Below are 461373 nucleotides of genomic sequence, written 5' to 3'. Positions count from 1 at the left end.
TATCTTCTATGCTTTCTAGAGTATTCTCTTTAAACTTATCACTTTTTAGTTTAAATATATATACAGAGCCTTTAGGTATAGCCCTTCTAGTATTTTTAGGCTTCCTTTCTCTAATATCAAATCCTCCTATATACTCTGGCTTTCCTACTACTCCACCTAATATGTCCATATCTTCGTTCCCTTCACATTTCAAAAGCTTTTTTGTTTCGTTATTTTCTATTATTAATGGTGTTAATAGTATCATTTTAATTTCATTACTTTTAATTTTAGTTTCATTATATTCCTCTGCAAATTTTCTTATATCATAAGGTTTTTTATTCTCTTTGCTTTCTTCTTTTCTTCCATCATAAATCACATCATAATAAGCTGTTTTCCCTTCTCCTCCTAATTTTAGGGCTCCTTTTCCATTAAAATTTATATTCTGCAATAAGTTTATCTCCAACAAAAAAGCAAATTTTCTTTTCTTAAATTCCTTAAAGTCTAATCTATACAAATAGCCGTCCTCTGCAACACCTTTATCTTTATCTATTTTTATTCCTACTTTATATGAATTACTTATAAAGTAATCTGATTTTTTTAATTCAAGATTATCCTTTTTATCAGCATAACAACCTAATATTTTTGACAACTTTATATAATAATCATCTGCTCTTTCATAGGAAAAATAATCGCTTTGTGGTGGATGTGCAATTAGTATGTTTTTACCAAGTATATTTCCTTCTTTATCATCAACTTCTAGGAATCTACTGTATTTATATGCTTTTTTTTCTTCATCAATATACAAATCTAAAGGAGCTTTTATATAGACTTCTTTTTCTTCTTCATCATATAGATATATGTTTTTTATTTCTAAAATATTTTTCTGATATTCTGCCAAATCTTTTATTTTCTCATTCCCCAATATCCTATTTTTAATGCACTGGTTTTGAAATAACAAAGATGAAAATAACGAACCATAAAATACAGAAGGGGTAGGAAATATAGCACTCTCTATCCATCCTTCATCACGCTCTTCAAAGGGTCTTCCATTATTTACAAACCAATTATCATTGGGTTTTATCTTTAAAATCATGTTTTTCTTTTCCATCGTTATCCCCCCTTTGAATTTCTCTAGATAACCTTTCTGCTATATAAAGCATATTAAAGAAATTTCGAAAATCTATCATATACGCATTGTCATTAATCTCTACAGTTTGTTTTTTCATATAGCTTTTAATAAAATCAATTATAGTTTCCTTATCTAAATCGTTATCGTTATCTGACCATTTTCTCTTATATATCCTGTCTATTTCACATTCAACCATTTCTTTAATTTTGAGCATTTCATTATATTGAAGCTCTTTATCTTCTGCAAAAGCAAATTCTTGTATTAGAGTATGAATAAAGCTTTTGGACAAATTTTTGCTAAAAGCTTTTACTAAGCATTGCAGATTTTCTAAATTATTTTCTTCTTCATTTTTAAAATACGTCGTTGTTGTACTATTACTACCTGTTATAAATGTAAATGCTGTGGCATTTTTAGTTATATAAAAATCATTCTTCTTATTTTTGTATTTATTTTTTGCTTCTTCTAGAGACGCAAATGATGTCTTTAAAACTTTATTTAAAGGTGTCTTATAATGAGCTATAACTATGCTTCTAGATAATGTAATAGTTTTATTATCTTTTATTAAACATTTATCTTTATTTAATGCATTTAGTTTATCAATTACCTTTTTTTTGAACATTGTATCAATTTTTTGTAAAACATCAAATAAATAAGCTACTGGTACAAAAAACATCACGTCATCTCCACCAGCATATACCATAATCCCTTGTTTGTTTGCGTATTTTTCTGTTTCACTTTCTTCTTTAACTGTACTTTCTCCTTTACCTATCATGTTTTCTATGCTTTTGGCAAAATCTATTAAGCATGTAGACATAGATTTCTGAAATTCACAAAGACTAGTATTTGCTTTTACTAAATACTTACCTGAAAGCCATTTACCTAAATCATCTATATCCATCTTTACTAATGCATAAAATTTGCTTAGTTTTATATCGGTACTTTTGATAAAATCACTATACCGTTTCTCAAAATCAAAAATTAATGTATCAAGTTCTTCTGTATGTTCTTCTTTTATATGTTCTTTTTTCAATCTATTTATTTCCAACGTTAAAGCATCTTTATATATATAACCTTGTTTCTTATATGAAAAATCTTCGCCATTATGTTCTTTTAAGTTAGCAACTAATTCTTCTAAATGCTTGTCTATTTTTTTTATTCTACATCTATTTGGTTCTTCAGCAAATTTTGTGCCTCTTCTCCAAGCTAAAGATGCTATTTCATTTGTAGAATATATATTATCATCATTTATAAACCTTTTTAATGCACATGAAAAACAAAGTGCTTCATTATCTTTTAATTTATTTGCATTGGATATATATATTCTTTTAGAACCTTCTAACATATCTCTTGGAAAATTGCCTTTTTTATCTTTTTTGCAAATAACAGCTTGTCTCACTCCACATATACTGCATTTTCTGTTGCCTTCTTCAAATATATGAAACATTCTATAATTTTTCAATGTTTCTAATTTATATATCAAATTTTTATATGCCTTTTCATAATCATCATTATTAAATTTTTCACTTACAACATAAATATAAAAAGTATCTCTTATATGATTTTTTAATTTTATTAAATCTATTGAAATTTCATCACTAGTTTTATTTATAAATTTTTTTATGAATTCACTTTTTAGTGCATCAAATACTTCGTCTCTCAACCCTCGAATTATATTTAACATATTTTCTTCACTAATGGTTTCACTTCTATTTACACATATAAAATGATTTGGACAATTATTAAAGTTGTCTTTAATAACATTTATACTAGGATATATAAGTTCAACATCACTATTATTATTTTTAAACTCTTTTTCTATATAACGATATGCTTTTTCAATCATAAACTGAATTATTTTACTTGCTGATACGAGATCTTCTACTTTTCTGGCTTGAATTATATATGATTGGACAGGTCCAACAGAAACCATGATAAGCCTTCCTTTATTCACAGTATCACCTCACAAAACTGCTTGTTTATTTTTCTACTTCAAAATATCCATAATCTACACTACTTTTAGCTCCAATACCCTTTATTTCTCCTATTTCTTCTAATAATTTTTTAATATCATATTGTTCTTCTTTATCATCTTTAATATCATCTTTGACAAACACCACTATCTTAAATTTAGTTCCACTTTTTACAGTTAGAAAATTAATTATGTTAGGCTTCATATCGTCAGTAGGAGCATTTTTTTTGTTTGTATCTCTATAATAATCCTTATAATGCTGATTTATAATATCTAATTCTAAGCATATTTCCCCCATGGGATACGCATCTAAAAATATAAGTTCTCCTATGTTATTTTCAGTACCAAATAATCTATCTATTCCTTTTATATTTTTCTCCGTAGCTATATCTCTCAATGCTCCTTTTAAGGTACTAGCTGGTATATATGGAACTCCATAGATATGATCTAGTTTTATTGATGTTTCCGATACAGATGGTTCTCCAAGACCTATTATCATTCTTTTATTTGTTTTAATTATGATTTCATTTGACTTGTATCCCATGCTTGTGTAATATTCTTTTGCCTTGTTAATTCTCTCTATGTTCAGATAATTGTCATAAGTTTTATAATAATCCACTTTATAATCTGAATATTGGTTTATCAAAGGTTTTTTATCTCTACCAAATATAAGATATTTATTAAGATTTAAATTTAAATTTATGCTCGGATTTAAATTTAGTTTATTGAAATTATTACTAAAAATCTTTTTAGTTGCTTTGTTTATATTCAACTTATTGATAATAGTTAGCTCATTAAGCTTAATGAGATTATTTTTTTTAATTTCCATACTTAATAATCCATAGTTTCTGTTTTCATCATTTAAGCCTTGAACTTTTTTAGACTTTATACTTAAGTTTTCTTCCTTTTTAAGTTTAACACCAATATTACTCAAAAACTCTTCTTGATCTTCAACTTGTATTATGGTATTTTTATTTCTTTCTTCAAGCGTTTTAATCTTCACTAATCTATTTACGACTTTCACCACCTTCACCACCTTCTTTACTTTGATAAGCTAAATATATACTTCTAAAACTAACAAATAAGTCATATGCTTGTTTTGATACAAAAATATATTCATCAGTATCTAAGTTATATATCTTTCTTTCATTGTAGCCTAAAGTATCTAAAAGGAATTCTTTCGATTTTCTGTAATATTCTTTATCTTTATTTAAGTATTCTAAAACATTTATAAGCCCATTAGTTCTTATTAGAAAAGGCAGTTTTTTAATCAACGCCTTTGCTTCAGTTTTTTCGTAAATATCTTTATTATTTTTTAAATGTTCATAAATAATTTCCGTAGAAAAACTTTTCACACTTTCACCTTCTTTATAAATCAACATTGATTATTTTAACTAAACCTTTACCTAGTGTCGTGTTACCCCCTAGTTGTATGTAATTTAATTTTTCTATGAATTCTTCAAATAATTCTTCCTCTTTCAAATTTTCTTCTCTAGCATTTTTAGGAATGTTATTCATTTCTGCAAAACCATAAAAAACAGTTTCAGCAGGTACATACTCTTCTGTAAATGGTCCTGCACTCACTATGCCATTCTCGAGTCTTACCCTTGTAGATATTTCCGTAGACATATTTACAAAATAATTAAATGCATCGTCTGATACTACAAATATGTCTTTTGATATTTTATCTTTTATTAATGAAGATTGTATATTTTTACTTAATTTTTTTGATATATATACTAATAAAGAATTATCTTTATTTGCATAGTTATCAACTTCAAATGTAAATTCTTCTATTACTACCTTTTTTTCAGAAGTATTATAAGGATACTTTATATTTGATTTATCTGATAAAATAGTATTCTCTATATCTACTTGTAACTTATCAATAGCTTGTGCGTCATCTTTAAAAATAATCATATCCTCTTTAAATCTATTTAGTACCATTGGGCAAGTTATCCATCCAAACACGCCTCTCAAGGTTTTAACTGGAAATAATAATATTTTGCCTTCATATAGTACTAATGAAGATGAATGCTTACTTCCGTCGTCTTCTGGCCCAAACAATATATTGATTTTATTTTCCCAGTCAGGGCCTTCCCAATCAGGGCTTCTCTTATTAAAATAATTTCTTAGTGCTCCTTTTATTCCCGAAGACTCTAGCTTAGGAAAGCCTGTATGTTTTTCTCTTGCTATAGGCATGTCCACTACACTTAAATCTATCCCAGACCCCATATGTAGTGGAGTATCTATTTTATAAAATAACATTTTCTTATTATTCACATTAACACCTCTCTAAAATATCATTAATAAATTTTATAGTGTAAGAATTTAATTTATCTTCTATATTTTTTACTTTTTCATCATTGGACTGTATTTTTGTGTTATTTAATTCAGTAATTATTAAGTATGATTTTTGCTTATATTCACATATTGAAACATAAACAGGAGAAGCAAATCTATCTTTATCTTCACTACCTCCACATCCTAACCAATCCATTAATTGATTTTTTTCTTCAACATTGCAGTCAATATATTCACCACTTTTTCTTTCATGAGTAAAATCTTTGATAATTTTAAGCTCATTGTAATAAATATCCATTTTTTCATCGCCATATTTATGCTTTTTTTCTATTTCTTTAATATGAATTTTATTTATAAAAGGATATTTATAATTTTCACTTTCATTATCATTTTCACAATTTCTTTCTATCACCCAATACTTATCTAGTTTTTTTGTATGATTTTCTTTATTCACTATACAATAAAAATCTTCATCTTTACTTTTGTTACCTATTTCCTTGTTAAGTGAATCCAATATATCTTTCAGGTATTTACCTATTCCTTTGCCCTTTATCCCATCTTGATTTAAGATATTAAAACATCCATATCCTCTTCTAGTTCTAGCCCCTATTCCACCCAATATAGATACAAGAGTTAGTAACTCTGAATATATTGTTAGATAGTCGTATTTCTCTTTATCCATACTATCATTTGGAATGTCCTTAATATTTCTCTGAATAAATTCTAGATCAATATGTTTTAAACTCTCATATTTAATCCCTTTACCAGGTATAAAAGAATATTTTTCTTCTGATATCGAATTTTCGTCTGATATTATCTTTAGCTTAATTGGTGAAGACTTTGAAATTTCTTTCCCATCTTTATTTATAGTCCCTCCAAATATTTCTGCCTCCTTATTTCTCATTTCTTCTAAACCATCAAAGCATCCTATTGCTCTAAACCAAAATCTTAAAACTCCCTTTATAGAACTAGCTCTAGGCTCTATAGTTTCACCATCTGCTCCCCTGCAAAAACATGGTGTTATAAATTGAAGTGTGTATTTATGTCTCATATTTACCTCCTTTCCCATTCAAATAAATAATTGTACAATAAATTATTACTTAAAAAATAATTTAATTTACAAATTATAAACCTTTTTTTAAACAGAATATCTAAATTTATATTTCGAGTTTTTTAACTATATTCCTTCTAATATTTACTATTTTTTGACTTGATTGCATTTTTTTGATTATATTTTACAATTATATATTTCTAAGTAATAAAAACAAAATAGGTAGGCTTACACCTAAATGTAAGTCTATCCCTTTTGTTTTGCACCATCGTCCAATTAAAACTCATCAATTTGCTTTAAAATAGCCTATCTATACTTTCCTAATTTTCTGTGCAACTTAAATTATTTTTTATATAATTTCTACTCCCTTATTTTAAAATCATTCTTTCTTTACAATATCTATATACTCATTAATCCTAAATAAACTTCTTTTTCCGAAACAAAATTATTATTTACCTCTTTAATTTTTGAAATTATGTATAAAAAAAATCCTAAAAACATATTCTCTAGGATTTTTTATACATAATTCCTCATAGGTAGAATAGTAACGCTACTTTTTTACTTTCATCGTATTTACTTTGAATAGTTTCAATTCCTCATAGGTAGAATAGTAACCTCACCTCCTTTTTTTTTGCGATAAAGAAGAAGGACTAGTTTCAATTCCTCATAGGTAGAATAGTAACTTAATTATCTCACACATTAGAAAGCAAAAAAACAGGGTTTCAATTCCTCATAGGTAGAATAGTAACTATTTAAGAGTTCCAAAATTAGCAAACAAGTATTTATGTTTCAATTCCTCATAGGTAGAATAATAACAAGTCTAAATTTAGTAGAAGAAATGCTATGATATATTAGTTTCAATTCCTCATAGGTAGAATAATAACACATCGTAATCTGCAAAACCATCACGAGGACTTAACACGTTTCAATTCCTCATAGGTAGAATAATAACAGGCTCAGTCGCAATCAGAGTTGACGTACTAGGCAAAGTTTCAATTCCTCATAGGTAGAATAATAACTGTTTCATTCCTCCCATATTTTAAATTTGAATTTCAGTTTCAATTCCTCATAGGTAGAATAATAACACCAATAATACGCTTGTTCATCTTGCCCTCTATCATCGTTTCAATTCCTCATAGGTAGAATAATAACGCTATAAAAAGTTTTATTTGTGAAAGTTATTTTGCTTGTTTCAATTCCTCATAGGTAGAATAATAACGGTATTCAATTATATTGCTAACTTGTTTTGCGTTGCTGTTTCAATTCCTCATAGGTAGAATAATAACATTGAGAATGAAAAGAAGATGGGCAAGATGGAAAAAGTGTTTCAATTCCTCATAGGTAGAATAATAACCATGGGCGTACTTGTGAAATATGCAGGGAAAGGCATGGGTTTCAATTCCTCATAGGTAGAATAATAACCTTCCCAACTTTGAGATATAAAAATAATGTCGCACTTAGTTTCAATTCCTCATAGGTAGAATAATAACTATGATGGCACTATATGGACAAGAACATATAAACAAGTGTTTCAATTCCTCATAGGTAGAATAATAACTATGATGGCACTATATGGACAAGAACATATAAACAAGTGTTTCAATTCCTCATAGGTAGAATAATAACATCAATCATTAGAATTCCCCCTTAATAGCCTTGTAAAGTTTCAATTCCTCATAGGTAGAATAATAACACAGAGAAGTGTATTAGAAGAAAATTCATTTGAATGGGTTTCAATTCCTCATAGGTAGAATAATAACTTGCGTCAATCCAGCAGCAAATTCTATTCCGTCATTTGGTTTCAATTCCTCATAGGTAGAATAATAACATTAATATGGAATGGTGGAAAGCTTTAGGAACAGTAGAGTTTCAATTCCTCATAGGTAGAATAATAACACACGTTTTTCGTTTTGCGAGTATTTGAAAGGATAGTTGTTTCAATTCCTCATAGGTAGAATAATAACATTAATATGGAATGGTGGAAAGCTTTAGGAACAGTAGAGTTTCAATTCCTCATAGGTAGAATAATAACACACGTTTTTCGTTTTGCGAGTATTTGAAAGGATAGTTGTTTCAATTCCTCATAGGTAGAATAATAACGGTAGAAGTTTGCTTACAGCCTATTCAAGAAAAGTTTAGTTTCAATTCCTCATAGGTAGAATAATAACAAAATAAGAGCTTTATTTGAATAAACAAAGCTCTTATGTTTCAATTCCTCATAGGTAGAATAATAACGAGAATATATAGAACACTTAGGTTTTTTCTTAGATTAGTTTCAATTCCTCATAGGTAGAATAATAACAATAATAAGGAGGGTTGAAAATGTATGAAGTTAGATGTTTCAATTCCTCATAGGTAGAATAATAACAATTGTTTTACATGGTTACCGAGTGAAATATATACTTGTTTCAATTCCTCATAGGTAGAATAATAACTATCATATATTACCCCCCCTATTCTTTTATTTATATGTTTCAATTCCTCATAGGTAGAATAATAACAAGAATAGGGAATATATTCCCTATTCTTTTTTATTCTGTTTCAATTCCTCATAGGTAGAATAATAACAAAGATGTTGGAATACTACAGTTTGGCAAAACATTTGTTTCAATTCCTCATAGGTAGAATAATAACCATTACATACATTGATTTTATCAAGTTTTTAATTTTTTGTCAATTTTATTTTTACCATAATTTTCTTTAGATTTTATATCTTAAAAGTAAGCGTATCCATTGTAAAAACTTAATTCTAAGACAATTTAATTCAAAATATAAAATGTCGTCGATCCCCAGGGGTTTTTACGCTATTGGAGGTCGACGACATTTATATTGTACTATGAATTTGTTAATTTTGGATTATTCGGCTCAAACCACCTTACAGGAAGTATATTTTAATTCTATTGTGGTCCAGTCCGATTAAAACTCAAGATAAACCTGAAGTTACAAAGATAAATGTAATAGAATTTCAATTCCACTGTGATCCGATTAAAACCCTCATCAAATTGCTGTAAAAATAGCCATTTGTATTTTTGAAGATTTTAGTTTCTAAAAATTACTTCTAGCACTTATCAAGGTTTGAAGGTGATTTCAGTTTGTCGACCCCCAGAGGTTTTTGCATCACCGAGGGTCGACAAACTGTTTTGATCTCATAAATTATATTTAGTAAAATATTCTACAGATAAATCAAAAATCCTTCACCAAATCAATCTACTTAAATAAAATATTTTATTTAATAGCATTATAAATATTATCTTTAAATTTATCTTTGTCACCGTCAAAAATTATCAGTTTTATATCCATTTCTTCAGCTCTACTAACTACATTTCTTTTTATTGGATAGTGTGTTGCTACTAGTATCTTGATGCAGTTATCTCCACCTACTTTTTCACTATATACTTGCAGCTCATTTAATGCTTCTTCATCATATCGTTTTGAATCTTTACATGATATACATATCAAAGATGAATCTTTTGCTGCTATTACATCTAACTCATTTTTTACATCTAAAATATCTTCATCCCACAAAAAAGATACTCCACTTTTTACATCATCTATATCTTTAATACTCTTAATAACACTATATGTAATTAGTTCTAGCCAATAACCTGATACCAATAGTATGCTCTTTCCTTGTTTTGATTTAAAGTCTATCATTATACGTTTGTGCTCACAACTATATTCTATTAAATGAGCGTCAGCTAAAAGTTTCAAAAATGATACGATATTTAAAACTTCATTTATACTTAGTGATTTGGTGTTTATAAAAATTCTATTATATATCTCTGTATGAAAGTAAACATTTCTTTTGTCTTTCATAATTTTTGTTATCTGTTTCCATTTATCATAATTATCGAAAATGTATTCTACTATTTTATCAATCCTATAATCATTATATAGTTGAGTATTGTCGTTTAATATTTTACCACCTGTGCTATTTATAAAGTCTTCTACTGTCATATCAATAAGATGAAAAGGTAGTTTAGTAATATTATCTTTAGACATTTTCAATATTTTATCGTCTTCTACGTCTATATATATACAATCAATTCCTAATTTGTTTGCTACATTATAAAAGTACAAACTCATTAGTTTTGAGCCACCGCTGATATTTATAACAATATTCTCTTTTGAATATTCATTTAAAATATCCAGTATTTGCCCTTCTATTGGTTCGTTCATTGTTTTTTCTATAACAGTTATTCCTTCAATATTTTCTTCATAAAACTTTTTTAAATCATTTAATATTTCTTTTTCTTCTTCACTTCCGTCATTAACAAGTATTATTTTTTTAGGTTTTATCATCATTGCTGCAATTACATTATAATCATTATACTCGCCTATTATATTTACTAAAACATTATAATCTATCAATTTATAATCACACATATATCATTATTCTCCTAATATTTCTTTTATTTTTGCAACCTTTTCAAACTGCTTTTTCTTTTTTTTAACTTTCCATTTATTCAAATAGATCCATGCGTCTTTAATATATTTTGCTAATTTAATTTTATCTTCTCCTTCAAATTTATCCAGTTCATTGTAATACAAATTCATTACAGCACTATCATATCTTTCAGTACCTTTTTCTTTGTCAGCAAAATAAATTAACTTATCTATTTCACTCATATTTTCAATTTCTTCTTCTTTTCTACGTTCCTGCAAACTAATTAATTGATTTTTTCCATAATCATCATAAAAATTACCATAACCTAAGTTCGTCTTTGCACCTATGCCAAAATCAATTAGTATTCTTCTAAATAGCCATAATTTTTCTTCTGAACTTAGTATCCCATCCTTTAAATTATATCTAAATTTAACTATAATATCAGGTAAAATTTTTATAAACTTAATGGGAGTAGGAGATTTCAACTTATTTTGATAATGAGGAGTTATATAATCTTCAGATAATATATTTTTCCCTTTATTCTCTTCAATATTTATTACTGCGTCAAAAAATATATCTCTATCATATGTTGGTTTTAGTTTCTTACCTTCTTCACAATAATATACTCCTTCAAATATTTCTTCACATAATTTATCTACATCTACATCATCTGACTTTTTCTCAATATTTTTTTCATCATCAATTACGTTTTTTATATATTCTTTGTAATCAAATGCACTTCTCAGCAGTCCTTTAACTGACGAACTATTAATAGCAGGTAGTCCATTAGTATAATCAAAATAAAATCCTGTTTTTATCTCATCATCGTTACCAACTCCATGCATTATACCACTACCAATTAGTATTCCAGGATAATTTACCTTAAGATAAAAATAATCTTTAGCTATTTTATCTTCATCTTCTAAAAAGTCTATTGCTTCATCATCTAATTTATATTTTAATATCATTTCATTTTTCTTATTTGCATCAAAATCAATAGTGGTTTTATTACCTTTCTTAATTATATCTATCTCATTGTTTTTTCTAAAATAATCTTTATAAAAAAGATACCCCAAATTACTGCTCATATTTATGACCCCCTCAATTAGTACTTTCATCAATTTTAAAAGATTTAAGTACTAGCTTTAATGCTATAACTGCATTAATTATTTCTTCCTTTAGTCTATCTTTGTCTTCATTTTTATATATGTACTCAAGAAGGGTCATATTATCAGCTTCTCTATCTGCTATCATCTTAAACACTGCCTTTACAATAAATGGACGGTTTTCTTTTGCACCACTATCTCCATTTTCAAAGAAAGCAACAGCAGGCATTAACCCACTTTGTATTATACTAGCACCAAATTGAGATATATATCCTTTAAATTCTCTTGGAATTGGTTTATCTTTAAATTCTTCATTTAATATATACATAGCTTTACTCATATAGCTTTCTACTTTTTTCTTATTCATTTATATCACCTACTAAATCATTTAAGTTATCTATCTTTGTAAATCCATATCCAATAGTACAATTAGCTCCTATCTGTACCATATCCATACTTAGTAGTTTTTCAAACTTGTCAACGTATTTTTCTCCTGTTATAACACCAAAATAAAATCTTGATTCTCTAGGTACTATCTCTTCATACCAAAGATTTTTACTTTCACCATTTTCAAGGTGATTTCTAGCTATTACAGGTAATTCTTTGCTTACAGCTTCGAAGATATCATCAGAAAGCAGTGCAATATTTTCTCCTAATAATCTTTCAAGAATTTCTAATTTGTCAAAGCTTTTATATATGCAATCATAAGTTTCAATGTGAATATTATCTATTTCTTCGAATATAACACATTTATCATCTTCAGCTAACTTTTTAAATTCTTTTAATACACTCCCTAACTCTGTCTGTATATCAAAATAATCTAAGTATTTACAAAACTCATCAATAATTTTTGGACATATAGCTCTAAAAAAGTATTTTTTGTTACTTCTAACAGGTATAGTTAAGATATTTCCACTAAAAAACTTATATTGTCCCATATTATTTTCATCACCAAATATATGTATAAGTTCTTCGCTTTTATCGCCTAATTTATTCTTAAAATATTCTCTTAAAGACCCTTTTAAACTTGATGAGTAAATAGCAGGAAATTCTGTAATAACATCTCTTTGAACTTCATTATCAATTATATTGTAATTAATATCTCCACTACCAACATGCATATTAGTAATCAATCGTAAAATATATATTTTTTTATTATTCATTTATATCCCTCCATTAATATAAATAAATGTTATACCCTATTTTAGTCATATTCTTATTTTCACTTAATTTATTTTTAAGCTCTAATTCCTTTTCAGGCTTTGGATAAAGCACACTTCCTCTTTCTAAAAATGTAAATTTAGTATCTATTCTATTAAAAGTATAATTATTTTTCTTACTACCAGAAATATGTTTAGTTACTCTATTTCTAAAATCTACAGTATTCAATACAGAATATCTGCAGTACTTGTTAACATCTTCTAAATATGTATCCCCTAATAATATTATTTTATCTTCCTTTTGGTCAAGTGTTATATTTTCAACAAGATTGAAATCTATTTGTTCTACTTTCATTTTAAAAGCTGATTTAAATGCACCTAAGTAAACTATACTATCCTGTAAGTCAAATGACGGGTCTTTTAAGTTTAAACTAAAGCAAAAACTTAGTTTTAATTCATCATTAAAAACAAATCTAATTTTTTTAAATAGAGAATCATCTTTTGCTTTACTATCGCTTCCCTTTTTATTCCCAACTCTCTTTTCTTCTATAAATACTTCATCATATTCTTTTACACTCTCTCCGTCGAAGCTAATAAATTGGTCAGATAATCCTTTTTTTGATTTGTAATCTTTTGGCAAAGTTACTTGTCCCATATTTGACTTGATAGTATGTTCATGAAAAGTAAATGGGATATATTTAAGCTTACTTTCTATGTTGTCTAAATTTTGGTCTTTTGGCATCTTCATAAAAAATTTATTTTCTTTGGATGAGTATAAGAATACAGGAGATATGCTTTCTATGATACCAAAATCTTGTTCTTTAGTACTTGTTATATCAAAGCTTTGTGGCCCTATCACTTTTTTCATTTCATCTAATTCATTTTTTGTATATTCCCAATTTGCTTTTAGATATCCTTTTTGTTTTAGTATCTCTTTTCTTATCATCCCTAATATAGCTGTTTGTTGAGGAAAGTCTCTAGATTTTACAATATAGTATAATCTTTCTCCTTTAGAATTTTTATTTTCAAAGGTGCGCTCACCCCCAAAGAAAAAACTCTCTATAGGCTCTAGCTTTATTAAATATCTCATTATTCGTCACCACCATTTTCATTAAAAAATCTTATAGTCAGTAGAATGGCATTTATTTTCTTTACCTTTTCAGCAAAACTAATATTTTCTTTTAAAATAACTTTTATTACTTGCTTTGTTGATTTTATAAATTCTTTTATTTCAGGTGTTTCGTGAACATCTTTAATAAACTTATTATTAAAATAATTATCTAATCTCTCATCAATATTTTTAGAATTATGTAAAGTTTTAAATAGAAGCTCATCATTATTTAAAATATGGTACATAGAAGCAATAGTCTTCTCACCATCACAGTAAGCAGCTAAAAGTTTTAAAAATTCCTCATATTCCTTACTGCTTTTTCCAAAGGTACAGCCAAACCCTTGTCCACTATGTTTTATTACTTCAAAAGCTATAGCATTCTTTTCTATTTCCTTACTATCCTCAAACTTATATTTTTTTGCTACGCCAAATAATAAGTTTCTTGTTTTTTCAAGAGACTCATATAGAGGATATTTATAATAAACTATTGATAATCCAAATGACATGGTAGGTTTTACTGGGTATTTTGAAAATATACCATCAAAGCAATTAGATATACAATTTATCAAATCAAATATATTACGTTTATCGCTAACAACTGGTGCAAAAAACAGCAAATCGTCTCCACCAGCATATATTGTCATACCATTATGTTCTTTTATAATTTCATGAGCTGATTTTGCAAATTCTAATAAATCTTTTGAAAAATCCCTTCTTTTTTTATCTGTATCAAGCGATTTAATTAACTTACCTATATTATCCCCATCAGCTTGAACAATAGCTATGTATTTATAATGTTTTTTAAAATACTCTTCTTTTCCATTTTCTTTTAATTGATTAAATATTTCATTGTATACAAATGATGAGTTTATATCTTCTCTATCTTCTTTCTTAACTATAAATTTATCCTTATTGCCAATTAACTTTAATAAATCCTCTGAAGCTATTTCTTCAATTGATCTAATATACCTTGAATTTGTATTTTCAAAAGCGTCTTTAAATAGAATACTTTTCTTAATATTGTCATTTGTTAATGCATCCATTAAATAATTACGTGTTTCCCTAGCAACATAATTTTCCATTAATTCTATTGAATCTAAATAATTATTCATTTCAATTATCGGATTGTCTATTATTTCAGCTGCAAGATAATATATTTTAAAATATTTTTCTAAATATTCTTTTATTGTACTTTTTTCAACTTTTAACAGTGATGAAAAATCATTTGCTAATTCATCTAAAATTTCATCAATTATATCTTTTAATTTCCTCATATCATTGTCTGCAGCTTCAGTTTTAAATATCATTCTGTCTGAAAACAGCCCTATTTCATTTTTACCTATAAATAGTTCTTTATCATCAACATAAGGAATAACAAATTCTCTACAGTCCTTCAATTTCTCTATTATTTTTTTCATTATATATGAAAATATATAACTACTACCCCATAATTGACCAGTGTCTTTTGCAGAACTCATAGTCTTAGCTATAGGGCCTATAGTCAGTCCTATGTATTTAGACATATTTATCATCCTTTCATGTTACTTTTTATATCTTCAAATATCTGTCTTACTTTCCCTGGATATGTTTTTTTATTTAGTACATATTTAAAAAATTCATCAAAATCAAACTCTTCTGGGGTTTTTAATCTTAAAGTTTTTTTATCATTTTTATTATTTTTATTTATTATATTTATCTCAAATTCTTCACCTAAATACTCTTCAGGTATTTTCCTAGCTTCAAAGTGTACTATAAATTTATCACCTTCATCTAATATTTTAAAGAAAATCGGCGATTGAAATCTTTCTATATTATTATTTGAATGTTTTTTTGTAATTGTTGTATTTTGCATTCTCCAATTTTCAGATACAGATAGTCCAAATAAATCTTTCATAAGTCTAGGTTCTAAATCACTATTTGTATTTTTATTTCTAGATAGCTTGTCCTTTATCTCATCTTTATCCCAGCGTATTCCTTTACTACTGCTATATTCTTTTATAAATGGGTCAATTTTGTTGCCATTTAATCCCCTTCTAAGAGAATTATAAAAAGTATCTATCTCCATAAATACTTTTTTGAAGTTTTCAAATTTGTCACTATTTCTGTTCTTTTTAACCGAAAATTGATATGTTAGTTTTTTTACTTTATCTACATCTTTAAACTTACATTGACGACCATCTAAATAATAAACATTGTTATTGCTTATAAAAAAAGAACCAAATCCTTTAGATTGTCTTGTCCCAAAATTAGTTTTCATAAAAAACTCTGGTAATACAGAAATTATCTTTTCTAGGATTTCTTCATGTTTTGATGTAAATATTAAATCCAGGTTGTCGCAATATGTAAACTTCTTATTATTATCAGTTTTGCCCATATTTCCAAAATAAAGCGGAAAATCTTTTCTATTTATATCTTTAGGGTCTATTGGTTTTTTAATATTTTGCACCCTAACCCTGTAATCAAAAGCTGTAAAATTGCTATCTTTATATTTGTCTTCTGCAGTTTTCCCATTATACCCTACTAGATATTTATAGTAATCACTGTTTCCACTTGATTGAAAACACTTTTTATAAATAAATTTATCAAGCTTTGGTTTAAGTTCTGTCATTCTTATAGTTGCATTTCCTTGTTCATGTTGAAAATGGATCATAGGTGTATGCTGCTTAATATTTACCTTAAGCCTATGTAACTTAAAATCTTTGTCGCTCATTTAAATCACCTCTGCAAAATAATATTTTATAATCCTAATATGTCAATTAATACTCTAGCTGAAACTCTGGCGTCTTCTAAAGGATTATGCTTTATTGTTTTATCATTTCCTATTATTTTACTTCTTTCTTTTAATGGGTCAATGCCTTTTGTAAACAAAACTGATGCCACATCAATGATAGGATATGGCCCTAACCATTTTCTATTATCATAATCATCTTCTACACATTGTCTTAGCAAATTATATTCAACTGGGTAAGGACAATCTGCAACTATTAAACAGTCTTCTTTGTACTTGATATAAAATTCCCAAAACTCTTGCCTTAATTCATATCTTGTGGTATATTCTTTCATATTTTTAATAAAAGGTAATACATTTTGTATTACCCACTTATCTTTTATATTTGAAATTTGGGAAAATCCATTAAAATTATCTATTTCCTTATAGCCATCAATGACTACTGCTCCTACAGCAAAAATATCACCATAAAGCCCGTCACTTTCTGCGTCAAAGCATAATATTTTCATTATATCAGCCCTTCATTGTTTATTTATGTAAATATTTAAAGGAAATAATAAAAAAAACAATTAATACAATAATAATTACTTTATCTTTTTTAGTTATATTACTTGAAATACTTTGTTTTATTTTCCCAATACTCTTCTTGATAGATAAATAGTCCTTAAAGATTAAGTAAAATATACAAACTGGGAATATAATATATATATAGAACCAGCTAGCACCTACACTACTTTTATACCAATTAATCATTTCAATAGGTTTGTTAAAAATATTAATTCCAAAAAAACCCGTAAAGAAAGATGGTATAGCAAGCAATGCTCCTAATATAGCTAATAAATTAATTTTTTCATTAGTATTTTTCTCTGATTTTAAAGTTGCATAATTGTATAATTTTTCTATTTCATCGTTTAAATCTTTTATATCTCTTTCAATGTTCATAGATTTTATTAAAATATTATACAATTCTATTCCTTGCTCTTGTGCAGTAACTTCTTTAAAATACAATCTATTTACAAATTCTATATATCTTTTGTAAAGGTCATCTATTTTTGATACTAGTTTTTCTTCACATATGTTATCTTTATCTATTTTAAGTGCTGATATACTTGCAGCTTCATCTGAAAAACTAATAATTGAGGCTCTTACAGCTAATGCTAGACTCACCATCTCATAATACATAGTCCTAAAATGGTTTCTTAAAATTTGCTCTGGAAAGATGCCATTACCAGCAACTCCTACAAAAGAATATCTCGTTATGCCATATATTGTTCCATAGTTTAGCCATCTTTTATATGTATGTTTATCAATTAACTTTTTCATCATATCATCATTTTGTATAGTCAACTCACTATTATCAACAAATATATATTTTGCCCAGTCTTTATTGTCTTGTAAATTACTTGTTATTGTTGAAGATACAATCTGATTATTAACAAAACTTATAACGAACATTCGGTCATCTATAATAGGTGTGATTAAAATTTTCCCTTCATTTTTAGTATCTGTTGTGTAAGTAAAGTTATCTTTACCTAAAAGATCCATAATAGTTTTTGATATATATACATACTCATTTGGTTTCCTACATTTTTGACATTTTTCATCTTTAGGTATATGAAATAATGATTTAAAATCTTCCTCTATTGTTCGTTCAATATTATTTTCATCATAGAGTATAATAGATAATTTATCTGCTAAGAAATTATTTTTTGCTGCATCTATAGGATAAAATTGAGGGTATATTCTTCTACCAAAATCATTTATATTAAGTACATCTTCAACTGCAGATTCATAACCATCAAATTCTCGATGATTTTCTGCTTCAAATGACAATATTCCTACTCCAGTATTAAATAATTTTAGTTTAATTGAATTAAGCTTTAATTGGTATTTTTGTCCTTTTTTTAATTCTATACAATAATATCCTTTTTTAAATTTATATTCATAATTCTTTACTACACATTCATCAAGGTCTTCTTCATTTTTTACATCGCTTAGCACAGCTCTTCTAACAAAAGGATAAAAATACATATAACACCCATAGTCAAAATTATCTTTAACAGTGTAGTCAATGCTCTCCCAATTATTAGCATTAAGCTTGTTACTAATATCTTCTATATTGATTCTGCTCTTATAAGTCTTGTCATGTTTTTGTGATTTTGTTTTATTCGTATTATCACCTTTCAACGTTAATTTTTCATATTTAAATGGAAACATGAATATATGCGTAGATAATGGTATATTTTCTTTACACATAAGTAACTCCTTTACTGATTTTTTGATATAATTCTATGTTATTTTATAATTTATACTTTAATTTTACTATATTCTACATAATAGATGAAAATCCTTTCATAATTTTAGCGCATATGGTAGTTTTGCTTAATAAAAAAGCAACTCATATATAACTTAATATTAAGTATATATGAGTTGCTTTTTACTTTGGTTCTATAATAAATGTTGGGGTAGAGAAAGATGTGCCCTAACATTTATTTTCCCAAAATATAATGCACTTGCGAAATAAACCTGCTAAAATGTTAATTGGAAAAAACAACATACAAAGGAGGTTTATTCACAAGTGCAATCTAATTTTATCACACAATTATTAAATTTAGAAGGGGTTAAAATAACTAGATACTGTCAAGTAAAAGTTGGCAAAATTATTATTTTTAAATTTAATCATCCAATTTTGCTGTTTTAATTATGTTTTTATGCCCGATAGGGCAAGAGTATTCTATTTATACTTTCTACAATTTTAAAAATAAATTTACATATACTTTACAATGATTTCAAAATTGTTATTCTATAATACTAGACTTATGATTATAGAATAACAATAAGTCTGAGAGCCCTATTTTTAGGTCTAATTCTATTTATTCATCAGTATTAATGCTCTATTATGTTGTATTTTTTTAGGCTTATATTAGAGCATAGGTATCGTATGTTAGCTTATTCTTTTAAGTTATATAATATATTAGATATTAAAAACTTAGGTTCATTTGACTTGCACATTTGCAACCTAACATGTCCTTTATGGCTTTTCTTCCGTTAGTTACTGAACATTGACTAAATGGCATGCTTGCTCTTTTGTGTTTGTATATCTTGCTTTTCTTTGGCTTTTTATTTACTTCTGCTGCTGTTAATCCTACTTTTTCTATTATTTCTTCAAGCTTTTCTTCTTTTATTTCTTTGTTCAGTAGTGATTTTATTGTTGTTGCTAATTCTTTGCTTGCTTTTTCTGCTAGTATCTTGGCTAAGTTACTGGCTCCTTGTATTGACCAACTTGTTTTATTCCCTTTCATCCTTTGTGCTAATATATCACATATGCTATGTTCCATTGTTCCTAGATTTCTATATTTAATTCCTTCTGGTGGTTGCGGCATATTTATGTCTGGGCGAAGTTTGTAGAGCACTATCCCTTCTTTGTTGTTTACTAGGTAATTATATAGTGCCTGTAATTTCTTCATTTTCTTTTGATTATCATTGTTTTCTATCATTAGTTTTGTTATCATTTCTAATCCTTCTTCTATGTTACCATTGCTTAGTTTCTTTATTATTTCTTTTGCCTTTTTCTTATCTTCTATGTTCTTAAGTACTGCTTGATTTCTATGAAATGGATCTAATTGAAAGTGTGAATTGTCTTCTTTTATAACTTCTTTTATCCAGTTTGCTCCATCTCCATTTACTATTTTTGTTTCTATTTCGTCAGTATTATATTGTTTCGCTATTTTGGCTTGTCTTAGTTTTCTAAATTCTTTACTACTTCCAAAGCTTGCATATGCTTTTTTGTTCTTTAGTACATATCTATCTTTTTTCTCATGCTTCTTCTCCCAGCCTTCATAAAAAATTCCTAATTTTAGTTCTTTTTTCTCTTTTCCCTTAGTCTTTTTATCTTTACCTTGGATATTTATCCACACTCCATCCATTTCTTCAAACAATATTTTTGTTTCTTTTTTGCCTTGTAATTTTTCTTCGTTGTTTAATTTTATTTCGTGTTTTTCTTTTTGTTTTAGTTGTTCTCCTAAGTTTTGTATTATGTTCCAAGCTGCTGAATGACTTATACTTTGGTTTGTCATTTCTGTTATTTTATTTGCTGTTTTTCTATATGATTCATCTGTTGCTAGATCTACTATTTTTTCTACTAGATTTGTAGATATATGTCCTATGGTTTCCATTTTTAAGTATTCATCTAAAAGGCATTTGTAACCTCTTTTACCCTCTTGTGTAGTATATTGATATATTCTACGTTTATATTCAATTTCGCCCATTATTGTTTTTATGGTAGTTTTCTTTAATCCTTTATTTCTATATTCTTCTTTATCTCTTTCTTTCATTAATTTATTATCTAATTTTTCTAATAGCTCTACGAGCATTTCACATGCCTGTCGGCATACAAGCTTATATATAATTTTCTCTAAGTTCTTGAAATTAATTTCTTTTTCATCTAAACTTATATTATACATGTAATCATCCCTTTTATAGTTTTCTTATTAATTACTATTATATTGGATGATTCATATATGTTAAAGGTGCTTTCGGGCATCTTTTTCATTTTTGTTGTTTTTGCCTACTAAAATTATACTCTAAGAAATAACTAAAATATCACATGGTGATTCTTTTGTTAAAATCCATATTACAACCGATCCAAAAGAACATACTTGTCCTGCTTGTGGTGCTAAAACTTCTAAAATTCACGATTATAGAGAACAAACAATTAAGGATTTGCCTTTTCAGTTTAAGCACACCTACCTTGTGCTTCGTAAAAGAAGATATGTTTGCTCTTGTGGAAAGAGATTTTATGAGTCTTATGACTTTCTGCCTCGCTATCACCGCATGACTAACCGGTTGGCATTTTTTATTTGTCAAGAGCTTACTAAGTTAACTAGCCTAACTTCTGTAGCTAAAGTTGCCAATGTTTCTGTTTCTACTGTTATTCGTATTTTTAATTATGTTAATTATGATGTTCCTACATTACCTAAGGTTCTTTGTATTGATGAATTTAAAGGTAATGCAGAGACTGGAAAATATCAATGTATTCTTGTTGATGGGGAAAAAAATAAGGTTTTAGATATTATTCCTAATAGGTATCAAAGTGCCCTTGTAAGCTATTTTAGGCGATTTTCTCGTAAGGAAAGAAATAAGGTAAAGTTCTTCGTCTGTGACATGTGGCAGCCTTACGTTGACTTAGCCAAAGTGTTTTTCCCTAAAGCTAAAATTATTATTGATAAATACCACTTTATTAGGCATGTAACTTGGGCTATTGAAAATGTGAGAAAGCGTATTCAGAAATCTATGTCTACCACCCTTAGAAAATATTATAAGCGAAGCAGAAAATTAATTCTAACTCGTTACTATAAGCTTAAGAATGAGAATAAAGAAGCTGTTGATTTAATGCTTTTATATAATGATGACTTACGTATTGCCCATAAGCTTAAAGAGTGGTTTTATGAAATCTGTCAAAGCAATAAATATTCTTATCAATGTACAGAATTTGCTCAATGGATTGAAAATGCAGAAAACTCTGGAATACCAGAGTTTGAAAAATGTGCAGCTACATATAGAAGATGGTATAAAGAGATTAAAAATGCTTTTAAATATGGTTATACTAATAGTCCAACTGAAGGTTTTAATAATAAGATTAAGGTATTGAAACGAATATCTTTTGGGCTTAAAAACTTTCATAGGTTCCGTAATAGGATTCTTCACTGTACTAGATAAATATCTAAAAAGTAAATACCTATATGAAACCTACATTTTAGCTAGGTTTATTTAAGTGCACCCAAAAATACGTATAGCTTTATCCTCCTCAACCAAATGCAAAAATTAGAGCTAAAAATAGTAATGGAGTGTGATTTAAAAAAATCCCACCCCAAATATTGACAAAGAGCCTTTACTTTTTCATTCATTTAAATAATCATAAATAAAATATAATTTTAGTTTCAATCCCTCATAGTAAAATAATAACTGGATATCCATAGCCACAATACTATAGACGCATTCTTGTTTCAATTCCTTATAGGTAGAATAGTAATACTTTACATGTATTGATATTATCAAGTTTTTAGCTTGTTGTCAATTTTATTTTACAATATTTTTCTTTAGCTTTTATATCTAATAAGTATATTCATTGAAAAAGCTTAATCTCATGGTAATTTAATTCAAAATACAAAATGTCTATGTTTATCAAGGATTAGCATTATTTCAATTCCACTGTGGTCCGATTAAAACACAAAGGTATTAAATGAGTTCTGGGATTTCTTAAAGTATTTCAATTCCACCGTGGTCCGATTAAAACGGTAGTATTTAATAGTTTTGAACCTACTAATTTAGGAAATTTCAATTCCACCGTGGTCCGATTAAAACCCCATCAATTTGCTGTAAAAATAGCCATTTATATTTTTATAGATTTTCATTTTAAAAAATTACTTCTAGTACTTATCAGGGTTTGAAGATAATTTCGATTTGTCGACCCCTAGGGGTTTTTGCATCACAGAGGGTCGACAAACTATTTTTTAGTGTCATTTCTACTCCTACTTTGAAAATATTTCTACATTTTATTTAAAAATCCTTCTTTATTTTCATTATACATTCAGCTAAGTATTATTAATAAAATATAAAATAATTATTGTTTTTCAAATATACAGTATTTTCATAGATAGCATATTAATAATTATGGATAAATAAAAATTACTTCTTATCTATATCTTTCACCCACTTTTTAAAACCACCTGTTTCTTGAACTTCTTCATATAGAAATTTAATAAAAGCAAGTATTACTAATATTATAAATATAATTACCACCGTTGTGCCAACTCCTCATTTAAATCCTCATATGTATAATAATAATTTCATTACACATATTGATTTTATTAAGTTTTTAATCTTTTGTCAATTTTACTTTTACCATATTTTTCTTAGAATTTCATATCTAAAAAACAAATATATTCCCTATAGAAGCTCAAACTTAAAGTATTTAATTAAAATACAAAATGTCGTTAGTCTTCAAAGGTTTTTACACCATTGGAAGGCGACGACTTTTTTTATATTTCACTATAAGTTTATTAATTTTGATTATAATTATTCTATTACAAGCATTAAAGAACACAGAATGTTCATAATTTCATCAAGTAGAGCTAATTTAAAGAATAAAAACACATATATATGTTTTGTATTAAGAAATGGTGTAATTGAAATGACTGCAACAAAAACAATAAGAAATCATTTATCTATTGTGTCTTCTATTCTTGAAATAAAAAATCTAGATTATTCTGTTTTCTCTACTTCAAATAAAGTATATATTAGAAAATCTATTACTATTCAAGGAATTTACCAGGTGTATCTAAAACATTAGAATAAAAAATATATCTAGTTTCAATTACCATTTAAATTCCTCATAGGTAGAATAATAACATATTATATGTAGCAAAATACATAAGAGAAAATTATTGTTTCAATTCCTCATAGGTAGAATAATAACGTTATAAGTGAAAGCACTAGATTTATGCTCTACCTGGTTTCAATTCCTCATAGGTAGAATAATAACGATATATACTACTGATAAAAATGGTTATAAAGTTAAGAGTTTCAATTCCTCATAGGTAGAATAATAACAAAAAGCGACCGTTACATTTTCATGACCTATACATATGTTTCAATTCCTCATAGGTAGAATAATAACTTAGTTTGACAGCAGCTTTTGATACATCTGAAAGCTAGTTTCAATTCCTCATAGGTAGAATAATAACGATAAAAACAAAAATAAAATTGGTAGAATTTATCCTGCGTTTCAATTCCTCATAGGTAGAATAATAACCTCTAAATTTGGATTGAAGGTGATATTATGTTAGAGTTTCAATTCCTCATAGGTAGAATAATAACTTAGTTTGACAGCAGCTTTTGATACATCTGAAAGCTAGTTTCAATTCCTCATAGGTAGAATAATAACGATAAAAACAAAAATAAAATTGGTAGAATTTATCCTGCGTTTCAATTCCTCATAGGTAGAATAATAACCTCTAAATTTGGATTGAAGGTGATATTATGTTAGAGTTTCAATTCCTCATAGGTAGAATAATAACTTATGCTTCTGCTAATCTAAATCTTGAAATTATATAGTTTCAATTCCTCATAGGTAGAATAATAACACTAAGTCCTAAATACTCGGCAAAATCTTTTTGAAATTGTTTCAATTCCTCATAGGTAGAATAATAACCTACAAAACAGCTACAATGCAACATATCGAAACAGGATAGTTTCAATTCCTCATAGGTAGAATAATAACCCTGAAACAGTAAATATTAGGGTGGTGGAGTAGATGAGGTTTCAATTCCTCATAGGTAGAATAATAACCTGGACCTGCTTCTTTTGAAGTTGGTACAAGTTTACGTTTCAATTCCTCATAGGTAGAATAATAACTTTTTGAATCAGAGAGTGAAAAGAGATTATGTATAGATGTGTTTCAATTCCTCATAGGTAGAATAATAACGGTGATAAAAACGCAGTAAGACATATACTCTACAACGGTTTCAATTCCTCATAGGTAGAATAATAACTTGTTGGAGATCTAGATTATTATTTAGTACCTGGTATGTTTCAATTCCTCATAGGTAGAATAATAACAGTAGTAGTGATAGTCAAAATGAAAACACAGTATCAAGGTTTCAATTCCTCATAGGTAGAATAATAACTGGGATATATCAAAAGGTAGAAATATAGGAACTATCAGCAGTTTCAATTCCTCATAGGTAGAATAATAACGAAAACAAACAATTAGGCTTTACAAACAATTTGTTGAGTTTCAATTCCTCATAGGTAGAATAATAACACAGGTTGCACATTGTGCAACCTAACTAAAAAAGAATAGTTTCAATTCCTCATAGGTAGAATAATAACGATAAATTATTGTAAAATACAGAATTTAAAAAATTATGTTTCAATTCCTCATAGGTAGAATAATAACAAGATACTCTAAAGCAGACCCCCATGGTATATAGGAAAGTTTCAATTCCTCATAGGTAGAATAATAACAACTATCTTGAAAATTATTTATTTTTACCACCTTCTTGTTTCAATTCCTCATAGGTAGAATAATAACTTGCAATTTAAGCATAAATTTTCTTGACAATACATACAAGTTTCAATTCCTCATAGGTAGAATAATAACCTCCATTTGTCCCGTTTAGAAACTCTTTTCAATTAGTTTCAATTCCTCATAGGTAGAATAATAACTTAGCTGGTTGGAGTGTGTGGCTTGTTTAGTTCCTGCGTTTCAATTCCTCATAGGTAGAATAATAACTCCGACCTCCATAAAAGAACAGAGATAGCCTTAGAAGGTTTCAATTCCTCATAGGTAGAATAATAACTTTATCTCTACTCTAATGATGAGCATAGAAAAGAATGTTTCAATTCCTCATAGGTAGAATAATAACTATCGGCTTTCCATTTTTCCTATGAAACTGTTCCCAGTTTCAATTCCTCATAGGTAGAATAATAACAAATAAATCTTCTAACGCAAATAATTGCAAATTAAATTGTTTCAATTCCTCATAGGTAGAATAATAACCCTTCTATTGCTTTTACTTTTATTTCAGAATCATTATAGTTTCAATTCCTCATAGGTAGAATAATAACATGCAAACTACTACTGTGGCAGATGCAACCATTGATGAGTTTCAATTCCTCATAGGTAGAATAATAACCAAGCCTGAAAACAGTGATTGTGTCAGTATAGCCATGTTTCAATTCCTCATAGGTAGAATAATAACAGAATATAGGAGTTCCCTTTCTTTTCTATGCTGCAGTTTCAATTCCTCATAGGTAGAATAATAACACAAAGAGAGAATAGAAAAAGAAGTGCTTGTAAACCGTTTCAATTCCTCATAGGTAGAATAATAACTGAAATATGAGCCGAACGAAAAACAGAGATTGTTCCAGTTTCAATTCCTCATAGGTAGAATAATAACAATAAAATACATAGCTATTTCAACTACAAACAAACCTAGTTTCAATTCCTCATAGGTAGAATAATAACATTCTAGTCTTGAATTTTGTCCCTATAGGGAGTATGGTTTCAATTCCTCATAGGTAGAATAATAACTTAAGGATTTCCTCTACATCGTTTGGTATCTTATACTGTTTCAATTCCTCATAGGTAGAATAATAACCATCAAAGACTTAATGTATGAGTCAAGATTAGATGACTTGTTTCAATTCCTCATAGGTAGAATAATAACCCTCAAACTCAGAAATCATTTTTTTCAAATCCTCACTAGATTTCAATTCCTCATAGGTAGAATAATAACTTGTCTTATTAAGTTTCAGAAGTTCCCGAGTATTTACAATTTCAATTCCTCATAGGTAGAATAATAACGCTTTAGGTATGCAGAAACAGAAAGAAATTTTCTAATTTCAATTCCTCATAGGTAGAATAATAACAGGAAAATGGATTTTCAGTAAATATTACATTTGGGAAATTTCAATTCCTCATAGGTAGAATAATAACTTTTTTGCAGAGCATAAGTGGAACTGATGGAACGAGATTTCAATTCCTCATAGGTAGAATAATAACTGCGCAATTGGAGGTTGTTATAAATACAGATGTAGGATTTCAATTCCTCATAGGTAGAATAATAACTCCTTTATCTATCAATTCTTTCGGCGGTTCTACGTTGATTTCAATTCCTCATAGGTAGAATAATAACTCTTCGTATCATAGTCAAATGAAAAGGAAATTTCTTATTTCAATTCCTCATAGGTAGAATAATAACTCCAACTTCAATTTGTTCTATCTTGTTTGCAAGTTGACATTTCAATTCCTCATAGGTAGAATAATAACAGTTGTGCTGGATCTGTTGATTGTGCCATCTTGCAATAATTTCAATTCCTCATAGGTAGAATAATAACCCATTACATACATTGATTTTATCAAGTTTTTAATTTTTTGTCAATTTTATTTTTACCATAATTTTCTTTGACTTTTATATCTAAAAAATGATCATATTTATTGTAATCACTTAATCTTAAGGCAATTTACTTTAAAATATAAAAATGTCGTCGATCCCCAAGGGTTTTTACGCTATTGGGGGTCGACGACATTTTTATACTTTACTTATTTTATAAGTTGCTTGATCTAAATATGGTCAAAGCTAAGTCTCTATAAGGAGCAAATATTTGGATATATAATCCATATATACATTAATTCTAAATTTTTAAAACCAGTCTTATTTTATACATTACGGTATTTTTATTATTGGGTGTTTATTTTATATAGTACAACGAGTTAAATTAGCATAAAACTAATCATGGCTTTTATTAAGATTAAAAGTATATTTAATCAGCTTCTATAGATAATTCTCAAATAACATTAAAATATCTTTACTTGGTTTGTTCAGTTTCTCAAACCATTTGTTTGGTTTACTAGTACCACCTATTATTTCTTCTAAATCTTCAAATACATTCATACTTTTTCTAAGATCCTCAATTATCTTATTTTTTAATTGTTCTCTTTCTTTTAAAGGTTCGTTGTCTGATTTCATCTTAATTAACCTCAGTAAATCTTGATATACTTCCCATGAGAAATCTTCTAGCTTAGGCAAATACAAGTACAAGTACTTAACATTTTTTCGAGAATTATAATAATTATTAGTATCTATGATTAACAAATCCACATCATTTTTCTCATCTTCTAGAGAATTTATAATCTCCTTTGGTATACCATACATCAAATATCCCATAGAATGATAATAATATGATCCCAGTTCTTTTTTTACTTCATAATTATCTTTAAATAACATTATAGTTGTTAGTAGAAAAAAAATACTTACTAAAACAAGTACTATTATCAACGTTCTATTTTTTATCGCCATCAGCTAGTTCTCCTTTCAAAAAAAAGGTAATATTCCCTCTTAAAAAATTGAAAAGTTACTTCAAAATATTCTGTTGCGATTTGAGAATCTAAATAATAAGTAACTGCTCCTACTAATTAATAAGAGTCAACTATTCTTTATCTTACCTTCGAATAAAGCCATACATATGATTACCATCTAGCTTTTCTTTTTTTGTAGCAATTACTTTATCAACCTTTATTATAATATGTTATTATCAATAAAAATCCCGCAAAAATAGAAAAATTCCACTGTGGTCCGATTAAAACGATAATGGGGGAAGAGTTCCTGCTTCTAGTAAAAAGAATTTCAATTCCACTGTGGTCCGATTAAAACCCATCAGTTTGGTGTAAAAATAGCCATTTATATTTTTATAGATTTTCATTTTAAAAAATTACTTCTAGTACTTATCAGGGTTTGAAGATAATTTCGATTTGTCGACCCCTAGGGGTTTTTGCATCACAGAGGGTCGACAAACTATTTTTTAGTGTCATTTCTACTCCTACTTTGAAAATATTTCTACATTTAATTTAAAAATCCTTCTTTGTTTTCATCATCTATCCAGATATTTAATAACAGAGAATAATTACTTATAACACATTTTATTTCTATCATTAAGTATATCTTGCCTAAAGTCTTTTATGTATTATTAAATATATTTTGCTGCCCTTGCTTCTTAATCTTTTGTATTAATATCTCTATGTACTTATCTATTTCATCATCTGTAAGATTGCTTTTGTCTTTTAAAAAACGAATTAAGCTGTCCATACATATTCCTCCTAAAAAACTTTCAGCGGCGAAATCGAATATATATTCTTTTTTAAAAGATAACATTTTATCTTTGTTTTAGCAAGATAAACTATAAGCATAGTAATAATTATAATTTATTAGAAATAAATTACTAATTAAAGAACTATATTTTGTCGACTTTTCTTTTTATAATAGAAACAATATAATTCAATTGAAATTATATGGCTAGGTGATAAATAATGAATGTATGTATTTATTTGAGAAAGTCAAGAGCTGAAGAAAATTTATCCGTTGAAGAAGTTTTGAGCAAGCATAAAACAACTTTATTAGCTTATGCACAAAAGTATAATTACAATATTTTAGATATAAAAGAAGAAATTATTTCAGGTGAATCAATCACTAGAAGGCCAAAGATGCTAGAGTTATTACGTGAAGTTGAAGATAATAAATACGACGCTGTGTTAGTCATGGATATAGATAGACTTGGTAGAGGTAATATGAGAGAACAAGGTCTTATTCTTGAAACATTTAAGGAATATAATACTAAGATAATTACACCAAATAAAATTTATGATTTAGATAATGAATTTGATGAAGAATATTCAGAGTTTGAAGCTTTTATGGCCAGAAGAGAATTAAAAATTATCAAGAAACGATTACAGCGAGGCAGAATGAAAAGTTTAGAACAAGGAAATTATATCAGTCCTTATGCTCCATATGGATATGATAGAGATGTTGAAAACAAAACTTTGACTATAAATAAAGAACAAGCTAATGTAGTAAAACTAATATTTGATTTATATGTAAATGAAGGCTATGGTGATACTAAAATAGCCAACTACTTAAAGGAAAATAAAATATGCAATAAACATGGTAATACTAATTGGGATAAAACAACTATAAGAAAGATAATTCAAAATCCTGTTTATATCGGCAAAATCGTTTGGAATAAACGTAAATATAAGTATTTAGATAATGGTAATAGAACAAGCTCTTTCAGAGATAAAAAAGATTGGACCATATTTGAGGGAAAACATAAGCCTATAATCGATGAAAAAACATTCTACAAAGCTCAAGAGTTAACTAAAGAAAGATATGTACCACATTTACATACCAATAGGCAACTTAAAAATCCTCTTGCAGGTATTGTAAAATGTGGAGTCTGTGGTGCTACAATGACTATGAGGTCACATAAAAACAAACCTAATATTCTTAGGTGTTATAAAAGTTGTGGAGGTGTAAAATCAAGCTATCTCTATTTAGTTGAAGAAAGAGTTTTATCTATTACAGTAAAAGAATTAGAAAAAATAAAGTTCAATTTTGAATACGAAAATAACAATAGACTATCTAATACAGAACTTAATGTATTAAAGGATGCTATAAAAACAAAAAATAAACAACTTGATACTCTTAAGCTACAAAAAGAAAAATTATATGATTTATTAGAGCAAGGCATATATGATAATGATACGTTTTTAAATAGAATGAATACTTTATCACAAAAAATTACTATAGTTAACAATGATATTAAAAAATTAGATAAAAAAATTATAGAAATACAAAATAGAGAAAACATGAAAAGTAATATAATTCCTGAAATTAATAATTCTATTAAATTTATAAAGACATTGTATTCAGAACTAAATCCAGAGCAGAAAAATGAATTTTTAAAAAGTATCATCGATAAAGTTGTTTATACAAAAGATAAAGATGCAGACAAAAATGGCTTCAAACTTGATGTTTTCTTGAAGATATAGATTAGGATATTGCAGGGGTATGATATGACCTTCATTCCAGTATCGCCTTCACCACCAGCTTCGCATTTAATTATCCTTGCTAACAATTCTCTATTTGAAAAAGCCATGATGATACCCCCTTTTCTCCAGTTAATTTATTATATTAATTTAACATTAAAACTGCTACTGTATAAATTTAGGAAATAATATAAAAATAGCTAAACTTAAATTATTCCCTTAAACTTCTACTCTATTCATTCATTACATAGGTTGAAGCATAAATCATACTATTTATAAATCATTATTAATCTCAAGCCTTCTATGTTTTATTTGCATAAATAGTTAAACCCAAAAACTGAAAAATTGTATAATAAGGAAAGAAACACTCTTTTATTATATTCATTAAATCTTATCTTATTGGAAAAGAATATTTCAAAAATACTTAAAAATACTATTAAACTGATAAATAGTATAATTAAGAATATCAATAATCTAATTATCCTCTTTGACTCTAACTTCATCATCCTCACACTCTCTTAATTCAATATCTTCAGAAGCAGTCTGTAATAATGCTAATGACGCAAGGCTGGATACCATTGAACTCCCTCCATAACTAACAAATGGTAATGTTACTCCTGTTAATGGTATCATTTTTATTGTACCTCCTATTATTATAAAAGCTTGGTATCCCAAAAACAATGTTGTTGCTAAAGCAATAATTCTATAAAAAAGAATATTTTGCTCTAAAGCTATCTTAAATCCTCTATAAGCAAGTATCAAAAATAAGATAATTATCGATATTCCAACAAATACGCCCATTTCCTCGCATATTGCAGAAAAAATAAAATCTGTATGAACTTCTGGAATAAATTCTGGATGTCCTCTTCCAACTCCAACTCCAAAAAAGCCTCCTTCTGAAATAGCAAATAATGATTGAGTTATTTGATATCCTTTATCATTTATTGATGCCCAAGGGTTTATCCAAGCTTCAATTCTCCTTTGTACATGATCAAATACAAAAATACTTGTAAATGCAGAGACAATCCCTAATATAATGTTTAAAAACACTATTTTTCTGTTCTTACTATATATATAAATAATAGACATGTATACAAGATAAAAAATAGCAGCTGTACCTAAATCCTTCTGTATAACGAGAAATACAAAATATACATAGCAGCTCAAGTTGAACAAATACTCGTTGAACAAATACTCATTGTGTCTATCTTTGTCCTCAGAATAGTATTTTGCTAAATAAAGAGTAAATAAGATCTTAATTATTTCTGAAGGTTGAAAACTAAAATGGTTAAATCTAATCCAGTTTACAGATCCCTTTATTTTAGAACCATATACTATTGTTATTAAAAACAAGAGGCCAGACATTGTAAAATAAAAATATAAGCTATTAAATTTGTACAATAAACTTTTTTTTGAAAAAAATAAATATATGAAGAAGAACAAAACTATACCTATAATAAACCACAAGATCTGCTTTATACCCATCATAGGATCTATTCTATAAATCATTATTACTCCTATGCTAACAAGCATGCTAGTTATCAAAAAAATATACTGATCTCCTGAAGAAATTTTTAATAATATAATATTTGATAAATATATTGTAAATAGCAATAGTAATCCAAATAACAATATAGTTTTATTAGCATTTTGTCTTTCGTACATAATTAATAGTAATAACCCCATAATATCTATTAAAACTAATAAATGTTGAGGTTTAATATGATTAAAAAATTTAAGTTTCATTTCTACACCTCTTTATGTATAAACAAAAACTCTATATTGCCAATTCTTATTCTATCGCCATCGCTTAATACTGTAACATCTAATATTTTTTCACCATTTATATATGTCCCATTTGCACTTCCTAAATCTTCTATATAATAATTATTTTCATCTAATATAATACGAGAATGCTCTTTCGACACATATGGGTCTTTAATTATGACATTATTATTCCTTGCTCTTCCTATTGTAAGTAACTTATCTATCATATATACCTCTCTTATCTTAAAAGGTAATGTATCTTTTCTATTAATAAGTTTTAAATATGCACTTTTTTCATCTCCTGAAAATTGCATATTTTTAATATCTAAATAAATCATTTTCACTATAATGTAAATGAACAAATACATAATTATAATAAAAATATATTTAAATACTACAGACACAACATTGAACATATTATCACCTGCTATTTTATTTTTCATTTAAAATAATATCATAAAATAATGTATGTGTTATATCAAACATTATTTTATTTCTTTTTTATACTAATTTGATATAATATTAATAAACTTTTATTATCATGTAAAGGGGGCATAAAATGAGAGGAAAATTATATCGTTCATCTACAAATCAAATATTAAGTGGAGTATGTGGAGGAATCGGAGAATATTTTGATATAGATCCTACTATTATAAGATTAATATGGATACTAATTTCTCTCCCTTCACCGATAACTTCGATAATAGTTTATATTACATGTACTATAATAATTCCAGAAAACCTATATACAGGTGATAATGATTTTTCAGGTAGAAATGTTGGAAATAGAGCTATTCTATTTGGTAGTATTTTAATAATTATAGGTGCAAGCCTCTTACTTAAAAATATATTTCCTTGGTTTAACTTTAATTGGTATTATATAAAAAAATTCTGGCCTGCTATATTTGTTCTGCTAGGAGTATATATAATAATTAAAGAAAGACAAAACTATTAAAGAATCTCTAATCTGAGATTCTTTTTTTATATTAGATTATTTTTTTTGTATATGGTAATAATGAATAGTGTATATATCACTAAAGATAACTTAAGGAGTGTTACAATGCGAATACCAAATCATATAGGAATAATTCCAGATGGCAATAGAAGATGGGCTTTAAAAAATGGATTATCAAAAGAAAAAGGCTACGCTAACGGTCTTACTCCTGGATTAAAGCTATTTAAACTTTGTGAAAAAATAGGTATAAAGGAAATGACATACTATGGTTTTACAGTTGACAATACAAAAAGGCCGGCTGAACAGACAAGAGCATTTACTCAAGCATGTATAGATGCAGTAAAAATGCTTTCTAATGAAAATGCGTCTCTTCTCGTAGTAGGAAATACAGATTCAAAAATGTTTCCTCGTGAGTTAATCCCATACACAACAAGGAAAGTATTTGGTAATGGCAAAACTAAAATTAATTTTTTAGTAAATTACGGTTGGCAATGGGATTTGAAAGATTTATTTTTAAAAAAAATAAATAAGTCAATATATGATTCCATAAAATCAAAAGATATCTCCAGAGTAGACCTTATAATACGTTGGGGAGGTAGAAGAAGATTAAGTGGCTTTTTACCAGTACAGTCTGTATATGCTGATTTTTATGTTATTGAAGATTATTGGCCTGACTATAAAGATGAACACTTATATCAAGCTTTAGAATGGTATGATATACAAGATATAACACTAGGAGGGTAATAGATTATTCCCTTTTAGTGTTTTTTATTATAAGGAAATTGCATAATTACTACAAGGTCAAAATTTATAACTTTCAAAATTTCTTGAATTATTTTACTGTGAAATTTCCTTATTACGTTAATTGATAAAATCAAAGTAAAATGCTAAAATATTAATACTAAACTATGATTAAGAAAGGAAAATAATATGAAAGAATATAGTGTTTTTGACGTTTTAGGTCCTGTGATGATCGGACCTTCAAGTTCTCATACTGCAGGTGCTGCTAAATTAGGTAAACTTGCTGCTGTAATTATTAGTGAAAAATTTAAATACATTGATTTTCATCTTCATGGTTCATTTGCTAAAACATATAAAGGTCATGGAACTGACAGAGCATTAGTTGCAGGCATAATGGGTATGGATCCTGACGATGAAAACTTAAAATATTCTTTAAGATTAGCTCAAGAAAATCAAATTGGTATTAAATTCATAGAAGATGATTTAGGTTATGTACATCCTAACACAGTTAAGTTTGTTTTTAAAGATATCAACGAAAAAATTATTGGGGAAGTCACAGGATCTTCTATTGGCGGTGGAAATGTTGTTATAACAAATATAAATGGAAATTCTGTTGAAATCACAGGTAATAGTTCCACACTTATCATTAATCAAATAGATAAAAAAGGAGTAATAGGTAAAATAACTACTACTATAGCATCAAATAATATAAATATTGCAACTATGAAAGTAAGCAGAGAAGGTAAAGGAAAACGAGCATGTATGATTATAGAAGTAGATAGTAAAATAACATCAAAATTAATATCAGATCTTAATGAAATCCAAGAAGTACTATCCGTAAAAGCAATAAATATTTAAAGGAGATAGAGTGAAATGTATAATACTGGTAAAGAATTGCTAGAAATAACTATAAAAAGAAATACAAAAATATCAAATATTGTTATTGAATATGAAAGCGAACTTCAAGAAAAACCTATTAGTTATATAAGAGAAAAGATGAAAGAAAGATTGAAAATAATGTTTGAATCATCATCTTATGCACTTAATAACGATATAAAATCAGTAAGTGGTTTATCAGGTGGTGACGCAAAAAAAGTAGAGGAATATAGAAAAAAAGGCAAAACACTATCTGGTGATATAATTGTCAAAGCTATAGCAAGAGCCATGTCTACTTCAGAAGTTAATGCTGCTATGGGGAAAATAGTAGCTGCACCTACTGCTGGTTCTTCTGGCATTATACCTGCTGCAATCGTAACAGCTGCAGAGGTATTATCAGCAAGTGAAGATGAAATGGTAAATGCACTCTTTACTGCTAGTGGCATAGGTCAAATAATTGCAAAAAATGCTACTGTATCTGGAGCTCAAGGAGGTTGTCAAGCTGAATGTGGTTCAGCTGCTGCTATGGCTGCAGCTGCATTAGTGGAAATGTACGGAGGAACACCTCAAATGTCTCTAGATGCAGCTAGTATTTCGCTGAAAAACGTATTAGGTCTTGTATGTGACCCTGTTGCTGGTCTAGTTGAACATCCATGTATAAAACGAAATGCCATTGGAGTTGTAAATGCTTTTATATCTGCTGATATTGCTCTTGCAGGAGTAAAAAGCATAATTCCATTCGATGAAGTAGTAGACGCAATGTATAAAGTTGGCAATTCTTTGCCAACTACTTTAAAAGAAACTGCATTAGGAGGAATTGCAGCTACTGAAACTGGAAAGACAATAGCCTCGAGAATATCTTAAATATTGGAGGTATATAATGAATAACATGTTACCATTAAAAATTTACAAAGCTTTAAAAAGCAACTTATTGAATAATGATTTATTAGATAGTAATAATATATCTAGAAAAACTATTGAATATAATCTAATTAGCAATGATTTTTTATCCATAATTAATGAAATGGTAAAAAACAGCGATTTTAGTTGCAAAGCTATTTTAGAGTTATGCAAGGATATGATAGAGTCAGTTTCAGGTAGTAAATGTAACGACTGGCTCTATTATATATATCAATTTACTGTAAGCAAATCTTTTCCTTCTTCCGTAGATATTGTATTTGATAATAATCTAAACAAAGGAGCCATCATTTATCTTGAAGCATCTAAGGTATTTTCTAAGTATGAACATATTATTGCACCTGATAATTTTTACTGCAAATATCCTTTAACCTTTATATCTAATGAAGAAGAATTTAACTCTAGGTTTAGAGAAGAGTACAAGAAATTTAAAAAATGTTTTAATAATCTTTATGTATATGAGATGATGAAATTAAATCAAGAATTAACAGGACATAATACTCTAGACCATATTAGTGGAGTTCACTACATAGCTGTATATATTGCAAGACAATTAAAACAAATAGGGTTGCCTGTTGATTTAGGTATTGTCTCTGGCTCTGCTGCTGGACATGATATTGGGAAATTTGGATGTAAAGGTGAAGAATTAAAAAGAGTCCCATATCTTCACTACTATTACACAGACTTATGGTTTAAAAATCATAATATTCCTTATATCGGACATATAGCTACCAATCACTCAACATGGGATTTAGAATTAGAAAATCTTCCTCTTGAATCTCTTATACTTATATACTCTGATTTTAGAGTTAAAAATAAAAAAGTTAATAATTCAAATGAAATGCATATTTTTTCTTTAAGCGAAGCTTTCAACATTGTATTAAATAAATTAGATAATGTAAATGAAACAAAAGAAAAAAGATATAAACGTGTATATGCTAAACTTAAAGATTTCGAGGATTATATGATAGATTTAGGTATAAGTGTTGATTTAAACCAAACTACTAATAAAAAAAATAATATTAAATATTATTCTCTTATGCAAGGCAATGAAATAATTAATAATATTAAATATTTTTCTATTGAACACAATATAAATCTTATGAATAAGCTCATAGATGAAAAGTCTCTAAACAATATCCTTGATATGGCACGTAGTGAAAATAATTGGAACAATTTAAGAGGTTATCTACAGATATTTGAGGAATACTCGACATATTTAACTCAAAGGCAAAAAGTTATTACAATTAGTTTTCTATATGAATTGCTAGTTCATAAAGATGAAGACATCAGAAAGCAATCTGCAGAGTTAATAGGTACTTTAATAGCTTTATTTGACGAAGAATATAGGAAAGAAATACCTCAAAATGCTTCAATTCAAAATCCTGCAATAACTAGTTTTAAACTTTTTAAAAAATATCTAACCTTATTTCTTAATCCAGACCATAAAATGATACAAGTCCACAGAGACTGGATAAAATATAATCTTAAAGTAATGATATCATCTGTTTTTAAAAACTCGCGTAAAGAAAAAATTGCAAAATATGTAGATATACTACTAAACTTTTACAATGAATCTCAAAATTATGACCAATCACCACAATTTTATAATATACAGACAGTCAAATATATTCCATTAAACCATATTAGTAATAAATCTTTTGAAAAGCTTTGTGATTACGTTGTTGATATGCTAAATAATACAAATATTGAAATAAGATTAAGTGCCTTAGAAGCTGCATATTATTTAATTTCAAATAAAAAAAATAGTAATTTTGAAAATAAATTAAAAAATGTGCTTTGTATTAATCCAGTTTCATCATTTCCTGCTGAAAATTTCTTGAAATATAAAATAGCTAAAGAAATTAATATTAGTAGAGAAATATTTCATAAAATACAATTAAGTAGGATTAAAGATAATAAAAATATTTCAGAGATCTTTTTAACTAATCTTAAAAGTGCAACCAATTGGGTAAGTAAAAAAATCCATATCCATCTTCTTTTAGAAGAAGCAATAAAAAACCCTGAAAAAACAGGAATTCATACTGCAATGCATTTTTGCAATCTTATAAAAGTAAGTGCAATAGAAAGCGTACGCAATCATGCAGGAGAAGCATTGGTAAAAATGATGCCATATCTTTCTCTAGACAAAAGAAATGACGTAGCTGTAGAGTTATTAAGAGGATTAGAAATTCAAGGTTACCAGTTTACTAGATATATTCCCCAATATCTAGGTCAAATAATACTTTATCTGCCTCCAACAGAATTAGACGAAATAATTGATGATTTCTCTGAAAAAGTAAAACAATCTAATACTCAAATTATTTTCTTAATACTTAGAACTGTAGGAATTACTATTCAAAATTATCCAAAATATAGAAGTAATTTTAAAGAAGATGAAAAAGATTATGATAACAGACTTATTAAAATGCTTGGTATACTATTAAATGGCTTAATAAATTATAATCAACACATAAAACACGAAGCTTTCAGAATAATTGGAAAAGAAGTATTTGATACCCAAAAACTTAGTCTAGAACAAAAAAATAAAATATTTAATCTTATATGTAAAAAAATACTTACATTGTTACCAAAAAGGGAAGAAAATCAACTTTTATTCTTAAATAATTCAGTTTCATTAAATTATATATACAGATTCATATCTGATTATAATTTCTTTAAAGGAAAAATAAACATTAGTCAAAACAATAAAATAGCATTTTTCCCTGGTACATTTGATCCTTTTTCTCTTAGCCATAAAGAAATTGCCAAGGAAATAAGAGATTTAGGATTCGAAGTATATTTGGCAGTTGATGAATTTTCGTGGTCAAAAAGAACTCAACCTCATAAGTTAAGAAGAAATATTATCAGTATGTCCATAGCTGATGAATTAGGTATATATTTGTTTCCAGAAGATATACCTATAAATATCTCTAATCCTAAAGATTTAAAAATGCTTAAAGATTTATTTCCTAATGCAGATGTATATATTGTTGTGGGAAGTGATGTTATTTTAAACGCTTCATCATATAAGAAAGCTATAGAAGAACATTCAATTCACAATTTCCCACATATTATTTTCAATAGAAAAAGCATATCATCATCAGAAAATGATGATATAGAAATAAAAAAAGCATTAAATAAAATAAAAGGTAATATTATAAACTTATCACTTCCCCCTCAATATGAGGATATTAGTTCAACACAAATTAGGAGATATATAGACCAAAATAGAGATATCTCAGAACTAATTGATCCTTTGTCTCAAAAATATATATATGAACAAGGAATATATCTTAGAGAACCACAGTATAAATCTTTAGTTCAAATAAAATCTTTAGATATTCAAGTCATTGAATATATAGATGATGATATTGCATCTTCTTTAACAAAAACTTTTTTTGATGGCAGTAATGAAATGTTTCAATGCTTAAAAAAAGTAAATAGTATACCAAATTCTAGAATAATGATAATAAAAGATATTAATAAAAATACTATATTGTATTTTTCTGTTTTCCATTGGCTTAGATCAACCATGATATTTTCTCAATTTAAAAATAAAAATATATCTGAATATATTAGAAAAAATGCTTCTGGAAGAATTATAGTAATAGACGGTATCTTCGCCAATAAAAATATTAAAATAGATAATCCATATCAAATTATTTTAAATCAAACTTTAACTTACTGTATCGCAAAAGATTATAATTATGCGATTTTTAAAAATTATTTTCCTGTAAGTACACCATTTGAGTTACAAGAAACTTTACGATGTTTTGGATTTGAAATGCTTTCATTTAAAAGTGAAAATAAAAATGTTTTCGTTGTTAACATGAATAGACCATGTACATTAAATCTAGATTTAGAAAATGTTTTAAAAGATTCATTGGGTTACAACGAACAAATTCGAAAAACTATTAAGCAAACCAGAAAAAAACTTCAAAAGTCAATATCACAGCTATATCCAGGAAATCTTGTTCTATCTTTTGACCAAGAAATACTTTATGATATTTTAATAGGTAAAATTTGCAAAACTAATGAAGTACCTACTAAACAATTAAAACCGAGAAAATTAGGAAAGTATATGTGTGTGCCATTTGGAACAATACTAAACGGACGTATTATCCCAAATACTGTAACAAAATCAATGCATACAGAAAAGATGTATGCACCGGATATTAATTCATTTGACATAGGTCCATTTCCATATTATATGGATCTTAATAATCAAATTAAAATGCTCAATTCTTTTGATAGACCTGTTATTCTTGTAGATGATCTTCTAAACAAAGGATATAGAATAAAAGCTATAATGCCTTTGTTAAAAAAATGGAAAATAGAAATTAAAAAAATTATTGTCGGAATATTAACAGGAAAAGGCAAAGAGTTAATGGAGATAAATAATATGGAAGTAGATAGCGCATACTATATACCTAATCTAAATGTCTGGTTTAATGAAAATGATTTATATCCTTATATTGGTGGAGATACAGTATGGAGAGGTTTTTTCCCAGAAAGAAATATACTACCATCAATAAACTTTATATTGCCGTATACATCGCCAGTATTTATCAAAAATACATCAAATGAAAAAATATTTAATCTGTCTAAAGTATGTATAGAAAATTCAATAGACATTTTTACTGCTATTGAATCTGAATATCAAAGAATTAATGAAAAAAATCTTACTCTTAAGGATTTAGGTAAAGTTATACAAAACCCTAGATATCCTGATAGAGGAAAACATATAAAATATGACTTAAATCTTAAAGTATCGGAATATCTAAAGAATGATCTAGAACAACTAAAAAGAATGGAAGATATAGTCATTAGAAAATCTTAGAGGTGAATATAATGTATTATTATTCAATAGATAACAAAATACTCTTTTCTAAGCATAAATACGATTATTTAGAAAAGAAAGACGAAATAATTGCTAAAAATTATGATGGTATACTATATTATTTAGTAAAACTACCTGTTGGAAGATCTAGAAAAAGCTTTTGCATTTCAGATGCTTCTCTTTTAAACGTAAATAAAGAAGATATAGAGTTGTTAAAATATAATAACCACAATATAGATATACCTCAATGGTTAAAATCAAAAATTAATTCACGTCAAGTTATAGCTTTAAATACATCTTATGATAATTGGCAAGATATGCTTAACCGTGAATTTCTCAAAGAAAAGTGGAAAATAAACATACTAGCTTTGGGAGATGTAGGAGGAATGCTTTTAACTGGATTAAGGCTAATGGGTAGTAAACACATTGATTCAATAGGTATATATGATAGAAATCCAGATAAAGTTAAGAGATGGGAATATGAGATGAATCAAATACTTCCTCCTTTTAGTAAAGATTCTTATCCTGATGTAAAAGGTATTTCTTATGACGAATTATTTGACTGTGATATGTTTGTTTTTTGTGCATCTCGCGGAGTCCCTCCAGTGGGAAGCAATATCAAGGATGTGAGAATGGCTCAATTAGAAAGTAATTCAAAAATAATAAAAGAATATGCAAAATTAGCAAGAGATAAAAATTTTAAAGGAATCTTTGCTGTAGTTTCTGACCCTGTAGATTTATTATGCAAAGTGGTATTTAATGAAAGTAATAAGGACTTAAATGGAAATTTAGACTACAAAGGCCTTGCTCCTGAACAAATTAGAGGCTATGGACTAGGAGTTATGAATGCAAGGGCTTGTTACTATGCTAAACAAAGTAAAAAAACTTCTCATTTTTTGAATGAAGGAAGAGTTTTTGGTCCTCATGGAAAAGATCTAATAGTAGCTGATAGTATAAAAAACTACAATGAAGAAATATCAGAATATCTTACTCAAAAAACTATTACTGCAAATTTAGAAGTTAGAAAAACTGGATTTAAACCATATATTGCACCTGCTCTTTCTTCTGGATCATTGTCAATATTGTATACCATTAGTGGCCAGTGGCACTATAGTTCCACCTTTTTAGGAGGAGTATATATGGGTGCAAAAAACAGATTGACTCACTCAGGTACAGAATTGGAAAGATTGGTTTTACCCTCTTCTCTTTATGAAAAGATTAAATTAACCTATAAAAGGCTAGGTGAAATTATATGAAAGGCAATTATATAATAGTTGCAGATAAACCCTCTTTAATGCTAGAAAAAATGATAAATAGTATAATGAGTGCAGGAAATTTTGAAGTCATAACCAATAGTAATAATCTACCTGATTTAAGAAATAAAAAAATAGTCTTTACTGCAGAACTAGATAAATCAGGCTTTAGCATAAATCTTTCAAAAATCATAAATGAACTTTATGATAAAGGATTAGACTCTCTTTACGGTTCAACAGGTGCGGCACTGATACATAGTAACGGTGAACTATTTACGAAAACTGCAGCTCAAAATATTATTTTTCATGCAAACTCTCTTGGCTGTCGTTTCCCAGGTAGACCTATTGTTGAGGCAACTGGGTCACTAAATAACCTACGTACACTTCAAAAGATAACTAACAAATCTTTAGAAGATACTTGTATTGAAGCATGCTATAACCTAGGAGATAGATTAATAAAATATAGTCCTCAACAAACATATAAAAAGCCTAAATTATTAGTACTTCACTCTAGTAATAGAAATACATCAAATACAATGAGACTCTGGGATATGGTGAAAAAACATTTAAAGGATATTGATATAAATGAAATACATATAGCTAACGGAACAATACATGACTGCATTGGTTGCCCATATAAAACCTGTAAACACTACGGTGAACAAAGCAGTTGTTTTTATGGTGGATTTATAGTTGAAGAAATATATCCTGCTATTTTAGATGCAGATATTCTTTTATGGATTTGTCCTAATTACAATGATGCTCTTTCCGCAAATCTTACAGCAGTCATAAATAGACTAACAGCATTATTTAGAAAAACTAAATTTTACGACAAAACCATGTATTCGATAATAGTATCTGGTCATTCAGGAAGTGACGCTTTAGCAAAACAATTAATAAGTGCATTAAATATCAACAAAACCTTTAGACTTCCCCCCTACTTTGCTCTCATGGCTACTGCTAACGATAAGGACGCTATATTATCTGTGCCAAATATTGAAGATAGAGCAAAAAAATTTGCTCATAATATTATGGAAGAAATGTTGTAAGTGTGTGAAACCTCGACCAAGGGGACGGTTCTCTTGGTTTTATTTGTGTCAACCAAGAGAACCGTCCCCTTGGTTTATGCCATTGGTTTATGTTAATGGATTAAAAGTATATTTGTAATCTACACTTTGATTATTAAATTTATTAAATTGAATTTGGTTTTCTTCAGTATTTTCATCATAAATTCCCATATTAATAGTTATTATTTTTAGAGTTCCATCTATATTTCTTATATCATATCTTCTAGTTATAATATTATCTGGAACTAATACATCATCTGAATCATCATTTTTAATGGTAGATTTTGTAAAAACATATATGTTTTTTTCATCACTATATACTTTTGACATTTCAACCTTTACTTCATCTGATGTATCTGTCGTATTCCTTATCTCGTTTATTTCATCTTTATTAAGCTTTTTCATATCAATAATAGGTACATATCTTCTATCATAATGGCTGTCATCATCAATCCAATCTGCAAAAAATGTATCTAATTTATCTAGTTCACTTATATATTCATCATAAGTTAATAAGAAATTAGAAAACTTATGATCTAATTCTTCTATCTTTTTTACAACATTTATTATTTGTATAATTTCATCTTTATTATATCCCTCTATATTTTCTCCTACTAATATTCCTATATTCTCCTTTTTAGATATATTATTTGTCTGTGACTTTGTTGAATTTAATAAACTAAATATTGCTATTATAATAAATAAAGCAATCCCTATAATAATCCATTTTCCTAATTTTTTTAACTTCATAATCTTTTTAAACCACCTTTCTACATTTAGATAATATACAATAACAAAATATGTCCAATGCACGCATAATTATTAACATAAATTTTGTTTTTACGCAGCTTGCCGTTCCCTCTATACATTAGTTTATTCCTATAATATGTTCTAATTCACTTTCATTAAATTCCTTAAGTCAGCTATTATTAATATTTACATATATATTATGTTGATTTTCATTAGCTATACTTTTTGTATTGCTAATATATAAATTGTTACGATATATCTTTTAATGCCTACTATATATTCCTATATTTTCCTATATATTATTATATATATATATATTACTTGTAAATCTTATTTTAGCGCCTATGCTGTGCGCACACATAAAAAGGCTGTGGAAAAATCCCACAGCCTTTTTTGCATACTAAATACTTTATATATTTAATCCTTCTTTTCTTGCAAAGTCAATAAAGTCTTTTTCTATAGTGTCATATACTACTTTTTCTTTGAATAATTCGCCTGTTGAAGGAATATAAAGATGTGCTTTACCATTTTCTGTTGCAAATCCATCCATATATAGTACATTAGTACCTTCTATATTTTCATTGGAATTTGGCCAGTAAGTTGGCCTTCCGTCTGCTTTAGCAAATCCTTTGTATTCACTTACTTCTTTAGATATACTATTTCTTATATCTTCTATATCATTCAAATCTATACCTAGTCTATTAGATATTTCTAAAATCATATCTAAATTATTGTATTGAACCTTAGATTCAATTGCTGGATTTACATATTGTATTCTTCTATCTGAACGAGTCACACTACCAGTAGTTTCAGCAATATCTACCAATGGTAAAATTGTATCTGATATCTTAGCAGTTTCTGTCATAAACATATCTCCTACTGCTAGGAATTCTAGCTTATTAAGAACTTCTTTCATTTCTGCATTAATACCTACTGGATTTTCACCAAGTATCACTGCAGCCTTAACTTTACCTTGATTAATTAAATCAACTATTTCTTCACCAGATTTTCTAACTCCCATATCCCAAGCACCTTGAGAGTTATTCTTTTGTCTTACTACTATGATACCACTATAAGGCTTACCAACTTTACCTGTTAGAGCAGCTATATTTGCTAATAATTTAATTCCTTTATTAGTAACTGTATCCTCATCAATTACTATCATTGCACTCTTAGCTTCTCCGTAAATACTTGCAATGTTTTTCATTTCTTCAGTTACATTTACGTCTTTAACTGCTTCTTTCAATTTTTCAAAACCTTCTACTCTTGATTCATCTGCATATCCTAAGTCAATTATAGCTTTTGTTATTCCCTTGATAAATTCTATGTTGTTTTCTAGATTTAAGCTTAGATCTGCCCACTGTTCTAATCTTGTCTTTTTAGGACTAATTGATAAAAGCTTTCCTCTATTAGCTATAGCATCCTTGATTTTTACAGCTGCTACTGGATGATTTTCTGCTACCATACCAACTGATAAAATCACGTCTGTATTTTTCATTTCTTTGTAACTATTTGTAGAAGCATTGTAGCCAAATACTTTTTCAAGTCCACTTTCCTTTTCAATACTAAATGAACCAACTAAATCTGTATTTAAGTTTTCTGCTAGTTTATTAATAACAAAGAACTCTTCATTTGTAAATCTTGGTGACGCAATAATTGCTATACTATTTTCACCATAAATACCTCTTACAGATTGAAGCTTTTTAACCATGTGGTTTAAAGCTATTTCCCAACTCATTGGAGCAAATCTTCCTTCCTTATTGACGAAAGGAGTTACAAGTCTATCCTTACTATTTATATGCTCAATTCCAAATCTACCTTTACCACAAAGAATTCCTTCTTCAACTTTTTTGTTAGGTCTTGATTTGAATACCAAGTTTCCTCTGCTTTCCATTACCAGATTACATCCAACACCACAGTATCCACACACTGAATCTGTTTCATTAAATTCTACAGGCACTTGCTTATCTACTGCTGATTTTTCAATGCAAGCTCCAGTAGGACATACATCAACACATTGTCCGCATGAGATACAATCTGTATTTTTTAGAGGTAATCCAAATTCAGGAGCAACTACTGATTCAAATCCTCTGTCCACTAATCCTAAAGCTGTAATGCCCATTATTTCATCACATGCTCTTACGCACAATCCGCAAAGAACACATTTATCAGGATTTCTCTCAATAAATGGATGTTCTTCTTTCTTATTCCTATCGTGTTTTTCCCCTTTAAGTTTATCTGGATCAATATCATATTCATTAATATACTTATACAACTGGCATTCAAAGTAATCTTGGCATCCACATTCAAGACATCGTGAAGCCTCATCCATAGCCTCTCCAGCAGTCATCTGTTGATTAATTGGATGGAAATTAGTTTTTCTAAATTCTGGACTTAATACTCTGAGTTGAACTCTTTCTTTCTTTTCACGATCAGCAAAATCTTCTTCTGTTAAGTCCTCTTGTTTTACATAGTAAGGCTCTACTATAGGTTTTATTTCTCCATTTAAATAGCTATCAATTACTCTAGCAGCATTTTTAGCTTGACCTATTGCATCAATAGCTCTTTTTGGCCCTGATACAGCATCTCCTCCAGCAAATACTCCTGGTATACTTGTTTCAAATGTTGATTCATTAACTTCTATAGTACCTCTCTTTGTAGTACTTAAACCATCTATATTTCCAATGGAAACCAATTGTCCTGTAGCTGAAATAACTGTATCAGCTTCAAATATTACTTCTTCACCAGGTATAGGCTCAGGCCTTCTTCTTCCGGAAGCGTCAGGTTCTCCTAAACGCATTTTTTGAAGCTTTAAACCTGTTACTTTGCCACCATCAGTTATTACTTCAGATGGTGATAGAAGAAATTCAAACTTAACTCCTTCTTCTTCAGCTTCTACTATTTCTATTTCTTCTGCTGGCATTTCATCTCTTGTTCTTCTATACATTACTGTAACTTCATTTGCACCTAATCTAACAGCTGTCCTTGCAACATCCATAGCAGTGTTTCCACCACCTATAACTACTACTTTATTGCCAAGTTTAACATTACTGTTAGTTGCAACATCTTTTAAAAATTCTATTCCACCCATTACACCGTCTGCATCTTCACCTTTACAGCCTAGGCTACGACTAGTCCATGCTCCAAGACCTAGGAATACAGCATCATAATGCTTTCTTAAAAATTCTAAAGTAAAGTCAACACCAAGTCTGCTATTTAGCTTAATTTCTACTCCCATTTTTTCTATAAGCTTTATTTCTTTATCAAGTACGTCTTTAGGAAGTCTATATTCTGGCATACCATATCTCAACATTCCTCCTGCAGCCGCCATTGCTTCATATATAACTACTTTGTGTCCTGATTTTGCAAGGAAAAATGCAGCAGAAAGTCCTGCAGGACCAGCACCAACTACAGCTACCTTTTTACCTGAAGGTTTTCCAATAGTAGGTATATAGCTTTCATCTTCTAAATCTAAATCGGCAACAAAAGCTTTTAAAGCAGCTATTGATATAGGTTTGTCTACAAATCTTCTTCTACAATTATCTTCACATGGATGTGGACATACTCTACCTATACATGCTGGTAAAGGTAATCTTTCCTTTATTAATTTTAATGCTTCCTTGAATTGTCCATTTGCAATTAGTCCTACATATCCTTGACAGTCAGTATGTGCTGGACAAGCTAATACACAAGGAGGTCTACAATCTCCCCTATGATCTGACGTCAATAGCTTTAAAGCTGTTTTCCTAGTAGCTATCGTTCTGGGAGTATGGGTTTTGATTATCATTCCATTCCTTACAGGTGTTGCACAAGCTCTTTGAAGTTTTTTTATTCCTTCAATTTCTACAACACATAATCCGCATCCCCCATAAGCTTCCATTCTTTCATCATAACAAAGATGAGGTATATCTATACCGTTTTCTAATGCAACCTGTAATATATTTTTATCAGAAGAAGTTTCTATTTCTCTTCCGTTTATATTTATTCTTACAACAGACATTACTACACTCCCTTTCTATTCAACTACAACTGCGCCAAATCTACATGTATTTGCACAGTTACCACATTTAATACACTTGTCCATATCGATTACATGAGCTTTTTTTATCTCACCAGTTATCGCTCCTACTGGACATTTTCTTGCACACGCACCACAACCTACACATTTCTCACTATTAATTTTATATGTTAACAACGGAGTACATTTTTTAGCTGGACATTTTTTATCAACTATATGTGATATATATTCATCTTTAAAGTATTTTAATGTAGTCAATACAGGATTTGGTGCTGTTTGCCCTAATCCACATAAAGAACCATCTTTTACACTTACAGCTAATTCTTCTAGTTCTTCTAAATCTTCAAGTTCAGCGTTGCCTTCTGTGATTTTTTCTAATATTTCAAGCATTCTCTTTGTACCTATCCTACAATATATGCATTTACCACAAGATTCATTACAAGTAAATTGGAGGAAAAATCTAGCCATATCAACCATACAAGTTCCTTCATCCATTACTACCATTCCACCAGAACCCATTATTGCACCAGTTTTATTGATATCTTCATAAGTTACAGGCGTATCTAATAATTCCGCAGGAATACATCCACCTGAAGGGCCTCCCATTTGTACCCCTTTTATTTTTTTATCTTCTTTTATTCCTCCACCTATATCAAAGATAACTTCTCTTAGTGTCATTCCCATTGGTATTTCAACTAATCCGCCTTTTTTTATTTTCCCTGATAATGCAAAAACTTTAGTGCCCTTACTTTTTTCTGTTCCTATTTCAGCAAATTTTTGTGGACCATTCTTAATTATCCAAGAAACATTTGCATAAGTTTCAACATTATTAATGTTTGTAGGTTTTCTCCAATATCCTGATTGTGCTGGAAATGGAGGCTTTAATCTTGGCATTCCTCTTTTTCCTTCTAAGGATTCTAATAAAGCTGTTTCTTCACCACATACAAAAGCTCCTGCACCCATTTTAATACTTATGTCGAAATCAAATCCAGAATTTAAGATATTTTTACCTAAAAAGTTCTTTTCTCTAGCTTGTTTCATTGCAATCTCTAATCTTTTTATAGCCAAAGGATACTCAGCTCTACAATAAATTATTCCTTCTTTAGCTCCAATTGCATAACCTGCTATTATCATACCTTCTATAAGCTTATGAGGATCTCCTTCTAGGACGCTTCTGTCCATAAATGCTCCTGGATCCCCCTCATCAGCATTACAAACTACATATTTTTCTTCTCCCTTAGAAGCTCTTGCAGCATTCCATTTAAACCATGTAGGAAAACCTGCTCCACCTCTACCTCTTAAACCTGATATCTTTATCTCCTCAATTACATCCTCTGGAGTCATTTCCAACAATACTCTTTCAGTAGCCTTATATCCACCTGCTTCGATATAGTCTTCTATAGATTCAGGATTTATTTTTCCACAATGTTCTAGAGCAACTCTTACCTGTTTTTCCATGAAAGGATCCTTTTTGTTACTAGAGTAAACTATATACTCTTCAATTGGTTTTTTACCAATTATGTGCTCTTGAACTATTCTTCTTGCTATTTCTTCATTAACATATCCATAAGTATAACTTTCTTCACCATCTATTACATCAACGATTGGCTCATAGAAACACATTCCTATACATCCAGTAGGCTTAATAACTACATCAATATTTTGAGCTTTTATTTCGTCTTTTAGTGCATTCATAACTTTGTTACCACCTGCAGCTATTCCACAACTGCCTAAACCAACTCTAATTTGCAACTGCTTCACCTTCTTTCTCCTTTTTATATATATCTCGTATTATCGCTATAGCTTTGCTAGGAGTAAGCTTACCATATGCTTCTCCATTTATCATCATAACTGGCGCTAAACTACAACATCCAAGACAAGCAACATCTTCAAGAGTAAACATTCCGTCCTTTGTCGTTTCACCTGGGCTAATACCTAATTCTTCACAAATAGCTGTGCTTACTTCTTTTGATCCATTTACATGACATGCTGTACCTTGACACTGCAAAATTAAATATTTGCCGACTGGATTAAGCCTAAATTGAGTGTAAAATGTTGCAACTCCGTAAATAGTCGCTTTTTTATTTCCAGTTTTTTCAGCAATATACTTTAATACACTTAGAGGAAGATAACCATATATTTCCTGCGTTTTTTGTAGAATACTTATCAAACTTCCCTTTTTCCCTTTAAACTCATCTAATACGCTATCAATTAATGAAACATCTACTTTGTCATCTCTAAAATTTAATTCTAAATTTTTCTCACCACATTGGTTACACAATTTGACTCAGCTCCTTTATATACAAATTTATATCATAATAGAGAGCTATGGAAAGACAAAACATCTTTCCCATAGCTCTATCTTAAATTTTACTTTCTTATACTATTATAATATTTATATACAGATATTTAAACCTAATTATTTAATTTGTTGTGAATTTTTTGTCCCACTTCATTGTAATTCTTATAAATAATTTTTATAATTTTTCAGTTTTCAATACTTTCACTAATGACCACATAGCAAATATCATTATAAATGCAAATGGGAAAGCTGCTGCTATGGAAGCTGTTTGAAGCATTCCCAATCCTCCAGCTAACATTAAAGCTAAAGCTAATGATGATTGAATAATTCCCCAAATTACTTTTCTCTTTGTATCTGGGTTAAGATTTCCATTTGATGACATCATACCCAACACAAATGTTGCTGAATCTGCTGAAGTAACAAAGAAAGTACATAATAACACAACAGTAACCATAGAAATAATGCTACCAAAAGCATATTTATCCATTACAACAAAGAAAGCTGTAGAAGTACTCTTTATTGCTTCAGTAGCAACTTCCATACCAGTATTAATTCCCATAGAACCAAATACTGCAAACCAAATGAATGAAGCCAATGCAGGTACTAACAATACTCCTCCAACAAACTCTTTAATTGTTCTACCCTTTGATATACGTGCGATAAATGAACTTACGAATGGTGCCCAAGCAATCCACCATGCCCAGTAGAATATTGTCCATCCACCTAGCCAAGAATTATCTCCATAAGGGTTCATTTGAAAACTATCTTTAATCAAATCGTTAAAATAAATTCCTACTCCATTTGTTAAAGTATTAATTATTTTAAGGCTAGGTCCAATAATAAATGATAAAATCGTTAAAATAATAGCTAATAAAATATTAGCATTTGATAAGAACTTAATTCCTTTGTCTAACCCTGTTATTGCAGATATCATAAATAATACAGTTACTATTAAAATAACTATAATTCGTACGAAATTGGTTTCAGGAACATTAAATAAATAATTAAATCCACTTGTTATTTGCATTGTAGCCATTCCCAATGAAGTAGCGACACCTGCTACTGTTGCAAATATAGCCAAAATGTCTATTAATTTTCCTATTGGACCTCTTACTCTCTCTTCACCAATAAGTGGAATGAACACGCTACTAATTAATCCTGGCTTGTTTTTTCTAAACTGCATATAAGCTAAAGGTAATGCCAAAACACAATAATTTGCCCATGGGTGTAATCCCCAGTGAAAAAATGATTTCTTTATAGCAAAATCAGCTGCTGCTGCAGTTCCACCTTCTACGCCAAGAGGATTTACAAAATGATTTAATGGTTCTGCTACACCCCAGAACACTAAACCAACACCCATTCCTGCACTAAATAGCATTGCAAACCAAGATATATAGCTATATTCTGGTTCTGAATCATCGCTACCAAGTTTAACGTTACCATATTTACTAAAAGCAATCCATATAGAAAATACAATAAATGAAAACATTGTTATCATATAGAACCAACCAAAGTCATTAACTAAAAAATTAAATGTAGCATTTGCAACTGACTCAAAATTAGTTGGGAAAATAAGTCCCCAAAGAATTATTAACCCTACTACTAATAGCGAAATTATAAAAACGTCATTTTTTCTACTCCTTGATACATGATTTTCCATTTAAACACCTCTTTTTTATGTTTTTTATCTAAAAACGTTATTATATATTACCTTTAAATTATTGAATTAAAAATTAGCCAATTAAGCATTTCTAAATTTTACAATAATTCAAATTATTAACATATAAAATAAATTTTAACATTTTAATCTTTTATTCTAAAAATTATTAAAAATATAATATTGTTAAAATTGAAATATTTGATTTACCCTGTATTTTACAAAAGGGTGATATGAAAATATCACCCTTATTTTTTGTTTTAATCTTTAAACTTACAATATTCTTCCCTGATATTCTTCATTTCTTCAATTATTTCATCTACATCAAGAACCATTTCCATCATACCTATTTGTTCATCATATACATCAGCATCTACTTCATTCTTAAATTCTGGTTCAACTGCATGATATACTCTAAGTCCTAACTGGACTCCTGCCAATGGACCTGCGAAGGTTGGGTCTCCAGCTGTTACAGTTTCTGCTGCCAATCCAGCTGCTTCTGCTTCTGCTGCCCCTAATATTACAACGATGTTTTCTGCACCGTATTTTTCAGTTAATTCCTTCACTCTCTTCTGATTTTCTAGGTCCATTGCGCCTGCTGCAGTTCAGACAAAGCATTCTGTTGATGAGAATACTACTTCTGCACCAGTAGTTTTTAAACATTCTTCCATTGCTGGACCTGGTATTCCATCTCTATCGCCTATAATGATAACTTTTTTACCATCATAAAAGCCCATTCTCACACTTCCTTTCATTATTTTTATAAAATTTTGTTGTTGCCAGTATTTCTCTCAAGAAATTCATATCAAATTCATAGGTTAAAATTTATTGATTATATTTTTACTTTAAATACTGTCTGTTCTTTAATATCAGTAGTTAATGCCTCTAATGCAACACCAACTCTGTGGTAACGTAATTTCCACTGTTGTTCTTTTGGTTGTTTAGGGTCTCCTAATGGATATGGTATGGAAATAGTTGGTACTATTCTATTAGCTCCAACAGTAGTTGCTACTGGAATTAAATTAGCCATGTGTACTATTGGAATTCCACCTCTTTCAATCTCCTTTAACATTGTTGCACCGCAACGTGTACAAGTACCTCAGGTCGATGTTAATATAACTCCATCAACTTTTGCTTCTTTAAGGTATTTTAATATTTCCCTACCCATTCTAGCAGCTTCAGCTTGAGTAGTACCTGTACCAACAGTTGAATAAAAATATTCATGTAACTTACCTATTTTGCCTTCCTTTTCATAAGCTTTCATTACATCTACAGGAACGCATACGTTTGGATCTGCATCTGCTGCTGCTGGATCGTATCCAGCATGTATAGTTTTAAATACACCTGGTTCAAGTCTATCCATATTCGATATGTCATATCTTCCCCACCTTGTAGCTGATGCAGATTGTATTCTGTCTGGATTATCTACTGGAACAATTCCACCTGAAGTAACAAGTGCTATAGTAGCCTTGCTCAAATCTTTTATTGGCTTAGCAATAGGTACTCTATCAAGTTTAGGAATAGGTAACTCAGTTTGGAAAGGTTCTCCATTAAGTTTCTTTACAAGCATTTCTACTCCTCTTTCTGCTGCTGTCTTCCCTGATTCTAGCCAAACTTGATGTCTAATTCCTCTCACGAAATATCCTTCTTCATCTGCTGATCCTAATTTTTCTCCATTCAATATTTTATTTGCAAAATCAGCTATTTTTTTTATATCCTTTCTCATTGCTGCAGCACTTTTGCCACCTGGAAAGATGTACATCTCTTTTTTAAACATTTCAACACCAGGATTTTCTTCATGCATTGAAGTTATAACTGGTACATTAAATCTATCTTTTACAGCTTTACAAATTACTCCGCAAGCCACACCATATCTACCAGCTTGAAAAGCAGGTCCTGCAATAAATACATCAAATTCTTTATCTTCCAAAAATCCTAATATTCTTTTAACTGCCTCATCCTTATTTGAACCAATAAAATTATCTCCACAGATAATCGTATGAGTAACTTCAGCGTCTAAAACGCTATTTAAAGCCATTGCTGGTCCTACTAGTCCTTCTCTTATTTCAGGTTCATAATCAGCTTTGTCTTCTCCTCCAATGCCTGCAAAAAATTGATTTATATAATGAATTGCCTTTTTCATTTTCCCACCTCCTTAAAATTCTTTCACAGTTTTTGGTGACCAACCAGCTATCATATCACCACAAAACATTGAATTGTTTTCCATTATTATTGAACCGTCTTCACGAACAGATGGCCCTAATTTTTCATCTACTGCCCATCCACCAGATAATCCATCTCTACTTAAGGCTTCCAATTCTCCAATAACTGTTTCCATTGGTGGTAACTCAATAAGCTCTGATACATTTCCAGTAGAAACAAGAGCATCCGCCTTTTCGTCCAATGTAACTAGTGGTTGAGAAGCACCATCTCTACCAGTACATTCATTACTTATTCCTACAGTTTTAATTCCAGCATCTTCTAAAGCAGCTATGCACATAATATAATCTGCATCTGGATTTCCATATCCTTCCTCTGTAACTATTGCTCCATCTGCCCCCAATGATTTAGCCATTTGAGCAACAAAAATTGAAGAACGTTTCTTTTGTTCTAATGACACGTTTAAATTTGACATGATTACACCTAAGAAATTAATAGTTTTTCCATGAGCTTTATACAATTCTTTAATAGTTGGAAAGTTTTGCATATCATAAGTTGACCATTTTGAAGAACAAGGCATAAAACTTCCAGATATTAAAGCACCATCTAATATTTCATTTGGATGCATAAATGTAGGCACAAAATGGTTTAAATCCCATCCATATACTAAATCATTATAACCCATTTCTTCCATCTGTGATTGTGGTTGCATAACAAGAACTACTGAAGGAAGTTTCTTTTCTTCCTCTGTCCTTTTAGTGATAGGATCAAGTTTATATGTCTCAACCTCTTCAGGTTCTAAATTTTTAACTGTTTTACCTAAGTACTCTGCTAATCTATGTGCACCCCATCTTAATGCGTGATTTTTCTTTTGTTGTTCGTATCTTTCAAATTCTTCATCTGTATCAGCAACTAAGCAGATATTTATTAATTGCGAAAATAGTGTATATTTTGCTCCTTCACCACTCATATCAATTAGTCCATCTCCAAAGCTTCCCCAGTGTTTTCCTACAGCTAAAACACTGCAGCCTTTCAATGCGTGTAGCTTTCCTTCTCCAGCTTTTTCAACATCACCTGTTACTCCGGGAAATACCGATCTGTCATCTAGTCTACATCTTGGTTCTACAGCTTCCTTTACTGGAACAATTCTTATGCTATCCCCTGGTTTTGCAATAACTAAATCTGCTTCTGTTATATGCTCATCCTCCATAATAAAATCAAGTGCTTCCTTCTTGTTAATAGTAAGTACACCGTTTTCGAATTTAGTAACATCACCAAAAACAGCATCCTTAACATGAAAATTGCCAATTTCTAATTTCATTCGCCTACACTCCTTTCATCATTGTATTAATGTTAATTATTTAACTAACATTTATTATGAGTATATCATAATCATGATTATATTTCAATCACGATTATGATATTTATATATATTTTTTTATTAAACTATAAAAAATATCTATAATATATCTTTTACCTTTTTGCAAAATATATTAATGATTTTAGAACAAAATAACATTTCAGTTAATTTAACTTTTTAATAATAAAATTTTTGCATATTCCCTAAAATAAAACTATTTTTCTACTTTTAAATAATTATGTTCTATATTATAATTATTGTTGTTAAAAATAAGGGGGACAAGTTATGTATAATTTACAATTAAAAAGGAAACGAATGTTCAAATATTTTATTGATGCAGCAGCTCAAATAATTAAGAAAGAAGGATTAGAAAAAGTAACCATTAGAAAAGTAGCTAATTTAGCAGGTTATAATAGTGCAACATTATATAATTATTTTGAAAATCTAGATCATTTAAAATTTTTAGCTGCTATGAAATTTACAAAAAAATACGTACAAAACCTACCAAGATACATAAAAAATTCTAAAAATGCTTTAGATGAAAATCTTTTGGTCTGGGAATGCTTTTGTTATTATTCTTATAAATCACCCGAAATATACAATGCAATATTCTTAACAAATTTAAACAATTCAATTTTAGATTATATAACTCAATATTATACAATATATCCTGAAGAATTAGGCAATACTTCTAAAAATATTAGAGAAATGCTAACTAGAAATAGCTTATACGGAAGGTCAAAAATTCTTTTGAAGGAATGTGTAAAACAAGGCTTTTTTAAAGAAGAAGATATAGATGATATTATTGAAATGACTATGTTTATTTATAAAGGAATGTTATCTAAAATTATTAATAACAAGACAACTTTAAGTTGTGAAGAGTTAGTATCTAAAACTATGAAATATATAGTCAAGATATGTCAAGCACATTTAATTACTGATATAAAAATTAATTTAAATAGAGATATCAATAATAATGAAACATATATAGCTTTATGAGAGTGAGACAAAATTTTCTCTATCTCCACTCTCTTCTAACTGATAAATTAAAAATATAACCATTGATCTCTTTTCTTATAACTCTGTACCATCTTTAGCCTTAAAATTAAATTCTTTAATTCTCATTTTAATTTCCCCCGATAAATTCCTATAGAAAAAATGCACCAATTGTATTATTATAGTGTAAACAAATTGATGCATTTTATAGTTTGTTTAGATTCAATATAAAATAAATTATTGACTAACAATTTTTACTGAAGAACTAGCCCCAATTCTTGAAGCACCAGCATCTATCATAGCTTTAGCCTTGGCATAATCCCTAATACCTCCAGATGCCTTTACGCCCATATCCTCACCAACAACACTCCTCATAAGTTTAACATCTTCAACAGTTGCTCCTCCAGTGCTAAATCCTGTAGATGTCTTAACATAATCTGCTCCTGCTTCCTTTGCTAATTCACATGCTTTAACTTTCTCTTCATCTGTTAAAAGACATGTTTCAATTATCACCTTAACTAATGCCTTATCCCTACTCTCATTTACCACTGCCTTTATATCATCTAAAACTATATTATATTTTCCGTCTTTGAGAGCACCAATATTAATAACCATATCGAGTTCTTCTGCTCCATCATTAATAGCATTTTTAGCTTCAAAAGCTTTTACTTCTTTAGGTGTAGCCCCCAAGGGAAAACCTATTACAGAAGCAACCTTAACATTTGTATCTTTTAATAAACTTTTTGCGTATTTAACATAATATGGATTTACGCATACGGATGCAAAATTATACTCTTTTGCTTCAGTACATATTTTTTTTATATCGTCTTTTGTTGCATCAGATTTTAAAATAGTGTGATCAATAAATGATGCAATATTATTCATACAATAACCTCCAATTATTTTATTAATTCCACCAAATCTCCATTTTTTACTCCAGCAGCATTTCCTTCTTCTATGTCAACATGCATTTCAAGCTTGTGTCCATCTCCACTTCTAACTAAAACATTTTCAAATACTAATCCTCTTATACCTCTGGTCCTAACTTTTACTATATCTCTATCCTTAACGCCAAATTCTTTAGCTTCTTCTGCACTCATGTGAATATGTCTTGCAGCTACAATAACCCCTTCTTTAATCTCTATTTCTCCTTTAGGTCCAACTATTTTTGCACCAGGAGTGCCTTTTAAATCTCCAGAGTTTTTAATAGGGGCATTAATCCCAAGCTTAAAGCCATCTGATATAGATATTTCAATCTGAGTTGCTTTTCTAACAGGGCCTAAAACTCTAACTCCTGATAATGTCCCTTTAGGTCCAACTATATCTACTTTCTCCTCTGCTGCGTACTGTCCGGGTTGTGACAAGTCCTTTTTCTTTGTAAGTTCATATCCTTCACCAAAAAGCTTATATAAATCTTCCTGTGATAAATGAATATGTTTATTTGACATAGCTATTGGTAATTCTGTCCTCATATTATATCCCTCCATTTTAAATAGTTAAATACTCAATTTTTCCCTCATTAAATTATAAAATTTCTAATAAAAAAAATCAAATTAATTGCTCTAATCGATTCGTAAACTTATTTTATAATCAAAACCTTTTTCCTATAATTATCAATTACAATAAATTTCTCCCTATTTCATAACTCTTGTTTAATACATCTTCTCTCTTATTGATAAATACTTTATCAGTATTTGATACAAATATATTATCAGTATAAGACGTATTAATAGCTTTAAAAAATAAATCCATCACAGGTACACACGCATCAAACTGGTTTTCTCGATAAGGGGAACCAGCTGTACAAATAAACAATCCTTTTCTTTTTTTCTTAGTATAAATTGAAGGATTTCTAATTATATATTTATTTGCCCAAAAAACTTGACATCTATCTATCATAATCTTTACTAAGCTACTAACAGTATTGAAGTATAAAGGTGATGCAATAATTATTACATCACTATCGTCGAATTTTTTATACAGCTCCTGCATATCATCCTTTATTGAACATTCTCCAGTTTTTTCACAATATCCGCAAGAAATACAAGGTGAAATATTTAAATCTCTTAAATATATTTTATCTATTTGTGGTTTATGGATCGATATTCCTTTTATTACTTGGTCAAGGAGTAAATCTGTATTTTTATTTTTACGAGGACTGCCCATAATCGCTAATACTTTCTTCATAAATTTCCCCTCTCCCATTAAATACTATTATGCCTCGGGTTAACACCCGAGGTATAATAGTATTTAATGTTTAATATCCAACCTTTTTGAGATATTTGCATAATGTATAAATAATCATAGAATTTATTGGAATAACGATTATACCTGATAATACTCTTCCTGGTAAAAAAACTAAAAATCCTTTATTAAACATTATTGAAAGCCAAAAAGTATTTAAGCCTAAAGCTATTATAACATAACTTATAGACACTATAAACGCTATCTTATCAATAGAATATATGCTATTAGTTTTTCCAATTTTTTTACTTATAAATATAGGTGCAATAATAAAAGTTAATATAATTATAGCAAGAATTGAAATAGTTAATAGAGATATAGGTTTATCATAAAAATAAAATGTACCATTTATTATATCTAATACTTCCATTGCAAAAAGAACTTTTATTACACCAAGAGAAATTCCAATAATTACAATAGTATTAATAAAATTATAGTTCAATTTAATGTTTTTTTTCTTTATAATAGAATAAAACATACCTGGGATTATACCCCAGAGCATTGAACTTACAGTAAAGCCAGGGAAAAATGCCCCTTGAGGAAACAAAGTAGAGCCAACTAAGTCTGCTACCAAACCACTTATCCCTCCGGCTACTGGTCCAAATAACATTCCAGTAATCATTATTGGAACTTCTCCAAATCCAAATCTTAAAGCAGGAAGTCCTGCCAATGGAATCATAACAGACAAAAACCTAGTGAGGATAATACTTATTGCTGTTAATAAACTAGAAGTAACAAGAGTTTTAGTACTTAATTTATTCTTTTTCTTTATTAAAATCAAACTTTCACCTCCCTTCTCTTTAGCGTCAAACTGTCACACTAAAGAGAAGGGACGATTCTCTTATGTGACAGCGGATGCAGCAAAGCATCGCAAGCAAAACTTACAAGTTTCACTTTTCGTTTAAGGGCAACTTCCCATCCCTTAACACTTAACGCGCTTTGCCTACTCTGTCAACTTACTTACACTCACATTGTACAATAATATTCTCATTTTGTAAACCTTGATACTTAAGTATATTTAAGACAATATTTTATTGACAAATTTTAAAAAGTAATTTCCAGCAGAAATTAAACCGAAAACCATCAAAAAATAGCTAACTAAGCTATAGTAATTTTTTAATGAAGATGTCTTACCTAAAAAATACGTAATAAATCCAAAACAAAAAAATCTTAAAGCTTTATTGCTAGAAAATATTCTTTCTCTACTAATCTTTTGTTTGTCATTGCTGTTTAACATATTCATATCCAATATAATACTTCTAATTTCTCTTTTGCTAGGATATTCATTTTCAACTTTAAGAATTTTAATCAAAAAATCAAAATCTACTAGATATATTTTTTTATGTCTTTCTATTTTTTTAATGATATCTTTAACATCATCCGAATAGTATCCATTTGTAATAATAATTCCCATTTGGAAATTCATATTTTTTAATTCTATTATAAATCTTTTTATATCATCAATATTTATTTTATACTTTGTCTCGCGCTTTATACATTTTACAGCAACAACATTATTTGATAGTCTTCCTACAATATCTATAAATTCTTGATTTATCATTTGCAAATCCATAATTTTACTTTTGCCTAATATATTTTTAATATATTGTTTGAATTCTAATTCGTTCATATTATATAAATCATTTGATATTTTTTTTCTAGCTAAATCATCGTTGACTTTTTGAATTGCACATTTGTATTTATTTTTTTTAATTTGATAAGTTATTAGGATAAATAAAATAAAAAATTGAATAAACACACAAAGTGTAAATAAATAATCTTTAGTCATTGTATATGATATCACAATAATTGTAAAATTAATTATTATCGCTATTGAAATTTTATCTAAAAATATTGCTATAAGACTTTTATTCTTATTAACTTCCTTAATATAAAAAAACATTATTTTCAACTCTTTATGTAACTTCCTAATTTTATTTAAAAGCTCATGTTCAATATCATACAAAGTCACATTTCACTCCTATAATAATTTATATCCTTTCTTTATTATTAACCTGGAAAATAAAAATATTAGTAATAATGAAATTGAAAAACATATTATTATCCTTAAAGCTATACTGTAAAAAAATTCTAATGGTAACATTTGTATTATAATATCAGTTTTAGGATTTAAAACCCATAAATCATTATTAAAAAAAATCAAATGAAAATATGTAAAATATTTATTAAAATCAATATTTAATAATATAAGTAATAATATAATTATCACTATAGGATATACCAAAGTTATTGTTAATACTTTTTTTAATTTATCCTTAGCAAATCTCAACAAAAAAAACAAGGATAGTAATGATATTATAAGTAAAGTATTTCTTAATAAAAACCCTTTTTGAAATAAATTTTTTACATCCTCCATATGAAGTTTTTCCTTTTCACCAAATACCTGTTTCACTTGAAGTCCTACTTTTGCATAAATATTAATATCGTCTCTTCTGTTTCTTAAATAATCTAGTAATTGTTTAGTAATATATAATAATTCAGACTTATTTATTTTTGTTTTATCCATTATTCCATATTGTTCATACTTATTTTCATAAAAATCTAAATTAAAAGTATTTAATTCAACCGAAGTTAATAAAAGCACAATAGGTAAAGAAAAAATAAGTGCAACACTTGAAATCATTACTATTACTTTCATAAATCCACCTACCTATAATATTAAATTTCTACTTTATATTAATATAATATTAGTTAATTAGTTTGGTTAAAAACCCTGTTTACCTATACCAGAAAAACTTTATGTTTTACAGACTTATTTTAACTTTAACACTTGAAACCGTACATATAACGGCACTAATGTTTTCATTTCAGAAAAACATTAGTGCCGTTTCTATGTTTCTTATGCCATAGCCTTTTCTAATTTGTCTAAATGCTGAATAGGAAACATCCTAAGAAGTTCTTTAAATTGCTCTACAGTAAGCCCTTCAGTTGAAGTGTAAATCCTTATCTTTTCATCAAGGTTTGCTTTCTTAAATCTTTCTTTTATCTCCTCAAAATTTGTCGCTTGATCCATAAAAACACTCCTTCATTTATAAATTTAAATTAATATTAGTATGCTAAATACCATTTAATAATATTCAATATAAAATCACTCAATAAATTGTATTGTATCCTATTTTCCTATAGTAACATAATTTTTTTCAAAACATATTATATAATGAAATATACTCAGGAGGTGTCTCAATGAATAGAAGAATAATTCCACAAGAAGATATGATAAATGAAAATAAAGAAGAAACTGCAGGATTTTTCTTTGGTGGAAGTTTCATATTCATAATATTCTTTGTGTTTATTTTCTTTTTCATTTTTGGTTGTGGTAAGGGAATTAGGATATTTGAGAATTAAAATAGGCGGTCATTTTATGACCGTCTTACCATATTATTATATTAATTTACTTGCGTAAATAACTTTATCAATTCATCGTATGTACTCCCTTTTTTTATCTTATAATTACCATATAATATTTTCTTTTCTAGACCTTTTTTTGATATATAAGTATTAAATTTACCGCTATCATCAATTATACCCTTTTCAAATAATCTTTTTGAAACTGATTCAGTAGATTCTCCCTTATCAATCGTAAACTCAATATATTCAGTATTACTGAGATTCTCAACCAATCTACTATTACCTTCATCTTCTCTAACTTGAACACTTTCATTGTTATCATTTTTATCATCACTTTTATCATCATTTTTATCATTATTTTTTTCATTAACCTGAACTACATCTTTAATATAAACCATACCTAATTCTTTTGCTTTTTGGATAATTTCTTCATCGCTATATTCTTTCACCTGCTCTGTAGAATTAATAATAAATAATGAACTTGAAGTAACTAACCCTATGCCAATTCCTAATAATATATATAATAATTTTTCTTTAAAAATTTTGCTCAAAAAACTCCCCTCCAAAATACAGACTATAATAGACGATTGCCAAAGAACAATTAAAGTTCTCTTAAATTTGCAATCGTCTATAAACTATAAGTCTGCTCTCAGTCTTATTATGTTCCTTTTTATATATTATAACAAAAAAATACCTTTTTGGCTGCATTCTTTTATCATTTCTTCAGGCCACACCGATGATTGAACTTCTCCAATATGAGCTTTTCTTAAGAAAAACATGCACAATCTAGATTGACCAATACCTCCACCAACAGTAAAAGGCAATTCATCATTTAATAGCATTTTATGAAACATAAATTCTCTTCTTTCTTCACACTTTGCTAGTCTTAATTGTCTATCAAGTGCTATAGAATCTACCCTAATTCCCATTGATGAAAGTTCTAGAGCTTGTTCTATTACAGGATCCCATACTAATATATCTCCATTTAAGTTCCAATCATCATAATCTGGTGAACGTCCGTCATGTTTTATCCCAGATTTTAATTTATCACCTATTTTCATTATGAAAACTGCTCTTTTTTCTTTTGTTATCGCATCTTCTCTTTCCTTTGGAGTCATATCAGGGTATAAATCTTCAAGTTCTTGAGTAGTAATAAAAAATATGTCTTTTGGTAGTATTTTATCAATAAATGGATACATATTATAAACATAACTCTCAGTTGTCTTTAATACACTATATATATCTTTTACTATCTCTTTAAGTTTTTCTTCATTTCTATCTTCTTTAGAAATTATTTTCTCCCAATCCCATTGGTCCACATATACTGAATGAATATTATCAACTTTTTCATCAGGTCTTATTGCATTCATATCAGTATATAAACCTTCTCCTATCTTAAATCCATACTTCTTAAGCGCTAATCTTTTCCATTTAGCCAAAGATTGAACTATTTCTACTTTACAACTATCATTAATTACATTAAAAGAAACTGGTCTTTCTATTCCATTTAAATAATCGTTTACTCCACTTTCAGATCTTACAAATAAAGGTGCTGATACCCTTATTAAATTTAATTTTTTAGCTAATTCTCTTTCAAAATAATCTTTAAGTTTTTTAATAGCAATTTCTGTTTCTAGTATATTTAAGTTTTTCCCTTGATAATTTTGAATTGATAAACTAAAACTCAATTAAATCGCCTCCTAATATATTTTATTTTTGTTGCATTAAAAAACTAAAAACCCTTCATCCCTAATATAAGGACGAAGGGTTAATTCGCGGTACCACCTTAATTGGCTTAAATAAGCCCACTTTAATCAGTACAGAATAAATCGATACTGTCCATTTTATAACGGTATGGCTCCGTTTAAGCCTACTCTCATAAGATTTCGGTTAAAAACTCAAGGATGTTCTTCAATAAAAGGCTTGTATCGGTATTCCACCATCACCGACTCTCTTTAACTACACCTTATATCTACTCTTCCTTTCATAGTAAATAAATATTTATTTTTTTGAAATTATATACTAAATTTTAAGATTTGTCAAATAATTTTTTCATTAATTTATCAATTTTTTGTTTCCTTTTTCTTGTTTTATCATAGTCAATATAAATATTCCCATTTTCAATAACTATAACATTACCTTCTTTAGCTTTCTTAGGTATTTTATTTCTTTCTATATTAATCATTTTACCATTTTCCATTTCTACTATAACAAAACTTCCTTCAAATCGATCTATTATTCCTTGCATAATTATTACACCTCTAATCTACACATGTTTTATGTGGCCTAAATCCCCTTTTTTCTGCCTCTTCCTTGTTTTTAAATATAATTTGATTATCTTTAGAAGGTAATGAATTACAACTATTTAAGTGGTAAACTTTTGTCTTCTTATTTCCAATATAATATACTTCTTTATTCGGAACACTATTTTCACTATTTACTTTATCGTCTACATTAGATATTGAAATATTAACTCCATCTGAAGTCATTATTATTGTACCTAATTCGTCTGTTCTTAATATTTTTACATTTTCTTTTTTTAGTCTATCTAAAACATCACTACTTGGATGACCATAATCATTATCTTTCCCTACTGATATTACCGCATATTCAGGATTTACTCTTTTTAAAAAATTCTCATTTGTAGATGTATAACCACCGTGATGACCAACCTTTAATACATTTGATGATAAATCAAAACCTTTTTCCATCATTTCATTTTCTGAAACTTTTTCAGCATCTCCTGTAAATAAAAAAGATATGTCTTTAAAAGAAAGTTTATTAACTATTGAATATTCATTAGTTTCTTCGTATTCTTTACTGTTAGGTGCTAATATGATATATTGTAAATCATCCTCATCAATTATTTTCATTCCACCCATAGCAGCATTTATCTTTAGTCCCTTATTTTTTACCTCAGTTAAAAAAGATTCAAACACCTTAGTATTTGCTTCTTTTAAAGGTGCATAAATATTTCCAATATCGAAACTTTTGATAATCTTAGGCAAACCTCCTATATGGTCCTCATGAGGATGAGTCGCAATAAGATATTCAATTCTCTTTATTTTTAGATTTTGAAGGTAATCTATAATAAACTCTGCGTCATCTCTGTTGCCTCCATCGATTAATGAAACCTCTCCATTTGGAAGCTGAATCAATATACAATCTGCTTGTCCAACATCGAGAAAATGAACAATTAATTTATTATTGTCGTATAAGTCTTGTGCTTCATTATTCTCCAATACAATTTCATTACTACATCCTGAAACGATCAAAGCACATATTAATAAGAAAAAAAACAAAAAAAATCTCAACTTTTTAAGCTTCACCAATTGAGTCTACCTCCTATTGTTAATTATTTTCTTTTGTATATATTTCTTATAATATGATATGCTTAAACTATAACAATAATCGTACACTATGAAAACAATTTGAAATAAGATTACAATTATCCAAAAAGGTAAATCAATATTTATCTGAATAACAAAAATACTTTTTGCTATTATAAATGAAAGATATGTAAAGATATTAAAAAGAGTAATTTTAAATATCCATTCAAGTACAATATTGTTAATTTTTTCTATTAAATATTTTATTATACCATAATATCCAAAAAAAATAATATATGGAATTAATATTATTTTGTTAGGTACAAGTATTATTCCTAAGAATGATGAGCTCACAAATGTCATAAAAGCATACCCTACTCCAAACTCCATAACCATAACAAATAGGAATAAGGTGCTCAATGCAAAAAAGAATAATTTCAATGTAGGTAATAGAGAAGTCATATAAAGAGATACAACTGTCAATAAAGATATAAATCCACCAAAAGAAACTTTATGTGACATAAATTCTTCCCTTTTTAAACCCATTATTCATTCCTCCACTTAACAACAGTTAATTAAGTCTCCCCCCATACATTCACAACAGCAATCAGAACATATTAAGCATTGACATAAATCACAAGCTGATGGACCGCTATCATATCCCCTGCTACTTCCTACATCTCTATATGATCTAGTTCTATATGCTAAGTTGTTTAACGCATTTCTATATTCGATATTATTAGGTTCCATAGAAGCAGCTCTATTGATAAATTGATAAGCTTGATCATACCAACCCTTTCTAAGGAGGATCATTCCTTTTAAATAATACCATTCTCCACTTCTTTCATTTATACTATCTAACATCCTATCAGCTTCTACTAAATTCCCTTGTTGAATTAGATTCCTTATTTTATTATATATTTCATAACTATTATATTGACTTTTATCATTATCACTCCAACTGTTATTTCTTCTAGATTGATAATATGTCCTTTTGTTTTTCATCAAATAATCATAAGCTTCATTTATTTCTTTTAATTTTTCCTCAGCTAAATCCGATAGAGGATTATTAATATATTGGTCAGGATGATATTTCCTAACTAGTTTCTTATATGCCCTTTTTATTTCTTCCTCAGATGCACCTTCTTTTAAACCTAATATTTCATAAGGATTTTTCATATTTTTTTATCCTCCTTGTTTTCATGATTTTTTCCATTTTGTATCTCATTCCCATATATATTATATTTTCTAATATAGTTTTATTGTAATAGACATCTAGTAATTCAAAGCTTTTTGCTATATTATCTAATGTAAATGTAAGAGAAAACTCTAAAGGCTCTTTTATACTATCTATAAAGCTATCTATAGATTGATTACTACTGTAGTTATATTGCAATAAAATAGGATTATAGTTATTATTTTTTAAATCTTTTTCTATATCATTAAAAGCATCTAAAATATATATCCACCTTCCTAAATTATAGCCTAACCACTTTAAAATTCTTTTTTGGTTGCTATCCTTTAAATAAGGAGGAATAATAATTATCTCCATCAGTTTAGCAAATAAGTCAGCACTTTTATCTATTAAAGAACATTGTTGTTTTTCAATAATATTTAATTCCTCTAAAATCTTTTTTGAATTTCGATATAAGTCTTTAAACTCTTTTTCTGCCTTGTATTTTGGTGATAAATATGCTAACAAAGAAAATATTGACTTAATTGACCTTTCATCTTTCCAATCATCTAATAATTTAAAATAAGTAAATATTATACTAGCGTATGCAGAATATTTTATATATTTATTAGATTCTACTATAAGCTTTTTTTTAAAAGGATTAGTAATACACCCCTCTAAATTAAATCTTGGTTTGATCTCAATGTCAATAGAAGACAGTAAAATTGAAAGAAAAGCAAAATCATAATTTAATCCAAGCCTTACAATCTGATTAAAATTTTTCCCAAGGCTTTTACAAAGACCACAATAATATGCTTTAAATATTCTATACTCTTTTATTTTTAATTCTTCTTTATATGGTATAACGTATCCAAACAAAGTATTCTCCTTTTCTCTTTTTTATCAAACTGTAAAAGTTTAAACTTTTAGATTTTAATCTGACAGTAATTATACAGTTACTTCACTTAATCTCAACTTATTTATCTATGACATATAAATATTTTATTTTAATTACTGTTAAATATCAATAGCTTAGTTATTTTAATGTTGATATTACATAATTATATATTGCTCTAATATTCAAGCACATTTATAACAATAAAACCGAATTTTAATATAGTATTTTATTATACAATTTCAACAATTAATTTCTGAGTATACTAATAACAATAAATGATAAAAATTTGAATAATAAATATATCGCAGGAACTCCTAAATTGAACTTTTTTTTATTTATCTTATGATGAAAAACTATCATTCCAAATATAACCCCTAATGCTCCTCCAACTATACTTAAAATCATAAAAGTAGATTCCCTTATCCTATATCTTTCTTTCTTAGCCTTCTTCTTATCAATGAACATTAGAATAAATGATATTATGTTCATCAAAATAATATAACCATAAAAATATAATTCACCAGTTAGATAACCATGAATAATATCTGACATACTAATTATCTCCATCCTTCTAGATTAAAATCTTGATACCCATTATTTCTTGCCCATTGTAAATAATTTCGATTTACTTTAAGATTGGTATTTAATACGTCCCATATATCCTCAGTTTCAAACCCCTTTCTCCATGCAGCTACGCCCGCTAGATTATATTTATGAACAAGGGAAGATTTGAGATTTATAGATTCGTCATCCTCAAGCCATATCTTGTATTTAGCTTTGCCATCACTATATTCTCCATAATATTGTCCACTTTCTTCATCCCATGATATTTCTACATTTTTTTCTTCTATTATTTGATAAGCTCTTTCCATTCCTATTGCAATTGAAGTTACTTTTTCTTCTCCATTAACATTTTCAACCTTCCAAAGTCGTGTATAAAATGGTACACCCAATAATATTTTTTCTGAAGGAACTTCCTCAATGATTTCTTTAAGCTTACTTTCAACCCAACTATATTGAGCAACAGACCCCGCCTTAGGACTAGAAGCCCAGTGCTGATCGTAAGCCATTACAGCCATGTAATCAACAACTTCTCCTAGAGCTTTTCTATCATAAAATAAAGACCAATTCTCGCTACTAGATTTAACAGTAACATCAATGGAAACAATAAGACCATTTTCTCTAAAAATCGGAACTAATTCTCTAATAAATTGTGTCAACATATCTTTATCTTCTAAATATACATTCTCAAAATCAATATTTATACCATCAATTTCATACGACTTCAAGTAATATAGCATATCTTGAATAATATTCTCTCTTATAATACTATCATTTAATATTGAATTAGTTATTTCAAGATCAAAACTATTATCCAATAATGCCCACACTTGATATCCATTGTCATGAGCCCAATCTACATATTCCTTGTTAACTTTTGATTTAATCGTACCTTTTTTATCAATTATTGAAAACCAAGTAGGCGATATAACGTCTAGCCCATTTATATTTTGTTTAAGCTTTTGATTATATATAGGATCCCATAGTAAAGTTATTTTTTCATTATTTTTTGCATTTATTGTCTCTATATTTTCTACTGCATTTTGATTTGTAACTATATCATCATAAATTATTTTAACATGCTTTTTATCAATATATCCGATAATACCATCTTGATTTCTTACTTTATACCAATTTTCATATTCTTCAAAAACCTCCATTACACTTCCCTTTTCTAAATCATTAATCAATTTAGGTGATTTTATATTAGGGCTTGTCCTAATATCACCCTTGTTATCTATTGCTTCAGCAATCTTTTTATAGTTATTTTTTATATCAATTATAGCAATATCATTTTCTTCAACATACTCTACATTAATATTATATTCATCAGAAAGAAATTCAATAAAAACATAAGGTACATCATCATACAATCTTAATGGATTGTCCATTTCCACTGGTCTACCATTAACCATAGCTATATTGCTGTCAACTTTCATTTTAACAACCTTATCTCTAAAGGTAAAAATAATAATATTATACTCATCATCCCAATATGCATTTGGGTCAAAGTATTCTTTTATGATTGGCAATGATATCAACACATTATCATTCTCAATAATAACAGGTTTATCATTTTCAATTAACTTATCTTCAATTACTAAACCAGTATCATTTAAATTATTAAAGGATACAACTGTTGCATTTGGCCAAAGAAAATATGCAAATATAGATATACCAATAATAATTAAAAATACAAAAATAATGACTTTCTTCATCACATCATCCTTCCATTATAACATAAAGGTTTATATTTATTTAAAGCTTATGTTTCTACAATCCTTATAGAAATTGTATCATATTTTCTAACTATTTGTCTTAAAAAATAATTAATTGAAAAAATTGCATAATTAATGTGAAGTCAAAATTTCACAAACTATCATGCACATCTAATAATTCATTACCATATATTATAGTAAGCTATGCAAATCTGCATGTCCGAAGGGGGTATAATAATGACAGAATCAAAAGGATTATTTGGAGGCTTATTTGATGAAAATGGAACTGAATTACTATTTTTCTTTCTTTTATTAGTAATTTTATTCTGCAACTGCTATAGGTAATGGCTTATTAAAAAATATTTACTAATTTTACACTAACATACAGCATTTTAATAATTTATAATTAACAAAACCAAGGAGAGTCAAAATTTGACTCTCCTTGGTTTTGTGTAATTCTAATTCTCACTAAAACCTAAATTTGTCATATTATATATTGAGTTAATAATAGTTTTACTAATAGCTCCTAAGGAGGTGTATTTATGGGTAGATTTGATAATAATGGTTCTAGTTTGTTGTTCTTCTTTTTAATATTAGTAATATTATTCTGTAATTACTGATAATATTCTTTAATGATCCCCAGGAATTTATATTTCTGGGGATCATAGTGTTTAATATAATTGTAATTTCAACAAACTAGTTGAAAAAGTGTATAGAAAGTAATATAATTAATTTTAGGTATTTTGAATTATATTTTACTTAATCATGCTCCTGTAGCGCAGTTGGTAGCGCAACTGATTCGTAATCAGTAGGTCAGGGGTTCAAGTCCCCTCAGGAGCTCCAATTTAAATTACTTACCTAAAAGTATGCTGATATCAATTAGTTTTTGTTGAAGTTCAATGAGTTTGTTATTTAAATTGTCATATTCTTTCTTCAATAAATCATCATCAATTATTTTACTTGTATTTGCTGCAAGAATTTCAAACTGATCATAAACTTTCTGTAACTCTTTCTCAATATTTTCTTTTTGTTTCAAAGGTTCTAATATTTCGCCACTTCTTCTCTTTTCTAAAACATCATTTAGTTCATAAGCATCACCCATATTTGGTATAACAACATTAGTATCAAATTTATTTATTATTAGCTGTCTGAAAGAATTCGCAGCATCTTCTTCTCCATGTACTATAAATATAGTTTTAGGAACCTCTCTGAAACCACTTAACCAATCAATTAATTCATTTTTATCAGCATGAGCAGAAAATCCTTCTATATTATATATTTCTGCAAAAACAGCAATTTCTTCGCCAAGCAATTTAACTTTCTTATCACCATCTCTAATTTTTCTACCTAGGGTCCCTTCTGCTTGATAACCAACAAAAACAACACTATTCTTTTTATCCCATAAATTATGCTTTAAATGATGCCTAACTCTACCTGCTGTACACATTCCACTAGCAGAAATAATAACCTTAGGAAATGAAGTCTTATTTAAATTTATAGACTCTTCTTGGCTCCTTATATAATGTAAATTACTAAATTCAAAAGGATTATCTCCTTCAAATATCAATTTTTTAGCTTCATCATCAAAGAAATGTGTATTAGCCTTAAAAATATCTGTTGCAGATACTGCCATGGGGCTATCTATGTAAATAGGAACTTTCATATACTCTTCAACCTTACCACTATGCTCATAATAATTATTTAATTCATAAATTAATTCCTGTGTTCTTCCTACAGCAAAAGAAGGTATTATAACACTTCCACCCCTTAATACAGTTCTATTAATTATATCGACTAAATTTTTAGTCCTCTTTTCTACTTTTTCATGTATCCTATCACCATATGTTGACTCAACTATAACATAATCTGCTTCTTCAATGATATCTGGATCATTAAGTATAGGTCTATTTTTCATACCTAAATCGCCTGAAAATACTATTTTCCTAGTTTGATCATTTTCAGTAATCCAAATCTCTATTATTGATGACCCTAAAATGTGACCAGCATCTCTAAATCTAACTTTAATATTTTCATCTAATTTTATTATTTGATTATATAATACAGTATGGAAATAATTAAGGCTAACTTTAGCATCCTCTGCTGTATACAGAGGTTCTAAAAGTGGCTTTCCAGACCTCAATCTTTTCTTATTTTCCCATTCAACATCTGATTCCTGTATATGTCCACTGTCAACTAACATAATATCACATAAATCTTTTGTAGCTTTTGTACATATTATTTTGCCTCTAAATCCTTCTTTCACAAGCTTTGGAACCCTTCCACTATGGTCAATATGAGCATGAGTTAACAACAAATAATCTATATCGTGTGGATTATACTGAAAATTATTAAAATTTAATTTTTCTAATTCGTCACTACCTTGAAATAAACCACAATCAATTAATATTTTCTGATTATCAGTAGTAATGAGATAATTGGAACCTGTCACTACCTTTGCAGCACCAAAAAATTCAATCTTCATATCTGTCACACTCCCCCTACAGATTTATCATAAAAGTTATATATAGTTTTAATATAACACATTTCCGCATATTTTTCAGAACATTTTTATTATACTTAAGGAATTATATAACACTTCATAATTTCTAAATAATTAAATAAAAAATCATAATAATATAAAGGATTTTTTATACCAATATAGAAATTTTTTTAATAATATATTATTTATTCATATAAGGAGTGATTATATAATGTTTTTTGCAACATTCACGTATAAAGGAAATACAAATATAGGAATATTGAATGCAGAAAAAACTAAAATAATACCAATGGATTATTTATACGACAGTTTTAATTTAAAACCACCAAAAACATTACTAGAATTCATTGAAAAATCTTCAGAAAAATTATTATCTGATTTAAAATCTTTAGTTTACACAAATAATTTTGAAGGAATAGATTTAAGTGACGTAAAGCTCTGTGCACCTATTCCTTACCCAAAAAGAAATATAATTTGTTTGGGTAAAAATTATTTGGAACATGCTAAAGAAACAGCAAATTTACCTGGTGCTTCAAATACTATTCCAAAACACCCTATATACTTTACGAAAATAGCAAATCCTGCTATTGGTGATGGTGATATAATAAAAAATCATAGTAATATAACTCATATGATTGATTATGAAGTAGAATTAGCAGTTATATTAGGAAAAGATGGCATAAATATTCCTAGTGAAGAAGTAGAAAATTATATTTTTGGATACACAATAGTAAATGATGTATCTGCAAGAAATATTCAAAGGAAACACAGTCAATGGTTTAAAGGAAAAAGTTTAGATACATTTTGTCCAATGGGACCATATATAGTTTATAAAGACGAAATACCTTTTCCAGTTGAATTAGATATCTCATGTAAAGTAAATGGAGAAATAAGACAAAATTCCAATACTAAAAATATGATATTTGATATACCTTATATAATTTCAGATTTATCTAAAGGAATGAAACTAGAAGCTGGAGATATAATAATAACTGGAACGCCTTCAGGCGTAGGTCTTGGTTTTAAACCTTTTAAATTCCTAAATTCTGGAGATAAAGTTGAGTGTTATATAGAAAAGATAGGTACACTAACAAATTTTGTAGAATAATAATTAAAGTACTTTAATTATTATTAAATAAGAGAGGAAATTGCATAATAACTACAGAGTTAATATTTTGCAATTTCCCCATCAAAAAATATATTAATAATATACTTTTAAAAAATCAATTCTCCAATCTTTCTACTCCAATTCTTTTATCCAAATTTCATAATCTGCATCAGATGGCATTCTCCAATCACCTCTAGGTGATAGACTAACAGTACCTACTTTAGGACCATCTGGAATACACGAACGTTTAAACTGCTGAGTAAAAAATCTTCTATAAAAATATCTTAAATATTTCTTTATTTCTTCTTCAGTATAAATGTTATCAAAAGCTTTAGCTGCAATAAATAAAAGCTTTTTAGGTTTAAATCCATATCTTATTGTATAGAATAAGAAAAAGTCATGTAATTCGTAAGGTCCTATAATGCTCTCAGTTTTTTGAGCTATTTTACCTTCCTTATCCGGTGGTAAAAGTTCAGGACTTATAGGTGTATCTAATACTCTATACAATATATCTCTTGTATTATTATCAACTTTATTGTCTGCAACCCATTTCACTAAAAAACGCACCAATGTCTTAGGAACTCCACAGTTAACTCCATACATAGACATATGATCTCCGTTATATGTAGCCCACCCAAGTGCTAATTCTGATAAATCACCAGTACCAATAACAAGTCCATTGTGTTTGTTAGCCAAATCCATCAATATTTGAGTTCGTTCCCTAGCTTGAACATTTTCATATGTAACATCGTACAATTCAGGATCGTGTTCAATATCATCAAAGTGCTTTAAACAAGCTTCTCTTATATCTATTTCCTTTATAGTTAAACTCATTGACTTCATTAAATCTACAGCACTATTATAAGTATGGTCTGTAGTACCGAAACCTGGCATAGTAACGCCTATTATATTTTCTTTTGGTAAATTTAGCAATTCAAATGTTTGATACGTAACTAAAAGAGCTAAAGTTGAATCTAGTCCTCCAGAAATTCCTATAACTGCATGGTTCATCTTAGTGTGCTCTATCCTCTTTGCTAAACCTGCAACCTGTATATTAAATATTTCTTCACATCTATTATGCATTGATCTTGGATCATTAGGTACAAAAGGGTGTCTAGTTATTTCTCTATCAACATTTTCAAGTCCATTTTTATATGTTTGCTCATTAAGACTTACTATTTGAAAATCATTTTGCTTAACTTCATCTAAAGAGTCAGAAAAGCTAATGTTTGTAGTTCTATCATGATTGATCCTATCTATATCTATGTCAGAATATATTATTTCCCCTTCTCTTTTAAATCTCTGTGAAGCATTTAAAATCGATCCACTTTCACATATTACACAATCACCTCCAAAAACTAGGTCTGTAGTCGATTCATATACTCCTGATGAACTGTATATGTATCCAGTTAATATTTTTGAACATTGGTTGCTAATTAACTGTCTTCTGTATTCAGATTTTGAAACCAATTCATTGCTAGCTGAAAGATTGACAATAATATTAGCACCATTTAATGAAAGATATGAACTTCTAGGAATAGGTACCCATAAATCTTCACATATTTCAACTCCAACTCTATAATTTAATTGTTCATTTTCAAAAATAATATTTCCAAACGGATAATATTTCCCATTTATCTTAATTTTATCAATTTTATTAATTATTTTTTTACCCGAAGTAAACCATCTTTTCTCGTAAAATTCATTATAATTTGCTAAATATAATTTAGGTATTATTCCCTTTATTTCCCCATATTGAATTGCTGCTGCACAATTGTATAAATTACCATTAATTATCATAGGCAGCCCGACAAATACTAACGTATCAATATCTTTTGTAGCTTTAGCTATATTTATCAATGCATCAAGTGATTTGTCAATAAGATATTTTTGATTAAATAAATCACCACAAGTATATCCAGTTATACACAATTCAGGAAATACTAAAATTTTTGTATCTCTTTCATAAGCAATATTAACGATTTTTACTATTTCTTTGGAATTATATTCAGTATTAGCTACCTTTAATTTTGGAGAGGCAGCAGCACATTTGACGAAACCAAAATTATCTTTCAATATTTTTTCCTCCTTTACACTTATTTAAACTTTTTCTCTAATATTTAAGCATTATCTTGGTCTTTATATTGCAGTTCATATAATTTGTAGTATAATCCTTTTTTTGCTAATAATTGCTGATGATTTCCCATTTCTCTTATCTTTCCTTTGTGCAGTACAATTATTTTGTCAGCATGTTGTATAGTAGACAAACGATGTGCTACGACTAAAGTAGTACGACCTTTCATCAATTTTTGCAAGCCATCTTGAATAAGCTGTTCTGTTTCTGTATCTATATTTGCAGTAGCTTCATCTAACATTAAAATCGATGGATTATGTACCAGAGTCCTAGCAAAAGATATTAACTGTCTCTGACCTGCAGACAAAGTTGCACCATTTTCATATACTTTTTCATCATACTTATTAGGTAACTTACTAATAAAGGAATCAGCATTGACATATTTTGATGCTTCAATTATTTGATCAATAGTTATTTCTTCATCATTTAATCTAATATTACTCTTTATATCTCCTGTAAAGATGAAAACATCTTGAAGCATTTGTCCAATATGTGAACGTAAATTATTAAGGTCCCACTCCTTTACATTTTTCCCGTCAATTAATATTTCACCTTTTTGAACATCATAATAACGACTAATTAAATTCAATATAGAAGTTTTTCCTGCCCCTGTTGCTCCAACAAAAGCTACTGTTTCTCCTGGCTTTACTTCAAAGCTTACATCACGTAAAACATAATTATCTTTTTCATATGCAAACCAGACATTTCTAAATTCAATATGTCCTTTTATATCATTTGACCTATAACCATTTGGAAGAGATTCTATCCTAATGTCAGTATCAAGTAATGTAAAAATTTTCTCAGCTGCTGCCATAGCTGACTGTAATATATTAAATTGTTCAGCTAATTGCTGTATCGGGTCGAAAAAACGAGACACATATTGTATAAAAATAATTAAAGTTCCAATTGTTAAAGTATTTTTCAATACCATGTTTCCACCAAATACAATAACTAAAGCTATTCCCAAAATATAAAGTAAATACATTGACGGTCTATATATACCAAATATAATCAATTGCTTGATGTTAGACTTTTTCAAATCATCATTGATTTTATTAAACCTTTCAAACACTCTTTTTTCTTGAGAAAAAATCTGTACGATTTTCATGCCTGCAATATGCTCTGATAAAAATGTATTTATTTTAGCCACCCTTGTTCTTATTTCTCTATATGCTTGGGTTGAACATTTTCTAAAAATAATTGTAGATATTACAATTAATGGAATAACTAAAAACACTATTAGAGATAATCTCACGTTTATAATAAGCATAATTATTATAATACCTAAAAGCATGAATACATTTTTAAATGAATTTACAATAACACTTGTATACATCTCATTTAAAGTTTCCGTATCGTTTGTTACCCTAGTAACTAGCTTCCCAACAGGATTAGCATTGAAAAACTGTATAGATAAACCTTGTATATGTGTAAAAACTTCATTTCTTATGTTATAAATTATTTTTTGGCCTGTATATTGTAAAACTAAAGTCTGCACATAAGAAATAATTAAACCTAGTAAGATAACTGCTAAGAAAATAAGTGATATTTTCTTTAAAGCATCAATGTCTTTGCTCCTTAACATTTTTAACTCATCTCTATTTAACAAATAGGCTTTATAGTAATTTTTATTAATTAAAATATTACTTCCATCCCACTTAAATTCATCCAATGTGTCTTTATTTTTCTGTAAATATTTAGCTTCTTCGTAAGTTAATCCAGTAACTAGATAATAGTTTTTATCAACATAAATCATCTGAGCTTTTAAATTATTTTTATATTGATTTTGGCTATCTTGCTTTAAGTAATATCCTTTTATTTCCAAATCAGAGTCCTTTTTTTCTACTATAGAATAAGTTTTGTCATAAGCATTTATAATAGAATCAACAGCCTTTCCAACAATCACAGGCTGAATCAATTCTATCCCAACAATACCTATTAATAATACAATACTTAAAACTAACCATTTAGCATAAGGTTTTGCATACTTGAGTAATCTTTTCATAATCTTAGGGTCATAAGATTTAAATTCTACTTCTCCTTCATGTATATCAGCCATATAATACCTCCTCTTACTCTTTAGTTAAAGCTTTTTCAAGTTGTTGCTTTTGATACATATCGTAATATAATCCTTTATTTTTAACTAATTGGTCATGAGTACCACTTTCTAAAATCTTTCCTTCATCTAAAACAACTATTAGATCCGCATTTTGTATTGTAGAAATTCTGTGAGCTATAATAATTGTTGTCTTATCTTTTCTAATATTTCGTAAATTTTTTAAAATTTCTTCTTCTGTGTTGGTATCTACAGCTGATACTGAGTCATCTAGTATTAAAATTTGTGGTTTTCTAATTAATGCTCTAGCAATAGATATCCTCTGTTTTTGTCCTCCTGATAATGTTGTACCTCTTTCACCGATAACCGTTTCATATTTCTCAGGAAATTCCATAATATTATCATGAACACTAGATAGCTTTGCTGCTTCAACTACTTCTTCTTCTCCTTTGTTTTCTACACCAAAGATAATATTGTTAGTAATAGTATCAGAAAACAAAAAATTATCTTGCGGCACATAACCTATAGAATTACGTAAAACATCTAGTGGTAAATCTAAAATATCTATATTATCGAATAAAATCTGTCCTCTTTGAGGATTAAATAATCTTAACAGCAAATTTACTAGTGTAGTTTTACCACTTCCTGTTCTTCCAACAATGCCTACAGTTTGACCTTCATTTATTTTTAAATTAATACCCTCTAGTGCATTAACTGACGAATTAGGATACTTAAAAGTCAAATTATTTATATTTATATTTCCTCTGATTTTCTTAATTTTTTCTGTTTTTTCAGCATCTATTATTTCTGGTTTTTCATCTAACACACTTTGAAATCTTTGCAACGACGCTTGACCTTGAGAAAATATATTAATACTCATTCCAAGGGCCATCATAGGCCATATGAGCATTAATATGTACTGAATAAAAGCTACGAAATCTCCCAAACTAATAACGTTTACCATTGTCAAATACCCACCATAAGCTAGTGCTATTAATATACTCAAACCAGCTATTATTCCAACTAAAGGTTGTAATAAAGCATATAATCGAATTACTTTTAAATTTTTATCGTAATTATATTTATTAATTCTTTCAAATGCTTTAATTTCTTTAAATTCTTGAACAAATGCCTTTATAACTCTTATACCTGAAATACTTTCGTTTACTTTGTCTGTTAAGGCAGCAAAAGCTTCCTGTCTTTCTTTAAATCTATCTCTAATTAATTTCCCAAGAAATAAAGCTGACCCAGCAATAATTGGTAAAGGTATAATGGATATTAAAGTCAACCTTACATTGATTTTTGTAAACATTTTATATAAAATTAACACTGTCAATAAGATAGTATCAACAACCATTAATAAACCAGGACCTATTGCCATTCTAATAGCATTTAAGTCATTAGTTGCATAAGCCATTAAATCACCTGTTTTATGTTCATTAAAATATCTTAATGATAGTTTTTCCAAATGTGAAAAAAAGTCATTTCTTAAATGATATTCTATTTTTCTGGATGTTCCAAATATAAAAAATCTCCATATGAAACGCCCCAGTACAATAATAATACCAATAATTATTAGCCTTTTTAAAACACTTAGTATATCTCCTTGAGTAAAACCACCTGATGCTAATCCATCTGTAATTTCACCTATTAGCAAAGGTATGTAAAGCTGTAATACATCTACTACAATCAATCCAATAATACCCAAAAAATAAAACATTGCATACTTTTTTAGGTAAGGCTTAATGCATTTTGATCTAAACATTCGTGTCACCTCATCCTATAGTTAATTTAACTCAGTTACTATTTTATATATTTTTTCAAGATATAGCAATAGCCCAAATGGATACATATACTCTATTGTGATTATCGCTTTTATCAATTAAGGTAAAAAGTTAATAAATTACTTTATTATGCAATACCCTCAATTATTAAAAAGCTATAATTTATTATATGTTTTCCGTGAATTAATAATTTATAGTAAACTTAATATAATAATTCATCACATAATTTCCTAATTTACTGAGGAGGTAAAAAAATGAAACTCAATAGAAATTTTTATAACAGAAATACTGTTGAAGTTGCAAAAGATTTATTAGGAAAAGTATTAGTACACAATTATAATGGAATGACTACTTCTGCAATAATAGTAGAAGTAGAAGCGTATTTAGGGGTTAAAGATAAAGCTGCCCATTCATACGGAGGTAAAATAACAGAAAGAGTTAAAACTATGTACCAAAATCCTGGTATAGCCTATGTGTATATGATCTACGGCATGTACTATTGTTTCAATGTAGTAACTAGAGAAGAAGGCGTACCAGAAGCAGTCTTGATTAGGGCTTTAGAACCATTAGAGGGACTAAATATAATGAGTGAAAGAAGATTTCATAAAAGTTATGAAAATTTAAATAAAAAACAAAAACTTGGACTTACTAATGGTCCAGGTAAATTGTGTATAGCTATGGGAATTGATAAAAAAAATAACGGTGAAGATTTATGTGGAAATAAACTATATATCGAAGATAATGATATAAATAAATTCAATATAGTATCTTCAAAACGCATAGGCATAGACTATGCTGAAGAAGCAAAAGATTATCTTTTAAGATTTTATATTGATGGAAACCCTTACGTATCAAGAAAATAGTAATTTTTCCCATTATTGATATTTGGTTGACATTTGTTTTGTTGATTTATATAATGTCTAGTATAAGTCAATTTCCCCCCTAGGTTTAAAACCAATATCAAAAGGAGTGTTTTACTTATGGACAAGTTTTTTAAACGATTAGTTCCATCACTTGTTGTGCTATTATTAGTACTATCAACTTTTAGCAGTGTATATGCAGACCAAACTTATACAACTTTAAAATTTGGAAGTAGGGGCAGTGAAGTTGTTAAACTGCAACAAGCCCTTAATAACAATGGTTTCTCACCTGGCTTTATTGATGGAATATATGGGAAGTTAACTGAAAATGCTGTAATTAATTTTCAGAAAGCAAAAAAAATTAGAATTGATGGTATAGCAGGACCTCAAACACAATCTGTTTTATACAGTTCTACTGCTTCTCGTGGAACATACAACAGTAGAAATTACTCAGAGGATTTATACTGGCTATCAAGAATAATAAATGCAGAAGCTAGTGGTGAACCTTATAATGGTAAAATAGGAGTAGGAAATGTAGTATTAAACCGAGTAAACTCAAGTAATTTTCCAAACACGGTTAAAGGCGTAATATTTGAATACTATAAAGGTATTCCTCAATTTAGTCCTGTAGCAAATGGTACAATTTATAACAATCCTACTCAAGAAAGTGTACAAGCTGCAGAAAATGCTTTAAATGGTTCAAATACAGTTGGAGTATCTACTTACTTTTTTAATCCAGACAAAGCATCAGCAACATGGATAGTAAATAATAAAACATATGTTAAAAGAATAGGAAATCATGTTTTTTACAAGTAAATATATACCTTTTACCTTTGTGAGAGCCTTCGGGCTCTTTTTTAAAATAAAATTAATTTCAGCAAATTTGATTATATCAATACTACTTATGATAACTTTCAATATGTCAATAAATTTTTTTGATGTACATGAAAGAGATACTCCTCTTAAATAACAATATCCTATACTCCTTTTAGGTGATGATATTTTTTGTCTAAACTTTTCTAAATAAAGCAATAAATAATAACGTGAAATTGTATCACCAACACCTATTTTCAATTCCCCAATCATCAAGTCTTTATATTCCATAAGTTTTTTTCACCAGCATTGATTAAATTTATTGCAGAATTTGTATATTCATATAACAATTGTCATTCGTTCGTAAGCTCTACTCCTTTTGAAAAACTCTTATATTTTGCTACTTCGCAAAAAATTTTATATAAATCTAATTTTATTGACATATAATCATTCCTTATACCTATTATTATATCTATTTATTTTACTTATATCATAACATATTATATACTACAAATGATGAATAGTTTTCATAAAATTTTAAGTCATAGGAGGATAACAAATGGAAAGATTAGTGGGTACTGTTGTTAGAGGGCTTCGTGCTCCAATTATTAAGCAAGGAGACGATATAACTAAAATTGTTGTAGATAGCGTATTAAAAGCTTCACACGCAGAAAACTTTTCTATAAATGACAAAGATATTGTTGCCGTAACAGAATCTGTTGTTGCTCGTGCTCAAGGAAACTATGCTAGCATAGATGCTATTGGTAAAGACATAAAGGCTAAATTTGGCGAAAATACTATTGGAGTTATATTCCCAATTTTAAGTCGTAATCGTTTTGCTATTTGCCTTAGAGGTATTGCAAAAGGATCAAAAAAAATTGTGTTAATGTTAAGCTATCCTTCTGATGAAGTAGGCAATCCTATAGTTAATATTGATATGCTTGATGAAAAAGGAATAAATCCTTGGATAGATGTATTAACCGAAAAGCAATTTCGTGATTATTTCGGATATATAAAACATCCTTTTACTGGTATTGATTATATAGATTACTATAAATCAATAGTAGAGGAATATGGAGTTGAATGTGAAATAATATTCTCAAACAATCCAAAAACTATCCTTAACTATACCAAAAATGTTCTAACATGCGATATTCATACTAGATTTAGAACAAAAAAAATCCTAAAAGCAAATGGTGGAAAAATAGTTTATTCTCTTGATGATATCCTGTCATCATCAATTGATGGTAGCGGCTATAACGAATCTTACGGTCTTTTAGGTTCAAATAAAGCAACTGAAGATACAGTAAAACTCTTTCCAAGAAATTGTCAGCCTATAGTTGACAAAATTCAAACTATGATTAAAGAAAAAACCGGTAAAACTGTTGAAGTTATGATTTATGGCGATGGTGCATTTAAAGACCCTGTGGGTAAAATTTGGGAGCTTGCAGACCCCGTAGTATCTCCTGCATATACCTCAGGACTTAAAGGTACTCCTAATGAGATTAAATTAAAATACTTAGCAGATAACAATTTTGCTCATTTACAAGGTGAAGAACTAGAAAAAGCCATCTCTGATTACATCAAAAGTAAAAAATCTAATCTTGTTGGAGCTATGGAATCCCAGGGTACTACTCCTAGAAGACTTACTGACCTTATAGGTTCACTTTCTGACTTAACTTCTGGAAGTGGAGATAAAGGTACACCTATTATATATATTCAAGGATATTTTGATAATTATACGAAATAAGACGTAAAAAATTTAAACTTGTTAAATTTCTTAAATAATTTTATCATGCAATTCTTCACATAATAAAAATAAGGCATGAAAAACTAAACAAGTTTTTCATGCCTTATTTTTATTTACATTGTACTAAAAGATTTGGAACTGTATAATATCCATGTAGTCCTGATATTATGCTACCCTTTCCTATTCTAGTATATAAACCACTTAGCTCTCCATTATATGAAAACAATCCTACTATATGTCCAAACTTACTTACTTTCATTTTCCCATTTTCAAATTCAATAAAATCCCTTGTATATGGTACACAAAATTCTTGATATAAATAGTTATTATCCCAACACTTATCTAATTTCTCTTTCCATTCAATTAATGAAAAATCTCTACCAGCATAGACTCCTTTTGAAGCATATAAATCTTCAGGTTTAATAATGTATTTATCTTTATTATTTAATACCTCTTGGTATACTGCTTCATCTCCCTTAAGTTCTTTAGTAAATGGAATATGAGCCTTAATAAATGCTTTTTCTTCTTCTGTAAATAGTCTAAGCGTATCTTCATCGTGAAGTATTTTAAATATTTTCTTATTATGCATTATTTGTGATTTAATTGGTCCTATTACACAAACAGCTTGATCTTTATATGCTTTAATAAAGTCTTGGATTTCTTCATTTCTCTCAATAAGTTCTTTAGTCACAATTCTTCTATAAATTAAATCTATCTTCATATCCTTATAATACAAATTTCCATTAACATATTTTAGTTCTCTCGGGTCAGCAATCTCAGCATTATATCCTTTATCAATATAAGCTTTCCTAAATTCTTGAAATTCAGCTGGAGTACCACTTTCTTCAAAATCTACAATTGCAACATTAGGCTTTTTTATTGCATTAGGGAATTTTCTATAAATTTTAATGCTTTCGTCTACCCATTTGTGTATTAATTCAAAATAACTTATTTTATATTTTTCTTTCATTTTCTTTAATGGTTCAGTTTCTAGTAGTATTCTTGCAATAGTATTGTCTTCATTCATAGCAGATGAACCATCAGTATTCAACTCGCAAAATTTAAAGTTATTTCCTCCTCCGTAAAATATATCAAATCTTCCAATAGGAACATTATTGTCATATCCATGGTCAATTAATATAAGGTCTTCTAAAAGTTTTGGGTATTTAAATTTCATCCTAAACTCTGGTGATTCAATATATTTATCTACTACTTTATTTGTTATTGACATCAATAACTTAACTGTATTCTTAAATATATCTATATCTTGTTCGGTAAAAAACATAGGTTGATACAAAAAAGGAACTGGTTTGCCTTTATATATTGCATTTGAATTTGCAACAGCTTCTACAGTCTTTTTATAGTCACCATAAAAATTATTCTCACCATTCTTGACTATTTCTATATATTCTTGATTAAGCTTTATAGCATCCACAACTCATCACCTCTTTTAAGTTTATTATTTATGAAACACCATTTCAGTGCTTCTTTTTTACCTAAATCAATTCTATTTTTAGTTATTTGAGAAAAAGTATTTTTGCTTTCAATTATTTTTTCTAAAGGTAGTAAATAATCTCTTTCTTTTTCATTAAGTCCTTCTTTTGAAAGTTCTATAATCCATATTGCTATCTCATATATCGTTTTATCTTTAATCCTAGCATTTAATCCTTTTTCAATAATATCTTTTTTAGCTTTATTAATATCCTCTACATTTAATATTTTTACATATTTATATACTTTATCTAGATTGTCATTGTTATATAATATACCTTTCCACAGTGCGACTGCTGCAAAATTAAAAGGATATGGCACAGCATCCATCATCCTAATTTCAATATATTTCTTAGTTCGTACATCTGGAAATACCATAGTAAGTACGTGCTCTAATTCATCTAAAGAATAATCATTAGGGTTGAATATTTCACTAAATAATTTTTTATTTGTAAAAATAATATTTTTCCCATCATCAATAAATATAGGTGGAACATTTAATATATATTCTGCATATTGATCATAACCAAAGGAATCATCAAAAGCACTATAAACAATTCCACATCTATCATTATCACAATTAGACCATATATTAGTCCTTAAGCAATTTTTGCTTGATAATTTCCCTTCAAAAAATGGTGAATTATCAAATATCGCATAAATTACAGGAGAAAGTGCACTAGATATTTTATACTTTTTAGCATAATCTACCTCTGATTTATAATCTACAGATACCTGAACTGAAGCTGTTCCTTTCATCATATTATGGGCATAACGTCCTTTAGATTTAAAATACTCATACATATATTTATATCTATTTTTAGGAATTATCTTTATATCATCAATTTTACTTTCAGGCTGATATCCTGTTGTAATTAATGTCTGATTCTTTTTACTTAATATAGAGTCTATTTCATTTATAAATCTTATATATTCACTTTCAATATTCTCAATATTTTTGTGTGGTTTTATACTTAACTCTATTTGGCTTCCTGGTTCAAGGGTTATAGTTGTACCATCTCTACTCAATCCTAGAAGATAATTACCTTCATACTTACCTTGCCAACCTTTCTGTAAAAGTTCTTGCAATGTCTCTTCTATTCCATCCTTACCGTAATAAGATATAGCTTTTAAACTGTTTTTATCAACTACAAAATGTTCAAATTCAGCTCCTATATTAAGATTTTCTTCTTTCTTTTCATTGTTTTTAAAATATTTTGCTATTTCCTCTATTTGTTTTTTTATATTCATGTACTCACCCCATTATTCAACTTCATGATTAATATACCCATATATAAATTGAAAATAACAAAAAATTAAAAAGGAGAAAATATATTGCTATATTTCTCCTTTCCAATTCTCCAATGCTTTTTTTACAGAACGAGACATCTCCACCGAAAAATCTGCTCCAGTCTTCCTCAAATACATGAACTGACCATAGTTATCTACTCCTATTTTCTTAAAATCAATATTTTCTCTCTTTTTAAACATATCTTGAAAATCTTCTTGATTTAGTCTTTTATACTTCTCCTGAAATACTATATATTTTCTATCAAATCTTTCTCTGTGAACTCTTTCATAATCATCTGGATAGTATCCCATAGTTAAAAGTGCAATAGGGAAAGTCCATTTTGGCAAATTAAACATTTCTCTGTGAATTTCATATTTTTCCATTATATCTCCTATATAACAAGAACCAATCCCAATGGATTCAGCAGCTATAACAGCGTTTTGTGCAGCAATTAAAGCGTCACTGCAAGCTAAAAATAAGTCAGCTTCATCTGGTCCATTGTAATCAACATTTTTTTCTTTACATATTTTCATCACATCACAGTAGTCGTAATAATCAAACCATCTTTGCATATCTGCTAAGAAAAGTAAATGTACTGGTGCCTTTGCCATAAAAGGTTGGTTATCACAAGTAATGCTTAATTTTTTCTTCGTTTCTTCATCTTTTATTACTATTATTGAATAAAGCATCATATTCCCAGCAGTTGGTGCATTCATAGCACTTTTGATAATTATATCTAAATCTTCATCTTTTATAGGAGTATTTTTATATTTTCTAAGTGATACTCTTTTTTGTAAAGTTTTAATTACATCATTCATTATCCCCACTCCTTATTACTTATTTTATAATTTTGACAATTCCTTAGCTAAGTTTGCTCCTACTCTTGCATTATTATAAACTAATTGAATATTTGATTTAAGGCTTTCTCCACCTGTTATTTCTTTTACTTTAGCTAATAAAAAAGGAGTAACTTTTTTCCCTACTATATTTTTTTCTTTTGCTTCTTGTAATGATTGTTTTATAGCTGTATTTATTATTTCTGAATCCATTTCGTATTCTTCAGGTATAGGATTGGCTACTACTATTCCACCTTGTAACCCTAATTCCCATTTTATATTTATCAACTTTGCCAATTCCTTTTCACTATCTACTCTACAATCTACATTGTATCCGCTTTTTCTTGTGAAAAATGCTGGAAATTCATCTGTCTTATAACCTACAACAGGTACTCCAAAAGTTTCAAGGTATTCAAGAGTAAGCCCCAAGTCTAATATAGATTTAGCTCCTGCACAAACTACCGCTACATCTGTATGTGCAAGCTCTTGAAGGTCTGCAGAAATATCAAAGGTTTTTTCTGCTCCTCGATGAACTCCTCCTATTCCACCTGTAACAAATACCTTTATCCCAGCTAACTTTGAAATAATCATAGTACTTGCTACAGTAGTGGCACCATTTAATCCCTTTGCCACAATGAAAGGCAGGTCTCTTCTACTAACTTTGTACACATCTTTAGCTTTACCTAAATACTCAATTTCTTCAGTTGAAAGGCCTACCTTAATTTTCCCATTAAGTATAGCAATAGTTGCTGGTATTGCACCTATATCTCTTATAATTTTTTCTACTTTTAAAGCTGTCTCAACATTTTTTGGGTAAGGCATACCATGGGAAATAATGGTGGACTCTAATGCTACTACTGGTTCTTTATTTTTTAAAGCAATTTCAACTTCTTTATTTATTTCTATATATTTTTCTAACATAATTTAATTTCCTCCATTCTCTTTTTGATTATTTCAGGTGAAATATCTCGATTTATAGTATTTTTATCCTCTAATGTAATAACTGAAGCTCCTATAGCAAATGATATGGTTTCATCAACAGAAAAATTATTATAATATGAATAAGCAATTCCAGCTAGAAAAGCATCTCCGGCTCCTGTAGCATTTTTCACGCTTACCGTTGGTGGAAATACATGCTTCTCTATTTCTCCATCATAATAATAAACTCCTTGTTCCCCTAATGAAATAAAAACTCTTTTTACACCTTTATTTAAAAAGTAATATGAAACCCTTTTTAAATCAATTTTTGAATTAATTGTAATTCCAGATAATATTTCTGCCTCAATTTTATTTGGTTTTATTGTATGAAAATATCCTATAATATCTTTTACTTTTTTAGCTTTAGTAGTTGATACAGGATCTAAAAAATAATCTGTTTTTAAATTCTTAACTATATATTTTAATACTTCTTCCGGTATATTCGTATCAATTACACAAAGTTTAGAGTTTTGGATAATATCTTTTTTACTCTGAATAAAAGGAACGTTTAAGTTAGTGAATATATCCATAGAAGAAATTGCTACTTTTAAATCTCCATTTTTATTTAATATACATAGATAAGTAGAAGTATCTTTCTCTTGAATTATTAAAGAATTAGACATATCAAGACCTACTTTTAGTGATTCTTCCAATATATATTTTCCATAAGCATCATCTCCAAGAACAGTTATTAATTTAGTCTCTATATTAAGCCTAGCTAAATTTTCAGCAATATTTCTTCCAACTCCACCAAGGGAAACATAAGTTTTCCCAGGATTTGAATCTCCCATAATAAGGCTGCTATAAGGAAGACCTACAATATCAACATTAGCTCCACCTACAACTGTTATATATGATCTTATTTTGTCAATGTTTTTTTTATTCATAATGCAATCTTTTCTCAATTGTTATCACATCTTCTTGCCACAAAATTTACAAAAAACTGCATCTTCATCATTGAGCTTTCCACAGTTTCTACATCTGATTTTTATTATTTCTTTAGTATCCCTATTCTTATTATTAACCATATCCTTAACAATATCTATATTTTCAATAGTATCATTTATCATTTTACCCTTTGCTGTACTATAAGGTTTTAAATCCTCTCTAGCTTTTTCTGGATCTAATACCAATCCTGAACCAGCTGCACCTTTAGCACCAACTTTCATTAATACAGACCCTACTATCATACAAACCATCCCCAATATTGGCCTTCTAATAAATGATGTAGGTCCATGAACAAACATACTTCTTGTTCCAAACATAAAAAATGTAGAAATAAATAAAATAAATCCTAATACCATAAGTCCTAATCCTATGTAGTATAATGCCTTTCTCTCCTTTGAAATTTTATTAGTCATGTTGCACCTCCACTAATCTTTTCTTTTTCATTTCTCATCTTTTTATATTATATCATAATCCTTCACCATTAAGTGCATTTATAACTTCCCTTGACAATTCTTCTAAAATATTTGCGTGCTATTATACATAAAATAACAAATTTAGTATTTAAATTATTACAACAAGTTAATTAATCTATATATTGAGAATTATTTATAGCTTAATTTTGCAATAACAAAATCCCTAATACACCTTAAGGTATACTAGGGATTTAAGTTTGGTGGAGGCGGTGGGAGTCGAACCCACGTCCGAAAGTACTTCACCAAGAGTTTCTCCCAGGACAGTTGCTGATTTAGTTTTCGCTTCTTAAGACGCTCAGCAACAAGCTTCTTAATCAGCTATCCTCAATTTATCCACTGTAGGTCGAGGAACCCCTACAGTAGTTCCCTGCATACTTGACGCCTAACATCTAACGGGCAGGACCGTTAGAGTAGACGAGCTGCTTAACTTAAGCAGCTAAAGCGTAATTATTATCGTTTGCGTTTATATTTAATTGCCACTTTTTACGTTGTTTGGCGACAACGCCTGGCTGCTCTAGGATTCATACCCCCGTCGAAACCATTTTCGCCCCCATGTTTATTTAAAGTATAAAATATTAATTTATCTATATTTTTCACTCATATGCTGCCTTATCCTACGTTCTGCGTCTTTTTTAGCTATATCACGTCTTTTGTCATACAACTTTTTACCTTTAGCTATAGAAATTTCAATTTTCACTCTGCCATTTTTAAAATATGCTCTTAACGGTATTAAAGAATACCCTTTTTGAGTCATATAACCAATAAGTTTTCTTATTTCCCTCTTATGAAGAAGCAACTTTCTTTTTCTCAATGGGTCTATATTATATATATTACCCTGTTCATATGGACTAATATGCATCCCATATATAAATACTTCTCCATTTTCAACCATAGCATAGCTTTCTTTAATATTTGCTTTTCCTTGTCTCATAGACTTAACTTCAGTTCCTGTTAAAGCTATTCCTGCTTCAATAGTCTCTTCAATAAAATAATCATGTCTAGCCTTTTTATTTGTGGATATAATCTTTATATTGTTGTTTCCCATTATGACCACCAGCACTCCTTATTTTGAGGGACTATATTATAGTTTATCAGGTTATTAATAATATGTCAATATCAAGATCTATTAAACCAAAATATTAATTTAATTCTTTGTTTTATATTTAAAAATTTCTATCCAACAGTTCTTGTGTAACTTCTAATAATACTGACTTGCTTTCACAATTAGGTAATTTATCAATATATTTAAAGGCCTTTTCTGTGTATCTTTTAGCTAATTTTCTAGATTTATTTATGCCATTAGAATTAGTTACTAATCTTACAATTTCACTTACATTTTTATCAGTAATAGGTGCATTTGAAATTATATTCGATATTTTACTTGATTTATCATCATTAAGGGCAAAAATTAATGGTAAGGTATAAAATCCTTGCTTTAAATCTGCTTTTATATTTTTCCCTAATATTTTTCCATCACCAGTATAATCTAAAATATCATCTATAATTTGAAAAGCCATACCTATATAATATCCTATCTTTGTTAAATTATTTATAAGTTTATCATCACATTTAGCTTCGCTTGCTCCTATGTTAAAACTTAATGAAAATAAAGCAGCAGTTTTACCTGATATAATCTTAAGGTAGTTTCTTAATGTAATATTTGTCTTATATCTTAAATAATATTGCTTGATCTCTCCAAGACATAATAATGTTAATTTATTGGCAATATTATCAATATTTTTATATTCGCGTTTATCTGAAAGGAGTATAATACATCTACTTAATAAATAGTCTCCCAAAAAAACAGCATAATCTTTTCCATATTTAGATTGAATAGTTTCTTCACCTCTTCTTAAAAATGAATCATCTATTATATCATCATGTATAAGTGTAGCCATATGAAGCATTTCAATTGCAGCAGCTAGTTTGAATAATTTTTCTTCATCATATTCACCAAATTTTGCTGATAACAATAAAAATGCAGGCCTAAGCATTTTACCTCCAGGTTCTATCATTGGCAATAATTGCTCTTCAATATAACTTTCACTAGATTTTATACTATTTTTGATTACTTCTTTTACTTTATTTAGTTCAATATTTAATGTTGGATATTTACTCCAATATCTATTCATATAATCACCCTTGCAATTTATTAGTTACGGTAATATCATAATTACGATATTTTATAGTTTATTAATTTAATAATGTAATATTTGTAAAAATTATTCAACATTTTTTATAATTATATAGCCCTTAAATATTTCAATAAAAATTTAACTACTATGCCTACAAAAAATCCAGTTGCTATAGCTGAGATCATTAAAAAAGGTAAATAAACTGTTATCCTTAAATTTTGAATAATCATTGCGGCAATTAATATTTGTCCTATATTATGGAACACAGCACCAAATATGCTTACTCCTATAACACTTATATTCTCTTTTCCTATTTTCTTTATCTCATACATAGCTATTAAGCTTAATATCCCTCCTGAAATGCTAAATAAAAAACTTGATAGTGATCCAGCTAAAAAATTAGCTAATGCTGTTCTTATTATTACAATTGAAAAACAATCTTTAAAATTAAATATATATAGTGATACTAAAGTAATAATATTTGCTAATCCTAATTTAGCTCCAGGGATACCAAGGTTAATAGGAATCATTCTCTCAACTATATGAAGAACTAATGCTTGTGCCACTAGTAAAGCGATATATACTATTTTCTTTGTTTGAGTCATTATTCTTCTCTCCTCAATATGAAATTTCATCTGGCACTAATTCATCGTTGTTGGATGTACCTTTTATTTCTATCACTAGTCTATGTGGCAAACATACTAACATTTGTCCTGGTTGGTCAATAAAACCGTCAGTAACACAGTACTTATCTGGACAATCAGCATCAATAATATTCACTCCACCATTTTTAATTTGCACAATATTATATCCAAATTCAGTTTCTATTTTAAAAGTTTTATCTAAATTATTATCCATTAGTGATATCTTTTTATACAATTCACGATTTACATATATTACAACATATTTTTCTCCCTGAGAATTTTCTTTAGGCATCTTTAATACAATTATAGATATCAAAGAAATTAATAGTAATGTAACTATAATAATTTTATCAAATTTTTTCATATGATTATTTACTCCTTAATATAATAACTTATTCAAACTATACAATTACTACCTAATCATAATTTTTATTAGTTAGTTGTTTATCTTTATTTTTTAATTTTATTATATTTAATAGGAAAAATAAAATACGGTTATTTTCATTATAGCAAAAAACTTAGTTAAATAATAATCAAATTGACTATTGTATATTTTTGTTTATATTGTTTATATTGTAACTTAATAAAAATAAATTCTTACAAAATTAAAGCATCCTTTTCATATAGTTTTATATAAAACTACATGAAAAGGATGCTAAAATTAACTTATTAATCTATCTCTGCGATTTATCGTATGGAATACCTTCTGCCTTCGGTGCCCTAGATTTCTTTGAAGTAAATGCTAATACAACCATAGTGGCTATATATGGAAGCATCTTGTAGTAAGTCTGATTTATACCTAAGTTGTATAGGAAAGGTATAAGAGAAATAGAATATGCTAATGTTCTCAAGAACGCAAAAAATATAGCAGCAAAAAAGATTCTAATAGGTTTCCATTGCCCAAAAATCATAACTGCTAAAGCCAAAAAACCAAAACCTGCCACACCTGTATGACCATTTACGTTACCATCCATAACTCCTACAGAATAAAAAAATCCTCCAATTCCAGCTAACACACCTGAAATAGCTACTCCAGCGTATCTCATTTTATAAACATTAATACCTACAGAATCAGCAGCGTGAGGATGCTCTCCACATGCACGTAGACGTAGCCCAAATTTAGTCTTATAAAAAACAATAACTGATATTATAAGGAATATAAAACTAATTAAAACTGTTAAATATGTCCTCTGAAAAAACATGGGCCCTAGTACTGGAATTTTCGATAAACCAGGTACTTCTCTAATATAAAAATTAATGTTTGTTGTGATACCATCACTATTAAAATACATTTTTGAGAACAATAAAATTGCTGCTGGAATAAGCATATTAAGTGAAGTTCCAATAATAACTTGATCTGCTTTCATTGTAACTGCAGCAAATGATAAAAGAAGTGAATAAATTACACCTGCTGCTGCGGCAATAATCATACCTATTAGCAAAATAGTCTGCGGATCCATACCTGAATCTTGAACAAAGAAAACAAACAATGCAGCAAAAAATGCACCAAAAAGCATTATTCCTTCAAGCGCTATGTTTACGATGCCGCCTACTTCATTAAACATACCTCCCAAAGCTACAAGAAGTAACGGCATTGCTACAGGAAGCATATTTTGAATCAAATAATAAACGGTATCCATTATTCTGCCTCCTTCGAATTATTATCATTATTAGATGTATTACCAATACTATCATTTGCTGATCCTACATCTATTGCTTCATAGGCTATATCTTTCTTTTTAAAAATTCTTTTAACAAATCTAGCAACAGCAGAGTTCATTATCATAGCAAATCCTGAAAAATAAATAATAACTGCTATAACAACATCTATTATTTCAGGCTTGTATCCCACAAGGCTTGCCAATGTACCACCACGTTGTATGTGTGAAATGAACACTGCAGAAAATATTATTCCAATTGGGTGAGAATTTCCCAAAAGTGCAACAGCAATACCATTAAATCCATTTGGAGCAATAACGTTAATAGGCTCATATGTCATACTACTTCCAGCTATTTCAGTTGGAGCTAATATTGCAAATGCTCCACCAAGTCCTGCAAGCCCTCCTGCAATTATCATTGTAATAATTATATTTGTTTTGCCTTTCATCCCGGCATATTCACTTGCATATTTGTTAAAACCAGTAGCTTTAAGTTCATAGCCAAAAGTAGTTTTCTGTAATATAATATACAACACAATTGCAATGATTATCGCAAAAATGATCCCCAAATTCACATTAGAACCAGGTATTCCTAAAGAAGGAATTTGAGCATCAGCTGGTAAATACCTAGTTCTAGTTTTAGTAGATATATACATTACGGGATTTTCTTGAATTAACATATCAACTAAATACATCCCAATATAATTAAACATTATTGAAGTGATTACTTCATTAACATTCAAAAGAGCTTTAAAAATTCCTGGGATAAATCCCCAAAGCATTCCCCCAATCATTCCAGCAATAATAGCTACAATCCAATGAACGCTGCTTGGTAAATCCCACATAAAACCAACATAAAGAGCAAAAAACATTCCCATAGTATATTGTCCAGAAGCTCCTATATTAAACAAACCCATCTTAAATGCAAAACCAACAGCCAAGCCAGTCATTAATATTGGCGTTGCAAAATAAAAGACATCACCTATACGACTAAAACCACCTAAAACAATATACCTAAAACCTGCTAATGCATTTTCTGGCTTGGCAAAAATCATTACCAAAAATCCAAATATTAGGCCAAGAAAAATAGCCATAAGTGCAGATGAAAAGGAAGAAAGATTGCTATTTTGTATTATATTTCTAAAATTTAATTTATTTTTATCTAATGAACTTTTTTTATCTTGCATTATTAATCTCCTTTACAACATCACGTTTTGCACCTGACATATAAAGTCCAAGTTCTTGAACAGTTATTTTCTTCGGATCAAGTTCTCCAACAATTTCTCCTTCGTACATAACTAAAATACGATCGCTTACGTTCATAACCTCATCTAATTCTAATGAGACAAGCAATACTGCTTTACCTGCATCACGTCTAGCAACAAGTTGCTTGTGTACGAATTCTATAGCTCCAACATCTAATCCTCTTGTAGGTTGAACTGCTACTAGAAGCTCATGATCTTTATCAATTTCTCTCGCAATTATTGCCTTTTGTTGATTACCTCCAGACATACTTCTAGTTATAGTTACTGGACCCTGTCCACTTCTTATATCAAATTTATCTATAAGTTTGTTAGCATATTCTCTTACAGCATCAAACTTGATAAAACCTCTTTTTTGGAATTCAGGTTGCCAATAACGTTGTAACACTAAATTTTCTTCTAATGTATAATCCAATACAAGCCCATGTTTATGTCTATCTTCTGGAATGTGACTCATCCCAGCTATAGAACGTTGTCTAATTGACGCTTTAGTTATATCTTTACCACATAAAGTGATAGTACCTGAACTAGCTTTTTCTAAGCCTGTCAACGCATAGACAAATTCTGTTTGCCCATTACCGTCAATTCCTGCAAGACAAACTATCTCACCAGCCCTAACATCAAAAGATACATTTTTTACTGCATTCTTTTTATGAATTTTAGAAGGGACAGTAAGATTTCTTACTGAAAGAACTACCTTTCCAGGTTTCATTTCTTTCTTCTTCACACTAAAGCTTATATCACGGCCTACCATCATTCTTGATAGTTCTTCTTTAGTCGTATCCTTTACATCAACTGTTCCAATACATTTACCCTTCCTTAAAACTGTACATCTATCAGCAACTTCCATAATTTCATTAAGTTTGTGAGTGATGAATAGAATTGATTTTCCTTCCTTAGCAAATCCTTTCATAATTTGAAGAAGCTCTTTTATTTCCTGTGGAGTAAGAACAGCTGTAGGTTCATCAAAAATTAATATTTCATTATCTCTGTAAAGCATTTTTAATATTTCTACTCTTTGCTGCATACCTACTGAAATATCCTCAATTAAAGCATCAGGATCAACTTTTAGACCATATTTTTCACTAAGTTTCATAACTTTTTCCCTAGCTTCATCCATTTTGAGGAATCCCATCTTATTAGGTTCAACACCAAGAATAATATTTTCTAACACTGTAAAAATCTCCACAAGCTTAAAGTGCTGATGGACCATTCCAATACCAAGAGCATTAGCATCATTAGGATTATTTATTTTAACAACTTTGCCGTTCTTTCTTATCTCTCCACTTTCAGGTTGATAAAGTCCAAATAGAACACTCATTAGCGTTGACTTTCCAGCACCATTTTCACCTAATAATGCATGTATTTCACCTTTTTTCAATCTAAGAGTAATATTGTCATTAGCAATAATACCCGGAAATTTTTTTGTAATGTTGATCATTTCAATAATATACTTTTCCACTTTCCTCTTTAACCTCTTCTTATTTTTTATTTTTATTTATGAAAATGGAGGAAAACATAAGCCTTCCTCCATTATTAATTTTACTTGCATAAGGCTTAGGCCAATAGCAGGTAATTTTTATTTTTTCTATCTAATATCTAGTAGTTACTTCTACTTTTTTAAGATTTAGTGCGTTAGTAAGCTCTTCTGCAGTAGCATAACCTGTTGGATCTTTAACCTCTATTTCACGAATAGGTTTAACACTTCCATCAACAAGTTTTGCAAATATTTTATCATATTCTGCCTTATTAAAAGATTCAAATCTATCAAAAGCATCTGCATTTTCATCACCAATTACTGTAGTTGGTAACCCAACTCCATCGTTAGCTGCATTAAAGTATGTTGTTTTACCTGCATACTTATCCCAACTATCTGTTTTATAGATAGATTCAAGAACAGCTATAACTGAAGGTGCTAACCCTTTAGTAGCAGAAGTTATTACAGTTTCACTATCATATCTTTGATCAACGTCAACACCTATAACTTTTCCATTTGCTTCACTAGCTGCAGACATAACAGATTTTCCAACTGAACCACCGCATGCAAATATTACTTCTGTTCCTTCTTGATACATAGTCTTTGCTGTTGCCTTATTTGTGTCATTTTCATCGAAATTACCAGTATAATGGTATGTTACTTTTATTGCTCCATCTGGAAGACCTAATTCTCTAGCTGCGTCTTCTGCTCCTTGAAGATATCCGTATCCAAATGCTTGCACAGCTGGTACAGCCATTCCACCCATAAATCCTAGTTTAGTCATTCCATCTTTAACAGCAGCATAACCTGCAAGATATCCTGATTGTTCTTCAGAATACATTATACTTGCTACATTTTCCTTAGTTTCATAAGTAGAGTAATCTGCTGTATGTGGTGCACCATCTAGTAAAATAAATTTAACATCTGGATATTTTGTCTGAGCTTCATAAACTGGAACTTCAAATAAAAATCCTGGTGTTACAACAACTTTAGCTCCACCTGTAACTGCAAGGTCAATAGCTGCAAGATAACCAGCGTCTGAAGCTTCTTCTGGTTTGATATATGTATGTGATATATTTTCTTTTTCAGCAAATGCAACTACACCTTCCCAAGCACCTTGATTAAAAGACTTGTCATCGATATTACCTTTATCAGTAATCAATGCTATTTCAGCACCACTACTACCGGCACTATCATTATCTGTGCCATTACTACATCCAGTTAAACTCATAACTACTAACATGATTGCTAAAGCAATCGTTAATATTTTTTTCATTATATTCCCCCCTAATTAATTCATTTTACTTATGTCTCACAATTTATTATAACTCTTTTACATAAGAATTACAACTACTATAATAATTTATTGCTTCATAAAATTTCAATAAGATAATAAAGACTAGCTATTATGAACTATTTTTAAAATATCAAACAATAATACCTCAATAATTTTACTAAAAGTACTTAGATAGCAAATCAGTAAAAATTTATTTTTCTCAATACATTATGGTATAATACTGTTAATTGAAAAATTGAATATTTAATTTTTGGAGGAATAAATATGTTAAAACTAAACATAAATAAAAAAAATATTGCTGTAATATTATTAACTTTAATTTTTCCTTTTTCATTTGGATGTTCCAAGCAAAATAATTCTCCTTCTGTATCTAAAACCAATTATTTATTAGGTACTTTAGTAGAAATAACTATTTATGATAATCCATCAGACGATATCTTTAACAAAGCATTCGACCGCATAAAAGATATTGAAGACAAAATGACAATTAACGAAGATACATATAATGAAGATACCTATAATATTAAAAGTGAAGTTATGAATATTAATGATAATTCAGGCCAAAAATATGTTAAAGTTTCTGATGATACATTTTATGTTATAGAAAAAGGATTGTATTATTCAAATCTCTCTAAAGGTAATTTTGATATAACTATAGGTCCCATAGTTAAATTGTGGAATATCGGTACTGAATTTGCTAGAGTACCTTCAGACACAGAAATAAAAAATAATTTAAAACTTGTAAATTATAAAGATGTTTTAATTAATAAAGAAAACAAAGAAGTAATGTTAAAACGTGAAGGCATGAAAATCGATTTGGGTTCTATAGCTAAAGGATATGCAGCCGATGAAGTGAAAAAAATATTATTAGATAACGGTATTAAGCATGCCATTATTAATCTAGGAGGAAATATATATGCATTAGGCAGCAAAATCGATGGTAATCCTTGGGCTATTGGAATCCAGAACCCATTTCAAAAGAGAGGAGAACCTCTTGGTATAGTTAATGTAATCAATAAATCTGTAGTTACATCAGGAATATATGAAAGATATTTTGAAGTAGAAGGTAAAAGGTATCATCACATATTAAGTCCTTTTACTGGATATCCTGTAGAAAATTCTATAGCTGGAGTATCTATTATTACAGACAATTCAATTGATGCAGACGGTTTATCTACTACATTATTTACACTTGGAATTGAAAAAGGGTTAGATCTTGCAGAACAAATCAATGGAGTAGAAGCAATATTTATAACGAAAGATAACGAAATATATATGACTTCTGGAATAAAATCAAATTTTAAACTAATCGATGATAATTTTAAAATAGCAAACTAAGGTATAAAAAGCCTCGATTTTACTAAAATAATCGAAGCTTTTTAAATTACTACCTATTGTCATGTTGCTTATCAATATTTATAATATTTTCTCATTGTTCAACCAACATGAAATCTATCTCACGTTTCGAAATATCTACTTTTGCTACTTTTATTCTTACATAGTCCCCTATCCTATATGTTTTTTTTGTCATTTCACCAATAAAACAGTAATTTGCCTCATCAAAATGATAGTAATCGTCAGTGAGGTTGCTCACATGAACTAAGCCTTCAATAGTATTTTCTAGTTCTACGAATATACCAAAATGTGTTATACCAGAAACTATTCCATCATATTCCTCTCCAATTTTGTCTAACATGTATTCAGCTTTCATTAAATCTTCTACTTCTCTTTCTGCTTCATCCGCAACTCTTTCTCTTAATGAACACTGTTCTGCAACACCTGGTAGTTTTTTCTCAAGATTATTAATTCTTTTTTCACTTAGTTTTCCATTGATAAACCACTTAATTATTCTGTGAATTTGCAAATCAGGATATCTTCTAATTGGGGAAGTAAAATGGCAATAGTATCTTGCTGCTAGTCCAAAATGTCCAATGTTATCCGAACTATATTTTGCTTTTTTTAATGATCTCAACATTAATGTATTAATTACTGTCTCTTCTCTCGTTCCTTTTATCTTTTTAATCAACCTTTGAAGCTCCTTTGGATGTATTTCATTTGACCCTTTAAAATGGTATCCAAAATTATGGATAAATTTGCTAAATTCATTTATCTTCTCAACATCAGGATCTTCATGTATTCTATATACAAATGGTACTTGACTCCAATACATATATTCTGCTATCGTTTCATTGCAAACCAACATAAATTCTTCGATAATTCTATTCGCTATCCTTCTTTCTTCCAGTTTAACGTCTATAGGTTTTCCATTTTCATCTAAAACAATTTTTGACTCAGGAAAATCAAAATCAATACTACCACGTCTTTCCCTTTTTTTTGTCAATATTATACTTAGTTCTTGCATAAGTTCTAATTCATTAATTATATGACTATATCTTTCTTTAACTTGTTGGTCATCATTTTCTAAATAATCAGATATATCATCATATACAAGCCTTTCTTTACTTTCTATAACACTTTCAAATATCTCATGTCCAACTACATTTCCCTCTTTATCTATTTCCATAAATACACTTAACGTTAATCTTGGTACATTTGGATTGAGACTGCAAACTCCATTTGATAATTTAGATGGTAACATAGGAACTACTCTATCTAATAAATAAACGCTGGTACCTCTTTTAAGAGCTTCTTTATCTAAAGGTGAATTTTCTTTTACATAATGTGTTACATCAGCTATATGAACTCCTAGTTTGTAATTTCCATTTTGAAGCTTTTCAATGGATACTGCATCATCTAAATCCTTAGCTTCGGGACCATCTATTGTAAATATAGTTTTATCTCTTAAATCAAGTCTTTTTCTTAACTCTTTTTCATCTATTTCTTCTGGTATTCTTTCGGCATACTTAAGTACTTTTTCTGGAAAACTAGTACTCAAATCATATTGTTTCATTATTGCAAGTATGTCTGTACTCACATCATTAGAATTGCCTAATATTTCAACTATTTTTCCTTCAGGATTTCTTCTTTTTTCAGGCCATTTAGTAATTTCTACTACTACTTTTTGATTGGATTTAGCTCCATTTATTTCAGATTTTGGAATAAAAACATCCATACTTATTCTCTTATCATCAGGTATGACAAAACCAAAATTTTTACTATTTTCAAAAGTACCAACAATTTTACTATTTACTCTTTCAAATATTCTTATAACTTCTCCCTCTTTTTTCTTACCCTCGTAACTGTTCCCTATTACCCTTACTAAAACTTTATCTCCATGAAGAGCTCCATTTAAATCTGCTGCTGGAATAAATATATCCTCCATATTTTCATCTTCAGGTATTAAAAAACCAAAACCTCTTTCATTCCCTTGTATTTTGCCTAAAAACAAGTTCATTTTTTCAGGTATACCGTATCTTTTATGTCTAGTTTTTACTATTTTACCTTCTCTTTCTAATTCATCTAAAATTTTATAAAACTCTTTTTTTTGACTCTTTTCAATTCCAAATATTTTAACTAATTCTTCTTTTAACATAGGCTTATAAGCTTTCTCTTTCATAAATTCTAATATTTTAGTTTTCGTATTCATTATATTCCTCCATTTCTTTTATCCGATTCATTTTAATTTTTATTATTATATTTATTCCAATATTCTCTTAACATTATAATTGCCTCTCCGTTACTTTTTTATAAGCAAAAAACTGCAAACACATATATGTAATAAAATACTTATAAAATAAGACATGTAAGTTTATTTATAAACCTACATGCCTTATTTATCTATATCTTTTTGCATTTACTACCAAATTCAATCCTCTTAAACAAATCTACATCATAAGAATACATATTTTTATTTTTGTCTTCATGTGCTGCTAATGCAATGTCTATCATTTTATTTATTAGGTCTTTAAAAGATATTCCCATAGGTTCCCATAAATAATAGGCAATAGAGCCAGGTAAAGTATTTATTTCATTAACATATATTTTCCCTTCTCTGTCTAAAAGAAAATCAATTCTTGCATTTCCTCTACAATCTATTGACATAAAAGCTTTTTTGGCAATATTTTCAATTTTGTTCTTGACTTCTTTAGGTATATCAGCGGGTATCTTTCTTAATCCACCTTTTCCACTTTTACTATTGCTTTTAATATACTTATCTTCATATGAAAGAAGGTCTTGCCACCCAGTAGGTTCTTCGCATAGAGAAGTTATAAGATCATCATCATATCCCATTACAGCACAATTTATCTCTCTTGGATTTTCTACAGCTTTTTCTACCAATATTTTTCTATCATACCTTATAGCAACTTCTATTGCCTCTTTTAATCCTTCTAAGTCTTTTGCCTTTGATATACCAACACTTGAACCTAAATTTGCTGGTTTCACAAAAACAGGATATCCTAATTCTTTTTCTACTCTTTTAATCACATCTTCTTTATTTTCAATCCAATTTTTTCTATAAAACCATAAATAATCTACTATAGGCAAATTAAAATCTTTAAATACTGCCTTCATAACAATTTTATCCATTCCAACAGATGACGCAAGTACGCCTCCACCTACATATGGAATATTTATAAGCTCAAACAATCCTTGAATAGTTCCATCCTCACCATTAGTTCCGTGTAATGCTGGAAAAATTACATCTATATTATTAAGAACCCTTTTTCCAAATAAACCTATTTTTTCAGGATGGGAATAAATATTATTGTCATTGTAAAGAGGAGTCATAACAATTTCTTTTAAATTATTAAGCTTATTCTCTTTAAAGTTTTTAAAATTTAATAACTCATCTCCAGTAAACCATTTTCCAGCTTTATTAATATATATAGGTACAACTTCATATTTATCTTTATCAATATTTTCTATTATCTGCATTCCAGTTATAACAGATACTTCATGTTCAACACTTCTACCTCCAAATACTACTCCTACCTTTTTTTTCATAAATATCCCTCCTTTTTTACCTCTGCATATAATTTTATGTGGTTTTATCATATTTACAAATTCTATTCATCATAGGTATCTGGTAAATCATTTTCAAAAAGAACTACATCTTTAGGTTTAGCTATTTTTTGAATATATTGAGTTGCTTCATCTAAACTATTAACCACAATAATTTTATCTTTACTAAATCCAAGGTCGATTAATCCTTCATAAATTGGTTTAGTTCTATTCTCACCAACTAGTATTGCAAAATCACATGTTTTAGCAATAGCTCTACCAAAATCCTTATTAGCTTCCTCTTCCTGCTCTCCAAGTTCAACCATTCCTGGTGTTACAATAATTTTATTTCCTTCTTTAAATTGAGATATTACATTTAAAGCCGCCCTTGCCCCATCTGGGTTTGAATTAAAAGCATCATCAATTATAATAATTCCAGTACCAGGATTTATTATATTCAGCCTATGAGGTATTGGCTCAACTTTACTTATACCTTTAGCAATTTCTTCAAACGTTAATCCCATAGCTTTTCCTACTGCAGCACCAGCTAGTAAATTTGAAATATTATGTTCTCCTAGCAGTTTAGTAGTACATTTAATTTTATTGCCTTCTTTGTCTCCCAATATAAATGATGAGCCAAATTGTGATACTTCAATATCTGTAGCAAATATATCTAGTTTTTCAATATCCTCCATACCATATAATATCTTTTCCTTAAATGTTTTGTCAGCTAATTTTCTAACATACTCATTATCATAATTAAATATAGCAATTCCTTCAGGAGGCAATTCTTCTATTAATTCATATTTTGTCTTGGCAATATTCTCCATATCTTTAAAAGTTTCAAGATGTACAGGTCCTATAGATGTAATAACACCAATTTGTGGGTTAGCTAACTGAGCAACTTCTTTTATTTCCCCTATACATCTAGCTCCCATTTCAACAACAAAAGCTTCATAAGTTTCATCTAGTGTGTTGTTAATGACTTTACTTATACCCATTGGAGTATTATAACTTTCTGGAGTTTTTAAAACATTATACTTTTCCTCTAGTATTTGGGCTGTAATAAATTTTGTACTAGTTTTACCATAACTTCCAGTAATACCTACTATTTTTAATTTTTCAAAACTCCTTACCTTTTTATATGCCATATTGTAGTAGTATCTATTAATTTTCTTTTCAATAGGAGAAACTAAAATATTTGCCAAAACCATATTATCTGGAATGTAATAATATATAACTGATAAAACAAGCAAAATTAACGGATAATAAAACCTGTAATGTTCAACAACAGAAATATACACTACAAGTATAATTAATATCTCAAATATATAAACGACAAAATTTGCTACAAATAACCTTTTTGCTCTTGATGTAAATACCAATGCTTTTTTTGCTTTCTCAGTTTTAAATGATGATAAAAAAGCAAAAATCCCTATCCAAAAAATAATAAATGCTAACCATAATCCAAATGTTTTTGTATATAGAGATATTAAAATAAACGCAACAAAAACAATTATTGTAGCTATAAAACCAATAGTAATTTTCCTAGGAAATAATTTATATCCATATTCCTTCATCCAATTAATATACGAATCAGTTTTGTACTCTTCCAATTGAATGATGTGTAATGAATATCTACACCTAAAATATGCAGAAACAAGCCAAAATAGTATAGTTACAGTCATTAACGTGATATACCATGAGCTATCAATCAATTTCATACTACTCACCACCTAATAAAAAATTCTCAACAATAATGATAAATTTATTAAATTTATCTAGGTAAGAAAAGTGCCCTGCATCCTCTAAAACAACAAGTCCACTGTCAGGAATTTCTTTCTCCATTATCTTTCCCATATATAGTGGAGTAGCCGTATCATTTTCTCCCCATATTAATAAAGTTGGTACTTTAATTTCTTTTAACAGAGGTTTTAAATCTTGATTTACTACTTTGACGAAAACCTTTCTCATTATTCCTGATGCCTCTTTATAATCTGTAGAACCAAATTTATTATAGAATATTTCCATTCTTTTTTCTTTGTCCTTTATAAAAAAAAGTTTTTTATAGATAAACTTCAATGTCTTAAAAGTATAGACTTTAAAGTAATATTTTATTGTCCTTTTAGGAATTAAACCTGCACTATCTACCAAAATAATTTTTTTTATTAAATCAGGGTATTTTTTCCCTAATATAATTGAAATCCTTCCTCCAAAAGAATGCCCTATTAAGACAACTTCATTTATTTTCATTTTATCAATAAAACCTTTTACTATTCTAGCATAATCGAATACTCCAAAAACATCTTTTGGTTCGTCACTTTCACCAAAGCCTGGGAAATCAATAGCATAAACCTTAAAATTAGCCTTTAATCTATTGATAACAGGCGCAAATGCTCCGATATTAGCTCCCCATCCATGAAGTAACAAAACACTATTACCTTCTCCCTCACATATGTAATTTATATCTAATCCCTCAATATTTACCTTCATATTCACCTTTCCTTAATCATTATATATAGTAAAAATCTCAATTATATATTTATTAACTACTCTATATGATTATAACAAAACTTTTAAAAATATACCATAGGTGTATTTAGGTAAGTTTTGTTGAAACTTATCTTTAAAAGATATTAAAAGGTGACCCGCTCTGGGCCACCTTGTTTAGTGAAAGTTACTTAAAATAAATTTTTTATTATTAGAATAATATTCCTCCAATTTTTATAAATAAAGGAGCAAATACTAATGAAACTATTGTCATAAGCTTAATTAATATGTTAATAGAAGGTCCTGAAGTATCCTTAAATGGATCACCTACTGTATCACCAACTACTGCTGCTTTATGTGCATCACTACCTTTTCCACCGTGATTTCCTTCTTCTATATATTTTTTAGCATTATCCCAAGCTCCACCAGCATTTGCCATAAATATTGCCATAAGTACACCTGTAATTAATGCACCTGCAAGCAAACCTCCTAATGCTTCAGTTCCTAAAAATATACCCACTACCAATGGCACTATTACTGCCAACAATCCAGGTACAATCATTTCTCTTAATGCAGCAGTTGTACTAATATCAACACATGTATTGTACTCAGGCTTTGCTTTACCTTCCATTAATCCTGGAATAGTCTTAAATTGTCTTCTTACTTCTTCAATCATACTAAATGCAGCTTTTCCAACTGCTTGCATTGTTATAGCTGAGAATAAGAAAGGAAGCATACCACCAATAAATAATCCAGCTATAACTGTTGATTTAGTTAAATCTATACTAGCTAAGTTAACTGCTTGAGTGTATGAAGCAAATAAAGCTAAAGCTGTAAGAGCTGCAGACCCTATTGCAAATCCCTTACCTATAGCTGCTGTAGTATTCCCTACTGCATCAAGTTTATCAGTAACATTACGTACTTCTTTTGGAAGCTCGCTCATCTCAGCAATTCCTCCAGCATTATCAGCTATTGGGCCATAAGCATCAACAGCAATTGTCATACCTGCAGTTGAAAGCATCCCAACTGCTGCAAGAGCAATACCATAAAGTCCTTCACCAACATTAGCTGCACCACCTGCAGCATAAAATGCAATCAATATTCCTGCTGCTATAACTAATATAGGACCAGCTGTTGAAAGCATTCCTACAGATAATCCACTGATAATATTTGTTGAAGAACCAGTTTCAGATTCATCTGCTATTCTTCTAACTGGCTTATAATCTCCTGAAGTATAGTATTCAGTAAATTTAGCAATAACTAGACCCACTACTAGTCCAGTTACTATTGATACAAATGGTTTATATGAACTAAGTAATGCATTGCTTAAGAAAAATGCAACTACTATTGTAATAACTGCACTTACTATTGTTCCAGTATTTAAAGCTTTCTGAGGGTCACTGCCTTCATTCGCCCTAACAAAAAAAGTTCCTATTATTGACCCAATTATTCCAGCTCCTGCTAATAGTAGAGGATAAGTAGCTCCTTGAATTCCAAATGCTAATACTCCTAAAGTTATAGCAGAAATTATGGACCCTACATAAGATTCAAATAAATCTGCACCCATACCTGCAACATCACCAACATTGTCTCCAACATTGTCTGCTATAACTGCAGGATTTCTCGGATCATCTTCTGGTATTCCAGCTTCTACTTTACCAACTAAATCTGCGCCAACATCAGCTGCCTTTGTATATATTCCTCCTCCAACACGTCCAAAAAGAGCTATTGATGAAGCTCCTAGACCAAATCCAGTTACGGTACTAGCAGCATTGCTTAATTCAGCCACATCAGTAGCATTTTTAGTAAATAAGAAATAAAGTGTTCCAACACCTAAAAGTCCTAATCCAACAACAGACATCCCCATAACTGCTCCACCAGAAAAAGCTACACTTAAAGCCTTATTCATTCCTGATTCTTTAGCAGCATTTGCAGTTCTTACATTAGCTTTAGTAGCAACCTTCATACCAAAAAATCCTGCTAAAGCAGAAAAAACAGCTCCTATCAAAAAGGATACAGCCGTTAAAAAGCTTATACCTAATGTTAATACTATAAAGAGAACTACAACAAATATAGCTAAAGATTTATATTCTCTCGAGAGAAACGCCATTGCCCCCTCATGAATATAAGAAGAAATCTCCTTCATCCTGTTATTTCCTGCGTCTACCTTATTAATGGATGACGCTTTATAGTAAGCAAATATTAAAGCCACTATTCCTATCAGTGGCGCAAATAACATAGCATTATCCACGCTGTTACCTCCTTTTATTCATTTGTTTAATTGTTTGTTCTAAGTTACTATTGTATTGCTGCAAGTGCTAATGCAGATATGATAAACAATATAGCAGATATTGCAGTAACCTTACTTAGAATTCCTTCATAACTTCTGCCCTTGTTTTTACCCCAAATACTCTCAGCACCTCCAGCTATGGTTCCTGAAAGTCCAGCACTCTTACCAGGCTGAAGCAATATACTTACGATAAGAACTATACTTGAAATTATGATAAGTATGGTAAAAAAAGTATTCACTATTCCACCTCCCGTCCTATATATAGAGTCTAAACAAAAAAAAGTAAATTATAACACGAACATAAATAAAATAGAACAAACGATAAATGCTATAATTTCTCATTGATTATAAACAAGACTATTTTAACATAGGAAATGCATAAAATCAATAGTATTGCTTTTGTACATTACTAAAAATAAGAATAGTAAGGAAATACACTACAATCCTTACTATTCTTATAAAATATAAATTTGCTATAATAATTTTTGTTATTTTAAATTATAAAAAGCATCCATTCCTTTATATTCTGCTACTTCTCCAAGCATATCTTCAATCCTCAGTAGCTGATTATATTTTGCAACTCTATCAACTCTAGAAGGAGCTCCTGTTTTTATTTGACCTGCATTTGTAGCTACTACAAAATCAGCTATAGTAGTGTCCTCTGTTTCTCCTGATCTATGAGATACTACTGCTGTGTAACCTGCACGTTTAGCCATTTCTATAGTATCTAAAGTTTCAGTTATTGTTCCAATTTGGTTTAACTTAATTAATATTGAATTAGCAGTATTTGTTTTAATCCCTTTTTCTAACCTCTTAGTATTTGTAACAAATAGATCATCACCAACAATTTGAATCTTTTGACCTAGTTTATCAGTCATGAGCTTCCAGCCATCCCAATCTTCTTCATCTAGTCCATCTTCTATAGATATTATAGGATATTTATCAACTAAATCCGCATAAAATTCAACCATTTCTTCTGCAGTTAATTCTTTACCTTCGCTAGCAAGTTTGTAAACTTTCTTTTCTTTATCATATATTTCACTAGCTGCAACATCTATTGCTAATAATACTTCCTCACCTGGCTTATATCCAGCTATTTTTATTGCTTCAACTATAGTAGCTAAAGCCTCTTCATTAGAACTTAAGTTTGGAGCAAATCCTCCTTCATCTCCCACTGCAGTATTTAAACCTTTACCTTTTAGTACTTTCTTTAAATTATGGAATATTTCTGCACACATTCTTAATGCTTCTCTAAAGTTTGATGCACCAACAGGCATAACCATAAATTCTTGGATATCAACATTATTATCTGCATGTTTACCACCATTTAAAATATTCATCATTGGTACTGGAAGTGTTTTAGCATTAACTCCCCCTAAATATTGATATAAAGGAATTCCTAATGCATTAGCAGCAGCTTTCGCAACTGCCATTGAAACACCTAATATTGCATTAGCTCCAAGTTTACTTTTGTTTTCTGTACCATCAAGTTCTATCATCATATTGTCTATAGCAACTTGATCTAGTGCATCCATTCCAATAATCTTAGGAGCAATTATATTGTTTACATTATTTACTGCATTTAGTACCCCTTTTCCTAAGTATCTTGACTTATCTCCATCTCTTAGCTCTACAGCTTCAAAAGCTCCAGTTGAAGCACCTGAAGGTACAGCAGCTCTCCCAAAAGCATCACTTTCAGTCCATACTTCCACCTCTACTGTTGGGTTCCCTCTAGAGTCTAGTATTTCTCTTGCATATATATCTGTAATCATAGTCATATTATCCATCCTCCTTTTATTTTATTAAATTATTTATATCACAACAAAATTTAGCTCTTTGATTATTGTGTCTTAGAATATTTACTTTCATAACAAAATATTAAACAAATTTAAACATTTAGAGTATTTAATTATTAATTATTAAACTACTACCAGTCATCTCTTTAGGCACGGGTAAATTCATCATTTCTAATAATGTTGGAGCTATATCAGCAAGTATCCCTTCCCTTAATTTAATATTTCCTTCTCCAACAATAATACATGGAACTTTATTAGTAGTATGTGCAGTTACAACACTACCGTCTGACGGATCAATCATCATTTCAGCGTTTCCATGATCAGCTGTAATAAATAATTTTCCATCATGATTTAATACTTCATTTACTATCTCACCAAGACAATAATCTACTGTCTCTATAGCTTTTATAGTAGCTTTTATATCTCCAGTATGTCCAACCATATCAGGATTTGCAAAATTTAACACTATCAAATCGTATTTTTCTTCTCTTATTCTATTTATAACTTCATCTTTTACTTTAATAGCACTCATTTCAGGCTGTAAATCATATGTTGCTACCTTTGGTGAGGGAACTAATACTCTATCTTCATTTGGATTTGGTTTCTCTACTCCACCATTAAAGAAAAATGTTACATGAGCGTATTTTTCTGTTTCTGCTATTCTTAATTGATTTAAACCAAGTTTACTTATATATTCACCTAAAGTATTTGCATACTTTTGAGGTTTGAACGCTATTTCTACATTTTCTATAGTTTTATCATACTGTGTCATACAAACAAAATTAACATTTACCTTTTTGTCTCTTTTGAACCCATCAAATTTTTCATCCACTATCGCTCTAGTTATTTGTCTAGCTCTATCTGGTCTGAAATTAAAAAATATCACTGAGTCATTAGTATCAATAGTAGCTATTGGTTTACCTTCTTTTACTATAACAAAAGGTTCTACAAATTCATCTGTAACATCATCATGATATGATCTATTTATTGCTTCAATACTTGAACTACTTTCTAATCCATTTCCAAGTACCATTGCATCGTATGCACGTTTTGTCCTATCCCATCTCTTATCTCTATCCATTGCATAATATCGTCCAGATACTGTAGCTATTTCACCTACTCCTATTTCATTAATCTTCTTTTCTAGCTCTTCTAGATATCCTTTACCACTACGAGGTGGTACATCTCTTCCATCCATAAAACAATGAATATATACATCTTTTAAACCCATTTCTTTAGCCAACTCAAGTAGTGCATACAAATGACTGTTATGACTATGAACTCCACCATCTGATAGCAACCCCATTAAATGAAGTTTAGAATTATTGTTTTTACAGCTTTCTATCACATGTAAAAATTCTTTTTTTCTATAAAATTCTTTGTTTTCAATTGATTTAGAGATTCTAGTAAATTCCTGATATATTATTCTTCCAGCTCCAATATTTAGGTGCCCAACTTCAGAATTTCCCATTTGTCCCTCAGGAAGACCTACTGATAAACCGCTAGCAGTTAACGACGTATTAGGGTAATTACTTAATAACCTATCATAATTAGGGGTATTTGCTTTAAAAATTGCATTTCCATCATATTTTTCACCTAATCCCCATCCATCCATTATTACGAGCATTGTCAAATTTTTAACCATTTAAAATCCCCCTATTAAAATTTCACTAATTCTATAAAATCTTTAGATTTTAAACTTGCTCCACCTACTAATGCACCATCTATTTCAGGTTGATTCATTATTTCAGTTACATTATTAGGTTTTACACTTCCTCCATATTGTATCCTAACTTCTTCAGAAATATTTGCACCATATAAATCTGCTAATATACTTCTTATATATCCTATCATATTATTAGCATCTTCACTTGAAGCAGTTTTACCAGTACCTATTGCCCATATTGGTTCATAAGCTATTACAATTTTTTTCATACTCTCTGGTAATACACCTTCTAGGTCTTTAATTATTTGATTTTTTACTACTTCTTTTTCACAGCCTAATTCTCTTTGTTCTAATGTTTCTCCCACACACAATATAGGTTTAATATCATGTGCTAAAGCTGATTTTACTTTTTTATTTACAGTTTCATCTGTTTCATTGAAATACTGTCTTCTTTCTGAATGCCCTATTATTACATAATCAACACCTATCTCATTTAACATTAAAGGTGATATTTCTCCTGTATAGGCACCTTTTTCTTCCCAATGCATGTTTTGAGCACCAAGTTTTAATTTAGTTCCATCTATAACCTTTTTGACTTCATTAAGTGCAGTAAAAGGAACGCATACTGCAACTTCAACATCTGTTTCATTTACAATATCCTTAATACCATTGACTAGCTCTATTGCTTCTTTTATGGTTTTATTCATCTTCCAATTACCAGCAATAAAAGGTATGCGCATAGCTACTCCTCCCTATTTATCGTCAATTGCTTCAATTCCAGGTAAAATTTTTCCTTCAAAGAACTCCAATGATGCTCCTCCACCTGTAGATATGTGAGTCATTTTATCTCCTAATCCTGTCTTTTCCACTGCAGCTGCACTATCTCCACCGCCTATTATAGTAGTACCTTTACATTCCACCATAGCCTTTGCAATAGCTTCTGTTCCTTTTGCAAAGTTCTCCATTTCAAATACACCCATTGGACCATTCCAAATTACAGTTCTAGCTTCTTTTATTATACTTCCAAACAATTGTCTTGTTTCTTCTCCTATATCCATTCCCATCATATCTTGTGGAATGCTATCAGATTTAACAGTCTTATATTCAGAATCATTGCTAAATTCTTTAGCAACAACATTATCTACTGGTAAAACTAACCTTACGTTCTTTTCTTCAGCTTTATTCATTAATTGTTTAGCTAAATCGATTTTATCTTCTTCAAGTAATGATTTACCTATTTCATAACCTTTTGCCTTAAAGAATGTATATGCCATTCCACCACCTATCAAAATTGTGTCTACTTTATTCATTAGATTTTCTATAACACCTATCTTGTCTGAAACTTTAGCACCACCTAAAATAGCAACAAAAGGTCTATCTGGATTCTCTAATGCTTTTCCCATAACTTCTATTTCCTTATTAACTAAAAATCCAACAGCAGATGGCAAATATTCGCAAACACCAACATTTGACGAATGTGCTCTATGACATGTACCAAAGGCATCATTTACATATATATCAGCTAATGACGCTAATTCCTTTGCAAAATCACCTGCATTTTTTGTCTCTTCTTTTCTAAATCTCGTATTTTGTAGTAAAACTACATCTCCTGGATTCATACTATTTACAGCCTTTTTAGCATTATCTCCTACTACAATATCATCTGCTGCAAAAATAACTTCCTTATTTAATAACTGAGATAATCTATTTGCTACAGGAGCTAAGCTATATTTAGGTTTAGGTTCTCCTTTTGGTCTCCCTAAGTGAGACATAAGTATAACTTTACTTCCTTTTTCAATAAGATAATTTATTGTAGGAAGAGCACTTCTAATTCTTCTATCATCTGTAATCTCACCATTTTCATTCATAGGAACATTAAAGTCACATCTTACTAATACTCTTTTACCTTTAACTTCAATATCTTTTATAGATCTTTTATTCATATCATAGACCTCCTTATAATCAAAGTTATCTAAACAAACAAATTTCATAATAACATTAACTATTTTTGCAATTTTTTTAGCAGCTAAAAGTCCGGTCTAGCAAAATACTAGACCGGCATTAAATTATATTATTTCCATTGTGCTGCAATATACTTAGTTAAATCAACCACTCTTGCTGAATAACCCCATTCATTGTCATACCAAGCAACTATTTTTGCCATATTGTCAATTACCATTGTTGACAATCCATCTACTATTGAAGAACGAGGATCTTTTCTATAATCAATAGATACTAATGGTTCATCAGAATACCCTAGTATTCCTTTTAATTCTCCCTCAGCAGCTTCTTTAAATGCATTATTTAACTCTTCTACAGTTGTTGATTTTTCTAACTCAAAAACAACATCTACAACAGAAACAGTTGGTGTAGGAACTCTCATCGCTAAACCATTTAACTTACCTTTAAGTTCAGGAATAACTAATGCAACAGCTTTTGCAGCACCTGTTGTTGTAGGAATTATTGATTCAGCAGCTGCTCTTGCCCTTCTTAAATCCTTCTTATGTCTTCCATCTAAAATTCTTTGGTCGTTTGTATATGAATGAACAGTTGTCATTAAACCTTTTTTTACTCCAAATTTATCAACTACAACCTTTGCAAATGGTGCTAAACAGTTTGTTGTACATGATGCATTTGAAATAATATTATGTTTTTCATGATCATAATCCTTTTCATTTACTCCCATTACTATAGTTACGTCTTCATTTTTAGCTGGAGCAGTAATTAATACCTTCTTAGCACCTGCATTAATATGCTTCATTGCACCTTCTCTAGTTCTAAAAGCACCTGTTGCCTCAATTACTAAGTCTACTCCCAATTCTTTCCAAGGAAGCTTTTCTGGATCTCTTTCTCCAACAACTTTTATTTTCTTGCCATTGATTATCATAGAATCATCTGTTGTTTCAATTGTGCCGTTAAACTTACCAAAACAAGAATCATACTTAAATAAATGTGCTAAATCGCTAATTTTACCTTGATTATTAATTGCAACTACCTCAAAATCATTTACGTTATTTTCCATAATAATTCTTAAAGAATTTCTACCTATTCTACCAAATCCACTAATAGCAACTTTCATTGTCATTTAAACTCCTCCTTTATATTTTAATAATTTATGCTGCCTTATATAGATAAACAAGTTATATAAAAACCAAATTTTATATTTAACTATTGAAATGATTTAAATAAATACTCGCTTATCTATATTAAGCAGCTAATTAACTAATTCAATAATTCTTTTTGCTGCACTTTCATCAATCACTAACGTCATATTTTTCCTAAGAGCACAAATAGATATTATAGCCTCTGCTTTCTTACGTCCTCCTGCAACTCCTATAGCCTTCTTAACTTTTTTAAAATCTACTAACGATAATCCTACAGTACTCGTTTCCCAGACTATCTCGCCTTTAGTATTAAAATAATACCCAAAAGATTCAGCCACTGCCCCTCTTCTAGTAAGCTCATCAATCATTTCTTGCGGTAAATGTCTTCTTCTAGCCATTTCATCTGCCCTTCCAATACCAAACACTAAAATATCCATATCGCTAATTATATCTACTGTTTCCTTAATTTCTTCTACTTTGAGTAATGTTTCTAACGCTTCCTTACTTATATTATCTGGTATATGCAAAAGTTTATATTGTGCTTTTAAATTCTCTGCTAACTTAGCAGCTATGCTGCTAGCCTGTATTTCAACTTTTTCCCCTAATCCACCTCTAGCAGGAACAACTAATACATTGCTATAATTTTTTTTGCTAGTCATTTCTTCAGCAACTTGGACCATAGTTCTTCCACCAGCTATACCTAGAATATCATTATCTTTTAATATTTTTTTTATATACTCAGAAGTAGTTTTACCCATATCTTTTAAAATTAATTCATCTTCATCTAAATCACCTGGAACAATAAATACTTTTTCTACACCTAGTATTTGCTCTAAAGTGTTTTCTAAATTAGTTAGATCCTTTAAGCTGTGGATAAAATCTCTTAAATCTTCAATTATATTCTTACCTTCATCAGTAACACTCATACCCATTGCTTCAATTTTTAACAATCCTTGTTCTTTAAGCACATTTACTTCAGTTCTTACAGCTCTTTCACCTAAATTTAATTCACTAGCAAGACTTCTACGACCTATAGGTTGATTATAAAGAATACTTCTTAGTATATTATACCTTTTTTCGAGTATTTCCGTAATTTCGGGAACTATTTTCTTCTCTATTAGAATTACATCTTTATCATTCATCTAATCAATAAACCTCCCTAGGCGCTAATTGTCCACCATGTAATGATTTTGTCCCAGCTAATGTCTAAATAATTTTATATACAGCGTACTTATCATTCATTCCTTAGATAATTGTATTCAAAATAAGGGTCAAATAATGTCCCACGTTTCAATATATGTCCCACGCTAATTAAAAAAACACCTTGACTATATTATAGGCTAATAAATACAAAAATTCAAGTCAATATTAAAAAATAAATTATTAAATTTCAATATTTTTAGTATGGCTTTAGCTTTTGTTTTAAAAACATGGGTCTAAGAAAATAATTATTTTCTTAGACTTATTTATTAAAATCTCCTTCTCATAGAAGATGAAGGAATTCCTAGTTCGTCTCTATATTTCGCAACAGTTCTTCGAGATATTTTTATATTCTTCTTCTTTAAAATGTCAGAAATTTGTTGATCACTAAGAGGTTTTTTAGGATTTTCATTATCAATTAAATCCTTTATCATTGATTTAACACTTGTAGAAGAAATGCTACCATTTCTATTAGAAATACTACTAGAAAAAAAGTATTTTAGTTCAAATATTCCTCTAGGCGTTTGCATGTATTTTCCATTAGTAGCCCTGCTAACGGTAGATTCATGAACACCTATATCATTTGCAATATCTTTTAAAGTCAAAGGTTTGAGAGCCTTTTCTCCTTTATCAAAAAAGTCTTTTTGAAATTTAAGTATAGATTGAGCCACTTTGTAAATAGTATTTTTCCTCTGCTCAATACTTTTTATTATCCACATAGCAGAATTAAGTTTATCGGTTAAAAATTCTCTAATCTTATCGTCATTTGTACTCTTTAAAAGCTGTTTGTAAAAACTATTTATATTTAGTCTCGGACCAGCTGAATCGTTTAATAATATAATATATTCATTGTCTATATAATGAACTATAATATCAGGTGTAACAAATCTAATATCATCGCTGTCGTGAACAAAACCTCTTCCTGGTTTTGGTTCCAAAGATTTTATTAAGTCAGATATCCATTGTACTTCTTTGAGAGTAGTATCTAACTCTTTAGAAATTTTATGAAGTCTATTTTGAGCTAAATCTTCAAGGTAATGGTCTACAACTTTGTACACGTTTTCATTGTCAATTCCTTTATACTTAAGCTGTACCAATAAGCATTCTTTTAAATTTCTAGCACCTACTCCTACAGGGTCAAAATTTTGAATTACTTTCAATACCTCTTCAACTCGTTCTACATCGACGCTAAGCTGATTAGCTATTTCCTCAACAGTAGTATTCAAATATCCGTTTTTATCAATGCTTTCAATAATTATTTCTCCTATAGATTTTAATTCTTTATCGTATATTGTCATATTTAATTGGAAAAGAAGCTGCTCTTTTAATGAAGTTTGCGAAGTTATAAAATTATCGAAAACGATTTCATTTTTTTCTGAATAATTTGAATAGCTATAACTAATGTCATCATACTGGCCTAGATATTCCTTCCAATCAATCTCTTCAAATTTTTCTTTAAAATCATCAATATTAACCTCACTTTCTGCACTTGAACCAATTTCTAGCAGAGGATTAACTTGTATTTGTTGCTCAATATATTGATTTAGCTCTTGACTCGTAAATTGAAGTAATTGTATAGCTTGTCTAAGTTCAGGAGTCATTATTAATTTTTGTGCCTGTTCTAGGGTCAAATCAAAACCCATTCTCATATGGCTCACTCCTATTTCAATTTTAAATATCTTTTACTAAATCTATATTCTTCTCTTATAGGTATTATACCAAAAACAAATGATAAATACAAAATAATCGATAATTAGTCAAAAAAAATCTTTTTTCTACATTTTATGCAAATATCCCTCGAATAAATTATATTACTATTATTCTTTAAAAATTCTGAAAATTCAATTTAGATACTAAAGTTCTTTATACTATTAGTTTGAGTCTTTCATTATATATTATATTTTAAAATTCTAAATAATTTAATTACTTATTTCTATAAAAAACATATAACTCCTTTTATTTATTACGAAAACTAAATCCATGTTAAAAAAACCTAGGGTACCCTAGGTTTTTTTAACATGGATTTGATTCTTTTGTAATATATCCAGCATCACTCAATACTTCTTTAGCCTTAGAAAGCTTATCTTCATTTACCATCACTATTGGTCCAGTACATCCCATACCACTTTCAGCATATATTCCATTTTTCCACAATGCCTTTACAGCATTTTCTAATTCCATTATATCTATACCAGAAATTGATCCAGTTACTACTTCTTTAGGTGGTGCTTCAACTTCTTCATCATCTTCTGATGATTTTTCTACATCTTTATTTAATCTTTTGAGTATTTCTTTAAACTTAGCTTTGTTTGCTTTCTCAAACTCTTCTTTTGCTACTTTAGTAACTTTACCTTTAGCTAACTTAGCTGCGTAACTTATTGCATTAGCAACTACAGGCACACCTGATGCTCTTGATAATATTAAAATAATTCTTGAATAATCTTCTCCAATACCTGGACCATATCCATATCCCATTGCTTCATAACTTCCACCAGTAGTGTATGATGAAAATACCTTCATTAAAATATTTCCTGTCAATGTATCTGTAATCATGACATCTGGAGTCCCTGCAAGGAGGTCGTTTCCTCTCATTACACATCCGCCATCTGCTCTCATTGACTCAGTAAAGTTAATATCATATCCATTTTCCTTTAATTCTTTTAATGCTCTTTCTACCTGTCTTGCACCATCTAAATTAAGAATACCTACAGTTGGTTTTTCAATTCCCATAGCTTTTGCAGCTATAATTCCATATAATCCGTTTTTAACCATAGCTTCAACTCTATGAGGTGATGATGTACCAGTAGTTGTAGCAAGATACATTTCTTTTCCAACACCAGGTGTAATAACCCTTCCTACTGTTGAAACACCTATTGGAAAACTATAATGATTTGTTACTGCACTGTGGATTTCTCCGCTGTCTAAAAGCTGTTCCATTTTTTTATGAGCTTCTTCTTCACTATTTGCTTCTACTATTTTTAAACTTGTATCTGCTTTTGGTCCTATAAGAACAACTTCTATTGAATTGTCCCTTTTTTGTGCCATTTCAGCACCTTTAATAATATTTTCTACTCCATGTTCACTACCAAGGGTAGTTATTCCAACTTTAATTTTTTCTCCAAATTGACCTGTTTCTATTGCATCTGCAACATCATTAAAAACTTTCCCTAAAATCTTTTTTATATTACTATTGTACGTCATATTGTCACCTCTATTCCTGAAGTAGATGTGATGCAAATTCCCTCATTGATTGTGCTACAAGTTTCTTTACTTCTTCTTCTGAAACTCCCTTATTATCTTCAACTTTTCCGCTGTTCTTTTCCATTACTATGGAAACTCCATCAAATAAGTTTGTCATTCTTCCAAGGAACAAACTACCTTTACCTATTATCATAGCTCTATTTAATTTACCATCTAACATGGCTTTCCTTCCATGACCAATATAAGGTACGCCAGATGGTATATGCCCTTGAGTTGGAGCCCAGCCTTCCATACCATGTTCTTCAACGAAATTATTTAATTCTTTTCTATCTAACTCTTTTCTTTTTACACCTAATGCTCCTATCATCTTGTAGTTTGCTTTAGGTACATCTCCTGCTCCAGCAGGTTTAGTTATATCAGGATTTTGCATTTCTACTGAATATTTATCTATATCTGTTATTTTAAGCTGTCCCCTATCTAATGGTGAAGTTACTAATGAAGTAATTACTGCTTGTGGTGATGAACCTGTTCCAATTGTATGTCGGCCAACTAGATCAGTTCTTAAAACTGGATTTACTCCATCATTTTTACTTACTAAAATTGCAAATCCTCCAAGTACATCTTCTAATATTGGCATTCCCTTCTTAACATGGTCTTTACCATTCATCCCAAGCTTTGCTGTTGCTCCACCTGCCGCTACTACAACATTTTTGTATACTCCTGCTTGAACTAAAGCTGCTGCCTCAATTAATGCATGAGTTGGTCCGGCACAAAATCCTCTAGTATCAGAACCAGATGCATTTACAAATCCAGCTACTTCAGCTATAGCTTTCGCAAAATTTCCTCCGCCTCTCTGATTCATGTCTCCACAAGCTTCTTCAGAACATTCTATTACGTATTCAATATCTTCAGGATTAATATCATTTTTATCAATTAAGTTTAATAAAGCTAATGCACCTGACGCTTTTACAACTAAATTTTCAAATAATATATGAGCAGTTAGATTAACATCAATATCATGTGCTCTTTTTACACAACCTACAAGTTCACCATTATTATAAATTGGTTCTGAATGCTGTTCTTCAACTAATTTCTTAATATCTTCCAATTCTTCACCAATTTTAAGTTTTTCAATTAATTCTTCAGTCATAAAATGGTGTTCTTTTAATTTGTTTCTTACATTTTCTGTGAAATTCTTTTCAAGTTTTACAATGTCAAATACATCTACAATTTTCATTAATCCAATAAATTCGTCTTGAGGCATTATCTCTCCCATTTTACCGACTTTACTAGCACCTTCTACTTTTTTATCATACCATGGTTTTTCATATTTGCTTAAATCTTCAGGTGACATATTACCAATATAAACTTGATTTGGTGGATAAGATACTACTTCTTCGAAACTTCTTAGATGTTTAGGTAATTCTTTTAAATAATCGGATTCTGGATTTGTTATTCTCTCTGTTGTTTGAGTTGTTCCATTATGAATTATCATATCTGGTGTGTGAACTAAAACATAGCTAGCTCCTTTTACTACTGAATATGTCATAACTACACCTCCATTAATCTATTAAAATATTGTAACAAATACTCTCATTAGGTTAGTTAATATTAATATTAAAAATTTTTACAAATGGGTGATGAAAATAACTCATCACCCATTTATTTGATATAATTATTTTAAAGTACTTAGTAAAATTAGTCTTCAAATACTGTTTGACCATCAATTTCAGTTTGTAACGCAGTTAGAGCTTTTTCTACTAATTTTCTTCTTAAAGCCTTTTCTTCTGTAGGGTCAAGTTTTGGATTCCCTAATGGATGTGGTATAGCAATTGTTGGAACTATTCTGTTTGCTCCTACAGTCAGTGAAATTGGTACTACTGTACACATATGAACAACTGGTATTCCAGCTCGTTCAATTTCCTTAACCATTGTTGCACCGCAACGTGTACAAGTACCTCAGGTTGAAGTTAATATAACTGCGTCTACTCCATCAGCAACTAGTTCCTTACCTATTTTTTCTGCAAATGCTTTAGCACTTGCAACAGCTGTTCCATTACCCACTGTAGCATAATAGTACCTATGAAGTTTACCAATTTTCCCTTCTTTTTCTAGGTCTCTTAATACATCAACAGGCAATACCCTATCAGCATCTTCATTTGCATATACTGGGTCATATCCACCATGTGCTGTTTCGTGTGTATCAGCAGTTAAGTCCATAATCCCTTCAATATCATATTTGCCATATTTTGAAGCACTTGAAGATTCAATATGATCTGGATTGTGTTTTGGAACAATACCACCAGAAGTAACTAGTGCTATTGTAGCTTTTGATAAATCTTTTATTGCTGGGTTTGGATCAACTCTATCAAAATCAGGCATTGGAAATTCTGTTACAAATTCTTCACCTTTTAGCTTTTTAACTAACATTTCAACGGCTCTCTCAGAACCTCTTTTTTCTTCAAATATGTTTTTTCTTAATCCTCTTGAGATATATCCTTCTTCATTTGGTGTTCCAATTTTTTCACCTTTAGCTAATTTTAAAGCTAATGGTGCCATTTTCTTAACAGCATCCCTCATCCCTGCAGCACTATTCTTTGTAGAAACTATATAAACACTCTTTTTAAACATATCTGCTCCAGGATTTTCAACATACATACCAGTTAGTACTGGGATTCCTAGTTCTTTATTAATAGCATCAGTTATAGTACCACATGCAACACCATATCTACCTGCATTAAATGCTGGTCCAGCTATAAATAAATCAGGATTAAGCTGTTTTACCATATCAATGATTGTTTTTTTAGCTTCCTCTATATTTTCATTGAAATAACTATCTCCACAAATAATAGTAGCAATTATCTCTGCTTCATCACCAAATTTTGCATTTAAAGCCATTCCTGGACCTACAGCACCATCTCTCATTTCAGGTTTATAATCGGCTTTTTCTTCTCCACCGATTCCAGCAAAAAATTGGTTTATATAATGTACAACTTTAATTTTACCCATTTGACTTCCCCCCTCTCTAATTATCGAGTTTAATATTAGTCATTAAATTTGCAATATTCTTTTCTAATACTCTTCATTTCTTCAATTATTTCATCTACATCAAGAACCATTTCCATCATACCTATTTGTTCATCATATACATCAGCATCTACTTCATTCTTAAATTCTGGTTCAACTGCATGATATACTCTAAGTCCTAACTGGACTCCTGCCAATGGACCTGCGAAGGTTGGGTCTCCAGCTGTTACAGTTTCTGCTGCCAATCCAGCTGCTTCTGCTTCTGCTGCCCCTAATACTACAACGATGTTTTCTGCACCGTATTTTTCAGTTAATTCCTTCACTCTCTTCTGATTTTCTAGGTCCATTGCGCCTGCTGCAGTTCAGACAAAGCATTCTGTTGATGAGAATACTACTTCTGCACCAGTAGTTTTTAAACATTCTTCCATTGCTGGACCTGGTATTCCATCTCTATCGCCTATAATGATAACTTTCTTACCATCATAAAATCCCATTTTTACACTTCCTTTCATTTTTAATTTTTGTTAGACTAAAATTCTCTTGCAGTTAATTTATTAAATCCAAGTTCATTAGTTGCTCCAGTTATAGCTTGTAGTTCTACAACTATTGAACCATCTTTTTTCAAACTACCATCAAATCCTCCAGCTATTACATCAACAACATCTACATGACCAATAACTTTGTCCATTGGAGGTAATTCAATAGTTTCATTTGCATTACCACCAGTAACAACAGCATTAGCAAGTGGATCTGCATCAGCTAATGATTGAGACGCTCCGTCTCTTCCTGCATATTCATCTGTTATTATTACTGTTTTAATGCCTTTCTTTTCTATTTTTACACAATTCATAATTAAATCTGTATCTGGGTTACCAAAACCTTCTTGAGAAATAATAACCCCATCTACTCCTAAATACTCAGCTAACTTAGCTGCCCAATTTGAAGATCTTTCCTTATCTGCAAGGTAAACATTTTCATTGGTAATTATTACACCAACAAAGTTAATCTCTTTTCCATGCTTTTCATATAAATCATGGATAACTGGATTATTTAGATGATGATATGTTGTGTTCTTATCACATGCAGAAACACAGTTACCGCTAATAATAGCACCATCCATAATCTCTGTTGGGTAAAGCATAGTTGATAAAGTTTGTTTAGCATCTACACCATAAACATAAGTGTCATGAAGTAATCCTTGACTTTGAAGCATTTGTACATATGCTACCTTTGGTAAATCAGGGTATTTTTCTACACTTTTTAGCAAAGGTAAAGTTTCATACGTTTTTATTTCATCTGGTGTGATATTTTTTCCTAATTTACCAAGATAAACAGCTGCTTTTAATCCTGCCATCCTCACAGCTCTTTCATGATCATGCTGCTTTAGGCCTTCTACAGGTTCACAAATAACTACTACATTATTTAACTTGGAAAAAGGAGTGTATTCTGCTCCAGGCCCTGTCATATCAATGATTCCTTCTTGAAAACCAACTATTTTCCCAGTAGTTACAACAGCAGCACCCTTCAACACATGAGTTCTTCCAGAACCAACAGTTTCAACCTTTGAAATCACTCCTGGGAAAATACCACCTGGACCATCAACTTTTACCCTTGGTTCAATAACATCCTTTACAGGAGTTATTCTTATGCTTTCACCAGGTCTTGCAAGCTCTACATCAACACTTTTTAAATGTTCATCTTCCATTAACAAGCTAATAAGTTCTTGCTTGTTCACATATAATGTACCATTTTCTACTTTTGATTGATCACCAAATTGTACATCTTTGATAAAAATATTACCTAGCTCTAAGCGCATAAAGCTCACCTCCCTTAATATTTCAAATAAATTGTATGTTTATTTGAACCCCAAGTGATTATTTATCACTTGAAGTTAAAAACTATAAATATTTTTTAATCATAGCTTCAACATTTTCTGGTGTAGCGTCATCTTTTACAACTTCATCTATTTTTTCACCATCTTTGTATATAGCTATTACAGGCAATCCTAGAACTTTTTGTTTAATTGCAAGTCTTCTTGCTTTAGTTGTATCAAGTTTACAAAACTTAATTTTGTCCCCATATTTTTCTGATAATTTTTCAACATGTGGCATTAGTGCTTTACAAGGTTCACATCCTTGGCTCCAAAAATCAACTAATACATAACCTTCAGCCTTTAAAACTTCATCCTCAAAAGTATTTTTATCAAGTACTAACATTTATAATCCCCTCCTAACTTTTTTTAAAAATTATTTTCTATGTATTTTTCAGCTTGAGTAGCAGCAATAGCACCATCAGCACAAGCAGTTACTACTTGCCTTAATGATTTAACTCTGCAATCTCCTGCTGCAAATACACCTTCAATGTTTGTCTTCATATTCTCATCAGTTACTATATATCCTCTTTCCATTTTCACGATATCATTAAATAACTCAGTTTTTGGTAAATATCCAATGAATACAAATATGCCAAATGTTCCATCTTCTTCATTAGCTACAATTTCAGTTTCTTCTCCAGTTTTCTTGTTTTGAAGTATCATAGACTCTACTATGCCATCACCTTTTATTTCTTTAACTACTGAGTCCCAGATAAAATCAATTTTTTCATTTTTAAATGCTTTTTCTTGAATTGATTTTGCAGCTCTTAATTCATCTCTTCTGTGAACTATAGTTACCTTTCTAGCAAACTTAGTTAAGTATATTGCTTCTTCAACTGCTGAATCTCCTCCACCAATAACATAAACATCCATACCTTCAAAGAAAGCTCCATCACAAGTTGCACAGTATGAAACTCCCTTTCCAGTTAATTCTTTTTCTCCAGGGCAACCTATTGGTCTTGGCTTCGCTCCTGTAGCAATGATTACTGATTTAGCTTTGTATTCTCCTTTTTTCCCTTTTAAAACCTTAATTTTTTCACTAAAATCCACTTCAATAATTTCATCTAATTTTCTTTCAGCACCAAATTCCTCTACTTGTTCAACCATCCTTGCAATAAGTGATGGGCCACTAGCATCTCTTATAGAACCAGGGTAGTTAGCAACTTCTTCAGTAGTTACAATTTGCCCTCCAGCTTTTTCCCTTTCAAGTATTAATGTTTTCATTCTAGCTCTTGCAGCGTATATCCCTGCTGATAATCCTGCAGGCCCTGAACCAATAATTACCACGTCATAAATATTATCCATATTAATTCACTCCTTTTTATTATTTTCTTTCTTATTTTTTTTACTATCCATATAATTTGATAACAAAATTAAGTTACTATGAGTATTTTTGTTAATTTTTTACCTTTATAAGTATACTACCTTATTAATAACATTTTTTACATTTATGCTCCTAATGTATTATTGACACTATAGACTTTTATTAATTACATTTTCAATTAAAGATAAATCTATTACTTGAAAATCTTTCAAAACTCTTTCGGTCCAACAAGGAGTTTTTTTATTTTTTAAAAATTTACTTGTTGCAGCCATGCTATCCTCTATTAGTTTTAATGATTTATAATCCAAATTTTCTTTTCCTTTTTTTATAATTACAGTTTTATAAGGTGTTTCATTTGGTTTAACACTTCCAGACAGAGGATGTGTCAATAAAATATAGCCTCTATGGATATAATCCCTTATAATTTTTAATATACCCATGTAATCAACTTTATAAAACTCAACATTGTAAATGTTACTATATCTTTCCTTCACTAAAGGATTATTAGTAATTATTAGTAACTTATTCAAATTTTTCATCTCCCATATTCCCATTCAATTTCAATGGTTTGCATAAAAAAACAGAATAGAAAAACAACAATGTGCCCTTCTACTCTGTTTTTGACCTGAGAGTTTCTTCTTTTCAGAATTGCTCCTTCGGTGGAAATACACTTTCCAGAGGACTGTCAAAATGCGGTTCTTTTGCCTGAGAAATTCATCGTAGAATGGCAAGTTCTACAACTTGTTCCTTCGGCGCCAAACTTAATTGGTCTCTCCCGCATTTATCTCACAGTCGAAAATCAATATTAATTTTTTTTATCTATAACTTCTATACATATTATAATATATATTTATCAACTATACAATACCTAATTTGTATTTTTTTTATCAAGCATAGTACTTTTTTATTGATACTGTATTTTCTACTCAATCTAATAAATCTAATATATATAATGCTATATTAGAAGAGTGATCAGAAACTCTTTCAAGATTACTAATAATATCTAAAAAAACAACACCTGAAGCTGGATGACACGATTGTTTATTTAATCTATCAATGTGATTTGCCCTATACTGTTTTTCCATTAAGTCAATTTCTTCTTCATATCCTTTTACCTTGGTCGCAATTTCAAATTGTTTAGTTTCAAAAGCTTTTATAGCAGTTTTATAAACATATAAAACTTTATTAAACATAATTTGCAGCTCCTCAAGAGCTTTTTGAGTAAATTTTAAATTATTATCAACAGCATATTGTGCCAGCTCTCCTAAATTATCCGCATGATCTCCAACTCTTTCGATATCATTTACTGCATTAAATAGCATATTTACTATATTATGTTGTTCATCAGTTAGTGGTGCATTTGATAATTCAACAAGATATTCTGTTATATCATTTTCTAATTGATTAATAACTTTTTCTTTTTCAAATACTTTATTAATAAGCTTATTATCTTTTTTGAAAAAAGCTTCGGATGCAGTTAACAGATTATCTTCAGCTATTTTAGCCATCCTAAGTACTTCCTTATAAGCTTGACCAACTGCTATTGAAGGAGTTTCTATAATTCTAGTATCTAAATATTTTAGTCCTAAAGTCTCTTCAACTTCACCAGGCACTATTTTTATTGCAGCTTTAACTAATAATCCAGCAAAAGGAAACTGAATTATTAAATTTATCAAGTTAAACAAAGTATGAGCATTAGCAATTTGCCTCTCTACATCAAATTTTGAAATATTCATTACTAATTCTTTTATAGGATACTGTAAAACTGTCATGAACAATATTGTACCAACTAAATTAAATAAAAAATGCATGATTGCTGCTCTTTTAGCTGTTTTATTAGCCCCTATACTAGATAATAATGCAGTTGTTGTAGTACCAATGTTATCCCCATACAATATTGGTAATGCAATATCTATATTTATAAATCCTTGACTTGATAATGCTAATAACAACCCTATAGAAGCACTACTACTTTGAACTATTGTCGTAAGTGCAAAACCTACAAGTATTCCAAGAAATGGGTTATTTAAACTTAACAAAATGTCGTTAAAAGCTTTAGATTGACTTAGAGGTTTTAAATGGCTTCCCATAAAATCCATTCCAATGAACAATATACCAAATCCAATTAGTATTTCTGCAATTTCTTTATTTTTTTTCTTTGAAGAGAAAAGCCAAATTCCAACTCCAATTGCAACTACTACTGGAGCTATGTCAGTCAATTTAAACGCTATTAGTTGAGCAGTAATAGTTGTCCCTAAGTTAGCACCCATTATTACACCTACAGCTTGATTTAAAGTCATTAGTCCTGCATTTACGAATCCAATAACCATAACCGTCGTAGCACTACTACTTTGGATAATCATAGTTACAACAGTACCTACTAAAACTCCCGTCAATCTGTTGTGTGTTAATATTTCAATTAATTTTTTTAGTTTGTCTCCTGCAGCTTTCTGAAGGCCTGTTCCCATAATATTCATTCCATATAAAAACAAACCTAGCCCTCCAAGTACTCCAAAAGCAATATCCATTTTAAACCTCCTAATTTAATGTGTCGTATAAAATCATGATTGCTACATTGGCATCATAGTATAGGGTAGGATGGATAGTACAACATATATCCACAAAAATACACCCATAATATAATACTACATATTAGAATAAGTTTTGTTAAATCTATGTTAATTTTATTAAAACATTAATTTTTTAATAATAAATTTTGTGATCTTAAATTTTTGTACCACCTTTTTAACTTTCAAAGTTACAAATCTATAACAATCATGAAATTTCTTCAATTTATATTAAATCTAAAAAATCCAACTGTCTTAAGGCTTCGTATACTATTATAGCTACTGAATTCGACAAATTTAACGATCTCGCCTTTTCATTATTTAACATTGGTATTCTTATCGTCCTATCATAATTTGCTTTAAGTAGATCCATTGGAAGTCCAGCAGTTTCTTTTCCAAACACTAAAAAACATCCGTCAAAATATTTCATATCTGCATAGTTTTGGCCTCCTTTAGTTGTTGCATAAAAGAAACTGTCCTTACCATATTTTTCAAGTAGTTCATCAAAGCTATCGTAATAATGAATATCTAATAAATCCCAATAATCTAAACCGGCCCTTTTCAAATATTTGTTATTTAATGAAAAACCTAAAGGTCTTACAAGATGGAGTGATGCTCCTGTTAAGGCACAAGTCCTCGCTATATTACCTGTATTTTGAGGTATTTCTGGTTCCACCAATACTATATTTAAACTCATATAATCACCTCTTAAAATTAATTTATATCTATAAAAATTATATCATAGAATAATTATCAAATATTTATTTTATGTTAATAAAAAGTTTTCTTCTTTTTCCTTAATAAGTATATAAAAAATGGTCCGCCAAATAACGCTGTTATTATACCGACTGGAATTTCCGTAGGTGAAATAATAGTTCTAGCAATAGTATCTGCAAATATCATAAATATTGCTCCAGCCAATGCAGAAGAAGGAATGAGAATTCTATGGTCAGGTCCCACTAATAATCTTACAATATGAGGAATAATTAAACCAACAAATCCTATAATACCACTAGTAGAAACAGCTAATGCAGTTGTAAATGAACAAATAATCAAAATATATATTTTAATTTTTTCAACCTCAACTCCTAAATTTTGTGCAGATTCTTCCCCAGTAAGCATAATATTTAAATCTTTTGCAAATATATTTAATAATAATATTGAGGCAATCATGAAGGGACATACGGGAAGTAATTCATTCCATCCAGTTCCAGAAAAACTGCCTAAAGTCCAAAAAATTATTCTTGTAACATCTTTTTGATATATAACCATCAAAAAAGACATTACTGCTGTAAAAAATTGTCCTACTGCAATTCCAGAGAGAAGTAAAGTAGTAGCAGGAACCTTATTTTTTACTTTTGAAATGAAGTATACTATAAATGTAGATATCATAGCACCAACGAATGCTGCAAAAGATATACTAGAAAACCCTAAAACCATAACTGTAGTTCCAGTGATAATGGCAATTGTAGCACCTAAAGCAGCTCCAGAAGAAATTCCTATAATATATGGATCAGCCATAGGATTTTTAAATATGCCTTGAAAAGCAGTTCCTACACTAGATAAAGAAGCCCCAACCAATGCTCCTAACAAAAGTCTAGGTATCCTCACTTTTAAAATAATTATTTTATAAGAATCAGGTATATCTTCTACATTTATATTATTAATAAAAGGTATCTTGCTTAATACGATTTTAATTGTATCAGCAATAGTAATATTTGCAGAACCAATAGTAGCAAATACAGCAATAGCTAGTAATAAAGCAAATATTAAGGAAGACAGCACTATTTTCCATTTGTGTCTTCCTACTAATCTAATCTTCATGATAATCCCTACTTTTTTGCAAATTATTTAAATAGATCTGGATGTAAAGTTTTTGCAATCAGTTCAAGTCCATCTACTATTCTTGGTCCTGGTCTTGAAACTATATTGGGATCCAAAATGTATATTCTATCATTTTTAACAGCGCTCAACGCTTCATATCCATTATTATTTTTTATGCTTTCAACAGTTTTGTCATCGCTATATTTATTAGCTAAATAAACATCAGGATCTCTCTCTATAAGCTTTTCTATATCAAATTGTGGATATGGTCCTTCAGCGTCGCTAGCAATGTTTTCTCCTCCTGCTAGAGTAATTAGTTCATCAATAAAAGAACCTGGCCCTGCTGTAATTAACGGCTCATCAGATACTTCATAAAATACTTTTACTTTCTCAGCATCTTTAACAGTATTTATTATATAATCTCTCTTACTCATCATATCAACTGTTGTTGTTTTAGCTAATGCTCCAGCCCCTGTAATTTTTCCTATCTCATTTATAAGGTCAATTACCTCGTCTATAGATTCAGGTTCATAGCATAAAACTGAAATTCCTGCATCCCTAAGCTGTTTATTAACTTCTTCATTACCTGGCCCATATTGTAATACCAAATCAGGACTAAGTTCAATAATTTTTTCTACATTAACAGAAAAAGCATCCCCAACTTTTTCTTTATTTTGTGCTTCAACAGGATAATCACACCAATTAGTAACACCAATAATTTTATCCTCTAAACCCAGTTTGAACAATATTTCTGTATGACTTGGTGCCAATGATACTATTCTTGAAGGCTTTTTGTTTATTGTAGTTGTATTCCCAAAGGCATCAGTTACTTCCATAGGATATTTTAAATCTTCATTACTAGTTTGATCATTTTCAATTATTTTATTATTATCATCTTCTTTCGTACTAACACAACTTGTAAAAATACTAAGCACTAATAGAGTTATTATTAATAATAGTAAAATCTTTCTGTTCTTCATATGTATTCTCCCTTCATAATTTCTCGTAAGTTACTATAAAATTAATATTTTAAAAAGTTGTATAGTTGTATAATTATTACATCATTATAATTTAATAATTAATAATTTTTTATACAATATCCTCAAACATTAAAATAATATCAAACAATAATATTTTATTCAAGTTGCCATTATAGTCTGATTTAATATGCCTTTGTCCACTTAGAAATATTATGACACGCTTAATTAATCTTTTTTCTTTTAAACTCTTCTTTTACAATTTTATATTTTAAAACCTTAAAATTTTTTATTAAAAGAGTATATACGTTTTTTGCTAATCCAATATATCATTTAACATAATATTTCTTGTTTTTTTTATATACTGTATTTCCTTCAAGAGATAAAAGCTTTGCTTTTATCTCTAATCCTCCTCCATATCCAACTAAATCACCATTACTACCAATCACCCTATGACATGGAACTATTATAGAAATAGGATTTTGATTATTAGCATATCCCACAGCTCTACTATATTTTTTATTCCCTATTGCTTCAGCAATATCACCATAAGTACATGTTTCTCCATAAGGTATTTTAATAAGCTCATTCCAAACTTTTTTTTGGAAATCAGTTCCTATTAAATGTAAAGGTATGTCAAAACTTTTCCTATCACCTCTAAAATAAGAGAGCAATTCGCTCTCTAAATCACTCCATCTATTAACAGAATATGTTTTTAAATCAAAATATTTTTCACACCATGATAATAAACGTTTTTTCCCTCCAATAGGAAGAGTTAAATTGGCTAACCCTTTTTTTGTATATCCTATCCATAATACTCCAATAATAGTGTTAATATCAAAATAGTAAATCTGCATTAATTATTCATCATCTCCTTTGCAACTCTCCACTGTTCTCTTGCCATTTTTTCTATTTTTGGGTTATCTTTAATTTCATTCATACTAACCACTTTATTAAACCAAGATACTGATTCATCAGCATGTCCAGTTCTCCTATATAATTCACCTATTAAATATCCTAAAGTAACCTCATCCATATCACTATCTAACAAACTATCTTTATAAAATGCTTCTTCATACAATCTTAGTGCTAAATTTAAAAATCTAAATTCTTCGTTATCTCTTTTCATTCTATATAACCACCCTAATCGTAAACATATACTAGCAAGTTGTAGCCTATTTAATTTAAGAATTTCACCACAGTACAGTGCAAGTTTATATGCTTTAATTGCATCATCAATATTTCGCTTTCTTGAAAAGTCTTTTTCTTTCCATTTAGATGATACTTTTTCTCTAATTATCTTTTTCCCTTTTTCATCAATATTGTTAAATGTTTTTTCCATAGCAGAATAACCACACTTTGGGCATACAAACACACCATATTTTATTGGATTTTCACCTATATAATAAGTAAAAAAATCAGTATCAATTTTTTCAATCTTTAGTTTGCTAATTTTTGCTTTGTAAGTTGTAAAAGAATTACTACAAACAGGGCAGTTTAATTTTTTTTCGTATAATTCTTCCATGTTACTATTCCTCCTACGTATATTTAATAATTTTTCTTAATCCTTATGTTCTTCATTTATAACGTCCAATTTTTCAGGACCAATCTTAATGAGCTTCTTTCTAGGCTTATAATAATCAAATGACACTAGTCTTTTTTCTTTTTCTATATTTTGTTCATAAACAATCTTATAAGTTTTTACCTTATATCCATACCTTCCTTTTTGAACAACAATTTTTTCTCCAGGTTTTAAACTCTCATCTAATACTTCTTCTACTTCTGGACTAATTTTTTCAACAATAGTAGTTGTTATCTGAACTTCTTTTCCATCTTCTTTGTTTCCAAAAACTTTTATTATCAAATCATAGCCTTGAACACCGGCACATATATATATAGGAGTGTCTTTATCATTTTTGAACTTTAAATCTAAATAATTATCTGATACTGCTGCATCTCTTCCATAGCTAACATAACTAGCAGGAATGGAATGTGGATGTCTCTCCAATATATTTACATCTGCTAATAAAAGTGCATTATATAGTGTTGTAGAAACCTGACATACTCCTCCGCCTATACCTGTTGTATAATCGCCAGCTACAATTACACTTGACTCTTGGTAACCATTTTTTTTGCTTCTCGGTCCAGTAATATCATTAAAAGATATCTCTTCTTGAGGCATAATAAGTATACCATTTATTGCTGACGCAGCAAGTTTAATGTTGTTTATCCTTCCTTTACTACTTCCTTTAAAAGAAGTTGAAAAACTACTTATTTCACCATTAATAGAAGAAAGAAAGTCATATGTAATAGGAGGAATGTCCTCCTCTACAGGCAAAACAATTGTTGAATAATTATTATTTATAGCTTGAATAATTCTTGTTCTAAGTAACTCTTTATTCAATTTCTTACCCACTGTTTCTTTAGTTATCTGTATTTTGTTATCAATACATTGAATACTTGCATTTTTAGAAGCTGTATTAATATTGTTTTCTATAAGCAGTAATTTATTTTCAAGTATTTTTTCATCCCAAATATATTTCATGTCTATATTCCTGCCATTAATTTTACACATAATTATTTCTTTTAATCTATTAAATATAGTTCCCTCTCTCCCAATTTTAAAAGCTGATTCTACTGCAGAAGAATAGTCATAATCTAATCCAATACTATTATAATCTAATTGAAACAATTCTTCATTATTATATTTAAGTATTATACTGTTTTCTTTTAGTTTTACAAATAATTCTTTCTTCAAAAGCTCTATTGCCTGTCTTTTGTCTAATTCTCCTACATCTATGCCATTAATGCTTACATTGGTATAAATAGTTTTCTTATTTAAAAGAATAAACGAGATAATAATAACTACAGCAATCACAATAAGTAAAATTTTCAAAATGATATTATAAGTTTTTTTCATATTATATCCTCCACAATAATACTGGTTAATTAAAAAATCCTATATCAATGCACAATATCTATAAATTATTCGATATTCCTTCAATTAATTATTATTATGGAAGATATATATTTATGTATATTCTTATCTATCCTTCCAGTAAACCTGAATAACGTCTCCGTCTTTTAATTCATCAGTATACTTAGGGTTTTTACCATTTAGCAGCATAATAAGATTCCCTCTTGGTTTGGATAAATCAAAATCAATATAATTAAATATGTCTACAAAAATAACTTTTTCTTTATCCTTTTTCATATTTATTTTTTTACCGTTTATAGTAACTTCTATAGTCTCATCAATGTTTTGTTGATTATCATTTTTAATTAAGTCAGCTATTATAATATCGCCTTTATTTAATATTGAATTCTCGTGAGCCTTTTTACCATTTAAAAACACATCATATTCCTTAAAGCTAATATTCATGTGCTTAAATAAATCACTAATTGTTTTTATCTCATCAATAGTTATATAATCATTCATGTTAATTGGTATATTTTTATCTATATCAATACCATTAACTTTAATAGCCTTTACTAAATTAATTTTATTTCCATTAAAATTTACTTCTTTAATATGTTCTATACACTCATACAACATAGGTTTATGATTTTCTCCTGATGTAGCATCTATTATTTTTATATTATCTCCATCTTTTAAAGCATATTCTAAGCTAGCGTCTTTCCCATTAACATATATTTTTGCCGGCTCACCAACTCGTCCTCTTATCAGCTTTTTCTCACCATTAATATAATATATAAAATCATTACCTCTTTGAGGTATAAGTTTCCTTGGATTATATCTTAACAAAATTAATGCATCAGAAACTTTTACTTTCTTCGCATTAAAAATACTTACTTTTTCATTATTTACTGTTACTTCAATAAAATCCCTATATCTATTATTAATAGCATTTATCGCTATTCCTAAAGGAGTTATGCCATGAGGTCCTTTTAATTCTTCTGGAATATTCTTTATATCCTCAATAGTATCTGTTCCTCTAATTGCTACTCGTTCTTTAGGTATTTTAAGTTTTTCAGCTATCTTTTCTGATAAACCTGGTATTTGACTTCCACCGCCTATTAGAAATACTGCACTAGGAGCCTTTGAATTATATCGTAAAATTCTACTAGATATTTCCATAGCCAATTCATCAATAACTTCATCAATTTCGCTTAATATCTCATTGTTAGTAAGTTTATGTTCTATACCTAATATGTCACAAAACACATGGTCGTTTTTCTTATTTAAAGCTACTTTTAATTTCTCAGCCGAATCAAAATCTAGCAAATATGTCTTAGCTATCTTTTCTGTAATTTCATCACCAGCTATTGAAGCCATATCATACGCAACTATTGTTCCATCATTTGTTATAGCAATATCCGATGTTCCTGCTCCAATATCTACTAAAGCTAAATTTAATAATCTTAAATTTTTCTTTATCGCAACATTTATAGCAGCAATAGGCTCTAATGTAATATTTATTACTTCTAATCCGACCCTGTCCATTACAGTATAAAGACTATCAATAACCATTTGTGGCAAAAAAGTTGCCAAGAGGTCTACACCTATCTTTTCTCCTCTATGTCCTTCTAAATTCTCCATTAAACTATCTTCTAAATAATAGTTTATTACTGTATATCCTATACAATAATACTTTAGCATACTTTTTTTATAGTCCCGATCAATTAAATTTTGTGCTTCTTGTACAGCAGCTAATTCCAAACTTCTAATTATCCTTTTGTCAATTTCATTAACTATATCAATATTTCTATCTACTCTTACTCTGCTAGTTTGAAGAGAACGTCCTGCAGCAGCAATAGCAACCTCCTTTAACTCAATATTTAACTTTCTTTCTAAAGCTTGTTTCACTTCTTTTACAGTAGCTGCTACTCCATTAATATCATGAATTTGGCCATCATACATATTTCTCTTATTGTGTTCTTTTATTTCATAATCTATAATCTCAAATTCACCAGAAATATACTTACCAACAAGCCCTATAACTGTCCTCGTTCCAATATCCAGTGAAAAAATTAAATCTTTACTATTTACTTTACGACCTAAATCTAATGACATAATTAACAACACCTCTTGTTATAAATATCAATAATTTATTCTCCATAAAATAGATTATTCCCTCTTTTTAAATAAAAAAATGTCCAAAAAAGTAGAAAATAACCTTTAATCTCAATCTTGAAAAGTTTTATATATGTATTTTACACTTTGAAATATCAAAATTATCTAGTAAAATATTATTATAAAGTCAACAAGGGGGTGTTAAGATGGATCTGAAAAATTTTAGTGACAAGATTAATAAATTAAGTAAAAAATCAACAAAAATAGCAAGTAAATTAGGTGAAAAATCTAGCGAAGTAGCAAATACCTTAAGTAAAAAGTCCGAAGAGATGGTGACAATTACGAAGCTCAAAATGAAAATCAATAAGCTTCAGGGAAATATAGAAAGAAAAAAAGAAGAACTTGGTGAAGTAGTATATTCTTCATACATAAATAATGTAGACGATAAAAATAAGGTTACTCTAATTTGTGAAGAAATAAAGGAAATAGAAAATGAAATCCAGAAAATTAACAAAAATATTGAAGCCATCACTCCCGGACCAAAAACTTGTCCTAATTGTGGAGCCAAAATATCAGATAAAGTTAATTTTTGCAGTCAATGTGGTAAAAGAATCACATTTCAAACTTCTTTATCTAGTACAGAAGTGCATAATAATTGTTTATTAACTCAAGAAGATATTGAGGAATAATATTTCATTCAAACTAATATATAATATCTATATATTATACTAAAATTACTAATTTATATGCTTATGCAAATGAGAGAATAGCATATATTTAACTTTGTAGTAACTATGCAATTCTCTCATTTTATTAGTCTATTATTTTAATAAAAAGTTCATTAACCTCACTTGCATTATTTTTTTCTCTTATTTTTAAATTTACAAAACCTTTTTTATTTACTTTAAAATTAGCATAATAATTTTCTCCTTTATTATCACTTAGTTTTTTATCTTCTCTACTTAAAATATCATTATCATATTCAAATTCTAAAGGCACAATCTTGTCTTTGGCTAATAATGTTAACACAGATCCTTCTTTTAACTTAATTTCATTAGTTGACAGAGCAAAACTTCCATCATTATTAAATTCAATAGGAATAAAATATCTATATATTTTATCATTTTGAAGCGTAATTTTATCATTTTTTTCAAAATAATTATCATTGTGTTCTACTCTTTCCTCTATTAACATTCCATTATTTATTTCAATTTTACCTTCTGGAACATAATTCTCCTCTAAATAAGTAGTTATAGAATCATTATTATATTTAATAAATCTGTAATGGATAAAATTCCCATCCTCATTTTTTGATGAAACCAGTGCAAATTTGCTTTCACTAAAAGGCATACTCATAATAACAACAGGATTAGGTATATTAGCATTTTCCATCATGCTACTATATATAATTTTATAATTGCCATTTAGATCTTTTTTCCATAAAATTGCCAATAAATTATTTACATTATTTGGATTGTCTACGATAAAATAATTAGCTAAATAATTGTTATTATCTCCCAATTCTATAGACTGTTGCAATATAGGTGTACTTCTATTAGAATGTTTGTTATTATCTATTTGCATAAAACTATATACGACTACTAAAAATAAAAGAAAAACCGTTGTTCCTTTTAATAACAATTTTTTATTTAAAAACCTTTCAAATAAATTCTTCTTTATAGAACTATTATTTTCTATTCTTTTATATACTAATTTTCTACTTTGTTCAAAATTAAGTTTTGTAAAAAACTGTTCTGACTGATGACGGGCAATCTTTAATTTATCATCTAATTCTCTATCTTTCATATTAGTGCCTCCTCAGCCAATATTTTTTTTAACTTTTCTCTACCCCTACAAAGTCTAGTTCTAACAGTGCTCTCTTTAAGATTTAATATTTGTGCTATCTTAACAGTAGACATTTCTTCAAAATAATATAATACTATTACTACCCTGTATTTAGTTGGTAAATCCATAACTTTGCTAAATATTTCTCCGCCTTCAACTTCTTCAAATAATCGATTTGAATCATATTGGTCCTTTATTCTGTTAATTTTTTTTACATTATCCCATAACAATATTTTTTTTATTGATGATGAAGTTAAATAATCACGGCATTTATTTATTGTTATTTTATAAATCCATGTATAGTAGGAACTATCACCTCTAAAGTCATCTAATTTTTCATAAACCTTATAGAATACTTCTTGCGCAATATCTTCCGCTTGATATCTATCTCTTACATAGTAATACGCTAGTTTTATTACTTTATCACCAAATCTTCTCATTAAATAATCTAAAGCTTCATTTTTATCAGGTTTTTCAACTAATTGAAGTTTTGATTTTGTAAGCACATTAATCAACTCCAATATAATGAATAATTATCTAACAACTAATTTCACATGTCTTTTAGCATATAACTATATGTAAATAAGTTCCATTCTATAATTATCAAGAATTGGAAAATATACTTTCACCTGGCTTATTCAAGTGACTCTCTTATTCCTTATATTAGAGTACTTGAATACCAATACAGGGAAAGTATATTTTCCTTAAAATACTTTAAACTTTTAAATTAGCTAGCCTTTATTTCCTGTTTCATGAACAATATATAAGATATCACAAAACAAATCATTATCATTGAAATCATTATGACTAAATGTGCCCAAATTAATAGTATACTCTGGCCGAGTGGCAATACACCGTCTATAGCTCCTTCTAACTGACTAGTCAATACAAGTCCAGTAGTTCTTACTCCAGGATTCAATATAGTAGTCATCGCCTCGTTATAGATAGTCAGAGGTGATATTCTCTCTAAATTTTGCTGCAAAGATTGATGTTTAAAAACTGTATCAATTGTTGAATAATCGTCAATTGGATATAATCCATTTGCAATTAATCCTGCAATAAGAACAATAAAAATTGATAAAAAAAGCCATAACGCTATCCCTGCTAAAGCAGAAGTAGCAGATTGCTTAAAAATCAATGAGAACATCAGAGAAATAGCATACCATACACCAATATATAATATTGTTATAATTAAATAAACTAATAATCTCCCAATTTCTTCAAGAGTAGGTGGAATCCCAATTAATATAATCCCTAACGCTCCAACTGCTAGGCCAAGATACAATACCATCATAGACAAAATTGTAAGTCCAGAAAGAAATTTACCATTTATAACTGTGTCTCTATAAATTGGTTGTGACAATAATAGGTTCAATGTTCCTCTTGATTTTTCTCCATTAATTGCATCAAAACCTAGTGAAAGTCCTATTAATGGTCCTAAAAAAGATATAAAAGAAACAAACGATGGTATAGAATCACCACTACTTGTAAACAATTTAAGGAATATAAAATCATTATATTCTTTATTTACAACTTCCCTTATCCCAACTCCAGCACTATATATACTCGAAATTCCTATAATAAAAATAAGGAACAATATTATCATGAATCTCTTACTTCTTAAATTATCAATGATCTCCTTTTTATACAAAACCTTTAAACCATCATGCTCGAAGGGTTTCATATAATCCCTCCTTTTTTACAAAAAAGCTTTTATAAATATCGTCAAGGTCACGTTCTATCGGCTTTAAATGAAGAATTGTCAAATTATTTTCATATATTTTTTTCATCAATTCTTTTCTTATATCTATTTCTGATTCTATAATTAGTTTACCCTCTTTTTCCGTAATTCCTTTCACTCCACTAATATCATTTATAATATTTTCTAATCTATTACTTTTATCGTCAACCTTAATCTCAAATGAATATCCCTTTTGATCAAATACTTGTTGACCTAAAGTATCAATAGGTCCAGAGGCTAATAGCTTTCCTTTTACAAAAATACCTACTCTATCGCATATCTTTTGTATTTGGTAAAGAAGATGAGAAGATATTAAAACAGTTCTCCCATCTTTTTTAGAGAGGTTTCTAATTAAGCTAAGTACATCTTCAATACCTTCAGGATCTAAACCTAATGTCGGTTCGTCAAATATTACAATTTTAGGATCTTTTATGAGTATATTGGCTATTCCTAATCTTTGACGCATTCCTCTTGAATACGTTCCTACTTTTTTATCTCTTGCGTCTATAAGCCCTACCCTTTTTAACACATAATCAATTTTTTCATCTAAACCTTCACGTGATAAACCATTTAATTCTGCAATGAATCTCAAATTTTCTCTACCAGTTAAGTCTTGATAAAATCCAATATTATCAGGTAAATATCCTACTATCTTCTTGACTTTAATTGGCTCTCTAGTCGAATTATGTCCATCAATTAATACTTTACCATTAGTTGGTTCTGTTAATCCTAACATCATCAAAATTGTAGTCGTTTTACCAGCACCATTAGGCCCTAAAAGGCCATATATTTCTCCTTGCTTAATTGTAAGATTCAAATCATTAACAGCTACTAATTCACCATATTTTTTTGTCAAATTTTTAATTTCTATAATATCTGTGGTCATAACTATCGTCTCCCATACTTATTAAATATGAAGTATAATCCTGCAATTAATCCTACTATTATTATTACTCCTACTATTCCCCAGGCAGTAGAAGTTTTTACACTAATTCTAAATTCTGCGCTGCTACTATCTTCTGGATTCCTAGCTGTTAATTTTACAACATAATCTCCTGCTAAAGCTTTGCTATCAGGTTTTATATATGCTTTTACCTCTTTACTCTCACCTGCTTTTAATAAGTCTATTTCTTTTGGTTCAAAATCAACTGTCCAATTACTAGGTTCCCATGAAGTCAGTGTTATATCCTCTAGATCCGCACTCCCATTATTACTTACAACTAGTTTTATTTCTTTTTGCTTTCCTGCATATGCGTCCTCACTTAGTCTACCCGTTGGTGTTGAAAGATTTATATCATATGTTCCTTTAATTATTACTTTTAAATCTTGTTTTAATGTTTCATCGGCAGATTTTGCTATTATTGGAATAGTATATTCGCCTGCTTCAACAAATTCAGGAGGATCAATATTTATGTCTAATCCTTGGTTCTTATTAGGTTCTACACTTATACTAGCAATCTTTTCACTTGAATATGCTGGTGAAAATGTTGCTTGCCATCCTCTTGGTACATTTGCTTCTAAACTATATGATTGGGTTTTACTACTATTGTTTGCTAAATCTACCCTAAATTTAAAATTAGTTGATGATGTCCCTTCCAAATCTGGATATTCAACTGTAAACTTACTATCTTTTTCAGTTACTTCTACCACATTTATTTCAAGTACCAATTTGTCATAAACTCCTGTTCCTTTTGCTTCAATGGCCACTTGATAATTTCCTGTTTTTGTATCTGTAGGAATATTGATGCTTAAATCTAGATTTACATATGAGTTATCATCAATAAATACTTTATTTACTGATCTACCCCCTCCTTTTAGATCCCATTCCCAATTATCTGGAATAGAACTAATAGATACTCCCACTTTCTGTGAATTAGCAGTGTTATTTCTAATTTTTAAAGAAAAATCAAGGGTTTCTCCAGCTTTTGCTTCTAAACCAGTAAAAGGTGTACTAATAACCAAACCACTTTCTGCAAAAACATTCATTGGAATAAAAAGCAGTAAAGCAATCATAAGAACCAATGAAAAACTCTTAAACCTCCACATATTCGACTTCCAATTGAGTTTTTTGTTATGATTTTTCAATGTATTCATGTCATAATTCCTCCTTACTGATTTATATTTAGTATCTATACATTTAGACGATTTAAAAGATAATAACGCTACAAAAAAATTAAAAGGCCCTTAATTAATTGGGCCTAAATTTTTATATTCATATTCACAAATTTTAATTAATTGACATCTATAGCACTCTGGTTTGCGAGCTTTACAAGTTCTTCTTCCATGCCATATTAATAAGTGGTGAGCTTTACTCCACATTTCTTTATTTATAGCCTTCATCAGCTTTTCTTCAGTTTCTAAAGGATTCTTAGTTTTCACAATACCTATCCTATTAGATACCCTAAAAACATGAGTATCAACAGCAATAGCTGGCTTACCAAAAGCATTTGATAAAACCACATTTGCAGTTTTTCTACCTACGCCGTTTAGGCTAGTTAAATCTTCTAAATTTTGGGGCACTTCTCCATTGAATTTTTCCTTTAATAATCTACAAGTCTTCATAATATTATTAGCCTTACTTCTATGTAATCCAATCATTTTAATTTTCTCTTGCAGCTCTTCAACTGATAAAGTTAAAAATGATTCTAAATCCGGATATTTATCAAACAACGTTTCAGTCACTTTATTAACCTTCACATCAGTAGTTTGAGCAGATAAGATTGTTGCTATCAATAGTTGAAATGGCGTCTTATAATTTAGTTCACAATGTGCATCAGGATATAATTTACTTAGTATTTCTAGAACTTCCTTCACTTGCTTTTTATTAAGCATATTTACCGTGCTCCTTTCTACTATTCTACTACAACATCTCTACATCATAATCCATTATCTCAACTTCACTATTTCTATCTATAAATTTAATAACACTATCTATTATCTGCTGCACATGAACTGTATCATTAGATACACAAGCAAAACCTATTAGTGAACTCCTCCATTTTTCATTTAAGTCAACCTCAGCAATTGATACATTATATCTTGACTTTATTTTTCCTATTATACTCTTAATTACATGCCTTTTATCCTTTAGAGAATTTGCTTCATAAATCATCAATTTAATAGTACAAACTCCTACTATCAACATAATCACCCCGTTGTTACATAGCTAAAAGGTGGCCTTTAATCAGGCCACCTTGATTTATTTTATTCTAAAATATTCATTTCCTTTCCAACCTTTTCAAATGCCGCTACTGCTCTATCAAGTTGTTCTTCACTATGACCAGCAGTAACCATACATCTAACTCTACCTGTTCCTCTAGGAACCGTTGGAAATACTATACCTGAAACAAATACTCCATTGTCAAATAATTTTCTACTAAATTCCATAGTCTTAGCTTCGTCACCTATAATAACAGGTGTGATAGGAGTTTCGCTATGTCCTGTATTAAATCCTAATTTACCAAGTTTTTCTTTAAAGTATTTAGCATTACTCCATAGCCTATCTGTATATTCTGTTGTTTCCATTAGCATTTTAATTGCTTCTATTATTGCTCCAACTGCTGCTGGTGGTAATGAAGTACTAAATAGTATTGGTCTTCCTCTGTGATTTAGCCACTCTTGCATTGTCTTGCTTCCAGCAACGTAACCACCTACTACACCAATAGCTTTTGATAATGTTCCAATGGAGAAGTCTACTCTTCCATGTAAACCAAAGTGGTCAACAGTACCTCTTCCGCTTTCTCCTAGTACACCAGAACCGTGAGCATCATCTACATAAGTCATTGCTTCATATTTTTCTGCTAATTCTACTATTTCAGGAAGCTTAGCTATATCTCCGTCCATACTGAAAACACCATCAGTAATAATCAAAATATTTTTATATTTGTCTCGATTTTCCTTTAGTACTCTTTCTAAGTCATTCATATCTGAATGTTTGAAAATAGCCTTATCAGCTTTGCTTAGTCTTGTTCCGTCTATAATACTAGCATGGTTTAATTCATCAGAAATTATTAAATCTCCTCTTTCTGTAATAGCTTGAATTGTTCCTGCATTACAATTAAATCCTGATTGGAATGTCATAGCTGCTTCTTCTCTTTTAAATTTTGCAAGCAATTCTTCTAATTCTTCGTGAATATCCATATTACCAATAATTGTTCTAACTGCTCCAGCACCTGCACCATATTTTTCAACTGCTTCAATTGCAGCTTTCTTTAGCCTTGGATGATTTGCAAACCCAAGATAGTTGTTAGATGAAAGATTTATTACCTTTTTGCCATTTAATATTACTTCTGCTTCATTTGGACCTTCTAATATAGGTAGTTTTCTATATACCCCTTGATCTTTTAATTCTTGAATTTTTTCTTTTAAATAATTTAGTTCATGTACATTACTCATTTTATGTACCTCCTTAAATATTAATAATTATAATTATAACTATTTCATCTTTTGTTAAACAATAAATTATTGCAAAGGTTTTCTCGCTATATTAATCCAGTAGAATTTTATTCCAACTATTATATTAACACAACCCATTAAATAAATAAACTTTTTTTATAACTATTTAAAAAATATTTTGATAATCTTTTCTATTTCATCCCTCACATATTCATTTTGTTCTTTTTGCAAATGTTGATTTAAAATCAATCTTCCTTTTTCCTTATCTATTTTCATTAATGCCCATGCAGCATATTCCCGTACTTTAGGGCTATTATCATTTATAGCTTTTTCTGCTATATCAAAACCTTTTTTCATGTTCCCAAGTGCAATAAGACTGTTCCTTTTCAAAATATTTTTTCCTCTCCAGCTCCCAGACATATCCCCATATTTCTCTTTAAACTCTTTATTTGACATTTTAAATAATTCTTCTATATCTATTAATCCATGTGTTTTATTAGGTAAAAACTCTTCAATATTTGCAATCTTTACCCCTTTATTTTTAGGACATACAAGCTGACAGGTATCACAGCCATAAACCTTAATCCCCATTTTATCTCTTAGCTCAAAAGGAATCTTATTATTAGTCTGAGTAAGATATGAAATACATTTCTTTGAATTTACTATATAACCCTTTTCAATAGCGCCTGTGGGACAAGCATCGATACATAAAGTGCAGTCTCCACAATCTTCTTCTACCTGATCATCTTCTTCAATTTCTAAATTAGTAATCATATATCCAATAAATATAAATGAACCATAATCATTATTAATTATTGAACAATTTTTCCCGTACCAACCTATACCTGCTCTTTTAGCTATTTCTCTGTCAACCAAAGGACCTGTATCAACATATATCTTATACTCAAGCTCTATTACCTTTTTTATCTCTTGTGCCAAATCTTCTAGCTTTTCACTCAAAACTTTATGATAGTCAATTCCCCAAGATGATCTCGAAATATTTCCTTTTAGTTTTACATTGTCATCTCTTTTATAATTTGCATTATACGACATTCCTATACATATAATCGATTTTGCATTAGGCATTATTAACTTAGGATCTACTCTTTTATTTATATCCTGTACTTCAAATTCAGTATGGTAATTCTTTTTCTGTCTCTCTTTAAGGATTTTTTCTAGGTTTTCAAAAATATCTGCTTTACAAAATCTAATAATATCTATGTTTATTTCTTTTGATTTTTTTATTATAAATTTTTTTAAATCCATATGATTTTCTTCCTTTTGTTAGTTGTATTATTGAAACAAATAACCTTAATCTAACATTCCCTGATAAATATGAACCACTTCATTTTCTATTATTATAAAAGTATGTTGATACCAATAGAAATACCTAAAAATAACTTGCTATTTTTCATATTAATCTTTCCCCATTATAAACTCAATGTATAAGAAAAACCATTAGCTGTCTCTCCACTTTTTTTAAAGCCTAGACTTTCAAATAATTTTGAGAAGCAATGTTATATTTATATATTTCTCTAACCTTTATTTCATGATAACCTAAATTCATTGCTCTTTTTATTAATGCTTTAATAACCTTTTTACCTATACCCTTTCCACGATATTTTTTATCTCCTATAACAATAGGCATATCTTCTTTCCAAAATGTAACATCACCAATCGGTATAAATTCATCATTATCTAATACTTCAATAAAATACAATTCACCAATATTATCTAAATACTCATACATTTTCTTTAGTTTATTATAATCATATTTCTCTGCATCTAAACCATCAACTAATTTCACAGTTTCTTCGTCTTGATACCACTCAAATGCAAAAGAATAATTATTATCAAACTTTCTTAATCTTAGTTCATTATTAATATGTACTATGTTTGGTTGCTCAATATTCTCTATTGACATATTTTATCACTTCCATTACTATATCATTACAAAAAAGTATACTAATACTATCTTATTATTGATAAAATTATTAACAAAGTCAGTATAATCATTGCTACTAATGATGACTTTTTACAAAAGTTTATAGCATCATCACTTAATTCAGGTTCTTCCTTGTACATCCATCTTTTACCAAACAATAAACTTCCTTTAGGATCTATATACGCCCAAATTAATGCTCCATATAAAGGTATTAGTAAAATGACTAATACAAATATTTCAGGCCCACTCAAAGTTATCCACCCCTTAAAAATTATTATTCTCATCATATCTTTCAAATAATGGGACTAATGATTCAATTACGTTTTCAAAATCCTTTTCAACTATTCTTACCTCCTGCAACGTTAGCACTTATAAATTGAAAAATTTTAGTACACAGTGATTATGCAACCTTTCACTTAATTATTATATTGATAAGATTACAAATAGTAACCTTAATATAATAATACTAATTATTCATTTAACTTATTATAGATATAATTACCTTGTTCTTCTCCTATTGCAAGTTTTATTTCACTAATTAAATTCTCTGTATTTTTAATTTCTAATTTATTTAAAATATTCATTGTATTTTTCTATTCCAAATAAATTTTCAATTAATAACCAAGCACTATATTCTGCAAAACTTTCATTTAACCAATCTTCCCATGTTGTAACATCTGCACCATTCCACCAAATATGTGCTATCTCATGAGCTAAAGACTTTATTAATTCTTGTAAATTTTCTTATTACCAAATTTATCAATATAGAAATTTATTATCCTTTCAGTATATTTAACTATTTGACTCACCATTTTATGCCCATTTTCACTAATACTATAAAAATTAATTACTATACCATTAGCTTCTACCCTTTGTTCTCTATAGTTTTTAACTCCTATTACATAACAATCATTATAGGTAAAGTAGTTAATAAAGGATACCAGGGCGAATACACATTAAGCTCGATAAAATCTTCACTTATCTGATTAATCTCTATATCTTCAATTTTATCAATAACACCATTATATTTAATTTTGATACTGCTCCCTTGAATTTTGCTTGTTAAAATATACCTTTTACTTTCTGGAAGATAAGGTAATGGCTTCTCTTCGAAATTTTCTTCAAATTTAACTTCTTGATTGCTATCAACTATTTCCTCTATTTTCAAATTTTTATGTAAGTAAAATTCTATAGTGTCCTTATGAATTTCATTAAATTGTATATTTACTTCAGAATGAATTGTTTTCTTTATCGGGTTAATCTTAGCCTTAATTAAATATTTAATTGTCATTACAACAACTCCTTTGTTTATATTCTTTACCACAATAACCGCTTTAATATATATTCCATATATTTCACTAATCTCCTTTATTTTCGAAGTACTATTTTGTATAATATTGTCTTGATTTATTCTATTATTACATCTTGTTCGCTTAACTTTTTCTCTTGATATAGTTCTCAATATTTGATAAAATGCTAATATTATACAATATCAATCATATATATTTAATTATTCTAGGAGGTGGTTACATGGAAAGTGATATTAGTGATATTTCTCATATTATCAATGATTATATAATTAAAAATAGGAGGAAAATGTTATGTGTAACCACCAAGATAAAAATGTTACTAAAGAGCTTTATAAACGTGTATATGAACTAAAAGATGGTAAAAAGCTTATTATTAGAAATCCAAAGTTAGGTGATGAAGAAGGATTAATAAATCAAATGAAAACTGTTGATAATGAAACAAGATTCTTAGCCCGTGAGCCTGGTGAATTTGACTTCACACTTGAACAAGAAAGAGAGTTTATTAAGAATACTATGAACAATGAACATATGCAATTCTTGATTGGAGAAATCGATGGTAAGATCATAGCTAATTGTTCAGTTGGCATAATATCAAATAATAAAAGATATCGTCATAGAGCCACAATGGGCATTGCTATATGTAAGGAATATTGGAATAAGGGTATTGGTAAAATGATGATGCATGAATGCATTAAATGGTGTAAAGATAAAGAAATTGAACAGCTTGAACTTGAAGTAGTTACTCAAAATAATCGTGCTATCTCAATGTATAAAAGTTTTGGTTTTCAAATTTATGGTACAAAAAAACACGCATTGAAATATGGTGATGGAACCTATGCAGATGAGTATTTTATGATTTTATTCTTGAACAGTATAAATCCTATGTAGAAATTTCTACATAGGATTTGTTTAAACTCCAAAATTAACATAGCTCTATTTTATTGTTTGAAACTTTTCTATGAATTCAAAAATAATTCTTTCATACTCATCTGGGTAATCATCGTATATTTCAGCATGTGAACTGTCTTCAACAGTAAACAATTTCTTCTTATTGTGTAATACTGAATTATAAATATCTACGCCCATAAAATAAGGCGTCAATTCATCTGCTTTACTATTTATAACTAATAAAGGTACTGTAGATTTTTTTATATGATTACAAACATTAGCATCCTCATAAGAAAAACCTAATTTTACTTTTGTAAATAAATTCCCCATAAACATCATAAAATCTACTGGTATACCTATATCCATTTCTTTTAATTCAGAAGAGAGCATATAACTCATATCACTAATAGGACAATCTAATATAGCAAAATCAACATTCTGGTTTGCTTGTTCTGAACCAAGGTAAATCCCAACAGTTGCTCCTCCAAATGAAGTACCCCAAACCCCTATTTTATTATTATCACTAATATTGTTCTTTAAATATGTAATGCAATCCTCTAAATCATGACTTTCTAAATAACCATATGTAGTATACTGTGCAGTATTCTCTCCTGAGCTTCGCTGGTCATATGAAATAACATTATATCCATTCTCTAAAAACACTTTGGCAATAGGATAATTTGCCAATCGATTCCCTCCTAAGCCGTGAACCATTACTATAGTATCTACATTCTTATTTCCTTCTGAAATAATATAATCAACTGGAATTGTGTGTCCATCAAGTGAAGATTTTAATTGTATAGTCTCAATTTTATATTTTGATTTAAATCCTTCCAAATCAAAACCTACCTTCTCAAAATACTCTTTTACTTTTTCAATACTTGTACTTTCATTGTCCACCATTTGCATAGAGCCATTAAAAACAGACTGTCCAGTAAAATAGCAAGTACCAATTATACCAGCTACTATAACAATTCCTAAAACTACCCCAATAACTTTAAATATTTTTCTCTTTTTCATATTATGATCCCCTTCCGCTAGTTAATGGATAATTATTAATTCCATATATTTTGCTAATTTCCTTTATTTTTAGGTATTCTATTTTGTAAAACATATCTTGTGCTTGAGTTATCTACTCGTAGCAAAGTTTAAGCTTTTAAAATTTAGTAAAATATTTTAATATGCAATTTTCTCACTTATCAAAAAGAAAGATACCTAGTCTATATTTTATACTTAATTTGTAACATAAAAAAAGCTACTTCATATAGTATTGTAGAAAAGACTAGGAGGTGTTATGTCAATGGCTGACATTATTCAATCTTGTGATTGTATTCCTTATGAAAATTTAAATTGTTGTAGCTCTTTTAATGGTATTTCCGTAATGCAACCAAAGTGTCAAAGCATTCCTAATGGTAAAATAGTTAATAACCCTTGCTTTGACCCTGAAAGTGGTAAATCCTATTGGAGCTATAAATTTTTAACTGATTGTTCCCAGGATACCCGTTCTATTAACAATATTTTAATTCCTATTTGCTTATCAATTCCTAGAGAAAATATTATTGTAAGTGAAAAAATAGATGGATGTGGAGAGTTTAATAGTGTTGATTTTGAATTAGTTTTAGATGATCCTAATTTTGGAGTACCTCCTGAAGGATTTCAATGGTTAAAAATTGATACAAACAGTCGATTTGATAAAGGCATTTGTGTAGAATATCGACTAGAGTTAAGTGGAAATTTCCCTGTTTCTACTCATCCTATCAATGTTACAGCTTCTACCAATTTGCTAATTTTTGATTGTAATGGTGGTTTTTTAGTACCAGAATGTAATCCACAAGGTACTTTAAATATTTCTAAAGATTGCAGTTATACTATTGAAAATAACGAAGCTATTTTAAATTATTCTTTAGCCGTAAGTAATATTGGTAATGCATCATTGAGTAACGTACAATTTAAAGATACTATTATTGTTCCTTCTGTAATATCATTAGGAAAGATTACCATAGAGCCATCTGATTTAAAAATTGATACTCTTTTATCTGGTGAAGTAATTATTAGTGGAAGCTTAGGAGATATTGACCCAAGTCAAGTTAAGAATATCAGTTATCGTATTCCAATAACATCTATAAAAGTACCTGGTTCATATGTTATCTCTAATACAGCCCAAGTTTCTGCTAATGAAACCTCAGCCACTGCCACCTGTTCAACTACATTAAACGCAGTACAGATTAATACAACAAACTGTTGCCAATTAACTGAACCAGCAGCCGGAGAATTCCAAGTTACCCTATCATCTATTGGTCAATCTCCTAGTGCTGTTGTAGATATAGTTAGCAATATATTTATTCCAGGAGGTGTGACTCTCAAATTTACCAGCATAGATGGATGTGTAGCAACTTTCGCAAATAGTGATGAAACAGTTCCTGTAAATACAGATCTAGTTGGTCCATTAAGAATTAATATAACTTGTGACAATATCTCTATCCCATCAGGTGGATTTATAAGAAAAAGCATTGGATTTACTGTAGTGTCTATTTCAGTATTCCATCAAGTCTCTATTCAAAACACTGTAGAATCAGTTACTCCTACTTCCCCAGATAAACAAATATTCTTAAGTTCAGGTATCTTTCCTATTGAAGCAAATGTAACAGTAGAAACTACTTTAGGATGTACCAAACCTTGTTCCCTAGAGTTATAGTTCTTTAATGCACAAATTAAAAAGACTCCTTTTACTACTAGCAAAAGGAGTCTTTAACTTATTTAAGTGATATTCGAAGCATATATGAACATAATTTTATACTATATCAAATAGTACATTTTATTCTAAAAATTCCTTCATTATAATCTTCTTTTAATACAACTTGCTCTATTTTGGTTTTAATAATTCTATCAGAATCGATATTACTCATGTCTGTGTTCTCCTTTCATGTTTTAATTTATGAGGTCAAAATTATTTTATTATACAATTTCCTCATTCAATATTTCGACCCTAATTCTACAAATTATGTTATACTTATTTATAATCAATACATAAATTCGTGGAGGTATATAATGAGAAAGTGGTATAATAAATTGTTCTTAAATGATATAAGAAATGCAGTAGAAAATTATAATCTTATTAATAATGGTGATAGGATATTAGTTGGTTTGTCTGGAGGAAAGGATAGTATTTTCCTTTTATATGGCTTAATGCTTCTAAGAGAAAATTCATATTTAGATTTTCATATTGCAGGGTGCCATATTGACATAGATGTAGGAGTGGATATGTCCCCTATTGAGGAATTTTGTCAAAAAAACAGTGTCCAATTTATTAAGAAAGAAACTGACATTATTAAAAAAGCACTTGATGATAAAAAATCTCCTTGCTACCTATGCTCTAAATTTAAGAGAGGTGCTATATCTGATATAGCTAAGGAAAATAATTTCAATAAAATAGCATTTGGACATCACAAATCTGATGTAGTAGAAACGCTACTTATGAATATTATCTTTACTGGACAGCTTGGTACTTTTAAACCCAATACCTATAACGATGAAAAAAAGCTTTATTTAATAAGACCCCTTATTTACGTTGAAGAAAATACTATAGAAAAAGTAGTTAGTTTAGAAAATCTTCCTTTAGCTAAAGGGAAAAAATGTCCCCTAGATAAGGAGACAAAGCGAGAAGAAATAAAAGATTTAGTATCATTTATTAAGAAAAAATATCCTGATTTTGAAGATAAAAGCTTAAAGGCAATAGAGAATATAGACTTAAATAGTTTATGGCATTATAACCATAAATAAGCATGCTTTAGTTCTCTATGCCCTTTCTTGCCATGACTCCTTGTTTATAATAATGCTTAATCTCCTTCATTTCAGTAACTAGATCTGCTATTTCAATTAATTCATCTGGAGCATATCTACCAGTAATAATAACTTCAATCTTTGGGTCTCTCTTTGCTAATATATCTAATACATCTTTTACATCAAAAAGTCTATAATAAAGAGCTATGTTTAACTCATCAAGTACTACAATATCATATTTGCCTTCAGTTAAAACTTTTTCAACAACTTTCAATCCTTCTCTAGCTACTTTGATATCCTCTTCAGTAGGATCATTGTATATGAAACAATTCCTACCAAATTGATGCACTTCAAAATTAGGCAAAATATTTACTGCATCAAGCTCGCTGTATTTCATTCCCTTAACAAATTGTCCAAAATAAACTTTTTTTCCTGCACATACTGCTCTTAAAGATAGTCCTAGTGCAGCAGTAGTCTTCCCTTTACCATTTCCTGTATAAATATGTATATATCCCTTTTCCATAATAAACCTCCAATTCATTTATAGTCTAACAATTAAATAGCTCTTTAAGCACACCATAATCATTTTTAAAATCAACTACAGCTACAGCTGCAGGTGATATTTTAAAATGCCATCTATCCTCTATGTTAAGTCCCAACAAATAAGGTATAATTGTTTGAATTATACCGCCGTGAGTTACTAAAATGCAACTCCCTTTATCTGCTTTAATCTTATCTATAAAGCTAGTTACTCTTTTATAAACATCCATCAAACTTTCACCATTTGGAATTCTATAGTTAACTCCATCTTTAACCCAATTATTCCACTCATCAGGATACTTCTTTTGAATGTCAGTATAGTTCATGTTCTCAAATATTCCAAAATTCATTTCGGCTATAGAATTTTCTACTATCACTTTTTTATTGTATCTATTAGAAATATTCTTGGCTAAATATAGTGTTCTACTTGTCGGACTGCTATAAATTATATCAAAATTAAATTTTTTTACGTAGTATACTATTTTTTTCTCTTGAATTTTTCCTTTAGATGTATAGTAAGACTCTGTTATGCCTATATACTTTTTTTCTTTATTCCCCTTAGTTTCTGGGTGCCTAATCATGATAAACTTCATACAATTATCTCCTGTAAAATATATGATGATAATATAAAAAATGTCTGCGTTACTTCAATCACAAATCCAATTGTGTCACCAGTCATTCCACCAATTCTTTTTCTTATATAATTAGTAATATAGATAGTAAATACAATACACAAAACCATTGAAAAAACCCATTGTACATGTATAATAATTGCTGATAATATCATAAAAATTATTGCAACTATTCTTTTTTTCCTATCACTGTTTTCTACAAAAGCTTTTCCCATTCCCATACCTTTTCTTGCATACTCACTCATGGAACATGAAATAATAGCACAGCATCTGCCTGCTATTGGAACTAATATCAATATATTAAAATCAATATAATTAACCAATATAACATTTAACATAATTATTATAATTATAGCTAAAACTCCAAATGTTCCTATTCTGCTATCTTTCATGATTTCAAGGGTTTTTTGTCTATCTCTATTACTAAATATGCCATCTACAGTATCTGACAATCCATCTATGTGAAGACCACCTGTTATCCACAGATATCCTACCCAAATAAAAACAGATACTATTGGCCTGTCTAGATATTTACTAAACATTGATATTAAATATAAAAATAGCCCTATTATCAAACCAATTACAGGAAAATAGTAAATGCCTTTTATCAAATCATCTTCTTTATATTCATATGGATATTTTACAGGAATCCTAGTAAAAAAAGTTATCATTAATAATAATCTTTTCATATCTGCCTCACTTTATTTTTATTGATATACCTGAAACAGTTAGGTATACTTCTTCTGCTTCACTTGCTAAATGCTGATTAACTCTTCCTGCTATATCTCTAAAAACACTTCCTAACTTATACGAAGGAACTAATCCCATCCCTACTTCATTTGTTACAATTATAAATTTCTTTTCTTTAGTAACTTCAAGAAGTACATTTACTTCCTTAAAAATATCTTTTTCAATTCTATCTATCTCACTTACACTGCATTTCTCGAAATCTATGCCGCTTTCTAATAGTAAATTTGAAACCATTAATGTCATACAATCCAATAACACAGTATCACAGTTATTGAAATCTTTATTTGCATTTATCTCCTCAAAATCTCTATACTTTTCTATAGTCTTCCACTCACTAGGGCGTGATCTTCTATGTTTTTTTATTCTGTCCTTCATACCATCATCAAAAGGTATAGCTGTTGCTATATATACTATATTTTTCCCTTTTTCTCTAGCTATCTTTTCAGCTAGTTTACTTTTCCCACTTCTAGCTCCACCAGTAATAAGTATCATTTATACCACTTCTTTCAATACATGATTTTCTTAAATATCATAATTTGGTATTATATAAGGTATAGAACTTGAATCTAAACTATGCACTTTTACATCAACACCATATACCTTCTTTATATTTGATGCAGTTAACACTTCTTGTGGACTTCCTACTGCCTCTATCTTTCCTTTCTTCATGAGAATAATGGTATCGCTATATCTTGCTGCAAGATTTATATCATGTAAAGTAGTAACTATAGTCATCTCGTTATCTCTATTTAATTTTCTGCATATATTCATAATATTTATTTGATGTTTTATATCAAGTTGTGATACAGGCTCATCAAGAAGCAATATACGTGGCTGCTGTGCCAACGCTCTAGCAATCATCACCCTTTGTCTTTCTCCTCCACTGATTTCAAATATACTTTTCTCCCTAAAATCCCACACTTGTGTAGCTCTCATAGATTTTTCTACTATGTCTAAATCCTCTTTGTTTTCTGATTTAAACCTTCTTTGATATGGAAACCTCCCCATTAAAACTATGTCATGGACAGTAAAATCAAAATCACATTCATTTCCTTGATGGACTACAGCCATAACTTTAGCTATAGATTTTGGTCTCATCATGTTTACATCTTTATCATTAACTAAAATTACACCTTTTTTTGGTTTAAGTATACTACAAATATTTTTCAAAATAGTTGTTTTCCCTGAACCATTAGGCCCAAGGATACTTACAAAGCTGCCTTTTTTTATTATTGTATTTATATCCTTTAATACTATATTTGCTCCATAATTAAAGCTTAAATTCTGAACTTTTATAGCTGCTTCCATAATTTATTACTCTCCTATATCATGTTATTTTTCTTTGATTTTCTCAAAAGATATAAGAAAAATGGCCCACCAAATACTGAAGTTATAATACCTACAGGTATCTCAGGTCCATTTAATATTGTCCTTGCCAATGTATCACATATCAATAAAAATAATCCTCCACCTATAACTGAAACAGGTAATAATACTCTATGATTTGCACCAAAAATCAGTCTAAACAAATGAGGAATAATTAATCCTACAAAACCAATTATACCGCTTACTGAAACTGCACAAGCTGCTAATAGAGATGTAATAATAAGCAATATTTTCTTTACCTTTTCTACATCGACTCCAATATTATGAGCATTTTCTTCACCTGTAACCATTGCATTTAAATCTTTTGAAAATGAAGTAACTATTATTATCCCAATTATCATAGGGACTGATAAAATAATTATCTGATTCCAGCTAGCAGCATTAAAACTGCCCATAGTCCAAGTAACTATCTTTTCTATATTTTGACGGTCTAAAATCATCATAAGAGAAATAACCGATGATAGTAATGAACTTATTACAATGCCAGCAAGCAGTATAGAAGTAGTAGATACTTTATTCTTGCTCCTTGCCAAATTATACACTAAAAGAGTAGTTGCCAATGCTCCAACAAATGCCATTACTGAAATTATGCTAAATCCCAATATACCCTTTCCAAATCCTATTATTGTAGCTATAGTAGCGCCAAAAGCTGCTCCAGAAGACGCACCCATAACATATGGATCAGCCATTGGATTTCTAAATATTGCTTGGTAGGTAGCACCTACCAAAGAAAGTATACCACCTACCAAAACTGATAATAATATTCTAGGAAGTCTAATATTTGTAACGATAAATACATTTGTATCCTCAGTATTTATTATATCTACATTATTGCTCACAAATGGAATTTTACTTGCAATTATTTTCATAACATCTTTTGCTGGAATTCTCACTGTACCTAATGTCGTAGATATAACGATAAATGAAGCTAAAGCGACAATCAAAACAATTATCGAAATCCCATAAATTTTTTTATTTTTTATATAAGACATATCTTATCTCCTGTCTAAAAGCCTAGTTCCTTTACCTTTTCATTGTAAAATATTTCAACAAGCTTCTTTAATCCAACATTTATAGATCTTGGACTTGCACGCTCAAAAACATCTTGGTCTACTTCATAATATTTCTTATTCTTAATTGCTGATAAAATTTGATAACTTTCTCCATTTACCATAGTATCTAAGTTATAAATAGACCCTAAAATAATATCTGGATCATTATTTATAAGCTTTTCTAAACTATATGACCATCCTTCCACATCAGCAGCAGCGTTCTTTCCTCCTGCTACTGTAATTAAATCAGAAATAAATGTATCTCTTCCAGCAGTATATTCTCCATATTGCCCTGTTCCTACTACATAATAAACTGAAGGCTTTTTATTCTCAGGAATATCTGAAAGTACATATTTAACTCTATCTACCTTACCCCTCAAGCTTGACACTAAAGCCCTTGCTTCATAGTTTTTATTTACTATTGCTCCTAATTGAATCATATATTCATAAACTTCTTCCATGTTCTTAGCTGAAGGTTTAGCAACTACTGTTATACCTGCACTTTCAAGTTTATCAATAACTTCCTGTTTAAAGTGAGTTTCTCCAATAACTATATCTGGGTTTATACTTACTATTAATTCTAAATTAGGTTCATAAAGTGACCCTATATTTTGAATATTTTCAACTTCTTCAGGATAATTACAATATTGAGTTCTTCCCTTTATTCTATCACCTACACCTAATGCAAATAACTTTTCTGTAACACCAGGTGCCATTGATACTATAGTTTTTGGTTCTTCTTTTACTACATATTTCCTATCATTAGTCTCTATTTCTATAGGATAAGTAATATCTGCTTGTTTTTCAGCATTAATACTTTGAGTCGAATTATCCCAAGATATTTTGTAATTCATAGTTTCTAGCACAAATCTTAGTGGTACATAAACATCTGTATTTCTGGTAAAAGGTTTAGCATCAATTGTCAATTCCAATCCATTAACTTTTACTTTATTTGAATCAATAGTAAACTCAAATTTGACATCGTTATTTTCCAATCTAACTATGTTACCACTAGTAGTTGAATTTAATCCTACCTTTTCTAATTCGTCAACTTTTACATAAGTTCTTGCATTAACTACTTCTGTAGAAAAACTAAGCTTGCTACCATCCAAATTAATACTCATTCCTGTACCAAATGCTGATGATGAAATTAATATTAACAATACTAATAAAACAGAAATTAACCTAAATCTTTTCATTTTTATCCTCCTCTTTTTTTAGTATATATAGGGGTGTAGATTTTTAAGTTGATATAAGTCCGTGAAATATTTTGCTTGTTCCCCTATATAAGTTTCATGCAAAATAATTCATTAGACTTATTAATCGAGAAAATTGCATAATAAAATAATTCAAGAAATTTTGCAATTTCCTCAATCAAGTATAATCATTTTTAAAGCATTTACAAGCTTTTCATTTTCCTCATGAAGCTTGATTGCTACTCTAAAGTATGTATCATCTAAACCAATAAAATCTTCACAAGTTCTAATGTAGATATTTTTCTCTAGAAGCTTTGTCTTCAACATCTTTGCATCTCCCGTTTTTAATCTACAAAGCACAAAATTTCCTTCACCACAGACTACATCCAATGAAGGGATTTTTTTTAATTCTTTAGTTAAATAACTTTTTTCTTCTCTAACAAGAATATTGGAAATATTCACAAAGTCTTTATTTTCTAAAAGTGTTTTTACTAATTCCAGTGCTATACTATTCAATGTCCAAGGCTCTTTGTACTCATTTAACTTGTTGATAATATCTATATTCCCTATTCCATATCCTAATCTTATACCTGGAATACCATAGATCTTAGTCATAGACCTTAATATAAATATTGGGTATTCATCAACAAAGGAAACCGATGATTTCTTTATTGTAAAGTCAATAAATGATTCATCAACAAAAAGGTATCCATTTAAATCCTTCATTTTATCCAGCAATATGTTTATTTTTTTAATATCAGTATATACCCCCGTTGGATTGTTAGGATTACACAAAACTACTACATTAGGCTTTATCATGTTTATAGTATTTATGAGTTCTGTTATATTCAATTTAAAATCATTATTTTTATCAGTAATAAAATATTCTACCTTACATCCTTCCAGTTTAAACGCTCTTTCGTATTCATTAAATGTAGGCTGAACTATTAGTACTTTTTCTGGTTTTATACTTCTAGCAAATAAATATATCAATTCACTAGCACCATTTCCCATTATTATTTGCTCAGGTATCAATGATAAATGTGACGCTAACATTTTTCTCGCTGATATACCATTTATTTCTGGATATCTAATAATGTTTTTGATATTTTTAGTAACTACTTCAAAAACATCATTAGGAAATCCTATGGGGTTTATATTTATGCTAAAATCTAATACTTCATCTTTTCTCTCTCCGAAATATCCACCATGTTTGTTCAATACCAATACCTCCAAGTCCATCAATTCAATATTAAAGACAATATGATAATCATTAAAATTTCTGAACCATACATAATTTTTATAGCATCAATAATATTTTTAGCCTTTAAGCTATTTATTCTATCCCCTATAGTAGGCTTATAAACTATCTCTCCAAAATAGGTATTTGTCCCTCCAAGCTGTACTTTTAGTAATCCAGCTACAACAGCTTCTGAATATCCACTATTAGGACTTTTGTGGTTTCTTCTATCTCTTTTAAGTATCTTAAATCCTTGTTTACCAACATACCCTAATATTACCCCGGAAATAAGCATTAATATTGAACCCATTCGCGCAGGAATATAATTAACAATATCATCTAGCTTTGCAGAAGCAAATCCTATTTCTTTATATTTACTATTAGTGTATCCAACCATCGAATCTAATGTATTAATTGTTTTATATGTATATATCGCTTGAACAGGTATGCCTGCTAAAAATCCTAAAAGCAAATAAAATAATGGTGCCAATACCCCATCTATTGTATTTTCTGCAACAGTCTCTACTGTACCACGTATAATTTCTTTTTCAGTTAATTGCTCTGTATCCCTTCCTACTAAATATGAAAGCAATTTCCTACTTTGTTCTATATCTCCTTGTTTAAGAACTTTGTATACTTTTATACTTTCGTTTCCTAAGCACCTCGCTGCTAAAGCGGTATAAATAAAATATATAGTAACTACAATTTTAATATAAGGATGAATTATACCTGTTACAGCTATAATAAAAGAAATTATTATATTTACAATTAATACAGTAATTCCAACTAATATAAATCCTGATATCTTCAGAGATATTAATTGCTGTTTCCTTAAAAAATTTTCTACACTTTTTATTAATTTCCCAATAAATATTATAGGATGAGGCCATGAGTTAGGGTCGCCTAATATAAAATCTAGTAAAACAGCTATTAATAAAATTAGTCTCATTTTACAACTCCAATATTTTCTTAATAGCATTTAAGTTAATATTTTCTTTGACTACAGAAGCTAATTTGTCATATTCTAGTTCTTTTACTTTTTCGTAGCTAAAGTCATTTTCCGTTTCTGTTAATCCTTTTTCCTTGCGGAGATAATTAATAACACTTCTTCTTAACTCGTCATTTTCAAATATCCCATGAAGATATGTACCAAAAACTTTGCCATCTTTATTAATGACACCAACATTTCGGCCATTTTTTGATTTAATAGCACTAATGCTATTATTGAACAATTTAGTCTCTCCCATGTGAATTTCATATCCACTGACAATAGTATTTTTAATATCCTCAAAAATACCTCTATCAGTGATTACTGTTCCTTCTGTCTGTACGGTAATCTTATTTTTTCTCATAGTTGTTGATACATCTAAAAGACCTAAACCATTTATTCGCTTTATATTAGATTCTACATTATCAGGATCACTTAACTCTTTGCCAAGGATTTGATATCCTCCACAAATCCCAATTATGATTTTCCCTGCTCTATATGCTTTATATATTTCCTTGTCTATTCCCATATCATAAATATACTTAATGTCCATTAAAGTGTTTTTACTCCCAGGAATAATTATCATATCCATATTCTTTAATTGTTTTTTTTCTTTGATATATGTAACCGAAACATCTTCTTCTAATTCTAGAGGAGTAAAATCACTGAAATTTGAAATGTATGGAAGTTTTATAATCCCTATGTTAATCTGACCTTTTCCACTTTCCTTAAACCTATCAGTAACACTATCTTCATCGTCAATTTTTATATCCATATATGGTACAACACCTAAGCAAGGCTTGTTTATCATCTTTTCCAACATTTTTATTCCAGGTTCTAATATTTTTTTATCTCCTCTAAATTTGTTAATAATAAATCCTTTAATTCTATCCCTTTCATGAGGTTCTAGGAGCATAATCGTACCATATATCGAAGCAAAAACTCCCCCTCTATCTATGTCAGCAACTAATATTACAGGTGAATCTACCATTTCAGCCATACCCATATTTACAATATCATTTTCTTTTAAGTTTATTTCAGCACAGCTTCCAGCACCTTCGATTACAATTATTTCATATCTAGAAGCTAATTTATTATAAGATTTCAATACTATTTCTTTTAAGTTAGTTTTCTCCTTGAAATATTTCTTAGCTGAAACATTTCCATATACTCTTCCTTCTATAATTACTTGGCTTCCTATATCACTCGTTGGCTTAAGAAGTATAGGATTCATCTCAACTGTTGGCTTAATACCTGCTGCTTCAGCCTGTACCGCCTGAGCTCTACCCATTTCTTTACCGTCTTCAGTAACAAAAGAATTTAATGCCATATTCTGAGATTTAAAAGGTGCAACCTTATACCCTTCTTGTTTGAAAATTCTTAGCAATGCTGAAGTTAATATGCTTTTTCCTACTGAAGAACCAGTTCCCTGTAACATAATGTTCTTAGTCAAATTAATCTCCTCCAATATTTGTAAACAATTGAAATAAAAAAACACATGGAGGAAATCCATGCGTTCTCAATTCTCTATAATTTATCAATTATAAAATGTAAGAACTATATACTTCCCTCCGAAGCATTAGCTAATAAATATCTATGGCAGGTCTCCTGACTTGTAGATCACCTTACTCTCTTTTCCTTCCCAGTTTCCCAGTGGACGATAAAGATTTCATCCCTACTTACAGTAGCGGGGGCTGTAGAGGATTTTCACCTCTTTCCCTTGCCAATAGATAAAATATATTTACTTTTCATATTTTAACTATATTATAGTTTATCAAAAATTTATTGTCAACGCTAAACTAGTTTATTTTGGATTTCTGTATCTGCGTTATCGTATAATCAATTTAAGATCAAAATTTCCAATTCCCTCTTATTAAGGATATATGGTATAATTTAATATATACTATTTAGAAAGAGGATCGAAATGTCAAACAACAAAAAAAAGTTTTTGAAGAGATTTGATTTTACTTTGTTTTTTACTGTTATTTTATTAAATATTTATGGTCTTATTATGATATATAGTGCTACACGGGATAGCTCTCTTAGATACATTAAGGTTCAATCAATTGCATTATTTTTAGGCTTTATTGCAATAGCATTCTTTACTTTTATTGATTACGATATATTTGGAAAATTTTATATACCTATTTATGTTTTTTGTAATATTTTACTTATAGCAGTATTAATATTTGGTACAGGAGAAATTGAAAAAGGAGCACGAAGTTGGTTATACATACCAGGATTAGGTACATTTCAGCCGTCAGAACCAATAAAAATAGGAATTATTATCTGCGTAGCTAAATTAATTGAAAATAACAAAGAAAATATAAATAAATTTCCTACTTTGCTAAAAATATTATTGTTTGCAGGTTTACCGATTGCCTTGATAATGAAACAGCCTGATTTTGGGACTGCTTTTGTATTTATGTTTTTTCTCATTGTTATGCTATTTGCTGCAGGGCTAAATATTAAATACTATATATATGCTGCTTCCATGGCACTAATAGCTGCTCCTATCGCTTGGATGAAATTAGAGCCTTTTCAAAAAAGAAGAATACTAGACTTTTTAAATCCAAGCAGAGATCCTTTAGGATCTGGTTATCAAGTTACACAATCTAAAATTGCCATTGGTTCAGGAAAAGCGCTTGGAAGAGGTTTATTTAATGGAGTGCAAGCCCAGTTTGGATATATACCGGAAAATCACACAGATTTTATATTTGCTGTAATAGGAGAAGAATTGGGATTGATAGGAGGACTAGCATTAATTATTTTGTATTTTATAATGATTTATAGGTTGATAAAAATTGCTAGAGAAGCTAAAAATACGTTTGGTTCTTTAATAGTTATTGGTATTTGTGCAATGATGATATTCCACATATGGGAAAACATTGGTATGACAATGGGTTTAATGCCTGTTACTGGTATACCTCTTCCATTTGTTAGTTATGGAGGTAGTTTCTTATTGTTAAATATGTCGTGCATTGGATTAGCGTTAAGTGTGGGAGTTCACAAAGATGGTTTAAATTTTTAATATGTGTTATACAATTACACCTTTAATGACAAACTATTATTGTTATAAAAATAATATTAAAGGTGGTGATTGTATGAAAAAAAACATTGGTGATGTTGATTCCTATATTCGACTAACTGGAGGATTAACTTTATTAGGAATTGGAATAACAAAAAAGTCTAATTTGATGATAGCATTTGGTGCAATGAAAGTTGCTGAAGGTATTACAAAATTTTGTCCAGCTTTATATCTATTAGGCTTATCCACAAGGGATAAATTTATTACTTTAAACATAGAAAAATGTAATAACAACTCAAATAATAATACCCAAGAAAGTGAAAACTTAGAAACACAGTGAAAGCTCAGGATTATCCTGAGCTATTACTTTTTATATTATATTTCTTTATCTTTTCGTATAATGTTGTTTTACTAATTCCTAATATCTTCATAGCTAATTTTTTATTGCCTTTGCATTTATGCAAAGCCTGTTCTATAGCTAGTTTTTCTGCTTCTTTTACAATATCACTCAATGGCTTGATTTCACTATTATTATCATCGTTCATACATATTTTTTCCTTTATAGCTAAATATCTGGACAGAATAGTATTGCCATCTGCAATATTTACTGCTCTTTCTAAAATATTTTCTAATTCCCTAATATTTCCAGGCCAATTATATTTAGTTAATATATTTAAAGCTTCACCAGATATTCTTTTGTTTTTACATCCAATCCTCTTACAAATAGATGGCAGCATAGTTTGAACCAAAGAATATATATCTTGCTTTCTATCTCTAAGTGGCGGTATCCAAATTGGAAAAACATTTATTCTATAATATAAGTCTTCTCTAAATCGTCCATTTATCATTTCTTCCTCAAGATTTTTATTTGTCGCTGCAATTATTCTTACATCAACAGTAATTTTCTTTTTACCTCCTATTTTATAAAATGATTTATCTTGAAGAACTTGGAGAAGCTTAACTTGCAATTGTAAAGGTATCTCTCCTATTTCATCCAAAAAAATTGTTCCACCATTAGCTAATTCAAACATTCCTAACTTTCCGTCATCCTTAGCACCAGTAAAAGCTCCCTTTTCATATCCAAACAACTCACTTTCAAGAAGATTACTTGGAATTGAACCACAATTAACGTGAATAAAAGGTTTTTTACTTCTATTACTATTCATGTGAATAGCTTCAGCTAATAGACTTTTACCAGTTCCACTTTCACCTAAAATTAAAACATTAGAATTTGTCTTTGACGCTTTAAAAGCTAATTTTTTTACATTTTGTATTTCGTTGCTATCTCCAATTATTTGTGGAAATAAATTATTTGAGTCTTCTTCTTGGTTTAATCTTTTTTCCATCTGTTCTAAGTTTAATAATGCTTCATCTCTTTCCTGTATTGCTTTCTTTATTTCGGAAATGTCTTCTACCCTCAATGCTGCACCAACTCTCCTGCCATCTTTATTAACTGGAGTTAGAGTACATATAGTTGGTCTTCCATTTATTTCTTTAAATTCATCAATGTAACTAATATCCTTTCCTGTAGCAGCACCATAAAATTCTTGTATAGTAGTACCACCTTTGTGAATTTCAAATATATCCTTTCCAATTACATCAAAATCTTCAGCATTTTCTCCCTTTGCCCTATATGGCCTCCCTTTTAACAAGTCATATATTCCCTCTCTCCTAGCAGTATATCCATGTGATTGATAAAATTTCATTTTCTTATTATTCCCATCCAAAACTACCATATGCCCTATAGCATTAATATATTGAATTGGATAAGACTCTTTACCTACTTGTATTAGCAAGATTTTATTATTAAAATCAATACTAGCTGTTATACATATGTTTAAATAATTTGAAGATAAAATTAAATTAGATTTGATATCTTTATTTTTTTTGTACTTATAAATTGGGGATATTTTTTTATCTTTATAAACACCTATAGCAATAATAGCGTCTCCTATTTCAATATTTTTATCTATAATACCAATAATCTCCAATGCTTTAGGAGTCAAGTTGCCGTCATCTTTCCCTAAACAATTATCTACTATTATCACTATATCTCCTTTTTCAATCTTACCTGAATTGTGACTAATTCCTTGATTGTAAACAATCCCGAATATCTCTTTTGCTTTATTATTATAAATTTGAATAATTCCTTTATTGTCAATAAATATGAACCCTTCCGACATCATATCAGTAAACATTCTTATATAGCTTTCGTTTTCAAACATATACAACCATCCTTCACATATTTTAATCCAAAACTTAATTACCTGTAAATATTTAATTCCAACGTTCTTTTTTTCTCAATATTAGCTATAATTATAGTATAATGTAAATATTTATTTACGTATAGGAGGATTTGTTTATGAATTTTACAAAAATGCAAGCTGCAGGTAATGATTTTGTTATTTTTAACGGATTACAAGATAAAATTATTGATTACAAAAATCTAGCAATAAAAGCATGTGATAGACATTATAGTGTTGGTGGAGATGGCATAATGGTAGTTTTAAAAAGTAAAGTTGCAGATATTAAAATGATGTATTTAAATTCAGACGGTTCAATAGGCGAAATGTGCGGAAACGGAATTAGGTGTTTTTCTAAATTTGTCTATGAAAACAATCTAGTATCTAAAAAAAAATTCACAGTAGAAACATTAGCAGGAATTAAAACTGTATACCTTGTGGTTGATAATGGAAAAGTACAAAGGATAAGAGTTAGTATGGGAACTCCTATAATTGACCCTAAAAATGTACCTGTTTTATATAATGGAAAAGATTTTATCAATCAAAAAATAAATATAGATGGTAAACCTTATAATATCTCAACAATAAAAGTAGGAGTTCCTCACACAATACTATTCGTTAATAATATAAATTCTGTAAATGTAAATAAACTAGGTGCAATAATAGAAAAACATCATATGTTTCCTTTAGGTACTAATGTAAACTTCATTGAAATTTGTTCTTCCAAAAAAATAAAAATATATACTTGGGAAAGAGGTGCTGGCCGAACTCTTGCTTGTGGAACAGGAGCATGTGCAAGTGTAGTAGTAGGACATATATTAAACTTACTTAATCACAAAGTTGAAGTTCAATCAGAAGGTGGAATTATCAACATTGAACTTTCCCAAGATTTAGAAATTTTTATGGAAGGTACTGCCTCTATTATATGCACAGGTAAATTTGTAGATTTTGGAAGACCGCAGCTAAAATATACTTAAATCAAGTAGTCTAGATAAATCTCTTAACAACCCATATCCTCCAATAGAATTTCCTTTTTCATCTAATGAAGGTCCATAAATACCTATCCCCATTCTGTTTGGAACTGCAGCCATTATTCCTCCTCCTACTCCACTTTTAGCTGGCACACCTACCCTTATTGCAAATTCACCAGAAGCATTGTACATACCACATGTTACCATAAAAGTTTTCACTATCCTAGCTAAATGTTCTGAAACAATTCTTTCCCCAGTTTTAAAATCTTTTCCTCCATTAGCTAAAAATAACCCTATATTAGCAATATCAACACAATCTACCTCAATAGAACACTGTTTAAAATAAACGTCTAATATTTCTTCAACATCTCCTTCTATAATACCATTATCTTTCATAAAATAGGCCATAGCTCTATTTCTATTACCTGTTCTCTTCTCGCTTTTATATACCTCTTCATTAATTTTTAAATCTTTATTTCCCGTAATCTTTTTGAAAAAATTTAATAATCTATCAAATTTTTCTTCTGGATTTTTCCCTTTTATCATAGAATCAATTGCAATTGCCCCTGCATTAATTAGGGGGTTAAAAGGTTTAGAAGGCATAGTTGTTTCTAGTTTTATTATAGAATTAAAAGCATCTCCGGTAGGCTCCATACCAACTTTACTGAATACTAATTCCTCTCCATTATCTAAAATTGCAAGCATTAAAGATACTGTTTTTGATATACTTTGAATAGTAAATTTTTTATTGTATTTACCTGCTTTAAGTACACTACCATCAATATTTAATATACAAATACCTAAATCTTCAGGATTAGCCTTAGCTAGTGCAGGAATATATGTGGCAACTTTTCCTTTTTTAGTTAAGTGTTTATTATCCTCAATTAACTTGTCCAAATTTAGTTGCAAATCTATAACCCCCTTATTTTTATGCTTTCTATTTTAAATTTTAATTAAACAAAAAATTGCATAATGAAATATTATTGATATTTCCTATATAAACATAAAGCATAAAAAGGAAATAGTCAACAACAACTATTCCCATCTAAAACAACTACCACCTATAAATTCTCTAATAATCGAAGTACATGGAATATCATCCTCATCTTCAATACTTTTAAAATATTGAAGAAATTTTAAAAGTCTTTTACTTTCAGAATAATATGGGCTACTACTGTCTATCTCCTTTAGCAAAGGTTCAGCATATTTTTTTAATATTGCTAATTCATAAACTAAAGAAGAGTTAAACATAACATCTGCTTCTTCTTGGTATGGAAATATATTCTTTTCTTCTCCTCTTCTCACAGAATCCCATAACTCAAGAGTTCTTAAAGCATTATTGCCTCTATACTTATTGTCTCTAACTATTCTTCGTATTAATCTTGTATCTGTAGTATGTATTCTATTGTGGGAATCTAAATTAAGTTGCGTTAAGGCACTAATGTATATTTTAAATTTGTTATTATGAGGTATAGAAGATGTAAGTATTTCATTTAATCCATGTATTCCTTCAACAATTATAGGATGGTCTTCATCTATCATGATTTTACGTCCAGTATATTCCCTTTTTCCAGTCACAAAATTATACCTTGGTATCTCAACTTCTTTACCTGAAAGCAATTTAACTAAATCGTTATTAAATAACTCAATATCAATAGCATTTATAGATTCAAAGTCATAATTTCCATTTTCATCTTTAGGTGTATCTTCTCTATTAACAAAATAATCATCTAAAGAAATAGCAATTGGCTTCTTACCATTTACCTTTAACTGTATACCTAATCTTTGTGCAAAAGTAGTCTTACCTGAAGATGATGGACCTGAAATCAAAATTAATCTTATATCTTTATCTTTAGTTATCATATCTGCAAAATAAGCAATTTTTTTCTCGTGTAACGCCTCTGAAATCCTTATAACTTCTCCAATTGAGCCATTAACAATTTTTTCATTTAATGAACCAACATATCCTAGGTCTAATATATCTCCCCATTCCTCAGATTCTCTAAAAATTTTAGCTAACTTGCTCTGTTCAATAAATTTTGGCACTTTATAATTATTTTCTTTTCTTGGATATTGTAATATAACTCCTGGAAAATAATATTTCAAATTAAATTCATTTACATACCCTGTAGAAGGTGCAAGGTATCCGTAAAATAATCCATAAAAACCATCTATATCATAAACATGTACATTATCTTTTTCCACATAATTTAACAGTTTAACCTTGTCCTCCATGCCTTGATTTCTAAATATCTCTTGTGCCTTTGTCTTAGGCATTAAAACTCTATTAATAGGTATATTTTCTTCTATTATCTGTTTCATCCTATTTTTAATTTTTATTATATCTATATGATTTACTTTATTTTCTTTATATATTTCTGTATATATCCCATTACTTAAAGAATGTTCAATGTTAACCCTACAATCTCCAAATAAATCTTTACATGCTTTTATAAATATAAACGCAAGAGTTCTTGTGTAAATCCTCATCCCATCTTTATGAGTAATATCAATAAATTTAATATTACAATTCTTTTCTATTTTATATTCTAAATGCCTTATTTCATTATCTATAATTGCAGCTAAGTAATTACTATACTTATCCTTTTTTAACTCCATTAATAACTTTTCAAGTGTTATTCCTTTGTCTACCACAAGGTTCCCATATCCATATACATTTACTTTTATATTTTCTGTTTTTCTTTCCATAATATGATCCCCCTTTTTTCTAAAGTTAAAGTAAAAAATAATACTCTCTTTGTCACTTAATTTTACATCATTAGTCTATAATGATTTAATTTTATAATTTCAACATTAAAGACTTACTTACTTCTTTGAACCCACATTTCTCATAAAATCTTATTGCTCTTATATTTTCGGAATTAACATTTAACCTTAAATCATCAGCTCCCTTAGACTTAAACCATTTTATTATTTCTGACATAAAATTCTGTGCTAAATCTGTGCCTCGGTATTCTTCCTTAATATAAAAATCACTTATATATCCAATTGTTCTTTTTTTAAATATTTTTTCAGGCATTTTTAATTCACCTCTGATAAATCCAGTAGCCATATTCCAATCTCTAGATATTAAAATTATTGTATTCTTTTTATTTAAATCAGATATAAATAACCTTCTAATTTGCTTATCCCATTCGTCTCTAGGCGACAAATAATCAATAAAATTTTTATGGTAACGTGATAACTCTCCCCATAAGTTAACTAAAGAATCAATATCTCTCTTGCCAGCTATATATATTTTCATTTTTCTCACCTCACATTTGAAATCATCCTTCAAATAAATCTCTTAAAATATAGTTTAAAGTATCGTCTATGTCTGCAATAAATTCCTTTTTATTTAAATAATCCATAGGACTATGTAAATTATTAAATACAATTTTATGAGCATGAAGGAATTGACTCTTTAATCCATATTTTTCTAAAAAATATTTATTTATTTTTTTATTCCCATATTTTGTATCTCCAATGATAGGACACCCGATTGAACTTAAATGTGCTCTTATCTGATGTGTACGTCCTGTTATTAAATCTATTTCTAATAAACTATATTCACCATTAGTTTTTAGTACTTTTACATCTGTAATAATTTTTTTACTATCTTTATTATTAGTTTTTGAAACATATACCTTATTTTTTTCTTCATTTTTAGTCAAAAAACCAATCAACCTTGTATTTTTTTCAATTTTACCCTTTATTACACATATATAAATCTTTTTAATTTTATTTTCTTTAATGGCTTTGTTAATTATTTTCAAAGAATCATAGTTTTTAGCTCCTATTATTATGCCACTAGTATTTCTATCTAATCTATTACATATAGAAGGAGTAAATGTTTTTTCTAATCTAGGTATATATTCTTTTTTATTATATAAATAGCTTACTAATTGGTCTACAACGTTATTTTCATAAGATGAATTATTTGTCCCATGAGATAACAACCCTTTAGGTTTATTAATTAATACAATATTTGAATCTTCATATATAATATTTAATTTTGAATATGACTTTATTTCTTTATCACTTCCCTTAAATTTATTAATAGTATCATCGGCCAAATACATTTGAATTTTGTCACCTTCTATTATTATGTCACTAGGATTAGCCTTAGCACCATTTAACTTTATTCTCTTTTTCCTAAGCATTTTATAAATAAATCCTTTAGATGCCTTAGGAAACATCTTTTTTAAAAATCTATCAATTCTTTGATCTTTTTCATTTTTATCAATTGTTATTTCTTGCAAAATAAAACCTCCAATTCATTCCTCTAATTCAACATATATCAAATACAGCCATAACTTAATTTTATATAATATTGTAATCAACGTCTATAATGTGTTATATTTATATATAAGAGTTAATATTATTTTAACACAAACATACATAATCATATATTTTTAGAGGTGAAAAAAGTGAAAAAATTAATTGAAGGTATTAAGGACTTCTTTTATGATGCTATAGATTACATATTAATAATATTTATTATTGTAGCCGTAGTTGGAGTAATCGGTTGGCGACTAGATATATTATTTACTAAATCTCCAATAAATACTACTACAGAAAATAATGTTATTGTTTCTGACTCAACTGACAACAATGATAATATGTCTATGGAAAACGTAGAAGAATCTGAAAATGAACAAATAGTCGATCAAGAAAAATTAGAATCCCAAGATGATGAAAGCACTCAATCAAATTCATATACTGAAGAAGTCCCTGAAGAAATTATTAAAGTAGAAATACCTAGTGGATCATTAGCTACAAATATAGCCAATATTTTGTATAATAAAGGATTAATAGATGATAAAAATCAATTTCTCTTTAAAGCTCAAGAGTTAGGTTTAGATAGAAAATTGAAATCAGGCACATTTAATATAAAAAGAAATAGCTCATTAGAAACAATAATTAAAACAATTGCAAATTAATATTTAATAAAAAAACGGTTAATTAGCCGTTTTTTTTATTTATTCATTAAGTTAATACTTTTCATTGATATATTCATCAATTAAAGATTTTTTCTTTTCTTCAATAAATACATTTTCCTGCCTTAAAATTTTTAAAAGCCAATTACTCTTAGAATGGAAAATAGCGTATTCGTAATCGAGTAAAACTATCTCATATAATTTATTTTTTAGATATCTTGAATTTACTTTTATAAAATAAGCTTCAACGTTTTCAAAATTTAAAAACTTAAGTAATTGATAAGTAGACTTATCTTTTTCATTGTAATAATAATTACCCTTATTTAAATATGTTCTAGAATATTTAGTATGCTTCTCTCCCTTTTTTATATCCCATGCTAACATAATATAGTATTTTGCTAACATATTGTAATACTGATAATTGTACATTCCTTTTTCAAAGCTATCAATTTTTGTAAAAGGTCTTACGTGCATTTTTTGAATAAATTCAAAATTATATTGTAAAAATTCTCTTTTAGTTATATCTCCATTTTTGTATTGCATAATCAAAGAATCTCTATGGCTAAAAAATATATCAAAAATATTTTTTTTGTTATAATAAGTCAACATTAACACCCTATCTAAAACTATAATAAACGCTATTCTATTTTAACATATTTTAAATGATTGAGGAAATTTTATTATACAATTTTTTAATATTCAAAATTTACTTACCTATACATAGTACTATATATTATTCTCTTATTATCTATTTATAACTACTTAATAACAAGTTTACTTCTTCATCACTTAATTCTCTATATTCTCCAGGGCTAAGATTATCATCTAAAATTAATTGTCCCATAGATAATCTTTTTAAATATATTACCTCCTTTCCTACAGCTCTAAACATTCTTTTAATTTGGTGAAACTTACCTTCAGTTATTATTATTTCTATTTTAGAAATATCATCTGATTTTATAATAGTTAATTTAGAAGGTTTAGTTGTATATCCTCCATCTATAGTTACTCCTTTGCTGAAAGATATTACATCTTCATTATCTACTTTTCCACGTATTAAAGCATAATATTTTTTTTCAACATGCTTATTAGGAGACAATAAATTATGAGCTAAATTTCCATCATTAGTTAAAATTAATAATCCCTCAGTATCTTTATCAAGTCTTCCTACAGGAAAAGGTTTAAAGTTCTTGTATTTATCATCAATTAAATCAATAACAGTAGTATTTAAAGGGTCATAAGTAGAAGATATTGTGTTTTGTGGTTTATTAATCATTAAATATATATATTTTCTATAACATATTTCATTACCCTCTACACATATCTTATTTTCATAAGGATTAATTTTTAAAGAATTATCTATTGCTACCTTACCATTAATAGTTACTTTACCACTTTTTATTAGCAATTTCACTTCTTTCCTACTACCATAACCCATATTAGATAGTATTTTATCTAATCTTTCCAAAGTTGTCATTATATTCCTCCCTAGCGGTTCGTAATAATTTTTTGTCTTATTATTACAAAATTTCTTTGTTATAAAATTTATTTAAGACAATATAAATTATGTCATATTATTGTTTTTTATTATTTACCTTATACATATTATACTACATAATTTCACATAATAATTTATGAAGCAAAAAGAAAATAAGGAACTGTTAACTTAAAATGAAAAAATAGCATGATTTTATAGAAAAATTCTTAATGGATCTTGACCTTACAGCCCTATATGAATTTTAGCTATTACAATAAAGCTGTCAAGGGTCAAGATAAACGAGCAAAGCTCGCCCTTGACAGCTTTATTTTAAATAGCTATGGAATGGTTAAGGGCTGTAAAAATAAAAATTGCATAGCAAATAAACCAAGAAATAAGGCAAAGCAGAGAGAACCCTTAACAAGTAAATATTATGCAGATAATAACCAATTACTGCGATCTCTATCGCTATATTTGGCACCTGCTACCTGGGCAGGAGTAAGGTTACTCAAAGAAGAATGAGGCCGTATATAATTAAAGAAGAATACAAAGTTTGCAATTAAGTTATTAGCGCTTTCGAAACAGTTAAAACCTCGCTTTGGTTTATACCAGGCTTTAAATTCCTTATTAAAAGATTCAATTATATTGTTTGATATATCATCATCAAAAGATTCAACTCTTATATGGTTGGCACCGGCAAAGATAGATTTAGCAGGCACCTTATAAGCACTATATCTATCAGTAACGATAGTATTAGGAATGCCAAATTTCTTTGCTTTTTTAAAAAGGCTGAAGGCCTGGTTAGAATTTCTGTAAGGAGATAGATGAAAATTTATAATAAAGCGAGTTTCAGAATCAATGATAAACCAGAGATAATGTTTTTTACCATTAATTTTAACAACAGTTTCATCAGCATGCCACTCATCAGAAGAAGATAAGTCAATGGTTGAAGAAAGCTTACTAGATATACTGTCAAACAAAGGTGCAAACTTTTTAACCCAGGATGCAATGGATACATGGGAAACCTTAATATTATATGTAATATAAAGAAACTGTGATATTTTTCTTGTTGAAGAGTTATTTAAAAAATAAAGGTTAAGAGCAGTAATAATAACAAACATAGGAAACCTCATTCTTTTAAAATCAGTTTTACCGGAAAGGTTAGACGATGAGGGATTATCGATAGTAGTTGGTTTAGCGATAAAGAAAGAATGGTAACACTTTTTATCTGAGCATCTATAGTTTGTATAGTGTTTATAATTATGATGAATAAAAGATGCTTTGCCACACTTGGGACATCTTGGATGTTTGGTATTGCGTGTAGTATTAGATTTAGGCTTTGTAGAAAATTGACGTCTACAATCACGGCATTGATACTTTTGATAACCATAAGGATCTTTGCCAAATTTATAAAGTTTTGAAGAATTACATCTAGGACACTTAATTTTTGGTATAATAGTCATAGGTCTCGACCTCCTTTGGAGTAGTGTTTTTGTGTCTATTGCTATTATACCTAAAGGAGTTCGAGACTTTCAATTTTCATTTAAGTTAACAGAACGGAAAATAATAGAAGGAGGATAAATTATGAATCAAAATAAAAATAACAATTCAATAAATAGAGTAAAGTGTATGGTAAATACTTGTATTTATCATGGAGAAGGCGATCATTGTAATGCTCCTTCAATAGAAATACAACCAAAGAATGCAACTAGTGCTCAAGAAACAGACTGTGCTACATTCGTTCCTTCGATGAAAGGATAAAAAAGGAAGGTAAAGCCTACCTTCCTTTTTTATATGAAAGCTTTTTTACAGTCACCTTTAATTACATCCACATATATTAGATATCTTTATATCCATTGTAAAACTACATATACTATCCATAGTATAGTATATATCAGATATTAGAGCAATAATTTTTTCTCTTTCTCCTCTAATAGTTGTAGATAATATACCTATGTTATATTCTAAACCAGAATTTTTTATTATATCAAGCACTTTATCTATATCTCCTAAGTAATCATGACTTTCTATAGGAGTAAAAGTTATTTGGCATGATGCTATTTTCGCCATAGAGCACATATATATCCTCCTCTTTCTGTAGTTGAAAGTTCCTTCTCCTTAAGCATGTTTATATGTTCTTCTGGGGTATCTGGTGGAATAAATAAGCATTCCCCAGTATCAATAAGATGTTTTGGTTTAAGATTTTTAAGATCTTGTAAATTTTTAAAGTATGCATATTTAAATACTGTATTTTCTCTAAATTTTTTAGTCATATAAAGTTCGCCCCATTTACTATCCCTATTTATTGTTCCTACAAGTATATCTCCACCTTTTTTGGTAACTCTAAAAAGTTCATTTATAGCTTTCTCTGGATATTGAATAAATTCAAAAGCAGCCATTGAAAAAACTGCATCAAAATAATTTGACGGAAAAGACAAATCATATATATCCATATTATAAAATTCTATATTTAGTCTCTCTTTCTTCGCTTTTTTCTTAGCTATTTTAAGCATTTCATCTGAAATATCTACACCTGTAACATCATATCCCATTTTTGCAAGTTTAATGCTAAAATTACCTGTACCACATCCAACATCTAATACTTTTTTTATTCCATTACCTTTAAAAAGTTTAAATGCACATTCAGTTTCTACTTTATCGACAAAATTACCCATCTTTGTGGTATACCACTGGTCATAATTTTTAGCTTCATTATCAAATATAGCCATTTAATCACTCCTCTTCAATATATCAACTAACCTAGTATTTCCATAATATGTCTTTTAATGTTGTTAAATTCAACAGAAGTAGTTATTTCTTTGTCTCTAGGTCTTGGAAGTTTTATATTTAATTCCTCTTTATTTTTGGCTGGTCTGTTAGACAATATATATATCCTATCAGATAATAAAATAGCTTCTTCTATATCATGAGTTATAAATAATATCGATACATTTAATGAATTTAATATATTCATTAGCCAAAAATGCATTTTTGACCTTGTTATTGCGTCAAGCCCTCCAAAAGGTTCATCTAATAGTATTATGTCTCTAGAAAACATATATGTCCTCATAAGAGCAGCACGCTGTCTCATTCCCCCTGATAATTGAAATGGATACTTATATTGAAATCCATCGATGCCAAACATTTTGAAATATTTATCTACATTTTTTCTTGCCTCATTTTTGTTAATACCCTTTATACGTAGTGGTATAGATACATTATCTATTATCCTTTTCCAAGGTAATAACAAATCTTTTTGGTACATATAACTAACTCTCCCAGTTCTCCCTGTATAATCTACACCATCAATTATTACTTTCCCCGTATCAGGAGGAATAAGCCCAGCTATTATATTAAATAAAGTGCTCTTACCACTACCACTAGGTCCTAATATAGATACAAATTCTCCTTCTTTCAAATTCAATGATATATTTGATAAAACAGCAGTATTCCCGAAATTTTTATTAATACTATAAACCTCAAGTTTTTTATTTTTTAGGCAAGAATTCATTGGTAAAAGCTTCTTCGGCGTCCAATTCATTTTCTATTAAACCTCTTTCAAACATCCATTTAGAATAATTTTCCCATATTTCAATACTCATTTCTCCCCATCTATCAGCATCTGCTTTATATTCATTTGCTAAATATTTTTGACTTGCTATAGCAAGTTCTTCATCTATTTCTGGAACTTCCTTCAATAAAGATTTAACTGCTTCTTCTGGGTTATTTATTGCATATTCATACCCTTTTGTTGTAGCTTTTAAAAATTTCCTTACTAATTCAGGATTATTTTCTATATAATCATCTCTCGCAATAATTAAAGGCGTATAAAAGTCTAAATTTGGTTCCACATCCTGAAGTTTAATAAAGTTTAAAGGATAATTCTTAAGTTCTGAAGCTACACCGTCCCATCCATAATATATCCAAGTAAAGTCTACATGGTCTTTCACTGCTGTGAAAAAATCTAATTCTCCAATATTAATAATTTCAACTTTAGAAAAATCTCCACCTTCTTTTTCCATAACTGCCTTAATCATTGCCTCTTCCATAGGAGAACCCCAGCCTCCATATTTTTTTCCTTCAAAGTCTTTAGCAGTTTTAATTCCTTTTTCTACAGGAGACGCAAATCCAGAGGTATTGTGTTGGATTATAGCAGCAATTGCCTTTATAGGCAATGGATTTTTAGATGTTTTCGCATATGTAACTTGTTCTTGATAACTTATACCAAAATCACCCTTTCCAGCTGCTATAGCTTCAGCACTTCCTCCACCAGCAGGTTGTATAATTTCAACTTTTAATCCCTCATCTTCATAAAACCCTTTATCTTTAGCTACATATATACCTGTATGATTAGTGTTAGGATACCAATCTAAAAGCAATTTAACGTTTACAAGTTCTTCATTTCCTTTAACAGGTGGTTTATCTACTTGTTTCCCCTCAGATGTACATCCTATAAAAGTCATTATAGTTAATGAAATAATTAATAATAATATAAATGTTTTTTTCATTTACATCTCTCCTAACTTTTATTATTTATTTCTCTTTTCCACGGCATAGATATATATTCTATTAATGATATAATTTTAAAAATAGTTATGCTTAATACCACTATTATAACTATAGCTGCAAAAAATTTATCTAATGCAAAAGAATTTTTTACTCTTATCATATACACACCTATGCCAGTTTTCCCTCCAAGCCATTCGCCTATTACAGCACCCATTATACTATATGTAGCTGCTATTCTAAGCCCAGAAAAAAAGCTTACTATAGCCCCTGGAAATTTTATCATTTTAAATATTTGAATTTTATTAGCCCCCATAGATTTTAATAAATTTATCATATCTTCATCGACAGATTCTAACCCTTGAAGCATGTTAATAATTATAGGAAAAAAGCATACTAATACTACTACAATTATTTTCGGTAACTTCCCAAATCCAAACCACAAAATAAATAATGGTGCTAATGCAATTGTAGGTATAGTTTGAGATATAACTAAAAGCGGATACAATGCACTCTTAATAAATTTTACATTATCCATAATTATAGCTAGAATCATAGCAAATATTATAGATATAAAAAAACCTAATAAAGCCTCATATAATGTAGTAAATATATGTTCTTTAATTTGCGGTAATATTTTTATCAATGTGACTAAAATATCCTTAGGAGCAGGTAATATATATCTAGCAATAACACCTTTATCGACTATTATCTGCCAAATCAATAACAGCAATCCTAAAAAAGTTACTGGTATAAATTTACTTTCTGTATTTGCTAACTTTTTCATTCATTGTCACACCTTCAGGCTTATAGTCAATTTTGACAACTGACAACACTCTATTAGCTCCTTCATTTACGCATATTTCTTGTGATTTTTTTACTATATCTAATAATTCTTCTAACTCACCTTCCATTGTAGTTTCCATTGGTCCAACTTCGTATTTAATCCCAGTAGATGAAATAAACTGTATCACCTTATCTACCACATCATAAATTTTTGACTCTTCAACATTTGGTATGACTTGAAGACTAACATTAACTTTAGACATATTTATCATCTCCTTTAATAATATTAAAAAGCAAACCTCTTTTCCCATATTCAGGAAAAAGAGGTTTTGTAACCATTAAGTAATAAAGTAATAAAATAATAAAATATTTCCCTCCGCTGGCATTACCCAGTTCAGGTTTATAGGGTCGAAACATATAGTTTCCTCTCAGCCAAATTTCTTTAGCTCCCCTTTTTCCTCTTATACATCTAAATTTTATTTTATACATCTAAATTTTAATCCAACTACAAATATATGTCAATCTCATAAATAGTTTAATTTAATGACAAAAACGTAACTATTTATAGAATACTTATCATATCTATTCTAAAACCAATTCTTTCAAATTACTTGGTATATTTTCTTTATTTACGTTTAAACTTATGTAAAAATTCGTATTAAATATGTTAGATATTTTTTCTAATCTTTTAATTAAGTTCTCTAAGATATCATCATTCAATTCGATGTAATTATAAATATTATCTACATATATGTTATTAATATCATAATTACCTGCTATAATCCCACATAAAAAGCCATAGAACGATTCAACATTATTAACATTGAACTCTATGGCATCAATAAGTCTTACTGAATAATCAAGATTTAATAATTGGTTATCTTGAAAATCAACAAAAACAATATTTTCTATTCCTTTTTTAACATCATCATTAGCCATCTCTATTAGTTTCTTAGTCTTACCTGCACCTTTTATTCCGCAAATAAACCTTATCATCTTAATCACCCTCCCAAATAAATTAATAATACTTATATAATACATTCTACAAGTGATACGTTTTCCCTTTATTTTTCTACAAATTTTTTAAAGCTTTACCATTTAAATAATCACATTTAATACCTTGATAGGTTTTTCTACTAATCATTGTTTCAATTATCTCGTCTCTTATTTTCCACCAACTTGTATTCCAGTTAACAAATAATGCACCCTCTTCTGGAGCTCTGCCAACTATTCTTTGAATAACAATATCTTTATTTAGGTATTCCAAAAAAGTTATGACTCTTTCAATATATTCTGCTTTAGATATTATATTTATTTCTCCACTTTTGTACATTTCACCTAATTTTGTATTTTCTAGTATATATAGAGAGTGAATCTTTACTTGCTCTACTTTTAATGCTGATAATATCTTTGCATTCTCAATAACATCATCCATAGTATCCCAAGGTAAATTCAATATAAGGTGAATGCATGTCTCAAATCCGAACCTTTTAATTCTTAATATAGCATCTAAAAACTCTGCTAATCCATGACCTCGGTTTATCTTTCTTAGTGTATGATAGTTTACAGTCTGTAATCCTAATTCAAAAGAAATATTAATAGCATTTTTCTTCTCAACTGATTTCAAAAATTGTAAGTATTTATCCGAAATACAGTCAGGCCTAGTAGAAATAGATATCTCTACTATATCTGAGATTAGGGCACCTTTTATTGCCTTTTTAAAATCATCAAAAGGCATATATGTATTTGTAAAATTTTGGAAATACGCTATAAATTTTTGTGCTTTATACTTTTTCTTTATATAATTCATATTCTCATATAACTGTTTGGAAACAGACAATTCACTTGATAAATTCTCAAAACTACCTCCTTCTTCTCCACAAAAAATACATCCCCCATATCCAACACATCCATCTCTATTAGGACAAGTTAGAGGAAGTTTTATTGGCAACTTGTATACTTTTGTACCATATTTATTTTTTAAGTATTTTGAATATACATTATAAACATCGGCCTCTTTCATGTTATTATTCTTCCCTTCTATATATTTGAAAAAGATAATTTATAAGCTTTCTATTAAATTTTGTATATAAATTATATATAGCTTTTCTTGCTAAATATACAGATTTAATAATATTATTATATAGTAATACATATTTTTTGTATATATTATTATGTCTGATGGTTTAATTTGAAATTTCACTTGATTGTTATATATATTCAGAGTATACTAGATGATAATTAAAACTTTTCTGTTAAATAACATTTATGTACCTTGAAAATTCAATATTATTTATCATGGATTATTGATACATATATCAAAATTATTTAATATTGTTCTTAAATTTTTGTAAACATAAGAAAAAATAAGTATGAGGTGAATGTTTATGCAATTCAAAGAATTATTAGATAAGCTCAAAACACTTTATGAATTTAGCATATTAAATGGATACGAATATATAACTAATGAAATAAAAAATATTGTGTTTCTCGATGTCCCTGATAAACCTTATTGGATAAACAAAAATGATCTTATAATCCTAAACTCAAATATATTAATCAAAGAAAAAATTAGTATAATAAATATAATTAATTTATTAAAACAAAAGAAAATTGCTGCACTTATTATTAATATTAAACAAATAGACATAGAAACAAAGTCAAAACTTGAACAAATAATAAAACTTGTTGATCAAATGGAATTTCCTATTTTGGAAACATCTTCTGATTTAGATTATAAAAATATTCTTAAAATATTTGGTCAAACTAATATTGATGAATATCTTATAAACCAACTTAAAAATAATCTTATTGCATTAAAGGAAAGTAAATATTATACATTATCTAATATTCTATTTATTTTCTCACTTTATATCAGGAAAACAATTTTATTACTTTCAGATAATTGTCAAATACTAGAATATATAGAAGTAGACAATAGCAAAAAAAACATACCTATAAGTTATATATCAAAATTATTAAGTAAAAATTCTACTAATGAATTTTCAACTCTAACACCGTTAATATGTACTAATTTAAATGATAAATATTCAATTTATCCTTTAAAAGCATTCGATAGATTGCTAGGATACCTTTGTTTAATAAGTTGTACTTCATTGGATAATAGAAAGTATGACTTAAAGATAGTTAATGAAGTAATCCCATTTATTGTTATATCTATGATGTCTTACCATCAAAACGAAGTGATATATAATAAATCTAAAGATGAGTTCATCAGAGGAATATTATATGGCTTATATTCTGATAAAAAAATAATTGAAAATGAATGTAATTACTTTAATTTTAAATACAATATGAAAAGATTTGTATGGATTATAAAAATAAAATATTTAAATAATAGTCATCTTAATCCATCCTCTTCTGATATAATCCCCAAAAAAATAATTAATAAAACTCTTAATATTGCAAAAAGTAGATTTTACGAAGATTATGCTGTATGTGAAAACTCCTCAATTATTTTTATAAGAATAAAGCATGATGAATTACCTAACGCTAAACTAATTGAAAATTATAACAATTTATTAAAAGAACTTGAAGTACAAATGCCTGAATATAGTTTCTCTATTGGAATAAGTAGGGCTTACGATACTATAGATAGATTAAATCTAGCATATGAAGATGCAGTATTTAGCATAAAAATAGGCTCAAAAATTTTCAAAAATACTAAATCCATCTATCCATATGATGACTTGATAATCTACCATCTACTTTATAATATTAAAGATAACCCCATAATAGAAAGACTTTATAAAAATTCAATACATAAACTGATTGACTTTGATAAAAAAAATAATACCGAACTATTTAGTACATTAATGCAAATAATAGAATGTAATTATAATTATAATGAAGCATCTAATAAATTATTTATTCATAGAAATACTTTATATCAACGTATAAAAAAAATAGAATCTATAACAGGATATAATTTTAATAATGCAGAATCACGGCTTCTTTTTCACCTTGGATTGAAAATTTATAATATATATTTATTGTCTAAACAATATACACGATTTCAAAACTAAATCAGTCTTGAAATCGTATATATTTATACCTATCATGATTATATCCAGTATAGTTTTTTCAAAAAAGTTTGTTCATAATAAGCTTGAAACGTAGTACTATTAATTACAATATTTCATTTAATATGCTAGTTACTAACATCCTTGACAAAATTACAGGCCCTTCAGTAACCTTTCGTACCATATTTTTCATCTCAATTGTATATCCCATGCAATCCATCACGATCATTGATACCCGTTCGTTTTTTAATTCTATAGCTGCTTTCTGAATTTCCCCATCAATATGTTTATATGGTGAAGCAGATCTTATAACTGCATCAATTCCGCTCTTTCTCCACAAAGTTTTACATTGTGGTATTTGTGAAATATCCGGTACTATTATTCCTACTTTAGCATTTCCTGCTACACTCTTTACAATTGAATGAATTATTGAAAAAGGCGTAATTAAAAGTGAGTTACATTTAAACTGCGGAAATTTTCCTGTGCATAATAGGAGTATTATTTTTATACCATCATTTTCTACTTTATAAATATACTCTTGAAGTGCTTGATATACTGTTTCCTCATCCATTTCTATCTGTTTGCCATCCCTCATTCTACTAACAAGAATATTACCTCCAAAAACAGGTTTGAATTTTTCCCTTGCTTCATCATATGTATAATTGTCAAGTATACCATATTCTACTATTTGAACGTCCTTATCAATATATTTTGATATCTCTGGAATCAAATCACTTCTTGGAGATTGACCGATTGTTATAACTCCAACTTTTTTCACGATGCCTCACCTCTATATAATAATCGATTATAATTTATTATATACGATAGAACCATTAATTATTGTTAATAACACTTTAGTACTTGTTTTCAATGGATCTCCATTAAATACGACAATATCTGCATCTTTTCCGACTTCCAAACTTCCAACTCTATTTTCTATTCCTAATATTTTAGCAGGATTTATTGTAATTGCTTTTAATGCCTCTAAATAGTTTAACCCATTTTTAACTGCTATCGCAGCACACATAGGGAGCAACTGAATTGGTATTTCTGGATGATTTGTTATTAAACAAAACATTACATCCTTTTGAGAAAAAATACTAGGAGCTTCATCATTTCTATTAGTTAACTCATAGCTTGACTTGTCCGTTAAATATGGTCCCAACATAAGAGGTATTCCGTCCTTTGCAATTTGGTCAGCAATCATATATCCCTCAGTACAATAATCTATAATAACATTTAGTTTATACTCTTTCCCTAATCTTATAGCACTTTGGATATCCTGAACTTTATGTGATGAAATTTCTAGTGGAATTTCTTTATTAAAAACCGCTCTCATTTCCTCATATTTCTTGTTATAATTTTGGGGTCTTATTTTATATCTAGATTTTTCTTCTAAATATTTTTTAGCTTCATCGAAAAAACCCCTTATTATATCCATTATAGCCATTCTTGATCTTGGCATCTTCGGGTTCTTATCATTTAAATTTTTACAACTATCACCGATACACATCTTTAAAGTTGCATCTTTCTTGATTATCATTTCCTCTAGAGAATTCCCATAAGTCTTTAATATTGATGATTTACCACCTATTATGTTTTTATCACCTTGGCATATAGAAATAGTAGTAACTCCTGACTGATAAGCCTCTTTAAATGATATATCTCTTATATTTATTCCATCAGCAGCAGAAAGATTAGAGTTAATTATCTCATTACTTTCATCCATATCATTCCCAGCAAACCCTATACCATTTTCTATTAACCCTACATGGCAATGTCCGTCTATAAGTCCAGGCATTACAATATTGTTTTTTAAGTCAATTATATCAGATTCAGGACAGTCTATAGCCTTTTCTATCTTTCTTATCTTATTGCCTTCTATCAAGATATCACCATATACAACTTTTCTCTCATCCATAGTGAAAATCTTGCCATTTTTTAAAACTAGCATCATGTTTTCCTCCATTCAAAATCTTGTAATATTTAACTTTTATATACAATTGTTCCATTAATAATCGTCATAACAACATTAGTTAATGATTCTAAAGGTTCATTATCAAAAATCACTAAATCAGCATCTTTTCCTTCTTCTATGCTTCCAACTCTATCATCGATATTTAAAGCTTTTGCAGGATTTATTGTTAGTGATTTTAATGCTTCCTGATGACTAAAGCCATATTTACTTAATAATCCAGCATACAAAGGTAAATATTTACAATTAGTAAATGGGTGGTCAGATATTAAAGATACAAGCATTCCATTTTTAGATAATATCTTTGCACATTCAGGAGATGCATTCTTTAATTCATCTTTACTTCTAAATGAAAAAAGCGGTCCTATCATAATAGGATAATTTTTATCTTTCAAGATATCTTTTACTAAATAACCTTCAGTACAATGTTCCAAAGTTAATTTCAAATTGAATTTTTCAGCTATCCTTATAGCAGTTAAAATATCGTCAGCTCTATGTGCATGAATTTTTAACGGTATTTCTCCTTCAAATACTGGAATAAAGGCTTCAAGTTCAACATCATAATTTATTTTATCGCCCTTCTTTTTTGCCATAAAATACATATGAGCTTTAGTTAATAGTTCTTCTATGAGAGATGATGTAGACATTCTACTACTTGGACTTTTCCCTTGAATACTATATACATTCTTAGGATTCTCTCCAAAAGCTATTTTCATAGCTGCATGGCTTTTTATAATCATATCATCAACATCTTTACCCCAAGTTTTAATAATTGCTCCTTGACCTCCTACTGCATTTCCACTCCCAGGGCAAACCATAACTGTAGTTATACCTGATGAATATGCATCTCTAAATGCAGGATCAAATGGATTAACAGCATCAATAGCTTTCATAGTAGGAGTTATAGGTTTAACACATTCATTTGCATCATTGCCTTTATCAGTAAATGTCCACATTCCAATATGTGAATGAGCGTCAATAAATCCCGGGCATATAATTTTTTCTTTTACATCTATAACCTCTATTTTAGAATCGTGAATATCTATATTACATCCCACTTTTAATATTTTTTGTCCACTAATAAGTATGTCTTTATATATATATCTAGCAGTATAACAATCAAATATAGCTCCATTTTTTAAAAGTATCATTATAAATACTCCTTTCTGCATTAATCATCAACAAGCATGTCTACAATAATTCCTGCATATATTTTAGCTGAGTTAATCACATCTTTTATATCTACAGTTTCATTGTACGAATGTATTCCTTCAGTATTAGCAGGCCCATATTGGATTGTTGGAATGCCAGCATATCGAAAATACCTAGCATCACTAGAAGCCCACTGATAAGTAGCTGATATATCAATACCTAAAACATCTTTTGCATTTCTTTTAACTGCTTTCACTATATCACTATTTATAGATACATTATTAGGTTCAGATCTCCAGCTATAGGTATATGTTATCCCTTCAAAAGGTAACCCATTAATTATTTTATCAATAGCATCTATAACTATTTGGGTACTTACTCCAAGAGGAATTCTTATATCAACATCAGCCTCTGCTGTATCAGGAACCATATTAGTTTTTGTACCTCCATTAATTCTACCTATATTTACCGTTACATGATCAATAATATTTTCTACTCCTATTTTATTTAAAGACTCTTTAGCTACAATTTTTGATTCTTTTATAACTTTTTCTACTTCACCTTCATATTCTCCGTGCAATCCCGTAAGACATTTAATTTCATCTAATACTTTAATAAGTTTAACAATTGCATTATCTCCTACATATGGCGAAAGGCTACCATGAGCAGATACACCTTCAGCTTTAAACTTAACCCATAAAGTTCCTTTTTGACCTACTTCACAATTATCATAACCTGTTGGTTCAGCAACTACACATGCATCTCCAGACACTATACCATTTTCTACAATCCATTTTGTTCCTAATTCCCCACTTATTTCTTCATCAGGTACAATTGTCAAAAATAATTTACCATCTAAAGGTATATTTAATTCTGCTAAAAGGCACATAACAAAAATTGCACTACCTAGTCCAGCCTTCATATCGCTTGTTCCTCTTCCAAGAATTTTACCATCTTTTACATCCCCGCAATAAGGATTAAAATCCCACTTAGATAGGTCTCCTGCAGGAACTACATCTGCATGTCCATTAAATATAAGCTTCTTACCATTGTCTTTTCCATATTCAGCTACAATATTAGGTTTATTTGGCTTAGGCCTGTATACTTTATTTTCAACTCCATGTTCATTAAAGTATGTACATATAAAATTAGTTATAGTTTCCATTTCTCCAGGAGGATTCTCTGTAGGTATCTTTACTAACTCGCAACATAAATCAATAAGTTCTTTTTTTCTTTTATCTATTTCTTTCCAAATATTTTTTTTTATAGACATTCTCATACACTCCTTAAAATTTATACTTTCTCATCACCTATCATTTATATAAATAACAAGCAACTTTATGATTATTATCTACATCCTCTAATTTAGGACTTACTTCTATACATTCTGGCTTTGAGTAAGGGCACCTATTATTAAAACGGCAACCTTTTGGAGGATTTAATGGGCTAGGAACTTCTCCTTTTAATGTAATTCTATCTATCTTTACAGTAGGATCCTCAGTAGGAATGGCTGAAAACAATGCCTTTGTATATGGATGTAATGGATTTTTATATATTTCATGAGATTCACCCATTTCAACTATTTTCCCAAGATACATTATTGCAATTTCATCACTTAAATATTTTACTACACTTAAATCATGTGATATAAATAAATAAGTCAATTCAAATTTTTCCTGCAATTCTTTAAGTAGATTTAATACTTGAGCTTGTACAGAAACATCTAAAGCAGAAGTTGGCTCATCACATATTAATACTTTAGGATCCAACATTAATGCTCTAGCAATATTAATTCTCTGTCTTTGCCCTCCGCTAAATTCATGAGGATATCTATTCATAAAATAATAATTTAGACCAACAGTTTCTAATAATTTTTTTGCTTTTTCCATTCTTTCACTTGAAGTTCCAATATTATGGATTTGTAAAGGTTCTTGAACAATATAACTAATTCTTTTTTTTGGATCTAATGAAGAATATGGATCTTGAAATATCATTTGTACATTTCTTCTAAATGTTTTCATCCTTTTCTGATTAAATCTAGTAATTTCTTCACCATTGAACTTTATTGATCCATCAGTAGCTTTTGTTAAGCCCATGATTGTCTTACCTACGGTAGATTTTCCACAACCAGATTCTCCTATCAATCCTAAGGTTTTTCCTTTTCGTATATCAAATGATATCCCATCTACGGCCTTTAAATATCGTTTTTTATCAAAAAGCTTATTACCTTTAACTATAAAATATTTTTTTAACTCCTCTACTTCTAATATTGCTTTAGTCATATTACTTCGCCCCCTTTCTAACAAGTTGGCTACCTTTTGTTTGAAAATGACATGCCACAAAATGATTTTCTTCTACTTCAATTAATTCAGGCTCATTTTTTTTGCAATATTCCTTAGCATAGGGGCATCTGCTAGCAAAATTACATCCCACACCTGTAGTTCTCAAATCAGGCGGATTACCTTTAATTGTATTCAATGGTTCATTTTTTATACTATTTCTCTTAGGAATAGAATCTAATAATCCCCATGTATATGGATGTTTAGGATTTTTATATAGATTTATTGTATCAGTGTATTCGACAGTTTTACCTGCATACATAACCATAACATAATCTGCAATTTCCCATATAACTCCTATATCATGAGTAATTATTAATATTGAAGTGTTAAACTGCTTCTGAAGATTTTTCATTAAATCTAATACTTGAGCTTGAATAGTAACATCCAAGGCAGTTGTAGGTTCATCAGCAATAAGTAATTTAGGATTGCATACTATAGCCATGGCTATCATAACACGTTGTCTCATACCACCAGAAAACTCATAAGGATAACTATCATATCTTGACTCTGCATCTGGTATGCCAACCAGTTTTAGTGAATCAATGGCAAGTTTTTTTGCCTCCTTTTTTGGTATATCTCTATGTGCTAGTATCGCCTCTTTAATCTGAGAACCAATAGTAAAAACAGGATTTAATGCAGTCATTGGATCTTGAAAAATCATCGCTATATCTTTTCCTCTTAAATCCAAAAGTTCATTTTTTGACATCTCTAATATATTCTTATCTTCAAAAATAATTTCACCATCAACTATTTTACCAGGAGGTTGCGGTATTAATCTCATTATTGAAGAAGCTGTTACGCTCTTTCCTGAACCAGATTCACCTACTATGCCTAATGTTTTACCTTTATCAAGTGTAAAACTTACACCATCTACAGCTTTTACTACTCCTGATGCAGTATAAAAATATGTTTTTAAATTTTTAACTGTTAGTAATCTATCAAACAATCTTGCCACCACCCTGTTTTAAAATAATTATCTGTTAAGTTTAGGATCTAAAGCATCTCTTACGCCATCACCGAAAAGGTTAAATCCAATTACTGTAATTAATATTGCAACACCAGAAAAAGTTGCAATATGCGGTGCAGATAATAAATAATCCTTTCCAGACTTTAATATATTCCCCCATGAAGGAGTTGGAGGTTGTATCCCAAGACCAAGAAAGCTTAAACCGGCTTCAGATAAAATAGTACCTGCAATATTTAATGTAGCATTTACAATTATTGGTGATGCAATATTAGGTATAATATGATCTTTTATAATTTTAAAATTAGATGCTCCTAATGCCTTTATAACTTGACAATAATCTTCTTCCTTTACTATTAGCACCTGACCTCTAACTATTCTAGCATAATAAGGTATATTAGCTATTCCTATAGCAAATATAACATTTTGCATCCCGCTTCCAAGAACGGTCATCATGATTATTGCTAAAAGAATAAAAGGGAAAGCAAACATACCGTCCATAATTCTCATTATTACTGTATCAATTTTACCACCCTTATATCCTGATATTAATCCAATTACAATACCAATTATTGCTCCAAAAGCTGTTGCACAAAGACCTACAATAATTGAAATCCTAGAGCCATATATTATTCGACTCAATATATCTCTTCCATATTCATCTGTACCGAAAATATGACCTTCAGTTCCGGGTTTCAAGCATAATTTTGTAAGGTCAATTTGTTCTGGATTATATGGAGCAAGGAGAGGAGCAAAAATAGCTGTGATAATGACAATAATAATTATTACAAAACCGACAACAGCAGTTTTATTCCTTAATAACTTTTTAATAAAACTGTTTGCTTTAGCTTCTTTTTTCATAATTTCTAAATCTTTTTTTTCTTGTTCGACAATATCATATTTTTTTTCTTGCACACTCATCATTATTCACCACCTTCTATTCCTTGAAGTGAAGCTTTTACTTTAGGATTTAAAAGTCCATATCCAATATCTACTATCAAGTTGACAAACATATATATAAACGCCAAATATATAACGCTTCCTTGGACTAATGTGTAATCTCTATTTTGAATAGAATCAACTATAAGCTTTCCTAATCCTGGCCAACTAAAAATTGTTTCTGTAAGAACTGCTCCAGACAATGCCGCAGAAAACCTCATTCCCACAATTGTTATTATAGGTGGTAAGGCATTTTTAAAAGCATGTTTCCATACTACTATATTTTCTTTTAACCCTTTTGCTCTTGCAGTTTTCACGTAATCTTCTTTTATAATATCTAACATACTAGAACGCGTAAAACGTGCAAAAACTGCCGTCGGACCAGTTGCCAAACATATAGAAGGTAGTATTAAATGTTTAACTGCATCAACAAATCCTCCATAACCCATGCCAACAGAAGGAAGCCATCGTAAATTTACGCTAAATAACAAAACGAGCATCATACCAAGCCAAAATATTGGCATAGAAATACCTATCAAAGCAATAACCATGGATATATAATCAAAAGCAGAATACTGCTTTGTAGCAGAAATAACTCCTACAGGAATTCCCACTATTAAACCAATTATTATACTTGTTAGTGCCAAAATTAATGTGTTTGGAAAATGTTCAGCAATAAGCTTCATTACAGATTCATTATAATAATAAGACTTACCTAAATCACCTTTTAAGATATCTTTCAAATAATATCCAAATTGTTTAATTATACTATCATTTAATCCTAACTCTTCACGAAGTTCATTAATAGCTTCAACTGTTGCTTGTGGACCTAACATAACCGCAGCTGGATCTCCAGGTATTATACGTGTGATAACAAAAACTATAAATACAACAACAAATAAAGTCGGTATAATCTGTAAAATTCTTTTTAATATAAATCTTAACAATTTTATTTCACCTCTAATCTTTTAAATAAAATTTAAGTTAATATTATTAAAAACCCTATAAATTTATAGGGTTTTTAATTTTATATTTATTGAAGGGGAAATTAATAGCAAATATTATTCAGACAGCCAAACATTAACTTCTGGGTTAGTTATAAAAATACTTCCATCTGCGCCACGTTCAAATCCATGAACTTTTTTATTATAACCATCAACAATTTTTCCATTAGCAAAATTTAATCTTCCATAATTTTCAGTAATAATTTTTAAAGCTTTTTTGTAAATCTCAGCTCTTTTTTCAATATTTGCAGTTTCCGATACAGCCTTATTAAGCAATTCATCGACTTCAGGATTGCTATAACCTTGTCCATTTCCTAGAGATCCAATTTGATCACTATGGAACATTTGGTACAAGAAGAAATCTGGATCTGGGTACCATGTCCAAGACATCTTATATAATGGTGCTTCACCTTTAGAAACTATATCACTGAATGTTCCCCATTCAAGCAAATGAATATTTACATCAATATTCAAGTTTTGTTTTAAATAACTTTGAATAATTACTGCTTCCTTGTCACTACCAGAAACATAAATATCTGTTTCAAACCCATCTTCATATCCTGCTTCCTTCATTAATTCCTTCGCTCTTTCAGGGTCATACTTCGGAACTAATTCTTCTAAAGATTCATCATAACCCCATGACCCTGGTGGTAATGCTAAATATGCCCTTTGAGCCTCCCCATAAGGATAAAGTGCTTTAACCATTGCATCAACATCTATTGCTGAAATAATTGCTTCTCTGACCCTTTTATCTTTAGTAGGCCCATTATCTAAATCCATTGACATATAAATTACCTTTAATGCAGGTTTTTCGCTTAGCACTAAATTATCATCATTCTTTACTACTTCAATGCTTTCACCTCTTAAATCAGTAGCAACATCTATCTCACCAGTTCTTAATGCATTTGTCATCATATTTACATCACTAATAAATTTAAATGTAACTCCATCAAGATGTGGTCTTTCACCCCAATAATTATCTGATCTTTCGAGGATTATACTATCTCCTTTTCTCCATTCCTTTAAAGCAAATGGTCCAGTTCCAACTAAATGTCTACCAAAATCATCTCCCCATCCTTCTACTTCTTCTTTAGGTACTATTACATTACCTGGGTCAGTTAATACTGTTAAAAATGTAGCACTAGGCTCTTTTAGATGAGCTATTATCTCTGTATCAGAAACAACTTCAACATAATCAAGCATTCTTAGCCTTTTCATTACAGAATCTTTCTTAGAGTATAATTTTAGTAGGCAAAAACAACAAAAATGAAAAAGATGCCCGAAAGCACCTTTAACATATATGAATCATCCAATATAATAGTAATTAATAAGAAAACTATAAAAGGGATGATTACATGTATAATATAAGTTTAGATGAAAAAGAAATTAATTTCAAGAACTTAGAGAAAATTATATATAAGCTTGTATGCCGACAGGCATGTGAAATGCTCGTAGAGCTATTAGAAAAATTAGATAATAAATTAATGAAAGAAAGAGATAAAGAAGAATATAGAAATAAAGGATTAAAGAAAACTACCATAAAAACAATAATGGGCGAAATTGAATATAAACGTAGAATATATCAATATACTACACAAGAGGGTAAAAGAGGTTACAAATGCCTTTTAGATGAATACTTAAAAATGGAAACCATAGGACATATATCTACAAATCTAGTAGAAAAAATAGTAGATCTAGCAACAGATGAATCATATAGAAAAACAGCAAATAAAATAACAGAAATGACAAACCAAAGTATAAGTCATTCAGCAGCTTGGAACATAATACAAAACTTAGGAGAACAACTAAAACAAAAAGAAAAACACGAAATAAAATTAAACAACGAAGAAAAATTACAAGGCAAAAAAGAAACAAAAATATTGTTTGAAGAAATGGATGGAGTGTGGATAAATATCCAAGGTAAAGATAAAAAGACTAAGGGAAAAGAGAAAAAAGAACTAAAATTAGGAATTTTTTATGAAGGCTGGGAGAAGAAGCATGAGAAAAAAGATAGATATGTACTAAAGAACAAAAAAGCATATGCAAGCTTTGGAAGTAGTAAAGAATTTAGAAAACTAAGACAAGCCAAAATAGCGAAACAATATAATACTGACGAAATAGAAACAAAAATAGTAAATGGAGATGGAGCAAACTGGATAAAAGAAGTTATAAAAGAAGACAATTCACACTTTCAATTAGATCCATTTCATAGAAATCAAGCAGTACTTAAGAACATAGAAGATAAGAAAAAGGCAAAAGAAATAATAAAGAAACTAAGCAATGGTAACATAGAAGAAGGATTAGAAATGATAACAAAACTAATGATAGAAAACAATGATAATCAAAAGAAAATGAAGAAATTACAGGCACTATATAATTACCTAGTAAACAACAAAGAAGGGATAGTGCTCTACAAACTTCGCCCAGACATAAATATGCCGCAACCACCAGAAGGAATTAAATATAGAAATCTAGGAACAATGGAACATAGCATATGTGATATATTAGCACAAAGGATGAAAGGGAATAAAACAAGTTGGTCAATACAAGGAGCCAGTAACTTAGCCAAGATACTAGCAGAAAAAGCAAGCAAAGAATTAGCAACAACAATAAAATCACTACTGAACAAAGAAATAAAAGAAGAAAAGCTTGAAGAAATAATAGAAAAAGTAGGATTAACAGCAGCAGAAGTAAATAAAAAGCCAAAGAAAAGCAAGATATACAAACACAAAAGAGCAAGCATGCCATTTAGTCAATGTTCAGTAACTAACGGAAGAAAAGCCATAAAGGACATGTTAGGTTGCAAATGTGCAAGTCAAATGAACCTAAGTTTTTAATATCTAATATATTATATAACTTAAAAGAATAAGCTAACATACGATACCTATGCTCTAATATAAGCCTAAAAAAATACAACATAATAGAGCATTAATACTGATGAATAAATAGAATTAGACCTAAAAATAGGGCTCTCAGACTTATTGTTATTCTATAATCATAAGTCTAGTATTATAGAATAACAATTTTGAAATCATTGTAAAGTATATGTAAATTTATTTTTAAAATTGTAGAAAGTATAAATAGAATACTCTTGCCCTATCGGGCATAAAAACATAATTAAAACAGCAAAATTGGATGATTAAATTTAAAAATAATAATTTTGCCAACTTTTACTTGACAGTATCGAATCTTTTGCAGATCTCTCTAGACTATATTTAACATCTTCTGCAGTCATTTTTCTACCATCTTGGTATTTACCTTTTTGAAAATAAACATCGTCTCTAAGTGTAAATCTATATTCCTTCAAATCATCTGATATTTCCCATTCAGTTGCTAGTCCTGGTATAATTTCATTTAAAAATTTATTGTAATAAACTAAATTATCACAAATACTGTGAATAACATTTCCTTCATAAATACCAGTATATTTTACTGGATCTATTGTTTTTGGAACTGCAGCTAAAGCAACTGTAAGCATTCCTCCATCTTTTGAGTTATTTGAGTCACTTTGATTAGAAGTATTTTCTTCTTGATTGTTGCTAACTGTATTATCCTCTTGATTTTGGTCTTTGTCACCACATCCCGTTAATATAAGAGAAAATAACATAACAACAATCAAAAATAGTGTTAATATTTTATATTTCATTTTATATTTCATTATATATTTCCCTCCTTATTTTTAATAAATTCCCCTTCAATAACAAGTTAAAATTTAATTTTTAGCTATTTACCTTTTGTTTGAAATCTTTTATTATCACCATAAAGTTTTAATAATACCTCAAATTCTTCTTTGTCATAAAAACTACACTTACCTTCCCCAAAATCTTTTGCAACCTCAATAGCAAATCTTCCTGCTGCTTCAACATCTTCTGAATGAGTTGCCCCAGTAGCACAACCAGCAACTGATACTTCTGTAGTTATTGCAACTCCAACAACAGGAGCTGATGTAGCAGTAGCAGGTTGAAGTATACTATTTAAATGATATAATCCATTTCCGTAAGGAGTAATATCCTGTTGGGAAATTGGGAATACCTTTGGAAGTTTTCCAGTTACTCTTTTCATAATATTTGTTAAATCGTGGCTAACCTTTAAAATATAACCTTCTTTAACAGTTGGTGATATGGAAAATCCATTATAATTCATAATTTCATTCCCTTTAGTCGTATCTATAGATATTACTGCATCCATTTCCTCTGAAACTTCAAGATTATTCATAGTTTCCATATCAACTGGTGAATCCATAAAATAAACAGGAAAATGCTCCTGTGTTGGTGCATTTGGGCAAATATGAGTTGCAACAATTACATCTCCTTCAAGTAAATCTCCATTATTATTCATTTCAACAAGTTTTAAGCCTGCAGCCAATGCAGCTAATGCTCCGTCACCATCTGAAACAAATCCATTTTTCTCAGGGCGCGCACCCAAGCCTCCTAATCTTCCAATTATTCCAAGTGTAGGGGCATTTCCTTTATTACTCTTACCATTTTTACCTTTTATCAATATCCTGATAAAATCAGTACTTCCTTTTTGCCCTTTAACAGTGTTTACAGTTATTTCACAATTCCCTCTTTTTTTAAAGTATTCAGATATTTCATGCCCATTTGCATTTGGTTTATCTAAAAGATCGAAAATTTCTATTATTTGCTTTAAAATCATTTTTCTTCCTCCTAATATTATTAAAATAATATAAATATTAAAAAGATTAGCATCTAATTTTTTTATGGTTAATAAATATTTATTATATATTTCCTTTAAATTCTTCATTTTATGAGCTTTTCCTTTGTATAAATGAATATAAAATTATACCTATTAATGTGCATAATGTACATTAATAGGTATAATTATTTCTATTTTTTATAATTAATTACTAAATATACTACATAATCCTTTAAACTAATCAATAACATTCATTGTTTTTTCATTATAGGAAAACATAAGAATAGTAACCTATAAGTTAAGTAAAAATAAAAATCTCCCCTAAGATATAGATTTTTCATATGTCTATTTTTAGGGGAGTATAGCAAAATATTACCTTTTTATTTTTATATAGAAATAATAAAAATATGTGTTTAAGTCTAATTTAGGATAATATTATTATTGAAAACTCAAAATAAAGTACTTAATTATATATCTATACAAAAATTAAATAATTGAATATAAAATAGCATAAATTCCAGCAAGTCCAATTATAGTATAAACTACTTTTGTACATTTACTATCTTTACCGCCACATATTGAAGAAACTAAGTTAATGTTAAAAAGCCCAATAAGTCCCCAATTTAATGCCCCTAAAATTATCAATATTGAAGCAATTCCAGTTATTATTTTCACTTTTCCTTCCCTCCAAATTATTTGATAGTAAAATATATTAACAATTCCATCTATTTATGCAAGTAATTTGGAGGAATTCAAGATTAGTTATAATTTAAATATTTTCTTTAATATATCAGCAACTCCATCTTCATTGTTATTCTTCCTTGTTACTTCATCAGCAACTTTTTTAACGTTTATTGTACTATTTAACATTGCTATTCCATATCCAGATTTTTCAATCATTTCAATGTCATTATTATCATCACCTATTGCTATTATTTCATCTGGCTTTATCCCTTTACTATGTGCGTATTCCTTAAGTGAAATCCATTTAGAACCCAAAGGATTCATTATTTCTAAAAGGGAAGCAGAAATAGATAAGTTTGTAATAATATGAGAATTGTATTTAGAAGGATAATTAGTATTAATATATCTTCTAAAATTCTCCATATCCTCAATTCCTCCAAAATATACAACTGCTAATATTTTACCATCTACATATGATTCTAATCTATCAACCTTTTTATATCTTGATTCAACTTTAGACATATACGAAAAATATCTTTCATCATCTCTTTCTAACTCAATTATCATGTCTACTTCTCTTTCATAATCATCTACATGCAATATAGGGCTTAGATTTCTTTTTCTTCCTTCTTCTAAAAGTATAGAAAAATCTTTTTGATCCATATATTTTGCAATCAAAACACTGTCATCACTTATTTTTCTAACTATATTTCCATTATTAGCTAATATCGTAAGATCTATGTTCAATCCTTTGACAAAATTCTTGGCTGCCCAATATCTCCTACCAGTAGCAATAACTATTTCTACTCCAACACTATTGATTTTTTGTAATATTTCTTTTGTATAATCTGATATTTCTTTTCTATCATTAAGTAGTGTACCATCTAAATCAATAGCAATAAGTTTATAAGTCATTTTATATCATTTCTCCTTTTTACAGGTTATTTGTGTATCAATATAATTTTAACAGCAATTTTATTATACATTATATATTTCTAACCTTTCAATCAAAATAAATTTATGTTTTCAAAGGTAACTCTGCTGAATACTAAGAATAAAATATATTAGATGACTTAAAGGAGGTTTTGATAATGAGATATCCATATTGGGGATATTATTGTTATAATAATATGAAACATGAAAATTATCAAAATAACAAAGAAGACCCGTCGTGTATTATAGAAGAAAAATACTGTGATTATTTTGACCTTGGTGATTCAGCTCCTGATTTTACAGCAGATGCAATAGTAAATTGCCAAAAGACAAAAGTTTCTCTTTCTGACTATATAGGAAAATGGGTAGTGTTATTCTTTTATGGTTCAGATTTTACTTTTGTTTGACCAACAGAATTAGCAGCAGTTGCTGACAAATATCATGAATTCCAAGAATTAAATACCGAGGTATTAGCTATAAGTACAGATAGTATTTATTCTCATAAAATTTTTACTGAAACTTCCCCTTCAGGTAAAAAAATCAACTATCCTCTTCTCTCTGATAGAACACAAAAAATATCAAAATCTTATGGAATATTAAATGAAGACGAAGGCTTTGCATATAGGGCTGCATTTATTATTGACCCTGAAGGGAGAATAAGAGGTTGGATTACTAATCCCCAATCAGTAGGAAGAAACATAGATGAAATTCTGAGGATTATCGCTGGCCTGCAATTTACAGAAAAAACTGGTTTAGGAGCTCCAGCAGGATGGGAACCTGGTGATCCAGGTATCAAAATAGGATGGAAATATGTAGGGAAATATTAAAATGCGGCGTAACGCCGCATTTTTGAATTAAAGATTATAAAATTCTTCAAATGATTTTGTAACATAATAATGATCAAGAACTCCACCAAGTTCCCTTATAGAATGCATGCTTAACATAGGATTACCTATGTCAACAGACCTTATATCTAAATGCCCCCAAGAAATTGGACCTATTGTTGACCCACCCCTTTCATCAGATCTGTTAACAAATTTTTGTACAGGTACTCCTGCTTTTTTACATATCATTTCGTAAACAGCATTAGAATCAGCATCTGTTGTATATGCTTGGTTAGCATTTATTTTAATAACTGGACCTTTATTAATTATAGGTCTATTTACTGGGTCATGCTTCTCAGTATAATTAGGATGCAATGCATGTGCCATATCTGCTGATATTATAAATGAATTATATATTGCTCTATAAAAGTCTTCCTTGTCTTTGTCTAATGATATAGCTATTCGCTCTAAAATAGTTCTAAGCATAGGAGAACCTGCACCTTGCTTTGTTCTACTGCCTACTTCTTCGTTGTCAAAGCAAACCATAACATTTGTACTATTAGACTCTTTAGAATTAATCAATGCAGTTATGCCAGCATGAACCATAGCAAGATCATCTAATTTACCACAAGAAATAAATTCGTCATTAGCACCAATAATACTCCCTTTTCCATATTCATATAAAAACAAATCGAAATCAATAATATCTTTATAATCCACATCCAATTCTTTTGCTAACTTCTTTACTAAATAATTTTCCTTTTCAAATTCATCATTGATCAATGACATTATAGGAAGTATATCTTTTTGTTTATTTAGTTCAACCCCTTCATTTATTTTTCTGTTCATATGTATTGCTAAATTTGGTATAATCAGCACAGGTTTTTTTATATTTACTAATCTTATCTTTGGCTGCATTATATTATCAGATTTTAGAGTTACTCTTCCTGCCAAAGATAGAGGTCTATCGAGCCATGTATTTATTATAGGACCTCCATAAACCTCAGTATTTAATTTTAAATAATTACCTTCTACAGTAATTTCAGGGCTTGGCTTTATTCTAAAAGTTGGTGAATCAGTATGAGCTCCGATTAATTTAAAACCATATTTCTCTATCTCGCCTATTCCAACTGCAAAAGCAATAAGTGCAGAATCATTTTTAGTAACAAAATATTTTCTCCCTTTTTCTATTTTCCATCTTTCCTTTAAAGAGAGTTCAGTAAACCCATTTTTCTTTAAAATTAGCTTTATATTATCTACTACATGAAAGGAACTAGGGCTATTATCTATAAAATCTATCAGATTGTGTGCTAATTGTATTTCATTCACAATATATTCCTCCCTTATATGCTTTATTTTGGCAATTTATTGCATTGCTTAAATTATTACTCTACAATGATATTTGAATTAACTTTTACTTCATTGTAACTCTTTTTATAAATTAAGTAAACAGTATTATAAGGAAGTGATACTGTCAAGTAAAAGTTGGCAAAATTATTATTTTTAAATTTAATCATCCAATTTTGCTGTTTTAATTATGTTTTTATGCCCGATAGGGCAAGAGTATTCTATTTATACTTTCTACAATTTTAAAAATAAATTTACATATACTTTACAATGATTTCAAAATTGTTATTCTATAATACTAGACTTATGATTATAGAATAACAATAAGTCTGAGAGCCCTATTTTTAGGTCTAATTCTATTTATTCATCAGTATTAATGCTCTATTATGTTGTATTTTTTTAGGCTTATATTAGAGCATAGGTATCGTATGTTAGCTTATTCTTTTAAGTTATATAATATATTAGATATTAAAAACTTAGGTTCATTTGACTTGCACATTTGCAACCTAACATGTCCTTTATGGCTTTTCTTCCGTTAGTTACTGAACATTGACTAAATGGCATGCTTGCTCTTTTGTGTTTGTATATCTTGCTTTTCTTTGGCTTTTTATTTACTTCTGCTGCTGTTAATCCTACTTTTTCTATTATTTCTTCAAGCTTTTCTTCTTTTATTTCTTTGTTCAGTAGTGATTTTATTGTTGTTGCTAATTCTTTGCTTGCTTTTTCTGCTAGTATCTTGGCTAAGTTACTGGCTCCTTGTATTGACCAACTTGTTTTATTCCCTTTCATCCTTTGTGCTAATATATCACATATGCTATGTTCCATTGTTCCTAGATTTCTATATTTAATTCCTTCTGGTGGTTGCGGCATATTTATGTCTGGGCGAAGTTTGTAGAGCACTATCCCTTCTTTGTTGTTTACTAGGTAATTATATAGTGCCTGTAATTTCTTCATTTTCTTTTGATTATCATTGTTTTCTATCATTAGTTTTGTTATCATTTCTAATCCTTCTTCTATGTTACCATTGCTTAGTTTCTTTATTATTTCTTTTGCCTTTTTCTTATCTTCTATGTTCTTAAGTACTGCTTGATTTCTATGAAATGGATCTAATTGAAAGTGTGAATTGTCTTCTTTTATAACTTCTTTTATCCAGTTTGCTCCATCTCCATTTACTATTTTTGTTTCTATTTCGTCAGTATTATATTGTTTCGCTATTTTGGCTTGTCTTAGTTTTCTAAATTCTTTACTACTTCCAAAGCTTGCATATGCTTTTTTGTTCTTTAGTACATATCTATCTTTTTTCTCATGCTTCTTCTCCCAGCCTTCATAAAAAATTCCTAATTTTAGTTCTTTTTTCTCTTTTCCCTTAGTCTTTTTATCTTTACCTTGGATATTTATCCACACTCCATCCATTTCTTCAAACAATATTTTTGTTTCTTTTTTGCCTTGTAATTTTTCTTCGTTGTTTAATTTTATTTCGTGTTTTTCTTTTTGTTTTAGTTGTTCTCCTAAGTTTTGTATTATGTTCCAAGCTGCTGAATGACTTATACTTTGGTTTGTCATTTCTGTTATTTTATTTGCTGTTTTTCTATATGATTCATCTGTTGCTAGATCTACTATTTTTTCTACTAGATTTGTAGATATATGTCCTATGGTTTCCATTTTTAAGTATTCATCTAAAAGGCATTTGTAACCTCTTTTACCCTCTTGTGTAGTATATTGATATATTCTACGTTTATATTCAATTTCGCCCATTATTGTTTTTATGGTAGTTTTCTTTAATCCTTTATTTCTATATTCTTCTTTATCTCTTTCTTTCATTAATTTATTATCTAATTTTTCTAATAGCTCTACGAGCATTTCACATGCCTGTCGGCATACAAGCTTATATATAATTTTCTCTAAGTTCTTGAAATTAATTTCTTTTTCATCTAAACTTATATTATACATGTAATCATCCCTTTTATAGTTTTCTTATTAATTACTATTATATTGGATGATTCATATATGTTAAAGGTGCTTTCGGGCATCTTTTTCATTTTTGTTGTTTTTGCCTACTAAAATTATACTCTAAGTAAGGAAGTTAAACTTTTTTATATTATTTATATTTTAGCAATTGAATTTTTTATATCAATTTGAATATATATCAGAAAATTCAATATGAATCTTTTCAACCATTTCATTATAATTTTCCTCTATTTTTTCTTTAATATATTTATTGTCAATAGTTTTATCTGGAAGTTCTATATAAAATTTACTTCCCTTATTAACTTCGCTTTCAACCCATATTTTACCGCCGTGAAGCTCTAAAATAGATTTTACTAATGATAATCCTATCCCACTTCCCTGCTTTTCTCTCTTATTTCTAAAATTTACTTGTTTATATATATCAAAGATACTTTTTTGTGCATCATAAGGTATGCCTATGCCACTATCTTCAACTAATATATAAACCTTACCTTCTTCTTCCCATATATTAATTTTAATATAACCTCCTGGATCGGTATACTTTATAGCATTAGATAATAGATTTAAAATGACTTTTTCGATTTTGTCTTTATCACAAGCAATAAACTTTTCCTCGATTTCAGAATTAAAAATTAGTTTTAAATTTTTATCCTTTGTCACTTCACTAACCGATAAAACTATGTCCTCTACTATTTTAACAATATTCTCATTTTCTAAATCTAGTAATAAATAATTATTGTTAATTTTAGATAAATCCAACATATTATTAATTAATCTTATTAACCTATATGTATTTTGCTTCATGTATTTTATATATTTATGTAATTTATTTTTAGATATATAATCAAAACCGGTTTCTTTACTATTTTTATCTCTTAACTCTATCAATTGTATAACTCCTAAGATAATATTAAGAGGTGTTTTGAATTCATGACAAATATAATTCATTAAATCTGTTTTTGCTTTTTCCCGTTCCATATAATAATTAACTGTATTATTAATGTTTTGATAGATTTCAACTATTTTAAGTGGATTATTATAATCATCTTTAATAATAGTTCTTTCAGACTGAAACCATTCGTATTTACCATTAGAAATTCTTAACCTATATTTAACTGGCGATTCAAGTACTATAAAACTGTTAATTTTATCTAATTTTATTTTTGCCTTATCGATGTCACCAGGATAGACATACTTTTTATAAAAATATTTATATTTTATATATTCTTCACCATCATAACCTATTGTTTCTGCAAGTTTTTCCGAAATTAAAACATTTTTATCTTTAATATTCAAAATGATATATTCCAGCGAAGAAGATAATATATTAAGATAAATTTTATCCATATATCATCCCTCTTTTTTTTACAATAATAAATTGCTTTCTAATCATACAAATCACACTTTATACTCACTTTTATTCTTTTTATGTTCATTCCCTATTGTACTTAATTTTAACATTTATTAATTCCTCCTTTTTTATTACCACATTATATTTCCATTTTCCTCATCCCTACTACAAATAATTCTATAATATTAATAATTTTCCTGCTATTAATTGTTTCATTTTATTAAAATAAGGAAATTGCATAATTTTAGTCTTAAAATAATTGTGCAATTTCCTTAGATCTAGTGTTATATTAATTATTTATTGTATTTCAGTATTCTAATAGAATTTAAGACTGCCAATAATGCAACTCCAACATCTGCAAATACTGCCAACCACATAGACGCATATCCTATAGCAGCTAACAATAATACAATTAATTTAATTCCTAAAGCTAAAACTATATTTTCTAAAACTATTTTTCTCGTTCTCTCAGCTATTTTAAATGCATCTACAATCTTCGAAGGTTTATCATCCATTATAACTATATCTGCTGCTTCAATTGCAGCATCAGATCCTATACCTCCCATTGCAATCCCAATATCAGCTCGTGCCAATGCTGGTGCATCATTTATACCATCACCAACAAATGCTACTCCTCCATTACTACTTTCAATTATTTCTTCAATTTTATTCAATTTTTCATGAGGCATTAATTCGTAATACACCTCATCCATATTTAAATTTTTACTAATATTTAAAGCATTTAATCTTCTATCTCCAGTAAGCATAATAACTTTATTTATCCATTTATTTTTAAGCTGTTTTATAGTAAAACTAGAATCTTTTTTTATCTCATCTTTTATTATTATATATCCTGCATATGTGTTACCTATAGCAACATGCACGACAGTACCATCGGTATCAAGTTTCTCATAATCTATTCCTATTTTTTTCATTAGTTTACTGTTCCCAACACATATATGCTTGTCTTTAATTGTCACAGTAATTCCTTGTCCCGGATGTTCTTTGTAATCATTAATCTGACTGTTATCAATAATTCCTTTATATGCTGCAACTATAGATTTTGAAATAGGATGATTTGAAAAGCTCTCTGCCAAAGCTGAATACTTTAATAACTCATCTTTAGTAAAAGAGTTTTTTGCCTTAATAGTTGATAATTTCAAATTACCATTTGTAAGTGTACCTGTTTTATCAAATATAATTGAATTAATTTTATTTAATTCCTCTAAATAATTAGAGCCTTTGACTAATATTCCTTCTTTCGAACAAGACCCAATTCCAGCAAAATATCCTAGGGGGATAGATATTATTAAAGCACATGGGCAAGAAACAACTAAAAATGTAGCTGCTCTATATAACCATACAGAAAAAACTGCATCTTTAATAATAAGAGGTGGTATAACTGCAATAATCAAAGCTAGAAAAACCACTATAGGAGTATAATACCTAGCAAATTTAGTTATAAATTTTTCAGTTTTTGCCTTTTTATTAGCTGCATTCTGAACTAAATCTAAAATTTTAGAAGCTGTTGATTCCTTATAACCTTTAGTTACCTTAATATTTAATAAGCCTTCCATATTTACACACCCACTAACAACCTTATCTCCCTCTGAAACATCTTGAGGAATAAATTCACCAGTAATTGCAGAAGTATCAATAGTAGAATTACCGCTAATTATCTCTCCGTCCAATGGAATTTTCTCTCCTGCTTTCACAACAATAATATCTCCTATTTTAACATCTGATGGATTAACTTTTCTTATATCTTCATTAATTTTTAAATTCGCATAGTCTGGTCTTATATCCATTAGCTTTTTTATATTTTTTCTTGATGAATCCACTGCTCTATCCTGTAGATACTCACCTACTTGATATAATAATCCAACCATTATAGCTTCTTCATAAGATCCTAATATAAAAGCTGTAATAGTCGCTATACTCATGAGAAAATTCTCATCAAACACCTCACCTTTTAAAATATTTCTAAAAGAAGTATACAATATTCCCTTCGCTATAATTATATAACTTATGAAAAAAACTATTTTACTAAAACTATTTTTCTCAAATACAGCACCTATAGCAAATAATAATACACCTATAAATAATGTAATTATTTTTTTATAATCAACAGTTTTATTGTTAGCACTGTTATGACTATTGTCTTCTTTTAATATAACATTAGTTTTTGGCTCTATACTTTTAACTATTTTAACAATCTTATTAATAACATCTTCCATAATCTTTTTATCTGCTTCAACGCTTAATATACCTGCAGAAAAATTAAGGCTTGCATTTTCCACTCCTTCTAACTCCTTAACTCTTTTTTCTATTTTTTGAGCACAAGAAGCACAACCTAATCCTTCTAAATATATTTCTTTTTTCATTATTGCCCTCCTTCTTTTGACTATTTTTTATTATGGACTAAATGTTCTAACCCTTGAGCAAATATGCTTTCTACATGTTCATCATCTAATGAATAATAAACTTCTTTACCTTCTCTTCTATATTTTACTAATCTCGCATTCCTCAAAACTCTTAATTGATGAGAAATAGCTGATTGTGTCATATTAAGTAAATCAGCTATATCACATACGCACATTTCAGCTTTCGAAAGAGCATACAATATCTTAACTCTAGTTTCATCCCCAAAAACTTTAAAAAACGCACCTAGCTCATAAGCTAATTCTTCTTCTATCATGATTTTTTTTATATTTGAAACAACATCTTCATGAACATTACTAATAGAACAAAATTGTGCATCATCTCTATTATTCATTTTATACCTCCTTAAAACATATGAGCATTTGTTCATATGTTCAATTATAGTATACACTATATACTTTGTCAATATAATATTAAATGTATTATAAATTAACAAATTTAATATTTAATTTTTAGGTATTGAAAAATAGTTATTATCATTTATTTAAAAAGGCGAAATTTAGGAAATATAGCTAAATTTCGCCTTTTTCGTTTTAAACTGGATAAGTATTTTGTTCCTTATCTACTAATTCACTATCTATTTTGTATTTTTGTGCTTGACGGTATTTAAAGAAATTTAATGCTACTTGAGGAAATAGTGCATAAGATAATACATCTTCATCTTGTTCAATGTATTCTTTTATTTCTTCTTTTATTGACTTGAGCTGAGGCTTAATAATATCTGCAGGTCTACAAGTAATTATATCTTCATTTCCAATTATTTTTTCTATGATTTCCTTTTTAATTGGAACTGTAGGTTTTCCATACATACCTTTTACATAAGCTTTTATCTCTTTAGGAACCATCTTATATCTCTCACCAGTTATTACATTAAATACAGCCTGTGTACCAACCATTTGGCTTGTAGGTGTTACCAATGGAGGATAACCCATATCTTCTCTAACTCTTGGTACTTCTTTAAGCACATCTTCAAGTTTGTCAAGAGCATTTTGCATTGTTAATTGTGAAACAAGATTAGAAAGCATACCTCCTGGTACTTGATATAATAATGTTTTTATATTAACACTTAAAACTTTAGGATTTAATTGACCATTCTCTAAGTACTTTTGTCTAATAGGTCTAAAATACTCTGCTATTTCATTTAGTTTTTCAATATCTAATCCTGTATCGTATTCAGTTCCTTGTAATGTGGCAACCATAGATTCTGTTGGTGGCTGTGAAGTTCCTAAAGCAAAAGGTGATATAGCTGTATCTATGATATCTACACCTGCCTCAATTGCCTTTAAATAAGTCATGCTTGCAAGACCACTAGTCGTATGTGAATGAAGTTGTATTGGTATCTTAACTTCTTTTTTTATCGCACTAACTAAGTCATAGGCAGAATATGGAGTTAATAACCCAGCCATATCTTTTATACATATAGAATCAGCGCCCATATTTTCCATCTCTTTAGCAAGCTTTACATATACCTCTGTAGTATGAACCGGACTAGTAGTGTAAGAAATTGCAGCTTGAGCATGAGCTCCTTCTTTTTTTGTAGCCTCTAATGCAGTTCTTATATTTCTTGGGTCATTTAATGCATCAAATATTCTTATTATATCTATTCCATTAGCAACAGATTTTTTTACAAATTCAATTACTACATCATCAGCATAATGTTTATAGCCTAAAATATTTTGTCCTCTGAGAAGCATCTGAAGCTTAGTATTTTTAACGATTTTTCTTATTGTTCTAAGTCGTTCCCAAGGATCTTCATTTAAAAATCTTAAACATGCGTCAAATGTAGCCCCACCCCACATTTCAAGCGAATGATAACCTATACTGTCAAGTTTTTCTAATACTGGTATCATTTCTTCTGTTTTCAGCCTAGTAGCAATTAAAGATTGGTGTGCGTCCCTTAAAATAGTCTCAGTAACTTTTACCTTTGACATAATAATTACTCTCCTTTATAATAATTTTATCAATAAATAAACAAATCAAATACTAAACTTTATATTTGATTAACATATTCTAAGTTAGTAAAATTACATAATAAATATTTCTTTAAATCTTGAAAAAACAATTAAATATCAAAATATTTCTTATCAACATTGTAACATTCAAAATTAATATGTACATATAGTAAACAATAATATATAATAATTTTGATTAAATAAATAAAGTATTTTATTGTTGCTTTTTTATTTTTTAAAGGAGGAAATAAAATGGATGAAACAGATGTCAAAATACTTAAAATTTTACAGCAAAATGGAAGAATTTCTATGAAAGATCTCGGTAAATTAGTGGCCCTAAGTCCTCCAGCAGTTACAGAAAGAGTAAAAAAACTTGAAGAAAATAATATAATTACAGGATATAGGGCTACAATAAATTACGAAAAAATAGGTCGCCCAATAAGTGTAATCATCAATGTAGACATGAATGTCGATATGCATAATAAATTCAAGGAATTTGTCCTTAATAATAATTATATAGTTGAATGCCATCATGTTACTGGTCCATATTGCATGATTGTCAAAGCTAGTCTAAATGAAATGTCTGAACTAGAAAAACTTATAGCTAAAATTCAAACCTTTGGTAATACTGAAACCCTACTTGTCTTATCAAGTCCTTTAGAAAACAAAGTTGTAGAACCTATTTTAAAAAATTTTGAGTAAGAAAAAGGTGTGAAAATAATCTTTTCAATTCTTCACACCTTTTTCGTTATCTTTCAATAACTTATAATTTATACTGCTTCTATTCCTGCTTCACCAAATGTAATCATCTTTTTTATCATAAATACTGCAGCTTCTATTATATTAAACATAATTGCTGCACCTGTTCCTTCTCCAAGTCTCATGTTTAAATATAGTGGAGGCTCAAACCCTAGTAATTCAGATGCTTTTTTAGCACCTTTTTCATTTGACGCATGTGAAGGTATTAAAAAATCTCTAATTTTAGGCTCCATAGCAACTGCAATTATTGCCGCAGCAGTAGAAATATATCCATCAACTACTACTGGTACTCTATTTGCTGCCCCTGCTACCATAACCCCTGCCATACCTGCTATGTCAAGACCTCCAACTTTGCTTAACACGTCTAACCAATCATTTTTGTTTGGTCTATTAATTTCTATAGCCTTTTTAATAACATTAATTTTATTAATTAATTGGTCTTTGGGTAAATTAGCACCTACACCTGTTATTTCTTCTGGGTCAATTCCTCCCATCACTGAGAGAATAGCAGTACTTGTTGTAGTATTCCCTATCCCCATTTCTCCAGTACCAAGTAAATTTCTCCCTTTTTTTATTTCCTTTGTTGCTATTTCTATCCCTACCTCTACAGCTTTAATTGCCTCATCTTTTGTCATTGCAGGACCTTTTGTTATGTTTTCTGTCCCATACTTAATTTTCCTATTCACAACTTTTATATTATCAATCTCACTTGCAACTCCAATATCAACTACTATAACATCTGCTCTTGCTTGATTTGCTAAAGCACCTACTCCACTTACTCCATTAGCAATATATGATGTCATAATTTTGGTAACTTCTTGAGGAGCAGGTGATACTTTTTCCTCCATTACCCCATTATCTGCTGCCATAGTAATTATAGCTCTGTTATCTACTTTAGGATATAACTCACCAGTTATTCCTGATAATTGTACAGCTATTTCTTCTAATTTCCCTAAACTCCCAACAGGCTTAATCAAACTGTTTATTCTCTCCCTTGCCTTATCCATAGATTTTTTATCTAAGCCCTCAATTTTTTTTAAAGTTTCCTTTAATATCTCCATACAAATACCTCCTTTTTAAATTTTTAACTAAAAAAGTCCATACCAAAAAAATGGTATGGACTTTCCATCATCCTAACCTACACTTCTTTTTCACACGAAAGAAGTTTAGCAAGTTTTAGGCAGGTCTCCTGACTTGAGTTCATAGTTAAATGCATCGCCTTCCCTCTAAACGAAGTGGCAACTAGATGCTAACTCACTCTTACAGTGGCGGGCCCGTTCGAGATTTTCACTCGATTCCCTATTCTCCCTTCTTAAAGGGCACCTAAAACCATATTATTCATTTATCAATTTATATTATAGTTATTGGATATATCTCTGTCAATAAAATATTATATTAAATTTTACAAATTTAGATCTTATTCAAAATTTCTAGTTTTTTCTTATTTAATTACAATTTTACCTTCTTCAAGTACTACCTTTATTGTTTGTCCTTCTTTAAAGGTATTTTTTAAATATTTTTCTGCAATTTCATCTTCTATATATTTCTGTATTACTCTTCTTAACGGTCTAGCACCAAATTTCTTATCATATCCTTTTTCTAATATAAAATCTTTTACATCTTCTGAAATATCTATATTCATACCTTTATCTTTAACCTCAATATATATTTCTTTGAGCATTAAATCCACTATTTTACGAAGCTCATCTTTAGTCAAATGTGTAAATACCACTATTTCATCAATTCTATTTAAAAATTCCGGTCTAAATGCTCGTTTCAATTCATCTTTTATCCTAACTTCAAGTGCATCATAATTGTCTTTCTCAAAGCCTATGCTATTAGTTTTAAAACTAGTTCCAATATTTGAAGTCATTATTATCACTGTATTCTCAAAATAAACAGTTCTACCTTCACTATCAGTAAGTCTACCATCTTCAAGTATTTGCAATAACATATTGAAAACATCAGGGTGAGCTTTCTCTATCTCATCCATAAGTATCACAGAATAAGGCTTTCTTCTAACTTTCTCAGTTAATTGTCCACCTTGATCGAATCCAATATATCCTGGAGGAGCACCAATTAGTTTTGAAACTGTATGCTTTTCCATGTATTCTGACATGTCAAGCCTAATCATTGCTTCTTCACTACCAAATAATTCGTATGCTAGAGCTCTAGCTAATTCAGTCTTTCCAACTCCAGTAGGGCCAACAAATATAAACGATGAAGGCTTTTTCCTTTTCTTAAATCCTGAACGGTTTCGTCTTATTGCTCTTGAAAGGCTTCTTACTCCTTGTTCTTGGCCTACTACTCTTTTATGCAATCTTTCCTCAAGTTTTAAAAGTTTCATTGCCTCTTTTTCTGTAATTCTTTGAACTGGAATCTTAGTCCACGCTTCAATCACATAAGCTATATCATCAATAGTTATTTCAACTTCACTACATTTTTTTTCTATTTCTTTAATTTTTTCTTCAATATTTATTTCTTTCATTTTATATTCTGCAGCTTTTTCATAATCATCTACAGATGCAGCCTTTTCCTTCTCTTCTTGTACATTCTTTAATTCTTCTTTTAATGCCTCTAATTCAACAAATCCCTCATTTTTAAGGTTTGCTCTTGATCCTGCCTCATCAATAACATCTATTGCCTTATCAGGCAAATATCTATCAGTAATATAACGTTCAGATAACTTTACTGCTTCTTCAATAACCTCATCAGAAATTTTAACTTTATGATAGTCTTCATAATATTTCTTTATTCCTTTTAATATCTCTATAGTTTCATCTACAGTAGATTCATCAACTAGCACTGGTTGAAATCTTCGCTCAAGAGCAGAATCCTTCTCGATATGCTTCCTATATTCATCAATAGTTGTAGTCCCAATGACCTTAATCTCTCCTCTAGCTAAAGCAGGTTTTAAGATATTAGCAGCATTCATAGCACCACCATTTACTTCTCCAGCTCCTACAATATTATGAACTTCATCAATGACTAATATTACATTTCCATGTTCTACAGCTTCATCGATAATCGCCTTCATTCGTCCTTCAAATTGCCCTCTAAATTGAGTACCTGCAACAACTGCAGTCATATCAAGAAGATATATTTCCACTCCTAAAAGTTTTGCAGGAACTTGCTTTTCTACAATTCTCACAGCTAATCCTTCAGCAATTGCAGTTTTTCCAACTCCAGGTTCTCCAATTAAAATAGGATTATTTTTATTTCTTCTATTTAATATCTGTATAACTCTGTCTATCTCTCTATGTCTACCTATAATTTTATCAACCTGATTATTTCGAGCTTTCTCAGTTAAATTAATTCCAAATTTATCGAGATACTTCTTCTTTTTTCTCTTTTTCTTGTTTTCTTCTTGTGTCTCAACTTTTTTTTCATTATAAGGCGATTTATTCTCCTTTGGAAACTCTTTTTTATTGTCTACTTTTTGCTTGCCCATATTACTAAAATTAGAAAAAAAAGCTGTTACTGGATTTACATTTTCATCATTATACAAATCAATATTATCTACATTCATGTCTTCAAACATATTGCTAATCTGCTCACTCAAATTTTCTATGTCTTCAGGACTCATGTTAATTTGCTGCATCATTTGATTCATAATAGGTAATCCCATCTTTTTCGCACATTCCATACATAAACCTATTACTTCATCTTTACCGTTTACATTTCTCGTAGTATATATTACAGCAATATTTTTTTTACAAATTGAACATTTTTTCATAGCATCATCCTCACATCTCATATGATATTTCAACTTATATATTACAGTATAGCATAATTTATTATTTTAATCACATTTACACTTTAGCAGTTTTTACTTATCTATAAATAGTACTCTGCTATAATCTTATACTCCTCATTTCCTGATACATTTTTAGAATTTTCCAATATATTCCATTTGTTATTTATTCCTATCCTTTTACCCAACTCTTCAAAATAGTACATTACTATCCCGGCATCAGTTAAGTTTTCTATAATATCAGGATCTAGTATTCCAAGAAGTATTTTATCATCTTTAATTATAAATCTCCATGGCTGATTATTTTTATTAGATGGTGCATATCTAATATAATGGAATAAATCCAAAAGTCCCCTTTGTTCTAAAATATCCAAATCTATTTTATTGCCCCATTCTTTAAAATATACAATATCATTTATAGGTAATCTAAAACTATTTGGTTTAGATTTGGATTTCATCTTTTTAGGATAACCAATAGCTACCAAGTAATCCATAAAATATCTATCATCATCAAACAATTCTTTCTTGATATTTTCTGGAACCTCAAATAGATTTATCCAACAGTTTCCTAATCCTAAATTATGAATCTTGGCTAAAAGTTTTTCCATATTATATGCAGATTTTATTATTGTATCTTGGCTTCTATCAGATATACACAATCCAATATAATGGGGGCTTCTTACCATAACTCCAGTATATCCTCCTATACCATTTAACTTATTATATACTTTTTTACCATCTTCAAAAAGTATAAAGTCAATTTTATTATTCTTACATTCTTTTCGAATTTCTGAAATATAATCTTTCAGTTTTGACATTGACTCCTTATCAACCATTTTATCCTTATAATCTCTAATGGATTGCCTTTCTTCTAAAAAATTAGTGAATAACATAGTTAACACCTCCAAATAATACTACTATATTATATATGTACCACTTTTATTCAATTGTAATCTTGCATTATTATATTTTAACAAAATCTACTAAATTCTTTTTCTATTTAATAGCTTTAACAATTTCCTCTTTATATTTTATCATTTCTTGACTATTGAGTTTTCTCTCTCTTTGAACTACATTAATATCTACTTTTTCTTTTATATTAGAAGGCTTACCACCTAATACATAGACTGTATTAGATATAAGAAGAGCTTCATCTATATCATGCGTCACAAAAACAACAGTCTTATTATTCTTTTTCCATAAACTCAAGAAAATATTAATTAAATTTCTCTTTAGCTCTATATCTAATCCCTTAAAAGGTTCATCCATCAATAATATTTCTGATTCATAAGCAAAAGCTCTAGCTATAGACACTCTTTGTTTCATTCCACCACTTAATTGATGAGGATAATAATCCTTATATTCCAATAATTCAACAAATCTTAAATAATCTCTTGCAATTTTTATAGCATCATCCTTATTATATTTATCACGTAATACAAAAATGATATTGTCCTCTATAGTACTCCAAGGCAAAAGCCTTGTTTCCTGAAATATATACGAGATTCGTTTATCATCAATGCCTAAAACGTTACCTTCATCATACTTAATAAGTCCTGCAATAATATTTAGCAAAGTAGTTTTTCCACATCCTGAAGGACCAAATAAACATATTATTTTGCCATCATCTATATCTATATTAAAATCATGTAATACTAATAGATTCCCATATTTTTTCGTAATATTTTTTAAAGATATCATTTTTACACATCCTTAGGATTTTTACTATATAAAAATCTACCCATTAATATTTTAAAAACATATTCAAACAGCATACTTAAAAGTACAACTACTAAAGTCCAAGCAAATAAATTTTCTGATTCTAAATAAACTTTTGCATCATATAATCTAGCTCCAATAGACAGTTTAGGATTACTCAATACTTCTGCTGCTACAGTTGCTTTCCATCCTATCCCTAGAGCAGTAACCATACTTGCAGATAAATATGGAACTATTGAAGGTAAGTAAATCTTCTCAATAATATGTATCTTCTTCACACTATAAACTTTTGCCATCTCAAGTAATTTAAAATCAACTTCATTTATCCCTTTTACCGTAGATGTCCATATAATTGGAAAACATATTAAGAAACAAATAAATACTGGAACTATGTCTGACTTGAACCAAATAAGTGCAATGATAATAAATGACATAACTGGAGTTGACTTTATAGTCACCATTAAAGGTTGAAAAATCCAATATATGTATTTATTTAAACCACATATTACTCCTAAAACTGTTCCCAAAAAACAAGATAAGAAAAATCCCAATATTACTCTTCCTACTGTAGCAAAAATGGTATTCCAAAAAATTTTTGCCTTTATAAGTCGAAATAAGGATTTTACAGTTTCAAATGGAGAAGGGAGATATATTTCTCTATTAATAATAAGAAATAAAATCTCCCATACAGTAATCCAAAATAGTACAACTCCTATATTATATATACTTTTCTTACTTTTAGTAGTAAAAACCTTCATCAGGTATTTTTCCTCCTAAAGACGCAGGATTAAAGTTAAATAATACATCATAAAATCCCTTTAAAACACTTTTTGCTTCCTCTCCATCAATATAAACTATGTTGCTAGTTGGTATAGCCTTTTCTGCTATCGCAGCATTAGGTAATATTTCATATTTTTCTATTAAAGTTCCAGCTTCTTTATGATTATCATTAACCCATTCAATTGAAGATTTATATTCTTTTAAAAATTGATTTACCATGTCTTTGTTTTCATTAGCAAATTTCTTATTTACTATTATACACCCCATAGAAAGCTTACTTTTATCACCAGCTACTTTTTCCCACTCTTTAGTCATATCTAGTGCAATCCTCACATTACTATTTTTCATCAATGCCGTAGTTACATGAGGTTGAGGCAATAGAGCAATGGATGCATCATTTGAGGCGACTGCAGCAGCCAATTCAGCATGTTGAAGTGAAAAATCTATATCTACATCATTCTCTGGATCAATTCCATTTTCTTTTAAAATATATTGTAAAACATAATCAGGTGTAGCACCTTTTCCGCTAGCCCAGATTTTTTTACCTCTTAAATCTTCAATATTTGTAATTTCATTACCCGTTTCCAATATGTACAATACTCCAAGGGTATTAACAGCAGCAAGTTGTACTTTCCCTTCAGTTTTATTATAAAGAACTGAAGCCAAATTTGTTGGAACAGCAGCTATATCTACTTCACCGTTAATTATTTTTCCAACTAATTCATCTGGAGCTCCATATATAGAAAAATTTGCTTTAATTTTAGAAGTACCTTTATTGACATCATCCATTAATTTCGCTATTCCCATTCCAGTAGGTCCCTTTAAAACTGCAATATTAAACGTAATATCGTTTTTTTGAACTTCCTCTTTACCTTTTTCTATTTGTTTATTTTCACTATTTAATTCCTCATCAACAGTTGTATTTGTACACGCAGTAAAAACCATAGACGAAATAAATACAACAATAATTAATAAATAATTAACAAATTTCTTCACGATATTCCCTCCTCTTAAGTAATTTGAAAATGATTTTCAAGTAGATGATATATCATGGTATTTTATTTGTCAATAAATATATAATAAATCCACCGGCTTAACCAGTGGATTTATTATATAATATAATTATTTTCCAAAATATCTATCAAGTAATCCTTTGAAAGCAGCACCATGTCTTGCTTCATCTTTGCACATTTCATGTACAGTATCATGTATAGCATCATAATTTAACTGCTTTGCTTTTGTAGCAAGTTCTTTTTTGCCTTGGCAAGCTCCAAATTCAGCCTCTACTCTCATCTCTAAATTTTTCTTAGTGTCAGCAGCAACTACTTCACCTAACAATTCAGCAAATTTAGCTGCATGCTCTGCTTCTTCAAATGCAATTCTCTTGTATGCCTCAGCAATCTCTGGAAATCCTTCCCTATCAGCTTGTCTACTCATAGCAAGATACATTCCTACTTCAGTACATTCTCCAGTAAAATTAGCTCTAAGTCCTTCTATTACTTCAGGATCTACATCTTTAGCCACTCCAATCCTATGTACATCAGCCCATTGTAATTCATCTTCTTTCTTTTCAACAAATTTTTCTTTTGGCGCATTACATACAGGGCATTTTTCTGGTGGCTCATTTCCTTCATGAACATATCCACAAACTGTACAAACAAATTTTTTCATATTAAAACCTCCTATTATTTTAATTAATAATTGTTATGTCATATAAATACCCACGTAATTTCATATCAAACATAAACAATTGAGAATTTTGAATAAAAGTGCAAAAAATACTAAACTATTGCTTTAATATATAATTAAGCTTATACAAAAATATATTTTTAAAATATAATAATTTAGAAAATCTTATAATTACTACAGACTTAAAATTTAAAATTGAAAAAATTAATATAATATTCTATTGTGCAATTTTTTCGATTATAATTAATAATAAGAGATAGTTTATATTAATAATCTATATATAAATTTTGACTTAAACAAAGCTCTAAAAAATCATTAACTATTATTTACAAAACAATCAAATAATTTTTTATTCTAGCAGACAAATAATTTAGGAACTGTTAACTTAAAATGAAAAAATAGCATGATTTTATAGAAAAATTCTTAATGGATCTTGACCTTACAGCCCTATATGAATTTTAGCTATTACAATAAAGCTGTCAAGGGTCAAGATAAACGAGCAAAGCTCGCCCTTGACAGCTTTATTTTAAATAGCTATGGAATGGTTAAGGGCTGTAAAAATAAAAATTGCATAGCAAATAAACCAAGAAATAAGGCAAAGCAGAGAGAACCCTTAACAAGTAAATATTATGCAGATAATAACCAATTACTGCGATCTCTATCGCTATATTTGGCACCTGCTACCTGGGCAGGAGTAAGGTTACTCAAAGAAGAATGAGGCCGTATATAATTAAAGAAGAATACAAAGTTTGCAATTAAGTTATTAGCGCTTTCGAAACAGTTAAAACCTCGCTTTGGTTTATACCAGGCTTTAAATTCCTTATTAAAAGATTCAATTATATTGTTTGATATATCATCATCAAAAGATTCAACTCTTATATGGTTGGCACCGGCAAAGATAGATTTAGCAGGCACCTTATAAGCACTATATCTATCAGTAACGATAGTATTAGGAATGCCAAATTTCTTTGCTTTTTTAAAAAGGCTGAAGGCCTGGTTAGAATTTCTGTAAGGAGATAGATGAAAATTTATAATAAAGCGAGTTTCAGAATCAATGATAAACCAGAGATAATGTTTTTTACCATTAATTTTAACAACAGTTTCATCAGCATGCCACTCATCAGAAGAAGATAAGTCAATGGTTGAAGAAAGCTTACTAGATATACTGTCAAACAAAGGTGCAAACTTTTTAACCCAGGATGCAATGGATACATGGGAAACCTTAATATTATATGTAATATAAAGAAACTGTGATATTTTTCTTGTTGAAGAGTTATTTAAAAAATAAAGGTTAAGAGCAGTAATAATAACAAACATAGGAAACCTCATTCTTTTAAAATCAGTTTTACCGGAAAGGTTAGACGATGAGGGATTATCGATAGTAGTTGGTTTAGCGATAAAGAAAGAATGGTAACACTTTTTATCTGAGCATCTATAGTTTGTATAGTGTTTATAATTATGATGAATAAAAGATGCTTTGCCACACTTGGGACATCTTGGATGTTTGGTATTGCGTGTAGTATTAGATTTAGGCTTTGTAGAAAATTGACGTCTACAATCACGGCATTGATACTTTTGATAACCATAAGGATCTTTGCCAAATTTATAAAGTTTTGAAGAATTACATCTAGGACACTTAATTTTTGGTATAATAGTCATAGGTCTCGACCTCCTTTGGAGTAGTGTTTTTGTGTCTATTGCTATTATACCTAAAGGAGTTCGAGACTTTCAATTTTCATTTAAGTTAACAGAACGATAATTTATGAAAGGAGCATAAATTTATGAAAAATTTTGAGACTTTACTAAATAAGTATGCTCAGCTTGCTGTACATGTAGGAGTAAATCTTCAAAAAAATCAAATACTTGTTATTAACTCACCTATTGAGTGTGCTAATTTTGTTAGACTAGTTGCAAAATATGCTTATGAAGCAGGTGCAAAAGATGTTCATGTTGAATGGTCCGATGAACAACTTACTTTGATGAGATTCTTAAATGCCGATGATAGTGTATTTAGTCAATTTCCTAAGTGGAAAGCTGATGCTTTCGAACAATTTGCAGAGAACAATGCTGCATTTCTTTCTATTTCTGCATCAAATCCAGAATTGTTAAAATCGGTAGACCAACAAAGAATAGCTAATTTTAATAAAGCAAGAGGAATTGCTTTAAAAAAATATAGACAATACATAATGAATAGTATTGTATCATGGTCTATTGTCTCAATCCCTACAAAAGATTGGGCAAAAAAAGTGTTCCCAAAATTGGATGACGAAAAAGCTTTAGAAAAGCTTTGGGAAGCCATATTTAATGTAGTTAGGATAAATGAAGAAGACCCGATAAAAGCTTGGAATGACCATATTAATAATTTAACTAAAAAAGTAAACTATTTAAATAAAATGAAATTCAAAAGTTTACATCTTACATCTAGTGAAACTGACCTCGTAGTTGAACTTCCAAAAGGACATGTTTGGGCAGGTGGCGGAGAATTAAATGCAAAAAATATATATTTCATTGCTAATATGCCCACTGAAGAAGTCTTCACAATGCCATTAAAAACAGGAGTGAATGGCACTGTTAAAAATACAAAACCTCTAAACTATAGCGGTAATCTAATTGATAATTTTAAATTAACATTTAAAAATGGTAAAGTAGTGGACTTTGAAGCTGAAAAAGGCTATGAAACGCTAAAGAAACTAATTGAAACAGATGAAGGGGCTAGTTATCTTGGTGAAATTGCTCTAGTACCACATGATTCTCCTATATCTAATTCAAATATAACATTCTATAATACACTATTCGATGAAAATGCATCTTGTCATCTTGCTTTAGGAATGGCATATCCTATGTGTATAGAAAATGGTAGTAAAATGTCAAAAGAAGAATTAGAAAAGGCAGGGGCTAACTATTCTCTTATTCATAATGATTTCATGATAGGTTCAAAAGACTTAGATATAATTGCTGAAAAAGAAAATGGTGAGAAAATTCAAATATTTAAAAATGGAAACTGGGCTATTTAACAAAAAACCTCATAGACTTTTTTGTATAAATCTATGAGGTTTTTTATATCATTTTAGTTATTACCTTTCTATTTATCTCTTCTAATTCGCTCCCGTTGCACCAAAACTATGCATTATCTTCTTCATACCATCAGTGACTTTAATCTCTTTATCTTTCATAATCCATATTGCTTCGACTCCTTCAAGACTATCAACGAATAATCTGCCCTCTTCATATGGCATTAAAAATACTGCTGTAGATAAGAAATCTGCTACTCCTGCATCTTCAGCCAATACAGTTACAGCACGATAGTATTCACCAGGCATGAGAGTATCTGGGTCAATTATATGATGAATCACATTACCATCTACTACATAATATCTTTGATAATCACCACTGCTAACTACTGAAGCATTATTTAGATATATAACATCTAAAGTATTTTGAGGATCTGATACGATTAACTTATCAGGATCTTGTATGCCTATCCCCCACCGTTTGCGAATGCCATCAAGAGGTTTACCTAATACCCGTATATTCCCTCCAGCACTTATAATCCCTGATTTTAAACCTTCATTCATAATTTCTTGTGCTACGATTTCAGTTGCATAACCTTTAGCTACTGCTCCAACGTTAATACTCATATTTTTGTCAGAAAGATATACTGTACTCTTATCTATGTCTACTACAATATTATCAATATCAGTATGCTTAGCAGCTTCTAGTAAATCCTCCATTGGAGGTAATTTTGCATTCTGAGGGTCATACATACCTTGTTCTCTATATTCATGCCATATGTTGAGAACAGAACCCATAGCAATATTTACTCGTCCACCTGTACGTTTATACCAATCCTTTGCAAAGACAATAAGATCTATTATTTCCTTATCAACTTTTACTGGCTTTATTCCAGCATTATCGTTTATTGTCTTTATATTATTTATACCTTCATAATCATTATATATATCATATAGTTTATGAAGATATAAAAATCTAGAATGTATTTTTTCCAAATATGAATTAAATTCCTCTTCACTTTTAGTGTAACCTACAACTCTTGTCATTGTATCAAATGTATCAAAAAAGCTATCACTGTATTTAGTATATTCAGGTTGTCTGTTCTTCTGACATCCTACAAATAATAATATAAATAATAATCCTATTATACTTATTTTGATCTTTCTTTTCATATTCATCATCCTTGTTTATATTAGCGTAAATAATTTAATGGGAAATTTCAAAAACTCTCCTATTAAGCAAATAAGAGAGTTTTTGAGATTAATGTTTATCTGAAATTATTTTGCGTTTTCAAAAGCTTTAGCTACTGTAGCAATATAGTCACCAACACTTATAGTAACAAGTGATGTTAATTCAGGTTCATCAGGTACTGATGGATGAGAAGCATCTCTCTCTTTAACCTTCATTGCTTTTATTTCATCTATTGTCTTTCCTACCATCCATTTTTCAAGTTCTGCAATTTGTTGATACCATTCTTTTTGTATTGATGAAGCTTTTATTAAACCATAGTCATTACCAAGTTCCACTTTTGTTTTTTGTTCTGCATTTCTATCTGAGATAACTTTACCATTTTTGTCAAAGTTAACTTTTGTTTGTGCATTATCTATTATAGCTCTAACGACCTTCCCATCTTTATCAAATGCAGTAGCAGAAATTACATTATCAACTTGACCAACTGGAAGTATATCGTTACCATCATTATCAGTACTTAATCCCTTAGATTTTGCTATAGATATGTTTGTTGCAAGTCCAAGTTTTTCAGCACCTTTTGCTTCAACAGCGTTATTATATGCTTCTTCAACAGCAGCAATATAGTCACCAACACTTATAGTAACAAGTGATGTTAATTCAGGTTCATCAGGACGAGAATCATCTTCTCCTTTAACCTTCATTGCTTTTATTTCATCTATTGTCTTTCCTATCATCCATTTTTCAAGTTCTGCAATTTGTTGATACCATTCTTTTTGTATTGATGAAGCCTTTATTAAACCATAGTCATCACCAAGTTCCAGTTTTGTTTTTTGTTCTGCATTTAAATCAGAGGCAATTGAAAGATCCCTATTAAAATTGACCTTAGTTTGTGCAGAATCTATTGATACCTTGACAACCTTACCATCTTTATCAAATGCAACTGCTGCAACAACAGTATCAACCTGAGCAACTGGAAGAACTTCATTGCCTTCGCTGTCAACTGCAAGGTCCTTAGACTTAGCAATTGATGTTATATGCCCTAACCCTATCTTTTCAATACCTGTATTACTAGTATTGTTATCTTCTGCAGGTGTTTTGTCAGAAGAAGTTTCATCTGTTGGAGTTCCACTTGAAGAACAACCAGATAAAATAGAAATTACTAAAATAAGTACTAAAATTAAAGACAATACCTTTTTCATATTTTCCCCTCCGTCGTGTTAATTTTATATAACCAATAATCGATTTAATATTATCACATTGTTTTTATTTAAACAATATTATGCAAGTTTTTGGTCTTTTAGTAACCAAATTTAATGCTAATTTTAATATTTTGTTCTTTTTGTAACTAAGATATAAGAATAAAAAATGTAATATAATTTATATTCATTATGTTTCTGCATATTTTTATATATAAGTACAATTCTGATAATTACAATGTTTTTTATAAAACAAAGAGTTATTATAAACTTTATTTTAACACTTAAATATGTTACTCTATTTGTTTTTAAATACGATACTATTTATATTTGAAATATTGTCATATTATAAACAATTTCGTTATGTAATCATGTGAAAATTAAAGTATTGAATCTAAAATATCTGTATATGTGTATTAAATATAAAAATAATGTCAGATACAATGACTTCCTTTGTCATCGTACCTGACATTTTAATAGAGGAAATTATCACACTTATTCAAGCAAAGAATTAAAAACAGTACCTACACCTATTATTTTTCTTGCTAAATCGTCTCTGTAATCAGAATGGCTTGGATTTAAGCTATTTATACCTACCCCACTAATACTTGAACTTGAATGTACAAATTTATCATTTCCTATATACATAGCAACATGTCCTGGGAAAAATATTAAGTCAGCAGGTTTAACTTCTTCTATACTAATTTTTTGCATATACTCATCCTTCAGTATTGCATCTCTATATATTATTATTCCATTGAGCAAATATGAAATTGAACAAAGTCCAGAACAATCTATTCCAAGAGGGCTTTTCCCACCCCATCTATATTGAGTTCCTAAGTACGATAAAGCAGTTTCTACTAAGTTTTTTCTTAAAATATCCTCTTTGCTTTTATCAATTGTTGTTATCAACTCCCCTACAAAAGCACTACGCACCCAACCTTTTCTATAATCAGGCAATTGAACCTGAACCCATCCGTCCTTCTCTTTATTGGTTAGTCTTATAACATTTCCTTTAACTAGCGTATCAATAATATAACTTTGATAAGAAGGTTGAGACATGACATCAGCAAAAGAATGAGTTACTACATTATGAGCATTATTCTTCCACTCAATAGTTTTCTTCTCATCTATTATTAAATTGTCTTTATGAACATAACCTTTATAATTGTAATGTGTTTCAATATAGTACCATCCGTCTTTTACACCTTTTAATATCTTAACAATCATGCCTAGAAGTCCTTCATCAGCCATTACACTATCAAGTTTTGGATGTAAGCATATTGGAACTGTTGCTTTCCTTATGATAGCTAATTCTTTATTGGTATTCATTTTATCACCTCATATTAATTGTCGTTCTTAAAAATCAGCTTTTATCGCTATTTATTTAAGGACTACTATAATACTTTAATTTTAACGATATTATTTTATATTTATAATTCTTTTATCTGGATATAGTAGCAGCTTCATTTAAAATCAATGTTTTGTTATCAGCATCAAGTTCTGCTTTTACACCAAAAGGAATAGTAATCATAGGCATACAATGCCCTGACATAAAATTGTATACGGTAGGCTTACAAAGTGGAGTTATAATCTCTTCAAATACCTCCATCAAAGTTAAACTTTTTTCTGGTTCTTCAGCAATACAATTATTCCAATGTCCTAATATAAAACCTTCTGCATCATCTAATTTACCAGCTAGCTTAAGCTGTGTTAACATCCTATCTATCCTATATGGTTCTTCATCTATATCTTCGAGGAATAATATCTTGCCTTTCGTATCTATCTCAAAAGGAGTTCCAATTGTTCCTGCTACTAAAGATAAATTACCACCTATAAGTACGCCATTACATTTTCCTTTTACTAGGGTTTTTATTTCCAAATCTTTTGGATTATTTATTATTCCTAAAGGTTCAGTATTCATGACATTTTTAATTAAATAATCATAGGTAAAATCATCTAAACCGTAAATAAGTTCTGTGGAAACCATGGGGCCATGAAATGTCACTAATCCACATTTCTGATTTATCGCTATATGTAATGCTGTAATATCGCTATATCCTATCAAAATTTTTGGGTTCAATCTTATTGCATCATAATCAAGCATGTCTAAAATTCTAGGTGTCCCATAGCCTCCCCTTATGCACCATATACCATCTATACTTTCATCTTTGAACATATTATTTATATCATTAGCCCTAATTTCATCTTTACCTGATAAATAGCCATGAACTCCATAGCAACTTTCACCAACTGTTACTCTAAAACCAAGTTCTTTAACCTTTTCAATTGACGCTTCTATCTTTTCTACAGGCGTTGGACTTGCCGGAGCAATTAACCCTAAATTATCTCCCTTTTTTAACACCTTTGGTGCTATCATATAATTCTCAACCCCTTGTTTGTCAATATTTTTGAGTATTGTTTTTAAAGTTTTTTTGTAACACATAATAACTAAAGTGTTGAACTTATTTACCTATATGGAAACAATATATAAACCACCTTATTCCATGCTCTTTCAAATTGTGACAATTTGTACTCTCTACGTACGGTGTCATTGTCTGGTGCAGCAGGGTCATTAACAATCACATACTCATCTCCATTTTTTATTTTAAAACCTCTTATTACTATTAGATGACCACTTGGATAAGTCATAGGAGCACCTGCAAGAGTATTTTTTGATTTTGTTTTAATTGATACAATTACAGGAATACCATTAGATATTTTATCTTTGATTTCATCAATTGAAGTATAATAAGCTACATATGATGTAAATCCTCTTGATCCTGCATAGGCAACATTATATGACCAGTTTCCATATATATCAGCATTTTTATCTAGAACATGTTCAGCTACTTTCTCAGTATCTACGTTTTCACCGTAATATTCCATAACCATGGAAAGAGATGTAGGACTACAAATAGAATTACCTATTTTAGGAACTATCATTTGAGATCGTTCTGGTACATCAAGCTCAACTAACCAATTCTTATTTACTGCAGAAGATGAATTTTTCTCCTCATAAAGTTTTAATGCTGTAAATACTGTTTTAATCTTAGGGCTATCAATATCTATATTCTTTCTTGTTAACACAATACTATATTTAAATGCATCAGCTTCTTTCCCATATAGCACTTCTACTGTATCAATAGACATATTAGCAATACTATCTCTCTGATTGCTTATACTCCCACGATTACCTTCAGAAGACCATTTCCCATAAGAAAACCACATAGACCATTTTCCATTTACTCTGACTTTATATGCTAACTCTATTTCAGTATCTTCAGGTGTATCTACATTCCAAGATGATACTAACTGTTTAAATTTTGATACTTTTATTACAGGTGAGAAATACTTTCCTTCAATCACATTATCATTTAAAATAATTTCATTCCGGTCATTTAGTTTTATTCTTTCACCCTTACCTAACATAAAATCTCTATTTCTGTGAGTAATTAATCCTCCATCACTTGTTACTTCATTTTCTAATTCGCTACAACCATTTAACAATAATGTCCCCCCTAATTTTTTAAATTTACATTTCATTATACTTTATTTTTTATCTATTTATTGATTTTTCTTTTATATGCTTCTATTTCCTCTTCATTTCCTAATATAAAATGCTCTGGTTCTATTTCAACCCATTTAGGGGGATCAACATTATAATTATGACAGTTTGGATCATATGACATTAACACTTTTTTCTTCTCTAATCTAGGATTAGGTATTGGTATGGCCGATATCAATGAACGTGTATAAGGATGAAGTGGATTTTTAAATAGCTTTTCAGTTTCAGCAAGCTCCACAATTTTACCTTTATGTATTACTGCAATTCTATTAGTTATAAATCGCATAACTGATAAATCATGAGCTATAAATAAATATGTTAATCCTTTGCTTCTTTGAAGTTCAGATAATAAGTTCAGTACTTGAGCACGTATAGAAACATCTAAAGCAGATATAGGCTCATCTGCTATTATCAATTCAGGTTCCATAACTAATGTCCTTGCAATCCCTATTCTTTGTCTTTGCCCACCAGAAAACTCATGAGGAAAACGACTAAGAAACTCTGGAAGAAGTCCAACATCTAATAAAGCTTTTTCAACCTTTCTTTTCCTATCTTCCTCGTCCTTATAGTTTTTAATATTATATAATCCTTCTGATACAATATAGTCCACTTTTGCCCTTTCATTTAGTGAAGCCATCGGATCTTGAAAAATCATTTGAATCTTCCTAGTTACTTCTTTATCTAATTCCTTATCTATTTTCCCATTTATTTTTTTTCCTTTAAATATTACCTCTCCATTAGCTGTTTCATTTAAACGAATAATAGCCCTTCCTATAGTTGTTTTTCCTGAACCAGATTCACCAACTAAACCAAATGTTTCCCCTTTATAAATATGAAAACTAACATTATCTACAGCAACAAATTTATTTTTCTTTCTCTTTCCAAATTCTACTCGTAAATTCTTAACTTCTAATAATATTTCTCTTTCATTGGTCATTTTTGCTAACCTCCCATTGCTGACGTAATGCCCTAATAGATTCAGGTGGGTCTACCTTTGGGGCACGTGGGTCTAAAAGCCAAGTTTTAGCCTTGTGTGTAGGACTTATTGTAAAATATGGTGGCTTTTTAATAAAATCTATCTTAAGAGCTTTAGGATTACGAGGTGCAAATGCATCACCTTTTATAACGTTAAATAAGTTTGGAGGAGTGCCTTTAATGGAATGTAATGGTTCTCCTTTAACACCAAGCTGTGGTAGTGAAGAAAGTAAAGCCCAAGTGTATGGATGCTGTGCATTATAAAATACTTCTTCACAAGTACCTATTTCAATAATATCTCCAGCATACATTACTGCAATTCTATCTGCAACATTAGCCACAACACCTAAATCATGTGTAATATATATTGTAGTCAAGTTATATTTCTTTTTAAGTTTTTTTAAAAGTTCTAATATTTGAGCTTGTATCGTTACATCAAGAGCAGTAGTAGGTTCATCACATATAAGTATTTTAGGCCTACAAGCTACTGCTATAGCAATAACTACTCTCTGCCTCATTCCACCAGAAAACTCATGAGGATATTGCTTATATCTTTTTTCAGGTTCTGGTATCCCAACATCTCTTAATATTTCAATTACAAGTTTTTTTGCTTTTTCCTTTTTTAGTCCTTGATGAAGTTCAACAGCCTCTTGAACCTGTTTCCCAATAGTTTTTAAAGGGTTTAACGAAGTCATCGGATCTTGAAATACCATAGCTATATTTTTGCCTCTAATTTTAATCCAGTCATCTTCAGTTTTAAATTTTGCCAAATCTTGTCCATCATAAATAATACTGCCTGAATCGACCCAACCATTACTGTCTAAAAGTCCCATAAATGTTTTTGTAAAGACTGACTTACCTGAACCTGATTCACCTACTATAGCTAAACTCTCTCCTTCATAAAGGTCTAAAGAGGCTTCTCTTATTGCAGTCAATATTTTACCACGAAGTTTAAACTTAACTACTAGATCCTTAACAGACAATATAACTTTTCTTTCTTCCATAGTAACACCTCCTAAACATGATTCCTTGGGTCAGCAGCATCTGAAAAGGCATTACCCATAACATAAAAGGATATTGTTATAATTGAAATAATAATTGAAGGAAAGATTAATTGGTAACGCAAAGATGGGACCATCAATAATTTTCTGCCTTCATTTACTAAGTTCCCTAACGAAGGTATGCTTACAGGCAACCCTAAACCTATATATGTTAAGAATACCTCATATCCAATAGTCTGAGGTATAGATAAAGCAAATCTTAGCATAATAACCGATACTAAATATGGTAATAAATTTCTAGTAATAATTCTCCTTGTAGGAGTTCCTAAACATCTTGAAGCAAGATTATATTCTCTATCTCTAATGATAACTATCAAATTACGTACAAATCTCGCCATTTGTATCCAACTAGTTAAACATATAGCAAAAATCATAGTTGATAAACTAGGTCGCATTATATATGTTAGTAGTACTAAAATGATAGTCTTAGGCACATTGTTTATAACATTATAAATCTCAGTAATAGGCCGGTCTAACCATCTAACATATCCCCACAATGCACCAATCGTTATCCCTACTAATGCTTCCCAAATTCCTACTATAATTCCTAATAATAACGATGTACGTGTTCCACTCCATATACGTGCCCAAAGGTCTTGACCTATAGAATTAGTACCAAACCAAAATTCTGAATCAGGTGGATGATTTCTAAGTTGCATATTTGTTTTCTCATCAATATAAATTTTAGTAGGAGATTTTTGATTCGGTAAATATGGCTGTATTATTGTAAATAAAAGTACAACACTCATTAATATTAAAAGAAATACTGCTACCTTATTCTTTAGAAACATTTGCCATGTAGAGCGCCAATATGAATAATTGGAATAACCTACACGCTCAGCTTCCTTCTCATCATACTCTGCAAATTCAAATAAGTTTTCATTTATTCCATCACATAATTTATCCATTGTTTTACTACCCATTATCTAGCGCCCTCCTTTTTCTGCAAATTTATACGTGGGTCAAATATAGCCATAAGTATATCTCCTAAGAATAACCCAATTATACCAATAGATGAATATATAAGTACTAGTGCTTGAACCAATGTATTATCCTGTCTTTGAATTACATCCACAAGTAACCCACCCATACCTGGAATTGAATACAATGATTCAATATATATTGAACCAGCTATTGTAAAGAGTATCGCAGATGGTAAATACTGAGCCATGGGGACAAAAGCATTACGAAAAACGTGCTTAACCATAATTGCTTTGCTTCTTAAACCTTTAGCTCTAGCTAATCTAATATAATCCTTATTCATTTCATCTACCATATAACGTCTCATCCACATCGCATAGTAGGCTATACTGCCTAAAGACATAGAAACTGCTGGTAAAATCCAACTAGCAGGCTTATCGGGATCAAACAATATAGGAAGCTTTAAAATATCTGTCAAATATAATTGCATAAATAAATAATACACAGCTGCAGGAACAGCATTTATGAATACAACATATCCAGTACCAAATTTATCCCAAAACTTACCTTTACTCCTAGCCATGACAATGCCAAGTGGAATGCCAACAATTAGTGATATAGCTATAGCTGCTAGCCCAAAGTATAATGAGTAAGGAATTTTAGTCTTCAAAATCTCTGTTATTGGTACTTTTGGCCTATAAATTATCGACTCACCCAAATCACCTGATAACAATTTTTTGTAAAATTTGCCCAGTTGTATATGTATAGGATCTCTAAGTCCCATACTAGTTAAAATTGCTTCTTTTTGTGATTCATCTAGCTTTTCATATGAGTCTCCAAAATATCCTTCTTCAGGCATAAGTCTCATAAGTAGAAATACTACCGTAACTATAATGAATAGTGTAATTAAAGACTGCAATAGTCTTTTTATGGAATATTTTAACATTTCTCTCCTCCTTTTCTTGTCAGTCAAAACTTATAGTTGAGTCATAAAGGAAAAAGCCTGCATCTGAAGCAGTAATTTTGCAGGCTTTAGTTAATTTAACTTATTATGAAGCTCTAAGAACTACATTAATAGTCCTTAGAGCTTACATAAATTTAATTCTTGGCAGCCTTTAATGCTTCAGCACGTTCTTTTTCCCATTTTACAAGTTCAGCTTTGTATTCTTCAGTATTCATAGGCTTATCTAAAACTTTCTGACCTTTAAATCTCTCACTTGATACTCCGAAAGGTGAATATGGTGACTCAAATGGATTTAACCTAGAAGCCGCATATCCACCACCACCAAGTGCATAAGGAATAACAAAAGCTTGGTCTATAAAGAATGCTTCAGCTTCGGCAAATAACTTATAACGTTTTTCAATATCAATTACCTCTGCTTTAGCAGCATCAACCATATTTGTATACTTGTTCTTACCATTTTCTTCTTTATACCCTTCTGCTAATTCTGGCCAGTTATAAGTCCCACCTGGGTAGAAAGGATCTGTATAAGTTTCAGGGTCAGCATAATCTGGTCCCCAGTTACATTCAAGAAATGCATAGTTTCCTGAACGTCTCACTTCTTTTAAAAATCCAGTAGGTGGTTTAGCCTCGATAATTATGTCTATATAATCTGTACCTAATAATTTTTCTAGCTGTTGTTCGATTACTTGTGCACGATTTGCCCATTCAGTGCTCCCTGAATTATAAGGCATTAGCACCTTAACTGGGAAGCTAGCTTTCCCTTCTAACTCAGCAATAGCCTTATCTCTATATTCTATAGCTAAATCTGGGTTGAAAGAATCCGTATTAGCAAATTCAGCGAGTTTACCAAGTTGAGTATAATCTACACCATTTAAATCAACAAAGCTCTTAGGCGTTATAGTATTCGATAATCTTTGTTCTGGATTGTAAGGTTCTGCTGTTAACATTGCAGCTTTCCTATCAAGACCGTGAAATAAAGATTTACGGAAATTCAAATTATTTACTGCTATCTTCCAGTTATCTGGTTCATATTCCTCAGAAAATTGTGGATCGAAGTTAAATGCATAAAAGTAAGTATAAAAACTTGTTCTATTAGGACGTACCATTTCTTTCTTTTCTGGATCATTCATCCATTCATCAATTATAGATGAAGATATATCTGCGTAATCTATTTCTCCGCGAATAAATAATTCTGGAGCTAAAGTTGCAGCCTCTTTGTTGTATTTATGATTAATTTTATCAATATATATATTTTCTTTATCCCAGTATTTTTCATTGGCAACAAGAACTCTTCTTGTCTGAGGTTCAAAGATTTTCATAATATAAGCCCCATTATACAAGAGATTCTTATTATCTGTACCAAATCTATCACCAACTTCTTCTAAATATTTTCCATTTACAGGGAAAAAGCATACATACGTAAGCATTGATAAGAAATATGGTGTAGGCTTTTGGAGAGTGTATTCCAAAGTATATTTATCTACTGCTTTAACTCCTACTTGTTCAAAATCTGTAATTTCTCCGTCATAATATTTTTTAGCATTTTTGATAACACTATATGCAATGTTTGCAGTTTTAGACTCATTTTCACTATTTAATATGTATTTCATAGCATCTACAAAATCTTGAGCTGTTACCTCTGCATACTCTTCTCCTTCATAAGTAACCCACTTAACTCCCTCACGTAATTTGAAAGTCCATACTAATCCATCGTCTGATGTTTTCCACTCAGTTGCCAAACAAGGTTGTGCAACTCCATACTTATCATAATCAATTAAAGTATCTACAAAGTTAGCAGCTAATGCAAATTCATTAGTACTAGAAGTAACTAAATAATTCAGTGTAGTAATTTCACCAGAATAAGCTGATGAATACTCTGAAATCTCATCTTTTGATGAATCACTACCATTCAATTCATCCACATTTGCAGGCGGATTCCCACCTGGTGTACATCCAACTAAAATCATTAATAATGCTAACATTAAAGCTATTAATTTTTTCATTTTTACCCTCCTTTAATTTTTTAATTACAATACTCTTTCTTTTTTCAGTAAGTCATCATAAGTCTCTCTTTCAACAATTATTCTTTCTCCTTCTTTACTTAACAAAAGAATTGCTGGTCTAGGTAGCTTATTATAATTATTTGACATCGAATAATTATATGCACCTGTACTCAATACTGCAAGAATATCTCCTCTACTAATTTTAGGAACTCTAAGATCCCATATTAATATATCTCCTGTTTCACAACACTTACCTGCAATAGTAACTAATCTATCTGATTCTAAATTATATTTATTTGCTACTACTGCTTCATATTTTGCTCCATATAAAGCTGGTCTAGGATTATCAGGTAATCCTCCATCTACACTAGCATATGTTCTTACATTTGGAATTTCTTTAACTGCACCAATTGTATATAATGTAATTCCAGCCTCCCCTACTATCCATCTACCTGGTTCGATTATCACAGTAGGTTTGTCTAAGTCTAAATCATTGCAACAACTATTTACTGTTTCCATAATACTATCAGTAAAATATTTTAAGGGTTTAACACGATCATCCTTAGTATAATGAATACCAAAGCCACCGCCAGTATTTAATTCTTTTGCAACAAATCCAATGTCATCTTTCAATCTTTTTAAAATCTTCATAGATGTCTTAATAGCCTTAACATATGTATCATTTTCAAACAAATTAGAGCCTAAATGAAAGTGAAACCCCATTACATCTATATGTTTGCTATTTAAAGCTTTAAATACAGCGTCACTAATTATATCCTTATCAACAGGTATACCAAATTTTGAATCTCTTTGACCAGTTATTATATATTTATGTGTATTACTTTCTATCCCTGGAGCTATTCTAATAAGTATTTTTACTTTTTTATTAACTTTAGCAGCTATTTCTTCAATTATGTCTATCTCATCTGTATTATCAACAACTATTCTTCCTACTCCATTTTCAATAGCCATCTTAATTTCGTCGTAATTTTTGTTATTACCATGGAACATAACCTTATCCATAGGAAAATCTGCTTTTATAGCAGTATACAATTCTCCACCTGACACTACATCTAACCCTAAACCTTCACTTTCTATAATTTTACACATCGTCATAGTTAAAAAGGCTTTACTAGCATATACAGCCTTCGTATTATCATATTTTTCCAAAAAATCTTTTCTTATTTCCTTACATCTATCTCGTATTTTCTCTTCAGAAAGAACATAGAGAGGTGTCCCATATTTCTTAGCCAATTCTACAGTATCAAAACCTGCAAATTTATAATTTGATAAATTCTCTATCTTTTTCATAATGCCAACTCCTCAAATGTTTTAATATTCTGAATATAGATAGAGCAATTATCATGCCAATATAATTTTAATTTACTAATTTAAAGTATGATTGTAGTAAATTCATGTAGTTTCAATACATGCAAAGTAATATTAGAATTTAGAACCATATTTTTTTAAGGATTATAGCGTAGATACTTTCCGATTTTTGGGACACCCCATAATAAAAATATGACATAAATAAAACATTACACAATATTGTTTAAAATCATACTTTGTGTAGTTATTGTTATCGGCTTTTAAACTATTCCTAATTTTCGGAATGATTCCGCAATATCGTACTGTATAAAATATGTTTTAATAAGATTTAACATACAGAAAATTATTTTAACTTCACAATAAATATTACGCTCACTTTAATGTTTTTATTACTATACGCATTAAAATACATCAAGGTTATATTAATCTTTTATATCATAACCATTAATAGCTATATTCTGATTAAACATATCAAACTTACTTTTGTTCCATTCTAACGATGTTTGAATATACCCTAATGAATCTGCATTATATCTTCCAGCAATTCTTTGATATGCTAATAATTCGTAAACCCCATTTGAATCAAAATCAATTGGATATAGTCCACTTAAAGGATTAACAAATCCTTGTAATTGCGACTTTAATTTACCATCTGAATAATAAATTTCGTCTAAATAGTCTTTTCCCTTGTAAGAAATATCAATAACATATTTAATTCTTGCTTTTGTATTAATTACTTCAACTTTATAATAATCTTTATATATCACTTTGTATTGAGAATTTTTATTAAATACATTATAGTCAAATAGTAATTTAGGTATATTCATTAAATATGAATATATATAATAATACATCATACTGCCGCTTCCACCAGAATTAATACTAATTAGTATATCATTAATTCTATTACCTGTAAAATCCCCTAAAAAAAGAGATACTGTCAAGTAAAAGTTGGCAAAATTATTATTTTTAAATTTAATCATCCAATTTTGCTGTTTTAATTATGTTTTTATGCCCGATAGGGCAAGAGTATTCTATTTATACTTTCTACAATTTTAAAAATAAATTTACATATACTTTACAATGATTTCAAAATTGTTATTCTATAATACTAGACTTATGATTATAGAATAACAATAAGTCTGAGAGCCCTATTTTTAGGTCTAATTCTATTTATTCATCAGTATTAATGCTCTATTATGTTGTATTTTTTTAGGCTTATATTAGAGCATAGGTATCGTATGTTAGCTTATTCTTTTAAGTTATATAATATATTAGATATTAAAAACTTAGGTTCATTTGACTTGCACATTTGCAACCTAACATGTCCTTTATGGCTTTTCTTCCGTTAGTTACTGAACATTGACTAAATGGCATGCTTGCTCTTTTGTGTTTGTATATCTTGCTTTTCTTTGGCTTTTTATTTACTTCTGCTGCTGTTAATCCTACTTTTTCTATTATTTCTTCAAGCTTTTCTTCTTTTATTTCTTTGTTCAGTAGTGATTTTATTGTTGTTGCTAATTCTTTGCTTGCTTTTTCTGCTAGTATCTTGGCTAAGTTACTGGCTCCTTGTATTGACCAACTTGTTTTATTCCCTTTCATCCTTTGTGCTAATATATCACATATGCTATGTTCCATTGTTCCTAGATTTCTATATTTAATTCCTTCTGGTGGTTGCGGCATATTTATGTCTGGGCGAAGTTTGTAGAGCACTATCCCTTCTTTGTTGTTTACTAGGTAATTATATAGTGCCTGTAATTTCTTCATTTTCTTTTGATTATCATTGTTTTCTATCATTAGTTTTGTTATCATTTCTAATCCTTCTTCTATGTTACCATTGCTTAGTTTCTTTATTATTTCTTTTGCCTTTTTCTTATCTTCTATGTTCTTAAGTACTGCTTGATTTCTATGAAATGGATCTAATTGAAAGTGTGAATTGTCTTCTTTTATAACTTCTTTTATCCAGTTTGCTCCATCTCCATTTACTATTTTTGTTTCTATTTCGTCAGTATTATATTGTTTCGCTATTTTGGCTTGTCTTAGTTTTCTAAATTCTTTACTACTTCCAAAGCTTGCATATGCTTTTTTGTTCTTTAGTACATATCTATCTTTTTTCTCATGCTTCTTCTCCCAGCCTTCATAAAAAATTCCTAATTTTAGTTCTTTTTTCTCTTTTCCCTTAGTCTTTTTATCTTTACCTTGGATATTTATCCACACTCCATCCATTTCTTCAAACAATATTTTTGTTTCTTTTTTGCCTTGTAATTTTTCTTCGTTGTTTAATTTTATTTCGTGTTTTTCTTTTTGTTTTAGTTGTTCTCCTAAGTTTTGTATTATGTTCCAAGCTGCTGAATGACTTATACTTTGGTTTGTCATTTCTGTTATTTTATTTGCTGTTTTTCTATATGATTCATCTGTTGCTAGATCTACTATTTTTTCTACTAGATTTGTAGATATATGTCCTATGGTTTCCATTTTTAAGTATTCATCTAAAAGGCATTTGTAACCTCTTTTACCCTCTTGTGTAGTATATTGATATATTCTACGTTTATATTCAATTTCGCCCATTATTGTTTTTATGGTAGTTTTCTTTAATCCTTTATTTCTATATTCTTCTTTATCTCTTTCTTTCATTAATTTATTATCTAATTTTTCTAATAGCTCTACGAGCATTTCACATGCCTGTCGGCATACAAGCTTATATATAATTTTCTCTAAGTTCTTGAAATTAATTTCTTTTTCATCTAAACTTATATTATACATGTAATCATCCCTTTTATAGTTTTCTTATTAATTACTATTATATTGGATGATTCATATATGTTAAAGGTGCTTTCGGGCATCTTTTTCATTTTTGTTGTTTTTGCCTACTAAAATTATACTCTAAGTATCAGGTATGCCATCCCCATTTACATCTCCTCTTGCATAAGAAACAATCATTGGTTCCAAAATACTTACCTCCTTAATATTTTAGTTAATAACATATTATGCACTAATAGTAAAAAAGAAACAATTTTATTTATATATACAAACTAGGAGGTAGTAAAAAAATACCTCTAGTTCAAATTAGCATAGACATGAACTAGAGGTTACAACAAGCTAAGAAAACCGATACTCTTGAAGCATTTATATCTCATTCCTCCAATTTTTTGGAGCAAAAAAAGCAATAATCGTAAATAATTCTAATCTACCAAGAAGCATCAAAAAAGATAAAAACAATTTGCTGATTTTGCTGAATCCACTATATGTATGCGAAGGTCCGACAAAACTAAACCCAGGCCCTACATTACCTAGACAAGCAGCAACAGCACTAGAAGCACTTTCTAATCCAATACCTTCTAATGAAATAAATATCGTGCCTATTACAAATAAAAAAACATACAAAATAAAAAAACTCGTTATGTTAGAAATCGTATCATTTGAAATGGATTTTTGCCCAATTTTAATTGGCATTACTGCCCTTGGATGAAATACTTTAGCTGTTTCTCTTTTTACTAATTTTAGCAAAACTAAAATACGAATATTTTTTATTGCTCCACCAGTAGAACCTGCACATCCTCCAATAAACATTAATAAAAATAGGATTGATTTACTAAAAGTTGACCATTTATCAAAATCAACTGTGCTATAGCCAGTTGTTGTTATAATTGAACTTACTTGAAATAAAGAATCTCTTAATGCAAATCCTAATTTATCGTAAGATGTAAAATATAAATTTAGTCCAATTAAAATTGTAGCTGTAAATATTATTCCTAGATAAAACTTTAATTCTTCATCTTTTAAAACATCTTTCCATTTTCCTTTATATAGTGAAAAATAAAGTGAAAATTTAGCTCCAGATAGTATCATAAAAATAGAAATAACAATATATATATATGTGTTATTAAATGCACCAACACTTAAGTTTTTAGAAGAGAAACCTCCTGTTCCTACTGTTCCAAAAGTATGAATAAAAGCTTCATATATATTCATCCTGCCTAACGAAAGTAATATTATTTCTAAAACAGATATAGTTATATACGTTATATACAAAATTTTAGCAGTATCTTTTATTCTTGGAGTTATCTTATCTGCTGTTGGTCCAGGGCTCTCTGCTTTAAATATTTGAAAACCACCAACTCCAATTGTAGGTAAAATCGCCACAGTAAAAACCAGTATACCCATTCCACCTATCCAATGAGTAAAAGACCTCCAAAATAATATTCCTTTTGGTAATGTTTCTATATCATCTAATATTGTAGCACCAGTAGTTGTAAAACCTGAAACCGATTCAAAAAAAGCATCTACAAAAGATGGAATACTATTAGAAATAATAAAAGGTAAAGACCCAAAAAAAGACACTAGTATCCAGCCTATAGTTACAATAGTTAATCCTTCCTTTGCTTTTATTTTACTGGTTTTTACCGACTTTTTAGATAATACAAATCCAATAATTGCTATTAAAGCTATACTTATAATAAATGCTAAAATATCATTTTCATTATAATGAATAGATATTAACAAAGACGGTACCATCAACAATGCTTCAACGAGTAATAAATTTCCTAATACTTTTATTACCATTCCATAGTTCATTTATTGCCCTCCCTTTTTTATACTTAAAAAATAAATCTAATTCTGGGATGTTTTGTGTTAAGCAAAAAATAATTAGTCTATCATTGCCATAAATAACTGTCTTTCCATCAGGAATTATAACTTTATCTTCATGAACAATGGCTCCTATTATTATACCTTTTGGTAATCCTAATTGTGATATTTGCTTTCCAACAATAGGCAATTTTTCGCTGATTATCACTTCTATTACCTCAGCTTGACCTCCTAAAAGTAGAGAAACAGAAACAACTTTTCCTCCTCGTACAAATTTCAATATATCACTTGCAGTTATATTTATTGGATTTATAGCTACATCAATTCCTAACTTATCTATAAGGTGTACATAACTTGGTCTACTAATTTTTGCTATTACTTTTCTTACACCAGCTTGTTTAGCCATTAAAGACATTAACAAATTTTGCTCATCATATCCACTTGCACCTATAAAAGCGTCCATTAATAATAAATCCTCTTCCTCTAATAAATTTATGTCTGTTCCATCCCCGTGAATAATTAAAGCATTATCCAATTTATCAGTTAAATATTGGCATCTTTCCTCATTTTGTTCTATTATTGTAACACTTATATTAGAATTGGTCAGTTGCTTAGCTAAATAATATGATATATTTCCTCCACCTATAATCATGACTCTTTTTATGCCTTTATTCTCAACAATAAGATTAAACTTTTGTCCCAAATTATCAATGTTTTCACTTTTTCCTATAATATAAATAATATCATCTTCAATTAATTCTGTTGAACCATTAGGTATAATAATATTGCCATTTCGTGATATTGCACAAATAAGCAATCCTTGCATATCATCAAGTTCCATAATCTTTTTACCAATAAACTCTTTAATGTGATTAATTTTAAAATCTACCATCAGAACTTTACCTTTTGCAAAATTACCTGAATGGAAATTATAACTTTTTAATAAATACCGCAAAATCTCACTAGCTGTTGCCAAATCAGGATTAACTATGTGATCTATACACATTTCTTTCTTAATAAAATCTATTTGTTCTATATATTCTGGATTTCTTATCCTCGCTATAGTTTTTATACAGCCAAGTTTTTTAGCCAAATAGCATACAATAGTATTTGTTTCATCACTACTTGTCGATGCAATCAATAAATCATAAGACTTAACATTAAGTTCTTTTAATATTTCAATTTCTAGTCCATTAGCAACAACAGTTAACACATCCAGACGGTCCTTTATCCTTTCAATAACTTTTGGATTTGAATCTACTAGTGTTACATCAATATCACTATTTATCATTGCCTCAGCTAATTTATATCCTAATTTCCCTGCACCTATAATAATAGCCTTCAATTAAATTTCCCCCTTATAAACAACACTTCCTAGATTTATTTATTCATAAACACTCAAATAATCGTATTAAAACTTTGCATATATTATCAACAAATCGACATATATATTATATCAAAAAAACTAAATTTCCTATAGAAAAATTAAAAGCCCCAATATATGGGGCTAATTGTGCTACTGTTAAAAACTATATATGTCAAAGTTTAATTATTTCCTATCTTATAGTTTTGTAACATTAGTAGCTTGAGGGCCTTTTGAACCTTCAACGATTTCAAATTCTACGTTTTGACCTTCTTCAAGAGTTTTGAATCCATCTCCTTGAATAGCTGAATAATGAACAAATACGTCATCTCCATTTTCAGTTGAAATGAAACCATAACCCTTTGAAGCGTTAAACCATTTTACTGTACCTTTTACCATTTGAAACATTCCTCCAATACATCTTTAAATTAAGGCAGATGACTATGTAGAATCACATCTTCAATCTACTCTAAATAAGTCTATCACAATTACTATCTCTTGTCAAATAATATTCCCAAAATTACTATTAAATATTCATAATTTTTTCAACAATAAAAGTTAATCTTTCACTATTTTTACTAGGACGATTTTCACTATATTCATCATAAATACCTAATAATTTTAAGTTAGCACATTGCAAAGCAACTTTAATTTCATTTTCTTCGTATGCTCGTTCAACATGTATTTCATCAAACCTCCTATATAAATTTCCCTCTTTTATAAAAAAAGTAAGATAAAATTCACAGCATTTACTACTATCATCGAAGTTATTTTCCCAAGTATAAAAAATGTCTTCATCATCATATATAAAAATGTTATTTCCTAATATATCTTTTAGTTTATGATATGAATTAATATCAAATATAAATAATCCTTTATCATTAAGGTGATTTTTAATATTCATAAATAGTTTACACAGATCTTTATAATCATTTATATAATTAATACTATCACACACACATAAAATAGCATCAAATTTTAAACCAATATTAAAATTAATCATATTTTGTTTTATTAAATTTAAGTTTTTAAATTGTTTTAATTTATCATAAGCAATTGAAAGCATTTCTTCAGAATAATCAAAAGCTGTTACTGAATATCCGTCCTCACACAAATATTTTGTCAAATTGCCAGTACCACATGCCATTTCTAAAATTGTTTTAGGCTTACGATTGTATTTAGCAAATATTTCTAATATACGCTGATACCATCTATGATAATCTATATCTTTCTTTATTAATTGATCATAAACCTGTGCAAACTCTCTATACTGTTCCACCTTACTTATCCTTCTTTAACATATTTAATAACTCATCTAATATTAATCCACATTTACCATTTATGACTACATCAGCATATCTATCGTAAGCCGTTTTTCCAACATTTATTATTGCTACTTTTTTAGCTATTTGTGGAAGATAATTAACTGGAACAACAGTAAGACTTGAACCTATTACAATAAGTAAATCGCTTTTTTTGACTTTTTCCCAAGCAATATTAAAATCTTCTGGAAGCTGATCACCAAAGAAAACAACATCAGGTCTTAATATACCTCCACATAAATCACATAAAGGTGGTATTTGTCCTTTATCAACTTTTTCAGTTATTACGTCTAATTCTACCTTCTGACCACAATTTATACAACTTCCAGTTCGAGTTTGGCCATGAACTTCAAGGATATATTTTGAGCCTGCCTTATGATGCAAATTGTCAATATTTTGTGTTATAATACCATCTATATAGCCCATTTTCTCCATTTCAGCTAATGCATAATGTCCTTTATTTGGTTGTGCATCTTTCATACTTAGCAAAATTTTATAACCTACTTTATAAAATTTTTTTGGGTTATTATACAATACTTCTGTAGATAGTGCTTCCATTGGATCCATCTTTTCCCAAAGTCCTGTTTTTGGACTTCTAAAATCAGGAATTCCGCTTTCAGTTGACATACCTGCTCCTGTTAGCACCATTGTTGACTTCGAAGTTTTTATCATTTTATATAATTTATCAAGTTTTTCTTTATCCATAGTCTTGCCCCCCTAGAAAACTTAATTATAAGTAAATTATACCATATTCTAATTACATACCCAAATCACTTAGTTTTTTTCTTTTTTCTCGATGTCATAATCCCCCCAATACGTCCAGATTCCTTTGCTGTAAGACCTCCCCATCCAACATCTTTAATTTTATCAAGCAATCCTAATTCTTGTGCTATTTCATATTTCATTTTATTTTTTAAAGTATTTTCCTTATCTTTTCTTTTTGTTTTTTTAGACATATTTCCCCTCCTTCATAATTATTATGCGAACATAAATTTATATTATTCTTTTTTATATAGAAAATTACATAATAAAATAATCCCAACAAAATCAATCTCATCTACAAATTATATAAACTTATCATTTAACAATCGTATTTTAATATCCATAAAAAAGAACTTACTATAGTAGTAAGTTCTTTTTTATGGATATTTTTGGTGCATTTAATGGCTAGAAAAGTACATGAATCAAATAATATATAATTAAAATAATCAACAAAGGTAAAATTTCCAAAAATATTTTTCCTTTTGATTTAACTTCTACATATTCTACATTTATTTCTTCCTCATTTTTACTTATTGTTTCAGGCAAATTTTTAAGTAATAAAAAAGCTAATATCCCACAAACAACCGCTATAATTCCTAAAAATATTGCTCCAATTATAAGATAAATTCCCGACGGCATATTGGTAACCATATCTTGAGATTGTTCTACATAAGTATTTGACTTCATTAAAAAATAACTTATTAATAATGCTATTGAATTATTAGTAATGTGAGCAATCATTGAAGAAAAAATAGAATTAGTCTTATAAACCATATATCCAAAAACTATGCCCAAAATAATTGGAGCTATAAGATTTTGAATATTGTAGTGAAATATGCCAAATAAAACTGCCGAAACTAAAATCGCCTTTTTTTTCCCAGCTTTTTTATAGGAACTCATAATAAAACCTCTAAATAAAGCCTCTTCACATATCCCTGCAGATAAAGCAATTATTATAAAGCTCTTAAAAAGTTCTATTCCACTTTGTGGTATAGGAATGGTGACAGGATTTATCTCACCAAAATGATTTATGAATAATATAAAAATATAATTAAAAAATACTCCAACTGGATAAATCAATATAGTTATTAAAGGTATCATTAATATTTGTTTCACATTAATTTTATTAATCATAAAAATATCTTTAAAATTGTAACCTCTTATTAAAACAAACAATATAGTTGGTAGCAATATTAGAACATATTCAGTAATAATAAGTCCAGAATATAATTCCCGCTTTTGCACTATAGTACCAATAAATATAAGCAATAGTCCAATAAATAAATAAAAATAATTTGCTTCTATTATTGAAGATTTCCTAGTTTTATTCATTATTATCATCCTTTCAAAAAAAGTTCAAATATATCATTTCACACTCTTTATAATGATTTACTTATGGTTATCTACCTCCATCTCTCCACTATATTTTAGGTGAAAGGTAAAATATTAGTTACAAATTTTTACCTTATACTAATTCTACAATTTTCTCATAAAATATTTATTATTTAGTTATAAAAATTATGTAGATTATTAACCATATAGACCTTACTACTATATACTATATTAACAGCAAAAAATATACAAGAGGTGGTAAATATGAATGGAGTAAATTTAGCAATCGTTGGTGCCACAGGAATGGTAGGAAGAACTTTCATAAAAGTACTGGAAGAAAAAAAATTCCCAATCAACAATTTATATCTCTTTGCATCATCTAAGTCTAAAGGACAAAAGTTAGTGTTTAATGATAAAATATACACAGTAGAAGAACTAAATGAACATTCTTTTAAAAAAGATATAGATATCGCACTATTTTCAGCTGGTAGTAAAATAAGTAAAAAATTTGCACCAATAGCTAAAGATAATGGTGTTATAGTAATCGATAACAGTAGTGCTTGGAGAATGAGTAAAGAAGTGCCATTAGTTGTTCCTGAAGTTAATCCTGAAGACGTAAAATGGAACAAAGGGATAATTGCAAATCCTAACTGTTCAACAATACAATGCGTTGTACCTCTTAAACCATTACACGACTTGCTACACATAAAAAGAATAATATACTCTACTTATCAAGCAGTTTCAGGGTCTGGAATAGGTGGAATTAATGATTTAGAAAATGGTATAAAAGGAATTCCACCACAAAAATATCCTCACCCTATTGCATATAACTGCTTGCCACATATTGATGTTTTTATAGAAAATGGATATACAAGGGAAGAAATGAAAATGATAAATGAAACAAAAAAAATACTACACGATTCACAATTAAAAATAACTGCAACTGCTGTAAGAGTCCCAGTTAAATATGGTCATAGTGTATCAGTTAACTTAGAATTTAGCAAATCTTTTAAAATTGAAGAAATAAAAGAAATACTAAGAAACAGCAGAGGTGTAATTGTACAAGATGACATTCAAAACAACATTTATCCAATGGCAATAAATTCTGAGAATAAAGATGAAATTTTTGTAGGCAGAATTAGAAGAGATTTTAGTTTGGAAAACGGAATTAACATGTGGATTGTAGCAGACAACATTAGAAAAGGAGCTGCGACTAATACAGTACAAATAGCTGAATTATTACTTGAAAAATTTTTTTGTTAAATAGTTTAAGGAGGGAATAAAATGGTTTTATTTAAAGGCTCCGGAGTTGCAATAGTAACACCGTTTAATGATGATGGTATCAATTTTAGTAGATTAGGTGAGCTAATAGAATGGCATATAAGTCAAAATACTGACGCTATCATTATATGTGGTACAACAGGTGAATCTTCTACTATGTCTGAAGAAGAAAAAAAATCTGCAATAAAGTTTACTGTAGAAAAAGTAAATGGTAGAATACCAGTTGTAGCTGGAACAGGAAGCAATAATACTAAACATGTAATTGAATTGAGCAAATATGCTGAAAAAGTTGGTTCAGACGCTTTGCTTATAGTAACCCCATATTATAATAAAACTACTCAAAAAGGAATTATCGAACATTATAACACAATAGCTAATAATGTTAATATACCAATAATAGTATATAACGTTCCTAGTAGAACAGGACTTAACGTGTTACCAGAAACATTAAAAGAATTAGCTAAACATCCTAATATTAAAGCTGTCAAAGAAGCAAGTGGAAATATAAGTCAAATCGTAGAAATAGCACGCCTATGCCCAGATGATTTCTTTATATATTCAGGAAATGACGATATGGTTGTTCCACTTCTTTCTGTAGGAGGCAAAGGTGTTATTTCTGTTGTAGCTAATATTCTACCTAAAGATACTCATGATATGGTTATAAATTTCTTAAATGGCAATTTTGAAGAAGCAAAAAATCTTCAACTTAAAATGAAAGGATTGATTGATGCTTTGTTTGTTGAAACAAATCCAATTCCAATAAAAACTGCTATGAACTTATTGGGAATGGATGTTGGAAAACTAAGATTACCATTAACATCAATGTCAGAAAATAACCTCAATATTTTAATTAGAGAAATGGAATCCTATGGTTTATCCATAAGGAGGAAATAACATGATAAAAGTAATTATAAATGGATGTAATGGAAAAATGGGTCAAGTATTATCCAATGAAATTAAAAAAGAATCCGATATAAAAATAGTAGCTGGTATAGACAAAGATACTCAAAAACATAGTAATACCTTCCCTGTTTTTAATAATATAAATAATTGTTTAGAAAAAGCAGATGTTATTATAGATTTTTCTAACCCAGCATGTATTAATAATTTATTAGATTATTCAATAGAAAATAAAAATGCTCTTGTAATAGCAACTACAGGTTTTTCAACCAAATCTTTAGAAAAAATTAAAGATGCTAGCATGAAAATACCTATTTTTTACTCTTCTAATATGTCCCTAGGTATCAACATATTAATATCTCTCGCTAAACAAGCTGCATCTATCTTAAAGGATAGTTTTGATATAGAAATTATAGAAAAACATCACAGAATGAAAATTGATTCTCCAAGTGGTACCGCATATATGATAGCAAATAAAATAGATGAAGAATTAGGCAATTCCACGAAATTTGTCTTTGGAAGACACACAAGTAACAATAAGAGAGAAAAAAATGAAATAGGTATACACGCAATACGTGGTGGTACAATAGTTGGAGAGCATACAGTTATTTTTGCAGGACCTGACGAAATAATCGAATTAAAACATACTGCTTCTTCAAAGGTTATCTTTGCTAAAGGTGCTATAAAAGCAGCAAAATATATCGTTACAAAAGATAAAGGACTATATAGTATGGATGATTTAATAAACTTAAACTGAATAAATTGCATAATTAATACAAAGTCAAAATTTCTCGAAAGATTTTATTATGCAATTTACTCAACTAATAATAATATTATAACAAGCTAAAAATTCAAAGTGGTAAACCACTTTGAATTTTTATTCATCAAATGTAAAAATATAAGGTATATTTCTAAAATAATCTCCATAATTTAAACCATATCCAACAATAAATACATCAGGTATAGTAAATCCAACATAATCAGGTTTTAAATCAACTCTTCTTCTATCTGGCTTGTCTAAAAATACACATGATTTAATACTTTTAGGTCCAAGCTTATTTAAATGCTTAATTATACTATCCATAGTAAGACCTGAATCCATAATATCATCAACTATTAACACATCTCTATCTCTTACATCAGCTTTTAAATCACTAAGTATATTGACTTTACCACTACTTTCTTCCTCATTGCCATAACTAGATGTAGTCATAAATTCGATTTGAACTGGTATATTGATTTCTCTAACTAAATCAGCAGTAAAGATAAAGCTTCCTTTTAATAATGAAACAATTAATAAGCTTTTTTCACTATAGTCTTGAGAAATCTTTTCACCTAATTCTTTAATTTTACAGCTAATATCTTCTTTTTTAATTAATATTCTTTTCTTTCTTTCACTTAAAATCATACTCACCCCCTAATATTGGTACTACATCACAAATCATCAATAATAAAATCAATAGAAAAATATCCTATGTGTTTTGAAACTAATTCTAGTTCAATATTTTCAATTTGTCAATAGTTTAGCCATATATCGTTCTAATTAAGGAATTATTTAAAAAAACTTTATTTAATTAACATCGTATAAACACAAAGGATTTACTTTATGTTTTTTGCATACTTTTATTATATTACCATATTTTTTAATATCTTCTTTTACTGCATTTAAATTAAAATGTTTTTGAATTTCATACTCTATAGGAGATTGTCCCAATTCTCTTTTTATATCTTGTATTTCTTCTTCACTTAAATTAAAAACTTTAAATATAATATCATCTAATTTATTTTGCAACAATTCAATTTTTATCTGAATTCTATAGATATTTTCTTGATCAATATCAGAGTTTATCAGCTTTATTTTATGAAATATAATTTTATCAACAAGTGTTTCGATCTTTTCTTTAATATTATTTTCGCATATTTTAATAGGGCTATTCTGAATATGAAAAATCTTAAGTTGTGGAAAAATCTTTCCATTTTCCCTAACGAGAGTCTTGTAAAGATAATTATTAAACATTGAATTTAAAAATCCAAGTACATATTTTAAACTAATTTTATTTTGATAATCTTGTCTCAATATAAGCGAATAAAGAGTATTCAAAATATAAAAACCATTGTTATCATAAGCACATATAAATCTATCAGCAGTCTGCCTTATTAATATTTTTTCGTTATGTATAAACTCTTTTCTCATAAAAGTTGCATACTCGCCTTTTGATTTATCTATTAAATCTTTATTGTCAATAAAATAATCTCCAGACCATTTATAACAGTAGGTAAAAACATCTTTACCTTTTAAAACTTTTTTAGCATTAGGAATATTCTTATTCCTTGTTATAAGTTTTTTTCTTACATTTCCCGTAGCTATTCCAGCAACTACCTCACAAATATCATTTATCTTTAAATACTCATTACTAAAAATCCTTTCTCTTATTTTAAAAGTTATATCTGATGACTCTATATCAAATACATTTTTTAGTGTTTTCGTGTAATTTTTTTGAGGTATATATCTATATCTAGGTTTTAACCCATTGTCTAAATTCTCTCTTCCCTTTAAACATTTAATTATGTTGTCAAATCCTTTATTACTTTTCACTAATATAATTATTGCCATATTCATTCCTACATTTCTGAATATTCCTTCCCCTAAATATACTATTTCATTAATACATGTCTTGTCCAATATAAATTTTCTAACTAAAGAAAAATTATTATTCGAAAGCAAATTACCTGGAATAATAAAACCTAACTTTCCTTGTTTTTTTAAAAGGTTTATTGATTTTTCAATAAATAAGCTATATAAGTCAAATCTTCCAACAGCTGTTAAATATTCCTTTTTATAGTAGTCTTTATCAAAATACTTATTTATCCGTCTGTTTTCTAAATATGGAGGATTCCCTAAAATAACATCAAAATCAAGAGAATCAAATCGATGTTTTTTTAAAAAATCAGTATTAAGTAAATTTAAATGAAATTTATCAACTAATCCTGTTTTTTTATATGCTCTAATAGACAATAAAATTTCATATATTTTTAATGCTTCGCTATCTATATCAACCCCATATAAGTTTTCTTCAATAATCTGCCTAACAATTATTTTATCAGCTAAAGTAGTATTATTTTTATACCAATAAAATATTTTATCAAAAACATATAATAAAAAATTCCCACATCCACAAGCAGGTTCTAGTATTTTTATTTTTGAAATGTCTTTTTTATTCTTTATTAATTCATTCATAATACTATCAACAATATACTTAACTATCCATTTTGGCGTATAGTATATGCCATATTTTTCTCTTTTACTTTTATTCTCATTTATATATTCATATGAGTACATAATTATATCTTCATTACTTAAATCTACATTACTTAATTGCTGTTTTAAAAAATAGCGTATTTGCTTGATTTTCCTATTATCAATATTATTACTTTCATAATTAATAGCATCAGTAACTAGCGATATGATTGAATTAATAATTATTGATTCTAATTTACTTTGACTATAAACACCATTAAATTTTTCAAGTGTTTTATCTATAGCCTTAAATATCCTATTCATGCATAACACCTGCTCTTTTTTCAATCTCTAAATTTTTTAGCCATTATACTTTTTTTTATGTCCTTTAATTCATAAATTATCTTATTTAACGAATATTGTATACTAATAAGAATTATAAAAAAAATTATAATTATCATTATTTTATAATTCATCTAAACACCTCCAGCTTTATTATACCAAAAAACAAGATCTATAATAGATCTTGTTTTGATATTAATCGGTTTTACCTTCTCTATTGTTATCTTCTTTTAGGTACTCTAATTTAGAAATTGAAACCTCATATGCAATCTTAGTTATCGTTTCTCCTTTTGGTAACTTTTTTTGGTATTCACGGCTTTGAATTCTTCCCCATATTTTTATATGGTCTCCAATTAATAATTTTTCACAATATCTAGCGTTTCTTCCCCAAGCTATACATGGTATGTAATCAGATTTATTATATGGCCTATTTACTGCTATTAGTAAATCAGTAATTTCTCTACCAAAAGGGGTAGTCCTATACACAGGTTCTTTACATATGTACCCATCTAAGAATATTTCATTCGGTTTTCTTAATAATTCTGTAATTTCTTCTTCATCATGAGGACAGTATATATCTCTGGCAAAAACAGTAAGCAATAATTTATTATTTCCATTTACATACCTGTTATAAGACCTTAATTGTCCTTCTATCACAATGTACTCACCTAGCTTAAAATCTAGCCCAACAAGTAACCGTTCAGATATAGTTACAGGCAAAACATCTGAATAATCGCTTAATCTTGGAACTTCTACATCAAATACATAAAACCCTTCGCCATACATTTCATGACTAAACTTTTTTTCGCTAGCTACCTTACCAACAATAGTCAATACATTAGTATTAATAACCTTATCAGTCATATATTTTCAGCTCCCCCTTTACTATTCTTATGTGTTTTAATCAATCTATAATAATACTTATTCAAGTGAATAAAATAATATGATGAGTTTTATTATTAATTTGTCTTTTGTAATATAGTTTACAGAATTTTCTTTATAACTAATATTTGACATTAATTTAAAAATTCCTGCTTTTTTCAAAAAATGGTCTTTTTTTAATTAACGAAAACTGTGATATTTCATGCTTGAAATTCAAATAATATATATGAAAAAACTACACAAACTTAATATAAAATATTAAAAAGAGGTGAAAAGTTATGAAAAAGAAAAATGTATCTTTAAATGCTAAAAGTGCATTAGAATCATTTAAAGAAGAATTAGGTAAAGAACACATGATAAAAGTAAAAAAGAAGAAAAATAAAAATTTAAAAGATAAAAATGATATATACTCAAATCTAGGAAGGTCATAATCTAAAAGGAGGCATTTTGCCTCCTTACTTTAGTTTTTGTCTCCCAGTATTGTCAATGTAATAACCATCCTTATATATCAATTCTGATACAGGTACTATTTCATATCCATCAGATTTAAGCTTTTCCAAAACTATAGGAAGATATTGAGATATATATTTAGCATTATTGTGAAAAAGCACAATGGAGCCTTTTCTAACATTTCTAGTTACTCTGTCAACTACAGGTTGAACCCCCAATTCCTTCCAATCAAGAGAATCTACATCCCACTGTATAGGGTAATAATTTTGTTCTCTACATGTTTTAATAAGTAAATTATTGTAATCTCCAAAAGGAGGCCTAAATAATATTGTTCTTTTACCAGTTAATTCTTTTATCTTATCTTCAGTATTTTTTAATTCATTAATTATTTTCTCTTTTGAAAGTTTTGACATATATGGATGGTTTGTAGAATGATTCCCAATTTCATGACCTCTAGCATTTATTTTTTTTACCATATCTGGATATTTATCTACCCAAAATCCAACTAGAAAAAAAGTTGCTTTTACGTCATACTTATCGAGTATGTCTAATATTTCTTCAGTATATTGGTCTCCCCATGCAGCATCAAAACTTATAGCAATTTTTTTGTCATCAGTCTCTACTGAATAAATTGGCAATTCTCTTCCAGTAGAAAACACACTTATAACTATTCCTCCATTATTATAGCTAGTATAAGCTACAGAACCTAGAATAACTACTAATATTAATATTACTCTTAGTATAATATTTTTATGCAATAAAAATATTTTCAAACTATCCCCCCCAATAATTACAATGTTATTATAATTTATTCTATATATTTTTTAATATTACATTGATATAAAATGTTTCAATAATTATTTATTGATTTTTCTAATATATATTAGATGATAAAATCGTATAATTAGGAGGATTACATTTAACATGAAAATAAATTCTTTTATATTATATTTTTGCAGCGGGGTAATAATATTTCTTTGCGGAATGAATTTAATGACTTGTTCATTTAAAAATACTATTTCCAGATCTGTAAAAAAAAAGCTTGGCAAAATTACCAAGAATAAAATTACTTCACTTATGATAGGACTAGTAGTAACCGCTATATTACAAAGTAGTAGCGCTACTACCCTAATTATAATAAGTTTAGTACATAATAATCTTATATCAGTACACAGTGCTGTCCCAATTATTATGGGTACAAATATAGGAACAACTATAACTGGTCAATTATTATCATTTAATTTTAAAAAATATATAATATTTTTATATATTTTATCTTTAATACTTATGATATTTCCAAGAAAAAACCAATTTAAAGTAATTTCAAAAATTATTCTAAGCCTAAGCTTAATATTTACAGGTTTTGAAATAATGTCCATATCAATAATAATTGTTAAAGATATAAGTTTCTTTTCTAATATAATAATAAAAATAGGAAAGAAAAAGTTAATAGGAGTATTGCTAGGTATATTTATTACCATTGTTTTACAAAGCAGTAGCATGGGCATAGGTATACTTCAAGCATTAGTTTCTAATAATATTGTTAGTGTAAATACTGCTATTCCAATACTCCTTGGTGAAAACATAGGTACATGCGTAACTTCATTACTTGGGTGCATTATTGCCAATAAATCAGGTAAACAAGCAGCAATAGTACACATACTGTTTAATATAATAGGAGTAATGATATTCTATTTTTTCACAGATGTTCTTGCACAAATTTCATATATAATATCTCCTGAAAATCCAGCAAGACAGATAGCTAATGCACACACAATTTTCAATGTATCAACGACTTTATTTCTTCTCCCTTTTTCAAATTTCCTAGCTAATTTATCAAAAAAAATAACCCAATGAGGAAATTGCATAATAAAATAATTCAAGAAATTTTGCAAGTTTAAATTCAACTAAAAGTCCAAAATACCGGAGTTAAAAAATTTATAACTTGCAAAATTTTGACCTTTAATATAAGTATAAAACTTTATCTTTTACTTTTTCCATATCAATATTTGACTCATAAGCTTTTGGTACAGTAACTATATCAGAATTACCATCGCTAATAAATTTTTTTTCTGGATACTTATCAAATCTATTTAACCAATCGTATAACCCTAAATTATCAACATTCATTTCACTTGCCCTAACTCTAGGGATTGAATAAGGGTTAAATTCCTTATTAATAGGAGATAAAGACGGTCTAGCGCCAACATTTAATATAGCAATATTTTTATAATATATACCATCATACTCTCCTTCAACAAGTAATGGTAATAAATCTTTGTTTTTTGGTCTTCCTCCGTTGCATAAAGCATAAGTATTTACATCATAATTAGGTAAATATTTTTTGATAAACTCAACTTCTTTAGCAATAGCTCTCTGAATCTCTTCTGGGTCATTAATTTTAGACATATCATTGTGGCCTATAGTATGATTTCCTACATCAAAACCATTTTCAACAAGATATTTTAATTTATATTCAATTAGCTCATCTTGTCTAAAAGGTCTTGTCCCATTGATAAAAAAAGTAGCAGTAACTTTAAAATCTGGATGACTTTTTTCAAAATCTTTTAAAATACCTACAGCACAATTGGGATCAATTATTTTTTCTCCATCCTTTTCAATTATATTAAAATTATTTCTATTTCCGTCATCAAAAGTTATTACTATTGGAGTATACCCTGCTTCAATAGTAATATTGTTATTAACAAAATCCTTTAATGAAATAGGTCTATAACCTTTATCATAAAGAGTTTGTAAATCCTTTCTAAAATTATCAGGGGTTCTTACCCAGTCAGATTCCTTTTCTCCAATATTATGGTACATAAGTATCATTACTTCTCCAGCTTCATTTGGTTTCAATGACAAGTCTATTAAATCTTTAGGATCAACATTTTCTTCAGTATTTTTTTCAGTATTTTCTTGAATATCTTCCTTCTGCTGTACATCTTCATTTGAACTAACTACACTTTTATCATCATGTTCTGTATTAGTAATATCAGAACTATAATTTGCTACATCCTTTTGATTACTACAGCTAATAATAATAAACATTGTCAAAACAAGAATGAAAAAATAAGTAAATGTTCTTCTTTTGTTCATGCAATAATTCTCCTTTCTAACATCGTCTTATTATATAATAATCCAATTTAAATATCAAAACATAAAATTGATTATTATTAGAGTTATTTTAATTTTAATGCTTGTTTTCCCGTATCTATAGTATATATTATTTTTTACATATTAGCTAGATAAATATATCTTAATTTTTTATGTATAAAATTTACCTTAATATAAAATTTATGTACTTTAAATCCAATAATTATTATTAAAACTTATTATTTCTAGTATATGTTATCAGTTTAAAGAGCAAATTAATAATGTAACATCTAGCTAGATGTTTTTATATAAGGCTGTATTAAAAATAGTATTTTGATACAGCCTTTATAAAATAATAAATTTATTAATTTATGCATTTAGAGATTAATTAGAAACTAAAAAATTCAATTTCTTAAATTTTTTCTTTACAACAATTATTTTATTTTTTAATTACAAAGAAGAGGTGTAGTATCTACACCTCTTCTTTGTAATATGGTATAATTTTATTATAATTTCATTATAATAGCCTAAATAGTAGCCTAAAAAGAATAGCATTATTATTAAGAAGGTGAAAAAATGTTTAATGAAAATACAAAAGAACTAGCTCAAAATAAACTTATAATATTATATATTATAGATATTGCAGATATTCCCATGGATAACTCTGGAATTACTCAATTTGTTTTAGAAAACAACTATATGAACTATTTTATGGTTCAGCAATATCTAAGTGAACTTATTTCTTCAAATTTTATTAAATTTTACAGTCAAAACGGTCATGAATATTATGAAATAACTCAAAAAGGAATTAAAACTTTAGATTACTTTAAGGATAGGATCCCAGAAAATATAAAAAAAGATATTGAGCAAAAATATAATATCAAACGAAATGAAATGATTAAAGAAACTCAAATCATTGGTAATTATTATAGAAAAAATAAATCAGAATACATTGTCACTCTTAAAGTAATAGAAAAAGATATAACTTTATTTAACTTGTCATTAAATGTAGTATCAAATAAACAAGCAAAAATGATATGTGAAACATGGAAAAATAATCCTCAAGAAATATATGAAAAGGTACTTAATTTGCTCATTAACAACAAATAATTTATTATGAATAAAGTTTTTTAGACAATTATTAAACCATTTGGATCTTTACCCACTTTTAATATTTTTATTATTTTCCCTTGATTTGAGTCAAAAATAGAAACAGTATCATTAAGTCCATTTGTTATATATAAATAACCAAAATCATCTTTTATAATGTTATTAGGCATTCCTCCTAAATAATATTTATCCACAACTTTTGACTCATTTAAATCAATTTTATATAAATAGCCATTTTCAGCATTTGTTACAAACAATATATCTTTTTTTTCAATTATAACTAAATCTATTATGACACCCTCTATTTCTACGATCTTTTGAATTGTAGTTGTATCTAAATTTAATAGCGCTATTTTACTATTAGTACCATTAGCTGATGATAATATATATATATTACCATTTTGATAGTAAAGGTGTAATGGATTACAATTGAGTTTTATTCTATCTATTTTCGTACTTTTTAAGTCTATGATATTAATGCTATGTCCATTGTTATTAGCTACATAAACCTTTGCATTAGATGTATCTACTTCTATCCCATGAGGTTTTTCATCTACAGGTATATTTTCAATTAAATCAAATTTATCTTCATCAACAACAGATATCGAATTTGAATCACTATTTGTTATATACATATTTCCATTACATATTTTAAGGTGGCTAGGAAAACAACCAACAAGCACCATGTTTTCTAATATTTTACTTTTTAGATCGATTTTAAAAATACTATTATTATATGAATTTATTGAATATATTTTACCTTTATTTTTGTTATAAACTATTTCATGTGGACCCATACATGGAATATTAGCATTTTCCGAACTATTCATAAATTCTCTTAATAACTCAGATAAATATATATTTTCTATTTTAAATCCGTCTTTTAGATCTATAATAGATAAAGAATCACCTTCAGCATTTGCAACAATAAGTTTTCCATCAATATTTATCACATTTATCACCTCGATAACCTTTTAGCCTACTTATATAACAGTTTATGCAAATTAATTACCTTAGGTGAATAAATGCATTAAGAAATAATATTAAATGTGTCAGATTGTATAATATAATCTGACACATTTAAATCAACCATTACTCTAACCAATCTTCAAAGATACATTGATTATAATCTTCACAAATAGGTGGTATATCACAGTAGTCAAATACAGGCATAAAAAGCTGAACTCTTAAAGCCACTGAAATTTTATTAAATACACCAACTGTTATTGTGTTATTTTCTTTATCTACTCGTAAAAGTTCACTTAAAGTGTCAAGAATTACTCTAAACTTAATCTCATCTCTAGTATCTGGCATATATAGTACAACGTCTATATTGTAAACAGGTAGTGTCCTATGTTTTGTAATTGTATTACCTTCGCTATCCCTAAAAATTATTTTATAAGGAACAGATACGTCGAAGGTTACTCTTTTGAAATTAGTTCTATCTTTTATACTTTCAATCTTTAACGTACCGGGAATTATATTCCCATTATCAAAACTAATACTATCATAATAAAAACTATCAGGGGTATTTAATGGTATATTTTCAAAACAAACACGATTTTGACATTGTGAATATACCTTGTCAGCTATAATGCATTCATTTTTGATAGTATTAATAAATTTTGCATTTATTCTACATCTATCTTCAAATGTTTCAGATGACTTAAATAATCCATAAGCTTCTACAATTCTAGCATAGCCAGTAGATACATCTTTCATATCTTCTGTTGATACTCTATATTTATATACTAATGTTTCAGGTCCTTCTATTTCAGATATATTATGAAATGTAACCATATTATTATTAACCACTGGAATTATTGGGTTCCCATCTAAAGTAGCATCTTCAAAAGTGAAAACATTGCTAAAAATACTTACTAAATTAAAATCATAAACCTTAATATTTTCTAATACATTGACAATTATAGTGTATTCAACATCATAGCTATTACTATAAACAAATGTCTTATATTTTAAGCTTATATTTACTGCTCCAAATAATATATCAGTACTTATTGTTTTAGAAGTGCTTGCTGACGCAGTTATATTAAATGTATCTATTGTACCAGGTGCAATATCTTTTGGTGTGTAATATCTTAATTCGATTAATCTGCTATCTCCCTGTAATAAATCCTTAAGTTGATTTGGAGTATCTGAATAAGGTGTATTCTTGCTTACTGAAGTAACAAATACATTGTCAATATAAATGTCATAATCAACAATTAATGGGTCAATAGACAGCATATACGAAGTTGGTTGAGAAGATTCACTTAATAATTCATAACCAACTTTACCTGCACATCCTCCTACTCCATATGAAATAGCTTCTGTATCGGATTCTCTGTTTTCAGGTACTGGTAAAAAGCTAAATGGTGGTCCTAGCAAATCTATTTCCACTGTATTTGATGGTATATTGCCAAAGTAATTTGGATTTGCTAAGGTTACTCTAAATTTCCCATAAGATATATTTTCAATAGTTTTTTCTTCAGTAGATATTATCTCTAATGAAATTACTGCTTCTGCAGTTTCTCCTGGCAATAGAGTTGGTATATTCCATGTGATGAAATTATTTGGCAATTCAGTTATGGTTCCTTTATCTACACTAATTGTTTGAATAAAGTCTAACTCTAAAGGTAAATCATCAGTTATTTTTACATCATAAACAGTATTAAGACCTGTATTAGTTACAGTTAGTTTATATTCAATTATATCCTCTGTAAAACCTTCTATGCCTAAATCAGTAAATAATTCACCTTGAGTTACATTTCTTTGTAATTTTTCTATACCTATTAAGCTATCTGTTACTATTATATCATCTGTTGAATTTACTGGTGTAGCAGGTATATCTGGAGCAAGCCCCCAATTTCCTTGAGCATTATTAGTTTGAACTTCTACTAATGTTATATTGTCTGGATTTGCTGATATAACCTTAGTTTCAAATGTATATACAAAGACTAAGTCTTCTTCTCCAGCCTGAGCAAATGGGACAGATGGAAAAGCAATAGATTGACCATTTACTTGTGCTATTACAGGATTTCCATTTAAAGTTGCATTATCGTTATATTGTTGACCTATTGGAATTACATCAGTAAACTGCCCATTATATATTACAGTTCCTTTAGGAATTGTAAATTCAACTGTATAAGTTATAATATCTCCTATTACCGCATACGTAATATCACTTGTTTTGGATATTCTTATATTTGGATATCTTTGTATTACTTCATTTGATGATATTGGTCCTAAAGTTATAGGAGTTACAGTATTAGTATCATAAATACCATTAGCTATATTGTTGTTAGTTCCTCCTGCTGATATTCCTCCTTTAACTCTTACCCTAATTATTAAGGTTTCTATACTTCCAGCTAACAATGTATCTATAGTCCATATAACTGTATTTGTCCCTAAATCATAATTTGCATTTCCCAAAGACACTGATTCGATACTAACAAATTCTTCGAATTGACCTAGATCATCTGTTATTAAAATATTATATGCACTTGCTAATCCAAAGTTATGAGCAACAATCTTAAATTCAAGTACGTCTCCAGCATCTACATTTATTACATCTGTTGTATAACCAGTATCTTTTGTAACATTTCTTTGTGACTTAGCTATAAACACATTTGGACTGTTTACAGTTACATCTTTAGATGCATTTTGTGGAGTACCTTCAGTACCTAAAGGATCAGTTTCATAATTAACTTCTACATTATTAGTTTGAATCTCTGTATATGGAGCTTCTAACTCTCCTGTTACTACCCTTGCTTTAAATGAAAATACTACAGTTTTTTCTCCACTAGTAGCATCTATCTCTATTGGTGCAAATGTTACTATTTGGCCTGAAATGCTTGGAAAAGTTTGAACACCATCGATGGCAGCTTCTCCAACATATATTTGACCTGCTGGTAATGTGTCTACAACTGCTACATTATATGCTATTGTTCCATTTGGAACAGTTACATCTATAAAGTATTCTATTATTTGCCCTATTTCTACCGTCTCTAAATCTACCCTTTTATTGACGGATAAAGGTGGTAATATAAGCTGTACTTCATTACTATCTATTGGTCCATATTGCAAGTTAGGTGTTGTATTATTTACATCATAAGTTGTTGTAAGACTATTAGGAATAATTCCTTCTGTTCCTATTCCTTGGATAACTCTATAGGCAACTATTGCAGTAACTGTGTCAGATGCAGCTATTTCTGTTATTGATATTTTTATCGTATTTCCTGTTTGCAGAAAAACACCTGTTGCTGGTATTGAAACTGGGCCTACCGTTTGTATAAATTGGTCTAATACATCTTCTATGACTACATTGTATATTGAATTTGCACTATTGTTAGTGACCTCGTATCTATAATAAATGATATCTCCAACTGCAGCATTGATTGGCAATATTGTAAATGCTCCACCTTCTGTAAAGTTTCTTTGAGCTTTTTCTGTTAAAGGAATTGTATTTGTTACATAGATATCTACAGAGTCACTTTGCGGAGTTCCAGGGTCAGCCCCAGATTGCTCATTCCAATATATAGTGCTCGTGTTGGTTTGAATATCCTCAGGAGTATTAACAATAGAATCTATAGTAGCTTCAAAGAAATATCTAATTGTAATTTCTTCTAATGATGCATCTATATCCGTTGGATTTTCAAATATTAGCTCTGGTAGTATCTGAATTGGATTTATCTGCACTAGAGGATCTGCATTCACTTGTTTATATAAAGAGCCAACTACATAGCTTTGAGTAGCTGGTAGTAAATCTTTCACCTGAACATCATAAACAATCCCGCCCTCTGGTATAGTAAATTCAACTGTATATTCAACTATATCTCCAACAAGATGCGCTTGTTTGTTTACAGATTTAGTGATAATAGGTAATGTTAAATTTAGTGTAACTTGATTAGAAAGTGAAGGTCCTAATGTAATAGAGTCAGGTGTATCTGATGATTCATATTCTGTTGAACTTTGATTAACTATAGTATCTCCAGGTGAAAATCCTACATTTACTTCTACTGCAAATATCAAGGTCAAGGAAGCTCCAACTGCTAATGAATCTGGCGGATTTAACTCCCAACGTACTTGACCTCCGGGTCCTACTGGTGTAGTTATTACTCCTGGTGGAATACTAACTAAACTATTAAATGTAAATGCTAAATCTAAATCATCAATGGTAACTATACTATAGGCTGTATTTTCTCCATCATTAGTAATAGTTATCTCATACTCTATAATGTCTCCAACATCAACGTTAGTTAATGCCAATTTTGTAAATGCTCCACCTTTGGTAGCATTTCTTTGTCTTTTTTCAGCGATTATATGAGGTACATTAACATCTATATCTTTTGAAGCAGAGTTTGTTTGTTGTGGTCCTAAAGGTGTAACATCCCAAAGGACATTTGTTACATTTGTTTGAATCTCTGTATATGGATCATTTGTAGTTCCACCGGTCACTATTGCATCAAAAGTATATACTTGATTGTATGGTCCTTCTCTAAAAGCTGCACCATCAGTAAAAGTCAATTCATTTTCATTAACTACTACAACTCCTGGTGCCCAACTACCTGGTACATAACTTTGATTTGCAGGAAGTATGTTGATAGTCAACAGAATGATGTTACTGTTAGTTGGGATATAGATGCTATGGGAACACCAGCTATTCCTGTTAGTACTTCGGAAAACTTGTTAGTAAAGGTTCCATATTTAACAGGAGTTAAAGAGCAAAGAAATGTTACTAGAAATAATAATTTTACCACTGCAGTAAGGCAATATGATGTAGGAGATATTATAGAATACAGAATAACTCTTAGAAATATTGGGGAAATATCAGCCTTTGATATAGAATTAACAGATACATTAGATCCACTACTTTCCTTTGTACCAGGTTCTATTCAGACAACATTAGGTACTGCTTCAGAAACTGGAGGAACAATTACTTGGAATATTGATTCTATTGTAGAACAAGGAACTGCAGTTTTAACATTTAGAGTTGAAACACTTCCTGGAGTCCCTGCAAATGTAACAATACCTAATCTAGGAACATTTACTTATAATTCAAATAACAACGGATTTGGGATAGGTTTTGGTCCAACTAATACAAATACGGTACAAATTAGGTCACAAACCTTAATTATAGAAAAAGGAGCTTCAATTTTAGAAGGAGAAATCGGAGATGATATAACTTATACTATTACTGTAACAGTGCCAGAGGGAGTAATAGCATATACTCCACAGGTTATAGATACACTTCCAAATGGTCAAACTTATCAAATTGGAAGTGCAACATTAGAACAACCTCCAAATTCTCCAGTACCTGTAGTTCCAAATGTAGCTAGTCAGACTTTAACATTTCCTCAACTGGCAGACGTAGATGCCACTTCAGGAGAGAAAAAGATAATTTACACATTTACTGCAAGAATAACATCAGCTAATACAAACTCACCATACACTCAACAACAGACTAATGAAGCGAATGTAATATGGGCAATAGAGCCAGGAGGCGCTCTTGTAAGAGATGAAACAGTTGATTTAACTATAACTGCCACTACTCCTCATATCGATATTTTAAAGGAACAAAGAAACTTTACTAGAGGACAGAGCTATACTACAAGTAGTATTGAGGCACTTCCAGGAGAAACAGTGTATTATAGATTTACAGCAGCGTCAAATGGAGCATCTCCAGCATACCAGTTTGACTTAGAAGATGTGTTAGATAGTAATATAAGCTATGTATCAGTTGTATCTCAGACACATGGTTCAGTTTCAGTGGTTGGTAATGTTTTAAATTGGGAAATAGCACAACTTAATGATGGTGATGTGGCAGTACTTGAGATTTCAGCTATAATAAATAATGGAGTTGGAGCAGGAGATATACTACCTAATACTTCTTCAGTAACATATGATTCAAATGATGTAAATCCAGACCAATATATTGCAAATTCAAATACAGTATTTATTACTATACCACAAGTAAGTATAGAAAAAGATTCTTCAACTGATATTGCTGCAATTGGAGATACCATAACTTATGAAATAACAATAGATATTCCAGCAGGAGTTAGGGCCTACAATATAGTTATAAAAGATTTATGGTGAAGATGTTTCTCCATCAACAACTCTTACGTCAAATGAATAAGTAAGAGTTTCAGCATCAACTGTAGCATCTACAAATGGTATTGTTGGAAATGTCACTGTACCGCCTACAACCGTTGGAATTACAGGCATCGCATTTATTGTAGCATTGCCTACATAATCTTGTGTTAAATCTGGAAAAGTATCCACAACATCAATATTATATGCTGTTGTACCTATAGGTACTGTAACTTGAATAATATAACTTGCTATATCTCCAATTTTAACTGTGTCAGGTGATATTAATTTATCAATAACAATAGCTTCTGCTTTCAATGTTGTACTGTCCATAAAAGGTCCTTCCGGAAATTGATATGACCTATCAGGTTGAGAATATGGACTTTGAAGTATTGCAGTATTAGTAAAGCTCTCCCCTGCAACAATATCAGAATCCACCTCTACTTCAAATGTAAAAGTAAGACTTTCATCTGGAGCAAGCTTCTTAATAGTCATTGACACATTTTGACCTACAAAAGATGGAGGGTCATATGTTCCAGTTCCAATGATATTATAATTTCCATTATAGGTTAAACCATTAGGAATAACATCAGTTAAATCCATTTCAAAGGCATCTGTCACATTACCTTCATCATTTTGAGGGTTAGAAATAGTTATAGAGTAAGTATAAACTTCTCCTGCCTTTATAGCATTTACATCTGGTCCAGAAACAGTTTTTTCAAACTCAATGTTTGGTTTACCAAACTCTACTAAAACTTGACTTCTATCACTATAACCTATATCCTGCGTATTTTCTCCAGAAAGTTTTCCAAGATTATTTCTGCTTCCAACAAAATCTACATTGGCAACAGGTACATCAAATGTTATTGTAAAGTCACCACTTTCAGTAATTGTGCCTAGCGACCATCTTAGTCCATTAGGAGAAATTGTTACAACTGGAGGAACAATAGCTATACTTCCTCCAAAAGACACTGGTAAAGTATCTGTTAATGGTCCCATTTGGTCTGGTGCAAATTCATCTATTTGTATATTTTTTTGTGCTGCTTCTATACCAATTGCATCATAAGTTATTTTAAATCTCACTAGATCCCCTGGTGCAGCAACATTAAAAGGCTTTGGAGTGCCATCTTTGTAAAAATACCCTAAAATTTCTTTAGTTATACTAGGCTGTCTAATACTTGTACTAGCACTAGAACTATCAGGTGTAGTTCCAAAAGGAGTAGTGCCATCTATACTTACATCATTAGTCAATGTATCTCCTGAACTTACAGGATCTGAAGGAACAAAATCCATGTCCACTGTTGTGCTAAATGTTATAGTAGCCTCTGTTCCTATACTTTGAGTTCCTAAATTCCAAGTTAAAGTTGTTGTTCCATCAACATTAACAACTATAGAATCTGGAGTTATAGACGCTGAGCCAGGATTATAGGTTTCACCATTTCCAATAGTATCAACTATGGTAAAGCTATCTACATCATCATACTGATTTATTCTATAAACTAATGTGTAATTATTAACAACTCCAACATCAGTTTGGTTACTTGCTACTGACTTATCTATTGTTGCATCCATTGCTCTAGTTATTGTTTCTCTCTCTACTGGTCCTGAAGCTCCATTGAGTGTTGCTAGATTTAGTAGTTGAGTATTATGTGGTATCCTATCTCCACTGTTTTCTATACAGTTTTCAGTATAATTATCCCATATTGCAGCATCAAAAGTTATAGTATTTGAAGAAGTGGGGGACAATGTTACAGAACCCCAATCGATGGTTACAAAGTCTTGACAACCTATACCTGGAGAAGGAGTTATAATATTAGGAGAAGATAATTGAGCACTATCTGGTCCAGATACTTGTAGATTGCCTAAATACCTTACTCCATTAGGTAGATTATCTATTAAGGTTACAATTGTTGGCTCTCTTGAATTGTTTAGAACTGTTAAAGTATAGGTATAAACCCATCTTGGTGAATTGGGTGTTCCTGCTCCTTTAGGAATTTTATTTGGAGCACTTTTTATTAGGTCATATCTTAGGGGTATAAACTCAGTTTGTATATCCTTAGTTATTTTAACATTTCCTATATCATCATTACCTCTAGGCAATGTATCTACAGTTGCAGAAATATCAACGTCTGTTAGTGGAACATCAAATGAAACAGGTAGTCCAGTTTCTCTAAATGTATCATCAGCCATAAGTGTTACACTAAAGCTATAGGTTTCATTTGGTGCTAAATCTTTTATATTTAACCAATTAATTGTTATTGTATTGTCTGGATTAATTACAACCAAATCTGGGTCGATGGATGCAGAAACAAAGGACGTTCCATCTGGAATAGTAATGGTTGTAGTTAAATTATAAGCTGTATCTGTTAGATTAGTATTAGAAAAATTAACATCAAAACTTGCTGCATTTCCAACTACTGCTTTTATCGGATTCGGATTTGATGATATATTAAAATCACTTGGGTTAATAGCCACGTATAATCACCTCCATAAAAAAACTTACTATAGTTTATGATTACTATTTTATGAATGTGATTAAACATTTAAAAATAGGTGCTAGTTTACTAACTAGCACCTATCAGTTAAATTTTTTTCATAGAAAAATTTTTCATCAATTTTCAGCTTTCTTCTTTTAATTTCAATAATTATACTATTCAATATTACTGACTGTTTTTTATATTCCTCATCATTCAATCTATCAAATACATTATGTAGTCTATTTATTTCACAATACATTCTTTTTAATAGTTCTTCATTACTTAAGTTTTTAAATGGATTAATTTTACATACATTCACAGCTATCCTCCTTATCGAATAAACGTTTTTAGTAAATTACAAATAGAACTATTATATAACTTTTTCACACATTCATCTTTCTCTGTAACTATTAACATATATATAGTTTATTCAATAAGGAAAAAATAATAACTATTTTTTATTAACTATTTTTCTTACGTCTCCAATTAAATACAATGAACCACTGAATAATATAACATCATTCTTATCTGCTACTTCATATGCTTTGTTTACTGCTTTAACAATATCTTTTTCGATATAATAATTTGAATTATATTTTGCCACCTTTTCAGCTAATTCTTCAGCTTTCATAGCCCTATAAATATTAGGTTCAGTTACTATTACTTTATCAGCTAATGGAACAAGCTGTGATACCATATTATCTACATCTTTATCTTTTAATATTCCAATTCCTAATACTATTTTTCTGTTTTTAAAAATATTATTAATGGTCTTTTTTAATACCATTATACCTTGAAGATTGTGAGCACCATCAATTAAAAAAATGGGATCCCTTTTTAAGAGCTCTAATCTCCCATGCCACCTTGCCTTAAGTAAACCATTTCTTATGCTATTATCTTTTAACTTTATAGTATCGTTTTTTCTCAATTCTAATAAGGTTGTTACTGCAGTAGCAGCATTAAATATTTGATGTTCACCGATAATATTTATTTTTAGATTATCAAAATAACAGTTTTGATATTTAAAACTAAAAATACTACCATATTCAGAAATCTCTTTAATTATTATGTTTTTTGTTGGAACATAAATTAACTTAGCATTTTTAGATTTAGCAACTTCATTAATTACTTGTTCTGCACCTTTTTCTTGTGGATAACTAATAACTAAACAATCATGTTTTATTATACCCGCTTTTTCCCAGGCAATTTTCTCTATTGTATCCCCCAAAATATCAGTATGATCCATAGATATTGTAGTTATTACTGATGCTAACGGCTTTTCTATTACATTTGTAGAGTCATATCTACCTCCTAACCCAACTTCCAAAACCAAATAATCTATTGCTTCTTCTTTATAATATTGAAAAGCAATAGCCGTTACTATTTCAAATTCCGTAGGGTGATTATACCCTTGATTTACCATTTCTTCGACCTTATTTTTAACTTTTGCAGTTACATCAGCTAATCTATGGTCAGGTATATCTTCATTATTTATTTTTATCCTTTCATTAAATCTTTCAAGATAAGGAGAAGTATAGAGTCCTACTTTATATCCTTCTTCTTTTAAAATATTTTCAATAAAAGATGCAGTAGAGCCTTTACCATTTGTTCCAGCAATATGAATTACTTTTAATCCTTTATGAGGGTCACCAAGTAGTTTTAACAACATTTTAATATTCTCTAAACCTAATTTTGATCCAAATTTTTTTGTCCCATGAATATATTCCAAAGCTTCATTATAATTCATACTCTCACTCCCATATTTATGATATCATCATTGATACTAGTATTCATATTGTATAATTAATTTTGCTACAAGACAAGATAAATATAGCTTACATAAAATCTCTACATTTTAATCATATTGCTTTAGAAAATAAATTTTTATAGCTGTTTTAATTTTAAATTAATTCAATGAATATATCAACTTCCAATTTAAAAATATCTAGTTTTTTAATGCTTACAAGTGATATAATATAAATATCAATAATGAAAAAAGGAGGACGTCTAATGTATGCCTTGTTCCTAATATTAAATGATCTAAGCAAGTTAAATGACATTCATGAGATTTTTTACGAAGTTGGAGTAGGTGCAACTACTTTTGACAGCATAGGTATGGGAAAAGTTTTATTAGAACATAACGAGAATGTACCTATATTTGCAAGTATTAGAAGACTCATAGAAGGAAATAGACCATATAATAAAACCATCATAAGTGTAATAAGAGATGAACAAAAATTGAAAAAAGTAATAACACGCATTAATAATAAACTTGACAATATGAAAAATCAAGGTATTGGATTTATGTTTGTAGTTCCCGTACTAGAATGTTATGGCTATAAAGTTGAAGAAAAAAATAGTAATAATTAATTGTACATAATAAAAGATATGTATCATACATATAAAATACATATAAAAATGCAAGGTCGGAATTAATCATCAACCTTGCATTTTTATATGTATTAAAGTTGGTGTGCCTAGAGGGACTTGAACCCCCAACCTTCTGATTCGTAGTCAGACACTCTATCCAGTTGAGCTATAGGCACTTAAAATGGAGGCGGCACCCAGATTCGAACTGAGGATAAAGGATTTGCAGTCCTCTGCCTTACCACTTGGCCATGCCGCCATATATCATTTACTATTAAAAAATAATTGGGGTGGATAAAGGGATTCGAACCCTTGGCCTCCAGAGCCACAATCTGGCGCTCTAACCAACTGAGCTATACCCACCATGATGTAAAATAATAAAGTTAAATAAAATCTATAGACAAAAATCTATAGACTATCAAAACTATAATGGAGCGGGTGAAGGGAATCGAACCCTCGCAACCAGCTTGGAAGGCTGGGGCTCTACCACTGAGCTACACCCGCAAATATGGAGCGGAAGACGAGATTCGAACTCGCGACCCTCGCCTTGGCAAGGCGATGCTCTACCACTGAGCCACTTCCGCATGTTATATACAAATGGTGGAGGGGACTGGATTCGAACCAGTGAAGGCTGTGCCAACGGATTTACAGTCCGTCCCCTTTGGCCAACTCGGGAACCCCTCCTTAAATAAAATGGAGCTGGTGAGAGGACTTGAACCCCCAACCTACTGATTACAAGTCAGTTGCTCTACCAATTGAGCTACACCAGCATGGCGACCTGGAAGAGACTCGAACTCTCGACCTCCAGCGTGACAGGCTGGCATTCTAACCATCTGAACTACCAGGCCGCATCATATTCTTTTTTTATGGTGGGCGCAACAGGGCTCGAACCTATGACCCCCTGCTTGTAAGGCAGGTGCTCTCCCAGCTGAGCTATGCGCCCATATGGTGACCCTACCGGGAATCGAACCCGGGTTACCGCCGTGAAAGGGCGATGTCTTAACCGCTTGACCATAGGGCCATGTTTTATATGGTTGCGGGGACTGGATTTGAACCAGCGACCTCCGGGTTATGAGCCCGACGAGCTACCAGACTGCTCCACCCCGCGATGTACATTTAATTAATATAATACTTATTTTATTGGTGCCGGGGACCGGAATCGAACCGGTACGATCTTTTAGGGATCGCAGGATTTTAAGTCCTGTGCGTCTGCCAGTTCCGCCACCCCGGCACTTTATTGGCTCCTGGGGTGGGACTCGAACCCACAACCTACCGGTTAACAGCCGGTTGCTCCACCATTGAGCTACCCAGGAATGTCATCCGGCAACGACCTACTCTCCCAGGACGTCTCCGTCCAAGTACCATCAGCGCTGAGAGGCTTAACTTCTGTGTTCGGTATGGGAACAGGTGTGACCCTCTCGCTATCGTCACCGGATATTTTTAAGGCTTGCGCCTTCAAAACTGCACAGTGAATTTTCCTGGTCAAGTCCTCGACCTATTAGTATCACTAAGCTAAAGATATCACTATCCTTACACCTGTGACCTATCAACCAGGTAGTCTACCTGGGGTCTTACTCTTTAAAAAGATGGGAAATCTTATCTTGAGGGTGGCTTCGCGCTTAGATGCCTTCAGCGCTTATCCTTTCCAGACTTAGCTACTCAGCCATGCTCCTGGCGGAACAACTGATACACCAGTGGTCTGTCCATCCCGGTCCTCTCGTACTAGGGACAGCTCCTCTCAAATTTCCTACGCCCACGACGGATAGGGACCGAACTGTCTCACGACGTTCTGAACCCAGCTCGCGTGCCTCTTTAATGGGCGAACAGCCCAACCCTTGGGACCTACTCCAGCCCCAGGATGAGACGAGCCGACATCGAGGTGCCAAACCTCCCCGTCGATGTGGACTCTTGGGGGAGATAAGCCTGTTATCCCCGGGGTAGCTTTTATCCGTTGAGCGATGGCCCTTCCACTCGGTGCCACCGGATCACTAAGTCCAACTTTCGTTCCTGCTCGAGATGTATCTCTCGCAGTCAAGCTCCCTTCTGCCTTTACACTCTACGCACGATTTCCGACCGTGCTGAGGGAACCTTTGAGCGCCTCCGTTACTCTTTAGGAGGCGACCGCCCCAGTCAAACTGCCCAACTGACAGTGTCCCAAGACCGGTTTCACGGCCTCTGGTTAGAATTTCGGCATCATAAGAGTGGTATCCCAAGGTCGACTCCACCGAAGCTGGCGCCCCGGCTTCTAAGTCTCCCACCTATCCTGTACATACGATACCAAAATCCAATGTCAGCCTGCAGTAAAGCTCCACGGGGTCTTTCCGTCCTGTCGCGGGTAACTCGCATCTTCACGAGTACTACAATTTCACCGGATCCCTTGTTGAGACAGTGCCCAAATCGTTACACCTTTCGTGCGGGTCGGAACTTACCCGACAAGGAATTTCGCTACCTTAGGACCGTTATAGTTACGGCCGCCGTTTACTGGGGCTTAAGTTCACACCTTCGCTTTCGCTAAGCGTTCCCCTTAACCTTCCAGCACCGGGCAGGTGTCAGCCCCTATACATCGTCTTTCGACTTAGCAGAGACCTATGTTTTTGGTAAACAGTCGCTTGGGCCTCTTCACTGCGGCTAAATAAGGCTTCATACAGCTAGTGTATTAACCTCTTTTAGCACCCCTTATCCCGAAGTTACGGGGTCATTTTGCCGAGTTCCTTAACAAGGGTTCTTCCGCTCATCTTAGGATTCTCTCCTCGCCTACCTGTGTCGGTTTGCGGTACGGGTACCTGCTCGCTCGATAGAGGCTTTTCTCGACAGTGTGGAATCAGTTAGTTCGCTACTTATTTTTCGCTCCCCATCACCTCTTAGGATTACTTCTACGGATTTGCCTATAGAAGCTCCCTACTGGCTTAGACACACTCAACCAACGGTGTGCATAACCTATCCTCCTGTGTCACCCCATTTCTCAAACGCTTACAGGTAGTACAGGAATCTCAACCTGTTGTCCATCGCCTACGCCATTCGGCCTCGGCTTAGGTCCCGACTAACCCTGAGAGGACGAGCCTTCCTCAGGAAACCTTAGGCTTTCGATGGGTAGGATTCTCACCTACCTTTCGCTACTCATGCCAGCATTCTCTCTTCTGTATAGTCCACCATTCCTTACGGTATAGCTTCAGTCCATACAGAATGCTCCTCTACCGATACATACGTATCCCACAGCTTCGGTGACAGGTTTGAGCCCCGGAAATTTTCGGCGCAAGACCACTCGACCAGTGAGCTATTACGCACTCTTTAAATGAATGGCTGCTTCTAAGCCAACATCCTGGTTGTCTGTGTAGTCTTACATCCTTTTCCACTTAACCTGTACTTAGGGACCTTAGCTGGTGATCTGGGCTGTTTCCCTTTTGACTACGAAACTTATCTCACGTAGTCTGACTCCCAAGAAACATGACTGTGGCATTCGGAGTTTGATAGGTTTTGGTAGCGTATGAACGCCCCTAGACCATTCAGTGCTCTACCTCCACGTCACTATTACTTGAGGCTAGCCCTAAAGCTATTTCGAGGAGAACCAGCTATATCCGGGTTCGATTGGAATTTCACCGCTACCCACAGGTCATCCGATAGCTTTTAAACGCTAAACGGTTCGAGCCTCCACGAAATTTTACTTCCGCTTCACTCTGCCCATGGGTAGGTCACCCGGTTTCGGGTCTACGACATGCAACTAAAACGCCCTATTAAGACTCGGTTTCCCTACGGCTCCATTGCATAGCAACTTAACCTTGCTGCATATCGTAACTCGCTGGCCCGTTCTACAAAAAGTACGCGGTCGTACGTAAAAAGTACTTCCACTGCTTGTAAACATAGGGTTTCAGGTTCTATTTCACTCCCCTCCCGGGGTTCTTTTCACCTTTCCCTCACGGTACTACTTCGCTATCGGTCACCAGGTAGTATTTAGCCTTGGGGGGTGGTCCCCCCAGCTTCCCACAGGGTTTCACGTGTCCCGTGGTACTCTGGAATACAGCTAGAAATCATATCGTTTAACTTACAGGACTTTCACCTTCTATGGTGGTACTTTCCAGAACTCTTCAGCTACGATAATCCTTCTTTTATGCTGCATCCACAACCCCAGTAAAGGAAACCTCTACTGGTTTGGGCTCTTCCCCGTTCGCTCGCCGCTACTTAGGGAATCGATTTTTCTTTCTCTTCCTCGGGGTACTTAGATGTTTCAGTTCCCCCGGTGTCCCCTCAACTACCTATGTATTCAGTAGTTGATACCTAGAGTTTGCTCTAGGTGGGTTTCCCCATTCGGAAATCCCCGGATCAAAGCCTACTTGCGGCTACCCGAGGCATATCGGTGCTTATCCCGTCCTTCATCGGCTCCTGGTGCCAAGGCATCCACCCTATGCTCTTAATAACTTGACCAGAAATTGTAGTACTTAGTTACTCTTAGTAGTTACCAGCAATTAAATTGCTAGTATCTATCCATGTATCTAGTACTTACTATATTCACTGTGCAATTTTCAAGGTGCAATGGTGGAGATGAGGAGATTCGAACTCCTGACCCCCTGCTTGCAAGGCAGGTGCTCTCCCAACTGAGCTACACCCCCACGAAATGATTGCCCAATCCTATTTTATTGGACACTCAAAACAAAACAGTACAGAACCCTAAAATAGTCTAAATTAAAGTGTTACTCCTTAGAAAGGAGGTGATCCAGCCGCACCTTCCGATACGGCTACCTTGTTACGACTTCACCCCAGTCATCGGTCCTACCTTCGACAGCTGCCCCCAAAAGGTTAGCTCACTGGCTTCGGGTATTACCAACTCCCATGGTGTGACGGGCGGTGTGTACAAGGCCCGGGAACGCATTCACCGCGACATGCTGATTCGCGATTACTAGCAACTCCGACTTCATGTGGGCGAGTTGCAGCCCACAATCCGAACTGGGACCGGCTTATTGGGATTCGCTCACTCTTACGAGCTCGCAGCCCGTTGTACCGGCCATTGTAGCACGTGTGTAGCCCAGGACATAAAGGGCATGATGATTTGACGTCATCCCCACCTTCCTCCGGTTTGTCACCGGCAGTCTCTCTAGAGTGCCCAGCATTACCTGATGGCAACTAAAGACAAGGGTTGCGCTCGTTGCGGGACTTAACCCAACATCTCACGACACGAGCTGACGACAACCATGCACCACCTGTCACCTCAGTCCCCGAAGGGAAAGTCCTATCTCTAGGACGGTCCGAGGGATGTCAAGCCCTGGTAAGGTTCTTCGCGTTGCGTCGAATTAAACCACATGCTCCGCTGCTTGTGCGGGCCCCCGTCAATTCCTTTGAGTTTCAGTCTTGCGACCGTACTCCCCAGGCGGAGTGCTTATTGTGTTAACTGCGGCACTGAAGGATGTCTCCCCCAACACCTAGCACTCATCGTTTACGGCGTGGACTACCAGGGTATCTAATCCTGTTCGCTCCCCACGCTTTCGTGCCTCAGCGTCAGTTACAGTCCAGAGAGTCGCCTTCGCCACTGGTATTCTTCCTAATATCTACGCATTTCACCGCTACACTAGGAATTCCACTCTCCTCTCCTGCACTCAAGTTATGCAGTTTCAAATGCTTACCTCGGTTAAGCCGAGGGCTTTCACATCTGACTTACATGACCGCCTACGCACCCTTTACGCCCAGTAATTCCGGACAACGCTCGCCCCCTACGTATTACCGCGGCTGCTGGCACGTAGTTAGCCGGGGCTTCCTCCTAAGGTACCGTCATTATCTTCCCTTAGGACAGAGCTTTACGACCCGAAGGCCTTCATCGCTCACGCGGCGTCGCTGCATCAGGGTTTCCCCCATTGTGCAATATTCCCCACTGCTGCCTCCCGTAGGAGTCTGGACCGTGTCTCAGTTCCAGTGTGGCCGTTCACCCTCTCAGGCCGGCTACCCATCGTCGCCTTGGTGAGCCGTTACCTCACCAACTAGCTAATGGGACGCGGGACCATCCTATACCGCTAACACTTTGACTCACATACCATGCGGTATTAGAGTTTCATGGGGTATTAATCCCGGTTTCCCGAGGCTATCCCCCAGTATAGGGCAGGTTTCCCACGCGTTACTCACCCGTCCGCCACTAAGCTTTAACTATTCCATCCGAAGACTTCCTAATTAAAGCTTCGTTCGACTTGCATGTGTTAGGCACGCCGCCAGCGTTTGTCCTGAGCCAGGATCAAACTCTCGCATTAAAAAATTTTATCTAAAAGCCTAAGCTTTTACTCTTCAGAATTAACAGGTTCTGTACTGTTTAGTTTTCAATGTTCAATTTTAGCGACTTTTTTAATATACCATACTTTCTTTTTCTTGTCAAGCACTTTTTATCTTTTTCTTTAAATTATTTTCATCGGTTCATTGTAAAATTAAATGCAACAGGTAAAAAATATAGAACCATAGTGAGAAATCCTGTATGATATAGTTATCCAAACTAAAAAAAATATAGGGAGGTCTCACTATGGTTCAATCTAATTGTACCACGAAAAGACGCTCTTTTAAACACCTAAATGTATATGAGAGAGGAAAAATTGCAGCTCTTTTAGCGGAAGGAAAGAGCCTTCGATATATTGCAAGACAACTTGGTCGTAATGCTAGCACCATTAGTAGAGAAATAAAAAGAGGGACTGTAACTCAACTTAAGTACGATTTATCGACTTATGAAGCCTATTTTCCTGAAGCAGGCCAGGCAGTATATGAAAAACGCCGTAAAAACTGTGGTGCTAAATGCAAGCTTTCACATGCCAAGGAATTTATTGAGTTTGCTGAAAAAAAGATGTTAGCAGAAAAGAAGTGGTCTCCAGATAGCATCGTAGGGTATTGCAAAAGAGATCCTAAATGGAAGGAAAAACCGATGGTTTGCACAAAAACTCTATATAATTACATAGACAGAGGATTTCTTAAAGTACGCAATATTGATTTACAACTCAAACCTAGATTAAAACCTAAAAATAAAAACAACTCCAAAAAACATAAACGAATTATGGGCAAAAGTATAGATTTAAGACCAAAAGAAGTAGAAACTCGTAAAGAGTTTGGACACTGGGAAATCGATACTGTTGTCGGTAAACGTTCGAATGACGCAGTACTTTTAACATTAACCGAGAGGAAAACAAGATATGAATTGATATTTTTACTAGATTTAAAGAACAGTCAAGCTGTTCGTAACGTATTTGTAGAGCTTAAAAACCGATATGGTGCTTTATTCTCTAAGATATTTCGTAGTGTAACCGCTGACAATGGCTCAGAATTTAGTGAATTATCCAGTATTTTAGAGAAGTATAAAAGTGAAGCCTACTTTGCTCATCCCTATTCATCATGGGAAAGAGCAAGCAATGAGAGACAAAATGGTATAATCAGACGTTTTATTCCGAAAGGAAAAACAATAAAAAGAATACCTTTATCATTCATCCAGAGTATCGAAGACTGGATGAATGAATATCCGAGGAAGATATTGGATTATAAAACGCCAAAAGAATGTTTTTATGAAGAACTATTGAGGTTATGTAAGAATAGTAATGAATTCAAGGACAAGCATTTGCTGTCGTCTATCGTTTGAGATTTAGCAAATAAATGTAGCTAAGAAACAAAAGACAGGAGTGCCTTAGTAAATGATCTTATATCGTTAAGGCCTTTCGGCTAGTATGCCAAAAGGCCTAAAGCCAATTATATCATTTCGATACGTTGTCAAGGTCGGGTAGTATTTTCTCGCATATGCTCGAAAATCTCCACCCTTCCCTTGACAACAAAATAAAGTAATATCGACCTAAAATTATAAAACTATAAGAGTTTGGATATCTATAACATACTTCTTCTCACAAAGTGTTGCATTTAATATTGCAATTTAAAAATTATTTTCATCTTTTCTTGTGAACTCATCGTGCCGACTCTTAAAACTATACCAGTTTTTTATCCTTTTGTCAACACATTTTTACAATAAAGATACTGTCAAGTAAAAGTTGGCAAAATTATTATTTTTAAATTTAATCATCCAATTTTGCTGTTTTAATTATGTTTTTATGCCCGATAGGGCAAGAGTATTCTATTTATACTTTCTACAATTTTAAAAATAAATTTACATATACTTTACAATGATTTCAAAATTGTTATTCTATAATACTAGACTTATGATTATAGAATAACAATAAGTCTGAGAGCCCTATTTTTAGGTCTAATTCTATTTATTCATCAGTATTAATGCTCTATTATGTTGTATTTTTTTAGGCTTATATTAGAGCATAGGTATCGTATGTTAGCTTATTCTTTTAAGTTATATAATATATTAGATATTAAAAACTTAGGTTCATTTGACTTGCACATTTGCAACCTAACATGTCCTTTATGGCTTTTCTTCCGTTAGTTACTGAACATTGACTAAATGGCATGCTTGCTCTTTTGTGTTTGTATATCTTGCTTTTCTTTGGCTTTTTATTTACTTCTGCTGCTGTTAATCCTACTTTTTCTATTATTTCTTCAAGCTTTTCTTCTTTTATTTCTTTGTTCAGTAGTGATTTTATTGTTGTTGCTAATTCTTTGCTTGCTTTTTCTGCTAGTATCTTGGCTAAGTTACTGGCTCCTTGTATTGACCAACTTGTTTTATTCCCTTTCATCCTTTGTGCTAATATATCACATATGCTATGTTCCATTGTTCCTAGATTTCTATATTTAATTCCTTCTGGTGGTTGCGGCATATTTATGTCTGGGCGAAGTTTGTAGAGCACTATCCCTTCTTTGTTGTTTACTAGGTAATTATATAGTGCCTGTAATTTCTTCATTTTCTTTTGATTATCATTGTTTTCTATCATTAGTTTTGTTATCATTTCTAATCCTTCTTCTATGTTACCATTGCTTAGTTTCTTTATTATTTCTTTTGCCTTTTTCTTATCTTCTATGTTCTTAAGTACTGCTTGATTTCTATGAAATGGATCTAATTGAAAGTGTGAATTGTCTTCTTTTATAACTTCTTTTATCCAGTTTGCTCCATCTCCATTTACTATTTTTGTTTCTATTTCGTCAGTATTATATTGTTTCGCTATTTTGGCTTGTCTTAGTTTTCTAAATTCTTTACTACTTCCAAAGCTTGCATATGCTTTTTTGTTCTTTAGTACATATCTATCTTTTTTCTCATGCTTCTTCTCCCAGCCTTCATAAAAAATTCCTAATTTTAGTTCTTTTTTCTCTTTTCCCTTAGTCTTTTTATCTTTACCTTGGATATTTATCCACACTCCATCCATTTCTTCAAACAATATTTTTGTTTCTTTTTTGCCTTGTAATTTTTCTTCGTTGTTTAATTTTATTTCGTGTTTTTCTTTTTGTTTTAGTTGTTCTCCTAAGTTTTGTATTATGTTCCAAGCTGCTGAATGACTTATACTTTGGTTTGTCATTTCTGTTATTTTATTTGCTGTTTTTCTATATGATTCATCTGTTGCTAGATCTACTATTTTTTCTACTAGATTTGTAGATATATGTCCTATGGTTTCCATTTTTAAGTATTCATCTAAAAGGCATTTGTAACCTCTTTTACCCTCTTGTGTAGTATATTGATATATTCTACGTTTATATTCAATTTCGCCCATTATTGTTTTTATGGTAGTTTTCTTTAATCCTTTATTTCTATATTCTTCTTTATCTCTTTCTTTCATTAATTTATTATCTAATTTTTCTAATAGCTCTACGAGCATTTCACATGCCTGTCGGCATACAAGCTTATATATAATTTTCTCTAAGTTCTTGAAATTAATTTCTTTTTCATCTAAACTTATATTATACATGTAATCATCCCTTTTATAGTTTTCTTATTAATTACTATTATATTGGATGATTCATATATGTTAAAGGTGCTTTCGGGCATCTTTTTCATTTTTGTTGTTTTTGCCTACTAAAATTATACTCTAAGATATATTGAGATACTGTCAAGTAAAAGTTGGCAAAATTATTATTTTTAAATTTAATCATCCAATTTTGCTGTTTTAATTATGTTTTTATGCCCGATAGGGCAAGAGTATTCTATTTATACTTTCTACAATTTTAAAAATAAATTTACATATACTTTACAATGATTTCAAAATTGTTATTCTATAATACTAGACTTATGATTATAGAATAACAATAAGTCTGAGAGCCCTATTTTTAGGTCTAATTCTATTTATTCATCAGTATTAATGCTCTATTATGTTGTATTTTTTTAGGCTTATATTAGAGCATAGGTATCGTATGTTAGCTTATTCTTTTAAGTTATATAATATATTAGATATTAAAAACTTAGGTTCATTTGACTTGCACATTTGCAACCTAACATGTCCTTTATGGCTTTTCTTCCGTTAGTTACTGAACATTGACTAAATGGCATGCTTGCTCTTTTGTGTTTGTATATCTTGCTTTTCTTTGGCTTTTTATTTACTTCTGCTGCTGTTAATCCTACTTTTTCTATTATTTCTTCAAGCTTTTCTTCTTTTATTTCTTTGTTCAGTAGTGATTTTATTGTTGTTGCTAATTCTTTGCTTGCTTTTTCTGCTAGTATCTTGGCTAAGTTACTGGCTCCTTGTATTGACCAACTTGTTTTATTCCCTTTCATCCTTTGTGCTAATATATCACATATGCTATGTTCCATTGTTCCTAGATTTCTATATTTAATTCCTTCTGGTGGTTGCGGCATATTTATGTCTGGGCGAAGTTTGTAGAGCACTATCCCTTCTTTGTTGTTTACTAGGTAATTATATAGTGCCTGTAATTTCTTCATTTTCTTTTGATTATCATTGTTTTCTATCATTAGTTTTGTTATCATTTCTAATCCTTCTTCTATGTTACCATTGCTTAGTTTCTTTATTATTTCTTTTGCCTTTTTCTTATCTTCTATGTTCTTAAGTACTGCTTGATTTCTATGAAATGGATCTAATTGAAAGTGTGAATTGTCTTCTTTTATAACTTCTTTTATCCAGTTTGCTCCATCTCCATTTACTATTTTTGTTTCTATTTCGTCAGTATTATATTGTTTCGCTATTTTGGCTTGTCTTAGTTTTCTAAATTCTTTACTACTTCCAAAGCTTGCATATGCTTTTTTGTTCTTTAGTACATATCTATCTTTTTTCTCATGCTTCTTCTCCCAGCCTTCATAAAAAATTCCTAATTTTAGTTCTTTTTTCTCTTTTCCCTTAGTCTTTTTATCTTTACCTTGGATATTTATCCACACTCCATCCATTTCTTCAAACAATATTTTTGTTTCTTTTTTGCCTTGTAATTTTTCTTCGTTGTTTAATTTTATTTCGTGTTTTTCTTTTTGTTTTAGTTGTTCTCCTAAGTTTTGTATTATGTTCCAAGCTGCTGAATGACTTATACTTTGGTTTGTCATTTCTGTTATTTTATTTGCTGTTTTTCTATATGATTCATCTGTTGCTAGATCTACTATTTTTTCTACTAGATTTGTAGATATATGTCCTATGGTTTCCATTTTTAAGTATTCATCTAAAAGGCATTTGTAACCTCTTTTACCCTCTTGTGTAGTATATTGATATATTCTACGTTTATATTCAATTTCGCCCATTATTGTTTTTATGGTAGTTTTCTTTAATCCTTTATTTCTATATTCTTCTTTATCTCTTTCTTTCATTAATTTATTATCTAATTTTTCTAATAGCTCTACGAGCATTTCACATGCCTGTCGGCATACAAGCTTATATATAATTTTCTCTAAGTTCTTGAAATTAATTTCTTTTTCATCTAAACTTATATTATACATGTAATCATCCCTTTTATAGTTTTCTTATTAATTACTATTATATTGGATGATTCATATATGTTAAAGGTGCTTTCGGGCATCTTTTTCATTTTTGTTGTTTTTGCCTACTAAAATTATACTCTAAGTACAATAAATTTTATTTTTTTATTGTATTTTTATATAAAAATATACCATTATCGTTCAATTAACTTTATTTACATAATAATCTTATTTCTCCAATAATATTATCTCTAAAATTTTAATCTAGATAACAATTGTTATCTAGATTAAATATGGGGTATAAAGAAAATTCATAAGTATGTGAGCAAACAATAAAAATACAATATAAATCTTATACGGAGCATCCACCTCTTTTTCTTTACTAAACAATCTTGCTCCAATTATACCAATACCGGTAAATATTATTGGTATCAAATATTTAACTCCACTAAGTTTTAATATTTTAGGCATAGCAGCAATACTTAAATATCCATAGTAAAAATCCATTGAAATTAGCTGAAATACTAAAAATATTATAAATCCTATTATAATAAAAACTTTCTTTTTATTTCTTATCATTTCATTAAACATAAATAAGAATAAAAGATAAAATGCAGATGGCAAAAGAGGAATTAATCTAGCTCCAAATGCTATAATAAACAAATAAGATAGATTTGGTATTTCTCCAGATAAACCTAAAAGCACATCTCTAACTTCAACTTTATTAAGTAAATTTATGACACTACTATTATTACTTGCTACTTTAATATAAGTCTTATCAAACCCTCCTGGTTCATTCCAAAAAACATATCTTAGTTCATTATTTCTCAATAATACTGGATTAGATGACCAAGAATTAGTATTCGATAAAAGCTTAGCATCTTCAATGCCTTCAGGAGTAATAATTAACCTAACAACATTAGAATTTTGGCAAAGTACATCTAAACTATTATTAGAAGTCGTAATAACTTCTATTCCATCATCATTCGTATTAAGTATAATAGGTAAACTAGTCAAAGAATAAATTTTTTTCGGTATATCATTTTTTAATATTATCGAATTAAATATTTCTTTACTAAACTTGTCATAACCATCGATATAATATAAATAAACTCCTTGATTTTGTCCTTGTACTACAGCTATAGAATATACATAATTTTTATCTATCCCTATTCTAGTCCCTACCAATCTATTGCTTATTTCTAATACTTCATTTAATTTTATTGATTCAGAAAAAACACCATCAAAATATTCTGTAACATATACGTATTTTCTTAAAGAATCATCTTTAGGTTGTTGTACACTTTGAATATATATTTTATCTTGATTTGATAATAGTATTACTCCAATAATATTATTAATATCATCAATTTCAGCAACTCTAGTTATACCATCTTCTTCAACACTAAATAATACTACATTTCCTAATGTATCAGCTACTGCAGCATATACTTTTTCATCTTCTTTTAGAATATCAAAACTATTTACATTTTCAAATAATTTTTCAACTTTCTTTATTTCTTTAAAATTTTCATTAAAAATACCTCTATAAACTATATTGTTACTATCATCTCTCCAATATAAACTGTGATCTATAAGCTTAACATCATCTCTTCTTATAACATTAAAATCAAAGTTATCAATATATAAATTATATTCATCAAGTAACTTTAAATTCATATCAAATCTTACTGCACTAATTTCTTTTTTCCCATTTTTAGATGGATAAAAAACTAAAATGTTATTGTTCTCAATTTTAGGAATAGAAGGCCTGTTAAAAGAAGTAGCTCCAACAATATAGCTCCTACTCCAATCAGGGCAAGGTTGCCTAGTTGTTATAATAACATTCTGGACTGTATGAATGATTACGATTGTAATAAATACCAATATAAAAAAAATCAATGATTTCTTGCTAACTCTTTTACCTACCTTCATCATATCCCCCCAACGAAAATACTTACAAATTAATTTTACCATATTATAGCAGCCCGATTTGTTAAAATATTTTAATAAATTTTACAAGCTAAAATTTTCCTTACAAATATGCAATATTTAAAATAAGAAAGACCTCTAAAAAGAGACCTTTCTTATTTATTCTTTAAACTTTTTAATCTTTCTAATACCTTATTCATCATATCCTCATATTTTTCTTTCTTTTCCCTTTCTTTATCAACAACTTGTTTTGGTGCTTTATTTGCAAATCCTTCATTTGATAATTTCCCAACTACTCTCTTAATCTCTCCTTCAAGTCGTTGCTTTTCTTTTTCTAGCCTTTCAATTTCTTTCTCAATATCCATTAATTCCTCTAATGGTAGAAATATTTCACATTTGTCAACAACGGCAGACATTGCATCTTCGCCAATACCTGTTTTATCATCTCTTATTTCTATCTCTGATGCATAAGCTAATGTTGTAAAGTATACTGTTCCTTCAGATATTACATTTTTTATCTCTTGATTATCTGTTACAAATATAACTCTTGATTTTTTCGAAGGTGCTACATTTACTTCTGATCTAATATTTCTTATACTCTTTATAGCTTCCATAATAAATTGTATTTTTTTCTCTGCATCTTTATATTTATTTTCTTCGTTAAATATTGGCCAATTAGAAACTATTAAACTTTCATTTGTCTGTGGAAGGTGTTGCCATATTTCTTCAGTAATATACGGCATAAACGGATGTAATAACTTTAAAATATCTTTTAATACATAAAGCAATACATTTTGAGCAACTTCTTTACTATCTTCATTTTCCCCATATAATCTTGGCTTAACCATCTCTATATACCAATCACAATATTCATTCCAAGTAAAATCATAAATCTTTTGAGCTGCTATACCTATTTCATATTTCCCTAGGTTTTCAGTCACTTCTTTTACAACATCATTAATTCTAGAAATAATCCACTTGTCTTCTTCGGCTAATACTAGATCATTTAAATCATCTTTCACTTTTTCTTCTGAAAGATTCATTAACACAAATCTAGTAGCGTTCCAAAGCTTATTTGCAAAATTCCTACTTGCTTCAACCCTTTCAATATAAAATCTCATATCATTACCTGGAGTATTGCCTGTAATAAGTGAAAATCTAAGTGCATCTGCACCATACTCCTCTATAATTTCCAATGGATCTATACCATTTCCAAGAGATTTACTCATTTTTCTCCCTAATGAATCTCTTACTAATCCTGTAATAAATACATCTTTAAAAGGTACATCATTGACATGCTCTAATGCTGAAAATACCATCCTTACTACCCAGAAAAATATAATATCGTATCCTGTTATCAAAACATCCGTTGGATAAAAATACTTAAGTTCCTCTGTCTCCTCAGGCCAACCCAATGTTGAAAAAGGCCATAAAGCTGATGAAAACCAAGTATCTAGAGTATCTGGATCCTGAACTATATTACTGCTATTACATTTTGGGCAACTACTTGGCTTTTCTCTAGATACAATAACCTCTCCACAATCATTGCAATAGTATACTGGTAAACGATGCCCCCACCAAAGTTGTCTTGAAATACACCAATCCTTTATATTTTCTAGCCAATGTTTATATATCTTACCAAATCTATCAGGAACAAATTTTAACTTGTTTTCCTCATAAACTTTTAATGCTGGCTTAGCTAAAGGTTCCATTTTAACAAACCATTGTTTTGATATTATAGGTTCAACTACTGTTCCACATCTTTCACAATGACCTACATTGTGTAAGTGATTTTCTATTTTTACAAGATAACCTTGTTCTTCTAAATCTTTAACAATCGCTTTTCTAGCTTCATATCTATCTAATCCTTTGTATTTCCCACCATTTTCATTTATAGTTGCATCATCAGCCATAATTTTTAATTGTCCTAAATTATGCCTTGCCCCTACTTCAAAATCATTAGGATCATGAGATGGTGTTATTTTTACTGCACCTGTTCCAAATTCCATTTCAACATATTCATCTGCTATTATAGGTATCTCCTTATTAACTAATGGAAGTATTGCATATTTACCAACAACATCCTTGTATCTATCATCATCAGGATGAACTGCTATAGCCAAATCACCAAGCATAGTTTCTGGTCTTGTAGTTGCAATAACAATATAGTCATTACTGTTCTTTATTGGATACCTAATGTACCATAACTTTCCTTGAGCTTCTTCATGTTCAACTTCAGCATCAGATATGGCAGTACCACAACTTGGACACCAGTTTATTATTCTATCTCCCCTATATATAAGTCCTTTTTTATATAATCTAATAAATACCTCTTCTACTGCTTTACTTAATCCCTCATCTAATGTAAATCTCTCTTTGCTCCAATCACACGAAACACCTAGTTTTCTTAACTGTTTTTTTATATTACCTCCATATTTCCTAGTCCATTCCCAAGCCTCTTCTAAAAACCCTTCTCTACCTAATTCTTCTTTTGATTTCCCTTCTTTTTTTATCTTTGCTACTACCCTTGCTTCTGTTGAAATACTAGCATGATCAGTTCCAGGAAGCCATAGTGCTTCATATCCTTCCATTCGTTTCCATCTAATTAAAATATCTTGTATAGTATGGTTTAATGCATGACCCATGTGTAAATTCCCAGTAACATTAGGTGGTGGCATCATAATAGTATATGGCTTTTTTTCATAGTTTACATCCGCTTTAAAATAACCATTCTCTTCCCAAAATTTATATATCCTATCTTCAAAATCTTTTGGGTTGTACTTTTTTGCTAGACTTTCTTTCATTTGTAACCCTCCCAATTAAATGTTTTTCAAATTAGCTACCATAAATCATAATAACTACTCCTACTATAGTTATACCTAATCCTGTTGACTTAACTATTAGAAGTGATTTTAAATCTGGTATTTTCCCTTTTTTATAAAGCCTATCTGAACCAAATACTATAACAGAGCCAATAATAAATAAAGCTAAACCAAGAGAAGACATTTAATCACACACCCTTAAAAATATAATTAAAGCCCTTCATCCTAATACATAAGGACGAAGGGCTATTCTCGCGGTACCACCTTATTTCCACATAAAAATATGTGGCTCTTAAAAGTATAACGGCTTTACCCGTGAAAGTCTACTCTATTCAACTTACAAGCTCCAGAGCTACCTTCAGTAAATATTGCCTAATAAAACCTTTCAGCCTATGGGTTTTATTCTCTTTATAGGGTATTTACTTACTCCTCTCCTTCACAGCCAATACTAATATGTACTTGAGAAATTATATAACAATATAATATAAATAAAACAATTATTTGTCAATATCTCTTTTTAAATCTTTACCATAATATCCACTTTTAATATGTCTGAAATCGTTAAGGTAATTAATAAAAGCAAAAATAGTTAACGCTACAGCTAAAATAATTAAAAAATAACTTAACATAGTTGGAACCTTAAATGCAACAGAAAGAATGGCAACGTAAAAGGATAGTGTAGCAATTTTACCATATTTATTAGCAGGTATAACTGTTTCATGCTCAAAAAAGTATAAAATTAATCCTCCAATAATCATCATAAGTTCTTTTAGTCCAACAACAACAATAACCCAAACAGGTAAAAAACCAGCTATAGTAAAAGATAGTAATACTGTTATTTGCATTAATTTATCTGCAAGAGGGTCTAATACCGTTCCTGCCTTGGTTATTAAATTATACTTTCTAGCTATGTACCCATCTAAGACATCTGTTATCCCAGCTAATATGAAAATATAAGTTGCTATTAAGATATTATTTTCAATAGATGAAAAAAAAACTAAAATAAAAGCAGGAATCATAAAAAATCTTATCATAGTTAAAAAATTTGGTATGTTCATACGTCACCTCATATTAATATGTACTTTATATTTGTATGTTTATTTTAGCGTAGGACTTGTAATCCTATACAGCAGTATTAATAATATTTTTCGTATTTCTCTTTTTATTATACTAAAATAATCAGTTTAGTCAAAATCTATTTGTAACCATATTCAAAAATGTGAATAAAATAAAAATATAATATTACTATTTCAAATAGGAGGTACAAGAATGGCAAAAATAAAATACATTAGTCTCATTTTAATATTCGTACTAATAATTAGCTTGTTTACAGGATGTCAAAAAGATGAACTCAAAACAATTAAATTAGTGGAAGTAACGCATTCAGTATTTTATGCACCACAATATGTAGCATTAACACAAGGGTACTTTGAAGAAGAAGGTCTAAAAATCGAATTAACTAATGGAAAAGGAGCAGATAAATGCATGACAGCTTTACTTAGTGGTGAAGCAGACATAGGTTTTATGGGCCCTGAAGCTTCAATATACGTATACAATCAAGGTAAAGAAGACTACGCTGTAAATTTTGCTCAATTAACACAAAAAGATGGTTCTTTCCTCGTTGGGAGAGAAAAAGATGATAATTTTACTTTTGATAAACTTAAAGGAAAAACCATTATAGGTGGCCGCAAAGGTGGCGTACCTGAGATGACTTTAGAATACGTATTGAAATCTAAAGGTCTAGATTTAGAAAAAGATGTAACAGTACGTACAGACATTCAGTTTGACGTAATGGCTGGTGCTTTTATAGCAGGAGAAGGAGATTATGTAACATTATTTGAACCAGTTGCTTCATCATTGGAAAAAGAAGGAAAGGGTTATATTGTAGCCTCAATAGGAAAAGAAGGAGGTTACATCCCTTATACATGTTATTCAGCTAAAAAAAGCTATATAGAAGAAAATCCAGATATCATACAAGGTTTTACGAATGCTATTTATAAAGGCATGCTTTGGGTTCAATCTCATACTCCTGAAGAAATAGCTGAAGCACTCAAACCACATTTTCCTGATACAGAAGATGATATACTTATATCTCTTGTTAACAGATACAGAGACCAAGACACATGGAAACCAGACCCTGTACTCACTAAAGATGGCTTAGAGCATTTGATGGAAATAATGGAAATGGCCGGTGAACTTGATAAAAGAGCACCTTACGAAAAAATAGTAACAACAGAATTTGCTGAAGAAGCAATGAAAAGCATCAAGTAGCCAGAATTTTTCTGGCTACTTTTATTAATATTTTCTAGGAATTAGACCTACCTTTCTATATACCTTTCTCAAAGTTTTTATAGCCTTTCTTTCTGCTCTGTTAGCACCCTCAGCATATATTTTTTCTAAATAATCCTTGTTATTTATCAATTCGTTATATTTTTCTCTTATCGGTCTTAATCCTTCAATTACAATTTCTGCTAAGTCTTCTTTAAATTTACTATAACCAATACCTTCATATTTGTTCACAATTGATTCTATAGTTTCACCTGACATTGCAGAGTAAATATTAATTAAATTTTTAATTCCTAACTGTTCATCATTATATCTTACTTCTCCTATTGAATCAGTAACTGCTCTTTTAATTTTCCTCTTTATATCATCTGGACTATCAATTATTCTTATAGTTGCATTCTCATTAGTATCTGATTTTGACATTTTCTTGTCTGGTTCTTGAAGACTCATAATTCTTGCACCAATTTTAGGAATATATGGTTCTGGTACTTTAAATGTCACACTATATCTATTGTTAAATCTTTGTGCTATATCTCTAGCTAGCTCAAGATGTTGTTTTTGGTCTTCTCCTACTGGTACAAGATCTGTTTGATAAAGTAAAATATCAGTGGCCATAAGTACTGGATAAGTAAAAAGACCTGCATTTATATTTTCTGAGTGTTTTTTAGCCTTATCTTTAAATTGTGTCATCCTACTTAATTCGCCCATATAAGTCATACAATTTAAAATCCATGTAAGTTCCGCATGTGCACTAACATGAGATTGAATAAATAAAGTCACCTTTTCAGGATCTAATCCACATGCTATATACTGTGCTAACGCTTCTAAAGTTCTTTTTCTCAATTCTTTAGGCTCTTGAAATACAGTCAATGAATGTAAGTCAACAATACAATAATAACAATCATATTCATCTTGAAGTTTTACCCAATTCTTAAAAGCTCCGATATAATTTGCAAGAGACAATTTGCCAGAAGGTTGTGCACCACTAAATATGACTTTTTTTTCTTCCATAATATATACCTCCTTACTTATCAAAATAAAACTATAAAACCCTTCGTCTCTCTAATATAGAGACGAAGGGTTAACTCCGTGGTACCACTCTATTGAGTCCAAAGACCCACTCTATCCGCTAACGAGGATTAACCGTCAAATCTTACTAAACTTCAGATCCAAGCTCATGAGTCCATTCAATATATTTCCTTTATTAGGCTCCCACCATCCCTAACTCGCTCTAAAAGGAACAATATATCTACTATTCTCATTCATAGCTTTAAGAATATTTTTATATATATTATATATTAAAAATAAAAAATGTAAATATATTTTTTATAATACCTCGTCTATTACTCCTCCACCAACAACAAAATCATCTTTATAAAACACAGCAGATTGTCCTTTTGTAATAGCTCTCTGCTTTTCTTCAAATATTACCTTTACTCTTCCATCTTCAAGAGGAATAATCTCTGCAGCTGATAATTTTGCAGAATACCTTATTTTTGCCTGTACCTTCATTTTTTCTTGTAATTTATCAAACATAATGAAATTTAAATCTTTAACAATTAGTTCAGTTTTGAATACATCTTTTTCGTCGCCAATAACAACTTGGTTAGTTAAAGGATTTATATCAATAACATAAACTGGTTTTCCAAGAGCTAACCCTAATCCTTTTCTCTGCCCTATAGTATAATATACTATTCCTTCATGTTCTCCTAAGATATTTCCTTTTTTGTCAACAAAATTACCTTTTCTAATTTTCTGCTTTGCATTTTTCTTTATAAAATTCCCATGATTATTATCAGGTACAAAACAAATCTCTTGACTATCTCTCTTTTGAAAGACTGGTAATTCTTGTTCCTCTGCTATTTCTCTTACTTCAGTTTTATAATAATCTCCACAAGGCATTAGGGTATGTGCTAACTGATATTGAGTTAAATTATATAACATATAAGTTTGGTCTTTACTAGAATCTTTACCTCTTTTTAACAAGTATCTTCCATCAACTTTTTCAATATTAGCATAGTGGCCAGTAGCTATATAACTTGCTCCTAATGCTTTAGCTTTCTTTAAAAATTCATCAAATTTTATATATTTATTACATACAACGCATGGATTTGGAGTTCGTCCTCGCATATATTCATCAATAAAATAATCTATCACATTTGTACGAAAAGCACTCTTAAAATTCATCATATAAAAAGGAATATCTAAAACATCTGCCACTATCCTAGCATCATTTGAAGCAGACAATGAGCAACATCCCCTATCATTTTCCTCAAATAAATCGTCATCTGTTAGTTTCATCATAACTCCAATTACATCATAGCCCTGTTTCTTCAATAAATAAGCTGCTACAGAGCTATCCACCCCTCCACTCATACCAATTACAACTTTTTCTTTCATATCTATCACCTTTATCTATTATTTATTATAAGAGTCGAACTTCGACATCTTGATTTATACTACCTTAACAAAATTACTTTTCCAATATATGAGGAAATTACATAATAAAATAATTTAAGAAATTTTGCAAGTTCCTCATTTTAATACATCCAATATTTTACTTCATTGAATCTACAAGTATTTGTCAATATATTGTACATCATTAATTGGCTCAAAACAAGTATGATTTTTACATAAATACAAAACGGAATAGCTCCGTCATATACATCCTTAGGTCTTAATATCAATTCCTCACTATCATGAGCATTGAGAAAAAATCCTGCTGAATTATCATCCCAAAATTGTTTTATCATATTTTCATTTAAGGCTACTGCTTTTTCTAAGTATTTAAGATTAAAAGTAGCTTCATATAGCTCAATTAAACCCCATATAAGAAAAGCATAATCGTCTAATGTGCCAAGATTCTTGCTTTCACCATCCCTATATCTTTTATATAACTTATCTGCTCTATTCATCAATTTACTAAAAATGAAATTACTCGCTTTTTCAGCAGCTTCAACATACTCCTTATGTCCTAAAATCCTACCACTATAGGATAATGAAGCTATCATAAGCCCATTCCACGATGTCAATATTTTATCGTCCTTAAATGGCTTAATTCTTTTTTTTCTGTATTCAAATAATCTCCGTCTTGATTGTTCAATATTATTACTTAAAGATTCATCATACTCTATATCTTGTAGATCTGTTCCAATAAGATTAGGTATGTTTTTACCCTCGAAATTCCCTTTATCAGTTATATTATAGTGCTTTACAAAGATTTCTCCATCTTTTTTACCTAAAACATCTTCTATTTCTTTTAAATCCCAAACATAAAATTTGCCCTCTATTCCTTCTGAGTCTGCATCCTCTGCAGAATAAAACCCTCCTTCTTTAGAAAGCATATCTCTAATAACATAGGAATATATCTTTTCAGCAACATTTTTATATAATGTCTTTCCTGTAATCTGATATCCTTCAGTATATGCTATACCTAATAGTGCATTGTCATATAACATCTTTTCGAAATGAGGAACAAGCCATTTTCTATCTGTAGAATATCTAGAAAATCCAAAACCTATGTGGTCAAATATGCCTCCTCTATACATTGACTCTAATGTCTTATCTACAATTTTTAAATACCTATCATCATTTGTACTCTTCCAATATCTCATTAATAACAATAAATTATGAGGTGTTGGGAATTTAGGTTCTGTTCCAAACCCACCATATACTTCATCAAAAAGACTCTCTAAATCTTCAACTGCCTTTTTTACTAACTCTAAGTTAGCATCAAATTCATCTTCTTCATTCATCATTGACTTAATATTATTAGTTATACTATCTCCATACGAAATAAGTTCATCTTTTTTATCATCCCATGCCTTACTTATACTTTTTAGAATGCTTATTAATCCAGCACGACCATATCTATCATTTTTAGGAAAATAAGTACCAGCATAAAAAGGCTTTTTATAAGGAGTTAAAAATATATTTAAAGGCCATCCTCCTTGACCTGATAATGCTTGACAAAAAGTCATATATATATTGTCTAAATCAGGTCTTTCTTCTCTATCTACCTTTATTGAAATAAAGTATTCATTCAAAAGCTTGGCAACATCATCATCCTCAAAAGATTCCCTCTCCATCACATGACACCAATGACAAGTCGAATACCCTATTGATAGAAATACAGGCTTTTTTTCTTTCTTAGCCTTATCAAATGCTTCTTCTCCCCAAGGAAACCAATCTACAGGATTATAAGCATGTTGAAGTAAATATGGGGATTTTTCATGTATCAATCTATTAGGTTTTTGATGCATAACTATTGACATGTTAACACCTTCTTATGGTTTTTATGTAGTTTTCCACTGGAGAAGTTGGACTATTCACAGTAGCAGATTTTACGAAGTAAAGATTTTTTATATTTTAGTTCTCCTTATTTTATTTATGTGTCATCATACACTGAAAATTGATTTGAATTGATTTTACTATGTGTTTTCTTTTAATTCTAAATCCTATAACTGGCTATCTTTAAATAAAAAAACACCTCATATGTTTCCATATGAAGTGTATAATCTAGATGTCTAGTGACATCAATAGTATAAGATAAAAATTTGTGAAGCCTAATCCTCTTATATTTTATTTTCTTTGTAAAGATATGACATTTCCCTCATCATCATAAAAGGTAAATTCGGACAAATCTATATCTTCAGTATTGTATGATATATAAAAAGCTTTTTCATTATCTTTTAAATTTATATCTTTTAACGGAGTCATTTTGGGTAACTCATAAACTTGCATCGTCAATGTGTTCAATTCTAAAGCTTCTTGAGCCATTAAAAGCCCTTCTTCTTCTGATCTAGCACAACTTATACATTCAGGTATATCTGGAAATGATATAGATATTCCATAAGCTTCTTCTTTTTCATCATACTCATTGTAATCAAAAATAGCATAATATCCAATTTTCATAAGATTGCCTCCATCATATATTTAACCAGCTTGTTTCCACATCATGACATGGGGACGTTTCATTTGTCATTCTCTTGTTACTTTTCAACCATTCCACGTCCCACATTTAAAACTCTATTTAATTGTCTTATGATTGTCCCTGTATTTTTATAGACTATTTTATTTTTTGTATACTAATTAATATAGGCATTGCCAATTCATCTCAATCTATATTGTTTTCAATAATGTATTCCTCAAATTTTGCTAAACTTTCAGCGAAACTTTTCCTTCCAAATCCCATCCTAAAGTACTGACCAGGAAATGAATAAACACTAGATGGTAACAAAAGAATTCCTTTTTCACTAACCAAATTATCACAAAATTCATCGATAGGAATATTAATGTTCATTTTTATAAACCCTATAGGCCCTGCCATAGGTCTATTAAACAGGAATAATCTTTTATGCCTATTAAAAAACTCTTCAGCTATTTTTAGATTCTCTTGTATAATATTTAAATTTCTTCTTAAAATTTCATCACTATGCTTTAATGCTACTATTGACAAAAATTCAGATGGTCCACTGCTACAAATACTCGTGTAATGCTTCATTTTAATAAGTCTTTCAATAAGATCTAAATCCTTAGTCGCCAACCACCCAATTCTAAGTCCAGGTAATCCATAAGCTTTTGACATAACACCTAGTGATATACCTTTTTCATAGCAATCTGCAAGCCATGGTCGCTTAATACCATCAAGCTCTATACCCTTGTATACTTCATCACAAAAAACATAAATATCATGTTTTTTTGCTATTTCTACAATAGCTTCGATTTCTTCCTCTTTTAAAGTATACCCTGTAGGGTTGTTTGGACTGTTAAGAACAATAAGTTTTGTATTAGGTTTAATCAACTTCTCTAGCTGGTTTATATCTATAGTCCAACCATTATCTTTTTGTTCTATATGCCATTTTGAAACCTCACACCCAATAGCTTTAGCTACTTCAAAAAGTGACTGATAAATTGGAAACTGACTAATTATATGGTCACCTTTATCTAGCAATACATTCATAAAGTTAAATATAGGTTCTTGAGCTCCAGCATGAACAATGATATTTTCTGGTTTCATTGTAGTGTATAATCCTGAAATAATTTTTCTAAGCTCTGGGTTCCCTGGGACTTCAGTATATCCAAGCCATACATTTAAGAACTTTTCTCTAGATCCTTCCTCATAACTAAGCAAATCATTAATTGACATAGATTCACAATCAGACTGAGTCAATAAGTATGGTGCTGTAAACTCATATTTACCAAAATAAACTTCTAATTTAAAATCATTAATTTTCATAATACTCACTACCTTTCTTAATTAGAGTAAACTATGGAAATGCATAATAAAATATTTTAACCTAATTATATAATTTTCTATAATATTAAGAAAAGCATTTCTTAACTATTTGAAATGCTTTTCTTAATATTATAGATACTGTAAAAAATTAATGATAATAGCTGAACACTAAGCTTTTAGGTTAAAATCTGATACATGAGAAAATGTTATGCTCTTATTATTTCAATCTCATATCCATCAGGGTCAGTAATAAAATAAAATTTTGGTTTATTACCTGGTAAACCCATTAATTCAGTTACTTTATATCCCATTTTTATATGCCTTTCTCTAGAAGCTTCTAAGTCATCTACAGAAACTCCAATATGGCTAAATCCATTTCCAATCTCATAAGGTTTTTCAGGATTATAATTATAAGTTAATTCTATTTCATGGTTCCCAGAAGCATCACTTAAAAACACTAAGGTGAACCCACTATCTGGAAAATCTTTTCTTCGTTTTTCCTCAAATCCTAAAGCTTCTTTATAAAATTTTAACGATTTTTCTAAATCCATAACTCTTATGCAAGTATGAAGAACTTTATAATTCACAATATAATCACTCCTTTTAAAAATATATTGTTACTGACCTCTTAATCCCATAGAAAAATTTATATAATTTCTCTATATTAAAAAGTTACAAACTTAATTTTTATCTTACAAAATCAATGCTATAGCTAATGCAAATATCTGCCCTACATTTATAAGAACAAAATTCTTAACTGATACAACAAATGTATCTTTTTTAGTTTGTTTGCCATGAAATATTTTTATATTTTTATTTACTGGTACTAGAGTCAATAATGTAAGCAAAGACGTAATAGGAGCAACTCTTAGTGCAAGTAATATCAATATGTCAACATATGAAATATAATAAAGAATTTTAAATAATTTTAATGCTCTTTCCTTTCCAATATAAATTGGAAGAGTATATCTATTATTAGCCAAATCATCCTCTATATCACAAGTATTATTAGCAAGCATAATATTTGCTATTCCGTGTATTGCAGGTACAGACATTAAAAAAATATAAATTATTTCTTTAATATTTACGCTAAAACTAAGCATACCTCCATCAATAAAAAAGGAAATGATACCAATATCATATATATGAATATAAATTGATATAAACATGATTACAAATCCCATAAATATTCCAGAAAACACTTCCCCTAAAGGCGTTCTTGATATTGGAATAGGTCCAAAAGAATATATTATTCCTATCAAAAAGGACAATCCGCCTAAAAGCAAGGTAATAATCGTCGTATTTAAAAACAATATAAAACCACATACAATAGCAATAATTAGTAATATAGCTATTGTAATTCTTACAGTTGATTCCTTCAAATTGTCTCTAACAATAGCATTGTGTTCTTCATAGTTATAACCGTGGGTTTTATTAGCTTTTTTATAATCAGTATAATTATTAATAGCTGTAGTAGCCATATCAAAAGCTATCAATGATAAAAACATGAGTATAAAATTGCTAGTATTAAATTTATTAAATCTAAATAAAGCATAAAGAGACCCTAAAGCAAAAGGAATAACGCTTGCTACTTTTGTTTGTATTTCTACTAATTTTAAGAAACTTGCTATGGTCATATATTTCCTCCCTTTGTCTCATTTAATATATTCAAACTCATACCTATTACATTATATCATTTATAACATATACATTGAAGTTTTTTTAACAATGAATATACTATTCTTCTTCAGCCCAATTTAAAGATCTTCCTACAGCTTTTTCCCAACCCTTATATATTTTTCTTACATGTTCATAATCCATTTTGGGATTAAAAACCTTTTCTACCATCCATATAGACGATATCTCATTTCTATCTTTCCAGAAACCCACAGCTAATCCAGCTAAAAAAGCAGCTCCTAAAGCAGTTGTCTCTCTCTGATTTGTTATTCCAATAGCAGCAATTTCTTGTGGTCTTATTCCTGCAGTTTCTAATACTTCTCTTGCAACACCGCTTTGCGTACCCCATATCTCCATTGGGTCATGTTCTACCCAACCTGCCTTTGGATAAAATTGTGTAAACTCTTTTTGAGCTACCTTTACCATTTCACCTTCATGATTAAATAATATAGCTCTTGAACTTGTCACCCCCTGGTCTAAAGCCATAATGTATTTCTTTTTCATCGTTTTCCCCCTTTTAAATGATACCCTTTTAAATGATAATTCTTAAAATCATCATACTAAATATGCAATAAAAACCGTAGCCAATCCTAAGAAGAAAAAGAAACCAAGTACATCTGTTGCAGTAGTTACAAAAACTCCTGAAGCTAATGCTGGGTCTATTTTTAGCTTTTTTAAGATTACTGGTACTAAAACCCCAAAAAGTGTTGCTATTATCATATTTAGGATCATAGAGCAACCAATAACTATTGATAAAGCTATATTACCTTTCCAAATATAAGAAATACCCCCCATAGCAAGTCCTACAGTTATTCCTATCAATAGCCCTACTCCTACTTCTTTTATCAAAACCTTTTTCGCATTTTCAAAAGTTAATTCTCCTAATGCTATTCCTCTCACTATAAGAGTTAATGTCTGAGTTCCTGCATTTCCACCCATTCCAGCTACAATTGGCATAAAAGCAGCTAATGTAACAGCCTTTGCAATAGTACCTTCAAATAAACTTACCATAAAAGAAGCAAGTATTGCTGTACCAAGATTGAGCATTAACCAAGGAAGCCTCTTTTTTACTGAAATAAGCAACCCATCTTCTACTTTTTCACCTTCTGAAAGCCCTCCAAGTAAATATATGTCCTCTGTACCTTCCTCTTGAACTATAGATATGATATCATCTATAGTTACAATACCTAACATTCTGTCATTGGCATCCACAACAGGTATAGTTAAAAATCCATATTTTTGAAACACCAAAGATACTTCTTCCTGGTCCATATCTACAGGAACACTAACAACATTTTCATTCATCACTTCACGTACCTTAACATCAAAATTACTAGTAACTATATCTCTTAATGAAATTATACCTTTTAATACTTCCTTATCATCTAAGACATATACATAATATGCGGTTTCTGCATCTGGTGCTTCTTTTTGGAGATATTTTAAAGTTTCACCTATGCTCATTGATTCCCTTACTGCAATAAACTCTGTAGCCATGATTCCACCGGCAGTATGTGGATCATATTTTAATAAATCATTTATTTCCTCTAAATCATCTCTATTTACATTACTTAAAAGCTTTTTAGCAGCCATTGGTGGTATTGAACCTAACAAATCTACTAATTCGTCGGAAGCCATTTCATTTATTATTTCATTTTGAACATTTTCAGGAAAAGATTTTAGCAATTCATATTTTTCGTCATCATCTGCTTGTTCAATTATATTAGGTATGATTTTAGAAGGTAATCTTCTCAGTAACTCTATCTTTTGATCTCCAAACAATCTCACTACATCTAAAATATCTTCAGGATGAACATTCTCCAATACATCCTGTATCTCATTTTTCGTGGCATTTAATATAAATTTTCCTAACTCTTCTCCATATAATTCATAACTCATATTTATCCCTCTTCTCCTACATAAACCATATATTTAAAATAATTATTAATTTTCAAATATATAATTATTATCTCATAAATGAAGAGATTCCATAATAATTAATTTTATATATGTATAGCAAAAAGATTATATTTCACAGCTATATCTTAAATTTAAAATTCATATTTCAATAATAATTGTACAATTTTTAACCATTTATGTGCCTGTTAATTAATTTTACATTCGTATAAAAATAGTGTCAAATATATATTTTAAACTTGTAAACTAAAGTAGTATGAATAAATCTCACTTTGTTTAATTTAAAAATATATAGTATAATTATTGTATTAATACAAATATCTGTTGATATTATATGGAGGAATAACATGAATGAAGTAGGACTTTTAAAAATTAATTCTTACGATAAAAATTTAAAAGAAGAAATAAATAAACTTTTATCTCTAATAGGTGGACTTGAATCCTTTATTAAAAGAGGAGATAAAGTACTATTAAAACCAAACTTTATCACAGCGAGATCACCAGAAAATGCTGCTACTACTCATCCAGAATTCATTGCAAGTGTAGCAGAATTACTCATAGACTATGGTTGTAAGGTATCTATAGGTGATAGTCCTGGTTTAGGTAGTGCAAAAGATGTCGCAAAAAAAATAGGTCTTTATGACAGATTGAAAAAATATGATGTGGATATAATTAATTTTGAAAAAAGATTTGCTGTAGATGTAAACAATAAAATCTCAAATCCAAGGTTCAAAAATTTATATTTAGCTGAAGAATTAAAATCTTTTGACAGAATAATAAATTTACCGAAGCTCAAATCCCATGCACAAATGGGTATAACTCTTGCAACAAAAAATTTATATGGTTGTGTAGTTGGAAAAGAAAAAGGTCAGTGGCATTTTGCTGCAGGTAAAGATTTATCAACATTTGCTAGGTTAATTGTAGAAATATGTCTTAATGTAAATGCTGATCTACATATATTAGATGGTATAATTGGCATGGACGGAAATGGTCCTACAAATGGAAATCCTAGAAATTTTAATGTTGCTTTAGCAAGCAATAACCCTATTGCATTAGATAGAGTAGTAGTAGAACTAATAGGAAAAGATATTAATCAATTTCCTATATTTCTTGCTGCAAAGGATTTAGATTTACCGGGCATAGATTTATCACAAATTGATATAAAAGGTAATAGCATAGATGAGTGCAAAATAGATAATTTTCAAATTCCATCACTTATATCAATAAATTTTATTGATAATAAACTTATAAAAAACATCACTTCCAAGCTAATAAATCAAAGACTTCTTGTAGATTATAGCAAATGTATAAACTGCAGAAAATGTGAAAATCAATGCCCAGCAAAAGCTATAACCTATAATGGAAAAATATTCATTGACCATAATAAGTGTATAAGATGCTGCTGCTGTCAAGAAATATGCCCTGTAGGAGCTTTGTCAATAAAAGACCCTGTAACATTAAAATTTCTTAGAAGATTTGGCTTTAGATAATTGAAGAAATTACATAATAAAATATTTCTTAATATAGAATATTTCATTTTACAATTTTTTCACTTATTTTCTATGACATTAAAGTACTGATTTTTAGTTATAACATAAAACACCCCATATATAAGTATATATATCCCATACATTATTATCATAGGTATAGTAAAATCCACATTTCTTATTACTGTTTCTGCTGACTGCATTGCAAAATAACTGTGTATAGTTCCTATTAAAAGTGGCAGCATGAAAACAGGAAATATTTGCTTCCCAATTATTTTTTTCTCTCTATTCTTATCTATACCAATTTTACTTAAAGTGTTAAAATATGGTTTATCGTATTCTGCTTCTGAAAGCTGTTTAAAATATAGAAGGCTTGCAGTAATAAGTAAGAATACAATTCCCATAAATATGCCTATAAACATAACAATACCAAAGTAGCTTAGATTATATGAATATGAATCATAGAAAAATCTCACTTTATCATTAGGTAATACAGTTTTGAACTTTTCTACTAATGCCCTTGATCTAGTAGCTTTAGTATACATAATACCTCTAATAGAAACTGCTTTTCTAAGAACATTATCTTGAGTCAATTTATCATAAACATCATCTGATACCACAATTGTTGCAGATCTACGATTAAAATCAAATCCTGGCTGAACTAAGCAATTGGTTATACTTAATTTAATTCCATTGTCAAAAGTAATCTGATTATTTAACAGTAACCCTTCCTCTGCACCCTTAACAATAAAGCTGCTAATATAAGCGCAGTTTTTATCATCATCTATTTTCACTTGCTCCATATAACTAAACAGTTCCTTTATTAGGCTGTTATAATAGCTTTCAGAAATCACATGGAAATCATCGCCATCTTTATTGAAAACTTCAAAGTTTTCGCCATACATTTCCACATTTTTCTTCTTCATAACTCCACGAGCGGTAAGAATATCAAGATAATAATCTTTTGTAATTTCATGCTGAGAGAAAGAATTAAACACTTCATTTATTGTGTCTTCTTTAATTTCTCCATCATTAATATAATACATATCAAAGATATTATCTTCATAGCCAAACTTCTCTGATGAATAATATATACCATAAGTGCTTGCTACACCAGTCATAGCTACAGCACTTAATACAGCAATAGTCGCCATCATAACAGTATTTGAACGTATTCTATATAAAAACTGCGTCAAAGCAAGCAGATTATTCCCTTTGTAATAATACTTTTTACGTTTCTTGATAATTCTTATTATTATTGGTATACCACTATAGAAAAATAGATATGTTCCTGATATTGTAAGCCCTAGTATTGTAAGGGTATTGCTTGCAACCTTCATAGCATCATCTATTGTAGCAATATAGTAGCCCCATGATATTAAAATAATAGAAATAATAAACAATATATATGAACCCTTTACCTTTTTATCCCCTAATTTTTCAGCTTTAAACAATTCTACAAGTTTTACTTGATATGCTACTCTATATCCATTTAGACCTAGCACTATAAAAGCTGTGAAAAATATCACAATAGTTTGCATCAATGCTTTTAAACTTATCCCAAATTTCACATCTATATTTAACTCTGAATTTACCATGTAAAGTAGCAGCATAGTCATAAGCTTTGAAAACAAAATTCCAAATAACAATCCTATAGCAGTTGAAACACCACCTATTATGAGATTTTCAAGCATTATCAAACGTCCAATTTTATTATAAGGCATACCAAATAGTGCGTAAGTAGCAATCTCTTTTTTCCTGCTTTTTAAGAAGTGTCTGTTTGAATACCATAAGAAAAATACAATAAAAACCAATATAATAACTGCAAAAGCTTTAAGTAATGCAAGTACATTACTATTATTTTTATATGCAGTAATAACTTCTCTAGTATTATAAAGGTTTACAAAAGTAAAATAAGTAAACACAGAAAAAGCTATACTAAACAAGTACATGGCATATTTTTTTAAATTAAATTTAATATTTCTCAGTACTATAGAGGTTACACTCATTACCTTTCACCTCCAAGTACAGTCATCATATCAATAATCTTGTCGAAAAACTCTTTCTCATCTTCTCCTTTCAATAATTCATTAAAAATCTTTCCATCACGTATAAATAAAATCCTATCACAATATGCAGCTGAAAACACATCATGTGTTACCATTAATATAGTTGTTTTATACTGTTTATTTAAAAACTTTAATAAATCTAACAATTCTTTTGAAGATTTTGAATCAAGATTTCCTGTAGGCTCATCAGCTAATACTATCTTAGGATTAGTTATAACAGCTCTAGCTGCTGCTGTTCTTTGCTGCTGTCCTCCTGATATTTCAAATGGGTATTTATCTAATATAGCTTTAATATTCAAATCATCAGCAAGTTTATTTACCTTATCCATCATTACTTTTGTCTCACTATTATTAAGTGCAAGGGGTAAGATAATATTTTCTTTCACTGTTAAAGTATTTAACAAATTATAGTCTTGAAAAATAAATCCTATGTTTTTCCTTCTATACTCTGCAATTTCCTTTTTCTTAAGATTATTAATTTCTTTTCCGTCAACTAAAATATTTCCTGATGAAGGGCTATCAATCGTTCCTAACAGATTTAGTAATGTTGTTTTTCCAGAGCCAGAAGGTCCCATAACTCCTAAAAATTCACCTTCTGAAACTTCAAAGCTAACTCCATTTAAAGCAGGATACTGCACTAGACCCATTTTCGATTTATATATTTTCTTTAACTGTTGAACTTCTAAAATAGTCATTTATATACCTCCTCTAATCTTTATACATATAGATTAAAGGTTTTTTATGCTATCTTCCATAGATTAATCTTTCATCTTAAAATCTAAACTTACATTTTTGTCATATTGATGATATCATAGATAGTATCCGTTTTTTTAAACGTTAATGTAAATGCGGTATATTTATTAAACTCTGATTTAACAGTAAGCTCATGCCCTAACTTATCTGCTAACTTTTTACTTAAATACAATCCATAACCCGTAGACTTATTACCTTCTCTGCCAATATAACCTGTAAAACCTCTATTAAATACTCTTTTTATATCTTCTTTTTTTATACCTATACCATCATCCTCAATAATTAGTGAAACACCACCCTCTACATTTACTCCCTTTATACTTATATTTCCATAATTATCTACATATTTTACTGCATTTGATATAATCTGAGATATAATAAAAGATGACCATTTTTCATCAGTTAACACTGTTTTATCTAAATTACTAAGAGTAAGGTTTATCTTTTTATAACTAAAATACTTAGCATACTGTTTCAGCGATTGAGAAACCATTTTTTCTAATGTAACATCTCTTACTACATAATCCTTTGAAAAATCATTAATCCTTATATAATACATAACCTTATCTAAATCCATTTCTATTTTTGTAATTTCCTCTTCTATACTTTTAATAAATTCATCTTCAAACTCATCATAATTACTTTCAAGTTGAAGTTTAATTACTGATATTGGAACTTTTATATTGTGAATCCATGAAGTAATAAAATCTATTTCGTCTTGCTTTTCATTTTTTATCTTTTCTATAAGGCTGTCATAACTAACTTGCAATTTCCTTAATGCCTCTATGTACTCATTTTCTATTAACGAAGAAGGTTTATAATTGTCATATACTGGCTGGTTTTGTTCTATAAAGTTTTTTATATTTTTAAACCTAATTTTTTGAATAATATAATCTATTGTAAGATAAATAGCAAAAAAAAACATCATAACAGTAAAGAGATATTTTATATTTGACTCTCTCATTCTGCTATCAGCATCTAAAACTACTATGCTCACTATAAAAATAATATTAATTAAATAAAATAATAGAAATAATACTCTTTCCTTTAAATACTTAAAAAAATTCATTTTAACTTGTAACCCTCACTTTTAATAGTTTCGATAACATCTTTTAATCCGATTTGTGATAATTTCTTCCTTAAACGATTTACATTAACTGTAAGAGTATTATCATCAACAAAATTCTCATCATCCCACAAAGATTGCATTATCCTATCCCTTTTTACAACTTTCCCTCCATTTTTCATAAGTAGGGATAAAATTTTATTTTCATTTGGTGATAAGGGATATTTATTATTTTTATAATACAACGCACATTCCTCTAAATTTAAAATCATGTCTTTATGTTGGATTAGATTTAAGTTTTCATCTCTATATGCATATGTTCTCCTAAGTATTGCTTGGATTTTTGCTGTAAGAAAATCTATTGAAAAAGGCTTCTGAATATAATCATCTCCTCCTAAAGTTATACCCATTATCTTATCCATATCAGTATCTCTTGAAGAAATAAATATTATCGGTATTGTAGAAATATTTCTTATTTTATTACACCAATAAAATCCATCATAAAATGGAAGATTTATATCTAAAAGTACAAGGTGAGGCATATATTCAGTAAATTCTTTGAGAATGTCCTTAAAATCATAAACCTGTTTTACATCATAAGACCATTTTTTTAAAGATTCCTTAATTAATTTACACATTTTTATATCATCTTCAATGATAAATATTTTGTACATATATCTCATCCTTTCTTTATACCAAAACCTGTTGAAGTTTATTATAAAATTTCAATAATATATAACTAATTCCTTCTTTTTTATTTATTAAGGAAATTGCATAATAAAATATTCCTTAAATGTTGCAAGTTTAAATTTTCATACGACTTTTTTTGGACTTTTTTCCTTATAAATTTAATTAAAAGTCCAAAAAACCGAAGTTAGAAAATTTATAATTTGCAACATTTTGACCTTAAAGTAATTATGCAAGTTCATCATCTATTTATCATAAACTAATTAAAGGAATATTTATTTTAGTATCTAATTTATTATAAAATCCAAATCTATATTTTAAAGGAGTGGTAAGATTGGTAAGAGGTAATTGGGTATGCCCAAAATGTTCAAATACTACTTATGAAACTGACCAATTTCAAGCAACAGGTGGCACTCTTTCAAAATTGTTTGACGTTCAAAATAAGAAATTTACAACAATAACTTGCACTAATTGTAAATACACAGAAATATATAAAGCATCTACAAGCGAACTGAGCAACATATTTGACTTTTTCTTTGGAGGTTAAAGGTATATTCTTTATTTCTGCTTTTGTAGTAGTACAAAACAGCTCTGTTGTGATTTTTATTCTAACAGATATGATACTTTTCAAGTAGATAATCTAATTAATTAAAATAAAATTATCTACTTGGATGTATTTTTTTAGTTAGAAATACAGTATTCTTAAAGTCCAATATCTTATTTGCTTGTATTCCATATAGCCATTATTTTCAATAAGAAATGACTAGGCTTAGTACATATTCTAAAAAGTTAATAGTTTTTCATGAAAAACTATTAACTTTTACTAGCTAATTTTGTGTTCTAACCTTCAAACAAAGTACCTATCTCCTCATTTACGTAAGGGAATATTTCAAACCTGAGCCCTTTCGTTTATATTTGCAAAAACAAAGCTAGTGAGACTTAAATCTCACTAGCTTAATAATATTTCTTTAATATCTTCTTTTCCCGGAAAATAATATATTACTGTTTTAATAATGTTTTCACTCTTTAAAAAGCTAAATTTGTTCGGAATTAAAATTAAATATTTATTTTCATCGTCTAAATACATATCAAAATTTTCATTAGTAAAAACTAATCTATACTGACCTTGAATTTCTTCTTTTATATTTTCATGAAATAATTGTATTTTTTCTTTGGATAGAAAAGTATAATATTTAACATGTGGTTTTATTGATATATCGTAATCAGCAATAAAACTTTTTTTAGGAATACGCATAGTCACAGTATAATCATTAATTTTATAATTAATTGCTGAATTAAATGTTTCTTTTAAATAGTTAAAAAAAACAAATTTTTGCTCATTTTTTATAAATGTTATTGCAAATATTATTATAATCAATAGAATAATGATTATTTTTTTATATTTCATACTATCAACACCTTAATTATTTTTTATAAATATACTTATACCTAAATCTATTTATTACCACATTGCATAAAACTTTACTTTATACTTTGATTTATTATAGTTTTCTAGTGCACTGGTTAAATTTGCATCTTTACGATCTTTGTAGTGTGCTGTATATAGAAAATCATCATCATCTATTTTAGTAATTAACATTGTATGATATCCATAAAAATTAATTATAGCTCTTTTTGTTATTTGAACTACATCTCCAGTCGCATAACCTGAAATAGATTTATCACTTAGATTTAAATAATCAGACACTTTATACGTTTTTGTTTTTAAAGCTTTGTCTGACCAATAATTCCCAAACTCTTTTGCACTAATCCATGGACTAGGATCTGCTAAATCCCATGATTCATTTAACTCATCATTTGAAGTAGGTTCTGGATTATCATCGTTTAATTTCTTTATATACCATGTGTCATCCATTTTCTTCCCACCTTTATATATACACTGTGAAACAAAATTAGTACAATCACCTCCAATTCCATTTAAATTTGGATACTCAGATAGATTATAATTTTTATAATATTTATGTGCATAATTTTTGGCTTCAGTAGGATTATATGATTCTTTTCGTTTAACATTTATATCCAAATTGTCTTTTCTGCTCTCAACAAAATCACGTATACTATAATCCTCAACACCTTCTGAATAACCTATCAAATAACCATTTAGAAATTGTCTTTGTCCCTTAGATAATTCATCATAAATTTTCATTGCTTGATTAACAAACAACGATCTATCATTTGCATCCTCAGATACAGCAAGAACTAAATAGTAATTTTTTGTTCCAGATACCTTATCTACTAAATTACCAACTTGTTTTTCGTACTCCATTATTTCTTTTAACCATATTCATCATAGTTTAAGGTATTGCCATTAAAAGTTTCTGTTGGTATATTATGCTGGTTATTGTCCGCAAACCCTGTAGTTGCTAACCCTAATAACATGATGGCTACAAAAAATAATGTAATTGATTTTTTCATAATTAACCCCCCATTAATTTTTAGGTGTTCTCAAAAACATTAACCTAATCTTTGACTCAACCTTTTTATTTTATTAAGACAACTACTTCTTCTAAAGATAAGTCTGCAAAAAAACCGTTTTCAAACACTAGCTTATCCTAAACTTTGATTCCATACTTATCACATCTTATTGGTTTAATACTATTATTTGCTTTAGTAATAATATTTTCTTGTACTGCAAAATATTGTCTATGCATAGTATAACACATCTGTTTCTTTTTTTCAAATTTATAATAAAATAAGATACTGTCAAGTAAAAGTTGGCAAAATTATTATTTTTAAATTTAATCATCCAATTTTGCTGTTTTAATTATGTTTTTATGCCCGATAGGGCAAGAGTATTCTATTTATACTTTCTACAATTTTAAAAATAAATTTACATATACTTTACAATGATTTCAAAATTGTTATTCTATAATACTAGACTTATGATTATAGAATAACAATAAGTCTGAGAGCCCTATTTTTAGGTCTAATTCTATTTATTCATCAGTATTAATGCTCTATTATGTTGTATTTTTTTAGGCTTATATTAGAGCATAGGTATCGTATGTTAGCTTATTCTTTTAAGTTATATAATATATTAGATATTAAAAACTTAGGTTCATTTGACTTGCACATTTGCAACCTAACATGTCCTTTATGGCTTTTCTTCCGTTAGTTACTGAACATTGACTAAATGGCATGCTTGCTCTTTTGTGTTTGTATATCTTGCTTTTCTTTGGCTTTTTATTTACTTCTGCTGCTGTTAATCCTACTTTTTCTATTATTTCTTCAAGCTTTTCTTCTTTTATTTCTTTGTTCAGTAGTGATTTTATTGTTGTTGCTAATTCTTTGCTTGCTTTTTCTGCTAGTATCTTGGCTAAGTTACTGGCTCCTTGTATTGACCAACTTGTTTTATTCCCTTTCATCCTTTGTGCTAATATATCACATATGCTATGTTCCATTGTTCCTAGATTTCTATATTTAATTCCTTCTGGTGGTTGCGGCATATTTATGTCTGGGCGAAGTTTGTAGAGCACTATCCCTTCTTTGTTGTTTACTAGGTAATTATATAGTGCCTGTAATTTCTTCATTTTCTTTTGATTATCATTGTTTTCTATCATTAGTTTTGTTATCATTTCTAATCCTTCTTCTATGTTACCATTGCTTAGTTTCTTTATTATTTCTTTTGCCTTTTTCTTATCTTCTATGTTCTTAAGTACTGCTTGATTTCTATGAAATGGATCTAATTGAAAGTGTGAATTGTCTTCTTTTATAACTTCTTTTATCCAGTTTGCTCCATCTCCATTTACTATTTTTGTTTCTATTTCGTCAGTATTATATTGTTTCGCTATTTTGGCTTGTCTTAGTTTTCTAAATTCTTTACTACTTCCAAAGCTTGCATATGCTTTTTTGTTCTTTAGTACATATCTATCTTTTTTCTCATGCTTCTTCTCCCAGCCTTCATAAAAAATTCCTAATTTTAGTTCTTTTTTCTCTTTTCCCTTAGTCTTTTTATCTTTACCTTGGATATTTATCCACACTCCATCCATTTCTTCAAACAATATTTTTGTTTCTTTTTTGCCTTGTAATTTTTCTTCGTTGTTTAATTTTATTTCGTGTTTTTCTTTTTGTTTTAGTTGTTCTCCTAAGTTTTGTATTATGTTCCAAGCTGCTGAATGACTTATACTTTGGTTTGTCATTTCTGTTATTTTATTTGCTGTTTTTCTATATGATTCATCTGTTGCTAGATCTACTATTTTTTCTACTAGATTTGTAGATATATGTCCTATGGTTTCCATTTTTAAGTATTCATCTAAAAGGCATTTGTAACCTCTTTTACCCTCTTGTGTAGTATATTGATATATTCTACGTTTATATTCAATTTCGCCCATTATTGTTTTTATGGTAGTTTTCTTTAATCCTTTATTTCTATATTCTTCTTTATCTCTTTCTTTCATTAATTTATTATCTAATTTTTCTAATAGCTCTACGAGCATTTCACATGCCTGTCGGCATACAAGCTTATATATAATTTTCTCTAAGTTCTTGAAATTAATTTCTTTTTCATCTAAACTTATATTATACATGTAATCATCCCTTTTATAGTTTTCTTATTAATTACTATTATATTGGATGATTCATATATGTTAAAGGTGCTTTCGGGCATCTTTTTCATTTTTGTTGTTTTTGCCTACTAAAATTATACTCTAAGATAAAATAAAGAGTCCATCAATTAAAGGACTCTATAATTCTATAATTTCTTATATAGTTTAAAGGGTATTTTTGTTATACCTATTCTAAAAAGTTAATAGTTTTTCATGAAAAACTATTAACTTTTACTAACTAATTTTGTGCTATGCCGTTCAAACATAGTACCTATCCCCTTATTTGCGTAAGGGAATATTTCAAGCCTGACCCCTTTTTTCTTTTGTTTTTTTAATCTTTCTAAATCCAATTAACTCATCCTTCTTCCTAAACAATTTTCCTACTGCCCGGCTTTATATATGGAATACCTTCTTTACAAAGAGGACATTCTTCTTTTGTATATGTATCTATCTTTAGCTTAGTGGCACTATATACAGGATATCCTAAATCTTTTTCACTTCTATCCACTATACATGCTATACCTTCAACTATTCCTCCTAAGTCCTCTATAACTTTAGCAACTTCTAAGGAAGATTTACCTGTAGTTACTACATCTTCCCCAATCAATACTTTTTGACCTTTTTCTATAGTAAATCCTCTTCTAAATGTCATGATACCCTCTTCTCTTTCTGCAAATATAGCAGGCAAACCTAACTGTCTTCCAAGCTCATAAGCTACTACTATTCCTCCCATTGCTGGTCCTACTACTATGTCAAATTTTTTATCCTTTAACTTTTCCACAGTAATATTAAGAACCTTTTCTGCCTTTTCAGGATATTGCAAAAGTTTAGCGCACTGCACATATCTATTGCTATGTCTTCCAGATGATAATAAAAAATGTCCTTCTAAAAAAGCTCCTGTTTCTTTTAATAAATCTATAACCATAATTTACCTCCTTATTATTCCTTTAATCTCTTCTATATTTTTTATCCCTTCTCTTTTCATAAAATCTTCTATGCCCTCAATAATATCAACCATTATATTAGGTTTAATAAAATTGCCACTTCCAACTTGAACTGCAGTAGCTCCTGCCATGATAAACTCTATAGCATCTTGCCATGATGTTATCCCACCTATACCTATAATAGGAATATTGACTGCACCTGATACCTCATAAACCATCCTCAATGCAATTGGCTTTATAGCAGGACCAGATAGTCCTGCTGTAATATTATTAAACACAGGTTTCTTCTTATTTATATCAATAGCCATAGCCTTAAAAGTATTTACTAGAGACAATCCATCTGCTCCAGCTTTTTCACATTCTACTGCCATATCAACTATATTTTCAGCATTGGGAGAAAGTTTTACAATCACAGGTTTATTAGTTGCCCTTTTTACCTGTGAAACTACTTCCCTTGCCATATCAGATTTTATACCAAAAGCCATTCCTCCATGCTTAACATTTGGACAAGATATATTTAGCTCAATAAGAGGAATTTGGGTATCATTTAGCATTTTAATACCTTCAATGTATTCCTCTATAGTTCCACCACCTAAATTTGCTATAGTCACAGTATCAAGTTCCATCATTCTTTGAAGTTCATTTTCTATGAAACTCTGTATCCCTGGGTTTTGCAACCCTATACTATTCATCAAGCCTCCAGTAGTTTCATAAATCCTTATTCCTTTATTACCTTCCTTTTTATTTAACGTAAGTCCTTTTGTGCATATACCGCCTAATTTATTTATATCAAAATATGGTGAAAATTCTTCTCCAAATCCAAAAGTACCAGAAGCTGCAATCACAGGGTTTTTAAATGCAACTCCACATATCTCTACACTGCTAATCATCAAATATCACTTCCCTGCCTAAAAATACTGGACCTTCCTTGCATATCCTTTTGTTGCCATTTTTTGTATTGCAAGTACATCCTAAACATGCACCAACACCACAAGCCATATGATTTTCCATAGAAATGTATGCTGATATATCACAATTACTACATTCTTCTACTACCTTTTTCATCATGATTTCCGGACCACAAGATAAAACTATGTCATATTTTCTGGGATTAAATATTTCTACAATATAGCCCTTATGCCCATATATGCCATTATCAGTCGAAATATATATATTATCTGTATATTTTTGTAACTCATCAATAATATATGGCTTATCTCTAAACCCACAATAAAAATCAATATTGCATACTTTTAAGGATTTTACTAAATAATACATTGGTGCTATACCTATGCCTCCTGATACTATAGCAACTCTTCCTTTTATATTTTTTATATTAAATCCATTTCCAAGAGGTCCTAGCAATTCTATAAAATCACCTTTTTTTAGCCTACTTAATATTTTAGTTCCCTTTCCTCTTACTTCATATAGAAAAGAAAGTTTATCATAGGTTAAATCATGTATACTAATAGGTCTAGATAAAAAAGGTTCTATATTCCATGATCTAGTCATATAAAATTGACCTGGCTTTCCTTTATGATTTCCCTCTACTGTTAATTTGAAAATATTTTCTGCTATTTGCCTATTCTCATATATCTTTGCTCTGACATATTTACTATTCATTCTCTAAAGCCTCCCTCATATTCTGAACAGCTTTTCTAGCATATATATCAAAGTTTTCTTCGCCGTCTTCAAAGTTTTTATAAGCTAAAAGTATTCCTCTTGATGAGTTCACTACCCCACCATTTCCATCATTGAGATATCTTCTTACGTCTTTAGCAGTACCTCCTTGTGCTCCATATCCTGGTATGAGAAAAAACATATTGTTTAGTTTTTTCCTTAGGCTTTGGTCTTCAAATGTTGCTCCTACTACTCCTCCAATACTACTATATCCACAATTTCCTAAATATCGTTGAGCTACATTATTTACCTTCTCAGACACCTCATGGTAAAGCCTTTTTTCTTCTTTATTTTCATAGTATTGAAAATCTTGTGCCCCTCTATTAGAAGTTCTTAATAAAACAAAAACTCCTTTATCTTTTTTCTCTACATATGGAAGATAAGGTTCTAATGTATCTATTCCCATATAAGGATTTAAAGTAATAAAATCACTTTCAAAATCTCCTGTAAAATGTGCCTTTGCATACATCTCTGCAGTTTTAGAAATATCCCCTCTTTTTATATCTGCAATTATTATCATATTTTTTTTCCTTAAATAATCTAAAGTCATTTTGTATGCGGCAAGTCCTTTTAATCCATAAGCTTCATAATAAGCAATTTGAACTTTAAAGCATGATACGATATCACATGTAGCATCTATGATTTTCTTATTAAAATGAAATATAGCATCTTCTATATTTTCAAATTTCTTTCTAAAATCTACAGGAATATAATCTAGTGAAGTATCAAGACCAACGCATACATTTCCTACTTTTTTTACCCTCTCATAAAGTTTATCTATTATCATCAGTCAAATTCTCCTCTCCGTATACTATTTTTCCTGCCTTTATAGTACATATTACTTTACCCCAAAACTCCATACCATTAAATGGTGTATTCTTCCCTTTAGAATAAAATTTTTCTGAATCTATACTAACTTTACTATCTAAGTCAACAAGAACTAAATCCCCGTCATACCCTTCATTTATCCTTCCTTTATTTAATCCCATAATCTTCCCAGGATTTAATGACATAAGTTGAGATAACTTATTTAATGATATGTTTTTGTTTTTAACTAATGAAGTATAGCAAACTGAAAAAGCTGTTTCTAACCCAGATATACCTGGTGCTCCTTTTGCTTTATCTTCTTTGGTATGAGGAGCATGGTCAGTAGCTATAACATCTACCCAACCTTCTTTAATAGCATTTATGAGAAATTCTACATCTTCTTTATCGCGAATAGGAGGATTAACCTTATATCCTATATTATTGACCACTGCTATATGATGAGGAGTTACCTCACATGTAATGTTAAATCCTTGTTTTTTACCGTTTATTATCTCTTTCATTGATCCTTTTGTACTAACATGTGCAAGGTGAAGATGTGTTTTCGTATATCCTGCAAGAATTATATCTCTCGCTGTCATAACATCCTCTGAAAGTCTTGTACTATACTTAACTAGATCTTCATCTTCAGCATGAGAGACAACACATATATTCTTTTTCTTAGCTTTATTCATTGCATTATACATTACAACACTATTTTGAACTCCTTTACCATCATCAGAAATAAACTTTACTCTAGAATCTAATTTGTCTAAGTGGCTTATGTCATTTCCATCAAAATTATTTGTAATAGAAACAGTTTGGTGGATATCTACTAAATTAATTTTTTTAGCTTTTTGTAATACATAATCTACTGTATTCATACTGCTACATATAGGTTTAGTATTAGCCATAAGATTTACTGCAGTATAACCTCCCTTTATAGCAGCAAGACTTCCACTAAGCAAATCTTCCTTATAGGTAAATCCAGGGTCTCTAAAATGGCAGTGCATATCTATAAATGAGGGAAGAAGCGTATACTTCTTCCCTTGTATTGTATTGCATTTTTTGTCTATTATTTCACCTATCTCTCCTATCTTTCCGTCTTTTATATATACATCACCTTTGAAATCTAAAAAAGCATCTACAATCCTTACATTCTTTATTAGTAACTCCATTTTATACCTCCGCCAAAGTATATACTTCATCACAATATTGGCATCTGTATTGACCTTTTTCAGGATCTACGAGTAAAAATATATGGTCAATATCTCTTTCAATAGAAGTAACACATCTAGGATTTTTGCATTTAATGATGTTTTCAACTCTTACTGGTAACTCTGGCTTGATTTTTTCCTTTATCCTTTCTCCTTCAATGATATTTATAGTAATATTTGGATCTATTAATCCTAAAGCTGTAAAATCTATATCTATAATATTATCAATCTTTATTATATCCTTTCTTCCAGTTTTGCAACTAGGAGCATTTTTAATAAGAGCGACACAAAAATCTGCTTTATCTAAACCTAAATAATTGAAAATCTTTATTCCGTGTCCTGCTTTGATATGGTCAATTACAATTCCTTTTTCAATGCTATTTATTTTGATCATATTATTCCACCCCCAATAATTTCATTATTAAAGCCATTCTAACAAACATTCCGTACTTTGCTTGTTTAAAATAAAATGCTCTTGGATCACTGTCTACTTCAGTGGCTATTTCATTAACTCTTGGAAGAGGATGTAATATATGCATATCACTTTTTGCTTTTTGCAGTTTATTCCTATCAAGAATATAGCTATCTTTAAGTCTTACATAGTCTTCTTCATTGAAAAACCTCTCTCTTTGGACTCTAGTCATATATAAAATATCAAGCTTATCAATAACATCCTCCATTTTTTCTACTTCTAGGTATTCAATATTGTGTTTTTCAATAACTTCTTTTCTAATATAATTTGGGATTTTTAACTCTTCAGGTGAGATAAGTATGAATTTTACGTTCTGATAACGTGACATTGCTTTAATAAGAGAATGGACTGTTCTTCCGAATTTAAGGTCTCCACAAAGACCTATAGTTAAATCTGAAAAATGCCCTTTTGCACATTTAATCGTAAGAAGATCAGTTAATGTTTGAGTTGGGTGCTGATGTCCACCATCCCCAGCATTAATTACTGGAATATTCGAATGCATAGAAGCAACTCTCGGTGCTCCCTCCTTTGGATGTCTCAAGACTGCTATATCTGCATAACAGCCTACAGTTCTTATAGTGTCAGCTATGCTTTCTCCCTTTGCAACTGAACTTGAACTAGCTTCAGAAAATCCTATTATTTTTCCACCTAGTCTTAACATAGCTGCTTCAAAGCTTAGTCTAGTTCTAGTACTAGGTTCATAAAATAAGGTTGCTAAAATTTTGTTTTCACAAGCGTGGGAATATTGTTCAGGATTTTTAATAATTAATTGTGCTAAATCAAAAATTTCTTCTAATTCCTGAATCGTAAAATCGCTTGGTTCAAGTAAATGTCTTCCTTTTAACATGTACATTCCTCCTTTTTAGTCTCACAGAACTATTTTAAAGGCGATTTTTTGTATAAAAAAACCTTCCATTTTATGGGAAGGTAAAATTGCACATATTCCTAATATAAATATACATATCAATTTTCCTTCCCGGCCTCTCTGGACCAGATTAAAGGCTCTTTATGTATATTAACATAGCATTTTTTAAAAGTCAATAAAAATTAATTAGGCCAATTAATCTTTATATATTTTAAAATCCAAACATCAATTTAAAAATAAACTATTCTAACTAGAAAAAGGCTCTCATTTAAACTGAACTATAGTTCTATTACTTACTTCATAAGTATTAATCCATCAACTTTTATTTCTTTCTTCCATAAAAATCTAGTAAGTCTAATTTTCAATATGTCTTTTTTGGCTCTCATATCAACATCCAAGTAGATTTTTATGCCATCGATTTCATATTTATTATATTTCCTATTATCTTTTGGTGGCCCCATCCTAACTGATGGTTCATAGAAAGTCGTTCACCCACATCCAGCTTTTACAGCCTCCAAACTTATAGAATTATCCTGTGAATTTTTCTCTATAAACTCCTTTGCATCTTTTTCAATGATAATTTTCATCAACGACCCTCCTTATACTTTACTTTTTTATATTATACCATATATGGGTATATATTTTATAGTCTGCAACGATATTACTTTCTAATATACTTGACAAATAAAATTTTTTTATTAAAATTAGAAATAGAAACTACTAGAATAAACTCTTTTCCATGTAAAATTCAAATAAAAAATAAATCTAAATCATTAAAAACATTTATTTATAACTGCTTAATAAAGTATTAAAATTAATTATTGTAATTTTTGCAAGTAACCTCTTGCTTCTTTACAATAACTCTTTCACTTTTAAAAATTTCTTTTAATATCCTTGTTTTTCATTAATATTTTTTAATTTAATAAAAAATATAAAGGCAAGATATTTATAGTGTTTTGCCTTATGTTATTTATTACTAATGTCACCATATCAAGGAAATATTGCTATTAATTCAATGAAACTGAAAATTCAGTTTATTAACATATAATTCTTATAGCAATTAGAAAGGGAGTGGTGACATGTAGTTATGTTTGCTTAAATTTTTAAGGATTTTGATGCTAGTACAAATTTTTATTGTATAAGGGGGTAAATATAATGAAAATATTTACAAAATTGTTTCTAGTTTCAATCCTTATAGTTTCCATTATTTTAACTGGTTGTGAAAAAAATGCAGATTCAGAACCTGTATCAAAATCCACAACACAAGAAATTGTTTTTAATGTAGAATCTTACGGCTCTCCTGCAGATTCTACAAGAGTATCAAATCTACAGGAAGCTGCAGAAGAGTTAAATAAAATTCTTGAAGAAAAAGGTGAAAACAAAAAAATACAAGTAAATGTTAGTCATGTTTCTTCAGGATATGATGAATATAATCAAAAATTTATTCTTGCTCATAAATCTAACAAAGGTGCAGATATAAGAGTCATAAGTCATTCAGATGTACCAATGATGGCTGAAGGCGGATATATACTCGCTCTAGATGATTATATAAATAACTCAGAATGGAGTGAATATATAAAAGATATTTATCCAAATCTTTGGGATTCAACAAAATGGCAATCTAAAACATACGGTGTTCCACAAGATACTGAAGCAAGACCATTATATTTTAGAAAGGATATCTTGAGAAAATTAGGTTGGTCTGAAGATAAAATTTCAGCACTACCTGATGAAATTAAAGAAGGAAAATTCACCCTAAAAGATATGACAGAATTAGCTAAGGAAGCAGTTGACAAAGGTGTAGCTAAAGCTGGAATATATCACAGACCAAACAATGGAGCATTTTTTGTTTCAATGATTTACGATTTTGGTGGTAAGCTATATGATGATAATAGTGGTAAATTAGTATTTGATAAACAAGCAATAAAGGACGCTTTAGATTATTTCTATGAAATCTCACAAGTAGCTAAAGTTGTACCAACAGGTATGACTTCTATGGAATGGCGACAAATTCACCAAGACTGGGTTGAAGGCAATGTACTATTTTGGTACGGAGGAACATGGCATTGGGCTGAATATCAGGAAGTAGAATATCATAGAGAACTTGGCAAATTAAGTGAAGATTATATGTTTGAAAACATAGGATATGCCCTTATTCCTGCAGCAAAAGAAGGAGATAGCCCTATCACTCTTTCACAACCATATGTATATGTAATAAATTCTAATACAAAACATCCAGATCTTGCTTTTGCACTTGTAGCACTTGCTTCTCAACCAGAATACAATGCTAAACATGCAGTAGGTTCTGGACACTTGGTAATAAGTCCTAGTGCAGCACAAGACCCTGTTTATAAAGAAAACAAATTCTTAAGCGATGTACAGTATATGCTAAATTATACGACAATTCAACCAAATCATCCTGAATTTGGAAAATTAACCAGCGCATTTTTCAAAGCTATTCAAGCAATAGAAATAGGCGAATATGATGCAGAACAGGCTTTAAATTGGATGGAAAATCAAGTTAAAAATGATATAAAAAATATTGTATTTACTGATTAAAGATTTTGTTATGGGGGCATCAGCCCCCCATTAATTCTAAAAGAAAGGAGAATTATTTGTGCATCAGACAAAAAAATCATTGAATTCATTCTTCACAGCACTACCATTTATGGCACCATTTTTACTACTAATTTTCTTTTTCTATTTTATACCTGTAATATTAACTTTTATTATGTCTTTTACTGATATGGATTTTTCTCTAAATTGGAATTTTATTGGATTTAAAAATTATATACAACTTTTTAAAGATAAAAATACAAGCATTGTAGCAATTAATACACTAAAATATGTATTTTTTACACTAATTATTAATGTTGGCTTCGGATTTATACTAGCACTTATCACAACCTATTTTATGAAAAATGAAAATGTTGGACTGTTGTTTAAAACTCTTTGGATGTTTCCTCGTATGACTCCAGCAGTAATTTATGCCTTACTATGGTTGTGGTTTTTAGATCCTACAGAAGCTGGTATGTTAAATATGATATCAAATAATATTTTTAAACTTCCTCCTCAAAACTGGTTATTAGATAATCCTATGGCAGTTATAATTATTGCAAATGGAATGATAGGAGCATCTTTAGGGATGGTAGTATTTTCATCAGCCATTAAATCTATACCAAAATCTTATTTTCAAGCAGCTAGTGTTGATGGTGCCTCAACTTGGGATATTATAAAGTATGTTATAGTACCATTTTTAAAATGGCCTATAATGTTTATGTCAATATGGCAAACCCTTTCACTTATAACTTCATATGAGTACATACTACTCATAACTGACGGAGGTCCTCTAAATAGAAGTGAAGTTTGGTCCCTTTATTCATATCATAAAGCGTTTAAGAATTATGAGTTTGGATATGGTGCTGCATTATCCATGGTACTTGTAATAATCTCTATGATAATTGCCCTTATTATGTTGAAACTATTTGGCTATGAGTCTATGATGAATGGTGGAAAAGTTGAAAGATATAAAAATGACATAAAATCTTTAAGGAGGAATCACATTGAAGCAACGAATAACTAGTTTTGTCTTTAAAGCTTCTATATACATTTTTCTTATTTTAGTAACATTGCCAATAATATTTGCATACTTGTGGCTTTTTTCAAGATCTATTTCTTCTCAGCTAACTTTTGGTATATTTCCAAAAGATTTAACAATACAGAATTGGAGATTTTTATGGAGTCAAATTAAGCTAGGTCTAACTGAGTTTAAAAGTATATGGCCTATTACATTAAACAGTATCATGTTAGCAGGCAGTATCACCATACTTGAAGTTATAATAAGTCTCTTAGCAGGTTTTGCACTTTCTCGAATGGATTTTTGGGGAAAAGATTTTATAATGAAATCTACCATATTACTCCATGCTTTCCCAGGTGTTGCCCTTTTAATAGCACTTTTTTATGTATTGAATTTCATGTCACTAACAGACAGTATCATAGGAGTAGTTTTAGTAAAGGTAGCATTAGAGTTACCCATGGCAACTTGGATGATAAAAGGATTTTTTGATGAAATTCCCAAGGATATAGAATGGGCTGCATATATAGATGGATGCAGTAGATTTCAAACGTGGTATAAGATTATACTTCCACACGTAAAGCCTGGAATTTCTGCAGTAGCAATTTTTGCATTTCTTGCTGGATGGTCTGAATTCATTTACTCATATATATTTTTGTTTAGTAGTGAAAACTACACTCTTGCAGTATTCTTAAAGAATCTAATTGGTAATTTCAAATTTCTTGATTATGGCTTGTTAGCAGCAGCTGGATTGTTTTACCTAATTCCAGTTATAGTATTTTTCCTTGTTTCTCAAAAATCTCTAATGAAAGTTCAATTTGGAGGTATCAAAAAATAATTCTTAAAAAAATTCTATACAGGAGGGTATAACATGGAAATAAAAATAAGAAATTTAACTAAAAGATTTGGCGATTTTGTCGCTGTTAATAATTTAAATCTAAACATTAAAGATGGAGAATTCGTAGCATTACTAGGTCCGTCAGGTTGTGGAAAAACAACTACATTATTAATTCTCGCAGGAATTTACACACCAGATGAAGGGGAGATTGTTTTTGATGATAAGATAGTTAATAATGTCCTTCCAAAAGACAGAAACATAGGTATGTGTTTTCAAAATTATGCCCTTTATCCTTATATGACTATTGCACAAAATATTGCTTTTCCACTTAAATTAAGAAAAGTACCTAAAGAAATTATTAATAAAAAAGTAAATGAAATAGCAAATAAATTTCATGTAGATTCTTTGTTAGACAGATTACCAAACCACATTTCTGGCGGTCAGCAGCAAAGAGTAGCACTTGCCAGAGCTCTTGTAAAAGAACCCAAACTTTTGCTACTAGATGAACCTTTATCAAATCTTGATTCAAATCTTAGAATTTCGATGAGAGCAGAAATAAAAAAACTTCAAAATGATTTAGGAATAACAACTGTTTTCGTAACCCATGACCAAACTGAAGCTCTTTCTATGTGTGATAAAATTGCTGTCATGAATAAAGGTGTATTACAAGACTTTGGAACACCTGAAGACCTTTACATGACACCCAAAAATCTCTTTATCGCAAAATTTATTGGAAATCCTCCTATGAATTTTATAGAACTAATCTGTATTCAAGAAAATAATAAAATTATACTTAAAGAAAAATCATTTAAAATTGAGCTACCTAAAAGGATTTTTGAAAGATATGTAAAGATTAAGAATGAAGAAAAAATCATTCTAGGTATCCGACCTGAAAATATGACTCTAACCAATGAAATTCATAATGCTGTTAAAGGTGAAATATACGTGATTGAACCTCTAGGAAGAGATAAATTGGTAAATGTTAAAATAGGCAGTAACAAAGTCAAAATAATTGCACCACAAAACTACACTGCTAATATAGGCGATAAAGTATATGTTAAATTTGATTTAGATAAAATTCATCTCTTTGATAGTAAAAGTGGGAAATCACTAAGAAAGCATATGAATAAAGTTGAAAAGTACATGGATAGAGTAGTTGCTTCATAAAACAGCAACTCTGTTCATGTACTTTTTTTAGTTAATAAAAATATATTAATAAAACAACCTATTTATTGAAAAAATAAAAATAAACCATAACTAGAAAGGAGCACTAAAATGAAAAATAAAAAAATAGATCTTCTGCCAAAGCTTATTGCTGGTATAATTTTAGGTATAGTAATAGGGTTGATATCAAAAGCAGCTAAATTCTATATAATTGTTAAGCTTTTCAGCACTTTCACAAGTATATTTGGAAACTTTTTAGGGTTTATCATACCTTTCATAATAATTGGTTTTGTTGCACCTGGTATCGCTGACTTAGGTAGAGGTGCAGGTAAACTATTAGGTTTAACAGCTGCAATAGCCTATATTTCAGCTGTTATCGCTGGTATAGCTGCATTTATCTTTGGATCAGCAATTCTTCCAAATGTAATAAAGGCAGGGAATGCAGCTCAAGAGTCCTCGCTAGACCTTGCTCCATATTTCACCATTGAAATTCCAGCAATGATGGGAGTAATGACTGCCTTAGTTACAGCTTTTGTACTAGGATTAGGAATGGCAAGTATTAAAAGAAAAACATTATTTGAGGCTTTAAGAGATTTCCAAGATGTTATTAGCTTAGTAGTTCAAAAAGTCATAATACCTTTTATCCCAATTCACATTGCGGGTATATTTGCAAAACTAACAACAGAAGGGCGAATCTTCCAAATAATCAAAGCGTTTTCTTCTGTGTTTGCATTAATAATCATATTGCAAATAACTTATATTATCATTCAATATACAATAGCGTGGTTATTAAGCGGTAAGAATCCTTTTACTGCAATAAAAAATATGCTCCCAGCATATTTCACTGCATTAGGTACTCAATCTTCAGCTGCTACTATACCAGTAACCCTTGAAAGTGCTAGAAAAAATAAAATCTCAGAAGATATAGTTGACTTTGTTATTCCTTTAGGAGCAACCATTCACTTAGCTGGAGATACGATAACACTAGTTCTTGCATCTATGGGTGTAATGTTGATTTCAGGTACTACCCCAACATTTGCAACTATGTTTCCTTTTATATTGATGTTAGGAGTAACAATGGTTGCAGCACCTGGTATTCCTGGTGGAGGTGTATATGCAGCACTAGGACTTTTAGAAGATATGCTATTGTTTACAGAAGCACAGCAAGGTCTTATGATAGCTATTCATTTTGCTCAGGATAGCTTCGGTACAGCTACTAATGTTACAGGAGATGGTGCAATAGCAATTATAATTGATAAAATCGCAAAAAGAAACAGAAAAAAATAAACTCCTAATCTATGGGGTTTATTTTTATTGTTCTATTCTTTCTTATTAATAGATTTAATTCTCTCAAGCTCGTCTTTATCCATTCCTTCAGCTTTTAAGAAACTTGCTATCAATTCAGTTTTTCCATCTATATATGAATCAATATCATTAGGATATTTTTCAGCAAGTTCACGCTTTAATTTACTATATTCTTCTACAGCTTTTTTGTTACTGCACAAATGCTTTTTTAATAATAAGTGATTTCTCAAATTTTCACTACCTCTTATGCATACATATAAATGGTGCTCCATCCACTTTATATGAGGATTATCATCAGAATATTTAAGAGCTTCCCGTCCTTCAACACCTAAGTTGCCAACATGAATATAACCAACACTTTCTAACAACTTTATTACTTTTTCACTATCTACTGTATCGTTTACAATAATATCGATATCTAAAATTGGCTTTGCCCATAATCCTTCTACTGATGTGCTACCAACATGTACAATTTCTGCATCAACTTCTTCCAATAATTTTTCATAAAAAGATTTCGCTTTCTCAAATTCTTCCTTCCATATAGGATTGTATTTTTCTACTATTATTTTTTTCATTTCTTCCTCCAGTATCTTTTGATTTCTCCAATTAAACTTTATATATATAGGTAAACAAAAATTAAACTTAAAGTATGTCTAAGGAAAATCACCTTTCCCTGCTCCGGTATTTAAGCACTATTTAGGGTAAAGTATTAGGGTAGTGCTTGAATAAGTCGCGATGAAAGTAAATTTTCCAAGGCATAATAATTAAAGTGTTGAAATTGTTTACCTATAGCGATAAAATTTCATAATTAAATATTCTAAGAAAATTTACAAGTTGAATTATAGCTTTTTTTCATAAAAATCACTTCTATTAATTTAATTCAAACAGACAAACCTTTTTCAATTTATCTAGAATTTGATATTTTATAATTCTATTTTTATTTGCTTTTTCCTTCAATATTAAGTCGAGGAAATTGCAGAAATTTGACTTTGTAGTAATTATGCAATTTCCTCAGTCGTTAAACATAATAAATTTAACATATTATTTTCCCTAGCAAAGATCAAATGACAAACGAAACGTCCCCTTGTCATGCAAAAAAAGCTCCCATTTAGGGAGCTTATTAATTATCTCATATTTGTTCCTTGAGATAATTGAGATTTCACCTGTTGAATATCTTGTTTACTTGCTTTTTGTGATGGGTTATAGTAGCCCTTTTGTTCAGCTACTTGGTATAACTGATATTGGAATTGTTCAGCTTCATTTCTTAGCTGCTGTAATGCACTTCTTAAATTATTACATGAACATTCAGTTATTGCTTTTGCATAATTATTTATACTAGCTTTTGTCATAGACATTACATCACTTACCATATCTTTTTCTTGCATACATACCCTCCTAACAATTTATAAAGATTGTGTTAAGTTTTGTACTGTTGTTTTTGCTGACTGTGCACCTTGACTAAACATCTGTTTGATTTGAGGATCTTGGCATTGTTGTGCATAAGTTTCAAGTTTTGTAGCCATTAATTTGTGTGAACCAACTATTTCTCTTATATTTTCTAGTTCTATTTGAGTAATATTACTTAAGTTTAAAGTGTTTTGTAATGTCATAATACATCTCCTTTCTTTATTTACATCGTTAATATTGTGCGTCAAAAGTGATTTAATTATTACCTGTATAATTTTATAATTAAAATATTTTTTTACATTTACTTTTTAAAACTCTAATTCGTATATTCTTTCCCATTATAATTGTTTTATTATTTGTTAATAATAATTAGTGAGAAAATTAAACGATTACTGAATTATCTGATATTTTATCGTTAAAATTTTACATACACTATCATCATACATATTTGAAAATATTATTACATGATTTCAACATTTATATATCAGGAGGTGAAAATATGACTAGAAAAGTAGTAGTAGAAAACACTTTAGATTCATATATTAATTATTTTAAAAAATCAGGATACGATGTTCATAAACTTTATGTAAAGGAAAATATAGGTAATGTAATGAATTCTGATTATGATGGTATAATTATAGAAGACATAAATAAAGTTACTCCAGAACTACACCCTAACTACATAAATGCTGCACCGATTATTGAAGCAAAGGGTAAAACCCCTAAAGATGTATATTCTTTATTATCAGGAAAATAATTTTTTATGCATATCACTTGACAAATAATAATATAATAGCTAAAATAGGTTTAAATATAAATAATAATGTAAAAAAATAAACTCTTATCTAGAGAGGTGGAGGGACTGGCCCTATGAAACCCGGCAACCTGTATTTTATTCAAAATACGAGGTGCTAATTCCAGCGGTATATACCGAAAGATAAGGGGGTTTGACTATTTTAACCTCTTTCTCTTGAAAGAGGTTTTTTATTTAGCCCCTATATGGGGCTTTTACATTAGTATTATTACTTAGTAAATTAATTTAATAAAGGGGTGAAATTTATGATTGAAATTAAAAATTTAAATAAGATATATAAAAGTAGTGATGGTAATATACATGCATTAGATAATATTAATCTCACGATAGAAAAGGGAGAAATTTTTGGCATAATTGGATTAAGTGGAGCTGGAAAATCTACACTAATAAGATGTATTAATCGTTTAGAAGAACCTAGTAGTGGTGAAATTCATATAAACGGAAAAGAAATAACAAGCATGAATAAATCAGAATTGAAAAAAACAAGAAAAAAAATAGGAATGATTTTTCAACATTTTAATCTTCTAAACTCTAGGACAGTTTTTGGTAATATTGCCTTTCCTTTAGAAATAGAAGGCTTAAACAAAGATAAAATAAAAAATAGAGTAGAAGAACTACTAAGGTTAGTGAATTTATCCGACAAGAAAAATTCTTATCCTTCAGAATTAAGTGGAGGGCAAAAACAGAGAGTTGCTATTGCAAGAGCACTAGCAAACGAACCCGATGTGCTTTTAAGTGATGAAGGAACTTCTGCTCTTGACCCTAAAACAACTAAATCTATACTTAAACTGTTAAAAAAGGTGCAAAAAGAGCTTAATCTAACAATTGTGCTTATTACACATCAAATGGAAGTAATAAAGGATATATGCGACAGAGTAGCAATTATTGAAGGAGGAAAGATTATAGAATTAGGTAGTGTAAAAGAAGTTTTTGCTAATCCTAAAACAAAAACTGCGAGAACATTTATATCTGATATAAAAAAATATGATCAAGAAGAAATAAATTTCCCTAAAATACCAGGTTCTAGAGTTTACCGATTAAGCTATGTAGGAGAATCATCTAAAAAACCGATAATATCTCAAATGATAAGAAATTTTGAAATAGATGTAAATATTTTATCTGGTAATATAAATGAATTAATGTCTACTAGTGTAGGTAATCTACTTATTCAAATCACAGGAGAAAAAGTAGAAATAGATAAAGCTATCGAATGGTTAAATAAACAGCAAGTTAGAATGGAGGTGATTTGGAATGGATAACATTACAGAATTAGTGTTGCCTTCACTTTTGGAAACACTATATATGGTTTCATTTTCTGGTTTTTTTTCTTTACTTTTAGGTTTTCCTCTAGGTATATTATTAGTCATTACTGAAAAAGGTTCTATATGGGAAAAACCATTTTTAAATAAAATATTAGAAACTATAGTAAATATTTGTCGTTCCATACCATTTATCATTTTGATGGTAATAGCTTTTCCACTTGCTAGGATCATAGTAGGAAAAACTATTGGAACTACAGCAACAATAGTCCCTCTATCAATAGCAGCAGCTCCTTTTGCAGCTAGGATAATAGAATCATCTCTTAAAGAAGTAGATAAAGGAGTTATTGAAGCAGTCATATCTATGGGTGCTTCAGTACCTCAAATAATATTTAAGGTATTAATACCAGAAGCCTTGCCCTCGTTAGTCCTCGGAATAACTATTACTATAATAAATTTAATAGGGTATTCCGCAATGGCTGGAGCTATAGGAGGAGGTGGCCTTGGAGATTTAGCAATTAGATATGGACTATATCGTTCTCAAAGTGATGTTATGTTTGTATCTGTAATTTTAATCATATTACTCGTTCAAATAGTTCAATTAGCTGGAAATAAGATTTCAACAAAAATTAATAAAAAGTAGGAGGAATGTATAAATGAAAAAGTCAATTTTGTTATTATTAACTTTTATTCTAATAAGTAGTTTAGTATTGTCAGGTTGTGGTGAAAAAGGTGATGATGAAAGTGTCCTTTCTATTGGTGCTTCACCAGTGCCCCATGCTCAAATACTAGAATTAATTAAAGATGACTTAAAAGCTGAAGGTATAGAATTAAAAATCATCGAATTCACAGATTATGTTACGCCAAATATGGCTCTTGCTGATGGTGAAATAGATGCTAATTTTTTTCAGCATAAACCATATTTAGATAATTTCGCTAAAGAAAATAATTTAGACTTAGTATCATTGGTTGCAGTTCATATTGAACCTTTGGGATTTTATTCTGATAAGATAGATGATATTGAAGACTTAAAAGATGGCTCAACAATAGCTATACCAAATGATCCTACAAATGAAGGAAGAGCATTGATACTTCTTCAAAATAATGGATTAATCAAGCTTAAGGATGATGCTGGATTAGAAGCAACAGAAAAAGATATAGCAGAAAATCCTAAAAATTTAAAATTTGAAACACTCGAAGCTGCTCAACTACCAAGAGTTCTTAAAGATTTCGATGGTGCAGTAATAAATGGTAACTTTGCATTAGACGCAGGTCTAACTCCTACTGAAGATGCACTTATTTTAGAAGATGGCAATTCTCCTTACGTTAATATAATAGCAGTAAGAAAAGATAATGAAAATGACCCAAAATTTGAAGCTTTAATTAAAGCTATACAATCAGAAAAAGTAAAAAAATTCATCGAAGAAAATTATGATGGTGGAGTAGTTCCAGCCTTTTAAAAGCAGCCAAATGGCTGCTTTTATAATTCTTATCCATTTTCAATTATGTCCAGTCTTTCTTTTTCAAGTTTTTCGTATTCATCACTAATAGCTGTATATTCTCTTTCTAATTTACTCAATATATTGTCTACTTTACATATTGCATCATTAACATTATATCTTGCATCATTTATTTTTGACTGAACTGCCCAATCAACAAATATGCCGTCAAAAAAGTAATCGGCAAATGTCAAAAATGAACTAATATCAATATTTATACTTATTGACTGTCCAATGTCTTGAAGCTCCCTATGAAACCTTTTTGCCAACACTTGAACATTATTTATTTCATTTCTTGCTTCATCTATTTTAGAATGTTTAACCATAGTTGATATCATTCCACCGCCAACCATATCCCATACTCCCCAATCTCTTGCTGAATCAAGGGATCTACTAGCATAATTAAGAGAATTTCTTAAATCTTTGCCAGCGTCTATTGCTTCTTTTATCTCTTTTTTTTCACTAATTATACTAGACTGTCTATCCATGATTTTATTAAGCTTATCTGATATATTTTTCGACGTAGAAGAAAGCATTTTTTCTTTTTCTTTTATTAATTCTTTGTATTCATTGTCTAAATCTCCAAATTCATTTATCCTTTTTCTTAATTTAGATATTTCTTCTGATAAATCATTTAATTCTTCACAAGCAACATCATATTTTAGTTTAGCAGCAATAGCCTCTTGCTTTTCTTTTTCCATTTTCTCTAATTTTCTTCCTGAAATAGTATAAATAATATTAGATAAGGATAATCCTTCTAGCTTTTCTACATCAAGATTTTCCTTTTTTAATCGTTCATATAATTCACTCTTTCGTTTTTCCGCTTCCCTTATCTGCTCTTCAACTTTTTTAAATAATCCTAAAAGTCTTTCTCTTTCTTTCATATTTGCTTTTAATTCTCGTAATTTGTCATCTATTCTATTCAACAATTAACCCTCCTTATCGGTATTATTATAGATAAACAAGCTCAATATTTTAATTTTAAACTTGTTTCCCATAAATATTATAACTTATATTTAATTTCTTGTAATGTTAATTCCAAGATATATATATAGATAAACAACTTCAACACTTTAATTATTATGCCTTGGAAAATCTATTTTCATCGCAACTTATTCAAGCACTACCCTAATACTTTACCCTCAATAGTGCTTGAATACCGGAGCAGGGAAAGTTGATTTTCCATAGACATACTTTAATCTTAGACTTGTTTATCTATAGCTTCATATCAATAAAAATCGTTCTAAAAATATTTTGACCTTAAAGTAATTATACAATTTACTCAAGCTTAAATTTAACTTAATCATAATTATTCTACTTCTTCATTTGCAAAAATTGCATTTTTATAATTATTTTCATTGTAAATACTAATAATGAGGTGATGATATTGAGAAAACAAAATTATAAAAAAGAAAAAATGAAAGTCAAGAATAATAAAATCCCTATAGCCAATAATCAAACAGCTGCTTGGGCAGATATTGAAGAAACAGACCCTATCTCAAGAGTGCCAAGACCTAGCTTAGAAAGTGTTATAAAAGCCAAAGAATGGGTTGATGAAGTACAAAAATAGAGCTGCATTATGCAGCTCTACCATTTTATTGCAAATGTGATATAATATATTCGTGATAATTACATTTTAGGAAATTGCATAAAAATATTTTATTAAATTTTGACTCAGCCGGAATTATGCAATTTTCTCACTATATTAAGGAGGGAATATTTTGATTAAATTTAAAGATTACGAATATGTAAGACCTGTTCTAAAAAAAATTGAGAAAGATTTATCAGATCTAATCCAAAAATTTAAAACAGCTTCTTTCGAAGAGCAAAATAATATAATAGAAAAAATAAATTCCATTAGAGAAGAAGTTGAAACTATGACTAATTTAGTATATATAAGGCATTCAATTAACACTGAAGATGAATTTTATGAAAAAGAACAAGAATTTATAGATGAAAATATGCCTTTGTATGAAAAAATGATTTCAGAATATTATAAAGCACTAGTTAATTCTAATTTTAGAAATGATCTTGAAAAAAAATGGGGAAAACATTTATTTAATCTAGCAGAGTTAAAGCTTAAAACTTTTTCTGAAGAAATAATTCCAGATTTGGTTCAAGAAAATAAATTAGCTACTAAATACGACAAACTCATTGCTTCAGCTAAAATAATGTTTGAAGGTGAAGAACGAAATTTAGCTCAAATGCAGCCATTTATGCAGTCAAAGGATAGAAGTATGAGAAAAAAAGCATATGAAGCTTACACTTCTTTCTTTAAAGAAAATGAGGAACAATTTGATGATATCTACGACCAATTAGTAAAAGTAAGACATAATATAGCTAAAAAATTAGGCTATAAAAATTTCGTTCAATTAGGTTACGATAGAATGTCAAGAACTGATTATGACGCTAAAATGGTTGCAGGATATAGAAAACAAGTATATGAATATCTAGTACCTGTTGCAACAGAATTAAAAGAAAGACAAAGAAAAAGATTAGGACTAGATTCTTTGAAATATTACGATGAACCTTTAGAATATTTAACAGGTAATGCAGTACCTAAAGGTAGCCCAGAATGGATTATTAATAATGGTAAAAAAATGTATAGTGAGCTTTCAAAAGAAACAGAAGAATTTTTCAACTTCATGGTAGAAAGAGAATTATTAGACCTAGTAAGTAAAAAAGGTAAAATGAGTGGTGGATACTGTACATATATACCAAAATATAAATCTCCATTTATATTTTCTAATTTCAATGGTACTAGTGGAGATGTAGACGTTTTAACTCATGAAGCAGGTCATGCATTTCAAGCGTATCTAAGTAGAGACTATAAAGTTCCTGAATATATAGCTCCAACATATGAAGCATGTGAAATACATTCAATGAGTATGGAATTTATCACTTGGCCATGGATGGATCTTTTCTTTAAAGAAGATACTGAAAAATATAAATTTAGCCATTTAGCTGGTGCAGTAACATTTATTCCTTATGGAGTAACAGTAGATGAATTTCAACATTTTGTCTATGAAAATCCTGACGCCACACCTGATGAAAGAAAGGCTAAATGGAGAGAAATCGAAAAAAAATATCTACCTCACAGAGATTATGAAGACAATGATTTCTTAAATAGAGGTGGCTACTGGTTTAGACAAGGTCATATATTTGGAGTACCTTTCTATTATATTGATTATACTCTAGCTCAAGTATGTGCTTTTCAATTTTGGATTAAATGTAGAAATGATAGAAATAATGCTTGGAAAGATTATTTAAGGCTATGTAAAGCTGGTGGAAGTAAACCTTTCTTAGAATTAGTAGAATTAGCTAATATTAAAAATCCATTTGAAGATGGATGTATAAAAGAAGTCGTTAAGCCAATTAAAGAATGGCTTGACTCTGTTGATGATACTAAATTTTAATTTAAAGGAGCTGAAAATGCAGCTCCTTAATATTTTATTTCAGCTAACCTTTTGTAACTCTTATACCTTTCAATAGCATATTCTTCAGCTTTCCTATAAAGCTCTTCTGCAAGTTCAGGGATAAAAGCCAAAACAAAATGAAACAATAAGACAAGGAGTGGAATTCACTCTCTTATCTAATTTGATTTTTCATATAAAGTTTTACGAATATTTTTTAAAATATAATATAATAAAACTACAAACGTCATTGTATATGCTGCAAAAAGTTGTTCAATTAAATTACCAATCGTAGTTGAAAAAATAATTGAAAGGATATAGCTAAAAATAGAAGCAAAAAATAAATAAACAATATGAATTGTCAAAAATTGCTTTGTATTTATATTATTTTTTTTAATTATAAGTATAATCAAGCATAACAAATTAACACAAATCATTAAACGTTCTATAACGCCATTGGCATGAGTTATACTCATAGTCTTATTGTAATTTAAAGGTTGAATTTCCTCCATTAGTGAAAATGATTTCCATAATTTAAATTTATATATTTCTAGAGATAAGTATGCTAAATTAAGTAAAGAAAAAATTGATAAGTATAATTTATAAAATTTACTATTATTTAGATTTATATTCTTTTTTAAATTATACAACATTTTTTTCATAAATATATCACCCTTTTTATTTAAATATTATTTTTTGTAGTTAGAAAATTCATTAGTACTTCTATATACTTTATAAATAATATTTTCTTTTATTGGTAATATCTGTATATGTATAGTGTAACATAACATATCTTCTTTGTCAAATTGAGATAATTGCATAATTACTTCGGAGTCAAATTACTGCAAGTTATAAATTTTTTAACTCCGATTTTTTGGACTTTTACGCTACACCTGATGAAAAAAAGGCTAAATGGGGAAAATAGTAATAAAGCTGGCGGAAGTAAGCCTTTCTTAGAATTAGTAGAATTAGCTAATATAAAAAATCCATTTGTAGATGGATGCATAAAAGAAGTCGTTAAGCCAATTAAAGAATGGCTTGACTCTGTTGATGATACTAAATTTTAGTTTAAAGGAGCTGCAAATGCAGCTCCTTAATATTTTATTTCAGCTAACCTTTTATAACTCTTATACCTTTCAATAGCATCCTCTTCAGCTTTTCTATAAAGCTCTTCTGCAAGTTCAGGGAAAGTATTTTGTATCTGTGAATACCTTACTTCGCTTAATATAAAATCTCTAAATGATTTAGTAGGTTCTTTAGAATCAAGAATAAAAGGATTTTTCCCTTCCTCTTTCAGCAAAGGATTATATCTATATAGATGCCAATATCCAGACTGTACTGCTAATTTCTCTTGGTTTACTGATTTTGCCATACCACTCTTTATTCCATGATTTATACATGGAGCATAGCATATAATCAATGATGGTCCATTATAGCTTTCAGCCTCCGATATAGCCTTTACTGTTTGTGCCATGTTTGCTCCTATAGCTATTTGAGCTACATAAACATACCCATAACTCATCGCCATCATACCTAAATCTTTTTTTCTAATCTTCTTACCTGATGCAGCAAACTTGGCAGCTGCAGCAGTTGGTGTTGCTTTAGAGGCCTGACCTCCAGTATTGGAATATACTTCAGTGTCAAATACTAAGATATTTACATCTTCACCAAGGGACAATACATGATCTAGTCCTCCATATCCTATATCATAGGCCCAACCATCTCCACCAACAATCCATTGGGATTTTTTGATAAGAAAGTCTTTTTTCTTTAATATTTCTTGTATTATTTTATTATCCTTATACTTTTCACTTTGAATTAGCTGAAGCAAATTTTTAGTTGCTACTTTAGAACCTTCACCATCATACATATTCTTAAGCCATTCTTCAAATCTTTCTTTACATTCACTATCTAAATCGCTACTAATAGCTTCTTTCATTAGTTTTGCTAAGCCCTCTCTTATATGCTTTACAGCCATATACATCCCAAGACCATATTCTGCATTGTCCTCAAATAGTGAATTTGCCCAAGCAGGTCCTTTGCCTTCAGATGTAGTAGTAAATGGAATAGATGGTGCACTTCCTCCCCATATTGAAGAACAACCAGTAGCATTTGCAATCATCATTCTATCACCATATAGTTGTGTAACAAGCTTAATATAAGCAGTTTCACCACATCCTGCACAAGCCCCTGAGAATTCAAGCAATGGTTTTGAAAATTGGCTGCCCTTTAATGTATTTTTATTCATCAAATGATCCTTATAGGATACATTGTTAGCGGCAAATTCCCAATTGTCTGACTGCCTTAGTATTTCCTCTTCTGCATCTACCATAACCAAAGCTTTTCCTGGTGCAGGACAAATATCTGCACAATTGCTACAGCCAGTACAGTCAAGAGGACTAACTTGTATACGGTACTCTAATCCCTCTAGACCTTTCCCCACTGCCTTTTTTGTTTCAAAAGTTTTTGGTGCTTTACTCTTTTCTTCTTCATTTAATAAAAATGGTCGTATTACAGCATGAGGACATACAAAAGAACATTGATTACATTGGATACACTTATCTATTTGCCACTGAGGAATCATTACTGCAATTCCTCTTTTTTCGTAAGCTGTTGTACCTAAAGGAAATGTGCCGTCTGCCATATTAGAAAAAACGCTTACAAAAAGATTATCCCCTTCCCTACGAGCCATTGGGCTTTGTATTCGTGCAACAAAATCAGGTTCCTCTTTCTCACCTAAAACATCATCCTCTAAATCAGACCATTCTTTAGGTACATTTACCTTAACTAGTTCTTCTATCCCTTTATCCACTGCTGCATAATTCATTTGGACTATTTTATCACCTTTTTTCCCATATGTCTTATTTACTGATTCCTTCAAATATTTAACTGCCTCATCTATTGGTAGAACATTAGCAAGCTTAAAAAACGCACTTTGCATAATCATATTTATTCTACCACCTAACCCTATTCTCTTAGCAATATCTACAGCATCAATAATATAGAAGTTTATATTATTTTGAGCGATATATCTTTTAATAGAATTAGGAAGTTTTTCTGCAAGCTCATCTTCCTTCCACGGACAATTAAGTACAAAGGTTCCACCTTGTTTCAAACCTTTTAGTAAATCATAGGTATATATATATGATTTATTGTGGCATGCTATATAGTCAGCTTTTTGTATAAGATAAGGTGATTTTATAGGTTTCTTTCCGAATCTCAAATGAGATATTGTAGTCCCCCCTGATTTTTTACTATCATATTCAAAATAACCTTGTGCGTATAGATCAGTATTATCACCTATAATCTTTATAGCCATTTTATTTGCACCTACTGTACCATCAGAGCCTAATCCCCAAAACTTACATCTTATTGTTCCCTCTGGTGATGTATCTATTTCCTGTTCTTCCGGTAAAGAAGTCATAGATAAATCATCTATAATCCCTATAGTAAAATTATTCTTAGGATCATCTTGTTCCAAATTTTTAAATACTGCAAAAATTTGTGATGGGGTAGTATCTTTAGAACCTAATCCATATCTTCCTCCCACAATAATAGGTCTATCTTGTTTATCAAAAAATAAATCTCTTACATCTAGATAAAGGGGTTCTCCTGGTGCTCCAGGTTCCTTTGTTCTGTCTAATACAGCTATCTTCTTAACTGTACTTGGTAATACAGATAAGAAGTGTTTTTCTGAAAAAGGTCTATACAAGTGTACCTTAATCATTCCTACCTTTTCTCCTTGAGCTATGAGATAATCAATGGTTTCTTCTATGACATCACAAACTGAACCCATAGCAACTATTACTCTTTCAGCTTGTTTGTGACCATAATAATCAAATAAATGATATTCTCTACCAGTTATTTTACTTATTTCCTTCATATAGTTCTCAACTATATATGGAACTTTTTCATAATAAGGATTTGCAGCTTCTCTACCTTGAAAATATATATCTGGATTTTGAGCAGTTCCTCTTAATACTGGTCTATCTGGATTTAATGATCTATTTCTAAATTCTTCTATCATATTATAATCCAACAACTTTTCTAAATCTTTATAGTCCATAACTTCAATTTTCTGAACTTCGTGAGATGTCCTAAACCCATCAAAGAAATGTAAAAATGGTACTCTAGACTTGATAGCTGATAAATGAGCTATACCACCTAGATCCATTACTTCTTGAACATTACTTGAGGCAAGTAAAGCAAATCCTGTTTGTCTTGTTGCCATTACATCTTGGTGATCCCCAAATATAGATAATGCATGTGCAGCTATTGCTCTAGCACTTACATGAAATACTCCAGGTAGTAGTTCTCCAGCTATCTTATACATATTAGGTATCATTAGAAGCAATCCTTGTGAAGCAGTATATGTTGTAGTCAGTGCTCCACCTTGTAGTGAACCATGGACTGCACCAGAAGCTCCTGCTTCAGATTGCATCTCCACTACTTTTACTCTATCGCCAAACAAGTTCTTCTTTCCTTTTGCAGACCATAAATCTACAGCTTCAGCCATTGGAGACGAAGGCGTTATGGGATAAATAGCTGCAACTTCTGTAAAAGCATATGATACATATGCAGCTGCCTCATTCCCATCCATAGTCTTAGTCTTCTTTACCATATCTTATCCTCCATTCTTTTATGTATTTTCCTTTATCAATTATTATTTAACAATTTCGGAATAAAATACATAAAAAAACAGACAAGATTACAGGTTCCTTATCAAGGTCTGTTTCTTGTCTGTAAACTATTATATTCTTTATATATTAGAAATCTTTTCATTCTGAAATTCCTTGCTAATTTTCAAAATATATGTGAAAAAATCTTTAAGCCATTTTTCTAAATGTTTATTATTTAAATACTCAGTATTTTTCCGAATAATCTCATTTTCACGGCTACTATTAAATATTGGAATATCATTTGCTTTTTTATATTCAACTATTTTTAACACTACTTCCATTCTCTTTTCAAATAGCTTTACAAGTTCCTTATCAACCTCATCGATTTCTTTTCTTAAATTTTCTAGCTCATTCATATTATCCCTTCCTTTTCAATTGTAATAGACTTATCCTATCAAAAAGTTGTTTGATAGTTAATTTTTCTTATTATTATATGATAAACTTCTGTCTTATTCTTATCTTGTGCTTACCTTGTAACATTATACCATATTATCAAGATTACATCATGTGCTGTCAGGTAAACCCCTACCACTTTGACTACTATGATTATTGTATCAATTCCATTGAAAACATCATTTTAAATTTTTGTTCTTCTCCGTCTTTCGCCCAAAATACTGTATCTGTAACAATGTATCCACTCTATTTTTATTTAATCGATATTGATAGAATATTGCTTTCTAACTCAAGCCTTCTTCTTAATTTCTCTGAAATTTCTATTTCAATTTCCGTTCCCTTAGGCACATTTTTAAATTGATATGACATTGTGTCTACAACTGTACCTGAACCCGCTGCTTCAAAATAGTCATCATAATTTTTTACTTTTATATTATCACTCCAGTTCCCTATTAAAACCTCTTCAAATATTTGCTCATGTTTTTACCTCCTCTTTATTTTCATTAGTTTAATAATAACATTAAAAATCCTTATCTCTAATTTTTAATTTCCTTTTCATTAAGTATTCATAACTTGATTTAGTTATAAGAAAAATATAGTATCCTATCAGCCCACCAATTGTATTCAACAAAATATCATCAACATCAAAAGATCCAATTTCTAGTGTATACTCAAGAATTTCTATAATAAGACTAGCTATTGGTAGTATATACACTATTTTAAATATGTTTTTAAACTTTTTGGATAATATAGGCAAGAGAAAACCAAAAGGAATAAATAAAATTATATTTCCAAAAAGATTTAAAAACCATGTATCGAAATTCATCTTATCATACAAAATTATATATTCAGTTATAGTTTTAAATGGAATAAAATTATAGAACGCTCCACCTGTTCTATCTGGATGAAGAAAAAAAACATAAATTAAAAACAAAAAATATATTCCTGAAATCATACGAAAAATATTTATTACATGTTTTTTTAAACTTGATATTTTATATCTTTTCATAGTTTTCACCTCAAAGTTGAAAATTTAAATAGAATAAATCAAAACTCATATGAGTTTTGATTTATTCTGATTTATTCTATTCTGATTTATTTATATTCAAACTCACAGTCTTCAGTTGGATAGTTTACATTTTCAATTACATAATCATCATTCATAGGTTTATGAAGTACAAATCTATATGTCCCATCAAGTCCTGACCAATTAAATGTATGTACTTCATTATCAACAGGTACAGTTTTCGTACTTACAGTTGTCCACTCAAACAATCCAGTTTTCTTCTGTAAGTATACAGTTAAGTTAGGACTATCTCCGTAACCAACACTACTATATTGGGCATCAATTTTCATCGTTGCTTCTTGGTCGATCTTAAAAGTTTCACCTGAAGTCACTTCATAACCTATACTATATGCAAATTTATATGTTGTATCTGTGAAACATGCTAGCCGGCGTTTATTTGAGTTAGTAGGCTTTTTTCATTTTAATCACCACCTTCCTTTTATTATTTATTAATTATATAAGCCTTTTCAAAAGCTTCTATTGCTTTTTCTTTTTCTCCTAATAAATTGTAAGTATTACCAAGTTTTAAGTATGCATTTACAAGCATTTTTTTCATCTGTATTTTTTCTAGTATTGATATTTGTTCTTCAATTTTTAATATTGCTTTTTTATATGATTTTTTATCTAGTAAATAGTCAATATAGTAGTCTAACCCTTTAACTATATAGTCTTTAAGCTCTCTCCTTTTACTAAATTCTATAGCTCTTTTTAACTCTTCCAGAGCTTTTTCTTCTTCTCCAGTTTTTATATAGTATTTATATAGTTCAAATAATGTTGTTGGTAGTTCATCTAAATCAATTTCTTCTTTTGTTTGTTTTGCCTTTATTAAGTATTTATAGGCTTTTTGATAATCACCTAATTCCAAATATATGCATCCAAAATTATTTTCTATAAAAGCTTCTGTTTTTTTATCTTCTGCTTTTTTTAGTAATTTATCTGCTTTTTTTAAAATATCTTCTGCTTTGGTGTATTCTCCATTAAGAATAAGTGTTGATGCATATTTTAGTAAGCTTTGAGCATACCTTTTTGTTTTCTTTAATTGTTTGTCTATCTTGCATACTTCTTCTGCATATATTTGAGCATTTTCTTTATCCTTTAATATGTGATAACATGTTGAAATGTTATATAGTATGTTACTTTCTAATTCTAAGTTTTTGATAGGTAACTGATTGCAAAATGAATGGGCTTGTCTATATTTGTTTAGTGCTATTTGATATAAACCTTTTAATGTGTATATGTTGCCTTCTTTAATGATTACTTCAATTACTTTTTCTATATTGCTCACCTTTGAGTAGTAATAAAAGCTTTTTTGTATGTAATCTAAAGCTGTGTCATATAATTTTTCATTTATATATAATTCAGACATTAAAAAATTGTTTTCTGCTAAAATTTCTGCTAAATCATACTCTTGTGCATTTTTATCAATTTTTTTATACATTTTTTCAGCACTTGATATATCCATTAATTTTACATGTACTTTCATTTCTTCTATCCACAATTTGCAGTATCTTTTTACTTGGTCTTTTTCTGTTTCTAAAAGGTATTCTAAATCTACGTCTAGTTTTTGAGCTAAATACTTAAGCAAGTCAATATTGGGACTTGCTTTACCATTTTCAATATAACTTAAATGTGCCTTTGAAACATAATCCTCCCCTAACTCTCTTAAAGACATATTTTTTTCTTTTCTCAGTTTTCGTATCTTTTCTCCTATAGATAGTATCTCCATATTTCTTCCTCCGTTCAATATTTGTTTATATTATTTGCCACTTGTTTAACTATATTGTAATCTACATCCTATTACTTGTCAATATTGGTTTTAATACAAAATTTTGACCATTTTGTGTCTGCAAAAAATCATTTGAATAATTTGTAAAAAATGTTATACTATATGTAGGTAAATAAATGTGTAATGTTCTAATAAGGTAATGATGAATACGTAAAACTTGATTAAGACCTAAAAAAGCTGCTTGAATTTGATTTCAAGCAGCTTTTTTATTATAATCCTCTTATTTTGTTTAGTATTATCCTCTGTTCTACTGTAGCAACTAGTCTACGGGTATAGTCTACAGTATCTGGGTTTACACTCATACTGTCTATCCCTGACTGTACTAAAAACTCTGCAAATTCAGGGTATTGTGATGGTCCTTGCCCACATATTGATACAGTTTTGCCATATTTATGTGCTGCTTCTATAAGTGTCTTTATTGCTCTTTTTACTGCTATATTTCTTTCATCAAAATATCCCATACTGTTTAATATTCCAGAGTCTCTATCTGCTCCCATTATCAATTGAGTTAAATCATTGCTTCCTATACTAAATCCATCAACAAGCTGCGCAAATTCTTCTGCTGCAAATATAACTGATGGAACCTCTGCCATAATCCATATCTTAAAGTTATTGCTTTGTACTAATCCTTCTGATGCCATTATTTCTTTAGCCTTTTCTAGCTCCCATGTAGTTCTAACAAAAGGAAGCATAGCCCAAACATTAGTTAAGCCGTATTCTTCTCTTACCTTCTTTAAAGCCTTACATTCAAGTTTAAACCCTTCTTTATATTCATCAGAGATATATCTAGAAACTCCTCTCCAACCGATCATAGGATTGTTTTCAATAGGCTCAACCTCATCTCCACCTTTTAACCCTCTAAACTCATTAGTTCTAAAATCACTTAATCTAACTACTATAGGCTTTGGATATATTTCCTGTGCTACCTTAGTAATACCTTCAGCCATTTTATCTACAAGTACATCTCCTTGACCTGTCTTAACTAAATACATTGGATGAGCCCCAACCATATTAGTAAATATAAACTCAGTTCTCATTAGTCCTATTCCATCAAATGGCAGATTTTTATATTTATGAATAATAGAAGGTTCGCCAAGGTTCATATATATTTTAGTAGCTGTAATAGGTGCTAATCTATAAATTAAATCATCATTAAATCCTACTGTTGATGAAGTAGTTTCTTCCTTTACTTTCTTTTGTTTTTCTTCAAGGACTTTTCCTTCATATACTACTCCTCTTGTAGCATCTACAGTAACCATTTGTCCTTCCTTTAATGCCTTACTACCGTTTTTAGATCCAACTATACATGGTATGCCTAATTCTCTTGATACTATTGCAGCGTGGCATGTTCTTCCTCCTTCATCAGTAACAACTGCAGCTGCTTTTCTCATAGCAGGTACCATATCAGGGTTAGTCATAACTGTAACTAATATATCTCCATCCTCAACTCTTGCTATTTCATTAATATCTTTAATTAATTTTACTTTTCCACTACTAATACCTGGGGAAGCACCTAATCCTTTTGTAAGAACTTTTAGCTCTACATTTTTCTTTTCTTCCACCTTATCTTTCTCCCCCTCTTTTAATGTAGTGATAGGTCTTGCCTGTAATATATATAAACTTTTAGTATCTTTGTCAAATGCCCATTCAATATCTTGATATGAATTATATAATTTTTCTATAGCTAATCCATTTTTAGATAGCTCTTTTATCTCTTGATCTGTTAGACATTGACTCGTTACCTTGTCAAATCCTAGATAGTTACCTACGCTTACTTCTACAGTTCCTACTCCTTCATCTTTTTTAACAATCATTGTATTCTTATCTGCAATATGCTTCTCTTTTATATTGAAATTCTTTTTATCTAAAACATACTCATCAGGGCTTACTACTCCAGATACTACTGCTTCTCCTAGCCCCCAGCTAGCATTTATCATTAATTCGTCTGTGTCATTGTTAACAGGATTTGCTGTAAACATAACACCTGACTTCTCACTATTAACCATTTTTTGAACTACAACACTAAGTGATACATCAAAATGGTCAAAATTTTGTTTTTCTCTATAATAAATAGCTCTTGCAGTCCATAATGAAGCCCAACACCTTTTAGTGTGACTAATAACCTCTTCTAATCCTTTTATCTCTAAATAGGTGTCCTGCTGTCCTGCAAATGACGCTTCTGGCAAATCCTCTGCAGTAGCTGAACTTCTTATAGCAACTGATGGTTCATTAATATTTATCTTCTCTCCAAAATCTATATAAGCTTTTTCGATATCTTTTCTTATTTCATCAGGCATCTCACAGTCCACTATAAGATTTCTTATGTCTTTGCTTTTTAACTGTAATTCTGCTGAATCTTCCACGTCAAAACTATCAATGATCTCTCTTATTTTATCCTCTAGATTTGACATTTCTATAAAATCCTTATATGCAGAAGAAGTAACACAAAATCCAGGTGGTACATTTACTCCATTTTGTGTAAGCTCTCCAAGATTTGCTCCTTTTCCTCCTACTGTTGGAATATCTCCTTTGTTAATTTCATGAAACCATTTGATATAATTACTCAAATTATTCACCCCTAAATCTATATTTTATAAATATATTATAGCACATTTAATTAAATGTGCTATACTTTTTATAGATTTTTTTATTCTTTTTAAAGGCTTGTATTTAAACATTCTTGCAGATTTTTCCGAAAATTGAAACAATAAAAAATAATACTTTATTATTAAATGTGTTATACTAATTAATTTATAACTTGCAAAATTCTGACCTTGTAGCAATTATGCAATTTCCTCAAATTTTGATTCCTATATGAAAATCACTTTCTAAGAGTAGCTATCAACCTCTTTGGATTTAACAAAATATCTAAGCAATCATTTATATTTTTTACTACAATATCACTATTTATAAGAGCTTTAACTGAACATCCTTCATCTTCAACTATACATATTCCAATTTCTGCTTCTTTAAGCATTAAATGGTCATTATTCCCATTTCCTATTGCAATGCAATTATTGCTCCCTAACTTTTTTACAAAATTTAGCTTGTCCATAGTTCCATTTTCTTTAGAAATAATATGTACTTTTAAATTCATATTTTTTACTGCTTCTTCTACATTTCCATAAGTATCTGCAGTTAAAATATATATTTCTAGATTTTCTTGAAGATTTATGAGTTTTCTTTTAACATCATCTCGTATTATTCCATCAACAGCAATAGTCCCATTAAAATCAAAAACTGCGTAAATAATGTTCATAGATTTATATCCTGGTATATTTATCTTAATCATAATATCCTCCTTAGTATAATTAACATTCAAATTTAATACTATAACTTTTAACTAAACAACTATATTTAGACCTCAAAGCAAGTAAATCATATATTTGGTAATAGTATTCTAATTTTGAATCTTGTCTATATATTATTATGGTATCATAACTATATTTCTTGAATCAAAACAAAATACAAGGACTATTTCATAACTTATTCATAAATAAGGAAATTGCATAATTACTGTAGAGTAAAAATTCTACAAGTTATAAATTTTTTAACTCCGGTTTTTTGGACTTTTAGTTGAATTTATAAGGAAAAAAGTCCAAAAAAAGTCGTACAAAATTTAAACTTGCAGAATTTCATAAATTGTTTTATTATGCAATTTCCTCAAGTTATAAAACAGTCCCTTTTATTTATTAAGCTTTATTAAAAGTTCTCCAGATTTCACCTGCTGACCTTCTCGAACGAAGATATTCTCAACATTTCCAGATACTGCAGCAACTACATTTGTCTCCATCTTCATTGCTTCAATTATTATCATCGTATCATTTTCTTTAACTTCATCACCTTCATTTACCATTATCTTTATAACCGTTCCAGATATACTTGCCCCAACTTCATATTTATTTGTAGGATCAGCCATTGTTATAAATTTTTCTTCTTTTTTTATATCACTAGCTTTATCATACACTTTAATTTCTCTTCTATTTCCATTAACTTCGAATATTAAACTCCTATTTCCTTCATTATCTATTTTCCCTATCTCTAAAAGTTTAATAATAAGAGTTTTACCTTTATCAATCTCTACTTCACAGGTTTCTCCTTCGTACAAACCGTGAAAATATATATCACTTCCCATTCTAGTAAAATCTCCTTGGGTCTTTATATATTCTAGATAATCCTCATATACCTTTGGATATAGCACGTAGCTTAGTATATCTCTTTTATCTGCCTTAATGTTAAACTTTTTATTTAAGTGTTCTTCAATACTATCAAAATCCTCATCAGGCAAAAGTTCTCCTGGTCTACAAGTAATAGATTTTTCTCCTTTTAAAACCAATTTTTTAAGTTCTTCAGGAAAACCACCTATTGGTTGTCCTATCATTCCTTTAAAATAAGTTACCACAGAATCAGGAAAAGCCATATTTTGTGCTTTTTCATAAATATTATCAGGTGTTAAATCATTCTGTACCATAAATATAGCTAAATCTCCCACAACCTTTGATGATGGTGTAACCTTTATAATATCTCCCAGCATTTCATTCACTTTTTTATACATTTCTTTTACTTCTTTAAATTTATGTCCAAGTCCAAAACTTTCTACTTGTGGCTTAAGATTAGAATATTGACCACCTGGTATTTCATATTTATATATTTCAGCAGTAGCTGATTTTAGATCAGATTCGAATTCAGCGTAAACAGGCCTAACATCACTCCAATAATCTGATATTTTTTGAATGTCATCTAGATTAATTTTAGTATCTCTGCTAGTATTTTCTAATGCTGCAACAACAGAATTTAATGCTGGTTGACTAGTCAAGCCAGACATACTATTAAATGCAGTATCTACAATATCTACTCCAGCTTCAGCTGCCATCAATATTGTTGCTACACCATTACCACTAGTGTCATGAGTATGAAGATGTATTGGTATAGATATCTCATTCTTCAATGCCTTAATTAATTTATATGCCGCATATGGTTTTAATAATGCAGTCATATCCTTTATACCTAAGATATGTGCACCAGTTTTTTCTATCTCTTTCGCCATATTCACATAATAATTTAATGTGTACTTGTCTCTGCTATCATCTAAAATATCTCCTGTATAGCACATGCAAGCTTCTGCTATTTTACCATTCTTTAATACCTCATCAATAGCAACCTCCATGCCTTTAAGCCAATTTAATGAATCAAATATTCTAAATATATCAATGCCACTATCTGCAGATTCTCGTATAAACTCCCTAATCACATTATCTGGATAGTTCTTGTATCCTACTGCATTAGAACCTCTCAAAAGCATTTGAAATAATATGTTTGGTATTTTTTTTCTTAATAAATCTAGTCTTTCCCAAGGAGATTCTTTCAAAAATCTATATGCAACATCAAATGTAGCTCCTCCCCACATTTCCAAAGAAAATAAGTCATTGGCAAGAATTGAAGTAGCCTTAGCTATTTTAAGCATATCTACAGTTCTCATTCTTGTAGCCATCAATGATTGATGTGCATCTCGCATTGTCGTATCTGTAAGCAATAACTTTTGTTGACTTTTTATCCATTCTACGACACCTTTTGCTCCTCTTTCATTCATCAAATTCTTTGTACCAAAAAGATTTTCAGGTCTTTTAAGTCTAGGTACAGTAGGAACATCAAAATATTTCTTTTGCCCTTTCGTTTCATTTACTACTTTTTCACCAATAAATCTCAATACTCTAAGCTCTTCATCAGCTTTAGGAGTTATATCCAACAATTCAGGGTTTTCTTGTATAAAACCAGTATGACATTGACCTTTTCTAAAGGTTTCATGATTTAGTACATTTATTAAAAAAGCAGAATTAGTCTTTACTCCTGTTATCTTATTTTCTTTTATAGCTCTAATTGATTTTCGTATAGCATCTTCAAAACTTCTTGACCAAGATGTAATCTTAACTATTAAGCTATCATAATATGGACTTATTGACGAACCAGTAAATCCATTACCTCCATCAAGTCTTATACCAAAACCTCCTGCAGTTCTATATTTATCTATTTTACCTACATCTGGTGCAAAATTATTTACAGGATCTTCACTTGTTATCCTACATTGTATAGAATATCCTCTTATGCTTATTTTATCTTGAGAATTCAGCCCTATTTCCTTTGAATCAAGGGAATATCCTTCTGCTATCAATATTTGACTTTGAACTATATCTATTCCTGTAACCATTTCTGTAACAGTATGCTCAACCTGTATTCTAGGATTCATTTCTATGAAATAGTGATTTCCATACATATCTACTAAAAATTCAACAGTTCCTGCACTTCTATAATTCACAGCTTTTGCAATCTTTAATGCATCTTTGCATATAGCTTCTCTTTTTTCAGATGTCAAAGAAATAGCAGGAGTAAATTCTATTAGTTTTTGATGCCTTCTTTGAACAGAGCAATCTCTTTCATACAAATGAACAATATTACCAAATTTATCTCCTAATACCTGAACTTCTATATGTTTCGGCTTTTCTAAGTATTTTTCTATAAATATTTCATCTATACCAAAAGCTTTTTTGGCTTCATTTTTTGCACTATAATACTCTCTGATAAGGTCTTCTTCATTCCTAACTATTCTCATTCCTCTACCACCACCACCTGCTGCAGCTTTAAGCATAACAGGATAACCACACTGTCTAGCAAAACTTATGGCCTCTTCATCTGAAATAATAGCTTTTTCTATGCCAGGTATAGTAGGGACACCCACTTTTTTAGCAACAAGCTTAGATTTTATTTTATCTCCCACTTTTTTCATCATTTCGCTTGTAGGTCCTATAAATTCGATCCCAGCCTTCTCGCATTTTTTAGCGAACTCATAATTTTCTGATAAGAATCCATAGCCAGGGTGAATAGCATCCACCCCTTTTTTCAATGCCAATTTTATAATTTCATCTATGTTTAAATATGCTTCTATGGGTCCTTTATTTCTTCCTATTAAATATGATTCATCAGCCTTAGTTCTAAACAGACTATATTTATCCTCTTCAGAATAAATGGCCACTGTTCTAATTCCCAATTCTTTACAAGCACGAAATATTCTTATCGCGATTTCACCTCTGTTTGCAACTAAAACTCTTTTAAATTTTTTAGTCAAAGGTATCACTTCTTTCTTTTAAATTAACAAAGTAAATTGTATATAAATAACATTTGTATTTATAAATATAAATGTTATATTTTATCATTATATATTAATTTAAAAAAATTTTCAATTTATTTTATATTTAAAGAAATCCCATAATTACTGATGGGATAAAATTTATAACTTTCTAATTTTTGAGTTTATAAGAATTATACAATTTGCTTAATTATGCAATTTTCTCAAATAATATATTCTACTTTACCATATGGAAACAATAAACTCAAATTTTACTTTTATGCAAAGTAAAATCGACGCATAAGCGTCGATTAATAAATTTAGTATGATGCTTTATCTAAAGCTATTAATGCTTGAAGTGATGGTTCTCCTTTGACTAAACCAATTGCATAAACTGTATAGTATTTATCTGGCTGTAAAACTACATTTGGAACTGTCAATACTATTCTATCCGTTCCAGCTATCCTAGCTTGAAGTGTATATCTTCCAGGGTCAACTGCAATGTTTTGACTTACGCCTCTAAATGGTATATTGCTAAACAAAACGGTACCGTCAGGTAAAGTTATATCTACTGGTGGTGCATCTGGAGATAAATGTACAAATTTTATCTGTGCTTTATCTCTCGAAAGCATCATTGCAGTATCATTTATAACTAATGGTTGTATGTCATCTAGCTTTCCTGTAGCAGCTACAGTATAATCAGAATTTGGCATTACATTTACAACAGTATCTATAACAGGTGAAGTCATCATACCAGTTGGAAAAACTTTTATATTATATCTTCCCGGCATCAAAGGCATATAAGGTGTAAATTTTCCATATTTTAAATTTCTTTTTACTATCATGTTATTTACATATATATCAACACCTGGTGCATCTGGTGACGCATGGAGTACCCTTAAATATGAATGGTCATACATACATGGCATATAAGGCATACCATACATATAATTATACATTTAAATCACCCTTTTTGTTTATAAATATGTGGCAATTTATCTATCGTTGCTTTTGACTAAAGACAATAACAGTTCCCAAAAATAACCACCAAAAGTAAGAAGAAGAACAATAATTCTTCATTACCTTTTCTAAACCATCCATAGCGGTCAAATAGTATGACTAATAAAAGAAAGAAAAACAGTATACTGTCACTTGTTTCATAAGAATTTGTAGTAACAGGTATATTAGTTCCTTCTGCCATAATATTACCTCCTAATAAAAATTTAAAATTTAGATGTCTCTTATCATTCACTTTATTCTATTCATCTATGGCAATAAGTGTTACCTTTATCATATTTTCCTTATTTTTTTATCTAAAAAGTATATATTTCTTTTTTTTAGAAATAATATTGATAAACAATATTTTCTAACAAGGAGTGATTTTATGGATAGATTAGCATTAGTACTTGTTATAATTGGTGCTCTTAATTGGCTACTTGTTGGCCTATTTCAATTTGATTTAGTTGCATCTATTTTTGGAGGTGAAACTGCAATATTTAGCAGAATAATTTATAGTCTTGTGGGGCTAGCAGGTCTTTATGCAATAACCTTCTTATTCAAAGAAAGAGAAAAAGTAGAATAAAAATAAAAGGAGAAAGGTTAATCCTCTCTCCTTTTATTTTTATCCATATATTATAATTAAACTATTCTCCTGATATCGATATGCTTTTAACTCTAACTGATGGTGAACCTATATATCCTAATCCTGAAGGTAAAACAAATTTTAGGTCATTTCCAACTTCAGTAATATTCATCAATACATCGTAAAAATTAGAAGCTATAGTTATCTGATTTACAGGTCTATATATCTTACCATTTCTTATCTCATAACCATAAGCAGATAGTGAAAAATCTCCTGATATAGGATTTAGCCCAGCATGTAACCCTTGAACATTTATTATTAATATTCCCTCATTCATGCTATTAATCATATCTTCAAAACTTTTATCTCCCTTATTTAAATACATATTTGTTGGAGCTATAGATATTGAAGATTTATATGATGGTTTACTTGCATTTCCAGTAGATTCTATACCGTCTTTTTTAGCTGTTTTTGAGTTGTGCAAATAAGTGGACAAAATTCCTTTATCAACTATATTCTTATATTTAGTTGCAATACCTTCTCCATCAAAACTTCTAGATGCTATACTATCTTCCATGAATGGATCTTCTATTATCGTAACCATTGAACTACCAATTTTCTTATTAACTTTACCCTTTAATAAAGATAAGCCTTTTTGTACATTCTCTGCAGAAAAAATTGGTACAAAAGCCTCTAAAATATTAGCAAAAGCGTCGTTTCTAAAAATCACTTCATATTCGCCAGATTTAATGCTCTTAGCTCCTAGTAAGGAAAGTCCTTCCTTTACTGCGTCATTTGCTAATTTTTTATAATCAAACTTATCCATTTTATTTGATACAACATAACTATCTGCAGATTTCACATCCCCATTATCTTCTACGACTACCGATACATAGGAATAAGCTGAATTGTTAATTTCTTCTAAATCCATTCCTTTAGTATTAATTAACAAATTATGGCCCTTTTCTTCCCCATAAACACAATAATCAACTGATTTAACTTTATTATCAAGCTTTAGTGCTTCGTCTTCTAAGTTTTTAACAAATTCTATTTTTTCATCAATCGGTATTTTATCTAATTCATCATTGTAATTATTAACATTTTTATACTCCTTTGAAGGTGATTGTATCTCTTCTTCATCGTCGCTATCAATTATTTGTGCATTTTCTATAACTTTATCAATCAGCATTTCTATGGAAGTATCATCTATTTTTTCTGCATAGGAATACCCCATTTTCCCATTATATACACCTCTTAAAGAAACTCCTTCCACATTTGCTATGCTATACTTATCAATTTCTCCTTGGAATACCTTTATTTCCATACTACTATTTTCTTGTATAAAAACCTCCATATCTGTTAAACCCTTTTTCTTGCCTTGTTTAAATAATATATTAGTAAACTCTCTTTTATCCATTATTTTTCCCCCTTTCTTCCACCTACTGTTATAGACTGTACCCTAATAGTTGGTTGACCTACATTTGTTGGTATCGAACCACTTACGGAACCACACATTCCCTGACCAAAGTCTAAGTTATTTCCTACCATATCTATCTTTTTCAAAACTTCTAAACCAGTTCCTATTAAAGTAGCTCCCCTAACAGGTTTTTCTATCTTTCCATTTCTAACTATATAACCTTCCATAACTGCAAAATTAAACTCGCCTGTTGCCGGATTTACTGAACCTCCGCCCATATATTTTGCATATAATCCATATTCTGTATTAGATATTATCTCTTCAGGAGTGGAAGAACCATTAGCAATATATGTATTTGTCATTCTAGATGTTGGAGCAAATTTATAAGATTGTCTCCTGCCTGATCCAGTAGACGTTGCATTCATCCTTCTAGCGTTCAGTTTATCTATCATATATCCCTTCAATACTCCATTTTCTATTAATACATTTTTTCTAGTCTTATTTCCTTCATCGTCAATATTTTGTGAACCCCACGCATTAGGAATAGTACCATCATCTATTGCTGTAACTAATTCAGAAGCAACTTTTTCTCCTACTTTTCCTGAATAAACTGATATCCCTTTTGCTACTGAAGTAGCTTCCAGTCCATGTCCACAAGCTTCATGGAAAATAACTCCCCCAAATTTATTGTCTATTATAACTGGCATCTTACCAGAGGGACATAAATCTGCATAAATCATTGTTTTTGCAATTCTAGCAGCTTCCTTTGCATACTCCTCTACATCTATTTTATCGTAAAATTCAAATCCCATAGACGCACCAGGTCCATAAAATCCAGTTTGCATTTCCCCATTTTTTGAAGCAACTGCAGATATAGCTATCCTTGTTCTGACTCTCCTATCCTCTGCTATTAATCCTTCAGAATTTGCTATAAGAATATTTTGGTCAGAATCTAAATATCTTACCGTAACCTGAGAAATTACTTCGTCATAATTTTTAGCAGCATAATAAGCCTTTCGCATTAAGTCTACCTTTTTTTTATTTTCTACTTTTTCTGGTAATATTCTAATCAAATGATTATTATGCACATTCATTTTAGAAAAGTTCAACACGATATCACTAGCTTGTCCTTCTATCGCCCTAGCAGCAGCTAATGCAGTTTTTTCTAAATTTTCTTTTGATGAATTATTTGTATAAACATATACGCTATTATAACCCTTAAATATGCGTATCCCTACACCATAATCTCTACCTGAAATTGCTGTTTCTATTTTTCCTTCAATTAAATTTATACTATTATTAACTTTATCCTCTACAAAAATTTCTGCAAAATCTCCACCAGTTGACAACGCAGCATTTATAGTATTTTCTATAATCCCTTTACTTAACATTTCACTCCTCCTCAATATTTTTAATCATATGATATTTCCATTTGTTTCAATTAATATATTCTATACTAATATATAATATCCTTTTATTTTTATAAATAAGGAAATACATTATTATTAGAAGTATATTCCTTTAAATCTCTTTTAACTTCGATATTTTAATTATCATGTATTATAAAATATAAAATTTATAGCTTGCAAAATTTTGACCTTGTAGTAATTATGCAATTTACTCATTCTATCAAATTTAAAAAATCTGCCTATTAAGCAGATTTTTATCTATGTAGCATATCATTATTTATTCATTGTGTTTATTGATTGATTAATAACTAAATAATAATAACAATACTATAAAGAAAATAAGAAGTCCTTCATCTCCACCAAAACCAAGCCAATCAAAACCACCAAATAAAAAGAATAGTAAGAAGAGTAATAAGATTATACTTTCATTACCACATCCAAATAGATTATCGAACATAACTTCAACCCTCCTCAATAAAACTTATATAATATATAGTATTCAAAACTTGATCTTTGGTTACAAATATTTTAATAATTTTTAGATTGAATAACTCTAATAATTTGCTCAAGTTTTCTAATCTTCCCTATTATTTCTTCTTTTAGAATTGGTTTAAAGCAATCTATATAATCAATCAATGTATTTAATTTCCCCTTATTATCACTAGATTTTACCTTGGTATTTAGATAATTCAAATTACTCTTTACCTTATTAATATTTGATTTAGTAGTAAGCAAATTTTCTGCTACAGCTTTATTATCTCCAGTCATAAATCTAGACATTTCTTTAAATATCTTTTCTCTTTTCTCCTCTACTGATAATTTTTTGAAATTTGTGGTAATTGAGCTGTCATAATTGTTATTTTTTATGTTTGAAATTATAGATAAGATTTTAAGAATATCTTCAGCCTTACATAGTATCTGTTGGTCTTCCTTTCTAAAGTAAGGTTTTATACTTTTTATCATATTTACTTTTACATCAAAATTCTGGTCTATATTAAGATTATTGATACTTAAATTTTTTTTACTTATCAATATCAATAATAAAAAAATAACTGGATTCATGCTATACCCACCTTTAAATTGCTCATAAAATATACTCATTATATTTTATGCACATAATATTTTTTGGTGAAAAAAAACAGCCACTTTAAAGTGACTGTTCTATAAATCTCCTAATCCAATTTCTATCCTCAATTGCGCTAATGATTTTGAAGTTACTTTTTCTCTGTTAATATCTAATAACTCTATTGCTTTCTCTAAATCATTTTTATCCTCTACTTCTATTTCAAGATAAGGATGTGGATATGTTTCTTTATCCCATGTATCAATATCAAATCTTATATTTTCATATTTATACGATATTCTAGTCTTTGACCCTTCATGTACTTTTTTTAATCCTAATGTTTTTAATATTATTTCTAATGCTTCTTTGTTTTGAATTTTTGTAGAAGTTTCTATATTTTCTCTTAAATCACCTATGCCTTTATTTGTCTTAAGAGTAAAAATATATTCAGTTTTTAGTGAGTCAAGGTCTTTACTTTCCCTTATTCTCAAATATCCATTATGTACATTTTTTATTTCTCTTTCATTATTATCATATATTGAATTTATTTGGTGTTCTTTTTTTATATAATGTGCACCAATTTCTTTTAACTTATTTTCAATATCTTTAGGGTCTATTCCTAAAACCTTTACTTCCATTTCTTTTTCCATGTATATTCACCTCAAATTTTATTTTTCGTATCATAGTATCTTCTCAAGCTTAAAATCTAAGTAATCACTAGATATGCACACATAATCTATGCCATCAATAGTACCATTAACTACCAATCTATGTCCTTCACCATGTAAATGTCCATATACACATAAATAAACACCATACTCCTTCATCACTTTAGCAAACTCATTAGGCTTACTATCAGTAACATTAAAGGGCGGATAGTGTAACATCACTACTTTTTTCTTCACACCATCAGATGAATTCAACGAAAGTTTTAATCGATTTATTTCTCTATCAAATATTTTTTCATCATGACTATCAAATTCATCGCTATCCTTTGCAGGCCAACCTCTAGTGCCACATATGGCTACATCATCATATATAAATGAATCGTTAAACAAAAAGTGGATAGTTTTTAAACCTAATGCATTCATCTTAGTTTTAGTTTCCCACCAATAATCATGGTTGCCCTTACTTATAACCTTTATTCCTGGTAACTCATCAATTTTCTTTAAGTCTTCGTAAGCATCGTAAAGTTTTGATGCCCAAGACACATCTCCTGGTATAAGAACTAAATCATTCTCACGTACTACCCTTCTCCAACTTTCAAATATCTTCTCTTCATGTTTCTCCCAATTTGGACCAAATATATTCATAGGCTTTTGTCCAGTAAAGTCTAAATGCAAATCTCCTATTCCATATATTGCCATACATATCACTCCATTACAGTTAAAAGTTAATCTTAAAGTTTAACATTAACACTAAAATAGCCAATTTTACAGTTTTTCAAGGGTTAATGTAATACATTAAATGTTTTACTTGAACTTTATTATAACTGAATAAAATTAAAACTTATACCCATATCCTCAAATATTTCTTTCTCCCTTTCATGACAAGTAAACAATATTATCTGTCTATTATTAGCTTCTTTTGCTAAAAATTCAAGTATATTAGCAAGCCTTTTATTATCATATTGTATAAAACAATCATCTAATATTAACGGTGTATTAGCACCTTTCATTATAGTATCAATAATACCAAACCTTGTAGCAAAATATATCTGGTCTATAGTACCACCACTTAGCCTTTCTATATCCACTAGTTTATGAGTCTTAGGGTCAGTTACCTTTATATCTAACTTCTCAGTAATTTTCACTTCTGTATATCTACTTCCAGTTATACCTTTTATTATACTGCCTACCTTTTTATTAAGTTTAGGAGCAAAATCTCTCTGTATGTCCTTAGATATTTTATCTATAGTATTTCTAGAAAGCTCTAATGCTCTAAGATTTTCTTCATACTCTTCCTTTTGTTTTGTTTTTCTTAATATTTCTTCTTCAATTTGTACTAATGGTGTAATAGAATTAAGCAAATTAGATATTCTTTCCTCAAGCCTAGTATACTGATTTCTCTTCTCATATATCTCACTTTCAATACTTTTTAATTCTTTTTCTAATTTTTCTTGGTCTAAAATTTTTATAGAGCTATTCATACACTCTCTATATTTTTTCGACTTTTCTTTTAATCCTTCTATGCTTTTATCTTCTAGTAACTTACTTAATACTCCTCTTTTGCTTTCTATGCTTTGGATGATTTTTTCTAACTCTTTTTTCTTTTCTAAAGAATATTTAAATTCCTCTATATTTTCGATATTGTTTTTCTCGTAAATATTATTTATTAATATTTCATATTCTCTGACTTTGGTACTAGATTTTTTAATTTCATTGTTAATTTCTTCTAATTGAATATCTAATCTTTGTTTTTCATCAAATTTTCGAATATAATCTTCATACTTTGATTTTGCATTCTTTATATTTTCTAAATTTATTTCCGTAAAGCCAAAAACTTTTATACAGTTTTTTATTGATTTTTCATAATTATCTATTTCAGATATAATCATATCTCTCTTGCTTGTAATTTCATTTAAACTTGAAAGCTTATCCTTATATAATATCGATTCTTTTGAGTACTCATCAGCAAATTTTTTTAATTCAAGCTTAGAACTACAATTATACTTTTTTAATATATATTCCATTTCTGATTCAAGTGATTTAATCTTATCATTTCTTTTCTGTATCTCAGCTGTCTTCTCTTCAAGCTGATTTTTTAATTTAATAATATAATTCTTAAGTTCCTTGGAAGATATTAAGCTATACAAAAGAAAGCCTACTGGTAATAAGCAAATTAATAAAAATAAATAATTTATAGCAAACCCTATAATAGTCGCTATAGCTCCACCAATCACAGAAGTAACCTGAAAAACCTTGTGTTTTTTTAGTGCCTTTTCCTTCTCTTCTAGTCTTGTTTTTATAAATTCTAAATTACCATATTCTGAATTATAAATAAGTTTATTTCTTTCTTCTTCTTTTTCTTCATAAAGATATAAGTCATCTAAGATATCAGCTATACTTGAATCCTTATCATTTATCTTTGAAGAAATTTGTTGTATTTTTAATGTTATTTCATTAAGCTCATCTTTCTTTTCATTTAGAATATGATATTTACTTACTAAGTTATCTATATCTTCTCTATTAATACTATCGTAATTCTTAAATTTATCCAAATAATCTTCTATCTTTTTTAACTCTTTTAAAAGTTTCTTGGATTTCACTTGATTATTTTGAAGTGCACCTTTTTGATAATCTTTTGCTTCTTCTGTCCTTATTATTTCAGTATAATCTTCTTCACTAATATTTTGATAACCTTTTAATGTATCTACGTTTTCTTCTAATTTGTGTATCTCATCCTGAATCTTTATAACTTCTTCATACCTCTTATATGCTCTATAGCTTTCAATCAAAAGTAAATTTTTTCTAATATTATCTTTTTTAATCTCTAAATTTTCAATCTCTACGCCTAAATTATTTAGTTCAATTTGGTTTTCCTTTATTTGTTTATATATTTTTTTTGCATTTTTTTCTTCTTCTTTAAGCTTCTCCAACTCATCTATTATCTTACCATATGGAGATGTTTTAACTCTATTTTTTGTACCTATATCATTAATTTGCTTGTCAAGCTTTTCTAATACCTTTTTTATGGATATATCTTCATCCATACTTCCGCCAAGATTTATAAGGCTGTCCTTAACTTCTTTGGCTAAAAGTTCTTCAGTCTTATTTTTTAGCTGACTAATACTTATAGTATTGTTATAAACAACCCTATTTAGACACAAATGCAAAGATGACGGCTGATAAAGTCTAGTTGTATTATCATAATCAAATAATTGAGTTATGTCCTCTCCATTTTTATCATCAAATATCTTTACTTCATCGCTTCCTTTGGCAAAATTTCTTTCTATTCTATATATATTTTGTTCATGCAAATACTTTAACGTACCCCTAAAATCACTTTGGTCCCATGGAAAATACTTGTCATAATCATCTGAATACATTCTTCTCTTCGTATAAGGCTTGTAAAATCCAAAAAACATTCCTTCAATGAATTTATGTATAGTACTTTTACCTGCTTCATTATCACCATATACGATATTTATTCCTTTATCTAGTTTTATAGTTTTATTATTAAATTTTCCAAAAGAAGTCAGTATCAGCTCTAGTAAAATCATTTCTTCACCTTCTCACTCATTAATGCCTCCAATCCAAAATACAATGCCTTTTTGTTTACTGGATCCTCAATACCTTTTTCCTTCATAACTCTTATAAAATGTCCAATAATATTGTTGCTGTTTTCCTTTTCCATCCTTTCAAGGTCATAATCAGGTTGAGTATTATCTATAAGTTCAATATAGTAAAATTCATTTTTCACAGTTTCCATTAAATCACTATAATTTAAATTTATATCTCTATCTCTTAACCCATTTAATATAATTCTATAAAAATTATTGCTCCTATTTTCTATATCATCAATTTTTATTATCCTATTGATTATATCATTATAACTCTTTTCCTCAGATATGTTTAGATTCTTTACGATGAAATTTCTCTTGCTAAAAGGAATAAACTTCATTAAAGTTTTTCCTGAAGATATAACGCCTTCTACTATACCATGCTCTCCTGTTTCTCCAAAATCCAAAGGCTCTGGACTTCCACAATAACTAATATTTTCTTTAATAAATTGTGGCTTATGTATATGACCTAAAGCAATATAGTCAAAACCCGCATTATACAGTAAATCCTTATCAATTGGAAGATACTCAGTATTCTTATTTATCACATCTGCGTGTATCATCAGTATATTTATCTTATTTTTTTCGTCTACTTTTAAATTTTTTATAATTTCTTCTTTTTCTTCTTTTTTAGACCAACTATACCCCCATACTACTGTATTTATATCCTCAAATTCAATTTTTGAGATTCCTGTAGTATCAAATATATGTACATTTTCATGCCAATTAATCAATTTATATAAAGATTTCTCGCTTATGTTGTCGTGATTTCCTGCAGAAATAATTACTTTGGTATTAGTCAATTCTTTAAACTTTTCATTTATTCTTTTTATATCCCCAATAGAACATAAATCATCTTCAAATAAATCTCCTGCTATTAGTAGTAAATTACATCTTTCTTCTTCTGCTCTATTTACAATTTTCTCAAATGTCTCCCATAATTCCAATCTACGTATATTTGCTTGTTGTTTATTAAAACTTGCATTTTTAAACTCCATTCCTAAATGCAAATCTCCTGTATGAATACATTTAATTTTCATCACAACTACACCTCACTTGTATAGAACATGTATTCGATATAAAAGGTTAAAATCCTTCTATAAATATTGGTTTTATGTAATTGAAGAAATTGCATAATTACTACAAGGTCAAAATTCTGCAAGTTATAAATTTTCTTTAGTTCTATTTAAAAATAAGCCCTTGAATTTTTAACTGGATTAATTATATCATAGTAATATGAGTAAGCAATTATGTGTTATAGTTGTTTGAAAAATTGTTATCAACTTAAAATATTATTTTGTAATCATTTTAGTGCTTTTTTAAAGGAGGAGATAATGTGGAAAATGAAATGAAAATAGGCCTTCAAGGAATAACAGAAAAAATCGTTAGTGAAGAAGATACTGCCAAAGCAGTAGGTAGTGGTGATATTGAAGTATTAGCAACACCTGTGTTAATATCTTTAATGGAGAACGCTTCTGTAAAAGCTTTAAATGACAACATAGGTGAAGGTTTCTCTACAGTTGGTATAAATATTAATGTGGATCACATTGCTGCTACCCCTATAGGTATGAAGGTTACAGCTAAATCTAAATTAACTCGTGTCGATGGAAAAAAGTTATATTTTGATGTAGAAGCATATGATGAAAATAAGAAAATTGGTAAAGGTAAACACATAAGATACATAGTAAATGTTAATAAATTTTTGGAAAGATTAAAAACAAATAAATAAAGTAAATATGTCATAGAAAATAAAAGTATACCAATATATTAACATTAATAATAGAGAAACTTGCACAATTTTAAATTGTTGATTTTTCTAAATTTCAGTAAACGCAAAAAGGAGTTTCACCCCTAAATGTCGAATATATTAAGTAAGCAAACTCTATACCCGAAGGGAGTGAAACTTCTTAAATGTATATTCGACAAATGTGCTTGATTTCCTTTGAGGAAATTATGGAATTTCAACAAAAAACTAAATTAGAGATGATTTTATCTCAAATTGACGTTTCTAATTTAGCTTGTAAACTAAGAAAATCTCATAATTCTAAAGGCCCGAAGGGCTATGAACCTGAAACTTTAATTTATGCTTTGATTGCTATGCAAGTTGAAAAAATTCAAACTATAAAAGATTTAGTTCTTAATCTTAAGCAAAATCCTGTTTTAAGATATTGTTGTGGTTTTGGTGTCCTTGGCAAAGTACCATCTGAATCAACTTTTAGCAGATTCTTAGATAAATTAACTCAAACAGATGAACTTGAGCAATTGTTCCATTCTTTAGTTGTTAAAGCAAAAGAACTTAATATAATTGATGGAGAACATATCTCTATTGATTCAACAAAATTTAGTTCTTATGAAGCTGCTAAACCTAAAAAATATATCGTAGATGATGACTACAACCCTAACTGGGGGATTAAAAAGGATACTAATGGTAACACTGTAAAGTGGTTTGGTTGGAAACTTCATATATTATGTGATTCTAAAAGCGAACTGCCATTAGATATTTTAGTAACCCCAGCAAATACTTATGATGGCACTGTAGCTATACCTTTAATAAAGCAATTTTTTAATAATTATAAAGATATTTTTAAGCCTAAATATTATGCTATGGATTCTGGGTATGACTTTGAGTATGTTTATAAAGATATAATAAACGAATTTAATGGTATTCCAATAATAGCTTACAATCCTAGACGAAGCTATGCCCCACCTGCTGGATTAGATGAAGATTTTAATCCTATCTGCTCCGCAGGATATAAATTAGTATATTGGGGCAAAGATGGAAAATATCTTAAATTCCGTTGCCCTCACGCTTTAGGTAAGTGTAATTGTCCTTATGGAATGAATTGGTGTTCTTCTTCTACCTACGGATATACTTTTAAAGTCAATTATAAAGAAAACCCAAGGCATTATGGATATCCTTTAAGGCCTTCTACTAGTTGGAAAAAGTTATATGATAAAAGGACATCAGTTGAAAGATGTAATAGTAGACTTAAAGAATATCTAAATTTAGATAACATAAGGTCTAAAGGTATTAAAAAAGCCAAGGTTCACTCATTATTAAATTGCATAGCACTTATAGCTGGAACAATATCATTAAATTCAAGTAAAGTTGTTAATAAAGCTGCCTAACGGCATAAAATTACCTTTATTTAGGAGGTTCTTTGCATTATTCTAAAATAAATATCAAATTTAAAATCTCATTTTCAATGAGCTATCGCTCTATGCTCTTTTTTTCTACTGTGAAAAAGATGAATTATGCAATTTCCTCAATAAACTAGATTGGTATACTTTTTTATGATATACGTTTTTAAAATTTTACCTCATCAAAATTCTTTAGCAATCAAAGTGTCATTTATATATTTTCTTTATAAATATATAGTGATTTAATAGTAATAAACACAATATTTCAACCTACCATTTTCTATCTACCATTATCAACTGGTAAATTATCTCTCGTAGCTGCTTCAGTTGCTAATCTATCACACAACTCATTTTCTGATATTCCTGCATGTCCCTTTACCCATTTAAAAACAACATTGTGCTTATTCATAACAGAAAGGAGCCTTTGCCATAAATCGATGTTCTTTGCTTTTATTCCTTTTTTTGTATCTCGCATCCAATCATTACTTTGCCATCTATACACCCATTTTTTTTCTATTGCATCAACTAGATATTTTGAATCAGAATATACTACAACATCACATGGCTCTTTGAGAGCTTCAATCCCACATATAGCTGCCATCAATTCCATTCTATTATTTGTTGTATTTGAAAAACCTCCTGATATTTCCTTCTTATGTACATTTCCTTGTTTATCTTTATATATAAGAACAGAGCCATATCCTCCAGGTCCATCTGGATTTCCTTGGCAAGCACCATCAGTATAAATAGTTACCTCTTTACGCACTATAATCCCTCCATAATAAATGCCCCTATTCTCAACTGTAAAAATATAAAATAGAAATCATTTATAAAATAGCCTAATTTTACAATTCTAATATTATTTAAATTATATAATATATCTTATATAATATCAAAATTAAATGTGTAAACACAATTAGATCGTATACTTTCAAATAGTTATTTGATTAAAAACATAACATATCATCAATGAAATAAATATAAAAATTAATATGAGAAGAAAAATTGCATAATAAAAACACACCAAACTAATAACATAAATTATACATTAGCTTGGCATGTTTTTATTAACAATAATCTGTATGACTATTGCCTAAATATTTGAGGTTACATTTAATCTGTACCATGTGTTTATTTTTGTCATAGTCTATAGAAATATTATAAGGTCGAGCATCATCATTTTTATTATTTTTCTAAAGAGTTATTTCTTTCGTTGCAATTAGATAAATTATCATTATATAATCATCTTGAGGTGATAAATATGTTATTTGCATTCAAAAATAGAAATAAAACTATAAAAGAATTAAGAAAAAATCGTGGATATACAGCAAAAGAATTAGCATTAAAACTAAAAGTAAAAACAAGTCTCATTATTAGTATTGACAATAGAAAACTAAAGGAAGTACCCGAACCACTAAAATCAAAAATACTTCCTGCATTAAGAGGAGATGAGTTAGATAATATTCCTTGGTAATTTAGATACTTATTTATATTAATTATCTTTTCATCTTTTTAATTATCGAGTAAATAACTATTCCTAAAATTAACCCTATAATTCCTCCTTTTATAGCTATAGAATTTACATCACCACCAGTTATATTAGCAACTATCCCACCAATAACCGAACCCAAAACAATACCCAAACCGATTATATAATTATCAAATCTTTTCTCATATTTATATTTCACATTATTACCTCCAAGATTTTAAATTGAGGAAATTGCATAATAAAATAGATTGTTAAATTTTGCAAGTTCCTCATCTGATTTTTCATTTAATATGTAATTCTAAATATCTATAAGAAATCCTTTTTTTTTGCTAGATTACTTTTTCTTAAAAATATCCTAACCACCTTCTCCTTTAAATTTAAACTTATTTACCACACTTTTATATTAAAGATTGTTCACAATCCCTAGCTCTCTTGAATAATATAATATATGTCAAACTCCTAATTATTTCCCAAAGGGGGCCTACAAAATAATGGAAAAACAAAAGGTAGTTGAAATTAAAAATATTAGTATGATATATCATACTTTAGATGGTGAAACAGAAGCTATTAAGAATATAAATCTAAATGTAAGCCATGGAGAAATAGTGGTAGTTGTAGGACCAAGCGGATGTGGTAAATCAACATTGTTATCCATTATAGCTGGTCTTATAAAACCTTCTTCTGGTAAAGTATATGTAAATGGAAGAGAAGTAACGGAAACATGTAAGGACATTGGATACATGTTTCAAAAAGATCATTTATTTGAATGGAGGACTATATTAGAAAATGTGTTAATTGGATTGGAAATTCAAAATAAAATTACAGATGAAAATATAAAATTTGTTCAAAATCTCCTTGATGTTTATGGATTAGGAGATTTTAAAAATAGTTATCCTAGACAGCTTTCTGGAGGCATGAGACAAAGAGCAGCACTAATTAGAACACTTGCTGTTCGTCCTGATTTATTACTACTAGATGAACCTTTTTCAGCCCTTGATTATCAAACTAGATTAGCTATTGCAGATGAGATAGGAATTATACTAAAAAAAGAAGAAAAAACCGCCATAATGGTTACTCATGACATAGCTGAAGCTATATTTTTTAAATGGTGGATATGGTGTTGGTAATTAATTTTTACTAAAATATTTTCTAGGTAATTTATTATATTTAACTTGTATCTATTTTAATGTATCTTTATAATTCTTGTAATCTTTGAATTCATTTTAAAGAAATTAAAAGAGGTGAATAATATGAATCTTAGTGAAGACGATATAAAAGGAAATCCAATTTTAACTAAAATAACCAGGCATCACACCTGGTCATTTTCTTCTCCATTATTTTCAGTATCTTTCTTTTCTTCTATTTTAGTTATGGCTTTATCTACTAAAGTATCATAGGATTTCATTGCAGTTAAACTTAATAATATAGCATTTAAGACCCCTGCAGCAACAACCCCAAATGTAATAGATTCTTTTATTGGTATAAACACTACAATTAATGCGAAAAAGAATACTACATACTTAGTATGAACATCAATCTTAAGCTTTTTAAATAACCCATCTATTGCTTCTTTAAAAAACTGTGTTAATATTACTGTGATTGAAACTGCAACAGGAAATGTTTTTAACATATCAACAGTTATAAAGTCATCAAACATCATTCAACCCCCTTATTCAATATTCTATCAATTAGAGAAAAAACTTCTGCTCTAGTAATAGGTTCATCTCTAAAATTGAATTGATAAAATCTCGTCTGTTCACTGTTTCACCTTCTTCAATATCCTTTCTGCTATTACTGCTATCTCTGCTCTAGTAACAGTTTCATCTGGTCTAAATGTACCATCTTCATATCCTTCTATAATACCTTCCATTATCATATTTTTAATACTTTCTTCAGCCCAATGCCCATTAATATCTTTCAAATTAATTACCTCCTTAATATCTGGCATTCCTTTAGGCAATCTAAAAAGCCCATAACCACTTTCGTAGTCATGCCCTTCTTCATACAAGTCAAGAGTATTGTTTTTAATAAATTGTCTTACTTCTTCTACATTCATTTTAGGTAGATTATTTCTTTTTCTCCAGCTAAAATATAATGCTAAAGAAAAAGTTACAAATGGTGCGGAACAACTTGTGCCATTAAAGAACACAGGCTTACCCTTTGAATTTGGGTAGTATATCCATGAAGGTGCTACACAATCTAAATTTTCTCCACCATTACTATAATGATCTACACTTCCATTATTTTCGCTATAAGCCCCTACTGCTATAGTCCAATCATATTTTCCCGGTGCATTTACTCCATTTTTGTCTTTATCTCCATCGTTTCCACTAGAACATACGATTGGTAATCCTAATCCTTCTAGTCTTTTAAGTTCTCTTACAGAACCACTAAAACTACAATTAATTAAATCTATTTCATCTTTGTGTTCAATTATCCAATCTATTATTTTTTCTTTTTTATCATTGTATAAATACGACATATATACAACTTTAGTCTTAGGTGCAATTTGCATACCTACAGCTACTACACTTGTTCCATGTGCTGTGTCGTCATCTTCGTCTTCAAATGGTATCACTATATTATAATGTTTCACGTTGTCAAAAACTTCATCACCACTATCTAATACTACAACAGTAACGCCTTCGCCTAGATTATCATTTTGCCAAATATCTATATTACACAATTTAAACTCAGCTTCATTTTGTTTTAGATATTTCATTATTCATCACCTACCTTAAATTTAATATCTCACTAAGAAGTATCTTTTTACCTCTTTCTTTCAATTTATTTTATGCTTTTATTAATTTATCCGGTAAAGGAATACTACATTTGCCTATATTCTCTAGATTAGATATTCTTTCATTAAGTAATTTGTATAACATTACTGTCATTATTAATATAATTATAATAAGCATTTTCCTTAATAAACTTTTAATCAATTATATTATGTATATTATGAAAAAACGCTGATATTGCTCATGCTTTCTTTATCTTTTTCTTATTTTAGCTTAAAATATAGATTTAATTATATCTATCAGAGCATAAAAAAAAGAGCCTTAGTTTAAGCTCTTTAGTCTATCTATTTTAATACATATGACGCTAATACTGATTGTAGTTCATAAATATTTAAGCTCTTGTTAAAATGTTTCTCTATTGGTACTGATGTCCCAGATATCCAAATCTTTAGCTCAGCATCCAAATCAAAATGCCCTGTTGTCTCGATACTAAAATGAGTTATACTCTTATAAGGAATAGAATGATACTCTATTTTCTTTCCTGTTACTCCTTGTTTGTCTATGAGAATAAGTCTCTTGTTTGTAAATATAAACATATCTCTTATCAACTTATAGGCTTTCTCTACTTGTTCATTCTCTGCTAATATATTAACATATTCCTTTTTCACATCTTCAATATTAACTTCTGAAGCATTTCCCATTAATCCATTTAATATTCCCACATACATTCCTCCTTTCTCAATATTATTTCTACATCAAAGTAAAAATTCCTACCTAAACCGTATAACTTTATTCGACAATTGGCAAAATTTTATATAATAATAGATTTTTATAAATCTTTTCATTCCGATTGCCCCATCAAATTTAGCTAACTTTTTTATGCCTTTATTTCTTGCTTTATATCTATATTTCTTAGATACTTGACCATCTCCTTGCCTTGAAAATACAACTGATTTTGTCCTGTATATGATGCTTGTTCTTGAGTTGAATCAACACAATTTCTTCTCTTAGTTGATCCACTTCAACTTTCCAAAATATTTCTAGAGTTTTTATCGCATAATCCACTTTTTTACCTCATCTATCAACTCATCATATATTGCAATCTGCTGTTCAGGTGGATATTTTTCTATCCTTTTGGCAATAATGTCAACTATCGCTTCTGACAAAAGCTTTGATGCGTATTCAGGATCAGGTATCTCAAGTATTACATTTATTTTTTGCTTTGCCATTTATATCACCTCAGTAAATTCTATGAAGCCCTCAGTTTGTACTATGCTGTTTTCAAATTTAACCTTCAAGAATATTCCCCCTGTATCGCTTCCTCGAAACAGTTTAATTGCATTATTATATTTCTGTATATACAACACTTTTTTTGAATTTTTTAGTAACATATATCGTCAATTCAACACTTTATGATATAATTAATTTGAAGAGTTTCTTTTTGATTAATAGAAAAAAAATAGTATGTTAAAGTCAAAGGAGTTTTGAATTATGAATAACGAAGATAAAATTTTTGACCTTATGACTAAAATGTATAGTGGAATGCAGGAAGGTTTTAAAGAAGTAAATGATAAAATCAACAAATTAGACAATAGACTAAGCAAAGTAGAAAATAGATTAAGTAAAGTAGAGAATAGATTAAGTAAAGTAGAAAAAACAGTTATTGATATTGAAAATAATCATGGAGCTAAGCTTGACGCTTTATTTGATGGATATAAACAAAACTCTGACAAATTAGACAGAATTGAAGCTGAAGTGTCAAAACATGAAGAAATCATCATAAAAAAGATTAAATAAAGAATTACAAGATACTAGAAAAGAACTAAAATCTGAAATTCGTGAAAATAGAAATTCTATTAATAATTTAGAGTCTAAAATTGATAATATAAACAGTAAATTTGATGACTCAGTAAAAAAGAGAAAAGCCAAATTATTGATGAGATAAACAATTCATATAATCCAAACATAGAAAATAAAATATGTTAGTTTATATATTATAAAATTAGCCCTACAGTTAATAGGGCTAATTTTTTTAAAATTTCTTCTATACTATAATAACATTAACATATACTTAAAAGGGTGATACCATGAAAATAGCTATCTACTCTCGTAAATCTAAATTCACAGGCAAAGGTGAATCTATTGAAAATCAGATAGAAATGTGCAAAGATTATGCACGCAAACATTTTAATCATATTGATGATATAGTTGTATATGAGGATGAAGGTTTTTCAGGTGGTAATACAAAAAGGCCTGAATTTAAAAGAATGATAAAAGACGCTAGAAAAGGCAGATTTGACGTTTTGATGTGCTATAGGTTGGATAGGATTAGTAGAAATGTTGCAGACTTTTCAAGTACACTGGAGACTCTTCAAGAGCATAATATATCCTTCGTATCCATCAGAGAACAATTTGATACCTCTACTCCTATGGGTAGAGCTATGACATATATCGCTTCTGTTTTCGCACAATTAGAAAGAGAAACTATAGCAGAACGTATTAAAGATAATATGTACCAACTTGCTAGAAGTGGTCGTTGGTTAGGTGGTAGAGTACCTATAGGTTTTAAATCTGAAGCTATAGAATACCTTGACTCTGAAATGAATAAAAAAAAGATGTATAAGCTCTCCCCTGTTCCTGAAGAATTAAAAATAGTAAAACAGCTATTTCAAAAGTATCTAGAGTTAAACTCTCTTACCCAACTAACATCATGGACCATAGAAAACAATATTAAGACTAAGGCTGGTAAATACTTTAATACAAGCACGTTAAATGTGATACTTGCTAATCCTGTATACTGCATAGCAGATGAACTCATACACAAATACTTTAAGAAATTAGGTTCTGATATTGCAGGGAACATAAGAGAATTTGATGGCATACATGGGCTTATGGTATTTAACAAAAACGATATAAAAAAAAGTAAAGTAATAAAAAAACATGAATCTAAATGGATTATTGCTGTAGGAAAGCATAAAGGAATAATAAATTCCTCTGACTGGATCCAAGTGCAAAATATGCTTAAATCAAATAGTATAAAAGCTCCAAGAAAAGGTACTGGAAAATATGGACTGCTATCAGGGTTAATCAGATGTGCAGACTGCGGCTCTACTATGAGAGTGTCTGTATCTAATAAAAGCTATGGATTCTATTATTACTATAAATGCTTAATGAAGGAAAGGTCCAGAGGGTCAAATTGCAATATTAAAAATATTAACGGTCAAATGGCTGATGATTTAGTTGTAAAAGAGCTAAAACATATGGCCATGAATAATAGTGCCCTTATGAAGCAACTAGATAAAAAGAAAAAAGAAATTTCTAAATTCAGCAATACTAATTCAAATAAGAAAAAGCAACTTGAATTACAAATACATGAATATGAAAACTCAATTAAAAATCTTACTATGCAATTAGCTAAAAATGAAAAATCTGTAGCTGCAGAATACATAATCAAGCAAATAGAAGAATTGGATAGTAAAATAAAAGAATTAAAAAAGGAATTATATGATATAGAAGAAAAAGTTGAAAACTCTCTACTTCAACAAAATAATATTGAGGCATTAAAAGATATGCTTAAATATTTTGCTAACAACATAGATAATCTAGATTTTGATGAACAGAAGTCTTTAATTAGGAAAATAGTTAATAAGGTTACATGGGATGGTGAAAATTTAAAAATAAAAGTCTATGGCCAAGAATAGTTTTTCATTTTTATATATCTATCTACCATTTAGTAGACATAGCTGAAGCTATATCTATGGCTGATAGAGTAGTAGTACTATCCAAAAGACCTGCTATTATTAAGGATATAATTGAAATTAAGCTTTCATGCCCCAATGGAATTCGTACTCCTATGAAGTGCAGAGAAGCTCCTGAGTTTAGATATTATTTCAATAAAATATGGAAGGAGCTTGATGTCCATGTATAAAAACAAAGAATCAAAACAGCATATAGAATTTTTAAAGAAAATAAAAAGAAGAAAAAGAGCAATTTTATTAACACAAATACTCATATTTGTGATTGCAATGCTTCTTTGGGAAATTGCTGCAAGACTTGACTGGATAGATACATTCCTAACCAGCTATCCATCAGGGATTTGGAACCTTTTTATTAAGTATGTAAATAGTGGAACACTTTTCAATCATATAGGAATATCAGTAACAGAAACTATAATAGGATTTATTTCAGGAACTATTCTAGGAATTATTATAGCAATACTTTTATGGTGGTCAGATTTTGTTTCAAAAGTATTAGACCCATATCTCGTAATTTTAAATAGTCTTCCCAAAACTGCTTTAGCTCCTATAATCATACTCTGGGTAGGTGCAGGATATTCTGGTATTATAGTTACTGCCATTGCTGTATCAATTGTAGTTACAATAATGAATGTATATAATGGATTCAAATCAGTAGATGAAGATAAGATAAAAATGCTTGAAACCTTTGGAGCATCAAAGTTTCAGATTTTAAAAAAGGTTATACTTCCAGCCAGTGTTCCTACTATGATAAGCACTCTCAAAGTAAACATAGGACTTTCCTGGATAGGCGTAATTGTTGGAGAATTCTTAGTATCAAAAGCAGGAATTGGATATTTGATAGTTTATGGTGGTCAAGTATTTAAACTCGATTTAGTTATGATGAGTGTATTTATACTAGCTATATTAGCTGCATTAATGTATAAGGGAGTATCAATAATAGAAAAAAAATACATGAAATGGAGGCAATAGTATATGATACTACTGCCTCTTCTGCACAATTAAATAATATATTTTATTATACAATTATATCATAACATTAATTAGAAACCGATGTAATAGCAACGTCATTTTCTGTTTTAACTAAATCAGTCTTAAGATTATCTTTAGCTGTTGACAGCATCAATTTTAATCTATTTAATTGATTTACTTCACTTGCTCCTGGATCATAATCTATTGCAACAATATTTGCCCCATCATACTTTTCTTTGATTGCTTTAATCATTCCTTTACCAGTTATATGATTTGGCAAACACCCAAAAGGTTGAACACAAACAATATTTTTAGTACCACTTTCAATCAGTTCTATCATCTCAGCAGTAAGAAGCCATCCTTCTCCAGCTTGATTGCCAAGTGAAATAAAAGGTTCAACTAATTCTCCTAACCTTTTAACAGTTAAAGGTGCAGTAAATCTTTTACTATTTTCTAACGCCTTCCTTAAAGGTTTTCTATAGTGTTCCATATATGATATTGCTACATCTCCAGCTAATTTATTTATCATTGGCTTTGATAAATATTTATGCTTGAAAGTTGCATTGTATCCACAATACATTAAAAAATCTGTTAAATCAGGAACTACTACTTCAGCTCCTTCATTTTCAAGTATCTCTACAATATTATTATTAGCTGTAGGATGATATTTAACTAATATCTCACCAACTATTCCAACTTTTGGCTTTTTTATATCAGTAATTTCTAATTCGTCAAAATCTCTAACAATATTCTCAACATTTTCTTTATATTCTTTTTTATCCCCTGTTTTTACAGACTCTATACACCTTTCCATCCACTTCTCGAACAAAATATTAGCAGAACCCTTTATTTTTTCATAAGGTCTAACTCTATAAAGGACTCTCATCAAAAGATCCCCATACATAATTGCCATAATTCCCTTACTTGCCAATTCCATAGAATAAGTAAATCCTGGATTTTTTTCCATACCTGAAGGATTTACACTTATTACTGGAATATTTCCAAACCCTGCATCTTTCAATGCTTTTCTTATAAAACCAATATAATTTGATGCTCTACACATTCCACCAGTTTGGCTCATTAATATAGAAGTATTATTTAAATCATACTTTCCTGATTTCAACGCATTTATAAATTGACCAACCACTATAATAGAAGGATAACAAGCATCATTATTAACATATTTTAAGCCTTCATTTATTGCTTCTTTATCTACAGAAGGCAATATCACAAAATTATATCCGCAAGTATTTACAGCTTCCTGCAATAATTTAAAGTGTATTGGTGCCATTTGTGGTGCTAAAATTGTATGTTTTTTCCTCATTTCAGTAGTAAATATTATCCTCTTTTGCATTTCTCCTATTTTACTTGGCTTAAAACCATATCTTTCTCTTTCCTCTATTGCAGCTTTAAGTGAACGAAGTCTTATTTTTACTGCACCAAGATTGCTTACTTCATCTATTTTTAAAACGGTATAAATCTTATTGTAGTTCTCAAGTATTTCCTGTACTTGATCTGTTGTAACTGCATCTAGCCCACAACCAAATGAATTTAATTGAACTAATTCTAAATCTTTTTGCTTAGCTACAAAATTAGCTGCTCTATATAACCTAGAATGGTATGCCCATTGATCCAATACTCTTAATGGTCTTTCTACATCATCTAAGTGAGCTACAGAATCTTCAGTTAACACAGCCATTCCAAGCGAGGTAATCACGTTTGGAATACCATGATTTATTTCAGGATCTATGTGGTATGGTCTACCAGATAACACTATTCCTTTTAAGTTATTTTCCTTTATATACTTAATGGCTTCTTCACCTTTTTGCCTAATATCACGTTTATACTTTAACTGTTCTTCCCAAGCAATATCTACTGCCTTAAATATTTCTCTCTTTGGTATAGAAAATTTTTTCAATTCTTCATATAACCTTGTTTTTAATCCTTTCTTATCATCAAGTGTTAAAAAAGGATTCATAAACAATACGTTTTTTTTCTTAATTTCATCAATATTATTATTAATAACTTCCGAATAAGAAGCAACAACTGGACAATTTAAATGATTATCAGCTGTGCTATCTTCTTTTTTTTCATAAAAAACACTAGGATAGAAAATAATTTTTATACCTTTTTCTATCAAATCAATAATATGACCATGAACTAACTTTGCAGGATAGCATGCTGTTTCACTAGGTATAGAACCTATACCTTTCTCGTATATACTTCGTTTTGAATGTGCAGATAATTCTACTCTAAATCCTAATAAAGTAAAAAACGTAAACCAAAATGGATAATTTTCATATATATTAAGAACTCTTGGAATACCTATAGTACCTCTTTTAGCTTCTTTTTTATCCAAAGGTTTGTATGCAAAAGTCCTTTTGTATTTATAATCATATAAGTTTGGAATATCTCTATTTTTATTTACAATACCTGCTCCCTTTTCACATCTATTTCCAGTAATATACTTGCTTCCATCAGAAAAAATATTTATAGTAAGTAGGCAATTATTGCCACATCCCCCACATCTTCTCATATTAGTTTTGTATGTGAAATTACTTAATTCATCTTTACATAACAAAGTAGTTTGTTTTTTTGGGTTATACCTTTCTTTAGCTATTAAAGCAGCACCTAATGCCCCCATTAAACCAGGATTTTCTGGTCTAACAGCACTTATACCTGATACTAATTCAAAGCTTCTAAGTATAGCATCGCTATAAAAAGTCCCTCCTTGGACTACAATTTTTTCTCCCATCTCTTTAGGGTCTCTTATTTTAATAACCTTCTGTAGAGCATTTTTTATAACTGAATAAGAAAGGCCTGCAGCTATATCACCTACTGTAGCACCTTCTTTTTGTGCTTGTTTTACCTTTGAATTCATAAATACCGTACACCTTGAACCTAAATCAACGGGATTTTCTGCCATAAGACCAGCTTTCAAAAACTCTTCTGTAGTCATATTTACAGAATGGGCAAAAGTTTCAATAAAAGAACCACATCCTGAAGAACAAGCTTCATTTAAAAGAATACTCTCAATTACTCCATTTTTAATCTTCATACATTTCATATCCTGTCCGCCGATATCAAGAATAAAATCAACTCCAGGTAAAAAATAGTTTGCAGCTTTATAATGAGCTATAGTCTCTACTTCACCTTCATCTACATGTAAGGCAGCTTTTATAAATTCTTCTCCATATCCTGTTGAAGTAGAATAAGCTATTTTAGCTGTGTTTGGCATTATAGAATAAATATCATTTAATATTTTAATTACTAACTCTAGTGGCTTCCCTTGGTTATTTCCATAAAAAGAATACAATATTTGATTATCTTCTCCAATAAGTACCACTTTAGTAGTAGTAGAACCTGCATCAATACCTAAAAAACAATTACCATTATACGTTTCTAATTTTCCTTTTGCCAGTTTTTTAGTTGCATGATTATCTCTAAATACTTTAAGCTCCTCATCATTTTTAAAAAGAGGTCTGATTCTCTTAACATCAATATCTATTGGTTTATTAAAATATATAAATCGATCCTTAAGCTCTTCAAAAGAAATTTCTTTTTTATCTATAGAAGCTATAGCTGCACCTTTAGCAACAAACAATTGAGAATTTTCAGGGTGAATTGCTTCCTCATCAGTTAATTTAAGAGTTTTTATATATCTTTCTCTAAGCCCTGATAAGAAATGTAATGGCCCACCAAGAAAAGCTACTTTTCCCTTTATAGGCCTTCCACAAGCTAATGTAGTTATGGTTTGGTTTACAACAGATTGAAATACACTAGCAGCAATATCTTCTTTTGAAACACCTTGATTAATTAACGCCTGTACATCAGTTTTAGCAAAAACCCCGCATCTAGAAGCGATAGGATAAATCGTTTTATGTCCTTTGTAAAGTTCATTTAACCCTTCCGCATCTGTATGAATCAATGAAGCCATTTGATCAATAAAAGCTCCTGTACCTCCAGCACATATGCTGTTCATCCTCTGGTCTACTCCACCGTCAAAATAAATTATCTTAGCGTCTTCTCCTCCAAGTTCTATTACCACATCAGTCTCTGGTATGAATCTTTTAATAGCAGTAGTTGATGCAACAACTTCTTGAATAAAAGGAATATTAATCCATTTATTAACTGCTAACCCACCAGATCCTGTGACCATGATTGTAAGTTTTGCATTCTTAAACTTATTATATGCCTCAAATATTAAATTTTTTACACTACTTTTTATATCTGATAAATGTCTTTTGTAGCTGCTAAAAATAATATCTAATTTTTCATTTAATACTACTAATTTAACTGTAGTAGAACCTACATCTAAACCTAAATGTAACTTTTCCATAAATATTTGGCCCTTGGCCTTTAACCCCCTTATTCACTCTTTAAAAAATCTATAGCCCATTAAATATCTAAGGTGTTTTATACAAAATTATACCATAAACAAATTTTCAATTCACGAGTAAGTAAATAATTTACTTTATTATACCATATTTTAATACTTCAAAATATTATTTACAAGGAAAAAACTGTTAACAATATAAAGATCAATAATATATAATAAGGAAATTGTATAATTTTTCGTTTTACAACAATTATACAATTTCCTTATTATAATTATATCCTTGTATGCCCATATAAAATACTATGTTATACTATCTCATTAGTAATACTCTTTTTTAATTATTTTGTCTAAAAAAATAAGCACTCTAAACAGTGCTTATTTCAATAATTCAGCTATTTCCTTAGCCTTAAGCACTTTCCCCGTTGACTTAACTTCGTCATCTACTACTAATGCTGGTGTTGACATAACTCCATAACTCATAATTTCTTTTATATCCTCTACCTTTTCAATTGAAGCTTCAATACCTAGTTGATTTATTGCTTCCCTTGCATTTGCTTCAAGCTTTTTACACTTTGCACATCCACTACCTAATACCTTTATTTTCATAAACTATTCTCCTTTCTTACATAATTTTATCTTAATTTCATTTCATCACCAATTATATCATTCCAAGCACTAAAAATACTTCTTATTATTTGTGGTCCTATCTTTGATATAATAACTAACTGTGAAGTATTTTTAGGTTCGCAAACTTTATAGTCAATTTTTCTATTTACAACATCAACCTGATGCCATCCATCATGCAATTGAAAAAAACCTTTGATTCTATAAGTATCTGCAGAAATTTTATCAATAAATTTGCTAAGGTCTTTTTTATCTATACTCTTAGTATATGTTAAATGTAAAGTTTTAGGTTTATTTTCCTCTTTGTTTAATGATTCTTCACTCTCAGCCCATTGATTTTTCATCAAATCCATCTTTGTAAAAGGCTTTTCAATTTTACCAAATGAAGATAATTGAATATCTGCTTTAGGATTTATCTCTTTAATTTTTTCAATAATTTTTGATAAAGTATCCTGTTCAATCAAATCTATTTTACTTATAACTACTAAATGACAGTGCTTTATCTGTCTTTCAACAGTTTCCAATTCTTTAATCTGGTCTAGAAAGTTAAGTCCATCTACAATACATATACATCCCTTGTAATTATAAACATCACCCTCTGTTCCCTCCAATCCATATAAAACATCGCCTATGTTTGAAGGATCTGCTAAACCAGAGCTTTCAACAAATAGATAATCAAGATTATATTTTGCCATTTCAATCATAGCCTGAATAAAGTTAAGCTTCAAGCATGAACAAAATATTGAACCTCTGTTGATTTCGGTTAATTTAAGACCATCTTTTTGTATTATCGGTCCATCAATACTAACTTTACCAAACTCATTCATTATTACACCAGTTTTTTTATCCTCTAAACTCTTTAATATTTCTTTTAAAAAAGTAGTTTTTCCAGCACCTAAAAATCCAGATAATAAATATAGATCAGTCCTCTTATCCATTTGTATCCTCCTAGTTTTTTGCTAATAAATATATTAGTATATTATAAATTTCTAATATTTAATTTCATTATATTTCTCTACCATTCATATGTCAACACTATGTTAATATTTTTTATATATAAACAGCACGTGTTGTTAAGCATATATTTATAATATATAATACATGTATAAGCTATTTTATCTAATATCTACTTATTGCTTGAATGCCAGAATAAAGAAGGTGAACTATGTGAATGATAAAATATTGGACTTATATGCTAGTATATTTAAAACATTAGCTCATCCAACAAGAATTAAAATACTTAAACTATTAAAAAATGGTCCTCTATGTGTTTGCGAAATCATTGAAGAACTTCAGCTTGAACAATCAAATGTTTCTCAACATTTATCAATACTTAGAAATCAAGGTATCATATCGAGCTACAGAAACGGGCTTAAAATGATATACCAAGTTGATATACCAGAAATTTACAAAATAATAGAAGATGCTAATAAAGTAGTCAAAAGTCAAATAAATTCAATACAAGAAGCTGTTTATGATAAATAAACATAAAAAATAGTAGACAATTCTGGTGATATAATGAGAAATTGTCTACTATTTTATATTTTACTGTTCAGTAATTATTATTGGGCCATCTTTAGTTATAGCCAATGTATGCTCATATTGAGCAGATAACTTACCATCAACTGTTCTTGCCGTCCAATTATTTGAATCTATTTTACAATGATATGTACCTACATTTACCATTGGCTCTATTGTTAAAACCATTCCTTCCAATAGCCTTGGTCCTCTTCCAGGGCGCCCAAAGTGAGGTACTTGTGGATCCTCATGAATACTTTGCCCTATACCATGACCTACAAAATCTCTTACTACAGAAAAACCTTGAGATTCTACATAAGTCTGTACAGCATGAGAAATATCTCCAATTCTATTACCTATTACAGCTTTTTCAATTCCTTTATATAAAGATTCCTTAGTCACTTGTAATAATTTCTTAGCTTCTTTCGAAACATTTCCTACCTCAAATGACCATGCTGAATCTGCTAACCATCCATTTAAGTTTACTACCATGTCAATAGTAACTATATCTCCGTCTTTTAAAGGCTCTTTTCTTGGAAAACCATGACAAATTTCATCATTTACTGAAGCACAAGTTGCGAAAGGATACCCGTTATACCCTTTCTGTTCAGGTGTTGCTCCATGCTTTTTTAAATACTTCTCAACAAAATCATCTATCTCTAAAGTTGATATGCCTGGCTCTATGAGCTTAGCAATCTCCTTATGACAAGATGCTAAAAGAATTCCTGCTTGTCTCATAAGCTCTATTTCTTTCATAGTTTTTAAAATAACCATACAATATTACTCCCTTTCTAATATGATAATAGACTCATAATTTTTTAGAAATTAAAAGTTAAACAGTTCATCAAATTCTTTACAACCTTTTAAATCATCTAAATCTTTATCCTTTTTTATTATATCCTTAAATTTAGGATATAACTCTATAGACTTTGCTAAGTCTTTAATTGCTTTATCCTTCTCCCCTATTTTAGAATAGCAGCAAGCCCTATTATAATACAAAAATTCTGCATCAGGATTATTTTTAATACCTTCAGTCAAAGTATCAATAGCCAGATCAAATTTCTTCTCTTCTATATATATTACTGATTTATTCAAATATGAATAAGGATACATATTATTAGCTTCTATAGCTTTATTGTAGCACTTGATAGCCTCATCTAATTTTCCTATTTTTTTATTTATAACACCTATATTAAACAAGGCTTTATAGTAATAAGGTTTAATCTCTACACTTTTTTTTAGCATTTTTAAAGCATTGTCATAATCTCCTAATTCTTCATATATAGACCCTAAATTGTTATAAGCTATATAGTCCTCTGGATTTAATTCTAACACTTTTTCGTAATATTTTATAGCTTTTTCTTTTTTGCCTTTTTCATCATAAATATTTGCTACATAAAAATAAGCTCTATCATATAAGGGATCTAACTCTATTGCTTTTAAATAATATTTTAAAGCTTCTTCCTTGTCTCCTCTGTCATCGAGAATAATAGCTATCCCATAATAAGCACCAGATTCATTAGGGGAAACATTTATAATTTTTTTATATGCTTTTAATGCTTTTTCTCTATTGCCCATTTCATCATGTAATACAGCTATATAATATAATATATTCACACTTTCCTTTTGATCTTCATCAAATTCCAAAGCCTTATTAAAAAATTGAAGAGCTTTCTCTCTATTGTTTTTATTATAAAAATTTTCTGCTATGAGCATATAATTATTTCTTCTATCTAATTTAGTCAAATCCTTCTTCATTAGTTAAACACCTCTAAATAATTTATTATCTATTATAGTGTAACACACTTTCATTATTTTAAGTAATTTTTCTTTGCTTCTCTGTATAGGTTGTTTTTAAATTAAATTTTATTCTCACAATATTAAAACCCCTAGATACATGCTAATATATCTAGGGATTTTTATTATTAGTTTCTAATGATAAAAGATGTAAAATAATGTTTTACTTTTTTTTCAATTTTTCTTAAAGTTTTAATATCATAAGAATTAAATTGTCCTTTTCCAGCTAAAATAGTTTCTCCGTCTCTAAAATTTTGAATAACATACCTTTTACTTCCTTTCAAATATTCTGCAATTTTTAAAATATCTTCTTCTGATAATAGTTCTTTACAAACTGTCGTCCTAAATTCATAATCAATGTCTGAAGATCTAATTATATCAGTACTAGACTTTATAATATTTATATCCACTTTTATTTTAGTAACAAACTCATACTTATCTAATGGTGCTTTTATGTCCATAGCAATATAATCTAAGTATTTATTTTCAATAAGTTCCTTTAATACCTCCGAGTTCGTACCATTGGTATCTAACTTAACCAAAAATCCCTTATCTTTTATCTTGCTTACAAAATCCTTTAATCCTTCTTGCAATGTTGGTTCACCACCTGAAATGCACACACCATCTAAATATTTTTTCCTACTTTCAAGATAACTAAATATATAATCTTCACTTAGTGGCAACCCTTCGTTTCTAACAATACTAGCATTATGACAATAAGGGCATCTAAAATTACATCCTCCAGTAAAAAATACAGTGCATATTTTATCAGGGTAATCTATAAAAGATGATTTTAAATGACCTATTATATTCATTTTACACCTCTATTATCTGATAACCTTGTGCTATCCAAGCTAATATCAACGTCAAAGGTTAATCTATCTTTATATTCTTCTTGCTTTCCAAAATTCCACGACTGAATAGGCCTGTGAAAACCAACTACTCTAGTCCAAACTTCAGTATCCTTGCCGCATTCTGGGCATTTAAATTGTTCTCCTTTCAAATATCCATGATCAGGACATATACTATATGTTGGGGTAATAGTAAAATATGGTATCTCACTATTTGCAAAAACTCTTTTAATCAATGCCTTCACAGTTTCAGCACTTTCTATTTCTTCTCCTATGAATCCATGGAATACAGTTCCCCCAGTATATAAAGTTTGAAGCTTTTCTTGAAGTTCCAATGCTTCAAAAATATCTTTTGTATGCCCAACAGGAAGCTGAGTTGAATTGGTGTAATAAGGTTCTTTTTCACCTTGTGTATAAATATTTGGATACATCTTTTTATCCATTCTCGCAAATCTGTAAGCTGCACCTTCTGCTGGTGAAGCTTCAAGGTTCCATAAGCTCCCTGTTTCCTCTTGAAATATCTGAATGACTTTATTCATAAATTCCATAACCTCTATGGCAAATTGATTACCTTCTTCAGTAGTTATATCCTTGCCTAATAAATTTACACACGCTTCATTCATTCCATTAAGGCCTATAGTACTAAAATGGTTTTTAAAATATTCTCCGTATCCATCTTTCACACCTTGAAGATAGTACTTTGAATATGGGAAAAGACCAATTTCCATATACCCTTCTAAAACCTTCCTCTTTGTCTCACATATTTCTTTTCCTATCTCCATTAACTCTCTTACCCTTTTCTTAAATTCTTCTTTAGTACTTGACAGATAACCTATCCTAGCCATATTTATTGTTACAACATTTATAGAACCTGTAAGAGGATTAGCTCCAAATAATCCTCCACCTCTCCTCCTTAATTCTCTGTTGTCTAATCTCAACCTGCAGCACATACTTCTTACATCTTCTGGAGATAAATCACTATTAATAAAATTAGCAAAATATGGAGTTCCATATTTTCTAGTCATTTCCATAATACAATTAACTACATCAGAATCCCAAGGAAAATCTTTAGTTATGTTTATTGTAGGTATAGGAAAGCTAAAATTTCTACCTGCTCCATCGCCTTCCATCATTACCTCACAAAATGCCTTATTGAACATATCCATTTCCTTTTGGAACTCACCATAAGTCTTATCCATTGGTTTGCCACCAATAATAACATTTGTATCTTTAAGCAATGGATGTGGTTTTATATCTAAGGTAACATTAGTAAACGGAGTTTGAAATCCTACCCTAGTAGGAATGTTTAAATTAAATATAAAGCTTTGCATTGCCTTTTTTACTTCATCATATGATAAATCATCATAATAAATAAATGGTGCAGCATAAGTATCTAGTGAACTTATAGCTTGTGCTCCAGCTGCTTCTCCTTGAAGTGTATAAAGCCAGTTAACAATTTGGCCCAAAAATGACTGTAAATGTCTGGCAGGTTTTGATTCAATCTTTCCTGAAGCACCTCTAAACCCCTTATAAAGTAAAGCTTCCAAGTCCCACCCACAACAATATGGAGCCAAAAGTCCTAAATCGTGTATATGTATATCTCCTTTTATGTGAGCATCTCTTAATTCCTTTCTATATATCTTGTTAAGCCAATATTTTTTTGTAATTGATTCAACAATATGGTTATTTAACCCTTGTAAACTAAATCCCATATTAGCATTTTCATTAATTCTCCAATTATCCAGCGAAACATATTCATCTATGAGCTTTTCAGCATCCATAAATAAGTTCTTAACATCTCTTAGCTCTTCTCTTTTTTTGCGATATAATATATATGATTTTGCAGTCTTAGCATGGCCTTCCTCAATAAGAACCTTTTCTACTACATCTTGTATATCTTCAACAGTAGGTATGCCTACTCCATAAGCTTCATTAAGAATATCAGCTACCATTATTGAAAGCCTTCTTGCTTCATTTCTATCATCACCACCTACTGACCTTGCTGCTGCAAAAATTGCATCCTCAATTTTTCTAACATCAAAATCTACTATATCGCCATTTCTTTTTTGAATTCTATCAATCATCAGTTCATCCCCTTTATATTGTGGTTTGATTTTTCACTATACATATATATTGTATTATTATTTCACTTTTAAGTCCATAATCCTATTTGTCTATATATTTAAATAAACTCCATTTATCAAATATAATTATAGTTATACGTCATATATCTTAATTTTATATATTTAAAAAAGGTAGCTCTAGAGCTACCTTTTAAATACTTTAAAATAGTACTTATTTTTACCTATTATGCAATGAAGCTTAAAAAATATGGATGTATTGCAATAGGAGTTATACTACCCAAAAAAATACCTACCAAAACATCTGATGGATAATGTACTCCTAGGTAAATCCTTGAAATCCCTACTGTAAAAGCCGTAGCTATTAATATAACACTTAAATACGGAAGATTTATGGATAAAGATACAGCTATAGAAAAACTAGCAGTTGTATGACCAGAAGGAAATGAATAATCTTTTAGCTTTATATTAAAAGTATTAATATTATTCAATATATTATAAGGCCTCTCTCTGCTTAAACTCTTTTTTAATATTTGAACTATTAACTGACTAGCAGATAGACCAATCAAAGCTTCTAAACCAATAAGTCTTAACTTGCTTTTACCAAAGGAAATAAGCATTAAAACAAAACCAGTAGTAAAAATAGCACCACCTAATTCAGTAATTAGTGGCATAATTTTATCTAAAAATCTACACTTTATATTTGTATTAATAAAATACAATATTTTTTTATCTATTAAAGCAAAACATTTAACTAATGTTTTCATAGTTATTCTCCCTTTAAAAAATAATATAAAATCAGTACTTATAATCGTATATATATTTTAATTTAAACATATGTGGTTTGTAAAGTCATTTTACAATTATTTCTTTAGATAAAAAATGGACAAGCTTTAACTAAGCCTGCCCGATATATTATATAGAGGATGAGGAAAAATTTTTGTCGTATTTAGTAAGTATGTATTTAGTAAACAAGTTCACCTAATACAAAGAAAGTAAAGTGAATAATATTTGTTTTTCATTCACACTGTAATTATAGTATACTACTTAATTTAAAAAATGTAAATAGTTTTTCTAAAGATATTTTATAAATATGCATAGGTTCCTATTCTAATGTAACTACATGGCCTGTGCTCCATGGTTCTGGATCTTCTACATCAACACACAAGCCAATGTTAAAACCAATACTTAGTGTAACAATTATTGTTAGAACAAAGAAAAGCTTTCTAATCTTTTTCATAAATTATCCCCCTCTTTCTCATCATAATTTAATCCTATTTTTAACAATTCCTTTACTTTCTTTGAATCTTTTTCTATAAAAATGTTACACAGTTTTAATATCATCTCCTTAACATCAAGCTTTACTTTATTGCTTGCTATAAAATCAGTTATTTCATATAGCACTTGTTCACTAAAATATTTCCCCTTCCCCTCAATATAAATATCTAATATTTGATTGTAAATTTCAAATAAAAGATTATAATTGTTATCTTTTTTAGCTTTATCTATAATATTCGCAATATGTGTCCAAGCTTTTTTATATTCTCCAATTTCTATATAAACTGAAACTAAAGATTTTAAAGTATATAAATAACTATAATCTTTTTTAATAATTTTTAATTCTATACTTTTTAATCTATATTCTATACATTTACTTATTTCTCCTTCTATATAATGTATTGTTCCTATATTTTCGTAAGCTATAGCTTTAGCCCTTATATCATTAACTTTTTCAGCATAAAAAAGTGTTTCTTTATACACCTTCATAGCATTCTCAAAATCGTTATTTCTAAAATAATTATTTCCCTTCAATATTAAAACATCTAAATACTGCCTAGTGTCCAAATCTTTATACTCGTTAAGTAGTTTATTAAGAAAAAATAAACTATTTTCATATTTTTTCATATTAGAAAATGCTAATGCATTATTAAAATAAATCCTTTTTTTAATAGTATCATTTTCTATCTGTTCATTTTCCAATATATTTAGTGAATATTCGTTTAGATATATAGCTTCATAATAATCACCTTTAATTATAGCATTTTTAGCAATTTTCGAAAAAATTCCCGCAACCATCTCCTGATTACCAATTTTATAATAATTCATCATTGACTTTAAATAATAAAGTCTACTATTGCAAATATCTCTTTTATTATAATTAAAATCACCGGCTATTTCATATACTTCTGCTTTTATTGCAGGAATATCCCACGTCTTTAATAATTCATCAGTTTCTTTCATCAATCTAATAAAATTGTCATCTTTAGCCATCATATATTCTTTTAACTTTAAAATATTTGATTTTAATTTATATCCAGCTTGTCTCATTTCATCAGCTAAAATATATTCACTATCAATTTTATAGGTAAGTCCTTTTTTCTTAATAATTTTATCAAAGTTTTTAGCCAGTTTGTTTGCAGTATCTTTAGTTAATTTAGTTTTACCATTTTCTATATAACTTATCATGCTTCTATCTAGTTCTTCACCAGCTAACTCCTTTTGATTCACTTTTAAGTATTTTCTTATAGCCTTAATTTTTTTATTAACAGGTAATATTAGATCCTCTAATATATACATCAGTATACTCCTTATTTATACAGTATTTGATTGTATATTACATTATACTACAAACGGCTACCACATGTTATAAGAATAATTTTCCAAATACAAATTAAGTGAATAATTTATTAGTTATATTCACAATATTATTGTATCATTATTTTTTTTATAAGTAAACATGATTATAATTAATAAGAGGTTGTTTCATAACTTATAAATAAGTTATGAAACAACCTCTTATTATACTTACAGAATTTAAGAAATTGCATAATAAAATATTTTATTATGCAATTTCCTTAATCTAGAAATTTTCAACAATTTTCCTGCTTGCTTTTACGCAACCTCATCAGGTATATATCCTTTAAACTGGGCTTTATACAATTTTGCGTATAATCCGTTTGTTTTCATCAATTGATCATGATTACCTCTTTCCATAATCCCTTTATTTGTTAAAACTATTATTTCATCAGCATTCTTAATAGTTGAAAGTCTATGAGCTATTACAAGAGTTGTTCTGCCTTCTGACAGCTTTTCTAGTGATTCCTGAATTAATATTTCTGTTGCATTGTCTAAAGCAGAAGTTGCTTCATCTAATATCAATATAGGTGGATTCTTTAAAAATACTCTGGCTATAGATATCCTCTGTTTTTGACCACCTGATAATTTTACTCCTTTTTCTCCAATATAAGTATCGTATCCATCAGGTAATTTCATAATAAAATCATGAATACTAGCTTGTTTTGCAGCTTCAATTATTTCTTCATCAGTAGCATCTGGTCTCCCATATAAAATATTCTCTCTAATTGTTCCAGTAAATAAAAATACATCTTGTTGTACCAAACCGATATTTTTCCTCAAAGACTTTAGCTTTATATCTTTAATATTTATTCCGTCAATCAATATTTCTCCATCATCTATTTCATAAAATCTAGGTATGAGATGACACAAAGTAGTTTTGCCTCCTCCAGAAGGACCTACTAATGCAACGGTCTGTCCTGGCTTAATCTCTAGATTTATATTTGATAAAATAGAAGCCTCGCTTTTATTGTAGCTAAATGTAACATTCTTTAACTCTATTTTTCCTTTTACATTTTCTAACTCTATAGCATTTTCACTGTCCTTTATACTAGGCTCGATTTTCATAATTTCCATAAACCTTTCAAAGCCTGTCATACCATCTTCGTACTGCTGAACAAAAGATGTAAGTCTTCTAATTGGCTGCATGAAGAAGTTTACATACAACAAATAAGTAACTAAATCACCTATTCTAATAGTATTATTATAAACAAATATTCCACCAACACTTATTACTACAACATTTAATATATTGATAAAAAAGTGAATACCTGACATAAATTCTGCCATGCTCTTATATGCAAATTCTCTAGAAGCTTTAAACTCATTATTGCCATGTTCAAATTTTTCTATCTCATAATCCTCATTAGTAAATGATTTAGCAACTCTAATACCTGAGATGCTATTTTCCAACTGTGAATTAACATTTGCTATTTTTTTCTTTACATTTCTAAAAGCACTTTCCATCTTTTTTCTCTTAGAAATAGCAAACCAAACCATTATTGGAATAAAAGCGAATATTATTAATGTTAACCTCCACTCATACCTTATTAATATGATAAAAGAACCAATAAGCATGACTGCAGAAATAAACAGATCTTCAGGCCCATGGTGAGCTAGCTCTGAAATTTGCCTTAAATCGTTAACTATCCTTGACATAATATGCCCTGTCCTATTATTGTCAAAAAAATCTAAAGGTAATGTCTGTAAATGCGTAAACAAATCTCTCCTCATATCATATTCCATTCTAACTCCTACTACATGACCCCAATAGTCTACTATATAATTAAATATATACCTTAATACATATAATCCAACTAATATTATTGTTGTTATATACAACGTTCTGATTTTACCATTAGGTATAATATCATTAACAAAATTCCCAGTTACAATTGGAAATACCAAATCTAACCCTGAAATCATAAATGCACATACTAAATCTAATATAAAGAGCTTTATATGAGGCCTATAATAAGATATAAACTTTTTAATCATGTAATCAACTCCTTCTTCACTTTTACTCCATATTTTTTATCAACTCTTCCAATTTTAAAACTAAATCATCAACATCTTTATCTTTCATCTTTAATAAAGCACTGTATACGAATTCATTAGCAACACTCTTTTTTATAGAATACATTAGTTTTTTACCTTTATCAGTTATCATAACCCTACTTACCCTCCTATCATGAGGATCCTTAACTCGCATTACTATCTCTTTTTCTTCTAATTTAGACACTCTTTCAGATATTGTATTTTGAGCTCTATCTGATCTTCGAGCAATCTCTCCTATTGTTGGAGGATTTTTGTTATCTAAATATAGCATTAGATGAAATTGTTCTAAAGTTAAATTGTTCCTTTGGGCCATTTCATGATGCTTATTATGTATCTTTCTATTAATAATTTTTATATATTCAATTATTTTTTGAGTATTATCTTCTAAACTCACTATTATCACCACCTTAGAAAATAATATCGTAATACGATATTTTAGCTATACGAATATTATATAGACTCAGATTTATTATGTCAATACCTATATAGTGAACAACTACTTTTTCCTAAACATTGCTTGAATATCGAAGCGAGGAAATTGCATAATAAAATATTCTATAAAATTTTATAATTTCTTCAAAATAATAAAGGAGTCAGTTTTTACTGACTCCTTTATTATTTTTATTCTCCAGAAATAGAAACTTGTTTAAGTTTAATCGTCTTTGGCCCAACAAAATTATTATCACTTTGAATTTCTTTTGAAAGATATATTTCTTTTTGTGCTTCATTAATATTACCCGAAATTGATCCTCCTGTCACAGGTATCTTTGATTTACCGTCATAATACCAACCGAGCCTAATCTCTCCACCGAAATCACCAGTTAAAGAATCCATTTGAAAATCAGAAAAAGATACTAATTCTAAGTATGGCTCATTTTTTAATTCATCTATGGAATATTTTCCGCCTTTTATAACAAAGTTTTCAATCTTACCTGTTGGACTCACTCCTAAATAATTACTATGTCTATTATCTCCCCAATAGTTCTTCAATACTCCATTTTCAATTATATTAACTTGCTTTAAAAATACTCCATCATCATCATAAATTTTAGACTTCGTAGACCCGTTGAGTTGTGGATCAAGTGTAACATTTATTAAATCACCTTTTGTATCATTGGTTTGAACGCATTCATTTAACTTAAATTTAGATATCCCTTCATAAACCATCGTTGCATTTGATTGTTCATAATAGAATTTAAAAAATTCTTTTACTGGTTCTCCTGTCAATAATACATTAATATTATTACAATTAGGTGTAGGCTTCGCCAATGATTTTTCCCTAGAATATGTAAAAGATTCTTTTACTTTACTTGATATTAACTCAGGAATAAAATCTGAAAATTCTAGGTATTTGTATATCTCTACTTCTTCATCTCTTTCTTTCCAGTCAGTTACAAATTCAATTATACCTTCATATCTAGTATAAGCTACATCTACACCTTCAGAGTTAACAATCCTAGTATTTATTCTATTTATAAAAAACTCTGAAGAATTAATCTTTCCTTTTTCATATTTGTCTTCATCATATACAGTTTGTACTAATTTTAAAATCCATTCAGATAAATTTCCTTTACTAAAATCACTTTTAAGTTTATTTTTTATCTCAACAGAAGGCTTTACTAAGGGATAATATTCATTTTTTACTTGTCTAGCAGCAAATGACGCTTCTTCAATTTTTGCCTTTACTTCATCATCTGTCATGGTTGGATGTATGTCAAACATACTTGAACCTCTATATTTTTTGCCTTCCTCCTCAAAATCTTTGTAAACTGTTACTTTATAATGAGTTACATCCTTTGCTCTATTCATGTCTAAATTTTTCTTAACAAAAAAAAGCTCTCTTGAATTAATAATATTTTCTTCAATCTTCCACGCACTTATATCCATAGATTGTAATAATAGCTCTTTTATATTATTAATCATTATCCTAACCTCGCTTTTGTTTTAATATATGGTCCACCATCAGAAACCTTTACAAATTCTTTATATCCCTTACCACAGGCACCTGCTCCAGATAAACTGACTTCATTTGATACCATACTTATCGATTTTAATACATCAGGAACATACCCAGTCATAATTACTGGTGAAACAATATTACCTGTAAATTTGCCATTTTTAATTTCTTTTCCCATTAAAATCATACATTGAATACCCCAGTTTTTAGGGTCCTCCATACCACTCATAGTCCCATCCAACAAATATCCATGTTCTATGGATGCAACCATCTCATCTAAGGTACTATTCCCAGGCCCAAAAAAGGTATTAGTCATTCTAGCATATGCTTTTCTTTCAAATGATTCTCTTTTGCCATTACCAGTGGGTTTGGTCCCTAGTTTCAATGCAGAAAGAATGTCTGATATTCCAGTCTTTAGTATTCCTTTGTCGATAACAATTGTATCAGTTCCTAAAGTACCCTCATCATCAAATAAATATGAAGATACATTGTAAGCTGATTTAGCTCCATCATGCATAGTCACTAGTTCTGAAGCTACAGGCTTATTTAAATATTCTACAGCTTTTGCTCTGCCTTTAACAAACATATCCATTTCTACACCATGTCCAAATGCTTCATGTGCAATTAATCCAGCTATATCAGGGGTACATATCACATCATATTCTCCCGGAACAACTGGTTTCGCATCTAAAAGCTTTATCGCCATATCTAAGATACCTTCGTAATTATCTTCCATTTCATTAATTATCTCTACACCTTTTAAGCCTGAAAAGCTCTTATGTGCAAATTTAGTAATCTTTTCTTTTCTTACTATTGGTACAAGATAAGCTTGACTCCATATATAAGATTGTTCTAAATCTTTATTATTAGATAAAAAAACTTTCGACACTTTGGTGCTTTCATAACGAATTCTAAAATCTATTAAATAAGAGCTTTTTTTGAATGCTTTTTCTTTAATAGCTTCCATTTTTTTTAGTTTTTCACTATCACTCATATCTTCAGGTAATATTTCTACTTCCCCATAAAAACTACCCATAATTGGCTTTTCACTTATAATAGGATAAGAATTTAATGATATAGATGACGATTTTATCATGTTTATATCTTCTTCTACAATACTAGATATCTTACTTGCAAGTTCTTGTATATTGTCATTAGCTATCTCATTAAATGAGTATTCTGAATAATTAATTCCGTTATGTACTCTTACTACGAAACCTCTTTCATTCCACATACTTGTGTTAATTCCTGTTCCCGTTTTTTGAACTAAATACGTCTTTCCGTATACATCAGTTCCTAATACAGAAACATAAGAATATTTATTAGAAAGTAATTTAACCAACAGCTTTAAATCATCCTTATGCTCTGTTAAATACTTTGACATAGTTACCTGCACTTATGCACACCTCCCTGATTTTTTATTGACTCAAATTAATTTTATTTCTCCTTTTAAGCTATCAGATTTTTCGAAATATATCAACAAAATCATTAATTATTAAAAAAATTTAACACTGTGACTTTCTAATGCCTATAATTTACGTAAATTACATGAGGAAATTGTATAATAAAATACATTAAAGTAATCTTAATTTCCTTGATATATGTGCTATCAAAAATGTATTAATAAATGTAAAAGCTATTATGCCAGTATCATTAATAAGCAATGCAATAATAGAAGTTACAAATATGATTAAATACATGTTATTTTGCAATAGTTTTTCTTTATTCTCTCTATATGCTTTACTTAAGAAAAGAAACTGAAGAACCATAATAACACTCCATGGAGGTAAAATAAGTATTGTTATAAGCTGCTTTATTTTTACTATTATTATATATATTAACTCGCTTACTCCCAGTGTGCTCACTCTATGGGACAAACTACCTAAATGGCTTTTTTTAACGATACTCATATCAAAATATACATTAAGCATAAATACTATTATTCCTATAACAAATATAATAATTAAATTCTCCTTGTTTAATTTTTTATTAGTAAATTCAAAATATATTATCATCATTAATAATGCTATAGAAGTTAAATATCCTCCTACATTTGCCCCATAACTCCCTGAAAGAGAAAAAATGCAAGTAGAAAATACTATCGCTGTGATTATTTTTTTCATAACTTTATTTTTAATCATATTCTTTAACGTAAAATAACTTATAATAGTTGTAACAATTAAAACTCCCATAGCTTCATTGTTTATTCCATAAAATCTACCTCCAACAATAATATTATTGTAGCCTAAATAAGAATTGTACAATAATTTCAGATTGAAAAATAATGAATAATACATTAGTCCAGCTATCATAAATGAAAAAAACTCTATTATTTTTACCCCTTTTATATTAAGTAAATACCTTAATATAAAACTCCCTCCAAACAATAAAACAAGGTATATAACTATATTTTCATATACACTTGAAATCCCTATAAAAAAAGACAGAAATATAATAATTATAATATTTTCAAAAACATTACTATTAAATCTATCATAGCCTTTCTTATTTAACAAATATGTCAGTATTATAAATCCTTCAAAAAACAAAATTATTCCATGCAATATATATTTTATTACATTTAAATTAGTATATTGCTTTAGTAATTTCTTAGTTTCTTCAACAGGATTTGGCGAAGGTAAAATATTGATAGTATGCCCAATTGTTGCATAATCATCAGCATTATAAGTATTTAATAAATGAGGTAATATATCAAGATTAGTTATAACTCCTCGTCTTCTTGTAGTGTCAGTAGTAAGTATCCCACTTGTTTTGTCTGTATCTATATATATGATAGGTGTTAAATATTTATTTAAACATTTACTTAACGACAGGGAAACTTTCTTAGAAAAAATTATAATATTTGTATCTTCATATTCACTAACTAGTTTTTTTAGTAATTCAACTCTTTCCTGTTTATTATCAATGTTAAAAGAAATAATTGTAATACTTCCTTTTTCAAAAATATGGTTGATGTTATTTTTAATCCAATTTAGTTCATAAATTATGTGGTTTTCTCCATATTTAATATTCCCATCTTTATCTGCAGCAAGTAATGAAGCTTCATCATTACCAATATAACCAATACCCCTTTCTTTTAATGTCTCTCCTAAAAAAATCATGTTAGGATATATCTGAATGTAATTCTCTTTTATATATTTTTGTATATCATTATAACCTACAATACATAAGCTATTATTTTCAACTTTATCTACTATCTTAAACAAGCCCTTTTTTATACTTACTCTTCTACCTAAAGACAATGTCATAAATAAGCTTTCCATATTACTGTCTTTATAAAGACCTCCTGTTTTCATATTTAATAATCCAACAGAAGCATTATAAGGAGCTATTACTTCAATTTGATTAAAGTCTAAACTATCTACTACTATTATCAAAGTCTTTTCCATGCTTTGTCCAAAAGTCATATTGCTTTGAAATATTAATAGAAAAATAATTAATAATATGATTTCTTTATAGATTCTCATAAATACACCCTTATAAGAAAAAGTTAATTAATGAAAAAACTCCTACTACAGTAGACATAAATCCGACAGAACCTTTAAATAATGCAAACTCCTTTTCCATCTCATGGGGAGAATTAATATTGCGATAACTATTCCAAATCAGAAATACACCCGTCGATATGAAAAAAATACTAAGTAAAAACATGATATCATCCTCTTTCTTCGTATACAGGTTAACAATTTTAGCGTTTTAGTTATCTCGTTTTAAAAAATTAACCTTTATCACAACTTATATAATCACTATTACTTTAATACTTTATCCAAAATAGTATTTAAATATTAGTAATCAAGGAAATTGCATAAATACTACAAAGTAAAAGCTTTGCAAGTTATAAATTTTTTAACTCCGGTTTTTTGGACTTTTGATTAAAATTGGAAATGAAATTATTTAAACAGGATCAAATAACATTATGCTATAATAGTTGAAGAATAATATGACAGCGAGGTGAAACACAAATTGGAAAAATCAATCAACAACATTCAATCAAAACCATTACTTATATCATATTTACAACTGATTCTTGTATCATTTACATGGGCTTTAAGCACCATAATAATAAAATCAAGCATTGGCTCAATTCCTGCATTTCATTTACTTATGGGGAGATTTGGAATAGGTGCATTGATAATATTTATAGCTTCACCTAAAAAGTTACTTTCAGTTAGTAAAAAAGATGTTAAAATAACTCTTGCATTAAGTCTTATTATGTTTGCTGCTTATGCATTAAATATATTAGGCTTAAAATACACAAGTGCCTCAAAATCAGGTTTTCTAGCTTCATTATCTGTGTTATTTATTCCTATTATTCAATGCTTTATTAATAAAAAATTACCTTCTATATGGATAGTATATAGTGTTATTTTATCAACATTTGGTTTATACATGATATCAGGTATGAATGGAGATGGATTTAATATTGGAGATATGTTATGTATTGGGTCAGCATTATCATATACTGCTTATATAATTTTACTAAATAAGGTAGGTCAAAACAGAGATGAATATATCCTATCCTTGCTACAACTATTATTTATGTTTATAATAAGTGCAGTTTTATCATTTACAATAGAAGGGTTAAATATTAATGCTTTAAAATTGAATTTTGGGCCTATTGCAATAATTGGTATTTTAGGTACTGGATTAACCATGCTATTACAAATTAAAGCACAAAAAATAGCTAGTCCAGAAAGTGTTGGTATCTTGTTACTCAGCGAACCATTATTTATACTGATAATGGCATTTTTAATATTACACGAAGCCATAATGATTAAAGGGATACTTGGCTGCATATTAATATTAATTTCATTAGTAACAGTAGTATTGAAAAAAGTATAATAACCTTCCCTTAAAATTAAAGGAAGGTTATTATACTTCTATTTAAGGATTACATAAACTACTAAATTGACAGTAATGGCAATTATCTTCTTTTCTATCATATTCTTCTAAATTTTTATTATTTTCTACAAATGAAATAAATTCCTTTATATTCTCAATATTTTGCTTCAGTTTATCTTCGCTAATATCTATATCTATAAATTCTCCTGTATATAACATAAGTAATCCTGCTCTTTGTATATCTATATTGTATATATCTTTAACTGCAGAAGCATATAGCCTTATTTGTGGAGCATATTTATCTATGAAATATTTTCTATTTCCAACTCTATTGGTTTTAAAATCAATTAGTTGTGCCTTATCACCTATTATATCTATCCTATCTATAATCCCATACATATACCTATTTGAAACCTTATAGTAAAATTCTCTTTCATTATAAGTTTTATCAATATTATAACTATAAAATTTTTCATAATTGTTAGTATAATGTTTTACCTGATTTATTATTTCATTAGTAGCACTTAACCCAAAACTTTCAATGGTACTATTTATGAGAGCATTTATATCTATATCCTTCCTGTATTTTTCACAAATGCTGTGAACTATTTGCCCTATTAGCAAAGGGTCTATACCGCTATTTGCACTAGAATTAGTACATTCTTGGTCTATAAACAATTCATTTACAGGAATTCTTTTATAATAGCTCATATAAAATTTTCTCTTACACTCATTAAATATCATATATTGAGTAATAGTAAACCTGCTAAAAAATCTCTTACCAAATGCTTCATAATCTTTTAGTAGAGGTAAGAAAGTTTTATCATAGTACATATGTTTTAATTTTATATTATTTATATTAACAATTTCTCTATACTGTTCTTTTTGTATATCGATATCACTTATTTTAGTAAACTTATCTTCTTCTAAATACTCATCTATGAGTTTCTTAAAGCTGTTTTTCAATGTTCCTATGCTTTGACTACCTAAAATTAATTTTTCTTTTGCTCTAGTCATTGCTACATAAAGAATTCTCTTATTCTCTTCCATTTCTTTTTGCTTTTCTATTTCATTTATTTTCTTATATAAAACAGATGTGCTGCTATCGTAATTTCCCAGGAAATCAACATGTTTAATGCCTATTCCAAAGTTTTTATCAAATAAAATACTGTTAGTATTAAAATTAAACTGCTTTGAAAGCTGCGGAATAATAACTATATTAAACTGCAAACCTTTTGATTTATGTATAGTCATGAGTTTTACAGTATCTCCACTTTCTGATTGTATTTGTGCCTGTTCCTCAGTGCTATCTCCATCAACTTGTTCATCAATAAATGCTAAAAATTGACCTAATCCTTTGTTTTTTTCTCTTCCGAATTGTCTTGCTATTTCAATGAACTTATATATATTTGCTATTGCTTGTTTATTGCCAAATCTCAACATCCACGTTTCAATATAGTATGTTTCTATCAAAAGCTTCTTAATTAATTCATGTATTTCTAAAGTAAATTTAGTCTTATTTAATCTGTCTAAAACATGATATGCTCTATTAATCTTTTGTTTCTCTCTATCATTGATATTAGGTATAGACTGATTTAATGTATCCACTAAATTACCTTTACAATTTCTTACAAGCCAATATATGGTTTTATCTGACAACCCAAACATTGGACTCCTCAATACTCCAATTACCGATAAATCATCATACCTATTATCTATAGCTTTTAATCCATTTATAATATCCATTATTTCCTGTCTAGCAAAAAATCCTCTTCCTCCTACGTTATAAAATGGTATATTGTACTTTTTTAGCCCTTCTTCATATATATCTGTATCTGTAGTTGAACGAAAAAGTATAGCAATATCTTTATACTTATATCCTTCTTTTGTAACTAATTCTTTTATTCGCTTAGCAATCATTTCACTTTCATAAAGCTTAGCATATTCAGATGGACTTATTCCTTCAGGTGAAATTAAATCATCCTGCTCTAAAATCTCTACATCTACATCATTTTTAGCATTTTTAACAGGTATAAGTTCTACATATTTATCTCCCATTAGTTTAGTAAACAAAGAATTAATAAATTTCATTACACTTTTTATAGTCCTAAAATTATCTTTTAAAATTATAGGTTTTGTTCCCGATACACTTTCTATATCTTTCATAACCTCATAAAATACTGTTACATCTGCACCTCTAAAGCCATATATAGACTGCTTTGGATCTCCAACTATAAAGAGATTTTGCCTATCTAAATCGCTGTTTTTACTACAAAGATGATATATGATTCTTTTCTGAAGTCCATTTGTATCTTGAAATTCATCTACCATAACATATCTAAATAAATCCTGATATTTATTTCTTATTTCTTCATTTTCTAATAATTTCAAGGCATTAATCTGTAGGTCTTCATAGTCTAGGGAACTTATTTCTCTTTTCCTCTCCTTGTATTTTTTATCTATATCTATAAGTAGATTTAAAAAACCTTCATAAACATATTTAATGTTTTTTTCTTCCATCATCAAGACATCGTCTATCAATCTCTTTAATTTTTCTATAGTTTCTTCTTCGCCCTTTAAAGAACCAATTTTGGTTGAAAAGTATTTAAGTTTTTCTATTACATTCCTATCAATTTCATCGTATTTATTACTTGCAAACTCTAGCCATGTCTCATCATCTGCTAATTTTCCTAATTTTGAAGTTTTCCTTGCTTTTGAAATAAGATAACTAAACATTTTCTTAATATCTTCAAGTAAAGAAATATCCACGTCTATACTATCAATATTCCTCAATGTGCATTCCTTAACCTCTTCAAATGATAACCCCGTGCTTCTTATATCTTCATATACATTTTTTATATTATCTATTAAACTGTTATTAGATTTATCTATGCTTGAAGGAGTAAAATATCTTATTAACTGTAGGGTTTCATCGTTTCTTTCAATACCGTTTATAAGCAAATCCTCAATGACTTCTCTTAATATCTTATTGCTTTCATATGTTTCTAAAAGGCTAAATCTAGGGTCAATTTTCCCTTCTACTGGATTTTCCCTTAATATTTTTAAGCACAAACTATGTATAGTAGATATATTGGACTTTTCAATGTCTCGATAAATTCTTGTCCACTTTTTATCCTCATTAGCTTTTTCAGATATACTTTTTCTCACTCTTTCCTTCATTTCTGCAGCAGCTTTATTTGTAAATGTGATAGCTAAAATTGATTCTATTTCTTTGCCAAAAGGTATATCACCATTTTCCAATAAATATATATACCTTTCAACAAGCACTCTAGTTTTACCTGAACCAGCTCCAGCATTTACTGCAACATTTTTATTTATAGTTTCGACTGCTTTTTTTTGACTATCAGTTAATTCCACAGTCATCATCCTTTCTGCTAATTCTTTCAGCATTATACCGACATATAGTTGAATATTGGCAAAAACTATCACATAAAATAGGCTTTAGTCTAAATTCTCCATTAGATATTTTCTCAATATAATCAAAAACTTCATTTTTTACGTGTTCTAATAAAGCTTTCCAGTTTTCATCGTTTAACACCGTCTTGCCTTTCCTCTTATTCAATAATTTCTTATCTTCATCTTTTATAATCTCAATGCTTGCTTCACCATCTTTAATAACTATATACCCTGCTCCTATAACATCTCTATCTTTATTAATTTGAGATAATATATATACTGGTAGCTGAAAGGATAAACCCTTTTCAATATCTTTAATTGTATTTTTGCCAAAAGATGAGTTCTTGTAATCGTATAATATATATTTTTCACCTTCATTAATAGAATCAATCCTATCGATTTTACCTTGTATTTGCACTTTTTTTTGTCCTAGTTTAAGAGAAAATTCGTCTTCTCTCCCAAATTCTATTTCAAATTCCACAGGTATAGGTTTACTAGAGTAATTTTTAAGTCTTTCCATATCTATTTTTACTAAATTCAATATGGTATCAGCTATATGCTCTATTCTGAGACTCCACAACTGAGTATCTTTAAATACATCTATTTTATTCAAAGCCTTTTTTATTAATTGTTTTATTTCATTTTTCGTATCTTTAATAGGAAAATCTTTGCCATCCAAAATATGTTTTCTCATGTCTTCAGCGTGATTACTGTAATACTTAGCTAGTACTTCGTGATATATAATCCCTCTGTTTAGAGGAGAAAATTCTTCATACTTCTTTTCTATTCCATTTATGCCTAATACTGATTCATATAAAAATCTAAAGGGACATTTTCCAAACAACTCTAATTGAGTAATACTATATTTGCAGTCTTTATACAAATTATTAATATCCTCTATTATCTCTCTATCATTTATCAAACCATCATATTCATTAAAGCTGTCATCATTTCTTTTTACTTCGCACTCAAGTCTTAAATCTATTTCATCTAAAATATTTTCATCAATGTTTTTTAACGCTCCAATATATTTGCTAATCTCGTCTTCACTATAGCATTTATATAAGAGATGATTTATCATATCATTTTTAGTGGTTATATCCCTCAAATCATCCTTAATCATATAATCGTTGTCTATATTAATAATATTTAGGCTATCTTCTTTAAATAAATTTACCACTTCATCAAGGAAAACAGAAGGTATCTTGCTTTCATCTCCGCCCATAGATTCACAATAACTCAAAACTAATGAATTTGTTGCCCTTGTCAATGCTACCAAGAAAAGCAACATCTCCTTATCAAGGGTTTCTTCATAAGTTTTTACATCAATTCCTATTTTCCTAAATAACTTATAATCCTTCTCTCTAAAAAACCAATTATCTTTAATAACAGATGGATAAACCCCTTGTGCAAGTCCAACTATAAAAACAGTGTTTAAACTCATCCCTCTTATACTAGATGGAGTGAAAATATTGACACCAGTAGGATTCCCATATTCTGCTTTTATTTTTATATCTGAAGCAAATCTAATAAACATTTCATAGAAATCCTTTAATCTAATTTCACCATCATAAACTAATTTTGATGTAAGAATTATCTTGTCCAATATTGACATAAAAGCTGAATATGCATCAACATCTCTTTGGAGTATAGAATAATCCTTTAATATGCTGTAATTTTTTTGTATGTTCTTAGATAAATCATAATAATCTATTACTCTTTTTAATGCTTCAACTATATCTATACAGCTACCATTTATAGGTATTTCATTAAGTTTACCAGTAAAATCATCTATTATAAACTCAACATTTGCTATATCCTCTAATTTCTCTTCATATAATTCTTTATCTTGAGGATTTATCTTAATCAAATGTCTATACTTGAGTCTAGCTTTATTAAAAGCTTTTTTTAATTCTTTACTATTACCTTGTTTATTAAAGTTATGTAAGATATATTGAAATTTATCTTTCCTTATATCCTCACAAATATTTAAATAACCTGAATTTATTCCTTTTACTAAATCTTCCTTACTAAAATTGCTGAGCCTTGCTTCTAAGATATTTATAATCTCTTGAATTAAAGGCACATCGATAACCCTTATATCCCTTCCCAATGTTGAAGGTACTCCTTCCTCATTAAAAACTTCTCTAACTATATCTATATAAAATTCTTCATTTCCAATAACTAATCCAATATCATCTAAATTTATTCCGTTTTGGGAAAGTTCCTTGATCTCTTGACAAATTCTTTTTATCTCTAGATATTGATTTGAAGCTTTTATCACAAAAATATTATCATTGCCTTCAAGTAGTCCTTTTTTCCCTAAAAATAATTTATCGCTCAATTTTTCAAAATATGTACTATCTTTTTTTTCTGTAAGTATTCGTATCTCAAAACCAATTTTCCTTAAAGCTTCTAATGTATCATTAACTGTTTTAAAGTTTTGGGTAGTTTTATACGGTATATTTATATAAATATCTATATTACTTTTACTCATTTCTTCCAAAAGCTTAAATTCTTGTGGCCTAAAATCAAAAAATTCATCGATAATTATAAAATCTAAATCTGCAAAATAATCATTCTTGTTTCTTAACTTATTAAATGCATTTATAAAAGCTTCTTCGTTGTCAATCAGCTTTTTATCGTGAAGAAAATCTTGATATAGTTTATATATACGTCCTATTTCAATATATCTTAAGTTATCTGGTATATTATCAATAAATTTTTCTGGTGAAACTAAAGACCTTTTTATTTCTCCTATTATATAGCTTACAGATTTTATAAACCCCTCCATATGAATTAAGTCCTTATAATAATCTATTAACCCATCTTTATAAAGTTTATCAATAATACTAGCTATTATAGTTTCCTTAGTACAGTCATCAATTTTTATATAATTATCATTTTTTAAAAGTTTCATCACTATATCGTCAAATGTAATTACATTTATATCAAATACACCTTTTAATTCACTTAATAAAACTTCCCTATATCTAGTTAAAAGATTTCCAGTAGGTAAAATATAATAAAACTTATCTCCTTTATTCTTTTTTAAGTACTCTATTGATATATTTATAAATTCGTCTTTCTTCCTATTATTAATATCACCATAGTATACTAACCTTTCACACATTCCCTTCACTCCCACACATTTAATCAAATAGCAAATAGGGACGGTTCTTGCTTGCTACCTGTTTACTATTCTGCTTACACGCGATTCACTTACGCCTCCGAAAAGTTGTCCAATTTCTTTGAGTGTTAAACTTGATGATTTTCTAATCTCTTTCATCAATTTGTTCCTTATCTTTATGTTATTTATTATATCGTTATAATCTAAGTTATTATCTAAAGCTATTTCTTTTATCCTCTGTTTTGCTTGTTCTATACAATATATATTACTCCCCTTTGCTATATCTTTATTTAAATCTTCTTCAATATCCAACATGTGTATTTCCTTATCTTCTTCTTTATTAACATACTCTACATACTGCTTTGTTGAGACTATTGGGTTTGATGATATAATTCCCAATATTTTTGTCTTATCGATTAATTTCAAACTATCTTTCTCTTTCCCACTATAAATATTAAAACTACTCCATTGATAATCTTTTGCATATTTTACCATGCCAGCTTTTACTGGGTTATTATGAATATACTTACTGGCCTCTAATAAATATGAGTCAGTGTCAATCAACTGACTCTTAAACCTATCTTGAAATAAATGTCCAGTTCTAGAGTATTTTTTATTAAAATACATGACATAACTTATATGGAGGCTTTTAATTAATTGAGAAATATCATTGCCATTATCATCAATTATTAAATGAATATGGTTGTCCATCAAGCAGTATGCATAAACTAGAAATTGATATTTATCCTTCACTCGCTTTAAAATTTTTAAATATGTAGATTTGTCAACATCAGACAAAAATATGTCCATTTTTGCATTGCCTCTCTGCATAACATGGTAAATAGAATATTCACTCTTTAACCTGCTTTGCCTAGGCATAAACATCACCACTTTTGATATTTTAAAATTTGTATAATTACTTCAGAGTCAAATTTCTGTAAGTTATAAGTTAAATTTATGTACAACATTTTGTGCAACTAGCAAGTTAGGAACCGTCCCCACTTGCTACAACATTTTGTGCAACTAGCAAGTTAGGAACCGTCCCCACTTGCTACTTTTGCTTTAACTCATAAATATCTGTCCTTCGATGTTTTAACAAAGGTAATTCTCGTCTGACTTTTTGAACCATATCTAAGTCTATATCTCCATAAATAATACATTCCTTCTCATCTGCTTCTTTTAATATTGTTCCCCATGGATTTACTATAATTGAATGTCCATAAGCGTGGTATGAAGCATTCATATTTCTTGACGGTGAAGCTGCAACAAAGTAAACTTGGTTATCTAACGCTCTAGCCCTAGCCAATAGCTTCCAGTGTGCTGGACCTGTAGTCATATTAAAAGCTGCTGGTACAATAATTACTTCAGCTCCATATAAAGTCATAAGCCTTAACAATTCTGGAAACCTCATATCATAACAAATTGCCACACCAATTTTGCAATACTCTGTATCTACTACTGTAATATCCTGTCCAAACCCTAAAGTATCCGATTCCTTGAATTTTATTCCATTTTCCACATCAATATCAAACAAATGCATCTTTCTATGCTTCCCAATAAGTTTTCCTTCTCTATCAAAAATATAGGATGTATTATAAATAGTATTATCATCCTTTTCAGGTATTGAGCCACCAATAATGTATATACCTAGCTTCCTTGATAAGTTAGCCAATGTATCCGTTGTCTTCCCTGGATAAGTTTCTGCAAATAATGGAAAATATTTGTTTTCATAAGGGCAATTAAACATCTCTGGAAGTACTACGATGTCACTTCCGTTATCTGCTGCTTCCTTAATCATATTTTCTGCTTTCTCAATATTCTTGTCCTTATCGTCTCCAACCTCTATTTGACATATACCTATTTTCATCATAATATCACCACTTTTTATTATTTATGTATATATTACCATTATATTACTAGCAAGTCAAGAACCGTCCCCACTTGCTACTTGCTATCTATACCCAATTATGTGAATGAATCTAATGTTTTCAAATGTGTAATTTGATACAGGATAGTTATATCTGTCATATGTATGTGTGGAAATAAAAATGTTATCAAGATTTCTAGGCTCGTTTATTTTTACAACTGCTAGTGAATGTCCAAAAAATTCATTATTTCTAAACTTTAATTGAATAATATCTCCTATTTCTAATTCTTCTATACTGCATAATTTGGCTATAGGCCCTATTGACTTATTATTAATAAGAAATTGATATAAAAATTCTACTCCTGTCCAGGACGGAGACCTATTATTTAAATTATAATAATACCATCCATTTATCTTGCTGTTGTTCATAGGGCATCCCCCTGCATGCAATATTTGAGAAATAAAGTTAGTACAATCTCCTCCCAAATTTTCAAAATTATAATATTTAGGATTTCTATCAAAAGCCCACCTTTTAGCATAATATAATGCCATTTTTCTATTATATGGATATATACCAGTGTTAATTCTCCTAAAATTTTTATTCATCAACACTCACCCATAAATATGTTATGCTTTAATATAAGAAGTAGTTCTTACTGACTTTTTTTATGCACTTTCCTCCTCATTATTATAATATTGTGCTTGTGAATGCCACAGTTCATAATACTTTCCATTTTTATCTTTTACAAGATCCTCATGAGATCCTTTTTGTATTATTCTTCCTTCATGAAACACTGCTATTTCATCACAAAATCTACAAGACGAAAGTCTATGTGATATGTAAAATGCAGTTTTAGTACCTACTATTTCATTAAATTTAGAGTAAACCTCAAATTCAGCTATAGGGTCTAACGCCGCTGTTGGTTCATCTAATATAATAATTGGTGCATTACGATATAATGCTCTGGCTAATGCTATTTTTTGAGCTTCTCCTCCAGAAATTTCTACTCCATCTTCATCAAAATCTTTATATAATGGTGTATGTACTCCTTTAGGCATAATATCTAATCTTTCCTTTAATCCAATTTTAGCTAAAGCGTCTTCTACAGATTTTTCATCATAATTCACAGATGCAGCTACATTTTGCCCCAATGAAAAAGAAAACAATTTAAAATCCTGAAATACTATGGAAAATAAACTCATATACTCTTTATAATTATATTTTTTTATATTTATCCCATTTAAAAGTATCTCTCCTTCATTTGGGTCATATAATCTACATAAGAGTTTAATAAATGTAGTCTTACCTGAACCATTCATACCTACTATTGCTAATTTTTCTCCTATTTTAAGCTTTATTGAAACATTTTTTAATACATATTTATCTGTTCCCGGATATTTAAATGAAACATTTCTAAACTCTATTTCATATTCATTATCATCTCTTTTTTCTACTGGTATAGTTCCTCTATATTTTTCTCCTTTGATATTTAAAAAATCAATATATAGTTGTAGATATTGATTATTATTTTTAATATTATTTATTGAAGACAAAATCTCTGTACTTCCAAATATAAACTGATTAATGCTTCCAGTGTACTTAACTATACTACCTATAGTTATAGCTCCTGATATTGCTTTTAGCCCAACAAAAATATATACCATTCCGCCAAGCAAAGAAGAAATAAAGGCACTTATAGCACTAAACTTCGCTTCCATATTCCCTATTCTATTACATATATTTTCCCCTTCCTTGCAAAATGCTTCAACTTCTTCATTAAATATTTTTCTTTGATTATATAACCTTATTTCCTTACCTACATTGTAATCCATAACTTGTGTTATATAGAAGATAAAAAGTCTATTTAATCCAATAAAATTTGAATATTCTTTAAAATAATTCTTTTCTGATATAGTTCTTATTTTTAAGTTAAATATTGTACCTACTAAAATAAAAACCAAAAATCCATAAGAAAACCATCTAGTATTAATAAAGTTTAAATACCCATTTAGAGTAGTATTAGATCTGAATAAATCTATCACTAATGCAATAGATGTAATTACTGAAACCAAACCCCTAAATAAATTCCCAATATAAACTATTAATGCATTTATACCTCTGCCATTTAAGTTTTGTGCTTCTTGTATTTTTGTACGCAGCTTGTGCACTTCAGGGTTTTCTATATGCTCATAATCCATATTTATCACTTTTTCATTTAATCTCATCTCTTCATTCTGTATCATTATATCTTTTAATATAGTCTTTAGATGGTCTAGGGCAGTTGAAATAAGATGAATAACAAAATTTGCACTTATAGTAACCCCCACTAAATAAACAAGTTTATCTACATTTTTTGTCCCAAGTAATTCATCTATAATCTTCGCTGACATATAAATATTTACAAAAGGTAATATAGATTTGAAAAGTGAATCCAGTATAGTAATTGGCAATATCCAATGCTGTAATTTATGTATTTCTAATATACCAGTTTTTAAAGTACTCATATTTTTTTTCAAACTATTATTATTCATTATCCTCACCACCTATCTTATCTTTATAATAATAGGACTGAGTATCATACATATGCCTATACTTTCCATTTTGTTTCATAAGGCTGTAGTGGTCTCCTTCTTCAATGATTTTTCCATCTTCAATAAAAATTATTCGATCACAAAACCTAGTAGAAGATAACCTATGGGAAATAAATATAGAAGTGTGGTTTTTAGTTAATTCATTATATTTTTGATATATCTCATTTTCAGCTATAGGATCTAATGCAGCTGTCGGTTCATCGAGTATAATAATTGGTGCTCCTTTATATAATGCACGAGCAAGCATTAACTTTTGCATTTCTCCTCCAGATAGTTCTATTGCATCTTCATATACAGATTTTACTAATAAGGTCTTCCTCCCTTTAGGTAATCCCTTTATTTTTTCCATTAATCCCGACATATTAAGAACCCATTCCATTTTCTCATCGTCAATATCTTCTTCTGCTTGCAGCGAAATATTTTTTTCTATAGATATAGGTAATATGTGGATATCTTGAAATACTACAGAAAATAGAGTATAATATTCATCCCTATTATAAAAACTACTTTTTTTCCCGTTAATATATATTTCTCCTTTAGTAGGTGTATATAATCCGCAAATTAATTTTACTAAAGTTGTTTTCCCAGCACCATTAACGCCCACTATAGCTAGTTTTTCTCCTTTTTTGATTTTTAAGTTTATATTTTTTATCGCATAGTCGTCTGCTCCTGGGTATTTATAATATAAATTTCTTAACTCTATATCGCAAGGCAGCTCAAAAGGTTTTGGTAAATCTACACCCTTACCCCTATTCATTTTGTCTTCCATCTCTAGATAATCTCTCAAATCGCAAACATCAAGGCTTATTGAATTTAAAGAATTTAAATTCTTTATTATTCCTGACAGCCATGTAGAAAATCCTGCTACTGCTCCAAAATATAAAACAAAGTCTCCTATTTCCATATTTCTGTATATTACTGAGTAAATAAGATATCCATAAGTTATCCCATCTCTCAAAAAAAGTAATATTCCATCAATGATATTTGCCAAATATCTTTTATATATATTTTTCTTTTGAAAATAAAGTCTTTTGTTAAGAAAAATATTGTACATATCTTTAAACCAGTGAGACATATTATAAAGCCTTAAATCCTTTGCTGATTTAAAATCTCCTGCTTTTTCTCTAATATATCTAAGCTTTTTTTCAATAGGTGCTAAATTGTCCTTATTTTTATGTTCAAATTTATTTACATAATTACCAACAAAGTAATTAATAAGTGATGAAGTAATGATAAATAACAAAATCAAAGGATGAATAGTGAATATTATACTCCCAAATAATATAAATCCAATGATGTTTGAAAAAAGCTCTATGCTAGTATTAATTATTGCTTCAGTAGCAGACGAATTTGAATTTACAGCCATACCGGCCTTAGTAAACCTTTTTTGCCCTTCTGGACCATCTATATTTTCAAAATCAGTATCTAATACTTTATCTGTTAGTAATAACAGATATTTTAACCTATAAGACATTTTTTTCATATTTGTTTTACCGGATAAAGATTTTAATAGAATAGTTAAAACTATTATACTTACAATTGGCATACTAATATTAATCATTAGTTGTGATATTGTTACATTGTTTGTAACAGAATCTACTAGTACTTTAGGCAAATAAATCTCTAATAATGGAATAATCACTTGAGCAGGAATTTGTAATGCACATAATAAAAATAATGGTTTATCCCATGCCCAAAGGTTTTTAGTTAAATACACTATATTTTGAAATACAGAATATTTTGGTTCATTTTTTTTAATTCGCACCTCTGTCATTTTTATCACCTCAGTTATATCATATCAATTAAACTTTATTTCTGTATAAAAAAAGCACCAATGGTCATATTTATGACACTAATGGTACTCATATCGGTAAGATTACCTCTGTGGCAAATACACCTTCTTCGCTTTGCCTATTTATAAAACCATTATACTTATTAACAATACTATCCACCCTTTTTAGGCCAAATCCATGTCCTGTACCCAACTTAGTACTAATATATCCTAAATGCGTTTTCCTAATATCTCCTCCTACAGAATTTGTTATACAAATATATAACTGCTCCTTCATTTCTCTTATATACACTCTTATAAATCTTTCATTTGGATTTTGAAGCTTAATCGTTGCTTCCATAGAATTGTCCATTAGATTACCAATAATAGTGCATAAGTCAATATCTGATATTTGAAGATTTTTAGGCACTGTTGCTTTTGCATTAATATTAATATTTTGCTTAATAGCTAGAGAAATTTTACTATTTAATATTGCATCTACCATTACATTGCCAGTTTTTAAAACTGTATCTATTTCAGTCAAATCTTTATCTAACTCATTTAAATACGCTTTCATATCTTCAAACTTTTCTAAATCAAGATAAGCCTTCATAGTCTGTATGTGATTATGATAATCATGCCTCCATCCTCTCATCTTCTTATATATAGCTTCTACTTCATTATAATGCCTAGTAAGAAGATCATTTTGGTAATTAGCAATACGCTTATCTACTAATTTATTTAATATATATGTAATTATGAAAAATAATAAAATACCTAAAGCTAAGGCAATACCAATTATCATAAAAATCTTTTCTCTAATCATTTTTTTCACCCCTATAATAATTTATAAACGCCATATTGGTATTTGTATATCGCCTTCTACTTATAGGAATAATTACATTATTGTCTAATTCTAATTCCTTCTTCCCTATTTTTTTTACATATTTCAATCCAACTATATAAGATCTATGACATCTTATAAAATTATCTTTATCTAATTCTTTTTCAATTACTCCAATATTTTTTCGAGTGATATATTTTCCATCTATTGTATTTATGTTTATTGTGTGAGAAAAAGCTTCAATATACATTATATCATCCTGTATTATCCTATGAATATCTCCCTCAAAATCAATAATAATCGTCTTTTTTTCCTTATGTATTTTTTTAGCAGCTCTATCTAAGCATTTGTGAAGCTTTATTTCATCGATCGGCTTAATTAAATAATTTATTGCTTCTACATCATAACCCTCTTGAATGTAATCAGTAATAGCAGTAATGAAAATTATATTTATTATATCATCCTCTTTTCTTATTCTCTTTGCCAAGTCAATACCATTTTGCCCAGGCATCTGAATATCTAACAGAAGAATATCCCAGCTTTTATCCATACTCCAATTAAAATCAAAACTTTCAGCGCTATTAAATGATTCTATTTTAACTTTTATATTTTTCTCATTAGCCCAATTTTTCACATACTTCTTTAAAAGCTGTATTTGAATTTCCTCATCTTCGCATATAGCAATATTAATCATATCTTGCATTTCAATTCACCTTTTCAGCAAATTATTATTTTAACAAGTGTGGACTAGCAAGTGGGTAGCAAGTGGGGACGGTTCCTGACTTGCTACCTACAATCTAAAAAAAGCAAGTAAGGACATCCCTACTTGCCATTTCTGCAACACCATTTTCTTCTTCTGCATCTCCTGTTACAAAATACATCATTTTCATCTGACTCACAATAGCAATCTAAACTACCGCATTGAGGGCATCTCCTTTGATCTGCTTCTCTTAATTCTTCAACTCTTTTTTCCCATTTAAATCCACAATTTCTGCATACCAAAGTACAAATATTTTGAGTAAAATTGCCTCCACTTACCTTTATAGCCTTTCCATTAACTAAACTATCTGCAACTTTTGCTTTAGCTTCATTATATACCCTTTGAAATGTTTGTCTGGATATTTTCATTTTATTTGCACATTCTTCTTGTTCTAATCCCTGCAAATCCCTTAACCTTATTGCTTCAAGCTCTTCTATTTTTAATATGTTTTCTTCCAAATCTTCACTATCTACATTTGTAGGAATAAAGTATCTATACTCAGGTAGATTCTCTACTTTTCTCCACTTAATAGGCCTTGGCATATTTTTACCTCCTCATACTACTTTACATTAAATATTATATTATATTTCTGCTAAAACATAAAGCAAGACCCCTGATAAAGCATTAATTTGATATTTCTGAAACAATATTTCTTATCCACTTCCCTGAACGATATCTTTTTATAGAAAATACGCATTTTGTTATTTCTTCTAATGTAACAAGAGCAAAAACATAATAAACTGGCAATTTCAAAATATAAGCCCCAATAATAGACATAGGCACTCCTACTATCCACATTGTCAAAAGTTCTATTCTTAAAGCATATTTTATATCTCCGCCACCCCTTAATATTCCTATGATAAGTAATACATTTATAAACCTTGCTGGGAAAATCACAGCAGTTATCATAAGCATTATTAGTGTAGAATCATATACATATTTTGATATATTATAATATGACAATATTTTTTTACTTGATAAAGCTAATGCAAAAGCTATTATAATGCTAATAATTAATGATAATTTTATCAATATTTTTGAATACTCTTTGCTTCCTTCTATATCTTCTTCACCAACTCTATTTCCTATCATAACACAAGCAGCATTTGCTATCCCAAAAAGTATAACCATAAATATGTTTTGTATAGTATTAGATATCTGAACTGATGCCATAGCCTCAGTACCTAAATTTCCATAAACTATTGAATACACTATAACTCCAGAACCCCAGCATAATTCATTGACTACAACTGGATTTATAGATTTAACCACTTTTTTAGTAAATGCAACTGATAAATCTAATAGTTCATCAATCTTAGCAGCTAAAACACCCTTTTTATAATAAATATAAAAAACTATCAACACCATTTCTACAGCACGAGCAATATTTGTAGCTATAGCTGCACCTATTACACCCAAAGCTGGAAATCCCATATGCCCAAATATAAGGACATAATTAAATAAAATATTAAAACCTAATGCAATAGCACTAGCAACCATAGGTGTCACAGTTTTCCCTATACCACGACTCGCTATACCAAATCCTTGAGAAATAGCAATAAAAATATAACTAATACATACAAGTAAAAGGTATTTTGATCCTATATCAATAACATCATTATTTTTGTTAAAGATAAAAATTATCTCTTTGTTGAAAAACAATCCACCAAATATAAATATAATACTTAGAGCAATTCCAATAATCAGAGAAATACCCAAAACTCTTTTTATGTTTTCTGTATCTTTTTTTCCCCAAAATTGAGCTATCAAAACATTACACCCTGAATAGACTCCTATTAATATTAGAGAAAATAAAAAATAATATTGGTTAGCAATACCAATTGAAGCAATTTCCTTTTCCCCTAATGCACCAATCATCAATGTGTCTATTAAATTAATCGATGAAGTTATAAGGTATTGAATCATTATCGGTACTGCTATAATAAAAAGTTCTTTATAAAATGCTTTTCTCTTCAAAATAAACCTCCTGACAAAAGAAAATCAGCTTTTTATGCTCCAACATTTAAGCATTATTTTTAGTAAAATATTAAAATAATGCTTAAATAAGTCACATTAAAAGTTGATTTGCAAATATTAACTAACTGGATTATAAACTTTTTTAATAGTTTTTTGATTTTTAAATAGTTGATATAATTACATGAGGAAATTGCACAAATTTTTAATATTTTTATGTAATTTCCTCATTTATATTCAAAATTATATAGTCATTAGTAGTTATAATAAACATGATATCATATAACAAATTTAAAAGTCTACAAAAAATTTTACAGCATTTAATTATATAAGTTCTCAAATTCAATGTTAAATTATAATAGCTTATAATAGCTTTAATACCTTGAAAAATACACTTTTATTGCAATCTATTTAAGCCTAGCAAGTTAAGAACCGTCCCCACTTGCTACAAGTATAAGATTATCCAATACTTCAACAAGATTTCCTATTTCTGGCTTAGTAACATGGGCATCTACGCCTATAGCTTCTCCTTTATTTTTCATTGAATCAGATATTATAGATGAAAAAACAACTACGGGAATTGTTGATAATTTTCTATCATCTTTTATTAGTTTAGTTAAGTGATGTCCATCCATTTGAGGCATCTCTATATCCGTGATTACACAAGCAATCTTATCTAATATTTCATCTTTTTCACTTTCTCTAATATTTTTCAAAATATCCCAAGCTTCTTTGCCATTTTGGGTAGTTATAATATTAGAATAACCAGCCTTATGCAAAGCTTCAATAAGCATTTTAGTAAGCGTTTCAGAGTCCTCTGCTATTAATATAGGTTTTTTTCTCCTAACATCATAAGTCTTCTCCGTTATTTCTGAAAGCTTAATCCCAACACTAGGGCTTATATCTAAAAGTATTTTCTCAAAATCAAGCATAATAATCAATTTATCTTTTATATTTACTATACCTGTTGCAATACTATCTTTACCACCATGAATAGTATCATCTGGTTTTTGAATTTCTTCCCAAGATACTCTATGTATACCTAATACAGAATGTACATGAAAAGCTACTATTATCTTGTTTAAATGACTTATAATAAAGAAAGTTTCATTCTCATTTTCTGTTTCAATATTTAAGTATTTAGGTAAATCTATGACTGTAATTACCTTTTCCCTTGGTTTAAATATACCTTTTATATAAGGATTGGCATTGGGTAAATGTGTGACTTCAGTATATGGTATAATCTCAACTACTTTAGCAATATTCATTCCAAAATGATTATCTCCAATTTTAAACTCGATAATTTCCAACTCATTTGTTCCACTTTCCAAGAGAATCCCTTTTTTGTTACTCATGTTTCTCCTCCTTTTGTTTTTATATATCAATTATAACATAATAATATATTTTATATAGATAAATAAGTTTTAATCTTAAAATTAGCATGCAGAAAATCAATGCTTAAATAAATATAAAAAAACTCCCCAATTGTAGTAGGGAAGTTTCTTAAATTAAAAATTAGCATGTTCTGTTCTACTGATTATTTCATCCTGTAATGCTTTTGTTAAGTCACAAAAATAATCGCTATAGCCAGCAACACGAACTATTAAATCTTTGTATTTTTCAGGCTCTTTTTGTGCATTTCTTAACGTATCTGCATTAACTACATTAAACTGTATATGATGCCCATCTAATTTAAAATAAGTCCTCACAAGGTGCATGAGGTTATTTAACCCTTCTTCACTCTCAAGAAGCTTAGGTGTAAATTTTTGATTCAATAATGTTCCACCCGTCTTTAAATGGTCCATCTTTGATGCTGATTTTATTACAGCAGTAGGTCCTAACCTATCTGATCCTTGCACTGGCGAAATGCCTTCTGAAAGTGGCTTATTAGCTTTTCTGCCATCAGGCGTTGCACCTATTACTGAACCAAAATAAACATGGCATGTAGTTGGTAACATATTAATTCTATACGAACCACCTTTTATAGTTTTTCTACCATTTACTTCATTATAAAATGATTCAAATATTTCTTTCATAATATTATCAGCATAATCATCATCATTACCGTACTTAGGAGTATTATTTAAAAACTTTAATCTTAGGTCTTCATATCCTTCAAAATTATTTTTTAATGCTTTAAGCATTTTGTCCATAGTAATATTCTTTTCATCAAATACATGTAGCTTTATAGAAGATAAGCTATCTGTTATAGTGCCTATGCCAACGCCCTGAATATACATTGTATTATATCTTGCTCCTCCTGCATTATAATCCTTACCTTTCTTGATGCAATCATCTACTATTATTGACAAGAAAGGTGCTGGCATATAATCTGCATATAACCTTTCAATTACATTATTACCCCGTATTTTTATCTCAATAAAATGGTGTAACTGTTTTTTATATGCTTCTAACAATTCATCAAAGGATTTAAAATCTCTAGGATCTCCTGTTTCTATCCCTATTTTTTTACCTGTACGTGGGTCTACTCCGTTATTTAAAGTTATCTCTAAAACCTTAGTTAAATTAAAATATCCAGTTAGTATATAACTTTCTTTTCCAAAAGCTCCTGTTTCTACACAACCACTTGTACCACCACATCTTGCGTCCTCTAATGATTTACCTTGTCTTAACATCTCTTCTATCACTGCATCTGCATTGAATATAGATGGCTGACCCCATCCTTTTCTAATTATTTTACAAGCTCTTTTTAAAAATCTATCTGGATTTTTTTTGCTAAGTTGTATATTTGAGCTTGGTTGAAGCAATCTCATCTCATCTATAACATCAAGCATCATATAACTAACATCATTTACTCCATCACTTCCATCTGCTTTTAACCCTCCACAGTTTATATTAGCAAAATCAGTATAAGTAGCACTTTCTTGTAATGTGATTCCAACCTTAGGTGGAGCAGGCTGATTATTAAATTTTATCCAAAAACACTGTAGAAGTTCTTTAGCTTTTTCAGGATTAAGACTACCATCTTTTAGTCCTTTCTTATAAAACGGATATAAATGTTGATCAAGTCTTCCTGGATTAAATGAATCCCACGTATTTAATTCTGTAATAACTCCAATATGAACAAACCAATACATTTGAAGAGCTTCCCAAAAATCCCTTGGAGCATTAGCAGGGACGTGCTTACATACTTCAGCTATTTTAAAAAGCTCTCTTTTTCTTTTAGAGTCTTTCTCTACTGCTGCTAGTTCTAGTGCTTTTTCAGCATGTCTTTCAGCATATCTTATAATTGCATCAGCACATATAAGCATAGCTTTTAATTGCTCTTGTTTATGGTAAGCTTCAACGTCATTATTATAATCAATGTTTTCCAAACTATTTTGTATATCCTTTTTAAAATCTAAAAAACCCTTTTTATAAATCTTTCCATCAGCAACAGTATGTCCTGGTGCTCTTTGTTCCATAAATTCTGTAAAAACACCTGCTTCATAACAGTCCTTCCACTCGTCAGTCATTTCACTAAATATTTTGCTGCGAATAGATCTATTTTCCCAATAAGGTATTATCTCCTCTTCTTGAACTTTTTTTACTTCATCGCTTACATAAAAATTTATTTTTTCTCTATCATTTATCACATTTAAATCTTCAATAGTATGACAACATAACTCTGGATAAGTAGGTGTAGCTTTCGGTTTTTCTCCTCTTTCTCCTACAATCAATTCTCCATCATTAATACATATAGTTTTATTTTCCATTAAGTTCTTAAAGGTTAACGCACGAAGAACAGGGATAGAAACAATCCCTTGATATTTCTTATAGGTCTCAGTAACTAATTTTGCCCTTTCAATTGATATGGAAGGCACTGCGTCTAAACTATTTCGTCTTAAATTTGCTACTCTCTCATTCATTTAAACTACCCCCCTAATTTGACATTTAAATTATAATTCTTTAGCTTGCCTAAAATTTGATTTATCTTGTTAGTATCGGGCTCTGACAATCCTGATAACTTATACGTTTTTCTAAGTCTATAATATTTATCCACAGCTATGCTGTGATAAGGTAATATATTTACCTGCTCAATTCTTAGTTTAGATAAAAATTCACCTGTTTTGTCTATATTATCATCATCATCGTTAATACCTGGGATAATAGGAATTCTTACAAATATTCTATTCCCATTTTTAGATAATTTTTCTAAATTTTTTAGTATAATATCGTTTGATACACCTATATATTTCTTGTGTTTAGCATTATCAATAATCTTGACATCATATAAAAATAAATCCGTTTTTGATGCTATAACCTCTAGTCTCTCCCATGAAGTATATCCACAAGTATCAATAGCAGTATGTATCTCTGATTTTTTACATGCTTCAAGCAAACTATCTAAAAATTCAAACTGTAATAGGGGTTCACCACCAGAAAAAGTAACTCCTCCTCCTGACTCGTCATAAAAAATTACATCCTTCTCAATTTCCTTCATTAAATTTGTAACTGATATAGTTCTTCCTACAAGTTCCAAAGCATTCGCAGGACACTTATTTATACATTCTCCACATAATGTACACTTTTTATCATCTATTAATGGCTTTCCATTACTAAAAATAATAGCTTCTTCATTACAATTTTTAAAACATGTGCCACAATGAACACATCTGTTTTCAATGTACATTATTTCCTTATTTAAATTTTGACTCTCAGGATTATGACACCACCAGCAGCTCAAAGGGCAGCCTTTAAAAAATACAGTAGTACGAATACCTGGCCCATCATGTATAGAATATCTTTGAATATTAAAAATTGTTCCATCCACCTGTTTATCTCCCTTCAGTTAGTCAACATAATATTAATCTTTTTTATTAATCGATAGATGTCTGCTATCCTCAGGCGCAGAAAAGACCATAGGAGAGTGTATAGAGAGTAATTTCACTATTTTATTAGTATAATTATTCCAATTATGTGGTACCATTGAATTTATATGCCAACAATCACCAGGATACAATTCATATCTCTGGTTCTCTATAAAAACTGTTAAAATGCCTTCCAATACATATACAAATTCTTCCCCTTCATGAGAATATGTACTAACCTCTTCAATTTCCTCTCCTGGTAATACAGTTATAAGAGTAGCAGAAAATTTTTTACATTCCTTATGGTTTGTTAAGTTATAATATATAAATCTTGAATTTTCAATCAGTGAAACTTCTCTTTCATAACTTCTAATTATCCTTCCATTATTCTTAACTGGAGGTGCAAAAAAATAATTTAAATCTACATCAAGTGCATTAGCTATACTTTCTAAAGATGCAATAGCAACAGAAGTAAGTCCTCGCTCTAGTTGTGATAAATACCCTATTGATAAATCAGTTTTTTCACTTAAATCTTTTAAAGTCATTTTTTTTGAAGTCCTTAATTCTTTAATTTTTTCACCTAAATCGCCTGACATAAAAAATCACTCCTAAAATAATTAAATTTATTTGTGTAAATATTATATCATTTTCTATTTTCCTATGTCAGCGACTATAATTTTTCGATACTGTCAAGTAAAAGTTGGCAAAATTATTATTTTTAAATTTAATCATCCAATTTTGCTGTTTTAATTATGTTTTTATGCCCGATAGGGCAAGAGTATTCTATTTATACTTTCTACAATTTTAAAAATAAATTTACATATACTTTACAATGATTTCAAAATTGTTATTCTATAATACTAGACTTATGATTATAGAATAACAATAAGTCTGAGAGCCCTATTTTTAGGTCTAATTCTATTTATTCATCAGTATTAATGCTCTATTATGTTGTATTTTTTTAGGCTTATATTAGAGCATAGGTATCGTATGTTAGCTTATTCTTTTAAGTTATATAATATATTAGATATTAAAAACTTAGGTTCATTTGACTTGCACATTTGCAACCTAACATGTCCTTTATGGCTTTTCTTCCGTTAGTTACTGAACATTGACTAAATGGCATGCTTGCTCTTTTGTGTTTGTATATCTTGCTTTTCTTTGGCTTTTTATTTACTTCTGCTGCTGTTAATCCTACTTTTTCTATTATTTCTTCAAGCTTTTCTTCTTTTATTTCTTTGTTCAGTAGTGATTTTATTGTTGTTGCTAATTCTTTGCTTGCTTTTTCTGCTAGTATCTTGGCTAAGTTACTGGCTCCTTGTATTGACCAACTTGTTTTATTCCCTTTCATCCTTTGTGCTAATATATCACATATGCTATGTTCCATTGTTCCTAGATTTCTATATTTAATTCCTTCTGGTGGTTGCGGCATATTTATGTCTGGGCGAAGTTTGTAGAGCACTATCCCTTCTTTGTTGTTTACTAGGTAATTATATAGTGCCTGTAATTTCTTCATTTTCTTTTGATTATCATTGTTTTCTATCATTAGTTTTGTTATCATTTCTAATCCTTCTTCTATGTTACCATTGCTTAGTTTCTTTATTATTTCTTTTGCCTTTTTCTTATCTTCTATGTTCTTAAGTACTGCTTGATTTCTATGAAATGGATCTAATTGAAAGTGTGAATTGTCTTCTTTTATAACTTCTTTTATCCAGTTTGCTCCATCTCCATTTACTATTTTTGTTTCTATTTCGTCAGTATTATATTGTTTCGCTATTTTGGCTTGTCTTAGTTTTCTAAATTCTTTACTACTTCCAAAGCTTGCATATGCTTTTTTGTTCTTTAGTACATATCTATCTTTTTTCTCATGCTTCTTCTCCCAGCCTTCATAAAAAATTCCTAATTTTAGTTCTTTTTTCTCTTTTCCCTTAGTCTTTTTATCTTTACCTTGGATATTTATCCACACTCCATCCATTTCTTCAAACAATATTTTTGTTTCTTTTTTGCCTTGTAATTTTTCTTCGTTGTTTAATTTTATTTCGTGTTTTTCTTTTTGTTTTAGTTGTTCTCCTAAGTTTTGTATTATGTTCCAAGCTGCTGAATGACTTATACTTTGGTTTGTCATTTCTGTTATTTTATTTGCTGTTTTTCTATATGATTCATCTGTTGCTAGATCTACTATTTTTTCTACTAGATTTGTAGATATATGTCCTATGGTTTCCATTTTTAAGTATTCATCTAAAAGGCATTTGTAACCTCTTTTACCCTCTTGTGTAGTATATTGATATATTCTACGTTTATATTCAATTTCGCCCATTATTGTTTTTATGGTAGTTTTCTTTAATCCTTTATTTCTATATTCTTCTTTATCTCTTTCTTTCATTAATTTATTATCTAATTTTTCTAATAGCTCTACGAGCATTTCACATGCCTGTCGGCATACAAGCTTATATATAATTTTCTCTAAGTTCTTGAAATTAATTTCTTTTTCATCTAAACTTATATTATACATGTAATCATCCCTTTTATAGTTTTCTTATTAATTACTATTATATTGGATGATTCATATATGTTAAAGGTGCTTTCGGGCATCTTTTTCATTTTTGTTGTTTTTGCCTACTAAAATTATACTCTAAGAATTTTTCTTTTTATTATTATATTATTCTATATATACTTAAATAATCCTTCTAAAATTTTAATATTACTTAAATTATTTGAAGAAATTGCATAACTATTGTAGTGTCGAAATTTTACTTAAAAATACTCTGGAAAACCAGAGTATTAATTATCTTTCATAAAAGGATATTCATATTTTTTAGGTGGAACAAAAGTTTCTTTAATAAGCATTGGGCTCATCCACCTTATAAGATTTAGCTTGCTTCCAGCTTTATCATTGGTCCCTGAAGCTCTTGCACCTCCAAAAGGTTGCTGTCCTACTACAGCTCCTGTTGGTTTATCATTTATATAAAAATTACCTGCTGCATATCTCAATTTTTCTTCCATTTGAATTATAACTTCTCTATCTCTAGCAAAAATTCCGCCTGTTAGGCCATAAGGTGAAGTTTCGTTACAAAGCTTCAATGTTTCCTCAAAATCTTTATCTTCATAAACATATATGGTTATTACAGGACCGAATATTTCTTCTTCCATAGTTTTAAATCTAGGATTTTGTGTTACTATTACAGTTGGTTCAATAAAATAACCTATGCTATCATCACATTTGCCACCACAAATAACCTCAGCTTCACTTGAGTTCTTCGCAAAATCTATATATGATTTAATTTTGTCAAATGATTCTTTATCAATAACTGCACTAACAAAATTTGTGAAATCCTCTACATCTCCCATCTTAATAGTAGAGATTTCATTTATTAATCTTTCTTTTACTTTGTTCCAAATACTACTTGGTATATACGCTCTAGATGCAGCAGAACATTTTTGTCCTTGAAATTCGAAAGCCCCTCTAACTATAGCTGTAACAAGTGCATTTATATCAGCAGAATTATGAGCAAAAATGAAGTCTTTTCCTCCCGTTTCCCCTACAAGTCTTGGGTAACTCCTATATTTATCAATATTTTGTCCTACTGTTTTCCATAAATGTTTAAATACTTTTGTTGAACCTGTAAAATGTATACCTGCTAACCATTCATTTTCTAAAATAGTATCAGATATTTCACTGCTTTCTCCAGGAATAAAGTTGATTACTCCATCAGGCAGACCTGCTTCTTGTAAAAGTTTCATTACAAAATAATTTGAATACACAGCTGTTCTTGAAGGTTTCCAAACCACTGTATTACCAGCCATAGCAGGTGCTATACCTAAATTCCCTCCAATTGAAGTAAAATTAAAAGGTGTTATAGCAAATACAAAACCTTCTAATCCTCTGTATTCAACAACATCAACATAATCCTTAGTATACTCTGGCTGATCTTTATATATTTCTGACATAAAGTATGCATTGAATCTTAAAAAATCAATTAACTCACAAGCGGAATCTATCTCTGCTTGAAAAATTGTCTTACTCTGTCCAAGCATAGTTGCGGCATTTAAAGTGTCCCTCCAAGGCCCAGATAATAGTTCAGCAGCTTTTAAAAATATTGAAGCTCTATGCCTCCAATCCATACTCTCCCATTTCCTTCTTGCCTTTAAAGAAGCTTCAATAGCCATTTCCGCTTCTCTTTTCCCTGCTTTATGGTAAGTAGCAAGAACATGATTCTTATTATGAGGAATTACACACTTACCAATATTTCCCGTTTTAACTTCTTTCCCTCCAATGATAAGAGGTATCTCAATTTGCTTACTCCTTAACTCTTCAAGCTTTTGTTTAATCCTTTTTCTCTCCGTACTCCCCGGAGAATAAGACCTCACTGGTTCATTACATGGTTTTTTTAACATAAAACAATTGTTTGACATATTACTCCTCCTTTTTGTTAAATTTAATGTTTAGGAAATTGCATATTTAAAATATTTCGTGAAATTTTGCAATTCCCTTAATTAAATTTTAATTATTTTAAAAATTATTTAGTTAATACATACTTATACTATAATTCTATTCATATATATGAAAATCCTTCTTAAAATTTAATTTTTTCTACACAACAGATGGTTCTAATACTAATTCTCCTCTTTCAAATCTGTCTTTATCAAGAGAGCTTACGTCTATAGTATTTTCCTCTCCAAGTATTTGTTCAGCTATTAATAATCCAGTTACAGGTCCTAACATAAATCCATGACCACTGAATCCAATAGCAAGATAAAAACCTTCAACTTCTTTAACTGGTCCTAATATAGGATGTTTATCTGGAGTCATATTATAAAGCCCAGCCCATTGTCTTACTATTCTTAATTTTCCTATTGGTGGTAATAATTCCGTTATTGTTTTACTCATCTCATCTAAGAACTTCCAACCAGATGTTATCCTCAAATCCTTTGGTTCAGTATCGTCTCCTCTACCCATGATAAATGTTCCATTTGGAGATTGCTGGCAATACACATTCAGTGCAAACCCCATAACCATAGGACCTAGCATTGGTTCAACAGGTTCCGTCACTAAAATCTGATGTCTTTCTGAATATACAGGCAAATCAATACCTACCATTTCACCTATCTGTTTTGAATACCCTCCTGCTGCATTTACAACAATCCTTGTGGATATTTCGCCTTTATCAGTTATCACCCCTTCAATCCTACCTTTATCCACCTTTATCCCTGTTACTACAGTATTAGTATATATCTTTACTCCAAGTCTTTTTGCTGCCTTTGCATAAGCGTCTGTTGTTAAAAAAGGGTTTAAATGTCCGTCATCTGGACAAAAAGTAGCACTTGTCACTAAATCAGTATTTAGATATGGCACAATCTTTTTAGCTTCCTCAGGAGTCAAAAACTCAACATTTATCCCTAATTGTTTTTCTAACTCAACATTCTTTTTAAACTGTTCATCTTCTTTAGAAGTAGACGCTACCATCAAGTAACCACTTTGTTTAAATTCAATATCCCTGTCATATTGAAGCTCTTCTACTGCATTTTCATAAAATTTTATGCTAGCCATAGATAATTTACAATTCATTTCCGTACCCCATTGTTGTCTAATACCAGCACCACACCTTCCAGTAGAACCACTAGCAAGAAAATTTTTTTCAATCACAGCAACATTTCTTACACCTTTTTTGGCAAGATTGTATGCTATAGAACATCCAGATATACCTCCACCAATTACTACAACATCTGCAGTATTAATCATTAGATTCACCTCCTCTAGCAGCTTTGGCAATAGCATCTAACTTTATACCTTTTACAGGAGGCCTCTTAGTAGCAGGTTTAAGCTCTGCTATATTTTTACCAGTCATAATTGATATTTCTCTTAATATGAGTTGTTCACAAGTTCTTCCTTGACATGGTCCCATACCTGCTCGAGTTATTCTTTTTATCTCATCGACACTTGTATATCCTTCTTTAATCAATTTTCTTATTTCCTTTAATGTTACATCCGAACATCTACAAATTATAGTTTCTTCTTCCTTTATTTCATTAGGTTCAACTTTTATATTTCTAAATTCATAAAGCAACTTTCTATCTACAGCTACGTGAATAACATTTGTCTTATCGAAGGATTTTGGAGATTGTACTTTTAATACTTTAACGTCTCCAATATATTCTCCTTTCCTATTTAACCCCTTAACTATATCTCCTTCATTAGGCAAAGGTAAAAACTCATAAGGAATTCTAAATATAACTTTATCTTCTGAATAACTTCCATCTACTACCATAATAGCTAATCCCGGGCATTTACTTATACACATTCCGCAACCATTACATATATCTGTATCAATTATAGGTCTATCATTTATATCGTCAAACTCTTTTATAGCTTTTCTTACACATACAGTCGAACAAGGATTACACGGTATTTTCTGATAACATTCTATGACTGCTACAGGTCCCTTATTAATCCTATCTTTAGATGGGAAAACTTCTCTTACCATTTCCATAGTTGGTACTCCAGTACTTTCTATCATTAAATAACACCTCCCATCAATTTTTCCATTCCTAACCTTATCTTGCTACCTGTAGGTCCAGAGCGTAGTGATTTTAACTGTCCTTTATAATTTTTTACTAATTCATCAAACCTTTCATGAATCCGCCCAATTTTTTTAGCTGCACAAAGTCCTACAAGATATCCTTCTACCATAGCACTACTTGCTTCTTCTATCCCAGAAACATCTCCTGCAACAAATATACCTTCTTTAGTAGTTTCATATTCTTCATTTCTTATAGGTACTTGTCCTCCTAGTTCAGGTATATACTTCATTTCGCATCCTGCCTGAAATAATAATTCGCTTAAAGGCGATAACCCTACAGAAATACACATAACATCAACATCAAATTCTTTTTCAGTCCCTATTATGGGCTTCCAATCCTCATTTAGTTCCCATATTATAGCTTTTTCAAGAAACCTTTCTCCTATTGCTTTCTTAACAGTATATCTAGTATAAATAGGTACTCCCATTCTTCTCACTTTAGCAGCATGTACTAAGTATCCTCCAATTCTAGGAGAAGCGTCTATTATTGCCACTACATCTACACCAGCTTGAAGCAGTTGATAGCTTACAATAAGTCCTATATTACCAGCTCCCACCATTAATGCCTTTTGACCTGGCATTACCCCGTAGACATTCATCAATGTTTGAACCGCCCCAGCTCCATATATGCCAGGCAAATCATTGTTAGGAAATGCTAATGTCTTTTCACTAGCTCCAGTGGCAATTACAGTAGCCTTGGATTTTAATTTTTCATATTTCCCTTTTAATTCCAATGTTATCATTCCGTCTTCATACATACCTAAAACTGTTGTATCATTAAGTATATAAACCCTATCTTTATATTTTTCAAGTTTATTTAGCAATATATTTGCTATATCAAATCCTCTAGTAGAAGCATATTGCTTTTCGGAACCAAAAAACATATGGGTTTGCTTAATTAACTGTCCTCCTAATCTTTTGTTTCTATCTATTAATACTACCTTTGCTCCTGCTTTAGCAGCACTAATAGCAGCACATAATCCAGCAGGACCTCCTCCAATAATAGCTACCTCACTATTAATCAAAATATTTCCCCCTTCCTTGTTGCGTCTCTATTACCATACCTTCTTTAAGCTCTGTTATACATGTTTTTACATTTGGTTCACCATTTACTATCATTTGACATGAAGAACAGTTTCCAATTGCACAATAAAAACCACGTGGGCGATGTGCATTTATACTCTCCCTTAAAACTTTTACTCCAGCTGCATGCAAAGCTGCAGCAATAGTTTCACCTTCATAGCCCTCCATTTCTTTTCCATCAAAGGTAAATTTGATTTTTCTTCCTCTCTTAAATTCCAAAATAGGATGTTTTTCAATTCTCAATAATATCCCCCTCTCCCACAACATTGTTGTTGAAATTATTGCAAATATTTCATAATATTCTTAATATTAAGTATAGCATATTTCATGCCAATTTTTTTAATGTTCTGAACCTTGATTTTTTAATATTTTTAACTTGCATAATTTTGTGAAAGTCAATTTTTTGATATATTTTTTTAATTTATCAATATTATAGCCGTCAATATATCGACGTAAAGCCCATATATTGACGGCTGATTGGTATTAAATTAGTTTATTTATAATCATTAATTTAACTATATTATTCCAAAGCAAAAGTGTATTTATAAAAAATTTAAAAATGTGAATATCAAAGTAATGACCAAATCACGAAAAGATTCCCATAAACATATTTTCATCACTTATTATACAATTTATTGTTTGAGGAAATTGCATAATTACTCTTTTTTACAGCAGAAAAAAAGAGTATAAAGCGATAGCTCATTGAAAATGAGATTTTAAATTTGATATTTATTTTAGAATAATGCAAAGAACCTCCTAAAATTATTCAATTTCCCCAATCACAAAACAACTTCCCTCTTCGTAAAATATATTTGTTTATTTCTACATAAAAAACATTTTCCTGTAAAACAAAAAACCCTACAATCAAATGTAGGGCACTGTTTTCTATCCTCGTTCATGGGAACATATTCATTTTACACAAAACCTCTATTTTCAATAAAATTTCAACATTTCCTAGCTGTGTTTTCTTTTAATCAATACTACTGACTCCACATGCATAGAGATTAGATTTTAGATTAAAAGAAAACACCTCATATGTTTAATTATACATCATATGTTTTGATAGAATGATGATGCTCATACAGAGAATTATTAGTTTTATGTAATAGTATATTTCTTAAAAGTGAGAAGTGTTTTAGATTGACTATTTTACAAATATAAAAAAATAATCACCGCAATAAAACTTTTTTTAATAATTAAGTTATCAACTATAATAATTCTCTTACTTGAACTATACCTTTTTTATTCTTCATATGGACTATTAAATCTTTTGGGCATCATGTTTAACATATCATTTAGAATTTCTTCATAACTTGATCTACTCTTAAAAAGTGGAAAATCCTTAAGTCTTTGCTGCCTTTTTAATGGATACTCATATGTAGTGTATTCCTTCCATGCCCAATCTATATTTCTTTTTACATACTGTTGCACATCTAATGGTATTTCTTCAAAATTCATACTACTGTCCACCCAACTTATAACATAACTTCTAAATTGCTCTGTAACTTTTCTACCCCATTCGTTTAATAATTCAATAGCTCTTGCTACTGCAATAATGTATAGTTCTCTTGGTATACCTTTTATTTTAGGTAGATATATATCAAAGCCTCTATTTTTTTCTCTTACATTACCAATTGCCATCAAGTGAGCCAAAATTTCAAATCTTATACTTCTGTTCTTAATTAACATATTAAATGCTGCATCATTAAGTTTAACTACATCTTGGCTTGTAGAGCAATTTCTACATAATGTAAAAAATAATTCTGCGACATCCTTTTCAAAATCAAGAGGTATTGATGTTTGATCTAGCAAAGCTCTAAATTTATCTAGAGATTCTGAAAAATTCTCCTTGGAAACAATTTCTTTCAATATTTTCAATTCAAAAGCACTGATTACTCTTTGTGTTGGAGGAATTTTAGGGTGGAACATATCATCAATTTGTTGATGTATTTTATAGGTGAATGTCTTTTCAACCAACTCGTACAGGAACTTTTCAAAAGCTTCTCTATTATCACACTTAGGGAAATAATCCTGTGGATTGACTAATTTTACATTATATTTGCTACACACATCATGTAATTCCTTACTATATGAGTATGCAATTAGGTATGAAGGTGGCAACTTTCCTTTGAATGATGAATTGATTTCTTCAAAGATCTTCCTTATATTATCATCTCTAAAACTGTATCCAATAAACAGAAGGCTCTTTCCTAATAAATCAGACCTTAGCCTTATATCAAGAAAGCAATCGTCATTAATCATCCTGTTTTCGTAGTCTTTCTGTGTAAAAACTACTGATTCTTCGTAAAAAAGGTCTCCATGAAACTTAATATACAAGTTTTCACCTGGTACAGATTGCGCCAAGTCGTCAAGAGTTACAATTTTCCTATATTCTCTACCATATTTTTCAAAACATTTTTCCATAACATTATCTTGATTAGTAGTATATATTAATTTTATACCAAGGCTCATTATTGCAATATGAGTAAATCCCTTCTTATCTTCAAACTTATCTATCAGTAGCTTTTCCTTTAAAAATTCACACAATCCCTTCTTCCCACGTTTGTTTATAAACTCTTGTGCAACTTCAAGGTGGTCGCTATATGAACTATTAATTTCATTTTTCATTTCTGCAACTAAACTGTCCCAGCCATAAGATAAATGTGGTATAGAACAACCTGCACCTATAAATGGAACAATTTTATGTTTTGCTGCCATTTTGGCTAAAGAATCTAGCACATAATCCATTATAATTCCCCCTCGTTTATATAAATGAATTTATATCTATAGTTAATTAATATCTTACTATATAATAAATTCTTTTTCATATTTCAAAGTAGGGCCAAATCCAGTCCTATCCATATACTCACCAGCTAGGTTTTCATATTCAATTCCTGCCTTTTGTACAAATTCTTTTGGCTGAACATTTGGTATAGAAAGCGATATTTCAGCCTTATATTTTCCTGAACTATATCCAGAACCTTTATTACTAAATACTCCAAAGTCAAAACAACCATCATTTACTTCAGCCTTACTTTGGCCTTGTAATTTACCATTCATATCTCTTACTGATAGCATCAGAATAGCTTTATCAAATAAGTTAGTTTTCCCTTTTATCCTAAATGTATTATCAGAATTCTTACAGATATCAACATCAAATTCAACAATAAGAGCATTTGGATTTAACGGTAATGTTGATCTATATTGATAATCGTTTTTAGATCTATTTTGTGGGTCAATTCTATTAAAATCTGCCTCAGTAACATTCAGTCTTTTCATCCATTTTGAACTTTTATGATCGATAATATCAACATGTTTTTTAGCATATTGAAAACATTGAAATATTTGATAATGTTTTGCTCTTTCATTTAAATCATTTCTTTTTACCCATAATTGAATTTTATCAAGTTGTAAAGCCACCTGTTGATAATTATCTAAATAATCATCGAATTCTTTATTTTTTGAACGTCCAAACTCGCCAAATAACATAAATGCTTCATGTATAGTTTTTTTGTGCTTATTAACTATCGAAGCAAATTCATTTATACCCATAGATTGAAAGGCAGTATAAAGATTATTATATATCGTTTTTATGTTTGAATACACCTTTTCATAATAGACATAAAGATTTTTATCATCATCAAAAACATATTGTGAATAATAATCTGCCAATGTACTATACGACTTGCTATGATCCCAATAATATCCATTACCATCAGGCTTTCCGATTGGTAGCGGTCTAAATTTATCGTCTAACTTGTCACTTATCCATTGTCCTCTTAAAATCCAGTTATTCATTATATAGTCGTCGCCATTTTTAGCAATATATATCCAGACAACATCATTATTTTCTGTATATTTATCAATTATGGATTTACCAATTTGTTTTATTTGGTGAATTTGTAGTGTTTTCTCCAATACTATTTTTATAGATATACGTTTGACTGCTAAATGTGAAATATCTTTTACCTCTACTATGCTAAATGTACCATCTATATTTAAATTTTCACTTTTATACTTTTCTTTTATATAATCAGCAACTGATGGTAGCTCTGGATATATTATAGGTTTATTAATTCCATAGTGCTCATCTAATTCTCTTTTGACAGATAATTTATATTCATATGGAATTCTAATTACCCTAACTGGACACACTTTATCTAAGGGTTTTATTTTCTTTTGGATTACACCATTAATAACCTCATTTCCACACACTGCAAATGTTCCTTTTTGATTAAACAAGCGACTATTAGTATTTTTTAAAGCTTCAGTATATTCTACAAAAGCAGGTTCCTGTACCATTAACAGTATTTCTTCCTCTGATATATTATCTTCATAATACTTCGTATAAGTTTTTTTAATCTCATTAATGCTATAATCACTTAAAGTTGCTAAAAGTGCAAGTAATCTAACATGTTTACTATGTAGTGGATGCTCTTTTTGTATAAATACATAAACATTTCCTGAATATTTATCATTAGTATTTTGTACTGCAAAAAACAGCGCAATCAAAGGATTAACAGTTACATCAATTAATCTAGTGGGTATTCCATAATGTTGCATTTTTGATAATCGTTCAATTGGCGAATTAAAAACTTCAAATTCGTCTCGTTTCATACTAATTGTTTCAGCATATATTAAATGCTCATTCTGATAATATCCTATATCTCGAGAAATGCTGGAAGTAATAGTACTGTATTTCTCTGATTGCCCACGAAAAAAGACCCCGCTGTATACTTTGTACCTTTCCAAAAGCTTTAAAAATTGCTTAACATTACTTGCTTGCTCCATCTTCCTAGTTCCCCCTTAACTTTTATAGGATTAGCTCGTTGCAAAATACTACAACTAGCATAAATACTACATTTAAATCTATTGAAATGGATGGTTTTCCCCCATTTTTGGGTATATATATAATAAGAAATTGTTAATAACTCAAAGAAAGGAGAAAACCATGCCAGTTCAAGCTAAACAATTAAACTTTTGTGATATTTCTTCTGATTTTGATAATTTTTTTTATCAAAATCAAAGTGATTTACTTTCTTTATTTGATCAATTTATTGATATTTCTAAGTTTATTCCTTTTTCTTTTTATCAAAGGTATTATTCTAATAAAGGTACTAATAGAGATTTTTCTCTTGAGTCTATGCTTTTAGCTTTTGTTCTTAAAAATATTTTATCTATCCCTACTATTGACCTTTTAATTTCTTTTTTACATATTTCTTCTGAGATGCGTAGCTTTTGTGGTTTCCTTAGAATTCCTCATAAGTCACAGTTCTCTAGGTTTAAATCTACTTTCTCTGATGAGTTAAGAGAAATGTTTCATTGTCTTGTTGATGTCACTGATGAATTAGCTAAAGATGTTAGCCCTTTTCTTTCTTCTATTTTAATTACTGATACTACTGGCTTTGAACCTTATGTGACTGAAAATAATCCTAAGTTTTACCAGTCTCAGCTACGTAAAGCGAAAGCTTATGATAAATCTATTAATAAAGGTAATCCTAATTCTAATTTTGATATCGAAAAATATGCTCAAAGTCTAATGCCTAAATCGGCATCTTCTAATAAAGACGCTAAGTTTTGTTACCTTAATGGTCATTTTGGTTATTATCAAAAAGCTGTTATTTCTACTAATGGTTTTGGCCTTATTAGAGATGTTAATTTTTATGACTCTGATAATAGTTTGTCTTTTGACCTTACTCCACAAGGGATTAAGGATTTATATGATGCTAAATCTCTAATTCCTTCTCTTGAAACTTTTTTTAGTATTCATCCTAATTTTAATTATAAATACTTTATTGGAGATTCTGGTTTTGATGCTGATGATAATTATGCTTATCTACATTCTAAAAATATTATGCCTATTATCAATATTAATCCTAGAAATTCCTCTAATTTACCTGAACCTGGTTTTAATGAACTTGGTGTTCCTCTTTGCCCTTTAGATCCTTCTTTACCTATGGTCTACGACGGTATTACTAGAGAAAAAGGTCGTGCTGATAGAATTAAGTATATCTGCCCTAAGGTAAAGAAAACCATTATAAATGGTAAAACTACCTATATTCTTAATTGTGATAATCCCTGCACCAAGTCAAAATGTGGGCGGATTAAACAACTTACTATCCATCATAGTTACAGATTTAATGCTTCTTTTCCTCGCGATAGCTTGAAATGGATTTTACTTTTCAAGCGAAGGACCATTATTGAAAGGTCTATATCGCAAATTAAAAATTTTATGCAGTTAAAAGTTACAAAAGTTCGTAATACAGTTTCCTTGAAATCTGATATTTTATTGGCTTGTATATCTCAATTAATTGCTTTCATACTTCTGTTTAAAACTCAAGAAAATCACGATAATCCTCTAGCGATAAAAACATTAATAGCATAATTTGAACATAATTGAATATTGATAAAAATTAAAGGTTTAATTAACCTTCGGTTTCTTATGCTCTTTTTTGTGGATTTTCTTATGCTATCGCATCTTTTATCTTGTTTTTCTGTGGATAAGTTCATTTTTTTATTCTGCAACTACCTATTTTATAGGATTCTTCTAAGCCTCTAAAAAACTTAAAAATTTTAGTAGTGTGTACTCTTCTTAATCCAGCTAACTAATAATATATCAACAAAATTGTATTATTCTACTTATTCAAAATTCCTATCACCTTTGAAGAATATTCATCCCAATATTTATTATCAATTTCAATATTATGTAACCAATAATACATCATAATTAATTCCAGCTCTTGCTTCTTTCCTCCGATAAATGGTTTATTTGATATCTTTGTGTAAACTGAATCAAGATTGAATAGATTTTTCTTTTGCTTATAGTCATAGTCATATTTAAAATAAGGTATGTCAGATTTTTTCTTATGAGAAGATGGCCATTTATCTTTTAAATCATAAAATCTTTCAACATAAAAGTTTGCAAACGCAGGAATACTAATACCATATTTTGCTTTTGTTTCTTCTATCCAATCATCTATTGCCTGTGTAAAAAAGTAACTGAGAATATTTTGTATACTTCTCACTCAGCACCCTATGATGGCCCTTTATAAATCTATATATCATATCTGCTTGATTTTTTAAAAAAGGGTATTTTTTAATTAATTTTGAATAGCATTCATAAGAAATATTTCTAAACTCATGCTCTTCGCTATAAAAAAGAAAAATATCTTCTCCCTCAAGGACTCTACCGATATTTCGATGCATGTATTTCCCATACTCATCATACATAGTGACAAGCCAATCTTGAATATACTTTTCATATTTTTGCAATTGCTTACAGTATTTTTAGAGTCGCTCATTATTAAGAATAGTATTCTAGTAAATCTCAGTAATATCTAAATAATGATTAAAATATTCAAATATGTAGTTTGTGCAAAGTTTATTAATATCAAATTCGTTTAGCTTGTCCTCTTTTTACGTTTAGCAATATATTCTTTAATAGTTAGCATATATTACGCCTCCAAAAAACAAAATATGGGTGCAACTATTACTAAATAGCTACACCCATATTATACCATATTGTTTTTATAATTTTCTAACATATTTAGTTATAATTTCTCCCTACCCACTACCCCCGTCTTCAAAACAAACTCCACTTCAACCAATGATATAACTCTTATCTCTTCCACTAATCCCCCAAACAATTCTTCATCAAATCTCTTTATCATTTCATGTCCATTTAGTATTTTCTCTATCTTCCTAACCCTTGAATAATTATTTTTACACTCCATTTCAGTTTTAGTGTATGCTAAACGCTGGCTTCTTAAATTCTCCATCTCCAAAATCAGTCTGTTGTATTCTTCATCATAAATATCCCTGTCTATACTACTTCTAGAATTTAGTCTTACTAGATTTGTAATCTGTTCTTTAAGCATTTCAAGTTTTGAATCAATTATATTTAGTTCTTCATCATTTTTATTTTCATTTAAAACCTTTTCAATGTTGTCCGTCATTTTCTTTATAAAACCATCACTATCTTTAATTACCTTATTAGCTACCCTAATAAACGCTGCTTTTAATTTTTCCTCGTCTACTTCTTTCATGCTACAAGCTTCAGAGCCATTTTCATCTCTAGTTTTGCAGTTCCAAACATACTTCTTATACTTATTGGTAGGTCCCCATCGTTTTCTTCTATAAACTGCGCCACAACTCCCATACATATCACAGGGACGGTTCCAGCATATCACAGGCATATCACGGGGACAGTTCCTGTGTTTTAAAAATAAGCTCTTTTGGTTCCCTTAAGCCACTAGAACCGTCAGACTGTGTGTTAATGGGTAATTATTCCAATATCACTTAACGACTTTTTATATAAATCTAAATAATATTACCAAATAATATGGGATATTTATGTAAAGAAAAGCTAATAGGTGCTATTTTGCCTGTTAGCTTTCTCATTATCTCCTTTATTCCTACTATATTTATTGCTCTTTTCATGTTATAGGCTAAAAAGGCCAAAGAGGTCTCCGTTTTTACTGACTTTAAACTTCTTGTCAGGAAATACGTTATACCAAATCCTCTTTTTATTGTCCCGAAGGGATGTTCTACTATCATTTGCCTTTGCTTGTAAAGCTCTTTGTTTTCTATGGTTCTTTTATCAACTATATCTAGAAAGTCTTGGTTTATTGATCTTTTAATTTGTCTTCCTTTCTTACTTGTTGTGCATTTGTTTTTATATTCACATTTACTACATGCTTCATAGTTTGTATATACTATTTCTTTTGTGTTTTCATCTATAGGTTTTTTTCTTCTACAATAAAGTCTTTCTCCTTTAGAGCATATATAGATATTTTCTTCTTTGTCATATTTAAAACTGTTTGAATATTGTAACATACATCAATACCATTGTTGTTTACAGACATTAACCTTGAATCTGGGTCTGTTGTTGAAATTTCTTTTGTTTCACCTTTTTTTTATTTCTTCTTTATATTGTTCATACTTTTCTTTTCGTTCTTTGAGTTCTCTAATTCTTTCTTTGATCTCTTTTCCTGTCGGTTTACGATCTGTGGATTCTTTAGTATCATTTTCTTCTAATTCATTCATGTATTTTGCAATTTTTTCTTCTAGATATTTGATCTTACGATTTAGGCTTTTAGTGTTAAAGTTATTTTTCTTTGAATTAGATGCTCTAAATTTAGATCCATCTATAGCTACTAATTCTTTACCATAAAGTCCCATTCTTTGCATAGTGCTACAAATTGTTTAAATACATTGTTGATAGCATCTTTATTATCTTTTCTGAAATCAGCTATTGTTTTAAAGTCAGGTGTTAGTCTTCTTAGTAACCACATTACTTCTATATTTGTTTGTGTAGCTTTTTCTAATTTTCTTGATGATGTAACTTTATTCATATAACCATAAATGTATAGCTTAAGAAGGTCCTTTGGGTTATATGGAGGCCTTCCTCTATCTTTTACTATTGTATTTTTAAATCCTAATTCACCCATATCTAGAGATTGTACAAACGCATCTATTATTCTTACAGCATTGTTTTCTGTAACATAGTCATCTATATATTCAGGAAATACAATTTTACTTTTTCTATTTATTCCTTCTATATACCTCATGCTACCACCATTCTTTCTAATATTGTTAGGTTAATTGTAGCATATTTTGTCTGTATTATGTTAACCAATTATTGGACTTTGTACACAGTCTGACGTCCCCCTGGTTTACCGCTGGTTTACACAAAAATGTCCGTTATCTAACCTATCAACTCAACCCTATTATTTTCAAAGCAGTTGATATGTTATCGCAAACAAAAAACAAGGCTTTCCTGACATTGTCACCTACGGCAAAGTAGCCAAGAGAAAAACTAAATGTCTGGAAACCCTTTATTTAATACACTTTTAAGTTATTTATTTATCCACCCTTGATATCAATACCACGCACTCAACATGCCCTGTCTGTGGAAACATGTCTACAGGCTGCACTTCTACTGCCTTATATCCGCCTTCATCTAAATACTTAAGATCTCTTGCCAAAGTAGAAGGATTGCAGGATACGTATATTACTTTTTTAGGTCTCATTTTTATTATCATTTCTATCACTGATTTATGGCAGCCCTTTCTAGGAGGGTCTACGACAATAACATCTGCTTTTATACCATCTTTGTATAGATTAGGTAAAATATCTTCTGCTTTTCCATCGTAAAATTCAACATTATTTATATTATTTAATTTAGCATTTATCCTTGCATCTTTTATAGCTTCCTTAACTATTTCTATTCCATATACTTTCTTTGCTCTTTGCGCTAAAAATAAAGATATAGTACCAATTCCACAATAAATATCAAAAACAACTTCATTACCAACCAAATGTGCATAATCTAAAGCTTTATTATATAGCACTTGAGTTTGTGTAGGATTTACTTGATAAAAAGACATAGGTGATATGCTAAACTTTAAATTTCCTATTGAATCAGTAATTCTATCATTTCCAAAAAGTACCTTATTTTTCATCCCTAAGATTTCAGAGCTATTCTTTTTATTAACATTTTGAATAATACTAGTTATTTGTGGAATTTTACCAATTAAAAGATGTATAAACTCATTAGAATAAGGTAATATATCTGTCTTTGTAACAATAATAACCATGATTTCACCTGTATAAGAAGATACTCTAGTTAAAATGTGTCTAATTATACCTTTTTTACTTTTCCTATCATATGGCTTGATTTTAAAATCTTTCATATACTTTCTTACTATATCAATAATCTTATCATTAATATCATTTTGCAGTATACATTTATCCACATTTATTATATCGTGACTTTCTATTTGGTAAAATCCTATAGCAATATCTTTTCCTTTTTTCCCAACCTGAAATTGAGCTTTATTTCTATATCGATAAGGTTGTTTCATACCTATTGTATCGTTTATCTTTATATCTTTTAGTTTTCCTATTCTTTCAATGTTGTTTTTTACAATGTCAGTTTTTATCTTCAACTGTTTAGTATAATCAAGTTCCTGTAATTGACATCCTCCACATATACCTGATAACCTGCACTTAGGCTTAACTCTATTTACAGAAGGAAAAGTTAGTTCTACCATTTTCCCTAACCCAAAATTTTTCTTTATTTTTGTTATTTCAATTTTTCCTTTATCCCCAGGCAATCCTCCATCAACAAAAACTGTAAATCCCTCTATTTTAGCTATGCCTTTTCCTTCTGATGTTAAATCTATTATTTCCGTAACAAATTTATCTCCAACATTAAACTCCCTATTATTCATAATTACTCCTTTCAAAATTTTATTATTTTATAACATTTATACAATTAATCCATATATACAAACAATATATACCTTTATGTAGATTTTTGTAATTCTTTGTCGTAGATTGTACATTTATTTTTAGTACAAGTTATTATACAATATAATTAGAAGTTATTACAAATGAATAGAGGGGGGATTTAATGGCAAAAGCATTCCGAAATTTAATTACTATCTTATTAATATGTTTAGTAGCAACAGGTATATCGATTTCAACTAGCCCCATCTTAAATGATTCTATATCAACAATAGCTAAACACAATGAGACTCCACAAATTTGGGTAACATCAAATATATCTGATACGTTAATTTATAATCCCAAAGAAATAACCATTGCAATTAACTCAAATTCACCGGTAACCTTACCTATTAATAATCAATATCTTTTTAATGTAATTATTTATAAAGAAGAAAGTATCTATAAAAAAATGCCTCTATATAAAGTTAATCAAGAATTTTCCTCAATTAATATAGACGATAATATCCCATATATTAAAAAAATCGATTTATCTCAATCAACTCTAAATTTACCAAATGGAGAATACAAAATATCTATTAGCCCAAATACAGACAATGAGACATACAATATTAAACCATTAATTTTACATATCAATTATCTTGCAAACATACCATATACTCCAGCAACCAGTAATATCCCAAAAGGTAAAATGGCAGTACCCCTTTATTTTAGTGATATCAACAACAGTATTAAACAGCTTATAGGAATTACAAGATTTGTAGATACAAATAAAGGCCCATTAAACACTACTATTTCGGAATTGCAAAAAGGTCCTAAAATAAGTACAGGTTTAAATACTAAATCACCTATAGGAAAAGTGGAGTATGTAACAACAGTAGACAGTATTACCTATATAAATTTATCCTCAGAAGAAGAAGTATATACCTTAAATCCAATAGAAAGTCAAATTGCAATGACATCCTGATACTGTCAAGTAAAAGTTGGCAAAATTATTATTTTTAAATTTAATCATCCAATTTTGCTGTTTTAATTATGTTTTTATGCCCGATAGGGCAAGAGTATTCTATTTATACTTTCTACAATTTTAAAAATAAATTTACATATACTTTACAATGATTTCAAAATTGTTATTCTATAATACTAGACTTATGATTATAGAATAACAATAAGTCTGAGAGCCCTATTTTTAGGTCTAATTCTATTTATTCATCAGTATTAATGCTCTATTATGTTGTATTTTTTTAGGCTTATATTAGAGCATAGGTATCGTATGTTAGCTTATTCTTTTAAGTTATATAATATATTAGATATTAAAAACTTAGGTTCATTTGACTTGCACATTTGCAACCTAACATGTCCTTTATGGCTTTTCTTCCGTTAGTTACTGAACATTGACTAAATGGCATGCTTGCTCTTTTGTGTTTGTATATCTTGCTTTTCTTTGGCTTTTTATTTACTTCTGCTGCTGTTAATCCTACTTTTTCTATTATTTCTTCAAGCTTTTCTTCTTTTATTTCTTTGTTCAGTAGTGATTTTATTGTTGTTGCTAATTCTTTGCTTGCTTTTTCTGCTAGTATCTTGGCTAAGTTACTGGCTCCTTGTATTGACCAACTTGTTTTATTCCCTTTCATCCTTTGTGCTAATATATCACATATGCTATGTTCCATTGTTCCTAGATTTCTATATTTAATTCCTTCTGGTGGTTGCGGCATATTTATGTCTGGGCGAAGTTTGTAGAGCACTATCCCTTCTTTGTTGTTTACTAGGTAATTATATAGTGCCTGTAATTTCTTCATTTTCTTTTGATTATCATTGTTTTCTATCATTAGTTTTGTTATCATTTCTAATCCTTCTTCTATGTTACCATTGCTTAGTTTCTTTATTATTTCTTTTGCCTTTTTCTTATCTTCTATGTTCTTAAGTACTGCTTGATTTCTATGAAATGGATCTAATTGAAAGTGTGAATTGTCTTCTTTTATAACTTCTTTTATCCAGTTTGCTCCATCTCCATTTACTATTTTTGTTTCTATTTCGTCAGTATTATATTGTTTCGCTATTTTGGCTTGTCTTAGTTTTCTAAATTCTTTACTACTTCCAAAGCTTGCATATGCTTTTTTGTTCTTTAGTACATATCTATCTTTTTTCTCATGCTTCTTCTCCCAGCCTTCATAAAAAATTCCTAATTTTAGTTCTTTTTTCTCTTTTCCCTTAGTCTTTTTATCTTTACCTTGGATATTTATCCACACTCCATCCATTTCTTCAAACAATATTTTTGTTTCTTTTTTGCCTTGTAATTTTTCTTCGTTGTTTAATTTTATTTCGTGTTTTTCTTTTTGTTTTAGTTGTTCTCCTAAGTTTTGTATTATGTTCCAAGCTGCTGAATGACTTATACTTTGGTTTGTCATTTCTGTTATTTTATTTGCTGTTTTTCTATATGATTCATCTGTTGCTAGATCTACTATTTTTTCTACTAGATTTGTAGATATATGTCCTATGGTTTCCATTTTTAAGTATTCATCTAAAAGGCATTTGTAACCTCTTTTACCCTCTTGTGTAGTATATTGATATATTCTACGTTTATATTCAATTTCGCCCATTATTGTTTTTATGGTAGTTTTCTTTAATCCTTTATTTCTATATTCTTCTTTATCTCTTTCTTTCATTAATTTATTATCTAATTTTTCTAATAGCTCTACGAGCATTTCACATGCCTGTCGGCATACAAGCTTATATATAATTTTCTCTAAGTTCTTGAAATTAATTTCTTTTTCATCTAAACTTATATTATACATGTAATCATCCCTTTTATAGTTTTCTTATTAATTACTATTATATTGGATGATTCATATATGTTAAAGGTGCTTTCGGGCATCTTTTTCATTTTTGTTGTTTTTGCCTACTAAAATTATACTCTAAGTGACATCCTTTATTAAATCTCTATCGAGTATTAAAGGAGTAAATAGAGTAAAATTTCTTGTAGACAATAAAAAAGCATCAACTTTCTTTAATGGTATTGATGTAAGCAAGTCAATTAAATATGAATTTAAAAACAAAGTTTATTTAGGATTTAATTCTTATAAAAAATATTACCTAGTTGATTGTAATGTTGAAGAAATAAACGATAAAATGTCTATTTATGAAAAAATAGAAAAAATATCTTATGAATTAAAAAACAAAAATGTCGAAGGCTTGTTTAATGCCATACCTAAAGATGTGGATATTTTAAATTATACCTTAAATAAAGATATACTTTCATTAAATTTTAATAATGAATTTTTAAATAGCTTTAATAACAACATAAATCTACAGAAATTAATGATAGATGCTATAGTTTTTTCTTTTACAAGTCTAGATGGTATTAATTACATAGAAATTAAGGTAAATGGAAACAGTTTAGAAAATTTTGCAGGAATAAACTTATCACAGCCATTAAAAAGACCCTTATACATAAATCCAGAATATGAATAAAAAAGTTGGCACACGAAAGTGTGCCTTTATAAATTAGAATCAGTATGCCTATAATATTTAAAATAATCCTCTAATAATTTTAGACTATATTTTAGATTTATATACAATTTATCCTAAATTGGCTGCAACTCTTTTCAGCATCCGTCTAATTGGTAAATTATATGGGCATTTAGCTTCACATTGACCACATTCTACACATTCATTAGCCTTGTGAGGAAGCGAAGAATATCTTTCTTTTGCCCATTCCGGTAAATTATATCTTAGATAATAACTTTCTAGCACAAATTGAGTAGGTATATCTATACCTTGAGGACATGGTGCACAGTATCCACATCTTCTACAAAATTCATTACCCAGTTCCTTAGCTTCTTTTAAAATAATTTCTCTTTCTTTTTCTGATAATGGAATAAAATTATTACCTATACTACTGTTTTCAATAACTTCTTCAATCTTCCTCATACCAGGAATAGCTACAGTTACATTTGGATTCTCTAAAATAAATCTTAATGATAGCTTAGCATTTGATATAGCTCCACCAGCTATTGGCTTCATAACTATTACCCCTATATTTAACTCTTTTGCCCTTTTAAATAAGTCTTCAGCTTGTCTCTCAACTGGATTATAAGGAAATTGTATAGTAGAAAATTCTCCTGTTTCTACTGCTTTCTTCAATACATCAAGACTATGGCTTGTAATTCCTATTTCCCTAATCTGACCTTTTTCTTTTGCCTCTTTCAATGCAAAGAAAGCACCATCTTCACTCATAGCCTTGTTATATTGTTCTTCATCTCTAACATTATGGAGCTGATACAAATCTATAATGTTAGTTCTTAAATTTTTTAAGCTTGTTTCTATTTCTTTCTTCATTCCTTCATAGTCTCTAACAGGAGATTTAGTTGCAACTATCCAGTTGTCCCTGCCACAAGATTCAAGTCCTAGTCCTATTAATTCTTCACTTCTACCATAACCTCTTGCTGTATCAATAAAATTTATACCAAGGTCATGAGCTTTCTTTACCAACTCTATAGCCAACCTTTCATCTAGTTTTTGTATTGGTATCCCCCCAAAACCGATTACCGAAACTTCAAATCCAGTTCTTCCAAGTACCCTTTTTTCCATAATGTTATTTTACCCCCCCTTATTTTCTAAAATAAATGTTAACATTTCCTCTTGCAATCATGTCCTTAAATTTTCTTTTAATATATTCTTTATATAATTCTCTTGTTATAGGTATAACTAATAAAAAACCAGTTACATCAGTTATAATACCCGGTGTAAGCAATAAAGCTCCTCCTATTAAAATACATAACCCATTTAAAAGTTGATTTCCAGGAAGCTTTCCTTGATTTAGTTCATTTTTTATCTTTGATAAAACAATTTTGCCTTGACTCTTAGCCAAATACGCACCTGCTATTCCTGTAAAAAGAACTATACCTATCGTCATCCACGCACTAGTTATTTCTGCTAGCTTAAAAAGAATAAATAACTCTATTATTGGAACAAGAGTAAAAAGTAATATAAGTTTAGGTAACATATTTACCTCCTTATTTATTGTTAGAAACTAAAGCGTCCCATACATTTTTAAACTTACGTCTAAAATTAATAGGTTTTAAATCCTTATTTACAAATGCATGAGTAGTATATCCTGTAACTAAAAGCTCATTATCTTCCTTTCTATATATCTCGTAGTCCATTCGTATTCTAACTCCTTTTATTTCTCCTACTTTAGTGCAAACAACTATTTCATCGTCAAATCTAGCTGAATTTTTATATTCGCATTTTGTTTCAATAACAGGCAATAGTACATTTTCCTCTTCTAATTTTCTTACATCAAACCCTATTTCTCTAAAAAACTCCGTTCTACCCCTTTCAAAATAAGTAAAATAATTTGCATAATAAACAATTCCCATCTGGTCAGTTTCTCCATATCTCACTCTAATAACAGTTTTATTAATCATGTTGTATCGTCCCTCCTACTTATGTAATACAAACAAATTAATTACTTTAAAGACTAGAGCAAATTGAATAATAAATATTTATTATTCAATTTGCTCACTTATTTACCACTTAATAGTATAACAACATTATACCATAAATAGGATATAGTTATAATAAATTTATATATGTTGTCTCATATATAAAAAAGTAATAACAAAAACTAAACTATAGTATAATATAGCTAATATGAAAGGAATTGTTAACTCTCTTATATTGTTAATACTAGCTACTGTAGAAAATAAATATGATGTAACTGCCATGCCGGGTAACATCCCCAAAGAAGTTGCAAGTATATATCCTTTAAATCCAGTAGTTGTAACTCCTGATAGATAATTTACTACTGTAAAAGGTAGTATAGGAATATTCCTCATAAGAAATATATATTTTCCTCCATATTTCTTCATATTTTTTGAAATGTTATCGATATTTATTTCCCATCTGTTAAATAATTTTTTTTTGTTAAATCTATTCATAATAAAAGTATTTACTTCCTGCCTATAAATTCTTCCTATAAAAAAGCATACTGTAGCAGATATATTTGCAGCAATAGTCATATATATTAAACCTTTAAAAGCTCCGAAAATTATGCTAGAAAAAATCACCAGCCATGATATTGGAACAAAAAAAATCGTAAGAACAGTAGCTAACAAAATCAGTATTACAGCAAAGTTCTGCTTGTATTTTACAGAATTTATTAAACTTTCTACCTGACTTTTATCAAAAATAGAATAATATTTCACTAAATACAATAATACTGACAGAAATATTATAAAAATAATTGTTTTAATAAATTTATTATTCTTTTTCATAACTATCTCCCTTATAAAATAAAAACAATTATTTTTATAATTTCCATTTACAAAAAATTAATACAATTAATCACCATAATAAATATTTCTATAAGTTCCTCATTATATAGGAAAATAAGTTTAAATATAAAATATAACAAAGAAAAATATACTTTCCCTGCTCTTGTAATCAAGCACATCTAAAATTAGATATTAGTTAGTACTTGAATAAGTAGCAATGAAAGTATATTTTCCAAATCATAATAAATAAAGTTTTAAAATTATTTCATTAATTTAGTCTATAATACTCTTGCTTCACCTTTATAAATAACTCCTGTAATACTATCTACTGTTATAATCTCACCATCATGAAGATCTTTAGTAATACCATCTACTCCTACTATAACAGGTATTCCTAAGTTAAGTCCTACAATAGCTGCATGAGAAGTAATTCCACCTTGTTCAGTGATAATTGCAGAAGCCTTAGTAATATACTTCATCATATCTTTGTCTGTATTAAATGTAACCAAAATATCTCCTTCTTCAAATTTTTCTTCTAATTCACCAACGTCTTTAATAACACAAACTTTACCTACTACAGATTTAGTACCTATACCAGTCCCTTTCTTAAGTATTTCTCCAACTATGTGAACCTTAATTAAGTTTGTACTTCCTGATACTCCCACAGGTATACCAGCAGTAATAACAACTAAATCCCCTTGGTTAATATATCCTCTTTCCAATGACTGTTGAACAGAGACATCTATTACTTCATCAGTAGATTTAGTTTTTTTAACTTTTATTGGATATACACCCCAAACCAAAGCAAGTTTTCTCATTACCCTTTCACTTGGCGTAGCAGCAATAATAAATGACTTTGGTCTAAATTTAGATACAGATTTTGCAGTATAGCCTGATGACGTAGCCGTAATCACAGCGTCTGCATTTAAATCATAAGCAGTTGTACAAGTTGCTCTACTTATTGCATTAGTAACAGATTTTTCATTTTTAGAAGACCTCATTTCAAACATCTTTCTATAATCCAAACATTTTTCCGTCCTAATAGCTATATTAGCCATAGTTTTTACAGCTTCAATTGGATACTTTCCTGCAGCTGTTTCACCAGAAAGCATAATAGCATCTGTTCCATCAAATATTGCATTTGCTACATCAGTTACCTCCGCTCTAGTTGGTCTTGGGTTCCTTATCATAGAATCAAGCATTTGAGTAGCAGTAATAACTGGTTTGCCAGCTAAATTGCATTTTCTTATTATGTTCTTTTGTACTATTGGTATCTCTTCAACTTGTATTTCTACACCTAAATCACCTCTAGCAACCATTATTCCATCAGATGCTTCTATAATTTCATCAATATTATCTACACCTTCTTGATTTTCTATCTTTGATATAATCTGAACATAATCAGCACCGTTTTCTTCTAGAACTTTACGTATCTCCATAACATCGGATGCTTTTCTAATAAAAGATGCAGCAATAAAATCTATACCGTTTTCTATACCAAATTTAATATCATCTATATCTTTTTCTGTAATTGCAGGTAAATTAATTCTGACTCCAGGAACATTTATTCCTTTATAATTTTTAACTTCTCCAGAATTTTTTACTATACACTTAATATCTGTAGAATTTAACACTTCGATAACTTCAAGTTCTATCAATCCGTCATCGATTAATATTTTATCACCTTTTGAAACATCATTTGCTAATCCTTTATAAGTCACACTACAAATATTTTTATTTCCAATAACATCCTTTGTTGTTATAATAAACTCTTGTCCTTCTTCTAAATAAACAGGCTCATTTTCAAATTTTCCTGTTCTTATTTCTGGACCTTTTGTATCTAGCATAATAGCTACAGGCTTATCTAGTTCTGCCCTTACTTTTTTCACCATATCCAATCTAGCTTTATGCTCTTGTTTATCACCATGGGAAAAATTTAATCTGGCAACATTTAATCCATTTTCTATAAGACCTTTAATCACTTCTTCACTTTGAGAAGCTGGTCCTAATGTACATACAATTTTTGTTTTCCTCATTTGCAACCCTCCTAAATAGAAAGTATTTTAGTTAATTCATACATTTGAAAGTCAAATTTTTTCTCCACAGCCAACGCTTCAGTTATGTCCATATCTATAACATCATTGCCTTTTACACCAACAACTCTACTAGATTTTCCTGCAATAAGTAGTTCAACTGCTCTTGCTCCCATTTTACTAGCTATTATCCTATCAAGAGCTGTCGGACTTCCTCCCCTCTGTATATGTCCTAATATAGTGACTTTTGTTTCTATACCAGTTTTGTCTTCAATGCTTTTCTTAAGTTTATATGGATTACCTACACCTTCAGCTAACATGATAATACTATGAAGCTTTCCTCTATTTCTGCCCTGTAAAAGTCGCTTACATACTTCATCGTCATTTATTGGTGACTCTGGAACTATTATACTTTCAGCTCCTCCAGCTAGACCAGCATGTAACGCAATATCTCCACAATGTCTACCCATTACTTCTATTATATTTGCTCTCCCATGAGAAGTAGAAGTATCCCTTATTTTTCCTACTGCATCTATTACTGTATTTACTGCAGTATCAAATCCTATAGTATAATCAGTATACCCTAGATCATTGTCAATAGTGCCAGGCACACCTATTGCAGGAATACCCATTTGACTTAACTTTTCTGCTCCCCTAAAAGAGCCATCTCCTCCAATAATAACTAATCCATCAATTTTAAACACTTTTAAAACATTTACAGCTTTAGTTATTCCTTCTTCTGTCTTAAATTCTTCACATCTAGCAGTTTTTAGTAGCGTCCCCCCTCTATGTATAACATCAGCAACAGAAGACAATTTCATTTCTTCAACGTTACCATTTATTAATCCATTATACCCCTTTTTTATTCCCATAACCTTTAAACCATTAAAAATACTAGTTCTTACTACAGCCCTTATAGCTGCGTTCATTCCTGGAGCATCTCCGCCACTTGTTAATACACCTATAGTTTTCATTTATATACCTCCTTAATATTTGCCAGGTTGGTCACTAAATGTCCCATATGTTGTGTACCTATTTTAACTGAAATACATATAAAAAAATAAAATATATATATACTCAAGTTTACAAATTGTATCCTAAATCTAGCAGCACCATCTGAACTTCGCTTGCCTCAAATTCAGGGGCCAAAATTTCATATAATATATTATCTCTTTCTTTTGAAAATGGTTTTATTTTCACCAAAAAGCCTTCAAGTTGTAATTTTTCCTTAACTTTTTCAGCTTTTTCCAAACCTTCAACCATATAAACTGCTGTCCACATGATTAATTTGCCCCCTCCAAACTAAATAATTATGTAAAAAAATTTTTTGTTCTAAAAATTATTATACCACATTTTAAAATCTTTTTTTCATGTTTATTCTACAACTTTTACATATTTATTCCCCAAAATTTCTTTAAGTTTCTCAATTAGTTCAGTATTTTCTACATTTACCCAATAATTTCTATCAGCTCTAACTGTTTTCCTTAGTTCTTCGATGTATATATACACAGGTACATTTCCTTCGTATTTTTGTAAAATACCTTTTATTTCATTCAGCCTTTCTATAAAATTCTTTTTAGTCATCTTTATATACAATCTTTTATTTTTCGTCTTAGTTAAAGGTAATATTGACTCGCATATTATCTTAGGAGCATCATCTTCATTTATACTTACCCGGCCCTTAACGATAACAATACTATCTTCATATATATACTTAGAATACTTCTCCAAAGTATTAGGAAAAATAATTAACTCAACAGTACCATATAAATCTTCTAATGTTGCAAAAGCCATTAAATTATTATTCTTTGTTATTTTATTCTGTTTATTTACTATTATACCTCCTATTTTAATTATAGAACCATCATGAATATTTGAAGAAGACACCCCATTTATATTTTCATACAATTCATTTAACTCAGCACTATTCACTGTTGAAATTCTCTTTAATTCTTTTTCATATGATGAAAGCGGATGTCCACTTATATATATTCCCGTCATTTCTTTTTCCATTGATAAAAGAGTTTTTTCTGGAAACTCTTTAATATCAGGAAAAATATCTCCTGCTATATTCCCTTTCTCATTAGGAGAAATACTGTCAAACATAGAAAATTGACCTTCTATATTCCTTCTTTTATCTTGATGTACACCATCAAGTATTTTTTCAAATACTGCTAACAATTGAGAACGACGAACATTTAAGGAATCAAAAGCTCCACATTTTATAAGGCTTTCCACCATTCTTTTATTTAAGCATCCAGAATCAACTCTTTGGCAAAAATCTATAAAACTTACAAATTTACCGCCTCTTTTTCTCTCTTCAACAATCGACTCAATAGCAGCTTTGCCTACATTTTTAACTGCTGCAAGACCAAATCTTATTTTTCCTTGAGAAACTGTAAATTTTGCATAACTTTCATTAATATCAGGAGGAAGAATATCTATTTTTAGTCTTTTACATTCCTGTATATATAATGATACAGAATTCGAATTGTCCATTACACTTGTTATTAAAGCAGCCATAAATTCTACAGGATAGTAATACTTTAGCCATGCAGTACGGAAAGCAACAACTGCATAGGCAGCAGAATGTGATTTATTAAAAGCATATTTTGCAAAGTCTATCATTTCATCATATATTTTATTAGCAGTTTTTTCATCTACTCCATTCCTAATAGCTCCAGGTATTTCTATATTTCCATCTTTGTCCTTTTTCCCATAAATAAAATGCTTACGCTCCTGTTCCATTACGTCCATCTTTTTCTTTCCCATCGCTCTTCTAACTAAATCAGACCGCCCCATAGAAAATCCGCCTATATCTCTAACTATCTGCATTACTTGTTCTTGATACACCATACATCCATAAGTAACATTAAGTATAGGTTCAAGTTTGGGATGAGTATATTTTATGCCATGTGGATTATTTTTATTCTGGATATACCTTGGAATTTGATTCATAGGACCAGGTCTAAAAAGAGAATTGGCAGCAACGATATTTTCAAAATGAGTTGGCTTTAATTCTTTTAAAAATTGTCTCATACCACTACTTTCAAATTGAAATACTCCTAATGTATCTCCTTTACTAAACATTTTATATACATTAGGATCTTCATAATCAGAATTAGTAAAATCAATTTTAATACCATGATTATCTTCAATAAGTTTTATGGCATCTCTTATTACAGTCAAAGTTCTTAATCCTAAAAAATCCATCTTAAGTAACCCTAGTTCTTCTAATTCTGTCATTGTAAATTGTGTGGTAATAGCGTCATTATTTCTAGATAAAGGAACATATTCAGTTATAGGAAGTTTAGATATAACAACTCCAGCAGCATGAGTCGATGTATGCCTTGGAAGGCCTTCGACTGCCCTTGCTAAATCTATAAGCTCTTTTACATTTTCATCATTATTATACATATCAAAAAGTTTCTTATTTATTTCCAAGGCTTTATCTATAGTTATTCCTAATTGCATTGGAATCTGTTTAGCTATAGCATCGACTTCACCATAAGGCATATTTATAGCTCTTCCAACATCTCTAATTGCTCCTCTAGCTGCCATAGTACCAAATGTAACTATTTGTGCTACCCTATCCTTTCCATATTTTTTAATAACATAATCAATGACTTCTTCTCTTCTTTCATAACAAAAATCTATATCTATATCTGGCATTGAAACTCTATCAGGATTAAGAAATCTTTCAAATATAAGCCCATATTTTAAAGGGTCTATATCAATTATTCCTAAAACATAAGATACTAAACTACCTGCAGCAGAACCTCTTCCTGGTCCTACCATTATCCCATTGTCCTTAGCAAATTTTATAAAATCCCAAACTATAAGGAAATAATCTACATATCCCATTTTAACTATAACATTAAGTTCATATTCTAATCTTTTTCTTATTTTATCAGTTACAACTCTATATCTTTTTGCTAAGCCCTCTTCGCACAATTTTCTTAAATATTCTTCATTTGAATATCCTTCAGGTGTTTTATATTCAGGTAAATGTAATGTACCAAAATCAAGCTTTACATTACATCTCTCTGCTATTCTTACAGTATTATATATTGCATCTTCAGCATTTGGAAATAACTCTTTAATTTCCTCATAAGATTTTAAGTAAAATTCTGATGTAGGAAATCTCATTCTATCTTCATCATTAACTGTTTTTCCCGTTTGAATACAAAGTAAAACATCATGAACTCTTGCATCCTCTTTATTAATGTAATGAACATCATTAGTTGCAACTAAAGGTATACCAGTTTCTTTACTAAGTTTAATCAAATATTGGTTTACCATTTTTTGCTCTTTTATACCATGGTCTTGAAGTTCAAGATAAAAATTATTTTGTCCAAATATATTATTATACATTATAGCTCTTTTCTTTGCTTCTTCATAATTATTTTCGAGAATATAACTCTGTACTTCTCCTGCAAGACAAGCACTTAAAGCAATTATACCTTTACTATACTTTTTTAAAACAGTATAATCAACTCTTGGTTTATAATAAAATCCATTTACATATCCTTCTGACACAATTTTAATTAAATTTGAATATCCTTCGTTATTTTCAGCTAAAAGAACAAGATGATACTGTGTCTTATCCTTAGGCCCTTTATCTGTATACTTTCCTTTAGATATGTATACTTCACATCCAAGTATTGGCTTAATATTATTTCGCATTGCAGTTTTATAAAAATCAACTATTCCAAACATAGAACCATGGTCAGTAATAGCAATGCTTTTCATGCCTAACTGTTTAGTTTTTAGTATAAGATCCTTTACCCTTGCAGCACCATCTAAAAGACTATATTCAGTATGAACATGTAAATGAACAAATTTATCATTTGAATTTATTATTTTCATATTTTCCTTTCCTCCATACAACAAAAAGCAATGATTAATCATTGCTTTAATTATATCAAAACTACTATATTATTAAAAGATTTACATAGCATACGATACTGTCAAGTAAAAGTTGGCAAAATTATTATTTTTAAATTTAATCATCCAATTTTGCTGTTTTAATTATGTTTTTATGCCCGATAGGGCAAGAGTATTCTATTTATACTTTCTACAATTTTAAAAATAAATTTACATATACTTTACAATGATTTCAAAATTGTTATTCTATAATACTAGACTTATGATTATAGAATAACAATAAGTCTGAGAGCCCTATTTTTAGGTCTAATTCTATTTATTCATCAGTATTAATGCTCTATTATGTTGTATTTTTTTAGGCTTATATTAGAGCATAGGTATCGTATGTTAGCTTATTCTTTTAAGTTATATAATATATTAGATATTAAAAACTTAGGTTCATTTGACTTGCACATTTGCAACCTAACATGTCCTTTATGGCTTTTCTTCCGTTAGTTACTGAACATTGACTAAATGGCATGCTTGCTCTTTTGTGTTTGTATATCTTGCTTTTCTTTGGCTTTTTATTTACTTCTGCTGCTGTTAATCCTACTTTTTCTATTATTTCTTCAAGCTTTTCTTCTTTTATTTCTTTGTTCAGTAGTGATTTTATTGTTGTTGCTAATTCTTTGCTTGCTTTTTCTGCTAGTATCTTGGCTAAGTTACTGGCTCCTTGTATTGACCAACTTGTTTTATTCCCTTTCATCCTTTGTGCTAATATATCACATATGCTATGTTCCATTGTTCCTAGATTTCTATATTTAATTCCTTCTGGTGGTTGCGGCATATTTATGTCTGGGCGAAGTTTGTAGAGCACTATCCCTTCTTTGTTGTTTACTAGGTAATTATATAGTGCCTGTAATTTCTTCATTTTCTTTTGATTATCATTGTTTTCTATCATTAGTTTTGTTATCATTTCTAATCCTTCTTCTATGTTACCATTGCTTAGTTTCTTTATTATTTCTTTTGCCTTTTTCTTATCTTCTATGTTCTTAAGTACTGCTTGATTTCTATGAAATGGATCTAATTGAAAGTGTGAATTGTCTTCTTTTATAACTTCTTTTATCCAGTTTGCTCCATCTCCATTTACTATTTTTGTTTCTATTTCGTCAGTATTATATTGTTTCGCTATTTTGGCTTGTCTTAGTTTTCTAAATTCTTTACTACTTCCAAAGCTTGCATATGCTTTTTTGTTCTTTAGTACATATCTATCTTTTTTCTCATGCTTCTTCTCCCAGCCTTCATAAAAAATTCCTAATTTTAGTTCTTTTTTCTCTTTTCCCTTAGTCTTTTTATCTTTACCTTGGATATTTATCCACACTCCATCCATTTCTTCAAACAATATTTTTGTTTCTTTTTTGCCTTGTAATTTTTCTTCGTTGTTTAATTTTATTTCGTGTTTTTCTTTTTGTTTTAGTTGTTCTCCTAAGTTTTGTATTATGTTCCAAGCTGCTGAATGACTTATACTTTGGTTTGTCATTTCTGTTATTTTATTTGCTGTTTTTCTATATGATTCATCTGTTGCTAGATCTACTATTTTTTCTACTAGATTTGTAGATATATGTCCTATGGTTTCCATTTTTAAGTATTCATCTAAAAGGCATTTGTAACCTCTTTTACCCTCTTGTGTAGTATATTGATATATTCTACGTTTATATTCAATTTCGCCCATTATTGTTTTTATGGTAGTTTTCTTTAATCCTTTATTTCTATATTCTTCTTTATCTCTTTCTTTCATTAATTTATTATCTAATTTTTCTAATAGCTCTACGAGCATTTCACATGCCTGTCGGCATACAAGCTTATATATAATTTTCTCTAAGTTCTTGAAATTAATTTCTTTTTCATCTAAACTTATATTATACATGTAATCATCCCTTTTATAGTTTTCTTATTAATTACTATTATATTGGATGATTCATATATGTTAAAGGTGCTTTCGGGCATCTTTTTCATTTTTGTTGTTTTTGCCTACTAAAATTATACTCTAAGATAGCATACTGTTCATTCTCAAAGCTATCAGTAATAATAATGTTATTATTACTAACTAAGTCTACAAGATAAGGGGACTTTAACTTATTCCCTTCCCTATCATATGTTACCATTATCACTGGCCTATTAGGAAAACTCTTATAGTTTTTAACTACATATCCCCTCTCTCCAGTACTTAAAATAACCCCTTTACCTATGGGATATATAGCTAGATTTTCTACAAAAATCCTAACTAATTCATAGTCAAACTGACTTCTTCCCATAGAAATAAGATACTCTATAGCGTCTTGAGTCTTTAACTTTTTTCTATAAACTCTATCAGTAGTTAATGCGTCAAATACATCAGATATAGCTACAATCCTTGCATACTCGTGAATACTATTGCCTCTTAAGTTATTAGGATACCCTTTACCATCATATCTCTCATGGTGGGATAATGCTATGCCAGCTGACGCTTCACTTACTTGAGGATTGTTTTTTAATATTTCATAACCATGAATAGTATGCATCTTAATCTTATTATATTCATCATCACTTAATTTACTTGGCTTTTTTAATATATGTAGTGGGATTCTCAATTTCCCAATATCATGAAGGATAGCACCTATGCCAAGTTCAGTAAGTTTTTCTCTGTCATAACCCAAGTATATTCCCATAACAATTGACAATACACATACATTAACAGAATGACCAAATGTATATTCATCTATAGACTTTATTTCCGCAAGGTTTAATAAGATATTCTCTTTGTTAAATAACTCATCAATAATCTTATTAACCAACTTAGTAATTGTTTCTAGTTCTAAATTATTAGAAAAAGATAACTGTCTTAATACAGATTTCAACTTTGACATTACTTCAGTCTTAGTTTCATTTTTTATTAGTCCTTTATTACAATCTTTATTGTTTGAATTCTCTTCAATATATAAATTTGTAATACCTTTATCTTTTAAATAATCAATATATCTTTTCTTTAGTTTTTGTCCTTTATTTATTAAAATGGAGCCATTTTCTCTATATATAGGTTTAGCTAGCACCATTCCTTCAGATAATTCATCAGTTGATATTAGTTTCATTCATTATCCACCTTTATTTTTAGTCAAAAAACCTACTTATACGACTCCATTATACAAAAAATATAGCTAATATTTCTAATTGAGATATAATTAGGACTAAAAGACTAAAAAAACTAAAAAAATTTAAGTTTATTCCTCAACTACTTCATTTTCTAAAACATATACCAAGTCTTCAATAGCTTTTTTTTCATCTTCTCCTCTAGCAATAATAGTTATTTCAGTGCCTTGTGATACCCCTAAAGACATGATACCCATTATACTTTTAGCATTAACTCTTTTATTGTCTATTTCAACATAAATATCACTTAGGTATTTATTTGCAGTCTGCACAAATATAGCTGCAGGTCTTGCATGTAACCCAACTTTGTTTTTTACTATAGCTTTTTTACTTATCATTGTTATGTTCCCTCCTCTCTCTTCTTATTTTATCAGCTATTTCCTCTATCCTCCTAAATCGATGGTTAACTCCTGACTTGCTTATAGGTGGACTTAGCATTAATCCTATTTCTTTTAAACTAGCTTCTTTATTACTTAATCTCAACCTCGCAACACCAATTAAATTTTTAGGTAATTTATCAATTCCTATTGTTCTATCAATATACTCAATATTATCAACTTGCCGGATAGCTGCATCAATCGTTTTCCCAAGATTAGCGGTCTCACAGTTAACCAATCTATTTATATTGTTTCTAACTTCCTTTACAACTCTAACGTTTTCTAGTTTTAATAAAGCAGTATGAGCTCCCATTATATTAAGTAAATCAACTATTTGCTCTCCTTCTTTTAAATATATAACATAACTATCTTTTCTTGTAACAATTTTAGAATTTAATCCAAAAGAATTAATAAGTTTAGACAAATTTATAGCATACTCCTCATTACTAGCTACAAATTCGAGATGATATGTTCTTTCAGGATTGCTAATAGAACCTGCTCCCAAAAAAGCCCCCCTAATATATGCCCTTTTGCAACACTTATTTTTCACTATTTCTTCAGGTATCTTATAGCTGATATTATAAAAATCATTATCATTTTTCAATATACTTGACGCTTTTAAAATTTTTTTTGTATCTTCTGTATAGTTAACAATCATTAAATAATTATTGTTCTTTTTAAGTTGTTTATTTTTTCTTACCATTACTTCAGGATTTACATTATATAAAAACTTCAATAAAGTAAAAATTCTTCGAGCAATAGCTGCATTTTCAGTTAAAAATTTCAACCCCAGACCGCCTCTTCCATTAATTTGAAGAGAACCATTCATGTGTATTAAAGCAGCTAATTCAGCAATAGCACAACAATTATTCCTAATTTCTAATCGTGATAATTCATTTTTGGTTTTTGAAGAAAAAGACATTTAAATCATTCCTCTATGCATTAATTAATCGTTAAATAATCTATAATCAAATTATATTAATAGCCTTAGTTATTACCTTCTTTTCATCATTATATTTTGCTAATTGAGCAGCTCTATTAATATGCACAAACCTAGCTTCAATAAATCCTTCAACTCTTTGTGGAGTACAATTCATGCTCCTGCTCTCCATCAAGTACCAATGTACTGTTTTCATAACCATATCTTCTTCTCTACAATTTCTAAATGTATACTGAATTTTACCTAAATATTGTATTATTTGTGCTTTCACTCCTCCTTCTTCTAAAACCTCTCTAATGGCAGTCTCATTAAATTTCTCATTATTTTCAACCCTGCCTTTTGGTAAAACCCAGTCTCCATTATACTTTCTCAACAGTAAAATAGCATTACCAAATATAACTACTCCACCTGCACTAACTTCATGCTTCAAGTTGAACCCACTCCTATTTTTACTAAAATAATTTTATAGAATAATATATTATTGTACAAGATAAAATTAACATATATATGCAAAAGTTTCAACTGCGCGATACATAGCATTATCCTATAATACTATTTTTTAATATTTAACAAATATTTTATAACATCTAATAATAAAAATCAATTGTTTGTTAATGTTAGATACTGTCAAGTAAAAGTTGGCAAAATTATTATTTTTAAATTTAATCATCCAATTTTGCTGTTTTAATTATGTTTTTATGCCCGATAGGGCAAGAGTATTCTATTTATACTTTCTACAATTTTAAAAATAAATTTACATATACTTTACAATGATTTCAAAATTGTTATTCTATAATACTAGACTTATGATTATAGAATAACAATAAGTCTGAGAGCCCTATTTTTAGGTCTAATTCTATTTATTCATCAGTATTAATGCTCTATTATGTTGTATTTTTTTAGGCTTATATTAGAGCATAGGTATCGTATGTTAGCTTATTCTTTTAAGTTATATAATATATTAGATATTAAAAACTTAGGTTCATTTGACTTGCACATTTGCAACCTAACATGTCCTTTATGGCTTTTCTTCCGTTAGTTACTGAACATTGACTAAATGGCATGCTTGCTCTTTTGTGTTTGTATATCTTGCTTTTCTTTGGCTTTTTATTTACTTCTGCTGCTGTTAATCCTACTTTTTCTATTATTTCTTCAAGCTTTTCTTCTTTTATTTCTTTGTTCAGTAGTGATTTTATTGTTGTTGCTAATTCTTTGCTTGCTTTTTCTGCTAGTATCTTGGCTAAGTTACTGGCTCCTTGTATTGACCAACTTGTTTTATTCCCTTTCATCCTTTGTGCTAATATATCACATATGCTATGTTCCATTGTTCCTAGATTTCTATATTTAATTCCTTCTGGTGGTTGCGGCATATTTATGTCTGGGCGAAGTTTGTAGAGCACTATCCCTTCTTTGTTGTTTACTAGGTAATTATATAGTGCCTGTAATTTCTTCATTTTCTTTTGATTATCATTGTTTTCTATCATTAGTTTTGTTATCATTTCTAATCCTTCTTCTATGTTACCATTGCTTAGTTTCTTTATTATTTCTTTTGCCTTTTTCTTATCTTCTATGTTCTTAAGTACTGCTTGATTTCTATGAAATGGATCTAATTGAAAGTGTGAATTGTCTTCTTTTATAACTTCTTTTATCCAGTTTGCTCCATCTCCATTTACTATTTTTGTTTCTATTTCGTCAGTATTATATTGTTTCGCTATTTTGGCTTGTCTTAGTTTTCTAAATTCTTTACTACTTCCAAAGCTTGCATATGCTTTTTTGTTCTTTAGTACATATCTATCTTTTTTCTCATGCTTCTTCTCCCAGCCTTCATAAAAAATTCCTAATTTTAGTTCTTTTTTCTCTTTTCCCTTAGTCTTTTTATCTTTACCTTGGATATTTATCCACACTCCATCCATTTCTTCAAACAATATTTTTGTTTCTTTTTTGCCTTGTAATTTTTCTTCGTTGTTTAATTTTATTTCGTGTTTTTCTTTTTGTTTTAGTTGTTCTCCTAAGTTTTGTATTATGTTCCAAGCTGCTGAATGACTTATACTTTGGTTTGTCATTTCTGTTATTTTATTTGCTGTTTTTCTATATGATTCATCTGTTGCTAGATCTACTATTTTTTCTACTAGATTTGTAGATATATGTCCTATGGTTTCCATTTTTAAGTATTCATCTAAAAGGCATTTGTAACCTCTTTTACCCTCTTGTGTAGTATATTGATATATTCTACGTTTATATTCAATTTCGCCCATTATTGTTTTTATGGTAGTTTTCTTTAATCCTTTATTTCTATATTCTTCTTTATCTCTTTCTTTCATTAATTTATTATCTAATTTTTCTAATAGCTCTACGAGCATTTCACATGCCTGTCGGCATACAAGCTTATATATAATTTTCTCTAAGTTCTTGAAATTAATTTCTTTTTCATCTAAACTTATATTATACATGTAATCATCCCTTTTATAGTTTTCTTATTAATTACTATTATATTGGATGATTCATATATGTTAAAGGTGCTTTCGGGCATCTTTTTCATTTTTGTTGTTTTTGCCTACTAAAATTATACTCTAAGTTAATGTTATTTCACAACTACTTTTATCTCTTTTAAATCATATTCTTTTGTTATAATATATTTGTATGTTATTTTTCTCTACTAACAGGAGGTGTATGTTAATGAACATTAATATTGACTATGTAACAGATAAGCTTATTGAAATTTTAAATACTCCAAGTCCATCAGGGTATGCACATGAATGTATTAACCTTGTAGACAATTTTTTTAAAGAATTAAATATACCTACATACAAAACTAATAAAGGAGCTCTCATTGCTACAATTAAAGGTGAAAATGATGAAAAACAAATAACTTTTTCAGCTCACGTAGATACCCTTGGTGGTATGGTAAAAGAAATCAAAAGCAATGGAAGAATTAAATTCACTCAAATTGGCGGTTATATGTGGAATTCTGTGGAAGGTGAATATTGTACTATAAAAACTTCTGATGGAAAAACTTATACAGGAACAATACTTACAACTAAAGCCTCGACTCATGTTCATGGTCAAGCTGCGTCTGAATTACAAAGAAAAGAAGATACTATGGAAATAAGGATTGATGAAAAAGTCCGTAATAAAGAGGACATAGAAAAATTAGGAATTAGTATTGGTGATTTTGTATTTTTTGACCCTAGGACTACTTTAACAAAAAGCGGTTTTATCAAATCAAGACATTTAGATGACAAAGCTTGTGTAGGTGTTATCCTTGGCATAGCTAAATATATTATGGATAATAATATAACACCAAAATATACGACGAATTTCTTCATAAGTAATTATGAGGAAGTAGGTCATGGTGCTTCAGCAGATATCCCTGAAAAAACTGTCGAATTTATAGCTATAGATATGGCAGCTCCTGGAGAAGGACAAAGTTCTGATGAATATAGCGTAACTATTTGTGCTAAAGATTCCAGTGGCCCTTATGACTATGAGTTAAGGCAGAAACTTGTTAATGTGGCAAAAAAGAATAATATTAATTATAAAATTGATATATATCCATATTATGGCTCTGATGCAAGTGCTGCCATGAGAGCAGGCTGGTCATTTAAGCATGGACTAATTGGCCCTGGAGTAGATGCTTCTCATTCTCATGAAAGAACTCATATAGATGCTATAGAAAATACTATAAAGCTTGCAATAAAATATATTACTGAATAAAATAGGGACAGCTGTCCCTATTTTTATTCAGTAATTTTTTTATATAATAAATACGAATATATGAAAGAAAAAACAGCAACACTCATAACTACAATAAACGCTATAACAGAAGTAACTGTATTATCGATAAAAGCAGAAATTATAAACATTATCCCTGAAATTATAAATCCATATCCTCCAACTCTATGCGTCTTTTTCCACACTGTTTCATTCGCCAACGTCCAAGGTGTTCTTATCCCAAAAGTATAATTATGCCTAATTTGGCTCATATAATTACCCATAACAACAAATAACAATCCTATAAACAATTTTACGATAAATCCAATATTGACAATATATCCTAATGCAGCTAATATACTTGCCCAGTGGATTCCTATTAGTACAATTATTATGAACAATATCGTAATTGCATAAGCTTTTTTATGCTTTAAATATGAATCTTTTTTAGGATCTATCTTTGGCACAATAATCATCAAAAGATATAATCCTAAAGGCAATATAGCAGTAAAAAATACAAATTCTCTTCCACTATAATCATCTATTTCACCTTTCATATTCCAATGTGTAGGTATTCTATTTGGCAGTGACCCATAAATATAAATAGTAGCAATAATAGATATGAGCATTAAAACAATTAACCATTTATTTATCTTCATTATTATTACCTCTTCCCATAAAATTAAATATCCACTTAGTTATTTCTTGCATAGCAGTAGTATTTAGTGAATAAATAATATTCTGCCCATTTTTTTCCCACAATACAAGATCAGCATTTTTTAAAATATTGAGATGGTGACTAATAGAAGGCTTACTGATGTTAAAAAAATCAGCAATCTCTCCAGCTGTCATATCTTTCTCCTTCAGCAATTCTAATATTTTTCTTCTTGTAGGATCAGAAAGTGCCTTAAATACATTATTGATAATATCATCTCCTTTCTTAGATATTTAGATAATTATCTAAATATCTAATTTCATTATATTCAACTTTTTCATTTATGTCAATACTTTATTAAATTTTCTATTTTAACATTAAATACATGTGTATTTGTTTAAAATATAAAAATACTATAATAAAGGAAGGTGATTTTATGCCAATAAACGAAAAATTCATAGTAAATCTACAAGGAAAATCATATGTCACTTATGAAGGCCTTCTTGATTTAGCTCATCAAAAAAATTTAAATTCAATAAAAGTAGAATTAATTCAAATCCCTACTAATGAAAACAATATGCTTGCAATATGTAAAGCAACAGCAACTGCAGATAATGAAGTATTTACAGACTATGGTGATGCAAGTCCTCAATCAGTAAATACTAAAATAGTACCTCACTTAATAAGGATGGCTTCTACTAGAGCAAAAGCAAGAGTATTGAGAGATTTGACTAATGTTGGTATGACAGCAATAGAAGAGTTAAGTATTGAAAATAACGAAAAAACTGAAGAAAATAAACCAATTGGAGAAAGCAAAACTACTCAATATATATACCCAAATGATGAGCTACCGACTAAAAGACAAATGGATACTATTAAAAAACTTTCTGATACCTTAAATATGAATATCCCATTTGAAAATCTAACTAAAAAAAGTGCTGGAAAATTAATTTCTAAAATGCTTGAAGAAAAAAGCAGGAGAAATTAATACTAATTTCCCCTGCTTATTATATCCATTATTATCTTACTAACTTTTAATGCATCATGCCTTATATAATCTTTTTTAATATCAATTAATTTATCAGTTATTACTTTAATATTTTTATTTTTTAATTTATCTATTTCTTCTTTTTTAGCCAAAACTGGCTCAGACCCATCATCAGAATATTTACTCAATAATGATTTAGGAATTGGTTCAACATTTGCTATTACATAATTAATAAATCCTTCTCTGCTGTGCTTTATAACTGCATCAACGTGATCAATTAAGCTATATCCATCAGTTTCTCCAGGTTGTGTCATAACATTAGATATATATATTTTAGAAGAATTAGCATTATAAATATACTCAACCATATCTTTGACTAGTAGATTTGGTATAACACTTGTATAAAGGCTTCCAGGACCTAAAACTATTGCATCAGCTTCATTTATCGCTTCAATAGCTTCGTCTAAAGGATAGCAAACCTCTGGTTCAACATATATGTGATCAATTTTGCTTTTAATTTCCTTATTTTTAAGTGTTATATTTGATTCTCCTTCGATCACTTTCCCATTAGTTAACTTTGCACATATTTTAACATCATCTAGCGTTACTGGTAAAACCTTACCTGTAACAGCTAAAACATTACTTACCTCTTTGATAGCTTTTTCAAAATTTCCATGAATTCCATTCATAGCAGCTATTAATAAATTTCCAAAACTTTGACCCTTTAACTGACCTTCTGTAAACCTATATTGCAAAAGTTTTTCCATCTCTGGCTCGGTATTTGCTAAAGCTAATATACAACTTCTTATATCACCTGGTGGAAGCATGCCTAAATCTTCCCTCAAAATACCAGAACCTCCACCGTCATCTGCAACTGTCACTATAGCCGTGATATTAGATGTGTATTTTTTTAAACCTCTTAATAATACTGATAACCCTGTTCCTCCACCAATAACTACTACTTTAGGCCCATTCCTAATAACTTCTCCACTACAATTTTTTTTACCAAAATTAATCATTCCATTTTACCCCTTTACTATTTTATGTCTTTATGGTCAATAGTTACTCTATTTCCTTTTTCTTTAAATTTTTCGTACAATACATTAGCTATGGTAACAGACCTATGCTGTCCCCCAGTACAACCTATTGCTATTACCAACTGAGTTTTACCTTCTTTAATATAGTAAGGTATAAGAAAATCAAGCAAGTCTGTCAATTTATTAATAAATATATTTGTCTGTTCCCATTTTAAAACATAATCCCTCACTTTCTTATCGTTACCTGTAAAGTTTTTTAACTCGTCAACATAGTATGGATTAGGTAAAAACCTCACATCAAAAACCAAGTCTGCATCTAAAGGTATTCCATGCTTAAATCCAAATGAAATAAAAGATATAGTTAAATTGTTAGATTCTTTACCTTCAATAAATATCTTCTTTATCTCTTCTTTCAGCATACCAATAGTAAGATTTGTAGTATCTATAATATTATTTGCTCGTTTCTTTACTTCAGTTAGTTTTTCTCTCTCTTTTGTGATTCCTTCTATTATTCTTCCATTTGGATTTAAAGGGTGGGGCCTCCTAAGCTCTTTATATCTCTTTATTAAGATATCATCAGAAGCATCTAAAAATAATATCCTATATTTTATATTGTGTTTTTTAAGTGTATCCAAACTCTTAAATAAATCATTAAAAAACCTACCACCTCTAATATCAACCACTACTGCCACTTTGTCAATTTTCTTCTTTGACTCATAGCATAGTTCTGCAAAATTAGGCAATAAAGCAGGTGGAAGATTGTCCATACAATAATAGTTAATATCCTCCATTACCTTCATAGCTTGACTTTTCCCAGCACCAGACAATCCAGTAATAATAATAAATTCCATAAAACCTCACCCTTTTATTTAATCTATTGTATTTTTAATACGATTTGATGGTAATCCAGCTTTTTCAGCCCTCTCTATTCCTGCACTAACATTTCCAACATCTTCAGGTTTATGAGCATCACTGCTAATGATAAAATCGACATCTTCTTCCATAGCAATTTTAATATATTCTACAGTTAATTGTCCATGACTAGCATTTATCTCAAGAGCAGTACCTTTTTTTGCAGCTGCTTTAGCAAGTTTTTTTACATTAACATCAACCTTTGCTCCTGGATGTGTAATCAAATCAATGTCATATCTATCCATAGCATTTATAAGTGCTTGTGTATTAAGATTTCTTGCTTTTTCAGCTGCAATTTTACTTATCTTACTGATGTTATTTAAAATATAGAACTTATAAGCATCAGAAATAGATTTAGGTCTTGCTCCAAAGTGAAATCCTACTAAAAGAATATCTAAAAATTTTATTATTTCTTCATCAACGTCTATAGTACCATCATAGCCTATTACATTAGCTTCCACTCCTAATAAAATGTTTATATTTGGATATTCCTTATTTAATTGATCAATCTCTTTTCTCATTTTTTTTAAATTTTCTTTACTCACGCCAAATCCCATGTGACTTGGCCCATGGTCAGTTATTCCAATTTCCTTTAATCCTTTTTTTATAGCAACTTCAACGTTGTCCCTTATAGTTCCTTTACCATGACTATATACAGTATGTGTATGATAGTCAGCATATATCTTCATTAGATATCCCCTCTCATTCTACTCCTAGTATTTTAACCTCAGGCTCAAGATTGACTCCAAATTTATCATATACAACTTTCTGTACAACCCTTATTAAATTAATAACTTCCTCGGCAGTAGCATTTCCTAGATTAACTATAAATCCAGAATGCTTATCAGAAACTTGTGCATTTCCCATTCTTAAACCTTTTAACCCAGCGTCTTCTATTAACTTTCCAGCATAATATCCTTTAGGTCTTTTGAAGGTACTTCCAGCACTAGGTAGATGTAACGGCTGTTTTAAATTTCTTTTATAAGCCAATTCGTTCATAGTAGACTTTATATCGTCATAGTTCCCCTTACTAAGTATCATTTCAACTTCTAATACTATTAATTCTTCTTTTTGTACACGACTATATCTATATTCAAAATTTAGTTCTTCATTACTATATTCTACCAAATTCCCTTCTTTATCTAAACATTTTACATTGCTTATTACATCTTTCATTTCTCCTCCATATGCTCCGGCATTCATTGCTACAGCACCACCCAATGACCCAGGAATTCCACTTGCAAACTCTAAACCTGTAAGGGAGTTTTCTAAAGCAAACTTTGACACTACAGACAATAATGCTCCAGATTGTGCAATAATTTTATCGCCATTGACTTCAACCTTATTCAAGTACTCTGAAAGTTTTATAACTATTCCCCTTATTCCTTTATCTCTAACTAAAATATTGCTTCCGTTGCCAATAATAAAATAATCTATGCTTTCATTCCTACATATATTTATGACAGAAGTCACCTCTTCAATAGTCTTTGGTAAAATCATAATATCTGCTGGACCTCCTATTTTGAAAGAGGTATGTTTTTTCATAGGCTCATCAATCAATACGCTACCACTCTTAATTATATCTTTAAAAAGTTTATAAACTTCATTTTTATTCAAAACATCAGCTCCCTTCACTTACGCTATGTATCCTTATTTTAGTATATCCTTTTTTATAGATATAAACAATACTATTTCCTTTTAAGTAAATACTCTACTTGATTTTTAGCTTCATCCAATGCCTCTTGAGTAGTTTTTTCTCCTATTATAGCCAATCTAATTTGAGCTTGCAAAATCCTATCAATATCTTTCCATTTTTCATGTCTTGGTATTATCTGTGTATAATATAAGCAATCCTCCAATCTTTTCATCTTTTCATTATTGCTATACAAGTCATTAACATTCTTATTCACAGGAAATAATCCTAATTTATCTAATGTCCTCTGATTTTCTTCATTAGTTATAAATTTAAGGAATTTCACACACATGTCTAATTTTTTCTTATCCTGCTGCTTAAATATACCATAAGCACTTACTCCGTTATTTAACGAAATTGGTATTCTCATTTCTCCTATTGGATAGTTAGCTACTGCAAAATCAAATCCTTCTCCTTTTAAGTAATTATTTTCTAAAACATTCACAGCCCATGAGCCAGTAGGATATACTGCTACTCTTTTTCCCTTTGCAAACATATCCCAAGCATTATTTTCATCCAGATATCCAAACTCTTTTGGAGTTACATTATACTTGTTTCTCAAGTCAACAATTTTTTGAGTTCCCTTTAATGCTTTTTCTCCGTAAAAAATATACTCTCCACTATTTTGATCTAATATCTCTGCACCATCACTTAATATTATCCCCCATATGTTATAGTAATTAGGTTTGACAAAAGACATAAAACCATAATAATCATTTTTACCATCTCCGTCGTCATCCCATGTAAGTTTTTTCATCTTTTCTATAAATTCATCATAGGTCCAATTTCCATCTATTGGAGGTTCTACTCCCCTCTGTCTAAATAAATCAAGATTAATATACATGGCATAAGTTGTCATAGCAAAAGGCACTGCTATCATTTCTCCATTATAAGTTACTGACCTAATAGCTTGATATTTAAACTGATTTTTCTCGTCTTCTGTAAAATAGGAATCCAAAGGTTCTAGCATATCATCACTCATACATTCAAAATCACTTCCAATAGGAGCTATATCTGGAAGCGAACCTGTTTTTAAAGCAACTTCTAACTTTATAGGACCATTTTCCCAATCAATTGGTTCTAATTCAATATAAACACCTGGATTTTGTCTTTCAAACATTTTTATCTTATCATTTATCCATCCATATCTGCTGCCAGTATTTATATCTAATCTTGGAAAATCCCAAAGCCTTATTACTCCTTTCCAAGAATCTTCTTCATCTTCTTTAGTATCTACTTCTCTATAATAATTAGTATAAATTGGCCATATTATTATAAAAGCGATCAATAATGTTGTAATAATTAATTTTAAAACTTTTTTCGTCATGATACCACCTCTTAAATATAATATTCTTCAAATAATAAAAAAAGACCCTGATTTAACAAGGTCTAAAAGTTCATTTATTTACATAAAAAGATATCCAAAGGCATTAAACGCATAACCTATAATAATAATTCCTATAGTAACAATACCTATGAATATGAATAATAGTTTTGGTTTAACAACTTGTTTCAACATAATCATTGATGGTAATGAAAGAGCTGTTACACCCATCATAAAAGATAACGCTGTTCCAAGTCCCACTCCTTTCGAAATAAGTGCTTCTGCAATAGGTAATGTCCCAAATATATCCGCATACATTGGTATACCTACAAATGTAGCTATAAGAACTGAATACCATTTATCTTGACCAAGTATTGCAGAAATAATTGATTGTGGAATGTAGTTGTGTATAGTAGCTCCTATTCCTACACCAATTAAAATATATAGCCATACTCTTTTTATTATATCTAGTACTTGATTTTTAGCAAAATCTAATCGATCACGAGTAGTCAATTCATCTTCCTCAGTATCAAGAACCTTATTACCGTAAACAAATGATTCTACATATTTTTCAAGCTTTAGTTTACTAATGATGGTTCCTCCGATAACAGCAAGGATAAGTCCAACAATTACATACGCTATAGCTGTTTTCCAGTTGAATATACTTGCTAGCAAAATAACCGATGCTAAATCTACAAGAGGCGAAGAAATTAAAAATGAAAATGTAGTACCTATTGGCAACCCTGCGCTAGTAAATCCTATAAATAATGGTATTGATGAACATGAACAAAATGGTGTTACAGTACCAAGCAATGCAGACAAAGTATTAGCTGTAATTCCATTAAATCTACCTAAAATCTTTCTAGTTCTTTCAGGAGGAAAGAAACTTTGTATATATGAAATACCAAATATTAAAACAGAAAGCAGTATAAATATTTTAATCACATCATAAATAAAAAAATGAATACTTCCACCCATCCTCGTACTTACATCTAATTTAAATATATTTTCAACTAATGATTTAACTAAGTTACTAAGCCATTCCATCTTAAGTAACTGGTTATTTAACCATTTAAATATAATCATAACAATCATCTCCTTATTTTATTATTGCATCTTTTAAATAGACTATATTTGTATGTCTTTTATATCAACTTCTATATTGAACTAAAAAAGTTATTCAATGAATCCAAAGAATCCCTATTAATTGAATACTTCATCCATACTCCATCTTTCCTACTGTTTACAAGCCCACTATCACACAATATTTTCATATGATAAGATAGCGTAGGCTGAGTAATGTTAAATTGTTCAAGAATATTACAAGCACAAAGTTCTCCTTTAGAGAGCATGTGGAATATTCTTAATCTTGTTTCATCTCCCAATACTTTTAAGTACGAGGCATATTTTTTATAATCTCTATCCATTATATCACCTCCATAAAGCAGTTTGTATATAGATAAATTTCTATATAGATATATATCTATATAGAAATTTATCTATATATAGTATATACCTAGACATAGATAAATGTCAATATATATTTTAAAAAAAACAAGGGAAAAATTCCCTTGTTTTTTAAGCTGCAGCTTATAATATTTTATATTATATTATATTATTTTTCGGCCATTTTCTTATATGTTTCATATCTTTCCTTAGCATCTTTTTCTGCCTTAGCAAATAGCTGTTCAGCTATTTCAGGGAACGTCTTCATAAGTGATGTATATCTTACTTCACTTTCAAGGAATTCTCTAAATGAAGCTGTAGGCTCTTTAGAATCAAGTATGAATGGATTCTTGCCTTCTTCTTTAAGAAGTGGATTATATCTATATAGATGCCAATATCCAGCTTCAACAGCTTTCTTTTCTTGTAATTGAGAATGACCCATTCCAGCTTTAATACCATGGTTAATACATGGTGCATAAGCAATAATTAGTGATGGACCATCATAGCTTTCAGCTTCAACAATAGCTTTCATAAATTGATTCTTATTTGCTCCCATAGCTACTTGAGCTACATATACATAACCATAAGTAGTAGCTATCATACCTAAGTCTTTCTTCTTAACCTTCTTACCTGAAGCAGCAAACTTAGCTACTGCAGCAGTTGGTGTAGCTTTTGATGACTGACCACCAGTATTTGAATATACTTCAGTATCAAATACTAAGATATTTACATTTTCACCAGAAGCTATTACGTGGTCTAATCCACCGTAACCTATGTCATAAGCCCAGCCGTCTCCACCGATAATCCAAACAGATTTTTTAATTAAGTAATCTTTTAATTCGTCAATTTCAGCAATTAATTTCTTTGCTCTTTCATCTGTTATATCGTTGTTATTTAACAATGGAAGTATTTTTAAAGTAGCTTTCTTAGAAGCATCTGCATCATCTTTGCCTTCTAACCAAGCATTAAATGCTTCCTTAGCTTCAGCTGGTATATCTAAAGTAACTAATTCTTTCATCAAATCTTCAAGTTTATTTCTCATCTTCTTAACAGCTATTGCCATTCCATATCCATATTCAGCATTGTCTTCAAATAATGAGTTAGCCCAAGCAGGTCCTTTTCCTTCTGCATTCTTACAATATGGAGTTGAAGGTGCTGATCCTCCCCAGATTGATGAACATCCAGTAGCATTGGCTATAATCATTCTATCTCCAAATAATTGAGTAATAACCTTAGCATAAGGAGTTTCTCCACATCCTGCACATGCACCTGAGAATTCAAGCAATGGTTGTGCAAATTGACTGCCCTTAACACTTTTCTTATCCATTAAATTATCTTTAACTGATACAGTCATTGCATAATCCCAATTTGGCACTTCTTTTTCTACTTGAGTTTCTAATGGTTTCATAATAAGTGCTTTTTCTTTTGCTGGACAAATATCAGCACAGTTTCCACATCCAGTACAATCTAATGTACTAACTTGAATGCGGTATTGTAATCCTTCAAGTCCTTTTCCTATAGCTTTCTTAGTTTCAAATGATTCTGGAGCATTCTTTACTTCTTCTTCGTTTAATAATATTGGTCTTATAGCTGCATGTGGACAAACAAATGAACATTGATTACATTGTATACAGTTGTCTATCTGCCATTCAGGAACATTTACTGCTATGCCACGCTTTTCATATGCTGCAGTCCCATTTGGGAAACTTCCGTCTTCTCTTCCAACAAATGTACTTACCGGTAACTTGTCTCCTTCTTGTCTATTCATAGGCCTTAAAACATTTTTAATGAAATCTGGCTCATCTTTAGCTTCCTCTTTGACATCGTCAACTGCGTCTTTCCAAGAAGCTGGAACTTCAACTTTAACCAACTTTTCCATACCTTTATCAACAGCTTCATAGTTCATTCTCACAACATTGTCGCCCTTCTTACCATAAGACTTAACTATGGCATCTTTTAAGTACTTAACTGCATCATCAATAGGTATAACATTAGCAAGTTTAAAGAATGCAGCTTGCATAATCATATTTGTTCTATTGCCTAACCCAATTTCACTTGCTATATGGGTAGCATCAATAGTATACATTTCAATATTATGTTCGGCTATATATTTCTTAAGTGATGCTGGCAATTTACTATCTAATTCTTCAACTGACCAATTAGTATTAAGTAAGAACTTACCTCCATCTTTTAAACCATCCAATAAATCATATTGATGAACATATGATTGTTTTGAACATGATATAAAATCAGCTTCATGTATTAGATATGTTGATTTAATAGGTTTATTTCCAAATCTTAAGTGTGATATTGTAACTCCACCAGACTTCTTACTATCATATGCAAAATAACCTTGAGCATACATATCTGTATTGTCACCAATAATCTTAATAGCACTCTTATTAGCTCCAACTGTACCGTCTGAACCTAATCCCCAGAATTTACATCTAATAGTACCTTCTGGTGCAGTATTAATCTCTTCTTTTACCTCTAATGAAGTAAATGTAACATCATCAACTATACCTATAGTAAAGTTATTCTTTGGTTTTTCAGCCTTTAAATTATCAAACACAGCCTTAATTTGTGAAGGAGTAGTATCTTTTGAACCTAATCCATATCTTCCACCAACAACTAATGGAGCATTTTCTTTTTCATATAATAAAGTACGTACATCTTGGTAAAGTGGTTCACCTAATGCGCCAGGTTCTTTTGTTCTATCTAATACAGCTATTCTCTTCACTGTCTTAGGAAGAACGTCAAAGAAGTATTTTGCTGAGAAAGGTCTGTATAGATGTACTTTAATAACTCCAACCTTTTCTCCTTTTGCTAATAAGTAATCAATAGTTTCCTCTATTGTTTCTGTTACTGAACCCATAGCTACTATTACATATTCTGCATCTTCAGCACCATAGTAATTAAATGGCTTGTATTCTCTACCTGTTAGCTTGCTAATTTCTTTCATATAATCAGCAACTATATCAGGTATAGCTTCATAATATTTATTACATGATTCTCTAGCTTGGAAGAAAATATCTGGATTTTGTGCAGTTCCCTTAGTTCTTGGATTCTCAGGATTTAAAGCATTATTTCTAAATGCTTTAACTGCTTCAAAATCAACAAGTTTCTTTACATCATCATAGTCAATAACTTCAATTTTTTGAATCTCATGTGATGTTCTAAATCCATCAAAGAAATGAACAAATGGAACTCTGCCTTTAATAGCACTTAAATGAGCCACACTTCCTAAATCCATTACTTCTTGTACACTACCTGATGCAAGAAGTGCAAATCCAGTTTGTCTTGTTGCCATAACATCGGAATGATCTCCAAAAATAGAAAGAGCATGGCTTGCAACCGCACGAGCACTTACATGAAATACTCCAGGTAACAATTCCCCTGCAATTTTGTACATATTAGGAATCATAAGCAATAACCCTTGTGAAGCCGTAAAGGTAGTTGTTAATGCTCCTGCTGATAAAGATCCATGTACAGCACCCGAAGCACCTGCCTCTGATTGTAATTCTGTAACTTGAACTGTTTGACCAAAAATATTCTTTTTTCCATGGGCCGCCCAATCATCGATCAATTCAGCCATAGGAGACGATGGAGTAATTGGGTATATGGCAGCTACGTCAGTAAATGCATATGCAACATATGCAGCTGCAGTATTTCCGTCCATGGTTTTCATTACTTTTGCCATTTATAAACCCCCTTGATTAAATTTTATCATTGAAGAAAATATCACAATTAAAGTATAGTAAACTATCGTAATAAAGTCAACATTATAAGCTAATGTTATAAAAAAATACTTTACTTTTAGAAATATGCAAAATAAAATTAGTAAATTGCATAATAAAATATTTTATTATGCAATTTACTTAAATTAAAAACAAATGATTTTCTTCAATTAGTCGACATATCTTTTTTCAACAACTTATTGATTTTTCAAAACCTTCATCAATAATATATTGAGCAAACTTTACTGCATTACATTGCTGCCAATCACTACAATTATCTTTTTCTGGACATAAATCACAAAATTCTTTTAAAAGAATAGCTATACCAATTTCATTTTTTATAATATGATTCACATAACCACCTCACTTAATATAATATATGAAGTGGTTTTCTATATAGTAACAGACATGCTAACTTTCTTTCATATCTCTTTTTTGCTCAAAATGTTCAATTAGCTTTTTATTTAATTCTTCTGCAGCATTATACCCTAATAGTTTTTGCCTGTTATTCCTTGCAGCTACTTCTATTATCATCGCTAAATTTCTTCCTGGTCTAACAGGTATAACTAATTTAGGTACTTTTACACCTAAAATTTCTAAATAATCTTCATCTAATCCTACCCTATCATATTCCTTAGTTTCATCCCAAAGCTCTAATTCAATAACAAGATTAATAAATTCCCATTGTTTAACAGCTCCAACACCATAGAGTCTTTCAATATCTATAATTCCTATGCCTCTTATCTCCATAAAATGTCTGATAAGTTCAGGAGCACTTCCCTTTAATGTACCATCTTCTCCTTTTCTGATTAAAACAGCGTCATCAGATACCAACCGATGTCCTCTCTTTATCAGTTCAAGAGCTGCCTCACTTTTTCCTACACCACTTTTGCCTAAAAGTAATACACCCATACCATAAGTTTCAACAAGTACTCCATGCACAGTTATTTCAGGTGCAAATTTATCATCAATATAATTAGTCAAAGCATTTATAAATTTTGTAGTAACCATTTGAGTACGTAATATAGTTCTCCCATAAAGTTTAGCTGCCTCTATCATCTCAGGGAATATCTTTTGACCTCTAGTAATAATTACTGCTGGCATATTATAACTAAAATATTTACACAATCTTTCTTTCATAACACTAGGTTCAAGGTCTGATAGATAACTCCATTCGGTACTTCCAATTATCTGAAATCTTTCATTAGCAAAATGTTTGAAATACCCAGCTAACTGCAATCCAGGTCTATTAACATCAATTTTTTTTAATTCAATATTTTCTTTTTTATATATAACTTCTAGATTCAAATCATCTATAAGTTCATCCATAGTTAATTTTGCCATTAGTTTCCTCCTCTCATTTTTCCCACAATATCTCCCCTGCACTATTAACTTACTTGCTTCTAAAAAAATTATATACTGCTTCAGCAGCTTTTTTATTCATTCCATCTACTTTACTAAGCTCATCAATCGAAGCCTCACTTATTTTTTCAATAGAGCCAAAAGTACTTAGTAAAGCTTTTTTTCTTTTATCACCAATCCCTTTTATATCGTCTAAAACAGATTTAAATACCTTCTTATCTCTTAAACTTCTATGATAAGTTATAGCAAATCTGTGAGCTTCATCTTGTATTCTTGTTATTAGTTTAAAACTCTGACTATTTCTTGGCAACTGTATTTCCTTATTCATAAAAATAATTGCTCTTGTTCTATGAAAATCATCCTTTACTATTCCACATACAGGAATTTGTATGTTAAACGATTCAAGTACAGCTTTTGCTATATTAACCTGTCCCTTTCCTCCATCCATCATTATCAAATCAGGAAATACTGAAAAGCTTTCTACCCCAACTTTATTTTCGACAAGCATAGCTTTTTCCTTTAATCCTCTTTCAAATCTCCTTATCAGTATCTCTTTCATACTTCCATAGTCATCTGCACCAATTATAGTTTTTATCTTAAATCTTCTATAATCACTTTTCTTAGGTACCCCATTTTCAAACACTACCATAGAACCAACAGATTCCATTCCTTGTATATTGGAGATATCAAAAGCTTCAATCCTTCTTGGTATTTTGTTAAGACCAATATATTCAGCAAGTTCTTTTATACATGCTATTCCTTCATCTGTCTTACTTTTTATTCTACTATTATGTTGTTTTAACATATTAACAGCATTTTCTCTTACCATGTTAATAAGTTCACTTTTATCTCCTCTTTTTGGTACTTTAATATAAACTTTAGTCCCCCTCTTTTCTGTAAGCCATTTACTTATAGACTCTCTATCTTCAAAATCAGACTCTACGAGTATTTCCCTGGGAATATATGCTGAACCTAAATAAAATTGCTTAATAAAAGAACTTAAGACCTCTTTTCTATCAACTTCCAAATTGTCCTCTAATATAAAGTGGTCTCTGCCCATAATCTTTCCTGCTCTCACATAAAAAACTTGAACACAGGCTTCTTCAGTACCCCTTGCAATTCCAATAATATCTTGGTCTATTACATTTGTAGATACTATTTTTTGTTTCTCTAGTATTAATCTTAAAGAATTAATTTGATCTCTATACTTTGCTGCAGATTCGAAATCTAGTTCTTTAGAAGCCTTCTTCATTTTTTCTTCCATAATTTCAATTAACTTATGCTCTTTACCATTTAAAAACATTATTATTTCTTCGACCATTTCATTGTACTTATCTTCATCTACATTTCCTTGGCAAGGGGCTAAACATTTACCTATAAAATAATTTAAACATGGTCTTTCATTTGAAGTCCTTTTGTTAAAATTCTTTTTGCAGCTTCTTATAGGATATAAGCCTTTGATTATTTCTAATGTATCATTAACTGCTCCAGCACTAGTATAAGGCCCAAAATATTTTGCTCCATCCTTTAATATTTTCCTTACTTTAATAACCCTTGGATACTTTTCATTTGTTGTTATTTTAATATAAGGATACTGCTTATCATCTCTTAGCAATATGTTATACTTTGGTTTGTGTTTCTTTATAAGATTTGATTCTAATATTAGTGCCTCTACTTCATTGTCGGTAATAATGTATTCAAATTCTTTTATTTTCTTAACCATAGCATTAACTTTAGGAGTATTATTTCTAGAAGACTGAAAATATTGCCTAACTCTTTTCTTTAGTGATATAGCTTTACCAACATATATTATCTGTCCTCTATCATCCTTCATCAAGTATACTCCAGGCTTATCTGGAAGCTTTTTTAGCTCTTCTTCGATGTTAAACACTTCTATCACCTAACTTATTAATAATATATAATTATACTATCATAATTGAACATATTTTAAAATTCCTATATAATGTATATAGTCAAACAAAAATTGGCTTTAAAAGGAGGCTGTTTGCATTGCCAGTTAAGAAATCAGTATCTTTTTTTATATCTTTTTTTGCAACATTGGCTTTTTTATCTATTATTTCTTATATAGTAAATCCATTGATGGTTATTTATAGTAATGAAATAATAATTAATGTATTTTACCCTTTAATTTTCACTATAGCATTAATATTTTTTGCTTTTTTTCAGTCATTATTAAGATATTATTTCAATAAAAAGGTATTGAATAACAGTAAAGTATTTTTAATAACGAAATGTGATAAATTCTTATTAAAAGAAAAACTTTGGTTTTACGTGTTTGTAGCATTAATATATTTTGCTCCTGTAATCAGAGCACTTAGTTTATCATATTTAAATTTTTCAAGAATAACACTATTTATTATGTCCATAGGAATTGTTGAATTGCTTCTTCGTATATCTAGTAGAAGTATGAAGATATATTTTTTAGATAAAGGAATCTTGGTAACAGGATTTGATATGAGAATAGAAATACCTATGGGGCAAGGATTATACATTCATAATGATTCAGGTTATTATATATATGAAAATTTTGATGGGTATATCCCCTATGGAGACAAAATAGAACTGTATATGTCTATGGAAAGCGGTAAAATTGTAGTTCCAACGGACAAAGAAAAAATGGCTCAGATAATGTTTATATTGAAAGAGAAGAAAATTAAGATAAGAAAATATATATAAAATTTCAGTACATTTTACCTATGAAAATTAAGCCGTCAGTAATTAAAACACTAAATTTTCAATTACTGACGGCTTACTATGTTCTAGCTTGCATTTATAGATCTATATTATTTAGTATTTCCCTTAATTTCCTTAATTCCTCAGTAGTCAATGTAATTCCTTTCCCCATTTTTTCATGTTCAGGAGCCCAATCTCTTAAATCATATTTTGGTGGTCTTTCGTTCCAACTAATAAGATTAAGTTCCTTTGTCCAACCTTTTGATGATTCTGAAATAGTGCCTATATTTTTAATGATTTCGTATTTAATTTGTGCCATGTTATGTACCTCCTTGTATTAATTATTTTGTTTATATCAATTTACCTCCAAAAGCACTAACTACTTCATCTGAATCTCTTCCTTGAACTCTTTTGCCCATAGCTTGTTCAATTAACTCTAAGATTTTAATCGCTCTATTTATAATAAATTCATCAAACTTATCTTCTCTAATCAATTTAGGATTAATTAAATGACTTTCTAAATATCTATCTAAATCTTCTGATCTTACTTTATAGCGTTCTTCAATAACTGAAATATATTTACTAGGTTTACTACCTCCTAGTATTCTATTAGTTCTATAAGATAGTGGGGCTTTATTTATTATAGAATTCCATTTTTGTTTATTATATTTCATATCAATACAATACTTTCTAGGGAAAATGTGATGTATGTCAATATTATCGCCAAAATAATTAGTTATCTCTATCTCATCACCATTAATAAAATCATTTCCTCCCTTTTTCATCATAAGTGCCATGATACCTTTATATGCAGCACTCAATCTAGTTTGAAGAGTTAATAATCGCATAGGAGAAAAAGTAGCATCTCTAACCGTCGCCGGCTCATCTCCTCCTTCTATCCAATTAATTACACCTAAAATATCCAAAGCATATCTTGTTTCATTAGCTCCTCCATACATTTCTCCTAAAACACCACACCAATACCATTTAATAATCTTCTGTTTTACATAATCATTTTCAAAATCATCGCCTAAAAATGCACAAATAGTAGATAGGGGTATCAATTGAGTTTTATAAGGTAAATCCTTACTAGAAAAAATATGTTCTCTCATTAATAACTTAGCTGACTTAAAATATCCCCTCATTATTTCTTCTACATTCTCTTTGTATTC

The 461373-nt window shown here is 29.4% G+C and carries 395 protein-coding genes, 15 tRNA genes, 3 rRNA genes, 1 other RNA gene, 2 pseudogenes, 2 CRISPR repeat arrays, 6 riboswitches and 3 other annotated features (2 of these 427 running past the window's edge); of the genes and pseudogenes, 73 read left to right on the top strand and 343 right to left on the bottom strand.

What is annotated here, in order from left to right; translation table 11 throughout:
- The 16 genes from cmr3 to ACZ41D_RS06915 all read right to left on the bottom strand — a co-directional run.
- Positions 1 to 1087, bottom strand: the 5' portion of a protein-coding gene (gene cmr3 / locus ACZ41D_RS06990) for a type III-B CRISPR module-associated protein Cmr3 (RefSeq protein ID WP_464150717.1). It extends 83 nt beyond the left edge of the window; 1087 of the gene's 1170 nt are visible here — the first part of the coding sequence; the start codon lies at positions 1085 to 1087; its stop codon lies beyond the left edge, outside the window.
- Complete coding sequence (gene cas10 / locus ACZ41D_RS06985; protein WP_464150716.1) at positions 1047 to 3059, bottom strand: type III-B CRISPR-associated protein Cas10/Cmr2; 2013 nt, start codon at positions 3057 to 3059, stop codon at positions 1047 to 1049. The genes cmr3 and cas10 (ACZ41D_RS06985) overlap by 41 nt, the downstream gene beginning before the upstream one ends.
- A 25-nt stretch (positions 3060 to 3084) precedes the next feature.
- Positions 3085 to 4101, bottom strand: coding sequence for a type III-B CRISPR module RAMP protein Cmr6 (gene cmr6, locus ACZ41D_RS06980; protein ID WP_464150715.1), 1017 nt, complete (start codon positions 4099 to 4101; stop codon positions 3085 to 3087).
- A complete protein-coding gene (locus ACZ41D_RS06975; RefSeq protein ID WP_464150714.1) occupies positions 4085 to 4432 on the bottom strand; it encodes a type III-B CRISPR module-associated protein Cmr5 in 348 nt (115 codons plus the stop codon). The genes cmr6 (ACZ41D_RS06980) and ACZ41D_RS06975 overlap by 17 nt, the downstream gene beginning before the upstream one ends.
- Positions 4433 to 4445: 13 nt before the next feature.
- Positions 4446 to 5360: a type III-B CRISPR module RAMP protein Cmr4 gene (gene cmr4 / locus ACZ41D_RS06970; protein ID WP_464150713.1), complete on the bottom strand. Its 915-nt coding sequence runs from the start codon at positions 5358 to 5360 to the stop codon at positions 4446 to 4448.
- A 1-nt stretch (position 5361) separates the two neighbouring features.
- Positions 5362 to 6432, bottom strand: a complete 1071-nt coding sequence (cmr1, locus tag ACZ41D_RS06965; RefSeq protein WP_464150712.1) for a type III-B CRISPR module RAMP protein Cmr1 — start codon at positions 6430 to 6432, stop codon at positions 5362 to 5364.
- A gap of 519 nt (positions 6433 to 6951) precedes the next feature.
- Positions 6952 to 9066: direct repeats of the CRISPR family, unit length 30 nt; unit sequence GTTTCAATTCCTCATAGGTAGAATAATAAC.
- Positions 9067 to 9657: 591 nt separating this feature from the next.
- Positions 9658 to 10818 (bottom strand): Card1-like endonuclease domain-containing protein, encoded by a 1161-nt coding sequence (locus tag ACZ41D_RS06960; protein ID WP_464150711.1) that lies wholly within the window; start codon positions 10816 to 10818, stop codon positions 9658 to 9660.
- Between the two features lie 6 nt (positions 10819 to 10824).
- The gene (gene cmr6, locus ACZ41D_RS06955) at positions 10825 to 11907 is read right to left on the bottom strand and encodes a type III-B CRISPR module RAMP protein Cmr6 (RefSeq protein WP_464150710.1); all 1083 of its coding nucleotides are present in this window, start codon (positions 11905 to 11907) and stop codon (positions 10825 to 10827) included.
- 13 nt (positions 11908 to 11920) lie between these two features.
- Entirely contained in the window at positions 11921 to 12292 is a 372-nt protein-coding gene (locus ACZ41D_RS06950) for a type III-B CRISPR module-associated protein Cmr5 (protein WP_464150709.1), read from the bottom strand.
- Positions 12285 to 13088 carry a type III-B CRISPR module RAMP protein Cmr4 gene (gene cmr4, locus ACZ41D_RS06945; protein ID WP_464150708.1) on the bottom strand — a complete coding sequence of 268 codons (804 nt, stop codon included), beginning with the start codon at positions 13086 to 13088 and terminating at the stop codon, positions 12285 to 12287. The genes ACZ41D_RS06950 and cmr4 (ACZ41D_RS06945) overlap by 8 nt, the downstream gene beginning before the upstream one ends.
- Positions 13089 to 13101: 13 nt before the next feature.
- Entirely contained in the window at positions 13102 to 14175 is a 1074-nt protein-coding gene (locus tag ACZ41D_RS06940; RefSeq protein ID WP_464150707.1) for a type III-B CRISPR module-associated Cmr3 family protein, read from the bottom strand.
- Entirely contained in the window at positions 14175 to 15719 is a 1545-nt protein-coding gene (gene cas10 / locus ACZ41D_RS06935; protein WP_464150706.1) for a type III-B CRISPR-associated protein Cas10/Cmr2, read from the bottom strand. Before cas10 (ACZ41D_RS06935) ends, ACZ41D_RS06940 begins: the two co-directional genes overlap by 1 nt.
- Positions 15720 to 15724: 5 nt before the next feature.
- Positions 15725 to 16906, bottom strand: coding sequence for a hypothetical protein (locus ACZ41D_RS06930; RefSeq protein ID WP_464150705.1), 1182 nt, complete (start codon positions 16904 to 16906; stop codon positions 15725 to 15727).
- Positions 16907 to 16932: 26 nt separating this feature from the next.
- On the bottom strand, positions 16933 to 17433 hold the full coding sequence (locus ACZ41D_RS06925; protein WP_464150704.1) for a hypothetical protein: 501 nt from the start codon (positions 17431 to 17433) through the stop codon (positions 16933 to 16935).
- A gap of 19 nt (positions 17434 to 17452) precedes the next feature.
- Positions 17453 to 19180, bottom strand: coding sequence for a CorA family divalent cation transporter (locus tag ACZ41D_RS06920; protein WP_464150703.1), 1728 nt, complete (start codon positions 19178 to 19180; stop codon positions 17453 to 17455).
- A gap of 725 nt (positions 19181 to 19905) precedes the next feature.
- Complete coding sequence (locus ACZ41D_RS06915; RefSeq protein ID WP_464150702.1) at positions 19906 to 21387, bottom strand: ISLre2 family transposase; 1482 nt, start codon at positions 21385 to 21387, stop codon at positions 19906 to 19908.
- Between the two features lie 127 nt (positions 21388 to 21514).
- Between ACZ41D_RS06915 and ACZ41D_RS06910 the strand changes: the two genes are divergently transcribed.
- Both ACZ41D_RS06910 and ACZ41D_RS06905 read left to right on the top strand, forming a co-directional pair.
- Entirely contained in the window at positions 21515 to 22642 is a 1128-nt protein-coding gene (locus tag ACZ41D_RS06910) for an ISL3 family transposase (protein WP_464153127.1), read from the top strand.
- Positions 22643 to 24032: 1390 nt separating this feature from the next.
- Positions 24033 to 24275: a hypothetical protein gene (locus tag ACZ41D_RS06905; RefSeq protein WP_464150701.1), complete on the top strand. Its 243-nt coding sequence runs from the start codon at positions 24033 to 24035 to the stop codon at positions 24273 to 24275.
- 29 nt (positions 24276 to 24304) lie between these two features.
- A CRISPR array of direct repeats spans positions 24305 to 27826; the repeat unit is 30 nt; unit sequence GTTTCAATTCCTCATAGGTAGAATAATAAC.
- Between the two features lie 437 nt (positions 27827 to 28263).
- Here the strand turns inward: ACZ41D_RS06905 and ACZ41D_RS06900 are convergent.
- Positions 28264 to 28788 carry a hypothetical protein gene (locus ACZ41D_RS06900; protein ID WP_464150700.1) on the bottom strand — a complete coding sequence of 175 codons (525 nt, stop codon included), beginning with the start codon at positions 28786 to 28788 and terminating at the stop codon, positions 28264 to 28266.
- Between the two features lie 657 nt (positions 28789 to 29445).
- Positions 29446 to 29574 (bottom strand): hypothetical protein, encoded by a 129-nt coding sequence (locus tag ACZ41D_RS06895; protein WP_464150699.1) that lies wholly within the window; start codon positions 29572 to 29574, stop codon positions 29446 to 29448.
- Between the two features lie 221 nt (positions 29575 to 29795).
- Between ACZ41D_RS06895 and ACZ41D_RS06890 the strand changes: the two genes are divergently transcribed.
- Positions 29796 to 31313, top strand: coding sequence for a recombinase family protein (locus tag ACZ41D_RS06890; protein ID WP_464150698.1), 1518 nt, complete (start codon positions 29796 to 29798; stop codon positions 31311 to 31313).
- A 471-nt stretch (positions 31314 to 31784) separates the two neighbouring features.
- Here ACZ41D_RS06890 and ACZ41D_RS06885 read toward each other — a convergent pair whose 3' ends face one another.
- Positions 31785 to 33056, bottom strand: a complete 1272-nt coding sequence (locus tag ACZ41D_RS06885; RefSeq protein ID WP_464150697.1) for an FtsW/RodA/SpoVE family cell cycle protein — start codon at positions 33054 to 33056, stop codon at positions 31785 to 31787.
- A 2-nt stretch (positions 33057 to 33058) separates the two neighbouring features.
- Complete coding sequence (locus ACZ41D_RS06880) at positions 33059 to 33493, bottom strand: FHA domain-containing protein (RefSeq protein WP_464150696.1); 435 nt, start codon at positions 33491 to 33493, stop codon at positions 33059 to 33061.
- Positions 33494 to 33636: 143 nt separating this feature from the next.
- On the opposite strand from ACZ41D_RS06880, the gene ACZ41D_RS06875 reads away from it, so the two are divergent.
- From ACZ41D_RS06875 to ACZ41D_RS06845, 7 genes are all read left to right on the top strand, one after another.
- Positions 33637 to 34032 (top strand): PspC domain-containing protein, encoded by a 396-nt coding sequence (locus ACZ41D_RS06875; RefSeq protein ID WP_464150695.1) that lies wholly within the window; start codon positions 33637 to 33639, stop codon positions 34030 to 34032.
- Positions 34033 to 34137: 105 nt separating this feature from the next.
- Complete coding sequence (locus ACZ41D_RS06870; protein WP_464150694.1) at positions 34138 to 34776, top strand: undecaprenyl diphosphate synthase family protein; 639 nt, start codon at positions 34138 to 34140, stop codon at positions 34774 to 34776.
- A 186-nt stretch (positions 34777 to 34962) separates the two neighbouring features.
- The gene (sdaAB, locus tag ACZ41D_RS06865) at positions 34963 to 35631 is read left to right on the top strand and encodes an L-serine ammonia-lyase, iron-sulfur-dependent subunit beta (protein WP_464150693.1); all 669 of its coding nucleotides are present in this window, start codon (positions 34963 to 34965) and stop codon (positions 35629 to 35631) included.
- A gap of 15 nt (positions 35632 to 35646) precedes the next feature.
- Positions 35647 to 36513, top strand: coding sequence for an L-serine ammonia-lyase, iron-sulfur-dependent, subunit alpha (sdaAA, locus tag ACZ41D_RS06860; RefSeq protein WP_464150692.1), 867 nt, complete (start codon positions 35647 to 35649; stop codon positions 36511 to 36513).
- 16 nt (positions 36514 to 36529) lie between these two features.
- Positions 36530 to 41410, top strand: a complete 4881-nt coding sequence (locus ACZ41D_RS06855; protein ID WP_464150691.1) for a cytidyltransferase — start codon at positions 36530 to 36532, stop codon at positions 41408 to 41410.
- 11 nt (positions 41411 to 41421) lie between these two features.
- Positions 41422 to 42666 (top strand): lactate/malate family dehydrogenase, encoded by a 1245-nt coding sequence (locus ACZ41D_RS06850; protein ID WP_464150690.1) that lies wholly within the window; start codon positions 41422 to 41424, stop codon positions 42664 to 42666.
- On the top strand, positions 42663 to 43712 hold the full coding sequence (locus ACZ41D_RS06845; RefSeq protein ID WP_464150689.1) for a flavodoxin family protein: 1050 nt from the start codon (positions 42663 to 42665) through the stop codon (positions 43710 to 43712). Before ACZ41D_RS06850 ends, ACZ41D_RS06845 begins: the two co-directional genes overlap by 4 nt.
- An 87-nt stretch (positions 43713 to 43799) precedes the next feature.
- Here ACZ41D_RS06845 and ACZ41D_RS06840 read toward each other — a convergent pair whose 3' ends face one another.
- The 8 genes from ACZ41D_RS06840 to ACZ41D_RS06805 form a co-directional block, all read right to left on the bottom strand.
- Entirely contained in the window at positions 43800 to 44480 is a 681-nt protein-coding gene (locus ACZ41D_RS06840) for a hypothetical protein (RefSeq protein WP_464150688.1), read from the bottom strand.
- Between the two features lie 409 nt (positions 44481 to 44889).
- The gene (locus ACZ41D_RS06835) at positions 44890 to 48480 is read right to left on the bottom strand and encodes an NAD(P)-binding protein (protein WP_464150687.1); all 3591 of its coding nucleotides are present in this window, start codon (positions 48478 to 48480) and stop codon (positions 44890 to 44892) included.
- 15 nt (positions 48481 to 48495) lie between these two features.
- The gene (locus ACZ41D_RS06830; RefSeq protein ID WP_464150686.1) at positions 48496 to 50259 is read right to left on the bottom strand and encodes an NADH-ubiquinone oxidoreductase-F iron-sulfur binding region domain-containing protein; all 1764 of its coding nucleotides are present in this window, start codon (positions 50257 to 50259) and stop codon (positions 48496 to 48498) included.
- Positions 50240 to 50779, bottom strand: a complete 540-nt coding sequence (gene nuoE / locus ACZ41D_RS06825; RefSeq protein WP_464150685.1) for an NADH-quinone oxidoreductase subunit NuoE — start codon at positions 50777 to 50779, stop codon at positions 50240 to 50242. The genes ACZ41D_RS06830 and nuoE overlap by 20 nt, the downstream gene beginning before the upstream one ends.
- 196 nt (positions 50780 to 50975) lie before the next feature.
- Positions 50976 to 52460 carry a glycine betaine uptake BCCT transporter gene (locus ACZ41D_RS06820; protein WP_464150684.1) on the bottom strand — a complete coding sequence of 495 codons (1485 nt, stop codon included), beginning with the start codon at positions 52458 to 52460 and terminating at the stop codon, positions 50976 to 50978.
- 257 nt (positions 52461 to 52717) lie between these two features.
- Positions 52718 to 53194, bottom strand: coding sequence for a glycine/sarcosine/betaine reductase complex selenoprotein A (gene grdA, locus ACZ41D_RS06815; RefSeq protein WP_464150683.1), 477 nt, complete (start codon positions 53192 to 53194; stop codon positions 52718 to 52720).
- A 95-nt stretch (positions 53195 to 53289) separates the two neighbouring features.
- Positions 53290 to 54600 (bottom strand): betaine reductase selenoprotein B, encoded by a 1311-nt coding sequence (grdH, locus tag ACZ41D_RS06810; protein WP_464150682.1) that lies wholly within the window; start codon positions 54598 to 54600, stop codon positions 53290 to 53292.
- Between the two features lie 12 nt (positions 54601 to 54612).
- Positions 54613 to 55938 (bottom strand): glycine/sarcosine/betaine reductase component B subunit, encoded by a 1326-nt coding sequence (locus tag ACZ41D_RS06805; protein WP_464150681.1) that lies wholly within the window; start codon positions 55936 to 55938, stop codon positions 54613 to 54615.
- Positions 55939 to 56262: 324 nt separating this feature from the next.
- On the opposite strand from ACZ41D_RS06805, the gene ACZ41D_RS06800 reads away from it, so the two are divergent.
- Positions 56263 to 56976 carry a TetR family transcriptional regulator gene (locus ACZ41D_RS06800; protein WP_464150680.1) on the top strand — a complete coding sequence of 238 codons (714 nt, stop codon included), beginning with the start codon at positions 56263 to 56265 and terminating at the stop codon, positions 56974 to 56976.
- A gap of 234 nt (positions 56977 to 57210) precedes the next feature.
- Here the strand turns inward: ACZ41D_RS06800 and deoC are convergent, their stop codons facing one another.
- From deoC to ACZ41D_RS06765, 7 genes are all read right to left on the bottom strand, one after another.
- Positions 57211 to 57858 carry a deoxyribose-phosphate aldolase gene (gene deoC / locus ACZ41D_RS06795; protein ID WP_464150679.1) on the bottom strand — a complete coding sequence of 216 codons (648 nt, stop codon included), beginning with the start codon at positions 57856 to 57858 and terminating at the stop codon, positions 57211 to 57213.
- A gap of 14 nt (positions 57859 to 57872) precedes the next feature.
- Positions 57873 to 58445, bottom strand: coding sequence for a phosphate propanoyltransferase (pduL, locus tag ACZ41D_RS06790; RefSeq protein WP_464150678.1), 573 nt, complete (start codon positions 58443 to 58445; stop codon positions 57873 to 57875).
- Positions 58446 to 58590: 145 nt separating this feature from the next.
- The gene (locus ACZ41D_RS06785) at positions 58591 to 59160 is read right to left on the bottom strand and encodes a flavodoxin family protein (RefSeq protein WP_464150677.1); all 570 of its coding nucleotides are present in this window, start codon (positions 59158 to 59160) and stop codon (positions 58591 to 58593) included.
- Between the two features lie 70 nt (positions 59161 to 59230).
- A complete protein-coding gene (locus tag ACZ41D_RS06780) occupies positions 59231 to 59998 on the bottom strand; it encodes a folate family ECF transporter S component (RefSeq protein WP_464150676.1) in 768 nt (255 codons plus the stop codon).
- Between the two features lie 66 nt (positions 59999 to 60064).
- Positions 60065 to 60170, bottom strand: a riboswitch (THF riboswitch).
- Between the two features lie 65 nt (positions 60171 to 60235).
- On the bottom strand, positions 60236 to 61189 hold the full coding sequence (locus ACZ41D_RS06775) for a restriction endonuclease (protein ID WP_464150675.1): 954 nt from the start codon (positions 61187 to 61189) through the stop codon (positions 60236 to 60238).
- A gap of 9 nt (positions 61190 to 61198) precedes the next feature.
- Positions 61199 to 61876: a TIGR01906 family membrane protein gene (locus ACZ41D_RS06770; RefSeq protein ID WP_464150674.1), complete on the bottom strand. Its 678-nt coding sequence runs from the start codon at positions 61874 to 61876 to the stop codon at positions 61199 to 61201.
- 201 nt (positions 61877 to 62077) lie between these two features.
- Positions 62078 to 62251, bottom strand: coding sequence for a hypothetical protein (locus ACZ41D_RS06765; RefSeq protein ID WP_464150673.1), 174 nt, complete (start codon positions 62249 to 62251; stop codon positions 62078 to 62080).
- Positions 62252 to 62421: 170 nt separating this feature from the next.
- Between ACZ41D_RS06765 and ACZ41D_RS06760 the strand changes: the two genes are divergently transcribed.
- Positions 62422 to 62583: a hypothetical protein gene (locus tag ACZ41D_RS06760; protein ID WP_464150672.1), complete on the top strand. Its 162-nt coding sequence runs from the start codon at positions 62422 to 62424 to the stop codon at positions 62581 to 62583.
- Between the two features lie 41 nt (positions 62584 to 62624).
- Here the strand turns inward: ACZ41D_RS06760 and ACZ41D_RS06755 are convergent, their stop codons facing one another.
- From ACZ41D_RS06755 to ACZ41D_RS06715, 9 genes are all read right to left on the bottom strand, one after another.
- Positions 62625 to 63137: a hypothetical protein gene (locus tag ACZ41D_RS06755; RefSeq protein WP_464150671.1), complete on the bottom strand. Its 513-nt coding sequence runs from the start codon at positions 63135 to 63137 to the stop codon at positions 62625 to 62627.
- Positions 63138 to 63263: 126 nt separating this feature from the next.
- Complete coding sequence (gene asnA, locus ACZ41D_RS06750) at positions 63264 to 64274, bottom strand: aspartate--ammonia ligase (RefSeq protein WP_464150670.1); 1011 nt, start codon at positions 64272 to 64274, stop codon at positions 63264 to 63266.
- A 65-nt stretch (positions 64275 to 64339) separates the two neighbouring features.
- Positions 64340 to 64583, bottom strand: a binding site (T-box leader).
- 32 nt (positions 64584 to 64615) lie between these two features.
- Positions 64616 to 64834 (bottom strand): DUF3006 domain-containing protein, encoded by a 219-nt coding sequence (locus ACZ41D_RS06745; protein ID WP_464150669.1) that lies wholly within the window; start codon positions 64832 to 64834, stop codon positions 64616 to 64618.
- Between the two features lie 13 nt (positions 64835 to 64847).
- On the bottom strand, positions 64848 to 65915 hold the full coding sequence (locus ACZ41D_RS06740; protein ID WP_464153126.1) for an MBL fold metallo-hydrolase: 1068 nt from the start codon (positions 65913 to 65915) through the stop codon (positions 64848 to 64850).
- Positions 65916 to 65924: 9 nt separating this feature from the next.
- Positions 65925 to 66461, bottom strand: coding sequence for a hypothetical protein (locus ACZ41D_RS06735; protein WP_464150668.1), 537 nt, complete (start codon positions 66459 to 66461; stop codon positions 65925 to 65927).
- Positions 66462 to 66476: 15 nt separating this feature from the next.
- Positions 66477 to 67094, bottom strand: coding sequence for a J domain-containing protein (locus ACZ41D_RS06730; RefSeq protein ID WP_464150667.1), 618 nt, complete (start codon positions 67092 to 67094; stop codon positions 66477 to 66479).
- Positions 67078 to 67968, bottom strand: a complete 891-nt coding sequence (locus ACZ41D_RS06725) for a DUF5685 family protein (protein ID WP_464150666.1) — start codon at positions 67966 to 67968, stop codon at positions 67078 to 67080. The genes ACZ41D_RS06730 and ACZ41D_RS06725 overlap by 17 nt, the downstream gene beginning before the upstream one ends.
- A 265-nt stretch (positions 67969 to 68233) precedes the next feature.
- On the bottom strand, positions 68234 to 68539 hold the full coding sequence (locus ACZ41D_RS06720) for a DUF1294 domain-containing protein (protein ID WP_464150665.1): 306 nt from the start codon (positions 68537 to 68539) through the stop codon (positions 68234 to 68236).
- A 5-nt stretch (positions 68540 to 68544) separates the two neighbouring features.
- The gene (locus ACZ41D_RS06715; RefSeq protein WP_464153125.1) at positions 68545 to 70266 is read right to left on the bottom strand and encodes a glycosyl hydrolase family 18 protein; all 1722 of its coding nucleotides are present in this window, start codon (positions 70264 to 70266) and stop codon (positions 68545 to 68547) included.
- Between the two features lie 767 nt (positions 70267 to 71033).
- Between ACZ41D_RS06715 and ACZ41D_RS06710 the strand changes: the two genes are divergently transcribed.
- Positions 71034 to 71109 (top strand) — tRNA-Thr (locus ACZ41D_RS06710).
- Between the two features lie 7 nt (positions 71110 to 71116).
- On the opposite strand, the gene ACZ41D_RS06705 is transcribed toward ACZ41D_RS06710, so the two are convergent.
- Positions 71117 to 72748, bottom strand: a complete 1632-nt coding sequence (locus tag ACZ41D_RS06705; protein ID WP_464150664.1) for an MBL fold metallo-hydrolase RNA specificity domain-containing protein — start codon at positions 72746 to 72748, stop codon at positions 71117 to 71119.
- Between the two features lie 229 nt (positions 72749 to 72977).
- Between ACZ41D_RS06705 and ACZ41D_RS06700 the strand changes: the two genes are divergently transcribed.
- On the top strand, positions 72978 to 73874 hold the full coding sequence (locus tag ACZ41D_RS06700) for a fumarylacetoacetate hydrolase family protein (RefSeq protein WP_464150663.1): 897 nt from the start codon (positions 72978 to 72980) through the stop codon (positions 73872 to 73874).
- A gap of 132 nt (positions 73875 to 74006) precedes the next feature.
- On the opposite strand, the gene ACZ41D_RS06695 is transcribed toward ACZ41D_RS06700, so the two are convergent.
- The 3 genes from ACZ41D_RS06695 to ACZ41D_RS06685 are packed head-to-tail and all read right to left on the bottom strand — an operon-like array spanning position 74007 to position 79829.
- Complete coding sequence (locus ACZ41D_RS06695; protein ID WP_464150662.1) at positions 74007 to 75950, bottom strand: NAD(+) synthase; 1944 nt, start codon at positions 75948 to 75950, stop codon at positions 74007 to 74009.
- A 44-nt stretch (positions 75951 to 75994) separates the two neighbouring features.
- On the bottom strand, positions 75995 to 78067 hold the full coding sequence (locus ACZ41D_RS06690) for an ABC transporter ATP-binding protein (RefSeq protein WP_464150661.1): 2073 nt from the start codon (positions 78065 to 78067) through the stop codon (positions 75995 to 75997).
- A 13-nt stretch (positions 78068 to 78080) separates the two neighbouring features.
- On the bottom strand, positions 78081 to 79829 hold the full coding sequence (locus ACZ41D_RS06685; RefSeq protein ID WP_464150660.1) for an ABC transporter ATP-binding protein: 1749 nt from the start codon (positions 79827 to 79829) through the stop codon (positions 78081 to 78083).
- Positions 79830 to 80102: 273 nt separating this feature from the next.
- Here ACZ41D_RS06685 and ACZ41D_RS06680 point away from each other — a divergent pair, with 273 nt between their 5' ends.
- From ACZ41D_RS06680 to ACZ41D_RS06670, 3 genes are all read left to right on the top strand, one after another.
- Positions 80103 to 80711 carry a DNA-3-methyladenine glycosylase gene (locus ACZ41D_RS06680; protein WP_464150659.1) on the top strand — a complete coding sequence of 203 codons (609 nt, stop codon included), beginning with the start codon at positions 80103 to 80105 and terminating at the stop codon, positions 80709 to 80711.
- A 117-nt stretch (positions 80712 to 80828) separates the two neighbouring features.
- Positions 80829 to 81524, top strand: coding sequence for a cell wall hydrolase (locus ACZ41D_RS06675; protein WP_464150658.1), 696 nt, complete (start codon positions 80829 to 80831; stop codon positions 81522 to 81524).
- A 556-nt stretch (positions 81525 to 82080) separates the two neighbouring features.
- A complete protein-coding gene (locus ACZ41D_RS06670) occupies positions 82081 to 83271 on the top strand; it encodes a coenzyme F420-0:L-glutamate ligase (protein ID WP_464150657.1) in 1191 nt (396 codons plus the stop codon).
- Positions 83272 to 83380: 109 nt separating this feature from the next.
- Here ACZ41D_RS06670 and ACZ41D_RS06665 read toward each other — a convergent pair whose 3' ends face one another.
- The 15 genes from ACZ41D_RS06665 to ACZ41D_RS06595 form a co-directional block, all read right to left on the bottom strand.
- The gene (locus ACZ41D_RS06665; protein ID WP_464150656.1) at positions 83381 to 84706 is read right to left on the bottom strand and encodes a glutathionylspermidine synthase family protein; all 1326 of its coding nucleotides are present in this window, start codon (positions 84704 to 84706) and stop codon (positions 83381 to 83383) included.
- The gene (locus ACZ41D_RS06660) at positions 84694 to 86013 is read right to left on the bottom strand and encodes a glutamate--cysteine ligase (protein WP_464150655.1); all 1320 of its coding nucleotides are present in this window, start codon (positions 86011 to 86013) and stop codon (positions 84694 to 84696) included. The genes ACZ41D_RS06665 and ACZ41D_RS06660 overlap by 13 nt, the downstream gene beginning before the upstream one ends.
- Before the next feature lie 87 nt (positions 86014 to 86100).
- Positions 86101 to 86871 carry a nitroreductase family protein gene (locus ACZ41D_RS06655; RefSeq protein ID WP_464150654.1) on the bottom strand — a complete coding sequence of 257 codons (771 nt, stop codon included), beginning with the start codon at positions 86869 to 86871 and terminating at the stop codon, positions 86101 to 86103.
- 24 nt (positions 86872 to 86895) lie between these two features.
- Entirely contained in the window at positions 86896 to 87810 is a 915-nt protein-coding gene (locus ACZ41D_RS06650; protein ID WP_464150653.1) for a pseudouridine-5'-phosphate glycosidase, read from the bottom strand.
- Positions 87804 to 88754 carry a carbohydrate kinase family protein gene (locus ACZ41D_RS06645; protein WP_464150652.1) on the bottom strand — a complete coding sequence of 317 codons (951 nt, stop codon included), beginning with the start codon at positions 88752 to 88754 and terminating at the stop codon, positions 87804 to 87806. The genes ACZ41D_RS06650 and ACZ41D_RS06645 overlap by 7 nt, the downstream gene beginning before the upstream one ends.
- A 24-nt stretch (positions 88755 to 88778) precedes the next feature.
- Positions 88779 to 89228 carry a zinc ribbon domain-containing protein gene (locus tag ACZ41D_RS06640; protein WP_464150651.1) on the bottom strand — a complete coding sequence of 150 codons (450 nt, stop codon included), beginning with the start codon at positions 89226 to 89228 and terminating at the stop codon, positions 88779 to 88781.
- Positions 89229 to 89486: 258 nt separating this feature from the next.
- Positions 89487 to 89840, bottom strand: a transfer-messenger RNA (tmRNA) gene (gene ssrA / locus ACZ41D_RS06635).
- 28 nt (positions 89841 to 89868) lie between these two features.
- Positions 89869 to 90333: an SsrA-binding protein SmpB gene (smpB, locus tag ACZ41D_RS06630; RefSeq protein WP_464150650.1), complete on the bottom strand. Its 465-nt coding sequence runs from the start codon at positions 90331 to 90333 to the stop codon at positions 89869 to 89871.
- A gap of 118 nt (positions 90334 to 90451) precedes the next feature.
- Positions 90452 to 91420 (bottom strand): polyprenyl synthetase family protein, encoded by a 969-nt coding sequence (locus ACZ41D_RS06625; protein WP_464150649.1) that lies wholly within the window; start codon positions 91418 to 91420, stop codon positions 90452 to 90454.
- 110 nt (positions 91421 to 91530) lie between these two features.
- On the bottom strand, positions 91531 to 92028 hold the full coding sequence (locus tag ACZ41D_RS06620) for a Gx transporter family protein (protein WP_464150648.1): 498 nt from the start codon (positions 92026 to 92028) through the stop codon (positions 91531 to 91533).
- A 13-nt stretch (positions 92029 to 92041) separates the two neighbouring features.
- Positions 92042 to 92431: a NusG domain II-containing protein gene (locus ACZ41D_RS06615; protein WP_464150647.1), complete on the bottom strand. Its 390-nt coding sequence runs from the start codon at positions 92429 to 92431 to the stop codon at positions 92042 to 92044.
- 310 nt (positions 92432 to 92741) lie between these two features.
- Positions 92742 to 93707, bottom strand: coding sequence for an ABC transporter permease (locus tag ACZ41D_RS06610; protein ID WP_464150646.1), 966 nt, complete (start codon positions 93705 to 93707; stop codon positions 92742 to 92744).
- The gene (locus ACZ41D_RS06605) at positions 93707 to 94912 is read right to left on the bottom strand and encodes an ABC transporter permease (protein WP_464150645.1); all 1206 of its coding nucleotides are present in this window, start codon (positions 94910 to 94912) and stop codon (positions 93707 to 93709) included. Before ACZ41D_RS06605 ends, ACZ41D_RS06610 begins: the two co-directional genes overlap by 1 nt.
- On the bottom strand, positions 94902 to 96449 hold the full coding sequence (locus ACZ41D_RS06600; protein ID WP_464150644.1) for an ABC transporter ATP-binding protein: 1548 nt from the start codon (positions 96447 to 96449) through the stop codon (positions 94902 to 94904). The genes ACZ41D_RS06605 and ACZ41D_RS06600 overlap by 11 nt, the downstream gene beginning before the upstream one ends.
- A gap of 130 nt (positions 96450 to 96579) precedes the next feature.
- Positions 96580 to 97740: a BMP family lipoprotein gene (locus ACZ41D_RS06595; RefSeq protein WP_464150643.1), complete on the bottom strand. Its 1161-nt coding sequence runs from the start codon at positions 97738 to 97740 to the stop codon at positions 96580 to 96582.
- Positions 97741 to 98025: 285 nt separating this feature from the next.
- On the opposite strand from ACZ41D_RS06595, the gene ACZ41D_RS06590 reads away from it, so the two are divergent.
- Positions 98026 to 99099, top strand: coding sequence for an FAD:protein FMN transferase (locus ACZ41D_RS06590; RefSeq protein WP_464150642.1), 1074 nt, complete (start codon positions 98026 to 98028; stop codon positions 99097 to 99099).
- Positions 99100 to 99190: 91 nt separating this feature from the next.
- Here the strand turns inward: ACZ41D_RS06590 and rnr are convergent, their stop codons facing one another.
- The 29 genes from rnr to ACZ41D_RS06445 form a co-directional block, all read right to left on the bottom strand.
- Complete coding sequence (gene rnr / locus ACZ41D_RS06585) at positions 99191 to 101308, bottom strand: ribonuclease R (protein ID WP_464150641.1); 2118 nt, start codon at positions 101306 to 101308, stop codon at positions 99191 to 99193.
- Positions 101309 to 101499: 191 nt separating this feature from the next.
- Positions 101500 to 102666: a D-alanine--D-alanine ligase family protein gene (locus tag ACZ41D_RS06580; RefSeq protein ID WP_464150640.1), complete on the bottom strand. Its 1167-nt coding sequence runs from the start codon at positions 102664 to 102666 to the stop codon at positions 101500 to 101502.
- A gap of 62 nt (positions 102667 to 102728) precedes the next feature.
- Positions 102729 to 104387 carry a UDP-N-acetylmuramoyl-tripeptide--D-alanyl-D-alanine ligase gene (locus tag ACZ41D_RS06575; protein ID WP_464150639.1) on the bottom strand — a complete coding sequence of 553 codons (1659 nt, stop codon included), beginning with the start codon at positions 104385 to 104387 and terminating at the stop codon, positions 102729 to 102731.
- Between the two features lies 1 nt (position 104388).
- Positions 104389 to 105156: an alpha/beta fold hydrolase gene (locus ACZ41D_RS06570; RefSeq protein WP_464150638.1), complete on the bottom strand. Its 768-nt coding sequence runs from the start codon at positions 105154 to 105156 to the stop codon at positions 104389 to 104391.
- Positions 105157 to 105364: 208 nt separating this feature from the next.
- Positions 105365 to 107404, bottom strand: coding sequence for a sodium-translocating pyrophosphatase (locus tag ACZ41D_RS06565; RefSeq protein WP_464150637.1), 2040 nt, complete (start codon positions 107402 to 107404; stop codon positions 105365 to 105367).
- Between the two features lie 47 nt (positions 107405 to 107451).
- Positions 107452 to 107682, bottom strand: coding sequence for a preprotein translocase subunit SecG (gene secG / locus ACZ41D_RS06560; protein WP_464150636.1), 231 nt, complete (start codon positions 107680 to 107682; stop codon positions 107452 to 107454).
- A gap of 249 nt (positions 107683 to 107931) precedes the next feature.
- Positions 107932 to 109221, bottom strand: coding sequence for a phosphopyruvate hydratase (eno, locus tag ACZ41D_RS06555; protein WP_464150635.1), 1290 nt, complete (start codon positions 109219 to 109221; stop codon positions 107932 to 107934).
- Positions 109222 to 109348: 127 nt separating this feature from the next.
- Positions 109349 to 110884 carry a 2,3-bisphosphoglycerate-independent phosphoglycerate mutase gene (gene gpmI, locus ACZ41D_RS06550; protein WP_464150634.1) on the bottom strand — a complete coding sequence of 512 codons (1536 nt, stop codon included), beginning with the start codon at positions 110882 to 110884 and terminating at the stop codon, positions 109349 to 109351.
- A 14-nt stretch (positions 110885 to 110898) separates the two neighbouring features.
- Positions 110899 to 111645 (bottom strand): triose-phosphate isomerase, encoded by a 747-nt coding sequence (tpiA, locus tag ACZ41D_RS06545; RefSeq protein WP_464150633.1) that lies wholly within the window; start codon positions 111643 to 111645, stop codon positions 110899 to 110901.
- A gap of 12 nt (positions 111646 to 111657) precedes the next feature.
- Positions 111658 to 112848 carry a phosphoglycerate kinase gene (locus ACZ41D_RS06540; RefSeq protein WP_464150632.1) on the bottom strand — a complete coding sequence of 397 codons (1191 nt, stop codon included), beginning with the start codon at positions 112846 to 112848 and terminating at the stop codon, positions 111658 to 111660.
- A 128-nt stretch (positions 112849 to 112976) separates the two neighbouring features.
- Positions 112977 to 113990: a type I glyceraldehyde-3-phosphate dehydrogenase gene (gene gap / locus ACZ41D_RS06535; protein WP_464150631.1), complete on the bottom strand. Its 1014-nt coding sequence runs from the start codon at positions 113988 to 113990 to the stop codon at positions 112977 to 112979.
- A 129-nt stretch (positions 113991 to 114119) separates the two neighbouring features.
- Positions 114120 to 115151, bottom strand: a complete 1032-nt coding sequence (locus ACZ41D_RS06530) for a sugar-binding transcriptional regulator (RefSeq protein WP_464150630.1) — start codon at positions 115149 to 115151, stop codon at positions 114120 to 114122.
- Positions 115152 to 115478: 327 nt separating this feature from the next.
- Positions 115479 to 116858, bottom strand: coding sequence for an RNA polymerase factor sigma-54 (gene rpoN, locus ACZ41D_RS06525; RefSeq protein ID WP_464150629.1), 1380 nt, complete (start codon positions 116856 to 116858; stop codon positions 115479 to 115481).
- A gap of 364 nt (positions 116859 to 117222) precedes the next feature.
- The gene (gene grdD, locus ACZ41D_RS06520) at positions 117223 to 118410 is read right to left on the bottom strand and encodes a glycine/sarcosine/betaine reductase complex component C subunit alpha (protein ID WP_464150628.1); all 1188 of its coding nucleotides are present in this window, start codon (positions 118408 to 118410) and stop codon (positions 117223 to 117225) included.
- A gap of 10 nt (positions 118411 to 118420) precedes the next feature.
- Positions 118421 to 119959 carry a glycine/sarcosine/betaine reductase complex component C subunit beta gene (gene grdC / locus ACZ41D_RS06515; protein WP_464150627.1) on the bottom strand — a complete coding sequence of 513 codons (1539 nt, stop codon included), beginning with the start codon at positions 119957 to 119959 and terminating at the stop codon, positions 118421 to 118423.
- 149 nt (positions 119960 to 120108) lie between these two features.
- Positions 120109 to 121419 carry a glycine reductase complex selenoprotein B gene (gene grdB, locus ACZ41D_RS06510; protein WP_464150626.1) on the bottom strand — a complete coding sequence of 437 codons (1311 nt, stop codon included), beginning with the start codon at positions 121417 to 121419 and terminating at the stop codon, positions 120109 to 120111.
- A 35-nt stretch (positions 121420 to 121454) separates the two neighbouring features.
- Positions 121455 to 121931: a glycine/sarcosine/betaine reductase complex selenoprotein A gene (grdA, locus tag ACZ41D_RS06505; protein ID WP_464153124.1), complete on the bottom strand. Its 477-nt coding sequence runs from the start codon at positions 121929 to 121931 to the stop codon at positions 121455 to 121457.
- 35 nt (positions 121932 to 121966) lie between these two features.
- A complete protein-coding gene (locus ACZ41D_RS06500) occupies positions 121967 to 123253 on the bottom strand; it encodes a glycine/sarcosine/betaine reductase component B subunit (RefSeq protein WP_464153093.1) in 1287 nt (428 codons plus the stop codon).
- An 82-nt stretch (positions 123254 to 123335) separates the two neighbouring features.
- Entirely contained in the window at positions 123336 to 123653 is a 318-nt protein-coding gene (gene trxA, locus ACZ41D_RS06495) for a thioredoxin TrxA (protein WP_464153092.1), read from the bottom strand.
- Positions 123654 to 123676: 23 nt separating this feature from the next.
- Positions 123677 to 124615, bottom strand: a complete 939-nt coding sequence (gene trxB / locus ACZ41D_RS06490) for a thioredoxin-disulfide reductase (protein WP_464153091.1) — start codon at positions 124613 to 124615, stop codon at positions 123677 to 123679.
- Between the two features lie 168 nt (positions 124616 to 124783).
- A complete protein-coding gene (locus ACZ41D_RS06485; protein ID WP_464153090.1) occupies positions 124784 to 125164 on the bottom strand; it encodes a GrdX family protein in 381 nt (126 codons plus the stop codon).
- A 153-nt stretch (positions 125165 to 125317) separates the two neighbouring features.
- Positions 125318 to 125422: riboswitch (glycine riboswitch) on the bottom strand.
- A 138-nt stretch (positions 125423 to 125560) separates the two neighbouring features.
- Positions 125561 to 127162, bottom strand: a complete 1602-nt coding sequence (locus ACZ41D_RS06480; RefSeq protein ID WP_464153089.1) for a Na/Pi cotransporter family protein — start codon at positions 127160 to 127162, stop codon at positions 125561 to 125563.
- A gap of 265 nt (positions 127163 to 127427) precedes the next feature.
- Complete coding sequence (gene trmL, locus ACZ41D_RS06475) at positions 127428 to 127898, bottom strand: tRNA (uridine(34)/cytosine(34)/5-carboxymethylaminomethyluridine(34)-2'-O)-methyltransferase TrmL (protein ID WP_464153088.1); 471 nt, start codon at positions 127896 to 127898, stop codon at positions 127428 to 127430.
- 74 nt (positions 127899 to 127972) lie between these two features.
- A complete protein-coding gene (locus tag ACZ41D_RS06470; RefSeq protein WP_464153087.1) occupies positions 127973 to 129025 on the bottom strand; it encodes a FecCD family ABC transporter permease in 1053 nt (350 codons plus the stop codon).
- Between the two features lie 23 nt (positions 129026 to 129048).
- Positions 129049 to 130005 carry an ABC transporter substrate-binding protein gene (locus tag ACZ41D_RS06465; RefSeq protein WP_464153086.1) on the bottom strand — a complete coding sequence of 319 codons (957 nt, stop codon included), beginning with the start codon at positions 130003 to 130005 and terminating at the stop codon, positions 129049 to 129051.
- A 326-nt stretch (positions 130006 to 130331) separates the two neighbouring features.
- The gene (locus ACZ41D_RS06460; protein ID WP_464153085.1) at positions 130332 to 130859 is read right to left on the bottom strand and encodes a methylated-DNA--[protein]-cysteine S-methyltransferase; all 528 of its coding nucleotides are present in this window, start codon (positions 130857 to 130859) and stop codon (positions 130332 to 130334) included.
- Positions 130859 to 131527, bottom strand: coding sequence for a DUF2225 domain-containing protein (locus ACZ41D_RS06455; protein ID WP_464153084.1), 669 nt, complete (start codon positions 131525 to 131527; stop codon positions 130859 to 130861). The genes ACZ41D_RS06460 and ACZ41D_RS06455 overlap by 1 nt, the downstream gene beginning before the upstream one ends.
- A gap of 36 nt (positions 131528 to 131563) precedes the next feature.
- Positions 131564 to 132922, bottom strand: coding sequence for a VanW family protein (locus ACZ41D_RS06450; RefSeq protein WP_464153083.1), 1359 nt, complete (start codon positions 132920 to 132922; stop codon positions 131564 to 131566).
- A gap of 123 nt (positions 132923 to 133045) precedes the next feature.
- Positions 133046 to 135037: a cell division FtsA domain-containing protein gene (locus ACZ41D_RS06445; RefSeq protein ID WP_464153082.1), complete on the bottom strand. Its 1992-nt coding sequence runs from the start codon at positions 135035 to 135037 to the stop codon at positions 133046 to 133048.
- A 206-nt stretch (positions 135038 to 135243) separates the two neighbouring features.
- On the opposite strand from ACZ41D_RS06445, the gene ACZ41D_RS06440 reads away from it, so the two are divergent.
- Positions 135244 to 135726 (top strand): zinc ribbon domain-containing protein, encoded by a 483-nt coding sequence (locus tag ACZ41D_RS06440; protein WP_464153081.1) that lies wholly within the window; start codon positions 135244 to 135246, stop codon positions 135724 to 135726.
- Between the two features lie 124 nt (positions 135727 to 135850).
- On the opposite strand, the gene ACZ41D_RS06435 is transcribed toward ACZ41D_RS06440, so the two are convergent.
- From ACZ41D_RS06435 to ACZ41D_RS06375, 13 genes are all read right to left on the bottom strand, one after another.
- Positions 135851 to 136843: a hypothetical protein gene (locus ACZ41D_RS06435; protein ID WP_464153080.1), complete on the bottom strand. Its 993-nt coding sequence runs from the start codon at positions 136841 to 136843 to the stop codon at positions 135851 to 135853.
- Positions 136840 to 137388 carry a sigma-70 family RNA polymerase sigma factor gene (locus ACZ41D_RS06430; protein WP_464153079.1) on the bottom strand — a complete coding sequence of 183 codons (549 nt, stop codon included), beginning with the start codon at positions 137386 to 137388 and terminating at the stop codon, positions 136840 to 136842. Before ACZ41D_RS06430 ends, ACZ41D_RS06435 begins: the two co-directional genes overlap by 4 nt.
- A 221-nt stretch (positions 137389 to 137609) precedes the next feature.
- Entirely contained in the window at positions 137610 to 138566 is a 957-nt protein-coding gene (locus ACZ41D_RS06425; RefSeq protein ID WP_464153078.1) for an ABC transporter permease, read from the bottom strand.
- On the bottom strand, positions 138547 to 139509 hold the full coding sequence (locus tag ACZ41D_RS06420) for an ABC transporter ATP-binding protein (RefSeq protein ID WP_464153077.1): 963 nt from the start codon (positions 139507 to 139509) through the stop codon (positions 138547 to 138549). Before ACZ41D_RS06420 ends, ACZ41D_RS06425 begins: the two co-directional genes overlap by 20 nt.
- Positions 139510 to 139511: 2 nt before the next feature.
- Positions 139512 to 140717: a COG1470 family protein gene (locus ACZ41D_RS06415; RefSeq protein ID WP_464153076.1), complete on the bottom strand. Its 1206-nt coding sequence runs from the start codon at positions 140715 to 140717 to the stop codon at positions 139512 to 139514.
- Positions 140718 to 140807: 90 nt separating this feature from the next.
- Positions 140808 to 141437: an endonuclease III gene (gene nth, locus ACZ41D_RS06410; protein WP_464153075.1), complete on the bottom strand. Its 630-nt coding sequence runs from the start codon at positions 141435 to 141437 to the stop codon at positions 140808 to 140810.
- A gap of 46 nt (positions 141438 to 141483) precedes the next feature.
- Positions 141484 to 141768 (bottom strand): DUF503 domain-containing protein, encoded by a 285-nt coding sequence (locus tag ACZ41D_RS06405; RefSeq protein ID WP_464153074.1) that lies wholly within the window; start codon positions 141766 to 141768, stop codon positions 141484 to 141486.
- Positions 141769 to 141827: 59 nt separating this feature from the next.
- Positions 141828 to 143018: a glycine C-acetyltransferase gene (locus ACZ41D_RS06400; RefSeq protein ID WP_464153073.1), complete on the bottom strand. Its 1191-nt coding sequence runs from the start codon at positions 143016 to 143018 to the stop codon at positions 141828 to 141830.
- A 162-nt stretch (positions 143019 to 143180) separates the two neighbouring features.
- On the bottom strand, positions 143181 to 144284 hold the full coding sequence (gene queG / locus ACZ41D_RS06395; RefSeq protein ID WP_464153072.1) for a tRNA epoxyqueuosine(34) reductase QueG: 1104 nt from the start codon (positions 144282 to 144284) through the stop codon (positions 143181 to 143183).
- A gap of 220 nt (positions 144285 to 144504) precedes the next feature.
- Complete coding sequence (locus ACZ41D_RS06390) at positions 144505 to 144942, bottom strand: GNAT family N-acetyltransferase (protein WP_464153071.1); 438 nt, start codon at positions 144940 to 144942, stop codon at positions 144505 to 144507.
- A gap of 47 nt (positions 144943 to 144989) precedes the next feature.
- Positions 144990 to 145214, bottom strand: a complete 225-nt coding sequence (locus ACZ41D_RS06385; protein ID WP_464153070.1) for a hypothetical protein — start codon at positions 145212 to 145214, stop codon at positions 144990 to 144992.
- Between the two features lie 316 nt (positions 145215 to 145530).
- Positions 145531 to 145689 carry a hypothetical protein gene (locus ACZ41D_RS06380; RefSeq protein ID WP_464153123.1) on the bottom strand — a complete coding sequence of 53 codons (159 nt, stop codon included), beginning with the start codon at positions 145687 to 145689 and terminating at the stop codon, positions 145531 to 145533.
- A gap of 172 nt (positions 145690 to 145861) precedes the next feature.
- Positions 145862 to 146425, bottom strand: coding sequence for a hypothetical protein (locus tag ACZ41D_RS06375; protein WP_464153069.1), 564 nt, complete (start codon positions 146423 to 146425; stop codon positions 145862 to 145864).
- A gap of 139 nt (positions 146426 to 146564) precedes the next feature.
- On the opposite strand from ACZ41D_RS06375, the gene ACZ41D_RS06370 reads away from it, so the two are divergent.
- Positions 146565 to 147161 (top strand): N-acetyltransferase family protein, encoded by a 597-nt coding sequence (locus tag ACZ41D_RS06370; RefSeq protein ID WP_464153068.1) that lies wholly within the window; start codon positions 146565 to 146567, stop codon positions 147159 to 147161.
- A gap of 45 nt (positions 147162 to 147206) precedes the next feature.
- Here ACZ41D_RS06370 and ACZ41D_RS06365 read toward each other — a convergent pair whose 3' ends face one another.
- Complete coding sequence (locus ACZ41D_RS06365; RefSeq protein ID WP_464153067.1) at positions 147207 to 148181, bottom strand: alpha/beta hydrolase; 975 nt, start codon at positions 148179 to 148181, stop codon at positions 147207 to 147209.
- A gap of 280 nt (positions 148182 to 148461) precedes the next feature.
- Here ACZ41D_RS06365 and ACZ41D_RS06360 point away from each other — a divergent pair, with 280 nt between their 5' ends.
- Together ACZ41D_RS06360 and ACZ41D_RS06355 are read left to right on the top strand one after the other, a co-directional pair.
- Positions 148462 to 149856: a hypothetical protein gene (locus ACZ41D_RS06360; RefSeq protein WP_464153066.1), complete on the top strand. Its 1395-nt coding sequence runs from the start codon at positions 148462 to 148464 to the stop codon at positions 149854 to 149856.
- A 353-nt stretch (positions 149857 to 150209) separates the two neighbouring features.
- Positions 150210 to 150941, top strand: a complete 732-nt coding sequence (locus ACZ41D_RS06355) for a tRNA 2-thiocytidine biosynthesis TtcA family protein (protein WP_464153065.1) — start codon at positions 150210 to 150212, stop codon at positions 150939 to 150941.
- A gap of 7 nt (positions 150942 to 150948) precedes the next feature.
- Here ACZ41D_RS06355 and cobO read toward each other — a convergent pair whose 3' ends face one another.
- The 10 genes from cobO to ACZ41D_RS06305 form a co-directional block, all read right to left on the bottom strand.
- Positions 150949 to 151464: a cob(I)yrinic acid a,c-diamide adenosyltransferase gene (gene cobO, locus ACZ41D_RS06350; RefSeq protein ID WP_464153064.1), complete on the bottom strand. Its 516-nt coding sequence runs from the start codon at positions 151462 to 151464 to the stop codon at positions 150949 to 150951.
- Between the two features lie 25 nt (positions 151465 to 151489).
- Positions 151490 to 152074 (bottom strand): histidine phosphatase family protein, encoded by a 585-nt coding sequence (locus ACZ41D_RS06345; RefSeq protein ID WP_464153063.1) that lies wholly within the window; start codon positions 152072 to 152074, stop codon positions 151490 to 151492.
- Positions 152071 to 152802 carry an adenosylcobinamide-GDP ribazoletransferase gene (cobS, locus tag ACZ41D_RS06340; protein WP_464153062.1) on the bottom strand — a complete coding sequence of 244 codons (732 nt, stop codon included), beginning with the start codon at positions 152800 to 152802 and terminating at the stop codon, positions 152071 to 152073. Before cobS ends, ACZ41D_RS06345 begins: the two co-directional genes overlap by 4 nt.
- Before the next feature lie 7 nt (positions 152803 to 152809).
- Positions 152810 to 153355, bottom strand: a complete 546-nt coding sequence (gene cobU, locus ACZ41D_RS06335) for a bifunctional adenosylcobinamide kinase/adenosylcobinamide-phosphate guanylyltransferase (RefSeq protein WP_464153061.1) — start codon at positions 153353 to 153355, stop codon at positions 152810 to 152812.
- A gap of 30 nt (positions 153356 to 153385) precedes the next feature.
- Positions 153386 to 154171 carry a heme ABC transporter ATP-binding protein gene (locus tag ACZ41D_RS06330; protein WP_464153060.1) on the bottom strand — a complete coding sequence of 262 codons (786 nt, stop codon included), beginning with the start codon at positions 154169 to 154171 and terminating at the stop codon, positions 153386 to 153388.
- Positions 154172 to 154185: 14 nt separating this feature from the next.
- Positions 154186 to 155241 (bottom strand): FecCD family ABC transporter permease, encoded by a 1056-nt coding sequence (locus ACZ41D_RS06325; RefSeq protein ID WP_464153059.1) that lies wholly within the window; start codon positions 155239 to 155241, stop codon positions 154186 to 154188.
- 14 nt (positions 155242 to 155255) lie between these two features.
- Entirely contained in the window at positions 155256 to 156500 is a 1245-nt protein-coding gene (locus ACZ41D_RS06320) for a helical backbone metal receptor (RefSeq protein ID WP_464153058.1), read from the bottom strand.
- 171 nt (positions 156501 to 156671) lie between these two features.
- The gene (cobD, locus tag ACZ41D_RS06315) at positions 156672 to 157718 is read right to left on the bottom strand and encodes a threonine-phosphate decarboxylase CobD (RefSeq protein ID WP_464153057.1); all 1047 of its coding nucleotides are present in this window, start codon (positions 157716 to 157718) and stop codon (positions 156672 to 156674) included.
- Positions 157719 to 157738: 20 nt separating this feature from the next.
- Positions 157739 to 158686: an adenosylcobinamide-phosphate synthase CbiB gene (gene cbiB, locus ACZ41D_RS06310; RefSeq protein WP_464153056.1), complete on the bottom strand. Its 948-nt coding sequence runs from the start codon at positions 158684 to 158686 to the stop codon at positions 157739 to 157741.
- Position 158687: 1 nt separating this feature from the next.
- A complete protein-coding gene (locus ACZ41D_RS06305; protein ID WP_464153055.1) occupies positions 158688 to 160178 on the bottom strand; it encodes a cobyric acid synthase in 1491 nt (496 codons plus the stop codon).
- Between the two features lie 128 nt (positions 160179 to 160306).
- Positions 160307 to 160489: riboswitch (cobalamin riboswitch) on the bottom strand.
- 160 nt (positions 160490 to 160649) lie between these two features.
- Between ACZ41D_RS06305 and rodA the strand changes: the two genes are divergently transcribed.
- Both rodA and ACZ41D_RS06295 read left to right on the top strand, forming a co-directional pair.
- A complete protein-coding gene (rodA, locus tag ACZ41D_RS06300; RefSeq protein ID WP_464153054.1) occupies positions 160650 to 161756 on the top strand; it encodes a rod shape-determining protein RodA in 1107 nt (368 codons plus the stop codon).
- A gap of 73 nt (positions 161757 to 161829) precedes the next feature.
- Positions 161830 to 162093 (top strand): YgaP family membrane protein, encoded by a 264-nt coding sequence (locus tag ACZ41D_RS06295; protein ID WP_464153053.1) that lies wholly within the window; start codon positions 161830 to 161832, stop codon positions 162091 to 162093.
- 10 nt (positions 162094 to 162103) lie between these two features.
- On the opposite strand, the gene ACZ41D_RS06290 is transcribed toward ACZ41D_RS06295, so the two are convergent.
- Positions 162104 to 163978 (bottom strand): sigma-54 interaction domain-containing protein, encoded by a 1875-nt coding sequence (locus ACZ41D_RS06290; RefSeq protein WP_464153052.1) that lies wholly within the window; start codon positions 163976 to 163978, stop codon positions 162104 to 162106.
- A 137-nt stretch (positions 163979 to 164115) separates the two neighbouring features.
- Here ACZ41D_RS06290 and dapF point away from each other — a divergent pair, with 137 nt between their 5' ends.
- Complete coding sequence (gene dapF, locus ACZ41D_RS06285) at positions 164116 to 164973, top strand: diaminopimelate epimerase (protein WP_464153051.1); 858 nt, start codon at positions 164116 to 164118, stop codon at positions 164971 to 164973.
- On the opposite strand, the gene glsA is transcribed toward dapF, so the two are convergent.
- From glsA to ACZ41D_RS06265, 4 genes are all read right to left on the bottom strand, one after another.
- Positions 164959 to 165876 (bottom strand): glutaminase A, encoded by a 918-nt coding sequence (glsA, locus tag ACZ41D_RS06280; protein ID WP_464153050.1) that lies wholly within the window; start codon positions 165874 to 165876, stop codon positions 164959 to 164961. The two genes, dapF and glsA, sit on opposite strands and share 15 nt — an antisense overlap.
- A gap of 126 nt (positions 165877 to 166002) precedes the next feature.
- Positions 166003 to 167676: a uridine kinase family protein gene (locus tag ACZ41D_RS06275; protein ID WP_464153049.1), complete on the bottom strand. Its 1674-nt coding sequence runs from the start codon at positions 167674 to 167676 to the stop codon at positions 166003 to 166005.
- A gap of 91 nt (positions 167677 to 167767) precedes the next feature.
- On the bottom strand, positions 167768 to 168232 hold the full coding sequence (locus ACZ41D_RS06270) for a GNAT family N-acetyltransferase (RefSeq protein ID WP_464153048.1): 465 nt from the start codon (positions 168230 to 168232) through the stop codon (positions 167768 to 167770).
- Positions 168233 to 168254: 22 nt separating this feature from the next.
- Positions 168255 to 169229 (bottom strand): RluA family pseudouridine synthase, encoded by a 975-nt coding sequence (locus ACZ41D_RS06265; protein ID WP_464153047.1) that lies wholly within the window; start codon positions 169227 to 169229, stop codon positions 168255 to 168257.
- Between the two features lie 168 nt (positions 169230 to 169397).
- On the opposite strand from ACZ41D_RS06265, the gene ACZ41D_RS06260 reads away from it, so the two are divergent.
- Positions 169398 to 169910, top strand: a complete 513-nt coding sequence (locus ACZ41D_RS06260; protein WP_464153046.1) for a hypothetical protein — start codon at positions 169398 to 169400, stop codon at positions 169908 to 169910.
- Between the two features lie 51 nt (positions 169911 to 169961).
- Here the strand turns inward: ACZ41D_RS06260 and ACZ41D_RS06255 are convergent, their stop codons facing one another.
- The 3 genes from ACZ41D_RS06255 to ACZ41D_RS06245 all read right to left on the bottom strand — a co-directional run bounded on the left by ACZ41D_RS06255 (position 169962) and on the right by ACZ41D_RS06245 (position 172847).
- The gene (locus tag ACZ41D_RS06255) at positions 169962 to 170516 is read right to left on the bottom strand and encodes a DUF6648 family protein (RefSeq protein ID WP_464153122.1); all 555 of its coding nucleotides are present in this window, start codon (positions 170514 to 170516) and stop codon (positions 169962 to 169964) included.
- A gap of 139 nt (positions 170517 to 170655) precedes the next feature.
- Positions 170656 to 171384, bottom strand: a complete 729-nt coding sequence (locus ACZ41D_RS06250) for a pseudouridine synthase (RefSeq protein WP_464153045.1) — start codon at positions 171382 to 171384, stop codon at positions 170656 to 170658.
- Positions 171385 to 171815: 431 nt separating this feature from the next.
- Positions 171816 to 172847: an IS6 family transposase gene (locus tag ACZ41D_RS06245; RefSeq protein WP_464150957.1), complete on the bottom strand. Its 1032-nt coding sequence runs from the start codon at positions 172845 to 172847 to the stop codon at positions 171816 to 171818.
- Between the two features lie 121 nt (positions 172848 to 172968).
- Between ACZ41D_RS06245 and ACZ41D_RS06240 the strand changes: the two genes are divergently transcribed.
- Complete coding sequence (locus ACZ41D_RS06240; RefSeq protein WP_464153043.1) at positions 172969 to 173145, top strand: DUF1540 domain-containing protein; 177 nt, start codon at positions 172969 to 172971, stop codon at positions 173143 to 173145.
- A gap of 57 nt (positions 173146 to 173202) precedes the next feature.
- Here ACZ41D_RS06240 and ACZ41D_RS06235 read toward each other — a convergent pair whose 3' ends face one another.
- From ACZ41D_RS06235 to mnmL, 8 genes are all read right to left on the bottom strand, one after another.
- Positions 173203 to 173454 carry a YkoF family thiamine/hydroxymethylpyrimidine-binding protein gene (locus ACZ41D_RS06235; protein ID WP_464153042.1) on the bottom strand — a complete coding sequence of 84 codons (252 nt, stop codon included), beginning with the start codon at positions 173452 to 173454 and terminating at the stop codon, positions 173203 to 173205.
- The gene (locus tag ACZ41D_RS06230; protein ID WP_464153041.1) at positions 173442 to 174113 is read right to left on the bottom strand and encodes a class I SAM-dependent methyltransferase; all 672 of its coding nucleotides are present in this window, start codon (positions 174111 to 174113) and stop codon (positions 173442 to 173444) included. Before ACZ41D_RS06230 ends, ACZ41D_RS06235 begins: the two co-directional genes overlap by 13 nt.
- 26 nt (positions 174114 to 174139) lie before the next feature.
- Positions 174140 to 174895, bottom strand: a complete 756-nt coding sequence (locus ACZ41D_RS06225; protein ID WP_464153040.1) for an ABC transporter ATP-binding protein — start codon at positions 174893 to 174895, stop codon at positions 174140 to 174142.
- The gene (locus tag ACZ41D_RS06220) at positions 174873 to 175892 is read right to left on the bottom strand and encodes an ABC transporter substrate-binding protein (protein ID WP_464153039.1); all 1020 of its coding nucleotides are present in this window, start codon (positions 175890 to 175892) and stop codon (positions 174873 to 174875) included. Before ACZ41D_RS06220 ends, ACZ41D_RS06225 begins: the two co-directional genes overlap by 23 nt.
- Before the next feature lie 11 nt (positions 175893 to 175903).
- On the bottom strand, positions 175904 to 176677 hold the full coding sequence (locus ACZ41D_RS06215) for an ABC transporter permease (protein ID WP_464153038.1): 774 nt from the start codon (positions 176675 to 176677) through the stop codon (positions 175904 to 175906).
- On the bottom strand, positions 176649 to 176939 hold the full coding sequence (locus ACZ41D_RS06210; protein ID WP_464153037.1) for a thiamine-binding protein: 291 nt from the start codon (positions 176937 to 176939) through the stop codon (positions 176649 to 176651). Before ACZ41D_RS06210 ends, ACZ41D_RS06215 begins: the two co-directional genes overlap by 29 nt.
- 89 nt (positions 176940 to 177028) lie before the next feature.
- Positions 177029 to 177139: riboswitch (TPP riboswitch) on the bottom strand.
- Positions 177140 to 177258: 119 nt separating this feature from the next.
- Positions 177259 to 177672, bottom strand: coding sequence for a hypothetical protein (locus ACZ41D_RS06205; protein ID WP_464153035.1), 414 nt, complete (start codon positions 177670 to 177672; stop codon positions 177259 to 177261).
- Between the two features lie 76 nt (positions 177673 to 177748).
- On the bottom strand, positions 177749 to 178699 hold the full coding sequence (mnmL, locus tag ACZ41D_RS06200; protein WP_464153034.1) for a tRNA modification radical SAM protein MnmL/YtqA: 951 nt from the start codon (positions 178697 to 178699) through the stop codon (positions 177749 to 177751).
- Between the two features lie 364 nt (positions 178700 to 179063).
- On the opposite strand from mnmL, the gene ACZ41D_RS06195 reads away from it, so the two are divergent.
- Positions 179064 to 180722 carry a PucR family transcriptional regulator gene (locus ACZ41D_RS06195; protein ID WP_464153033.1) on the top strand — a complete coding sequence of 553 codons (1659 nt, stop codon included), beginning with the start codon at positions 179064 to 179066 and terminating at the stop codon, positions 180720 to 180722.
- Between the two features lie 103 nt (positions 180723 to 180825).
- On the opposite strand, the gene ACZ41D_RS06190 is transcribed toward ACZ41D_RS06195, so the two are convergent.
- From ACZ41D_RS06190 to ACZ41D_RS06150, 9 genes are all read right to left on the bottom strand, one after another.
- Positions 180826 to 181497 carry an AroM family protein gene (locus ACZ41D_RS06190; RefSeq protein WP_464153032.1) on the bottom strand — a complete coding sequence of 224 codons (672 nt, stop codon included), beginning with the start codon at positions 181495 to 181497 and terminating at the stop codon, positions 180826 to 180828.
- Positions 181498 to 181524: 27 nt separating this feature from the next.
- Entirely contained in the window at positions 181525 to 182673 is a 1149-nt protein-coding gene (locus ACZ41D_RS06185) for an amidohydrolase family protein (protein ID WP_464153031.1), read from the bottom strand.
- A 32-nt stretch (positions 182674 to 182705) separates the two neighbouring features.
- Positions 182706 to 183845, bottom strand: coding sequence for an amidohydrolase (locus tag ACZ41D_RS06180; protein WP_464153030.1), 1140 nt, complete (start codon positions 183843 to 183845; stop codon positions 182706 to 182708).
- A gap of 20 nt (positions 183846 to 183865) precedes the next feature.
- Positions 183866 to 185119, bottom strand: a complete 1254-nt coding sequence (locus ACZ41D_RS06175; protein WP_464153029.1) for an ArgE/DapE family deacylase — start codon at positions 185117 to 185119, stop codon at positions 183866 to 183868.
- A gap of 40 nt (positions 185120 to 185159) precedes the next feature.
- Positions 185160 to 186128, bottom strand: coding sequence for an ABC transporter ATP-binding protein (locus ACZ41D_RS06170; protein ID WP_464153028.1), 969 nt, complete (start codon positions 186126 to 186128; stop codon positions 185160 to 185162).
- A gap of 1 nt (position 186129) precedes the next feature.
- Entirely contained in the window at positions 186130 to 187134 is a 1005-nt protein-coding gene (locus ACZ41D_RS06165; RefSeq protein WP_464153027.1) for an ABC transporter ATP-binding protein, read from the bottom strand.
- A gap of 27 nt (positions 187135 to 187161) precedes the next feature.
- Positions 187162 to 188076, bottom strand: a complete 915-nt coding sequence (locus tag ACZ41D_RS06160; RefSeq protein ID WP_464153026.1) for an ABC transporter permease — start codon at positions 188074 to 188076, stop codon at positions 187162 to 187164.
- The gene (locus tag ACZ41D_RS06155) at positions 188076 to 189038 is read right to left on the bottom strand and encodes an ABC transporter permease (RefSeq protein WP_464153025.1); all 963 of its coding nucleotides are present in this window, start codon (positions 189036 to 189038) and stop codon (positions 188076 to 188078) included. Before ACZ41D_RS06155 ends, ACZ41D_RS06160 begins: the two co-directional genes overlap by 1 nt.
- A gap of 114 nt (positions 189039 to 189152) precedes the next feature.
- Entirely contained in the window at positions 189153 to 190313 is a 1161-nt protein-coding gene (locus ACZ41D_RS06150) for an ABC transporter substrate-binding protein (protein WP_464153024.1), read from the bottom strand.
- 137 nt (positions 190314 to 190450) lie between these two features.
- On the opposite strand from ACZ41D_RS06150, the gene ACZ41D_RS06145 reads away from it, so the two are divergent.
- Positions 190451 to 191932, top strand: a complete 1482-nt coding sequence (locus ACZ41D_RS06145) for an ISLre2 family transposase (protein WP_464150702.1) — start codon at positions 190451 to 190453, stop codon at positions 191930 to 191932.
- A 308-nt stretch (positions 191933 to 192240) separates the two neighbouring features.
- Here ACZ41D_RS06145 and ACZ41D_RS06140 read toward each other — a convergent pair whose 3' ends face one another.
- From ACZ41D_RS06140 to ACZ41D_RS06125, 4 genes are all read right to left on the bottom strand, one after another.
- Positions 192241 to 192753 (bottom strand): ABC transporter substrate-binding protein, encoded by a 513-nt coding sequence (locus ACZ41D_RS06140; protein ID WP_464153023.1) that lies wholly within the window; start codon positions 192751 to 192753, stop codon positions 192241 to 192243.
- A 65-nt stretch (positions 192754 to 192818) separates the two neighbouring features.
- Positions 192819 to 193859, bottom strand: coding sequence for a DUF1177 domain-containing protein (locus ACZ41D_RS06135; RefSeq protein ID WP_464153022.1), 1041 nt, complete (start codon positions 193857 to 193859; stop codon positions 192819 to 192821).
- A gap of 378 nt (positions 193860 to 194237) precedes the next feature.
- Positions 194238 to 194426, bottom strand: coding sequence for a DUF378 domain-containing protein (locus ACZ41D_RS06130; RefSeq protein WP_464153021.1), 189 nt, complete (start codon positions 194424 to 194426; stop codon positions 194238 to 194240).
- Positions 194427 to 194513: 87 nt separating this feature from the next.
- Complete coding sequence (locus tag ACZ41D_RS06125; protein ID WP_464153020.1) at positions 194514 to 195350, bottom strand: HAD family hydrolase; 837 nt, start codon at positions 195348 to 195350, stop codon at positions 194514 to 194516.
- Between the two features lie 176 nt (positions 195351 to 195526).
- On the opposite strand from ACZ41D_RS06125, the gene ACZ41D_RS06120 reads away from it, so the two are divergent.
- Complete coding sequence (locus tag ACZ41D_RS06120; protein WP_464153019.1) at positions 195527 to 196195, top strand: peroxiredoxin; 669 nt, start codon at positions 195527 to 195529, stop codon at positions 196193 to 196195.
- Positions 196196 to 196222: 27 nt separating this feature from the next.
- Here the strand turns inward: ACZ41D_RS06120 and ACZ41D_RS06115 are convergent, their stop codons facing one another.
- The 6 genes from ACZ41D_RS06115 to ACZ41D_RS06090 form a co-directional block, all read right to left on the bottom strand.
- Entirely contained in the window at positions 196223 to 197512 is a 1290-nt protein-coding gene (locus ACZ41D_RS06115; protein ID WP_464153121.1) for a M18 family aminopeptidase, read from the bottom strand.
- 495 nt (positions 197513 to 198007) lie between these two features.
- Positions 198008 to 199489, bottom strand: coding sequence for an ISLre2 family transposase (locus ACZ41D_RS06110; RefSeq protein ID WP_464150702.1), 1482 nt, complete (start codon positions 199487 to 199489; stop codon positions 198008 to 198010).
- A gap of 180 nt (positions 199490 to 199669) precedes the next feature.
- Complete coding sequence (locus ACZ41D_RS06105; protein ID WP_464153018.1) at positions 199670 to 200854, bottom strand: sensor histidine kinase; 1185 nt, start codon at positions 200852 to 200854, stop codon at positions 199670 to 199672.
- 297 nt (positions 200855 to 201151) lie between these two features.
- A complete protein-coding gene (locus tag ACZ41D_RS06100) occupies positions 201152 to 203242 on the bottom strand; it encodes a heavy metal translocating P-type ATPase (protein ID WP_464153017.1) in 2091 nt (696 codons plus the stop codon).
- Between the two features lie 20 nt (positions 203243 to 203262).
- Positions 203263 to 203634, bottom strand: a complete 372-nt coding sequence (locus ACZ41D_RS06095) for an ArsR/SmtB family transcription factor (protein ID WP_464153016.1) — start codon at positions 203632 to 203634, stop codon at positions 203263 to 203265.
- 199 nt (positions 203635 to 203833) lie between these two features.
- Complete coding sequence (locus ACZ41D_RS06090) at positions 203834 to 205231, bottom strand: oxaloacetate decarboxylase subunit alpha (protein ID WP_464153015.1); 1398 nt, start codon at positions 205229 to 205231, stop codon at positions 203834 to 203836.
- Between the two features lie 273 nt (positions 205232 to 205504).
- On the opposite strand from ACZ41D_RS06090, the gene ACZ41D_RS06085 reads away from it, so the two are divergent.
- Complete coding sequence (locus ACZ41D_RS06085; RefSeq protein WP_464153014.1) at positions 205505 to 205954, top strand: Lrp/AsnC family transcriptional regulator; 450 nt, start codon at positions 205505 to 205507, stop codon at positions 205952 to 205954.
- A 68-nt stretch (positions 205955 to 206022) separates the two neighbouring features.
- On the opposite strand, the gene cobT is transcribed toward ACZ41D_RS06085, so the two are convergent.
- The 8 genes from cobT to ACZ41D_RS06045 form a co-directional block, all read right to left on the bottom strand.
- The gene (gene cobT, locus ACZ41D_RS06080) at positions 206023 to 207072 is read right to left on the bottom strand and encodes a nicotinate-nucleotide--dimethylbenzimidazole phosphoribosyltransferase (protein ID WP_464153013.1); all 1050 of its coding nucleotides are present in this window, start codon (positions 207070 to 207072) and stop codon (positions 206023 to 206025) included.
- A gap of 101 nt (positions 207073 to 207173) precedes the next feature.
- A riboswitch (cobalamin riboswitch) is annotated at positions 207174 to 207353 on the bottom strand.
- Positions 207354 to 207452: 99 nt separating this feature from the next.
- On the bottom strand, positions 207453 to 209747 hold the full coding sequence (locus ACZ41D_RS06075; protein ID WP_464153012.1) for an ATP-dependent Clp protease ATP-binding subunit: 2295 nt from the start codon (positions 209745 to 209747) through the stop codon (positions 207453 to 207455).
- Between the two features lie 101 nt (positions 209748 to 209848).
- Complete coding sequence (locus tag ACZ41D_RS06070; protein WP_464153011.1) at positions 209849 to 210658, bottom strand: nitroreductase family protein; 810 nt, start codon at positions 210656 to 210658, stop codon at positions 209849 to 209851.
- Positions 210659 to 210761: 103 nt separating this feature from the next.
- On the bottom strand, positions 210762 to 211466 hold the full coding sequence (locus ACZ41D_RS06065) for an ABC transporter ATP-binding protein (RefSeq protein WP_464153010.1): 705 nt from the start codon (positions 211464 to 211466) through the stop codon (positions 210762 to 210764).
- A gap of 2 nt (positions 211467 to 211468) precedes the next feature.
- On the bottom strand, positions 211469 to 212242 hold the full coding sequence (locus ACZ41D_RS06060) for an ABC transporter permease (protein ID WP_464153009.1): 774 nt from the start codon (positions 212240 to 212242) through the stop codon (positions 211469 to 211471).
- Positions 212223 to 213260: an ABC transporter substrate-binding protein gene (locus ACZ41D_RS06055; RefSeq protein ID WP_464153008.1), complete on the bottom strand. Its 1038-nt coding sequence runs from the start codon at positions 213258 to 213260 to the stop codon at positions 212223 to 212225. Before ACZ41D_RS06055 ends, ACZ41D_RS06060 begins: the two co-directional genes overlap by 20 nt.
- Before the next feature lie 126 nt (positions 213261 to 213386).
- Positions 213387 to 213935 (bottom strand): NADH peroxidase, encoded by a 549-nt coding sequence (locus ACZ41D_RS06050; protein WP_464153006.1) that lies wholly within the window; start codon positions 213933 to 213935, stop codon positions 213387 to 213389.
- A gap of 645 nt (positions 213936 to 214580) precedes the next feature.
- Positions 214581 to 215612: an IS6 family transposase gene (locus ACZ41D_RS06045; protein ID WP_464150957.1), complete on the bottom strand. Its 1032-nt coding sequence runs from the start codon at positions 215610 to 215612 to the stop codon at positions 214581 to 214583.
- Positions 215613 to 215734: 122 nt separating this feature from the next.
- Here ACZ41D_RS06045 and ACZ41D_RS06040 point away from each other — a divergent pair, with 122 nt between their 5' ends.
- Positions 215735 to 216967, top strand: a complete 1233-nt coding sequence (locus ACZ41D_RS06040) for an aminopeptidase (RefSeq protein ID WP_464153005.1) — start codon at positions 215735 to 215737, stop codon at positions 216965 to 216967.
- Positions 216968 to 217048: 81 nt separating this feature from the next.
- Here the strand turns inward: ACZ41D_RS06040 and ACZ41D_RS06035 are convergent, their stop codons facing one another.
- The 20 genes from ACZ41D_RS06035 to ACZ41D_RS05940 form a co-directional block, all read right to left on the bottom strand.
- Entirely contained in the window at positions 217049 to 218137 is a 1089-nt protein-coding gene (locus tag ACZ41D_RS06035; protein WP_464153004.1) for an FAD:protein FMN transferase, read from the bottom strand.
- 105 nt (positions 218138 to 218242) lie between these two features.
- Entirely contained in the window at positions 218243 to 219355 is a 1113-nt protein-coding gene (locus tag ACZ41D_RS06030; RefSeq protein ID WP_464153003.1) for a hypothetical protein, read from the bottom strand.
- A 492-nt stretch (positions 219356 to 219847) separates the two neighbouring features.
- The gene (locus ACZ41D_RS06025; RefSeq protein WP_464153002.1) at positions 219848 to 220684 is read right to left on the bottom strand and encodes an NlpC/P60 family protein; all 837 of its coding nucleotides are present in this window, start codon (positions 220682 to 220684) and stop codon (positions 219848 to 219850) included.
- A 112-nt stretch (positions 220685 to 220796) separates the two neighbouring features.
- Positions 220797 to 221732, bottom strand: a complete 936-nt coding sequence (locus ACZ41D_RS06020) for a S66 peptidase family protein (RefSeq protein WP_464153001.1) — start codon at positions 221730 to 221732, stop codon at positions 220797 to 220799.
- 89 nt (positions 221733 to 221821) lie between these two features.
- Positions 221822 to 222862 carry a peptidase C39 family protein gene (locus ACZ41D_RS06015; protein WP_464153000.1) on the bottom strand — a complete coding sequence of 347 codons (1041 nt, stop codon included), beginning with the start codon at positions 222860 to 222862 and terminating at the stop codon, positions 221822 to 221824.
- 53 nt (positions 222863 to 222915) lie between these two features.
- Positions 222916 to 223857, bottom strand: coding sequence for an ATP-binding cassette domain-containing protein (locus tag ACZ41D_RS06010; RefSeq protein ID WP_464152999.1), 942 nt, complete (start codon positions 223855 to 223857; stop codon positions 222916 to 222918).
- A complete protein-coding gene (locus tag ACZ41D_RS06005; RefSeq protein WP_464152998.1) occupies positions 223847 to 224899 on the bottom strand; it encodes an ABC transporter ATP-binding protein in 1053 nt (350 codons plus the stop codon). Before ACZ41D_RS06005 ends, ACZ41D_RS06010 begins: the two co-directional genes overlap by 11 nt.
- A gap of 11 nt (positions 224900 to 224910) precedes the next feature.
- The gene (locus ACZ41D_RS06000; RefSeq protein WP_464152997.1) at positions 224911 to 225879 is read right to left on the bottom strand and encodes an ABC transporter permease; all 969 of its coding nucleotides are present in this window, start codon (positions 225877 to 225879) and stop codon (positions 224911 to 224913) included.
- The gene (locus ACZ41D_RS05995) at positions 225879 to 226823 is read right to left on the bottom strand and encodes an ABC transporter permease (RefSeq protein WP_464152996.1); all 945 of its coding nucleotides are present in this window, start codon (positions 226821 to 226823) and stop codon (positions 225879 to 225881) included. The genes ACZ41D_RS06000 and ACZ41D_RS05995 overlap by 1 nt, the downstream gene beginning before the upstream one ends.
- A 152-nt stretch (positions 226824 to 226975) precedes the next feature.
- Positions 226976 to 228844, bottom strand: a complete 1869-nt coding sequence (locus ACZ41D_RS05990; RefSeq protein ID WP_464152995.1) for a peptide ABC transporter substrate-binding protein — start codon at positions 228842 to 228844, stop codon at positions 226976 to 226978.
- A gap of 24 nt (positions 228845 to 228868) precedes the next feature.
- Positions 228869 to 230155, bottom strand: coding sequence for a diaminopimelate decarboxylase (lysA, locus tag ACZ41D_RS05985; RefSeq protein ID WP_464152994.1), 1287 nt, complete (start codon positions 230153 to 230155; stop codon positions 228869 to 228871).
- Between the two features lie 440 nt (positions 230156 to 230595).
- Positions 230596 to 231156 carry a hypothetical protein gene (locus tag ACZ41D_RS05980; RefSeq protein ID WP_464152993.1) on the bottom strand — a complete coding sequence of 187 codons (561 nt, stop codon included), beginning with the start codon at positions 231154 to 231156 and terminating at the stop codon, positions 230596 to 230598.
- Between the two features lie 298 nt (positions 231157 to 231454).
- Positions 231455 to 232936, bottom strand: coding sequence for an ISLre2 family transposase (locus ACZ41D_RS05975; protein WP_464150702.1), 1482 nt, complete (start codon positions 232934 to 232936; stop codon positions 231455 to 231457).
- 363 nt (positions 232937 to 233299) lie between these two features.
- Positions 233300 to 234748: a TrkH family potassium uptake protein gene (locus ACZ41D_RS05970; RefSeq protein WP_464152992.1), complete on the bottom strand. Its 1449-nt coding sequence runs from the start codon at positions 234746 to 234748 to the stop codon at positions 233300 to 233302.
- The gene (gene trkA / locus ACZ41D_RS05965) at positions 234699 to 236105 is read right to left on the bottom strand and encodes a Trk system potassium transporter TrkA (RefSeq protein ID WP_464152991.1); all 1407 of its coding nucleotides are present in this window, start codon (positions 236103 to 236105) and stop codon (positions 234699 to 234701) included. The genes ACZ41D_RS05970 and trkA overlap by 50 nt, the downstream gene beginning before the upstream one ends.
- A 216-nt stretch (positions 236106 to 236321) precedes the next feature.
- A complete protein-coding gene (locus ACZ41D_RS05960) occupies positions 236322 to 236522 on the bottom strand; it encodes a cold-shock protein (protein WP_464152990.1) in 201 nt (66 codons plus the stop codon).
- A 127-nt stretch (positions 236523 to 236649) separates the two neighbouring features.
- A complete protein-coding gene (locus ACZ41D_RS05955; protein WP_464152989.1) occupies positions 236650 to 237402 on the bottom strand; it encodes a class I SAM-dependent DNA methyltransferase in 753 nt (250 codons plus the stop codon).
- A gap of 1 nt (position 237403) precedes the next feature.
- Positions 237404 to 238150 (bottom strand): NAD-dependent protein deacylase, encoded by a 747-nt coding sequence (locus ACZ41D_RS05950; protein ID WP_464152988.1) that lies wholly within the window; start codon positions 238148 to 238150, stop codon positions 237404 to 237406.
- A gap of 65 nt (positions 238151 to 238215) precedes the next feature.
- A complete protein-coding gene (locus ACZ41D_RS05945) occupies positions 238216 to 238401 on the bottom strand; it encodes a small, acid-soluble spore protein, alpha/beta type (RefSeq protein ID WP_464152987.1) in 186 nt (61 codons plus the stop codon).
- A gap of 211 nt (positions 238402 to 238612) precedes the next feature.
- On the bottom strand, positions 238613 to 239539 hold the full coding sequence (locus ACZ41D_RS05940) for a CPBP family glutamic-type intramembrane protease (RefSeq protein WP_464152986.1): 927 nt from the start codon (positions 239537 to 239539) through the stop codon (positions 238613 to 238615).
- A gap of 264 nt (positions 239540 to 239803) precedes the next feature.
- Between ACZ41D_RS05940 and ACZ41D_RS05935 the strand changes: the two genes are divergently transcribed.
- The 3 genes from ACZ41D_RS05935 to dapB are packed head-to-tail and all read left to right on the top strand — an operon-like array spanning position 239804 to position 242477.
- Positions 239804 to 240802: an aspartate-semialdehyde dehydrogenase gene (locus ACZ41D_RS05935; RefSeq protein WP_464152985.1), complete on the top strand. Its 999-nt coding sequence runs from the start codon at positions 239804 to 239806 to the stop codon at positions 240800 to 240802.
- Positions 240803 to 240823: 21 nt separating this feature from the next.
- Complete coding sequence (dapA, locus tag ACZ41D_RS05930) at positions 240824 to 241714, top strand: 4-hydroxy-tetrahydrodipicolinate synthase (RefSeq protein ID WP_464152984.1); 891 nt, start codon at positions 240824 to 240826, stop codon at positions 241712 to 241714.
- Between the two features lies 1 nt (position 241715).
- Complete coding sequence (gene dapB, locus ACZ41D_RS05925) at positions 241716 to 242477, top strand: 4-hydroxy-tetrahydrodipicolinate reductase (protein WP_464152983.1); 762 nt, start codon at positions 241716 to 241718, stop codon at positions 242475 to 242477.
- A gap of 120 nt (positions 242478 to 242597) precedes the next feature.
- Here dapB and hpt read toward each other — a convergent pair whose 3' ends face one another.
- The 4 genes from hpt to ACZ41D_RS05905 form a co-directional block, all read right to left on the bottom strand.
- On the bottom strand, positions 242598 to 243128 hold the full coding sequence (gene hpt, locus ACZ41D_RS05920) for a hypoxanthine phosphoribosyltransferase (RefSeq protein WP_464152982.1): 531 nt from the start codon (positions 243126 to 243128) through the stop codon (positions 242598 to 242600).
- Positions 243129 to 243290: 162 nt separating this feature from the next.
- Positions 243291 to 245282, bottom strand: coding sequence for an Eco57I restriction-modification methylase domain-containing protein (locus ACZ41D_RS05915; RefSeq protein ID WP_464152981.1), 1992 nt, complete (start codon positions 245280 to 245282; stop codon positions 243291 to 243293).
- Between the two features lie 20 nt (positions 245283 to 245302).
- Positions 245303 to 245434, bottom strand: coding sequence for a hypothetical protein (locus tag ACZ41D_RS05910; protein ID WP_464152980.1), 132 nt, complete (start codon positions 245432 to 245434; stop codon positions 245303 to 245305).
- A gap of 61 nt (positions 245435 to 245495) precedes the next feature.
- The gene (locus ACZ41D_RS05905; RefSeq protein WP_464152979.1) at positions 245496 to 246164 is read right to left on the bottom strand and encodes a single-stranded DNA-binding protein; all 669 of its coding nucleotides are present in this window, start codon (positions 246162 to 246164) and stop codon (positions 245496 to 245498) included.
- A 296-nt stretch (positions 246165 to 246460) separates the two neighbouring features.
- Between ACZ41D_RS05905 and ACZ41D_RS05900 the strand changes: the two genes are divergently transcribed.
- On the top strand, positions 246461 to 246613 hold the full coding sequence (locus ACZ41D_RS05900) for a hypothetical protein (protein ID WP_464152978.1): 153 nt from the start codon (positions 246461 to 246463) through the stop codon (positions 246611 to 246613).
- 24 nt (positions 246614 to 246637) lie between these two features.
- On the opposite strand, the gene pdaB is transcribed toward ACZ41D_RS05900, so the two are convergent.
- Positions 246638 to 247405, bottom strand: coding sequence for a polysaccharide deacetylase family sporulation protein PdaB (gene pdaB / locus ACZ41D_RS05895; protein WP_464152977.1), 768 nt, complete (start codon positions 247403 to 247405; stop codon positions 246638 to 246640).
- Between the two features lie 151 nt (positions 247406 to 247556).
- On the opposite strand from pdaB, the gene ACZ41D_RS05890 reads away from it, so the two are divergent.
- The gene (locus ACZ41D_RS05890; protein WP_464152976.1) at positions 247557 to 248489 is read left to right on the top strand and encodes a Na/Pi cotransporter family protein; all 933 of its coding nucleotides are present in this window, start codon (positions 247557 to 247559) and stop codon (positions 248487 to 248489) included.
- 105 nt (positions 248490 to 248594) lie between these two features.
- Here ACZ41D_RS05890 and ACZ41D_RS05885 read toward each other — a convergent pair whose 3' ends face one another.
- Positions 248595 to 249731, bottom strand: coding sequence for a polysaccharide deacetylase family protein (locus ACZ41D_RS05885; RefSeq protein ID WP_464152975.1), 1137 nt, complete (start codon positions 249729 to 249731; stop codon positions 248595 to 248597).
- A 573-nt stretch (positions 249732 to 250304) separates the two neighbouring features.
- Here ACZ41D_RS05885 and ACZ41D_RS05880 point away from each other — a divergent pair.
- Entirely contained in the window at positions 250305 to 250838 is a 534-nt protein-coding gene (locus ACZ41D_RS05880; RefSeq protein ID WP_464152974.1) for a DUF4364 family protein, read from the top strand.
- Positions 250839 to 250858: 20 nt separating this feature from the next.
- Here ACZ41D_RS05880 and ACZ41D_RS05875 read toward each other — a convergent pair whose 3' ends face one another.
- Positions 250859 to 251791, bottom strand: coding sequence for a YncE family protein (locus ACZ41D_RS05875; protein ID WP_464152973.1), 933 nt, complete (start codon positions 251789 to 251791; stop codon positions 250859 to 250861).
- Positions 251792 to 251930: 139 nt separating this feature from the next.
- Complete coding sequence (locus ACZ41D_RS05870; RefSeq protein ID WP_464152972.1) at positions 251931 to 256448, bottom strand: hypothetical protein; 4518 nt, start codon at positions 256446 to 256448, stop codon at positions 251931 to 251933.
- On the opposite strand from ACZ41D_RS05870, the gene ACZ41D_RS05865 reads away from it, so the two are divergent.
- Complete coding sequence (locus tag ACZ41D_RS05865) at positions 256419 to 257936, top strand: isopeptide-forming domain-containing fimbrial protein (protein WP_464152971.1); 1518 nt, start codon at positions 256419 to 256421, stop codon at positions 257934 to 257936. The two genes, ACZ41D_RS05870 and ACZ41D_RS05865, sit on opposite strands and share 30 nt — an antisense overlap.
- Here the strand turns inward: ACZ41D_RS05865 and ACZ41D_RS05860 are convergent.
- The 3 genes from ACZ41D_RS05860 to ACZ41D_RS05850 form a co-directional block, all read right to left on the bottom strand.
- Positions 257928 to 260405: an isopeptide-forming domain-containing fimbrial protein gene (locus ACZ41D_RS05860; protein ID WP_464152970.1), complete on the bottom strand. Its 2478-nt coding sequence runs from the start codon at positions 260403 to 260405 to the stop codon at positions 257928 to 257930. The genes ACZ41D_RS05865 and ACZ41D_RS05860 overlap by 9 nt on opposite strands.
- Before the next feature lie 93 nt (positions 260406 to 260498).
- Complete coding sequence (locus tag ACZ41D_RS05855; RefSeq protein ID WP_464152969.1) at positions 260499 to 260726, bottom strand: hypothetical protein; 228 nt, start codon at positions 260724 to 260726, stop codon at positions 260499 to 260501.
- A 132-nt stretch (positions 260727 to 260858) separates the two neighbouring features.
- The gene (locus ACZ41D_RS05850; protein ID WP_464152968.1) at positions 260859 to 262154 is read right to left on the bottom strand and encodes a bifunctional folylpolyglutamate synthase/dihydrofolate synthase; all 1296 of its coding nucleotides are present in this window, start codon (positions 262152 to 262154) and stop codon (positions 260859 to 260861) included.
- A gap of 263 nt (positions 262155 to 262417) precedes the next feature.
- Here ACZ41D_RS05850 and ACZ41D_RS05845 point away from each other — a divergent pair, with 263 nt between their 5' ends.
- Positions 262418 to 262777: a hypothetical protein gene (locus tag ACZ41D_RS05845; RefSeq protein WP_464152967.1), complete on the top strand. Its 360-nt coding sequence runs from the start codon at positions 262418 to 262420 to the stop codon at positions 262775 to 262777.
- A gap of 99 nt (positions 262778 to 262876) precedes the next feature.
- Here ACZ41D_RS05845 and ACZ41D_RS05840 read toward each other — a convergent pair.
- The 17 genes from ACZ41D_RS05840 to ACZ41D_RS05760 form a co-directional block, all read right to left on the bottom strand.
- Positions 262877 to 262953 (bottom strand) — tRNA-Arg (locus ACZ41D_RS05840).
- A gap of 6 nt (positions 262954 to 262959) precedes the next feature.
- Positions 262960 to 263033: transfer RNA gene (locus tag ACZ41D_RS05835), tRNA-Cys, on the bottom strand.
- A gap of 27 nt (positions 263034 to 263060) precedes the next feature.
- A tRNA-His gene (locus ACZ41D_RS05830) sits at positions 263061 to 263137 on the bottom strand.
- A gap of 67 nt (positions 263138 to 263204) precedes the next feature.
- A tRNA-Gly gene (locus tag ACZ41D_RS05825) sits at positions 263205 to 263278 on the bottom strand.
- A 5-nt stretch (positions 263279 to 263283) separates the two neighbouring features.
- Positions 263284 to 263358 (bottom strand) — tRNA-Gly (locus ACZ41D_RS05820).
- Positions 263359 to 263372: 14 nt separating this feature from the next.
- A tRNA-Tyr gene (locus ACZ41D_RS05815) sits at positions 263373 to 263458 on the bottom strand.
- A gap of 10 nt (positions 263459 to 263468) precedes the next feature.
- A tRNA-Thr gene (locus ACZ41D_RS05810) sits at positions 263469 to 263544 on the bottom strand.
- 1 nt (position 263545) lies between these two features.
- Positions 263546 to 263622 (bottom strand) — tRNA-Asp (locus tag ACZ41D_RS05805).
- A gap of 19 nt (positions 263623 to 263641) precedes the next feature.
- Positions 263642 to 263717: transfer RNA gene (locus tag ACZ41D_RS05800), tRNA-Val, on the bottom strand.
- Positions 263718 to 263720: 3 nt separating this feature from the next.
- A tRNA-Glu gene (locus ACZ41D_RS05795) sits at positions 263721 to 263795 on the bottom strand.
- A 10-nt stretch (positions 263796 to 263805) separates the two neighbouring features.
- A tRNA-Met gene (locus ACZ41D_RS05790) sits at positions 263806 to 263882 on the bottom strand.
- Positions 263883 to 263915: 33 nt separating this feature from the next.
- Positions 263916 to 264005, bottom strand: a tRNA-Leu gene (locus ACZ41D_RS05785).
- Between the two features lie 7 nt (positions 264006 to 264012).
- Positions 264013 to 264087, bottom strand: a tRNA-Asn gene (locus ACZ41D_RS05780).
- Positions 264088 to 264092: 5 nt separating this feature from the next.
- Positions 264093 to 264209: ribosomal RNA gene (gene rrf / locus ACZ41D_RS05775) — 5S ribosomal RNA — on the bottom strand.
- Between the two features lie 43 nt (positions 264210 to 264252).
- Positions 264253 to 267193, bottom strand: a 23S ribosomal RNA gene (locus ACZ41D_RS05770).
- A 109-nt stretch (positions 267194 to 267302) separates the two neighbouring features.
- Positions 267303 to 267378 (bottom strand) — tRNA-Ala (locus ACZ41D_RS05765).
- Between the two features lie 92 nt (positions 267379 to 267470).
- Positions 267471 to 269001: ribosomal RNA gene (locus tag ACZ41D_RS05760) — 16S ribosomal RNA — on the bottom strand.
- Together the 16S, 23S and 5S rRNA genes with 14 tRNA genes alongside form the textbook arrangement of a ribosomal RNA operon.
- Positions 269002 to 269264: 263 nt before the next feature.
- On the opposite strand from ACZ41D_RS05760, the gene ACZ41D_RS05755 reads away from it, so the two are divergent.
- Complete coding sequence (locus ACZ41D_RS05755) at positions 269265 to 270362, top strand: IS30 family transposase (protein WP_464152400.1); 1098 nt, start codon at positions 269265 to 269267, stop codon at positions 270360 to 270362.
- A 730-nt stretch (positions 270363 to 271092) separates the two neighbouring features.
- On the opposite strand, the gene ACZ41D_RS05750 is transcribed toward ACZ41D_RS05755, so the two are convergent.
- The 6 genes from ACZ41D_RS05750 to pgsA all read right to left on the bottom strand — a co-directional run bounded on the left by ACZ41D_RS05750 (position 271093) and on the right by pgsA (position 280329).
- Entirely contained in the window at positions 271093 to 272574 is a 1482-nt protein-coding gene (locus ACZ41D_RS05750) for an ISLre2 family transposase (protein ID WP_464150702.1), read from the bottom strand.
- Positions 272575 to 273056: 482 nt separating this feature from the next.
- Positions 273057 to 274538: an ISLre2 family transposase gene (locus ACZ41D_RS05745; RefSeq protein WP_464150702.1), complete on the bottom strand. Its 1482-nt coding sequence runs from the start codon at positions 274536 to 274538 to the stop codon at positions 273057 to 273059.
- A 261-nt stretch (positions 274539 to 274799) separates the two neighbouring features.
- On the bottom strand, positions 274800 to 276452 hold the full coding sequence (locus tag ACZ41D_RS05740; RefSeq protein WP_464152966.1) for a hypothetical protein: 1653 nt from the start codon (positions 276450 to 276452) through the stop codon (positions 274800 to 274802).
- 152 nt (positions 276453 to 276604) lie between these two features.
- Positions 276605 to 279253 (bottom strand): valine--tRNA ligase, encoded by a 2649-nt coding sequence (locus tag ACZ41D_RS05735; RefSeq protein WP_464152965.1) that lies wholly within the window; start codon positions 279251 to 279253, stop codon positions 276605 to 276607.
- A 31-nt stretch (positions 279254 to 279284) separates the two neighbouring features.
- The gene (locus ACZ41D_RS05730) at positions 279285 to 279455 is read right to left on the bottom strand and encodes a hypothetical protein (RefSeq protein WP_464152964.1); all 171 of its coding nucleotides are present in this window, start codon (positions 279453 to 279455) and stop codon (positions 279285 to 279287) included.
- 47 nt (positions 279456 to 279502) lie between these two features.
- Positions 279503 to 279720 (bottom strand) — a binding site (T-box leader).
- Between the two features lie 48 nt (positions 279721 to 279768).
- On the bottom strand, positions 279769 to 280329 hold the full coding sequence (pgsA, locus tag ACZ41D_RS05725) for a CDP-diacylglycerol--glycerol-3-phosphate 3-phosphatidyltransferase (protein ID WP_464152963.1): 561 nt from the start codon (positions 280327 to 280329) through the stop codon (positions 279769 to 279771).
- A gap of 211 nt (positions 280330 to 280540) precedes the next feature.
- Between pgsA and ACZ41D_RS05720 the strand changes: the two genes are divergently transcribed.
- The gene (locus ACZ41D_RS05720; protein ID WP_464152962.1) at positions 280541 to 281542 is read left to right on the top strand and encodes an ABC transporter substrate-binding protein; all 1002 of its coding nucleotides are present in this window, start codon (positions 280541 to 280543) and stop codon (positions 281540 to 281542) included.
- A 24-nt stretch (positions 281543 to 281566) separates the two neighbouring features.
- On the opposite strand, the gene trpS is transcribed toward ACZ41D_RS05720, so the two are convergent.
- The 9 genes and pseudogenes from trpS to mgtE all read right to left on the bottom strand — a co-directional run bounded on the left by trpS (position 281567) and on the right by mgtE (position 291371).
- Positions 281567 to 282568, bottom strand: a complete 1002-nt coding sequence (gene trpS / locus ACZ41D_RS05715) for a tryptophan--tRNA ligase (protein WP_464152961.1) — start codon at positions 282566 to 282568, stop codon at positions 281567 to 281569.
- A gap of 55 nt (positions 282569 to 282623) precedes the next feature.
- Positions 282624 to 282832, bottom strand: a binding site (T-box leader).
- 51 nt (positions 282833 to 282883) lie between these two features.
- On the bottom strand, positions 282884 to 283957 hold the full coding sequence (gene mnmA / locus ACZ41D_RS05710) for a tRNA 2-thiouridine(34) synthase MnmA (RefSeq protein ID WP_464152960.1): 1074 nt from the start codon (positions 283955 to 283957) through the stop codon (positions 282884 to 282886).
- Between the two features lie 140 nt (positions 283958 to 284097).
- Complete coding sequence (locus tag ACZ41D_RS05705) at positions 284098 to 285831, bottom strand: thioredoxin domain-containing protein (protein WP_464152959.1); 1734 nt, start codon at positions 285829 to 285831, stop codon at positions 284098 to 284100.
- Positions 285832 to 286138: 307 nt separating this feature from the next.
- Positions 286139 to 286471, bottom strand: a complete 333-nt coding sequence (locus tag ACZ41D_RS05700; RefSeq protein WP_464152958.1) for a type II toxin-antitoxin system HicB family antitoxin — start codon at positions 286469 to 286471, stop codon at positions 286139 to 286141.
- A 202-nt stretch (positions 286472 to 286673) separates the two neighbouring features.
- Positions 286674 to 287795 carry an aminotransferase class I/II-fold pyridoxal phosphate-dependent enzyme gene (locus ACZ41D_RS05695; RefSeq protein ID WP_464152957.1) on the bottom strand — a complete coding sequence of 374 codons (1122 nt, stop codon included), beginning with the start codon at positions 287793 to 287795 and terminating at the stop codon, positions 286674 to 286676.
- A gap of 206 nt (positions 287796 to 288001) precedes the next feature.
- Complete coding sequence (gloA, locus tag ACZ41D_RS05690) at positions 288002 to 288382, bottom strand: lactoylglutathione lyase (protein ID WP_464152956.1); 381 nt, start codon at positions 288380 to 288382, stop codon at positions 288002 to 288004.
- A 105-nt stretch (positions 288383 to 288487) separates the two neighbouring features.
- Entirely contained in the window at positions 288488 to 289432 is a 945-nt protein-coding gene (gene menA, locus ACZ41D_RS05685) for a 1,4-dihydroxy-2-naphthoate polyprenyltransferase (RefSeq protein ID WP_464152955.1), read from the bottom strand.
- A 286-nt stretch (positions 289433 to 289718) separates the two neighbouring features.
- A pseudogene (locus ACZ41D_RS05680) lies at positions 289719 to 289976 on the bottom strand (FGGY family carbohydrate kinase); the annotation flags it as partial.
- A gap of 51 nt (positions 289977 to 290027) precedes the next feature.
- Entirely contained in the window at positions 290028 to 291371 is a 1344-nt protein-coding gene (gene mgtE, locus ACZ41D_RS05675) for a magnesium transporter (protein WP_464152954.1), read from the bottom strand.
- Between the two features lie 365 nt (positions 291372 to 291736).
- Between mgtE and ACZ41D_RS05670 the strand changes: the two genes are divergently transcribed.
- Positions 291737 to 292879, top strand: coding sequence for a DUF362 domain-containing protein (locus ACZ41D_RS05670; protein WP_464152953.1), 1143 nt, complete (start codon positions 291737 to 291739; stop codon positions 292877 to 292879).
- Positions 292880 to 292938: 59 nt separating this feature from the next.
- On the opposite strand, the gene ACZ41D_RS05665 is transcribed toward ACZ41D_RS05670, so the two are convergent.
- The 4 genes from ACZ41D_RS05665 to ACZ41D_RS05650 form a co-directional block, all read right to left on the bottom strand.
- A complete protein-coding gene (locus ACZ41D_RS05665) occupies positions 292939 to 294885 on the bottom strand; it encodes an FtsX-like permease family protein (RefSeq protein ID WP_464152952.1) in 1947 nt (648 codons plus the stop codon).
- Positions 294885 to 295640: an ABC transporter ATP-binding protein gene (locus ACZ41D_RS05660; protein ID WP_464152951.1), complete on the bottom strand. Its 756-nt coding sequence runs from the start codon at positions 295638 to 295640 to the stop codon at positions 294885 to 294887. The genes ACZ41D_RS05665 and ACZ41D_RS05660 overlap by 1 nt, the downstream gene beginning before the upstream one ends.
- Positions 295641 to 295729: 89 nt before the next feature.
- On the bottom strand, positions 295730 to 296767 hold the full coding sequence (locus tag ACZ41D_RS05655; protein WP_464152950.1) for a sensor histidine kinase: 1038 nt from the start codon (positions 296765 to 296767) through the stop codon (positions 295730 to 295732).
- Positions 296764 to 297438: a response regulator transcription factor gene (locus ACZ41D_RS05650; RefSeq protein WP_464152949.1), complete on the bottom strand. Its 675-nt coding sequence runs from the start codon at positions 297436 to 297438 to the stop codon at positions 296764 to 296766. The genes ACZ41D_RS05655 and ACZ41D_RS05650 overlap by 4 nt, the downstream gene beginning before the upstream one ends.
- Positions 297439 to 297785: 347 nt before the next feature.
- Between ACZ41D_RS05650 and ACZ41D_RS05645 the strand changes: the two genes are divergently transcribed.
- Positions 297786 to 297998: a zinc ribbon domain-containing protein gene (locus ACZ41D_RS05645; protein WP_464152948.1), complete on the top strand. Its 213-nt coding sequence runs from the start codon at positions 297786 to 297788 to the stop codon at positions 297996 to 297998.
- A 402-nt stretch (positions 297999 to 298400) separates the two neighbouring features.
- On the opposite strand, the gene ACZ41D_RS05640 is transcribed toward ACZ41D_RS05645, so the two are convergent.
- The 12 genes and pseudogenes from ACZ41D_RS05640 to ACZ41D_RS05585 form a co-directional block, all read right to left on the bottom strand.
- Positions 298401 to 298859: a hypothetical protein gene (locus ACZ41D_RS05640; protein ID WP_464152947.1), complete on the bottom strand. Its 459-nt coding sequence runs from the start codon at positions 298857 to 298859 to the stop codon at positions 298401 to 298403.
- Positions 298860 to 298913: 54 nt separating this feature from the next.
- Entirely contained in the window at positions 298914 to 299738 is an 825-nt protein-coding gene (locus tag ACZ41D_RS05635) for an amidase domain-containing protein (RefSeq protein ID WP_464152946.1), read from the bottom strand.
- A gap of 8 nt (positions 299739 to 299746) precedes the next feature.
- Positions 299747 to 299887 (bottom strand): hypothetical protein, encoded by a 141-nt coding sequence (locus ACZ41D_RS05630; RefSeq protein ID WP_464152945.1) that lies wholly within the window; start codon positions 299885 to 299887, stop codon positions 299747 to 299749.
- 629 nt (positions 299888 to 300516) lie between these two features.
- Positions 300517 to 301998, bottom strand: coding sequence for an ISLre2 family transposase (locus tag ACZ41D_RS05625; RefSeq protein ID WP_464150702.1), 1482 nt, complete (start codon positions 301996 to 301998; stop codon positions 300517 to 300519).
- A gap of 385 nt (positions 301999 to 302383) precedes the next feature.
- Positions 302384 to 302941, bottom strand: a complete 558-nt coding sequence (pyrE, locus tag ACZ41D_RS05620) for an orotate phosphoribosyltransferase (protein ID WP_464152944.1) — start codon at positions 302939 to 302941, stop codon at positions 302384 to 302386.
- 3 nt (positions 302942 to 302944) lie between these two features.
- The gene (locus ACZ41D_RS05615) at positions 302945 to 303850 is read right to left on the bottom strand and encodes a dihydroorotate dehydrogenase (RefSeq protein ID WP_464153120.1); all 906 of its coding nucleotides are present in this window, start codon (positions 303848 to 303850) and stop codon (positions 302945 to 302947) included.
- Positions 303843 to 304583: a dihydroorotate dehydrogenase electron transfer subunit gene (locus ACZ41D_RS05610; RefSeq protein ID WP_464152943.1), complete on the bottom strand. Its 741-nt coding sequence runs from the start codon at positions 304581 to 304583 to the stop codon at positions 303843 to 303845. Before ACZ41D_RS05610 ends, ACZ41D_RS05615 begins: the two co-directional genes overlap by 8 nt.
- Positions 304576 to 305427 carry an orotidine-5'-phosphate decarboxylase gene (gene pyrF / locus ACZ41D_RS05605; RefSeq protein WP_464152942.1) on the bottom strand — a complete coding sequence of 284 codons (852 nt, stop codon included), beginning with the start codon at positions 305425 to 305427 and terminating at the stop codon, positions 304576 to 304578. The genes ACZ41D_RS05610 and pyrF overlap by 8 nt, the downstream gene beginning before the upstream one ends.
- Positions 305414 to 306622 carry a dihydroorotase gene (locus ACZ41D_RS05600; protein ID WP_464152941.1) on the bottom strand — a complete coding sequence of 403 codons (1209 nt, stop codon included), beginning with the start codon at positions 306620 to 306622 and terminating at the stop codon, positions 305414 to 305416. The genes pyrF and ACZ41D_RS05600 overlap by 14 nt, the downstream gene beginning before the upstream one ends.
- A gap of 1 nt (position 306623) precedes the next feature.
- Positions 306624 to 307055: an aspartate carbamoyltransferase regulatory subunit gene (locus ACZ41D_RS05595; RefSeq protein ID WP_464152940.1), complete on the bottom strand. Its 432-nt coding sequence runs from the start codon at positions 307053 to 307055 to the stop codon at positions 306624 to 306626.
- Position 307056: 1 nt separating this feature from the next.
- Positions 307057 to 307980, bottom strand: a complete 924-nt coding sequence (pyrB, locus tag ACZ41D_RS05590; RefSeq protein ID WP_464152939.1) for an aspartate carbamoyltransferase — start codon at positions 307978 to 307980, stop codon at positions 307057 to 307059.
- 311 nt (positions 307981 to 308291) lie between these two features.
- Positions 308292 to 308465 (bottom strand): annotated as a pseudogene (locus tag ACZ41D_RS05585) (CC/Se motif family (seleno)protein); the annotation flags it as partial.
- A gap of 688 nt (positions 308466 to 309153) precedes the next feature.
- Between ACZ41D_RS05585 and ACZ41D_RS05580 the strand changes: the two are divergent.
- From ACZ41D_RS05580 to ACZ41D_RS05560, 5 genes are all read left to right on the top strand, one after another.
- Positions 309154 to 310557 (top strand): sugar ABC transporter substrate-binding protein, encoded by a 1404-nt coding sequence (locus ACZ41D_RS05580; RefSeq protein WP_464152938.1) that lies wholly within the window; start codon positions 309154 to 309156, stop codon positions 310555 to 310557.
- Positions 310558 to 310615: 58 nt separating this feature from the next.
- Positions 310616 to 311581 carry a carbohydrate ABC transporter permease gene (locus tag ACZ41D_RS05575; protein ID WP_464152937.1) on the top strand — a complete coding sequence of 322 codons (966 nt, stop codon included), beginning with the start codon at positions 310616 to 310618 and terminating at the stop codon, positions 311579 to 311581.
- Positions 311562 to 312410, top strand: coding sequence for a carbohydrate ABC transporter permease (locus ACZ41D_RS05570; RefSeq protein WP_464152936.1), 849 nt, complete (start codon positions 311562 to 311564; stop codon positions 312408 to 312410). Before ACZ41D_RS05575 ends, ACZ41D_RS05570 begins: the two co-directional genes overlap by 20 nt.
- A 33-nt stretch (positions 312411 to 312443) precedes the next feature.
- Complete coding sequence (locus ACZ41D_RS05565) at positions 312444 to 313577, top strand: ABC transporter ATP-binding protein (RefSeq protein ID WP_464152935.1); 1134 nt, start codon at positions 312444 to 312446, stop codon at positions 313575 to 313577.
- A gap of 108 nt (positions 313578 to 313685) precedes the next feature.
- The gene (locus tag ACZ41D_RS05560) at positions 313686 to 314861 is read left to right on the top strand and encodes a dicarboxylate/amino acid:cation symporter (protein ID WP_464152934.1); all 1176 of its coding nucleotides are present in this window, start codon (positions 313686 to 313688) and stop codon (positions 314859 to 314861) included.
- 32 nt (positions 314862 to 314893) lie between these two features.
- On the opposite strand, the gene ACZ41D_RS05555 is transcribed toward ACZ41D_RS05560, so the two are convergent.
- The 3 genes from ACZ41D_RS05555 to ACZ41D_RS05545 form a co-directional block, all read right to left on the bottom strand.
- Entirely contained in the window at positions 314894 to 315454 is a 561-nt protein-coding gene (locus ACZ41D_RS05555) for a GrpB family protein (RefSeq protein WP_464152933.1), read from the bottom strand.
- Positions 315455 to 316003: 549 nt separating this feature from the next.
- Positions 316004 to 316264 carry a spore coat protein gene (locus tag ACZ41D_RS05550; RefSeq protein WP_464152932.1) on the bottom strand — a complete coding sequence of 87 codons (261 nt, stop codon included), beginning with the start codon at positions 316262 to 316264 and terminating at the stop codon, positions 316004 to 316006.
- Between the two features lie 18 nt (positions 316265 to 316282).
- Positions 316283 to 316489, bottom strand: a complete 207-nt coding sequence (locus ACZ41D_RS05545; protein ID WP_464152931.1) for a hypothetical protein — start codon at positions 316487 to 316489, stop codon at positions 316283 to 316285.
- Positions 316490 to 316785: 296 nt separating this feature from the next.
- On the opposite strand from ACZ41D_RS05545, the gene ACZ41D_RS05540 reads away from it, so the two are divergent.
- The 4 genes from ACZ41D_RS05540 to ACZ41D_RS05525 all read left to right on the top strand — a co-directional run bounded on the left by ACZ41D_RS05540 (position 316786) and on the right by ACZ41D_RS05525 (position 319819).
- A complete protein-coding gene (locus ACZ41D_RS05540) occupies positions 316786 to 317043 on the top strand; it encodes a YkuS family protein (protein WP_464152930.1) in 258 nt (85 codons plus the stop codon).
- A gap of 81 nt (positions 317044 to 317124) precedes the next feature.
- Positions 317125 to 317230, top strand: a riboswitch (SAM riboswitch).
- 115 nt (positions 317231 to 317345) lie between these two features.
- Positions 317346 to 318359, top strand: a complete 1014-nt coding sequence (locus ACZ41D_RS05535; RefSeq protein WP_464152929.1) for a methionine ABC transporter ATP-binding protein — start codon at positions 317346 to 317348, stop codon at positions 318357 to 318359.
- Positions 318352 to 319002, top strand: coding sequence for a methionine ABC transporter permease (locus ACZ41D_RS05530; protein ID WP_464152928.1), 651 nt, complete (start codon positions 318352 to 318354; stop codon positions 319000 to 319002). Before ACZ41D_RS05535 ends, ACZ41D_RS05530 begins: the two co-directional genes overlap by 8 nt.
- Positions 319003 to 319015: 13 nt before the next feature.
- Positions 319016 to 319819 carry a MetQ/NlpA family ABC transporter substrate-binding protein gene (locus ACZ41D_RS05525; RefSeq protein WP_464152927.1) on the top strand — a complete coding sequence of 268 codons (804 nt, stop codon included), beginning with the start codon at positions 319016 to 319018 and terminating at the stop codon, positions 319817 to 319819.
- A gap of 29 nt (positions 319820 to 319848) precedes the next feature.
- Here ACZ41D_RS05525 and ACZ41D_RS05520 read toward each other — a convergent pair whose 3' ends face one another.
- A complete protein-coding gene (locus ACZ41D_RS05520) occupies positions 319849 to 320784 on the bottom strand; it encodes a hypothetical protein (RefSeq protein WP_464152926.1) in 936 nt (311 codons plus the stop codon).
- A 461-nt stretch (positions 320785 to 321245) separates the two neighbouring features.
- Here ACZ41D_RS05520 and ACZ41D_RS05515 point away from each other — a divergent pair, with 461 nt between their 5' ends.
- Positions 321246 to 321428, top strand: a complete 183-nt coding sequence (locus ACZ41D_RS05515; protein ID WP_464152925.1) for a CDIF630_02480 family spore surface protein — start codon at positions 321246 to 321248, stop codon at positions 321426 to 321428.
- Positions 321429 to 321579: 151 nt separating this feature from the next.
- Positions 321580 to 323274, top strand: coding sequence for a M3 family oligoendopeptidase (locus tag ACZ41D_RS05510; RefSeq protein WP_464152924.1), 1695 nt, complete (start codon positions 321580 to 321582; stop codon positions 323272 to 323274).
- 176 nt (positions 323275 to 323450) lie between these two features.
- On the opposite strand, the gene ACZ41D_RS05505 is transcribed toward ACZ41D_RS05510, so the two are convergent.
- A complete protein-coding gene (locus ACZ41D_RS05505) occupies positions 323451 to 323933 on the bottom strand; it encodes a hypothetical protein (protein ID WP_464152923.1) in 483 nt (160 codons plus the stop codon).
- A gap of 234 nt (positions 323934 to 324167) precedes the next feature.
- On the opposite strand from ACZ41D_RS05505, the gene ACZ41D_RS05500 reads away from it, so the two are divergent.
- On the top strand, positions 324168 to 324338 hold the full coding sequence (locus ACZ41D_RS05500; protein WP_464152922.1) for a hypothetical protein: 171 nt from the start codon (positions 324168 to 324170) through the stop codon (positions 324336 to 324338).
- A 26-nt stretch (positions 324339 to 324364) separates the two neighbouring features.
- Here the strand turns inward: ACZ41D_RS05500 and nifJ (ACZ41D_RS05495) are convergent, their stop codons facing one another.
- The 10 genes from nifJ (ACZ41D_RS05495) to ACZ41D_RS05450 form a co-directional block, all read right to left on the bottom strand.
- Entirely contained in the window at positions 324365 to 327892 is a 3528-nt protein-coding gene (gene nifJ, locus ACZ41D_RS05495; protein ID WP_464152921.1) for a pyruvate:ferredoxin (flavodoxin) oxidoreductase, read from the bottom strand.
- A 138-nt stretch (positions 327893 to 328030) separates the two neighbouring features.
- The gene (locus ACZ41D_RS05490) at positions 328031 to 328306 is read right to left on the bottom strand and encodes a chorismate mutase (protein WP_464152920.1); all 276 of its coding nucleotides are present in this window, start codon (positions 328304 to 328306) and stop codon (positions 328031 to 328033) included.
- Positions 328307 to 328863: 557 nt separating this feature from the next.
- Positions 328864 to 329352 carry a VanZ family protein gene (locus tag ACZ41D_RS05485; protein WP_464152919.1) on the bottom strand — a complete coding sequence of 163 codons (489 nt, stop codon included), beginning with the start codon at positions 329350 to 329352 and terminating at the stop codon, positions 328864 to 328866.
- Between the two features lie 86 nt (positions 329353 to 329438).
- On the bottom strand, positions 329439 to 329741 hold the full coding sequence (locus ACZ41D_RS05480; RefSeq protein WP_464152918.1) for a hypothetical protein: 303 nt from the start codon (positions 329739 to 329741) through the stop codon (positions 329439 to 329441).
- Positions 329742 to 329851: 110 nt separating this feature from the next.
- Positions 329852 to 331135 carry a helix-turn-helix domain-containing protein gene (locus ACZ41D_RS05475; RefSeq protein ID WP_464152917.1) on the bottom strand — a complete coding sequence of 428 codons (1284 nt, stop codon included), beginning with the start codon at positions 331133 to 331135 and terminating at the stop codon, positions 329852 to 329854.
- A gap of 269 nt (positions 331136 to 331404) precedes the next feature.
- The gene (gene ppsA, locus ACZ41D_RS05470) at positions 331405 to 333762 is read right to left on the bottom strand and encodes a phosphoenolpyruvate synthase (protein WP_464152916.1); all 2358 of its coding nucleotides are present in this window, start codon (positions 333760 to 333762) and stop codon (positions 331405 to 331407) included.
- 254 nt (positions 333763 to 334016) lie between these two features.
- Entirely contained in the window at positions 334017 to 334487 is a 471-nt protein-coding gene (locus tag ACZ41D_RS05465) for an HAD family hydrolase (RefSeq protein ID WP_464152915.1), read from the bottom strand.
- A 393-nt stretch (positions 334488 to 334880) separates the two neighbouring features.
- The gene (locus tag ACZ41D_RS05460) at positions 334881 to 338315 is read right to left on the bottom strand and encodes a pyruvate carboxylase (protein ID WP_464152914.1); all 3435 of its coding nucleotides are present in this window, start codon (positions 338313 to 338315) and stop codon (positions 334881 to 334883) included.
- Positions 338316 to 338635: 320 nt separating this feature from the next.
- Positions 338636 to 339274: a DUF4397 domain-containing protein gene (locus ACZ41D_RS05455; RefSeq protein ID WP_464152913.1), complete on the bottom strand. Its 639-nt coding sequence runs from the start codon at positions 339272 to 339274 to the stop codon at positions 338636 to 338638.
- A 56-nt stretch (positions 339275 to 339330) separates the two neighbouring features.
- Positions 339331 to 339516, bottom strand: coding sequence for a hypothetical protein (locus ACZ41D_RS05450; RefSeq protein WP_464152912.1), 186 nt, complete (start codon positions 339514 to 339516; stop codon positions 339331 to 339333).
- Positions 339517 to 339699: 183 nt separating this feature from the next.
- On the opposite strand from ACZ41D_RS05450, the gene ACZ41D_RS05445 reads away from it, so the two are divergent.
- The gene (locus tag ACZ41D_RS05445) at positions 339700 to 339897 is read left to right on the top strand and encodes a DUF378 domain-containing protein (protein ID WP_464152911.1); all 198 of its coding nucleotides are present in this window, start codon (positions 339700 to 339702) and stop codon (positions 339895 to 339897) included.
- Positions 339898 to 339958: 61 nt separating this feature from the next.
- Here the strand turns inward: ACZ41D_RS05445 and ACZ41D_RS05440 are convergent, their stop codons facing one another.
- The 8 genes from ACZ41D_RS05440 to ACZ41D_RS05405 form a co-directional block, all read right to left on the bottom strand.
- A complete protein-coding gene (locus ACZ41D_RS05440; RefSeq protein ID WP_464152910.1) occupies positions 339959 to 341314 on the bottom strand; it encodes a TldD/PmbA family protein in 1356 nt (451 codons plus the stop codon).
- Positions 341314 to 342705, bottom strand: coding sequence for a TldD/PmbA family protein (locus ACZ41D_RS05435; RefSeq protein WP_464152909.1), 1392 nt, complete (start codon positions 342703 to 342705; stop codon positions 341314 to 341316). Before ACZ41D_RS05435 ends, ACZ41D_RS05440 begins: the two co-directional genes overlap by 1 nt.
- Positions 342706 to 343024: 319 nt before the next feature.
- Entirely contained in the window at positions 343025 to 343180 is a 156-nt protein-coding gene (locus tag ACZ41D_RS05430; RefSeq protein WP_464152908.1) for a hypothetical protein, read from the bottom strand.
- Positions 343181 to 343251: 71 nt separating this feature from the next.
- Positions 343252 to 343785 carry a hypothetical protein gene (locus tag ACZ41D_RS05425; protein WP_464152907.1) on the bottom strand — a complete coding sequence of 178 codons (534 nt, stop codon included), beginning with the start codon at positions 343783 to 343785 and terminating at the stop codon, positions 343252 to 343254.
- Between the two features lie 99 nt (positions 343786 to 343884).
- A complete protein-coding gene (locus ACZ41D_RS05420; RefSeq protein WP_464152906.1) occupies positions 343885 to 344436 on the bottom strand; it encodes a class IV adenylate cyclase in 552 nt (183 codons plus the stop codon).
- Positions 344437 to 344466: 30 nt separating this feature from the next.
- Positions 344467 to 345153: a metallophosphoesterase gene (locus ACZ41D_RS05415; protein WP_464152905.1), complete on the bottom strand. Its 687-nt coding sequence runs from the start codon at positions 345151 to 345153 to the stop codon at positions 344467 to 344469.
- Between the two features lie 119 nt (positions 345154 to 345272).
- Positions 345273 to 348008, bottom strand: a complete 2736-nt coding sequence (locus ACZ41D_RS05410) for an AAA family ATPase (RefSeq protein WP_464152904.1) — start codon at positions 348006 to 348008, stop codon at positions 345273 to 345275.
- Positions 348005 to 349108: a metallophosphoesterase family protein gene (locus ACZ41D_RS05405; RefSeq protein WP_464153119.1), complete on the bottom strand. Its 1104-nt coding sequence runs from the start codon at positions 349106 to 349108 to the stop codon at positions 348005 to 348007. Before ACZ41D_RS05405 ends, ACZ41D_RS05410 begins: the two co-directional genes overlap by 4 nt.
- 296 nt (positions 349109 to 349404) lie before the next feature.
- Here ACZ41D_RS05405 and ACZ41D_RS05400 point away from each other — a divergent pair, with 296 nt between their 5' ends.
- Together ACZ41D_RS05400 and ACZ41D_RS05395 are read left to right on the top strand one after the other, a co-directional pair.
- Complete coding sequence (locus ACZ41D_RS05400; RefSeq protein ID WP_464152903.1) at positions 349405 to 349797, top strand: thioesterase family protein; 393 nt, start codon at positions 349405 to 349407, stop codon at positions 349795 to 349797.
- 197 nt (positions 349798 to 349994) lie between these two features.
- Positions 349995 to 351197, top strand: coding sequence for a transposase (locus tag ACZ41D_RS05395; RefSeq protein WP_464152806.1), 1203 nt, complete (start codon positions 349995 to 349997; stop codon positions 351195 to 351197).
- 292 nt (positions 351198 to 351489) lie between these two features.
- On the opposite strand, the gene rnhA is transcribed toward ACZ41D_RS05395, so the two are convergent.
- Positions 351490 to 351975, bottom strand: coding sequence for a ribonuclease HI (gene rnhA, locus ACZ41D_RS05390; protein ID WP_464152902.1), 486 nt, complete (start codon positions 351973 to 351975; stop codon positions 351490 to 351492).
- A gap of 495 nt (positions 351976 to 352470) precedes the next feature.
- Here rnhA and ACZ41D_RS05385 point away from each other — a divergent pair, with 495 nt between their 5' ends.
- Entirely contained in the window at positions 352471 to 352683 is a 213-nt protein-coding gene (locus ACZ41D_RS05385; protein WP_464152901.1) for a hypothetical protein, read from the top strand.
- A 22-nt stretch (positions 352684 to 352705) separates the two neighbouring features.
- Here ACZ41D_RS05385 and ACZ41D_RS05380 read toward each other — a convergent pair whose 3' ends face one another.
- Complete coding sequence (locus ACZ41D_RS05380; RefSeq protein WP_464152900.1) at positions 352706 to 352897, bottom strand: hypothetical protein; 192 nt, start codon at positions 352895 to 352897, stop codon at positions 352706 to 352708.
- A gap of 292 nt (positions 352898 to 353189) precedes the next feature.
- Here ACZ41D_RS05380 and ACZ41D_RS05375 point away from each other — a divergent pair, with 292 nt between their 5' ends.
- Complete coding sequence (locus tag ACZ41D_RS05375; RefSeq protein ID WP_464152899.1) at positions 353190 to 353825, top strand: ABC transporter ATP-binding protein; 636 nt, start codon at positions 353190 to 353192, stop codon at positions 353823 to 353825.
- A 182-nt stretch (positions 353826 to 354007) separates the two neighbouring features.
- Here the strand turns inward: ACZ41D_RS05375 and ACZ41D_RS05370 are convergent, their stop codons facing one another.
- The 5 genes from ACZ41D_RS05370 to ACZ41D_RS05350 form a co-directional block, all read right to left on the bottom strand.
- Entirely contained in the window at positions 354008 to 354355 is a 348-nt protein-coding gene (locus ACZ41D_RS05370) for a hypothetical protein (protein WP_464152898.1), read from the bottom strand.
- 99 nt (positions 354356 to 354454) lie between these two features.
- Entirely contained in the window at positions 354455 to 355420 is a 966-nt protein-coding gene (locus tag ACZ41D_RS05365) for a S8 family peptidase (RefSeq protein WP_464152897.1), read from the bottom strand.
- 70 nt (positions 355421 to 355490) lie between these two features.
- Positions 355491 to 355592, bottom strand: a complete 102-nt coding sequence (locus ACZ41D_RS05360; RefSeq protein WP_464152896.1) for a phage holin family protein — start codon at positions 355590 to 355592, stop codon at positions 355491 to 355493.
- A 188-nt stretch (positions 355593 to 355780) separates the two neighbouring features.
- Positions 355781 to 356158 (bottom strand): PH domain-containing protein, encoded by a 378-nt coding sequence (locus ACZ41D_RS05355; RefSeq protein WP_464152895.1) that lies wholly within the window; start codon positions 356156 to 356158, stop codon positions 355781 to 355783.
- A gap of 327 nt (positions 356159 to 356485) precedes the next feature.
- Positions 356486 to 356665 (bottom strand): hypothetical protein, encoded by a 180-nt coding sequence (locus tag ACZ41D_RS05350; RefSeq protein ID WP_464152894.1) that lies wholly within the window; start codon positions 356663 to 356665, stop codon positions 356486 to 356488.
- A 262-nt stretch (positions 356666 to 356927) separates the two neighbouring features.
- Here ACZ41D_RS05350 and ACZ41D_RS05345 point away from each other — a divergent pair, with 262 nt between their 5' ends.
- From ACZ41D_RS05345 to ACZ41D_RS05330, 4 genes are all read left to right on the top strand, one after another.
- Positions 356928 to 357233, top strand: coding sequence for a hypothetical protein (locus tag ACZ41D_RS05345; protein ID WP_464152893.1), 306 nt, complete (start codon positions 356928 to 356930; stop codon positions 357231 to 357233).
- Between the two features lie 290 nt (positions 357234 to 357523).
- Positions 357524 to 359137: a recombinase family protein gene (locus ACZ41D_RS05340; RefSeq protein ID WP_464152892.1), complete on the top strand. Its 1614-nt coding sequence runs from the start codon at positions 357524 to 357526 to the stop codon at positions 359135 to 359137.
- Between the two features lie 56 nt (positions 359138 to 359193).
- Positions 359194 to 359364 (top strand): sulfonate/nitrate/taurine transporter ATP-binding protein, encoded by a 171-nt coding sequence (locus tag ACZ41D_RS05335; RefSeq protein WP_464152891.1) that lies wholly within the window; start codon positions 359194 to 359196, stop codon positions 359362 to 359364.
- On the top strand, positions 359351 to 360163 hold the full coding sequence (locus ACZ41D_RS05330; RefSeq protein WP_464152890.1) for an ABC transporter permease: 813 nt from the start codon (positions 359351 to 359353) through the stop codon (positions 360161 to 360163). The genes ACZ41D_RS05335 and ACZ41D_RS05330 overlap by 14 nt, the downstream gene beginning before the upstream one ends.
- A gap of 67 nt (positions 360164 to 360230) precedes the next feature.
- Here the strand turns inward: ACZ41D_RS05330 and ACZ41D_RS05325 are convergent, their stop codons facing one another.
- From ACZ41D_RS05325 to ACZ41D_RS05315, 3 genes are all read right to left on the bottom strand, one after another.
- Positions 360231 to 364502 carry an acyl-CoA dehydratase activase-related protein gene (locus ACZ41D_RS05325; protein ID WP_464152889.1) on the bottom strand — a complete coding sequence of 1424 codons (4272 nt, stop codon included), beginning with the start codon at positions 364500 to 364502 and terminating at the stop codon, positions 360231 to 360233.
- A 375-nt stretch (positions 364503 to 364877) separates the two neighbouring features.
- Entirely contained in the window at positions 364878 to 365108 is a 231-nt protein-coding gene (locus ACZ41D_RS05320; RefSeq protein WP_464152888.1) for a thioredoxin family protein, read from the bottom strand.
- A 26-nt stretch (positions 365109 to 365134) separates the two neighbouring features.
- On the bottom strand, positions 365135 to 366064 hold the full coding sequence (locus ACZ41D_RS05315) for a GTP-binding protein (protein ID WP_464152887.1): 930 nt from the start codon (positions 366062 to 366064) through the stop codon (positions 365135 to 365137).
- Between the two features lie 229 nt (positions 366065 to 366293).
- Between ACZ41D_RS05315 and ACZ41D_RS05310 the strand changes: the two genes are divergently transcribed.
- Complete coding sequence (locus ACZ41D_RS05310; protein ID WP_464152886.1) at positions 366294 to 366611, top strand: ArsR/SmtB family transcription factor; 318 nt, start codon at positions 366294 to 366296, stop codon at positions 366609 to 366611.
- A gap of 60 nt (positions 366612 to 366671) precedes the next feature.
- Here ACZ41D_RS05310 and map read toward each other — a convergent pair whose 3' ends face one another.
- The 13 genes from map to ACZ41D_RS05245 all read right to left on the bottom strand — a co-directional run bounded on the left by map (position 366672) and on the right by ACZ41D_RS05245 (position 381694).
- Complete coding sequence (gene map, locus ACZ41D_RS05305; protein WP_464152885.1) at positions 366672 to 367418, bottom strand: type I methionyl aminopeptidase; 747 nt, start codon at positions 367416 to 367418, stop codon at positions 366672 to 366674.
- Between the two features lie 51 nt (positions 367419 to 367469).
- Positions 367470 to 368402 (bottom strand): tetratricopeptide repeat protein, encoded by a 933-nt coding sequence (locus ACZ41D_RS05300; RefSeq protein WP_464152884.1) that lies wholly within the window; start codon positions 368400 to 368402, stop codon positions 367470 to 367472.
- A gap of 167 nt (positions 368403 to 368569) precedes the next feature.
- Positions 368570 to 369256 (bottom strand): anaerobic ribonucleoside-triphosphate reductase activating protein, encoded by a 687-nt coding sequence (locus ACZ41D_RS05295; protein WP_464152883.1) that lies wholly within the window; start codon positions 369254 to 369256, stop codon positions 368570 to 368572.
- Positions 369253 to 371376, bottom strand: coding sequence for a ribonucleoside triphosphate reductase (locus ACZ41D_RS05290; RefSeq protein WP_464152882.1), 2124 nt, complete (start codon positions 371374 to 371376; stop codon positions 369253 to 369255). Before ACZ41D_RS05290 ends, ACZ41D_RS05295 begins: the two co-directional genes overlap by 4 nt.
- Positions 371377 to 371600: 224 nt before the next feature.
- Complete coding sequence (locus tag ACZ41D_RS05285; RefSeq protein ID WP_464152881.1) at positions 371601 to 372140, bottom strand: phosphatase PAP2 family protein; 540 nt, start codon at positions 372138 to 372140, stop codon at positions 371601 to 371603.
- Positions 372141 to 372478: 338 nt separating this feature from the next.
- Positions 372479 to 372613, bottom strand: a complete 135-nt coding sequence (locus tag ACZ41D_RS05280) for a hypothetical protein (protein WP_464152880.1) — start codon at positions 372611 to 372613, stop codon at positions 372479 to 372481.
- Positions 372610 to 373950, bottom strand: a complete 1341-nt coding sequence (locus ACZ41D_RS05275) for a helix-turn-helix domain-containing protein (protein WP_464152879.1) — start codon at positions 373948 to 373950, stop codon at positions 372610 to 372612. The genes ACZ41D_RS05280 and ACZ41D_RS05275 overlap by 4 nt, the downstream gene beginning before the upstream one ends.
- A 315-nt stretch (positions 373951 to 374265) precedes the next feature.
- Entirely contained in the window at positions 374266 to 376005 is a 1740-nt protein-coding gene (locus ACZ41D_RS05270; RefSeq protein WP_464152878.1) for an ABC transporter ATP-binding protein, read from the bottom strand.
- A gap of 22 nt (positions 376006 to 376027) precedes the next feature.
- Complete coding sequence (locus tag ACZ41D_RS05265) at positions 376028 to 376459, bottom strand: MarR family winged helix-turn-helix transcriptional regulator (protein WP_464152877.1); 432 nt, start codon at positions 376457 to 376459, stop codon at positions 376028 to 376030.
- Between the two features lie 227 nt (positions 376460 to 376686).
- Complete coding sequence (locus tag ACZ41D_RS05260) at positions 376687 to 377988, bottom strand: metallopeptidase TldD-related protein (RefSeq protein WP_464152876.1); 1302 nt, start codon at positions 377986 to 377988, stop codon at positions 376687 to 376689.
- Complete coding sequence (locus tag ACZ41D_RS05255) at positions 377988 to 379418, bottom strand: TldD/PmbA family protein (RefSeq protein WP_464152875.1); 1431 nt, start codon at positions 379416 to 379418, stop codon at positions 377988 to 377990. The genes ACZ41D_RS05260 and ACZ41D_RS05255 overlap by 1 nt, the downstream gene beginning before the upstream one ends.
- A 178-nt stretch (positions 379419 to 379596) precedes the next feature.
- Positions 379597 to 381510: a hypothetical protein gene (locus ACZ41D_RS05250; protein WP_464152874.1), complete on the bottom strand. Its 1914-nt coding sequence runs from the start codon at positions 381508 to 381510 to the stop codon at positions 379597 to 379599.
- Between the two features lie 10 nt (positions 381511 to 381520).
- A complete protein-coding gene (locus tag ACZ41D_RS05245) occupies positions 381521 to 381694 on the bottom strand; it encodes a hypothetical protein (RefSeq protein ID WP_464152873.1) in 174 nt (57 codons plus the stop codon).
- Positions 381695 to 382006: 312 nt separating this feature from the next.
- Between ACZ41D_RS05245 and ACZ41D_RS05240 the strand changes: the two genes are divergently transcribed.
- Positions 382007 to 382885 (top strand): DMT family transporter, encoded by an 879-nt coding sequence (locus tag ACZ41D_RS05240; RefSeq protein ID WP_464152872.1) that lies wholly within the window; start codon positions 382007 to 382009, stop codon positions 382883 to 382885.
- Between the two features lie 42 nt (positions 382886 to 382927).
- Here ACZ41D_RS05240 and ACZ41D_RS05235 read toward each other — a convergent pair whose 3' ends face one another.
- The 23 genes from ACZ41D_RS05235 to ACZ41D_RS05125 all read right to left on the bottom strand — a co-directional run bounded on the left by ACZ41D_RS05235 (position 382928) and on the right by ACZ41D_RS05125 (position 416503).
- Complete coding sequence (locus ACZ41D_RS05235) at positions 382928 to 386335, bottom strand: UvrD-helicase domain-containing protein (protein ID WP_464152871.1); 3408 nt, start codon at positions 386333 to 386335, stop codon at positions 382928 to 382930.
- On the bottom strand, positions 386250 to 389435 hold the full coding sequence (locus ACZ41D_RS05230; protein ID WP_464152870.1) for a PD-(D/E)XK nuclease family protein: 3186 nt from the start codon (positions 389433 to 389435) through the stop codon (positions 386250 to 386252). Before ACZ41D_RS05230 ends, ACZ41D_RS05235 begins: the two co-directional genes overlap by 86 nt.
- A gap of 54 nt (positions 389436 to 389489) precedes the next feature.
- Entirely contained in the window at positions 389490 to 390311 is an 822-nt protein-coding gene (locus ACZ41D_RS05225) for a transposase (RefSeq protein ID WP_464152869.1), read from the bottom strand.
- A gap of 172 nt (positions 390312 to 390483) precedes the next feature.
- Positions 390484 to 391302, bottom strand: coding sequence for a carbon-nitrogen hydrolase family protein (locus ACZ41D_RS05220; RefSeq protein WP_464152868.1), 819 nt, complete (start codon positions 391300 to 391302; stop codon positions 390484 to 390486).
- 81 nt (positions 391303 to 391383) lie between these two features.
- Positions 391384 to 391905: an amidase domain-containing protein gene (locus ACZ41D_RS05215; RefSeq protein WP_464152867.1), complete on the bottom strand. Its 522-nt coding sequence runs from the start codon at positions 391903 to 391905 to the stop codon at positions 391384 to 391386.
- A 60-nt stretch (positions 391906 to 391965) separates the two neighbouring features.
- The gene (locus ACZ41D_RS05210; protein ID WP_464152866.1) at positions 391966 to 393831 is read right to left on the bottom strand and encodes an ABC transporter ATP-binding protein; all 1866 of its coding nucleotides are present in this window, start codon (positions 393829 to 393831) and stop codon (positions 391966 to 391968) included.
- Positions 393824 to 395665 (bottom strand): ABC transporter ATP-binding protein, encoded by a 1842-nt coding sequence (locus tag ACZ41D_RS05205; protein WP_464152865.1) that lies wholly within the window; start codon positions 395663 to 395665, stop codon positions 393824 to 393826. The genes ACZ41D_RS05210 and ACZ41D_RS05205 overlap by 8 nt, the downstream gene beginning before the upstream one ends.
- An 88-nt stretch (positions 395666 to 395753) precedes the next feature.
- Positions 395754 to 396488 carry a sensor histidine kinase gene (locus tag ACZ41D_RS05200; RefSeq protein WP_464152864.1) on the bottom strand — a complete coding sequence of 245 codons (735 nt, stop codon included), beginning with the start codon at positions 396486 to 396488 and terminating at the stop codon, positions 395754 to 395756.
- The gene (locus tag ACZ41D_RS05195; protein ID WP_464152863.1) at positions 396481 to 397209 is read right to left on the bottom strand and encodes a LytR/AlgR family response regulator transcription factor; all 729 of its coding nucleotides are present in this window, start codon (positions 397207 to 397209) and stop codon (positions 396481 to 396483) included. The genes ACZ41D_RS05200 and ACZ41D_RS05195 overlap by 8 nt, the downstream gene beginning before the upstream one ends.
- A 119-nt stretch (positions 397210 to 397328) precedes the next feature.
- Positions 397329 to 397808 (bottom strand): DUF134 domain-containing protein, encoded by a 480-nt coding sequence (locus ACZ41D_RS05190; RefSeq protein WP_464152862.1) that lies wholly within the window; start codon positions 397806 to 397808, stop codon positions 397329 to 397331.
- A gap of 82 nt (positions 397809 to 397890) precedes the next feature.
- Entirely contained in the window at positions 397891 to 399243 is a 1353-nt protein-coding gene (locus tag ACZ41D_RS05185; protein ID WP_464152861.1) for an MATE family efflux transporter, read from the bottom strand.
- Between the two features lie 422 nt (positions 399244 to 399665).
- Positions 399666 to 400595, bottom strand: a complete 930-nt coding sequence (locus tag ACZ41D_RS05180; RefSeq protein ID WP_464152860.1) for a chemotaxis protein — start codon at positions 400593 to 400595, stop codon at positions 399666 to 399668.
- Between the two features lie 153 nt (positions 400596 to 400748).
- Complete coding sequence (gene hypD, locus ACZ41D_RS05175) at positions 400749 to 403109, bottom strand: trans-4-hydroxy-L-proline dehydratase (RefSeq protein WP_464152859.1); 2361 nt, start codon at positions 403107 to 403109, stop codon at positions 400749 to 400751.
- Positions 403110 to 403114: 5 nt separating this feature from the next.
- Positions 403115 to 404014, bottom strand: a complete 900-nt coding sequence (locus ACZ41D_RS05170) for a trans-4-hydroxy-L-proline dehydratase activase (protein ID WP_464152858.1) — start codon at positions 404012 to 404014, stop codon at positions 403115 to 403117.
- A gap of 33 nt (positions 404015 to 404047) precedes the next feature.
- Positions 404048 to 404647, bottom strand: coding sequence for a helix-turn-helix domain-containing protein (locus tag ACZ41D_RS05165; protein ID WP_464152857.1), 600 nt, complete (start codon positions 404645 to 404647; stop codon positions 404048 to 404050).
- Positions 404648 to 405081: 434 nt separating this feature from the next.
- Complete coding sequence (locus tag ACZ41D_RS05160; protein ID WP_464150702.1) at positions 405082 to 406563, bottom strand: ISLre2 family transposase; 1482 nt, start codon at positions 406561 to 406563, stop codon at positions 405082 to 405084.
- Positions 406564 to 406832: 269 nt separating this feature from the next.
- Positions 406833 to 408464 (bottom strand): L-glutamate gamma-semialdehyde dehydrogenase, encoded by a 1632-nt coding sequence (gene pruA / locus ACZ41D_RS05155; protein WP_464152856.1) that lies wholly within the window; start codon positions 408462 to 408464, stop codon positions 406833 to 406835.
- Between the two features lie 178 nt (positions 408465 to 408642).
- Entirely contained in the window at positions 408643 to 409791 is a 1149-nt protein-coding gene (locus ACZ41D_RS05150; protein WP_464152855.1) for an NAD(P)/FAD-dependent oxidoreductase, read from the bottom strand.
- Complete coding sequence (locus ACZ41D_RS05145; RefSeq protein WP_464152854.1) at positions 409784 to 410566, bottom strand: (2Fe-2S)-binding protein; 783 nt, start codon at positions 410564 to 410566, stop codon at positions 409784 to 409786. Before ACZ41D_RS05145 ends, ACZ41D_RS05150 begins: the two co-directional genes overlap by 8 nt.
- Positions 410566 to 411654: an NAD(P)/FAD-dependent oxidoreductase gene (locus tag ACZ41D_RS05140; RefSeq protein ID WP_464152853.1), complete on the bottom strand. Its 1089-nt coding sequence runs from the start codon at positions 411652 to 411654 to the stop codon at positions 410566 to 410568. The genes ACZ41D_RS05145 and ACZ41D_RS05140 overlap by 1 nt, the downstream gene beginning before the upstream one ends.
- Positions 411647 to 411955, bottom strand: coding sequence for a (2Fe-2S)-binding protein (locus tag ACZ41D_RS05135; RefSeq protein ID WP_464152852.1), 309 nt, complete (start codon positions 411953 to 411955; stop codon positions 411647 to 411649). Before ACZ41D_RS05135 ends, ACZ41D_RS05140 begins: the two co-directional genes overlap by 8 nt.
- 999 nt (positions 411956 to 412954) lie before the next feature.
- Positions 412955 to 414460 carry an SIR2 family NAD-dependent protein deacylase gene (locus ACZ41D_RS05130; RefSeq protein ID WP_464152851.1) on the bottom strand — a complete coding sequence of 502 codons (1506 nt, stop codon included), beginning with the start codon at positions 414458 to 414460 and terminating at the stop codon, positions 412955 to 412957.
- A 57-nt stretch (positions 414461 to 414517) separates the two neighbouring features.
- Entirely contained in the window at positions 414518 to 416503 is a 1986-nt protein-coding gene (locus ACZ41D_RS05125; RefSeq protein WP_464152850.1) for an FRG domain-containing protein, read from the bottom strand.
- Between the two features lie 160 nt (positions 416504 to 416663).
- Here ACZ41D_RS05125 and ACZ41D_RS05120 point away from each other — a divergent pair, with 160 nt between their 5' ends.
- Positions 416664 to 418097 carry a transposase gene (locus ACZ41D_RS05120; protein WP_464152849.1) on the top strand — a complete coding sequence of 478 codons (1434 nt, stop codon included), beginning with the start codon at positions 416664 to 416666 and terminating at the stop codon, positions 418095 to 418097.
- 250 nt (positions 418098 to 418347) lie between these two features.
- Here ACZ41D_RS05120 and ACZ41D_RS05115 read toward each other — a convergent pair whose 3' ends face one another.
- The 6 genes from ACZ41D_RS05115 to rlmD form a co-directional block, all read right to left on the bottom strand.
- On the bottom strand, positions 418348 to 418737 hold the full coding sequence (locus ACZ41D_RS05115) for a hypothetical protein (protein ID WP_464152848.1): 390 nt from the start codon (positions 418735 to 418737) through the stop codon (positions 418348 to 418350).
- A 525-nt stretch (positions 418738 to 419262) separates the two neighbouring features.
- Positions 419263 to 419874 (bottom strand): recombinase zinc beta ribbon domain-containing protein, encoded by a 612-nt coding sequence (locus ACZ41D_RS05110; RefSeq protein ID WP_464152847.1) that lies wholly within the window; start codon positions 419872 to 419874, stop codon positions 419263 to 419265.
- A 157-nt stretch (positions 419875 to 420031) separates the two neighbouring features.
- Positions 420032 to 420547 (bottom strand): transposase, encoded by a 516-nt coding sequence (locus ACZ41D_RS05105; RefSeq protein ID WP_464152846.1) that lies wholly within the window; start codon positions 420545 to 420547, stop codon positions 420032 to 420034.
- A gap of 69 nt (positions 420548 to 420616) precedes the next feature.
- Positions 420617 to 420892 (bottom strand): hypothetical protein, encoded by a 276-nt coding sequence (locus tag ACZ41D_RS05100; protein WP_464152845.1) that lies wholly within the window; start codon positions 420890 to 420892, stop codon positions 420617 to 420619.
- Positions 420868 to 421281 (bottom strand): transposase, encoded by a 414-nt coding sequence (locus ACZ41D_RS05095; RefSeq protein ID WP_464152844.1) that lies wholly within the window; start codon positions 421279 to 421281, stop codon positions 420868 to 420870. The genes ACZ41D_RS05100 and ACZ41D_RS05095 overlap by 25 nt, the downstream gene beginning before the upstream one ends.
- Positions 421282 to 421572: 291 nt before the next feature.
- Positions 421573 to 422946 carry a 23S rRNA (uracil(1939)-C(5))-methyltransferase RlmD gene (gene rlmD / locus ACZ41D_RS05090; RefSeq protein WP_464152843.1) on the bottom strand — a complete coding sequence of 458 codons (1374 nt, stop codon included), beginning with the start codon at positions 422944 to 422946 and terminating at the stop codon, positions 421573 to 421575.
- A gap of 182 nt (positions 422947 to 423128) precedes the next feature.
- On the opposite strand from rlmD, the gene ACZ41D_RS05085 reads away from it, so the two are divergent.
- Positions 423129 to 423929: a hypothetical protein gene (locus tag ACZ41D_RS05085; RefSeq protein WP_464152842.1), complete on the top strand. Its 801-nt coding sequence runs from the start codon at positions 423129 to 423131 to the stop codon at positions 423927 to 423929.
- Between the two features lie 346 nt (positions 423930 to 424275).
- Here ACZ41D_RS05085 and ACZ41D_RS05080 read toward each other — a convergent pair whose 3' ends face one another.
- Positions 424276 to 425757: an ISLre2 family transposase gene (locus tag ACZ41D_RS05080; protein WP_464150702.1), complete on the bottom strand. Its 1482-nt coding sequence runs from the start codon at positions 425755 to 425757 to the stop codon at positions 424276 to 424278.
- Between the two features lie 124 nt (positions 425758 to 425881).
- Here ACZ41D_RS05080 and ACZ41D_RS05075 point away from each other — a divergent pair, with 124 nt between their 5' ends.
- Positions 425882 to 426433: a GerMN domain-containing protein gene (locus ACZ41D_RS05075; protein ID WP_464152841.1), complete on the top strand. Its 552-nt coding sequence runs from the start codon at positions 425882 to 425884 to the stop codon at positions 426431 to 426433.
- A gap of 108 nt (positions 426434 to 426541) precedes the next feature.
- On the opposite strand, the gene ACZ41D_RS05070 is transcribed toward ACZ41D_RS05075, so the two are convergent.
- From ACZ41D_RS05070 to ACZ41D_RS05005, 14 genes are all read right to left on the bottom strand, one after another.
- On the bottom strand, positions 426542 to 427552 hold the full coding sequence (locus ACZ41D_RS05070) for an aldo/keto reductase (RefSeq protein WP_464152840.1): 1011 nt from the start codon (positions 427550 to 427552) through the stop codon (positions 426542 to 426544).
- Between the two features lie 19 nt (positions 427553 to 427571).
- Entirely contained in the window at positions 427572 to 427967 is a 396-nt protein-coding gene (locus ACZ41D_RS05065; RefSeq protein ID WP_464152839.1) for an FxsA family protein, read from the bottom strand.
- Between the two features lie 10 nt (positions 427968 to 427977).
- Positions 427978 to 428391, bottom strand: coding sequence for an acyl-CoA thioesterase (locus ACZ41D_RS05060; protein WP_464152838.1), 414 nt, complete (start codon positions 428389 to 428391; stop codon positions 427978 to 427980).
- A 159-nt stretch (positions 428392 to 428550) separates the two neighbouring features.
- Entirely contained in the window at positions 428551 to 429240 is a 690-nt protein-coding gene (locus ACZ41D_RS05055) for a TVP38/TMEM64 family protein (protein ID WP_464152837.1), read from the bottom strand.
- 278 nt (positions 429241 to 429518) lie between these two features.
- A complete protein-coding gene (gene pyk / locus ACZ41D_RS05050; RefSeq protein WP_464152836.1) occupies positions 429519 to 431276 on the bottom strand; it encodes a pyruvate kinase in 1758 nt (585 codons plus the stop codon).
- An 11-nt stretch (positions 431277 to 431287) separates the two neighbouring features.
- Complete coding sequence (pfkA, locus tag ACZ41D_RS05045) at positions 431288 to 432247, bottom strand: 6-phosphofructokinase (protein WP_464152835.1); 960 nt, start codon at positions 432245 to 432247, stop codon at positions 431288 to 431290.
- Positions 432248 to 432356: 109 nt separating this feature from the next.
- Positions 432357 to 432536, bottom strand: coding sequence for a hypothetical protein (locus ACZ41D_RS05040; protein WP_464152834.1), 180 nt, complete (start codon positions 432534 to 432536; stop codon positions 432357 to 432359).
- A gap of 111 nt (positions 432537 to 432647) precedes the next feature.
- On the bottom strand, positions 432648 to 436142 hold the full coding sequence (locus ACZ41D_RS05035) for a DNA polymerase III subunit alpha (RefSeq protein ID WP_464152832.1): 3495 nt from the start codon (positions 436140 to 436142) through the stop codon (positions 432648 to 432650).
- Positions 436143 to 436584: 442 nt separating this feature from the next.
- Positions 436585 to 438066 carry an ISLre2 family transposase gene (locus tag ACZ41D_RS05030; protein WP_464150702.1) on the bottom strand — a complete coding sequence of 494 codons (1482 nt, stop codon included), beginning with the start codon at positions 438064 to 438066 and terminating at the stop codon, positions 436585 to 436587.
- A gap of 85 nt (positions 438067 to 438151) precedes the next feature.
- Positions 438152 to 439267, bottom strand: a complete 1116-nt coding sequence (locus ACZ41D_RS05025) for an HD-GYP domain-containing protein (RefSeq protein WP_464152831.1) — start codon at positions 439265 to 439267, stop codon at positions 438152 to 438154.
- Positions 439268 to 439396: 129 nt separating this feature from the next.
- Positions 439397 to 439663: an HPr family phosphocarrier protein gene (locus ACZ41D_RS05020; protein ID WP_464152830.1), complete on the bottom strand. Its 267-nt coding sequence runs from the start codon at positions 439661 to 439663 to the stop codon at positions 439397 to 439399.
- Entirely contained in the window at positions 439653 to 440624 is a 972-nt protein-coding gene (whiA, locus tag ACZ41D_RS05015; protein ID WP_464152829.1) for a DNA-binding protein WhiA, read from the bottom strand. Before whiA ends, ACZ41D_RS05020 begins: the two co-directional genes overlap by 11 nt.
- A 46-nt stretch (positions 440625 to 440670) precedes the next feature.
- Positions 440671 to 441072, bottom strand: coding sequence for an NUDIX hydrolase (locus tag ACZ41D_RS05010; protein ID WP_464152828.1), 402 nt, complete (start codon positions 441070 to 441072; stop codon positions 440671 to 440673).
- A gap of 538 nt (positions 441073 to 441610) precedes the next feature.
- Positions 441611 to 443092 carry an ISLre2 family transposase gene (locus tag ACZ41D_RS05005; protein WP_464150702.1) on the bottom strand — a complete coding sequence of 494 codons (1482 nt, stop codon included), beginning with the start codon at positions 443090 to 443092 and terminating at the stop codon, positions 441611 to 441613.
- Positions 443093 to 443318: 226 nt separating this feature from the next.
- Here ACZ41D_RS05005 and ACZ41D_RS05000 point away from each other — a divergent pair, with 226 nt between their 5' ends.
- The gene (locus tag ACZ41D_RS05000; RefSeq protein WP_464152827.1) at positions 443319 to 444356 is read left to right on the top strand and encodes a M42 family metallopeptidase; all 1038 of its coding nucleotides are present in this window, start codon (positions 443319 to 443321) and stop codon (positions 444354 to 444356) included.
- A gap of 23 nt (positions 444357 to 444379) precedes the next feature.
- Here ACZ41D_RS05000 and ACZ41D_RS04995 read toward each other — a convergent pair whose 3' ends face one another.
- Complete coding sequence (locus tag ACZ41D_RS04995; protein WP_464152826.1) at positions 444380 to 445012, bottom strand: SdpI family protein; 633 nt, start codon at positions 445010 to 445012, stop codon at positions 444380 to 444382.
- Entirely contained in the window at positions 444999 to 445277 is a 279-nt protein-coding gene (locus ACZ41D_RS04990; protein WP_464153118.1) for an autorepressor SdpR family transcription factor, read from the bottom strand. The genes ACZ41D_RS04995 and ACZ41D_RS04990 overlap by 14 nt, the downstream gene beginning before the upstream one ends.
- Positions 445278 to 445444: 167 nt before the next feature.
- Here ACZ41D_RS04990 and ACZ41D_RS04985 point away from each other — a divergent pair, with 167 nt between their 5' ends.
- Positions 445445 to 445996 carry a hypothetical protein gene (locus ACZ41D_RS04985; protein ID WP_464152825.1) on the top strand — a complete coding sequence of 184 codons (552 nt, stop codon included), beginning with the start codon at positions 445445 to 445447 and terminating at the stop codon, positions 445994 to 445996.
- A 2-nt stretch (positions 445997 to 445998) separates the two neighbouring features.
- On the opposite strand, the gene ACZ41D_RS04980 is transcribed toward ACZ41D_RS04985, so the two are convergent.
- From ACZ41D_RS04980 to uvrC, 11 genes are all read right to left on the bottom strand, one after another.
- Positions 445999 to 447015, bottom strand: coding sequence for a gluconeogenesis factor YvcK family protein (locus ACZ41D_RS04980; protein ID WP_464152824.1), 1017 nt, complete (start codon positions 447013 to 447015; stop codon positions 445999 to 446001).
- A gap of 17 nt (positions 447016 to 447032) precedes the next feature.
- Positions 447033 to 447884, bottom strand: a complete 852-nt coding sequence (gene rapZ, locus ACZ41D_RS04975; protein ID WP_464152823.1) for an RNase adapter RapZ — start codon at positions 447882 to 447884, stop codon at positions 447033 to 447035.
- 18 nt (positions 447885 to 447902) lie between these two features.
- Entirely contained in the window at positions 447903 to 448634 is a 732-nt protein-coding gene (locus tag ACZ41D_RS04970; RefSeq protein WP_464152822.1) for a PHP domain-containing protein, read from the bottom strand.
- Positions 448635 to 448647: 13 nt separating this feature from the next.
- Positions 448648 to 449562, bottom strand: a complete 915-nt coding sequence (gene murB / locus ACZ41D_RS04965) for a UDP-N-acetylmuramate dehydrogenase (RefSeq protein ID WP_464152821.1) — start codon at positions 449560 to 449562, stop codon at positions 448648 to 448650.
- Between the two features lie 71 nt (positions 449563 to 449633).
- Positions 449634 to 450965, bottom strand: coding sequence for an ABC transporter substrate-binding protein (locus ACZ41D_RS04960; protein WP_464152820.1), 1332 nt, complete (start codon positions 450963 to 450965; stop codon positions 449634 to 449636).
- Between the two features lie 78 nt (positions 450966 to 451043).
- Positions 451044 to 452048, bottom strand: coding sequence for a permease (locus tag ACZ41D_RS04955; protein WP_464152819.1), 1005 nt, complete (start codon positions 452046 to 452048; stop codon positions 451044 to 451046).
- Between the two features lie 71 nt (positions 452049 to 452119).
- Entirely contained in the window at positions 452120 to 452389 is a 270-nt protein-coding gene (locus tag ACZ41D_RS04950; protein ID WP_464152818.1) for an ArsR/SmtB family transcription factor, read from the bottom strand.
- A gap of 188 nt (positions 452390 to 452577) precedes the next feature.
- The gene (nifJ, locus tag ACZ41D_RS04945) at positions 452578 to 456108 is read right to left on the bottom strand and encodes a pyruvate:ferredoxin (flavodoxin) oxidoreductase (RefSeq protein ID WP_464152817.1); all 3531 of its coding nucleotides are present in this window, start codon (positions 456106 to 456108) and stop codon (positions 452578 to 452580) included.
- Between the two features lie 226 nt (positions 456109 to 456334).
- On the bottom strand, positions 456335 to 456499 hold the full coding sequence (locus tag ACZ41D_RS04940) for a hypothetical protein (RefSeq protein WP_464152816.1): 165 nt from the start codon (positions 456497 to 456499) through the stop codon (positions 456335 to 456337).
- Between the two features lie 57 nt (positions 456500 to 456556).
- Positions 456557 to 457489 (bottom strand): HPr(Ser) kinase/phosphatase, encoded by a 933-nt coding sequence (hprK, locus tag ACZ41D_RS04935; protein ID WP_464152815.1) that lies wholly within the window; start codon positions 457487 to 457489, stop codon positions 456557 to 456559.
- Between the two features lie 49 nt (positions 457490 to 457538).
- Entirely contained in the window at positions 457539 to 459398 is a 1860-nt protein-coding gene (uvrC, locus tag ACZ41D_RS04930; RefSeq protein ID WP_464153117.1) for an excinuclease ABC subunit UvrC, read from the bottom strand.
- 119 nt (positions 459399 to 459517) lie between these two features.
- Between uvrC and ACZ41D_RS04925 the strand changes: the two genes are divergently transcribed.
- Entirely contained in the window at positions 459518 to 460204 is a 687-nt protein-coding gene (locus ACZ41D_RS04925) for a hypothetical protein (RefSeq protein WP_464152814.1), read from the top strand.
- Between the two features lie 94 nt (positions 460205 to 460298).
- On the opposite strand, the gene ACZ41D_RS04920 is transcribed toward ACZ41D_RS04925, so the two are convergent.
- Entirely contained in the window at positions 460299 to 460520 is a 222-nt protein-coding gene (locus tag ACZ41D_RS04920) for a YdbC family protein (RefSeq protein ID WP_464152813.1), read from the bottom strand.
- A gap of 31 nt (positions 460521 to 460551) precedes the next feature.
- A protein-coding gene (locus tag ACZ41D_RS04915; protein WP_464152812.1) for a GmrSD restriction endonuclease domain-containing protein crosses the window boundary here: on the bottom strand, positions 460552 to 461373 show its end. 978 nt of this gene lie beyond the right edge of the window; 822 of the gene's 1800 nt are visible here — the last part of the coding sequence; its start codon lies beyond the right edge, outside the window; the stop codon is at positions 460552 to 460554.

This window comes from Brassicibacter thermophilus, assembly GCF_055378355.1.
This window is presented reverse-complemented; position numbering and strand designations above follow the sequence as displayed.

Excerpts from the sequence above, each read along its gene's own strand:
- cmr1 (WP_464150712.1), bottom strand. The coding sequence starts at position 6,432 with ATGAGACATAAATACACACTTCAATTTATAACACCATGTTTTTGCAGG.
- ACZ41D_RS06960 (WP_464150711.1), bottom strand. The coding sequence starts at position 10,818 with ATGTGTGATTATAAATTGATAGATTATAATGTTTTAGTAAATATAATA.
- cmr6 (WP_464150710.1), bottom strand. The coding sequence starts at position 11,907 with ATGAGCAGTAATTTGGGGTATCTTTTTTATAAAGATTATTTTAGAAAA.
- ACZ41D_RS06950 (WP_464150709.1), bottom strand. The coding sequence starts at position 12,292 with ATGAATAAGAAAAAAGTAGAAAGCTATATGAGTAAAGCTATGTATATA.
- cmr4 (WP_464150708.1), bottom strand. The coding sequence starts at position 13,088 with ATGAATAATAAAAAAATATATATTTTACGATTGATTACTAATATGCAT.
- ACZ41D_RS06940 (WP_464150707.1), bottom strand. The coding sequence starts at position 14,175 with ATGAGATATTTAATAAAGCTAGAGCCTATAGAGAGTTTTTTCTTTGGG.
- cas10 (WP_464150706.1), bottom strand. The coding sequence starts at position 15,719 with ATGTCTAAATACATAGGACTGACTATAGGCCCTATAGCTAAGACTATG.
- ACZ41D_RS06930 (WP_464150705.1), bottom strand. The coding sequence starts at position 16,906 with ATGAGCGACAAAGATTTTAAGTTACATAGGCTTAAGGTAAATATTAAG.
- ACZ41D_RS06925 (WP_464150704.1), bottom strand. The coding sequence starts at position 17,433 with ATGAAAATATTATGCTTTGACGCAGAAAGTGACGGGCTTTATGGTGAT.
- ACZ41D_RS06920 (WP_464150703.1), bottom strand. The coding sequence starts at position 19,180 with ATGTGTAAAGAAAATATACCATTATCTACGCATATATTCATGTTTCCA.
- ACZ41D_RS06915 (WP_464150702.1), bottom strand. The coding sequence starts at position 21,387 with ATGTATAATATAAGTTTAGATGAAAAAGAAATTAATTTCAAGAACTTA.
- ACZ41D_RS06905 (WP_464150701.1), top strand. The coding sequence starts at position 24,033 with ATGTTCATAATTTCATCAAGTAGAGCTAATTTAAAGAATAAAAACACA.
- ACZ41D_RS06900 (WP_464150700.1), bottom strand. The coding sequence starts at position 28,788 with ATGGCGATAAAAAATAGAACGTTGATAATAGTACTTGTTTTAGTAAGT.
- ACZ41D_RS06895 (WP_464150699.1), bottom strand. The coding sequence starts at position 29,574 with ATGGACAGCTTAATTCGTTTTTTAAAAGACAAAAGCAATCTTACAGAT.
- ACZ41D_RS06890 (WP_464150698.1), top strand. The coding sequence starts at position 29,796 with ATGAATGTATGTATTTATTTGAGAAAGTCAAGAGCTGAAGAAAATTTA.
- ACZ41D_RS06885 (WP_464150697.1), bottom strand. The coding sequence starts at position 33,056 with ATGAAACTTAAATTTTTTAATCATATTAAACCTCAACATTTATTAGTT.
- ACZ41D_RS06880 (WP_464150696.1), bottom strand. The coding sequence starts at position 33,493 with ATGTTCAATGTTGTGTCTGTAGTATTTAAATATATTTTTATTATAATT.
- ACZ41D_RS06875 (WP_464150695.1), top strand. The coding sequence starts at position 33,637 with ATGAGAGGAAAATTATATCGTTCATCTACAAATCAAATATTAAGTGGA.
- ACZ41D_RS06870 (WP_464150694.1), top strand. The coding sequence starts at position 34,138 with ATGCGAATACCAAATCATATAGGAATAATTCCAGATGGCAATAGAAGA.
- sdaAB (WP_464150693.1), top strand. The coding sequence starts at position 34,963 with ATGAAAGAATATAGTGTTTTTGACGTTTTAGGTCCTGTGATGATCGGA.
- sdaAA (WP_464150692.1), top strand. The coding sequence starts at position 35,647 with ATGTATAATACTGGTAAAGAATTGCTAGAAATAACTATAAAAAGAAAT.
- ACZ41D_RS06855 (WP_464150691.1), top strand. The coding sequence starts at position 36,530 with ATGAATAACATGTTACCATTAAAAATTTACAAAGCTTTAAAAAGCAAC.
- ACZ41D_RS06850 (WP_464150690.1), top strand. The coding sequence starts at position 41,422 with ATGTATTATTATTCAATAGATAACAAAATACTCTTTTCTAAGCATAAA.
- ACZ41D_RS06845 (WP_464150689.1), top strand. The coding sequence starts at position 42,663 with ATGAAAGGCAATTATATAATAGTTGCAGATAAACCCTCTTTAATGCTA.
- ACZ41D_RS06840 (WP_464150688.1), bottom strand. The coding sequence starts at position 44,480 with ATGAAGTTAAAAAAATTAGGAAAATGGATTATTATAGGGATTGCTTTA.
- ACZ41D_RS06835 (WP_464150687.1), bottom strand. The coding sequence starts at position 48,480 with ATGTCTGTTGTAAGAATAAATATAAACGGAAGAGAAATAGAAACTTCT.
- ACZ41D_RS06820 (WP_464150684.1), bottom strand. The coding sequence starts at position 52,460 with ATGGAAAATCATGTATCAAGGAGTAGAAAAAATGACGTTTTTATAATT.
- ACZ41D_RS06805 (WP_464150681.1), bottom strand. The coding sequence starts at position 55,938 with ATGAAATTAGAAATTGGCAATTTTCATGTTAAGGATGCTGTTTTTGGT.
- ACZ41D_RS06800 (WP_464150680.1), top strand. The coding sequence starts at position 56,263 with ATGTATAATTTACAATTAAAAAGGAAACGAATGTTCAAATATTTTATT.
- deoC (WP_464150679.1), bottom strand. The coding sequence starts at position 57,858 with ATGAATAATATTGCATCATTTATTGATCACACTATTTTAAAATCTGAT.
- pduL (WP_464150678.1), bottom strand. The coding sequence starts at position 58,445 with ATGAGGACAGAATTACCAATAGCTATGTCAAATAAACATATTCATTTA.
- ACZ41D_RS06785 (WP_464150677.1), bottom strand. The coding sequence starts at position 59,160 with ATGAAGAAAGTATTAGCGATTATGGGCAGTCCTCGTAAAAATAAAAAT.
- ACZ41D_RS06770 (WP_464150674.1), bottom strand. The coding sequence starts at position 61,876 with ATGAAAGTAATAGTAATGATTTCAAGTGTTGCACTTATTTTTTCTTTA.
- ACZ41D_RS06765 (WP_464150673.1), bottom strand. The coding sequence starts at position 62,251 with ATGGATCAAGCGACAAATTTTGAGGAGATAAAAGAAAGATTTAAGAAA.
- ACZ41D_RS06760 (WP_464150672.1), top strand. The coding sequence starts at position 62,422 with ATGAATAGAAGAATAATTCCACAAGAAGATATGATAAATGAAAATAAA.
- ACZ41D_RS06745 (WP_464150669.1), bottom strand. The coding sequence starts at position 64,834 with ATGCAAGGAATAATAGATCGATTTGAAGGAAGTTTTGTTATAGTAGAA.
- ACZ41D_RS06735 (WP_464150668.1), bottom strand. The coding sequence starts at position 66,461 with ATGGGTTTAAAAAGGGAAGAATTTATGTCACATAAAGTTTCTTTTGGT.
- ACZ41D_RS06730 (WP_464150667.1), bottom strand. The coding sequence starts at position 67,094 with ATGAAAAATCCTTATGAAATATTAGGTTTAAAAGAAGGTGCATCTGAG.
- ACZ41D_RS06720 (WP_464150665.1), bottom strand. The coding sequence starts at position 68,539 with ATGTCAGATATTATTCATGGTTATCTAACTGGTGAATTATATTTTTAT.
- ACZ41D_RS06715 (WP_464153125.1), bottom strand. The coding sequence starts at position 70,266 with ATGAAGAAAGTCATTATTTTTGTATTTTTAATTATTATTGGTATATCT.
- ACZ41D_RS06705 (WP_464150664.1), bottom strand. The coding sequence starts at position 72,748 with ATGAAGATTGAATTTTTTGGTGCTGCAAAGGTAGTGACAGGTTCCAAT.
- ACZ41D_RS06700 (WP_464150663.1), top strand. The coding sequence starts at position 72,978 with ATGTTTTTTGCAACATTCACGTATAAAGGAAATACAAATATAGGAATA.
- ACZ41D_RS06690 (WP_464150661.1), bottom strand. The coding sequence starts at position 78,067 with ATGGCTGATATACATGAAGGAGAAGTAGAATTTAAATCTTATGACCCT.
- ACZ41D_RS06685 (WP_464150660.1), bottom strand. The coding sequence starts at position 79,829 with ATGTTTAGATCAAAATGCATTAAGCCTTACCTAAAAAAGTATGCAATG.
- ACZ41D_RS06680 (WP_464150659.1), top strand. The coding sequence starts at position 80,103 with ATGAAACTCAATAGAAATTTTTATAACAGAAATACTGTTGAAGTTGCA.
- ACZ41D_RS06675 (WP_464150658.1), top strand. The coding sequence starts at position 80,829 with ATGGACAAGTTTTTTAAACGATTAGTTCCATCACTTGTTGTGCTATTA.
- ACZ41D_RS06670 (WP_464150657.1), top strand. The coding sequence starts at position 82,081 with ATGGAAAGATTAGTGGGTACTGTTGTTAGAGGGCTTCGTGCTCCAATT.
- ACZ41D_RS06660 (WP_464150655.1), bottom strand. The coding sequence starts at position 86,013 with ATGAATATAAAAAAACAAATAGAGGAAATAGCAAAATATTTTAAAAAC.
- ACZ41D_RS06655 (WP_464150654.1), bottom strand. The coding sequence starts at position 86,871 with ATGAATGATGTAATTAAAACTTTACAAAAAAGAGTATCACTTAGAAAA.
- ACZ41D_RS06650 (WP_464150653.1), bottom strand. The coding sequence starts at position 87,810 with ATGTTAGAAAAATATATAGAAATAAATAAAGAAGTTGAAATTGCTTTA.
- ACZ41D_RS06645 (WP_464150652.1), bottom strand. The coding sequence starts at position 88,754 with ATGAATAAAAAAAACATTGACAAAATAAGATCATATATAACAGTTGTA.
- ACZ41D_RS06640 (WP_464150651.1), bottom strand. The coding sequence starts at position 89,228 with ATGACTAATAAAATTTCAAAGGAGAGAAAGGCATTATACTACATAGGA.
- smpB (WP_464150650.1), bottom strand. The coding sequence starts at position 90,333 with ATGGGAAACAACAATATAAAGATTATATCCACAAATAAAAAGGCTAGA.
- ACZ41D_RS06625 (WP_464150649.1), bottom strand. The coding sequence starts at position 91,420 with ATGAATAGATATTGGAGTAAATATCCAACATTAAATATTGAACTAAAT.
- ACZ41D_RS06620 (WP_464150648.1), bottom strand. The coding sequence starts at position 92,028 with ATGACTCAAACAAAGAAAATAGTATATATCGCTTTACTAGTGGCACAA.
- ACZ41D_RS06615 (WP_464150647.1), bottom strand. The coding sequence starts at position 92,431 with ATGAAAAAATTTGATAAAATTATTATAGTTACATTACTATTAATTTCT.
- ACZ41D_RS06610 (WP_464150646.1), bottom strand. The coding sequence starts at position 93,707 with ATGGATACCGTTTATTATTTGATTCAAAATATGCTTCCTGTAGCAATG.
- ACZ41D_RS06605 (WP_464150645.1), bottom strand. The coding sequence starts at position 94,912 with ATGCAAGATAAAAAAAGTTCATTAGATAAAAATAAATTAAATTTTAGA.
- ACZ41D_RS06595 (WP_464150643.1), bottom strand. The coding sequence starts at position 97,740 with ATGAAAAAAATATTAACGATTGCTTTAGCAATCATGTTAGTAGTTATG.
- ACZ41D_RS06590 (WP_464150642.1), top strand. The coding sequence starts at position 98,026 with ATGTTAAAACTAAACATAAATAAAAAAAATATTGCTGTAATATTATTA.
- rnr (WP_464150641.1), bottom strand. The coding sequence starts at position 101,308 with ATGAATACGAAAACTAAAATATTAGAATTTATGAAAGAGAAAGCTTAT.
- ACZ41D_RS06580 (WP_464150640.1), bottom strand. The coding sequence starts at position 102,666 with ATGAAAAAAAAGGTAGGAGTAGTATTTGGAGGTAGAAGTGTTGAACAT.
- ACZ41D_RS06575 (WP_464150639.1), bottom strand. The coding sequence starts at position 104,387 with ATGAAATTGATTGATAGCTCATGGTATATCACGTTAATGACTGTAACT.
- ACZ41D_RS06570 (WP_464150638.1), bottom strand. The coding sequence starts at position 105,156 with ATGAAGGTAAATATTGAGGGATTAGATATAAATTACATATGTGAGGGA.
- eno (WP_464150635.1), bottom strand. The coding sequence starts at position 109,221 with ATGACTATGATTACAGATATATATGCAAGAGAAATACTAGACTCTAGA.
- gpmI (WP_464150634.1), bottom strand. The coding sequence starts at position 110,884 with ATGGTTAAAAATTTGACAATGCTCGTAATAATGGATGGATGGGGATTA.
- tpiA (WP_464150633.1), bottom strand. The coding sequence starts at position 111,645 with ATGCGCATACCTTTTATTGCTGGTAATTGGAAGATGAATAAAACCATA.
- ACZ41D_RS06540 (WP_464150632.1), bottom strand. The coding sequence starts at position 112,848 with ATGAATAAAAGATCTATAAAAGATATTGAAGTTAAAGGTAAAAGAGTA.
- gap (WP_464150631.1), bottom strand. The coding sequence starts at position 113,990 with ATGACAATGAAAGTTGCTATTAGTGGATTTGGTAGAATAGGTAGAAAT.
- ACZ41D_RS06530 (WP_464150630.1), bottom strand. The coding sequence starts at position 115,151 with ATGAATGATAAAGATGTAATTCTAATAGAGAAGAAAATAGTTCCCGAA.
- rpoN (WP_464150629.1), bottom strand. The coding sequence starts at position 116,858 with ATGAGAATGGGTTTTGATTTGACCCTAGAACAGGCACAAAAATTAATA.
- grdD (WP_464150628.1), bottom strand. The coding sequence starts at position 118,410 with ATGACGTACAATAGTAATATAAAAAAGATTTTAGGGAAAGTTTTTAAT.
- grdC (WP_464150627.1), bottom strand. The coding sequence starts at position 119,959 with ATGACATATTCAGTAGTAAAAGGAGCTAGCTATGTTTTAGTTCACACA.
- ACZ41D_RS06500 (WP_464153093.1), bottom strand. The coding sequence starts at position 123,253 with ATGCGCTTAGAGCTAGGTAATATTTTTATCAAAGATGTACAATTTGGT.
- trxA (WP_464153092.1), bottom strand. The coding sequence starts at position 123,653 with ATGTTAGTACTTGATAAAAATACTTTTGAGGATGAAGTTTTAAAGGCT.
- trxB (WP_464153091.1), bottom strand. The coding sequence starts at position 124,615 with ATGGATAATATTTATGACGTGGTAATTATTGGTTCAGGGCCTGCAGGA.
- ACZ41D_RS06480 (WP_464153089.1), bottom strand. The coding sequence starts at position 127,162 with ATGGATATTGCTTTTGGAGTACTTGGAGGGCTAGGTTTGTTTTTATAT.
- trmL (WP_464153088.1), bottom strand. The coding sequence starts at position 127,898 with ATGAGTTTAAATATAGTATTGGTGGAACCAGAAATACCTCAAAATACA.
- ACZ41D_RS06470 (WP_464153087.1), bottom strand. The coding sequence starts at position 129,025 with ATGAAGATTAGATTAGTAGGAAGACACAAATGGAAAATAGTGCTGTCT.
- ACZ41D_RS06465 (WP_464153086.1), bottom strand. The coding sequence starts at position 130,005 with ATGAAGAACAGAAAGATTTTACTATTATTAATAATAACTCTATTAGTG.
- ACZ41D_RS06460 (WP_464153085.1), bottom strand. The coding sequence starts at position 130,859 with ATGCAGATTTACTATTTTGATATTAACACTATTATTGGAGTATTATGG.
- ACZ41D_RS06455 (WP_464153084.1), bottom strand. The coding sequence starts at position 131,527 with ATGGAAGAATTATACGAAAAAAAATTAAACTGCCCTGTTTGTAGTAAT.
- ACZ41D_RS06450 (WP_464153083.1), bottom strand. The coding sequence starts at position 132,922 with ATGAAAAAAACTTATAATATCATTTTGAAAATTTTACTTATTGTGATT.
- ACZ41D_RS06445 (WP_464153082.1), bottom strand. The coding sequence starts at position 135,037 with ATGTCATTAGATTTAGGTCGTAAAGTAAATAGTAAAGATTTAATTTTT.
- ACZ41D_RS06440 (WP_464153081.1), top strand. The coding sequence starts at position 135,244 with ATGGATCTGAAAAATTTTAGTGACAAGATTAATAAATTAAGTAAAAAA.
- ACZ41D_RS06435 (WP_464153080.1), bottom strand. The coding sequence starts at position 136,843 with ATGAAAGATAGAGAATTAGATGATAAATTAAAGATTGCCCGTCATCAG.
- ACZ41D_RS06425 (WP_464153078.1), bottom strand. The coding sequence starts at position 138,566 with ATGAAACCCTTCGAGCATGATGGTTTAAAGGTTTTGTATAAAAAGGAG.
- ACZ41D_RS06420 (WP_464153077.1), bottom strand. The coding sequence starts at position 139,509 with ATGACCACAGATATTATAGAAATTAAAAATTTGACAAAAAAATATGGT.
- ACZ41D_RS06415 (WP_464153076.1), bottom strand. The coding sequence starts at position 140,717 with ATGAATACATTGAAAAATCATAACAAAAAACTCAATTGGAAGTCGAAT.
- ACZ41D_RS06405 (WP_464153074.1), bottom strand. The coding sequence starts at position 141,768 with ATGTTGATAGTAGGAGTTTGTACTATTAAATTGATGATTTATGAAGCA.
- ACZ41D_RS06400 (WP_464153073.1), bottom strand. The coding sequence starts at position 143,018 with ATGAGTAATGTACATGAACTAAATTATTTAAAAGAAAAAATTCAAGAA.
- queG (WP_464153072.1), bottom strand. The coding sequence starts at position 144,284 with ATGGATTTAAAAAAATTTATAATAAAAAAATCAAAAGAAATAAACATA.
- ACZ41D_RS06390 (WP_464153071.1), bottom strand. The coding sequence starts at position 144,942 with ATGTCAATAGAGAATATTGAGCAACCAAACATAGTACATATTAATAAT.
- ACZ41D_RS06370 (WP_464153068.1), top strand. The coding sequence starts at position 146,565 with ATGTGTAACCACCAAGATAAAAATGTTACTAAAGAGCTTTATAAACGT.
- ACZ41D_RS06365 (WP_464153067.1), bottom strand. The coding sequence starts at position 148,181 with ATGAAAAAGAGAAAAATATTTAAAGTTATTGGGGTAGTTTTAGGAATT.
- ACZ41D_RS06360 (WP_464153066.1), top strand. The coding sequence starts at position 148,462 with ATGGCTGACATTATTCAATCTTGTGATTGTATTCCTTATGAAAATTTA.
- ACZ41D_RS06355 (WP_464153065.1), top strand. The coding sequence starts at position 150,210 with ATGAGAAAGTGGTATAATAAATTGTTCTTAAATGATATAAGAAATGCA.
- cobO (WP_464153064.1), bottom strand. The coding sequence starts at position 151,464 with ATGGAAAAGGGATATATACATATTTATACAGGAAATGGTAAAGGGAAG.
- ACZ41D_RS06345 (WP_464153063.1), bottom strand. The coding sequence starts at position 152,074 with ATGAAGTTTATCATGATTAGGCACCCAGAAACTAAGGGGAATAAAGAA.
- cobS (WP_464153062.1), bottom strand. The coding sequence starts at position 152,802 with ATGAAAAGATTATTATTAATGATAACTTTTTTTACTAGGATTCCTGTA.
- cobU (WP_464153061.1), bottom strand. The coding sequence starts at position 153,355 with ATGATACTTATTACTGGTGGAGCTAGAAGTGGGAAAAGTAAACTAGCT.
- ACZ41D_RS06330 (WP_464153060.1), bottom strand. The coding sequence starts at position 154,171 with ATGGAAGCAGCTATAAAAGTTCAGAATTTAAGCTTTAATTATGGAGCA.
- ACZ41D_RS06325 (WP_464153059.1), bottom strand. The coding sequence starts at position 155,241 with ATGTCTTATATAAAAAATAAAAAAATTTATGGGATTTCGATAATTGTT.
- ACZ41D_RS06320 (WP_464153058.1), bottom strand. The coding sequence starts at position 156,500 with ATGAAAAGATTTAGGTTAATTTCTGTTTTATTAGTATTGTTAATATTA.
- cbiB (WP_464153056.1), bottom strand. The coding sequence starts at position 158,686 with ATGAGACTAATTTTATTAATAGCTGTTTTACTAGATTTTATATTAGGC.
- rodA (WP_464153054.1), top strand. The coding sequence starts at position 160,650 with ATGTCAAACAACAAAAAAAAGTTTTTGAAGAGATTTGATTTTACTTTG.
- ACZ41D_RS06295 (WP_464153053.1), top strand. The coding sequence starts at position 161,830 with ATGAAAAAAAACATTGGTGATGTTGATTCCTATATTCGACTAACTGGA.
- ACZ41D_RS06290 (WP_464153052.1), bottom strand. The coding sequence starts at position 163,978 with ATGTTTGAAAACGAAAGCTATATAAGAATGTTTACTGATATGATGTCG.
- dapF (WP_464153051.1), top strand. The coding sequence starts at position 164,116 with ATGAATTTTACAAAAATGCAAGCTGCAGGTAATGATTTTGTTATTTTT.
- ACZ41D_RS06275 (WP_464153049.1), bottom strand. The coding sequence starts at position 167,676 with ATGGAAAGAAAAACAGAAAATATAAAAGTAAATGTATATGGATATGGG.
- ACZ41D_RS06270 (WP_464153048.1), bottom strand. The coding sequence starts at position 168,232 with ATGAAAATATATATAGCTGGCAAGAGAGATATTGATTCTTTAGTTAAC.
- ACZ41D_RS06255 (WP_464153122.1), bottom strand. The coding sequence starts at position 170,516 with ATGTTGACTTATTATAACAAAAAAAATATTTTTGATATATTTTTTAGC.
- ACZ41D_RS06250 (WP_464153045.1), bottom strand. The coding sequence starts at position 171,384 with ATGACAACTTTGGAAAGATTAGATAAAATACTATCTAATATGGGTTAT.
- ACZ41D_RS06245 (WP_464150957.1), bottom strand. The coding sequence starts at position 172,847 with ATGACTATTATACCAAAAATTAAGTGTCCTAGATGTAATTCTTCAAAA.
- ACZ41D_RS06240 (WP_464153043.1), top strand. The coding sequence starts at position 172,969 with ATGAATCAAAATAAAAATAACAATTCAATAAATAGAGTAAAGTGTATG.
- ACZ41D_RS06235 (WP_464153042.1), bottom strand. The coding sequence starts at position 173,454 with ATGGCGAAAATAGCATCATGCCAAATAACTTTTACTCCTATAGAAAGT.
- ACZ41D_RS06230 (WP_464153041.1), bottom strand. The coding sequence starts at position 174,113 with ATGGCTATATTTGATAATGAAGCTAAAAATTATGACCAGTGGTATACC.
- ACZ41D_RS06225 (WP_464153040.1), bottom strand. The coding sequence starts at position 174,895 with ATGAATTCTTGCCTAAAAAATAAAAAACTTGAGGTTTATAGTATTAAT.
- ACZ41D_RS06220 (WP_464153039.1), bottom strand. The coding sequence starts at position 175,892 with ATGAAAAAAACATTTATATTATTATTAATTATTTCATTAACTATAATG.
- ACZ41D_RS06215 (WP_464153038.1), bottom strand. The coding sequence starts at position 176,677 with ATGAAAAAGTTAGCAAATACAGAAAGTAAATTTATACCAGTAACTTTT.
- ACZ41D_RS06210 (WP_464153037.1), bottom strand. The coding sequence starts at position 176,939 with ATGTCTAAAGTTAATGTTAGTCTTCAAGTCATACCAAATGTTGAAGAG.
- ACZ41D_RS06205 (WP_464153035.1), bottom strand. The coding sequence starts at position 177,672 with ATGATAAGGTTTATTTGCGGAATAAAAGGTGCAGGTAAGACTAAGAAA.
- mnmL (WP_464153034.1), bottom strand. The coding sequence starts at position 178,699 with ATGAAAGAGGCCGATGTTTATAATGTATATTCAAAATACTTAAAAAAT.
- ACZ41D_RS06195 (WP_464153033.1), top strand. The coding sequence starts at position 179,064 with ATGCAATTCAAAGAATTATTAGATAAGCTCAAAACACTTTATGAATTT.
- ACZ41D_RS06185 (WP_464153031.1), bottom strand. The coding sequence starts at position 182,673 with ATGCTAGTTTTAAAAAATGGCAAGATTTTCACTATGGATGAGAGAAAA.
- ACZ41D_RS06180 (WP_464153030.1), bottom strand. The coding sequence starts at position 183,845 with ATGATACTTTTAAAAAATGGAGCTATATTTGATTGTTATACTGCTAGA.
- ACZ41D_RS06175 (WP_464153029.1), bottom strand. The coding sequence starts at position 185,119 with ATGTCTATAAAAAAAAATATTTGGAAAGAAATAGATAAAAGAAAAAAA.
- ACZ41D_RS06170 (WP_464153028.1), bottom strand. The coding sequence starts at position 186,128 with ATGACTAAAGCAATATTAGAAGTAGAGGAGTTAAAAAAATATTTTATA.
- ACZ41D_RS06160 (WP_464153026.1), bottom strand. The coding sequence starts at position 188,076 with ATGATGAGTGTGCAAGAAAAAAAATATGATATTGTCGAACAAGAAAAA.
- ACZ41D_RS06150 (WP_464153024.1), bottom strand. The coding sequence starts at position 190,313 with ATGAAAAGGCTAAGAATGCTTGATTATGTTGAAGTTGTTTCTGATACA.
- ACZ41D_RS06145 (WP_464150702.1), top strand. The coding sequence starts at position 190,451 with ATGTATAATATAAGTTTAGATGAAAAAGAAATTAATTTCAAGAACTTA.
- ACZ41D_RS06140 (WP_464153023.1), bottom strand. The coding sequence starts at position 192,753 with ATGAAATATAAAATGAAATATAAAATATTAACACTATTTTTGATTGTT.
- ACZ41D_RS06135 (WP_464153022.1), bottom strand. The coding sequence starts at position 193,859 with ATGAAGAATTTAAAGGAAATATATAATAAATATTTATTAACCATAAAA.
- ACZ41D_RS06125 (WP_464153020.1), bottom strand. The coding sequence starts at position 195,350 with ATGACTTATAAACTTATTGCTATTGATTTAGATGGTACACTACTTAAT.
- ACZ41D_RS06110 (WP_464150702.1), bottom strand. The coding sequence starts at position 199,489 with ATGTATAATATAAGTTTAGATGAAAAAGAAATTAATTTCAAGAACTTA.
- ACZ41D_RS06105 (WP_464153018.1), bottom strand. The coding sequence starts at position 200,854 with ATGGATAAAATTTATCTTAATATATTATCTTCTTCGCTGGAATATATC.
- ACZ41D_RS06100 (WP_464153017.1), bottom strand. The coding sequence starts at position 203,242 with ATGAAAAAAGAAATATATTTAGAAGGATTAGGTTGTGCTTCTTGTGCT.
- ACZ41D_RS06095 (WP_464153016.1), bottom strand. The coding sequence starts at position 203,634 with ATGAATAATAGAGATGATGCACAATTTTGTTCTATTAGTAATGTTCAT.
- ACZ41D_RS06090 (WP_464153015.1), bottom strand. The coding sequence starts at position 205,231 with ATGTCAAAGGTAAAAGTTACTGAGACTATTTTAAGGGACGCACACCAA.
- ACZ41D_RS06085 (WP_464153014.1), top strand. The coding sequence starts at position 205,505 with ATGGATGAAACAGATGTCAAAATACTTAAAATTTTACAGCAAAATGGA.
- cobT (WP_464153013.1), bottom strand. The coding sequence starts at position 207,072 with ATGGAGATATTAAAGGAAACTTTAAAAAAAATTGAGGGCTTAGATAAA.
- ACZ41D_RS06075 (WP_464153012.1), bottom strand. The coding sequence starts at position 209,747 with ATGAAAAAATGTTCAATTTGTAAAAAAAATATTGCTGTAATATATACT.
- ACZ41D_RS06070 (WP_464153011.1), bottom strand. The coding sequence starts at position 210,658 with ATGTTATTCACTAATTTTTTAGAAGAAAGGCAATCCATTAGAGATTAT.
- ACZ41D_RS06065 (WP_464153010.1), bottom strand. The coding sequence starts at position 211,466 with ATGATATCTTTAAAAAATATTACGAAAAAATATGGGAATCTATTAGTA.
- ACZ41D_RS06060 (WP_464153009.1), bottom strand. The coding sequence starts at position 212,242 with ATGAAGGTTTTTACTACTAAAAGTAAGAAAAGTATATATAATATAGGA.
- ACZ41D_RS06050 (WP_464153006.1), bottom strand. The coding sequence starts at position 213,935 with ATGAAAAAATTTGTTTGTACAGTTTGTGGATATGTTCATGAAGGAAAT.
- ACZ41D_RS06045 (WP_464150957.1), bottom strand. The coding sequence starts at position 215,612 with ATGACTATTATACCAAAAATTAAGTGTCCTAGATGTAATTCTTCAAAA.
- ACZ41D_RS06040 (WP_464153005.1), top strand. The coding sequence starts at position 215,735 with ATGAAAAATTTTGAGACTTTACTAAATAAGTATGCTCAGCTTGCTGTA.
- ACZ41D_RS06035 (WP_464153004.1), bottom strand. The coding sequence starts at position 218,137 with ATGAAAAGAAAGATCAAAATAAGTATAATAGGATTATTATTTATATTA.
- ACZ41D_RS06030 (WP_464153003.1), bottom strand. The coding sequence starts at position 219,355 with ATGAAAAAGGTATTGTCTTTAATTTTAGTACTTATTTTAGTAATTTCT.
- ACZ41D_RS06025 (WP_464153002.1), bottom strand. The coding sequence starts at position 220,684 with ATGAATACCAATAAAGAATTAGCTATCATAAGGAAAGCAACAGTTCCA.
- ACZ41D_RS06020 (WP_464153001.1), bottom strand. The coding sequence starts at position 221,732 with ATGATAGCACCAAAGGTGTTAAAAAAGGGAGATAATTTAGGGTTAATT.
- ACZ41D_RS06010 (WP_464152999.1), bottom strand. The coding sequence starts at position 223,857 with ATGACCAATGAAAGAGAAATATTATTAGAAGTTAAGAATTTACGAGTA.
- ACZ41D_RS06005 (WP_464152998.1), bottom strand. The coding sequence starts at position 224,899 with ATGGAAGAAAGAAAAGTTATATTGTCTGTTAAGGATCTAGTAGTTAAG.
- ACZ41D_RS06000 (WP_464152997.1), bottom strand. The coding sequence starts at position 225,879 with ATGGGTAGTAAAACAATGGATAAATTATGTGATGGAATAAATGAAAAC.
- ACZ41D_RS05995 (WP_464152996.1), bottom strand. The coding sequence starts at position 226,823 with ATGTTAAAATATTCCATAAAAAGACTATTGCAGTCTTTAATTACACTA.
- ACZ41D_RS05990 (WP_464152995.1), bottom strand. The coding sequence starts at position 228,844 with ATGAAAAAATTAATAGCTTTAATGTTAGCATTATTAATGATTTTAGTT.
- lysA (WP_464152994.1), bottom strand. The coding sequence starts at position 230,155 with ATGAAAAAGATAGAGAATTTATCAAATTATAAATTTGCAGGTTTTGAT.
- ACZ41D_RS05980 (WP_464152993.1), bottom strand. The coding sequence starts at position 231,156 with ATGATTAAATTTAAAAATAATAATTTTGCCAACTTTTACTTGACAGTA.
- ACZ41D_RS05975 (WP_464150702.1), bottom strand. The coding sequence starts at position 232,936 with ATGTATAATATAAGTTTAGATGAAAAAGAAATTAATTTCAAGAACTTA.
- ACZ41D_RS05970 (WP_464152992.1), bottom strand. The coding sequence starts at position 234,748 with ATGAACTATGGAATGGTAATAAAAGTATTAGGAAATTTATTACTCGTT.
- ACZ41D_RS05960 (WP_464152990.1), bottom strand. The coding sequence starts at position 236,522 with ATGGTAAAAGGTACAGTAAAATGGTTTAACGCTTCAAAGGGTTATGGT.
- ACZ41D_RS05950 (WP_464152988.1), bottom strand. The coding sequence starts at position 238,150 with ATGGATAAAGAAAAACTTGATAAATTATATAAAATGATAAAAACTTCG.
- ACZ41D_RS05945 (WP_464152987.1), bottom strand. The coding sequence starts at position 238,401 with ATGTCTAAAAAAACAAAAAGAAAAGATAAGGAAAATACTTTAAAAAAT.
- ACZ41D_RS05940 (WP_464152986.1), bottom strand. The coding sequence starts at position 239,539 with ATGAATAAAACTAGGAAATCTTCAATAATAGAAGCAAATTATTTTTAT.
- ACZ41D_RS05935 (WP_464152985.1), top strand. The coding sequence starts at position 239,804 with ATGAATGGAGTAAATTTAGCAATCGTTGGTGCCACAGGAATGGTAGGA.
- dapA (WP_464152984.1), top strand. The coding sequence starts at position 240,824 with ATGGTTTTATTTAAAGGCTCCGGAGTTGCAATAGTAACACCGTTTAAT.
- dapB (WP_464152983.1), top strand. The coding sequence starts at position 241,716 with ATGATAAAAGTAATTATAAATGGATGTAATGGAAAAATGGGTCAAGTA.
- hpt (WP_464152982.1), bottom strand. The coding sequence starts at position 243,128 with ATGATTTTAAGTGAAAGAAAGAAAAGAATATTAATTAAAAAAGAAGAT.
- ACZ41D_RS05915 (WP_464152981.1), bottom strand. The coding sequence starts at position 245,282 with ATGAATAGGATATTTAAGGCTATAGATAAAACACTTGAAAAATTTAAT.
- ACZ41D_RS05910 (WP_464152980.1), bottom strand. The coding sequence starts at position 245,434 with ATGAATTATAAAATAATGATAATTATAATTTTTTTTATAATTCTTATT.
- ACZ41D_RS05905 (WP_464152979.1), bottom strand. The coding sequence starts at position 246,164 with ATGACTGATAAGGTTATTAATACTAATGTATTGACTATTGTTGGTAAG.
- ACZ41D_RS05900 (WP_464152978.1), top strand. The coding sequence starts at position 246,461 with ATGAAAAAGAAAAATGTATCTTTAAATGCTAAAAGTGCATTAGAATCA.
- ACZ41D_RS05890 (WP_464152976.1), top strand. The coding sequence starts at position 247,557 with ATGAAAATAAATTCTTTTATATTATATTTTTGCAGCGGGGTAATAATA.
- ACZ41D_RS05885 (WP_464152975.1), bottom strand. The coding sequence starts at position 249,731 with ATGAACAAAAGAAGAACATTTACTTATTTTTTCATTCTTGTTTTGACA.
- ACZ41D_RS05880 (WP_464152974.1), top strand. The coding sequence starts at position 250,305 with ATGTTTAATGAAAATACAAAAGAACTAGCTCAAAATAAACTTATAATA.
- ACZ41D_RS05850 (WP_464152968.1), bottom strand. The coding sequence starts at position 262,154 with ATGAATTATAATGAAGCTTTGGAATATATTCATGGGACAAAAAAATTT.
- ACZ41D_RS05845 (WP_464152967.1), top strand. The coding sequence starts at position 262,418 with ATGTATGCCTTGTTCCTAATATTAAATGATCTAAGCAAGTTAAATGAC.
- ACZ41D_RS05755 (WP_464152400.1), top strand. The coding sequence starts at position 269,265 with ATGGTTCAATCTAATTGTACCACGAAAAGACGCTCTTTTAAACACCTA.
- ACZ41D_RS05750 (WP_464150702.1), bottom strand. The coding sequence starts at position 272,574 with ATGTATAATATAAGTTTAGATGAAAAAGAAATTAATTTCAAGAACTTA.
- ACZ41D_RS05745 (WP_464150702.1), bottom strand. The coding sequence starts at position 274,538 with ATGTATAATATAAGTTTAGATGAAAAAGAAATTAATTTCAAGAACTTA.
- ACZ41D_RS05740 (WP_464152966.1), bottom strand. The coding sequence starts at position 276,452 with ATGAAGGTAGGTAAAAGAGTTAGCAAGAAATCATTGATTTTTTTTATA.
- ACZ41D_RS05735 (WP_464152965.1), bottom strand. The coding sequence starts at position 279,253 with ATGAAAGAAAGTCTAGCAAAAAAGTACAACCCAAAAGATTTTGAAGAT.
- ACZ41D_RS05730 (WP_464152964.1), bottom strand. The coding sequence starts at position 279,455 with ATGTCTTCTCTTGGTTTAGCTTTATTTATTATTGGCTCTGTTATAGTA.
- pgsA (WP_464152963.1), bottom strand. The coding sequence starts at position 280,329 with ATGAACATACCAAATTTTTTAACTATGATAAGATTTTTTATGATTCCT.
- ACZ41D_RS05720 (WP_464152962.1), top strand. The coding sequence starts at position 280,541 with ATGGCAAAAATAAAATACATTAGTCTCATTTTAATATTCGTACTAATA.
- trpS (WP_464152961.1), bottom strand. The coding sequence starts at position 282,568 with ATGGAAGAAAAAAAAGTCATATTTAGTGGTGCACAACCTTCTGGCAAA.
- mnmA (WP_464152960.1), bottom strand. The coding sequence starts at position 283,957 with ATGAAAGAAAAAGTTGTAATTGGTATGAGTGGAGGGGTGGATAGCTCT.
- ACZ41D_RS05705 (WP_464152959.1), bottom strand. The coding sequence starts at position 285,831 with ATGTCAATAGTTATGCATCAAAAACCTAATAGATTGATACATGAAAAA.
- ACZ41D_RS05700 (WP_464152958.1), bottom strand. The coding sequence starts at position 286,471 with ATGAAAATTGGATATTATGCTATTTTTGATTACAATGAGTATGATGAA.
- ACZ41D_RS05695 (WP_464152957.1), bottom strand. The coding sequence starts at position 287,795 with ATGAAAATTAATGATTTTAAATTAGAAGTTTATTTTGGTAAATATGAG.
- menA (WP_464152955.1), bottom strand. The coding sequence starts at position 289,432 with ATGACCATAGCAAGTTTCTTAAAATTAGTAGAAATACAAACAAAAGTA.
- mgtE (WP_464152954.1), bottom strand. The coding sequence starts at position 291,371 with ATGAGTTATGAATTATATGGAGAAGAGTTAGGAAAATTTATATTAAAT.
- ACZ41D_RS05670 (WP_464152953.1), top strand. The coding sequence starts at position 291,737 with ATGAATGAAGTAGGACTTTTAAAAATTAATTCTTACGATAAAAATTTA.
- ACZ41D_RS05665 (WP_464152952.1), bottom strand. The coding sequence starts at position 294,885 with ATGAGTGTAACCTCTATAGTACTGAGAAATATTAAATTTAATTTAAAA.
- ACZ41D_RS05660 (WP_464152951.1), bottom strand. The coding sequence starts at position 295,640 with ATGACTATTTTAGAAGTTCAACAGTTAAAGAAAATATATAAATCGAAA.
- ACZ41D_RS05655 (WP_464152950.1), bottom strand. The coding sequence starts at position 296,767 with ATGAATTTTTTTAAGTATTTAAAGGAAAGAGTATTATTTCTATTATTT.
- ACZ41D_RS05650 (WP_464152949.1), bottom strand. The coding sequence starts at position 297,438 with ATGTACAAAATATTTATCATTGAAGATGATATAAAAATGTGTAAATTA.
- ACZ41D_RS05640 (WP_464152947.1), bottom strand. The coding sequence starts at position 298,859 with ATGAAATATAAAAAAATAATCATTATTCTATTGATTATAATAATATTT.
- ACZ41D_RS05635 (WP_464152946.1), bottom strand. The coding sequence starts at position 299,738 with ATGGAGTACGAAAAACAAGTTGGTAATTTAGTAGATAAGGTATCTGGA.
- ACZ41D_RS05630 (WP_464152945.1), bottom strand. The coding sequence starts at position 299,887 with ATGAAAAAATCAATTACATTATTTTTTGTAGCCATCATGTTATTAGGG.
- ACZ41D_RS05625 (WP_464150702.1), bottom strand. The coding sequence starts at position 301,998 with ATGTATAATATAAGTTTAGATGAAAAAGAAATTAATTTCAAGAACTTA.
- pyrE (WP_464152944.1), bottom strand. The coding sequence starts at position 302,941 with ATGGTTATAGATTTATTAAAAGAAACAGGAGCTTTTTTAGAAGGACAT.
- ACZ41D_RS05615 (WP_464153120.1), bottom strand. The coding sequence starts at position 303,850 with ATGATTAGCAGTGTAGAGATATGTGGAGTTGCATTTAAAAACCCTGTG.
- ACZ41D_RS05610 (WP_464152943.1), bottom strand. The coding sequence starts at position 304,583 with ATGAATAGTAAATATGTCAGAGCAAAGATATATGAGAATAGGCAAATA.
- pyrF (WP_464152942.1), bottom strand. The coding sequence starts at position 305,427 with ATGATAATAGATAAACTTTATGAGAGGGTAAAAAAAGTAGGAAATGTA.
- ACZ41D_RS05600 (WP_464152941.1), bottom strand. The coding sequence starts at position 306,622 with ATGGAGTTACTAATAAAGAATGTAAGGATTGTAGATGCTTTTTTAGAT.
- ACZ41D_RS05595 (WP_464152940.1), bottom strand. The coding sequence starts at position 307,055 with ATGATCAAAATAAATAGCATTGAAAAAGGAATTGTAATTGACCATATC.
- pyrB (WP_464152939.1), bottom strand. The coding sequence starts at position 307,980 with ATGTTAAAAGGAAGACATTTACTTGAACCAAGCGATTTTACGATTCAG.
- ACZ41D_RS05580 (WP_464152938.1), top strand. The coding sequence starts at position 309,154 with ATGAAAATATTTACAAAATTGTTTCTAGTTTCAATCCTTATAGTTTCC.
- ACZ41D_RS05565 (WP_464152935.1), top strand. The coding sequence starts at position 312,444 with ATGGAAATAAAAATAAGAAATTTAACTAAAAGATTTGGCGATTTTGTC.
- ACZ41D_RS05560 (WP_464152934.1), top strand. The coding sequence starts at position 313,686 with ATGAAAAATAAAAAAATAGATCTTCTGCCAAAGCTTATTGCTGGTATA.
- ACZ41D_RS05555 (WP_464152933.1), bottom strand. The coding sequence starts at position 315,454 with ATGAAAAAAATAATAGTAGAAAAATACAATCCTATATGGAAGGAAGAA.
- ACZ41D_RS05550 (WP_464152932.1), bottom strand. The coding sequence starts at position 316,264 with ATGCAAGAAAAAGATATGGTAAGTGATGTAATGTCTATGACAAAAGCT.
- ACZ41D_RS05545 (WP_464152931.1), bottom strand. The coding sequence starts at position 316,489 with ATGACATTACAAAACACTTTAAACTTAAGTAATATTACTCAAATAGAA.
- ACZ41D_RS05540 (WP_464152930.1), top strand. The coding sequence starts at position 316,786 with ATGACTAGAAAAGTAGTAGTAGAAAACACTTTAGATTCATATATTAAT.
- ACZ41D_RS05535 (WP_464152929.1), top strand. The coding sequence starts at position 317,346 with ATGATTGAAATTAAAAATTTAAATAAGATATATAAAAGTAGTGATGGT.
- ACZ41D_RS05530 (WP_464152928.1), top strand. The coding sequence starts at position 318,352 with ATGGATAACATTACAGAATTAGTGTTGCCTTCACTTTTGGAAACACTA.
- ACZ41D_RS05525 (WP_464152927.1), top strand. The coding sequence starts at position 319,016 with ATGAAAAAGTCAATTTTGTTATTATTAACTTTTATTCTAATAAGTAGT.
- ACZ41D_RS05505 (WP_464152923.1), bottom strand. The coding sequence starts at position 323,933 with ATGAAAAAAATGTTGTATAATTTAAAAAAGAATATAAATCTAAATAAT.
- ACZ41D_RS05500 (WP_464152922.1), top strand. The coding sequence starts at position 324,168 with ATGAAAAAAAGGCTAAATGGGGAAAATAGTAATAAAGCTGGCGGAAGT.
- nifJ (WP_464152921.1), bottom strand. The coding sequence starts at position 327,892 with ATGGTAAAGAAGACTAAGACTATGGATGGGAATGAGGCAGCTGCATAT.
- ACZ41D_RS05490 (WP_464152920.1), bottom strand. The coding sequence starts at position 328,306 with ATGAATGAGCTAGAAAATTTAAGAAAAGAAATCGATGAGGTTGATAAG.
- ACZ41D_RS05485 (WP_464152919.1), bottom strand. The coding sequence starts at position 329,352 with ATGAAAAGATATAAAATATCAAGTTTAAAAAAACATGTAATAAATATT.
- ACZ41D_RS05475 (WP_464152917.1), bottom strand. The coding sequence starts at position 331,135 with ATGGAGATACTATCTATAGGAGAAAAGATACGAAAACTGAGAAAAGAA.
- ACZ41D_RS05465 (WP_464152915.1), bottom strand. The coding sequence starts at position 334,487 with ATGATTAAGATAAATATACCAGGATATAAATCTATGAACATTATTTAC.
- ACZ41D_RS05455 (WP_464152913.1), bottom strand. The coding sequence starts at position 339,274 with ATGTATAATTATATGTATGGTATGCCTTATATGCCATGTATGTATGAC.
- ACZ41D_RS05450 (WP_464152912.1), bottom strand. The coding sequence starts at position 339,516 with ATGGCAGAAGGAACTAATATACCTGTTACTACAAATTCTTATGAAACA.
- ACZ41D_RS05445 (WP_464152911.1), top strand. The coding sequence starts at position 339,700 with ATGGATAGATTAGCATTAGTACTTGTTATAATTGGTGCTCTTAATTGG.
- ACZ41D_RS05440 (WP_464152910.1), bottom strand. The coding sequence starts at position 341,314 with ATGGATAAAAGAGAGTTTACTAATATATTATTTAAACAAGGCAAGAAA.
- ACZ41D_RS05435 (WP_464152909.1), bottom strand. The coding sequence starts at position 342,705 with ATGTTAAGTAAAGGGATTATAGAAAATACTATAAATGCTGCGTTGTCA.
- ACZ41D_RS05430 (WP_464152908.1), bottom strand. The coding sequence starts at position 343,180 with ATGTTCGATAATCTATTTGGATGTGGTAATGAAAGTATAATCTTATTA.
- ACZ41D_RS05425 (WP_464152907.1), bottom strand. The coding sequence starts at position 343,785 with ATGAATCCAGTTATTTTTTTATTATTGATATTGATAAGTAAAAAAAAT.
- ACZ41D_RS05420 (WP_464152906.1), bottom strand. The coding sequence starts at position 344,436 with ATGGAAAAAGAAATGGAAGTAAAGGTTTTAGGAATAGACCCTAAAGAT.
- ACZ41D_RS05415 (WP_464152905.1), bottom strand. The coding sequence starts at position 345,153 with ATGGCAATATATGGAATAGGAGATTTGCATTTAGACTTTACTGGACAA.
- ACZ41D_RS05410 (WP_464152904.1), bottom strand. The coding sequence starts at position 348,008 with ATGATTTTACTAGAGCTGATACTGACTTCTTTTGGAAAATTTAATAAT.
- ACZ41D_RS05405 (WP_464153119.1), bottom strand. The coding sequence starts at position 349,108 with ATGAAAATTAAATGTATTCATACAGGAGATTTGCATTTAGGAATGGAG.
- ACZ41D_RS05395 (WP_464152806.1), top strand. The coding sequence starts at position 349,995 with ATGTGCTTGATTTCCTTTGAGGAAATTATGGAATTTCAACAAAAAACT.
- ACZ41D_RS05385 (WP_464152901.1), top strand. The coding sequence starts at position 352,471 with ATGTTATTTGCATTCAAAAATAGAAATAAAACTATAAAAGAATTAAGA.
- ACZ41D_RS05375 (WP_464152899.1), top strand. The coding sequence starts at position 353,190 with ATGGAAAAACAAAAGGTAGTTGAAATTAAAAATATTAGTATGATATAT.
- ACZ41D_RS05370 (WP_464152898.1), bottom strand. The coding sequence starts at position 354,355 with ATGTTTGATGACTTTATAACTGTTGATATGTTAAAAACATTTCCTGTT.
- ACZ41D_RS05365 (WP_464152897.1), bottom strand. The coding sequence starts at position 355,420 with ATGAAATATCTAAAACAAAATGAAGCTGAGTTTAAATTGTGTAATATA.
- ACZ41D_RS05360 (WP_464152896.1), bottom strand. The coding sequence starts at position 355,592 with ATGACAGTAATGTTATACAAATTACTTAATGAAAGAATATCTAATCTA.
- ACZ41D_RS05350 (WP_464152894.1), bottom strand. The coding sequence starts at position 356,665 with ATGGCAAAGCAAAAAATAAATGTAATACTTGAGATACCTGATCCTGAA.
- ACZ41D_RS05345 (WP_464152893.1), top strand. The coding sequence starts at position 356,928 with ATGAATAACGAAGATAAAATTTTTGACCTTATGACTAAAATGTATAGT.
- ACZ41D_RS05340 (WP_464152892.1), top strand. The coding sequence starts at position 357,524 with ATGAAAATAGCTATCTACTCTCGTAAATCTAAATTCACAGGCAAAGGT.
- ACZ41D_RS05335 (WP_464152891.1), top strand. The coding sequence starts at position 359,194 with ATGGCTGATAGAGTAGTAGTACTATCCAAAAGACCTGCTATTATTAAG.
- ACZ41D_RS05330 (WP_464152890.1), top strand. The coding sequence starts at position 359,351 with ATGTCCATGTATAAAAACAAAGAATCAAAACAGCATATAGAATTTTTA.
- ACZ41D_RS05325 (WP_464152889.1), bottom strand. The coding sequence starts at position 364,502 with ATGGAAAAGTTACATTTAGGTTTAGATGTAGGTTCTACTACAGTTAAA.
- ACZ41D_RS05320 (WP_464152888.1), bottom strand. The coding sequence starts at position 365,108 with ATGAAAATAAAGGTATTAGGTAGTGGATGTGCAAAGTGTAAAAAGCTT.
- ACZ41D_RS05315 (WP_464152887.1), bottom strand. The coding sequence starts at position 366,064 with ATGGATAAGAGGACTGATCTATATTTATTATCTGGATTTTTAGGTGCT.
- map (WP_464152885.1), bottom strand. The coding sequence starts at position 367,418 with ATGGTTATTTTAAAAACTATGAAAGAAATAGAGCTTATGAGACAAGCA.
- ACZ41D_RS05300 (WP_464152884.1), bottom strand. The coding sequence starts at position 368,402 with ATGAAGAAGGATTTGACTAAATTAGATAGAAGAAATAATTATATGCTC.
- ACZ41D_RS05295 (WP_464152883.1), bottom strand. The coding sequence starts at position 369,256 with ATGAATATAATAGGTCATTTAAAATCATCTTTTATAGATTACCCTGAT.
- ACZ41D_RS05290 (WP_464152882.1), bottom strand. The coding sequence starts at position 371,376 with ATGATTGATAGAATTCAAAAAAGAAATGGCGATATAGTAGATTTTGAT.
- ACZ41D_RS05285 (WP_464152881.1), bottom strand. The coding sequence starts at position 372,140 with ATGAAAACATTAGTTAAATGTTTTGCTTTAATAGATAAAAAAATATTG.
- ACZ41D_RS05280 (WP_464152880.1), bottom strand. The coding sequence starts at position 372,613 with ATGAAAAAGATTAGAAAGCTTTTCTTTGTTCTAACAATAATTGTTACA.
- ACZ41D_RS05275 (WP_464152879.1), bottom strand. The coding sequence starts at position 373,950 with ATGTATATATTAGAGGATCTAATATTACCTGTTAATAAAAAAATTAAG.
- ACZ41D_RS05270 (WP_464152878.1), bottom strand. The coding sequence starts at position 376,005 with ATGATTAAAAAGTTTATATCTTATTATAGGCCTCATATAAAGCTCTTT.
- ACZ41D_RS05260 (WP_464152876.1), bottom strand. The coding sequence starts at position 377,988 with ATGATTAATAATATAAAAGAGCTATTATTACAATCTATGGATATAAGT.
- ACZ41D_RS05250 (WP_464152874.1), bottom strand. The coding sequence starts at position 381,510 with ATGAGAATCTATAAAGAAATCATATTATTAATTATTTTTCTATTAATA.
- ACZ41D_RS05245 (WP_464152873.1), bottom strand. The coding sequence starts at position 381,694 with ATGTTTTTACTTAGTATTTTTTTCATATCGACGGGTGTATTTCTGATT.
- ACZ41D_RS05230 (WP_464152870.1), bottom strand. The coding sequence starts at position 389,435 with ATGTGTGAAAGGTTAGTATACTATGGTGATATTAATAATAGGAAGAAA.
- ACZ41D_RS05225 (WP_464152869.1), bottom strand. The coding sequence starts at position 390,311 with ATGCCTAGGCAAAGCAGGTTAAAGAGTGAATATTCTATTTACCATGTT.
- ACZ41D_RS05220 (WP_464152868.1), bottom strand. The coding sequence starts at position 391,302 with ATGATGAAAATAGGTATATGTCAAATAGAGGTTGGAGACGATAAGGAC.
- ACZ41D_RS05215 (WP_464152867.1), bottom strand. The coding sequence starts at position 391,905 with ATGAATAAAAATTTTAGGAGAATTAACACTGGTATATATCCATATAAT.
- ACZ41D_RS05210 (WP_464152866.1), bottom strand. The coding sequence starts at position 393,831 with ATGAATAATAATAGTTTGAAAAAAAATATGAGTACTTTAAAAACTGGT.
- ACZ41D_RS05205 (WP_464152865.1), bottom strand. The coding sequence starts at position 395,665 with ATGACAGAGGTGCGAATTAAAAAAAATGAACCAAAATATTCTGTATTT.
- ACZ41D_RS05200 (WP_464152864.1), bottom strand. The coding sequence starts at position 396,488 with ATGATTAGAGAAAAGATTTTTATGATAATTGGTATTGCCTTAGCTTTA.
- ACZ41D_RS05195 (WP_464152863.1), bottom strand. The coding sequence starts at position 397,209 with ATGCAAGATATGATTAATATTGCTATATGCGAAGATGAGGAAATTCAA.
- ACZ41D_RS05190 (WP_464152862.1), bottom strand. The coding sequence starts at position 397,808 with ATGCCAAGGCCTATTAAGTGGAGAAAAGTAGAGAATCTACCTGAGTAT.
- ACZ41D_RS05180 (WP_464152860.1), bottom strand. The coding sequence starts at position 400,595 with ATGAGTAACAAAAAAGGGATTCTCTTGGAAAGTGGAACAAATGAGTTG.
- hypD (WP_464152859.1), bottom strand. The coding sequence starts at position 403,109 with ATGAATGAGAGAGTAGCAAATTTAAGACGAAATAGTTTAGACGCAGTG.
- ACZ41D_RS05165 (WP_464152857.1), bottom strand. The coding sequence starts at position 404,647 with ATGTCAGGCGATTTAGGTGAAAAAATTAAAGAATTAAGGACTTCAAAA.
- ACZ41D_RS05160 (WP_464150702.1), bottom strand. The coding sequence starts at position 406,563 with ATGTATAATATAAGTTTAGATGAAAAAGAAATTAATTTCAAGAACTTA.
- pruA (WP_464152856.1), bottom strand. The coding sequence starts at position 408,464 with ATGTCAAACAATTGTTTTATGTTAAAAAAACCATGTAATGAACCAGTG.
- ACZ41D_RS05150 (WP_464152855.1), bottom strand. The coding sequence starts at position 409,791 with ATGATTAATACTGCAGATGTTGTAGTAATTGGTGGAGGTATATCTGGA.
- ACZ41D_RS05145 (WP_464152854.1), bottom strand. The coding sequence starts at position 410,566 with ATGATAGAAAGTACTGGAGTACCAACTATGGAAATGGTAAGAGAAGTT.
- ACZ41D_RS05130 (WP_464152851.1), bottom strand. The coding sequence starts at position 414,460 with ATGGATTATGTGCTAGATTCTTTAGCCAAAATGGCAGCAAAACATAAA.
- ACZ41D_RS05125 (WP_464152850.1), bottom strand. The coding sequence starts at position 416,503 with ATGGAGCAAGCAAGTAATGTTAAGCAATTTTTAAAGCTTTTGGAAAGG.
- ACZ41D_RS05120 (WP_464152849.1), top strand. The coding sequence starts at position 416,664 with ATGCCAGTTCAAGCTAAACAATTAAACTTTTGTGATATTTCTTCTGAT.
- ACZ41D_RS05110 (WP_464152847.1), bottom strand. The coding sequence starts at position 419,874 with ATGTATGGGAGTTGTGGCGCAGTTTATAGAAGAAAACGATGGGGACCT.
- ACZ41D_RS05105 (WP_464152846.1), bottom strand. The coding sequence starts at position 420,547 with ATGTTACAATATTCAAACAGTTTTAAATATGACAAAGAAGAAAATATC.
- ACZ41D_RS05100 (WP_464152845.1), bottom strand. The coding sequence starts at position 420,892 with ATGGGACTTTATGGTAAAGAATTAGTAGCTATAGATGGATCTAAATTT.
- ACZ41D_RS05095 (WP_464152844.1), bottom strand. The coding sequence starts at position 421,281 with ATGAGGTATATAGAAGGAATAAATAGAAAAAGTAAAATTGTATTTCCT.
- rlmD (WP_464152843.1), bottom strand. The coding sequence starts at position 422,946 with ATGAATAATAGGGAGTTTAATGTTGGAGATAAATTTGTTACGGAAATA.
- ACZ41D_RS05085 (WP_464152842.1), top strand. The coding sequence starts at position 423,129 with ATGGCAAAAGCATTCCGAAATTTAATTACTATCTTATTAATATGTTTA.
- ACZ41D_RS05080 (WP_464150702.1), bottom strand. The coding sequence starts at position 425,757 with ATGTATAATATAAGTTTAGATGAAAAAGAAATTAATTTCAAGAACTTA.
- ACZ41D_RS05070 (WP_464152840.1), bottom strand. The coding sequence starts at position 427,552 with ATGGAAAAAAGGGTACTTGGAAGAACTGGATTTGAAGTTTCGGTAATC.
- ACZ41D_RS05065 (WP_464152839.1), bottom strand. The coding sequence starts at position 427,967 with ATGTTACCTAAACTTATATTACTTTTTACTCTTGTTCCAATAATAGAG.
- ACZ41D_RS05060 (WP_464152838.1), bottom strand. The coding sequence starts at position 428,391 with ATGATTAATAAAACTGTTATTAGAGTGAGATATGGAGAAACTGACCAG.
- ACZ41D_RS05055 (WP_464152837.1), bottom strand. The coding sequence starts at position 429,240 with ATGAAAAAGAATAATAAATTTATTAAAACAATTATTTTTATAATATTT.
- pyk (WP_464152836.1), bottom strand. The coding sequence starts at position 431,276 with ATGAGGAAAACAAAAATTGTATGTACATTAGGACCAGCTTCTCAAAGT.
- pfkA (WP_464152835.1), bottom strand. The coding sequence starts at position 432,247 with ATGAAAACTATAGGTGTATTAACAAGTGGCGGAGATGCTCCAGGAATG.
- ACZ41D_RS05040 (WP_464152834.1), bottom strand. The coding sequence starts at position 432,536 with ATGGTTGAAGGTTTGGAAAAAGCTGAAAAAGTTAAGGAAAAATTACAA.
- ACZ41D_RS05035 (WP_464152832.1), bottom strand. The coding sequence starts at position 436,142 with ATGAAAATAATAAATTCAAATGATAAATTTGTTCATTTACATGTTCAT.
- ACZ41D_RS05030 (WP_464150702.1), bottom strand. The coding sequence starts at position 438,066 with ATGTATAATATAAGTTTAGATGAAAAAGAAATTAATTTCAAGAACTTA.
- ACZ41D_RS05025 (WP_464152831.1), bottom strand. The coding sequence starts at position 439,267 with ATGAAACTAATATCAACTGATGAATTATCTGAAGGAATGGTGCTAGCT.
- ACZ41D_RS05020 (WP_464152830.1), bottom strand. The coding sequence starts at position 439,663 with ATGATAAGTAAAAAAGCTATAGTAAAAAACAAAGTTGGGTTACATGCA.
- whiA (WP_464152829.1), bottom strand. The coding sequence starts at position 440,624 with ATGTCTTTTTCTTCAAAAACCAAAAATGAATTATCACGATTAGAAATT.
- ACZ41D_RS05005 (WP_464150702.1), bottom strand. The coding sequence starts at position 443,092 with ATGTATAATATAAGTTTAGATGAAAAAGAAATTAATTTCAAGAACTTA.
- ACZ41D_RS05000 (WP_464152827.1), top strand. The coding sequence starts at position 443,319 with ATGAACATTAATATTGACTATGTAACAGATAAGCTTATTGAAATTTTA.
- ACZ41D_RS04995 (WP_464152826.1), bottom strand. The coding sequence starts at position 445,012 with ATGAAGATAAATAAATGGTTAATTGTTTTAATGCTCATATCTATTATT.
- ACZ41D_RS04985 (WP_464152825.1), top strand. The coding sequence starts at position 445,445 with ATGCCAATAAACGAAAAATTCATAGTAAATCTACAAGGAAAATCATAT.
- ACZ41D_RS04980 (WP_464152824.1), bottom strand. The coding sequence starts at position 447,015 with ATGATTAATTTTGGTAAAAAAAATTGTAGTGGAGAAGTTATTAGGAAT.
- rapZ (WP_464152823.1), bottom strand. The coding sequence starts at position 447,884 with ATGGAATTTATTATTATTACTGGATTGTCTGGTGCTGGGAAAAGTCAA.
- ACZ41D_RS04970 (WP_464152822.1), bottom strand. The coding sequence starts at position 448,634 with ATGAAGATATATGCTGACTATCATACACATACTGTATATAGTCATGGT.
- ACZ41D_RS04960 (WP_464152820.1), bottom strand. The coding sequence starts at position 450,965 with ATGACGAAAAAAGTTTTAAAATTAATTATTACAACATTATTGATCGCT.
- ACZ41D_RS04955 (WP_464152819.1), bottom strand. The coding sequence starts at position 452,048 with ATGATTATATTTAAATGGTTAAATAACCAGTTACTTAAGATGGAATGG.
- ACZ41D_RS04950 (WP_464152818.1), bottom strand. The coding sequence starts at position 452,389 with ATGGATAGAGATTATAAAAAATATGCCTCGTACTTAAAAGTATTGGGA.
- nifJ (WP_464152817.1), bottom strand. The coding sequence starts at position 456,108 with ATGGCAAAAGTAATGAAAACCATGGACGGAAATACTGCAGCTGCATAT.
- hprK (WP_464152815.1), bottom strand. The coding sequence starts at position 457,489 with ATGGCAAAATTAACTATGGATGAACTTATAGATGATTTGAATCTAGAA.
- ACZ41D_RS04920 (WP_464152813.1), bottom strand. The coding sequence starts at position 460,520 with ATGGCACAAATTAAATACGAAATCATTAAAAATATAGGCACTATTTCA.